This window comes from Endozoicomonas sp. 4G (assembly GCF_023822025.1).
GTDB lineage: Bacteria > Pseudomonadota > Gammaproteobacteria > Pseudomonadales > Endozoicomonadaceae > Endozoicomonas_A.
The window spans coordinates 1,806,715-2,268,087 of record NZ_CP082909.1 but is presented as its reverse complement, the minus strand read 5'-3'; the positions used below and the strand labels follow the sequence as shown (position 1 = coordinate 2,268,087).

At 49.3% G+C, this 461,373-nt stretch carries 345 protein-coding genes, 8 tRNA genes and 2 pseudogenes (1 of these 355 only partly in view); 142 read left to right on the top strand and 213 right to left on the bottom strand.

The window, feature by feature from the left end; all coding sequences use genetic code 11:
• Together K7B67_RS08795 and K7B67_RS08790 are read left to right on the top strand one after the other, a co-directional pair.
• On the top strand, nt 1-815 hold the 3' portion of the coding sequence (locus tag K7B67_RS08795) for a hypothetical protein (RefSeq protein ID WP_252179975.1). It extends 433 nt beyond the left edge of the window; the window shows 815 of its 1,248 coding nt (coding positions 434-1,248); its start codon lies off the left edge, out of view; it ends in the stop codon at nt 813-815.
• Between the two features lie 172 nt (nt 816-987).
• On the top strand, nt 988-1,794 hold the full coding sequence (locus tag K7B67_RS08790) for a TatD family hydrolase (RefSeq protein WP_252179974.1): 807 nt from the start codon (nt 988-990) through the stop codon (nt 1,792-1,794).
• Here the strand turns inward: K7B67_RS08790 and K7B67_RS08785 are convergent.
• Nucleotides 1,769-2,656, bottom strand: a complete 888-nt coding sequence (locus tag K7B67_RS08785; RefSeq protein WP_252179973.1) for a cation diffusion facilitator family transporter — start codon at nt 2,654-2,656, stop codon at nt 1,769-1,771. The two genes, K7B67_RS08790 and K7B67_RS08785, sit on opposite strands and share 26 nt — an antisense overlap.
• A gap of 179 nt (nt 2,657-2,835) precedes the next feature.
• Between K7B67_RS08785 and K7B67_RS08780 the strand changes: the two genes are divergently transcribed.
• Nucleotides 2,836-3,048, top strand: coding sequence for a CopG family transcriptional regulator (locus K7B67_RS08780; RefSeq protein WP_252179972.1), 213 nt, complete (start codon nt 2,836-2,838; stop codon nt 3,046-3,048).
• Between the two features lie 17 nt (nt 3,049-3,065).
• Here K7B67_RS08780 and K7B67_RS08775 read toward each other — a convergent pair whose 3' ends face one another.
• Nucleotides 3,066-3,329, bottom strand: a complete 264-nt coding sequence (locus K7B67_RS08775) for a glutaredoxin family protein (RefSeq protein WP_252179971.1) — start codon at nt 3,327-3,329, stop codon at nt 3,066-3,068.
• Nucleotides 3,330-3,466: 137 nt separating this feature from the next.
• Between K7B67_RS08775 and K7B67_RS08770 the strand changes: the two genes are divergently transcribed.
• The 5 genes from K7B67_RS08770 to K7B67_RS08750 all read left to right on the top strand — a co-directional run bounded on the left by K7B67_RS08770 (nt 3,467) and on the right by K7B67_RS08750 (nt 10,490).
• Complete coding sequence (locus tag K7B67_RS08770; RefSeq protein WP_252179970.1) at nt 3,467-5,428, top strand: cation:proton antiporter; 1,962 nt, start codon at nt 3,467-3,469, stop codon at nt 5,426-5,428.
• 259 nt (nt 5,429-5,687) lie between these two features.
• A complete protein-coding gene (locus K7B67_RS08765; RefSeq protein ID WP_252179969.1) occupies nt 5,688-7,112 on the top strand; it encodes a hypothetical protein in 1,425 nt (474 codons plus the stop codon).
• A 33-nt stretch (nt 7,113-7,145) separates the two neighbouring features.
• Entirely contained in the window at nt 7,146-8,741 is a 1,596-nt protein-coding gene (locus K7B67_RS08760; RefSeq protein WP_252179968.1) for a hypothetical protein, read from the top strand.
• Between the two features lie 60 nt (nt 8,742-8,801).
• The gene (locus K7B67_RS08755) at nt 8,802-9,002 is read left to right on the top strand and encodes a DUF2970 domain-containing protein (RefSeq protein WP_252179967.1); all 201 of its coding nucleotides are present in this window, start codon (nt 8,802-8,804) and stop codon (nt 9,000-9,002) included.
• Between the two features lie 318 nt (nt 9,003-9,320).
• On the top strand, nt 9,321-10,490 hold the full coding sequence (locus K7B67_RS08750; protein WP_252179966.1) for a cation:proton antiporter: 1,170 nt from the start codon (nt 9,321-9,323) through the stop codon (nt 10,488-10,490).
• Nucleotides 10,491-10,513: 23 nt separating this feature from the next.
• Here K7B67_RS08750 and K7B67_RS08745 read toward each other — a convergent pair whose 3' ends face one another.
• Nucleotides 10,514-12,319, bottom strand: a complete 1,806-nt coding sequence (locus tag K7B67_RS08745; protein WP_252179965.1) for a hypothetical protein — start codon at nt 12,317-12,319, stop codon at nt 10,514-10,516.
• A gap of 30 nt (nt 12,320-12,349) precedes the next feature.
• Here K7B67_RS08745 and K7B67_RS08740 point away from each other — a divergent pair, with 30 nt between their 5' ends.
• Together K7B67_RS08740 and K7B67_RS08735 are read left to right on the top strand one after the other, a co-directional pair.
• Nucleotides 12,350-12,514 carry a hypothetical protein gene (locus K7B67_RS08740; RefSeq protein ID WP_252179964.1) on the top strand — a complete coding sequence of 55 codons (165 nt, stop codon included), beginning with the start codon at nt 12,350-12,352 and terminating at the stop codon, nt 12,512-12,514.
• A 1-nt stretch (nt 12,515) separates the two neighbouring features.
• Complete coding sequence (locus tag K7B67_RS08735; RefSeq protein WP_252179963.1) at nt 12,516-13,667, top strand: hypothetical protein; 1,152 nt, start codon at nt 12,516-12,518, stop codon at nt 13,665-13,667.
• A gap of 25 nt (nt 13,668-13,692) precedes the next feature.
• Here K7B67_RS08735 and sohB read toward each other — a convergent pair whose 3' ends face one another.
• From sohB to K7B67_RS08710, 5 genes are all read right to left on the bottom strand, one after another.
• A complete protein-coding gene (sohB, locus tag K7B67_RS08730) occupies nt 13,693-14,718 on the bottom strand; it encodes a protease SohB (protein WP_252179962.1) in 1,026 nt (341 codons plus the stop codon).
• Nucleotides 14,719-14,876: 158 nt separating this feature from the next.
• A complete protein-coding gene (gene nudC / locus K7B67_RS08725) occupies nt 14,877-15,680 on the bottom strand; it encodes an NAD(+) diphosphatase (RefSeq protein WP_252179961.1) in 804 nt (267 codons plus the stop codon).
• A 13-nt stretch (nt 15,681-15,693) separates the two neighbouring features.
• The gene (gene dnaQ, locus K7B67_RS08720; RefSeq protein ID WP_252179960.1) at nt 15,694-16,377 is read right to left on the bottom strand and encodes a DNA polymerase III subunit epsilon; all 684 of its coding nucleotides are present in this window, start codon (nt 16,375-16,377) and stop codon (nt 15,694-15,696) included.
• Entirely contained in the window at nt 16,374-16,826 is a 453-nt protein-coding gene (gene rnhA, locus K7B67_RS08715) for a ribonuclease HI (RefSeq protein WP_252179959.1), read from the bottom strand. Before rnhA ends, dnaQ begins: the two co-directional genes overlap by 4 nt.
• On the bottom strand, nt 16,823-17,596 hold the full coding sequence (locus K7B67_RS08710; RefSeq protein ID WP_252179958.1) for a methyltransferase domain-containing protein: 774 nt from the start codon (nt 17,594-17,596) through the stop codon (nt 16,823-16,825). Before K7B67_RS08710 ends, rnhA begins: the two co-directional genes overlap by 4 nt.
• Nucleotides 17,597-17,885: 289 nt before the next feature.
• Between K7B67_RS08710 and gloB the strand changes: the two genes are divergently transcribed.
• The 5 genes from gloB (at nt 17,886) to K7B67_RS08685 (ending at nt 24,524) form a co-directional block, all read left to right on the top strand.
• A complete protein-coding gene (gene gloB / locus K7B67_RS08705; RefSeq protein ID WP_252179957.1) occupies nt 17,886-18,668 on the top strand; it encodes a hydroxyacylglutathione hydrolase in 783 nt (260 codons plus the stop codon).
• A gap of 183 nt (nt 18,669-18,851) precedes the next feature.
• Nucleotides 18,852-20,330, top strand: a complete 1,479-nt coding sequence (locus K7B67_RS08700) for a LysM peptidoglycan-binding domain-containing protein (RefSeq protein ID WP_252179956.1) — start codon at nt 18,852-18,854, stop codon at nt 20,328-20,330.
• 198 nt (nt 20,331-20,528) lie between these two features.
• On the top strand, nt 20,529-20,816 hold the full coding sequence (locus K7B67_RS08695; protein WP_252179955.1) for a type II toxin-antitoxin system prevent-host-death family antitoxin: 288 nt from the start codon (nt 20,529-20,531) through the stop codon (nt 20,814-20,816).
• A gap of 76 nt (nt 20,817-20,892) precedes the next feature.
• Entirely contained in the window at nt 20,893-22,704 is a 1,812-nt protein-coding gene (locus K7B67_RS08690) for an extracellular solute-binding protein (protein WP_252179954.1), read from the top strand.
• Complete coding sequence (locus K7B67_RS08685; protein ID WP_252179953.1) at nt 22,701-24,524, top strand: extracellular solute-binding protein; 1,824 nt, start codon at nt 22,701-22,703, stop codon at nt 24,522-24,524. Before K7B67_RS08690 ends, K7B67_RS08685 begins: the two co-directional genes overlap by 4 nt.
• 18 nt (nt 24,525-24,542) lie before the next feature.
• Here the strand turns inward: K7B67_RS08685 and K7B67_RS08680 are convergent, their stop codons facing one another.
• The gene (locus K7B67_RS08680; protein ID WP_252179952.1) at nt 24,543-25,859 is read right to left on the bottom strand and encodes an OprD family outer membrane porin; all 1,317 of its coding nucleotides are present in this window, start codon (nt 25,857-25,859) and stop codon (nt 24,543-24,545) included.
• Nucleotides 25,860-26,217: 358 nt separating this feature from the next.
• Here K7B67_RS08680 and K7B67_RS08675 point away from each other — a divergent pair, with 358 nt between their 5' ends.
• The 7 genes from K7B67_RS08675 (at nt 26,218) to K7B67_RS08645 (ending at nt 36,669) form a co-directional block, all read left to right on the top strand.
• Nucleotides 26,218-28,056, top strand: coding sequence for an extracellular solute-binding protein (locus K7B67_RS08675; RefSeq protein ID WP_252179951.1), 1,839 nt, complete (start codon nt 26,218-26,220; stop codon nt 28,054-28,056).
• Entirely contained in the window at nt 28,053-29,141 is a 1,089-nt protein-coding gene (locus tag K7B67_RS08670; protein WP_252180553.1) for a microcin C ABC transporter permease YejB, read from the top strand. The genes K7B67_RS08675 and K7B67_RS08670 overlap by 4 nt, the downstream gene beginning before the upstream one ends.
• A 1-nt stretch (nt 29,142) precedes the next feature.
• A complete protein-coding gene (locus K7B67_RS08665) occupies nt 29,143-30,195 on the top strand; it encodes an ABC transporter permease (RefSeq protein ID WP_252179950.1) in 1,053 nt (350 codons plus the stop codon).
• A 3-nt stretch (nt 30,196-30,198) separates the two neighbouring features.
• Nucleotides 30,199-31,806 carry an ABC transporter ATP-binding protein gene (locus K7B67_RS08660; RefSeq protein WP_252179949.1) on the top strand — a complete coding sequence of 536 codons (1,608 nt, stop codon included), beginning with the start codon at nt 30,199-30,201 and terminating at the stop codon, nt 31,804-31,806.
• Nucleotides 31,807-31,924: 118 nt separating this feature from the next.
• Entirely contained in the window at nt 31,925-33,847 is a 1,923-nt protein-coding gene (locus K7B67_RS08655; RefSeq protein ID WP_252179948.1) for a PrkA family serine protein kinase, read from the top strand.
• A 3-nt stretch (nt 33,848-33,850) separates the two neighbouring features.
• The gene (locus K7B67_RS08650; protein WP_252179947.1) at nt 33,851-35,122 is read left to right on the top strand and encodes a YeaH/YhbH family protein; all 1,272 of its coding nucleotides are present in this window, start codon (nt 33,851-33,853) and stop codon (nt 35,120-35,122) included.
• A 2-nt stretch (nt 35,123-35,124) separates the two neighbouring features.
• The gene (locus tag K7B67_RS08645; protein WP_252179946.1) at nt 35,125-36,669 is read left to right on the top strand and encodes a SpoVR family protein; all 1,545 of its coding nucleotides are present in this window, start codon (nt 35,125-35,127) and stop codon (nt 36,667-36,669) included.
• 58 nt (nt 36,670-36,727) lie between these two features.
• Here K7B67_RS08645 and K7B67_RS08640 read toward each other — a convergent pair whose 3' ends face one another.
• Nucleotides 36,728-38,164, bottom strand: coding sequence for a glyceraldehyde-3-phosphate dehydrogenase (locus K7B67_RS08640; protein ID WP_256484810.1), 1,437 nt, complete (start codon nt 38,162-38,164; stop codon nt 36,728-36,730).
• A gap of 235 nt (nt 38,165-38,399) precedes the next feature.
• Between K7B67_RS08640 and mfd the strand changes: the two genes are divergently transcribed.
• The 4 genes from mfd (at nt 38,400) to K7B67_RS08620 (ending at nt 44,274) form a co-directional block, all read left to right on the top strand.
• A complete protein-coding gene (gene mfd, locus K7B67_RS08635; protein WP_252179945.1) occupies nt 38,400-41,858 on the top strand; it encodes a transcription-repair coupling factor in 3,459 nt (1,152 codons plus the stop codon).
• Nucleotides 41,855-42,841 (top strand): CsiV family protein, encoded by a 987-nt coding sequence (locus K7B67_RS08630; protein WP_252179944.1) that lies wholly within the window; start codon nt 41,855-41,857, stop codon nt 42,839-42,841. The genes mfd and K7B67_RS08630 overlap by 4 nt, the downstream gene beginning before the upstream one ends.
• A 149-nt stretch (nt 42,842-42,990) precedes the next feature.
• Complete coding sequence (locus tag K7B67_RS08625; protein WP_252179943.1) at nt 42,991-43,242, top strand: hypothetical protein; 252 nt, start codon at nt 42,991-42,993, stop codon at nt 43,240-43,242.
• A 594-nt stretch (nt 43,243-43,836) separates the two neighbouring features.
• Nucleotides 43,837-44,274, top strand: a complete 438-nt coding sequence (locus K7B67_RS08620) for an MAPEG family protein (RefSeq protein ID WP_252179942.1) — start codon at nt 43,837-43,839, stop codon at nt 44,272-44,274.
• A 17-nt stretch (nt 44,275-44,291) separates the two neighbouring features.
• On the opposite strand, the gene K7B67_RS08615 is transcribed toward K7B67_RS08620, so the two are convergent.
• The 9 genes from K7B67_RS08615 to K7B67_RS08575 all read right to left on the bottom strand — a co-directional run bounded on the left by K7B67_RS08615 (nt 44,292) and on the right by K7B67_RS08575 (nt 53,530).
• Complete coding sequence (locus K7B67_RS08615; protein WP_252179941.1) at nt 44,292-45,629, bottom strand: cytochrome P450; 1,338 nt, start codon at nt 45,627-45,629, stop codon at nt 44,292-44,294.
• Nucleotides 45,630-45,658: 29 nt separating this feature from the next.
• The gene (locus K7B67_RS08610) at nt 45,659-46,735 is read right to left on the bottom strand and encodes a DUF2156 domain-containing protein (RefSeq protein WP_252179940.1); all 1,077 of its coding nucleotides are present in this window, start codon (nt 46,733-46,735) and stop codon (nt 45,659-45,661) included.
• Nucleotides 46,732-48,300 (bottom strand): hypothetical protein, encoded by a 1,569-nt coding sequence (locus K7B67_RS08605; RefSeq protein WP_252179939.1) that lies wholly within the window; start codon nt 48,298-48,300, stop codon nt 46,732-46,734. Before K7B67_RS08605 ends, K7B67_RS08610 begins: the two co-directional genes overlap by 4 nt.
• A 119-nt stretch (nt 48,301-48,419) precedes the next feature.
• Nucleotides 48,420-49,541, bottom strand: coding sequence for a transposase (locus tag K7B67_RS08600; protein ID WP_252179938.1), 1,122 nt, complete (start codon nt 49,539-49,541; stop codon nt 48,420-48,422).
• A gap of 57 nt (nt 49,542-49,598) precedes the next feature.
• Nucleotides 49,599-50,651 (bottom strand): aminotransferase class III-fold pyridoxal phosphate-dependent enzyme, encoded by a 1,053-nt coding sequence (locus K7B67_RS08595; RefSeq protein WP_252179937.1) that lies wholly within the window; start codon nt 50,649-50,651, stop codon nt 49,599-49,601.
• A 74-nt stretch (nt 50,652-50,725) separates the two neighbouring features.
• Nucleotides 50,726-51,637 (bottom strand): alpha/beta fold hydrolase, encoded by a 912-nt coding sequence (locus tag K7B67_RS08590; RefSeq protein ID WP_252179936.1) that lies wholly within the window; start codon nt 51,635-51,637, stop codon nt 50,726-50,728.
• Between the two features lie 4 nt (nt 51,638-51,641).
• Entirely contained in the window at nt 51,642-52,568 is a 927-nt protein-coding gene (locus tag K7B67_RS08585; protein ID WP_252179935.1) for a hypothetical protein, read from the bottom strand.
• A gap of 4 nt (nt 52,569-52,572) precedes the next feature.
• Nucleotides 52,573-52,995 (bottom strand): hypothetical protein, encoded by a 423-nt coding sequence (locus K7B67_RS08580; protein WP_252179934.1) that lies wholly within the window; start codon nt 52,993-52,995, stop codon nt 52,573-52,575.
• Complete coding sequence (locus K7B67_RS08575) at nt 52,988-53,530, bottom strand: GMC family oxidoreductase N-terminal domain-containing protein (RefSeq protein ID WP_252179933.1); 543 nt, start codon at nt 53,528-53,530, stop codon at nt 52,988-52,990. The genes K7B67_RS08580 and K7B67_RS08575 overlap by 8 nt, the downstream gene beginning before the upstream one ends.
• A 342-nt stretch (nt 53,531-53,872) precedes the next feature.
• Here K7B67_RS08575 and K7B67_RS08570 point away from each other — a divergent pair, with 342 nt between their 5' ends.
• From K7B67_RS08570 to K7B67_RS08560, 3 genes are read left to right on the top strand one after another with little or no spacing between them, the layout of a single operon-like run.
• Nucleotides 53,873-54,472, top strand: a complete 600-nt coding sequence (locus K7B67_RS08570; protein WP_346658267.1) for a recombinase family protein — start codon at nt 53,873-53,875, stop codon at nt 54,470-54,472.
• A gap of 45 nt (nt 54,473-54,517) precedes the next feature.
• Complete coding sequence (locus K7B67_RS08565) at nt 54,518-57,445, top strand: Tn3 family transposase (protein WP_252179932.1); 2,928 nt, start codon at nt 54,518-54,520, stop codon at nt 57,443-57,445.
• Between the two features lie 25 nt (nt 57,446-57,470).
• On the top strand, nt 57,471-58,553 hold the full coding sequence (locus K7B67_RS08560; RefSeq protein WP_252179931.1) for a hypothetical protein: 1,083 nt from the start codon (nt 57,471-57,473) through the stop codon (nt 58,551-58,553).
• A 21-nt stretch (nt 58,554-58,574) separates the two neighbouring features.
• On the opposite strand, the gene K7B67_RS08555 is transcribed toward K7B67_RS08560, so the two are convergent.
• From K7B67_RS08555 to K7B67_RS08520, 8 genes are all read right to left on the bottom strand, one after another.
• The gene (locus K7B67_RS08555; RefSeq protein ID WP_252179930.1) at nt 58,575-59,006 is read right to left on the bottom strand and encodes an ATP-binding protein; all 432 of its coding nucleotides are present in this window, start codon (nt 59,004-59,006) and stop codon (nt 58,575-58,577) included.
• Nucleotide 59,007: 1 nt separating this feature from the next.
• Nucleotides 59,008-59,340, bottom strand: coding sequence for an STAS domain-containing protein (locus tag K7B67_RS08550; RefSeq protein ID WP_252179929.1), 333 nt, complete (start codon nt 59,338-59,340; stop codon nt 59,008-59,010).
• 16 nt (nt 59,341-59,356) lie between these two features.
• Nucleotides 59,357-60,562, bottom strand: a complete 1,206-nt coding sequence (locus tag K7B67_RS08545; protein WP_252179928.1) for a response regulator — start codon at nt 60,560-60,562, stop codon at nt 59,357-59,359.
• 21 nt (nt 60,563-60,583) lie between these two features.
• On the bottom strand, nt 60,584-61,615 hold the full coding sequence (locus tag K7B67_RS08540; RefSeq protein WP_252179927.1) for a mechanosensitive ion channel family protein: 1,032 nt from the start codon (nt 61,613-61,615) through the stop codon (nt 60,584-60,586).
• Nucleotides 61,616-61,684: 69 nt separating this feature from the next.
• Nucleotides 61,685-62,794, bottom strand: coding sequence for a mechanosensitive ion channel family protein (locus K7B67_RS23945; protein ID WP_276576727.1), 1,110 nt, complete (start codon nt 62,792-62,794; stop codon nt 61,685-61,687).
• A complete protein-coding gene (gene nagZ, locus K7B67_RS08530; RefSeq protein ID WP_252179926.1) occupies nt 62,794-63,840 on the bottom strand; it encodes a beta-N-acetylhexosaminidase in 1,047 nt (348 codons plus the stop codon). The genes K7B67_RS23945 and nagZ overlap by 1 nt, the downstream gene beginning before the upstream one ends.
• Nucleotides 63,841-63,876: 36 nt before the next feature.
• Complete coding sequence (locus K7B67_RS08525) at nt 63,877-64,359, bottom strand: L,D-transpeptidase (RefSeq protein ID WP_252179925.1); 483 nt, start codon at nt 64,357-64,359, stop codon at nt 63,877-63,879.
• A gap of 23 nt (nt 64,360-64,382) precedes the next feature.
• Entirely contained in the window at nt 64,383-65,030 is a 648-nt protein-coding gene (locus tag K7B67_RS08520; protein WP_252179924.1) for a TetR/AcrR family transcriptional regulator, read from the bottom strand.
• A 140-nt stretch (nt 65,031-65,170) separates the two neighbouring features.
• On the opposite strand from K7B67_RS08520, the gene lexA reads away from it, so the two are divergent.
• Both lexA and K7B67_RS08510 read left to right on the top strand, forming a co-directional pair.
• Entirely contained in the window at nt 65,171-65,779 is a 609-nt protein-coding gene (lexA, locus tag K7B67_RS08515; RefSeq protein WP_252179923.1) for a transcriptional repressor LexA, read from the top strand.
• Nucleotides 65,763-66,137 (top strand): SulA-like leucine-rich domain-containing protein, encoded by a 375-nt coding sequence (locus K7B67_RS08510; RefSeq protein WP_252179922.1) that lies wholly within the window; start codon nt 65,763-65,765, stop codon nt 66,135-66,137. Before lexA ends, K7B67_RS08510 begins: the two co-directional genes overlap by 17 nt.
• A 21-nt stretch (nt 66,138-66,158) precedes the next feature.
• On the opposite strand, the gene K7B67_RS08505 is transcribed toward K7B67_RS08510, so the two are convergent.
• The 6 genes from K7B67_RS08505 to fadB form a co-directional block, all read right to left on the bottom strand.
• Nucleotides 66,159-66,401, bottom strand: a complete 243-nt coding sequence (locus tag K7B67_RS08505) for a hypothetical protein (RefSeq protein WP_252179921.1) — start codon at nt 66,399-66,401, stop codon at nt 66,159-66,161.
• A 191-nt stretch (nt 66,402-66,592) separates the two neighbouring features.
• Nucleotides 66,593-66,898 carry a PTS sugar transporter subunit IIB gene (locus K7B67_RS08500; RefSeq protein WP_252179920.1) on the bottom strand — a complete coding sequence of 102 codons (306 nt, stop codon included), beginning with the start codon at nt 66,896-66,898 and terminating at the stop codon, nt 66,593-66,595.
• A gap of 201 nt (nt 66,899-67,099) precedes the next feature.
• Nucleotides 67,100-67,597, bottom strand: coding sequence for a DUF6586 family protein (locus K7B67_RS08495; RefSeq protein WP_252179919.1), 498 nt, complete (start codon nt 67,595-67,597; stop codon nt 67,100-67,102).
• Between the two features lie 67 nt (nt 67,598-67,664).
• A complete protein-coding gene (gene topA / locus K7B67_RS08490; protein WP_252179918.1) occupies nt 67,665-70,307 on the bottom strand; it encodes a type I DNA topoisomerase in 2,643 nt (880 codons plus the stop codon).
• A 388-nt stretch (nt 70,308-70,695) separates the two neighbouring features.
• Nucleotides 70,696-71,868 carry an acetyl-CoA C-acyltransferase FadA gene (fadA, locus tag K7B67_RS08485; protein WP_252179917.1) on the bottom strand — a complete coding sequence of 391 codons (1,173 nt, stop codon included), beginning with the start codon at nt 71,866-71,868 and terminating at the stop codon, nt 70,696-70,698.
• A gap of 62 nt (nt 71,869-71,930) precedes the next feature.
• Nucleotides 71,931-74,084 carry a fatty acid oxidation complex subunit alpha FadB gene (fadB, locus tag K7B67_RS08480; RefSeq protein ID WP_252179916.1) on the bottom strand — a complete coding sequence of 718 codons (2,154 nt, stop codon included), beginning with the start codon at nt 74,082-74,084 and terminating at the stop codon, nt 71,931-71,933.
• Between the two features lie 300 nt (nt 74,085-74,384).
• Between fadB and K7B67_RS08475 the strand changes: the two genes are divergently transcribed.
• The gene (locus K7B67_RS08475) at nt 74,385-74,837 is read left to right on the top strand and encodes a universal stress protein (RefSeq protein WP_252179915.1); all 453 of its coding nucleotides are present in this window, start codon (nt 74,385-74,387) and stop codon (nt 74,835-74,837) included.
• A gap of 81 nt (nt 74,838-74,918) precedes the next feature.
• Here K7B67_RS08475 and K7B67_RS08470 read toward each other — a convergent pair whose 3' ends face one another.
• From K7B67_RS08470 to K7B67_RS08425, 10 genes are all read right to left on the bottom strand, one after another.
• Nucleotides 74,919-76,637: a hypothetical protein gene (locus tag K7B67_RS08470; protein ID WP_252179914.1), complete on the bottom strand. Its 1,719-nt coding sequence runs from the start codon at nt 76,635-76,637 to the stop codon at nt 74,919-74,921.
• 152 nt (nt 76,638-76,789) lie between these two features.
• Nucleotides 76,790-78,589 (bottom strand): hypothetical protein, encoded by a 1,800-nt coding sequence (locus K7B67_RS08465; protein WP_252179913.1) that lies wholly within the window; start codon nt 78,587-78,589, stop codon nt 76,790-76,792.
• Nucleotides 78,590-78,781: 192 nt separating this feature from the next.
• A complete protein-coding gene (locus tag K7B67_RS08460) occupies nt 78,782-80,578 on the bottom strand; it encodes a hypothetical protein (RefSeq protein WP_252179912.1) in 1,797 nt (598 codons plus the stop codon).
• Between the two features lie 100 nt (nt 80,579-80,678).
• Entirely contained in the window at nt 80,679-82,364 is a 1,686-nt protein-coding gene (locus K7B67_RS08455; RefSeq protein WP_252179911.1) for a hypothetical protein, read from the bottom strand.
• 212 nt (nt 82,365-82,576) lie between these two features.
• Nucleotides 82,577-84,355: a hypothetical protein gene (locus tag K7B67_RS08450; protein ID WP_252179910.1), complete on the bottom strand. Its 1,779-nt coding sequence runs from the start codon at nt 84,353-84,355 to the stop codon at nt 82,577-82,579.
• 80 nt (nt 84,356-84,435) lie between these two features.
• The gene (locus K7B67_RS08445; protein ID WP_252179909.1) at nt 84,436-86,301 is read right to left on the bottom strand and encodes a hypothetical protein; all 1,866 of its coding nucleotides are present in this window, start codon (nt 86,299-86,301) and stop codon (nt 84,436-84,438) included.
• Between the two features lie 197 nt (nt 86,302-86,498).
• Nucleotides 86,499-88,409, bottom strand: a complete 1,911-nt coding sequence (locus tag K7B67_RS08440) for an ATP-binding cassette domain-containing protein (protein WP_252179908.1) — start codon at nt 88,407-88,409, stop codon at nt 86,499-86,501.
• A gap of 52 nt (nt 88,410-88,461) precedes the next feature.
• Nucleotides 88,462-88,905, bottom strand: coding sequence for a phosphohistidine phosphatase SixA (sixA, locus tag K7B67_RS08435; RefSeq protein ID WP_252179907.1), 444 nt, complete (start codon nt 88,903-88,905; stop codon nt 88,462-88,464).
• On the bottom strand, nt 88,905-89,186 hold the full coding sequence (locus K7B67_RS08430) for a DUF4389 domain-containing protein (RefSeq protein WP_252179906.1): 282 nt from the start codon (nt 89,184-89,186) through the stop codon (nt 88,905-88,907). Before K7B67_RS08430 ends, sixA begins: the two co-directional genes overlap by 1 nt.
• 38 nt (nt 89,187-89,224) lie before the next feature.
• Nucleotides 89,225-90,256, bottom strand: coding sequence for an NAD(P)H-dependent glycerol-3-phosphate dehydrogenase (locus tag K7B67_RS08425; RefSeq protein ID WP_252179905.1), 1,032 nt, complete (start codon nt 90,254-90,256; stop codon nt 89,225-89,227).
• Nucleotides 90,257-90,618: 362 nt separating this feature from the next.
• On the opposite strand from K7B67_RS08425, the gene fabA reads away from it, so the two are divergent.
• Both fabA and fabB read left to right on the top strand, forming a co-directional pair.
• Entirely contained in the window at nt 90,619-91,131 is a 513-nt protein-coding gene (gene fabA, locus K7B67_RS08420; protein ID WP_252179904.1) for a 3-hydroxyacyl-[acyl-carrier-protein] dehydratase FabA, read from the top strand.
• A 28-nt stretch (nt 91,132-91,159) separates the two neighbouring features.
• Nucleotides 91,160-92,377, top strand: a complete 1,218-nt coding sequence (gene fabB / locus K7B67_RS08415; protein WP_252179903.1) for a beta-ketoacyl-ACP synthase I — start codon at nt 91,160-91,162, stop codon at nt 92,375-92,377.
• A gap of 56 nt (nt 92,378-92,433) precedes the next feature.
• On the opposite strand, the gene K7B67_RS08410 is transcribed toward fabB, so the two are convergent.
• On the bottom strand, nt 92,434-93,156 hold the full coding sequence (locus tag K7B67_RS08410; protein WP_252179902.1) for a Fic family protein: 723 nt from the start codon (nt 93,154-93,156) through the stop codon (nt 92,434-92,436).
• 57 nt (nt 93,157-93,213) lie between these two features.
• Nucleotides 93,214-100,953 (bottom strand): AAA family ATPase, encoded by a 7,740-nt coding sequence (locus K7B67_RS08405; RefSeq protein ID WP_252179901.1) that lies wholly within the window; start codon nt 100,951-100,953, stop codon nt 93,214-93,216.
• Between the two features lie 355 nt (nt 100,954-101,308).
• Here K7B67_RS08405 and K7B67_RS08400 point away from each other — a divergent pair, with 355 nt between their 5' ends.
• Nucleotides 101,309-102,265: a hypothetical protein gene (locus tag K7B67_RS08400; protein ID WP_252179900.1), complete on the top strand. Its 957-nt coding sequence runs from the start codon at nt 101,309-101,311 to the stop codon at nt 102,263-102,265.
• Here the strand turns inward: K7B67_RS08400 and K7B67_RS08395 are convergent.
• Nucleotides 102,248-109,897, bottom strand: coding sequence for an AAA family ATPase (locus K7B67_RS08395; RefSeq protein WP_252179899.1), 7,650 nt, complete (start codon nt 109,895-109,897; stop codon nt 102,248-102,250). The two genes, K7B67_RS08400 and K7B67_RS08395, sit on opposite strands and share 18 nt — an antisense overlap.
• Before the next feature lie 161 nt (nt 109,898-110,058).
• Between K7B67_RS08395 and K7B67_RS08390 the strand changes: the two genes are divergently transcribed.
• Nucleotides 110,059-111,150 (top strand): hypothetical protein, encoded by a 1,092-nt coding sequence (locus K7B67_RS08390; RefSeq protein WP_252179898.1) that lies wholly within the window; start codon nt 110,059-110,061, stop codon nt 111,148-111,150.
• Here the strand turns inward: K7B67_RS08390 and K7B67_RS08385 are convergent.
• Complete coding sequence (locus K7B67_RS08385) at nt 111,133-118,512, bottom strand: AAA family ATPase (RefSeq protein WP_252179897.1); 7,380 nt, start codon at nt 118,510-118,512, stop codon at nt 111,133-111,135. The two genes, K7B67_RS08390 and K7B67_RS08385, sit on opposite strands and share 18 nt — an antisense overlap.
• Before the next feature lie 161 nt (nt 118,513-118,673).
• Here K7B67_RS08385 and K7B67_RS08380 point away from each other — a divergent pair, with 161 nt between their 5' ends.
• Entirely contained in the window at nt 118,674-120,269 is a 1,596-nt protein-coding gene (locus K7B67_RS08380; protein ID WP_252179896.1) for a hypothetical protein, read from the top strand.
• Here the strand turns inward: K7B67_RS08380 and K7B67_RS08375 are convergent.
• The 3 genes from K7B67_RS08375 to K7B67_RS08365 form a co-directional block, all read right to left on the bottom strand.
• Complete coding sequence (locus tag K7B67_RS08375; protein ID WP_252179895.1) at nt 120,256-121,470, bottom strand: type II toxin-antitoxin system HipA family toxin; 1,215 nt, start codon at nt 121,468-121,470, stop codon at nt 120,256-120,258. The two genes, K7B67_RS08380 and K7B67_RS08375, sit on opposite strands and share 14 nt — an antisense overlap.
• A complete protein-coding gene (locus tag K7B67_RS08370; protein ID WP_252179894.1) occupies nt 121,470-121,706 on the bottom strand; it encodes a helix-turn-helix transcriptional regulator in 237 nt (78 codons plus the stop codon). Before K7B67_RS08370 ends, K7B67_RS08375 begins: the two co-directional genes overlap by 1 nt.
• A gap of 102 nt (nt 121,707-121,808) precedes the next feature.
• Complete coding sequence (locus K7B67_RS08365; RefSeq protein WP_252179893.1) at nt 121,809-123,146, bottom strand: ATP-binding protein; 1,338 nt, start codon at nt 123,144-123,146, stop codon at nt 121,809-121,811.
• Between the two features lie 165 nt (nt 123,147-123,311).
• Between K7B67_RS08365 and K7B67_RS08360 the strand changes: the two genes are divergently transcribed.
• Nucleotides 123,312-123,773: a hypothetical protein gene (locus K7B67_RS08360; RefSeq protein WP_252179892.1), complete on the top strand. Its 462-nt coding sequence runs from the start codon at nt 123,312-123,314 to the stop codon at nt 123,771-123,773.
• Nucleotides 123,774-124,013: 240 nt separating this feature from the next.
• Here the strand turns inward: K7B67_RS08360 and K7B67_RS08355 are convergent, their stop codons facing one another.
• A complete protein-coding gene (locus K7B67_RS08355; protein WP_252179891.1) occupies nt 124,014-124,247 on the bottom strand; it encodes a hypothetical protein in 234 nt (77 codons plus the stop codon).
• 80 nt (nt 124,248-124,327) lie between these two features.
• Between K7B67_RS08355 and K7B67_RS08350 the strand changes: the two genes are divergently transcribed.
• The gene (locus K7B67_RS08350) at nt 124,328-125,521 is read left to right on the top strand and encodes an RtcB family protein (protein WP_252179890.1); all 1,194 of its coding nucleotides are present in this window, start codon (nt 124,328-124,330) and stop codon (nt 125,519-125,521) included.
• 34 nt (nt 125,522-125,555) lie between these two features.
• Here the strand turns inward: K7B67_RS08350 and K7B67_RS08345 are convergent, their stop codons facing one another.
• On the bottom strand, nt 125,556-127,037 hold the full coding sequence (locus K7B67_RS08345) for a hypothetical protein (RefSeq protein ID WP_252179889.1): 1,482 nt from the start codon (nt 127,035-127,037) through the stop codon (nt 125,556-125,558).
• Nucleotides 127,038-127,122: 85 nt separating this feature from the next.
• Here K7B67_RS08345 and K7B67_RS08340 point away from each other — a divergent pair, with 85 nt between their 5' ends.
• Nucleotides 127,123-127,314 (top strand): hypothetical protein, encoded by a 192-nt coding sequence (locus K7B67_RS08340; RefSeq protein WP_252179888.1) that lies wholly within the window; start codon nt 127,123-127,125, stop codon nt 127,312-127,314.
• A 338-nt stretch (nt 127,315-127,652) separates the two neighbouring features.
• Here the strand turns inward: K7B67_RS08340 and K7B67_RS08335 are convergent, their stop codons facing one another.
• The 5 genes from K7B67_RS08335 to K7B67_RS08320 form a co-directional block, all read right to left on the bottom strand.
• Nucleotides 127,653-127,802 carry a hypothetical protein gene (locus tag K7B67_RS08335; protein ID WP_252179887.1) on the bottom strand — a complete coding sequence of 50 codons (150 nt, stop codon included), beginning with the start codon at nt 127,800-127,802 and terminating at the stop codon, nt 127,653-127,655.
• Between the two features lie 11 nt (nt 127,803-127,813).
• Complete coding sequence (locus tag K7B67_RS08330; protein WP_252179886.1) at nt 127,814-128,512, bottom strand: NAD(P)H-binding protein; 699 nt, start codon at nt 128,510-128,512, stop codon at nt 127,814-127,816.
• A gap of 136 nt (nt 128,513-128,648) precedes the next feature.
• Nucleotides 128,649-128,855, bottom strand: coding sequence for a hypothetical protein (locus K7B67_RS08325; RefSeq protein ID WP_252179885.1), 207 nt, complete (start codon nt 128,853-128,855; stop codon nt 128,649-128,651).
• A 75-nt stretch (nt 128,856-128,930) separates the two neighbouring features.
• Nucleotides 128,931-129,062 (bottom strand): hypothetical protein, encoded by a 132-nt coding sequence (locus K7B67_RS23850; protein WP_256484807.1) that lies wholly within the window; start codon nt 129,060-129,062, stop codon nt 128,931-128,933.
• An 88-nt stretch (nt 129,063-129,150) separates the two neighbouring features.
• Nucleotides 129,151-129,660 (bottom strand): hypothetical protein, encoded by a 510-nt coding sequence (locus K7B67_RS08320; RefSeq protein WP_252179884.1) that lies wholly within the window; start codon nt 129,658-129,660, stop codon nt 129,151-129,153.
• A 577-nt stretch (nt 129,661-130,237) separates the two neighbouring features.
• Between K7B67_RS08320 and K7B67_RS08315 the strand changes: the two genes are divergently transcribed.
• From K7B67_RS08315 to K7B67_RS08280, 8 genes are all read left to right on the top strand, one after another.
• Nucleotides 130,238-131,557, top strand: coding sequence for an AAA family ATPase (locus tag K7B67_RS08315; RefSeq protein WP_252179883.1), 1,320 nt, complete (start codon nt 130,238-130,240; stop codon nt 131,555-131,557).
• A gap of 37 nt (nt 131,558-131,594) precedes the next feature.
• Nucleotides 131,595-132,110, top strand: coding sequence for a hypothetical protein (locus K7B67_RS08310; RefSeq protein WP_252179882.1), 516 nt, complete (start codon nt 131,595-131,597; stop codon nt 132,108-132,110).
• A gap of 376 nt (nt 132,111-132,486) precedes the next feature.
• Nucleotides 132,487-133,785, top strand: coding sequence for a histidinol dehydrogenase (gene hisD / locus K7B67_RS08305; RefSeq protein ID WP_252179881.1), 1,299 nt, complete (start codon nt 132,487-132,489; stop codon nt 133,783-133,785).
• Complete coding sequence (locus K7B67_RS08300) at nt 133,782-134,519, top strand: SDR family oxidoreductase (protein ID WP_252179880.1); 738 nt, start codon at nt 133,782-133,784, stop codon at nt 134,517-134,519. The genes hisD and K7B67_RS08300 overlap by 4 nt, the downstream gene beginning before the upstream one ends.
• Nucleotides 134,520-134,590: 71 nt before the next feature.
• Nucleotides 134,591-135,634, top strand: a complete 1,044-nt coding sequence (locus K7B67_RS08295; RefSeq protein WP_252179879.1) for a cupin domain-containing protein — start codon at nt 134,591-134,593, stop codon at nt 135,632-135,634.
• Nucleotides 135,627-136,358: an alpha/beta hydrolase gene (locus tag K7B67_RS08290; protein WP_252179878.1), complete on the top strand. Its 732-nt coding sequence runs from the start codon at nt 135,627-135,629 to the stop codon at nt 136,356-136,358. The genes K7B67_RS08295 and K7B67_RS08290 overlap by 8 nt, the downstream gene beginning before the upstream one ends.
• 44 nt (nt 136,359-136,402) lie before the next feature.
• Nucleotides 136,403-137,152 carry an aldolase/citrate lyase family protein gene (locus K7B67_RS08285; protein ID WP_252179877.1) on the top strand — a complete coding sequence of 250 codons (750 nt, stop codon included), beginning with the start codon at nt 136,403-136,405 and terminating at the stop codon, nt 137,150-137,152.
• Between the two features lie 137 nt (nt 137,153-137,289).
• Entirely contained in the window at nt 137,290-138,270 is a 981-nt protein-coding gene (locus tag K7B67_RS08280; RefSeq protein WP_256484803.1) for a substrate-binding domain-containing protein, read from the top strand.
• Between the two features lie 64 nt (nt 138,271-138,334).
• On the opposite strand, the gene K7B67_RS08275 is transcribed toward K7B67_RS08280, so the two are convergent.
• From K7B67_RS08275 to K7B67_RS08260, 4 genes are all read right to left on the bottom strand, one after another.
• Nucleotides 138,335-140,227, bottom strand: a complete 1,893-nt coding sequence (locus tag K7B67_RS08275; RefSeq protein ID WP_252179875.1) for a sodium/solute symporter — start codon at nt 140,225-140,227, stop codon at nt 138,335-138,337.
• Nucleotides 140,220-141,236: an ester cyclase gene (locus K7B67_RS08270; protein WP_252179874.1), complete on the bottom strand. Its 1,017-nt coding sequence runs from the start codon at nt 141,234-141,236 to the stop codon at nt 140,220-140,222. The genes K7B67_RS08275 and K7B67_RS08270 overlap by 8 nt, the downstream gene beginning before the upstream one ends.
• Before the next feature lie 119 nt (nt 141,237-141,355).
• Nucleotides 141,356-142,330, bottom strand: coding sequence for a nuclear transport factor 2 family protein (locus tag K7B67_RS08265; protein WP_252179873.1), 975 nt, complete (start codon nt 142,328-142,330; stop codon nt 141,356-141,358).
• 87 nt (nt 142,331-142,417) lie between these two features.
• Nucleotides 142,418-142,699: a hypothetical protein gene (locus tag K7B67_RS08260; protein ID WP_252179872.1), complete on the bottom strand. Its 282-nt coding sequence runs from the start codon at nt 142,697-142,699 to the stop codon at nt 142,418-142,420.
• Between the two features lie 216 nt (nt 142,700-142,915).
• Between K7B67_RS08260 and K7B67_RS08255 the strand changes: the two genes are divergently transcribed.
• Both K7B67_RS08255 and K7B67_RS08250 read left to right on the top strand, forming a co-directional pair.
• The gene (locus K7B67_RS08255) at nt 142,916-144,847 is read left to right on the top strand and encodes a hypothetical protein (protein WP_252179871.1); all 1,932 of its coding nucleotides are present in this window, start codon (nt 142,916-142,918) and stop codon (nt 144,845-144,847) included.
• An 82-nt stretch (nt 144,848-144,929) separates the two neighbouring features.
• On the top strand, nt 144,930-146,183 hold the full coding sequence (locus K7B67_RS08250) for a hypothetical protein (RefSeq protein WP_252179870.1): 1,254 nt from the start codon (nt 144,930-144,932) through the stop codon (nt 146,181-146,183).
• Between the two features lie 62 nt (nt 146,184-146,245).
• Here K7B67_RS08250 and K7B67_RS08245 read toward each other — a convergent pair whose 3' ends face one another.
• Entirely contained in the window at nt 146,246-148,840 is a 2,595-nt protein-coding gene (locus K7B67_RS08245; protein ID WP_252179869.1) for an ExeM/NucH family extracellular endonuclease, read from the bottom strand.
• A 215-nt stretch (nt 148,841-149,055) separates the two neighbouring features.
• On the opposite strand from K7B67_RS08245, the gene rrtA reads away from it, so the two are divergent.
• The 7 genes from rrtA to K7B67_RS08210 all read left to right on the top strand — a co-directional run bounded on the left by rrtA (nt 149,056) and on the right by K7B67_RS08210 (nt 157,707).
• Nucleotides 149,056-149,592, top strand: a complete 537-nt coding sequence (gene rrtA / locus K7B67_RS08240) for a rhombosortase (RefSeq protein WP_252179868.1) — start codon at nt 149,056-149,058, stop codon at nt 149,590-149,592.
• A gap of 73 nt (nt 149,593-149,665) precedes the next feature.
• On the top strand, nt 149,666-151,414 hold the full coding sequence (locus K7B67_RS08235; RefSeq protein ID WP_252179867.1) for a hypothetical protein: 1,749 nt from the start codon (nt 149,666-149,668) through the stop codon (nt 151,412-151,414).
• Nucleotides 151,415-151,513: 99 nt separating this feature from the next.
• Nucleotides 151,514-152,803 (top strand): hypothetical protein, encoded by a 1,290-nt coding sequence (locus K7B67_RS08230; protein ID WP_252179866.1) that lies wholly within the window; start codon nt 151,514-151,516, stop codon nt 152,801-152,803.
• A 99-nt stretch (nt 152,804-152,902) separates the two neighbouring features.
• Nucleotides 152,903-153,580 carry a hypothetical protein gene (locus K7B67_RS08225; protein ID WP_252179865.1) on the top strand — a complete coding sequence of 226 codons (678 nt, stop codon included), beginning with the start codon at nt 152,903-152,905 and terminating at the stop codon, nt 153,578-153,580.
• Nucleotides 153,581-153,812: 232 nt separating this feature from the next.
• The gene (locus tag K7B67_RS08220; RefSeq protein ID WP_252179864.1) at nt 153,813-155,186 is read left to right on the top strand and encodes a Fic family protein; all 1,374 of its coding nucleotides are present in this window, start codon (nt 153,813-153,815) and stop codon (nt 155,184-155,186) included.
• Between the two features lie 315 nt (nt 155,187-155,501).
• A complete protein-coding gene (locus tag K7B67_RS08215) occupies nt 155,502-156,392 on the top strand; it encodes a hypothetical protein (RefSeq protein ID WP_252179863.1) in 891 nt (296 codons plus the stop codon).
• A gap of 121 nt (nt 156,393-156,513) precedes the next feature.
• A complete protein-coding gene (locus K7B67_RS08210; protein ID WP_252179862.1) occupies nt 156,514-157,707 on the top strand; it encodes a hypothetical protein in 1,194 nt (397 codons plus the stop codon).
• Nucleotides 157,708-157,893: 186 nt separating this feature from the next.
• Here the strand turns inward: K7B67_RS08210 and K7B67_RS08205 are convergent, their stop codons facing one another.
• Nucleotides 157,894-159,174, bottom strand: coding sequence for a type II toxin-antitoxin system HipA family toxin (locus K7B67_RS08205; RefSeq protein WP_252179861.1), 1,281 nt, complete (start codon nt 159,172-159,174; stop codon nt 157,894-157,896).
• Nucleotides 159,171-159,449 carry a transcriptional regulator gene (locus K7B67_RS08200; RefSeq protein ID WP_252179860.1) on the bottom strand — a complete coding sequence of 93 codons (279 nt, stop codon included), beginning with the start codon at nt 159,447-159,449 and terminating at the stop codon, nt 159,171-159,173. The genes K7B67_RS08205 and K7B67_RS08200 overlap by 4 nt, the downstream gene beginning before the upstream one ends.
• 218 nt (nt 159,450-159,667) lie before the next feature.
• On the opposite strand from K7B67_RS08200, the gene K7B67_RS08195 reads away from it, so the two are divergent.
• The 19 genes from K7B67_RS08195 (at nt 159,668) to K7B67_RS08105 (ending at nt 192,185) form a co-directional block, all read left to right on the top strand.
• The gene (locus K7B67_RS08195; protein WP_252179859.1) at nt 159,668-163,207 is read left to right on the top strand and encodes a DEAD/DEAH box helicase; all 3,540 of its coding nucleotides are present in this window, start codon (nt 159,668-159,670) and stop codon (nt 163,205-163,207) included.
• 284 nt (nt 163,208-163,491) lie between these two features.
• Nucleotides 163,492-165,066, top strand: coding sequence for a hypothetical protein (locus K7B67_RS08190; protein ID WP_252179858.1), 1,575 nt, complete (start codon nt 163,492-163,494; stop codon nt 165,064-165,066).
• Nucleotides 165,067-165,163: 97 nt separating this feature from the next.
• Nucleotides 165,164-166,657, top strand: a complete 1,494-nt coding sequence (locus tag K7B67_RS08185) for a hypothetical protein (RefSeq protein WP_252179857.1) — start codon at nt 165,164-165,166, stop codon at nt 166,655-166,657.
• 99 nt (nt 166,658-166,756) lie between these two features.
• On the top strand, nt 166,757-168,232 hold the full coding sequence (locus K7B67_RS08180) for a hypothetical protein (RefSeq protein ID WP_252179856.1): 1,476 nt from the start codon (nt 166,757-166,759) through the stop codon (nt 168,230-168,232).
• A gap of 100 nt (nt 168,233-168,332) precedes the next feature.
• The gene (locus tag K7B67_RS08175; RefSeq protein WP_252179855.1) at nt 168,333-169,256 is read left to right on the top strand and encodes a hypothetical protein; all 924 of its coding nucleotides are present in this window, start codon (nt 168,333-168,335) and stop codon (nt 169,254-169,256) included.
• 74 nt (nt 169,257-169,330) lie between these two features.
• A complete protein-coding gene (locus K7B67_RS08170; RefSeq protein WP_252179854.1) occupies nt 169,331-171,244 on the top strand; it encodes a hypothetical protein in 1,914 nt (637 codons plus the stop codon).
• Nucleotides 171,245-171,319: 75 nt separating this feature from the next.
• Nucleotides 171,320-173,080: a hypothetical protein gene (locus K7B67_RS08165; protein WP_252179853.1), complete on the top strand. Its 1,761-nt coding sequence runs from the start codon at nt 171,320-171,322 to the stop codon at nt 173,078-173,080.
• A 75-nt stretch (nt 173,081-173,155) separates the two neighbouring features.
• Nucleotides 173,156-174,547, top strand: coding sequence for a hypothetical protein (locus tag K7B67_RS08160; protein WP_252179852.1), 1,392 nt, complete (start codon nt 173,156-173,158; stop codon nt 174,545-174,547).
• Nucleotides 174,548-174,620: 73 nt separating this feature from the next.
• Nucleotides 174,621-176,075 (top strand): C2H2-type zinc finger protein, encoded by a 1,455-nt coding sequence (locus K7B67_RS08155; protein ID WP_252179851.1) that lies wholly within the window; start codon nt 174,621-174,623, stop codon nt 176,073-176,075.
• Between the two features lie 75 nt (nt 176,076-176,150).
• Nucleotides 176,151-177,389: a hypothetical protein gene (locus K7B67_RS08150; protein WP_252179850.1), complete on the top strand. Its 1,239-nt coding sequence runs from the start codon at nt 176,151-176,153 to the stop codon at nt 177,387-177,389.
• A gap of 75 nt (nt 177,390-177,464) precedes the next feature.
• Nucleotides 177,465-179,234 carry a hypothetical protein gene (locus K7B67_RS08145; RefSeq protein ID WP_252179849.1) on the top strand — a complete coding sequence of 590 codons (1,770 nt, stop codon included), beginning with the start codon at nt 177,465-177,467 and terminating at the stop codon, nt 179,232-179,234.
• 98 nt (nt 179,235-179,332) lie between these two features.
• Nucleotides 179,333-181,108: a hypothetical protein gene (locus tag K7B67_RS08140; RefSeq protein WP_252179848.1), complete on the top strand. Its 1,776-nt coding sequence runs from the start codon at nt 179,333-179,335 to the stop codon at nt 181,106-181,108.
• A 75-nt stretch (nt 181,109-181,183) separates the two neighbouring features.
• Nucleotides 181,184-182,167 (top strand): C2H2-type zinc finger protein, encoded by a 984-nt coding sequence (locus K7B67_RS08135; RefSeq protein ID WP_252179847.1) that lies wholly within the window; start codon nt 181,184-181,186, stop codon nt 182,165-182,167.
• A 75-nt stretch (nt 182,168-182,242) separates the two neighbouring features.
• A complete protein-coding gene (locus K7B67_RS08130) occupies nt 182,243-183,925 on the top strand; it encodes a hypothetical protein (RefSeq protein ID WP_252179846.1) in 1,683 nt (560 codons plus the stop codon).
• Nucleotides 183,926-184,000: 75 nt separating this feature from the next.
• A complete protein-coding gene (locus K7B67_RS08125; protein ID WP_252179845.1) occupies nt 184,001-185,782 on the top strand; it encodes a hypothetical protein in 1,782 nt (593 codons plus the stop codon).
• A 75-nt stretch (nt 185,783-185,857) separates the two neighbouring features.
• Nucleotides 185,858-187,795, top strand: coding sequence for a C2H2-type zinc finger protein (locus tag K7B67_RS08120; RefSeq protein ID WP_252179844.1), 1,938 nt, complete (start codon nt 185,858-185,860; stop codon nt 187,793-187,795).
• Nucleotides 187,796-187,870: 75 nt separating this feature from the next.
• Complete coding sequence (locus tag K7B67_RS08115) at nt 187,871-189,283, top strand: hypothetical protein (RefSeq protein ID WP_252179843.1); 1,413 nt, start codon at nt 187,871-187,873, stop codon at nt 189,281-189,283.
• 99 nt (nt 189,284-189,382) lie between these two features.
• Entirely contained in the window at nt 189,383-190,582 is a 1,200-nt protein-coding gene (locus K7B67_RS08110) for a hypothetical protein (protein WP_252179842.1), read from the top strand.
• A 100-nt stretch (nt 190,583-190,682) separates the two neighbouring features.
• Nucleotides 190,683-192,185 carry a hypothetical protein gene (locus K7B67_RS08105; RefSeq protein WP_252179841.1) on the top strand — a complete coding sequence of 501 codons (1,503 nt, stop codon included), beginning with the start codon at nt 190,683-190,685 and terminating at the stop codon, nt 192,183-192,185.
• Nucleotides 192,186-192,203: 18 nt separating this feature from the next.
• On the opposite strand, the gene K7B67_RS08100 is transcribed toward K7B67_RS08105, so the two are convergent.
• The gene (locus K7B67_RS08100) at nt 192,204-194,330 is read right to left on the bottom strand and encodes a phospholipase C, phosphocholine-specific (RefSeq protein ID WP_252179840.1); all 2,127 of its coding nucleotides are present in this window, start codon (nt 194,328-194,330) and stop codon (nt 192,204-192,206) included.
• A 703-nt stretch (nt 194,331-195,033) separates the two neighbouring features.
• Here K7B67_RS08100 and K7B67_RS08095 point away from each other — a divergent pair.
• The 4 genes from K7B67_RS08095 to K7B67_RS08080 all read left to right on the top strand — a co-directional run bounded on the left by K7B67_RS08095 (nt 195,034) and on the right by K7B67_RS08080 (nt 198,197).
• A complete protein-coding gene (locus tag K7B67_RS08095) occupies nt 195,034-196,206 on the top strand; it encodes a pepsin-like aspartyl protease (RefSeq protein ID WP_252179839.1) in 1,173 nt (390 codons plus the stop codon).
• A 327-nt stretch (nt 196,207-196,533) separates the two neighbouring features.
• On the top strand, nt 196,534-196,860 hold the full coding sequence (locus K7B67_RS08090) for a fumarylacetoacetate hydrolase family protein (RefSeq protein WP_252179838.1): 327 nt from the start codon (nt 196,534-196,536) through the stop codon (nt 196,858-196,860).
• Nucleotides 196,857-197,801, top strand: a complete 945-nt coding sequence (locus tag K7B67_RS08085) for a C-terminal binding protein (RefSeq protein WP_252179837.1) — start codon at nt 196,857-196,859, stop codon at nt 197,799-197,801. Before K7B67_RS08090 ends, K7B67_RS08085 begins: the two co-directional genes overlap by 4 nt.
• A gap of 24 nt (nt 197,802-197,825) precedes the next feature.
• Nucleotides 197,826-198,197 carry an IS3 family transposase gene (locus K7B67_RS08080; protein ID WP_252179836.1) on the top strand — a complete coding sequence of 124 codons (372 nt, stop codon included), beginning with the start codon at nt 197,826-197,828 and terminating at the stop codon, nt 198,195-198,197.
• Nucleotides 198,198-198,316: 119 nt separating this feature from the next.
• Here the strand turns inward: K7B67_RS08080 and ltrA (K7B67_RS08075) are convergent, their stop codons facing one another.
• A complete protein-coding gene (gene ltrA, locus K7B67_RS08075) occupies nt 198,317-199,642 on the bottom strand; it encodes a group II intron reverse transcriptase/maturase (RefSeq protein WP_252176896.1) in 1,326 nt (441 codons plus the stop codon).
• A 622-nt stretch (nt 199,643-200,264) separates the two neighbouring features.
• Between ltrA (K7B67_RS08075) and K7B67_RS08070 the strand changes: the two genes are divergently transcribed.
• Both K7B67_RS08070 and K7B67_RS08065 read left to right on the top strand, forming a co-directional pair.
• The gene (locus K7B67_RS08070; RefSeq protein ID WP_252179835.1) at nt 200,265-201,536 is read left to right on the top strand and encodes a hypothetical protein; all 1,272 of its coding nucleotides are present in this window, start codon (nt 200,265-200,267) and stop codon (nt 201,534-201,536) included.
• 181 nt (nt 201,537-201,717) lie between these two features.
• Nucleotides 201,718-202,548, top strand: a complete 831-nt coding sequence (locus K7B67_RS08065) for a hypothetical protein (RefSeq protein WP_252179834.1) — start codon at nt 201,718-201,720, stop codon at nt 202,546-202,548.
• A 63-nt stretch (nt 202,549-202,611) separates the two neighbouring features.
• On the opposite strand, the gene cobB is transcribed toward K7B67_RS08065, so the two are convergent.
• The 3 genes from cobB to K7B67_RS08050 all read right to left on the bottom strand — a co-directional run bounded on the left by cobB (nt 202,612) and on the right by K7B67_RS08050 (nt 206,642).
• A complete protein-coding gene (gene cobB / locus K7B67_RS08060; protein ID WP_252179833.1) occupies nt 202,612-203,313 on the bottom strand; it encodes a Sir2 family NAD+-dependent deacetylase in 702 nt (233 codons plus the stop codon).
• A gap of 5 nt (nt 203,314-203,318) precedes the next feature.
• Nucleotides 203,319-204,710 (bottom strand): DUF4139 domain-containing protein, encoded by a 1,392-nt coding sequence (locus K7B67_RS08055; RefSeq protein WP_252179832.1) that lies wholly within the window; start codon nt 204,708-204,710, stop codon nt 203,319-203,321.
• Nucleotides 204,711-204,800: 90 nt separating this feature from the next.
• A complete protein-coding gene (locus tag K7B67_RS08050; RefSeq protein ID WP_252179831.1) occupies nt 204,801-206,642 on the bottom strand; it encodes a beta-ketoacyl synthase in 1,842 nt (613 codons plus the stop codon).
• Nucleotides 206,643-206,815: 173 nt separating this feature from the next.
• On the opposite strand from K7B67_RS08050, the gene K7B67_RS08045 reads away from it, so the two are divergent.
• Both K7B67_RS08045 and fabV read left to right on the top strand, forming a co-directional pair.
• The gene (locus tag K7B67_RS08045; protein WP_256484859.1) at nt 206,816-207,796 is read left to right on the top strand and encodes a helix-turn-helix domain-containing protein; all 981 of its coding nucleotides are present in this window, start codon (nt 206,816-206,818) and stop codon (nt 207,794-207,796) included.
• 102 nt (nt 207,797-207,898) lie between these two features.
• Complete coding sequence (gene fabV / locus K7B67_RS08040; protein WP_252179829.1) at nt 207,899-209,101, top strand: enoyl-ACP reductase FabV; 1,203 nt, start codon at nt 207,899-207,901, stop codon at nt 209,099-209,101.
• Between the two features lie 84 nt (nt 209,102-209,185).
• On the opposite strand, the gene K7B67_RS08035 is transcribed toward fabV, so the two are convergent.
• The 27 genes from K7B67_RS08035 to K7B67_RS07905 form a co-directional block, all read right to left on the bottom strand.
• Complete coding sequence (locus tag K7B67_RS08035; RefSeq protein ID WP_252179828.1) at nt 209,186-210,748, bottom strand: C2H2-type zinc finger protein; 1,563 nt, start codon at nt 210,746-210,748, stop codon at nt 209,186-209,188.
• 99 nt (nt 210,749-210,847) lie between these two features.
• A complete protein-coding gene (locus tag K7B67_RS08030; protein ID WP_252179827.1) occupies nt 210,848-212,932 on the bottom strand; it encodes a C2H2-type zinc finger protein in 2,085 nt (694 codons plus the stop codon).
• A 97-nt stretch (nt 212,933-213,029) separates the two neighbouring features.
• On the bottom strand, nt 213,030-214,547 hold the full coding sequence (locus K7B67_RS08025) for a hypothetical protein (RefSeq protein WP_252179826.1): 1,518 nt from the start codon (nt 214,545-214,547) through the stop codon (nt 213,030-213,032).
• A 99-nt stretch (nt 214,548-214,646) separates the two neighbouring features.
• Complete coding sequence (locus K7B67_RS08020; RefSeq protein ID WP_252179825.1) at nt 214,647-215,897, bottom strand: C2H2-type zinc finger protein; 1,251 nt, start codon at nt 215,895-215,897, stop codon at nt 214,647-214,649.
• 99 nt (nt 215,898-215,996) lie between these two features.
• The gene (locus K7B67_RS08015; RefSeq protein WP_252179824.1) at nt 215,997-217,265 is read right to left on the bottom strand and encodes a hypothetical protein; all 1,269 of its coding nucleotides are present in this window, start codon (nt 217,263-217,265) and stop codon (nt 215,997-215,999) included.
• A 98-nt stretch (nt 217,266-217,363) separates the two neighbouring features.
• Complete coding sequence (locus tag K7B67_RS08010) at nt 217,364-218,629, bottom strand: hypothetical protein (RefSeq protein ID WP_252179823.1); 1,266 nt, start codon at nt 218,627-218,629, stop codon at nt 217,364-217,366.
• A gap of 98 nt (nt 218,630-218,727) precedes the next feature.
• Nucleotides 218,728-220,746: a C2H2-type zinc finger protein gene (locus K7B67_RS08005; protein WP_252179822.1), complete on the bottom strand. Its 2,019-nt coding sequence runs from the start codon at nt 220,744-220,746 to the stop codon at nt 218,728-218,730.
• Nucleotides 220,747-220,789: 43 nt separating this feature from the next.
• Nucleotides 220,790-222,532 carry a hypothetical protein gene (locus tag K7B67_RS08000; RefSeq protein WP_252179821.1) on the bottom strand — a complete coding sequence of 581 codons (1,743 nt, stop codon included), beginning with the start codon at nt 222,530-222,532 and terminating at the stop codon, nt 220,790-220,792.
• 77 nt (nt 222,533-222,609) lie between these two features.
• Nucleotides 222,610-224,550, bottom strand: coding sequence for a hypothetical protein (locus tag K7B67_RS07995; protein ID WP_252179820.1), 1,941 nt, complete (start codon nt 224,548-224,550; stop codon nt 222,610-222,612).
• Between the two features lie 72 nt (nt 224,551-224,622).
• The gene (locus K7B67_RS07990) at nt 224,623-226,113 is read right to left on the bottom strand and encodes a hypothetical protein (protein WP_252179819.1); all 1,491 of its coding nucleotides are present in this window, start codon (nt 226,111-226,113) and stop codon (nt 224,623-224,625) included.
• A 72-nt stretch (nt 226,114-226,185) separates the two neighbouring features.
• A complete protein-coding gene (locus K7B67_RS07985; RefSeq protein WP_252179818.1) occupies nt 226,186-227,586 on the bottom strand; it encodes a hypothetical protein in 1,401 nt (466 codons plus the stop codon).
• A gap of 43 nt (nt 227,587-227,629) precedes the next feature.
• Nucleotides 227,630-229,228: a hypothetical protein gene (locus tag K7B67_RS07980; protein ID WP_252179817.1), complete on the bottom strand. Its 1,599-nt coding sequence runs from the start codon at nt 229,226-229,228 to the stop codon at nt 227,630-227,632.
• 99 nt (nt 229,229-229,327) lie between these two features.
• Nucleotides 229,328-230,566 (bottom strand): hypothetical protein, encoded by a 1,239-nt coding sequence (locus K7B67_RS07975; RefSeq protein ID WP_252179816.1) that lies wholly within the window; start codon nt 230,564-230,566, stop codon nt 229,328-229,330.
• Between the two features lie 99 nt (nt 230,567-230,665).
• Nucleotides 230,666-232,285 carry a hypothetical protein gene (locus tag K7B67_RS07970; protein WP_252179815.1) on the bottom strand — a complete coding sequence of 540 codons (1,620 nt, stop codon included), beginning with the start codon at nt 232,283-232,285 and terminating at the stop codon, nt 230,666-230,668.
• A 98-nt stretch (nt 232,286-232,383) separates the two neighbouring features.
• The gene (locus tag K7B67_RS07965; protein ID WP_252179814.1) at nt 232,384-233,526 is read right to left on the bottom strand and encodes a hypothetical protein; all 1,143 of its coding nucleotides are present in this window, start codon (nt 233,524-233,526) and stop codon (nt 232,384-232,386) included.
• 99 nt (nt 233,527-233,625) lie between these two features.
• Nucleotides 233,626-235,242 carry a C2H2-type zinc finger protein gene (locus K7B67_RS07960; protein ID WP_252179813.1) on the bottom strand — a complete coding sequence of 539 codons (1,617 nt, stop codon included), beginning with the start codon at nt 235,240-235,242 and terminating at the stop codon, nt 233,626-233,628.
• A gap of 99 nt (nt 235,243-235,341) precedes the next feature.
• The gene (locus K7B67_RS07955; protein ID WP_252179812.1) at nt 235,342-237,060 is read right to left on the bottom strand and encodes a C2H2-type zinc finger protein; all 1,719 of its coding nucleotides are present in this window, start codon (nt 237,058-237,060) and stop codon (nt 235,342-235,344) included.
• A gap of 99 nt (nt 237,061-237,159) precedes the next feature.
• Nucleotides 237,160-238,788, bottom strand: coding sequence for a hypothetical protein (locus K7B67_RS07950; RefSeq protein WP_252179811.1), 1,629 nt, complete (start codon nt 238,786-238,788; stop codon nt 237,160-237,162).
• A 99-nt stretch (nt 238,789-238,887) separates the two neighbouring features.
• A complete protein-coding gene (locus tag K7B67_RS07945) occupies nt 238,888-240,534 on the bottom strand; it encodes a hypothetical protein (protein ID WP_252179810.1) in 1,647 nt (548 codons plus the stop codon).
• 100 nt (nt 240,535-240,634) lie between these two features.
• Complete coding sequence (locus K7B67_RS07940; RefSeq protein ID WP_252179809.1) at nt 240,635-241,669, bottom strand: hypothetical protein; 1,035 nt, start codon at nt 241,667-241,669, stop codon at nt 240,635-240,637.
• 99 nt (nt 241,670-241,768) lie between these two features.
• A complete protein-coding gene (locus K7B67_RS07935; protein ID WP_252179808.1) occupies nt 241,769-243,583 on the bottom strand; it encodes a hypothetical protein in 1,815 nt (604 codons plus the stop codon).
• A gap of 99 nt (nt 243,584-243,682) precedes the next feature.
• Entirely contained in the window at nt 243,683-245,194 is a 1,512-nt protein-coding gene (locus tag K7B67_RS07930; RefSeq protein ID WP_252179807.1) for a hypothetical protein, read from the bottom strand.
• A 99-nt stretch (nt 245,195-245,293) separates the two neighbouring features.
• Complete coding sequence (locus K7B67_RS07925; protein WP_252179806.1) at nt 245,294-246,514, bottom strand: hypothetical protein; 1,221 nt, start codon at nt 246,512-246,514, stop codon at nt 245,294-245,296.
• A 75-nt stretch (nt 246,515-246,589) separates the two neighbouring features.
• Nucleotides 246,590-248,074, bottom strand: coding sequence for a C2H2-type zinc finger protein (locus tag K7B67_RS07920; protein WP_252179805.1), 1,485 nt, complete (start codon nt 248,072-248,074; stop codon nt 246,590-246,592).
• Between the two features lie 75 nt (nt 248,075-248,149).
• Nucleotides 248,150-249,550, bottom strand: a complete 1,401-nt coding sequence (locus tag K7B67_RS07915; protein ID WP_252179804.1) for a C2H2-type zinc finger protein — start codon at nt 249,548-249,550, stop codon at nt 248,150-248,152.
• Between the two features lie 75 nt (nt 249,551-249,625).
• Nucleotides 249,626-251,425, bottom strand: a complete 1,800-nt coding sequence (locus tag K7B67_RS07910; protein WP_252179803.1) for a C2H2-type zinc finger protein — start codon at nt 251,423-251,425, stop codon at nt 249,626-249,628.
• Between the two features lie 43 nt (nt 251,426-251,468).
• Entirely contained in the window at nt 251,469-253,154 is a 1,686-nt protein-coding gene (locus tag K7B67_RS07905; protein ID WP_252179802.1) for a hypothetical protein, read from the bottom strand.
• A gap of 147 nt (nt 253,155-253,301) precedes the next feature.
• On the opposite strand from K7B67_RS07905, the gene K7B67_RS07900 reads away from it, so the two are divergent.
• Nucleotides 253,302-254,525, top strand: coding sequence for a hypothetical protein (locus K7B67_RS07900; protein WP_252179801.1), 1,224 nt, complete (start codon nt 253,302-253,304; stop codon nt 254,523-254,525).
• Between the two features lie 41 nt (nt 254,526-254,566).
• Here the strand turns inward: K7B67_RS07900 and K7B67_RS07895 are convergent, their stop codons facing one another.
• The 29 genes from K7B67_RS07895 to K7B67_RS07755 all read right to left on the bottom strand — a co-directional run bounded on the left by K7B67_RS07895 (nt 254,567) and on the right by K7B67_RS07755 (nt 296,994).
• A complete protein-coding gene (locus K7B67_RS07895) occupies nt 254,567-255,736 on the bottom strand; it encodes a hypothetical protein (protein WP_252179800.1) in 1,170 nt (389 codons plus the stop codon).
• Nucleotides 255,737-255,835: 99 nt separating this feature from the next.
• Nucleotides 255,836-257,062, bottom strand: coding sequence for a hypothetical protein (locus K7B67_RS07890; protein ID WP_252179799.1), 1,227 nt, complete (start codon nt 257,060-257,062; stop codon nt 255,836-255,838).
• A 99-nt stretch (nt 257,063-257,161) separates the two neighbouring features.
• The gene (locus tag K7B67_RS07885; RefSeq protein WP_252179798.1) at nt 257,162-258,457 is read right to left on the bottom strand and encodes a hypothetical protein; all 1,296 of its coding nucleotides are present in this window, start codon (nt 258,455-258,457) and stop codon (nt 257,162-257,164) included.
• A 99-nt stretch (nt 258,458-258,556) separates the two neighbouring features.
• Complete coding sequence (locus K7B67_RS07880) at nt 258,557-259,879, bottom strand: hypothetical protein (protein WP_252179797.1); 1,323 nt, start codon at nt 259,877-259,879, stop codon at nt 258,557-258,559.
• 99 nt (nt 259,880-259,978) lie between these two features.
• Nucleotides 259,979-261,469 carry a hypothetical protein gene (locus tag K7B67_RS07875; RefSeq protein WP_252179796.1) on the bottom strand — a complete coding sequence of 497 codons (1,491 nt, stop codon included), beginning with the start codon at nt 261,467-261,469 and terminating at the stop codon, nt 259,979-259,981.
• A gap of 186 nt (nt 261,470-261,655) precedes the next feature.
• The gene (locus K7B67_RS07870; protein WP_252179795.1) at nt 261,656-262,828 is read right to left on the bottom strand and encodes a hypothetical protein; all 1,173 of its coding nucleotides are present in this window, start codon (nt 262,826-262,828) and stop codon (nt 261,656-261,658) included.
• Nucleotides 262,829-262,852: 24 nt separating this feature from the next.
• Nucleotides 262,853-264,127, bottom strand: a complete 1,275-nt coding sequence (locus tag K7B67_RS07865; protein ID WP_252179794.1) for a hypothetical protein — start codon at nt 264,125-264,127, stop codon at nt 262,853-262,855.
• Nucleotides 264,128-264,170: 43 nt separating this feature from the next.
• On the bottom strand, nt 264,171-265,280 hold the full coding sequence (locus K7B67_RS07860; RefSeq protein WP_252179793.1) for a hypothetical protein: 1,110 nt from the start codon (nt 265,278-265,280) through the stop codon (nt 264,171-264,173).
• Nucleotides 265,281-265,401: 121 nt separating this feature from the next.
• Nucleotides 265,402-266,388, bottom strand: coding sequence for a hypothetical protein (locus tag K7B67_RS07855; RefSeq protein ID WP_252179792.1), 987 nt, complete (start codon nt 266,386-266,388; stop codon nt 265,402-265,404).
• Between the two features lie 121 nt (nt 266,389-266,509).
• Nucleotides 266,510-267,811, bottom strand: a complete 1,302-nt coding sequence (locus K7B67_RS07850) for a hypothetical protein (protein WP_252179791.1) — start codon at nt 267,809-267,811, stop codon at nt 266,510-266,512.
• Nucleotides 267,812-267,885: 74 nt separating this feature from the next.
• Nucleotides 267,886-269,565 (bottom strand): hypothetical protein, encoded by a 1,680-nt coding sequence (locus K7B67_RS07845; RefSeq protein WP_252179790.1) that lies wholly within the window; start codon nt 269,563-269,565, stop codon nt 267,886-267,888.
• 74 nt (nt 269,566-269,639) lie between these two features.
• Nucleotides 269,640-271,364 (bottom strand): C2H2-type zinc finger protein, encoded by a 1,725-nt coding sequence (locus K7B67_RS07840; protein ID WP_252179789.1) that lies wholly within the window; start codon nt 271,362-271,364, stop codon nt 269,640-269,642.
• Nucleotides 271,365-271,482: 118 nt separating this feature from the next.
• A complete protein-coding gene (locus tag K7B67_RS07835) occupies nt 271,483-272,247 on the bottom strand; it encodes a hypothetical protein (protein WP_252179788.1) in 765 nt (254 codons plus the stop codon).
• Nucleotides 272,248-272,284: 37 nt separating this feature from the next.
• Nucleotides 272,285-273,532: a hypothetical protein gene (locus K7B67_RS07830; RefSeq protein ID WP_252179787.1), complete on the bottom strand. Its 1,248-nt coding sequence runs from the start codon at nt 273,530-273,532 to the stop codon at nt 272,285-272,287.
• A gap of 100 nt (nt 273,533-273,632) precedes the next feature.
• Nucleotides 273,633-274,679 (bottom strand): hypothetical protein, encoded by a 1,047-nt coding sequence (locus K7B67_RS07825; protein WP_252179786.1) that lies wholly within the window; start codon nt 274,677-274,679, stop codon nt 273,633-273,635.
• Nucleotides 274,680-274,755: 76 nt separating this feature from the next.
• Nucleotides 274,756-276,357, bottom strand: a complete 1,602-nt coding sequence (locus K7B67_RS07820) for a hypothetical protein (protein WP_252179785.1) — start codon at nt 276,355-276,357, stop codon at nt 274,756-274,758.
• A 167-nt stretch (nt 276,358-276,524) separates the two neighbouring features.
• Nucleotides 276,525-278,117 carry a hypothetical protein gene (locus tag K7B67_RS07815; protein ID WP_252179784.1) on the bottom strand — a complete coding sequence of 531 codons (1,593 nt, stop codon included), beginning with the start codon at nt 278,115-278,117 and terminating at the stop codon, nt 276,525-276,527.
• Nucleotides 278,118-278,194: 77 nt separating this feature from the next.
• On the bottom strand, nt 278,195-279,631 hold the full coding sequence (locus K7B67_RS07810) for a hypothetical protein (RefSeq protein ID WP_252179783.1): 1,437 nt from the start codon (nt 279,629-279,631) through the stop codon (nt 278,195-278,197).
• Between the two features lie 99 nt (nt 279,632-279,730).
• Nucleotides 279,731-280,903: a hypothetical protein gene (locus K7B67_RS07805; RefSeq protein ID WP_252179782.1), complete on the bottom strand. Its 1,173-nt coding sequence runs from the start codon at nt 280,901-280,903 to the stop codon at nt 279,731-279,733.
• A 99-nt stretch (nt 280,904-281,002) separates the two neighbouring features.
• Complete coding sequence (locus tag K7B67_RS07800; RefSeq protein ID WP_252179781.1) at nt 281,003-282,628, bottom strand: hypothetical protein; 1,626 nt, start codon at nt 282,626-282,628, stop codon at nt 281,003-281,005.
• 72 nt (nt 282,629-282,700) lie between these two features.
• Nucleotides 282,701-284,152 (bottom strand): hypothetical protein, encoded by a 1,452-nt coding sequence (locus tag K7B67_RS07795; RefSeq protein WP_252179780.1) that lies wholly within the window; start codon nt 284,150-284,152, stop codon nt 282,701-282,703.
• A 74-nt stretch (nt 284,153-284,226) separates the two neighbouring features.
• A complete protein-coding gene (locus K7B67_RS07790) occupies nt 284,227-285,414 on the bottom strand; it encodes a C2H2-type zinc finger protein (protein ID WP_252179779.1) in 1,188 nt (395 codons plus the stop codon).
• A gap of 97 nt (nt 285,415-285,511) precedes the next feature.
• A complete protein-coding gene (locus K7B67_RS07785) occupies nt 285,512-287,173 on the bottom strand; it encodes a C2H2-type zinc finger protein (protein ID WP_252179778.1) in 1,662 nt (553 codons plus the stop codon).
• Between the two features lie 97 nt (nt 287,174-287,270).
• A complete protein-coding gene (locus tag K7B67_RS07780; protein WP_252179777.1) occupies nt 287,271-288,872 on the bottom strand; it encodes a C2H2-type zinc finger protein in 1,602 nt (533 codons plus the stop codon).
• Nucleotides 288,873-288,892: 20 nt separating this feature from the next.
• Nucleotides 288,893-290,320 (bottom strand): hypothetical protein, encoded by a 1,428-nt coding sequence (locus K7B67_RS07775; protein WP_252179776.1) that lies wholly within the window; start codon nt 290,318-290,320, stop codon nt 288,893-288,895.
• A complete protein-coding gene (locus K7B67_RS07770) occupies nt 290,317-291,450 on the bottom strand; it encodes a C2H2-type zinc finger protein (RefSeq protein WP_252179775.1) in 1,134 nt (377 codons plus the stop codon). Before K7B67_RS07770 ends, K7B67_RS07775 begins: the two co-directional genes overlap by 4 nt.
• Nucleotides 291,451-291,493: 43 nt before the next feature.
• A complete protein-coding gene (locus K7B67_RS07765; RefSeq protein ID WP_252179774.1) occupies nt 291,494-292,882 on the bottom strand; it encodes an MSCRAMM family adhesin SdrC in 1,389 nt (462 codons plus the stop codon).
• 563 nt (nt 292,883-293,445) lie between these two features.
• On the bottom strand, nt 293,446-294,900 hold the full coding sequence (locus tag K7B67_RS07760) for a C2H2-type zinc finger protein (protein WP_252179773.1): 1,455 nt from the start codon (nt 294,898-294,900) through the stop codon (nt 293,446-293,448).
• Nucleotides 294,901-294,999: 99 nt separating this feature from the next.
• The gene (locus K7B67_RS07755) at nt 295,000-296,994 is read right to left on the bottom strand and encodes a C2H2-type zinc finger protein (RefSeq protein ID WP_252179772.1); all 1,995 of its coding nucleotides are present in this window, start codon (nt 296,992-296,994) and stop codon (nt 295,000-295,002) included.
• A 194-nt stretch (nt 296,995-297,188) separates the two neighbouring features.
• Here K7B67_RS07755 and K7B67_RS07750 point away from each other — a divergent pair, with 194 nt between their 5' ends.
• Nucleotides 297,189-297,728, top strand: coding sequence for a methyltransferase (locus K7B67_RS07750; RefSeq protein ID WP_252179771.1), 540 nt, complete (start codon nt 297,189-297,191; stop codon nt 297,726-297,728).
• A gap of 29 nt (nt 297,729-297,757) precedes the next feature.
• Here the strand turns inward: K7B67_RS07750 and K7B67_RS07745 are convergent, their stop codons facing one another.
• From K7B67_RS07745 to ltrA (K7B67_RS07730), 4 genes are all read right to left on the bottom strand, one after another.
• Nucleotides 297,758-298,009 (bottom strand): FeoC-like transcriptional regulator, encoded by a 252-nt coding sequence (locus K7B67_RS07745; protein ID WP_252179770.1) that lies wholly within the window; start codon nt 298,007-298,009, stop codon nt 297,758-297,760.
• Between the two features lie 2 nt (nt 298,010-298,011).
• Nucleotides 298,012-300,366 carry a Fe(2+) transporter permease subunit FeoB gene (feoB, locus tag K7B67_RS07740; RefSeq protein WP_252179769.1) on the bottom strand — a complete coding sequence of 785 codons (2,355 nt, stop codon included), beginning with the start codon at nt 300,364-300,366 and terminating at the stop codon, nt 298,012-298,014.
• Nucleotides 300,363-300,596: a FeoA family protein gene (locus K7B67_RS07735; protein WP_252179768.1), complete on the bottom strand. Its 234-nt coding sequence runs from the start codon at nt 300,594-300,596 to the stop codon at nt 300,363-300,365. The genes feoB and K7B67_RS07735 overlap by 4 nt, the downstream gene beginning before the upstream one ends.
• Before the next feature lie 372 nt (nt 300,597-300,968).
• Nucleotides 300,969-302,294: a group II intron reverse transcriptase/maturase gene (gene ltrA, locus K7B67_RS07730; protein ID WP_252176896.1), complete on the bottom strand. Its 1,326-nt coding sequence runs from the start codon at nt 302,292-302,294 to the stop codon at nt 300,969-300,971.
• Nucleotides 302,295-302,796: 502 nt separating this feature from the next.
• On the opposite strand from ltrA (K7B67_RS07730), the gene K7B67_RS07725 reads away from it, so the two are divergent.
• Complete coding sequence (locus K7B67_RS07725; protein WP_252179767.1) at nt 302,797-303,750, top strand: KpsF/GutQ family sugar-phosphate isomerase; 954 nt, start codon at nt 302,797-302,799, stop codon at nt 303,748-303,750.
• Nucleotides 303,751-303,978: 228 nt separating this feature from the next.
• On the opposite strand, the gene K7B67_RS07720 is transcribed toward K7B67_RS07725, so the two are convergent.
• Together K7B67_RS07720 and K7B67_RS07715 are read right to left on the bottom strand one after the other, a co-directional pair.
• Nucleotides 303,979-304,443, bottom strand: a complete 465-nt coding sequence (locus K7B67_RS07720; protein ID WP_252179766.1) for a group II intron maturase-specific domain-containing protein — start codon at nt 304,441-304,443, stop codon at nt 303,979-303,981.
• A 38-nt stretch (nt 304,444-304,481) separates the two neighbouring features.
• The gene (locus K7B67_RS07715) at nt 304,482-304,970 is read right to left on the bottom strand and encodes an ISAs1 family transposase (protein WP_252179765.1); all 489 of its coding nucleotides are present in this window, start codon (nt 304,968-304,970) and stop codon (nt 304,482-304,484) included.
• A gap of 449 nt (nt 304,971-305,419) precedes the next feature.
• Between K7B67_RS07715 and K7B67_RS07710 the strand changes: the two genes are divergently transcribed.
• Entirely contained in the window at nt 305,420-312,046 is a 6,627-nt protein-coding gene (locus tag K7B67_RS07710; protein ID WP_252179764.1) for an inverse autotransporter beta domain-containing protein, read from the top strand.
• Between the two features lie 224 nt (nt 312,047-312,270).
• On the opposite strand, the gene K7B67_RS07705 is transcribed toward K7B67_RS07710, so the two are convergent.
• The gene (locus K7B67_RS07705; RefSeq protein WP_252180550.1) at nt 312,271-312,450 is read right to left on the bottom strand and encodes an SDR family oxidoreductase; all 180 of its coding nucleotides are present in this window, start codon (nt 312,448-312,450) and stop codon (nt 312,271-312,273) included.
• Nucleotides 312,451-312,680: 230 nt separating this feature from the next.
• Between K7B67_RS07705 and K7B67_RS07700 the strand changes: the two genes are divergently transcribed.
• Entirely contained in the window at nt 312,681-313,016 is a 336-nt protein-coding gene (locus K7B67_RS07700; RefSeq protein WP_252179763.1) for a hypothetical protein, read from the top strand.
• A gap of 499 nt (nt 313,017-313,515) precedes the next feature.
• Here the strand turns inward: K7B67_RS07700 and ltrA (K7B67_RS07695) are convergent, their stop codons facing one another.
• The 13 genes from ltrA (K7B67_RS07695) to gyrA form a co-directional block, all read right to left on the bottom strand.
• The gene (gene ltrA / locus K7B67_RS07695) at nt 313,516-314,841 is read right to left on the bottom strand and encodes a group II intron reverse transcriptase/maturase (protein WP_252176896.1); all 1,326 of its coding nucleotides are present in this window, start codon (nt 314,839-314,841) and stop codon (nt 313,516-313,518) included.
• A 524-nt stretch (nt 314,842-315,365) separates the two neighbouring features.
• On the bottom strand, nt 315,366-315,581 hold the full coding sequence (locus tag K7B67_RS07690) for a toxin-antitoxin system HicB family antitoxin (protein ID WP_252179762.1): 216 nt from the start codon (nt 315,579-315,581) through the stop codon (nt 315,366-315,368).
• Nucleotides 315,578-316,006, bottom strand: coding sequence for a putative toxin-antitoxin system toxin component, PIN family (locus K7B67_RS07685; protein WP_252179761.1), 429 nt, complete (start codon nt 316,004-316,006; stop codon nt 315,578-315,580). The genes K7B67_RS07690 and K7B67_RS07685 overlap by 4 nt, the downstream gene beginning before the upstream one ends.
• Before the next feature lie 187 nt (nt 316,007-316,193).
• Nucleotides 316,194-317,369, bottom strand: a complete 1,176-nt coding sequence (lapB, locus tag K7B67_RS07680; RefSeq protein ID WP_252179760.1) for a lipopolysaccharide assembly protein LapB — start codon at nt 317,367-317,369, stop codon at nt 316,194-316,196.
• Complete coding sequence (locus K7B67_RS07675) at nt 317,369-317,689, bottom strand: lipopolysaccharide assembly protein LapA domain-containing protein (protein WP_252179759.1); 321 nt, start codon at nt 317,687-317,689, stop codon at nt 317,369-317,371. Before K7B67_RS07675 ends, lapB begins: the two co-directional genes overlap by 1 nt.
• A gap of 20 nt (nt 317,690-317,709) precedes the next feature.
• Nucleotides 317,710-317,994 (bottom strand): integration host factor subunit beta, encoded by a 285-nt coding sequence (gene ihfB / locus K7B67_RS07670; protein WP_252179758.1) that lies wholly within the window; start codon nt 317,992-317,994, stop codon nt 317,710-317,712.
• 159 nt (nt 317,995-318,153) lie between these two features.
• The gene (gene rpsA / locus K7B67_RS07665) at nt 318,154-319,833 is read right to left on the bottom strand and encodes a 30S ribosomal protein S1 (RefSeq protein ID WP_252179757.1); all 1,680 of its coding nucleotides are present in this window, start codon (nt 319,831-319,833) and stop codon (nt 318,154-318,156) included.
• Between the two features lie 256 nt (nt 319,834-320,089).
• Nucleotides 320,090-320,788 carry a (d)CMP kinase gene (gene cmk / locus K7B67_RS07660; RefSeq protein ID WP_252179756.1) on the bottom strand — a complete coding sequence of 233 codons (699 nt, stop codon included), beginning with the start codon at nt 320,786-320,788 and terminating at the stop codon, nt 320,090-320,092.
• The gene (locus K7B67_RS07655; protein WP_252179755.1) at nt 320,789-321,736 is read right to left on the bottom strand and encodes a prephenate dehydrogenase/arogenate dehydrogenase family protein; all 948 of its coding nucleotides are present in this window, start codon (nt 321,734-321,736) and stop codon (nt 320,789-320,791) included.
• Between the two features lie 69 nt (nt 321,737-321,805).
• Nucleotides 321,806-322,915 (bottom strand): histidinol-phosphate transaminase, encoded by a 1,110-nt coding sequence (gene hisC / locus K7B67_RS07650; RefSeq protein ID WP_252179754.1) that lies wholly within the window; start codon nt 322,913-322,915, stop codon nt 321,806-321,808.
• Between the two features lie 149 nt (nt 322,916-323,064).
• Entirely contained in the window at nt 323,065-324,150 is a 1,086-nt protein-coding gene (pheA, locus tag K7B67_RS07645) for a prephenate dehydratase (RefSeq protein WP_252179753.1), read from the bottom strand.
• Between the two features lie 9 nt (nt 324,151-324,159).
• Nucleotides 324,160-325,278, bottom strand: a complete 1,119-nt coding sequence (serC, locus tag K7B67_RS07640; RefSeq protein ID WP_252179752.1) for a 3-phosphoserine/phosphohydroxythreonine transaminase — start codon at nt 325,276-325,278, stop codon at nt 324,160-324,162.
• Nucleotides 325,279-325,364: 86 nt separating this feature from the next.
• Nucleotides 325,365-327,998 carry a DNA gyrase subunit A gene (gyrA, locus tag K7B67_RS07635; protein ID WP_252179751.1) on the bottom strand — a complete coding sequence of 878 codons (2,634 nt, stop codon included), beginning with the start codon at nt 327,996-327,998 and terminating at the stop codon, nt 325,365-325,367.
• A gap of 438 nt (nt 327,999-328,436) precedes the next feature.
• Between gyrA and ubiG the strand changes: the two genes are divergently transcribed.
• The 5 genes from ubiG to K7B67_RS07610 all read left to right on the top strand — a co-directional run bounded on the left by ubiG (nt 328,437) and on the right by K7B67_RS07610 (nt 333,701).
• Nucleotides 328,437-329,141, top strand: coding sequence for a bifunctional 2-polyprenyl-6-hydroxyphenol methylase/3-demethylubiquinol 3-O-methyltransferase UbiG (gene ubiG, locus K7B67_RS07630; protein WP_346658266.1), 705 nt, complete (start codon nt 328,437-328,439; stop codon nt 329,139-329,141).
• An 11-nt stretch (nt 329,142-329,152) separates the two neighbouring features.
• On the top strand, nt 329,153-329,872 hold the full coding sequence (locus K7B67_RS07625; protein WP_252179749.1) for an HAD-IA family hydrolase: 720 nt from the start codon (nt 329,153-329,155) through the stop codon (nt 329,870-329,872).
• Nucleotides 329,865-330,638 (top strand): YciK family oxidoreductase, encoded by a 774-nt coding sequence (locus tag K7B67_RS07620; protein ID WP_252179748.1) that lies wholly within the window; start codon nt 329,865-329,867, stop codon nt 330,636-330,638. The genes K7B67_RS07625 and K7B67_RS07620 overlap by 8 nt, the downstream gene beginning before the upstream one ends.
• 156 nt (nt 330,639-330,794) lie before the next feature.
• Nucleotides 330,795-332,450 (top strand): HAD family acid phosphatase, encoded by a 1,656-nt coding sequence (locus K7B67_RS07615; protein ID WP_252179747.1) that lies wholly within the window; start codon nt 330,795-330,797, stop codon nt 332,448-332,450.
• A 141-nt stretch (nt 332,451-332,591) separates the two neighbouring features.
• Complete coding sequence (locus K7B67_RS07610) at nt 332,592-333,701, top strand: hypothetical protein (protein WP_252179746.1); 1,110 nt, start codon at nt 332,592-332,594, stop codon at nt 333,699-333,701.
• A gap of 14 nt (nt 333,702-333,715) precedes the next feature.
• On the opposite strand, the gene K7B67_RS07605 is transcribed toward K7B67_RS07610, so the two are convergent.
• The 6 genes from K7B67_RS07605 to hppD all read right to left on the bottom strand — a co-directional run bounded on the left by K7B67_RS07605 (nt 333,716) and on the right by hppD (nt 339,603).
• Nucleotides 333,716-334,120, bottom strand: coding sequence for a PPC domain-containing DNA-binding protein (locus tag K7B67_RS07605; protein ID WP_252179745.1), 405 nt, complete (start codon nt 334,118-334,120; stop codon nt 333,716-333,718).
• Nucleotides 334,121-334,672: 552 nt separating this feature from the next.
• Nucleotides 334,673-335,230: a hypothetical protein gene (locus K7B67_RS07600; RefSeq protein WP_252179744.1), complete on the bottom strand. Its 558-nt coding sequence runs from the start codon at nt 335,228-335,230 to the stop codon at nt 334,673-334,675.
• A gap of 79 nt (nt 335,231-335,309) precedes the next feature.
• Complete coding sequence (locus K7B67_RS07595) at nt 335,310-336,494, bottom strand: ATP-binding protein (protein WP_252179743.1); 1,185 nt, start codon at nt 336,492-336,494, stop codon at nt 335,310-335,312.
• Nucleotides 336,495-336,701: 207 nt separating this feature from the next.
• Nucleotides 336,702-337,550 carry an alpha/beta hydrolase gene (locus tag K7B67_RS07590; RefSeq protein ID WP_252179742.1) on the bottom strand — a complete coding sequence of 283 codons (849 nt, stop codon included), beginning with the start codon at nt 337,548-337,550 and terminating at the stop codon, nt 336,702-336,704.
• Nucleotides 337,551-337,635: 85 nt separating this feature from the next.
• Complete coding sequence (phhA, locus tag K7B67_RS07585) at nt 337,636-338,427, bottom strand: phenylalanine 4-monooxygenase (RefSeq protein WP_252179741.1); 792 nt, start codon at nt 338,425-338,427, stop codon at nt 337,636-337,638.
• Nucleotides 338,428-338,514: 87 nt separating this feature from the next.
• The gene (gene hppD / locus K7B67_RS07580) at nt 338,515-339,603 is read right to left on the bottom strand and encodes a 4-hydroxyphenylpyruvate dioxygenase (RefSeq protein ID WP_252179740.1); all 1,089 of its coding nucleotides are present in this window, start codon (nt 339,601-339,603) and stop codon (nt 338,515-338,517) included.
• 290 nt (nt 339,604-339,893) lie between these two features.
• Here hppD and K7B67_RS07575 point away from each other — a divergent pair, with 290 nt between their 5' ends.
• Complete coding sequence (locus tag K7B67_RS07575; RefSeq protein ID WP_252179739.1) at nt 339,894-340,358, top strand: Lrp/AsnC family transcriptional regulator; 465 nt, start codon at nt 339,894-339,896, stop codon at nt 340,356-340,358.
• Nucleotides 340,359-340,368: 10 nt separating this feature from the next.
• Here the strand turns inward: K7B67_RS07575 and K7B67_RS07570 are convergent, their stop codons facing one another.
• From K7B67_RS07570 to crcB, 4 genes are all read right to left on the bottom strand, one after another.
• Complete coding sequence (locus K7B67_RS07570) at nt 340,369-341,748, bottom strand: mannose-1-phosphate guanylyltransferase/mannose-6-phosphate isomerase (protein ID WP_252179738.1); 1,380 nt, start codon at nt 341,746-341,748, stop codon at nt 340,369-340,371.
• A gap of 131 nt (nt 341,749-341,879) precedes the next feature.
• Nucleotides 341,880-343,001 (bottom strand): transposase, encoded by a 1,122-nt coding sequence (locus K7B67_RS07565; RefSeq protein ID WP_252177622.1) that lies wholly within the window; start codon nt 342,999-343,001, stop codon nt 341,880-341,882.
• Between the two features lie 136 nt (nt 343,002-343,137).
• Nucleotides 343,138-344,859, bottom strand: a complete 1,722-nt coding sequence (locus tag K7B67_RS07560; RefSeq protein ID WP_252179737.1) for a hypothetical protein — start codon at nt 344,857-344,859, stop codon at nt 343,138-343,140.
• 102 nt (nt 344,860-344,961) lie between these two features.
• The gene (gene crcB, locus K7B67_RS07555; RefSeq protein ID WP_252179736.1) at nt 344,962-345,348 is read right to left on the bottom strand and encodes a fluoride efflux transporter CrcB; all 387 of its coding nucleotides are present in this window, start codon (nt 345,346-345,348) and stop codon (nt 344,962-344,964) included.
• Between the two features lie 238 nt (nt 345,349-345,586).
• Between crcB and K7B67_RS07550 the strand changes: the two genes are divergently transcribed.
• Complete coding sequence (locus K7B67_RS07550) at nt 345,587-346,294, top strand: class I SAM-dependent methyltransferase (RefSeq protein WP_252179735.1); 708 nt, start codon at nt 345,587-345,589, stop codon at nt 346,292-346,294.
• A 12-nt stretch (nt 346,295-346,306) separates the two neighbouring features.
• On the opposite strand, the gene K7B67_RS07545 is transcribed toward K7B67_RS07550, so the two are convergent.
• The 3 genes from K7B67_RS07545 to K7B67_RS07535 all read right to left on the bottom strand — a co-directional run bounded on the left by K7B67_RS07545 (nt 346,307) and on the right by K7B67_RS07535 (nt 350,807).
• Entirely contained in the window at nt 346,307-347,587 is a 1,281-nt protein-coding gene (locus tag K7B67_RS07545; RefSeq protein ID WP_252180549.1) for a replication-associated recombination protein A, read from the bottom strand.
• A gap of 62 nt (nt 347,588-347,649) precedes the next feature.
• Nucleotides 347,650-348,309 carry an outer membrane lipoprotein chaperone LolA gene (lolA, locus tag K7B67_RS07540; protein ID WP_252179734.1) on the bottom strand — a complete coding sequence of 220 codons (660 nt, stop codon included), beginning with the start codon at nt 348,307-348,309 and terminating at the stop codon, nt 347,650-347,652.
• A 68-nt stretch (nt 348,310-348,377) separates the two neighbouring features.
• Nucleotides 348,378-350,807, bottom strand: coding sequence for a DNA translocase FtsK (locus tag K7B67_RS07535; RefSeq protein WP_276576726.1), 2,430 nt, complete (start codon nt 350,805-350,807; stop codon nt 348,378-348,380).
• Nucleotides 350,808-351,217: 410 nt separating this feature from the next.
• Between K7B67_RS07535 and K7B67_RS07530 the strand changes: the two genes are divergently transcribed.
• Nucleotides 351,218-351,511 carry an RNA-binding protein gene (locus K7B67_RS07530; RefSeq protein WP_252179733.1) on the top strand — a complete coding sequence of 98 codons (294 nt, stop codon included), beginning with the start codon at nt 351,218-351,220 and terminating at the stop codon, nt 351,509-351,511.
• An 82-nt stretch (nt 351,512-351,593) separates the two neighbouring features.
• Here K7B67_RS07530 and K7B67_RS07525 read toward each other — a convergent pair whose 3' ends face one another.
• The 4 genes from K7B67_RS07525 to K7B67_RS07510 all read right to left on the bottom strand — a co-directional run bounded on the left by K7B67_RS07525 (nt 351,594) and on the right by K7B67_RS07510 (nt 357,113).
• Entirely contained in the window at nt 351,594-352,034 is a 441-nt protein-coding gene (locus tag K7B67_RS07525; RefSeq protein ID WP_252179732.1) for a hypothetical protein, read from the bottom strand.
• A gap of 75 nt (nt 352,035-352,109) precedes the next feature.
• Complete coding sequence (locus K7B67_RS07520) at nt 352,110-355,163, bottom strand: efflux RND transporter permease subunit (protein ID WP_252179731.1); 3,054 nt, start codon at nt 355,161-355,163, stop codon at nt 352,110-352,112.
• A gap of 2 nt (nt 355,164-355,165) precedes the next feature.
• Nucleotides 355,166-356,311: an efflux RND transporter periplasmic adaptor subunit gene (locus tag K7B67_RS07515; protein ID WP_252179730.1), complete on the bottom strand. Its 1,146-nt coding sequence runs from the start codon at nt 356,309-356,311 to the stop codon at nt 355,166-355,168.
• 91 nt (nt 356,312-356,402) lie between these two features.
• Nucleotides 356,403-357,113, bottom strand: a complete 711-nt coding sequence (locus tag K7B67_RS07510) for a TetR/AcrR family transcriptional regulator (RefSeq protein WP_252179729.1) — start codon at nt 357,111-357,113, stop codon at nt 356,403-356,405.
• A gap of 238 nt (nt 357,114-357,351) precedes the next feature.
• Between K7B67_RS07510 and K7B67_RS07505 the strand changes: the two genes are divergently transcribed.
• Nucleotides 357,352-358,572: a retrotransposon gag domain-containing protein gene (locus tag K7B67_RS07505; RefSeq protein ID WP_252179728.1), complete on the top strand. Its 1,221-nt coding sequence runs from the start codon at nt 357,352-357,354 to the stop codon at nt 358,570-358,572.
• Between the two features lie 16 nt (nt 358,573-358,588).
• Here K7B67_RS07505 and K7B67_RS07500 read toward each other — a convergent pair whose 3' ends face one another.
• The 5 genes from K7B67_RS07500 to K7B67_RS07480 form a co-directional block, all read right to left on the bottom strand.
• Nucleotides 358,589-358,903: a TusE/DsrC/DsvC family sulfur relay protein gene (locus K7B67_RS07500; protein ID WP_252179727.1), complete on the bottom strand. Its 315-nt coding sequence runs from the start codon at nt 358,901-358,903 to the stop codon at nt 358,589-358,591.
• A 3-nt stretch (nt 358,904-358,906) separates the two neighbouring features.
• Nucleotides 358,907-359,194: a sulfurtransferase complex subunit TusB gene (tusB, locus tag K7B67_RS07495; protein ID WP_252179726.1), complete on the bottom strand. Its 288-nt coding sequence runs from the start codon at nt 359,192-359,194 to the stop codon at nt 358,907-358,909.
• Nucleotides 359,194-359,553 carry a sulfurtransferase complex subunit TusC gene (gene tusC / locus K7B67_RS07490; RefSeq protein ID WP_252179725.1) on the bottom strand — a complete coding sequence of 120 codons (360 nt, stop codon included), beginning with the start codon at nt 359,551-359,553 and terminating at the stop codon, nt 359,194-359,196. The genes tusB and tusC overlap by 1 nt, the downstream gene beginning before the upstream one ends.
• A 2-nt stretch (nt 359,554-359,555) precedes the next feature.
• Nucleotides 359,556-359,948, bottom strand: coding sequence for a sulfurtransferase complex subunit TusD (gene tusD / locus K7B67_RS07485; RefSeq protein ID WP_252179724.1), 393 nt, complete (start codon nt 359,946-359,948; stop codon nt 359,556-359,558).
• Between the two features lie 66 nt (nt 359,949-360,014).
• On the bottom strand, nt 360,015-360,686 hold the full coding sequence (locus K7B67_RS07480; protein WP_252179723.1) for a Bax inhibitor-1/YccA family protein: 672 nt from the start codon (nt 360,684-360,686) through the stop codon (nt 360,015-360,017).
• A 236-nt stretch (nt 360,687-360,922) separates the two neighbouring features.
• On the opposite strand from K7B67_RS07480, the gene K7B67_RS07475 reads away from it, so the two are divergent.
• Nucleotides 360,923-361,013: transfer RNA gene (locus K7B67_RS07475), tRNA-Ser, on the top strand.
• A gap of 69 nt (nt 361,014-361,082) precedes the next feature.
• Nucleotides 361,083-361,173: transfer RNA gene (locus K7B67_RS07470), tRNA-Ser, on the top strand.
• A gap of 31 nt (nt 361,174-361,204) precedes the next feature.
• Here K7B67_RS07470 and K7B67_RS07465 read toward each other — a convergent pair.
• Nucleotides 361,205-363,982, bottom strand: coding sequence for a TatD family hydrolase (locus K7B67_RS07465; RefSeq protein ID WP_252179722.1), 2,778 nt, complete (start codon nt 363,980-363,982; stop codon nt 361,205-361,207).
• Nucleotides 363,983-364,094: 112 nt separating this feature from the next.
• Here K7B67_RS07465 and K7B67_RS07460 point away from each other — a divergent pair, with 112 nt between their 5' ends.
• Nucleotides 364,095-364,529, top strand: a complete 435-nt coding sequence (locus tag K7B67_RS07460) for a type II toxin-antitoxin system antitoxin SocA domain-containing protein (RefSeq protein ID WP_252179721.1) — start codon at nt 364,095-364,097, stop codon at nt 364,527-364,529.
• A gap of 79 nt (nt 364,530-364,608) precedes the next feature.
• Nucleotides 364,609-365,619: an NADP-dependent oxidoreductase gene (locus K7B67_RS07455; protein ID WP_252179720.1), complete on the top strand. Its 1,011-nt coding sequence runs from the start codon at nt 364,609-364,611 to the stop codon at nt 365,617-365,619.
• 261 nt (nt 365,620-365,880) lie between these two features.
• Here K7B67_RS07455 and yfcC read toward each other — a convergent pair whose 3' ends face one another.
• Complete coding sequence (gene yfcC / locus K7B67_RS07450) at nt 365,881-367,410, bottom strand: putative basic amino acid antiporter YfcC (protein ID WP_252179719.1); 1,530 nt, start codon at nt 367,408-367,410, stop codon at nt 365,881-365,883.
• A gap of 87 nt (nt 367,411-367,497) precedes the next feature.
• Nucleotides 367,498-368,211 (bottom strand): SDR family NAD(P)-dependent oxidoreductase, encoded by a 714-nt coding sequence (locus K7B67_RS07445; RefSeq protein WP_252179718.1) that lies wholly within the window; start codon nt 368,209-368,211, stop codon nt 367,498-367,500.
• 192 nt (nt 368,212-368,403) lie between these two features.
• Here K7B67_RS07445 and K7B67_RS07440 point away from each other — a divergent pair, with 192 nt between their 5' ends.
• Nucleotides 368,404-369,039: a deoxynucleoside kinase gene (locus K7B67_RS07440; protein ID WP_252179717.1), complete on the top strand. Its 636-nt coding sequence runs from the start codon at nt 368,404-368,406 to the stop codon at nt 369,037-369,039.
• 42 nt (nt 369,040-369,081) lie between these two features.
• On the opposite strand, the gene K7B67_RS07435 is transcribed toward K7B67_RS07440, so the two are convergent.
• From K7B67_RS07435 to K7B67_RS07420, 4 genes are all read right to left on the bottom strand, one after another.
• Complete coding sequence (locus K7B67_RS07435) at nt 369,082-370,182, bottom strand: enoyl-CoA hydratase/isomerase family protein (RefSeq protein ID WP_252179716.1); 1,101 nt, start codon at nt 370,180-370,182, stop codon at nt 369,082-369,084.
• Entirely contained in the window at nt 370,160-370,525 is a 366-nt protein-coding gene (locus K7B67_RS07430; RefSeq protein ID WP_252179715.1) for a hypothetical protein, read from the bottom strand. The genes K7B67_RS07435 and K7B67_RS07430 overlap by 23 nt, the downstream gene beginning before the upstream one ends.
• Before the next feature lie 122 nt (nt 370,526-370,647).
• Nucleotides 370,648-373,449 carry an insulinase family protein gene (locus tag K7B67_RS07425; protein ID WP_252179714.1) on the bottom strand — a complete coding sequence of 934 codons (2,802 nt, stop codon included), beginning with the start codon at nt 373,447-373,449 and terminating at the stop codon, nt 370,648-370,650.
• Nucleotides 373,450-373,790: 341 nt separating this feature from the next.
• Entirely contained in the window at nt 373,791-375,350 is a 1,560-nt protein-coding gene (locus tag K7B67_RS07420; RefSeq protein ID WP_252179713.1) for an AbgT family transporter, read from the bottom strand.
• Between the two features lie 369 nt (nt 375,351-375,719).
• Between K7B67_RS07420 and pdxH the strand changes: the two genes are divergently transcribed.
• Nucleotides 375,720-376,355: a pyridoxamine 5'-phosphate oxidase gene (pdxH, locus tag K7B67_RS07415; protein ID WP_252179712.1), complete on the top strand. Its 636-nt coding sequence runs from the start codon at nt 375,720-375,722 to the stop codon at nt 376,353-376,355.
• Nucleotides 376,352-377,248 carry a DNA replication terminus site-binding protein gene (locus K7B67_RS07410; protein ID WP_252179711.1) on the top strand — a complete coding sequence of 299 codons (897 nt, stop codon included), beginning with the start codon at nt 376,352-376,354 and terminating at the stop codon, nt 377,246-377,248. Before pdxH ends, K7B67_RS07410 begins: the two co-directional genes overlap by 4 nt.
• Here K7B67_RS07410 and K7B67_RS07405 read toward each other — a convergent pair.
• Nucleotides 377,245-377,496 (bottom strand): GrxA family glutaredoxin, encoded by a 252-nt coding sequence (locus tag K7B67_RS07405; RefSeq protein ID WP_252179710.1) that lies wholly within the window; start codon nt 377,494-377,496, stop codon nt 377,245-377,247. The two genes, K7B67_RS07410 and K7B67_RS07405, sit on opposite strands and share 4 nt — an antisense overlap.
• A gap of 273 nt (nt 377,497-377,769) precedes the next feature.
• On the opposite strand from K7B67_RS07405, the gene K7B67_RS07400 reads away from it, so the two are divergent.
• Nucleotides 377,770-377,982 (top strand): hypothetical protein, encoded by a 213-nt coding sequence (locus K7B67_RS07400; protein WP_252179709.1) that lies wholly within the window; start codon nt 377,770-377,772, stop codon nt 377,980-377,982.
• A gap of 12 nt (nt 377,983-377,994) precedes the next feature.
• Here the strand turns inward: K7B67_RS07400 and K7B67_RS07395 are convergent, their stop codons facing one another.
• The 3 genes from K7B67_RS07395 to K7B67_RS07385 are packed head-to-tail and all read right to left on the bottom strand — an operon-like array spanning nt 377,995 to nt 381,313.
• Complete coding sequence (locus tag K7B67_RS07395; RefSeq protein ID WP_252179708.1) at nt 377,995-380,130, bottom strand: GNAT family N-acetyltransferase; 2,136 nt, start codon at nt 380,128-380,130, stop codon at nt 377,995-377,997.
• Nucleotides 380,130-380,738 carry a rhodanese-like domain-containing protein gene (locus K7B67_RS07390; RefSeq protein WP_252179707.1) on the bottom strand — a complete coding sequence of 203 codons (609 nt, stop codon included), beginning with the start codon at nt 380,736-380,738 and terminating at the stop codon, nt 380,130-380,132. Before K7B67_RS07390 ends, K7B67_RS07395 begins: the two co-directional genes overlap by 1 nt.
• Before the next feature lie 20 nt (nt 380,739-380,758).
• A complete protein-coding gene (locus tag K7B67_RS07385) occupies nt 380,759-381,313 on the bottom strand; it encodes a peptidylprolyl isomerase (protein ID WP_252179706.1) in 555 nt (184 codons plus the stop codon).
• Nucleotides 381,314-381,592: 279 nt separating this feature from the next.
• Between K7B67_RS07385 and K7B67_RS07380 the strand changes: the two genes are divergently transcribed.
• Both K7B67_RS07380 and K7B67_RS07375 read left to right on the top strand, forming a co-directional pair.
• A tRNA-Pro gene (locus tag K7B67_RS07380) sits at nt 381,593-381,669 on the top strand.
• 213 nt (nt 381,670-381,882) lie between these two features.
• Nucleotides 381,883-382,083, top strand: coding sequence for an Arm DNA-binding domain-containing protein (locus K7B67_RS07375; RefSeq protein WP_252179705.1), 201 nt, complete (start codon nt 381,883-381,885; stop codon nt 382,081-382,083).
• Here K7B67_RS07375 and K7B67_RS07370 read toward each other — a convergent pair.
• The gene (locus tag K7B67_RS07370; protein ID WP_252179704.1) at nt 382,080-383,315 is read right to left on the bottom strand and encodes an ISAzo13 family transposase; all 1,236 of its coding nucleotides are present in this window, start codon (nt 383,313-383,315) and stop codon (nt 382,080-382,082) included. The two genes, K7B67_RS07375 and K7B67_RS07370, sit on opposite strands and share 4 nt — an antisense overlap.
• 12 nt (nt 383,316-383,327) lie before the next feature.
• On the opposite strand from K7B67_RS07370, the gene K7B67_RS07365 reads away from it, so the two are divergent.
• Together K7B67_RS07365 and K7B67_RS07360 are read left to right on the top strand one after the other, a co-directional pair.
• Entirely contained in the window at nt 383,328-384,407 is a 1,080-nt protein-coding gene (locus K7B67_RS07365; protein WP_252179703.1) for a site-specific integrase, read from the top strand.
• Nucleotides 384,385-384,621, top strand: a complete 237-nt coding sequence (locus K7B67_RS07360; RefSeq protein ID WP_252179702.1) for a type II toxin-antitoxin system prevent-host-death family antitoxin — start codon at nt 384,385-384,387, stop codon at nt 384,619-384,621. Before K7B67_RS07365 ends, K7B67_RS07360 begins: the two co-directional genes overlap by 23 nt.
• A gap of 124 nt (nt 384,622-384,745) precedes the next feature.
• On the opposite strand, the gene K7B67_RS07355 is transcribed toward K7B67_RS07360, so the two are convergent.
• On the bottom strand, nt 384,746-385,033 hold the full coding sequence (locus K7B67_RS07355; protein WP_252179701.1) for a hypothetical protein: 288 nt from the start codon (nt 385,031-385,033) through the stop codon (nt 384,746-384,748).
• 458 nt (nt 385,034-385,491) lie between these two features.
• On the opposite strand from K7B67_RS07355, the pseudogene K7B67_RS23940 reads away from it, so the two are divergent.
• The 8 genes and pseudogenes from K7B67_RS23940 to K7B67_RS07315 all read left to right on the top strand — a co-directional run.
• A pseudogene (locus K7B67_RS23940) lies at nt 385,492-385,563 on the top strand (Killer protein); the annotation flags it as partial.
• A complete protein-coding gene (locus tag K7B67_RS07345) occupies nt 385,563-385,856 on the top strand; it encodes a HigA family addiction module antitoxin (RefSeq protein WP_252179700.1) in 294 nt (97 codons plus the stop codon). The pseudogene K7B67_RS23940 and the gene K7B67_RS07345, both read left to right, overlap by 1 nt.
• Nucleotides 385,853-386,587, top strand: coding sequence for a 5-oxoprolinase subunit PxpA (locus K7B67_RS07340; RefSeq protein WP_252179699.1), 735 nt, complete (start codon nt 385,853-385,855; stop codon nt 386,585-386,587). The genes K7B67_RS07345 and K7B67_RS07340 overlap by 4 nt, the downstream gene beginning before the upstream one ends.
• Nucleotides 386,584-387,300 carry a 5-oxoprolinase subunit PxpB gene (gene pxpB / locus K7B67_RS07335; protein ID WP_252179698.1) on the top strand — a complete coding sequence of 239 codons (717 nt, stop codon included), beginning with the start codon at nt 386,584-386,586 and terminating at the stop codon, nt 387,298-387,300. The genes K7B67_RS07340 and pxpB overlap by 4 nt, the downstream gene beginning before the upstream one ends.
• Nucleotides 387,297-388,229 (top strand): biotin-dependent carboxyltransferase family protein, encoded by a 933-nt coding sequence (locus tag K7B67_RS07330; protein ID WP_252179697.1) that lies wholly within the window; start codon nt 387,297-387,299, stop codon nt 388,227-388,229. The genes pxpB and K7B67_RS07330 overlap by 4 nt, the downstream gene beginning before the upstream one ends.
• Nucleotides 388,230-388,289: 60 nt before the next feature.
• Nucleotides 388,290-388,442: a hypothetical protein gene (locus tag K7B67_RS07325; RefSeq protein WP_252179696.1), complete on the top strand. Its 153-nt coding sequence runs from the start codon at nt 388,290-388,292 to the stop codon at nt 388,440-388,442.
• A 38-nt stretch (nt 388,443-388,480) separates the two neighbouring features.
• Nucleotides 388,481-389,137 (top strand): hypothetical protein, encoded by a 657-nt coding sequence (locus tag K7B67_RS07320; RefSeq protein WP_252177782.1) that lies wholly within the window; start codon nt 388,481-388,483, stop codon nt 389,135-389,137.
• Complete coding sequence (locus K7B67_RS07315; RefSeq protein WP_252177781.1) at nt 389,023-389,829, top strand: transposase; 807 nt, start codon at nt 389,023-389,025, stop codon at nt 389,827-389,829. The genes K7B67_RS07320 and K7B67_RS07315 overlap by 115 nt, the downstream gene beginning before the upstream one ends.
• Before the next feature lie 222 nt (nt 389,830-390,051).
• Here K7B67_RS07315 and K7B67_RS07310 read toward each other — a convergent pair whose 3' ends face one another.
• Nucleotides 390,052-390,528, bottom strand: coding sequence for a hypothetical protein (locus K7B67_RS07310; protein WP_252179695.1), 477 nt, complete (start codon nt 390,526-390,528; stop codon nt 390,052-390,054).
• Nucleotides 390,529-390,641: 113 nt separating this feature from the next.
• Here K7B67_RS07310 and K7B67_RS07305 point away from each other — a divergent pair, with 113 nt between their 5' ends.
• Nucleotides 390,642-390,869, top strand: coding sequence for a damage-inducible protein J (locus K7B67_RS07305; RefSeq protein ID WP_346658265.1), 228 nt, complete (start codon nt 390,642-390,644; stop codon nt 390,867-390,869).
• 29 nt (nt 390,870-390,898) lie between these two features.
• Here the strand turns inward: K7B67_RS07305 and K7B67_RS07300 are convergent, their stop codons facing one another.
• The 5 genes from K7B67_RS07300 to K7B67_RS07280 all read right to left on the bottom strand — a co-directional run bounded on the left by K7B67_RS07300 (nt 390,899) and on the right by K7B67_RS07280 (nt 395,738).
• Nucleotides 390,899-391,225: a cupin domain-containing protein gene (locus K7B67_RS07300; RefSeq protein WP_252179694.1), complete on the bottom strand. Its 327-nt coding sequence runs from the start codon at nt 391,223-391,225 to the stop codon at nt 390,899-390,901.
• A gap of 92 nt (nt 391,226-391,317) precedes the next feature.
• Nucleotides 391,318-391,803: a GNAT family N-acetyltransferase gene (locus K7B67_RS07295; protein ID WP_252179693.1), complete on the bottom strand. Its 486-nt coding sequence runs from the start codon at nt 391,801-391,803 to the stop codon at nt 391,318-391,320.
• A gap of 61 nt (nt 391,804-391,864) precedes the next feature.
• Nucleotides 391,865-392,329, bottom strand: coding sequence for an ASCH domain-containing protein (locus tag K7B67_RS07290; protein WP_252179692.1), 465 nt, complete (start codon nt 392,327-392,329; stop codon nt 391,865-391,867).
• Between the two features lie 235 nt (nt 392,330-392,564).
• On the bottom strand, nt 392,565-393,944 hold the full coding sequence (gene cysS, locus K7B67_RS07285; protein ID WP_252180547.1) for a cysteine--tRNA ligase: 1,380 nt from the start codon (nt 393,942-393,944) through the stop codon (nt 392,565-392,567).
• A 99-nt stretch (nt 393,945-394,043) separates the two neighbouring features.
• Nucleotides 394,044-395,738, bottom strand: a complete 1,695-nt coding sequence (locus K7B67_RS07280; protein WP_252179691.1) for a glutamine--tRNA ligase/YqeY domain fusion protein — start codon at nt 395,736-395,738, stop codon at nt 394,044-394,046.
• A 210-nt stretch (nt 395,739-395,948) separates the two neighbouring features.
• Between K7B67_RS07280 and K7B67_RS07275 the strand changes: the two genes are divergently transcribed.
• Both K7B67_RS07275 and K7B67_RS07270 read left to right on the top strand, forming a co-directional pair.
• Nucleotides 395,949-396,458, top strand: coding sequence for a peptidylprolyl isomerase (locus K7B67_RS07275; RefSeq protein WP_252179690.1), 510 nt, complete (start codon nt 395,949-395,951; stop codon nt 396,456-396,458).
• A 21-nt stretch (nt 396,459-396,479) separates the two neighbouring features.
• Nucleotides 396,480-397,229, top strand: coding sequence for a UDP-2,3-diacylglucosamine diphosphatase (locus K7B67_RS07270; protein ID WP_252179689.1), 750 nt, complete (start codon nt 396,480-396,482; stop codon nt 397,227-397,229).
• Between the two features lie 22 nt (nt 397,230-397,251).
• Here the strand turns inward: K7B67_RS07270 and miaE are convergent, their stop codons facing one another.
• The gene (gene miaE, locus K7B67_RS07265) at nt 397,252-397,905 is read right to left on the bottom strand and encodes a tRNA isopentenyl-2-thiomethyl-A-37 hydroxylase MiaE (RefSeq protein ID WP_252179688.1); all 654 of its coding nucleotides are present in this window, start codon (nt 397,903-397,905) and stop codon (nt 397,252-397,254) included.
• A gap of 161 nt (nt 397,906-398,066) precedes the next feature.
• Between miaE and K7B67_RS07260 the strand changes: the two genes are divergently transcribed.
• Nucleotides 398,067-398,339 carry an HU family DNA-binding protein gene (locus K7B67_RS07260; protein WP_252179687.1) on the top strand — a complete coding sequence of 91 codons (273 nt, stop codon included), beginning with the start codon at nt 398,067-398,069 and terminating at the stop codon, nt 398,337-398,339.
• 93 nt (nt 398,340-398,432) lie between these two features.
• Here K7B67_RS07260 and K7B67_RS07255 read toward each other — a convergent pair whose 3' ends face one another.
• The 4 genes from K7B67_RS07255 to K7B67_RS07240 form a co-directional block, all read right to left on the bottom strand.
• On the bottom strand, nt 398,433-398,762 hold the full coding sequence (locus K7B67_RS07255) for a helix-turn-helix transcriptional regulator (protein WP_252179686.1): 330 nt from the start codon (nt 398,760-398,762) through the stop codon (nt 398,433-398,435).
• A gap of 101 nt (nt 398,763-398,863) precedes the next feature.
• The gene (locus K7B67_RS07250; protein WP_252179685.1) at nt 398,864-400,090 is read right to left on the bottom strand and encodes a glycosyltransferase family 9 protein; all 1,227 of its coding nucleotides are present in this window, start codon (nt 400,088-400,090) and stop codon (nt 398,864-398,866) included.
• Nucleotides 400,087-401,079 carry a GtrA family protein gene (locus K7B67_RS07245; RefSeq protein ID WP_252179684.1) on the bottom strand — a complete coding sequence of 331 codons (993 nt, stop codon included), beginning with the start codon at nt 401,077-401,079 and terminating at the stop codon, nt 400,087-400,089. Before K7B67_RS07245 ends, K7B67_RS07250 begins: the two co-directional genes overlap by 4 nt.
• 461 nt (nt 401,080-401,540) lie before the next feature.
• The gene (locus K7B67_RS07240; RefSeq protein WP_252179683.1) at nt 401,541-403,004 is read right to left on the bottom strand and encodes a glycosyltransferase family 39 protein; all 1,464 of its coding nucleotides are present in this window, start codon (nt 403,002-403,004) and stop codon (nt 401,541-401,543) included.
• A 350-nt stretch (nt 403,005-403,354) separates the two neighbouring features.
• Between K7B67_RS07240 and K7B67_RS07235 the strand changes: the two genes are divergently transcribed.
• Nucleotides 403,355-404,338, top strand: a complete 984-nt coding sequence (locus tag K7B67_RS07235; RefSeq protein ID WP_252179682.1) for a hypothetical protein — start codon at nt 403,355-403,357, stop codon at nt 404,336-404,338.
• A 58-nt stretch (nt 404,339-404,396) separates the two neighbouring features.
• Here K7B67_RS07235 and K7B67_RS07230 read toward each other — a convergent pair whose 3' ends face one another.
• A complete protein-coding gene (locus tag K7B67_RS07230; protein ID WP_252179681.1) occupies nt 404,397-405,530 on the bottom strand; it encodes a hypothetical protein in 1,134 nt (377 codons plus the stop codon).
• 221 nt (nt 405,531-405,751) lie between these two features.
• Here K7B67_RS07230 and K7B67_RS07225 point away from each other — a divergent pair, with 221 nt between their 5' ends.
• The 3 genes and pseudogenes from K7B67_RS07225 (at nt 405,752) to K7B67_RS07215 (ending at nt 408,286) form a co-directional block, all read left to right on the top strand.
• Entirely contained in the window at nt 405,752-406,450 is a 699-nt protein-coding gene (locus K7B67_RS07225) for a hypothetical protein (RefSeq protein WP_252179680.1), read from the top strand.
• Entirely contained in the window at nt 406,429-406,986 is a 558-nt protein-coding gene (locus K7B67_RS07220; RefSeq protein WP_252179679.1) for a transposase, read from the top strand. The genes K7B67_RS07225 and K7B67_RS07220 overlap by 22 nt, the downstream gene beginning before the upstream one ends.
• Before the next feature lie 193 nt (nt 406,987-407,179).
• Nucleotides 407,180-408,286: pseudogene (locus K7B67_RS07215) on the top strand (IS3 family transposase).
• A 238-nt stretch (nt 408,287-408,524) separates the two neighbouring features.
• Here K7B67_RS07215 and K7B67_RS07210 read toward each other — a convergent pair.
• Nucleotides 408,525-408,601, bottom strand: a tRNA-Val gene (locus K7B67_RS07210).
• Between the two features lie 313 nt (nt 408,602-408,914).
• Here K7B67_RS07210 and K7B67_RS07205 point away from each other — a divergent pair.
• Complete coding sequence (locus tag K7B67_RS07205; protein ID WP_252179678.1) at nt 408,915-409,676, top strand: hypothetical protein; 762 nt, start codon at nt 408,915-408,917, stop codon at nt 409,674-409,676.
• Between the two features lie 61 nt (nt 409,677-409,737).
• On the opposite strand, the gene uvrB is transcribed toward K7B67_RS07205, so the two are convergent.
• Nucleotides 409,738-411,744, bottom strand: a complete 2,007-nt coding sequence (uvrB, locus tag K7B67_RS07200) for an excinuclease ABC subunit UvrB (RefSeq protein WP_252179677.1) — start codon at nt 411,742-411,744, stop codon at nt 409,738-409,740.
• 338 nt (nt 411,745-412,082) lie between these two features.
• On the opposite strand from uvrB, the gene K7B67_RS07195 reads away from it, so the two are divergent.
• The 4 genes from K7B67_RS07195 to K7B67_RS07180 all read left to right on the top strand — a co-directional run bounded on the left by K7B67_RS07195 (nt 412,083) and on the right by K7B67_RS07180 (nt 418,120).
• A complete protein-coding gene (locus K7B67_RS07195) occupies nt 412,083-413,231 on the top strand; it encodes a pyridoxal phosphate-dependent aminotransferase (RefSeq protein WP_252180546.1) in 1,149 nt (382 codons plus the stop codon).
• Nucleotides 413,232-413,387: 156 nt separating this feature from the next.
• Nucleotides 413,388-415,052 carry a hypothetical protein gene (locus K7B67_RS07190; protein WP_252179676.1) on the top strand — a complete coding sequence of 555 codons (1,665 nt, stop codon included), beginning with the start codon at nt 413,388-413,390 and terminating at the stop codon, nt 415,050-415,052.
• A 294-nt stretch (nt 415,053-415,346) separates the two neighbouring features.
• Nucleotides 415,347-416,951 (top strand): peptide ABC transporter substrate-binding protein, encoded by a 1,605-nt coding sequence (locus K7B67_RS07185; protein WP_252179675.1) that lies wholly within the window; start codon nt 415,347-415,349, stop codon nt 416,949-416,951.
• Nucleotides 416,952-417,067: 116 nt separating this feature from the next.
• A complete protein-coding gene (locus tag K7B67_RS07180; RefSeq protein WP_252179674.1) occupies nt 417,068-418,120 on the top strand; it encodes a hypothetical protein in 1,053 nt (350 codons plus the stop codon).
• Between the two features lie 71 nt (nt 418,121-418,191).
• Here the strand turns inward: K7B67_RS07180 and K7B67_RS07175 are convergent, their stop codons facing one another.
• Together K7B67_RS07175 and K7B67_RS07170 are read right to left on the bottom strand one after the other, a co-directional pair.
• Complete coding sequence (locus K7B67_RS07175; protein ID WP_252179673.1) at nt 418,192-424,410, bottom strand: hypothetical protein; 6,219 nt, start codon at nt 424,408-424,410, stop codon at nt 418,192-418,194.
• A gap of 841 nt (nt 424,411-425,251) precedes the next feature.
• Complete coding sequence (locus K7B67_RS07170) at nt 425,252-425,461, bottom strand: hypothetical protein (RefSeq protein ID WP_252179672.1); 210 nt, start codon at nt 425,459-425,461, stop codon at nt 425,252-425,254.
• Between K7B67_RS07170 and K7B67_RS07165 the strand changes: the two genes are divergently transcribed.
• The 3 genes from K7B67_RS07165 to K7B67_RS07155 all read left to right on the top strand — a co-directional run bounded on the left by K7B67_RS07165 (nt 425,460) and on the right by K7B67_RS07155 (nt 430,297).
• On the top strand, nt 425,460-426,755 hold the full coding sequence (locus K7B67_RS07165) for a hypothetical protein (protein WP_252179671.1): 1,296 nt from the start codon (nt 425,460-425,462) through the stop codon (nt 426,753-426,755). The two genes, K7B67_RS07170 and K7B67_RS07165, sit on opposite strands and share 2 nt — an antisense overlap.
• A gap of 72 nt (nt 426,756-426,827) precedes the next feature.
• Nucleotides 426,828-428,399 carry a hypothetical protein gene (locus tag K7B67_RS07160; RefSeq protein ID WP_252179670.1) on the top strand — a complete coding sequence of 524 codons (1,572 nt, stop codon included), beginning with the start codon at nt 426,828-426,830 and terminating at the stop codon, nt 428,397-428,399.
• A gap of 98 nt (nt 428,400-428,497) precedes the next feature.
• On the top strand, nt 428,498-430,297 hold the full coding sequence (locus K7B67_RS07155) for a hypothetical protein (protein ID WP_252179669.1): 1,800 nt from the start codon (nt 428,498-428,500) through the stop codon (nt 430,295-430,297).
• Here K7B67_RS07155 and K7B67_RS07150 read toward each other — a convergent pair.
• Nucleotides 430,289-431,269 carry a patatin family protein gene (locus K7B67_RS07150; protein ID WP_252179668.1) on the bottom strand — a complete coding sequence of 327 codons (981 nt, stop codon included), beginning with the start codon at nt 431,267-431,269 and terminating at the stop codon, nt 430,289-430,291. The genes K7B67_RS07155 and K7B67_RS07150 overlap by 9 nt on opposite strands.
• A gap of 261 nt (nt 431,270-431,530) precedes the next feature.
• On the opposite strand from K7B67_RS07150, the gene K7B67_RS07145 reads away from it, so the two are divergent.
• Nucleotides 431,531-432,922 carry an MATE family efflux transporter gene (locus tag K7B67_RS07145; RefSeq protein ID WP_252179667.1) on the top strand — a complete coding sequence of 464 codons (1,392 nt, stop codon included), beginning with the start codon at nt 431,531-431,533 and terminating at the stop codon, nt 432,920-432,922.
• Between the two features lie 26 nt (nt 432,923-432,948).
• Here the strand turns inward: K7B67_RS07145 and serS are convergent, their stop codons facing one another.
• Together serS and K7B67_RS07135 are read right to left on the bottom strand one after the other, a co-directional pair.
• On the bottom strand, nt 432,949-434,232 hold the full coding sequence (gene serS / locus K7B67_RS07140) for a serine--tRNA ligase (protein WP_252179666.1): 1,284 nt from the start codon (nt 434,230-434,232) through the stop codon (nt 432,949-432,951).
• Between the two features lie 177 nt (nt 434,233-434,409).
• A complete protein-coding gene (locus tag K7B67_RS07135; RefSeq protein ID WP_252179665.1) occupies nt 434,410-435,948 on the bottom strand; it encodes a hypothetical protein in 1,539 nt (512 codons plus the stop codon).
• A 601-nt stretch (nt 435,949-436,549) separates the two neighbouring features.
• Between K7B67_RS07135 and K7B67_RS07130 the strand changes: the two genes are divergently transcribed.
• Nucleotides 436,550-437,053: a DUF29 domain-containing protein gene (locus tag K7B67_RS07130; RefSeq protein WP_252179664.1), complete on the top strand. Its 504-nt coding sequence runs from the start codon at nt 436,550-436,552 to the stop codon at nt 437,051-437,053.
• Between the two features lie 73 nt (nt 437,054-437,126).
• Here the strand turns inward: K7B67_RS07130 and K7B67_RS07125 are convergent, their stop codons facing one another.
• The 3 genes from K7B67_RS07125 to K7B67_RS07115 form a co-directional block, all read right to left on the bottom strand.
• Complete coding sequence (locus tag K7B67_RS07125) at nt 437,127-438,650, bottom strand: hypothetical protein (protein WP_252179663.1); 1,524 nt, start codon at nt 438,648-438,650, stop codon at nt 437,127-437,129.
• Between the two features lie 166 nt (nt 438,651-438,816).
• Nucleotides 438,817-439,893 (bottom strand): hypothetical protein, encoded by a 1,077-nt coding sequence (locus K7B67_RS07120; protein ID WP_252179662.1) that lies wholly within the window; start codon nt 439,891-439,893, stop codon nt 438,817-438,819.
• 158 nt (nt 439,894-440,051) lie between these two features.
• Nucleotides 440,052-441,107: a hypothetical protein gene (locus K7B67_RS07115; protein ID WP_252179661.1), complete on the bottom strand. Its 1,056-nt coding sequence runs from the start codon at nt 441,105-441,107 to the stop codon at nt 440,052-440,054.
• Between the two features lie 467 nt (nt 441,108-441,574).
• Between K7B67_RS07115 and K7B67_RS07110 the strand changes: the two genes are divergently transcribed.
• Nucleotides 441,575-442,849, top strand: coding sequence for a hypothetical protein (locus tag K7B67_RS07110; protein WP_252179660.1), 1,275 nt, complete (start codon nt 441,575-441,577; stop codon nt 442,847-442,849).
• Between the two features lie 185 nt (nt 442,850-443,034).
• Nucleotides 443,035-443,604, top strand: a complete 570-nt coding sequence (locus tag K7B67_RS07105; RefSeq protein WP_252179659.1) for a hypothetical protein — start codon at nt 443,035-443,037, stop codon at nt 443,602-443,604.
• 120 nt (nt 443,605-443,724) lie between these two features.
• Here the strand turns inward: K7B67_RS07105 and K7B67_RS07100 are convergent, their stop codons facing one another.
• Nucleotides 443,725-445,209, bottom strand: a complete 1,485-nt coding sequence (locus tag K7B67_RS07100) for a hypothetical protein (protein WP_252179658.1) — start codon at nt 445,207-445,209, stop codon at nt 443,725-443,727.
• Nucleotides 445,210-445,388: 179 nt separating this feature from the next.
• Between K7B67_RS07100 and K7B67_RS07095 the strand changes: the two genes are divergently transcribed.
• The 3 genes from K7B67_RS07095 to ushA all read left to right on the top strand — a co-directional run bounded on the left by K7B67_RS07095 (nt 445,389) and on the right by ushA (nt 450,009).
• Entirely contained in the window at nt 445,389-445,946 is a 558-nt protein-coding gene (locus K7B67_RS07095) for a hypothetical protein (RefSeq protein WP_252179657.1), read from the top strand.
• A 166-nt stretch (nt 445,947-446,112) separates the two neighbouring features.
• Nucleotides 446,113-448,296 carry a hypothetical protein gene (locus K7B67_RS07090; protein ID WP_252179656.1) on the top strand — a complete coding sequence of 728 codons (2,184 nt, stop codon included), beginning with the start codon at nt 446,113-446,115 and terminating at the stop codon, nt 448,294-448,296.
• A 141-nt stretch (nt 448,297-448,437) separates the two neighbouring features.
• Nucleotides 448,438-450,009 carry a bifunctional UDP-sugar hydrolase/5'-nucleotidase UshA gene (ushA, locus tag K7B67_RS07085; RefSeq protein WP_252179655.1) on the top strand — a complete coding sequence of 524 codons (1,572 nt, stop codon included), beginning with the start codon at nt 448,438-448,440 and terminating at the stop codon, nt 450,007-450,009.
• Between the two features lie 65 nt (nt 450,010-450,074).
• On the opposite strand, the gene K7B67_RS07080 is transcribed toward ushA, so the two are convergent.
• The 10 genes from K7B67_RS07080 to K7B67_RS07035 all read right to left on the bottom strand — a co-directional run bounded on the left by K7B67_RS07080 (nt 450,075) and on the right by K7B67_RS07035 (nt 460,189).
• The gene (locus tag K7B67_RS07080) at nt 450,075-451,985 is read right to left on the bottom strand and encodes a SurA N-terminal domain-containing protein (RefSeq protein WP_252179654.1); all 1,911 of its coding nucleotides are present in this window, start codon (nt 451,983-451,985) and stop codon (nt 450,075-450,077) included.
• Between the two features lie 319 nt (nt 451,986-452,304).
• Nucleotides 452,305-452,610, bottom strand: coding sequence for an HU family DNA-binding protein (locus K7B67_RS07075; protein ID WP_256484858.1), 306 nt, complete (start codon nt 452,608-452,610; stop codon nt 452,305-452,307).
• A 486-nt stretch (nt 452,611-453,096) separates the two neighbouring features.
• Nucleotides 453,097-455,511: an endopeptidase La gene (gene lon, locus K7B67_RS07070; protein WP_252179652.1), complete on the bottom strand. Its 2,415-nt coding sequence runs from the start codon at nt 455,509-455,511 to the stop codon at nt 453,097-453,099.
• 342 nt (nt 455,512-455,853) lie between these two features.
• The gene (gene clpX / locus K7B67_RS07065; RefSeq protein WP_252179651.1) at nt 455,854-457,143 is read right to left on the bottom strand and encodes an ATP-dependent Clp protease ATP-binding subunit ClpX; all 1,290 of its coding nucleotides are present in this window, start codon (nt 457,141-457,143) and stop codon (nt 455,854-455,856) included.
• 159 nt (nt 457,144-457,302) lie between these two features.
• Entirely contained in the window at nt 457,303-457,941 is a 639-nt protein-coding gene (clpP, locus tag K7B67_RS07060; protein ID WP_252180545.1) for an ATP-dependent Clp endopeptidase proteolytic subunit ClpP, read from the bottom strand.
• Between the two features lie 169 nt (nt 457,942-458,110).
• Complete coding sequence (tig, locus tag K7B67_RS07055) at nt 458,111-459,490, bottom strand: trigger factor (RefSeq protein ID WP_252179650.1); 1,380 nt, start codon at nt 459,488-459,490, stop codon at nt 458,111-458,113.
• Nucleotides 459,491-459,721: 231 nt separating this feature from the next.
• Nucleotides 459,722-459,806, bottom strand: a tRNA-Leu gene (locus K7B67_RS07050).
• 70 nt (nt 459,807-459,876) lie between these two features.
• Nucleotides 459,877-459,952: transfer RNA gene (locus K7B67_RS07045), tRNA-His, on the bottom strand.
• A gap of 33 nt (nt 459,953-459,985) precedes the next feature.
• Nucleotides 459,986-460,062 (bottom strand) — tRNA-Arg (locus K7B67_RS07040).
• Nucleotides 460,063-460,112: 50 nt separating this feature from the next.
• A tRNA-Pro gene (locus K7B67_RS07035) sits at nt 460,113-460,189 on the bottom strand.
• Between the two features lie 233 nt (nt 460,190-460,422).
• Here K7B67_RS07035 and folD point away from each other — a divergent pair.
• Nucleotides 460,423-461,277, top strand: coding sequence for a bifunctional methylenetetrahydrofolate dehydrogenase/methenyltetrahydrofolate cyclohydrolase FolD (gene folD, locus K7B67_RS07030; RefSeq protein WP_252179649.1), 855 nt, complete (start codon nt 460,423-460,425; stop codon nt 461,275-461,277).
• The last annotated feature ends 96 nt before the right edge of the window (nt 461,278-461,373 follow it).

Genomic DNA, 461,373 nt, shown 5'->3' with positions numbered 1-461,373 from the left:
CTCCTTTCCGGGCAGCCACTGCCCTTGATTGCCGGCAGTCCCTGGATGCCTCTGCTGCTGACTGGCTTCAGGGGCCGGCATTGCGGTTCGCTAATAACAGGATCATCGGTAAAGAGTCCAACCCGGTTATCGCCAAACGTTCTACCCACGTGATTCCCAATCAAGGGCTATGGATTAACCTTCCTGCCATCACAAGTCAGTCAGGGCAGTTGTCTGTTATTGGCAACACATTTGAGGGCTATATGGCAAAGGCGGGTGAGTTCAGGCTTGCGTCCGGAACCCATATTAAGGTGTTCAAAAACAAGATAGATATTGCCAATGCCTCATCCTCCGACGGGGGACTCGTTCTTGAAGGGCCTGCAAAACCAGTAACCTCCCCGGCTTTTTTCCTGGCTGGCAATCAGATCCGGGCAACACAAACAGCGATAACCGTCAGGGGGCAGCTTGGTCTTACCCTGGCCTGTAACCACCTGCAGGCAGTTATTCCATGGTGGCAACCCCAAAAACAATTCAGCTTGCAAGTACCTCTGAAAACACCGGGAGAAGTGACAAACGTGTGCGACGACATTGTCAGTTCAACCGTTGCCTCGTCAACGCCCAATACACTTGGAAGCAGTCGGCTGACAAATACCTGGACAGCCATAAAGAATTCCGTTGCCACGGCCTGCTCCGGACTGAGCCACCTCGAAGGCCAATTGCTCTTTGACACAGAAGTCTGTCAGCCAGTCACGCCCTCCACTTCAGCAGCGGGTACCACTGCTGTGACTATGGGTTTGGGTGTCATGGCCACCCTGGCCATGTTGCTGAATCTGTAACACAAGCGCAGTCACTACAGGTTTGTGGATCATAGCTACTCTGTCCTATTATTGGCACTGTCCTATTATTGGCTCTGTAATTTTTCCAGGGAATCCTGAACATGACAACATTCCTCCCCGCATTTATGCCCTCGGGTACTGGCAGTAGGCGGTATCCAGTTAAGGTAAAACGATGAAGCCCAACCTGATAGACATCGGTGTCAACCTCACCGATAAGCAGTTTTCAAAGGATCGGGACGAAGTCGTGGAGCGTGCCATTGAAGCTGGCGTGCAGACGATGATTCTTACGGGAACCTCTGTTGATGAGTCTCAGCACGCTTTGGAACTAGCCCAACAGTATTCAGGCCACTGCTATTCAACGGCAGGGATTCATCCTCACGACGCCAAAAACGCCACGGAGTCCTGTTATCAAACACTGAAGGACCTGTTTAAAGCGCCACAAGTGGTCGCTGCCGGTGAAATGGGCCTGGACTTCAATCGGGATTTTTCTCCCAGACCGATTCAGGAAACGGTTTTCCAGCAACAGCTACAACTGGCCGCTGAATCAGGGCTTCCCGCTTTCTGCCATGAGCGTGATGCCGCAGATCGTTTTGCAGCCATTGCCAGAGAGTTCAGGGATTCTATTAATGGGCTGGTGGTTCACTGTTTTACCGCTGATAAAAAAGCACTGTATAAATACCTTGATCTGGATCTGCACATTGGTATCACCGGCTGGGTCTGTGATGAAAGGCGTGGCACTCACCTGCTGCCATTATTGAAAGATATTCCCGCAAACCGTTTGATGATAGAAACGGATGCCCCCTGGCTTTTGCCCAGAAGCATGGGCAAAAAACCAAAGAACAAAAGAAATGAGCCTGCTTATTTATCCTGGGTAGTGAAAACCATTGCTGAGCAAACGGGAAAAAGCGATGAGCAAGTGGCCAGAGAGACATCAGAAACGGCCAGAAGCTTTTTCAATTTGGATCCAGATGGACAATGACATCGGCATTGGGAAGGAACGTCATAATGGCATCTTCCGCTGCCTGGCCAATATCATGGGCTTCGTGCAGGCTTTGGTCACCATCAAGATCGATGTGCATCTGGATAAAGGGAACCTGACCGGAAATGCGGGTTCTCATCTCATGAATGCCCTGAACCCCTTCAATAGCCAGCACAATACGCTCAATGTCCTGAACCTGCTGCTCTGGTAATGAGTGGTCCATAAGCTGTTGAATCGCAGCCCATGCCATTTTGCCGACACTGAGCAGCATGTAAATCGATATCAGAAGCGCAAACCCCGGATCAAGATAGAAATAACCCTGACTGGCCCCGTAGAGCGCAATAATGACCGATACGTTGGTGAGCAGGTCTACCCGGTAATGTATGGCGTCTGCGGCAATGGCGGCCGATCCGGTTTTCTTTACGACATAAGTTTGTATCAACAGGAGTATGAGAGTCGTCACAATCGAGAAAAGTATGACGGTTATGCCCACTGATTCATTGTCAACGCTCCCGCCCTCCCCTAACAATTGATCTGTCGCACTGAGAAACAGAATAATGGCAGAGCCGGAAATAAAGGCTGATTGTGCCAGAACAGCGAGATACTCTGCTTTGCCATGGCCAAATCGATGCTCTGCGTCGGCGGGTTCAAGGGCGATTCTGACCGCCACCAGGGTGATCACCGAGGCAATCACATCCATGACTGAATCCAGCAAAGTAGCCAGGACGCTCAGAGAGCCGGTCATAAACCAGGCGGCCATTTTAACCAATATGAGGATAGCGGCTGTCGCGACAGAGGCGATCGAAGCCAGCTTCATCAACTGTTCGTGGTTGTCGGATATTTTTTTATGGGGTGTAGACATACGATCCATCAATGTTAAATAAGCTGACTTTTTGTTTCAGAATACTGAAACGGCACTGAAAATCCTAGTGCAGCTAAGCCTTACTTCGAGGTGTTCAAAAAAATGAGGGTTTTCTTTACATCCTGTTGAAGTGGTGCAGTATTAATAGGCAACACCTTTTAACACCAAAGGAGAAAAGCATGGCCACCACTTCACACCGATCAGCCCACTGGATTATGTGCGAGGCAATTCGCCACTATGTTGCTTGTGAGGAAAAGAAAGAAGCCTTCAAGCAGGATGCCCTCAATGCGTGGGAAGTCTATCAGGAAAATGGCAAGCACTTGACGTTTGAAGAGGCAGATGCCTGGCTAGCCAAACTTGAAGCCGGAGAAGATGCGGAGATTCCTAAGTGAGCGCCCTTCCACTCCGCTCAGGGTGAACGTAGTTGGTTAAAAATCCACTCACCGAGCTGCTCCATCGCAAATGGCCAGCCTATCTCGTCCCCCTTTTCAGAAGCGATCACCGGGATTCTGACGCCATATCGTTCAATCAAATCATCGGATGTACTGATTTCAACCGTTGACCACCGGAATTGATTATGAAGTTGTGGGTGTTGGCCGAGAATATTAAGGAATTCTTCGGCGTGATCACACAGGTGACAACCCGATGTGGTATAGAGAGATAAGTGCAACACAAATTTTCCTGAACAGCGGAAGACTAAGTCGGATACAATTGTAACGGTTCATCCGGCTCATCCCAAACGATTGAAGTGCTTTGGAGCTGGGATCGCTGAACTTTCACCGTCAAAAAGAACAATCAGGCCTGAAAACCATGGATTTTACCTTTTTCAATCAATTGATGTTAATTCTGGCTCTCTCCGTGGGAGCCATTGCGCTGTTTCATCGCCTGAATTTACCAGAGAGCCTCGGCTATCTGGCGGTAGGCATCGTGGTTGGCCCCACCGCCACGGGACTGATTGACCATAGCTTTGATATCAGTCTGCTGGCCGAAATTGGCGTGGTGTTCCTGCTGTTTACCCTGGGTCTTGAGTTTTCGCTCAAGCGAATCAAGTCCATGAAGCGAGAAGTGTTCGGGCTTGGGGGTGGGCAGGTCCTTTTGTGTGGTGCCGGTATATTTGCAGTGCTGCTGGTGGTTGGAACGTCGGTAAAAGAAGCCCTGATCGTTGCCGCAGCCCTGGCTCTGTCTTCTACTGCGATTGTTTCTAAAGAGTTGACCCAAAGTAATGAAATCCGCAGTCGTCAGGGCCAGATGGCCATTGGCGTGTTGCTGTTCCAGGACATTGCCGCGGTTCTGTTCCTGATTCTGGTGCCGGCGCTGGCAGGTGCGGGTGATAAATCCGTCTTCACCACCATCAGCATGGCTTTGGCTAAAGGCCTTCTTTTTGTGCTTATGATGATGGCTGTTGGTAAATGGGTGTTACCGAGAGTCTTTAACGAAGTGGCAAGGACTCGTTCTGAAGAGTTGTTTGTATTGACCGCTCTCATGATTGCCCTGATGGCAGCCTGGTTAACCCATGTCCTGGGTTTATCTATGGCCCTGGGTGGCTTTATTGCCGGCATGATGATGGGAGAAAGTAACTATAAACATCAGGTGGAAGCCGATATCCGGCCTTTCCGGGATATTTTACTGGGGCTGTTCTTTGTCTCCGTCGGGCTGATGCTGGATCTGAATATCCTGTTGGTATTCTGGCCTGCGATTATCCTGGGTACAGTGGGTCTGGTGATCTTCAAACTGGGGGTCATTACGCTTTTGGCAAGAATGCTGAAAGAGAAAAAAAGCATTTCGCTTAAAACCGGCCTGACTCTGGCTCAAGGGGGCGAATTCTGTTTTGCCCTGATTGCTCTGGCGACTCAATATGGCCAGACAGGCGGAGAAAGAGCTTCCGTAGTGCTGGCCATCACTATTCTTTCCATGATCCTGGCACCACTGCTGATCAGAAACAGCAGCAAAATCGTCAACTTCCTTTATAAGAAACAAGAAGCTATGCAGTCTCAAATTGACCAGGGCGATATTGAGCAACAGGTCTCTCACATCAGGCAGCATACGCTTATTTGCGGTTACGGTCGGGTGGGCCAGACGATCAGTCGATTCCTCGGGCAGGAAAAGCTGGCCTTTGTCGCCATAGATAATGACCCTCTGCATGTTCATGAAGCCGGGCTGGCAGGCGAACCGGTCTTTTATGGTGATTCCCGTCGACTGGAGCTGTTGGAGTCCGTTGGTTTGAACCGCGCCAGACAGGTGATTATCTGCATCGATCGCAGTGAGAATGCCCTGGAAATCGTCAAAACGATTCGTTCTCATTACCAGGACATTCCCATTCTGGTCCGAACTCAGGATGACAGTCTGACAGGCACGTTGAAAGACGCGGGTGCCACAGCGGTTATTCCTGAAGTACTCGAATCCAGTTTGTTGATCGTGAAGCATGTCCTGTTAATGCTGGGCATGGATCGCAATCAGGTCAGGGGCAAGATTCATAAAGCCAGAGAACAACAGTACGACATCCTCAATGGTTACTACCCGGGCTATGAAGATGTTCTGGTGGACAGTGAGGAAACTTCTTTACGCCATGCCGTTAACGTTTGCCGCGGTAATTCCTGTGAAGGATTGAATCCTTGCGATTTACCGCTTGAACCCGATGTGTCTGTTGTTGAAGTGAAACGGGGTGGTCAAAGTCTGGATCCGGCCGATGTGGATGCCCTGGAACAAGACGATATTGTTATTCTCACAGGTCCACTTGCACCGATGCAGCAATCTGAAAAAAACCTTATCTGATCTTTTGGCAGCCCTGAAATAGGGGCTGCTGTTTTCAAGTGAGATCACTGTCTGACGATAGGAATAATCATATAAATAATAAAAATAAGCTCATTAATTTCAATATGATACAAGAACAACCTAATAAACATTTGAAAAGACACTATAATGATCACGCAAAGGACTATTAGAAAAAAAACAGGCAGTTAACAGAAATCTATATAATACAGGTGAATATATGGTTACTCGATCGACTCAGTGGTCTCTCTCTATGTGTTTTATGCTGACGTTGATTCTGATTATTAAACCTACCAATAGCCACGCCGTTTTGCTTGAATTTTATATGCCTCCCCACTATCCGGGAATGGAAGCCGGCTTCGGTGCTCATAAGGCAGAACCCCCTCAGAATGCAATTCTCATTCAGCAGGAAGAACCTTTTTTCTGCAATGACTACGAGACTAACTTTAATTATTTTAAAGATCTGCCATCGACCTCATTAATCAAGTTTGCTGGTTTTGCATTATTGGGAACCGCTTTGACCCGTTCAACAGAAGGTGGAGTCGATCCTAATAATTACTGGCACAAACCTGTTTTTCTATTGAATCTGGTTGCCCTTCTTTCCTGGTCTATTCCCCAGGCTACCCTCACCAATGAATACGCCCTGCCTCCTGCACAATACCGTGATGTTGAAAAAGTGGACGATCGCACAGCAACGACAAATAGCAACAGCACACTGCGCTACAAGGAAGAACCAGTGGCCGGTCATGCCATAACAGGCCTCTCATTTGCAGGACTCAACCTGCTTGCTGAAATTTATAATGCCAAAAACCCGTCTCCGGGCCCCGGTGTGAATGTATTGGAAAATTTTGCCATCGGAGCTAAATCCATCGGTGTTACCAGCAATATGGCGGCAGCCCTGAGAATTCAATTAAAGAATAACTACCTGAGCAGGGGTTATACAGACTACGAAGCCACTGCGGCGGCATCAAGAGATGTAACCTTTCTCTATATTGCCGCTCTTGCTGGCGTGGTTAATACGGGTCTGCTTAACTCTGCTGCCATGGACGGTATAAACGCCAGGGATATTGAGCAATATTCATGGGCGATGGCTGATTATGTTGGTCGCAAATACTTTCATGTAGCACTCCCGGCAGGCCTGATGATCAGTGCCGCCTATGAAACCGTGGGCTCTCTTGAAAATTACTGCATGGCAAACTTTGATCAGGTTTTACCCCATGCCCACTACGAAGAGTCAGAAAAACTGGTTATATGTAAAGGGATAGCTTCTGTCTCTTTGGCCAGTATCAGCGGTCTGGCCTTCTCGAAACTCTCCATCGGCTTACCCTGGGGAATTTATGTAACCAATAGTATTGAAGCAGCTGGGCTGGTGGGTGGTGAAATGGCGATTACTCTGGGTCGAAATCTGTTCAATCACCCTGCCGCCAAAGATGCGGCGGGGCTTACCTTGGGAGGAACTGTTACGGCAGGTTCGCTCCTCCTGAACCTTTATTATTTCCGTGGATTACCCATGACGAACCTGTTTCAAGGCTCCGGGTTAATCATGATCTATGAGGGTGGTTCTGCGCTGGTCAGTCATTCTTACCCTGCTGTAGGAAAGATATTGGCACTTGGGCACACCCTAATGGGCAATTACGACTACGTGTGTAAACCAAGAACTAAAAGTCCCATCCATCCTGACCCATAACCATCTGGGCGTTTCTGTTATTAAGGATGCTCCATGCAATCACTGATCAAGCAGCTCTTTTTTCTGGTTTTATTGGCTTGCCTCACTCCTTTTGGTATTGCTCAATCAAACTCGAATTTCAGCGACCCTCATTTAGCTTCTGACTCGAATTTTGAGTTTGACACGGAAATGAACATCAATGCTGACTGGTTACAACAGCAGTACTTTGGTATTAAAACTCAAAAGCAGCAGGAATCCGGAGAATTTATTATCACTGAGCTACCGGATATGGATTCGAAAGAGGCAAGACAATTTCTGGAGGTGACATTACCCGGCCAGCTTAAGGAAAGAAGTCTGGATCATGAAATTCGGGCTCCTTGTAATCGACAAAGTCGCAAATGTGATGTTGAGATTTATCTGTTCAGTCAAAAAGAATCATCAAAACAGCTGGTAGAGATCATGCGATTGACAGTGCTCCTGGGGGCAAAACCCGTTGCAGAGCCTGATCATTCATCGAAACCGGCTATAGAAACAGAAACGGCCTCAATACAGGAACCAGATCTGCCCGAACTTGAACCAGATTGGATAGAAAAAGTTCATGTCTATCGAAATCAAGAGACTGGAGACAATCTGGTTATACGGGATAATATTGTTTACTACTCAGGTCAATCGCTTTATATACTTCTAAGGCTGTTCAATGTCCTGCTGTTCCAGTCAGGCCCCGTTGATACCACTGACGGATATTACGGGCATTTCTCTAACGCCCAGATATTGGCAGAAACCCTTGCTGCTGGCGATATGCTACCGGCTTTGATCAGGGACCATGGCATGGCTTATGTCTCACCTCAGCTAGATGCCACCGGCTACGCTCTGGCCCTTGCTATTTATGGCACTTATGTACACTACTGGGATAAGCTGGTTCTGAACAAAAAAGAAATGACCGCATCGGATCTTCGGATGTTCTATGCCTGGAAGCTGTTCGCAAACATCGCAACCAAAGCGATTAACGAGTTTGCAAGCCAGAACGTATTTACCAACGAAACCGACGACGATATTCATAAAATGAAATCTTCGCTGTTCACCAGTCTGGTAATAGCCCTTCCCTACGGGACCAAGTTACTGGTATCCGCTTTTACGGGGAATAACTACGCCAACCATATATTGAAGGCTGTACCGGCAGACCATTTGCTGTCCTGCTCGATCAGTGTCAGTGGTGTCTGCCTGCAATTATTCTTCCATCGTATCCTGGGAGAAGCTGATACCACCATTGTTCCCGCCACAGCACTGGAACCAGCCAAAAAAGTAACATCTGGCCTTTCTTATATTCCATCAGCGATCACACAGGTTGCCATGGGCAAAGCATTTAATGCCCTGGGAATGACGGTATGCGGTGGACATTACATAAAAGGAGCCGGATATGCCTTGGTTGACGGTGTCGATAAATATCTGATAGCTCAGGGCGCCAGCGACCTTTCCCGGTATACTGCCTTAACGATTGGCGCTCTTTTTATGAGTTACAGTAATTATTCATTCAGCAAAGCCTTTGCGTCTGGATTCAGTTTCCGTTATTCAAAGTATTTGATGATTCTGGCAAGCACCGCTGTTATGACATGGTTTGAGCTTTACTTTCATACAACGACTTTAAGGTAATCTTTATCGTCGCCCTGTAATGCCATAAGATGGGAGAGGTTTACAGCACAGAAGATTATTATGGCAAAGGGTACGGGCTTTCGGTCAACATTACATAGCGTTCTGGCGTCGGCATTTGGTGTACAAAGTGAAAAAAACAGAGAACGTGATTTTTCACAGGGTAAACCGGCGCACTTCGTCATCGCCGGCGTGATAGGAACGCTTGTTTTTATTCTGATTTTACTGCTGGTGGTGAAGCTGGTGCTGGGTCAGTTCGAGTGAGCTATTGATGACTGACCCAGTACACAGTGGTAACAACAATCAGCATTACGATTGAAATAGCCGCAATCGCATCGGCAGTGCTGTCTTTCATCGGTTTTCCCTGAGCCATCCCACTTCCTCTTAATCAGTTATTTGATGGAGCCACTCCAAGCTAGCTGATTATTGCCTTTCGGGCAAGCCCCGCCACTGTGTCGGCGGTCCTGACTTTATCTTCTTTACCTGATTCATAGCCTTGGGTATATACTTGGTTTTTTAGTGTCGGTCAAAATGTGGACTGGAATAGTCCTTCTACACACAATCATTTATTTGGCGAGTCTAATGGAAAGTGGTTCCCTGCTATTCTCTTTTTTTCTTATTTTCAGTGGTGCTGCAATACTCGCTACTGCTGCGTTATTTACCCGTCAGCCTCTGCTGGTCGCCTACATTGTATTGGGTGCTTTTCTGGGCCCTTATGGCATGGAGCTGGTCACGGATACAGGGCTTTTGAATGATATTGCTCACGTTGGCATTATATTTTTGCTGTTTTTGCTGGGACTGGATATGCAGCCCAGTCATCTCGGTCACCTGCTTAAGAAAACAGCAACGGTAGGATTGGTCAGTTCTATCATTTTTGCACTTATGGGTTATGGCCTGGGGCTGGCATTTGGCTTCACTCAAAACGAAGCCATGATCACCGGTGCGACAATGATGTTCTCCAGTACCATCATTGGTATCAAATTGCTGCCAACGACGGTACTGCACCATAAGCATACCGGGGAAATTCTTGTTAGCCTGCTGCTTTTGCAGGATCTGCTGGCGATTCTGGTTCTGCTGTTGCTCTACAACTTTGATGGCGGATTAGCCAACAGCAAAGTGGATGTTCTGATGGCCCTCGCCGCACTACCCATGATCATCGCTGTGGCTTTTCTGGCGGTTCGTTATGCACTCTTGCCATTAATGGCACGCTTCGACCGGTTTCACGAATATATGTTTCTGTTAGCCATTGGCTGGTGTCTTGGCTTCGCTGAACTGGCCCATGCTTTACATCTTTCCTACGAAATTGGCGCTTTTATTGCCGGAGTCAGCATTGCTACTAGTCCCATCTCCCAGTACATCGCTATTAACCTCAAGCCTTTGAGAGATTTTTTTCTGGTTCTGTTCTTCTTCTCAATCGGTGCCAGCTTTAACCTGAATCTGTTTGGTGATGTGTGGCTGCCGGCGGTTATTATGACTATCATCTGTTTGCTTCTGAAACCGGCCACATTTGGTGTCTTACTGAGAGTCAATGAGAAAAAATCAACAGCCTGGGAGGTGGGGTTCAGGCTGGGCCAAACCAGTGAATTCTCTATTCTGATCGCGGTGCTGGCAGCAGGACAGATGCTGATGGGCGAGATTGCAGCCCATGTCGTACAAGCTACTGCCATCATGACGTTGATCATCTCTTCCTATGTCGTGGTGTTTAATTTTGAATCGCCCATAGCGGTATCAGAAAAACTGAGAAGGGACTAAAACAGACTGAAGATTTGTCACGGTTACGGGCCACGTGCTTTCTTTCTTTTCTGGTTAGATGGCGGCTGGTCGTCGGCTTTCCTTTTGAGTCTCCTGGGTTTTTTGGGTCTCTGGTCGGCAGGCAGGTGGGTCTGTTTGTGCGCTTTCAGATCGCCCACTCGGTCAGTACGGTAGTTGCAGTCCCCATGGTCACACAGATGTACCCTGGCTCTCTGGTCGGCAGGCAGGTGGATCTTTTTGTGCGTTTTCAGATTGCCCTTTTGTTTGCTGATGTAATTGCAACCCTCATGGTCACACTGGTGCACCTTGAGTCTGAGTCTTTCTGGCTTCCTGGGTCTCTGGTCGGCAGGCAGGTGGGTCTGTTTATGCGCTTTCAGATTGCCCATCAGATCGGTACGGTAGTTGCAGCCCTTATGATCACACTGGTGCACCCTGGCTCTCTGGTCGGCAGGCAGGTGGGTCTGTTTATGCGTTTTCAGATTGCTCGTGTAAGCGGTGCGGAACTTGCAGCCTTCATGGTCACACCGGTGCACTTTGGGTCGCTCTCGCTTCTTGGGTCTCTGGTCGGCAGACAGATGGGTCTGTTTGTGCGCTTTCAAATGGCCTGGCTGCTCGGTTCTGTAGTTGCAACCCTCATGGTCACACTGGTGCACCTTGGATCTCTCTGGTCTATTGGGTCTCTGATCAGCAGGTAGGTGGGTCTGTTTGTGCTTATTCATATCTCCCATCCGGTAAGTACGGTGGTGGCAGCCCTCATGATCACACTGGTGCAGCCTGGGTCTCTGGTCGGCAGGCAGGTGGGTCTGTTTATGCGTTTTCAGACTACTCATATAAGCGGTGCTGAAGTTACAGCCTTCATGGTCACACTGGTGCACCTTGAGCCTCTCTGGTTTCCTGGGTCTCTGGTCGGCAGGCAAGTGGGTCTGTTTATGCGGTTTCAGATTGCTCACGTAAGCGGTGCTGAAGTTGCAACCCACATGGTCACACTGGTGCACCTTAGGTCTCTCTGGTCTCTTGGGTCTCTTGGGTTGCTGGTCGGCAGGCAGGGGGGTCTGTCTCAGAGTCGCACAATACTGACTGAATTCATTTAATATCAGAAAAGGATCAGTTGTCGTGTTTGCACACTGAACATCCGTTTCGGTATCAGCTTCGTCTTCCTCTTTGTTTGAACTGTTGTCGCTGCTTTCATCAGAAGTACTGCTGTCTTCGCTGCCAGAACCCTCATCAGGGGTTGCCCGAGTGTTAGCTTCGATGCCTGGGTCAGGAGAAAAGCAATAGCGAGTGTCTGGCTTTAAGAGGATGTCATCACCGAAGTAAACTCGTATCATGTCGCCGTGGTTATCCATGGCCTCGTCCTCTTCTTTAATGACCTCCTCTTCAGGTTCATCAAGCCCTTTGTTGCCTCTAAAGCGAGACAGCATCAGACTCCTCCTTTGTTTGGCTGTTGCAATAATTTCACGTTGCTGATCGACTCCTTGCTGTATCTCAGTAGCGATCGCTTTAACCGTAGAGTCAAGCTCCGGTAACGCATCCCGGACTGGGAAAAGAAGCCTTACCCGGGTCGGCCATTTATTTCCGAAGCATACTTGCTCTTGCGGTGTTTCAGTGTGCCAACACTGTGTGTCAGAGAGTGGTAAGGCATTAGCCTCCCTAAGGTAAACTCTGTTCGTGGATGAGACCTCAATGAAGGGGTGTGGGGTGTTAATAATCGCCTTGCCGACAGCCAGGGCGAAGAGCAAAGGCATACTATTTTCATGAGCGTGACTATGATAACAATCCACAGAAAAGACAATGACCAAGGTCAAAATCAATGATTTTTTAGATAGCAAAGCCTGGCTTCCCAATCGTTGAAATGCTTATTGGAAAATCAGGTTAGTAAAAATCTGGAAACGCACAAACAAACCCACCTGCCTGCCGACCAGAGACCCAAAAGGAAAGCTTATGACCAGCCGCCATCTAACGATTTTGACCTTGGTCATTGCTATTTGTGTGCATTGTTCTCGTGGCCACGCTCAGGAAAATAGTATGCCTTTGCTCTTCGCTCTGGCGGTCACCCGGATAATGCTTCTACCTGACGGTAACCTGAAAATTGGTTTTCACTCCCCGAGCCTGTCACAGGTCGAAATTGAAGAAGAGAACGGGGCTATTGACTGGTGGGAGTTGAAGCATGGTGTCAAAGCTAAGGCTTACGGTCAGGCAGCCTCTGATGAGGTTTCTGACGGTGAAGACAGCAGCAACTCTGATGAAAATAGCGACAACTATGCCGATGAAGTCGAATGTGATGCCGATGCCGAATGTGATGTTCAGTACGTAACCACGACACTAAATCCTTTTCGAGCATCAGATGAAATCAGCCAGTATTGTGGGGTTCTGGCACTGAAAAAGATTAAGCAAGAGCCTGTTTCAGACAGTGAAATAAGCATTGAGTCAGAGGTAGATACGAAAACGCACAAACAGATCCATCTGCCTGCGGACCAGAAAGCTAAAAAACTCAAAGTGTATCGGTGTGACCACGAGGGATGTGACTACAGTACCGATCACACGAGCCAATTGAAAAGGCACAAACAGACCCACCTGCCTGCGGACCAGAGAGCTAAAAAACTCAAAGTGCATCGGTGTGACCACGAGGGCTGCGACTACAGTACCGATCACACGGGCCATCTGAGAACGCACAAACAGATCCACCTGCCTGCTAACCAGAGATCCAAGGTGCATCAGTGTGACCATGAGGGTTGCGATTACAGCACCGACCGGGAGTGGCATCTGAAAAGACACAAACAAACCCACCTGCCTGCCGACCAGAGATCCAAGGTGCACCAGTGTGTCTATGAGGGCTGCAACTACAGCACCGATCACAAGGGCAGTCTGAAAACCCACAAACAGATCCACCTGCCTGCCGACCAGAGACCTAAGCTACACCAGTGTGACCATGTAGGCTGTAACTACAGCACTTACCATGGGAGCCATCTGAAAGCGCATAAACAAACCCACCTGCCTGCCGACCAGAGACTCAAGATGCACCAGTGTGACCATGAGGGCTGCAACTACAGCACTCACCATGGGGGCCATCTAAAAAAGCACAAACAGACCCACCTGTCTGCCAACCAGAGGATCAAAAGGAAAGCGTATCACCAGCCACCATCTGACGAGAAAAGAAAGAGAGGTGATAAAGAATGATCCACCTTCCATCCTGAGCGCCAGGTTAAGAGAAGTAACGACCCTGAGACAATCTTTCCCAGATTTTCTCAAAGGCGTTATCAAGCGTCGTTTCAGCAGCCAGACCCAGTTTGCTGGCCATTCCCTTCTTCACTTCATAGCTGACTTGAACAATGTCTGAGGTGTCCACCTTGCTGTAGATGTACTCATCACTGGTCATAACCTGATCAATCAGCTTTTTCTCAATCGCCTGACGGCCATACCAGATTTCACCGGTGGCGACCTCGTCTATGTTGACCTGCTCGCGTTCTTCTTTGATGAAATCTTTAAACAGTTGATGTGTGTCCTGGATGTCCTGCTTGAACTTATCACGGCCCTTTTCAGTGTTTTCACCGAGAACCGTCAAGGTGCGTTTAAATTCACCGGCAGTGTGCAGCTCAATATCAACGTCATGTTTCTTAAGAAGCTTGTTGATATTGGGCAGTTGCGCCATAACCCCGATAGAGCCAATCACTGCAAACGGTGCAGCAACGATGTGATTAGCCGTACAAGCCATCATATAACCGCCACTGGCAGCCACTTTGTCGACTGCAATAGTGAATTTCACACCACGATCCCTGATACGCTGAAGCTGAGAAGCCGCGAGACCATAGGCGTGAACCATGCCACCGGCACTTTCCAGTTTCACAAGCACTTCGTCTTCATCCCTGACAACAGACAACACCGCTGTGATTTCTTCCCGTAGGGACTTGACTGCCGAAGCCTTCATATCGCCGTGAAAGTCAAGGACATACAAACGAGGTTTGACGTCTTTATCCTTTTTCTTATCCTTCTCGCTTTTTTTCTTTTCCTTTGCCAGTTGCTTCAGCTCTTCCTTATCAAGCACGACATGCTGAAGATCATCTTTCAGGTGTTGAAAGTGTTCATTCAATTTTTTGGTTTCAAGATGCCCTTTACTGATCTTTTTGGATTTTTGTCCCATTGCCGCTGCCGCAGCAATAACAATCAGTAGAGCCACAACAAATGTGACTACTTTGGCAAGGAATAAGCCGTATTCCGCCAGATACTCCAAGAGAGCCTCCCATAATACATTTCAATAAGAGTGGTTAAGGATACCTGAAAAAGACAGACAGAGGCGCACTGATAACCATTGGCCTCATATTATTAATCGATGTTTAGAGTTTGCACGATCCAGAGGTGTTAAATTACACTGAATATGATTGTATAATATTACAAATCAATCAACTTCCTGGATATAGTGAATTCCGGTGGCAGATCTGGCAAAGCGTCTCTACGGAACCATTGGGCACTCACCAGCTCTTCCTCTTCCAGGCAAATATCGCCTGACTTATATTCAGCGTGATATCCCAGCATCAAGGCATGGGGGAATGGCCAGCTTTGACTTAATTGATACTTTACTTCACCAACCTCCAAACCCACTTCTTCCCTGATCTCCCTGATAACCGCTGCTTCTGCTGTTTCCCCTGGCTCAATGAAACCGGCAATTACGGTATGCATTGTGGTATTGCGTAAATGTCGTCTGTGTTTGACTAACAACACTTCATTGCCTTTATGAATAAGAACAATGATGCACGGGGATATCCTGGGGTAGTAAGACATCTCACAGACTGAGCAGACCATTGCCCAGTCACCTTCACCTGGCCTGCATGGATGACCACAGCGTCCACAGAACCGGTGATCTCTCCTTGATCTCAGGATTTGAACAGCATGGCTGTAAAACGCCACCATCGATTCAGGCTGTGTTGCCATATAGTGTCGGGCATTAACAACACTACCCTCTTTGGGACTCTTTTCGGGACTCTCTTCGAGAACGGTATCCGTTTTTATCACCGAGACTGAATATTGATCCAGATTTCCAGTTCTTACCGCGTCCTGCCCATCCATCCAGGGCCGTTTCTCCCAGAGAAACCCACCCTCAGAATTCATCAGGATGTCATCACCAATGAGAATCAAAAAACGATCAGCCAGGTCGTCTTGCGAAATCCAGCCACCTGCAGGTTGGTATTGATGCATGAATGTCCTGCTCTCACCAGTCTTGCTGGCCTATTTTTTCCAGTTTCTCCCGATGCAGTTGTAATTCAGCATCAGTCGGTTTAGTGACTTTCAACGCAGGTCTGTCAGATGATAAACGTCTGATGACCGTTACATCATCAGCCTCCTCGCCCGTTCCCCCCAAAAGCAGGGATGTCTGGCCACCGGTCATGGCAAGATAAACTTCAGCCAGTATCTCGGAATCAAGCAGAGCCCCGTGAAAGGTACGGGCTGAGTTATCAATAAAATAACGTTTACACAGTGCGTCCAGGTTATTTTTCTGACCCGGGTGCTTTTTTCTGGCAATCACCAGAGAGTCGGTAATTTTACTGTAGTCCTCAACCTGCCCAAGGGACGAGTCCAGCCACTTCAACTCATGGTTAAGAAAGTTAATATCAAAGGGCGCGTTATGAGCAATCAGTTCAGCACCCTTGATAAAATCCAGAAAGTCTTTAGCCACCGCGGCAAAGAGTGGTTTGTCCCGAACAAACTCGTTGGTAATACCGTGAACCTGAATAACCTCATCGTCCATGTGCCGTTCGGGATTGATGTAGACATGATAGGTATTACCCGTCAGCTTCCTGTCAATCATTTCCACACAACCAATTTCGACAATCCGGTGCCCCTGTGAAGGGTCGATCCCGGTTGTTTCCGTATCCATTATGATCTGACGGTTCATCGCTTCTTACCTTTAATGATCTCTTTGGCACCGCGGCAGGCAAGTTTATCAGCCATCTCATTTTCCCGGTGTCCGGCATGACCTTTCACCCAGCACCACTCAACCCTGTGACGGCTATTCTGAATATCAAGACGTTCCCATAAGTCCTTGTTTTTAACGGGTTTACCGGCTGCTGTTTGCCAGCCCTTACGTTTCCAGCCAGAGAGCCACTCAGTAATACCTTTGCGCACATACTGGGAATCGGTCGTGACCCGTACCTTACAGGTTCGGGTCAGTGTTTCCAGTCCAACAATGGCTGCCATTAATTCCATTCGATTATTGGTGGTTTCCGCTTCGCCACCATACAGCTTTTTTTCAGCGGTACCATAGCGCAGTACTACTCCCCATCCTCCGGGGCCAGGGTTGCCTTTACAGGCTCCATCTGTAAAAAGCTCCACGAGCTTGCTCAACGATTATCTCCCATTCGGCTTGATCCTGTAATCGGGTTTCCGACCAGGGGTTGTCTCAGTGAAGACCAGACCGGCTTGACCGGTGTCATGCCTGGCACTTCCCGGGTAGCAACAATGATATAAAAGCTGCCAAAAGGCAGCATCCAATTACGACAGCGCTGTTCAATCAGCTCCGATTTCAACCCCATGGCTGAAGGTCCAGAAGGAAGCAGGTAGCCACCATAAAGTACTTTCTCAACACTAAACCCCAACAGGGTTAACCAATCTCTCATTCGGCTGGGACTGATAAACTGGACACCACTGAACAGCTTACGATACCCCGGAAACATCACCCGCTTGATATTACAAAGACTTAATGGATTGAAACCAACCACCATCATCTTGCCTCCGGGAATGATAGTATGCCCTGCTTCGCTGAGCAGCCGATGCGGACGGTCAGACACTTCCAGCATGTGGTGCAGCAAGACCAGGTCAAGGCTGCCCGGAGCTACCGGCCAGTGGTTTAGATCCATCATCAATGAGGGAGCCGGTTCCGTGCTTAACGGATGAAACTGAAAGTTTCGGTTAACCTGAGAGCCTGACAGCAGGGTCACTGTCGGGGACACCGATAATTCGACAGCATGATAACCAAAGATATACTTTAACTCATGCTCTATGTGTGAGCGTTCTGCCTGGAGCAGAAATTCTCCTGCACCGGAGTTCATCCACTCCTGCAGAGCCCGCAATCTTTGCGGCATCTCAGACTGGGTCGACTTTTTAAACCATTCCATCAGGCTTTTTCCATGAATGCCGGATTTATATCAGCAAATATCTTGAGCCAGGAGCCTGACCGAGAATCTTGCCCTGCTCAACCACACATATTATCTGGCACAAAAGGATTCGACCAGCGTCGGTATGCTTCCCTGACAATCGTAAAGAAAATACTACAGACTTTATACGCAAAGTCTGTAAAATGTTGCCTGACTATTCTTCCGACAGGTTGACTGGGCGTACACTCCCATCCTCAGTCAACCTTCTGAATATTAGAATGTCATTGACTTTTATCCGGCGGAATGGCCCATGCTCCACATTCAAGCGATCCCAGCTTTTCAAGATAACTACATCTGGTTGCTCTCTGAAGAACACACTGGGCACTGTCTGGTTGTTGATCCGGGTGATGCCGACGCGGTCGAAACAGCATTGGCCAGACTGAACCTGACATTGTCGGGTATTCTTGTTACCCATCATCACTGGGACCATACCAACGGTATTGAAGCGCTCACAAAAAACCGCAATATTCCGGTCTATGGCCCTGATAATATTGAAATTTCCGGTATTACTCAGCCTCTGAATGACGCTCAGACGCTGACTGTACTCAATACCCGATTCCGTATTCTGAAAACTCCCGGTCACACGCTTGATCATATTGCCTATTTCGCCCACCCGGATCAGGATGACCCCATATTGCTCTGCGGTGATACTTTGTTTTCAGGCGGTTGTGGTCGACTGTTTGAAGGGACTGCTGAACAGCTGCATGAGTCACTTAATAAACTCTGCTCACTGCCCAAAAACACCCGGGTATATTGCGCACACGAATACACTTTGGCTAACCTGGCTTTTGCCCGGACGGTAGAACCCGGAAACCGCTCAATTGAAGAATACCGCAACAGGGTAATCCAACTTCGCAAGGAGAACAGGCCAAGCCTGCCTTCCAGTATCGAGTTGGAATTAGCCATTAATCCATTCATGCGTACTGACCAGCACAGTGTCATTACCGCAGTCAGGGAGCACGCCCCACAAGCTGTCTTGTCGGGCGATGCAGAAATATTTGGGGCATTACGTCAGTGGAAGGATCACTTTTAATGACGATAGATCCTGTGTTCCTACTAGATAACTAAAGTTTTTATGTCTGAACCGTTGATTACAGAACAAGCATCTGCTCCATGTACCAGATCTGAAGTTAAACCCCTGGTTCGATTCCTGGGTGCCGCTACACTCGCGCTCACCCTGTCGGGCTGCCAGAGTCTCTCTACAGAGCAGACTGGCATGGCGCAATCTACCGAAGCCGAACAGGAAGAAGTGACCAAAGAGCAGACGGTCAGTAAAACACCGAAGAAAGTGCTGGCCGAAAAACCCGTGAGCAACCTCTGGGAAAGGACCCGCCGTGGTTTCGCTATGAATCTGGATAACAATCACCCCCGAATACTGGCAGAGCTGCGTTGGTACAAAAACAGTCAGGTTTACTTTGATCGGGTTTCTGAACGCGCCAGCCCCTATTTCTATTTCATCCTGTTGGAGGCCGAAAAACGCGGCGTCCCCCTGGAACTGGCATTAATGCCTATAGTGGAAAGCGCCTTCGACCCGTTTGCCTACTCCCATGCCGGTGCATCCGGCTTATGGCAATTTATGCCAGCTACCGGAGAGCATTACGGACTGGAGCAAAACTGGTGGTATGACGGTCGTCGTGATGTAGTGGCTGCTACCCGTGCAGCACTGGACTATATGATCAGGCTACACAAAATGTTCGATGACTGGGAGTTGGCACTGGCGGCTTTCAACTCCGGGCCCGGGCGCGTTCTGAATGCGGTTAACAAGAACAAGAAACTGGGTAAGTCCACCCGTTTCTGGGACCTTGACCTGCCCAATGAAACCACAGCCTATGTGCCAAAGCTGATTGCCCTGGGCAAGATTGTTCGTAACCCGGCTAAATACGGTATCAAGCTGCCGCCGATCCCCAACAAACCTCATTTTGCCAAAGTGAATACCGGCGGCCAGCTGGATATGGCCAGGGCCGCCCAACTGTCAGGCGTTACCATGAATGAGTTATATCGCTTGAATCCTGGCGTTAATCGCTGGTCAACCCCCCCTTCGGGTCCACACTATCTGCTGGTTCCCATTGACAAGGCCGAATCTTTTCAGACAAAACTGGCTCAATTGCCGGCAGAGAAACGTATGCAATGGCGTCGTTACACCGTGAAGTCCGGAGATAGCCTGATCAAGATTGCCAATACTTTCCACACCAAGACCAGTCTTATCAAGGAAGTGAACGAAATGGAGGGGGACTTGATCCGGGCAGGAGAAAGCCTGTTGATTCCTGTCCCCGCCAAAGAGAAGGAAGAATACGCCCTGACCGCAGCGCAGCGCCGTATCGCCAAACAAAATACCCATCGTGCTGGTCGGCACAAACTGAATTACTCCGTTAAATCCGGAGACAGCTTCTGGAGCATCGCCAAACAATACCAGACCGGTGTTCAGGAACTGGCCCGCTGGAACGGCATGTCACCCAGGGATACTCTGAAGATCGGACAGAAACTGGTGGTCTGGACTAAAACCAAGGCGGCTCAGGACAGTGTTGTTCGCAAGGTCCATTACAAGGTTCGCAGTGGCGACTCCCTGTCTGTTATTGCCGACAAATTTAATGTAGCCGTATCCCAGATCAGAACCTGGAACACCTTTGACAGTAAATACCTGCAACCTGGTCAACAGTTGACGCTCTATGTGGATGTGACTCGGGCTTACGACTGATCGGTCACAACTGATTTTATGTACAATCTCCGTTTACCCTGAGCGGAGTTTGGGTGCCCATGGTGAACAAGGTTTGGATGCTTGGTAGAATCTCCGTTCACCCTGAGCGGAGTCGAAGGGTGGTTGGCACGATCTTTATTGTTGGTTCGGAGTCCGCATCCTTCGACTCCGCTCAGGATGAACGGGGTTTGGGCGCCCATGATGAACGGGGTTTTGTCTGTAAAATCGAAAAAAGAGGTCGCTGAAATGGTTGAAAAAATTGACTCTCATGATGCAAAAACCAAACTCCCGGAAATTCTTCGTCGTGTTGAGGCTGGAGAATCTTTTACAATAACTAACCGTGGCAAGCCTATTGCTGACCTTAGCCCCACTCAAGCTAAAAGCCGTTTGGAGGTTCAAGCAGCCATCAATAATCTACTGAAAATCAAAAAACCGACAGTATCTGATGCTGACTTGGAAGCTATGCGTCGAGAAGGTCAACGTTAATCAGGCGCTCAGCCGTACACTGAGGCTTGCCAAAAATTATAATTTGCAAGCCAGGCACCATCTCAGAAGAAAAAGAATGACTATAAAACAATGGGCGAGCACTCTTATAGCTCTGAACACGGTCTGGTTTAATCTTTCTACTCAGGCCAATGTTCAGGAACCCTACCAAACCCATCACGCCATCAGCCTGATCGGCAATCCCAAATACCCTCCCAATTTTCAACACTTTGCTTATGTAAACCCTGATGCACCCCGTCAGGGCAAGGTCAGGCTGGCTGCTCTTGGCACCTATGACACTTTTGACCTCTTTAGTGCCAAAGGCGTCCCTGCCGCGGTTGGCTCCTATATCTATGACAGCCTGATGGTGGCCAGCCGGGATGAGCCCGGCAGCCTTTATCCTCTGATTGCAGAGCGTGTCGAATACCCCGACGATCGTCGCTGGGTACGCTTTGTTATTAACCCCAACGCGCGTTTTGCCGATGGCAGCCCGATTACTGCCGAGGTGGTAAGGGATACCTTCCTTCACTACAAAAACGGCGACTTCTCCAATTTCAAGCTGCTGTTAAAAGATGTTGATCAGATAGAAGTTGAACCTGGCAACCGGGTAAAACTCACCCTCAATGTTCCTGAAGATAAAAAGCTACCCTTTCGACTGGCCCAGTTACCGGTGATACACAACAGCTACTGGCAACCACCTCAAGAGGATAACCCTAAGGTTCACGTTCCCGTCAGCTCAGGGGCTTACAGCATCCAACACTATGAACTTGGCCAGAGCGTTGTTCTTGAGCGAAACAAGGATTACTGGGCTGAAAAGCTGCCCGTGAACATTGGCCGGAATAACTTTAAACACATCAGACTGGAGTATTTCAGGAACTCGACCCTCTCTCTGGAGGCTTTTCTGTCCGGACACTACGATATCCGCATAGAGAACCTGGCCAAAAACTGGGCCTACGCCTACCGGGGAAAGGACATAGAGAATGGCAAGATCATCAAGAAAAACTTCCCTCGCAAGAGCTTTCAGGTCCAGTCTTTTATCTTTAACACTCGAAAAGGCCTCTTCAAGGATCAACGGGTCAGGGAAGCAATCAGCCAGGGTTACGATGCAGCCTGGGTCAACGCCAATCTCCTTTATGATATTTATTCAGTGCCCAAAAGTCTTTTTGCCAACTCTGAGTTTGCCCAGACAGGCATACCCGATAAAGCTGAAATCGAACTGCTGAACCCTTATCGGAACCTCCTTCCCAGGCAACTGTTTAAACAACCCTGGACCGGTACCCAAACCGATGGCACGGGCAATATCCGCAAACAGCTCAGTGTTGCCAATAGACTGCTGAAGCAGGCAGGCTGGGAACTCAAAAACGGCAAAAGAATCCATAAGGAAACCGGTGAACCCTTGCAGTTCGAACTGATGCTGGCGGTGCCGGAGCAGGAACGTGTCGCTATCCCCTTCAAGAACAATCTGGCCATACTCGGCGTTGATATGCAGATTGTCTCGATGGATGTCTCCCGGTACATCCAAAGAATGCGCAGTCACGATTACGATATGCTGCTCAGAACGTTCCACCAGCCAGATCTGCCCGGCAACGAGCAAAGGGAATACTGGAGCAGCCAAACAGCCCATGAACAGGGTAGCCAGAATCTGGCAGGCGTCCACCACCCTGCTGTTGATGCCATGATTGAACACATTATCAAGGCGGAATCCATCGACCAGTTACAGGCAGCCACCCGGGCTCTGGATCGCATTTTACTCTGGGAAAATTACACCATTCCCCAGCTCTATCATCGTTACTGGCGAGTGGCGCACAGAAGCCATTACAACTACCCTGACAACGACGGCCTGTTTGGCTCCATAGACCTCAGTATCTGGTGGGAGGAAGGGCGACAATGACACGTCTGATTGCGGGTATATTTCTGGCATTAGTGACCTGTTTCGCATGGGGTTCCGACACAATTCCACTGAAGCATGCCATCAGTCTTTTTGGTGAACCAAAGTATCAGAAAGACTTTAAACACTTCGACTACGCCAACCCAAACGCCCCAAAAGGTGGGGAGTTCAGGCAGGCCGTGATCGGCCAGTTTGACAGTATCACACCTTATGTTGACCGCGGTTCGGCGGCGGCTGGCAGTTATTTGCTGTACGACTCATTGCTGCAAAGGTCCTGGGATGAACCGCTCAGTAAATACGGCCTGATTGCCGAAACCATTGAGCTGGACCCGGATAACCGCTGGGTGGCCTATCACATTAATCCCAAAGCCCGCTTTAACGATGGTCATAAAGTGACAGCCCGAGATGTAAAATTCTCGTTTGATCTGTTGCGGGAAAAAGGCTCAACCTTCTACCGCCATTTCTACGATGATATCGAAAAAGCGCAAGTCACCGCGCCCATGAGGGTTCTGTTTACCTTTAAAACCAATAAAAACCGGGAGCTGCCGCTGATCCTGGGACAAATGCCCATACTGCCTGAACACTACTGGCAAGACCGGGATTTCCCGGCACCGGGGTTTGAAGTGCCCGTCACCAGCGGCCCTTACCAGATAGATAAAATTAATCCCGGACGCTCCATTATTTATAAAAGAGACAAAAACTACTGGGGTCGGAATCTGGCAGTCAACCGGGGTCGGTACAATTTCGACCGTATGGTGTTCGAATATTACGGAAACGAGTCTGTGCTTTTACAGGCCATGTTCGACAATCAATACGATTTCAGACTGATCACCGATCCAACAATATGGAATACCCAGCTGAGCGAGAGCAAAATTAAAAAGCACCATCTGATACAAGAAATCATCAAGAACCATAATCCCCAAACCCTGACGTTAACCTACAATACCCGCCGACCTTTTCTAAAGGATGCCAGAGTCAGGGAGAGCCTGGGATACGCCTTTAATTTCCAGCAGATTAACCACAACCTGTTCTTCGGAATGTATCGACGTGCAGAAAGTTTTTTTGCAGGCTCTGAACTGGCCGCCACTGGCATCCCCTCTCCTGCTGAACTGAAATGGCTTGACCCCTGGAAAAAAGAACTGCCAAAAGCCCTCTTCCATGAACCCTTCAAGGCACCGGATAGCCAACTGGCATCGGGTGACCGATTAAATCAGGCAAAAGCGCTCAAGTTATTAAAACAGGCAGGCTGGCAGATAAAAGACAATCGTCAGGTTAATGCTCAGGGCGAACCACTGATCCTCAATGCCCTGGTCGCCACTGAAGAACATGAAAAAGTGCTGCTTTCTATCAAGGATGGCCTGAGTCGTCTGGGTATTACTTTAAATGTTCAGCGCATAGACCCACTGCAAATGGTAGCCAGAGTACGGGAGCTGGATTTTGAAATCATCCTGCATATCTATCCACACACCCCTTCACCGGGTACTGAACAGGCCTCTTTCTGGGGATCTCAAACCGTTGATCAACCGGGTACCAGAAACGTATCCGGTGTACATTCACCAGTCGTCGATCACATAACTCAGCAGATTACATCGGCCACCAGCCGCAAAGAACTGCTTTCCCTGATTCATGCGCTGGACAGGGTTCTTCTGTGGGGACACTATTCACTGCCGCTCTGGTACCCACCTTCCTGGAACGTCTTGTACCGGGATACCCTGAAGCATCCTGAGACGGCACCATTGTACGCGCTGGACCTGAGTACCTGGTGGCATAAAGCAAAAAAACCACCAGCAGCCAAAGCTACCGGTGGTCAAACACATCACTAAGAGTCTGAACTCAGCCTGTTACAGGCTGAAAGGCATGGTGAAAGACAGTTTGAAGTCTTTGTCGTCCTGGAAGGCATTCGGGAATGCTGGTGAGTAGCTGTCTACGTCGTTCTTCAGGTCGAAGTAAGTGGCATGAAGGGCGACAGTAGCACCTTTCAGGTTACCGCTCTGGAAGGTGTGGCTAACATCGACACTGTAACCAATTTCTTCCAGTTCTTCGGTAGTGATATTGGTATCCTGAGATTCAGCACCCCAGCCATAAGCAACGGAGAAGCCTGTTTTCCAACCTGCATAACCCATTTCAGTGAAGTCATACCAAGCACCGGCAAAGGCCGCTTTTTCACCGTGATGGTTGAAGTCAGAACGCTGATCCCACCAGATTTCGGAGGAACCGTTAGATTCACCAGATGCAAGTGTAGGACGGAAAACAAAATGACCAGTCTGGCCTTCTGCGTGGGTATAAGTAGCTTCTGCACGATAAGTCCAGTTGCCGTGAGCCAGGCTGGAGGTAATAGCGTGCTGGTAAGCTAAGCCGTCATAGAGATCATTAGCAGACAGATCATCGGCTTTATCACTCATGCCGTAGAACTGGTAGCTCAGAGCCAGACCTTCGTTGCCATAGCCCAGCTTGAACTTATACATGTCAATATAGTCTTCGCCCTGTCCGAAACCACCCAGAACGCTGACACCGTTAGCAAAGTCATAGCTGGCACCCAGACTGTGCACGTAGCTCATGCTTGAACCGTCTTCACGCATCATGCTTTCCATGTCGTAGCTCCATGGGCTTTTGTATTCATTCGCCCAGAAGTAAGCCAGGTTCAGGCCACCTTTGCTGTAGGTGAATTCATTACCGGTGTAAGTGCCAGGCATAAAACTCATGTTCACACCCAGAACACCCGGGCCACTGGGTTGCAGGTAACCGGAACGAGCCTTGAAGGCACCAAAATCAAACTTGGCGTTGGCTTTATAAACGCTGAAACCGTTTTGGATTTCTCCGGTATTTTCATTTCTCAGAGAGAACTCACTGTCATAAGATGTTCCGGAATTCCAGATGTCATAGGTACCAAAAACACCCATATCAACACCGAACCAACCGCCAATCAAACCCGAGTTAAACTCAAGGCTGGCCACCGCTGTGGAGTGGTGGAGGTTTTCTTCGAAGCTGCCATCGGGACCACTCTTACGGTCACGAACGCGTGTCATGTTATAGATGCCACCCGAAATGGTTGCATCATCAAAGAAAGGATTGCCGGTCTCTACTTGTTCAGCCTGAACACCGGTGGTGACAAAGGCAGCAGCCATCACAGCACTGGCCAGCATGGTTTTCTTGAACATTAATGTTCCCCTGTGTACTCGAGTGTGTTGTTTGATCTGTTATGTTTCAACACCACAATGTAACCGGTTACATTGTGATATTAAAAATCAGGAACTCTTAGGTTCCCTGATTTGTCTGAGCTCATTCTACAGCCCCATAGGTATTTTTAATTGCTTCAGATCAATTTTTACTGTCATCTAAGATATTAATTATTTTTTTGCCACCCATCAGACCTTGCCTGAGAGGTTTGACAGGTGTTTAAAATGGCGTCAGGCATTCAAATAACACGAAGGAATTAGTGCCTGTAGTCAGAGAGCCGACTATAGTTTCGAGGCGATAGTTATAACAATGCAATCCAGGCCAGCTATGAACCAAACAATGATGATAAAAAAATCGTTGAGATCAACGATAGTCAGAGTCCTCCCTGTTGCGACGCTCTTCCTTTCCCTGTCGATGATAACCGTACCGGTAAAGGCAGAAGACGCCATCAATAAATCCCCTTCCCTTTCCCTGTACGGCGACAGCAAATACCCAAAGGATTTCAAGCATTTTGATTATGTGAATCCCGATGCTCCCAAGGGTGGAACCTTGCGAATGGCCAGCATGGGGACTTTTGACAGCCTCAACCCTTTCATCGAAAAAGGCACTCCGGCTGAGGGTTTAAGTTTGATTTACGATACGCTGATGACCAGCAGCGCCGATGAACCTTTCACCATGTACGCACTGGTGGCTGAATATGCAGAGCCTGCCATTGATAACAGTGGCATCACTTTTCATCTAAATGCAAAAGCCCGGTTTCACGACGGACAGCCGATCACCGCTGAAGACGTGGTTTACAGCTTTGAGTTACTCAGGGACAAAGGCTCACCCCTTTACCGGGCTTATTATGGCGATATTGCCAAGGCAGAAGCCCTGTCCAAGCGCAGTGTCCGCTTTGTTTTCAAACACAACCGCAACCCGGAACTGCCTTTGATCATTACCCAGCTTCCCGTCCTGCCAAAGCACTTCTGGGAACAAGACTCGAATCACTTTGAACAAGCCAACCTGACCCACCCTCTGGGCAGTGGCCCCTACAAAATCCATTCAGCCGAACCGGGTCGCAGTATTGCCTACAAAAGAGTGGATGACTACTGGGGTAAAGACCTGCCAGTTAACAAAGGTCGCTATAACTTTGATGTGCGCCGTTATGACTATTACCGGGATTCCAACGTAGCAATGCAGGCACTGAAAGCCGGTGAATACGATCTCCACTTTGAAAATATTGCCAGAAACTGGGCCACCGCTTATAACACCCCGGCGGTTCAAAAAGGCCAGCTGATCAAGGAATCCATTGCCACCAAAGCCCCTCAGGGAATGCAGGGCTTCGTCTTTAACCTGCGCCGAGATATTTTCAAAGACATCAACGTTCGAAAAGCGCTGAATTACGCCCTGGACTTCCAATGGCTCAACAAGAACCTGTTCTATAACAGTTACGCCCGGACAGAGAGTTATTTTGCTAACTCTGATATGGAAGCGACGGGCATTCCCGAGGGTAAAGAGCTGGCCTACCTTGAGCCCTGGCGGGAGCAACTGCCTGCTGAGTTATTCACCGAACCCCATCAACTGCCAGTCACCGACGGCAGCGGCAGAATCCGTAGTCAGCTGAGCCAGGCTTTGACCCTTATGAAACAGGCAGGCTGGAAACTGGAAAACGGCACGCTCAGGAAAAATGGCAAGCCCTTCGAATTTGAAATTCTGTTACACGATTCAAGCATGGAGAAAGTGGCCCTGCCTATGAAGAAAAACCTTGAGGCCATGGGTATCAAAGCCACTCTGCGTATCGTCGATGTTTCGCAATATATAAACCGGCTCAGAAGTTTCGACTTTGATATGGTGGTCAGTCGCATTCCCCAATCCAGCTCCCCCGGCAACGAGCAAAAGGACTTCTGGAGCAGTGAATCTGCTGATCTGCCAGGCAGTCGTAATCTGGCGGGAATTAAAAATCCGGTGGTTGATGGCCTGATCAAGGAAGTGATTAATGCTGAATCCAGAGAAAATCTGGTGGCTGCCGTCAAAGCACTGGACCGGGTTCTGCTCTGGAACGAATACATGATTCCTCAATGGTACCTCGACAGTAGGCGGGTGGCCTATTGGCAACCCCTTAAACACCCTCTCAGCGATCCTGATCAGGAACCTCTTTACCAGTTTGATCTGGACACCTGGTGGATGGCACCATGAAAAGCTATATCCTGCGCCGACTGGCATTAATGATTCCGACACTGTTCGGTATTCTGCTGCTGAACTTTGTCATTATCCAGGCGGCACCGGGTGGGCCTGTTGAACAGATGATTGCCAAACTGGAAGGGTTTGAAATCAATGCCATCAGCCGTATCGGCGGTTCCAGCGGTGCTGAGATTCAGCAGGTCAGTGTCGATGAATCCGGTGAGTACCGGGGACGGCGGGGACTGGACCCGGAGCTGATCAAAGACATCGAAAAACTGTACGGCTTCGACAAACCGGCCTACGAACGGTTTATCCAGATGGTGGTCAACTATGCCCAATTTGAATTTGGTGATTCCTTTTTCAGGGATGCCAAGGTCATTGACCTTATCAAGGAGAAATTACCGGTCTCCATCTCGCTGGGTTTATGGAGCACCCTGCTGATCTATCTGATCTCCATTCCCATGGGGATTCGAAAAGCATTGAAACACGGCAGCCCGTTCGATGTCTGGACCAGCGCGGTGATTACCACGGGCTACGCCATTCCCAGTTTTCTGCTGGCCATCCTGCTGATTGTTCTGTTTGCCGGCGGCAGTTACTGGAACTTTTTTCCGTTACGTGGATTAACGTCAGAACATTTTGACCAGCTCAGTTTGCTGGGAAAACTGGCGGATTACGCCTGGCACATGGTACTCCCGGTTTTTTGTATTGTGATTGGTGGTTTTGCCACACTGACGATGCTGACCAAGAACTCATTTCTCGACGAGATTCATCGCCAGTACGTGCAGACAGCCCGGGCCAAGGGTCTGGATAACCATCAAGTGCTGTACGGGCATGTTTTCAGAAACGCCATGCTGCTGGTGATCTCCGGTTTTCCTGCGGCCCTGATTGGCATACTGTTCACCAGCTCCCTGCTGATTGAAATTATTTTTTCACTGGACGGCCTTGGCCTGCTCGGCTACGAAGCCGCCATCAACCGCGATTACCCGGTGGTCTTCGGATCGCTCTTTATCTTTACGCTGATTGGTATGGTGGTAAAACTATTGGGCGATCTGACCTACATGCTGGTTGACCCGAGAATTGATTTTGAGGCGAGGGATTAATATGGCAGCGCCTCAAACCCTGAAACCGTCTTCGATGAGCCCACTCAACCAACGACGCTGGAAAAATTTCAAAAGTAACCGACGGGGCTATTACGCGCTCTGGATTTTCGGCTTTATTTTTTTCACCACGTTATTTGCCGAGTTTATCGCCAACGACAAACCCCTGCTGGTTTATTATGAAAGCGAACTCTATACCCCCATCTTCCACACCTACCCTGAAACCACCTTTGGTGGCGAGTTTGAGCTGGAAACGGATTACCGCCAGGACTACGCAAAAGAGTTGATTGAGCCCCATGGCTGGATGCTCTGGCCACCGATTCATTTCAGCTACGACACCATCAATTATGCCCGTATCGCTCCGGCACCGCCTTCCTCAGAAAATCTGCTGGGCACCGACGACCAGGGCAGAGATGTACTGGCCAGAGTCATTTACGGTTTCAGGATATCCGTGCTTTTTGGCCTTATCCTGACACTGTTCAGCTCCCTGATAGGTGTCGCCGCAGGTGCCATGCAGGGATTTTATGGCGGACGAATCGATCTTATAGGACAACGGTTTATTGAAATCTGGTCAGGTATGCCCAGCCTCTATCTATTGATCATTCTTTCCAGCTTTGTCGAGCCCGGCTTCTGGTGGCTGCTGGGAATTATGCTGCTGTTTTCATGGATGGCACTGGTGGATGTGGTCCGTGCCGAATTTCTGCGAGGTCGCAACCTTGAATACGTCCGTGCCGCCAGGGCGCTGGGGATGAGCGATGGCCGATTAATGTTCCGTCATATTCTGCCAAACGCCATGATTGCCACGGTCACGTTTATGCCCTTTATTCTCACCGGTGCCATTACCACCCTGACTTCACTGGACTTCCTGGGCTTTGGCCTGCCAGCGGGTTCGCCATCACTGGGGGAACTGATCGCCCAGGGTAAAAACAATCTTCAGGCACCCTGGCTGGGCATTACCGCCTTTCTGGTAATGTCAGTGATGCTGACCCTGCTGGTGTTTATCGGGGAAGCTACCCGTGATGCCCTGGATCCACGCAAATACGTTACAGGTCACTAAACAATGACAACTCCCCTGCTCGAAATCAAAGACCTGAAAGTCCGCTTCCATCAGAGCGGTGTCGGCAACGATGCGGTCAAAGATGCGGTCAAAAACGTCAGTTTTGAACTGTTTCCGGGTGAGACACTGGGCCTGGTGGGCGAGTCCGGCTCGGGTAAATCCCTTTCTGCCCTGAGCATACTGCAACTGCTCCCTGATAACGCTCAGCACCAGGGTGAGATACTGTTTGACGGCAAAAACCTGTTGGCCCTGTCAGAAAAAGAGATCAGAGGCGTTCGTGGTAACCAGATCGGTATGATTTTCCAGGAACCCATGACCGCCCTTAATCCTTTGCATACGATAGAAAAGCAAATCTGCGAGGTTCTCAGCCTGCACCTGGGGATGCGTCCGCAACAGGCCAGCCAGCGCACTTTGGAATTGCTTGAACTGGTGGGCATTCAGGAGCCCGCCAAAAAGCTTTCAGCCTATCCCCACGAACTGTCCGGCGGCCAGCGTCAAAGAGCGATGATTGCCATGGCTCTGGCCTGCGAACCGAAGATCCTGATTGCTGATGAGCCCACCACCGCTCTGGATGTGACGGTACAAAGACAAATTCTGTCGCTGCTGGCGGAATTACAGCAGAAACTGGGCATGGCTATTTTGTTTATCAGTCATGACCTCAACCTGATCCATCATGTATCCCATCGAATCTGCGTTATGAAAGACGGAGAGCTGGTTGAAACCGGTGCCACCCAGGCGGTTTTTAATCAGCCAGAACATCCCTACACGATAGAGCTGCTCAATGCTGAGCCCTCAGGGGCACCAGTTCCCGTTTCTGATGAGCAACATAAAGTGATTGAAGGACGGGACGTCCGGGTCTGGTTCCCGGTCAAGGCCGGATTCTTTCGCAGGACGGTTGATCATATAAAAGCCGTCACCGATCTTTCTATCTCAGTAGCAAAAGGGGAAACGCTGGGGATTGTTGGTGAATCCGGTTCCGGGAAAACCACCCTGGGCATGGCCCTGCTGAAGTTGCAGGAGAGTCAGGGCCAGATCTACTTTGAAAGCAATCCCCTGCACTCCCTGAACCAGAAACAGTGTCGTCCATACCGACGACAGATGCAGGTTGTTTTTCAGGATCCCTACGGCAGTCTCAGCCCAAGAATGACCATAGCCGACATTATTGGTGAAGGACTGGATATCCACCAGCTGGCCACCAGCGGTGAACGGGACGACCTCATTATAAAAGTCATGACCGAAGTCGGCCTCGACCCTCAATGGCGACACCGTTATCCCCATGAATTTTCCGGCGGACAGAGACAGCGTATTGCCATAGCCAGGGCTCTGGTTTTGAAACCAAAGCTGATTATTCTTGATGAGCCCACCTCTGCCCTGGACAGAACCGTCCAGTCGCAAGTTATTGAACTGCTAAGGAACCTCCAGGAAAAATACAATCTCAGCTACATCTTTATCAGCCATGACCTTGCGGTAGTAAAAGCCATGAGCCACCGGATTCTGGTGATGAAAGACGGCGAGATTGTTGAGCAGGGTGCAACCGACCAGATCTTTCTCCAGCCTCAGACAGGATACACCCGCAAGTTACTTAAAGCGGCTTTCGAAAGTCACCGGTAGTTCCAATTGATAGTTCCAGTTGATAGTTCCAATTGATAGTTCCAATTAATTGTTACCACCACCGGCTTTTCAACTATCTTCACTTCAACGGCAAAAGAATCCCGTCGGAGTGAGCAGCATGTCCCTGTTTGAACATTACCAGCAACGATATGACTCTATTCAGGAAGAAGAGATCAGCCTTCAGGATTTCCTGACGCTGTGCAAGCAAGAACCCAAAACCTATGCCAGTGCTGCCGAACGGATTCTTGAGGCGATTGGCGAGCCGGAGATTATCGATACTTCCAGAGACCCGAGACTCAGCAGAATATTTTCCAACAAGTTGATTAAACGATATCCGGCGTTTAATGAGTTTTATGGTATGGAAGAAGCCATTGAGCAGATTGTTTCTTACTTTCAATACGCGGCCCAGGGACTGGAAGAGAAAAAACAGATTCTCTATCTGCTGGGTCCAGTGGGCGGCGGTAAATCCTCTCTGGCAGAAAAACTGAAGGAACTGATTGAAAAAGTCCCCTTCTACGCCATCAAGGGCTCACCGGTCTTTGAATCCCCCCTGGGCCTGTTCAACCCTGAGCAGGACGGAGCACTGCTGGCGCAGGAGTACGGCATACCTGGCCGTTGTCTCCGGTACATTATGTCCCCCTGGGCCGTTAAACGACTGGAGGAGTACAAGGGTGATATTTCCCAATTCAGGGTCATCAAACTTCACCCCAACCGACTGAAGCAGATTGCCGTTGCCAAAACCGAACCCGGCGATGAAAACAATCAGGACATCTCCAGTCTGGTCGGTAAAGTGGATATACGACAACTGGAAGAATATTCCCAGGATGATCCCGATGCCTACAGCTTCTCAGGGGCACTCTGTAGAGCCAACCAGGGCGTTATGGAATTCGTCGAAATGTTCAAGGCCCCCATCAAGGTGCTTCACCCTTTGCTGACCGCTACCCAGGAAGGTAATTACAACAGTACCGAAGGCCTTGGCTCTATTCCCTATGAAGGCGTTATTCTCGCCCACTCCAACGAATCGGAGTGGCAGGCGTTCAGAAATAATAAAACCAATGAAGCCTTTATTGATCGCGTCAATATTATCAAGGTGCCCTATTGCACCCGCACCAGTGAAGAGATCAGAATTTATGAAAAACTGCTTGAACACAGTTCTCTCAATAAGGCTCCCTGCGCCCCGGACACATTACGAATGCTGGCCCAGTTCAGCGTCCTGTCCCGAATCGCTGACCCTGAGAACTCTTCTGTTTACTCCAAAATGCGGGTTTATGACGGCGAGAATCTCAAAGACACCGACCCTAACGCCAAGTCGCTCCAGGAATACAAGGATGCCGCTGGCGTTGATGAGGGGATGGAAGGCTTATCGACCCGCTTTGCCTTCAAGATTCTCTCAAAGGTCTTTAATTTTGACCCCACTGAAATAGCCGCCAATCCGGTTCATCTGTTGTATGTTCTTGAACAGCAGATTGAACAACAACAGTTCCCTAATTCGATGGAAGAGCGATACATCGGCTTTATCAAAGAATATCTGACGCCAAGATACGTTGAGTTCCTGGGTAAAGAAATTCAGACTGCCTACCTGGAGTCCTATTCAGAATACGGCCAGAACATTTTTGATCGCTACATCACCTACGCCGATTTCTGGATTCAGGACCAGGAGTACCGGGACCCTGATACCGGACAGATTCTAGACCGTTCGGCACTGAATGAGGATCTGGAAAAAATTGAAAAGCCAGCGGGCATAGCCAACCCGAAAGATTTCCGTAATGAGGTGGTGAACTTTGTGCTCAGGGCCAGGGCTGACCTGCAGGGCAAGAATCCCAGCTGGCTGAGTTACGAGAAAATGAGAGTGGTGATTGAGAAGAAAATGTTCTCCAACACCGAAGACCTGCTGCCTGTCATTTCATTCAATGCCAAGGCTTCCCATGACGATCAGAAGAAACATGCCGACTTTGTCGACCGTATGATACAGCATGGCTACACCGAAAAGCAGGTCAGACTGCTGTCTGAATGGTACATCCGGGTCAGAAAGTCGCAATAATCTATGAGTATCATCATTGATCGACGCCTGAACAGCGGCAAAAAAAGTACGGTTAACCGGCAACGCTTTCTACGACGGTATAAAAACACCATCCAAAAATCGGTTCAGGAACAGATCAACCGTCGTTCAATTACCGATATGGAGCGTGGTTCGGATATCTCCATTCCCAGAAAGGATGTCTCAGAACCCGTTTTTCACCATGGCGAGACTGGCCGTCGACAGCGTGTTCATCCGGGCAACAAGGAGTTTCACTCCGGTGATCGGTTCAATCGTCCCGACGGCGGCCAGGGTCGTGGCTCAGGTGAAGGTGAGGCCGGTCATCAGGGGACCGGTACCGACGACTTTGTCTTCCAGATTAACCGGGATGAGTTTCTCCAATATCTCTTTGAAGATCTTGAGCTGCCCAACCTGATCAAAAAAAACCTGATGGATACCACCGAATACGCGCTCAAACGAGCCGGATTCACAACCTGTGGCTCACCGGACCGGTTGAATGTGGTTCGCTCACTCCGGGCAGCCCACGCTCGAAGAATTGCCCTTTTTGGTAAAGAGCGCAAGTTGATCAGGGAGTTGAAGCGTCAACTCCGGGAGCTGGAGGTACAACCGGGTCAACATGATAGTGAGAAGGAAGAGGAGCTACGCCGCCAGATTAACGAATTGAATAAAAAACTACGCCGACTGCCGTTTATTGATGACTTTGACCTGCGTTTTAACAACCTGGTCAGGGTGCCTCAGCCTTCGTGCAAAGCCGTTATGATCTGTATTATGGATGTGTCTGGCTCCATGACCCGCGAAATCAAGGATATCGCTAAACGCTTCTTCCTGTTGCTTTACCTGTTCCTGAAACGAAATTATGAAGCCACTGAGGTGGTTTTTATCCGGCATCACACTGAAGCCAAAGAATGTAACGAACACGACTTTTTCTACGCCAGGGAAACGGGAGGCACCATTGTCTCTTCAGCACTGATGCTGGCACAGCAGATTATTGATGATCGTTACCCACCGGAAAAATGGAATATTTATGTAGCCCAGGCCTCGGATGGCGACAACTGGGACAGCGATAACCTGCTCTGTCACGACACTATCACCCAGAAGATTCTGCCTCTGGTTCAATACTTTGCTTACGTAGAAATAGCCCAGCGACATCAGCACCTGTGGCGTACCTACAAAGAGATTGAAAAAAACTTCAGTGACCAGTTTGCCCAGCAGCAGATCCATGACCAGAGTGATATCTACCCGGTCTTCCGTCGTCTGTTCGAAAAGAAAGTGGCATAACCATGACTCGCCAGTACCTTTCAACCCAGTACCCTTCAACCCAGTACCCTTCAACCCAGTACCTCTCAACCGGCTCCGAATGGACCTTTGAGTTACTTGACGCTTATGACAGGGCTATTGGCCGACTGGCAGAAAAGTTTGAGCTGGACACTTATCCGAACCAGATTGAAGTCATTAACACAGAACAGATGATTGACGCCTACGCCTCGGTAGGGATGCCCCTGATGTACCAGCACTGGAGTTTTGGCAAAAAATTTCTGACCAACTTTCAAAACTACCGGCGTGGCCGAATGGGGCTCGCCTATGAAATTGTCATCAATTCCAACCCCTGCATTGCCTATCTGATGGAGGAAAATACCATGGCGATGCAGGCACTGGTGATTGCTCATGCCTGTTATGGTCATAACTCTTTTTTCAAAGGCAACTATCTGTTTCGCCAATGGACCAATGCTGACTCCATTGTCGACTATCTGCTGTTTGCCAGAAACTACATCAATCAGTGCGAAGAGAAGTACGGTGTGGAGGCCGTTGAAGAAGTGCTGGATGCCTGTCATGCCCTGATGAACCAGGGAGTCAATCGTTATATGCGCCCGTCTGTTATTTCTGCCGAAATGGAGAAAAATCAGGCACGGGAGCGAGCCGAATATATCCAGAGAAACATTAACGACCTTTGGCGTACCGTCCCCACCAGAAAGGAAGACCCGGACAAAAAGAGAAAACGTTTTCCCCGGGAACCGGAAGAAAACATCCTCTACTTTATTGAAAAAAATGCGCCGCTGCTCAAGACCTGGCAACGGGAAGTGATTCGAATTGTTCGGAAAATAGCCCAGTATTTTTACCCTCAGCGGCAAACACAGGTCATGAACGAAGGCTGGGCCAGCTTCTGGCATTTTACGCTAATGCATGAACTCTATCGGGAAGGTTTGATCAACGAAGGTTATGTGCTCGAGTTTCTGCATTCCCATAGCAATGTCGTATTTCAGCCGGATTTTGATGATCCACGTTACCAGGGCATTAATCCTTACACGTTAGGCTTTAATATTTACCGTGATATTCGTCGTATATGCGAGCAACCTACGCCAGAAGACCGGTTCTGGTTTCCTGACCTGGCAGGCAGCGACTGGCTGAAAACCCTTCACCACGCCATGACCCAATACAAGGATGAAAGCTTTATCCTCCAGTTCCTTTCTCCTAAGGTGATGCGGGATATGCGGCTGTTTTGCATTGATGACGACCACCGGCAAGCCTTTCTCGAAGTCAGTGCCATACACGATGATTCCGGTTACAAAGCGCTCAGGGAGTCGCTCTCCAATCAATATAATCTGGGCAGCCTGGAGCCTGATATCCAGATTTATAATGTCGATGTGAAAGGCGACAGGTCCCTGACGCTCATTCATTCCATGCACATGGGTCAAAACCTCCATGGGGATACGGCCATGGAAATTCTCAAGCATCTGCATTTGTTATGGGGGTTTGATGTACGGTTGAATTCTGTCGATGCTAGCGGCGAAGTACAGCACAGTTTCTGTAATTCAGAAGCTTGCTAGCATCTTCGTTCAGGATGCACGGTCGAGGTCTCCGTTCACCCTGAGCGGAGTTTGGGTGCTATTGAACCGGCAAAGTCCTGTGATGATTCCCGGTCATGTGTTGCAAGATACGGTTAACCTGGCAGCTATAACCAAACTCGTTATCGTACCAGACGTAAAGAACACAACGATTGCCATCAACAATGGTGGCCCGGCTGTCTATGATACCGGCATTGCGGTTACCGACGAAGTCACTGGATACCACTTCAAAAGAGTTTACGTAATCAATCTGCTTCTTCAGGTCTGAGTACAGCGCCCTGTCACGGAGATAGCTGTTCAGCTCTTCAACAGTGGTGTCCTTAGACAGGTTCAGGTTCAGAATCGCCATGGACACATTGGGTGTGGGAACCCGGATGGCATTACCGGTCAACTTGCCCTGCAACTGCGGCAGTGCCTTGGCAACAGCCCTGGCCGCTCCGGTTTCGGTGATCACCATATTCAGGGCGGCACTGCGACCACGACGGGAACCACTATGGTAGTTGTCAATCAGGTTCTGGTCGTTGGTGTAGGAGTGAACGGTTTCCACATGACCATTCTCAACACCAAATTTGTCACAAACTGCTTTCAGTACTGGCGTAATAGCATTGGTCGTGCAGGAGGCGGCAGAGATGATCTGGTCTTCATCGTTGATGATGTCATGGTTAACACCAAACACAACATTTTTAAGATCGCCCTTGCCGGGTGCTGTCAGTAGCACTCTGCTAACCCCTTTGGACTGAAGATGCTGACTCAGCCCCTCCTGGTCACGCCAGACACCGGTGTTATCGACGACAATGGCATTGTTAATGCCGTAATGAGTGTAATCGATGGAATCCGGAGCATTGGCGTAAATAAACCGGATCGCGACACCGTTGGCATAGATAATATTATTCTCTTCATCGACGCTGATAGTGCCATTGAAAGACCCATGGACGGAATCACGTCTGAGTAAACTGGCACGCTTTTGCAGATCGTTGTTCGCTTTGCCTTTACGCACCACCACCGCTCTCAGGTTCAGGCCAGAACCCCCTGCCCGCTCAACAAGAATACGGGTCATCAGGCGACCGATCCGGCCAAAGCCATAGAGGACGACATCTTTATCATCATGGCCATGGCCATTCTTACCATCCACCAGCTCTGAAACCTGGCTGCGCACATACTCTTCCAGAGTCTGATGACCTTCACTCTGCTCATAGCCCGATGCCAGTTTGCCAATATCAATGCGGCCCGGAGCCAGGTTCAGTTTGCTGAGCAATTCAATCACGGGAAATGTCTGACGTACACACAGGGCAGAACCTTCTACCTGGCGGACATACTTGTGAGATTTGAGAATATCAATCACCGAACGATTGATAATTGAACGACCATAGATTGAGGTCACAACGTTGTTTTCACGATACAAGCGGCCGATCAATGGAATCATGGATTCGGCTAAGGCTTCACGTTCTCTCCAGTCCTGAAAATGGTCTTTTCCCACGGTTCCAATCCTGTGTTTTTTATCTGCTTAAAGTTGCTATGAGTTGCTATGCCCTTCGGCTCCGGGGCTATTATCCAGAGTTCAGCCCCAGTTAGCAACAAAGTACAACAAACTTTAACACGACGCTCAGTCGTTATTTCCAATAAAGAAAGCTGCAAGGGCGCTATTGCATGGTATCTGCCGCTATGAACAGCTAGAATTGCCGGACTAGCGTATTCAAAATAAGTCACCCTTCATGTCGCAGACCAATTTGAACTCATCTTCTTTTCAGCTTCCAGAGACTCCGGGACATAAAACCTTCTGGGGTCAGCTAAGCCAAACAACAAACTCATACGCCATAGCCAGTGCCGCCCGGTCAACCTGTCGCCCGCTGCTGGTCATTACCCCGGACTCGGCTCAGGCCAACGCCCTTGAAGAGGAGCTGAGGTTCTTTCTGGAAGGGGATCAGTCCACCCGTACCATGCATTTTCCTGACTGGGAGATACTGCCCTACGATGCCTTTTCTCCCCATCAGGACATTATTTCCCAGCGACTGAAAACCCTTTACCGTCTTCCCCGTTGCGAAAAGACCGTCCTGATTATCTCGGTGTCCACCCTGCTGCACCGACTGTGCCCCCGGGATTACCTGGAGTCCAACTGTCTGGTTCTGAAACGGGGTGAAACCTTTGTTATTGCCCATAAAAGGCAACAACTGGAGCAGGCGGGTTATCGTTGTGTTGAAACTGTCTATGAGCATGGTGAATTTGCTATCCGGGGCTCGCTCATGGATATCTTCCCCATGGGCTCCGACACGCCCTACCGGATTGATCTGTTTGATGATGAAATCGATACCCTGCGAGAGTTTGATCCGGAAAGCCAACGCTCCATTAACCAGGTGGATTACATAGAACTGCTGCCGGGCCATGAATTCCCCATGGATAAAGCCGCCAGGGATCAGTTCCGAAGCCGTTTCCGGGAAGTGTTTGATGTTGATCATCGTGACTGTCCGGTCTATCAGGATATTGGTCAGGGACTGGCCAGCCCAGGTATTGAATACTATTTACCGCTGTTTTTTGAGCAGACGGCCACCCTGTTTGATCATCTTTCCCCTGAAACTACCATCATTCAATACCAAGGGGTTCAGGAAGCCATTGAACAGTTCTGGCAGGACCTGACGGAACGCTATGAGAACCGGAAAGTCGACCCTAACCGTCCGCTGCTGGCTCCGGCAAAGGTTTTGATGCCTTCAGAAGAAATCAACCGGGCCCTGAAAAAGTACCCTCGTGTTGTCCTGTCAGCAGAACGCGTTGACGCCCCTGACAGCTTCAACCTTGATGACCAGCCACTGCCTGAGCTGACACTGAATATCCGTGCCGATCATCCTTTGCAGCCGCTGGAAGACCTGATTCAATCAGGACCGAGGGTGCTTCTGGTGGCTGAAAGTGCGGGCCGCCGGGAAGTGCTGCTGGAAGTGCTGGCTGAGTCCGACATTAAACCCACTCATTTCAACAGCTGGGCCACCTTCCTGAGCAGAAAAGAAACGCTTGGGATTACGGTGGGTTCGCTGGCATCAGGATTCCTGCTCAAAGATCTCAATATTGCCCTGATTCCAGAATCGCTGCTGCTGGGCCAGAGAGTCATGCAGCGTCGTCGGCGAAAAGGGGAAACAGAACCCGACACGGATCAAACCATTCGCAACCTGACTGAGTTGAGAGCAGGTGCTCCTGTGGTTCATATTGATCATGGTGTCGGACGGTATCGTGGTCTTGATACTCTGTCCGTTGATGGTCAGGAGACCGAATTCCTGACTCTGGAATACGCCAGCGAAGCCAAGCTCTACATTCCTGTAGCCTCTCTGCACCTGATTGCCCGTTACACCGGCACCGATGATGAGCATGCTCCCCTGCACCGTCTGGGCAGTGAACAATGGAGCAAAGCTCGTCGCAAGGCGGCTGAAAAAGCCAGGGATGCCGCAGCAGAGCTGTTGGATATCTACGCCCGACGGGAAGCCAGAAAGGGCTTTGCCTTTGCAGCGCCGGATCAGCACTATCACGCCTTCTCTGCAGGCTTCCCATTTGAGGAGACCCCAGACCAGCAGCAGGCCATTATCAACGTCATAAAAGACATGTCTGAAGGCAAACCCATGGATCGCCTGGTTTGTGGAGACGTCGGTTTTGGTAAAACAGAGGTGGCCATGAGAGCCGCCTTTCTGGCGGTTCACGGTGGCAGGCAGGTAGCGATCCTGGTGCCAACCACCCTGCTGGCGCAACAACATTATGAAAGCTTTCGTGACCGTTTTGCTGATTGGCCCGTTGAAATCGACGTAGCCTCACGCTTCAAGTCGGCTAAACAGATTCAGGGACTCAAGGAGAAAGCCTCGGATGGCAGGCTGGATATTATTATTGGCACCCACAAACTGATTCAGAGTGATTTCAAATTCAAGAATCTCGGTCTGTTGATTATTGATGAAGAACACCGTTTCGGGGTCAGGCACAAGGAAATGTTGAAATCCATGCGTTCAGAAGTCGATATTCTGACCCTGACGGCTACCCCGATTCCACGCACACTCAATATGGCTATGTCCGGTATTCGCGATCTCTCGATTATCGCAACGCCACCGGCACGACGCCTGTCAGTCAAAACCTTTGTCCGACAAAGTGACACATTGCTGGTCAAAGAAGCCATTCTCCGTGAGTTGTTACGGGGAGGTCAGGTCTATTACCTGCACAATGAAGTTTCCAGTATCGAGAAGGCGGCCTCGGATCTACAGGAACTTATTCCTGAGGCACGTATTGCCGTGGGCCACGGACAAATGCGTGAAAGAGAGCTGGAACAGGTGATGTCTGACTTTTATCACAAGCGACATAATATCCTGGTCTGTACCACCATTATTGAGACAGGTATTGATATACCCAATGCCAACACCATTATCATCCACCGCTCGGACAAATTTGGTCTGGCACAACTGCACCAGTTGCGAGGACGGGTGGGCCGATCTCACCATCAAGCCTACGCTTACCTGCTGACACCTCCGCAGAAATCCATGACCAAAGACGCCCTGAAAAGGCTGGAAGCCATTGCCGAAGCCCAGGATCTGGGAGCGGGCTTTATGCTGGCATCCAATGACCTGGAAATTCGCGGTGCGGGTGAATTGCTGGGTGAAGAACAGAGTGGGCAAATTCAGAATGTTGGCTTTACGCTCTACACCGAAATGCTGGAAAAAGCGGTGGCAGCCATCCGTAACGGTGAAACGCCGGATCTGGACAAACCTCTGCAACAGGGCAGCGATGTCAACCTGCGCCTCCCTGCCCTGCTGCCAGAAGACTATATCCATGATGTCCACAATCGACTGATTCTCTATAAACGCATTGCTGCAGCAAAAAACGACGAAGGTCTGAAAAATCTCCAGGTTGAACTGATTGACCGCTTTGGCCTGCTGCCGGAACAGGCCAAAAACCTGTTCCGACAGACCCGCCTCAGACTAAGAGCTGAAAAGATGGGCATTATTAAAATTGATGCCGGTGCTGGCAGTGCCCGAATCGAATTCAACAGTCAGCCGGATATTGACCCCATGGCCATCATTCAGCTGATTCAGTCAGAGCCACATCTATACCGACTGGAAGGCAGCAGTGTCTTGAAGTACAGTGGCGCCATGGAACAAGCTGAAGCACGATTCAAGCTTCTGGAACGATTACTGGATCGGTTGGCGGCATGAGTGAGAAACCCAGAGCCAACCAGACTGAAGGTCAACGAGGTACAGGATTGAAAACGAGTGTTAATCACAACGCCACTTTTGGCATGATTCAGAAGGTGACCGCCAGCCTGCTTTTGAGCACAATCGCCATGACATCCATGGCCAGTACAGATGCTCAGAAAACCCAGACCCAGTGGTATCAGGCCGATATGATTGTATTTCTGAACGAACAGAGCATGAATGGCAGTGAGAAATGGCCTGAGGTCACTGCACATCCTCAACCCGCTAACGTGATCAAACTGAAGTCCTATAAACCCGGGGCGGACGAGACTTCTTCTGACCTTGGTAGTTTTCTGAATCGGCCTGAAAAGAAACCTGTGGTTGATCTGGAGCGGGACGCCTTTGTGTCGCTACCCTACCCATCCCATTTGCTGCAGAAAGAAAGCAGCAACCTGTCCAAAAATGGCAGCTACCGGATTCTGGCGCAAAAAGCCTGGCTGATGCCGGTCAAGGAAGGTGAAAGCACCTTGCCCGTCAGCATTCAAACTTACAACACACAAAGTGAAACGCCCAGTATGCTGAAAGGCACCGTTGCGGTCAGTTCCAGTCGTTTTCTGCATGTGGACGTTAATCTCTGGTACAGTGAGTTGGCCTGGGAAGCACTGGCAAAAAACAGGGGTGATTTACAGTCACTTCCAGAGTCGCTACCAGAGTCGCTACCAGAGCCGCAACAGAAACCTGAGGTCAATGAAGCACTGCCACTGGTCACAACTCCGGATGGGCAGTCCATGAAAATTACCCGTAATTTTCAATTGCAGGAAAGTCGCAAAATCACCAACAATGAGGAGATTCAGTATCTGGACAGCCCAGTCATTGGCGTGCTCTTCAAACTCACGCCTTACCAAAGACCTGACCAGCCTCCTCTACCTGAAATAACGACTGATCAGGAAGAAAAACCGGAGCTGGGAACTCTGCCCGGGATCGTCGATCAGAAAGACGGTTGATTCGGAGTCCACCCTTCGACCGTGCATCCTGAGCGCCCTTCGGCTCCGCTCAGGATGAACAGAGTTTGGGTGCCACTTTTCCACCACTTTTCCAGATTTTGACTAACCTGATTTCCCAATAAGCATTTCAATAACTGGGAAGCCAAGCCTTGCTATTCAAAAACCCGATAATTTTGATCCTGCCCGTTGCCATTGCCTTTTCCGAACCGGGCATATCACAGATCGAAACTGTTTTTTTACCTCTTTTACCCGTCCGGGGTGCACTACCAGAACCAGAAGAAGAGGGTACGTGGCCCGTAACCGTGACAAATCTTCATAAAAATCACGTAACCACATTGTTTTTCTTAGGAAAAATATCAAATTCTAACGGTCGTGCCTTTTGGTTCAGATCCAGCCGGTAATCCCCCAGAAGATTGGTGTGATGGTCACGGTACGGTGAGAGGTGACTCATCATTTCATCCGTGATTTCATGCCTTCTTTTTGTAGTTCAGTCAATGTTGGGATATTGGGTGAGTAGACCTACTCGAAAAAGTGTCCAGAAATGGAAAATTAAACTCTATTCTTACAGTTTTCAGCGCGTCGCTTGACGTAAATTATGAGTATGCCCTATCTGGACAATCCAGCAATATCAAGGGCTTGCTGCTTATAGCAACTTTTCGTTCCAGTCCAGTGGAACTCATACCTCATTTTCAGCTGTTCATTGTTAACACAAGACCAGTGGTGCTTTAGTGTTAGCTACTAAATGTATATCATAAAGGCTGTTGCTTATGTCGCTCAAATGCTGCAGGCTATTTTCAATTGGTGTATACACCGATGCAGCACACCAATTGAAAAAGCATAGCCCAAGCCTTAAGTCACAAGGGTAAACCAGGAAACTGTCCTCAAAATCCCGGATAAACTCGATCTATATGGTGTTTTTCTTGGTACTAACAATAAGGACTTCAGACCCGGTATACTATCGAAAAATAAAAAAACTAAGGAGTATAGGAAACGATATGGAAGCCCACACTCTGCTGATTCAGCCTATTATCGCTCTGGTTATATGGTCTTTGGTAATGTGGTTATGGATGTACCTGACTCGGCTCCCTGCCATTGCCACAATGAAAATGAAGATGGATCCGGACACGCCGTCCGGCGTGCAGATGTCGCTGTTGCCGGCCAGAGTACGTTGGAAGGCCGACAACTATAACCATTTGATGGAACAACCTACGGTGTTTTACGCCGTAGCCATTTCACTGGCGGTTATCGGCGAGCCGACCGATGTCACGGTTATGGCCGCATGGGTTTATGTCGGACTAAGAGTTGTGCATAGCCTGGTTCAAGCCCTGGGCAATAAGATTGAGCTGCGGTTTCTGGTGTTTATTATGTCCAATATCCCACTGATGCTGCTGACATGGCAAGCAGCCCGTGCGGCTTTTGGCGGCGGATCATAAACATCTCCCACACCCGCTTACCCGGCGGGTGACTGACATTCCCCTTGCTTCCTTTCCTTATCTTTCCATGCCCGCCCGTAAAGGAAAAACGCCGGCCATATGGAGACATTCCGCCGGACGGGTTGAAACCGTCGTTTCCGGATTTTCATGGCCATATTCCGATCAGCCAACGTGCCCAGCACCCGATCCATAATCAGTTTTCCGTAATGCATTCCGACACAGATCCTCCGGCCCGTACCAAAGGGAAAATACTCCTGAACCCGATGGGAATGCTGAAGGAATCGCTGCGGATCAAAGCGATCAGGATTTTGGTAAATATCGGGATTATGATGAGCCCGGTGTACAAAGGGGCAGACCATGGGGCCCTGCTCACCGGCCTGGTTGAAAGCTTCGCTAACCGAAGGAATAACACTACGCGCTTCGGACACCTTTTCCGGATCAATTCGCCGGGGCAGAATTTCCACCGGCGGGCAGTAGCGCAGCACCTCGTCCCGAAAGGCCTTAAGAGGTTTTTCGTCTCCTTTTCGCCAGGCGCGGCAGAAACGGGCGAAGATACCCGTCTCCTTTCCCGCCCAGAACAACGACCAGCTTAAGGCGCATCCGGTGGTGTCGTAGCCGGCTGCCAGCAGGGATACGAGATTGTCCCGAATAAAACCGTCATCGTACTGGTACTCCTTCTGTCCCCGGATCAGAGCCAGCAGAACCGGTGGCAGGTCGGCTTCAGGGTTGTCACGGTAAGATTCCCTAGCTGGGTGGATAACAGAATATATTTCCCTGTCGATCTGCCTGACGAGGTATGCGGCATAACCGCCGGGAGTCAGCCGCCTATCCTCCCAGAAATAGCTGCAGTAACTAACAATATTGGCCAGTAGCCCGGTGGTCGCTTCAAACTTGCGAAACAGACGGTCGATATCCTCCTTCCGTTCCAGGCCCAGTACCATTTTCCCGAGGATGCGCATGGTCAGGTAGCGAGACCAGGTACCGATGTTAATATTCCGGTTTACACTCAGTTTCGGCAGTTCCTCGGCAATAATGTCATCAATCACCGGCTGGAACTGTCGGCTAAGGGTATGGGATAGAGGAGGAGCCAGAATACGGCGGGCCATTTTGTGGCGGTCATGATCCAGCAGGAACACGCTTTGTGAACCCAGCACCATACCCAGAAAGGTATTGCCCTGACCTCCCAGAAACATGTCGCCGGTTTGCTTGCGTACCGCCTCCAGTTCACCGGGTTGATCGATAAAAGCCAGGGTTTCCCACCCCGGAACTTTCAGCCATGATTGTTTACCCCGCATGGAAAAAAAACGGCGCGGCCAGTATAGCCAGGCTATGTAGTCTCTCACTGTCGACAGCATCGGTCTCAATCCTTTTTTATAATTGTTTTTCACAGACTATTAGTCGCTCTCAACAAACCCCAGAGAGATTTCATGGCCTTCCCTTTGGGGAAGGCAAAATATTCCGGCTCGATTTGCTGCGGTCGCCAGCCCATCTTGTACTGTCGCTGGGTACGGGCCGGATACACGACACCGCCATGGCGGGCCAAGATTCCGACCACGGAGGCGAACACTGGTGATTGCAGCTCTTTTGATACAGAATCGGGATCAGGAATATCGGCCAGAGGGGTAAAACCGAAGTGCAACCAGTCCGCATTCTCTTCTTCACTCCTCCTTATAATCTCCATGGCTTCCACGTTGATAGCCTGCATCACTCCGTTCGGGGTATCCGTTCTCTTCCTGGACAGATCGTGAAACCACCCGCTTTGGGCGGATAACACCCGGCTGTAAACAATGTAACCCAGTAATTGCCCCTCCCGTTCCGCAACCAGCAGGCGGTAACGGGATGACGGAATCCGGATACCGCTGAAACCCGTGACCAGATGTTTGAGCAACTTGGTTTTTTTATCCGCCAACCACTCGCTGTTTATCCGTTTCATCTCGGGCAGAATCGCGAAAAAATCGTCCCGATTATCAATCAGGCGTACGGTCACACCGGCTTTACGGCTCTTATTGACCTTGTTGCGCAGCTGCTGGAAACGTTTGCCGGCCAGCGAGTACTTCCGCAGGTCGATGCTGTAACTCGAGCCGATCCGGTTAATGTAATAACCCCGCTCGGCGAGCAGGCGATAATCTTCCGGGTCGGCGTGCAGAAACACTGTTATCTTCCCCTGCCGTTTCACCCTGGTCAGCCACGCATCCAGCAGAGCCGGTTTGCGCTCCGGGGCGCACAACAATCCACCGATAACAAAACGGATCTTTTGGTGCACAAAATAACCCAGGCAGCCTTGCTCCGGCTCTTCGGGAAAAAACAACCTGATATCCCGATTATACAATAAGGGCGACAACGGGTGCTTACCATAGCTTGAGATCCAGTGATCCCTGTCCCGGCAGCACTCCCGTTCCCGGCTATCTTCGACCTGACGACCCTGTCCGTTTTCCGATAAAGCCTCGACAACATCCGTCATTCACCCACCTCGATTTTTTGCTCGGACTTCTTCCATAACATCGGATGAAAATCATGCGCTCCGGCCTGTTGGCGAATAGCCTTAGCTTGACCGTGGTCGAGTGATTTGCCGATGCTATAGTGGCCCGATGCTCGGCCCAGGGCCAGTACGATGGTTTCCGACAAGCAGGCCAAGTTTACGCCGGGTTTACTACCAGTCATATTGTTGTCGCCATAAACATGGGGATTAGGCTGATGAACCAGCCCCCCTTCCACAACCAGGGCCTGGGAATGGTCGGACATAATAAAGTCGAACGGCCGGGCCACATCAACAGCTACGGCTCCGGGTTTGAGGCAGTCGCTGCGCAGGAACGGTTTGCCCTCACTTGTGGCGGCAATCACATAATCGGAGCAAGCAAGTGCGTGCCGTTGGCCGGTTGCCGACAGGCCGGGCAAGTTGGCGGCCGCCTTTCTAGCCAGAGCTTCCACATCCTTCTCGCAGGCACCTTTTGTTATGTGCAGGCGACCGGCCACGGAACGAATCCGGTTGATAAGGGAACCGGCCAGGGCCGGGTACTCGCCCTCCAGGGATAAACGACAAAGATGGTTAACAATTTCCTTATGCACAGCTTCTTCACTACCCGGCCGACCGATCAGCTCAATGGTATCGGCGTAGTGGGCCAGCTCCGACACCACCAGTTTTCCCACCGCTCCCCTGGCCCCGATCACTGCTAACCGTTTACCCAGCAGGTTATGATCCGCCATATCCAGCACCATTTCACTACAGGATATGGCGGTCAGGCTGTTGCCCGTGGTCAGGGTGAGGTCGCGAGCCTGCTCAAGAATAGACTCGCCGCCCCGGCTGATCACCGACGAATAAGCTCCTAGCCCCACCACTTCAACATTTTCCTCGCGTGCTACATCCAGCCAACTCTGTAAAAGATTGTGTTTTTCCGCCGGTGGCAGTTTCAACATATCCTGCGGGCTGATCGGGCTGTAAATCATAATGCCGTTGGCATAAGAGTGGTTGCTGCTAACGGCAAAGCGCAGGGCGACGGCCGGCGAGAAGTCGATCCTGCCAAATTCCATCACCTTGTGAGCCAAAGCTTCCTTTTGTTCCCGGGAATAATTGCAGGTTATGGCTTTGGGAAAACTGCGGATAACATCGGCAACGGAGGTGGTATGGATCAGAAAGGCGAAAGTTTTACCCTCGGTCTTGCTGCTATCGACTAAAAACTCAGGGGAATAAGGTTTGTCCTCAGAGACCGGATAGGTTTGTTCGAGAGCGGGTAGACTAACACGATCCACATCTATCAAATGGGCCAGCAGCAGATCGTACCGCCCTTGCCGCAATAACCGGCAAACCTCTTCCAGCGCCTCAAAGAGATCATAAATATCCCGCTCCGGAGTATTCAGGGACGGTTCAAAACGGATGGAGCAAGGATCCGACATCAAGGGCACCATATACCACCGGTGTCGTTTGAACAGGTAACTGCACAATATCCACGCCAGAGTGCCGCCGTTGTGCATATAGTTCAGCAGATAGTTATTGCGCACCTGTTTGTCTACAAAACGGAACGAACGCATCAATCCGCACCCGCGCCAGGAAAAATGTTGGGGCTGACACTCCCCGCCCTATCGGGCGAGGGTTCTTAGATCGCTCCAAGAACCTTCCTGCTTCAACACGCCTTCCCTAGATAGGGGCTTTAAGCCTCTATCCCCGTTCCAGTCGCTCCACAGGCTAACCCCGCCAGTCCAGCGGTTTTGATATTCTTTGCTGCGTTAATGTCCCGGTCGTGATGGGTTTTGCATTCCGGGCATTCCCATTCACGAATAGACAACGGCAGACTTTCATGGACAAATCCGCAACCGGAACAGCGTTTAGAGCTTGGAAAGAATCGGTCAATCTTAACCAGATCTCTGCCTGCCCATTCAGCCTTGTATTTCAACTGTCGGACAAACTCTCCCCAGTTTGCATCGGCTATATGCTTGGCCAGCTTTGGATTTTTGATCATACCTTTCACGTTCAGAGACTCTACGCAAACAACTTGGTTCTCGTTAATGAGTTTGCGTGATGCCTGGTGGGTGGCATCCATCCGGCAATCGGCAATCTTGGCATGAAGTCGTGCAACCTTGAGCTTTGCTTTGGCTCTGTTGCTACTGCCTTTTTGCTTTTTTGACATCTGACGCTGAAGATAGGCGAGCTTTATCTCGTAGCGTTTGGTGTGCCTTGGGTTACCGGATTTTTCACCCTCTGAAGTGATGAACAGATCATTCAAACCTAAATCAATGCCTACTGTTTTGTTACTAATAGGCATTGGTTTAGCTTCAAACTCACACAGCATGGACACAAAGTACCGGCCTGCCCGATCCTTGCTGATGGTAATACTGGAAGGCTCAGAAGCCAGTGGTCGGCTCCACCGGATATTCAGCGGATCTTTGCTTTTGGCAATGAAAAGCTGACCATCTTTGTATCTGAAAGCGGCCTTTGTTAGCCGGATACTTTGTCTTGAGTGTCTTTTCTTGAATTTAGGGTATTTGGCTTTTCCATTACAAAATTTCTTGAAAGCCTCTTGCTGATCTCTAAGCTTTTGTTGAAGAATCACGCTGGATACATCAGCCAGAAATGGAAACTCTGTCTTGAGCGAGACAAGCCTTTTTTCTACCTCAGAGTGGGATATGGATTTCCCGTCTTTGTAGTAGGCATCAGTGCGAAAACGAAGCGTATTGTTATAAACAAATCGAGCACAACCAAACGACTGAGCAAGTAGCTGAGTTTGCCCAGGTGTTGGGTAGAATCGTTCTTTGTAGGCTCGCTTAGTCTTCATGCGAAATATTTTACAGAAAGCATTGCCTTTCGTAAACCTTGATGTTTATTATCAGTCCTACGGACTGACCGCTTGTATCACCGCCCGATTGGGCGATGCTTTACGCGGGAATTGGTAACGCCTCTGCAATCTATAACACAGAGCATCGGTTAAGGACGACAGTTGTTTGACATATTCCAAGGTGCCGCCCTTGTTCCCGCCAGCATCGTGCTCGCCTTTTTCCGGTTTATACAGCCGCTTCAGCATGGCCCGCCCGACGCTGGCCGCCAAGCCGTTGTTGGCAAAGGTCGAGCTGTGCTTGCGTTCAAATTCGCGACAGTTGGCCCTGGTCGTGTAAAGCATAGCTCCGGACGGTACCATTCCAGCACCCAGTGCTTTGGCCAGCAGCAGGATATCGGGAATCACGCCGATACCGGAAGACACCGTGATCTCCCCGGTTCGGCCAAGCCCGGTCTGGATTTCGTCAAACACCAGCAGAGTGTTGTTCCGGCGACATAGCCGCTGTGCCAGCAGTAACCACTCGGTATCGGCCCGGTGCATCCCGCCCTCTCCCTGCACCGGTTCTACAATAAAGGCGGCGTACTTGCCGCTGTTCAGCGTCTGTTCAAGCACCTTCCCATCGTTGAGGGGAATATGGGCATGGCGGTTATCATCCAGACTCGGGGAGGTATAACGGGTTGAACCGGTACAGGCCAGAGCCGATGAGGTTTTGCCATGGAACGAGTTGGTGACTGAAAGAATATGGCGACGCCGTGTTTTCATGCGCGCCAGCTTGACCGCCGCTTCCACGGTTTCGGCTCCACTGTTGGTAAACACGCACTTCCGGTATTTTCGGCCCAGCGCTTCTATCAACTCTTGGGCAAACTGTTCGGAATTGTCCTGCAGGACGGGCTGGCTGAAAACGGGGGATCGGCTCTCCATATGATCCGTGAGGGCCTTGACAGCAAAACTGGGATTATGACCGAACGGCAATGCCCCGTATTGGGACAGACAATCCCGGAACGACCAACCCTCACGGGTGGTCAGGGTGTTGCCTTTGGCCGAAACAATATCCGGGTTCATCCCCAGCAGACCCAGGATATGCGCCCGATAGTCGTTTATATGACTCATGGGTCATGGTGCTCCACGCTTGATTTTTGAATTCTCAATATTGGTGGTGAAACTACGCGAAGAGCTCCGTACAATTACGGGATCGCATTCAACCAGTCCAGGGTCTGTTTCCAAAACGTATTTTGATGAGTCACCCTGAAGAACCCCGTATGACCAACGGGTTTTAACCCCTGCTGGCGGACTGCAATAAAATGTTCATCCACATCCTGCGAGCCGTAAGCGGCCAGCAGTTTGTTAATTGATGCCCTTGGCACCAGGACGTCATCATCAAAACCGTAAACCCGCATGGGGCAGGCCAGCCTGCGATACCTTTCCGGTGAGAAACCGAATTTTTCATCAAGCAGATAATCGTCCCGGCGAATCCATTCGGCCCAGTCCCTGATGAGGCTGGACGGCAGATCGATACTGCCCAGCCCAAGACGTTTACCTGGAAACACGGGACTGACGGCCCCGATAACGGGCACCAACACATTGAACAGCAGCTGCAACATCAGCCGCCGGGGATAGAACCATCGTTTTAGATAAGGGAAGGAGGCCGCGACCATCACTATTCCCTTTAGCCGGTCTGCCTGTGATGCCAGACCAACCAGCTGTCCGCCAATACTGTGCCCCACCAGGAACACCCTCTCTTTACCAGGCAGAGTCAGGGCATAATTGATAGCCATATTGATATCCAGAGTTCCCCACTCCGCCAGTCGGGGGGATTCCGGCTGGGGAGCACTGCCGCAGCCACGATAATCAAAAGTAAGCACCTGATACCCCCGGCTGGCAAAATAACTGGCAAAATGGCGGTAGAACCTGCGAGGAACCGCCACGGCCGCCGCCAGAATCAGCATGCCCCGGGGGGGGGTTGCCGGACTGAACAGGGTGGCCGACAGGTTGACGCCGTCCGGACAGGACAAGGTGCAATCCCGCTGCCGTACCGTTCTCCCTGCCTGTTCTTGCTGTAATGTGCCGGTCATCTGTTGTGGTTGTTCAGTGATCATAGACTTAGTCCAGGATCAGACCGATATCGGCCATACGAGCGTACTGTAATTCATGGCTCCATTTTGTGGCAAGCTCGATGCGCTGTTCCGGTGAAGACTTCAACAGCGGCAGGTTGGCATCCAGGTAATAGTCCCGGGCCAGCTCGGCGAACCGCTCCATACCCGCCTGGTAATCCAGTTCCCGCCCCATCATCATCTCGCCCACAGGCAATCGTTCCCACAGCCGCAATCCTTCTTGCACGCACTCGGTCACATCTTTACGCACACGGTCACTGGCATGGATCTCCCGGCGAACGATATCGGCACACACCGCCAGGTGCCTGATTTCGTCGACATTGGCAAAATGCTGCACTTGGGCCGTCCCTTGGTCGAAAGGCCGCCACTTGCGCTCGCCCAGCTCCGCCGACGGCGCCAGAATCCCTTCCAGCACAATACTGACAATGGCAACGCCACAGGCATAACCGCTTTCCATCCCGGTGTTATCCACATAGTGCTCCCAGAATGCTTGTAATGGTGTAATAATCTCCCGCCAGACCGAGTGGTTGACCTCTTCGATCAGCCGATCCACTGTGTCCGATTCTGCAATGCCAAGTGTGACCAAATGATGACGAAACGCGGCAGTATGACGCGCTTCATCGAAAATCTGGGTCATCCAGTACTCGAAATCCTCATGGCGGGTAATCAGCCTGACCAGCTGACAGATACTTATGGTCGCCTGCTTTTCGCTCAGGGCCTTGAATGAGTATTCCTTCAGCAGCGCGGAACGCAGAGGGGTGTCTTCCAGAAGACAGGAGGGCGGAACATAGCCTGCACTGCGGCCATGCTCCAGCCCGGCCAGCGAGCCCTGACCGACCTTCTTCAGCCAGTTATTGATTGTCCACTCCCCCGGCGACATTTGAACTGTTCCGCCCGTCTCGATTAGATCCGACATACCGTTATTCCTTTAGAAGATGAAGTGTTGATTCGTTGAAAGGGTTATTTTTGTTTTTATGAAAATTCCCCAGTATGGCCCGGTCGGCAAACTGATGCATAAACAATGCCAGAAATGCAGGATTGTGGTCGACCAGGAACCAGTACAGCGCTGAAACCGCCAGGGCGAAGCCAAGATGGTGACTAAAGTTGTAGGCGTAATAAAATCCGGCTGGCGCTATCTCCTCCTGTTTAAACCGGCACCAAAAGTAGCCGGGCAAATAACCAATGACGTCTATCAGGGCGAACAACGCCACAAAGGCAAACCAGTCAATGGAGGCAGCCTGCCAAGTAACGACGCCTGTCGTTAACAGCAGCAGAACGGCATACTCCGCCCGTAGGTGGCTGAACTCCAGGCGAAACCCCAGCGCTTCCCTCTTTTCAGGCATTACTTTTCTCCCTCCATACTGGCACGGTGTCCGTGGCGCAGACTGTCAACTCGTCTCTGACGACTCGGCCGGAGCCGGTATTCGCCAGGATCATATCCACGGCTTTCTCTGCACGGAACCGCAGGTTGAGCCGTTTCCTTGCGTTGGCAAGAAAGACATGAGAAGTACTGCAGCGCCATCCTTTTTTCTGGGTTAGCTGATATAGACCGACGCCCTCCTGAGAGAAGCCGTTGAAATCCGGGTTATCCTGATGTTGGCTTTTTTTAAAGTACGGGAGCAGATTCAGGAAACTCGGGCCTAGATTGCCGTTGTCCGCCCAGCTGTCGTAATCCTCCGGATGACCCCGGATATAGATCATCGCGTTGCTGGCACTGCTACCCCCGAGGGTACACCCTCGCGGAGGGAGTTTAATTGCCGGATTCCGATTCGCCGAACCCGCTTTAAAAAGACAGACATTAAGGGAGGAATTTTCCGACAACCTAGAGGCAAGAACACATCCAGCAGAACCACCGTCTTCGATAATACAATCGTACATAACAGAACTTTATATTCTTATTTTATAAGTATTATGCCGTATAAAAAATTGGTAAACAAATCAAAAATGGGGCCAATACCCTTCAAAGTCTTCTGATAGAAACCCACTGGCATGAGCGAAGTCATTACTCTCCATAGCTTTCCAAAAAGCCAGTACAACTTCTTTTTCGTCCATTTGATACTGCTTAGACTTTCTTGGGATAGTGCAAAAAAACGGTCGTTTTTTCAGACTGTGGTACGGAAGTTCGACCAACCTCTGTACCTCTCGCCAAATCGTGCATTTTTGCCGTCTAACTATTTATCGTCTACTTTTCTTCTTTGGTGTTGAGAAAAGCAGACGGCTTTGACCGATAGTATGAAAATTGGGTATGCCCGTGTCAGTACTTCAGATCAGAATCTGAATTCACAAATTGATGAGCTGCGAAAAGCAGGTTGCGAGAAAATTTTTCAGGATGTTGCCAGCGGAGCAAAATCAGACAGACCTGGTCTTGAAGATCTTATGAAAGCAATCCGACCTGGTGACATGCTGGTCATCTGCAAACTGGACCGACTGGGACGATCACTCCAACATCTTGTCTCTCTGGCCAGCGAGCTGATTGAGCAACAAATCGGACTGATGAGTCTGAATGACCCCGTGGATACATCAACACCACAGGGAAGGTTAAGCTTTAATCTATTTGCAGCACTGGCTGAATTTGAACGAGAGATTATCAGGGAACGTACCCGCATCGGTCTGGCCTCCGCAAGATTGCGTGGCCGCAAGGGCGGGCGGCCAAAGGGGCTACCAGAGCGGGCGCAGAAGATCGCCTGTGCTGCAGAGACTCTATATAAAGAAGGCCAATTAACCGTTGATGAGATTGCGTCTCATCTGGGAATTTGCAAATCGACACTTTATTCCTATTTGCGGTACAGGGGTGTACCTATAAGCGGAAAAGTTGACTGAAGGGAACTTTTTCAGTCCGAACATTAATAATAAGACGAAGTATCAATGGTTGCAGTTCATGAAACCGCTTATCCCCGGTTGCGTTCGAGAACGACCTTCAAAGACTTGAAGGGGTCTATTTGGGAGCCCTCCCTAGGCGAGCTGAAATGGGTTAAGCAGGTCGTTACCAAGCTCCTACACCAACATGTATTGTTGATCCATCTTAAAATGTTCCAGCATCTGGGGTATCACATTGCTTTCAAAGATATACCAGCTGGTTTTATACAATACTACGGTAAGAAATTGCGTAATCGTTCTACCGTTGAATCCGTCAGACGCGATGCTCACAGCTCTCGGCGGTCGTTTTACATTGAGCAGATCAGACAACATTTGGGCTTAAGGCCATTTGATACTGATCTGGCAGAACAAGCTATGGCGACATCGGCAGAAACACGCCACTACCAGCAGGATATGATCAATGAAGTCATTGAACTTCTGTTGAAATATCGGTGTGAACTCCCAGGCTTTTCAACACTGAACAAAATGGCCATCAGTGCCCGACACAAGTTCAACAGCAACCTCTACTCAAGCTATTGGCAGAAGCTTTCAGCGGAAAGTAAAAAGCAACTAACCGGGCTGCTGGTGCAGGAATCCTGGGATCGACTTAAGCCCATCAACAGAAAGGTGAGTCGCAATAATGCTTCCGCTCTTCTCAATCAACTGCAGTGGTACCAGAATATTCGGAAAAATCTTCCGAACCTGCCGGAAATGACACCTGAAAAGTGCCGGGCACTGGAACTTGAAGCTTGCGCCCAGAATCGATCTGATATGGAAAGCATACAACAGGAGAAACAGGCTTTATTGCTTGCTTTGCTATTGCGCTACCGACACGCCCAGGTGCTCGATGACATTGCCAGTATTTTTTTGAAATTGCTTCGGAGCATTCATAACAGGGCACAGACCAAACTGCAAGAGTGGCAGAAAGGCAAGACGAAGCAACAGGAAAAGCTCATTGCCCAGCTAAAAGCGGTCAGTCAGGCTTACCAGCAGGAAAGCACAAGCTCAGACCCTACCCTTGAATCCATTGGCCAAGCCCTGAAAAACAAACCACAGGAAGTCATCAAAGCTTGCAATGAACTGCTGGAATACTCTGATGGCAACTACCTGCCTTTCACCATTCCTTCTTACAGATACCATCGGGCCAGCCTGCTTACCGCAATGTCGTTATTCACTCTGAGGACGGCCTGTAATGACTATCGACTGATACAGGCATGGCATTTTATCAACAAGCACCAGAAGTCACGCAAAACCTGGCTGGATGTAAGCGACACCCAAATCAGTTGGGACTGGATACCGGCCAGAAAGTGGTGGAAGCTGGTTACCGGCACCGATAAAAAGACAAAACAGGTCGTAAAGGTGCACCGGCTTTATCTGGAATTATGCCTCCTGACTCTTGTTGCTGAAGGCCTGCAATGCGCAGATCTTTTTATTGAAAACAGTACCGAATTCAGTGACCGGCGTCTGCAGCTCATCAGTGATGAGGAGTATCGAGATGGTGTGGCGGACTACTGCAATATGGTCGGATTTTCTGCTGATAAAATCGTCTTCTGCCAGGGTCTAAGACAGCGCCTGAAAGCTGTATGTCAGAAGACGGATATGGCCTTCCCAAGCAATACTCAGGCAAAGATAAAGGATGGCGAACTGGTCATCTCTCCGATTCGTGCCGAAGAGAAACCCGCTGAACTGGAGACTCTTGAGACTCTGATTCAAGAACGAACACCATCAATCAATATTCTTGATTTACTGACCGAAACAGAGCAATGGCTCAATTTAAGCCGACATTGGAGACCGCTATCAGGGCAGCAAAGCCGCATCGACAACCTTGAGGAACGCTTTGTATTGGCTCTACTTTGCTATGGCTGCAACCTGGGATCGGCTCAGTTATCACGATCCGTCAAAGGAGTCAGCCGCAAGCAGATTGCCCGCATGAACCTAAAATACAGTTCAGAAGAAGGCCTGAGCCAATGTATTAAAGAGGTGATTAACGCCTATAACAAGTTTTCTTTACCCAGCTACTGGGGAACAGGAAAGAGTGCATCAGCGGATGGAACAAAATGGGATCTATATGAAAATAATCTGTTATCTGAATACCATGTTCGCTATGGTGGTTACGGTGGCATCGGTTATTACCATGTCTCTGACACCTACATAGCCCTGTTTAGCCGCTTCATCCCCTGTGGAGTCTATGAAGCGATTTATATCCTGGATGCCCTGCTGGAGAACCAGTCAGATATACAACCAGACACATTGCATGCCGATACCCACGGGCAAAGTCTTGCAGTATTTGGCCTGGCACATCTACTGGGAATAAAGCTGATGCCCCGCATCAAAAACATAAAAAGGCTTATATTTTATCGCCCTGAAGCTGGGCTAAAGGTTGATAACCTTGGTTCTTTGTTCCGGGAAACTCTGAAATGGGAGCGGATCGAAGCTTGCTGGGATGACATGCTGCGAATTGCCATGTCCATCAAAGCCGGGAAGATCTCAGCATCGACCATCATCAAGCGGCTCAACAGCAAAAGCCGAAAAAACTCTGTGTACTATGGGTTCAGAGAGCTGGGCCGGGCTGTGAGAACACTCTTCCTTCTGGAGTACATTCAAGACACGGGAATGCGGAGGATGATCAACGCCGCAACCAACAAAAGCGAGAAGTTCAATGACTTCTCTGACCTGCTGTTCTTTGGTAACAAAGGCGTCATAAGGGAGAATGACCGCAGCCAACAGAAAAAAATCATCAAGTATAATCACCTGACTGCCAATATGGTCATACTTCATACTGTCGAAACTCTGAGTCGCACACTGACTGAGTTGCGGAAAGAAGGGCATGAAATATCGGATGAAATTCTAAGTCATCTCTCACCTTACCGGGACCATCACATCAATCTTCTGGGGGATTACCGGCTGGATCTGAATCAAAAAGTACGACCGTTATAATTTGATATTTTTCCTAAGAAAAACAATGTGGTTACGTGATTTTTATGAAGATTTGTCACGGTTACGGGCCACGTACCATAAGGGCTGCAACTACCGCACCGACCACAAGGGTGATCTAAAAAAGCACAAACAGACCCACCTGCCTGCCGACCAGAGAACCAAGGTGTACCAGTGTGACCATCAGGGCTGCAACTACAGCAGTGACCGGACGAACAATCTGAAAACGCACAAACAGACCCACCTGCCTGCCGACCAGAGAACCAGGATGCCCAAAGTGCACCAGTGCGACCATGAAGGCTGCAACTACAGCACCTACCACTCGGGCCATATGAAAACGCACAAACAGACCCACCTGCCTGCCGACCAGAGACCCAGGAAACCCTGGAAACCCAGGACATCCAGAGTGCACCAGTGCGACCATGAAGGCTGCAACTACAGCACCTACCACTTGGGCCATATGAAAAAGCACAAACAGACCCACCTGCCTGCCGACCAGAGACCCAGGAAACCCAGGAAACCCAGGATATCCGGAGTGCGTCAGTGCGACCATGAAGGCTGCAACTACATTACCTACCACGCGGGCCATATGAAAGCGCACCAACGGACCCACCTGCCTGCCGACCAGAGACCCAGGAAACCCAAAGTGCGCCAGTGCGACCATGAAGGCTGCAACTACAGCACCTACCACGCGGGCCATATGAAAGCGCACCAACAGACCCACCTGCCTGCCAACCAGGGACACCAGAGGCCAAAGGTGCACCGGTGTGACTATGAGGGCTGCAAGTACATCACCGGTCAGGCGGGCAATCTGAAAAGGCACAAATCGACCCACCTGCCTAAGGAGCCCAAGGTGCACCGGTGTGACTATGAGGGCTGCAACTACACCAGCTATGCATGCAATCTGAAAAAACACAAACAGACCCACCTGCCTGTTGAGCAGAGAACTAACGTGCACCGGTGTGATTTTGAGGGCTGTAAGTACATCACCGACCTGACCTGCAATTTGAAAAGGCACAAAATGACTCACCTGCCTGCTGACCAAAGACCCAAAAGAAAGGCATATGACCAGCCGCCATTTAACGAGAAAAGAAAGAAGGAGGATAAATAGCCGGGTACTAAAAAAGAGCTGTCAGTGGCGCAGCTCTTTTTTCATGATAAAACTGTTCTTGTTCTGGTTTGACTCATAGGCCACATGATCCATCAACTTCTTAACGATGTGCAAACCACGACCACTGCATAACCAGATTTCCGGATGCTCTGGATCAACCACCTTTTCAGCCTTATCCTGCATCACTTCATCAGGGATAGTCTGCCCCCAGTCACTGACAGAAATATTGATCATGGTCTTGTCCAGGCTGACACACACTTCCACCGGATGACCCGCTTGATTGTCGTAAGCATGCTCAATGGCATTATTGACGATCTCTACCAGACACAACTCCAGGCGATTAACCTCAACAGGAGAGAGAGTCGTCATGGCGCAGAGACCTCTGACCGCCATGGCCACCAGCCTGGTATTGGCTAACTGGCTATCAATTTCCAGCTTCAGCTCCTGTGACATATCAATTCCCTTTTACCGCCTCAGCCACTGAACCATGGAGTTTGAACAATTTATCCATGGACGTAAGATCAAACAGATCTTTCACCGCAGGCTGAGCAGAAGCCAGGCTGAATGAACCGTTACCCGACAATTTCTTCAGACCTGCCACCAGCGCGCTCAAGCCACTGCTGTCCATAAAACGCACTTCAGCAAGGTCGACGACAAGGTCGGACCTGCCCTCCTCAATCAGATCAAACACGTAAGTTTTAAACGCTTCAGCAATGGAAGCATCAAGACGGGACTCATCAATCCGGACCACGGTCAAGTGGCCTTCCTCGTGGTGTTCAAATGCCATGCCATCCTCCTGGCTTTCAGGGTTTCCATTCCAGTAACAGGTAAGTCACGTCGTCTTCAAAACGATCCAGTTCATTCCAGTCTCTGACATTTTTCTCTACCCGGTCAATCACTGATTTTAAATCATCATTGGCCGTATCCTGCAAACATTGCAGCAAACGGGCTTCACCAAACTGCTCACCTTGAACATTTTCACATTCCGTCACGCCATCAGAATACAGAAACAGCCGGTCACCCGGTTGAAACTGCAAAGTGCAGGAGGTGTATTCCATATCCGGCATCATACCAATGGGAACGCCTCCGCCCGCTACCGGTTCCACAATGGCTTCTTCACGATGAATCCATAAGGGTGGCGGATGACCTGCACGGGATAATGTCACTTGGCCAGTGCGCGTATTAATGACGCCATAGGCAATGGTGAAATAAAGCATTGATTCCGGCGTCGCCTGAAACCGCCTGTTCAGTGAGGCCAGAACCGTTTCAGGGGCTCGCACTTTATAGAAGGGCTCGTGATCCAATGTTTCCCTGACAAGTTCCCTGACAATGGAGCCTCTGCCGGATGTTTCCGAAAGAATAGTATTCAGGGTAAATGAGAAAAGTGCTGAGGGAATACCATGCCCGGCGACATCCAGTTGATAGAACCCGAGCGTTTCGCCATCAATCGCCTGGTAACCAAACATATCACCGCCCAATATTTTGCTGGGCTTGAAAAACCAGTCGAAGGAAACCTGTTGAATGGTGGCTGGTTGAGCCAGTAAAACGGCCTGGGCTTTGGCCGCGGACTCAAGATCTTTCTCAACCGTCTTGATCGCTTCAACCAGCTGCTTGTTTTGTTGTTCCAACTGCTTCTCAAGTTCGATGATACGAATACCGGCTTTCAGGCGGGCGGCCAGCTCATCAAAATTAACCGGCTTGGCAAGAAAGTCATCAGCACCATCATTCATGCCTTCTACCACGGCATCGTGATCCGTCTTACCGGTGAGCAGGATGAGATAAATATAACGACCCAGATCCGTTTTTCGGATTTTCCGGAGCAGTTCCAGGCCATCCATCTCGGGCATCATCCAGTCACTGATGATGATTCTGACATCCTGATGTTCCTGCAAAATCGCCAGGGCCTGTAGGCCATTTTCGGCCTCAAGCACCTGGTGTCCCTGCTTTTTCAATACGACAGAAAGCATCAAACGCTGGTCACGGGCATCTTCAACAATAAGAATATTCATCCAGGAGTTATCGGCCTGCCGTTATGTCATCTTAATCACTTTCATCACCGGGTAGGCGAACTCTGCCCCCGCTTGTTGCACGGCAGAAGCAATAAGCAACATGACACTTTCCTGTACTCTGACAAAGTCTACCCTTCCCTTGGGAATCACATGCACCCTGATCTGACACTCCAGTGACGAGTCTCCGTATTTGAGAAACCGTGCATAATGGGGCTCCGAGCAATCCAGCTCAGGGTGTTGCAGAAATCCGGCAGTGATTTGGGCCATGATGGCAGGAATCTTGTCCAGATCCTCATAGCGAACACCAAAGTTTTCAATAATCCGGCGGTTCCGCATCCTGGATGGATTTTCCAGAACAATACTGGTAAAGACCGAATTGGGGACGAACACCGGCCTGCGGTCAAAATTTCTTATCTGGGTCAGTCGCCAGCCAATATGCTCTACGTGCCCTTCTATCTGTCGGTCAGGAGAACGGATCCAATCACCTTCCTTAAAAGGTTTATCCAGTATCAGCATCAGGCCGCCAAAGAAGTTGGCCAACCATTCTCTGGCCGCCATACCTACAATCAAGCCACCTACCCCGCCAAAGGTCAGCAGTGCAGAGAGCGAGTAGCCTAATTTTTGTGCCAGAATCAGTAACGCCAGAACAATCAGAACGATATGAAAAAAACGGGACAGGGTTCTGGCTAAGTCGAGATCGTTATCCTTCACCCCTGAGATCACAGCAATATTTGGTAACTGATGGCTGAGTCTCAGAAGGAGCCAGAGAGGGAGCAATACTGAGGAGATAGTTTCTGAAACGGCCAGCCAGTCGTGACCTTCCTCTTCAATATGATCAATAAACCAGTGAGCAAGATAAAAAAAACAGAAGACCCAGGGCAGCAGCAGCAGAGGTGGACGAAAAGCCGTGGCCAGGCAAGCCCTTACCGGTTGGTTCTCCGATTGGGCCCACCGGCTGAGCCAGAACCGGCTAATCCAGGAAGCAAGAGTGGCAGCCACAGGCGCGGTCAGTAAAAAGATATTATCTCCTTTCAGAAGATCTTCCCAGAACATTGCCTGCCCCCTCGCGCAAGAATAACCCAATGGTAAGGTGGGTATCGGCCACCACCCGCCTGATTATATTTAGACCATTGAAGTGGGCTTTTGCTCAATTTTACTCAACCATTCTTCCGGAAGATCAAGAGTCTGGGTTGGAAAGGCAATATCAGCATCATGGGAATGGATAATATTCATTACCTTGATGAAAACATCCTGCTGGATCCTGAGCCACTCTGCCCAGTCAGTCGTACAGGTAAAACAATAGATCATAATATCGAGACTGGAGGGACCAAAGGCATTAAACGACACCAGGATGATCTTGTCTTTGGCAATTTCATTGTTATCTTCCAGATACTGTCGAATTTCCCCGACAATCACTTCCACCTTGCTGCCATCCTGGTATCTCAGGCCGACCGTTGTCTTGATCCGCCTGTTTTCCATTCGTGATGGATTCTCAACAGAAATACTGGAGAAAGTGGCGTTGGGAACATAAAGAGGACGCTTTTCAAAGGTCTTGATACGAGTTTGTCGCCAGCCAATATATTCGACAGTGCCTTCGATGTTTTTATCCGGTGATCGAATCCAGTCACCAACACCGAAAGGTTTATCCAGGTAAATCATCAGGCCACCAAAAAAATTGGCCAGCATATCTTTGGCGGCGTAACCCACTGCCAGACCACCAACGCCACCAAATGCCAGCAGACCTGAAAGGCTATAGCCAAGGGACTGTAAGGCCACCAGGACACAGGCAATAATCACCACGATTCTGATAAGCCTGCCAATGGCCACTACGGTCGTTGGGTCATTGGGTTTATTATCCGTCAGAGCAGGATTCAGAAAATTTCGTTCCAGCTGACGAATAAAACGAATAATGCTCCAAGCCACCAGAGTGATGATAATGACATCCCTGAAATGACTCAGTCCATCAAACAGGGCTGACTCCGTAACCTTGGCAATAACATCCACAGACCAGCAGGCTCCGACGATCCAGATCAGCAGGGTGACTGGCTTTCTGAGTGACCTGATAACCGCATCATCCCAGGGGTTCCGGGTTGCTCGAACACTTTTGCCCAGACGGTTGAATATCTTGGAGGAGATCAGGTTGAGAACACCTGAAATCAACAGCACAATAACGACCTGAATAACCCATTTAGGAATATTCAGGTCCTGAAAAAAAGTGGCTAAAATAGGCATTAGTTAAATCGTTCAGAGAGGTAATCCAGTCTGTCCTTGCAGCTAAGGTATCGATCCATGGTAACCAGTTTTTCCAGGGGGCGGCCGCCGCTGGCCTGAAGGGGTGACAGATCAGGGGTTGAGAAAGAACACTGTTCAAGCCAGGGCAGTACTTCCCGGACACCTTCCCTGTTACTGAGTAACAGCAGATCACAGCCTGCGTTCAAGGCTTTTTCAACCCGGAGAGAGTAACTTCCGGCGGACGCTGCACCCTCCATAGTCAGACAATCACTGATCACCAGCCCATCGAAGCCCAGTTGTTTTCTGAGAATATCCTGCAACCAGATTGAAGAAAAACCACAAGGTTGATCATCCACTTCAGAAAAAACAATGTGAGCAGGCATAATCGCTTCGATCCCCTGCTCTATCAGTGCCTTGAATGGCAGCATATCTCGCTGCCGGATGGCATTGAGCGAACGATTGTCCCTGGGCAAGGTTAAGTGAGAATCTTCATTAACACTGCCATGACCGGGAAAGTGTTTACCGACGCAGGCCATTCCTGATTCATGAACACCACTGCGCCAGGCTGTGGCCAGTTTAATAACGATTTCGGGTTCACTGCCCAACGCACGATCGCCTACTATATCAGTCAACCCAAGATTCAGATCCAGTACCGGAGCCAGGCTCAGGTCAAGACCGCAGGAGAGAAGTTCTTCGGCCATCAGCCAGCCACAATCTTCAATCAACTCCAGCGCTTTTTGAGGGTCACAATTGAAATATCTGGCATAGCTTTCTGCCGGTGGAAGACGGGTAAAATCGGTTTTGAAACGTTGCACCCTGCCACCTTCCTGATCCACCATCAGGATCAGGTTCTGTCTGATACTTCTGATATCGCTGACCAGCTCACTCAACTGTTTACGATCACGAAAATTCCGGGCAAAAAATAACACACCGGCAACACCGGGGTGCAGGAGTAACTCCCGCTCTTCAGGCTGAAGAGCCTGACCTTCAAGGTCGATTATTAAAACGCCATTATTTTTTCCATTGTTCTGATCACGCGTATTCATACTTTCATTGCTCTCCTGACCCAAAAACCGGTAAGACTATTCCGGAAGAATATCAATAGTAGTTCCCGGCAGAACCCGGTCAAATAAATCTATCATGTCGTGACCGTGCATCCGCACACAGCCTCTTGATCCCGGCTCGCCCATCACGGCAGTATCGGGTGAGCCGTGAATATAGATATATCGCCGCATAGTATCGACATTTCCCAAACGGTTATAACCGGGTTCCAGGCCACTTAACCAGAGAATTCTGGTTAAGATCCAGTCCCGTCGATCAGGATATTGCTGTTTTAGTTCGGGAGAATAAATCTCCCCTGTGAATCGCCTGCCAACAAACACAGCATGGACAGGCAGACCCTCGCCGATTTTAGCGCGAATAACATGGCGTCCAAGAGGAGTCTGCCAGCTACCCTCCTGCTGCCCCGTTCCCTTACTCGCAGTTGATACAGAATAACAGGCTGTCACCTTTCCCTCTTGCATCAGCTCCAGGGTTTGTGAGGCAATTCGAACATTAATATGCACAGATCAATCCCGTGTTGGCTGGTTTATCGGCCCTTGTCGTAAGTAGCATGAGCTCGTAGGCCAGCAGCCATAAATGGCACCATTCTTCTCATGATCTTCTCAAGGTTGTCATCAATGGCAAAGTCTCTGCTGGCGATGGCGAGGAGTGCATCAGCACCGGACATTGAGAAGATAGCAGAGCCAAGGATAAAGTAGGTGCGCCAGAATTTATCGGCAGTGGGCAGGTCAGGACAGGCCCTGAACAGCAACTCAAAGTATCGGCTGAAGACGGTTCCATAAGTTTCAGTCAGATAACGCTTCAAGTGCCCCTGGTTCTGAGTGAAGGCCAGCCCCATGAGTTTCATAAAAATAGAAATATCATCGGGTCTTCTGGGTTTCACAGCGAGAATATGGTCGACCAGTATCTCAAGCACCGCTTCAAGGTCGGGTTGTTCACTCTGGTCTGACCACTCATCCAGCGTAGTATTCAAACCCTCCATGAAAGGAGCCAGGAAACGGGCGAAGACCGCTTGTATCAAAGCTTTTTTAGAGCCGAAATGATAGTTCACGGCAGCCAGGTTCACGCCTGCCTGACTGGTTATTGTTCTTAAAGAGGTTTCTGCGAAGCCATGTTCGGCGAAAAGCAGCTCGGCTGAATCCAGAATTCTATCGATAGTTGAAGGTTGCGCCATGATATAGGGAGTTTTATAAGGATTAATAAACGACCGTTTAAAGCTACGTTTCTAATCCTGCAGTGTCAAGGTTACACTTGCCACGACCATCATACTGTATATAATCACAGATACTGTATAAAAAAACAGATCGCACTCTTATGAATAAGCTCACTAAACGACAATCTGAAATACTGGACCTGATCAAATCTCATACCGCAGAGACAGGTTTCCCACCCACCAGGGCCGAAATTGCCAAAACCTTTGGCTTTCGCTCAGCCAATGCCGCAGAAGAGCATCTCAGGGCACTGGCCCGTAAAGGCGCTATTGAGATGACCCCCGGAACCTCAAGGGGTATCCGAATTCCAGACAGCCAACCAGAAGGGCTTCCTATTGTTGGCCAGGTGGCTGCCGGTAACCCGATCCTTGCCCAGGAACATATAGAGGATCACCTGATGCTCAACCCGGGTTTCTTTAACCCATCCGCTGACTTTCTGTTAAGGGTCAAAGGCATGAGTATGAAAAACATCGGGATTCTTGATGGTGACCTGCTGGCGGTTCACAAGACAGCAGACGTTCGAAATGGTCAGGTTGTCGTGGCCCGGATTGAAGATGAAGTCACCGTCAAAAGATTCGAGAAAAAGAAAAATAAAGTCTTGCTGCATCCGGAAAACGATGAGTTCGAAACCATTGTCGTTGACCTCACACAGGATACGTTCGCGATTGAAGGTTTAAGCGTTGGAGTTATAAGAAATGAAACCCATTATTAATGAGCTTATTCTCTCAGGAAAGCCATGGCAGGCCGAACAACTCCTGAACCCCATGCTCAGTCAACTTTCCAGTGACAGTGAACGTTGGTTAACGCTTATTCTGGCAGACAAATCAGATACCCGAACTCTTCACTGGTTAAAGAGTTGTGACCTGAATCATGACAAGGTGCAAATCTTTAGCTCCAGCAATACTAATCAGACACTGGAGCTTACCCGGAAGGCTCTCGCATCGGGTACCAGCCACACCGTTATCAGTTGGCTGGGAGATCTGGATAAAGGATGGTTAGGTAAACTTGAAAGCGCTGCCCAAAATGGACAGTGCCAGGGGTTGGCTATTCGTAGCAGACAGGTTGCCTGAAACCTGTCCATCAAAATAGAGTTAATGCAGTACTCTGTTTTCAGGGATCTCTTCATCAGCAGGCTGTGGACGAGTCAGTTCAGCCACCTCCTGCATACCCGCATCAAACATGACCTTTGCCACTTGCAGATGCCCGCCTTCGAGAAATTCTATAGCTTCCTCAGAAAACTTCATGGTCAGCAGAGGCTCACCCTCGTCATCACTGCGTCGCAGAACAATCTCGCCCGTTGGAAGCTCCACAATTTCCAAAAACGATGCAGCCATATTTGGTTCCATATAAGTAGCGTGTATGAGGGGGAAATCATGCAGCATTGTGCCCAATGATGCAATAGGCCAAAACATTGTGATCTGTGTTCTTAGGGGATTGTGGGGAGGATTCTGGTGATAGAAGAACGAAAGCTTGTGTACCTGTTGCAAAACAGGCACACAACATTCTTTGATGAACCTTTAATAAATCAGGCTTTTAGCGACAGGGCAAATTCCAGTACTTTTGCACCATTCATAGTGCCGTAATCAATAGGGCTGATGGCTTCAACCGGTATTTCATACTCAGCAGCACGTTGCCTGAGGTCGTTCAACATATATTTAACCTGAGGCCCCAGCAGGACAACATCGTAGCTGGCTACCTGTTCGTCGAAATCGGTAGCGCCAAAGGCTTCAATCTCTACTTCTTTACCCTGACTTTCAGCAGCTTCACGCATTTTCTTTACCAGCATACTGGTAGACATACCTGCAGAACAGCACAGCATGATTTTAGTCATCGCTTTACCTCAACTGGATGCCCCGTCCTGGGGTTCCTTGACTGTTTGAACAATTCGAAAAACAATATATACCAGTGACAAACCAGATGAAACCGGTTTCAGTGTGGATAAATCACAAAATTACTCAGGTGTTGACCTTAATCAATAAAAGACTATGTACTGGTATCCGCTACCGGTAAATATCGATCCATTATCGTTTATTCACCACTCAAGATTAAAATTTCTGAAATGCCCTACCAGCTCTTTAAGAGCAGCAAGAACTGCTCTGCCACTTTCCGGTGTTTTAACACCTCTTGTGGATTCTCCTCTGTCCGAAGCAATCATTATTGAACCGACTTCACTTGAATATGATTGGATATTATCATTTAATATTGAAATACCATCATAAGCCTCAAGTAAATCTGCCAGCCAGCTATCCGACGACTCAAGCTGCTTAAGCTGCTCGAGTTCAGACACACTGCCCTCCTGCTTCTTGTCCACCAGCTTCGAGACTTCTTCCAGAGACAGCAACCGGGTCAGCTGCTTACCGTAAGGAAAAAGAATCTCTGCCAACAGAGAGAAATAGGCATGGCGGGCATGCATCAGAAACGCGTCTCGAAAAGCGTCCTGCTCAAAAGGCTCGGCACTTTCCCAGGCATCCAGTTGTAAACGGGCATAGTGCAGTTTTTTATTGGTATGGGAACGCCATTGCTCAGACATTATCGTTCTCTCAAATAGAAAGACCTCCACGAATCAACGTGAAGGTCTTGTTTTTGACCCGGCCAGATCAGGTTTTTTTGCGCTTTTTGGTGGTTTTCTCTTCCCACTTCCCTTCCTGGAAAGTAGCACTCCACCCCGTCGCCTTACCTTCAGACTCACTCATAACATACTGAGTTTTGGTCTTACGACTGTAGCGGATAATGGCAGGATTGCCTTCAGCATCCTGCCTCGGCGCATCCAGAAGATAATGATATTTCGGATCAATAGCTGCCTGATGAGGAATCAGCTCACTGACCAGGGGAGCACGGGTTTCCCGGTTCTTTGGAAACTGGCTGGCGGCCAGGAAAAGACCCGCAGCACCGTCCCTGAGAATATAGTGATCGTCCACCTTAAGGCACTTAAGCTCAGGCATAGGCACCGGATCCATTTTTGGCGGGGCCGCCTCACCACTCTTCAGCAGCTTACGGGTGTTTTTACACTCACTGTTGGTACAACCAAAGTATTTACCAAAACGCCCGGACTTGAGCTGCATCTCCGATCCACACTTGTCACACTCAAGCACGGGGCCATCATAACCCTTGAGCTTGAACTGACCTTTTTCCACTTCATAGCCAGAGCAGTCCGGGTTATTACCACAGACATGAAGCTTGCGCTGCTCATCAATCAGATAGCTTTCCATCGCTGTAGAGCACTTGGGACAACGATGCATAGCACGCAAAGCGTTCACTTCAGCATTTTCGTCATCAGCATCTTCCACTTCTTCGCCGGGCACCAGATTAATAGTGCTTTTACAACGCTCTTTCGGAGGCAGCGAATAACCGGAGCAGCCCAGGAATACCCCGGTACTGGCGGTACGAATCATCATATCCCTGCCACATTCAGGGCATTTGATGTCGGTTGGGGAAGGATCGTTGGATCGCATACCACTACTGTCGTTTTCAGCCTGCTCCAGCTTGTGACTGAAATCGCTGTAGAAGCTGTCCAGAAGATCTTTCCAGTTCTTGCCCCCCTCAGCCACTACATCAAGATTTGACTCCATATTGGCGGTAAAATTGTAATCCATCAGATCATAGAAATTTTCAACCAGCCGGTCTGTGACAATATCGCCCATTTTCTCAGCATAGAAACGACGATTTTTCAGAGAGACATAACCACGATCCTGAATGGTTGAGATAATGGAGGCATAGGTCGAAGGCCTGCCAATTCCGCGCTTTTCCAACTCTTTAACCAGAGCCGCTTCACTGAATCGGGCTGGCGGCTTGGTGAACAGCTGTTTCGGATCCAGTTTCTTCAGATCCAGCGGATCACCTTTCTCCAGGGCGGGCAGAATGATGTCCTCCCCTTTCTTGGCAATGGCGGCCATGACACGGGTATAACCATCAAACTTCAGGGTTCTGCCCCTCGCCTTCAGATCAAAGTCATCTACCCGCACCGTCAGGGATGTGCTGAGGTACTCCGCAGGTGTCATCTGACAGGCAACAAACTGTCTCCAGATCAGCTCATAAAGGCGCTCTGCATCTTTCTCAAGACCGGAAATAGAACCCGGCTCAGCGGTTACCGAGGAAGGACGTATCGCTTCGTGAGCCTCCTGGGCGCCTTCTTTGCTGGAATACCGGTTTGGCTGCTCGGGCAAATACCTTGAACCATAAGTACCATCAATAAATTCACGGGCACTTTCTACCGCCTCCTGACTCAGATTGGTGGAGTCGGTACGCATGTAGGTAATATGACCCGCTTCATAGAGGCGCTGGGCCATCATCATGGTTTTCTTGACACTGAATCCCAGGCGGGTACTGGCTGCCTGTTGCAGGGTGGAGGTAATAAAAGGGGCCGATGGGCGACTACGGGTCGGTTTGTCTTCCCGCGCCGTCAGCGTGTAATCAGCCTGTTTAAGCTTTTCAAGAACAACCCCGGTGGCAGCCTCACTGGTAGGCCTGAAGTTGTCTCCGGCTTCTTTTGCCACCTGAAAACGAATGACTTCTCCGTCTTCGGTGGTCAGGTCAGCGTACACCTCCCAGTACTCTTCCGGGATAAAACTTCTGACTTCACGCTCTCGCTCAACAATCAGCTTAACGGCCACTGACTGCACTCGCCCTGCCGACAGGCCACGGGCAATTTTCGCCCAGAGCAACGGCGAAACCATATAACCCACTACGCGGTCGAGGAACCTTCTCGCCTGCTGGGCATTGACCCGATCGATATTGAGAATACCAGGCTCTTTAAAGGCTTCCTGGATAGCATTTTTGGTAATTTCGTTGAACACTACCCGCCGATATCGACCTGGCTCTCCACCAATCGCTTCCTGAAGATGCCAGGCAATGGCCTCTCCCTCGCGGTCCAAATCGGTTGCGAGATAGATCGTGTCAGCCGATGCGGCAAGACGACGAAGTTCATCGACCACCTTTTCTTTGCCTGGCAATATCTCGTAATGGGCTTTCCATCCCTGTTCAGGATCAATACCCATTCGCTCAATCAGCTGCTCTTTGGCTTTGCGCTTCTTGTGAACGATTTTCTGCTCAGGAGATAGTTTACGTGTCTCAGCAGCGGCCTTTGCCCGTGCTTTGGGATCCACAGGTTTCCTGGAGCCACCCGCGGTGGGCAGGTCACGGATATGACCAACACTGGACTTAACAACAAAGTCCTTACCCAGATATTTGTTTATTGTCTTCGCCTTGGCAGGCGATTCGACGATAACTAAAGATTTACCCATGCTACCTTACACATCCTGTAATCAGCTCCATTGTCCCGGTATAGCTGACCAGCCTGAAAAAAAATCATAAAACACTCAGCTCGGCCTGCCACCAAAACAAGAAAGGTCGGGAATTGAAAATTGTTTCAATATATAAGGTCAAGAAAAACATCGGTCAAGGAAAACCCTCCAATGACCCTGATTTTTTCTCGAACGACCCTCTTTTTTTATCGTTTCACAGCCACAATGATTAATCCAGCCCGTTATGAGCAATAATTTCCTTGAATATCAAAAGATTATTTAATGACTGTGAACACTGGCAGGCGGAACAGGAACACCCCGGAATAACATTCCGGGGCAAAACTCTCAAGCAGGATACTCCAGACAAACACAGGTCCGGACAGTGGTATTACAGACGTTCGAACACCGTAGTAATACCCTGACCCAGACCCACACACATAGTGGCTACACCCAGCGTACCGTTATGCTGCTTCATAACGTTCAGCAGAGTACCGGAGATTCGGGCGCCGGAGCATCCGAAGGGATGGCCCAAAGCAATAGCACCACCGTTCAGGTTTACCTTTTCATCCATCTTGTCCAGCAGGTTCAGGTCTTTCAGCACTGGCAGAGCCTGGGCAGCAAAAGCTTCATTCAACTCAACATAATCAATATCATCCATGGTCAGGCCGGCACGCTCCAGCGCTTTTTTGGTGCTGGGTACAGGACCATAACCCATGATGGACGGATCAACACCAGCAACCGCCATGGAACGAATCACAGCCATTGGCTGAAGACCCAGGTCCTGCGCACGCTGTGCAGACATAACGATCATGCAGGAAGCGCCATCGGTAATCTGGGACGACGTACCGGCTGTCACTGTCCCTTTCGGGTTAAAGGCAGGCTTTAACTGGGCCAGCCCTTCGAGCGTGGTATCAGGACGGATTGTCTGATCTTCGCTGAAGACCGCCAGGTTGCCGTCCTCATCGTGCCCCTGCATAGGGATAATCTCATTTTTGAAGTGACCGCCTCTGGTCGCTTCCCAGGCTCTCATGTGCGATCTGACACCAAATTCATCCTGAGCTTCGCGGGTAATACCGTGCATCAGGCCCAGCATTTCAGCAGTCAGACCCATCATACCCGCGGCTTTGGCGGCGTATTTAGACAGACGTGGATTGGGGTCCACCCCATGCATCATGCCCACATGCCCCATGTGCTCAACACCACCTACCACAAAAACATCACCGTTGCCGGTTTGAATCGCCTGAGCAGCAGTGTGCAGCGCACTCATGGAAGAACCACACAGACGACTGACAGTCTGGGCAGAAGAAGTATGAGGAATGGGAGTCATCAAAGATGCCATACGGGCAACGTTCCAACCCTGTTCCAGGGTCTGGTTGACACACCCCCAGATCACATCTTCAACTTCTTCAGGGTTAACACCGGGGTTACGGTCTAAAACGCCAGTGATGAGGTTGGCGGACAGATCATCGGCACGGACATTTCGATACATGCCCCCCTTGGAACGGCCCATTGGGGTCCGGCCAAAGTCTACGATTACGGCATCTCTCGGATTAAGGCTCATAGTCAATTCTCTCTTAAATCGGTTGATCGTGATTAGCTAACTCTTGTGTGGCCTGAGGCTGTTTACGCGCCGTAAAACGTTTTGCCTTCACGAGCCATTTCCCGCAGCTTGTCAGTGGGCTGATAGAGCGGGCTGATATGAGCGTACTGGTCAGCCAGCTCAACGAACTTGTCGACCCCCATGCTATCGATGTACTTCAGGGCACCGCCACGGAAAATCGGGAAGCCGATGCCATTGAGCAAAGCCAGGTCAGCTTCAGCCGCGGTATCAACAATGCCATCTTCCAGCGTGCGGACGGTTTCCATACACAGAGGAATCATCATGCGATCAATAATTTCCTGTGCTTCAAACTCACGGCTGTCACCCGCCACTTCGGAGAGAATCTTATAGGCCGTTTCGTCAGCCACTTTTTTAGGCTTGCCTTTCTTGTCCTGCTCGTACTGATAGAAGCCGACATTGGTCTTCTGTCCGTAACGCCCCTGTTCGAACATCACATCAATAGCACTCTTCCAGTCACGGGACATACGATCCGGGAAACCTTCCGCCATCACTTTTTCTGCGTGACAGCCGGTATCAATTCCGACAACGTCAAGCAGGTAAGCAGGACCCATTGGCCAGCCAAATTTCTCCATGACTTTATCTACTTTCTGGAAGTCAGCGCCGTCTCTCACCAGCGAAGCGAAACCACCAAAGTATGGGAAGAGTACCCGATTGACCAGGAACCCGGGGCAGTCATTGACAACGATAGGCACCTTGCCCATTTTCTTGGCGTAAGCCACCACCGTTGCCACCGTTTCTTCACTGGTCTTCTCACCACGAATCACTTCAACCAGAGGCATTGCGTGTACCGGGTTAAAGAAGTGCATGCCACAGAATTTTTCGGGTCTTTTCAGATCCTTAGCCAACTCTGTTATAGAAATGGTTGAAGTATTGGAAGCCAGCACAGCGTCTTCACGGACATGATGTTCGACTTCGCCCAATACGGCTTTTTTGACCTTGACGTTCTCAACCACCGCTTCCACCACCACGTCAACGTCAGCAAACTCACTGTACGACAGAGTTGGCACAATGTGATTGAGAATCTCACCCATTTTCAGAGGATCCATACGACCACGGTCCACTCGCTTGGACAACAGCTTGCTGGCTTCCGTCAGACCCAGGTTCAAACCTTCCTGAGCAATATCTTTCATCAGGATGGGAGTGCCCTTGTAGGCAGACTGGTAAGCAATACCGCCACCCATAATGCCAGCACCCAGAACAGCGGCTTTCTCAACCTTACCCGCCTGTTTGGTCAGAGCTTTGGTCTTCTTCTTAAGCATCTGGTCGTTCAGGAACAGCCCCACCAGAACATCAGACTCAGGAGATTTGGCCAGCTTGATAAAACCTTCTGCTTCTACTTTCAGGGCTTCGTCCCTGGGCAGCTCAGCATGCTTCTGGATCGTTTTGACAGAAGCCACTGGTGCTGGCATATGAGGGCCAGCCTGCTGCTTAACAACGGCTTTAGTTGTTTCAAAAGCCATCAGCGATTCAAGCATGGGCAATTTCAGCGGTGAGCGTTTTTCATCTTTGCGGGCATTAAAGTCCAACTCACCGGCCAGACAACGTTTGATGATAGCTACCGCTGAGTCCACCAGCTTTTCGGTTGCAACGACTGCATCTACAGCGCCTACTTTCAGGGCTGCATCAGGCTTCTGCTCACGACCGGCAGCAATCCACTCGACTGCATTATCAACACCGATCAAACGCGGTAAACGAACAGTCCCGCCCCAGCCCGGGTAGATACCCAGTTTCACTTCAGGCAGACCAACACCACCTTTATTGGACAGCACCCGATAATCCGCACAGAGGCAGATCTCGAAACCACCACCCAAAGCACTGCCATTGATCGCGGCAACGGTTGGCATATCCAGGTCTTCAAAACTGCTGAAGATACGGTTAGCACCCATAACCATTTCCATCAGTTCAGCCTCGCCCTGACGGAAGGTTGAGGTAAACTCCATGATATCGGCACCAACAATGAAGACCCCTTCCTTACCACTGGTGAGAACGACCCCCTTGATGGAGTCTTCCGCCTTGATCGCCTTGATCGCATCATTCAGATCTTCTATGGCCAGCCGGCTGAACTTGTTCACCGACTCACCTTCGAGGTCAAACCTTAACTCGGCGATACCGCTTTCAAGTGCCAGAACCTTGAACGCTTTCCCCTGATATATCATTTATCTCTCTCCGGACGGATTGAAAAAGGTTGTTTTGATAACTGACTTGCCAGACATTCATACAACCGTTTGAATTTTTGTGCCTACCTTCATTGAATTTTGTGGCAAAGTCAAGAATATCAAGCGCTTTAAATCCGCAAAAATACTGATTAAAGTCAAATACCTACTATAAATAGGCTTGGACAATATAACAGACCACCGTAAACTATAGGCGTTTAATCCACGATGTTTGCAGTTAATCGCAATCCGGGCATTGAGCTGCAATTCGCTATAAAACAACCAGGAAGAGAGATACAGTCTATGAGTCAATATAACCATATTCTCGTTGCTATTGACCTGTCTGATGAAGCGGACGATGTGCTGGATAAGGCCAAGTCGCTTGCCGAAACCTATCAGGCCAGACTGACACTGGTGCATGTGGTTGAGCCACTGAGTGTGGCTTATGGCAGCGATATCCCACTGGATCTCACAACCCTTCAGGACGAAATCACCCAACAGGCCAGAGAGCGCATTTCACGTCTGGCAGACAGTATTCATCTGGACAAGGGTGAGCAGCACGTCGTTTATGGCCGCCCGGAAAGGGAAGTGCATCGCATCGCTGAAGAGACCGACGTTGACCTGATCGTAGTGGGGAGCCACGGCAGACACGGCCTGGCCCTGATTCTCGGCTCAACGTCCACCAGCATCCTGCATGGTGCCTGCTGTGATGTGCTGGCGGTAAGAGTGGGTAAAAACAACAGCCATAAGCCATAACAGTAACACCGGGTGAGTTAACCGCGGGGCGTGACCGAATACCCTGATTATGTAGCTGAGTTTCGTAGGATGTAGCTTAACTCACTGAATCACGCCCTCTGACATTTCATCATCACTAATGTCATAATCATTAATGTCATAATCACTTGTCTCAGGTTCACTGCTGTCATTATCGCTTGTCTCAGATCCACTGCTTTCATCAGAATCTTGAATATCAAGATAATACCTGAGCCATTCTACAAAATCTTTAATGTAATCAATCCGTTCCTGGAGGTGTTTGTTCTTCCTTTCTCTTTTACTAATCTCATTTTTAGTGAGTTTGGAATCAATAGTTGTATCAGAAAACACTTCTAATAAATGACACGACTGTTCCATAAGGTCATTAAATCCCGACCAGAGAGTTTGCAGTATAACGTTGCGATGATGCTCGTTAGTAAAAGTTAAGTGTAATTGTTGCGTCAAATAGGTTTTAATGTGCGCAATCATTTTTTTAAATAATTTATGCTTTTGATTTTCCGGGTGAAATATTGCGTGTACTGCCACACCATTAATTTCTTCAAGTAATTCTATTCTCCTGTTTGAACCAGAATAAAAGGCTGTGCTCTTACCTGCTCTTCCAAAATAATCAACCATATTAGCAATATGTACATTCAGATCTGCGTATTCTGCAGCGAAAGGGTCAAGCATCTGGCTTATGATATCTATTAAATTCAAGAACTGATTATTCCAGGCTACTAATTCAGGCTCATTTTCACCGTATTCTTCTATAAGATCCAGCATTCTTTGTGCTGATTCTATCTCTCGCTCATAAATCGGCATTCCGCTCCTATCAATGCCATTGTTGAGCAGTCTGGCAGCATCGATTAGTAATGTATTAGTTTGATCAGCCTCCGCTGAGTCGTCCTTGCATGGGTGCAAAAAATCAATGCGCTCCATCCCTAGAGAGCTCAGGGCAGAGAATACTAATTTGGATGTTGCTAGATTTCCTTTTAAAATTTCATTATCTGTTATCGGTTCCTTATCACCTAATAATTTATGTTTTTGTTGGTGAAGTCTTGATATTCCAGCCATTTCAGCGGCGTGAAGCAGGAATGAATTTAAAAAACGAGAAGCTCTTTTACGCGAAACACTACTTGAATATTTAGCTGTATAGTAAGCCAGCATCAAATAGGCGAGATCCTGTTGATCTTGTGAGTTGTCGAGCTTAACAGGAGACTCGGTATCCTGAATATGCGATAGCGCTTTCAGGATTGTATCCTGAGATCGGTTAAGTTTAATGCCAAGAAAATCCTGCACTTGCTGAATCATGTCAGCAATTGTCAGGTTATCAACGGTAGGCGTTTCCGGAATATTACCCAGAAGAGCGATTATAGTTTCTTCTGAGAGCCCTGGATTCAATGTTCGGATAATTTCAGCAATCTGTTCACGGGACATGGCCGGGAGTGGGAAGTCCGCTAAAGGTTGCATCTGCTGTGCTTCAGCACCCTGCGATTCTGCCTGATACTTTCTCTTTGCGCCTCGCCTGTCCCCAGGGTTCATAGCAAAGATAAGATCGGTACTATTCGGAGTGACTAAAGGATACCTCCCCGAAAGGGCATTAAGGTTAATCAATTCAGATAGGAGGTCAGAGTCTTTTGTTCCCTTTTTTTCAACCAACCCCTCATCCATTGGCGTTAATAAACGGTTTGCTGCCAACAATGTTGAGCAGGGGAAAATCATAACAAAGAGACCAAAGGCACCTGCAATGAGCTGATTAGACTTGTTATGATGGAAAAGTATCGATAATCCGATTCTTTTCAATATTCGATACATAAAGCAAGTGTTCACTCTAACTCCTATGATATCTCTATGATATTTGAATGACCCTCATAAAGTAGTCCAAGGGTCACAGCTATGCTCAATTTAGATTCGTCAGATTCAGCTTAACTCACTGAGTCACGCCCTCTGGTATGTTAAGAGTCAGAGTCACTGCTGAAAGAATCACTGCTATCAGATTTATTGCTATCAGCTTCACAACTTTCAGCTTCACAACTTTCAGACTCACTACTTTCAGACTCACTACTTTCAGATGCACTACTTTCATATTCACTGCTGTCATCACAATTAGGAATATCAAGGTAATAGTCGAACCATTCCACAAGTTCTTTTATGTAGCCAATCCGTTCTTGCAGGTGTTTTTTCTTCCTCTCTTTTTTTCCAATCTCATTTTCAGTGACATTGGAAGCAATAGCTGTATTAGAAAACACTGCCAATAAATAATATGATTGTTTCAGAAGGTCTCTAAATCCCAACCTGAGGGTCTGCAGTATGACTTTGCGATGATGCTCGTTAGTAAAAGTTAAGTGTAATTGTTGTGTCAAATAGGTTCTGATGTGTTCAATCATTTCTTTAAATAATTCATGATTTTGATTTTCTGGGTGCAATTTTGCGTCTATTGCTACCTCTTTGATTTCGGCAAGTAACTCCCTTCTCGTGTTTGAACCAGAATAAAAGGCTGTGCTCTTACCTGATTTTCTAAAATAATCCTCCATGTTGACAATAAGTGCATTTAGCCCTGCATATTCTGCAGAAAAAGGGTCAAGCATCTGGCTTATGATATCAATTAAATTCAAGAACTGATTATTCCAGGCTACTAATTCAAGCTCATTGTCACCGCATGCGTTTATAAGCCTCCACATTCTTTGCGCTGATCGTCTATGTCGCTCATAAATCAACATTCCGTTCCTATCAATACCATTGTTGAGAAGCTTGGCAGCTTCCATTAGTAATGTATTAGCTTGATCAGCTCCCGATGAGTGATCCTCGAATGGGTGTAAAAAATAAATGCGCTCTGTTTCCAGAGATTTGAGAGCAGAGAATACTATTTTGGATGTTGCTACATTTCGCTTTAAAACTTCTTTATCTTTTATCGGTTTCTTTTTACCTAATAATTTATCTTTTTGTTGGTAAAGCCTGGATATTCCAGCCATTTCAGCAGCGTGGAGCAGGAATGAATTAAAAAAACGATAAGCACTTTGACGCGAAACACCACTTGAATATTTAGCTGTATAGTAAGCCAGCATCAAATAAGCGAGGTTCTGTTGATCTTGCGAGTTGTCGAGCTTAACAGGAGACTCGGTATCCTGAATACGCGATAGAGCTTCCAGGATTGTATCCTGATATCCGTCAAGTTTAATGCCAAGAAAATCCTGCACTTGCTGAATCATGCCAGCAATTGTCAGGTTATCAATGGGAGGCGTTTCTGGAATATTGCTCAGCAGAGCGATTATAGTTTCTTCTGAGAGGCCTGGATTCAATGTTCGGATAATTTCAGCAATTTGTTCACGGGAAATGGCCGGGAGTAGGAATTCCGCTAAAGGTTGCATCTGCTGTGCTCCAGCACCCTGCGGTTCCTCCTGATACTTTCTCTTTGCGCCTTGCATATCCCCAGGGTTCATAGCAAAGATAAAATCGGTACTATTCGGGGTGAGTAAAGGGTACCTCCCCGAAAGGGCATTAAGGTTAATCAATTCAGATAGGAGGTCAGAGTCTTTTGTTCCCTTTTTTTCAACCAATCCCTCATCCATTGGTGTTAATAAAGGGTTTGCTGCCAACAATGCTGCCAACAATGTTGAGCAGGGGCAAACCATAACAATGAGACCAAAGGAACCTGCAATAAGCTGGTTAGACTTTTTACGATAGGGTAAGTTACGATGGGAAAAGATCGATGATCCGGCTCTTTTCAATAATCGATACATAAAGCTATTGGCCACTTTACCTCCTATAATATTTCTATAATATTTAAATGCCCCTCATAAAATAGTCCAAGAATTGCAGCTGTGCTCAATTTTACGAGCTTGCCGCCAATATCATCCAATCCAATACTGAGTCATTGTCGTTTTTCTCTTCAACCTGATTCTGTAGCTGAGATTTTCCTTACCGCTTCCGGCTGAGCTTCGTTGAATTTACTCAGTCACACCTCCTGGCATGTTAACATCAGTCATGTCTGAATCGTTTCTATCAGAATCACTGCTGTCAGAACCACTACTGTCAGAACCACTACTGTCAGAACCACTACTGTCAGAACCACTACTGTCAGAATCACTGCTGTCAGCACAATCATAATAAGGAATATCAAGGTAATACTCGAGCCATCGCACAAGCTTTTTTATGTAATTGATCCGTTTTTCCAGGTGTTTTTTCTTCCTCTCTATTTTGCCAACCTCATTTTCAGTGATATTGGAGTCAATAACTGGTGTGTAATAAAACACCGACAATAAATGATACGATTGTTTCAGAAGGTCTTTAAATCCGAGCCGTAGAGTATTCAGTATAACTTTGCAATGATGCTTATTAGTAAAATTTAAATGTAATTGTTGTTCCAAATAGGTTCTAATGTGTTCAATCATTGTTTTAAATAATTCATGCCTTTGATTTTCTGGGTGCAATATTGCGTCTACTACTACCTGATTGATTTCGCCAAGTAACACCCTTCTCGTGTTTGATCCAGAATAAAAGACTGTACTCTTACCTGATTTTCTAAAATAATCCTCCATGAAGATAGCAAGTAAATTTAGCTCTGCGTTTTCTGCAGCAAAAGGGTCAAGCATCCGGCTTATGATATTAATTAAATTCAAGAACTGATTATTCCAGGCTACTAATTCAGGCTCATTTTCACCGTATTCATTTATAAGATTCAACATTCTTTGTGCGGATTCTCTATGTCGCTCATAAATCGATATTCCGTTCCTATCAATGCCATTGTTGAGCAGTTTGGCAGCGTCACTTAGTAATGTATTAGTTTGATCGGCCTTCGATGAGTGATCTTCGAATGGTTGCAAAAATTCAATGCGCTCTCTTTCTAGAGATATGAGAGCAGAGAATACTAATTTGGATCTTGCAACATTTCCTTTTAAAACGTCTTTATCTATTATCGGTTCCCATTTACCTAATAATTTATCTTTTTGTTGGTAAAGCCTGGATATTCCCGCCATTTCAGCGGCGTGAAGCAGGAATGAATTAAAAAAACGAGAAGCTCTTCGATGCGAAGCGCCACTTGAATATTTAGCTGTATAGTAAGCCAGCATCAAATAGGCGATGTCCTGTTGATCTTGCGAGTTATTGAGATTAAAAGGAGACTCGGTACCCTGAATACGCGATAGAGCTTCCAGGATTGTATCCTGATATCGGTTAAGTTTAATGCCAAGAAAATCCTGCACTTGCTGAATCATGCCAGCAATTGTCAGGTTATCAACGGGAGGCGTTTCCGGAATATTGCTCAGCAGAGCGATTATAGTTTCTTCTGAGAGGCTTGGATTCAATGTTCGGATAATTTCAGCAATTTGTTCACGGGAAATGGCCGGGAGTAGGAATTCCGATAAAGGTTGCATCTGCTGTGCTCCAGCACCCTGAGGTTCTGCCTGATATTTTCTCTTTGCGCCTCGCCTATCCCCAGGGTTCATAGCAAAAATAAAATCGGTACTGTTCGGGGTGAGTAAGGGGTACCTTCCTGAAAGAGCATTAAGGTTAATCAATTCAGATAGGAGGTCAGAGTCTTTTATTCCCTTTTTTTCGACCAACCCCTCATCCATTGGCGTTAATAAAGGGTTTGCTGCCAACAATGCTGCCAACAATGTTGAGCAGGGACACACCATAACAAAGAGACCAAAGGCACCTGCAATGAGCTGATTAGACTTGTTATGATGGAAAAGCATCGATGACCCAATTCTTTTCAATATTCGATACATGAAGCTACTGTTCACTCTACCTCCTATAATATTTCTATGATATTTGAATGACCCTCATAAAGTAGTCCAAGGGTCGCAGCTATGCTCAATTTGGATTCGTCGGATTTCGCTTAACTCACTGAGTGACTCCGCCTGGTATGTCAACATCATCTGTGCCAGAATTATTTCCGTCAGATTCACCGCTGTCAGTATAATCAAAAATATCAAGGTAATACCCGAGCCATTGCACAAAATCTTTTATGTAATTTATCCGTTCTTGCAGGTGTATTTTCCTTTTCTCTTTTTTGCTAACGTCTTTTTCTCCTGCTCCCTTTGCAATATCGGAATCAATAGCTGTATCAGAATACACTGCCAATAAATAATTCGATTGTTTCAGAAGCTCTCTAAATCCTGACCAAAGAGTTTCCAGTATGACTTGGCAATGATGTTCGTTAGTAAAATTTATGTCTATTTGTTGCGCTAAATAGGTTTTCAAGTGTTCGATCATTTTTTCAAATAATTCATGTTCTTTATTTTCTGGGTGATATATTGTATGTACTATTACACGCCTGATTTCGACAAGCAATTTCCCTATCGTCTTTGAACCGTAATAAAAGTTTGTACTCTCACCTAATTCTCTAAAATAACATTCCATATGCCATATATTCAGTTCTGCGCTTTCTGCAGAGAAAGGGTCTAGCATCTGGCCTATGATATCAATTAAATTAAAAAACTGATTATTGAATGCCACTAACTCAGGTTCATTCTCACCGTACTCGTCTATAAGCTCGAGCATTCGTTGAGCTTTTTTTCGCTGTCGCTGATGATTTGCTATTCCATTCCTGTCAGTGCCACGATTGAGCAGTTTGGCAGCATCTCTTAGCAATGTATTCACTGGTTCAGACTCTACTGAGGGGTCAAGTAGATCTCCAAATAGTTTCTCAGCTGGCTCCAAAAACTTAATACGTTCTGTTTCTAAAGATTTCAGACCAGAGAATACTGAAGAAGATTTACCAACATTTTCTTTTAAAAGTTCCCTATCTTTTATTGGTCTAAGTGAACCTAATAGTTTATCTCTTTGTTGGTGGAGTCTGGATATTCCAGCCATTTCAGCGGCGTGAAGCAGGAATGAAGTAAAAAAAAGATAGGCCCTTTGACGAGAAGCTGTTCTCGATTTTTTGGCCGTATAGTAAGCCAGCATCAAACAAGCAAGGTTCTGTCGATCTTTCTCGTTGTCGAGCTTAACAGGAGACTCGGTACCCTGAGTATGCAATAGAGCTTCCAGAATGGTATTTTGATATCGGTCAAAGCTAATACCAAGACTAACCCGCACTTCATCAATCAAGTCGGCAATTGCCAGGTTAATGGGAGGCGTATCCGGAATATTGCCCAGCAGAGCGGTTATAGTTTCTTCCGAGAGGCCTGGATTCAATTTTCGGATAATTTCAGCAATTTGTTCACGGGACATGACCGGGAGCGGGAATTTCATTAAAGGTTGCATTTGCTGTGCTTCAGCACCCTGCGACTCTTCCTGATGCTTTCTCTTTGTGCCTCGCTCATTCTCAGGGTTCATAGCAAAGATAAGATGGGTACTATTCGGGGTGACTAAAGGGTACCTCCCCGAAAGGCCATTAATATTAATCAAATCAGACAGAAAGTCAGACTCTTTTGTTCCCTTTTTTTCAACCCACCCCTCATCCATTGGCGTTAATAAAGGGTTTACTGCCAGTAATGTTGAGCAGGGGCAAACCATAACAATGAGACCAAAGGAACCTGCGATGAGCTGACTAGCCTTGCGACGATGGATTAAGCTATTGATCACTCTGACTCCTATGATATTTCTATGATATTTGAATGCCCCTCATAAAGTAGTCCAAGGATCGTAGCTATGCTCAATTTTATGCGCTAGTCACCAACATCCAATCCAATACTGAGTCATTGTCGTTTTTATCTCGAGTCTGATTATGTAGCTTAGCTGTTCTTTTCGCTTCCGGCTGACGTTCGTCAGATTTAGCTTACTTACTGAGTCACGCCCTATGGTATGTCAGAATCACTTCTGTCAGAATCACTTCCGTCAGAATCACTTCCGTCAGAATCACTTCCGTCAGAATCACTCCCATCAGAATCACTCCCTTTAAAATAATAAAATCTAACAGGATGATCATGGAGATAGCAGAGCCATTGCACAAGTCCATTTATATAATCTATCCGTTCTTGCAGGTGTTTTTTCTTCTTCTCTTTTTTGATAACTTCTTTTTCTTCTGATCCCTTAGCAACCTCGCCATGCACGGCTTCGTCAGTTTGTTCAGCAGCATCGGAACCAATGGCTGTATCAGAAAGCACTGCCAATAAATGATTCGATTGTTCCAAAAGGTCTGTAAATCCTGCCCTAAGGGTTTCCATTATGACTTGGTGATGACATTCGTTAGTAAAATTCAGGCGTACCTCTAGCATCAAATAGACTTTTATGGATCGAATCATTTCTTTAAATAATTCATGATCTTGATTTTCTTTGTGAAGCATTCCGTCTACTATTACATGTTGGATTTCGCCAAGAAATTTTCCTATCGTCTTTGAACTGTAGTAAAAGGTTTCACTCTTACCTGATTCTCTAAAATAATCCATAATATGAGCCATAGGTACATTCAGGTTTGCGTATGCTGCATCGAAAGGGTCTAACATCTGACTTATGATATCAATTAAATTCAAGAACTGATTGTTCCATGCTACTAACTCAGGTTCATTTTCACCATGCTCTTCTATAAGTTTCAGCATTAATTCAGCTGATTTTTGCTGTCGCCTATAAATTGATATCCCATTCCTGTTAATGCCATGGTTGAGCAGTTTGGCAGCGTCTCTTAGCAATGTATTGACTGGCTCAAACTCTACTGAAGGGTCTTCAAATGGATCCCCAAATAGCATCTCAGGTGGCTCCAAAAACCTAATGCGCTCTTCTGCTAAAGATTTGAGGCTAGATAATACTGAAGAAGATTTACCAACATTTTCTTTTAAAACTTCTTTATCTTTTATCGGTCTTTGTTTACCCAATAGTTCATCTTTTTGTTGATGGAGTCTGGATATTCCAGCCATTTCAGCGGCATGAAGAAAGAATGAATTAAAAAAAAGATGAGCCCTTCGAGGATGAGCAGCCCCTGATTTTATGGCTGTGTAGTAAGCCAGCAACAAATAGGCAAGGTTTTGTTGATCTTGCGAGTTGTCGAGCTTAACAGGAGACTCGGTATCCTGAATATGTGATAGTGCCTCCAGGATTCTATTCTGATAACAGCCAAGGCTAATACCAAGAATTTCCTGCACTTTCTTAATCATACCGGCAATTGTCAGATTATTAACGGGAGGCGTATCCGGAAGATTGCCCAGTAGAGCGGTTATGGTTTCTTCTGAAAGGCCTGGATTCAATGTTCGGATAATTTCAGCAATTTGTTCAGGGGACATGACCGGAAGCGGGAAGTCCACTAAAGGTTGCATCTGTTGTGCGCCAGCACCCTGCGATTCTTCCTGATACTTTCCCTCATTTACGCTTTGCTCATTCCCAGAGTTCATAGCAAAGATAAGATGGGTACTGTTCGGGGTAACTATAGGGTACTTCCCCGAAAGGCCATTAAGGTTAATCAAGTCGGATAGGAAGTCAGACTCTTTTGTTCCCTTTTTTTCAAACCATTCCTCATCTATCGGTGTTAGTAAAGGGTTTGCTGCCAGCAATGTTGAGCAGGGGCAAACCATAACAATGAGACCAAAGGAACTTGCAATGAGCTGACTGGCCTTGCGACGATGGGTGAAGCTATTCTGAGTCATTTGTCGTTTTTCTCTTCAATCTGATTATTTAGCCGAGCTTTTCTTTTCGCTTCCGGCTGGGTTCGTCGGATTTAGCTTACTTACTGAGTCACACCCTCTGGTATGTCAGAATCACTTCCGTCAGAATCACTCCCGTCAGAATCACTCCCGTCAGAATCACTTCCGTCAGAATCACTCCCGTCAGAATCACTCCCGTCAGAATCACTCCTGTCAGAATCACTCCCGTCAGAATCACTCCCGTCAGAATCACTTCTCCCAGATTCACTGACGTAATCTGAATAAACAGTAGGATGATCAAGGTAATACCCGAGCCATTTGACAAGTTCCTCTATATGAATTATCCGTTCTTGCAGGTGTTTTTTCTTCTTGTCTTTTTTGTTAACCTCTTTTCCTTCTGATCCCTTTACAACCTCGCTATGCATGGTTTCCTCCGCTTGTTCAGCAACATCAGAACCAATGGTTGTATCAGAAAACACTGCCAATAAAGAATACGATTGTTCCAGAAGGTTAATAAATCCCTCTATAAGGGTTTCCAGTATAACTTGGCGATGACATACGTCAGTAAAATTCAGGGGTAATTGTAGTGCTAAATAGATTCTCATGTTTTTAATCATTTTTTTAAATAATTCAGGATCCTGATTTTCCGGGTGACGTCTTGCTTCTTCTATTACATGTTTGATTTCGCCGAGAAATTCTCCTATCGTCTCTGGGCTGTAATAAAAGATTTCACTCTTACCTGATCCTCTAAAATAATTATGAATATGAACAATATGTAATTCCAGAGCTTCGTATTCTGAGGCGAAAGGGTCTGGCATTAGCATCTGGCTTATGATGTCAACTAATTTCAAGAACTGATTAATAAATGCTACTAACTCAGGTTCATTTTCACCATGCTTGGCTATAAGTTTCAGCATTAGTTGAGCTGATCTTTGCTGTCGCCTATAAATTGATACCCCATTCCTGTCAATGCCATGGTTGAGCAGTTTGGCAGCGTCACTTAGCAATGTATTCACTGGCTCAAACTCTACTGAGGGGTCTTCAAATGGGACCGCACCTCCTTTTGGAGGTGGCTCCAAAAACGTAATGCGCTCTTCTTCTAAAGATTTAAGGCTAGAGAATACTGAAGAAGATTTAGCAATATTTTCTTTTAAAAGTTCTTTATTTTTTACCAGTCTGCGTTTACCTAATAGATTATCTTTTTGTTTATAGAGCCTGGATATTCCAGCCATTTCAGCGGCATGAAGAAAGAATGAATTAAAAAAAAGATGAGCCCTTTGAGGTTCTGCAGCTCCTGATTTTATGGCTGTGTAATAAGCCAGCAACAAATAGGCAAGGTTTTGTTGATCTTGCATGTTGTCAAGCTTAACAGGAGACTCGGTATCCTGAATATGTGATAGCGCCTCCAGGATTCTATTCTGATATCGGGTAAGCGTAATACCAAGAATATCCTGCACTTTCTCAATCATGCTGGCAATTGTCAGGTTATTAACGGGAGGCGTTTCCGGAATATTGCCCAGCAGAGCGGTTATCGTTTCTTCTGGGAGGCCTGGATTCAATGTTCGGATAATTTCAGCAATTTGTTCACGGGACATGGCCGGAAGTGGGAAGTCCACCAAAGGTTGCATCTGCTGCGCTCCGGCACCCTGGGATTCTTCCTGATACTTTCTCTTTACGCCTCGCTCATTCCCAGGGTTCATAGCAAATATAAGATCGGTACTGTTCGGGGTGACTGAAGGGTACCTCCCCGAAAGGGAATTAAGGTTAATCAAATCAGATAAGAAGTCAGACTCTTTTGTTCCCTTTTTTTCAACCAATCTCTCATCCATTGGCGTTAATAAAGGGTTTCCTGCCAGCAATGTTGAGCAGGGGAAAACCATAACAATGAGAGCAAATGAACCTGCAATTAGCTGACTGGCTTTGTTACGATGGGTGAAGCTATTGGCCACTCTGACTCCTATGATATTTCTATAATATTTGAATGCCCCTCATAAAGTAGTCCATAGATCGCAGCAATGCTCAATTTTAGATGGTAATCACCCATATCTGATACTGATCCATTGTCGTATGAATTAAGTTAACAGTCGGCAGATAGCCGTTCCTGAGACAGCACACTGACCACTGTTAACAAACGACTGAAAAACGCTTAACTCATATTTTCGAGTTCTTCCCAACGCTCCATTTTCTCTTCAATGTCCTTATTAACGGTTTCCAATCGTGCCAAAGTGGTTTGAACCACTTGCTGGTCGCCCTGATAGAAAGCCGGATCGGCGATGGTTTCTTCCAGCTGAATTAACTCTTCTTCCAGTTTTTCAAGCTCTGCGGGTAAAGCATCCAGTTCACGCTGAAGCTTGTAACTGAGCTTTTTCTTTTTCGGTTCCGGCTGAGACTGAACGCCGGGGTTAGTTTCTGGTTTCTTGTCAGGCTTGCTGGTTTGAGGTTCAGCCACCAGCTGATTAACCGCCCCACCCTGTCTGAGCCAATCTTCAAAACCACCCACATACTCGTTAATCTTGCCGTCAGGCTGGAATACCAGGGTACTGGACACGACATTATCGAGAAATTCACGATCGTGACTGACCAGCAGTACTGTACCCTGAAAGTCCACCAGCAATGACTCCAGCAGCTCAAGGGTTTCGACATCAAGATCGTTGGTCGGTTCGTCCATGACCAGCAGGTTGGCAGGTTTACTGAACAGTCTTGCCAGCAACAGACGGTTGCGCTCTCCCCCGGACAGCGCCTTAACAGGTACACGACAACGGTTAGCCGGGAACAGGAAATCCCCGAGATAGCTGATCACGTGTCGGCTGGCTCCGTTAATCACGATACTCTCGCGACCTTCAGCTACGTTATCAACCACGGTTTTTTCAAGGTCCAGCTGATTCCTCAACTGATCAAAGTAGGCCACTTCCAGTTTGGTACCTTCCTTGATGGAACCGGAATCCGGTTTGAGCTGCCCCAGCAAGATGCTCAACAGTGTGGATTTACCCGCACCATTGGCGCCAATCAAACCCACCTTGTCGCCCCGGATCACCCTGAAATCAAAGTCTTTAATGATATGCCGACCTTCCCATGACTTTGAAATCCTCCTGGCTTCCATCACCAGCTTGCCAGAACTGCTGCCCTGCTCCAGAGAGAAACTCGCCTTACCCTGAACCTCCCGACGTTCCGTTCTTTCACTGCGAAGTGCTTTCAGCGCCCTGACACGGCCTTCATTGCGGGTTCTTCGAGCTTTGATGCCCTGCCGAATCCAGGCCTCTTCCTGCGCCAGTTTTTTATCAAACAGCGCATTCTGTTCAGCTTCCACTTCCAGTGCATGCGCTTTTCTTTCAAGGTACGTTTTATAATCACAGTCCCAGCTGGTCAGGATACCGCGATCCAATTCGACAATTCGGGTAGCCAGGGATTGCAGGAATGAACGATCGTGGGTGATAAACAAAAGCGCACCCTGAAAATCAAGCAGCTGTTTCTCAAGCCAGTCAATGGCAACAATATCCAGGTGGTTAGTGGGTTCGTCCAGCAGTAGCAGATCCGGTTCGCATACCAGCGCCCGAGCAAGCTCCACCCTTCTGCGCCAGCCACCGGAGAGTTCCTTCATTTTCTTCTCTTCAGGCAGGCCCAGCTTCTGGATGACTGTGTCTACCTTCTGCTGAAGACTCCAGCCATCAGCCGCCTCCAGTTTTTGCTGCACTTTTTCCAGAGCTTCCAGAGCCTTCATATCGTCATCAGACTGAATATTCTGGGACAGTTGGTGAAACTGACTGATCCAGTCTCCCACTTCTTCAAGGCCAGAAGCTACGACATCGTAGACCTTTTTCTCGTCCTGCTCGGGAAGGTCCTGATTCAGAATCCCAATGCGCATACCTGGCTTTCGCCAGATACTGCCATCATCCGAATCAATTTTGCCGGACACCAGCTTCATCATGGTGGACTTGCCAGCACCATTCCGTCCCAGCAAACAGACCCGTTCACCTTTGCGTATCTGGAACTCGGCCCCATCCATCAGCGGCTGGTCACCATAGGCAAGGCTTATATTGTCAAATCTCAGTAATGGCATTCTCAGGTTAACCTGTGCTTTCCAACATCTTACTCGCAACACACCCCCGTTTTCAGGGCTTTATCATCTCAACCCATGTTGCCAACCCCGGTCCGGGCAGTTCCATTTCAAGTACCGCCGCATTGCCGGTCATAAAACCAGGCCCTTGATTACCGACCCCTTCACAGAGTAAACCGGTTAAGCTGCCAACCAGGGGCATATGACTGGCAAGAGCGATATTTCCCTGGGTTGGGAGTTCTGAAATAACGGCCATCGGATCATCATCGGGAGTAATGCAACCCAGGGTTTCCAGCGTGCAATCCAGCGTTTCAGCCAGAATTCTGCCGGACTGCTGCGCCCTGAGATAAGGACTGGCAAATACCCTGCTGATCCCAAGATGGGTCAGTTTCGAAGCGGTACTGAGCACTTCCTGTTGACCCGTTTCCGTTAACGGTCTCTCCTGATCAGATGGCGCTGACCAACTGGCCTGCCCATGACGCATTATGATCAGTTTCATTATTCCGTATCTCCAGGCCATTCACTGAATGGGTAAGGCTTGGTGTCAACATTATAAGTAACAAACTGGATAATCTGATAAAAGTATTGATTCAGGCTGGCACTGAAATCCAGCAACCGCCTGTTTGGCTCAGATTTAACAAAGCCGTGGAATACCTGAACAATGGCAATCAATAAAATCAGCAGTCCGGCAATGTGAGCCACCATGTAAAACAACACCATAAACAACAGCCTGAGCCAACGGGACTCTGATTTCAGATTATCAATTACTTTCTCATCCATAAAAAACCTCTGTATTCTTGTTTGTTCACTCAGGACGCTCACCTGACCATAAATTCAACGTCCGTTTTTTGCTCCCGCAGCATCATACCGCGCACCAGCTGATTCACATCAAAATGCTCAAAAATGACCTGGTGCAGACCTTCGACGATCGGCATATAGACTTCCAGTTCAACCGCTTTCTGTCTCACCTGCTGCAAGGTATTTACGCCCTCGGCTACCTGGCCCAGTTCCGCTTCTGCCTCTTTCAGGGTTTTCCCCTGACCCAGAGCGTAACCGACCCTGAAGTTCCGGCTAAGGCTGGAAGTACAGGTAGCCACCAGATCCCCTACCCCGGACAAACCCAGGAACGTCATGGGATCGGCACCGAGCCTGACAGCAAAACGACTCATTTCTGCCAGGCTGCGGGTGATCAGCATACTCTTGGTATTCTCACCCATCCCCATCGCCGCCCCAATGCCTGAGACAATGGCGTAGATATTCTTCAGCGCTCCAGCCAGTTCGACGCCATAGACATCCCGGTTGGAATAAACCCTGAAATAATCCGAGTGCAATACCTTCTGGACAATCTCACACAACTGATCATCTTCACTGGCAATCACGGTGGCCGTCACCGCCTTGGCGACAATTTCCTTGGCCAGATTAGGGCCACTGAGAACGCCGACTCTGACTGAGTTAAGCTCTTCATTCAGGATTTCACTCATCAGATCAAAGGTGACTGGCTCAATGCCTTTTGTGGTACTGATCACCATTTTTCCTTCCAGCGCATCCCCTGCCAGTTGCACCACTGAACGGAAGGACTTGCTGGGAATGGCAATCAGAACCAGATCTGCAGATGAGACAGTGGCCTTGATATCGGTAGAAGCCTGAACCGAGGGATGAATAGTAAAATCTGGCAGATAGCGATGATTGATATGGTCCTGATTGATTCCCTTTACCTGCTCTTCACTGCGCATCCAGAGTTTAACCCGATGACCGTTGTGAGCTGATATATCAGACAGTGCCGTCCCAAAGCTGCCCCCACCGAGGATGGCTATGGTATACTGCTTGCTACCGTTGTGCGGTGTCATCATGTTAGTTCCGGCTGTATTTCTCTTGGTCCGGTTACCGGGAATGTAAGGTAATCTTCACCGCCCGGTGACAGTCTGCCACCGGGACACCGGATTCTCAGATAGATCATACAATACCTGAAGCAACCAGTGCATGAAATCAAATTCTGGTCACCCGGGACATGATCAAGATCGGCCTCCTCTGTTGTTTTTTTGTTAATTTCGACAGAATACGCTGATGAGCGTCTGAGACCGATGGTATAGTGCACACCGGAACGATAGTAATGAATTCCCGTGGTCAGTGGTCAGTCTGACAGAGCGTCGACATATCCATGTCACCCCTGCCTTAACGGGCGGCCATGGCATTTTCCAGGAATAATGAACGAATGAAGCAACAATCCTACGATAAAGAAGATCTGCTCCGCTGTTCACAAGGTGAGCTTTTCGGGCCAGGCAATGCCCAACTGCCAGCACCCAACATGCTCATGCTCGACCGTATCGTTCGGATCTCTGAGGAAGGCGGTAAATATGGCAAGGGCGAAATCATCGCCGAGCTGGATATCACGCCAGACCTGTGGTTCTTCGACTGTCACTTTCCGGGCGACCCCGTCATGCCGGGCTGCCTTGGCCTGGACGCCATGTGGCAGCTGGTTGGTTTTTACCTGGGCTGGATGGGTAATCCGGGTCGTGGCAGGGCCCTGGGCAGTGGTGAAGTCAAGTTCACTGGCCAGATTCTGCCAACCAATAAGAAAGTGACCTACCAGATCAATATCAAGCGTGTTATCAGTCGCAAGCTGGCACTGGGTATTGCTGATGGCAGCGTCAGCGTCGACGGGCGTGAGATTTATACGGCTGAAGGGCTCCGGGTAGGCCTTTTCCAGAGCACCGACGCATTCTGATTCATTCGGATAATTCAGGTTTAGAGAAATGAAACGTGTTGTAGTTACAGGGATCGGCATTACTTCCTGCCTGGGTAACACCCAGAGCGACGTAGCCGACAGCCTCAAACAGGGAAAATCCGGCATCAGCTTTAATGAAAGCTACGCTGAAAAGGGCTTCCGCAGTCAGGTTTCCGGCTCTGTCGACATCGACCTGAGCGAACATATTGATCGTAAAACCCAGCGTTTTATGGGTCTGGCAGCTTCCTACGCCTACATCGCCATGAAGCAGGCTGTTGAAGATTCCGGCCTTTCAGAAGATCAGGTTTCTAACCCGAGAACCGGCCTGATTGCCGCCTCCGGTGGTGCCTCTTCTGAAAACATTGTCGAAGCCGCCGACATTATGCGCGAGAAAGGCGTCAAGCGTGTGGGCCCATACCGTGTGACCCGCACCATGGGCAGCACTGTCTCTGCCTGCCTGGCCACGCCATTCAAAATCAAGGGCGTAAACTACTCTATTACTTCTGCCTGCGCCACCAGTGCTCACTGCATCGGCAATGCCGTTGAACAGATCCAGCTGGGTAAACAGGATGTTGTCTTTGCCGGTGGTGGTGAAGAAGAACATTGGTCACAGACTGGCCTGTTCGACGCTATGGGCGCCCTGAGCACCAGGTACAACGAGAGCCCGGATAAAGCATCCCGCGCTTACGATGCTGACCGCGATGGTTTTGTCATTGCCGGCGGTGGCGGCATGGTGGTCCTGGAAGAACTGGAACACGCCAAAGCCCGTGGCGCCAAGATTTACGCTGAAGTTGTGGGTTATGGTGCGACTTCTGACGGCTATGACATGGTTGCTCCTTCCGGCGAAGGGGCTACCCGCTGTATGCGTCTGGCGCTGGAAACCGTTGACGGTCCGGTTGATTACATCAACACCCACGGCACGTCGACACCCGTTGGCGATGTGGCAGAACTGAAAGCCCTGAAAACAGTGTTTGGTGACGAAATGCCCACCATCAGTTCCACCAAGTCCCTGTCTGGTCACTCCCTTGGCGCAGCTGGTGTGCAGGAAGCTATCTACTGCCTGCTGATGATGAAGCACCACTTTATTACGGCTTCCGCCAACGTAGATACCCTGGACGATGAAGCCCGGAATCTGCCTATTCTGGTTGGTGAAGCGCGGGAACAGAAACTGAATCGCGTTATGTCCAACAGCTTCGGTTTTGGTGGCACCAATGCCTGTCTGGTATTTCAGAGCTATGAAGACTGATTGAAAGGGATTAAAAACTTACCACTCGTTCCCATGCTCCTGCATGGGAACCAAAACTAATCAACAATACTAAGACAACGCTTTAAGGCTTCCTCTTCTGCTTCAACGACCATTGTCAGGTAATCTTGATAGCACTGGCTGGTATGGGCTTTATCCAAAGCTTCATAATAGGCAAGACGGTCTTCCACCTTAATAATGACCGGCAGGTAACCACTGCTCATTAAGTCAAAATTCATCAGCAGGCGCGCAGTTCGGCCATTGCCATCAACAAAAGGATGAATCCCTACAAAATCAACATGCAGTCTCGCTGCCCTCTCAACAGGGTGATACTTTTGATTTTGATACCTGTCGACCAGTTCTACCATTAATGGCTGCAAGTGCAGGTGGTCAGGAGGCCTGTGCTCAGCACCGGCAGTGATTACATTTTCTTGCCGGTAACGACCGGCGTTAGTGTCATCAATATTTTTTAATACCAATTGATGAATAGATTTAATCAGTCGTTCATTGAAGGGCTCATGTCTCGCCACTACCGACTCTAACCACTCAATAGCCTCACGGTGATTAATCGCCTCAAAATGCTCCCTGATTGACTTGCCTCCTACAGTAATACCCTCAAGAACCACCTTTGTTTCTTTAAGTGTCAGGGTATTCCCCTCTATGGCATTGGAGTGATAAGTCCACTCCAGCACCGTTGCCTCGTGAAGTGACCGAACACTGTTGGTTGGCAAGGGTCTGAGGGCGTCCAATTGAGCTTTAAGGACATCAATAGTTTCAAACATACTGTAGGTAATCCATTGCAGTCGTACTTGTGCCCATTGTATGGCAATCAGAATATTTTAAGAATCGTTCACCAAAAATTCACACAGCGAATCCAAATTCACGCTGCTCAAAAATTCTTTAGCCATGTTTGTCAGCTTATCGGATCTGAGTACCAGTGCATCACTGACGTTAAGTGTCTGCCGTAAGTAATCATCCTCAACAGATTTCTCAAAATCTCGAGAACCTCTAATCTCAGAAAACATGGCATATAGCTCTTCTGGTGAAGATGGATCATGAATGCCAAAGCTGGCCTGTTTCCTGGTTATCCAGGCGTTGCTGCCGATGTCAGAACTGCCCCAACAATGCGCTAAACGACCACCCATCGAGTGTGACACTTCATACAGGTAATAAGTGAAAGCCTGCGTAATCGCACCGTAGCATTTGGAGCTTAAATCAGACAAAATGCGTCGCTCGTCTCTCAGCACCCTATGAGCGTTAGGATCGAACTCTTGAGGGGCTTTAACATGAGCAAGCATTTCATCATATTGTTTGACGTTTTCCGACATCTGTTTCAGGTTCGGGCTGTTTTCAACCACTCGTTGAAGCAGTTCGTTTCTCTTTTGATCAATAACTGTGTCCCACCAGAAAGGGCACCCCAGGGTAATCACTGGCCGGTGGTTCGTCTTACCTGAGTTTAACTGCACAAACGCAGGATGGCGCACCAGCATTCGCTCTATATTCGGAACGCCCTCAGGTTTGTACGTCCAGGCGGTTTGTAAAGATGGACAGAGAATGTCACGTTCAAGGGATTGCGAAAACCCACTACAAGGATCAGTGATGATAAAGCGTTGACCTTTTTTCCCTTGGCAGTTTTTATAAGCACGCTGCCATTCTTTGATACCTTCTTCCCGCAACAATAATGTCTGATACCATTTTTTCAGACAATGTGTCGCTTTAACCTTCAGTTCATCACAGCCTCGCAGACGCACCAATAAGTTGTGATGATCTGTGGCTTTTATTATATTGCAGTTATAGGCTGAAAATGGATCCAACCAGCCCAATTCCAGAGCTTTACGGGCAAAGCAAATAAACGAAGGTTTAGTTAAGCTGTCACGTCTTCCCAGCACATCCACTATTGATTTCAACCACAGCAAAGGCTCTGCTACGCCCTGAACAATCATTTTTGAGTACAATAACTTGAGTGGTTCAATGACCTGATCAACATCACCGTCGTGCAATATTTGTTTGACTACATCCGACATCTTCGACATCGGTGAACAGCCCAACCGTTTGCCCTTATCCACCTTAAAGATCAATTGACTCTCCTCCTTGCCTAATGCTTTTGTCTCCGACGACACCAGCAGCGAGACCCCCATGGAAAAACCGGTTAAATTTTTTCTCCTCCAAAGCTTCCTTACTGCATTGGCGATACTTGGACTGGGTACGGCTAACAAAGTGTCTGTCTCAAGAGCTTTTTTCAGTTTTTTAAGATTAATGCCACAGGCTTGGGCCAGAGCTTGCTGTTGCGCTGAATCACTCTCTTTTATGAGATTCATAATCTTCCTTGACTCAGTGCCAGAAGCACTGACCTGTCTGGTAAGCTGGAATTCAGGCAGGATTTCTGTTGCCTCGACAGGTGCCCCTCCCAAATCCACAGACTCCCAGCTTTGGCCGCCATCCAATGAACACTCTGCAAAGGCGTGAGTACGGTTAGAAATTTGCCGACAGGGAATCCCGAAATAACGACACAAAACCACAAAAACAGGCACACGATGACGACACCTCCCTTGCTGCTGTTTGACGAGGAATTCAAACAAAGGTTGATTGCGCTGTGGCATGGCATCACCGGAAAACGCTTGACAATAGTCCCTGATCGCCTCCATGCGTTGCCACGTGTTTTGGGCATCTTTTATTTTCCGCAAAGGCACCTGTATTTCGGAGGGTTGATGGTCAATGTTTTTGAACATTTCGTTCAGTAGTGTTTTCACATATTCTGAGCAGCGAGTGTCAAATCGTGTTGATGGTTCTGGTCGGGTTCGTATTTTTTTGCCCGGTTTTATGCATTCTACGACGTAGGCAAGCTTGATATTTCTGGCTGTGGGCTCATGCAACTGCAGTGAGTGAAGACCGGTATGCAGGTCCCTGAACAGGGAAAACCGAACTTCGGGTTCTACACGCATAGCCACAATACGCTCATATTTATTCAGGCTCGGCAACGGATATCGACCATTATCCAATCTCCATTTCGGTTGCCAGTCAAAGGTCGCCAGCGTTTGATTTTTGGCTAATATCACTTCCTGGTCATGTTTTGGTAACCGGGCAGGTATAAGGACTTCGGTTCCCTGCATGGACAGATGACTAATGTTGATCTCTTTGATGTCGCCTTGGGCAGTCACATAAATATCCTCTGCCGACCAGCGATAAATCCCGGGAAAATGGTCAGGCAACTTAAAAATGATATAATCGTCAATTCGTGACATAGCCTGGTTCTGATAGCTCGTTAACCGATCCAATGCCGGAACCTTTTTTTCGTGGTCTTGTGGCTTGTATTGTTCAGGAGCCTTATCACCACCAGTAGTCAACGCTCCATCCATAGGCTGTGGCTTGTATTGTTCTGGAGCCTTATCACCACCGGTAGTCAACTCTCCATCCATAGGCTGTGGCTTGTATTGTTCAGGAGCCTTATCACCACCAGTAGTCAACGCTCCATCCATAGGCTGTGGCTTGTATTGTTCAGGAGCCTTATTACTGCCAGTAGCGGATGCTTTGTTAATAAAATCGTCAACCAGATGCTCTGGCACATCACTGAGCTGATGCCAAAACGCAGTCCACAATTGAACTCCATTGGCGTTCCATGCGCTTATCCGCCGATCAGCCTCATCAAGGTAGGGCCGGTTAGCCGATAATTGCAGCGTTTGTTGCTGTTCTTCTGTCATGGGAAAGACGCTATTAGCGTCCACGCCCGTCTTGCCAAACCTATGAGTAAACCAGCGTTGCTGCCAGTGTCGGTAAAGTCCCCCGGTGAGAATATCGTCCGACTCATCCGGTTGCAGGGAAAGACCGGATTCCAGCCATTGAGTCTGGGCCAGACTTTTGATTATTTCTGTTTTGGCTTCCTCATTATCCGTACGAACCTTAATACGTATTTCATGGTTTTTTTCATCAATACTGTTGTGATCACCGCGTCGTATCAACCATGGACGATTCATGCCCGATGTTTCATTGAACCAACGGCACAGTTCAGAATAAATCTCTCCCTTGCCTATGACGAGAGCCGATGATCCGGACAGTTTCTCCAGCGATGTTTCGGCAGCCATCAGGTAAAGCCGATAGTGCTTATTGAGGCACTGATGAAGGCCTTGGTCGCTAAAATCGCAGCCTCTGAGAACAGCCCTGGCAACATCTTGTAAATCACCACTGGACGGCAGTAAAGGCAGGTTTTGCTTTGCTAGCTTATCTCTCAATTGACAGTGCAGCTGGGTCAGCCGTTTAGCCACGTTTTTCCCCTCCGGGGACTCCGGCAAGACTTTCTCAGCAATGGCCTGCAATTCTGTCGGGTTATACTGGCGGATTGGCAAATGTCGAAAACGTCCTTTCAGTGCCGGTGATAAGGGTTTTCGCCCACTGTACTGGGGTGGGTTGATGGTGGCGAACAAGTGAAAACCCGGATGGGCATCACCGGCCAGATTACCGTTTAACTCACCTTCCAGATGCTGGCTGTCGATCAGGTTCATTTCTGAAATCACCACGATGCCGCCTTCGAGTTTTGCCTTCTGGATCGTTTTACACACTTCGTCCCAAGAGCAATCGCAGGCATTCAGGTAAAAGACTTCCGGCATCAATTCATGCCGTTTCTCAGCCTCTTTTCTGACACTTTCAATCATCAGGTTCAGCGTGGCATCCTTACCCCGGCCAGCCGGGCCTTCAATCAGTGTCGCCTGTCTTCCGCCGTGTTTTCTGTCGTGATGATGAGCCTGCTGAGCGCGATTTAAATCCTGTCCAATCTGTTGTACCAGTTCACAGACGGCTGAGCCGGAGGTATCAAAGTCAGGTTGTATTTCTTGGGTGACTGCTCGGAAGGTCTCCTGAATATCGGGCAGGGTATGGTTATGCACTTTGTCTCTCAGGGTGTTGTCCGCCTCATAACGGGCAGCAAACCAGATATCCAGTGCGAACAGGGCATCCTGATGAACCTCGCTGATTTCGGGGCCCAATACATCCCGAAAACTTTGTTGGATCAAACCGTGCACTTGTTTGCAGTCAACACGGTCACTTGCGGATAACGAACGATCAAGATACCAACCCACCCAACTGCATATATCCGTTAAATCCCTGGGGGTAAACTCATGCTCTGGCAGCAGTTCCTGATAAAACTGCCAGAGTGTCATTACACTTTTGCTGGCACTGTGTGCAATGTCGTCTATATCAAGCTCTCTTAATTGAGACTCCGTCAGATGCCGTTGTTGTAAATGATTAACCAGAGCCGGTTCCACGACCCTGTCCCTGAGGAATGCCTGATCTAACCGTGGGTAGTAAGCCTTGGGCAGTTTCTCTTTCAGGGCCGGGTCCAGCTGTCGTCCGGCGTAATGATCCGGGTTACCGGTGAGAATTACCCGATGTTTTGCGCTGACCGGGACAGGATGACCATTAACATAGATGCAGGGTTCCGGTTCCCATAAACCATTCAGGGACGCCAGTAACCCGGTTTGGGTCAGGTTGGCTTCATCCAGCACCAGGGTGAGGTATTCCCCGTCTTTATCAGATCGGGCCCCGGCCCATTCCATCAGCATCCTGTTTTGCTGCTTCATAGAACGGTCGCCATCGGCCTGTTTTTGCCATTGCCAGCGTTTCATCAGGCTCTGTTCGTCATCAGAAGGGCCAAGGGACAGCACCGCAGCCGGTCCTGAAGCCTTTGCTATTTTGGCGGAAAAGTAACTTTTCCCGGTACCGGTTTCTCCCTGCAGGAAGATAACTGGAGAGTCTTTAAGCCGGTCATGGAGTCGGGATAATCGACGGCTTTCACGATCCTGCTGATTGATCTTACCCTGATAAAGATCCTCGGCCAGTGCTGACCAGGTCTTATCATCAGCGTCCTGCAACACCAGTGTTCCGGACAGTCGATGTTTTATACGTTCAATGCCTTCTGTTTTAGAATTCGCTGTTCTGGCCATGTAAAAACAATCAATAGCCAGCGCCCCAATAGCATCGGATCGGGTCTGCCCTGGTGGCAAAATTAATTGCCAGCCAGAAGCCAGTGCATCCTGCAAACGTTTCATCTGTCTTGTGGGTCTGATGGCTAAGGATTGCCAGAGTTTTGCTGCCGCCGGATTAATTTCTAACTGATACGCTATAGCCTGTCGTTGTTCTTCGGGCTTTTGAGCCACAATCAAGGCGCAAAGTCTGTCCAGAACTTGTTTTTCAAACCAGGATTCAAAGTGATCTTTATAGGCCAGTAATTTGATATCATTAAATACTGCCGGGTCAAGGGCTCTGGCCAGTGGCCATAGGTTTTCCTTGATAAACGCTCTATCCAATCGTTGGGCACTGTTGATGATGTCATTTAACCGATCCGGGTCTACCGAGGCCGTTTGAGCCTCATCAACATCCGGCTCTTTATACGCATCCGGCTCTTTATACGCATCCGGCAGTAACCTCCAACAAGTCACTTTCATAAAATCACGCACGGACGGATGTTGACGGGTACCGTGGGTAATGGTGCTATTGATGGCCTTGCGCCAGTGGCAGGGTAAAAGCTGCTGAGATTTGTCTACCTGCTGTGCCCGCCGGGCGGCCAGTATCAGGTGATTCAACAAGGCTTCGGTCATTTTGGGCAAAGGGCTACAAAGATGAGCAGGTACGGTTTTAAACGCTTCGTACAGTGAGTGAAGTGCTTGTTCTGGCAGTTCAGACCGGGGGATTTTATGCTTGTCGGCATTGAGATCCCAGAAATCAACTTCAGGACACGGTTTACCTCTGGTCACCAACGAATTGAATAAAGCCGATATGCTTTTCACAGACTCAGGCCAGAGTATTGTGACATGAGCCTGGGGGTAGGTCTGTAATTGGCCATTCACCAACAGAGGTTGCCCAACCACCAGGGGTTCCAGAAGCTGCTGAAGAGCTGGATTAGTTTCCAGCCCCCGGAATACGACGGGTCTGCCATCGGTTAATGCCTCCTGCAAGCCACTCTGGCATCGCCCAAAATACGCCTTTTGTTCCGAGGTGATATGGATATTATCAAATAGCTGGCTGAAGCTAGTCTGGTCATTGACCTGAATAACCAGAGGTGCCTGTGGCTGACTGTTTAGCTGACTGTTTAGCTGACTGTTTAGCCAACTATTTATCCAACGACTGGCCTGAGCATGTTCCTGAAAAGTGACGGCATTAAAACCCTTGGCTTTTTCACATAGGTTGGACAACGAGTGTTTATCGTTTTCTACCAGTCCCAAGGCCTTCGGCTGTTCTTTGGTATGAGCCACCTGAAGTCGAGGCTTCAAACCGGTCGTCTCGCTAATAGCGCGCAATGAACCCAGTAAACGAAACCAGAGTGCTTCAGTAAGAGGAGATGTTACGGTAACTGCACCACCTGCCCGAACCTGTTCTAGCAGACTGGTGCTGGGGATCGCATAACCTTCCGGGCTAATGGCAATCGGGTTCAGCCATTGGCTGATATTACTCTTGTTGATGATGACCGGGTTTCCTGCTGCGTCACAGGAAAGTCCTTCCTCATTAGCATCAGACAAGCTTTGGAACAAAGAATGAAGCTCACCCTTCCCTACCGGCATCTGATAAAACTGAACATCGTCGGGTAATTGGCAGACCTTGCCATTACTCTCGTAGCTCTGTTGCACCAGCATCTGTCGGATCGTCTGTTCAAAGGCCAGGTCCTGCCAGTCGGCTCCTTTCAGAATCACCCGTTGTCCGGCTCTCAAGGTTTCAAGCCTGCCGGGGAGGTGCTGAATTCGTCCCTGCTGATCTACGCCGGGGCCGCCCAACAACAACTGTCGCCAGTTGCTGTGCAAGTGACAGTCAATAACAACCGTCGTATCGTCGTCCATAGCACTTTCGGCAGGAGGGAGTTCGGCCAGCAATGATGGAACCTTGTCAATATCCATTGGCGAGGCCTTGCCGGTCTGTGCGTCAAACTGCCAAGTGTTGTCCGGTCGATTAATTCGTCGCCAGAAATCAGCACCCGGCGCTTTGTCATCACGGCCAACCGATGTCAGTTGTACGGGGTCTGCCAAAACCAACAGCGAAACATGCTCACCCAGCGGACGTTTCTCATGGCTGATTTTGTCGTACAGGCAAGGGTTATCGGGGTCCAGCAAATCGTTAAATTTCGGCAGTTCTTCGCTGGTGAGTTTGCGAATATCGATCACCAGGGTCAATGGTTGTGAGCTTTCAAACAGCTTGCCTGGAGACAGTGTGTGACGACCGTCGCTGGCTATGCTCAACCGGCTCACCAGGTTAGCCTGTGAGAGGTCATCGGGGTGGGAAATAACAGTGACATCCTGATTACCATCGCCAGTCTGGTCAATCAAAAGCTGGCGAACCTGATCATCACTGGTGACAAAACGGAAATCGAAGGCATGAGAGGGCTTTTGGAGCGAGAAACCCGTTAAGGATACCGTTCTCGCTTTGTCAGACGGCTTCACCGGAGTTGACGATAGATTGAGTTTGGGAGCTACACCAGGTACCTCTGCAATCTCAGATGATTCATTCAGCTTTGGTCTCTTGGGCAGGGATCCACTATAAGAAACGGGGTCGTTTATTTTTGCGCCAACCTGACCGTCCATAGCCCATCTCTCTCCTGTCATTTGAAGAACTGCATTGAAATTGCTCAATGATATGACCTTCAGACAGGAAGAAAGTTCTATTTGGATGGTGTAATCGCCGATCCCGGAAGTTTTCTGGCTGGCAGTGCAACATTTTAGTCTATGCTCGTATTCGTTTTTCTTATTAATGGCGAATTGAGATATGCATCGTTATTTAATTCATCCATTGAGATGGCTCTTTGTATCTGTTTTGTTATTCAGCGTGCAAGTGCTGGCTACCCCCTGTAAGCATTGCGGTAAAGAGAATGAGCCCGGTAAGGACGGGCAAACGCTCTGCCAAACCTGTGATTCCGGGAAGTCTGCTGATCCTGATCCTTCACCCTCAGCTGATGAAGCTTTGAAAAGCTCTGCTGCTCAAAACGCCACCGCAGCAACAAACTCTGTGACGCCTTTTCCCGATTCTTGGCCGTCCAACTATAAGGTCTTGTCGACGGACAAAAATGAAAATGGTGAGTGGGTTAATCGATATCAATTCAGAGGCTCGGTTATTGATACTATTGAGCAGGAAGATGGCGACGAAACTGCCAGTGCATGGGCTGAGATCATTGCTCACGATCTGATAGAAGTTGCCCGTATCATGGGTTTGGCTTATCCGCTGGGATTTGAGTTCCAAGAGGAAGATCGTCTGCAAAAGCTACGGAAGATGGTAGAGCAAAAGCAAAAGCAGTTGCATTTTTTGCAAAAAGTGCATCTGGCAGTACGGGATGCAGGAGCTGAACCGGCAATAATAAAGAATCCAATTCATGAAAGGGCAGAAGCTTTGACTCGTGAAAGAGCCGCAAAAGTAGACCTGTCTCAATGGGCGGACCTGTCAGCTATGGGAATGCATCACCTGCTCACTGCTGAGTTTCACGACTCTGCCATGACGATGGATCTTACTCCTGTTTTTCAGGCTATTCAGGACGGGAATATGATACAGCTGATCATTACTCAAACAGCAGCAGATGAGGGCAATCAGGCTGCCGCTGCCACAGCCTCACCGGTGATGCTTGCCGCTATTATTCCAACAGCCCTCAACAGGTGTCCAGACGAGCAGACAGAGTCTACGGATATGCATCTGTTATTGGGAACCCTGCCACTGCATCTCAATCAACAGCATTTAATGAATGCACTCACAGCCATTATGAATACAGTCGCTGAAAACGAGCAAAATGCCGATTTATCTTTACACTTTTTTATGACCCCCAATACGTATATTTATCGTGACGACGATTTTCGATTATCCTGCTTGCATCACGCACATCTGATTAATCGTAATCTTCCCGTCGGCGGATTGTCATCGATGCCGCAATAATAATCTCGTCTCCAATAAGTCACACAGCGAATCCAAATTCACAGTGTTCAAAAATTCCTGAGCAATTTTTGTCAACTCATCGGATGTGAGCACCAGGGCGTTTCTGGCGTTGTGTGCCTGCTGCAACAAGCGGACATCCAACACGGGTTCCTGAAAACAGAAAGAGCTCTTAATTTTACCCATCATGGTATACAGCTCTTCTGGTGAAGATGGATCATGAGCGCCATAGCAGTCTGTATCCCTGATGTCTGCAATTTCAGTTTCATAACGACGATACTTGGATTCTTTGACAGAAGCTTGAGCCCAACAATAGGTTAAACGACCGCCTTTTGAGTGCGTCACTTCATAAAGGTAATGACTAAACGCCTGCTGAATCGCTTGTTTGAATTGGTCTCTTGCAGAACCCAAAAAGCTTTCGTAAGTCGATGACAGAGCAAGGCGCTTCAGGGTGAGTTTGTCGCTGCCTGTGATAGCAAAACGTTTTCCCTCATAGTGTTTGACTTGTTCTAACAACTTTTTCAATTGCGGGTTGGACTCAATTTTTCGTTGAAACTGCGTTTCGAGCTTTTCATCAAACAGCGCACTCTCCCATGAAGGCTGCCCAATGATAATCACCGGACGGTGGCCTGCGCTGCCTGAGTCTGACTTCATAAACGCGGGCTGGTGCACCAGCATTCGTTCTATATTCGGAACGCCCTCAGGTTGGTGTGTCCAACCGACCTTTACCGATGGACTAACCATTGCATTGTTGAGAGTGGATGAAGAACCATCATGACAATGGGTGATAAAAAAGGCATCACTATGACTTGCTTGGTGGTGATTGTAAGCTAACTGCCATAACTTACTGTTTGTTCCCCTGGACAGTAGTGCCTGATACCATTTTTTTAAACAACGGGTGGCCATAACTCTGGTTTTTTCGACACCTGCCAGACGCGCCAATAGCTTATAATATTCAACAGCCCTCATTTCATAAAAACCGTACTCCGACAATGGATCCAGCCAACCCAATTTCAGGACTTCATAGGCAAACTCAATAACCGAAGGGTCGGCTAAATCACTTATTTCCAGTGTTTTCACTATTGAGCTTACCCACTCGAAACGGTTTGTCCCCCCCTCAGCAGTCATTTTTGAGTGCAATAACTTGAGTTGTTTAATGACCTGATCGGCATGACCCTGGGCCAATAATGCTGCGGCTGCTTCCGACATCGGTTTACGGGCAAAATCATTAATAGGACACACGACAATGCTCAATCGCCCCTTTTTATCGCACGCGGTTTTTCCCGCTAACTCATTTAAGATTGAGATGGCCATGGAAAAACCGGGCAAATCTTTTTGCTGCCAAAGTTTCTCTACTATTTCGTGAAGACTCAGATCGGCTTCTGGCAATGCACGGTTTGTCTCCAGGACTCTGTTCAGCTGCTCAAGACTCATACCAGAGGCTTTAGCCAGGGCTTGCTGTTGTGCTGAATCAGCCCCTTTCAAAAAACCCTTCAAGAGACCCTTAATCTTACTGTGGTCAGTGTTGGAGCCGCTTCCCATGGGCCTCAAATCAGGGAGAATTTCTGTTCGCAGTCCAAAACCCCCACCCAAATCCACTGACTTCCATGTCTGGCCTCTATCCGGAGAATACTCAGCAAAGACGTGCGTATAGCTACCGATTTGCCGACATGGAATCTCGAAATAACGACAAATAGCCACAAAAACGGGCACAGAATGACGACAGGAACCTTGCCGCTGTGTTACGAGGAATTTAAAGAAATTTTCTCCGTCCTTTGGTGGAGCCTCGCCGGAAAACTCACTGCAATACCGCGTGATCGCCTCAATTCGTTGGATGCCTTGATAGACTTTTATTTGCCGCAAACGAAACTGTATTTCAGCCGGTTGGTCCTCAATGTGATCAAACACTTCCTTCAGTACTGCTTTCATACCTTCTGAACAGTAGGTATCGAGCTGTGTTAATCGTTCTGGTCGGGACTCCGGTTTCCTGGGTTCTACGACATAAACCACTCGAATACGCTGGTTGGCTTCGGACTCAGGAATGGAAAGTGTGTGAAGCCCGGTATACTCGTCCCTGGTCAGGGTAAATGGACAACCTGCACGCTTGGCAATAATACGCATGGCGACGATACAGTCGTCAGGCCTCAGGCTGGCCAATGCGTACTGACCCTTGCCCGGTGGTATGTCCAGAACCCCCAGCGTTTGACCCCTGGCTAACGGCTTCTGACCAGCTAACGGATCCGGCCTGAGTATTTCGATCCCCAGTATGGCTTTATTATTGAGATTGATCACTTTGACATCACCGTTGACGGTCACATAAATATCTGCCGCCCGACAACGATACATGCGGGAAGAAAAATCCTCGTTAGGAAAAACTTTATAATCGTCATAATGTGGTATCGACTGGTGATCAATGTCTGTGTTCTGGTCTAATGCCTTAATCTCTTTCTCGCAGACCTCTGGATTGTAGGGTTCAGCAGCGTTATGACCGCCAACAGCCAAGGCTTGCTTAACATCAAGAGCTAAGACTTGGTTAACAGGTTTCAGATCCCTTATCTGGTCCCGGAACGCAGGCCAATCTTGAACGGCATTAGCGTTCCACGCCCCTATTCGCTGATCAGCCTCCCTGAAACAGGGCTGAAAAGCCGGTAATATGAGCGTTTGTTTCTGTGCTTCCGTCAGTGGAAATACGCTGTTAACGTCCACACCCGTCTTGCCAAACCTATGAGCAAACCAGCGTTGCTGCCAGAGTCGGTAAAGTGTCTGGGTGGGCGTATCGTCCGACTGATCTGGTTGTAGAGAAAGACCGGATGCCTGCCACTGGGCCCAGGCTACTCTTTTGATGATTTCCGCTTTGGTTTCCTCTTCATTCGGACGAACCCTGATACCAATTTCATGGTTTTTTTCATCAATGCTGTCGAGGTCACTGCGTCGTATCAACCACGGTCGATCCATGCCCGATACCGTTTGGTGCAACCAGCGACACAGTTCAGGCTCAAACGCTCCTCTATCTATGACAGGAGCCGAGGTCCCGGGCAGTTCCTCTAACGATGTATTGGCGGCCATCAGATACAGCCGGTAGTGCTGATTGAAACATTGATGGAGGCTTTCCTGGCTAAAATCCTCCCCTCTCACAACGACTCTGGCCACATCCTGTAAATCACCACTGGTGAGCTGTAGCGGCAGGTTTAGCTTTTGTAGCTTATCCCTCAATTGACAATGCAGCAGGGTCAGCTGTTTAGCCGCGCTTTTCCCCTCCGGGCTCTCTGGCAATACTTTCTCAGCAATGGCCTGTAATTCTGTCGGGTTGTACTGCCGGATCAGCAAATGGCGAAAGCGCCCTTTCAGTGCCGGTGATAAGGGTTTTCGTCCGCTGTACTGGGGTGGGTTGATGGTGGCAAACAAGTGAAAACCCGGATGGGCATCACCGGCCAAAATATCGTTTAACTCACCTTCCAGATGCTGGCTGTCGATCAGATTCATTTCTGAAATCACCACGATGCCGCCTTCGAGTTTGGCCTTCTGGATTGTTTTACACACTTCGTCCCAGGAACAATCACAGGCATTCAGGTAGTAGACCTCTGGCATGGATTCTTGCCGATCCCAGGCCTGCTTTCTGATACTTTCGATCATCAAGTTCAGGGTGACATCCTTACCCCGCCCGGCTGGACCTTCAATCAGTGTCGCCTGTCTTCCGCCGTGTTTTTTGCCGTGATGACAAGCCTGCTGAGCGCGGCTTAAATCCTGTCCAATCTGTTGCACCAGTTCACAGACGGCTGAGCCGGAGGTATCAAAGTCAGGTCGGATGTTGTCGGTGACTGCTCTGAAGGTTTGCTGAATACCAGGCAGGGTCTGGTTATGCACTTTGTCTCTCAGGGTGTTGTCCACCTCGTAACGGACAGCAAACCAGATGTCCAGTGCTGACAGGGCATCCTGATGCGTCTCGCTGATTTCAGGCCCCAGTACATCCCGAAAACTTTGCTGGATCAAACCATACATCTGTTTGCAGGTTACGGTATCACCTGCAGATAACGAACGATCCAGATACCAGCCTACCCAACTGCAGATATCCGTTAAATCCCTTGGGGTAAACTCATGTTCGGGCAACAGTTCCTGATAAAATTGCCAGAGTGTCATAACACTTTTGGTGGCACTGCGTGCAATGTCGTTTATTCCAGAGTCCTTCAAATGCCGTTGTTGTAACTGCTTGACCAGAGCCGGTTCTACCACCCTGTCCCTGAGGAATGCCTGATCTAATCGTGGGTAGTAAGTCCTGGGCAGTTTCTCTTTCAGGGTCGGGTTCAGCTGGCGTCCGGCGTAATCATCCGGGTTACCGGTAAGAATCACCCGGTGTTTTTTGCTGACCGGGACAGGATGACCATTCACATAAATGCAGGGTTTCGGTTCCCATAAACCGTTCAGGGACGCCAGTAATCCGGTTTGGGTCAGGTTGGCTTCATCCAGAACCAGAGTGATGTATTCGCCCTCTTTGTCGTGTGACGTGTTGGCCCATTCCATTAGCATTCGGTCTTGTTGCTTCATAAAACGGTCGCCATCGGCTTGTTCCCGCCACTGCCAGCGTTTCATCAAAGTCTGTTCGCTGTCAGAAGGGCCAAGGGATAGTACCGTAGTCGGTCCTGAAGCCTTCGCCATTTTGTCGGAAAAGTAACTTTTCCCAGTACCGGTTTCTCCTTGCAGGAAAATAACGGGAGAGTCTTCAAGCCGGTCATAGAGTCGGGATAATCGACGGTTTTCACGATCCTGCTGATTGATTTCACCGTGATAAAGATTCTCGGCCAGTGCTGACCAGGGCTTATCATCAGAGTCCTGCAATTCCAGTGTTCCAGACAGTCGATGTTTTATACGTTCAATGCCTTCTGTTTTAGACGTTGCGGTTTTGGTTATGTGAAAACAATCGGCAGCCAGTTCCTGAATAGCATCGTATCGGGTCTGCCCTGGTGGCAAAGTTAACTGCCAGCCACAAGCCAGTGCATCCTGTAAACGTTTAATCTGTCTTGTTGGCCTGATGGCTAAGGATTGGTAGGGCACCGCGGCATTCAGATCAATTTCCAACTGCTTCGCCATGGCCTGCTGTTGTTTTTCAGGCCCATGAGCCACGATTAGAGCGCAGAGGCTTTCCAGGAAAACTTTTTCACACAGCTCCGGAATTGGCCTTTTATAGGACAGTCGTAATGCCTCACCCACATCCAATGGCCTTTTACAGGACAGTCGTAATGCTTCATTCAAAATTTCCGGGTCAAAGGCTCTGGCCAGTCTCCACAGGTTCTGCTTCAAAAATGCTCTATCCAACCGGGGAGCCCCGTTAATAATGGCCGTTAATTGATCCGGGTCAACCCAAGCGGCTTGATCCGGCGTTTTATCAGCATCCGGCTCTCTATGAGCATCCGGCTCTCTATGAGCATCCGGCAGTAACAGCCAACAGGCCACTTTCATAAAATCCCGCACGGACGGATTCTGGCGAGTACCGTGGGTGATGACGCTATTGATGGCCTCACGCCAGTGGCAGGATAAAAGCCGCTGAGACTGATCCACCTGCTGTGCCCGCCGGGCAGCCAGTATTAGTTGATTCAACAAGGCTTCGGTCATTTTGGGCAAGGGATGACAAAGGTTGCCAGGTACGGTTTCAAAGGCTTTATAAAGTTGATTAACGGCTTGTTCTGGCAGTTCAGCCCGGGAGATACCATGCTTCCCTGCATTGATCTCCCAGATATCGACTTCAGGACACCGCTCCCCCCTGGCAATCAACGAATTGAACAGGGTCGATGAGCTTTTTTCAGACTCAGGCCAGAGAATGGTGACACGAGCTTGTGGGTAGGCCTGTAATTGGCCATTCACCAGCAGAGGTTGGCCAACCATCAGGGGTTCCAGACGCTGCTGAAGGGCTGGATTAGTTTCCAGCCCCCGGAATACAACTGGCCTGCCAGCAGTCAATGCCGCCTGCAAGCCACTCTCACGTCGACCAAAATACGCTTTTTGTTCCGAGGTGATATGGATATTATCAAATAGCTGGCTAAAGCTGGTCTGGTTATTGACCTGAATGACCAGAGGTTCCTGTGGGGGACTCTTTACCCAACTCTTTATCCAGTTCTTTATCCCACCATTTGTCCGACCATTTACCCAACCATTTATCCAATGACTGGCCTGGTCATGTTGCTGATAAGTGACGCTATTAAAACCCTTGGCTTTTTTACGCAGGTTGGACAACAGGTGTCCATCGTTCTCTGCTAACTCCAGGGCTTTCGGCTGCTGTCTGGTATGAGCCACCTGAAGTCGGGGCTTCAGGCCGGTTGTCTCGCGAATGGTTTGCAATGAACCCAGTAAACGAAACCAGAGTGTCTCAGTAAGAGAGGATGTTACGGTAACGACACCACCCGCCTTAACTTGTTCCAACAAACTGGTGTTAGGGACTGCATAGCCTTCCGGGGCAATGGCAATGGGGCTCAGCCACTCCCTGATATTACTCTGGTTAATGATGATCGGATGTTGTGTTGCCTTGTGGGAAACTCTTCTCTTATTAGCATCAGTCAGGCTTTGGAACAAAGAATGAAGCTCATCCTCTCCTGCTGGCATCTGGTAAAACTGAACATTGTCGGGTAACTGGCAGACCTTGCCATTACTCTCAAAGCTCTGTTGCGCCAGCATCTGTCGGATCGTCTGTTCAAAGGTCAGGTCCTGCCAGTTGGCTCCTTTCAGAATCACCCGTTGTCCGGCTCTCAATAGCTCAAGCTTGCCGGGAAGGTGCTGGATTCGCCCCTGCTGATCGACACCGGGGCCACCCAGCAACAATTGCCGCCAGTTGCTGTGCAAGTGACAGTCAATAACCACGGTCGTGTCGTCGTCCATAGCACTTTCGTCAGGTGGGAGTTCAGCCAGTAACGGTGGAACCTTGTCGATATCCATGGACGGGGCGCTGTCGGTCGTACTGTCGGTCTGTTCATCAAACTGCCAGGTATTACCCGGTCGATTAATTCGCCGCCAGAAGTCAGCACCTGGCGCTTTGTCATCACTGCCTACCGATTCCAGCTGTCCGGGGTCTGCCAAAACCAACAGCGAAACATGCTTGCCCAGGGGGCGTTTCTCCTGTCTGACTTTGTCGTACAGGCAGGGGTTATCGGGGTCCAGCAGATCGTTAAATTTCGGCAGTTCTTCGCTGGTGAGCTTGCGGATATCCAGCACCAGGGTCAATGGCTGTGAGCCTTCAAACAGTTTGCCTGAAGACAGTGCGTGACGACCGTCGCTGGCAATGCTCAACCGGCTCACCAGATTAGCTTGTGAGAGGTCATCGGGGTGGGAAATAACAGTGACATCCTGGCTTCCATCACCAGTCTGGCCAATCAAAAGCTGGCGAACCTGATCATCACTGGTGACAAAACGGAAATCGAAGGCATGAGGGGGCTTTTGGAGCGAGGTATCCGTTGAGGATACCGTTCTCGCTTTGTCAGACAGCCTCACCGGAGTTGACGGTAGATTGAGTTTGGGAGTGACATCAGGCACCTCTGCGATCTCTGATGACTCATTCAGCTTTGGTCTCTTGGGCAGGGCGCCACTATAAGAAACGGGATCGTTTATTTTTCCACCAACCTGACCATCCATAGTCCATGTCTCTCCTGTCATTTGAAGAACTGCATTGAAATTGCTCAATGATATGACCTTCAGACAGGAAGAAAGTTCTATTTCAATGGTGTCATCGCCGATCCCAAAAAGCTTTCTGGCTGGCAGTGCAACATTTTAGTCTATGCTCGTATTCGTTTTTCTTATTAATGGCGAATTGAGATATGCATCGTTATTTAATTCATCCATTGAGATGGCTCTTTGTATCTGTTTTGTTATTCAGCGTGCAAGTACTGGCTAGCCCCTGCAAGCATTGCGGTAAAGAGAATAAGCCCGGTAAAGACGGGCAAACGTTCTGCCGAACCTGTGATTCCGGTAAGTCTGCTGGAGCAACCAACTCTGTGACGCCTTTTCCCGATGTTTATCCCCTCAACTATAGGGTCTTGCCGATGGTCAAGAATAAAAATGGTGAGTGGATTAGTCGATATCAATTCAGAAGCTCGTTTATTGATACTATTGAGCGGGGAAATGGCGATGCAGCTGCCTGGGCATTGGCTGTGGTCATTGCTCGTGAACTGGTAGAAAATGCCCGTCTCATGGGTTTGGCTTATCCGCTGGAATTTGAGTTCCAGGAGGAAGATCGTCTGCAAAAGCTACGAAAGATGGTAAAGCGAAAGCAAAAGCAGTTGCATTTTTTGCAAAAATTACATCTGGCAGCAAGCAATGCAGGAGCTGGACCGGCAATAATAATGAAGAATCCAATTCATGAAAGGGCAGAAGCTTTGACTCGTCAAAGAGCCGAGACAGTAAACCTGTCTCAATGGGCAGACCTGCCAGCTATGGGAATGCATCACCTGCTCACTGCTGAGTTTCACAACTCTGCCATGACGATGAATCTTACTCCTGTTTTTCAGGCTATTCAGGACGGGAATATGATACAGCTGATCGTTACTCAAACGGCGACAGATGAGGGCAATCAGGCTGCCGCTGCCACAGCCTCACCGGTAATGCTTGCCGCTATTCTTCCAGCAGCCCTCACTACGTGTCCATACGAGCAGAGAGAGTCTACGGATATGCATCTGTTATTGGGAACCCTGCCACAGCCTATCAATCAACATCATTTAATGAATGCCCTCACAGCCATTATGAATACAGTCGCTGAAAACGAGCAAAATGCCGATTTATCTTTACACTTTTTTATGACCCCCAATACGTATATTCAGCGTGAAGACGATTTTCGATTATCCTGCTTGCATCACGCACACCGGATTAATAGTAATCTTCCCCTCGGCGGATGGTCATCGATGCCGAAATAATAATTTCGTCTCCAATAAGTCACACAGCGAATCCAAATTCACAGTGCTTAAAAATTCCTGGGCAATTTTTGTCAACTCATCGGATGTGAGCACCAGGGCATTGCTGGCGTTGTGTACCTGCTGCAACAAGCGGACATCCAACACGGGTTCCTGAAAACAGAAGGAGCTCTTAATTTTACCCATCATGGTATACAGCTCTTCTGGTGAAGATGGATCATGAGCGCCATAGCAGTCTGTATCCCTGATGTCTGCGATTTCATATTCATAACAATCATACGTGGAGCCTTTGACGGAAGCCTGAGCCCAACAATAGGTTAAACGACCGCCTTTTGAGTGCGTCACTTCATAAAGGTAATGACTGAACGCCTGCTGAATCGCTTGTTTGAATTGGTCTCTTGTAGGACCCAAAAAGCTTTCGTAAGTCGATTCCGGGTCGGACTCAATTTTTCGTTGAAACTGGGTTTCGAACTTTTCATCAAACAGCATACTCTCCCACGAAGGGTGTCCAATGATAATCACCGGACGGTGGCCTGCGCTGCCTGAGTCTGACTTCATAAACGCGGGCTGGTGCACCAGCATTCGTTCTATATTCGGAACGCCCTCAGGTTGGTGTGTCCAGCCGACCTGTACCGATGGACTGGCCATTGCATTGTTAAGAGTGGACGAAACTCCATCATGACAATGGGTGATAAAAAAGGCATCACTATGACTCGGTTGGTGGTGATTGTAAGCTAACTGCCATAACTTACTGTTTGTTCCCCTCGACAGTAGCGCCCGATACCATCTTTTCAAACAATGGGTGGCCATAACCCTGATTTTTTCGACACCTGCCAAACGCACCAATAGCTTATAATGCTCAACAGCACTCATTTCATAAAAACAATAGTTCGACAATGGATCCAGCCAACCCAATTTCAGGGCTTCATAGGCAAACTCAATAACCGAAGGGTCGGCTAAATCACTTATTTCCAGTGTTTTTACTATTGAGCTTGCCCACTCGAAACGATTTGTCCCCCCCTCAGCAGTCATTTTTGCGTGCAATAACTTGAGTTGTTTAATGACCTGATCAGCATGACCCTGGGCCAATAATGCTGCCGCTGCCTTCGACATCGGTTTACGGGCAAGCTCAGCAATGGGGCGTACGACAATGGTCAACTTCCCCTTTTTAGGGCACACGATTTTCCCCGCTAACTCATTTAAGATTGAGATGGCCATGGAAAAACCGGGCAAATCTTTTTGCTGCCAAAGTTTCTCTACTATTTCGTGAAGACTCAGATCGGCTTCTGGCAATGCACGGTTTGTCTCCAGGACTCTGTTCAGCTGCTCAAGGCTCATACCAGAGGCTTTAGCCAGGGCTTGCTGTTGTGCTGAATCAGCCGCTTTCAAAAAACCCTTTAAGAGTCCCTTAATCTCACTGTGGTCAGAGTTAGAGCCGCCTCCCTTCCCGGTGAGCTCCAAGTTAGAGGTGATTTTTGTTACCCGTATATAGAATGGACCCAAATCCACTGACTTCCATGTCTGACCTCCATCTGGAGAATACTCAGCAAAGGCGTGCTTATAGCTATTGATTTGCCGACATGGAATCTCGAAATAACGACAAATAGCCACAAAAACAGGCACACGATGACGACAGAGACCTTGCCGCTGTGTTACGAGGAATTTAAAGAAATTTTCTCCGTCCTGTGGTGCAGCCTCGCCGGAAAACTCACTGCAATACCGCGTGATCGCCTGAATTCGTTGGATGCCTCGATAGACTTTTATTTGCCGCAAACGAAACCGTATTTTAGCCGGTTGTTCCTCAATGTGATCAAACACTCCCTTCAGTACTGCTTTCATACCTTCTGAACAGTAGGTGTCAAGCTGTGTTAATCGTTCTGGTCGGGACTCCGGTTCCCTGGGTTCTACGACATAAACCACTCGAATACACTGGTTGGCTTCGGACTCAGGAATGGAAAGTGTGTGAAGCCCGGTATACATGTCTCTGGTCAGGGTATATGAGCAAGGCAGGGTATATGAGCAGTCTACACGCAGGGCGACGATATAGTCGTCAGGCCTAAGGCTGGGCAATGCGTACTTGCCCTTGCCCGGTGGTATATCCAGAACCCCCAGCGTTTGACCCCTGACTAACGGGTTATGACCAGGCAACGGGTCCGGCCTGAGTATTTCGCTCCCCAGAATGGCTTTATCATTAAGATCGATCGCTTTGACATCACCATTGACGGTCACATAAATATCTGCCGCCCGACAACGATACATGGAGGAAGAAAAATTCTCGTTACAAAAAACTTTATAATCGTTATGGTGTGGTATCGCCTGATGATCACTGTCTGTGGACTGGTCTAATGCCTTAGTCTCTTTCTCGTAGACTACTGGATTGTAGGGTTTAGCAGCGTTATCACCGCCAACAGCTAAGGCTTGGCTAAGTATTAGCTGATCAGCCTTCCCGAGACAGCGCTGATGTTGATGTGCTTCTGTCAGTGGAAATACGCTGTCAGCGTCCACCCCCGTCTTACCAAACCTTTGAGCAAACCAGCGTTGCTGCTGGTGTCGGTAAACTGTCTGGGTGAACAAACCGTCCGACTTACCTGGTTGTAGAGAAAGACCGGATGCCTGCCACTGGGCCCAGGCTACTCTCTTGATGATTTCCGTTTTGGTTTCCTCTTTATTCGGGCGAACCCTGATACCAATTTCATGGTTTTTTTCATCAATGCTGTCGAGGTTACTGCGTCGTATCAACCACGGACGATCCATGCCCGGTACCGTTTGGTTCAACCAGCGACACAGTTCAGGCTCAAACGCTCCTCTATCTGTGGCAGGAGCCGAGGTCCCGGGCAGTTCCTCCAACGATGTTTTGGCGGCCATCAAATACAGCCGGTAGTGCTGATTGAAACATTGGTGAAGGCTTTCCTGGCTAAAATCGCCTCCTCTCACAACGGCTCTGGCCACATCCTGTAAATCACCACTGGTGAGCTGTAGCGGCAAGTTTAGCTTTTGTAGCTTATCCCTTAATTGACAATGCAGCCGGGTCAGCTGTTTAGCCGCGGTTTTTCTCTCCGGGCTCTCTGGCAATACTTTCTCAGCAATGGCCTGTAATTCTGCCGGGTTATACTGCCGGATTGGCAAATGGCGAAAACGTCCTTTCAGTGCCGGTGATAAGGGTTTCCGACCGCTGTACTGGGGTGGGTTGATGCTGGCAAACAGGTGAAAACCCGGATGGGCATCACCGGCCAGAATATCGTTTAACTCACCTTCCAGATGCTGGCTGTCGATCAGGTTCATTTCTGAAATCACCACGATGCCGCCTTTATCTTTTGCCTTCTGGATTGTTTTACACACTTCGTCCCAGGAACAATCACAGGCATTCAGGTAGTAGACCTCTGGCATGGATTCTTGCCGATCCCAGGCCTGCTTTCTGATACTTTCGATCATCAGGTTCAGGGTGACATCCTTACCCCGCCCGGCTGGACCTTCAATCAGTGTCGCCTGTCTTCCGCCGTGTTTTTTGCGGTGATGACAAGCCTGCTGAGTGCGGCTTAAATCCTGTCCAATCTGTTGCACCAGTTCACAGACGGCTGAGCCGGAGGTATCAAAGTCAGGTCGGATGTTGTCGGCGACTGCTCTGAAGGCTTGCTGAATGCCAGGCAAGGTATGGTTATGCACTTTGTCTCTCAGGGTGTTGTCCACCTCGTAACGGACAGCAAACCAGATGTCCAGTGCCGACAGGGCATCCTGATGCGTCTCGCTGATTTCAGGCCCCAGTACATCCCGAAAACTTTGCTGGATCAAACCATACATTTGTTTGCAGGTTACGGTATCACCTGCAGATAACGAACGATCCAGATACCAGCCTACCCAACTGCAGATATCCGTCAAATCCCTCGGGGTAAACTCATGTTCGGGCAACAGTTCCTGATAAAATTGCCAGAGTGTCATAACACTTTTGGTGGCACTGCGTGCAATGTCGTTTATTTGAGAGTCCTTTAGATGCCGTTGTTGTAACTGCTTGACCAGAGCCGGTTCTACCACCCTGTCCCTGAGGAATGCCTGGTCTAATCGTGGGTAGTAAGTCCTGGGTAGTTTCTCTTTCAGGGTCGGGTTCAGCTGGCGTCCAGCGTAATTATCCGGGTTACCGGTAAGAATCACCCGGTGTTTTTTGCTGACCGGGACAGGATGACCATTCACATAAATGCAGGGTTTCGGTTCCCATAAACCGTTCAGGGACGCCAGTAATCCGGTTTGGGTCAGGTTGGCTTCATCCAGAACCAGAGTGATGTATTCGCCCTCTTTGTCGTGTGACGTGTTGGCCCATTCCATTAGCATTCGGTCTTGTTGCTTCATAAAACGGTCGCCATCGGCTTGTTCCCGCCACTGCCAGCGTTTCATCAAAGTCTGTTCGCTGTCAGAAGGGCCAAGGGATAGTACCGTAGTCGGTCCTGAAGCCTTCGCCATTTTGTCGGAAAAGTAACTTTTCCCAGTACCGGTTTCTCCTTGCAGGAAAATAACGGGAGAGTCTTCAAGCCGGTCATAGAGTCGGGATAATCGACGGTTTTCACGATCCTGCTGATTGATTTCACCGTGATAAAGATTCTCGGCCAGTGCTGACCAGGGCTTATCATCAGAGTCCTGCAATTCCAGTGTTCCAGACAGTCGATGTTTTATACGTTCAATGCCTTCTGTTTTAGACGTTGCGGTTTTGGTTATGTGAAAACAATCGGCAGCCAGTGCCTGAATAGCATCGTATCGGGTCTGCCCTGGTGGCAAAGTTAACTGCCAGCCACAAGCCAGTGCATCCTGTAAACGTTTAATCTGTCTTGTTGGCCTGATGGCTAAGGATTGGTAGGGCTCCGCGGCATTCAGATCAATTTCCAACTGCTTCGCCATGGCCTGCTGTTGTTTTTCAGGCCCATGAGCCACGATTAGAGCGCAGAGGCTTTCCAGGAAAACTTTTTCACACAGCTCCGGAATTGGCCTTTTATAGGACAGTCGTAATGCTTCACCCACATCCAATGGCTTTTTACAGGACAGTCGTAATGCTTCATTCAAAATTTCCGGGTCAAAGGCTCTGGCCAGTCTCCACAGGTTCTGCTTCACAAATGCTCTATCCAACCGGGGAGCCCCGTTAACGATGGTCGTTAATTGATCCGGGTCAACCCAAGCGGCTTGATCCAGCTTTTTATCAGCATCCGGCGTTTTATCAGCATCCGGCAGTAACAGCCAACAGGCCACTTTCATAAAATCCCGCACGGATGGATTCTGACGGGTACCGTGGGTAATGACGCTATTGATGGCCTTGCGCCAGTGGCAGGGTAAAAGCCGCTGAGACTGATCCACCTGCTGTGCCCGCCGGGCAGCCAGTATCAGCTGATTCAACAAGGCTTCGGTCATTTTGGGCAAGGGATGACAAAGGCTGCCAGGTACGGTTCCAAAGGCTTTATAAAGTTGATTAACGGCTTGTTCTGGCAGTTCAGCCCGGGAGATACCATGCTTCCCTGCATTGACCTCCCAGATATCGACTTCAGGACACCGCTCCCCCCTGGCAATCAACGAATTGAACAGGGTCGATGAGCTTTTTTCAGACTCAGGCCAGAGAATGGTGACACGAGCTTGTGGGTAGGCCTGTAATTGGCCATTCACCAACAGAGGTTGGCCAACCATCATGGGCTCCAGACGCTGCTGAATGGCTGGATTAGTTTCCAGCCCCCGGAATACGACTGGCCTGCCAGCAGTCAATGTCGCCTGCAAGCCACTCTCACGTCGACCAAAATACGCTTTTTGTTCCGAGGTGATATGGATATTATCAAATAGCTGGCTAAAGCCGGTTTGGTTATTGACCTGAATGACCAGAGGTGCCTGTGGGTGACTCTTTATCCAATGACAGGCCTGGTTATGTTGCTGATAAGTGACGGTATTAAAACCCCTGGCTTTTTTACATGGATTGGACAACAGATGTCCATCGTTCTCTGCCAACGCCAGAGCTTTCGGCTGCTGTCTGGTATGAACCACCTGAAGTCGGGGCTTCAGGCCAGTTGTCTCGCGAATGGTTTGCAATGAACCCAGTAAACTAAACCAGAGTGTCTCAGTAAGAGAGGATGTTACGGTAACGACACCACCCGCCTTAACTTGTTCCAACAAACTGGTGTTAGGGACTGCATAGCCTTCCGGGGCAATGGCAATGGGGCTCAGCCACTCCCTGACATTACCCTGGTTAATGATGATCGGATGTTGTGATGCCTTGTGGGAAACTCTTCTCTTATTAGCATCAGTCAGGCTTTGGAACAAAGAATGAAGCTCGTCCTCTCCTGCTGGCATCTGGTAAAACTGAACATTGTCGGGTAACTGGCAGACCTTGCCATTACTCTCAAAGCTCTGTTGCGCCAGCATCTGTCGGATCGTCTGCTCAAAGGCCAGGTCCTGCCAGTTGGCTCCTTTCAGAATCACCTGTTGTCCGGCTCTCAATAACTCAAGCTTGCCGGGAAGGTGCTGGATTCGCCCCTGCTGATCGACACCGGGGCCACCCAGCAACAATTGTCGCCAGTTGCTGTGCAAGTGACAGTCAATAACAACGGTCGTGTCGTCGTCCATAACACTTTCGTCAGGAGCGAGTTCAGCCAGTAACGGTGGAACTTTGTCGATAGCCATCGACGGGGCGCTGTCGGTCGTACTGTCGGTCTGTTCATCAAACTGCCAGGTATTACCCGGTCGATTAATTCGCCGCCAGAAATCAGCACCTGGCGCTTTGTCATCACTGCCAACCGATTCCAACTGTCCGGGGTCGGCTAAAACCAACAGCGAAACATGCTTGCCCAGGGGGCGTTTCTCCCGTCTGACCTTGTCGTACAGGCAGGGGTTATCGGGGTCCAGCAGATCGTTAAATTTCGGCAGTTCCTCGCTGGTGAGCTTGCGGATATCCAGCACCAGGGTCAATGGCTGTGAGCCTTCAAACAGTTTGCCTGAAGACAGTGCGTGACGACCGTCGCTGGCAATGCTCAACCGGCTCACCAGATTAGCTTGTGAGAGGTCATCGGGGTGGGAAATAACAGTGACATCCCGATGTTCATCGCAGGTCTGGTCAACCAAAAGCTGTCGAACTTCATCATCACTGCTGACAAAACGAAAATCGAAGGCATGAGAGGCCTTTTGGCACGGGGAATCGGCTGAGGATACGGTTCGTACTTTAGGAAGCATCGACACCGAAGGTGGCGATATTTGCAGGCTGGACATTACTTTAGAATAGATTTCTACCTTCTTTTCCCTGGGCGATGAATCCAGCTTTGGTCTCTTGGCTGGCACACCAGGCTCAACAACAGGTTTGTTTATGTTCCCATCGATCTGACCATCCATAGTTAATGTCTCTCCTGTCATTGGAAACACTGCATTAAAATTGTTTAGTGATATGACCTTTATTAAGTAAGAAAGTTCTATTTTCACATAAGTGCCTGTCTATAGGCCTGATCGAAAGTGAAAGTTCAAATACTCATCTATCCTTGCGTATGCCGAATCATCAGTGCTTAAGGGCAGAACCATTGAAATTTTTATCAACCACCCTATTGTTTTTCCTGTTTTCTATTACTCCGCTTATGGCCATCTCTTCCGACCCTTCTGGCCTGGTACCTGAATACGCCCCCATAGGAAAGCCCCCTGCCCTGCCTGTATCCTTATCAGTGCTTGGTCTGATGGCTATCGGTCAACATACCTGGCAGTCATTTTTTTCTAATCTGAAACAGGTTGATCCAGAGAGAAACATCATGCTTCCACTGAGCCATGGTCGCTTTGTTCATGTTCTGTCGGATTACGCGCTGATCATCAGCGGGGCTGAACCCTCGTCTGGTGACCATACCAGGTGTCAACGCATACCCGACCCTGACACGAACACCGCCTGGCAGTGTTTTGGCCTGGATCAGCACATAACCAGTGTCACGCTCAACATCGAGCAGTCTCGATACCTGAAGAGCTATGCTCAGCAAACGGTCTATATGCAGTACTCTCTGGAACCCCGGCTGACATTTCCAGAGTACGACCAGCATAATTTCAGGTCTTTTTTCGCACAGCAGACCCGACGACGTGACGAGATTCTTAAAAACAGCTCCCGCAGAGAGTCCATGCTAAAAATCACCCGAACCACAGCAGGCGGTCAAACTTACTGGCATCTTGAAAAAACCGAGGGGATATCAGCAACAGAATTAAAGCGGAATAAAAAGGAATTACAACGTATCCGTGAGGGTGCTTACGAGAGGGTGTCTGGTTCTACGGTTTATCTGTCAGACGTTGATTTCGAACTCTGTTCAACAGCACACCCAGAGCCTTGTCAGGATATTTTCTCAAAGATGCTCTCCTGTACCGGAGAAAATAAAGATCAGGGTTCTGGCTCATCTTCTTCAACGCCCGGCAGTAAGAACGTTGCAGGTTCCCATCATCCAGAACAAGACAATACAAGGGCAACTCTCAAACGAAATCATCAACGCTTAAGTCAACCGGAAACACGCCATATATTTGACGAAAAACACTTTCCATTTACTATAAAAAATATCCTGGCATATATACCTTTATACGAAAATGTTGCCGCTAAGCAGGCAGTATTGAGTCAAAAACCTTCCAGTCAGAACCCTGGGTCCAAGCCTCCTGTAAAAAAACAAAAGCTCTCTGATGGTAAGAAACAAAGCTTTATATGCTCCTTTCAGGGCTGCGGGTACGTAACCAATAGAGGGGACAGTCTGAAAGCACACGAACTCACTCACAGCGATGTGAAGCGCTATAAATGCCACTATTACCCTTGCTCCTACCAATCCAACCGGAAATGCCACATGCAAACACACATACTTGCCCACAAGGGAGTGAAGCAATTTAAATGCGAACATGAAAACTGCACCTTCTCAGCCACTCGAATCGACAACCTGAGAGCACACGAACGCACTCATAACAAGAATAAAGTCTTTCAATGCACATTTGCTGGATGCTACCACTCAACCCACATTGAGCGTTATATGAGAAAACACATGCTCACCCATGAAACAGTGAAACCCTTTAAGTGCCAATATGAAGGTTGCTCCTACTCAACTACACGAAACCATGACCTGTTGAGACACAAACGCAGAAAACACCCGATTCTCAAACTGCATTGAGTTTTTGAGTCAACAGCGTTGAGAGTTGATCACCAATTTCCCGGAACCCTGAATGTTTCTCTGAAAGCTCTGCAACAAGAGGCAGTGTGGCCTGTGCCGCCAGTTCCACCTCTTCAAGAATGCGATTGATCTCACTGGTGTTCAGACCGCATTGCGTTCTGGCGAATTTCTGCAGCATCTTCCATTTTGGCCAGCGTTTTGAGCCACCGAGTGTCAGCGCCATGGTGTCATTGGGTATATAGGGTGTGGTACTGACCACATCGAATACCGGTGCCAGTGAACGGGTAACCGCTGGTATTACTCCGGGTTGATGACCCTCAAGATGGTCATACAAAACCCCCATGTTCTTTAGATGAGCATCACCATTACGAACCAATACATTGACTAACAGCAGTTTGAAAAAATCGGCTAATGCCCTTGCCTGCAATTCAGGTGAAAGAAATTGTTTAATGGTACGCACACAGGACTCAACACTGGCGTCGTACTTTTCCCGTGTTGTCCTTCCCTGCAGTACGCATAAATCTTCAAACCCCAGCGGGATACCTTCCGGTGTAACGTCAAATCGCCGAGTAATCAGCAGACGTCCATTGTCGCTGATGTAAAAAGGCGCTACGTTCAAACCGGCCTTCTGGCACAGTGTCAGACAGATGAATTCATTACAGGCCAACTCGGGAAATTCATTGCCCCAGCTTTTGACAATGTAAGAGTGAGAAGGAAAAGTGATCCGGTCAAACGCATCTTTGGACGCTATCGTCTCCACTAGTACTTTCGGCTGCACACCGGCCACTGCTGACCGCAGGGCAAAACGACTGAGCAGATGATCAAACAACTGTGCGTCGTCACTCGCCAGTAGTGATTGCAAGTCGGGGGCGTTATCACTGTGCTCAGGCATTGACTGACCGGACAATGTATAACCCAGACGTCCGATATGATTTTGGCCGAGAATAGCCAGCATGGACAAATCGTCGCTGCCGTATTGTTTTGCCGTGTACCGTTCGATCGTCTCACGCAGATGCCCTTCCGGGAGGTTCATCTGGAAAACCGGGTGCAAATCTTCGTAACTGTAGCTTTCAATTCGCATCGGCATGGTCAGGGATAAGGCCTCATTCGCGCCCTGATTGTAGGTAAAAACATGCTTTGAACCACTTCGGGTCAGACGGCCAGTAAATGTCTGTGCGGTATAAACATCGATATCAGCCATTATTTCATCCCTTTCAGTTCATCCAGGTCAGGAAGGCCATAGGGTTTAACGGATAAAGTAAGCCCCAGCACTTCAAGGATTCGCTGAACCTTTCTGATGCCAATATCGGAATAGTCATCCCTTTCGATTGCTCCGATCGTGGTTCTGTCCAGGCCTGACAGTTGGGCCAGCTGTTGCTGACTCCACTTTTTCTGTTTGCGCTGAGTACGGATCAGCTCGCCGAGTTCTTCCAACATGGTGTTACTGACAAAGTAATGATGAATATTTTCATCACTATAGCATGTTTATTGTTTTTTTGATGGATATATACATCATTAAGATCTGATACTGGGTTAGCCTCAGTTAGTTCTTAAATAATCAGCCAGGTCGTCCAGAGAAAAGCCCCTGTACTCAATTTCATATCCTCTGAGTTGCTGAACCAGCTTCGCTGATTTCTCCTGCAAATGGGTTTTGCGGATATTTTTCGGGTTACGCTTAATTTCAGCAATCAGGGCCTTTTTATCCAGCTCATTGATAGCAACAAGGTCAATTTCATTCTGGTTTCCTCTGTCCCAATAACTGCCCACGATGTTGTATTCGCCCGTTTCGGCAATGACTTCCCTGAAAATTTCTTCCAGCCAATGACCACTCCAGGTTGGGTAATCTCGCTCAATGACTTTATGGATAAACGGAAAGTTCCCTATCTCTACTGCGCTACGGTACTTGTAAATAAAGCGAAACCAGAAGGCCAGGAACGCATCGGCAATGCGATACTTAACTAACCTCGTTCCTGGCTTAGACAACACTGATCGGATTCGGCGAATAATATCAAACTCCTTTTCCAGACGATCAAGCTGTGGCCCTACGGAAATGCCAAGCAAAGACTCAATATCAGGCCTGCTCGTGCTACCGGAAGCGATCGCAGCCAATATGGAAAAATAGGTACTATGTTCAGGCCCAAACTCTTCGGCCAGACGATAATGCCCTTCTTCAATCAGAAGACTGTGCTCGTTTACAAGCTGCGGCCAAAAATCGGCTGTCGAATCAAGGCTGAACAGCCACTCCAGGTATTTTGGAACGCCGCCACTGAGCATGTACCACTGCAATAATTTTTCAGATGTAAATGCCTGCTGGTCATTAAGCATCTGAGCAATATAACGGCATGACAATGGCTGAAGATGAATACGATGATCGGCTCGACCAAACAAGGGTTCATGTCCATCCTGAAACAACCGGGTCATAAGGCTGTACAAGGAGCCACAACAGATCAGATGCATACGGCTTTGTTCTCTGTACCGGTCCCACAAATCCTGAAGTTCAGAAAAAAATGCCTTGTTGACCCGCTGAATATCCTGAAACTCATCCAGTATGACCGTAACAGGCGTAGTGATGCTGAACTGCAACAGGATTTCCATAACCTCCCTAAGGCGTGTGGGCTGACCAAATACGGGAATATTTAAAACCGTTCTGATTTGCTCTATAAACTCCTCACACAGCAATGACTCTTGTTTTCTGGAGACAAACAGATAAATGGAGGCTCCCAAAGTGCTGCCCTGGGGAAAGGTTTTATTTAACAGTGCTGTTTTACCTACCCGGCGCCTTCCTACCACGGTCGTCAAATAGGCAGTTCCTTTAGAGGCTTGTTCACTCCATTGTTGGAGCCGTTCGAGTTCATCTTCCCGGTTGTAAAATCTCATAAAATGTTACCGTAATAATTATTACAGTAACTATATCATAGTTTATTTATTTCCATCTATTAGACAGGTGCACTTCAAGCTATTTGTGACAGTGAGAATCATTCATACTTCTGCAGGACTGTATGCTAACTTGTCTTGAGTGACTTGTTCTCTGGATCCAATCCCATGACACAGAAAAAATACTTTTGTTGCGCTGTGTTGATTGCTGCTCTGACAGTTAGCATGGCTGCACAGGCAAAAACCGCTGATTTACGTTTTAAAAGCAATACGGATAACAGCTACAAGGTCTGGCACTCGGATAACGGTCATTGCATGGATAATAATCCTATGGACAATATTGGTTTCAATGGGCTTAGAACGCGGATTTCGCCGGGGGCTATAACGCATATATACTATTCTTCGTCATTTTTTTACTGCGCCTGGCATCAGTCCTGGTTTGATTTCATTGTCCTTGATGCTGAGGGACATGAGGCAAAAATAAGATGGTACAAGACCGCCAATAACAACCCACCTCGCCTATGGGTGCGTAGTGACCCCCACAAACTGATTGAAGACTGGAAGTCAGAGTTTTGTGAAAGTATGTCACGAGGAGGATATTACTCTACGACTATTACCCTGGGCTACTGAAGTTATTCTGCCATGTGAAAGCCTCATCCGTATCAGGCATGATCTGCCAGAGTGAAAAAACCTGTTGCGCATTCTCTATTGTTGGTGCGGAGTCCACATCCTTCGACTCCGCTCAGGATGAACGAGGGGGCTGTATGGATATCAAGGCTTGGTTGCACTAGTTCGATTTACCCCGTTGGAAAAGAAATAGGTCTAATATATCTTGTTAGAAATTAATAGACTGATAACAGTATGCAAACCTTACGAACCAACCAGCATAGACCGGTTACGATTCCCGCAAGCACTCGGGCCAAGCTGGGTGTCACTCAGGAAACTGGAATCAATGTTAGCGTCAGTGATCATGGGGATATCACACTGACTCTCGCAAAAAGTCGGAAAGTCGACATTAGCGGTCTGCATGGTAAATACACCCTTGATATGAGCCGGAAAGAATTCAACCAGCTCATTAATGACAGCCGCTCGGATGTCTGACATGCTTTCCAAGCTATTGTCCAACACTGAGTGTTATCTGTCCGAACCAAGATAAAAAACTTTACGAGAGAGGTACAACTAATATGCCAGTGATTACTTTATTAGAAGGAACTCAAACCCAAAAGCCGGTAAAGATTTGGACAGACGAAGTCGGCCCAAAAGAACTTGAGCAGATGCGTCAGGTCGCCAGCTTGCCCTTTATTCACAAACATGTGGCTGGCATGCCTGATATCCATGTGGGCAAAGGCGCAACCGTGGGGTCTGTTATTGCTACCACTGAGGCCATTATTCCCGCCGCCGTCGGCGTCGATATAGGCTGTGGAATGAATGCGATTCAGTTATCACTGAAAGCCTCTGATCTGCCGGATAACCTTCTGGCTATTCGCCGTGGTATTGAAAAAGCTATTCCCCTGGGGGCAGGTGGTCAGCATAAAGAAGCGCAAATAGCCGGAGATTCATCGGTCGCCCTCAGCTTACAACGTATTCTGGAAAAGCATCCAGATATCATCCATAGAGGGAAACCGGATAAATTTGTTCGTCAGATGGGCAGCCTGGGTTCTGGTAACCACTTTATTGAGCTGTGCCTGGATGAACACGACAACGTCTGGGTAATGCTGCATTCCGGAAGCCGGGGCATCGGCAACCAGATCGGTCAGTACTTTATTCAGCTGGCTCGAAAAGACATGGAAAGGCAGCAGATTCATCTGCCCGACAGAGATCTCGGTTATCTGAAAGAAGGTTCAGACTATTTTGATGACTATGTCGAAGCCGTGGCATGGGCACAAAACTACGCCCTGCTGAACCGGGAACACATGATGAACAACATTCTCAGTGTACTGCAACTGCACCTGAAACCGTTCACTGTCGTCAATGAAGCCATTAACTGTCATCACAACTTTGTGGAGCAGGAGTTCCATGATGGTCAGCAAGTCTGGGTGACACGTAAAGGAGCCATCCGGGCCAGAAACGACGAACTGGGTATTATTCCCGGCTCTATGGGAGCCAAGTCCTACATTATTCGTGGCAAAGGCAACCCCGAATCCTTTTGCAGCTGCGCTCATGGTGCAGGACGAATCATGTCCCGTACTGCTGCCAGAAAAGCCTTCTCTGTCCGTGATCTTGAAGATCAGACGTTGGGTATAGAGTGCAGAAAAGACAAACGCGTACTGGATGAAATTCCCGCCGCTTACAAAAATATCGATAAAGTAATGAGCCTGCAAAACGATCTGGTTGAGGTCGTGTTTACACTGCGGCAGGTCGTGAATGTGAAAGGCTGAGGGTTGGTATTTCTCCCCCCCCCCGCTTGAACGCTCACTCTTTAGAGGACTGGGAAGCGGGTGATGCTTTATCAATCATCTTTCTGTTCTTGTTAGATGGCGGCTGGTCGCACGATTTCCTTTTGGGTCTTTTGTTGGGTCTCCGCTCAGCAGGCAGGTGGGTCTTTTTGTGCTTTTTCAGATGGTCCGCCCGGTCAGCGCTATAATTGCAGCCCTTATATTTACACTTGTGCGCCTTGGGTCTCTGATTGACAATCCGGGCGCTCTCAACTCTGAGACTTTTAACGCTCTCAATACAGACACTGCAAACAACAGAGCGTGTACCGTTTTCTGATTGAGTTTTATCATTCAGTGGCCCCGTGCAACTCAAACATTTTCGGGTTTCTTCTGTGGCTCCTCCCACTGCTCCTTCTGACACCCCGCTGTTATCATCTGGTACCACTGCTCCATGGGAATCTGGCCTATCATCCTCCACTAATACAGGCAAGGATGCGACGTCAATACCCAGAATTAAGAGCATAAACTCTTCCGTGCTTTCAAGGCTTTCCAGGGCCGCGGGCATAGAAAGTATTTTGCTGACGTCGTTGATTGCCATAAACAGGTAGCTCATGCCCAGAAAGCCACTTTGCAAATATCTTTGCAGCAATTCTTCCAGTGATTTTGGCCAAGCTCGTCCTACTTCGATGTAAAAGTGAGAAGCTCTTCCCATTGCCCATAAAGCAATCAAAAGAGCCGTTTTACTGTCCAGATTTGCTGCGTTAAGCTGATTGGCAAAGCCTTGCGGAGAGTGATATTCGCTGATATTACCAGACATCAGAGAATTGGATACCGCTTGATGGTAGCTGTTTCGGGTAAAATGTTGGTGCACCTGAGCAAAGTACAGTTCAAATCTTTCCATGGAAAGAGCATGGGGGCTAAGAAAAGCAAGAAATATCAGGGCAAAAAGATCATTTGCATTGTCATAATCAGGTCGGATTGCTGCCGTAGTTATAGTGAAATAGTTATAAAGAGGGTTAGCCCTGCCATCGATGGTTGGAGACTCAAACAATTGTTTGAAGAGTCTTCTTGCCATTGCATTCATTCTTATTCGATCTATCTCTCTGGTTTTCGTGGCCACATTTACAGTGAATATACGAAACATCAATCTCAACATTCTCTGAATACGCACGTGCCGATAATGAGGGTTCCCTATGTTCACGTAATTAGAGAAAAAGTTTGACATATATCTAAGGTCTTGCTCATCGAACAGAAAGTCATTAAGGGTTTCCAGCCGATCATCTCCATATACATCATCAGTCGTTAGATTTAGTCTGAAAAAGCCAATACGAATATTTTCAAATGGGTTCTTGGAGGAATTGTCTGCGTCTTTTTGTTGTTCTTTTGAAGCGGGCTTCCAGTTTTTTTTATAATACTGACGAAATTCTTCAAGTTTGTAGGTGTCGTTTGCCAGCCCATGCTGAGAAATAAACAAAAAAACTGAAAACAAAAGTACCTTAAAGGCCTGCTGTATGGTCATTGCTTTCTCTGCATTCTTAAAAACAATTCAACTAGAATAGTCAAAATAAAAAATCCTGCAGGATTTTTAGTCAGACCTCCACCCCTTGTCATCCCTGAGCGTACTAAAACTGCACCTGAAACCATTCACGGTCGTCAATAAAGCCATAAACATTGGGCACAAAACCAGATTAGTCGCCGGTTACCACAAAGAGCCATGGAAAAACGTGACTGCCCTGATGGTCTACCTTGTTATCATGCATCGGATTGGTTATGGACTGAATGCATCCATAGCTTGAGAATCAATGGAAGATGAAACCGTGCAGTGTCTATTACCGAAAGTTTATCGGCAATAATTTTTATACTCATACCTACCAATCAATTTATTAGCGATTGGAATGGTGGATTACGGATATCAGGTTAATTATGAAAAAAACCTATATAGGAGGTGATCAATATATCAGCAAGTATGGAATATGCCATATGTTTTTCCATTCTTTCGATGCTGCTAGAATGTTTTACCCTTCAGACTCAGTAAGAATCGTTAGATTGTTGCCTGAATATTATTCAAAACAAATACCTTTTAAAAAAAATTACTGAATCTCCTGCCTGCCTCCCGGTATCAGGTGGTCGGGCTTTAAACAGCCAGCGCGTCATCCAGAACATCCGGTTCAGACGACACAAGCCCACTGCTCTCTGCCAGTGCTCTCTGGATGAAATCTACCCCGTAGCCATAGGTCTGATCTATCTTTTTCGGGACAGCTATCTTTTTCGGGACAGCTATCATGAAAAACACCGTCATCGCCCTTTTCCATGGTGACTTTGGTTAGCGGTCGCAACCACCTGATGCAAATTGCGATTGTTCACTATCATGCGCGGTACTTTACAGGCTTTGGCCAGACTTAACATAGCGCCAGCTAAATCAGAAGCAAAAATGGGTTGGTAATTTTTTAATCTGCCGCGCCAGCACCAGGATAAATAATGGTTCATTTTTATCCCGAAATCTTCGGCTGATCTACTCTCATTACGCTCCCCAAGCAGTAAGCTGGGCTGACAAATAATCAGCTGGCAGCCGCTGTTGTGAAAGAGTGCGCTGAGTTTATTTTCCATTTCGGCTTTACTGCGGCTGTAAAAGAACCACGACTTTTCGCTTGCACCCTGGCTGCTGATCACGACAAACTGCTTCGCTCCCGCCTGCTTAGCAGCTTGCCCGACTTGCTCAACCAGGTCGATATCAATATGGCGAAATTTGGCTTTACTGCCAGCTTTTTTAATCGTGGTACCTAAGCAGCAATACACGGTATCTACTGCTAAATCACGATGATGTTCGGTCAAGTCAGCAAAATTCACTATTTTTTCAATGAGTTTTGGGTGCTTGAGCGGTAGCGGGCGACGAGTAAAAACCACGATCTGGTTAATACTGCTGTCGTCAATGGCCTGTTGAACCAGGTGACTGCCGGTTAAGCCAGTGGCACCAAAGATCGCAATCGAAGTCATAGGCGGTAGTTCGATAAATGAGTTAAAACGCCACAATACACGACTGGTTTCAAAAAGTATTGCTCCAGCTTTAACGCCACCAGCTCCTGCACCAGCTGATGTAAAGTATCATGTTGTTGTCGTGAAGTGGCATATTTCACGGGCGACAAAAATGCAGGTAATGGCTTATCAGAGGTTGTGTAAATAGTGTCTGGAGGACTCTTGCCATATCACTTCGGGGTGTTGATAAGCGCCTTGTCAACAGCCAGAGCAAAGGCAACCTGTTTTCCTGGGCGCGGCCATTAGAGCAATGAATAGAAAAAATAACGGCCAAGGTCAAAATCAATGGTTTCTTGGATAGCAAAGCCTGAGTTCCCAGTCGTTGAATTGATTATTGGTAAATCAGGTTAGTCAAAATCTGGAAAGAGGTCGGAGGTTTCTATTCTTTATCACCCTTCTTTCTTTTCTTGTTAGATGGCGGCCGGTCACACGCTTTTCTTTTGGGTTGCTTGGGTTTCCCGTGTCTCTGGTCGGCAGGCAGGTGGGTCTGTTTGTGCCTTTTCAGATACAACTCGAAAATCAGTTTAAGCCTTTCACCCGGTGCAGCCTGTGCAATGATGTTATAGAACCTGTGGCAGAAGAACAGAGTACCAGTCCTCTCAACGACTGCTACGGTTTGAATTCAAATAATCTTTAAGGCTTTGATCACAGGCATTTTCAGCGTTTTTGTCGATATCTTCAGGATTCGCCCGTTTCAGGTTCAGCTCTTTATTGCTGCCTGAAAGTTTGAGTACCAGGTTATTGCCAGTTTTGGTCGCTGTAGCCCAAAGAGCAGGCTTACCGTCCTCATCAATAAAAATCTGCCATTGTCTGCTATCAGGGTTCTGCTTTACTTTGCCTGTCCCCACATAGTCAGTACAGCCATGCCCGGTATTCCGCTCAAGCAGTACCAGCATGACCTCTTCATCGCCACAGGATGCTTTTTCATCTTGTTTACACACCATCAACCCGCCTGCGATCAGGTTTGGCTGCGAGGCTTGTGGATTGAGTAACCACCAGTGACCATAAGGTGGCTCACTGACGTGTGTTATTGGACTTGAGACACTGTTAAAAGAGACCAGAATCAAACAGGCCGTCATAATCCTGAAAACATTGAAGATAACTTTCATTATGCCCTCCACATCATGCCCTCCACATGTCACTATAAACTTATCGACTGCTACCAATATAGCTTGCCACCACGCTCTTCCTCCCATGCTCCAATTCGCGGGAGATGAGCTCGCTTACCTTTCGGTCTAATGATTTCAGGCACTCACGCTTTCCTGCCGCTCAACCCGATTATTTTTCCATTACACGACACACAAACGCCAACTTGCAGTGCACTCTATTACTACATACATACCTCCCGATTTTCAGTACTCTATACAGTTGAAAATTCTATTTTGAGCTATCGAGAACCATGCTCTGTCAGTTCTGACTGGAACTATGACCTCATCTCCGGGCGGTAGCGTCTCTGCAAAGCGTATCGGGGGCGCTTAAGCCCGATTCACAAGGGTAAGATTGAGGTAGGAAGCCTGAAGATCAGCACTCGCTAATAACAGGAGCCGCAAGTTTTAAGGCTTTGTTTTTGGTTTTTTCTATAGACTCATTAGATGTCACGCATACAAATGAGTTAATATCAACTAGAATACAGAGTTTTGCATTTTCTTAAAGAAACCAAACTTTATAATTTAATAGGACTTATTCATGCACAAACTTGAAATACATAACTTTGGGCCTTTAAGGCATTGTGATGCCACACTAGATGAACTCGTAATATTAATAGGTCCTCAATCATCAGGAAAAAGTACAGTAAGTAAGCTTTTTTTCTTCTTTCTTCATATTAGAGATGAATATGTCAAATTTTTATTAAATTCAACAGAAAAAAAGAATACTAAATATCTATCAAGAGATTTCTCTAAATTGATAAGGAAGAGATTTATTGAATTCTGGGGGCCTACACCTCAAGGTAGTGACTTAAAATTAAAATACCAATATAGTGAAGACGTATTTATTGAAATACAATTAGATTCAGCAAGGCATAGATATATTGAGCCAATAATTTCAGATAAAATCGAGAATAGTTTAATAGAAAGCTATTCTTCTTTAAAAAGTGGTATTTCAAGAGATAAGGAGTCATCCAATCTTTTTAACAGTGCATCAGCTATTGCAAATGAAATAAGCGATAGTGAAAAAGTAAACAGATTAATAAATACATCAAAAGAATTATTTAACTTTGATGAAGAACTATTATTTATTCCTGCCGGCAGAAGTTTGCTATCAACTTTATCTGATCAGTTGCAGTATATACATCCACATCAACTCGACTATCCGATGAGGAGTTTTATCGAACGCATTAATAATACAAAATCTTTCTTTGGAAAAAGTCTTGATGACATAATCAGAGAAAAACAATTATTGGGAGAGGGAGAAATTTGGTTCTCTGCAACCAGGAAGGTTGCAAACATCATAAAGAGAATATTAAAAGGTGAATATATTCATGATAAAGATGGGGGTAAACTATATATCAGTAAGAACTCATATACAAAGATAAATTTTGCATCATCTGGTCAGCAAGAATCAATCTGGATACTACTTTCACTCTTCTTAGTTGTTCTCGAAAAAGTAAAGGTTCAAATTTTTATTGAAGAGCCTGAAGCACATTTGTTTCCAGTAGCTCAGAAAGAGGTGGTTGAACTAATTAGCTTTCTTCATGCTTCAATGAAAACAAAATTTGTTTTGACTACTCATTCTCCATATATTTTATCAGCTATCAACAATCATATTTATGCTAATGAACTTTCAAGAATAAACCTAAGCGAAACATCATCTGTTATTAATAAGAATATGTGGATTGATTTTGATAAGGTATCAGGGCACTTTGTGAATAATGGGTCTCTTACAGACCTTGCTGATAACTCTCTAAAAATGCTCAAAACAGAGATCATCGATACAGCATCTGATCTAGTCAACGATGAGTATGATAAACTGTTCGACATTGATGTAAGGGCACAACAAAATGATTGATGAGCTTGGTGAGAAAGGCTTAATAGGAGTGAGTTAAATGCGACGTGAACTAGTAAGTATTAAACGAGAAGAATTGGATCCAAATAAGATCCAAGGTTTCGTTTTAAGGGAATCTGAACAATTGATTCTTATCAGCTATGTTTATGATTTCAAACTGGATGGCCTTATGGTTTTAAGAAAAGGCGACATTACCTTGTTAGAGGTTTCTGAGACGGATAAATTCCAGACTCAGCTCCTTAAGGATGAAGGTGTTTTTGAAAAGGTAAATTTTGATGTTGATTACAATCTAAGCTCTTGGAAAGAGTTCATAGAGAGTGCGATGGAAACTCATAAATATTTCATAATAGAAGAGGAAGAGTTAGAGTCACCAGGATTTACAATCGGAACAATAGAGTCGCTTGATAATGAATCCGTTTCTATGAGGTACTTTACTGGAGTCGGTAGATGGCTTGAAGAGCTTGAGGTATTAAATTTCGAGGATATCACTTCTCTTCAAATAGGCAGTAACTATCTTAATGTGTATGAGCGGTACTTTGACAGGTGTGGCGCATAACGAATAAGGATAGATTGCGCTCAGGCGCAATCTTATCCTGTTGTTGCACAAGCCTGTTATGCAAAGGCTATGTTTCTAAATTTTCAGGCCCTCAGCGACCAGAGCCTGATGTGTCTGGCGAACCGTTCCGGGTTATCAGAATCTGAAGCTATTCAAAATGCAATAGTGACTTCTCAGCCTTAGCAGGACTTCATCCAGAGCTCAAATATCTCCATCGACTGTGAAAGCCGGATATAAACACATCCCTGTTGCATTTCCAAAATACATTATTTACTCTCTAATGCATTCGTATGCAAAATTATACAAATAATAACTCAGGGTAAATTATCTGCGAGTTGGTAAAGACCCTGCTTTCGTATGCAAAATGGAGATCATCATGGCTCGATACCTGAAGAGCGGCATCACTGAAGAAGTTTCAGCCTCCAACGATGCTAAGGTTCGCACGACCGTTGAAGGCATTCTGTCAGACATTAAATCCAGGGGGGATTCTGCTGTCAGAGCACTCTCCGAACAGTTCGACAACTGGTCTCCGGAAAGCTTTCGACTCAGCGAGTCCGAGATCCAGGCTTGTATTGACAGTCTGAGCAACCAGGAACGTACCGATATTGAATGGGCCCAAAAACAAGTAAAAAACTTTGCCCAGATTCAGAAAGATGCTCTGCAGGATGTTGAGGTGGAAACCATGCCCGGTGTCATTCTGGGTCATAAGAACATCCCAATGAACAGTGTCGGCTGCTATATTCCGGGTGGAAAATACCCTCTGGTCGCGTCAGCCCATATGAGTGTCCTGACGGCTAAAGTCGCTGGCGTAAAAAGAGTTATTGCCTGCGCTCCCCCCTTTAACGGTCAACCTAGCCCAGCCGTTGTAGCAGCCATGGCTATGGCGGGTGCCGACGAAATTTACTGCGTGGGCGGAGTTCAGGCTGTAGGTGCAATGGCACTTGGCACTGAGTCGATTGAACCTGTTGATATGATAGTCGGCCCCGGAAACGCCTTTGTTGCCGAAGCTAAACGTCAGCTATTCGGTCGTGTTGGCATTGATCTGTTTGCAGGCCCCACTGAAACACTGGTGATTGCCGATGAAGAAGGTTGTGACCCTGAACTGGCTGCTGCTGATTTACTGGGTCAGGCAGAACATGGCTATAACTCTCCAGCGATACTCCTGACAAATTCGGTTCACTTCGCTGAAGCCACCATCGGAGAAGTTCAACGACAATTGACCACTCTCCCTACCGCCGAAGTGGCAGGAAAAGCCTGGGAAGATTACGGCCAGGTCATTGTTGCTGACAGCTATGAAGAAATGCTGGCAATAGCAGACGACATTGCCTCAGAACACGTCCAGGTAATGACCAGAGAGCCTGATTACTTCCTCGAAAACATGACCAATTACGGAGCCCTGTTCCTGGGCCGGGAAACCAATGTCTCCTATGGCGACAAGTGCATTGGCACTAACCACACCCTGCCCACTAAAAAAGCAGCCCGCTACACGGGTGGACTCTGGGTAGGTAAATTTATTAAAACCTGTACTTACCAACGCGTCACTCCGAAAGCTTCACTGATAGTCGGTGAATACTGCTCCAGACTCTGTGCCCTGGAAGGTTTTTCAGGACACAAAGAACAGGCGGATATTCGTGTACGCCGTTATCAGAAACTGGAAGACGAAGGTCAGCTATGATCAAAAAAAGAGCCCTTGTCACCGGCGGCAGTGGCGGACTGGGAGCCGCTATCTGCCAGAAGCTGGCAGTCGAAAACTATCAGGTTTTTTTAACCTATAACAGCAATGCCGCAGCGGCACAGGCAACGCTTGAAAGTCTGCCGGCTGAAGGTCATCAAGCCTTTGCGCTCGATATCAGCAACAGCCATCAGATCAATGAGCTGGCAAAACAACTTACTGAAGAACATGGTCGTCTTGATCTTCTGGTGAACTGTGCCGGGACTACACGCTTTGTAGAACACCGAGACCTTGACGCCCTTGATGATGAACTGTTCGACAACATCTTCAGAGTCAATGTCCGGGCCCCTTTTGCAATGGTGCGAGCCTTTAAACCGTTGCTTGTTGAAGCCCGGGGATGTGTGATTAACATTACCTCGATTGCCGCACAAACCGCCATGGGCAGTAATATTGCCTACTGTGCCAGCAAAGCTGCGGCTGAAAATATGACCCGCTCACTCGCCAGGGCGCTCTCTCCTGCGATCCGGGTATTAGCGATAGCACCGGGTCTGGTGGATACCGAATTTGTCAAAGGCATTGATCCACAATGGCGAAATAAACAGGAGCAGATCACGCCACTGGGTCGTCTCGCCAGAGCGGATGAGGTCGCCAGCGCTGTGTTTTACGCCGCAGAACAAATGACCTTCTCTACCGGTACAACTCTGGCAGTAGACGGCGGCCGACCACTGGGCATTTAAGTGAAATAAGAATGATCAGGTGTAGAAGTTATCTTCAATGCCTGATTACAAAAAAATAAAACGGAAATGCTATGACTTTTCAGAAAACACTGAACAACAGCCTGGTGCGCTACATGGAGTTAATTCCAGGCACCAGCGCGTTTATTGATGCCAGAACCCCCGGCAGTCACTTAAAAGACAACTTTTGTATTATTGGCGCTGGTGTTGCCGAGAATAGCAAACAACACGTTCACATCCGTGAGACTGCCGGTTTTAATATTGGTGCCGCTGGCCAGCCCCCTGGTATTAAAAACTCATTACACTCACACAACAGCGCTGAACTTTTTATTATTTTCAAAGGTGAGTTCCGTTTTTACTGGGGCAACGAAGGTCAGTACGATACGGTTCTGAGCCCGGGTGATGTCATCTCGATCCCTACCAACCTGTTCCGTGGTTTTGAGGTAGTGGGCAGAGATTATGGTTTTATGTTCTCTGTTCTGGGCGGAGACGACTCTGGTGGTGGCGTGGTCTGGCACCCTGAAGTGCTAAGCCAGAGTGAAGGGCACGGCCTTTATCTGAAATCCGATGGCTCTCTGGTTGACACACTGGCAGGTGACCCGGTTCCTGAAAGCTCAGAGTTAATGCCAAAGCTGACAGACGAAGAAATGGAAAACTTTGATCAATACAGCGTTGAGCAGATGCAGCCTTTCGTAGTGGCTAAATCCAACTATCGCCCTGTCGTGTCTTCATTTAATAGCCTGAACGAGAACCCTGATTACCAGGAGTATGCGCTCACCGGAAGCCCGCTGGCACAGGATGATTTCCAGGTAAAAAGCGAAGACAAGGTCAGCATTTTCGCCTATGAACTAAACAACCGGGCAGGCTTACCAACACATAGCAGGAAAGAAAAACAAGTTCTGATCAACTATTCAGGAGACACACTGGTAAAGGTTAACAATGGCTTAGAACAGGGGCAGATCCTGATGACGCCTGGTGATGTTTTCAGCATCCCTGAAGGTACTGCTATCAGTCTTGAAAATCAGCGTGGGGAGAGCCTCGTTTACAGCATCCTGAGCAGTGATCAACCTGTCAAACCAGAGCTTCAATCTGGAAAAAAGGATCTTAAACTTGGATAAAACACCCATTCTCTGGTTACCCGGTTTACTGTGCGATGAGCGTCTTTTCTCTCCACTCTACCCTTGGTTACCTGACGATACATACAACGTGTGTCCGGTGTTACCCGCTGAGAACTCTATGGCAAAAATGGCGGCCCAGATTTTGAAGGATGCACCGGAGACGTTTATTCTGGCCGGTCTTTCCATGGGTGGAATACTGGCATTTGAACTGTTCAGACAAGCGCCCCAACGGGTAAAAGGCCTGATTCTGATGAACACCAATGCCGCCGATGAAAAGCCTGAAGTCAGTCAGAAGCGCAACCTCTTGGTGGCCAGGGCACAAGCCGGTGAGTTTTCCAATATTACACCGGAGAACATTTTTCCTGTTCTCATTCATCCTGACCGTCAGATTGATGAAAGGCTGAAACAAACCATCTGCGAAATGGCTGAAAGCGTGAGTGAACAGGCTTTTATAAAGCACGCGCAAGCTTTGGCGGAAAGACCGGACTCAATTCCAACGCTGGCAAAAATTAAAGTCCCCACGCTGGTGATCTGTAGCCGGGAGGATGCGCTTTGCCCGGTCAGCAATCACAGCCTGATGGCCGAACGACTGGAACAGGTTACTTTTTTGCAGATCAGTCACTGTGGTCATTTATCTACGATGGAGCACCCTGAACGGATAGGTCGAATGCTGACCACTTGGCTGGCGACAGCCGTAAACAAAGAAACCTCTGACAACTCATGATTCAAGGTGGCAAGGGAAGGCCACCTGACCAAAGGATAAGCATTTTGAAAAACCTGAAAGAACTGATCACAAATCCCGGTTGCCTGGGGACCTTTGTCAAAACCCCCCACCCTCATATTGTTGAAGTGCTGGCACTGACAGGGCTGGATTTTATTATTCTGGATGCTGAACATGCACCCTTTGATCGTCAATCTCTCGACCTGTGTATTCTAGCCGCCCGCGCAGCAAACCTGCCCTGTCTCGTTCGTGTACAGAACGATCAACCCAGCAGCTTGCTGAATGCCTTGGACAGTGGTGCTGACGGTGTTCTGGTGCCCCATGTTTGTAGCCCTGAGCAAGCTCGCAATATTGTTAAAAGCTGTCACTATGGTCATGGCGGACGTGGCTATGCAGGTTCTACCAGGGTTGCCGGCTACACGACCAGATGCATACCCGATCATTTAAGACAAAGTCGTACTAATACGACGGTTATTGTACAAATTGAAGATCCTGAAGGCGTTGATAATGTAGACAGCATTGCTGCTACAGAGGGTGTTGATGCCCTGTTTATTGGTCAGGTAGATCTTGCTGTCGCTTATGGTGAACATTCCCTGACAGCCCAGTCGGTGACAGAAGCCAGCCTCAAAATCTGTTCAGCCGGTCGACAGTACAGTAAGCCCGTAGGCATGTTTCTTGGCAACCATTCAGATATACCTCACTGGCAGGAATCAGGTGTACAGTTTTTCGGTTATTCTTCTGAACAGAAAATAATACTGGATCACTTCAAAGCCCTGACGTCTGAAAAGTCCCATTGATAAGTTTGAAAGATTAACACAAGCTCTCATCCTGCCTTTTACCCACGACTGCTTAATAGGTAAACTATGTCACAGTCGTGTTTGCAAGCCAGGAGCAGAATATCAAAAACAAAGTAACGTCAAGTGATGTGGCCCGTATGCTGGGAGTATCCCAATCTATGGTTTCCAGAGCCTTTACCCCCAGCGCCAGCATCAGCGAAAAAAAGCGAAAAATGATTCTTGAAGCAGCCACTAAGCTTGGTTACACCCCCAATGCCATTGCCAGAGGACTCATTTCCAAACGTTCCGGATTGATTGCAATCGCCATTGATAATAAAAACAATCCTATGTACGACCTCCTGACTCGTGAGCTTTCGCTGTATATTCAACAGCAGGGCTATCAGGTAGTACTTTGTTCAATTGATCAGGATGATCTGGAGCTGGCCGTTCAACGAGCCATTGAATATCAGGTGGATGGCCTCATAATTGCCACCAGCCGCCTGACCAGTCGCGCACTGGCAAGGTGCGAAACTTATGGCATCTGCTTGTGTCTGCTCAACCGTTTTATTGATGATCTGCCCGCTAACAGTATCAGTCTGGATAATTATCATGCCGGTGAACTCGCTGCCAGGCACCTGACTGAACAGGGATTCAGGCAACTGGCGTTCATCAGTGGTGAAAGAAATACTCTGACCAGTGAAAAGCGCTGGTTGGGCTTTTCTGAATCACTCAATCGTCAGGGCTATCCCGCGCCTCTGTTTGTGCAAAGTCAGTATGATTTCAATGCGGGTATGAAAACAGCAATGGAGTTACTCAATCAATCTTCCCTGCCTGATGCGCTCTTCTGTGCCAACGATATCATTGCGCTTGGCGTCATTGACGGCTTGAGATCCAGGGGGCTGAGTGTTCCCAAAGACCTGGCCGTTATGGGTGTAGATGATATTCCTATGTCCAGTTGGCCTGCCTATCAGCTGACGACTATTCAACAGCCTGTTAGACATCTGGTAGAACTGTCTGTAAACGACCTTTTGAAACGCATTAAAGAAGAGCAGGAAATAACGGGCGACTATATCATGGTGCAGGGTTCGGTTATTAAGCGGGAAAGCACTTCAAATGCATCGTCATCCTCAACTATATAACCCATGTCGCTCATAAGAAAAACCGGGAGTGCCATGCTCCCGGTTTTCAATTCTCTAAAAAGCTTTATAGCACCGCTTCTGATTTGACCTCGCTTGATGTTTTACCGATAAAGCCTTGCACCAGCTTGACAGCCAGAACACTGATACCTGCACCGGCAACGAAGAACCAGCTACCTGACAAGGCCAGCGTTTTGAGCATCATAATCATGATCAACGCGCTGATAACACTGCCAGCCAGATGACTGTTGCCGCTGATCTGCACATTCCGCAACCCTAGTAATGTCATGAAAATAGCTGCCCCTGCCAGATAGGCACAAGCCCGACCGAACAGGATCAGCGCTTCATCCTGTCCAATCAGATGGTTAAAGAGGTACAGGAAAGCCAGGGACGCTACGAACATCACCAGCAAACCATAGCTTGCTTTGTCAATTTTGCCCGGCACCAGATACCAGCCATTTTCTTTTTCAGGCCAATTTTTACGTTTAAACTCTGCCTGCTGACCCTTAACACTGTAAAGGTGAACTTCAACTTTACGGTTCCCCAGAAAGAAACTGGCAACCCAGGCCACCACACTGTTGACAACGACACCAATCACACAATACCACGGCCAGGAAATATCGGTTTGCACGGCCACATACCAGATGCTGAGGAAGCTGGCGCAAACACCCAGGAGCAGACCTTTTTCAGTAATGCTTTTTGAATAAAAGCCCAGCACAAACATACAAAAGCTGGCGCCGACAAAATAAGAACCCGCCTTGCTAAGCATTTCCAGAACAGAGCCATTACTGGTCGCAAACATCAGCGCAGGAATGATCACCAGCATAGACCAGAGAACCGTAAAGATACGGGACGCTTTCAGGTAGTGTTGCTCAGACTCGTTTTTCCTGAAGTAACGCTTGTAAAAGTCGACCACAGAAACAGTAGCCATTGAGTTAAAAGCAGAATCCAGACTGGACATGCTTGCGGCCATGATAGCGGCAGCCAAAATACCCATCAGACCTGGCAGGCCGTACTCACTGGCATAAGCCAGTATGATGGTGTTACCGTTCTCAAATGACTTCCCACCATAGTAAACATTGAACAACACACCCAGCATAATAAACAGGAAGTAAATAAAGAAGGCGACATACCCCATCATCAACATGGACTTCTTGGCATCGCCCATACTTTTGGCCGCCATGCAGCGCTGGACCATCATCTGGTTGCCACCATAAACCGTCGTATGAAACAGGGTCATGGCAATAACGCCGGCCCAGAGCGTAGTGACCTCACTGAGATCCATGGAGGTTTTCAAAGCATCGGTCATTCCCTGATCTTTCAGGCCGACCAGAACATCGGTCATAGGAGCTGGCAGATCTCCCCAAACGGCCTGCATGATAATAAAGGCACCGATAAAGAGAATGCCTGCCTGGATAACATCGGTCCAGATAACGGCGGCTATCCCTCCCATTACGGTATACATCAGGGCAATCAGAGTGACAATCACGATCGCATAAGCCACATCAATCCCAATGATGAACTCCAGGATCATTGCAGTAGCATAGAGGACTGCTGCCGAACTGATTGCTTGCTGCAACAAAAAGATCAGAGACAGAACCATTCTTGACGAAGGGCCAAAACGTCTTTCCTGATACTCATAAATAGACGTCAGCCCACTCTTATAAAAGAAGGGCATGAACACGGAGACAATGAAAAAAATCACCAAGGGATAATTCAGGTGAATCGCCACTACTGAAAGCCCTTCGGTGTATGACCATGCAGGCCCGCCCAGAAAGGACATAGCACTCACATAAGTACAGACGACAGACAGGCCAATGGCCCACCAGGGAATTTTACGATCGCCCAGGGCAAACTGTTGCGCGGAACTAACCCGTTTGCCAACGAGCACGCCCATCAGCAATGTCAGAATAATATAACCGACCAGAATGACCCAGTTCAGGGTTCCAAACTCAGACATAGCCCGCTCCTTCAGTCTGCTCCTTGAGCTGCCCGAAGACATCCAGTCCGAGCTGTTTGAGCATATGGATAATATCAATGGCTACCCAGTTTTCTTTCAATAGCTCACCTTCCCTTCGCCAGATATCCATCACCCTCAGCTCAATGGCCTTGCCTGTTGGTGCCAGCCCCAGCCAGCCACTGTTCCCTGTGTGCGTACCATGCATATGAGGCCAACCACCGGTTGCTACATAATCACCCCGGGCCAGAATATTGAGTTTGATGTCGACACTGCGATCCGGAAATGCAAAAACAAATGGCCCCTGATGATGATTTCTAAATCCTTTGATGCCACGGGTTGTCCCAATACCTGAAGGTCCGTACCACATGAAATCATCATGCCAGTAGCTCTCCAGATCCATGGTCATCAAATCCTTGCCATCGAACCGACCCAGACAGGCCAGCATATCTTCCACCAATTTCTGGCTTTTTCTGCTTTCCGCCTGATCGGAAGAACGTTCATTTGCTCCATCACTCACCCCATCAAGCGACATTGGCGGCAGAATCAGAACAGCATGACCCAGACTGTTTCTTAATGGATTCACACCGGCCTGATTCATGGCATCAATAAAGTCGGGAATCAGATAGGACTCTGTGATTTTTCCCTCTTCCAAGCAGACCATCTCGGTATAACGGAGGAAAAGTGTTTTGCCCGTTGCCGGAATGCCAAATAAAGAGGACTGGAAGGTACCAACAAAATAACCTGTACTGTTAAACCATGTACGACCTTCATATTCTCCATCAATAATAATCAACGGTCGTCGTTCAATATCGGGTAATGCCTGTTTCAGCGGTGCTAAAAAATCACTCACTGCCGATTCTGGCCCGACAAGATCATTGACTGGATGGGCAACAGACCATACTACCTGGCTGGCCAACCACTCACTGGCGACATAGTTAAGTGACGTGTCAGGGGAAGAAAAAAGCGTGGAGTAGAAAGTCTCTACCGGACTATTGTTATGATTTTTCATAGTGCATTGTGGGGAAGCCCCCTATCCTCTTGTTGTTATTATCGTTTTTAGCGACTCTTCAGCAGAAGCCTGACAACTATCAGCCAGCCCCCTTAACAGCCATGATCAGAAAAAGGAGGTCAACCCTTATGTATCAATATCTGCTTCCAGACTGCTGTTTCGTCGAACAGAGTGAACTCTCTGTTCAAGCCCCAGGGGCCAAACTCAGCATGGGTAATCCCCATAACATGAACCTCAGCCCCCGTGGCTGTACCAAAAGCACCACTGCCTTCATGCTTGCCATGCAGAGACCAACGGATAGCTGATCGAGGCGGTCTCAGGTCATCCTGTCGACCGATACGGTGATGTACAGTAAAGCGGGCCTCAGGGAAAGCGGAACGCAACTGCATCCAAAAGTCGTCGGCACCTTTGTGTGAGACGGTGCGTTGCCCACCGGGAAGTTCGAGCATACAGGCTCGATCATAGGCTTGGGGAATCACAGAAAACTCCGCATTCATTATACGACTGAGTATGTCTTCATGCTTCAGTCCCCACTCATTGTCATTGCCAACGCCCTGATAGGGGCCCTCAACATCCTGATCTGGAGTAAAGGGTCGTAGACATTTTTCCAGCCCCCCTTCACATTCAATCTGCCAGCGAGCGTATTCACAGGCACTCATACCCAGCTGTCTGGCAATATCCCCCTGATCACGTACCAACCATTCATCGTCAATCTGATTATTCTTTGCATGACAGTCGGCAATCACCCGATATCTCAATGATTTGCCGGTAGCATTTCCGTAAATGCCATTGCCAGTGTGTGTTGCTGTGGTGGTGATTCGATGGGAGGAAAGCATGCCCTGCTCCGGGGTTCCGCTCCAAATGACATCCTCACCCAGCAGGGTTCTGTCAGGAAATTCAGCCAGAGTCGACATAGTGGCACTGATAACCTTGTCACAACCCGTCACAATTGAACTCGGGGAACGGACAATCACATCCGGGGCGTAATAATCTTTGAGAGTATGCAGCTTCCGTTCTTCCCAGATTTCACGAGTGATCCCCAGGATATAGTGAGAAAAATCACGCCATCTGGGGTCGAATCCGCTCATAGCCATAAATCATTACTCCTGCTTTTCGCCATAGGTGTCTTGCTCTTTTCATACACGCTATGGACGTTTGTTATCATCAATCAAAAATGGCAATTACTCTACAAAGGCCGGGTTGGCTATTTGCCGGGATCGTTCAAGAACATCCACCCGCTGCTTCGCCCCGCCCAGCAATAAAAATATCCTGGCGACGCTGAAACTTTTAAAAACTGCAACCGGGGTGACCAAAAATGCTTTGCTGAACGGATAGACCCCAAACCATTCATAAGACCCGCTTGCATACGATCTCAAAACAGTTTTAACCGTGTCAGGTGTGGCAGATTCTATTGCCGTAAACAGTTCTGGAACCCGCTGTTTTTCTTCAGAATATTGACCCAAAACTTAACCTTTCTTCGTTTTTTTAACATAAAAGGCCGGTTAACCGGGAAGACAGAGCTATAAGAACAGATTTTTGCATACGCAGTCAATAAATTTCACGAAAGGTTACATTCAAGAAAAGTAAATCAACAACAACTCCTCAGACAAATGAATACTTTACGATTTTTGACTAACCTGATTTCACAATAAACAGTTCAACGACTGGGAGTCCAGGCCTTGCTCTCCAAAAAACCATTGACTTTGACCTTGGTCGTTGTCTTTTCTATGCATTGCTTTAATGGCTACGCTCAGGAAAATAGGTTGCCTTTGTTGTATGCTCTGACCGTCGGCAAGGCACTTTTCAACACCCCGAATCCTTTTATTGAAGTCTCATGCTTCGGAAACAACCTCCCCGCCCGGATAAGCCTTCTACCTGACGATATCCTGAAAATTGGCATTCACTTCCCGGGCGTCAAAACTACTCTTTTCCCAGTCCGGGATGGGCTACCAGAACTTGACTCTATGGTTAAAGCTATCGCCACTGAGATACAGCGAGGAGAAGATCATCAACGTGAAATCGTTGCAACAGCCAGACAAAGAGGGAGTCTGATGCTCCCCCGCTTTAGAGGCGACAAAAGCTCTGAGGAACCAGGAGAAGAGAGAATTGAAGAAGAGAGCGAGGCCATTGAATGGTACCACACCGACACACCACATGTTTGCTTCGGTGATGACATCCTCTTAAAGCCAGACACTCGCTACTGCTTTTCGCTTGACTCTGTCGTCGAAGCTAAGACTTACCGTCGGGCAGCCTCTGATGATAGTGCCTACAGCGAAGACAGTGGCAGTGAAGACAGCGGCACCTCTTATGAAAACAACGACAACAGCTCTGAAGAAGACGAAGCTGATGTTCAATATGTAGCCACAACACTGAATCCTTTTCGAGTATCAAATGAAATCATTCAGTATTGTTCGGATCTGAAACTGAGAAAGATTAAGCAGGAGCCCGTTTCAGACAGTGAAATACCCACTGACTCAGAGGTAGACGTGACAAAAGCAGGCTCTGTTAACCACCCGGAAATCACCTCACCTGCTCACAGCACCGATCAAACTGGCCATCTGAAAAGGGACAAACAGACCCATCTGCCTGCCGACCAGAAACCCAAGAGAATCAAGGTGCACCAGTGTGACCATCAGGGCTGTAACTACAGCACCTACCGGGCTGGCCATCTGAAAAATCACAAACAGACTCACCTGCCTGCTGACCAGAGACCTAAGAAACCCAAGGTGCACCAGTGTGACCATGAGAGTTGCAACTACAGCACCGACAAGGCGCACAATCTGAAAACGCACAAACAGACCCACCTGCCTGCCGACCAGAGACCCAAGAGACCCAAGGCGCACCATTGTGACCATCAGGGCTGCGACTACAGCGGCGTTAAGGCGAACCATCTGAAAAGGCACAAACAGACCCACCTGCCTGCCAACCAGAGACCCAGGATGCACCAATGTGAACATGAGGGCTGCCACCACAGCGCCTACCGGGCAGACGACCTGAAAAAGCACAGACAGACCCACCTGCCTGCCGATCAGAGACCTAAGGTTCACCACTGTGACCATGAGGGTTGCAACTATAGCGCCTACCAGGTGAACAATCTGCAAAGGCACAAACAGATCCACCTGCCTGCCGACCAGAAATCCAAGATGTACCGGTGTGACCATGAGGACTGTAACTACAGCACAAACTACACGTTCAATCTGAAAAAGCACAGGCAGGCCCACCTGCCTGCCGACCAGAGGCTCAATGTGCAGCACTGTGGCCATGAGAGCTGCCAATACAGCACCAACCAGACGGAGCACCTGAAAAGGCACAAACAGACCCACCAGCCTGCCGACCAGAGACCCGAGGTGCAACAGTGTGACCATGAGGGCTGCAATTACAGCACCCGCTACACGAGCAATCTGAAATCGCACAAACAGACCCACCTGCCTGCCGCCCAGAGAGCCAAGAAGCACCGGTGTGACCATGAGGGCTGCAACTACAGCACCAACTACACGGGCAATCTGAAACAGCACAAGCAGACACACTTTCCCGCCGACCACAGACTTAAAAGGAAAACGTATGACCAGCCGCCATCTAACAAGAAAAGAAAGAAGGGTGATAAAGAATGACCCGCCCTCCAACCTGCCTAAAATTTCCCTGGCTCTCATGCTTTAGGTTCTGTGGTCACGGCGTGGGAACCCATACGTATTTTTGTTGATTTACGGCCTTAATCCTATACAAAGGTTACGCACTTATGGTACCAATGCAGAAAAAATAAAAGAGTGGATTCTGATGAAAAGCATACGGTCAAAATTAGTCACAATAACACCTCTAATAGCTTTGACTCTGGGTATTTTTTCAAGCTCTGCCCTCTCTCAGGCATCAGTGGAAGAAAAGCGGATTGATAATGCACAGAAATCAATCGCCGGGAGCATAGGGGTTTTGGACCATCACCACCAAGAATTTACCCGGCAATGGTCAGGTTCCTCCAGTTATGCGCAAGCCAAACGCTTAGTTGATAACCGTGGCGATTTGCTGTGGCAGGATGCCAAAAAACAAATCCATAAACTGGCCAACTATGATGACAGAAGCTTGTACTGGCAAAGATTGAAGTTGAGTAAAGTGATTCGGGCAAGTAAACCGAATTTCGCCATAACACCGACCCAAAGAGAAGCGCTCCTTGCCCGATTAGAAGGCGCTAGTCGTGGAATCTATGATCTCAGCTATCATCAGCCAGCGGATAAGAAAATTTTGCTTTCTGGATTTGACCCTTTCCTTCTCGACCGTAATATTAGTCAAAGCAACCCTTCTGGGGTAGCCGCTTTAGTGCTTGACGGATTGGTCATTGAACATCTGGGGATCACCGCAGAAATCAATACCTTCACCGTGCCGGTCAGATACGGCGACTTTGACCAGGGCTTAATTGAACAGACTTTAGCACCTTTTTATTCACTGAATAATGTTGATCTGATAGCTACCATCAGTATGGGACGATCTGATTTTGACTTAGAACGCTTTCCCGGCAAACGACGTAGCGCGGAAGCACCAGGAAATTCGAATGTTTATTCAGGAGGAAGTAAAGCTAATCCAGTGATCTCGAAATTGCAAAGCCAACCGTTACCCGGTCCCGAATTCGTTGAGTTTAGTTTGCCAGTGAATGCCATGATAAAAGCGAAAGGCCAATATAAGATTAACGATAATCGCCAAGTGAGCACCTTGCAAAAAACCTATTCGGCAACTTCGCTGGGTCAACTGGAAGGTCAGGTTGCGGTGGCTGGTTCCGGTGGTGGTTATTTATCGAATGAGATATCGTATCGCAGCATTCGCCTGAGAAATGAGCTCAATTCCAAGATCCCTACCGGGCATATCCATACACCAGCCATTCAGCAGTTTGAACCCGAGTCAAGCCAGGCTATTATCGCGCAAATCACTGAAATGCTTAAGTTGTCACTCTCGACGCTTTGATTAATCAGGCAGTGTTACTCTGGTTCCCACCCTCTCCAGAGTGGGAACGAGTTACGACGTTATTATAATGCCAGCGCCTTCTTCCTACGGCGAAGAATAAACAGTGACAATATGCCCAGCCCCAGCATCGGGAATCCGAAGCTGCCTCCCTCAATCTCTTCTTCTTCGGTTATGCCCGCATCGTCTCCGGCACTGACACCGGAGTCTAACCGGATGTCAATGATCACTGGATCATGGTCAGAAGAGCGGAAAGGCGAGTCAGGGTTTACCATCCGGTCGTACCAGCTGACGCCGTTACTATCGACCTCATCTTTGAACTCGGCATTATAATCATGGGTAATCGTCTCCACGCTGTTGATGGCCCACTCCTGTCCCTGGGTTATTTTTTCCAGTATTTCCGGACTGGCCAGCACATGGTCCAGAGCGCCCACTTCACCATCAAAAACATAGGAAACCGGTGACGTTCCATGCAAATATTCAATGACCTCCTTATAGCCCAGGCGGTGCGAGGTTGTTGCTACTTCATATTCACCGTCAGTGTTACGAACCACTTTTTCAGTTTCCCGATTTTCACCTTCGGTTAACACCAGCATCGGATCTTCCTTGGCGTAGGCGTTCAAGTCACCCATCACCAGAACATTTTTACCAGCGTAATTTTCTTCAAGGTACAGACCCAGGGTTTCAGCCGCAGTCACCCGCATACGGTTGCAGTTGCCCTGGCCATGTTCATCTTCGGGATCCGCCAGAGCTTCACAACTGGAGCCTTTGGATTTGAAGTGGTTAATCACCACCGTTAACTCTTCACCGGATATCTTGTCTTTAAAGGTCTGAATCATCGGGGGGCGATGTTTGGCGGTGGTATTATCAAAAGGGTACTCAGTTAACACCACTGGAGCCCCTACCAGCTCAAAGGCAGACTCGTTATAGAGCAGGGAAACCTTGATCGCATCAGTGCCGACGTATTCATCGCTGGTTTTGACGAATGAATACACGGCTCCGGGTGTTTTTTCAGCAGAGGCATTCAAGCCGTTCACCAGATCATGAATGGCGCTCTGCTCATCCCAGCCATCATTCTCCATTTCCAGGATACCGATGATATCTGCATCCATTCTGGCAAGGGCCGAGATGGTTTTTGACCGCTGCACCTGAAATTCTTCAGCGTTATCTGCACCACGGGACTCAGCAAGATCCGACTGACTCCAGTCAATAGAGCCATCAGGGTTCACCAGTCCGTTAAAATAATTCAGTACGTTGAAGCTGGCTACACGACGATCACCGTTTGCCCGAACTTCAGGATCTTCCGGCCTCGGAACTTGACTGCCATCGGCAATGATCTGGTCATCCGGAATCAGGCGAAAACTGCCATAGCTGTACTGAAGAACTCCTTCCATGCCGCTTGCTATCTTACTGCCAACCCGCAGTGGATACTGGTCAGAAAGGTTTTCAAGATAAGTGATTTCGCCAGCATTCTGATCGCTAATGCCGTCATCGAGAACAATAATGTTGGCATCATTTTCCTTCTGAAGGGCAATAGCCTCTTCACTGGCAGCCGTGTACAGGTTGGTGGGTATTTGACGGACCCCGCCAATGGCCAGCATGGTCTCACCATAACGGTTTAGTTTGTAGGTCTCAGTGACATAAAAGTCGTCAGTAGCATTTAACGCCACCGTCATGCCCTCATAAGGCTCAAGGTCATCGCCCTTTTCCATGGTGACTTGGGTTAGCTCAAGGGTATTGCCAGAGCTACAGCTGCCATCAAAGTCAGCGCCAATATCAACCAGCTGGGTCATACCGTAGTATTCATCGACTACGCCTCGTATATAAACTTCGTCGCCGGGTTCAGGAGTATTTATATTGTCGTATACCTGAATGGCCACAGAGGCACCCTCAGTATCGGCAGCAGAAGGTGACTGTTGTACATAGTAGAGGTTAGAGCCAGGGAATGTCCGGGTCACAATACCTTGCACAGTCACCAGGTTCCCAACCACTGGAGAGGTGTCGCCTGTTCCCTGAATAGCGGATATACGTGAGCTCTCATCACCACACTGGCCAAATTCAGGCCTCGGGGTACTGTCGCTCCCGTCTTCAGGAGATGCGACATTAAAAGTACCCTCCGGGGTATAACCAAGACCGTCAATGTAATCTTTGGCAAACTGATCCCACTCTTCCTGCTTCCAGACTGAAGAGCCCGTTAGTACCTCTGCTTTTCGGGCAAAGGTTTGGTCTTCAAAATCAACCTGATCAGAGCCCGACCCGCTGCCAATGGTATCAACCACAACACCCTCAGCGTTTTGCAACTGCATGGGGTCATCGCCATTAAAATCCATAGCATCATTGGTCACCAGCGATGCATTTTCCTGCATTTCATCCGATGCCTGATTGTTAACGATCAAATACGTCTGGTTGCTCTCCAGCGTTCCTGACAAGTTGAGAGTCACCGTATTATCAGCCGCACCGTTGCGCAATAGCACCAGCTTGTAACCGGATAAGTCAATGTTATCTGAGTCACTGGTGTTGTAGAGCTCAATGGCTTTATTGTATGAACTCCCTTCAACGTATTCACTGATAAGCAGGTCGGCATTGGCCGTCGACGAGACCGTCATCATAGTGGCAAGCAGGGTTCTCGGAACCAGAACCCCAGTGTTCTTTATAGACACGTTAATCCCCCTTTTTTTATATATGCAACAATTGTCGTGTTTATACCAACAGCCTTGTCTTTTCAATAACGATTTATACGCTTTGGGCACTCCAGCCCCACTCAGATAGCCTGATTTCAAGCATCTGGAGCACGACAATTTTCGGTTCGGTAAAGAAGCTGATACAGTGGATAGAGGTTTAAAATACTAACGACGTTGTGTTACAGAATTGTTGTATGTCATTCAATATGGAATCTTTGATTTACAGTGGTCACTTGATTGAGCAGGGGCAGTGGTGGCGACTGTTTACCGGGCACTTTGTTCACCTTAACGCTTACCATCTGCTCATCAACCTGGCGGGTCTTGCCTGTATCCTGATGATTAACCGGTCGTTTATTCTCGGCACTCAAGGAGTCCTGACCACTTGCTTTCTGTGCTTGTGGGTCAGCGCCGGGTTATGGCTTCTAAACCCGGATTTGGCCGGTTATGCCGGGTTCTCAGGTGTTTCACACGGACTGTTTATTGTGGCTGTCACCCGACAGTCTTTGTTTCCAACGGGATGGAAAGCACTGCTTATTTTAACCTGTGTCGTAAAGGTCGTAGCCGAGCAAATCGATCTCTATAGTACTTCGTCTCTTGCTATGAACATTGGTGGTAAGGTCATGGTTGACGCCCATTTTTATGGTTTGGTGGGTGGTTGTGTTGTTTCGACCTTTTACCTGGTGAAAACACCATGCCCTAAAAAGGGCGGCACCGGTTCTTCAGGCAAATAAACCTCCGACCTCTCTCCAGATTTTGACTAACCTGACTTCCAAATAAACAGTTCATCGACTGGGAAGCCAAGCCTTGCTGTATAAAAAACCATTGATTTTATTCATGGCTGCTGCCTTTTCTGCGCATTGCTTTAATGGCTACGCTCAGGAAAACAGGTTGCCTTTGCTGTTTGCTCTGGCTGTCGACAAGTCGCTGATCAACACTCCGGAGCTCTTTATTGAGGTCTTATCCACGAAAGGAGTCTACCTTAGAGAGGCTGATGCCCTGCCGCCTATTCTTCTCCCTCTTTTCCCAGTCCGGGATGCGCTACCAGAACTCAAAAGGCCTGAGGAACCAGGAGAAGAGAGAATTGAAGAAGAAAGCGCGACAAACGACAGTGACACGCCACGAGTTTGCTTCGGTGATGACATCCTCTTAAAGCCAGACGCTCACTATTGCTTTTCCCCTGCTCCTGACGTCAAAACTAAGGTTTACCGTCGGGCAGCCTCTGATGATAGTGCCTACAGCGAAGACAGTGGCAGTGAAGACAGTGGCAGCGAAGACAGTGGCAGCGAAGACAGTGGCAGCGAAGACAGCGGCAGTGAAGACAGCGGCACCTCTGATGAAAGCAGTGACAACCCTTCTGACGAAGACGAAACGGATACCGAATCTGATGTTCAGTATGTAACAACGTCATTAAATCCTTTTCGAGGATCAAATGAAATCAGTCAGTATTGTGCGGCGTCTCTGTCACTGAAAAAAATTAAGCAGGAACCCGTTTCAGACAGTGAAATGCCCATTGAGCCAGAGGCAGACGTGACAGAAGCGGATTTTGTTAACTACATGGAAATCACCTTATCTGCTTGCACTGACCAGGCGGGCCATTTGAAAAGGCACAAACAGACTCACCTGCCTGCTGACCGGAGCCCCAAGATGTATCAGTGTGACCATAAGGGTTGCACCCACAGCACCGACCACTCGGGCCATCTGAACAGGCACAAACAGACTCACCTGCCTGCCGACCAGAGACCCAAGAAACTCAAGGTGCACCACTGTCACTATGAGGGCTGCAAGCACAGCACCGACAACCTGGGCAATCTGAAAGCACACAAACAGACCCACCTGCCCGCCGATCAGAGACCCAAGGTACACCACTGTCACTATGAAGGCTGCAAGCACAGCACCGACCACCTGGGCAATCTGAAAGCACACAAACAGACCCACCTGCCCGCCGATCAGAGACCCAAGGTACACCACTGTGACTATGAGGGCTGCCACTACAGCACCGGATACACGAGCCATCTGAAAGTGCACAAACAGACCCATCTGCCTACCGACCAGAAACCCAAGCTGCAGTGTAACCATGAGGGCTGCAACTACAGCACTAACCAGGCGTGCCATCTGAACAGGCACAAAGAGACCCACCTGCCTGCCGACCAGAGGCTCAAGAGACCCAAGATACACCAGTGTGACCATGAGGGCTGCAACTTCCGCACTCGGCTGACCGGCAACCTGAAAAAGCACAAGCAGACCCACCTGCCTGCCGATCAGAGACCCAAACTGCACCGGTGTAACCATAAGGGCTGCAACTACAGCTGCGAACGGGCGGAAAATCTGAAAAGACACAAACAGAGCCACCTGCCTGCCGACCAGAGACCCAAGAGTTTCAAGGTGCACCAGTGTAACCATGAAGGCTGCAACTACAGCAGCGAGTACGCGAGCAATCTGAGAAAGCATAAACAGACTCATCTGCCTACTAACCAGAGGCTCAAGCGACCCAAAAGGAAAGCGTCTGACCAGCCGCCATCTAACGTGAAAAGAAAGAAGGGAAATAAAGGATAATTCGCCTCCCAACCCGTTTCAAAGAAACCTACGACCTCTCTCCAGATTTTTACTAACCTGATTACGAGATAAACATTTCAACGACTGGAAAGCCAAGTCTTGCTATCTAAAAAACCATTGATTTTGATCCTGGTCATGGCTTTTTCTATACATTGCTCTAATGACCTCGCTCAGGAAGACAGGTTGCCTTTGCTCTTCGCTCTGGCTATCGACAAGGCGCTTATTAACAGCCCGGGGTCTTTTATTGAAGTCTCATGCTTCGGAAATAACCAACCCACCCGGATCAGGCTAGGTGACAAAAGGCCTGAGGAACCAGGAGAAGAGAGAATTGAAGAAGAGAGCGAGGCAAACGACAGTGACACGCCACAAGTTTGCTTCGGTGATGACATCTTCTTAAAGCCACTCTTAAAGTCAGACAGTCGCTATTGCTTTTCTCCTGACTCCGGCGTCGAAGTTAAGGTTTACCGTCGGGCAGCCTCTGATGATAGTGCCGACAGCGAAGACAGTGACAGCGAAGACAGTGGCAGTGAAGACAGTGGCAGTGAAGACAGTGGCAGTGAAGACAGCGGCACCTCTTATAAAAACAGTGACAACCATTCTGACGAAGACGAAGCTGATGCCGAATCGGATGTTCAGCATGTAAACACGTCGTTTAATCCTTTTCGAGGATCAAATGAAATCAGTCAGTATTGTGCGACTCCGGCACTGAAAAAGATTAAGCAAGAGCCCGTTTCAGACGGTGAAACACCCACCCCGAAAACGCACAAACAGACCCACCTGCCTGCTGACCAGAGAGCCAGGATGTACCAGTGTGAACATGAGGGCTGCAACTACCGCACCAAACACAGGTGGCATCTGAATAGGCACAAACAGACCCACCTGCCTGCTTACCAGAGAGCCAGGATGTACCACTGTGAACATGAGGGCTGCAACTACCGCACCAAACACAGGTGGCATCTGAAAAGGCACAAACAGACCCACCTGCCTGCCGACCAGAGAGTCAAGGTGTACCAGTGTGAACATGAGGGCTGCAACTACCGCACCGAACACACGGGCCATCTGAGAAGGCACAAACAGACCCACCTGCCTGCCGACCAGAGAGCCAAGATGCACCAGTGTGGCCATGAGGGCTGCGACTACAGGAGCGACCGGGCGGACGATCTGAAAAGGCACAAACGGATCCATCTGCCTGTCGACCGGAAAGCTAAGAAACCCGAGGTGTACCTGTGTAACCATGAGGACTGCAACTATAGCACCTACCGGACGAATAATATGAAAGTGCACAAACAAACCCACTTGCCTGCTGACCAGAGACCTGGGAGCGTTAAAAGGAAAGCGTATGATCAACCATCCTTTAACGAGAAAAGAATGAAGGGGGATAAAGAATGATCCGCCTCTTAACCCGCCTCCAAGAAACCTCTGACCTTTCTCCAGATTTTTACTAACCTGACTTCCCAATAAACAGTTCAACGACTGGGAAGCCAAGCCTTGTTATCCAGAAAACCATTGATGTTGATCTTGACCATTGCCTTTTCTGCGCATCGCTCTAATGGTCATGCTCAGGCAAATAGCATGCCTTTGCTCTTCGCTCTGGCCGTCGGCAAGGCACTTTTCAACACCCCGAAGCCTTTTATTCAAGTCTCATGCTTCGGAAATAACCTCCCCACCCGGATCAGGCTTCTACCTGACGATAACCAGAAAATTGGCATTCACTTCCCGGGCGTCGAAACTATTCTTCTCCCTCTTTTCCCAGTCCGGGATGGGCTACCGGAACTTGAAATACCAAATAGATACTTCAAGGCTGGAAAGAATAAGGATTCGATCACTTGCAACACTGTGATACTATCACCTTATTTTTATTTGGTTAGAAAGAGTATTATGGAAAAGCGCCTACAGAGAGAGTTTGACAAACTCATGCAGAAAAATCAGGGAAGGTGCTCTATATGCAAGAGCCATTATAGTGAGAATGACCTTGTCTATATTTGCATGGGTTATGATAAACGTCGTAAGCTTCAGACAACCACGAGATGTTGCTATCACAAGTTGGAAAAGGTTCTGCAGATTGGGTTTTGCGGGTATGCTGGCCTCGATGATATGGATGAAATTATGAAAGGCCATCCTCTGTATCACGAGTTTCATGGGAAAAATGTGGAAGTGGAAACCTAAACGTTAAAAACAGACAGCTCTTGTGTGTTAAATACAAGCGAGGTTAGGTTAAAGAACACAACCATGTAAGCGCAGAAAACTCTGCAATTTTCGCAGTTGGGTAGCAGCAGTTAGCCTTGTGCAGTATCGTTTTCCTTCCAATTAATCGCGCCAAAACAATGGCGCAATTATGGCGCAATTAGATATAATGCGTCATAATCGCGCCAAAGATCTTCAAAGTTGCGCCACATTCATGAATACTCTCGATGATTTATACCAGGCTATCATGCAAGCCAACAAGCCAGTCTCTATCTCTGAACTGCTGGCTGCTCACCCAAACCTTACCCGCCGAACAACCCAGCGCTGGTTAAACAGTTTACTGGCCGAAAACAAGATAACTGCTCTTGGTGAGGGACGGGGCAGGCGATATCAGGCATTAAGTCTATCTCAGGCAAATCAGGATAATGATCAACCTGGCAATTTTCCTGCATTTATTCCACTCTCTATTCCACTCTCGCCAGACAGTAAGGATATTCTGTCTTATATAGAGCAACCTGTCGAAGCCCGACAACCCATTGGATACCAGCGAGAATTTCTGGACACATACCAGCCCAACAACACCTACTACTTACCAGCTCCCATACGCCATCAGCTCTGGCGTATGGGCGACACTAAACAAACATCACAACCCGCTGGCACATACGGTCGTGCAATTCTGAACCGTTTCCTGATTGACTTATCCTGGGCATCCAGTCATCTGGAGGGTAATACCTACAGCCGTCTTGATACTGTTCGGCTTATAGAAGACGGTCATGCAGCCCGAGGAAAGGCAGCTATTGAGACACAGATGATTCTGAATCATAAGTCAGCCATAGAGTTGCTGGTTGATAATGCAGAAACCGCTTCATACAATCGCTTTACCCTATTAAACCTTCACAGTTTACTGTCCGAAAACCTGTTGCCTAACCCTGCTGATGAAGGACGAATTCGACAGCATCAGGTAGAAATAGGTAACAGTGTTTTCAGGCCACTGGCTGGCGAAGTCATTATCAGTGAACTGCTTGATATTCTGTTGCAAAAAGCCAGTCAGATTGAAGATCCGTTTGAGCAGTCTTTTTTCATGATGGTCCACCTGCCCTATCTGCAACCTTTTGCTGATGTGAACAAACGGACATCACGTCTGGCAGCTAACCTGCCATTAATCCAGGCCAATCTCTGCCCTCTTACTTTTCTGGATGTACCGGAACAAGCCTATAGCTGTGCGACTCTGGGCGTCTATGAAATGACCCGGATTGAATTGTTACGTGATCTCTATCTATGGGCTTATGAACGCTCAACGCAGGAATATCTGGCGATTAAACAACAGCTGGCTGAGCCTGATCCGCTGCGACTTAAACATCGGGACTTGATTAAAAAAACGGTCAAAGAAATAGTTCTCACTCCGGACTCTGATCCTGTAGATCTGATTAAAGCCCTGTTACCAGAAGACATTGAAGAAGCCTCACGCTCAGATTTGTCATCGCTGATTATTGAAGAACTCCGTCGTTTACACGAAGGTGTATTAGCTCGTTACGGTCTAAGACCATCCCAGTTTAAACATTGGCAGGAAGTACAAAAAGAAAGTTAAAGAGACACGAGTTTTTTTTTCTGATCAGCTGGCAAGGACTGACAATGAATAAAAAGGACATCCATATAAAATATAAATACAGCCTACAAACCGTAAGCCCACCCGGCCCATCAAACCCTGACAGCCACTAAAAGGTAAACATTAATCGTTTATCAGAGCTGCAACTACAGCACCAACAAGGCGAACAATTTGAAAACGCACAAACAGACCTACCTGCCTGCCTACCAACCTACCCCAAAGAAACTTCTGACCTCCCTCCAGATTTTGACTAACCTGATTTCCTAATAAACAATTCAACAACTGGGAAGCCAAGCTTTGCTATCCAAAAAACCATTGATTTTAATCTTGGTCATGGCCTTTCCTATGCACTGCTCTAATGGTCATGCTCAGGAAAACAGGTTGCCTTTGCTCTTCGCTCTGGCCGTCGGCAAGGCACTTTTCAACACTCCGAAACCTTTTATTGAAGAGAGCGAGATCATTAAATGGTGGGAGTTGAAGCAAGAATCCGAGGAAAACGACAGTGACACGCTACGAGTTTGCTTCGGTGATGACATCCTCTTAAAGCCAGACACTCGCTATTGCGTTTTCCCTGCCACTGGCGTCGAAGCTAAGGCTTACGGTCGGGCAACCTCTGATGATAGTGCCGACAGCGAAGACAGTGGCAGTGAAGACAGCGGCACCTCCGATAAAAACAGCGACAGTCATTCTAGCGAAGTCGAAGCGGATGCCGAATCTGATGTTCAGTATGTCTCCACGACACTTAGTTCTTTTCCGGTATCAAATGAAATCAGTCAGTATTGTGCAGCTCTGGCACTGAAAAAAATTAAGCAGGAACCCGTTTCAGGCAGTGAAATACCCACTTACAGCACCGACCACATGGATCACTCGAAAACGTCCAAACAGACCCACTTGCCTGCCGGTCAGCAACCCAAGATGCACCGGTGTGACCATGAGGGTTGCAACCACAGCAGCAAACGAGCGGCCGATCTGAGAAAGCACAAACAGACCCACCTGCCTGCCGATCAGAGACTCGAGAGACCCAAGGTGCACCACTGTGACCATGAGGGCTGCAACTTCAGCACAAGCTACACGGGTAATCTGAACAAGCACAAGCAGACACACTTCCCTGCCGACCAGAGACTTAAAAGGAAAGCGTATGATCAGCCGCCATCTAACAAGAAAAGAAAGAAGGGTGATAAAGAATGATCCGCCTCTTAACCCACCTCAAACTGGAGGAGTGCGGATAACCAAGAAACCTCCAACCTCTCTCCAGATTTTGACTAACCTGATTTTCCAATGAACAGTTCAACGACTGGGAAACCAAGCCTTGCTCTCCAAAAATCCATTGACTCTGACCTTGGTCGTTGCCTTTTCTATGCATTGCTCTAATGGCTACGCTCAGGAAAATAGTATGTCTTTGCTGTTTGCTCTGGCTGTCGGCAAGGTGCTGATCAACACCCCAGAGCCCTTTATTCCTGCCACCGGCGTCTCTCCTTACCCCGCCATCGAAGCTAAGGCTTGCCATTGGGCAGTTTCTGATGAAGATTCTGAAAGTGAAGACAGCGGCAGCTCTGATGAAAGCAGCAACAATGGTTCAGACGAAGACGAAACGGATACCGAATCGGATACCGAAACAGATATTCAGTGTGTAAACACGACACCTGATCCTTTTCGAGCATTAAACGCAATCAGTCAGTATTGTGCGACCCTGAGACTGAACATGATTGGGCAGGACGCCATTTCAGACAGTGAAATACCTACTGACAGCACTGACCACACAGGTCGGCTGAAAACGCACAAACAGACCCACCTGCATGCCGACCAGAGACCCAATGGACCTGAGGTGTACCAGTGTGACCATGAAGACTGCAACTACAGCACCGACCGGGCGGGCAGCCTGAAAAGGCACAAACAAACTCACCTGCCTGCCGACCAGAGACCCAAGCCGCACCAGTGTGACCATGAGGGCTGCATCTACAGCACCAACCGCACGTACTATCTGAAAATGCACAAACAGACCCACCTGCCTGCCGACCAGAGACCCAAGGTGCACGCGTGTGACTATGAAGGCTGCAACTACAGCAGCGACCTGGAGCGCGGCCTGAAAAAGCACAAACAAACCCACCTGCCTGCCGACCAGAGACCCAAAAGACCCAAAGTGCACCAGTGTAAACATGAGGGCTGCGACTACATCACCAACCGGACAAACGATCTGAAAAAGCACAAGCAGATCCACCTGCCTGCCGACCAGAGGGCCAAGGAGCACCAGTGTGACCACGAGGGCTGCGACTACGACACCTACCGGGCAGGCGATCTGAAAAGGCACAAACAGACCCACCTGCCTGGCGACCAGAGACCCAAAGTGAAGTGTGACCATGAAGGCTGTAACTACAGCACCTACGAGACGGGCCAGCTGAACAGACACAAACGGATCCACCTGCCTGCTGACCAGAGACCTAAAAGAAAAGCCTATGACCAGCCATCATCTAACAAGAAAAGAAAGAAGGGTGATAAAGAATGATCCCATGCGATGCCGCTTTTAACCCTAAACCTCGACGGCACCTGGGAACATTTTATTTTCTACCATGTCCAATCTGCGTGTCCTGAATTATCCCTTAATCAAAGATTGATCAGCATGACTAACCCCGATAGCTCAAACAGCCCCAGACAAAGTTATCGCCTCAGTCCGGAAGGTTTGTTGCTGGCTTCAACTGAATAACCCTTTATTAGCCCGCCAGGTTTCACGTAACTGTTTACCTATCAGCTTTTGGGTATCAGCCTTAATGTCGAACAATCCGGCCTGATCACTCCAGCTTTGCACAGACTCAACCACTTGCTCAATCACTCGTCTGGCTTGATTCCAGTTTGCAAAATTTGCCTGGCTGGCCAGTTTCTGTATGACCTCTAGTGGCGGCTGGGAACTGTATCCCATATAGGCTGTCATGTGGTTGTTGTAGGGTGTTGGGCTGAAGGTTACGTCATAAAAAGGTGCCAGTGACCAACGACCATGGTCATCCATTAAAAAAGACCAGTTTTTCGTATGGTCATCCTGATTCATAGCAAACAAGTTGAACATAGCCCTGGCAAATTGCTCCTGTGCCACTGCCGGATTCTGGCACAAAATCTGGCTCACTTTCAGCAAATCCTCATAATCCATTGAGGGTTGTCGGAAATCGGCATCCATAAGACCACACAGTGTTTGCATATGAAAATGCCCCCGCTGAGACGGGTGGTTTGAACAATCAAATCGCTTCAATGCCAGCCAGGCTTTTGCACCAGAGTTTCCGGTATCATGAATGAGGTGCCATTGCGGTGTCGTCAATCCAGCTTGTTTTGCCAGAGTTAACCAGAGTGCTTCACACAGGCTTTCTTCATGCCCGAGGGGAAGACTCTTGGCAGTAAATTTTACCAACCAGGGGGTTAGGTGACTTTGTGGCTTAATGCTGACATAGCGGGCATTATCGGAATCAAGCCATACCGACACCTTGGGTCTGGCCCCCCCCGAACCACCAGCCTGAGCCAGAACAGGTAATATCTCTTCAACCTCACCTTCAAAAATTTGTTGAGCCTCCTGACCCAACAGCGCAATGTCTGATAAAGAGTGATCATTCTCAGTGGCATGATCCATAGCCGGTGTATAACTCAGGCTACCCATCCCCCTCTCACCGATGAATGCCAAACGATCCATCGGGGTTACCTGATGTGGAAGTATGCCCTGTTGCCGGAAGGCTCTATCCATTAACAGCAAGCCCCAGCCATCAGGCAGAGAATCGGCAAAAACTCCCTGTAACCCTTGGTGTGGCTGCCTGGGCCCGCGACTCAAGGTAGCGTCAAAGGGCAAGGTGAAAGGAGACAGGCTATGAAAACGACTGAGATAGCTTTCATCATATTGAAAGAAAATACCCTTTTGATTCTGAGCCAACTCACCGACTTTATGCTTTGTCCCGTCACTGAACCTGCGATGTACACTGAGTTTTCGAACCCTCATGTTTTTAATACCTCGCTGATACTACCAGGCATAGACTCAGCTTTTTCTGTCAATGCAACCAGGGCTTCCAGCTGATCAACTGCCTGCCAGAGCAAAATGAACTGCCGCAACGATATCTGCCCGGTTGATTCAAATTTTTTGATCGTTGATGCTGGCACAGAACTCCGCTCTGCCAGACTTTGACGGGACCATTTTTTTGCCTTTCTTCTGTCCATAACCGCAGTGGCTAGCTGCTGCTGAACATCATTGGGTGTTAATAATGACAATAAGCTCATCGTGGTGAGTCACATCCATGAAATATGGATACTATTATAGCTTTTTTTAGGTAAAATACGATATTTTGGACATTATTGTATCCAATCAAATTGAAAGAAAATCATCACCAGAACGGGCAACCCATCTACGAGCTGGTTCTTTCCGCTACCTGAGTGAGCAATACCCTGTCAAAAACGCTACAGTAACCCAGTTACGTAAATAATGAGATGACAAACTAATGGCAACAAACTACGGCCAAACCTGGTGGGGCGAACAATGGCTGGAAGCCTTTAACGGCATTGATTACAGCAACCGCCTGCCCCGTGGGCGCCGCTATGCCGGTAACGGCTCGGTATCCAACATTGAGCTTAAAGGCACCTCAACCCATGCAGATGTTCGGGGAAGACGACCAAGACCCTACCAAGTCAAGGTTCATCTACCGGGTTTTACCACCCACCAGCAACAAAGCATTTTAATGGCCGTCAGCCAGAGCCCGGCTCTGCTTGCTAAATTACTGAACCGGCAACTCCCCGCTCAGATGCTGACGTTGATGGAAAAACAGAACATCCCCCTGTTTCCCAAACGCTGGGATGATATGAAAGCCAGCTGCTCCTGTCCTGACTGGGCAATGCCATGCAAACATATTGCTGCCGTCATCTATCTGATCGCCAATGAGATTGATAAAGACCCGTTTATGGTGTTCAGGCTTCATGGTATGGATTTACCCGGAGCCATTGAGAAACAAACCGGCATGTCCCTGGCGAAAGCCGACACACCGCCACAGGTGATGTCTTTCTGGCAGCGCGAGCCAGTGTCTGAAGACTGGCAGTTGCCAAAAACCCCAACCTTTGAGTTGCTGGACCTGGCCACTATTGAGCCATTGGGTGAGAGGATTCAGGGCATTCTCACACCAAAACCCTTGTTTTATGGCAAAGAATTTAAAACCGTATTGACTGACTTTTACAAACGCAGCGCCCGTTATGCCAACCAATACGAAAAACAACAGGCGACGGAAAATACACTGGATATTGCTGACTTCAGCCTGACCCAGCTGGTGATCGACCAGAATGGCTGTTTCCACTCGGCCCGAAGCAAGGATAATGGACAGACTGTATCGGAACCGAACGAATGGATCAGCCTGCTGGCATCGTTACGCAATATTCACAGCCCTGAACGTAGCCGATATTTTCACAAAGCGCTGCTCTGGCAATGGCTTTATCGCCTAAGTGTCAAGCTGGTGCAGCAACATGCTGCTATTCCGGCCGTCTTTATGCAACAGGATGACCTGACGCTGATACAGTGGCAACCAGCACTGCTTAGTGAACCGGTGAAAAAGCAGCTACAGATATTCTACGACGTGTGTCCACCGGATTTCGTGGTATTAGAAACAACCCAGAAAAACCGCAAAAAGCCTCAGCTGCATTATGCAGACAGCCAAACCCAGATTCATCTGGCCATCAACGCCATCATCAGCTTCTTTATGGAACAAGCCATGGAAGCAGGGCCCGATAAATACTGGGAAGAAGATGTCTGTCGTCTGTTTTTTGCCGGATCACCCTGCCTGTTTAACGAGTTTGAAACGCTTGCTTACCCCAAGGTCATTCGCAACTGGCTGAACCGACTATCACTGGGAGAGCGAGCGCACCGTCTGCACCTGCTGGTGGCAGAGGTGGAGAGCCCGGAAGCAGATGATCAGATAGCTGACCAGCTATCAGTAGATATCAGGGTTGAACAGAAGCAGACCATGTTGACGCTGCCCGAACTGTTTAAAGAGGGTTCATTATCTGAAACCAAAATAAGCGTGCTGACCGACCTGGCATTACTGGCAGATTATATGCCTGCTATAGAACAGCTTTACCAGACCCAAAAAAAACATCGCCCGCTGCATTACACACTTCAGGCCTTCACTCCCATATTCAGGGAAACCCTCCCTGCCCTGCAAATGCTGGGTATTCAGCTGATACTGCCTAAACGACTGCAAAAGCTGGTGTACCCTCAGCTCAGTTTGTCATTGTCAAAAAGTGACAGTGATAATGCTGTCAGTTATATGAACCTTGACCAGCTTTTGCAGTTTAACTGGCAAGTGGCTTTGGGCGACCAGCGCATTGAAGTCAACGAGTTTAATCAGTTGCTTCAGGGCGCCGATGGTCTGGTTAAAATGCTGGATCAATACGTCATGCTGGATGACAGCAAATTGCAGCAACTGCTTAAAAAACTGGACAATTTACCGGAAACCCTGTCACGCACCGATCTGTTAAAAGCTGGCCTGTCTGGTGAACTGGATGGTGCCAAAGTGGATTTAGGCGACAGTGCCAGACAACTGTTTGAACAGCTGCTCAAAGGCGAACCCGCACCTCTGCCTGCCAGCCTGAATGCTGAACTACGCCCCTATCAGCAGCGCGGCTACGAATGGATGGCGCAAAATGCCCGCATCGGTTTTGGTTCATTATTGGCCGATGACATGGGTCTGGGTAAAACCCTGCAAGTCATTGCCCTGCTGTTGCACCAGAAAGAAAACGGCCAGCTTGATCAACAGAAAGCCCTGGTGGTGGCCCCTACTTCCCTGCTGACCAACTGGCGCAAAGAAATTGAACGTTTTGCCCCGGATTTAAACGTGCAGGTCTATCACGGCAGCAAACGACAGCTAAAGATCAGTGACCATGACGTGATTCTCACCAGCTACGGCCTTATCCGCACCGACAGTGCCTCACTGGCTAAACCACGCTGGCGCACATTGGTCATTGATGAAGCCCAGAACATTAAAAACCCGGGCACTCAGCAAACCAAAGCCATCAAAAAGCTGAAATCCGATATCCGCATTGGCATGAGCGGCACACCGGTTGAAAACCGCCTGCGGGAATACTGGAGCGTGTTCGACTTTACCAATAAAGGTTATCTTGGCACCCAGAAGAAGTTTCAGGAAGAGCTGGCCACCCCCATTGAGAAAGACCGTGACCAGAACTGCCTGGACCGCTTTCGCAAACTCACCAGCCCGTTTATTCTCAGACGACTGAAGACGGATAAAACCATCATCAGCGACCTGCCGGATAAAGTGGAAAGCAACCGCTTCTGCAACCTCAGCAAACAGCAGGCATCCCTTTACCAGAGTACGGTTAACACCATTATGAAAGACCTGCACTCCAGTGAAGAAGGAATTGAACGCAAAGGCATTATTTTCAAACTGCTCAATGCCTTAAAGCAGATATGTAATGCACCGGCGCAATTCCTGAACCACGATCAGGCCAGTGTCGAAGAGTCCGGAAAACTGGCGCTGTTTATGGAGCTGATGCGTGAGGCAATGGATGCTGATGAGAAAGTGCTTATTTTTACTCAGTACACGACCATGGGGGAGTTACTGGTGAATACGCTGCAACAGGAAATGACCCTGGATGTTCCTTTCCTGCACGGCGGCCTGTCCCGCAAGAAACGGGACGAAATCGTCGAAGACTTTCAAAACAATGGACGCACCCGCGCCATGATCCTGTCCCTGAAAGCCGGGGGTACCGGTTTAAATCTCACTGCGGCCAGCCAGGTTGTTCACTACGATCTCTGGTGGAATCCGGCGGTGGAAGCCCAGGCCACCGACCGGGCTTACCGTATTGGCCAGAAACGCAATGTCCAGGTGCATCGCCTGATTACCGAAAACACCTTTGAGGAAAAAATCGATGCCATGATTCAGGGCAAGAAAGAGCTGGCCAACCTGACGGTTGCCAGTGGCGAACAGTGGATTACCGAGTTGTCGGACCAGGAAATCAAGGAGCTGGTGGCATTGGGGTGACTAGCCATTGGTGGAGCTGGGTATGAGACACACCGCCAAACTATTTATGAACGGTCGAAGCCAGACCGTTCGGTTGCCCGCTAACTACCGGTTCGATTGCGATGAGGTATATATTTGGCGTGATCCTGAAACGGGTAATCTGATCATTTCCAAAAAGTCTTGACCAGACTCAGCAACCACAAAAGCCTTTTTTGCCCAGTGCCTGATCGAAACTTCCGACCTCTCTCCAGAATTTGACTAACCTGACTCTCCAATAAACAGTTCAACAACTGGGAACTCAGGCCTTGCTATTCAAAAAACCATTAATTTTATCTTTGACCATGGCCTTTTCTGTGCATCATTCCAATGGCCACGCTCAGGAAAAGAGCATGCCTTCGCTCTTCGCTCTGGCTGTCGAAGAGAGCGAGACCATTGAATGGTGGGAGTTGCAGCAAGAACCTGAAGCGAACCACAGCGACATGCCACGAGTTTGCTTCGATGGTGACATCCTCTTACGGCCAGATACTCGCTATTGCTTTTCTCCTGCCACCGGCGTTTCTCCTGCCACCGGCGTTTCTCCTGCCACCGGCGTTTCTCCTGCCACCGGCGTTTTTCCTGCCACCGGCGTTTTTCCCGACCTTGGCGTCGAAGCTAAGGCTTACTGTAAGGCAGCCTCTGATGATAGTGCCGACAGCGAAGACAGTGGCAGTGGAGACAGCAGCACCTCTGATGAAAATAGCGACAGCAGTTCAGGCGAAGACGAAGCTGATGCCGAATCTAATGTTCAGTATGTAACCACGACATTTGGTCCTTTTCCAGTATCAAATGAAATCAGTCAGTATTATACGAATCTGATACTGAAAAAGATTAAGCAGGAGCCCGTTTCAGACAGTGAAATGCCCACTGAGTCAGAGATACACGTGACAGAAGTGCAGTCTGTTAACCATCCGAAAATCACCTTACCTGCGGACAACACCGACCAGAGACCCAAAGAACCCAAGATGCACCAGTGTGACCATGGGGACTGCAAGTACAGGACCTACCAAATAGGTCACCTGAGAAAGCACAAACAGACCCACCTGCCTGTCGGCCAGAGACCCAGGGTGTACCAGTGTGATCATGAAGGCTGCTACTACAGAACCTACCGAACGTACGATCTGAAAAGACACAAACATACCCACCTGCCTGCCGACCAGAGACCCAAGGTGCACCATTGTGACCATGAAGGCTGCTACTACAGCACCGACCTAAAGAAATATCTGAAAAGACACAAGCAGAGCCACCTGCCTATCGACCAGAGACTCAGGGTGCATCAGTGTGACCATAAGGGCTGCAACTACAGAACTAACCAGACGGGCAACCTGAAAAAGCACAAACAGACCCACCTGCCCATCGACCAGAGACCCAACAAGCTGCACCACTGTGAATATAGGGGCTGCAACTTCAGCACCGACTACACGGGCAACCTGAAAAATCACAAACAGACCCACCTACCTGCCGACCAGAGAGCCAAGGTGCACCAGTGTGACCATGAGGGCTGCAACTACCGCACCCACCTGATGAACAATCTGATAAGGCACAAACAAAGCCACATGCCTATCGACCAGAGAGTCAGAAAGCACCAGTGTGACCATGAGGGTTGCAACTTCAGCAGCGACCGAACGTCCGATCTAAAAAGGCACAAAGAGCTCCACCTGCCTGCTGACCAGAGACCCAAAGCGCACCGGTGCGACCATAAAGGCTGCTACTACAGCACCTACCTGCTGGGCAATCTGAATAGGCACCAACAGACTCACCTGTCTGGCAACCGGAGACCCAAGAGAAAAGCGTATGACCAGCCGCCATCTAACAAGAAAAAAAAGAAGGGTGATAAAAAATGATGACCCCCAACTAACCTCAAAAAAACTTCCGGCCTTTCTCCAGGTTTTGACTAACCTGATTTTCCAATAAACAGTTCAACGGCTAGGAACTCAGGCCTTGCTATTCAAAAAACCATTGATTTTAACCTTGGCCATGGCCTTTTCTGTGCATTACGCTAATGGCCACGCTCAGGAAAAGATCTCCGACACACAGTGCTGGCTTTTTCACGTCAGGGATGCGCTGCCAGAACTTGACGCCACTGGCGCCTCTCCTGCCACCGGTGTCGAAGCTGAGGCTTACAGTCGGGCAGCCTCTGATAATAGTGCCGACAGCGAAGACAGTGGCAGTAAAGACAGCCGCACCTCTGATGAAAACAGCGACAACAGCCCAAGCGAAGACGAAGCGGATGCCGAATCTGATGTTGAGTACGTAAACACGACACTTAATCCTTTTCCAGTATCAAATGAAATCAGTCAGTATTATACGACTATGGTACTAAAAAAGATTAAGCAGGAGACCGTTTCAGACAGTAAAATGCCCACTGAGTTAGAGGTAAACGAGACAGAACCGGACTCTGTTAACCAACAGGGAATCACCTTACCTGTCGACCAGAGACTCAAGATGTACCACTGTGACCATGAAGGCTGCAACTACAGCACGGATGTGACGAAATATCTGAAAAAACACAAACAGACCCACCTGCCTATGGACCAGAGACCCAAAGTGCACCATTGTGACCATGAGGGCTGCAACTACAACACCGACAACACAAGCCATCTGAAAAGGCACAAACAGACACACCTGCCTGCCGACCAGAGACCCAAGATACACCAGTGTGACCATAAGGGCTGCAACTACAGCACCCACCAAATAGATCCCCTGAAAAGGCACAAAAAGACCCACCTGCCTACTAAACAGAAAACCAAAGTACACCAGTGTGACCATCAAGGCTGCTACTACAGAACCTACCTGCCGCCCGATCTGAAAAGACACAAAAAGACCCACCTGCCTGTCGACCAGAGACTCAAGAAGTACCACTGTGACCATGAAGGCTGCAACTACAGAACCGACCGGGCGCACGATCTGAAAAAGCACAAACAGACCCACCTGCCTGTCGACCAAAGACTCAAGATGTACCATTGTGACCATAAAGGCTGCTACTACAGCACCGATCTAACGAGATATCTGAAAAGACACAAACGGAGCCACCTGCCTATAAACCAGAGACCCAAGGTGCATCATTGTGACCATGAGGGCTGCAACTACAACACTGACTACACGAGCAAGCTGAAACAGCACAAACTGACCCACCTGCCTATGAACCAGAGACCCAAGGTGCATCATTGTGACCATGAGGGCTGCAACTACAACACCAACAACACGGGCAACCTGAAAAAGCACAAACAGACCCACCTGCCTATGGACCAAAGACCCAGCAAGCTGCACCCCTGTGAACATGGGGGCTGCAACTACAGCACCGACTACACGAGCAGCCTGAAAAGGCACAAGCAGACCCACCTGCCTATCGGCCAGAGACTCAAAAAAACCAAAAGGAAAGCGTACGACCAACTGCCATCTAACAAGAAAAGAAAGAAGCGTGATAAAAAATGATCCCCCCTCAAACTTGTCTCAAAGAAACTTCCGACCTCTCTCCAAATCTTTACTAACCTGAATTTCCAATAAACAGTCCAAAAACGGGTAACTCAGGCCTTGCTATTCAACAAACCATTAATTTTGACCTTAGCCATTGCCTTTTCTATGCATTACGCTAATGGCCACGCTCAGGAAAAGAGCATGGGTTTGCTCTTCGCTCTGCAAGTATGCTTCGGAAATAACCCCCCCACCCAGATAAGGCTTCTACCTGGCGAAAATGAAGAGAGTGAGGTCATTGAATGGTGGGAGTTGAAGCAAGAACCTGAGGTGAACGACAGCGGTATGGCACAAGTTTGCTTCGGTGATGACACTCTCTTAAAGCCAGACACTCGCTATTGCTTTGCTCCTGACTCTGGCGGCAAAGCTAAGACTTACCGTCGGGCGGCCTCTGATGATAGTGCCGACAGCGAAGACAGTGACAGCGAAGACAGTGACAGCGAAGACAGTGACAGCGAAGACAGTGACAGCGAAGACAGTGACAGCGAAGACAGTGACAGCGAAGACAGTGACAGCGAAGACGGCAGCACTTCTGATGAAAGCAGCGACAACAGTCCAGGCGAAGACGAAGCGGATGCCGAATCTGAAGTTGAGTATGTAAACACAACACTGGATCCTTTTCGAGTATCCAATGAAGTCATTCAGTATTGTGCGGCTCTGGCACTGAAAAAGATTAAGCAGGAGCCTGTTTCAGACAGTGAAATGCCCACTGAATCAGAGGTAAAAGCGACAGAAGCAGACTCTGATAACAACCTGAAAATCACCTCACCTGCATGCAGCACCAAGCGTATGAGCCGTCTGAAAAGACGCAAACAGACCCACCTGCCTGCCGACCAGAGACCCAAACAAACCAAGGTGCACCAGTGTGAGCATGAGGGCTGCAACTACAGCACCAAACTGGCAGGCAATCTGAAAAGGCACAAACAAATCCACCTGCCTATCGACCAGAGAGCCAGAAGATACCCGTGTGAGCATGAGGGCTGCTACTTCAGCAGCACCTACTTGTGCACTCTGAAAGAGCACGAACAGACACACCTGCCTATCGACCAGAGATCCGGAAGACAACAGTGTGACCATAAGGACTGCAACTACAGCACCGTCCGAACGCACGATCTGAAAAGGCACAAAAAGACCCACCTGCCTGCTGACCAGAGATCCAAAGTGCACCAGTGTGACCACGGAGGCTGCTACTACAGCACCGACCGGATGATCGATCTGAAAAAACACAAACAGACCCACCTGCCTGTCGATCAGAGACTCAAGAGGTACCAGTGTGACCATGAACACTGCTACTACAGAACTAACCTGAATAAGCTACTGAAAAGACACAAACGGATCCACCTGCCTATCGACCAGAGACCCAAGGTGCACCAATGTGACCATGAGGGCTGCATCTACAGCACCGACATTAGGGGCAATCTGAAAAGACACAAACTGAACCACCTGCCTCTCAGCCAGAGACCCAAAAGACCCAAAAGGAAAACGTATGACCAGCCACCCTCTAACGAGAAAAGAAAAAGGGATGATAAAGAATGATCCGCCCCTCAAACTTGCCTCAAAGAAACTTCCGACCTCTCTATAAATCTTGACTAACCTGACTTCCCAATGAACTGTTCAACGACTGGGAACTCAGGCCTTGCTATCCAAAAAACCATTGATTTTGATCTTGGCCATGGCCTTTTCTGTGCATAGTTCTAATGGCCACGCTCAGACCGACGTCTTTCCTGCCACTGACGTCGAAGCTAAGGCTTACAGTCGAGCAGCCTCTGATGATAGTGCCGACAGCGAAGACAGTGACAGCGAAGACAGTGACAGCGAAGACAGTGACAGCGAAGACAGTGACAGCGAAGACAGCAGCACCCCCGATGAAAACAGCGACAACAGTCCAGGCAAAGACGAAGCGGATACCGAATCTGATGTTGAGTATGTAAACACGACATTTAATCCTTTTCGAGTATCAAATGAAGTCAATCAGTATTGTACGACTCTGATACTGAAAAAGATTAAGCAGGAGCCCGTTTCAGGCAGTGAAACAGCCACTGAATCAGAAGTAGACTTAACAGAAAGGGACTCTGTTAACCACCCGAAAATCATCTCACCTGATCACAGCACCCATCAGACGAACCATCTGAAAAAACACAAACAGACTCACCTGCCTGCTGGCCAGAGAGCCAAAGTGCACCAGTGTGACCATGAAGGCTGCTACTACAGCACCAACCGGGCGTACGATCTGAAAAAGCACAAACAGACCCACCTGCCTGCTGACCAGAGAACCAAAGTGCACCAGTGTGACCATGAAGGCTGCTACTACAGCACCGACATACAGGGCAATCTGAATAGGCACAAACAGACCCACCTGCCTGCCGACCAGCGACTCAGGAGTTACCAATGTGACCATGAGGGCTGCCACTACGACACTGACCGGGTGAGCTCTCTGAAAGAGCACAAACAGACCCACCTGGCTGCCGACCAGAGACTCAAAAGACCCAAAAGACCCAAAAGGAAAGCGTATGACCAGCCGCCATCTAACGTAAAAAGAAAAAAGGATGATCAAGACTGATCCTCCGACTTCTTCTCCAGATTTTTACTAACCTGATTTCCCAATAGACCGTTCAACGACTGAGAAGCCAAGCCTTGCTATCCAAAAAACAACTGATTTTGACCTTGGCCGTGACCTTTTCTATGCATAGTTCTGATGTCCACGGTCTAGAAAAGAGCCTGCCTTCGCTCTTCTCTCTAGCTGTCGGCAAGGCACTGATCAACACCCCGAAGCCTTTTATTGAGGTCTCAGTACGTCTGGGAAACAACCCACCCACCCAGATAAGGCTTCTACCTGACGAAAGTGAAGAGAGTGAGGCCATTGAATGGTGGGAATTGAAGCAAGAGCCCGAGGCGAACGACAACGATATACCGGGAGTTTGCTTCGATGATGACATCCTCTTAAAGCCAGGCTATTGCTTTTATCCTGCCACCGGCGTTTATCCTGCCACCGGCGTTTATCCTGCCACCGGCGTTTATCCTGCCACCGGCGTTTATCTTGCCACCGGCGTTTATCCTGCCACCGGCGTCGAAGCTAAGGCTTACAGCAGGGCCGCCTCTGATGATAGTGCCTACAGCGAAGACAGTGACAGTAAAGACAGCGGCACTTCTGATGAAAGCAGCGACAGCGGTTCAAACGAAGACGAAACTGATAGCGAATCTGGCATTCAGTATGTAAACACAACACTGGATCCTTTTCGAGTATCCAATGAAATCATTCAATATTGTGCGACTCTGGCACTGAAAAAGATTAAGCAAGAGCCTGTTTCAGACAGTGAAATGCCCACTGAATCAGAGGTAAAAGCGACAGAAGCAGACTCTGATAACAACCTGAAAATCACCTCACCTGCATGCAGCACCAAGCGCATGAGCCGTCTGAAAAGACGCAAACAGACCCACCTGCCTGCCGACCAGAGACCCAAGGTGCACCAGTGCAACCATAAGAGCTGCGACTATTGCACCACCCATGCGTCCCTTCTGAAAAGGCACAGACAGACCCACCTGACCGCCAACCAGAGAGCCAGAATACCCAGAATGCACCAGTGTCTCCATGAAGGCTGCAACTACAGCACCAACAACACGGGCCATCTGAAAGATCACAAACGGACCCACCTGCCCGCCGACCAGAGGACCATGAGACTCAGGGTGCACCAGTGTAACCATGAGGGCTGCCACTACAGCACCGACATTACGGGCAATCTGAACAGGCACAAACAGACCCACCTGCCTGCCGACCAGAGACTCAAGATGCACCAGTGTGACCATGAGGGCTGCCACTACAGAACCGACCGGGCGAGCGATCTGAAAAAACACAAACAGATCCACCTGCCTGCTGACCAAAGACCCAAGAAACCCAATAAACCCAATAAACCCAAAAAAACCAAGAAACCCAAGCGACACCGGTGTGTCCATAAAGGCTGCCACTACATCACTAAAAACACAGGCCATCTGAAAGATCACAAACAGACCCACCTGCCCGCCGACCAGAGAGCCACGGGGCCCAAGGTGCTCCGGTGTGACCATGAGGGCTGCTACTACAGAACCGACCGGGCGAGCGATCTGAAAAAGCACAAACAGATCCACCTGCCTGCTGACCAAAGACCCAAGAAACCCAAGAAACCCAAGCGACACAGGTGTGTCCATAAAGGCTGCCACTACATCACTAACAACACAGGCCATCTGAAAGATCACAAACAGACCCACCTGCCCGCCGACCAGAGAGCCACGGGGCCCAAAGTGCTCCGGTGTGACCATGAGGGCTGCCACTACAGAACCGACATGACCGGCAATCTGAACAGGCACAAAAAAATCCACCTGCCTGTCGGCCAGAGGCCTAAGGGACCAAAGATGCACCGGTGTGACTATAAGGGCTGCGACTACAGCACCGATCGGTCGGGCAATCTGAACAGGCACAAACAGGCCCACCTGCCTGCTGACCAGAGACTCAAGAGAAAAGCGCATGACCAGCCGCCCTCTAATAGGAAAAGAAAGAAGGTTGATAAAGAATAGAAACCTCCGACCTCTCTCCAGATTTTGACTAACCTGATTTCCTGATAAACATTTCAACGATTAGGAACTCAGGCCTTGCTATTCAAAAAACCATTGATTTTGACCTTGGCCATGGCCTTTTCTGTACCTGGTTCTAATGGCCACGCTCAGGAAAAGAGCATGCCTTTGCTCTTCGCTCTGGCTGTCGGCAAGACGCTTATCAGCCCCCCGAAGCCCCTTATATGCTTTGGACATAACCAACCCACCCGGATAAGACTTTTACCTGACGATAACCCGAAAATTGGCTTCCACTCTCCGGGCGTCGAAACGATTCTTCTCTTGACATCTGTTGAAGAAGAGAGCGAGGCGATTGAATGGTGGGAATTGGAGCAGGAGCCGGAAGCGAACCACAGCGACATGCCAGGAGTTTGCTTCGATGATGACATCCTCTTAAAGCCAGGCATTCGCTATTGCTTTTCTGCCAACCCTGGCATCGAAGCCAGGGCTTACAGTAGGGCCGCCTCTGATGATAGTGCCTACAGCAAAGACAGTGACAGCGAAGACAGTGACAGTGAAGACAGCGGCACTTCTGATGAAAGCAGCGACAGCGGTTCAAACGAAGACGAAACTGATGGCGAATCTGGCATTCAGTATGTAAACACAACACTGGATCCTTTTCGAGTATCCAATGAAGTCATTCAGTATTGTACGGCTCTGGCACTGAAAAAGATTAAGCAGGAGCCTGTTTCAGACAGTGAAATGCCCACCCCAAAAATGCACAAACGAACCCTCCTGCCTGCCGACCAGAAACCCAAACAAACCAACGTGCACCAGTGTAACCATGAGGGCTGCCACTACCACACCGGCCGGGCAGATCATCTGAAAACGCACAAACAGACCCACCTGCCTGCCGACCAGAGATCCAAACAAACCAAGGTGCACCAGTGCAACCATGAGGGCTGCTACTACCGCACCGGCCGGGCAGACCATCTGAAAAAGCACAAACAGACCCACCTGCCTGCCGACCAGAGACCCAAACAAACCAAGGTGCACCAGTGTGACCATGAGGGCTGCCACTACCGCGCCGGCCGGGCAGGCCATCTGAAAAGGCACAAACGGATCCACCTGCCTGCCAACCAGAGACTCAAAAAAAACAAGGTGCACCAGTGTGACCATGAGGGCTGCCACTACCGCACCGACCGGGAAGGCCATCTGAAAAGGCACAAACAGACCCACCTGCCTGCCGACCAGAGAGCCAGGGTGCACCAGTGTGACCATGAGGGCTGCCACTTCAGAACCGACCATTCGAGCAATATGAAAATGCACAAACAGATCCACTTGCCTGCCGACCAAAGACTCAAGGTTCACCACTGTGACTATGAGGGTTGCCACTACCGCACCGACTACACGTCCCATCTGAAAGAGCACAAACAGACCCACCTGCCTGCCGACCAGAGACTCAAAAGACCCAAGAAGCACCAGTGTGACTATAAGGGCTGCAACTACGGCACCGACCGCAGGGGGCACATGAATAATCACAAACAGACCCATCTGCCTGCCGACCAGAGACCCCAAAAAAACAAGGTGCACCAGTGTGACCATGAGGGCTGCCACTTCAGAACCGACCGGACGAGCAATCTGAAAATGCACCAACAGACCCACCTGCCTGCCGACCAGAGACCCCAAAAAAACAAGGTGCACCAGTGTGACCATGAGGGCTGCAACTTCAGAACCGACTGGCCGTGCAGTCTGAAAAAGCACAAACAGACCCACTTGCCTGCCGACCAGAGACCCAAACGGAAAGCCTGTGACCAGCCACCCTCTAACGAGAAAAGAAAGAAGGTTGATAAAGAATAGAAACCTCGGACCTTTCTCCAGATTTTGACTAACCTGATTTCCCAATAAACATTTTAACGACTGGGAGGCCAGGCTTTGCTATACAAAAAAACCTTGATTTTGACCTTGGCCGTTGCTTTTTCCGTGCATTGCTCCAATGGCCACGCTCAAGAAAATACTATGTCTTTGCTTTTCGCTCTGACTGTCGGCAAGGCGCTTAGCAAGACCCCGAAGCCCTTTATTGAGGTCTCAGTACGTCTGGGAAACAACCAACCCAGCCAGATAAGGCTTCTACCTGGCGAAAGTGAAGAGAGTGAGGCCATTGAATTAAACGACAGCAACATAACAAAAGTTTGCTTCGGTGATGACGTCCTCTTAAAACCAGACACTTACTATTGCTTTACTCCTGACTCTGACGTCGAAGCTAAGGCATGCTGCCGGGTAGCCTCTGATAACGGTTCTGACAGTGAAGACTCTGATGAAAACAACGACAACTGTTCAAATGAAGACAAAACTGAGACCAAAACTGATGCTCAGTATGTAACCTCGACATTTAATCCCTTTCGAGTATCAGATGAAATCAATCAGTATTGTGCGACTCTGGAACTGAAAAAGATTAAGAAGGAGCCGGTTTCAGACAGTGAAATAGCCACTGAGTCAAAGGCAAAAGTGACAGAAGCGAACTCTGTTAATCCCTCGGAAATCACCTCACCTGATTACTGCATCGATCAGACAGGCCATCTGAAAGCGCACAAAGAAAGCCGCCCACCTGCCAACCAAAAACCCAAGAAACCCAAGAAACCCAAGGTGTACCAGTGTGACCATGGCGGCTGCAACTACAGCACTGACCACACGGGCAACCTGAAAAACCACAAGCAGAAGCATCTGCCTGCCGACCAGAGACCCAAGGTGCAACACTGTGACCATGAGGGCTGCAACTTCATCACGAACCGGACGGGCAATCTGAAAGCGCACAAAAGGACCCACCTACCTGCCAACCAGAGATCCAGGCTGCACCAGTGTGACCATGAGGACTGCAACTACCGCACCGACAACATAAGCCATCTGAAAAGGCACAAACAGGCCCACCTGCCTGCCGACCAGAGACCCAAGCCGCATAAGTGTGACCATGAGGGCTGCAACTACCGCACCGACAAGGTAGGCAATCTAAAATCGCATAAACAAACCCACCTGCCTGCCGACCAGAGACCCAAGCCGCATAAGTGTGACCATGAGGGCTGCAACTACGGCACCGAACACGCGGGCAATTTGAATAGGCACAAACAGACCCACCTGCCTGCCGACCAGAAACCTGAAAGGCCCAAAGTGCACCAGTGCCACCATGAGGCCTGTAACTACATTACCGACCGCCCGAACCATCTAAAAAGACACAAACAGACTCACCTGCCTGCCGACCAGAGACCCAAAAGGAAAGCGTATGACCAGCCGCCACCTAACAAGAAAAGAAAGAAGGGTGATAAAGAATAGAAACCTCTGATCTTTCTCCAGATTTTGACTAACCTGACTTCCCAATAAACAGTTCAACAACTGGGTCCAGGCCTTGCTATCCAAAAAATCCTTGATTTTGACCTTGGTCGTTATTTTTTCCGTGTATTGCTCCAATGGCCAGGCTCAGGAAAACAACCAACCCACTCGGATAAGGCTTCTACCTGACGAAAGTGAAGAGAGTGAGACCATTGAATGGTGGGAATTGAAGCAAGACGTCGAAGCTAAGACTTACCGCCGCGCAGCCTCTGACAACGGTTCTGACAGTGAAGACAGCAGCAACTCTGATGAAAACAGCAACAACCGTTCAAATGAAGACAAAACTGAGACCGAAACTGACGTTCAATATGTAACCACGACATTTAATCCTTTTCGACTGTCAAATGAAATCGGTCAGTATTGTGCGACTCTGGAATTGAAAAAGATTAAACAGGAGCCGGTTTCAGACAGTGAAAGACCTGTTGACTCAGAAATAGACGTGACAGAAGCGGACTCTGGTAACGATCCGGAAGTCACCTCACCTGCTGACAGCACCGACCAGGTCGGTCATCTGAAAAAACACAAACAGACCCACCGGCTTGTCGGCCAGGGACCCAAGGTGCACCAGTGTGACCATGAGGGCTGCAACTATAGCACCGGCTACACGAGCCATCTGAGAGTGCACAAACAGACTCACCTTCCTGCCGACCAGAGACCCTGGATTTACCAGTGTAACCATGAGGGCTGCAACTATAAGACCAACTTCCTGAGCCATCTGAAAATGCACAAACAGTCCCACCTGCCTGCCGACCAGAGACCCAAGAGAATCAAGGTGCACCAATGTGACCATGAGGGCTGCAACTACAGCACCGACCGGACGCGCGATCTGGAAAGGCACAAACAAACCCACCTGCCTGCCGACCAGAGAGCCAAGATTTACCAGTGTGACTATGAGGGCTGCAACCACAGCTCCAACTACTCAAACAATCTGAAAATGCACAAACAGACCCACCTGCCTACCGACCAGAGACCCAAGCCGCACCGGTGTGACCATGAGGGCTGCAATTTCTGCACCGACCGCACGAACGATCTGAAAAGGCACAAACAGATCCACCTGCCTGCCGACCAGAGACCCAAGGTGCACCAGTGTGACCATGAGGGCTGCAACTACGGCACCAACCTGACGGCCAATCTGAAAATACACAAACAGGTCCACCTGTCTGCCGACCAGAGACCCAAGAAACCCAAGAAACCCAAGCGACACCGGTGTGTCCATAATGGCTGCCACTACAGAACCAACATGACCGGCAATCTGAACAGGCACAAAAAAATCCACCTGCCTGTCGGCCAGAAGCCTAAGGGATCAAAGATGCACCAGTGCGACTATAAGGGCTGCGACTACAGCACCGATCGGTCGGGCAATCTGAACAGGCACAAACAGGCCCACCTGCCTGCTGACCAGAGACTCAAGAGAAAAGCGCATGACCAGCCGCCCTCTAATGGGAAAAGAAAGAAGGTTGATAAAGAATAGAAACCTCCGACCTCTCTCCAGATTTTGACTAACCTGATTTCCTGATAAACATTTCAACGATTAGGAACTCAGGCCTTGCTATTCAAAAAACCATTGATTTTGACCTTGGCCATGGCCTTTTCTGTACCTGGTTCTAATGGCCACACTCAGGAAAACAACCAACCCACTCAGATAAGGCTTCTACCTGACGAAAGTGAAGAGAGTGAGGCCATTGAATGGTGGGAATTGAAGCAAGACGTCGAAGCTAAGGCTTACCGCCGGGCAGCCTCCGATAACGGTTCTGACAGTGAAATAGCCACTAACGGCACCTCTGATGAAAACAACGACAACCCTTCAAACGAAGACGAATTTGATGCTCAGTATGTAACCACGATATTTAATCCCTTTCGAGCATCCGATGAAATCAATCAGTATTGTGCGACTCTGGAACTGAAAAAGATTAAGGAGGAGCCGGTTTCAGACAGTGAAATAGCCACTGAGTCAAAGGCAAAAGTGACAGAAGCGAAACCCAATACACCCAAGGTGCACCGGTGTGACTATGCGGGTTGCAACTACAGAACCCACCACAAGGGCAATCTGAATGCACACAAACAGACCCACCTGCCTGCCGACCAGAGACCCAGGATGCACCAGTGTGACCATGAGGGCTGTAACTACAGTGCCAACACGATGGCTAGTCTGAAAAAGCACAAACAGATCCACCTGCCTGCCGACCAGAGACCCTGGATGTACCAGTGTAACCATGAGGGCTGCAACTATAGGACCAACTTCCTGAGCCATCTGAAAATGCACAAACAGTCCCATCTGCCTGCCGACCAGAGACCCAAGAGAATCAAGGTGCACCAATGTGACCATGAGGGCTGCAACTACAGCACCGACCGGACGCGCGATCTGGAAAGGCACAAACAAACCCACCTGCCTGCCGACCAGAGAGCCAAGATTTACCAGTGTGACTATGAGGGCTGCAACTACCGCACCGACAAGGCAGGCAATCTGAAAATGCATAAACAAACCCACCTGCCTGCCGACCAGAGACCCAAGGCGCATAAGTGTGACCATGAGGGCTGCAACTACAGCACCGAACACGCGGGCAATTTGAAAAGGCACAAACAGGCCCACCTGCCTGCCGACCAGAAACCTGAAAGGCCCAAAGTGCACCAGTGCCACCATGAGGCCTGTAACTACATTGCCGACCGCCCGAACCATCTAAAAAGACACAAACAGACTCACCTGCCTGCCGACCAGAGACCCAAAAGGAAAGCGTATGACCAGCCGCCATCCAACAAGAAAAGAAAGAAGGGTGATAAAGAATAGAAACCTCTGATCTTTCTCCAGATTTTGACTAACCTGATTTTCCAACAAACATTTTAGCGACTGAGAAGCCAGGCTTTGCTATCCAAAAAACCATTGACTTTGACCTTGGCCATTGTCTTTTCTTTGTATTGCTCTAACGGCCATGCTCAGGAAAACAGGTTGCCTTTACTTTCCGCTCTGACTGTCGGCAAGGCACTTATCAAGACCCCGAAGCCCTTTATCGAGTTCTCATCCACGAATACCCGGATAATGCTTCTACCTGACGAAAGTGAAGAGAGTGAGGCCATGACTTACTGTCGGGCAGCCTCTGATGATAGTGCCAACAGCGAAGATAGTGACAGCGAAGACAGTGGCAGTGAAGACAGCGACACCTCGGATGAAAACAGCGACAACCGTTCAGACGAAGCTGATGTTCAGTATGCAACCACGACACTTAATCCTTTTCGAGTATCGAATGAAATGACTCAGTATTGTGCGACTCTGACACTGAAAAAGATTAAGCAGGAGCCCAGTTCAGACATTGAAATAGCCACTGAGCCAGAAGCAGAAGTGACAGAAGTAGACTCTTCTAAAAATCTGGAAGTCACCTCACCTGCTTTCAGCAGCGACCACATGGGTCACCTGAAAACGCACAGGCCCCGTCTGCCTGCCGACCGGAGACCCAGGGCGAGCCAGTGTGACCATGAGGGCTGCAACTACAGTACCCGCTACACGACCCATCTGAAAAGGCACAAAAAGACCCACCTGCCTGCCGACCAGAGACCTAAGGTGCACCAGTGTGGCCATGAGGGCTGCAACTTCAGAACCGACCTGACGGCCAATCTGAAAACGCACAAACAGACTCACCTGCCGATCGACCAGAGAGCCAGGGTGTACCAGTGTGACCACGAAGGCTGCAACTTCAGAACCGACCTGACGACCAATCTGAAAATGCACAAACAGATCCACTTGCCTGTCGGCCAGAGACTCAAGAGACACCAATGTGACCATGAGGGCTGCAACCACGGCACCAACCGGGTGGGCGATCTGAAAAGGCACAAACAGACCCATCTGCCTTTCGACCAGAGAGACAGGATGTACCAGTGTAACCATAAGGGTTGCAGCTACAGCACTAACTACCCAAGCAATCTACAAAAGCACAAACAGACCCACCTGCCTGCTGACAAGAAACCCAAGAGACCCAAGAGATCCAAGCTGCACCGGTGTGACCATAAAGGCTGCAACTACATCACCAACAACACAGGCCACCTGAAAGAACACAAACAGTGCCACCTTCCCGCCGACCAGAGAATCAGGAGACCCAGAGTGCACAGGTGTAACCATGAGGGCTGCAACTTCAGCACCAACATGATGGGTAATCTGAAAAAGCACAAACAGACTCACCTGCCTGCCGACCAGGACGAAGCTGAACCTGGTGTTCAGTATGTAATCACGACACTTAATCCTTTTCGAGTATCCAACGAAATCAGTCAGTACTGTGCAGCTCTGGAACCGAAAAAGATTAAGCAGGAGCCCGATTCAGACAATGAAATACCCACTGAGTCAGAGGTAGACGAAACAGGCCCGGACTCTGTTAAACACCAGGAAATCACCTCACGTACATACAGCACCGACCAGACAGGCCGGCTGAAAATGTACGAACAGATCCACCAGCCTGCTCACCAGAAATCAAAGCTGCACCAGTGTGACCACGAAGGCTGCAACTACAGCACCAACAAGTCGTGCAATCTGAACAGGCACAAACAGACCCACCTGCCTGCCGACCAGAGACCTAAAAGACCCAAGAGAAAAGCGTACGACCAGCCGCCATCTAACGAGAAAAGAAAGAAAGGTCATCAAGAATGACCCGCCTTCCAGCCCCCTCAAAGAAATCTCCAACCTCTCTCCAGATTTTGACTAACCTGACTTCCCAATAAACAGTTCAACGACTGGGAACTCAAGCCTTGCTATCCAAAAAACCATTAATCTTGACCTTGACCTTGGCCATGGCCATGGCCTCTTCTGTACATAGTTCTAATGGCCACGCTCAGGAAAAGAGCATGCCTTTGCTCTTTGCCCTGCCGCTCTTTGACACCCCAGTCCGGGATGGACTACCGGAACTTGACTCTACGGTTAAAGCTATCGCCACTGAGATACAGAAAAGAGATGCTCAGCAACGAGAAATCATTGCAACAGCTAAACAAAGGGGTCTGATCCTCTTTTGCTTTAGAGGCGATAACAGGCCCGGGGAACAGGGAGCAGAGGAAAGTGAAGAAGAGAGCGAGGCCATTGAATGGTACCACACCGACACGCCACGAGTTTGCTTCGATGATGACATCCTCTTAAAGCCAGACATTCGCTATTGCTTTTATTCTGCCACAGGCCTCTTTCCTGCCACAGGCGTCTTTCCTGACCCTGACGTCGAAGCCAGGATTTACCTTCGGGCAGCCTCTGGTGATAGTGCCGACAGCGAAGACAGTGGCAATGAAGACAGCGGCACCCCTGATAAAAACGGCGACAACCATTCAAATGAAGACGAAGACGAAGCTGATGCCGACTCTGATGTTCAGTATGTAAATTCGACACTTAATCCTTTTGGAGTATCAACTGAAATCATTCAGTATTGTACCGCACTGGAACTGCAAAAGATTAAGCAAGAAACCGTTTCAGACGGTGAAATACCTACTGAGTCATGGGTAGACGTGACAGAAGCCGACTCTGTTAACCACCCGGGAATCAACTCACCTACTGACAGCACCGACCACACCGGCCATCTGAAAAAGCACAAACAGACCCACCGGCCTGCCAACCAGAGAGCCAAGATGCACCAGTGTAACCATGAAGGCTGCAACTACAGCGCCAGCCGGGCGGGCCATTTGAAAGATCACAAACAGACCCACCTGCCTGCCGACCAGAGAATCAGGAGACCCAAGGTGCACCAGTGTAACCACAAAGGCTGCGACTATAGCACCGCCCGGGTGAGCTATCTGAAAAAGCACAAACAGGCCCACCTTCCTCCCGACCAGAGACACAAGATAGCCAAGGTGTACCAGTGTGGCCATAAGGACTGCAACTACCGCACTTACTACACGTGCAATCTGAAAACGCACAAAAAAACCCACCTGCCTGCCGACCAGAGACCTATGAGATCCAGGAAACCCAAGATGCACCAGTGTAACCATGAGGGCTGCAACTACAGCACCGACCAGGCAAGTAATCTGAAAAGGCACAAAGAGACCCACCTGCCTGCCGACCAGAGAGCCAAGTTGTGGTGGTGTCACCATGAGAGCTGCAACTACAGCACCGACCTGGCAAGTAATCTGAAAAGGCACAAAGAGACCCACCTGCCTGCCAACCAAAGAGCCAAGTTCCAGTGTGACCATGAGGACTGCAACTTCAGCACTTGTCACAAGAGCAATCTGAAAAAGCACAGACAGATCCACCTGCCTGCCGACCAGAGGCCCAAGCTGCACCATTGTGGCCATGAAGGCTGCAACTACGGCACCAACAACCTGGGCCATCTGAAAGGGCACAAACAGACCCACCTGCCTGCCGACCAGAGACCCAAAAAAACCAAGGTGCACCAATGTGACCATATGGGCTGCGACTACAGAACCGATCGAGCGAACTCTCTGAAAAAGCACAAACAGCTACACCTGTTTGCTGACCAGAGACCCAAGAGAAAAGCGTACGACCAGCCGCCATCTAACGGGAAAAGAAAGAAGGTTGATAAAGAATAGAAACCTCGGACTTCTCTCCAGATTTTGGCTAACCTGAATTATCAATAAATAGTTCAACGACTGGGAACTCAGGCCTTGCTATCCAAAAAACCATTGATTTTGATCTTGGCCATGGCCTTTTCTGTGCATAGTTCTAACGGCCACGCTCAGGAAAAGAGCATGCCTTTGCTCTTCACTCTGCAAGTAGGCTTCGGAAATTACCAACCGACCCGGATAAAGCTTTCACCTGACGATGGCCTGAAAAAAGAGAATATTGAAGAAGAGAGCGAGGCCATTGAATGGTGGGAGTTGAAGCAAGAACCCGAGGAAAACGACAGTGACACGCTACAAGTTTGTTTCGATGATGACATTCTCTTAAAGCCAGACATTCGCTATTGCTTTTATTCTGCCACAGGCGTCTTTCCTGCCACAGGCGTCGAAGCTAAGGCTTACAGTAGGGCAGCATCTGATAAGGGTTCTGGCAGTGAAGACAGCGGCACCCCTGATAAAAACGACGAAAACTGTTCAAATGAAGACGAAGCTAATGCCGACTCTAATGTTCAGTATGTCACCACGACACTTTATCCTTTTCCGGTATCAAATGAAATCAGTCAATATTATACGACTATGGTACTTAAAAAGATTAAGAAAGAGCCTGTTTCAGATAGCAAAATGCCCACTGAGTCAGAGGGAGACGAGACAGAACCGCACTCTGTTAACCACCAGGAAATCCCCTCACCTTCATACAACAGCGATCAGGCGGGCCGTCTGAAAATGCACGAACAGATCCACCTACCTGTGAACCAGAGACCCAAGGTGCACCAGTGTGACCATGAAGGCTGCGACTACAGCACCGGCCGGACGAGCAATCTGAAAAGGCACAAACAGACCCACCTGCCTGCCGACCAGAGACCCAAGGTGCACCAGTGTGACCATGAGGGCTGCAACTACAGAACCGATCAGCCGCACGCTCTGAAAAGGCACAAACAGATACACCCGTTTACTGACCAGAGACCCAAGAGAAAAGCGTACGACCAGCCGCCATCTAACGAGAAAAGAAAGAAGGTTGATAAAGAATAGAAACCTCGGACTTCTCTCCAGATTTTGACTAACCTGACTTCCCAATAAACAGTTCAACGACTGGGAACTCAGGCCTTGCTATCCAAAAAACCATTGATTTTGATCTTGGCCATGGCCTTTTCTGTGCATAGCTCTAATGTGCATAGCTCTAATGTGCATAGCTCTAATGTGCATAGCTCTAATGGCCACGCTCAGGAAAAGAGCGAGACTATTGAATGGTGGCAGTTGAAACAAGAACCTGAGGCGAACGACAGCGATATGCCACGAGTTTGCTTCGATAATGACATCCTCTTAAAGCCAGGCACCCGCTATTGCTTTTTGCCTGCCACAGGCGTCTCTCCTGACTCTGGCGTCGAAGCTAAGACTTACTGTCGGGCAGCCTCGAATGAGGACCCTGGCAATGAAGACAACGGCACCTCTGATGAAAGCAGCGACGACCATTCAAACGAAGGCGAAGCTGATGCTCAGTATGTCACCACGACACTTTATCCTTTTCCGGTATCAAATGAAATCAGTCAATATTATACGACTCTGGTACTTAAAAAGATTAAGAAAGAGCCCGTTTCAGTCAGCGAAATGCCCACTGAGTCAGAGGGAGACGAAACAAAACCGGACTCTGTTAACCACCAGGAAATCACCTCGCCTGCATACAGCAGCGACCAGGCGAGCCGTCTGAAAATGCTCGAACAGATCCACCTGCCTGTGAACCGGAGACCCAAGGTGCACCAGTGTAACCATGAGGGCTGCAACTATCGCACCTTCCGGGCGAGCCATCTGAACAGGCACAAACAGACCCACCTGCCTGCCGACCAGAGACTCAAGCAGCACCAGTGTAACCATGAGGGCTGCAACTATTGCACCGGCCAGAAATGCCATCTAAAAAGGCACAGACAGACCCACCTGCCCACCAACCAGAGACTCAAGCAGCACCAGTGCGACCATGAGGGCTGCAACTACAGCACCAGCCGGGCGGACCATCTGAGAGAGCACAAACAGAACCACTTGCCCGCCGACCAGAGAACCAGGAGGAGACTCAGGGGGCACCGGTGTAACCATGAGGGCTGCAACTACAGCACTTACCACATGGGCAATCTGAATAGGCACAAGCAGACCCACCTGCCTGCCGACCAGAGACCCAAGAGACCCAAGGTGCACCAGTGTGACCATGAGGGTTGCAACTACAGCACCAGCTACACGACCCATCTGAAAATACACAAACAGACCCACCTGCCAGCCGACCAGAGACCCAGGAGACCCAGGAGACCCAGACCCAGGAGGCCCAAGGTGCACCAGTGTGACTATGAAGGCTGCAACTACAGCACCGACCAGACAAATAATCTAAGAAGGCACAAAGAGACCCACCTGCCTGCCAACCAGAGGCCCGAGAAACCCAAGGTGCAACAGTGCGACCATGAGGGCTGCAACTACAATACCAACCTGCTGACTAATCTAAAAAGGCACAAACAGACTCACCTGCCTGCCGACCAGAGAGTCAAGGTGCACCGGTGTGACTATGGGGACTGCCACTACAGCACCAACCTGAAAGGCAGTCTGAAAAAGCACAAAGAGATCCACCTGCCTGCCAACCAGAGAGCCAAGTTGCAGTGTGACCATGAGGACTGCAACTACAGCACTTACCACACGAGCCATCTGAAAAGGCACAAACGAATACACCTGCCTGCTGACCAGAGACCCAAGAGAAAAGCGAACGACCAGCCGCCATCTAACAAGAAAAGAAAGAAGGTTGATAAAGAATAGAAACCTCGGACCTTTCTCCAGATTTGGACTAACCTGATCTCCCAATAAACAATTCAACAACTGGGAACTCAGGCCTTGCTATCCAAAAAACCATTAATTTTGATCTTGGCCATGGCCTTTTCTGTGCATAATTCAAACGGTCACGCTCAGGAAAAGCGCATGCCTTTGCTCTTTGCCCCGCCACTCTTTGACATACCCGTCCGGAATGCACTACCGGAACCGGACTCTACGGTTAAAGCGATAGCCACTGAGATACAGAAAAGAGAGGCTCAGCAACGAGAAATCATTGCAACAGCCAAACAAAGGGGGAGACTGATACTCTCTTGCTTTAGAGGCGATAACAGGCCTGGGGAACCTGCCACAGGCGTCGAAGCCATAGCTTACGGTTGGACAGCCTCCGATAGTGGTTCTGGCAGTGAAAACAGCGACACTTCTGATGAAAACAGCGGCACTTCTGATGAAAACAGCGACAGCCATCCTGGCGAAATTGAAGCTGAAGCCAACTCTGATGTTCAGTATGTCAATTCGACACTTAATCCTTTTCGAGTATCAAATGAAATCAGTCAGTATTGTGCAGCTTTGGAACTGAAAAAGATTAAGCAAGAGCCCGATTCAGACAGTGAAAGAACCACTGAGTCAGAGCTCGACGAGACAGAACCGGACTCTGTTAACGATCAGGAAATCACCTCAACTGCATACAGCATCGACCAGACGGGCCGTCTGAAAATGCACGAACAGATCCACCTGCCTGCTGACCAGAGAATCCAGATGTACCACTGTGACCATGAGGGCTGCAACTACAGCACCGAACACGCGGGCAATTTGAAAAGGCACAAACAGGCCCACCTGCCTGCCGACCAGAGACCCAAGAGTTCCAGGCTGCACCAGTGTGACCATGAAGGCTGCAACTACAGCACCGACCAGGCGAGCAATTTGAAAAGGCACAAACAGGCCCACCTGCCTGCCGACCAGAGACCCAAGAGATCCAGGCTGCACCAGTGTGACCATGAAGACTGCAACTACAGCACCGACCAGGCGAGCCATCTGAAAAGGCATAAACAGACTCACCTGCCTGTCGACCAGCGATCCAAAAGACCCAATGAGCAAGAGTGTGACCATGAAGGCTGCAACTACTCCACCTGGCTGGCAGGCAACCTGAAAAGGCACAAACAGACCCACCTGCCTGCCGACCAGAGACCCAAGAAACCCAAGAGACCCAAGCTGCACCAGTGTGACCATGAAGGCTGCAACTTCATCACCGACAGCACGAGCCATCTGAAAGAGCACAAACAGACCCACCTGCCTGCTGACCAGAGATCCAAAAGACGCAAGGTGCAAGAGTGTGCCCATGAAGGCTGCAACTACAGGACCACCATGAAAGGTAATCTGAGAAGGCACAAACAGACCCACCTGTCTGCCGACCAGAGATCCAAGGTGCACCGGTGTGACCATGAGGGCTGCGACTTCAGAACCGATCGGGAGCACTCTCTTAAAAGGCACAAACAGATACACCTGTTTGCCGACCAGAACGAAGCTGAACCTGGTGTTCAGTATGTAAACACGACACTTAACCCTTTTCGAGCAGCCAATGAAATCAGTCAGTCCTGTACGACTTTGGAGCCGATTAAGCAGGAGCCTGACTCAGACAGTGAAATACTCACTGAGTCAGAGGTAGACGTGACAGAACCGGGCTCTGTTAACCACCCGGAAATCCCCTCACCTGCTCACAGCACCAACCAGACGTGCCGTCTGAAAATGCACAAACAGACCCACCTGCCTGCTGACCAGAGACCCAAGAGAAAAGCGTACGACCAGCCGCCATCTAACGAGAAAAGAAAGAAGGTTGATAAAGAATAGAAACCTCGAACCTCTCTCCAGATTTTGACTAACCTGACTTACCAGTAAACAGTTCAACGACTGGGAACTCAGGTCTTGCTCTCCAAAAAACCATTGATTTTGATTTTGATCCTGGCCATGGCCTTTTCTGTGCATAGTTCTAATGGTCACGTTCAGGAAAAGAGCATGCCTTTGCTCTTTGCTCTAGTTGTGGGCAAGGCACTGATCAACACCCCGAAGTCTTTTATTGAGGTTTCATCCACAGAAGGAGTTTACGTCAGAGAGGCTAATGCCCTACCCCTCTTTGACGATCCGCAACGGGAAATCATTACAACAGCCAAACAAAGAGGAAGTCTGATGTTCTCTCGCTTGAGAAGCGACAAAAGGCCTAAGGAACCAGAAAAAGAGAATATTGAAGAAGAGAACGAGGCCATTGAATGGTCTTACCGTCGGGCAGCCTCTGATGATAGTGCCTACAGCGAAGACAGTGACAGTGAAGACAGTGACAGTGAAGACAAGGGTACCTCTGATGAAAACAGCGACAACTGTTCTGACGAAGACGAAACTGATGTTCAACCTGTCTACAAGGCACCTGATCCTTTTCAGGCATTAAACGAAATCAGTCAGTATTGTGCGACTCTGAGACTGGAAATGATGGATCAGGAGTCCATTTCAGGCAGGGAAATACCCACCGCGCCAGAGCCCCAACTGCCTGTCGACCGGAGACCCGGGAAACTCAAGGTGTACCCGTTCGACCATGAGGGCTGCAACTATAGCACCGGCTACACGAGCCATCTGAGAGCGCACAAAAAGACCCACCTGCCTGCCGACCAGAGAGCCAGGGTGCACCAGTGTGACCATGAGGGCTGCAACTACAGCTCCGACAATACGTACCATCTGAAAAGGCACAAACAGACCCACCTGCCTGCCGACCAGAGAGTCAAGGCGCACCAGTGTGACCATGAGGACTGCAATTACAGCGCCGAATGTGCGAGTGATCTGAAAAAGCACAAGCGAACCCACCTGCCTGCCGACCAGCGGCCCAAGATGCATCGGTGTGACCATGAGGGCTGCGACTATATCACCGACTACAGGAGCAGTCTGAAACAGCACAAGCAGACCCACCTGCCTGCCGACCAGCGGCCCAAGGTGCACCGGTGTGACCATGAGGGCTGCGACTATATCACCGACCACAGGGGCAGTCTGAAAAAGCACAAACAGACCCACCTGCCTGCTGACCAGAGACCCAGGGTGCACCAGTGTGACCATGAAGGCTGCAGCTACAGCAGCGACCAGAAGGGCAATCTGAAAAAGCACAAACAGACCCACCTGTCTGCCTACCAGAAACCCAAAGGCCCCAGAATTCACAAATGTGACTATGAGGGCTGCGGCTACAGCACCCGAAACACGAACCATCTGAAAACACACAAACAGACCCACCTGCCTGCCGACCAGAGACTCAGGGTGTACCAGTGTGACCATGAGGGCTGCGAGTTCGGAACCGACCACCGGAGCAGTCTGAAAACACACAAACAGACCCACCTGCCTGCCGACCAGAGACCCAGGGTGCACCACTGTGACCATAAGGACTGCAAGTACAGTACCAACCGGGCGGATCATCTGAAAGTGCACAAACAGACCCACCTGCCTCTCGACCAGAGACCCAAGGTGCAACACTGTGACCATGAGGGTTGCAACTTCAGCACAGACCGGACGGGCAATCTGAAAGCGCACAAACAGACCCACCTGCCTGCTGGCCAGAGATCCAGGGTGCACCACTGTGACCATGAGGGCTGCAAGTACGGCACCGACCGGAAGGATCATCTGAAAGTGCACAAACAGATCCACCTGCCTGCCGACCAGAGACACAGGATGTACCAGTGTGATCATGAGGGCTGTAACCACAGCACCGACCGGAAGGACAATCTGAGAAGGCACAAAGAGACCCACCTGCCTGCCGACCAGAGACCCAAGAGAAAAGCGTACGACCAGCCGCCATCTAACGAGAAAAGAAAGAAGGTTGATAAAGAATAGAAACCTCGAACCTCTCTCCAGATTTTGACTAACCTGACTTACCAGTAAACAGTTCAACGACTGGGAACTCAGGTCTTGCTCTCCAAAAAACCATTGATTTTGATTTTGATCCTGGCCATGGCCTTTTCTGTGCATAGTTCTAATGGTCACGTTCAGGAAAAGAGCATGCCTTTGCTCTTCGCCCTGGCTGTCGGCAAGGCACTGATCAACACCCCGAAGTCTTTTATTGAGGTTTCATCCACAGAAGGAGTTTACGTCAGAGAGGCTAATGCCCTACCCCTCTTTGACGATCCGCAACGGGAAATCATTACAACAGCCAAACAAAGAGGAAGTCTGATGTTCGCTCGCTTGAGAAGCGACAAAAGGCCTAAGGAACCAGAAAAAGAGAATATTGAAGAAGAGAACGAGGCCATTGAATGGTCTTACCGTCGGGCGGCCTCTGGTGATAGTGCCTACAGCGAAGACAGTGACAGTGAAGACAGCGGTACCTCTGATGAAAGCAGCGACAACTGTTCTGACGAAGACAAAACTGATGTTCAACCTGTATATAAGGCACCTGATCCTTTTCAGGCATTAAACGAAATCAGTCAGTATTGTGCGACTCTGAGACTGGAAATAATGGATCAGGAGTCCATTTCAGGCAGGGAAATACCCACCGTGCCAGAGCCCCGACTGCCTGTCGACCGGAGACCCGGGAAACTCAAGGTGCACCCGTGCAACCATGAGGGATGCAACTACAGCAGCAACCTGCCGGGCAATCTGAAAAAGCACAGGCAGACCCACCTGCCTGCCGACCAGAGACCCAGGGTGCACCACTGTGACCATAAGGGCTGCAAGTACAGTGCCAACCGGGCGGATCATCTGAAAGTGCACAAACAGACCCACCTGCCTCTCGACCAGAGACCCAAGGTGCAACACTGTGACCATGAGGGCTGCAACTTCATCACGGACCGGACGGGCAATCTGAAAGCGCACAAACAGACCCACCTCCCTGCTGGACAGAGATCCAGGGCACACCACTGTGACCATGAGGGCTGCGAGTACCGCACCAACCGGGAGGATCATCTGAAAAAGCACAAACAGACCCACCTGCCTGCCGACCAGAGACACAAGCTGCACCAGTGTGATCATGAGGGCTGTAACCACAGCACCGACTGGAAGGGTAATCTGAAAGCGCACAAACAGACCCACCTGCCTGCCGACCAGAGACCCAAGGTGCACCGCTGTGACCATAAGGGCTGCAAGTACCGCACCGACCGGGAGGATAATCTGAAAGTGCACAAACAGACCCACCTGCCTGCCGACCAGAGAAACAGGATGTACCAGTGTGATCATGAGGGCTGTAACCACAGCACCGACCGGAAGGGCAATCTGAAAAGACACAAAGAGACACACCTGCCTGCTGACCAGAAACTCAAGAGACGCAAAAGGAAAGCGTATGATCTGCCGTCATCTAGCCAAAAAAGAAAGAGGAGTGATCAAGAGTGATCCGCCTCACAACCCACCTCAAAGAAACTTCGAACCTCTCTCCAGATTTTGACTACCCTAACTTCCCAATAAACATTTCAACGACTGGGAACTCAGGCCTTGCTATCCAAGAAACCATTAATTTTGACCTTGACCATGGCCTTTTCTGTGAATAGTTCTAATGGCCACGCTCAGGAAAAGAGCATGCCTTTGCTCTTCGCCCTGGCTGTCGGCAAGGTAATTATCAACACCCCGAAGCCCTTCCCCGACCTATCACGGGTCGAAGAAGAAGAGAGCGAGGCCATTGAATGGTGGGAGTTGGAGCAAGAACCCGAGGCAAACGACAGTGACACGCCACGAGTTTGCCTCGATGATGACATCCTCTTAAAGCCAGACATTCGCTATTGCTTTTCTCCTGCTACAGGCGTTTCTCCTGCCACCGGCGTCGAAGCTAAGGCTTACAGCAGAGCAGCCTCTGATGATAGTGCCAACAGCGAAGACAGTGGCAGTGAAGACAGCAGCACCTCTGATAAAAACGGCGACAACCGTTCAAATGAAGACGAAGCTAAAGCCGACCCTGATGTTCAGTATGTAAATACGACACTTAATCCTTTTCGAGTATCAAATGAAATCAGTCAGTATTGTGCAGCTCTGAAACAGAAAAAGATTAAGCAAGAGCCCGATTCAGACAGTGAAATAGCCACCCTAAAAACGCACAAAGAGACCCACCTCCCTGCCAACCGGAAACACAAGGTGCACCAGTGTCTCCATGAAGGCTGCAACTACAGCACCAGAAAGTCGTGCAATCTGAAAAGGCACAAACAGACCCACCTGCCTGCCGACCAAAGAACCAGGGCGCATAAGTGTGACTATAAAGGCTGCAACTACAGCGCCGCCCGGGCGTTCAATCTGAAAACGCACAAACTAACCCACCTGCCTGATGACCAGAGACCTAAAGTGCACCAGTGTGTCCATGAAGGCTGCAACTACAGCACCTGCCACAAGAGCTATCTGAAAGAGCACAAAAAGACCCACCTGCCTGTCGACCAGAAACACAAGGTGCACCGGTGTCTCCATGAAGGCTGCAACTACAGCACCAGCAAGTCAGGCAACCTGAAAAGGCACAAAGAGACCCACCTGCCTGCCAACCAGAGAGCCAAGTTCCAGTGTGACCATGAGGACTGCAACTACAGCACTTATCACACGGGTAATTTGAAAACGCACCAACAGAGCCATCTGTTTGCCAACCAGAAACTCAAGAGAAAAGCGCATGACCAGCCGCTATTTAACAAGAAAAGAAAGAAGATTGATCAAGAATGATCCGCCTCACAACCCATCTCAAAGAAACCTCGAACCTCTCTCCAGATTTTTGACTAACCTGATTTCGCACTAAACAGTTCAACGACTGGGAACTCAGGTCTTGCTATTCAAAAAACCATTGATTTTGACCTTGGCCATGGCCTTTTCTGTACATAGCTCTAATGGCCACGCTCAGGAAAAGAGCATGCCTTTGCTCTTCAATCAGCCCACCCAGATATGGCTTCTACTTGACGAAAGTGAAGAGAGTGAGGCCATTGAGTATTGCTTTTCCCCTGCCACAGGCGTCTTTCCTGCCACCGGCTTCAAAGCTAAGGTCTACAGTACGGCAGCCTCTGATGATAGTGCCGACAGCGAAGACAGTGGCAGTGAAGACAGCAGCACCCCTGATAAAAACGGCGATGACCGTTCAAATGAGGACGAAGCTGATGCCGACTCTGATGTTCAGTATGTAAATACGACACTTAATCCTTTTCGAGCATCAACTGAAATCAGTCAGTATTGTGGGACTGTGATACTGAAAAAGTTTAAGCAGGAGCCCGTTTCAGACAGTGAAACACTCACTGATTCAGAGGTAGACGAGACAGAAGCGGACTCTGTTAACCACTTGGAAACCACCTCACCTGCTTACAACACCAACCAGACGGGCCGTCTGAAAATACACGAACAGATCCACCTGCCTGCCGATCAAAGACCCAAGCCGCACCGGTGTGACCATGAAGGTTGCAACTACCGCTCCAATCTGGCGGGTAATCTGAAAAAGCACAAATATACCCACCTGCCTGCCGACCAAAGACTCAAGATCAAGATGCACCGGTGTGACCATGAAGGTTGCAACTACAGCACTGAGTATGTGAGTAATCTGAGAAATCACAAACAGATCCACCTGCCTGCCGACCAAAGACTCAAGAAGCACCGGTGTGACCATGAAGGCTGCAACTACAGCACCGCGCGCTCGTGCTATCTGAAAAAGCACAAACAGACCCACCTACCGGCCGACCAAAGACCCAAGAGGCCCAAGAGACCCAATGTGCACCGGTGTGACCGTGAAGGCTGCAACTACAGCAGCGACCAGAAGGGCAATCTGAGAAGGCACAAACAGACCCACCTGCCTGCCGACCAGAGACCCAGGAGGCACCAGTGTGACCATGAGGGCTGCAACTTCAGCAGCAACCAGAAGAGCTATCTGAAAGAGCACAAACAGATCCACCTGCCTGCCGACCAGAGACCCGAATCATGCCAGTGTGACCATGAGGGCTGTAACTACAGCACCAGTCATATGGGCCATCTGAAAAAGCACAAACGGATCCACCTGCCTGCCGACCAGAGGCCCAAGGTGCACCAGTGTGACTATGAGGGCTGCAGCCACAGCACCGAAGCTTCGTACGATATGAAAAGACACAAACAGACCCACCTGCCTGCTGACCAGAGACCCAGGAAACCCAAGGTACACCAGTGTGACTATGAGGGCTGCAGCTACAGCACCGACACCCCGCGCTCTCTGAAAAGGCACAAACAGACCCACCTGCCCGCTGACCAACGACCCAAGAGAAAAGCGTATGACCAGCCGCCATCTAACAAGAAAAGAAAGGTTACCCATCGGTAACCTCTCTGGCCAATGGTTTTATTCACCCATCAAAGGATCGGAATAGCCGTGCGTCCCATTTTCAACCCTGCCACAATAGCGCCTGAACATATCACCGCTTTCATCCCTTACCACCAGGTCGTACCAATTGGATGCGGGTTTAATAAACTGCTCGACAGCGGTTTTTCCGCCCGCTTCAAGGGTAACGGTTTTCTGGTAGCCTGGCTGGTAGGCAGAAAAGTCCACAGTCACCTGTTTCTCTGAATCGCCATTATTTTCCAGCCTGACCAGAACCGATGGCGTTTCCTTGTTGACGCCGTAGCATACAGAGACTTCCTGATTATGCTCGTGCTTGCAGGTTCCCTTAAACTGACGATGGAAACCGTTGGCAGAGAGCACCCACAAGTCATACTTGTTGTCCTGAAGGGATACTACCCATGTTGCCCGAACGGTATCCCCGGCACCGATGACAAACCGGCGGGGTATCGCATCCAGATTCAGTTGATCATAGACATGGATCACCGCACCCTGCTGACCACTGTTGGTCATCGTCAGGAGAACGGTGTACTGGTCAACATCAACCGTGGCATTGACGTGCAACTCATAAGGAAGCGCCCTTGATGGCCGGGCTCCGGCAGGTGCCACGGGTGGCAGCTGGTCATCTTCAAGCGGTGGCTCAACCTGTGGCAGTAGTTCCTGCTCGGCTCTTACCTCATCCGCTTCGCATCGGGTCGTTTCCGGCAGTGGTGGCAATGGCTCGTCATTCGGGTTTTCAAAATTAAACGCCGATGTTAAATCACCACACACCGCACGGCGGAATGGCGAAATATTCTCTTCGATCACTCCAAACCGCTTTTCCAGGAACTGTAACACTGACGTATGATCGAACACCTGTGAGTTTACCCAGCCGCCCCGGCTCCATGGCGAAATAATTAACGCCGGAACTCTTGGGCCCGGGCCATAAGGCTGATTATCGGTATGATATTCCCCGGTGGTATCAACCGTACTATCACCTTGATAAGCACCTTCGCTCAAAGTAGGTGGGCAAGGTGGAGGCATATGGTCAAAGAAACCATCATTTTCATCAAAGTTGACGATCAGTACGGTTTTACTCCAGATATCCTCATCACGGGTTAAGGCATTCAGGACTTCCTGAGTATACCAGCCTCCCTGTACGGGTGATGATGGCCCCGGATGTTCAGAATAGGCCGCTGGCGCTACAATCCACGACACCTGTGGTAAAGTCTTATTGGCGATATCCGCATTAAGGCTTGCTAAGAAGCCACCGTCGTCCATGGTATTGGCAACGCCCTTCAGTAAGGGGCTAATATTGTTATCCTCTTCCGTCCATGTTGGATAAGGATCGCCATTGGATTCATTCCCTTTTAATTCGTTGGCCTCACGATACTGCCTGAAGCCAGCCAGAGGGTTATCCGTATAATTATCAGGTAAGTTTTGATAAACCTTCCAGCTAACACCTGCCTGCTCCAGACGCTCCGGATAAGTTGTCCATGTGTAACCTTCACTGGATGGACCCAGACTGTCGTAGTCGTTAAAAATGGCGGGTGGGTTAGGGTCCAGTGGGTGATTGTTAGTACCCGTCCAATGATAGAGACGGTTAGGATTAGTCCCCCCCTGGAATGAGCAATAGTATTCATCACAGATAGTAAAAGCATCAGCAAGAGCAACCTGAAAAGGTAATTCAGCCTCGGTGTAGTAGCCCATGGACTGCTGTTGCTTATAGGTTGGCCAATCACTCATGCGTCCCTGATCCCAGGCTTCATGAGCATCCGGATAAGTATGTGGCGTTCCATACACGCGCTGGGCATTACCCTGATCCGCATCCAGATGGTAGGGATAAATAATACGTTCATCCCGACGCTTTTCGTATTTTTGTTGCCAGACATCACCATACACCGTAGGAATAGGATGACGATCAGCAAAACCACGAACCCCGGCCAACTTTCCAAAATAGTTGTCAAAAGCCCGGTTTTCCTGCATCAGAATAACCACATGCTCAACATCATTGATGTTGCCATGAACATTATTTGCCGGAATGGCTAAAGCCTTGGCAATCGAAGCTGGAAACAGCCCCGAAGCTGTCGCACCAGTCAAACCTACACCTGACGCCTTTAAAAACTTACGACGACTCAACGAAGTTTTCATAATAAATACTTCCCTTTACGATTTATTCAACTGGGCAGTGATATTCACTTGTTTTAATCGGGTCGCCGTTGGACTCTGTTTCATCCTCGCAACCACTCAGCAATAGTGAAAAAACAATCACCGGTATCAAACTCAGAACTTTCACACGTGCTCCCGTTTCTCGTGGGCTATTTTTCGCGAACACATGCTATGAAAGAAATAAGTCAGAGTGATGTAAGAAGGGTTTCAGTTTGATGATAATTTGATGACTGGCAGTGGACGGTCGAATGTTTTAACTGCGCGAGTACGTCACTTCAATAAGTTTGAAATGCCGTACCAATTTGTCAGGTGAGGTATGCATTCCCACGCAGAGTGTGGGAACGAGGGGAAGGTTCTCTTTGGTAAGAATGCCTGAAAGCTGATCGTCTTGGGTCAATGCATATTGGCTGAGTAATTCGTCAGCGAGACTGAGATATTCTGGACTAAACTTGTTCATGGTTTGCTCAGGGGGAAGTTAATACCTATGACTTTTTATAGTCGTTTTTTCTCCTTGGGCAATCCTTGGTATTTCGGGGGTGAAGGCTTAAGTCAGTGCCATTGGTCTGTGGGTGGTTATTGTTACAGCTTGCTCTAACGGTCTGGGCGACCCCAGCAAGTCAACATTCCTCCCCGCATTTATGCCCTCGGGTACTAGAAGTACGGGGTATCCAGTTGAGGAAAAACGATGAGCAACATCTTTTTAAAAAATATTTTTGTATGTGTTTTTTCTCTATCTGTTTCAGCGGCTTTTGCAGAACCTTCTGTTTTTAACCCTTATCCAGTGACCAGCAACAGCATTCCTGGTAAACGATTCCATATGAATATATATAATCAAGAAATTCCTAAGGGAGAGATATCATTACAAAACTTGGGTAATATGCAGTATTACGGTGAATTAAACATTGGATCTGAAAATCAGGTATTTAAAGTTGTTTTCGATACTGGTTCCAGTGATATCTGGATTCCCGGTACAACATGCATCTCTGCCAACTGCTCTAACAAAAACCGCTTTGATCCGCAAAGCAGCAGCTCATTTAAATACACTAGAAACATCCTGAAAGTTGTGTACGTCACAGGCGAAGTATCTGGTCTTATCGGTTATGATGACATTACCATCGGAGGCATAAAGGTAGCATCTCAGAGATTTGGTGTAGCCAACGCTGTTTCAAATGATTTCCGTAAAAGCCGGCACGATGGCATTTTTGGCTTGGCTTATAAGGGGGCAGGTGGTAGTAAAGCCACTCCATGGCTAGATAATGCCGTACAACAGGGTTTGATCGATAAGGCTATTTTTTCGTTCTACTTGTCCAATACACCAAGCAAGGGCGGCAGTGTTATGATTATTGGTGAACCCGACCCTTCCTATTATCAGGGCCCTATATCCTGGCACGAACTGACCTCGCTCGATGATAAACATCCTAAGGGCATTTATTCTTACATTATTTCTTTTGACAGCATCTCAGTTGGAGAAAAAAATATTACCTTAAGCTGTCAACCAGGACAGTGCAAAGCCAGTGTTGATTCAGGGGCATCCTTTATTCTAGGTCCAAAGAGAGATGTGGAATCCATTCTTCAATCTCTTGATGTGAAACCAGATTGTTCAAATGTCAGCCAGCTCCCTTCTCTGAAGTTTTCTATTGATGGCCATATCTATGAGGTTCCCCCACCATTTTATATAGTCAAAAAGAAAAACTACTTTGGAATGGTTGAATGTCTTGCTGGGATTACCGGTTCAGATGAGCCATTTTGGATTTTAGGTTATGCATTCATGAGAGCGTTTTACACCGTTTTCGATAAAACCAACGATCGGGTTGGTTTTGCCAAATTGCATGACAGACTCAATGCACCAAAACTCTAATCCTCGTAACCACTCAGCAATAGTGAAAAACAATCACCGGTATCAAACTCAGAACTTTCACACGTGCTCCCGTTTCTCGTGGGCTATTTTTCGCGAACACATGCTATGAAAGAAATAAGTCAGAGTGATGTAAGAAGGGTTTCAGTTTGATGATAATTTGATGACTAACAGGCTTTTATCTGTACAAATTTTATACTTCCTGTAGGTTGTATAGACGTCAGAAGTAATATTTTTGACAGCCGAGTTAATAACCTATACATTCGCTCTGACCATCCTAAAAGAATGGCTCACCTAATAAAAGTGAACAATAGCAGGGATAAAAAAACTATGATCCCAATTACAAGTAAAAAACCATCCGGCAGCGCAGTTGGAAAGATTATTTGTGTAGGTAGAAACTACCTGGATCACGTTAAAGAGCTTAACAATGAGGTCTCTCAATCTCCATTATTGTTCATAAAACCATTCTCTTCTCAGGTACCTTTTTCAGGAAATCTCAACCTTCCTAATGAGTATGGTGAAGTTCATCATGAACTGGAGATCTCCGTCTTGATCGGTGAGGGAGTAACCCCTAAAAGTTACAGCATCAGAGGAATAGGTCTTGCTCTCGATTTAACCTTGAGAGATCTTCAAAATAAAATTAAAAAGTACAAATGAATAAAGTATTTATTACCGACAGAATCGTTAACGCTAGCATAGAGAAAAAAATCCTTGGTGATTTCTTAGTTAGCGAACCACAAAAAAACATTACCGTCTTACTAGTTTGGCATCAAATAGTAGATGAAGAATTTCTTAATGACTTTCCTCATGCAGAGGTGATCATTCGTTATGGAGTAGGCTTTGACAAAATCGATCTGGAAGCATGTAGAAAAAGAGGGATTACGGTGTGTAATAATCCTGATTACTGTACCGAGGAGGTAGCTGATACTGCCACAGCTATGCTGCTTAATGGAGCACGTGGAGTCACGCGCTATAATGCACTCGCCCCTCATTACAGAAAAGGTTGGCAAGAAAATGTAATGCCGGGCATTAAGCGCACCTCCTCAATTAAAGTAGGTTTTATAGGCCTTGGTCGTATTGGAAGTTTGACGTTAAAAAACTGTCAGGCAATTGGTTATCAAACTCAATTCTTTGATCCTAATATAGCCGAAGGCTACGATAAAGTGCATAACACAAGCCGCTGTTATAGCCTTGACGAACTACTCAGCACTAGCGACATGGTTAGCCTGCATTGCCCTTTAAACAAACACACTATGGGCATGGTAAATCAAGAATTTATAAACAAAATGAAACCGGGTGCCAGCCTGATCAACACTGCAAGAGGACAGCTAGTGCAAGATATCGAAGTGATTTATCAAGCACTTAAAAGCCATCACCTGAGTTATGTTGCTCTGGATGTACTCCCTGAAGAGCCGCCCCAACCTCACGCAATATATGACTCATGGAGAAGGAATGAACCTTGGTTAGCAGGACGCTTAATCATTAATCCTCATGCAGCTTACCACTCTTATGAATCAGGACAGGAGCAAAGAAAGAAAGCGGCTAAAAATGCCTTGTTAGCGGTAACAGGAAAGAAGCCAGTCAATATTGTCAGCTGATGAGAAACAGCCACCTGAAGCAGGATGACAGCCACGCTGGTTACAGACTCTCTGGAGATGGCAATGTGGAGGCGAAGACCCAGCGCAGGCTTGCTGGTCCATAGCGACCCTGGTAGCCAGAATGTTTCAGATCGGTACCAGAAGCTCCTGAGGGTTAATAACTTCACTTGCAGCATGAGTCACAAGGGTAACTGTTGGAACAACGCTATAGCTAAAAGTTTCTCCCGCACTCTGAAAACAGAGCTGATTCATCATGAAGGTTTTCAGACGAGGGAGGAGGCACAGCAAGAAATTTTTGAGTATATCGAAGTGTTTTACAATCGCCAGAGAAAGCACTCAAACAATGGCTACCTGGCACCGTTTAAGTATGAACAGAAACTTGCCGAGGCAGCGTGAAAAAGTGTCCGGAAAACTCTTGCCATATCAGTCAGGTGAGATCGGGATAGGGCGTAGCCTCACAGCTACGCTCCTCCCACAACACCCAGCATACGGGTCCGTACTGGCGTTTCGGTCAGTTAAGCAGCCAATAATCTAATCAAACCTAATTCATCGAACCAACTATTCGGCAATGCTAAGTGCAGCGCAGGACTCCGGCTTATCCGCCAGTACCCTTTGCTCGATCCTACTGTCTGCCTCGTCAGCTCTTCACTGACTCCTCGCCTTCTTAGCTCCGCATATCGCTTCGGACTTTTCTTCCATTGATACCAGAGCAAACTTCTCAATCGTCGCCTGATCCAGCAGTCAAAGTTTTCAAACTCCGAACGGGTTTCAACTTCTCGAAAGTAGTTCTTCCAGCCCCGTAAATAGCGATTCAGAGACTCCAATCTCTGCTCCAGTGACCGCCCGCCTTTGCGGGTTAGTTGTTTGACCTTGTCCCTGAACCGCTTGCAGGTTTTATCTGCCAGCTTCTTCCTGCCATCTCTGGTAAAGCTGTATCCCAGGAACGCCCGCCTCCATGCCTTGTCAACTGCACTTTTCGCAACGTTGACTTTCAGCTTCAGCTTACTTTCGATGTAACGAGTCAAACTTGCCATCACTCTCTCGCCTGCTTTCTTGCTTCGCACAAACACCCGACAGTCATCAGCGTAACGTACAAATCGTAAATCACGCTTTTCTAACTCTTTATCGAGTTCATCCAGTACGATGTTAGACAACACAGGTGAGAGCGGCCCTCCCTGAGGCACTCCTTCCGTCTGCGGTTTTACCAGCCCGTTCTCCATCACTCCGGACTGTAGGAATCGTCGAATTAAACGTAATACATCCTTGTCATCTGTGTGAACTGCCAGTTTTGCCATCAGTCGATCATGGTTAACCCGATCGAAGAATTTCGACAGGTCAATGTCCACAACCCAGTTATATCCTTCTCGGATATACGACTGAGCCTGATTAATCGCCTGATGAGCTGACCGGTTCGGCCTGAACCCGTAACTGAAAGATGAGAACCTTAGTTCCCACTCGGCCTGCAATACTTGCTGTATCGCTTGCTGCACCATTCGGTCTAAGGCGATTGGTATACCCAACTGCCTTTCTCCTCCGTCCGGTTTGGGAATCAGTACTCGCCTTACGGGAGCAGGACGCCATTCTCCCTGCAAAAGACATTGTCGCAGTTCATGACCATGTTCTTGTAGATGGGTGTACAACCCTTCCACTGTCATACGGTCGATCCCTGCTGCGCCTTTATTGCGTTTAACTCGCTGAAAGGCTCTTGTTAAATTATTGGGGTTGGCGATACGCTCCATCAGTCTAGTACCACCCGCCGGGCTTTCGTAATCCTGTGATACCGACACGACCTCAGCTCTCATAGCCTTGCAGCCTCCGGTTCCGCCGTGACCACTTGGCATGAGTTCCAGTGTTTGCTGGATTTGTCTGCGTCCAGTGTATCGAATAACAGAAACTACTCACCACTCTGTACCGTTCAGGCCTTCACTGACATACGCCAGCTACTATGCCATCTGCTGACTTCTGTGTGGCGGTCAAGTCACCTTACGATGACCTCAGTCCGAAATATCAGACACCACACAGACCTCCCGAGGTAAGTCACACCGCCTTCGCCGCACAACCGCCAGATCTACTGCCTGAATGTCCGGATGAGTATGGACTTCGTCATCATACGCTGACTCGTCCTCACGCAAACAGCCTCATATCTGATTTCTGTTCGTCGGCTCGCGGTTTTGCTCCACACTGCCTTCAGCCTGCACCTCACGATACAAACCTTGTGCTTCACTAGTCCTTCGCCCTCATCTGGCTGGACAGGGGACTTTCACCCCCAAGCTGTGTGACATGCTCGGCACACGTATGCATTCCCACGCAGAGCGTGGGAACGAGGGGAAATCCACGAGTCCTTTTATTGGACAAGTAAAAATACGCCGTCTACGCTACTCGTCTGAACATCCGGGTAAGCTGTTGCGTCCGGACAATAACCTTTTTTCGTTTTTTAACCTCTTCAGGTGGTTACCATAATTTATGAAGATACTTTCAAGCCTGCTTTTGGCTCTGCTGCTACCTTTTTGTTCTTCTCTTTGGGCTGAGAATGATAAGATCAGGGCAAATAGTTTGTCGCCATACGACTCTCATGAGTACGACGTTCCTGAAGAAGGTGACGTTGTTTCTGAAAGGGATAAAAGGGAAGCGCGATTAGCATCAGGAACCGGAGTTAAAGTCACAAAATTCTTGAAAGGATACTCCCTGACCACCGCTAAAAAAATATTTGTCTCCGTAAACCCATTGGGTCAGTCCCTGCGTGGGAGTCAGTCAATAAACAAAATTGAGTCAAAAGTCCGCTTTCAAAGTAAAGAGTCTGATTTTCTTTACTACACACTCAGGGGGTATTCATTACAGGAGGTTTTGTTCCATCTGGTTTTAATTGAAAACCCGGAAGATTCCTCAAAATTGTATCTTGGTTACTATGAAGAGGATGAAGACAGTGTTATTGATAAAGCTGTTTTGAGTTCAACGGCTGCACCCATTTATTTGCAGGACGTTTTAAATAAGTCTGACACGCCGGTTTCAAATGGTTCTGGCACCAATAGCACGGTTTTACCACCTCATTCAGCTCAGACTTCAAACGACACTTTTATAAATGCTAATTTGACTTCCCACAATACCACCAGGTCGCCGGGTTTGCTGCCAAAAAGGGGTAAGCCCTTCAAATCCATTCTAAGTTTGGAAAAGGAGCAGGATTATTCAATCGAAGTGGCCTGGAAATCAAAGTCTGAAATAACCTCTGTTGCCATGCCTGATACCAGTACAATGACGTATACAACAATCAACCCTTCACCAACCCGGTCTTTATCATCACAATCTTCATCAATAACCTCTTCGACGAGAGAATCACTGCCAGACGCCTCAGCGGCTATTCCTGAAAATGTTGGTACACAGATTATTATCAAAGATCAAAAGGGGATGGCTCTGGCAACATTAAATCTTGACCTGGAGCCGAATTACTTTTCGTTCAGCGATGAAAAAGGATATTTGCTGGAGTACAGGATCGATAGGTTCGGGATTCATCAGCTAACTAAAATTCACACTGAAACTAAAAATATGAACAAACACAATGATAAACATGATGATCAGCACTATCCTTATTTACGCTTTAATAAATATCGTACCAGTACAGGAGGGGGGGGCTCGGCTGCCGGAGCGTCATTTGGCGGGCTTGCAATAATCCTCGGTGCTGTGTTTGTATATTATAGATACAAGGGTAGGACTTCGATATTTTATCCAATAAGACTCTGAGTTTCTTTATTCGCTTCCCTTTTTCTCCAGTTGCAGCATAAGTACGCAACAGCTTATGCTGCCAGTTTTAACCCAAGCAACCTGGTATTTTTTTCCAACAGCCTTCCACCCGCAGCATTGCCTGCAAAATTATTTTTAACGTCTATAGTTACTGCTTTTGATAAAACGTCAGGTGTTTCTGATGCGACAAACTGTAAGTCTTCTGATTGTTATGGCAATGGTGCAACCGGTTGCGGCGCAGACATCCATAGCGTTGCTCCCCGGTATTCTGGCGAAACTTACCGGTAATTTAATAACTGCCCTTGCTTTTGAACCTGAACGATATACCAGCCTTGCTCAATTTTATAAAGGTAAAGCCGAACAGCCGCTCTACTTGTCATCGCTGAATCTTGTTGTGCGGCCACCCGAGCACATTGCCACTACCTCTGTTGTTTCAGTGGGTCTGCCCGGCACCAGGATTACTTACCGGTTTAATTCGACGCCAATGGTATGGATTCATCCAGAATCCAAGGAAAAGGCTTCGTTCAGTTGGTCAGAGGATGGGCGATCTTTTATTGTCGAGCGTTTGTTATCGGAACATTCACCGGGCAAATCTACCAGCCGGGTCGAGTTTGAATATTCGGGCTGTCTCCTTAACGTCTATACGGACGATGATTTTCAGCATCTGTTTACCAGGTACAACAATATCAACCCTGAACTCTTCGATTATTTAGCCTATCCGGCTTATGTCAAGGTGGCCGGTGATCATCGCAGCGGTGTCAGAAACAGAGCCTTATTGAGGCTGGAGTCCATCTCTGGCTGCTCTACACCCTCAACATCACAGGATGCTCCTTTTGACAGCACAAGCCCGTTGCATCCCGATTATAAACCCAGCCAGAAAAGTAAACTGGCACCCTTGGCTACCAACCCAAAAGAGAAAAAAAACCCTTCGGATCAGCCGCCAAAAGCACTGAACAAGTATCAACCACTTCCCCCTATCAAGAAAGAGGAAAACAAGGATATCCAAAGTTGACTCGGTGATTACCACTTTTATGGCAGGTTATCTTCCCGGAGATAAACGAATATTGCCGTACACCTATGCCAACAAAGCATTAAAAAAACCAGGAACCAACTCAGTAGCAGGCCCGGTAAGACTGCGATCAAAGCGGGAGGCGTTGGAGCCGGGCTCCAGATTTAACTCAACGGTCTCGGCCCCCGCCGCTTTGGCTTGCTCAAAAAAGCCAGCAGCCGGATATACATTGCCGGAAGTGCCGATAGAAACGAAAAGATCACAGTGCGACAAAGCCTCGTAAATACGATCCATCTCCAAAGGCATTTCACCAAACCAGACAATATGCGGCCTCAAATTGCCCGCCTGATGACAACATGGGCAAAGTGTTTCAGTGGTTAAATCGTCATACCAGTCAAAAACCTGTCCGGTATCCTGACAACGGACTTTATACAGCTCGCCGTGCATGTGAATCAGGTTCTGACTGCCCGCCCGGGCATGCAAATCGTCAACGTTCTGGGTGACCAGCAGAAACTCGCCAGCAAAGGATTTTTCAAAATCGGACAGTGCTTTATGGGCAGCATTGCAAGCCACTTTAGTCAGTTGTTGGCGTCGGTCATTGTAGAAAGCCTGCACCAAAGCGGGGTTGCGATAATAACCTTCCGGCGTAGCGACCTCTTCAACCGGATGGTTTTCCCAAAGGCCGTCGTGAGCCCTGAAAGTACGCAGCCCCGACTCGGCAGAAATACCGGCACCGGTCAGAACGACAATAGATGGGTAATCAGGCATGAGTATTACCGGGTGTACAGCGAAGCATAAGAAACCGTTTTCTTGCCATTAGCGGGGACTTTAACCTTGATGCTATCGGTCTGTTCCAGAGTACCGCCTTTCACGTCTTCCAGTTTAATCAAAGACTGATCACGATCTGTGATCATCACGGTCACTGCTTCATCACTGTCGTTGAATACGGTGGTCTGCCAGCGACTCACCAGCCTCTTCTCACTGTGTTGACTATCGAGGCGCTTCCTCTCAACTCGCACCGTCAGGGCTTCCCCCATGGCAAGATGAGCATAGTCCCCCTGGATGGTCTGAGGAATCACGGCATTGCCACTGATAATCATGGTGCCATCGCCGGCAGGTTCCAGAATTCTCACCTTACCGGCGGGAAGATCCCGCTCTGCCTTAAAGCGATAATGCAGTCTGGGTCTGAGAAGGTCAGAACTGTTGCCCGAATACGAACGACCATAAACATCTAACTGATAGTACTGCTCAAGCGCTATCTGGTCATCCTTGTAGAGTGTCATCTGCTGCCATGAAAACGGGGTCAGTTTCGTTTGATCCTGTGGCAAGGGTATGACCATCACTTCCCCCACCCGCTGACTCTCCTGACCAGACATGGCGGCAGCATTCATCTTCACCATTTTACGGGCATAGCCAACATCAGGCCGTCCGGTATCACCGGCTATCAGCTTGACATCTGCGTTACTGTAATCGGTCTCGGTGTTGTTGTTTAGCAGAGCCGTCAGTTCAATACGGGCTTTGCCACTGTCATCCAGGGTCATTCGATAATGGCTTGAGTAGCGAATGGAAGGCGTGATGTAGGACAGACGCAATTGGTCGGTGCCATCGAGATTCGGGAAGCGTGCTATCAACCGGGTCTGATAGTCTTTTTCCAGAAAAACCTGCTCCCGCGAGGCCAGCCTGATGCCTTGCGGATCATTCCAGTCCACCAGGTATTGTCGACCATTACTGCCCTGCACCAATGCCATGCCACTGTCGTAAGAAAGCATGACCCCCTGTACCGGAACATTCAGTCCCCCACCCACCAGTTCCACCGACTTGCCGATCAGCCTGTGATAAAGATGATCGCGGTCCAGCCCACCTCGGTGCCAGGTAAGGCTGTCGGGCACCAGGCCTTGTTTGTCTTTGAGGTATTCCAGCTCAAGGCTGTCGTCTTCCCAGTCATCGGCCATCCCCTCAACCACCAGGGTGCCTTCCGGTCCGGGCAGCACATTGAACTGCTGGCGGACCAGGGCTTTATCCGGGTACAGGGTTAAGCGGGTACTGTTGGCGTGGCTGACCTCCACACGCCCTGCCTGCTCATCGGCCATCACCATTTGGGTACTCATGGCAGTCAGTACCACGGCACTACTCAGTATTCCGGTCAGATTGAGTCTGGCTCTCATTTTCAATTTCTCCCTCAAACACTTTTGCTGAGAATGCCTGCAAAACAGGCCACAAATCAACTGCAAACCTTCGTCAATATGGCCAGAGGTTCAGAAAGACCAGAAAGGGTTGTCGACTTCCAGATTCACCGGGCAGCCAAAACCGGGCACTTTAATGGATCGATCGGTGTACTCCAGGTCGCCTTCATCGAGCACCCCTTCACCAAACTGATAAATAGGCTCGGCCTGACCAGAAAGCTGTGCCGACTCATAGGCTTCCTGACGACGGGCCGTATTTTCATAACCCTGCTGCCAGGATGACAGTGCCTGTTCGCCATGTCTGGCTTTTAACATATCACGGGTAATTTCAGGACTCAGAACCAGCGCCGTAGCATTGTTGCCCCCAAAACCCTTGGCATTGATCAGCGACATAGCCATGTGCGATGGCTCCATCTCTTTATGTTCCAGACTGATGTCCAGGTGCGAATGATGAACGTCTTCCGCAATGCCGGAAATCGTTCTGATCCCGGGAATAATGCCCCGGTGCCAGACCCCCAGCGTTGACATCAGCTGATCACCAGCAGCGACGCCAATAGAATGACCAAGATAGCTTTTAACGGCGGTGACTGCCCAGTTGTCCATCCCGAAAGTACGGGCCGTTTCATTGAGGATGTGGGACTCTGTCACCCGGTTCTGCGGGGTACCGGTACCATGGGCCTGAACAAAGCTTCGCTGCCTGAGCGCGTCTTCTCCCAGGATCGCCCTGCCCAGGGCAGCGGCCCTGGCCACTGTTAGATAGTTACCGGCACCGGGGGCTGAAATAGACTTTTTATAGCCATCGGCATTCACAAAAACATCCGCCACTGCCCCCAGAATTTCGGCACCCGATTCCAACGCCAGGGCATCGTCCATCAAAACAAAGTATTGGGAAGATTCGGCAATGGTAAAGCCGGCATTCTCAGCAAAAGGACGGCAGGCTTTTCGCCAATCGGGGTTGCTGCCAGAGGCAAGACCATCCAGTTTTCTCAGGGCATCGTCCGTAGCCAGAGCCCCCATGGTGCTGTAGCCATCCATGATTTCCGGGGTAATGGGCGCCTCACTGTTGCCAACGATCACCACACGACGCTTACCGGAACGAATGTCGTTCACGGCCAGCTGCAAGTTATAAAGCAATGTGGCACAGGCTCCCATGGAGGTACCGGTATTACCCAGTGAGCCCAGGATATAAGCATTGATAAAGTCAGCGGACATTTCAGCAAAACCCAGCGGGCATTGCTTGGAAGTCACCCTTTTACCCAGCAAACGGGCTTTCAGCAAACCGCCATAGCCGTTGTAGTCCAGCTGACTCATGGCACTGCCTGAATAGACCGCAATCTGTTCGGGAGACAGTTTCTCTTTCAGCAGCAGCCAATCCAAACCTGAAGACTGCAAGGCATCCGATGCACCATAAACCGTCATGGCCAGTGACCGGGGGTGGTTCCTGGACTGATAAAGATCAGCAGGATCAAAACCGCTGGGTAACTGGCCTGCGGCATTCACCGAACCCGCCCTTGTCGAAGGCAACATCAGGGATTGCACACCACAAAAGCGAACCCTGACATTTCGGCCATCGGCCAGTTCTTCTACCTGCCAGTTTTCCGGTAATGGCCTGGGCAGCCTGCGCTTGGGCAAAACCAGCTCCGAGCCTTCAGCGGCTTTAAGGGGTCGGTGATAATACAGGGCATTATTATCAAACAGGTTGGTTTCGAGCTGTCTGATTAAGGTGCCTGAAAGAAGGCTGTCTGCCGGAGCATCGTCCGCCAGCCCTCTAAGCCTTGCTATAGCTGTCAATGTTTGCTGCTGCTGCCGGGCACTTAACTGATCAAATACCAGGCGATGGTAGCCATGAAATCCTGAACTGCGTCCCGCCGGGCTGATGCCCCCCTGCGCGACAATGACCGGCAATCTGCTCACGGTAACAACTCCATTGATTTGAGGGATATGGCGGTAGTTTAATAGAGAGCTTAATAGGACATCCATCAGCACACCTGTACATTTGCGACAATCAACCTGATAATTACGCCACACTACCGGATTCGCAGGCCAACACATTGGTACAGAGTAAGAGTACGATCTCACTGAATAAGGTGCTGATTCCTCTTGTGGATCACATGCTGTCAACCAGCATCAGTTTACCTCTTGAAATCATTCAGGCCGGGGTGACCTACAGCCGCCTGAAACATCAACCGTCCAGCGTAGAAATCTGTTTTTGTGCCGAACAACTGAACCCGGTCATCAGTATGGGTGGGATACCTCTGACCCCCGAAGCAACCTTTTCTGAAACAGGCCCCGGCGACCTGGTGATTGTGCCCGGCCTCTGGCGAAACCCCCTGCCCATAGCCAGGCAGTCCAAAGCACTGGTGCAATGGTTAAAGTATCAGCATCAGCAGGGCGCTATCTTCTGCGTGGCAGGAACCGGGGTCTCATTTATGGCTGAAACCGGTTTACTGGATCACCAGCCCGCAGCCACTCACTGGTATTTTCTTGAACGACTAAAACGACACTATCCAGAGGTTGATTTTAAACCCCACCACCTGATTACCCGCTCAGGCAGAATCTTCTGTGCCGGAAGTGTCAACTCGGTGGCTGACCTTATGGTTCATCTGATTGAACTGAGCATGGGCGAGCAGATCGCCCATAAAGTCGAGCAACAGTTCTCCCATGAGATCCGTCGCCCTCTGGATCAGATACTGTTCGCCGAAGATCACACCACCGCCCACAACGATGAAATCATCATCCAGCTTCAGGAATGGATAAGGCAGCATTATTGTGAAGATATTAAGATGGAGCACCTGATAGCCGCTTCAGGTTTAACACGAAGAACGCTGCACCGAAGATTCAAAGAAGCAACCGGCTTCTCTCCCGCCGCTTATATTCAGCGAATGCGATTAACCCAGGCCTCCGACCTTTTAAAAAGCACCGACCTGTCCGTCAGGGAAGTGGCCTATCAGGCCGGATACGCCAACCCTGACTACTTCAGCCGAGTGTTTCAAATGCACTTCCAGCTCACGCCACGTGACTTTAAGCGCAGCGTTCGAGGCAAACTTTTCTATCTTGAGAGCCCCTGAAACATTTTGTATCAATATACTGACGGATCTACAGTGCCTACGCCTTTTCCACTCTGCCGGTTTTGGATAAGCTTGCCCCTTTATTGTCAACCGGAGCCAACAATGATTATCAAGCCAAGGATTCGCGGATTTATCTGCACAACGACCCACCCTGTCGGCTGCGAACAAAACGTCAAAGAGCAGATCGCTTATACCAAGGCTCAGGGTGAAGTGACCGGAGGACCTAAACGGGTTCTGGTCATTGGCTCTTCCAGCGGTTACGGCCTTGCCTCTCGAATTACCGCTGCTTTTGGTTCAGGTGCCGCCACCATCGGTGTTTTCTTCGAAAAGCCTGCCACCGAGAAAAAACCCGGCACAGCAGGCTGGCACAATTCCGCCGCTTTTGAAAAACTGGCCCATGAAGAAGGTCTGTATGCGAAAAGCCTGAATGGTGATGCCTTCAGTCACCAGGCCAAAGCCAAAACCATCGAGCTGATTAAAGAAGACCTTGGCCAGATTGATATGGTGGTTTACTCCCTGGCGTCCCCTGTTCGTAAACTACCAGACAGTGGTGAAGTAATACGCTCTGTGCTCAAACCAATGGGACAGCCTTATAAGGCAACTGCCGTCGACACCAACAAAGATCAACTGTTTGAGGCCTCTGTTGAACCAGCTACTGAAGAAGAAGTGGCAGCCACGGTAACAGTGATGGGTGGTGAAGACTGGGAGCTCTGGATAAAGACCCTGTCAAAAGCCGGTGTCCTGGCAAAAGGTTGTAAAACAGTAGCCTACAGCTACATTGGCACCGAAATCACCTGGCCTATTTACTGGCAGGGTGCACTCGGTCAGGCCAAAAAAGATCTCGATCGTGCCGCCCACGCCATTGATGGGCAAATGAAAAACCTGGACGGTTCAGCCAACATTGCCGTACTGAAAAGTGTTGTCACCCAGGCCAGCTCCGCCATTCCGGTCATGCCACTGTACATCGCCATGGTCTTTAAGAAGATGCGTGAAGAAGGTGTTCATGAAGGTTGTATCGAGCAAATCAACCGAATGTTCCGTGACCGCCTCTACAGAAAAGACGGCAAGGCTCCGGAATTAGACGACAACAATCGTCTGCGTCTGGACGATTGGGAACTGAGGGACGACATTCAAACACACTGTCAGGCACTGTGGCCGACCCTGACCAATGAAAACCTGGCCGAACTGACTGATTATGTTGAATACAAGGAAGAGTTCCTGAAACTCTTTGGGTTCGGTGTTGAAGGTGTGGATTACGAGGCAGATGTGAATCCGCTGGTACCCTTTGATGTGATTGATATCTGAGCAATCGATCCACCCCGCGCCATCCTGACAGAACCATTCTTTGTGAGGCGGGTTGAGAGGCAAGTCATCCTTTATTGCCCCTCTTTACCGCCCTTCTTTACCGCCCTTCTTTATTTTCTTGTTAGATGGCAGCGGGTCATACGCTTTTCTTTTAGATCTCTTGGGCCTCTGGTCGGCAGGCAGGTGGGTTTGTGTGTGCTTTTTCAGATTGCCCTTCCGGTCGGTGCTGTAGTTGCAGCCCTCATGATCACACTGGTGCACCTTGGGTCTCTGGTCGGCAGGCAGGTGGGTCTGCTTGTGTGTTTTCAAACTGTTCGCCACGTCGGTTTTGTAGTTGCAGCCCTCATGGTCACAGTGGTGCACCCTGAGTTTCTGGTCGACAGGCAGGTGGGTCTGTTTGTGCCTTTTCAGATTGCTCGTCTGGTTGGAGCTGTAATCGCAGCCCTCATGGTCACACTGGTGCACCTTGAGTCTTATGGGTATCTGGTCGGCAGGCAGGTGGGTTTGTTTGTGCTTTTTCAGATCGTTCGCCCGGTCGGTGCGGTAGTTGCAGCCCTCATGGTCACACTGGTGCCTCCTGCGTCTCTGGTCGGCAGGCAGGTGGGTTTGTTTGTGCGTTTTCAGATTGCCCTTCCGGTCGGTGCGGTAGTTGCAGCCCTCATGGTCACACTGATGGTCTTTGGGTTTCTGGTCAGCAGGCAGGTGGGTCTTTTTGTGTGTTTTCAGACTGTTCCTGTAGTCGGTTCTGTAGTTGCAGCCCTCATGATCACACTGGTGCACCTTGGGTCTCTGGTCAGTAGGCAGGTGGGTCTGTTTGTGCGTTTTCAGACTGCCCTTCAGGTCGGTGCGGTAGTTGCAGCCCTCATGGTCACACTGATGCTCTTTGGGTTTCTGGTCGTCAGGCAGGTGGGTCTGTTTGTGCCTTGTCAGACTGCCACTGTAGTTGGTTCTGTAGTTGCAGCCCTCATGGTCACAGCGGTGCGCCTTAGGTCTTATGGGTCTCTGGTCGGCAGGCAGGTGGATCCGTTTGTGCGTTTTCAGATTGCCCTTCAGGTTGGAGCTGTAATCGCAGCCTTCGTGATCACACTGGTGCACCTTGGGTCTTATGGGTCTCTGGTCGGCAGGCAGGTGGGTTGGTTTGCGTAGCTCGGTGGCCATTTCACTGTCTGAAGTGGACTCCTGATTAATCATTTGCAGTCTCAGAGTCGCACAGTACTCACTGAATTCGTTTAATGCTCGAAAAGGATCAAGTGTTGTGTTTACACACTGAACATCCGTTTCGCTATCAGTTTCGTTTTCTTCAGAACTGTTGTCGTTGTTTTCATCAGAGGTGCCGCTGTCTTCACTGCCACTGTCTTCGCTGTAGGCACTATCATCAGAGGCTGCCCGACTGTAAGTCCTGACTCCGAAGTCATCATCAGGAGAGACGCCTGTGGCAGGCAAAAAGCCATAGTGGGTGTCTGGTTTTAAGAGGATGTCATCATCGAAGCAAACCCGTGGCATATCGAAGTGGTAGCATTCAATAAGAGCCTTGCCGACAGCCAGAGTGAAGAGCAAAGACAACCTGTTTTCCTGAGCGTGACCATTGAAGCAGTGCGCAGAAAAAGCAATGGCCAGGGTCAAAATTAATGGTTTGTTGGATAGCAAGGCCTGGCTTCCCAGTCGTTGAGATGTTTATTGGGAAGTCAGGTTAGTCAAAATCTGGAAAGAGGTCGGAAGTTTCTTTAGGGCGGGTTCGGAGACGGATCATTCTTTATCATCCTTCTTTCTTTTCTTGTTAGATGGCGGCTGGTCACAGGCTTTTCTTTTGAGTCTCTCGAGTCTCTGGTCGGCAGGCAGGTGGGTCTGTTTGTGCCTTTTCAGATTGCTCGTCTGGTTGGAGCTGTAATCGCAGCCCTCACGGTCACACTGGTGCACCTTGAGTCTTATGGGTATCTGGTCGGCAGGCAGGTGGGTTTGTTTGTGCTTTTTCAGATTACCCTTCCGGTCGGTGCTGTAGTTGCAGCCCTCATGGTCACACTGGTGCACCTTGGGTCGCTGGTCGGCAGGCAGGTGGATCTGTTTGTGCGTTTTCAGACTGCCCTTCAGGTCGGTGCGATAGTTGCAGCCCTCATGGTCACACTGATGCTCTTTGGGTTTCTGGTCGTCAGGCAGGTGGGTCTGTTTGTGCCTTGTCAGACTGCCCCTGTAGTTGGTTCTGTAGTTGCAGCCCTCATGGTCACACTGATGCTTTATGGGTTTCTGGTCGACAGGCAGGTGGGTCTGTTTGTGCCTTTTCAGATTGCTCGTCTGGTTGGAGCTGTAGTCGCAACCTTCATGGTCACAGTGGTGCACCTTGGTTCTTATGGGTCTCTGGTCGGCAGGCAGGTGGATCCGTTTGTGCGTTTTCAGATTGCCCTTCAGGTTGGAGCTGTAATCGCAGCCTTCGTGGTCACACTGGTGCACCTTGGGTCTCTGGTCGGCAGGCAGGTGGGTCTGCTTGTGTGTTTTCAAACTGTTCGCCACGTCGGTTTTGTAGTTGCAGCCCTCATGGTCACAGTGGTGCACCCTGAGTTTCTGGTCGACAGGCAGGTGGGTCTGTTTGTGCCTTTTCAGATTGCTCGTCTGGTTGGAGCTGTAATCGCAGCCCTCATGGTCACACTGGTGCACCTTGAGTCTTATGGGTATCTGGTCGGCAGGCAGGTGGGTTTGTTTGTGCTTTTTCAGATCGTTCGCCCGGTCGGTGCGGTAGTTGCAGCCCTCATGGTCACACTGGTGCATCTTGGGTCTCTGGTCGGCAGGCAGGTGGGTTTGTTTGTGCGTTTTCAGATTGCCCTTCTGGTCAGTGCGGTAGTTGCAGCCCTCATGGTCACACTGATGGTCTTTGGGTTTCTGGTCAGCAGGCAGGTGGGTTTGTTTGTGCGTTTTCAGATTGCCCTTCCGGTCGGTGCTGTAGTTGCAGCCCTCATGGTCACACTGGTGCAGCTTGGGTCTCTGGTCGGCAGGCAGGTGGGTCTGTTTGTGCGTTTTCAGACTGCCCTTCAGGTCGGTGCGGTAGTTGCAGCCCTCATGGTCACACTGATGCTCTTTGGGTTTCTGGTCGGCAGGCAGGTGGGTCTGTTTGTGCCTTTTCAGACTGGTCCTGTAGTTGGTTCTGTAGTTGCAGCCCTCATGGTCACAGTGGTGCACCTTGGGTCTTATGGGTCTCTGGTCGGCAGGCAGGTGGATCCGTTTGTGCGTTTTCAGATTGCCCTTCAGGTTGGAGCTGTAATCGCAGCCTTCGTGGTCACACTGGTGCACCTTGGGTCTTATGGTTCTCTGGTCAGCAGGCAGGTGGGTTGGTTTGTGTAGCTCGGTGGCCATTTCACTGTCTGAAGTGGACTTCTGATTAATCATTTGCAGTCTCAGAGTCGCACAGTACTCACTGAATTCGTTTAATGCTCGAAAAGGCTCAGGTGTCGTGTTTACACACTGAACATCCGTTTCGCTATCAGTTTCGTCTTCTTCAGAACAGTTGTCGCTGTTTTCATCAGAGGTACCCTTGTCTTCACTGTCACTGTCTTCGCTGTAGGCACTAGCATCAGAGGCTGCCCGGCTGTAAGCCTTAGCTTCGACGCCAGAGTCAGGAGAGACGCCTGTGGCAGGCAAAAAGCCATAGCGGATGTCTGGTTTTAAGAGGATGTCATCATCGAAGCAAACCCGTGGCATATCGAAGTAGTACCATTCAATATGCGCCTTGCCGACAGCCAGAGTGAAGAGCAAAGACAACCTGTTTTCCTGAGCGTGGCCATTGGAGCAGTGCACAGAAAAAGCAATGGCCAGGGTCAAAATCAATGGTTTTTTGGATAGCAAGGGCTGGTTTCCCAGTCGTTGAACTGTTTATTAGGAAATCAGGTTAGTCAAAATCCAGAGAGGTCGGGAGTTTCTTTGAGGCGAGTTGAGAGACGGATCATTCTTTATCATCCTTTTTTCTTTTCTTGTTAGATGGTGGCTGGTCATGGGCTTTCCTTTTGAGTCTCTGGCCGGCAGGCAAGTGAGTCTTTTTGTGCCTTCTCAGATTACTTATGTATTCGGAGCTGTAGTCGCACCCCTGATGATCACACTGGTGCGCCTTGAGTCTTTTGGGTTCCTTATGCAGATGGGTCTGTTTGTGCGTTTTCAGATGGCACGGGTAGTTGCTGCTGTAGTTGCAGCCCTCATGGTCACACTGGTGCATCCTGGGTCTCTGGTCAGCAGGCAGGTGGGTCTCTTTGTGCCTTTTCAGATGGTTTGGCCGGTCGCTGCTGTAGTCACAGCCTTTATGGTCACACTGATATATCTTGGCTCTCTGGTCGGCAGGCAGATGGATCTGTTTGTGCTTTTTCAGGCTGCTAATGTAGTCGGTTCTGTAATTGCAGCCCCCATGGTCACACTGGTATATCCTGGATCTCTGGTCAGCAGGCAGGTGGATATTTTTGTGCTTGTTCAGATCGCCCGCCCGCAGGGTGCTGTAATTGCAGCCCTCATGTTCACATTGGTGCATCCTGGATCTCTGGTCGGCAGGCAAGTGGATCTGTTTGTGCGTTTTCAGACTGCCACTGTTGTCGGTTCTGTAGTTGCAGCCCTCATGGTCACACTGGTGCACCCTGTCTCTCTGGTCGGCAGGCAGGTGGGCCTGTTTGTGCCTTTTCAGATGGTTTGGCCGGTCGGTGCTGTAGTCACAGCGGTCACATTGGTGCGGCCTGGGTCTCTGGTCGGCAGGAAGATGGATCCGTTTGTGCTTTTTGATATAACCCGCCAGACCGGAGCTGTAGTTGCAGCCTTCATGGTCACACTGGTACACCTTAGGTCTTTTGGTTCTCTGGTCAGGAGGCAGGTGAGTCTGTTTGAGTTTTTTCAGATCGCTAATGTGGTCTGTGTTATGAGCGAGTGAGCTGATTTCCGGGTTGTCAGCAGGGTCTGCTTCTGCCACTGGCTCAGTGGGTATTTCACTGCCTGAAATGGAGTCCTGCTCAATCATTTCCAGTCTCAGAGCCGTGCAATACTGACTGATTTCGTTTAGTGCCCGAAAAGGATCAACTGTCGTTTTTAAACACTGAGCATCAGTTTCGGTATCAGTTTCGTCTTCGTTTGAATCCTTGTCGCTGCTTTCATCAGAGGTGCTGCTGTCTTCACTATCGGAACCCTCATCAGAAGCTACCCGACAGTAAGTCTTGGCTTCGACGCCAGAGTCAGGAAAGACGCTTGTGGCAAGCAAAAAGCTAGCCTCGCTCTCTTCACTTTTGTCAGGTAGAAGTCTTATCTGGGTAGGTTGGTTGTTTCCCAGATGTACTGAGACCTCAATAAAAGGCTTCGGGATATTGATAAGCGCCTTACCGACAGCCAGAGCGAAGAGTAAAGGCAACCTGTTTTCCTGACCGCGGTCATTAGAGCAATAGACAGAAAAGGCAATGGTAAAGATCACAATCAATGGTTTTTTCAATATCAAGGCTTGGGTTCCCAGTCGTTGAACTGTTTATTGGGAAATCAGGTTAGTCAAAATCTGGAAAGAGGTCGGAAGTTTCTTTAGGGCGGATTCGGAGACGGATCATTCTTGATCACCCTTCTTTCTTTTCTTGTTAGATGGTGGCTGTTCGTGCGCTTTTCTTTTGAGTCTTTTGAGATGCTGGTCGGCAGACTGGTGGCTCTGTTTGTGCCTTCTCAGATTGCTCGACAGATCGGTCTTGTAGTTGCAGTGCTCATGTTCACACTGGTACACCCTGAGTCTCTGGTCGGCAGGCAGGTGGGTCTGTTTGTGATTATTCAGATGACCCAAACGTTCGGCACTATAGTTGCAGCCCTCATGGTCACACTGGTGTGTCTTGGATCTCTGGTCGGCAGGCAGGTGGCTCCCTTTGTGCCTTTTCAGGTGGTCCGCCCGGTCGGTGCTGAAGTTGCAACCTTCATAATCACACGGGTGCAGCTTGGGTCTCTGGTCGGCGGGCAGGTGGGTCTGTTTGTGCCTTTTGGTATTACCCGCCTGATCAGAGCTGTAGTTGCAGCCCTCATAGTCACACTGGTGCACCTTGGGTTTCCTGGGTCTCTGGTCGGCAGGCAGGTGGGTCTGTTTGTGCGCTTTCAGATGATCCACACGGTTGGAGCTGTAGTCGCAGCCTTCATGGTCACACTGGTGAGGCTTTGATCCCTGGTTGGCAGACAGGTGAGTCTGTTTGTGCCTTTTCAGATGATCCCCCCGGCTGGTGCTGTAGACGCAGCCCTCATGGTCACACGGGTGCAGCTTGGGTCCCTGGTTGGCAGACAGGTGAGTCTGTTTGTGCTTTTTCAGGTGGCCAATGTGGTCTGTATTGTGAGTGAGTGAGCTGATTTCCGGGTTGTCAGCAGAGTCTGCTTCTGCCACTGGCTCAGTGGCTATTTCACTGTCTGAAAGGGAGTCCTGCTCCATCATTTTCAGTCTCAGAGCCGTACAATACTGACTGATTTCGTTTAGTGCCCGAAAAGGATCAACTGTCGTGTTTAAACATTGAGCATCAGTTTCGTCTTCGTTTGAATCCTTGTCGCTGCTTTCATCAGAGGTACTGCTGTCTTCACTGTTGGAACCCTCATCAGAAGCTACCCGACAGTGAGTCTTATCTTCGGCGCCGGTGGCAGGCATGTCGCTGTCGTTCGCCTCGGGTTCTTGCTTCAACTGCCACCATTCAATAGCCTCGCTCTCTTCACTTTCGTCAGGTAGAAGCCTTATCTGGGCAGGTTGCAACCTGTTTTCCTGAACGCGGCCATTAGAGCAATAGACAAAAAAGGCAATGGTAAAGATCACAATCAATGGTTTTTTCAATAGCAAGGCCTGGCTTCCCAGTTGTTGAAATGTTTATTGGGAAGTCAGGTTAGTCAAAATCTGGAAAGGGGTCGGAAGTTTCTTTACGGCGGGTTAGGAGACGGATCATTCATCTTGATCACCCTTCTTTCTTTTCTTGTTAGATGGCGTCTGGTCATGCGCTTTCCTTTTGAGTCGCTGGTCGGCAGACAGGTGGGTCTGTTTGTGCCTTCTCAGATTGCTCAACAGATCGCTGCTGTAGTTGCAGTGCTCATGTTCACACTGGTACACCCTGAGTCTCTGGTCGACAGGCAGGTGAGTCTGTTTGTGCTTATTCAGATGACTCGGACGTTCGGCACTATAGTTGCAGCCCTCATGGTCACACTGGTGTGTCTTGGATCTCTGGTCGGCAGGCAGGTGCGTCTGTTTGTGTGCTTTCAAATTGCCCACCAGATCGGTGCGGTAATTGCAGCCCTCATGGTCACACTGGTGCACCCTGAGTCTCTGGTCGGCAGGCAGATGGGTCTGTTTGTGCTTTTTCAGATGGCCAGAGTGGTCAGTGATGAAGTTGCAGTACTGGTGGTCACACTGGTGCACCTTAGGCCTCTTGGGTCTCTTGGGTCTCTGGTCGACAGGCAGGTGGGTCTGTTTGTGCTTTTTCAGATCGTTCGCCCGGTCGGTGCCGTAGTTGCAGCCCTCATGATCACACTGGTGCACCTTGGATCTCTGGTCGGCAGGCAGGTGGGTCTGTTTGTGCGTTTTTGGGGTGGCTATTTCACTGTCTGAAACAGGCTCCTCCTTAATCTTTTTCAGTGCCAGAGCCGCACAATACTGAATGACTTCATTTGATACCGGAAAAGGAGTAAATGTTGTGGTTACATACTGAACATTAGTTTCGTCCTCGTTTGAATGGTTGTCGCTGCTTTCATCAGAAGCGGCGCTGTCCTCACTGCCACTGTCTTCGCTGTCGGCACTATCATCAGAGGCTGCCCGACGGTAAGCCTTAGTTTCGACGCCAGGGTTAGGAGAGACGCCGGTGGCAGGAAAAACGCCGGTGGCAGGAAAAACGCCGATGGCAGGAAAGACGCCGGTGGCAGGAAAAACGCCGGTGGCAGGAAAAACGCCGATGGCAGGATAAAAGCAATAGCAAGTACCTGGCTTTAAGAGGATGTCATCACCGAAGCAAACTCTTGGCATGTTGCTGTCGTTCGTCTCGGGTTCTTGCTTCAACTGCCACCATGCAATAGCCTCGCTCTCTTCACTTTCGTCAGCGTCAGGTAGAAGCCTTATCTGGGCAGGTTGGTTGTTTACCAGATTTTCCTGAGCATGACCATTAGAGCAATGCCCAGAAATAGCCATGGCCAAGATCAGAATCAATGGTTTTTTGAATAGCAAGGCTTGGGTTCCCAGTCGTTGTAATGCTTATTGGAAATTCAGGTTAGTCAAAATCTGGAGAGAGGTCGGAAGTTTCTTTAAAGCGGGTCGAAGGTGGATCATTTCTGATCACCCTTCTTCCTTTTCTTCCTGGATGGCAACTGGTCATACGCTTTTCTTTCGGGTATCCCGGGTCTCCTGGTTTTCTGGTCAGCAAGCAAGTGGTTCTGTTTGTGTTTTTTCAGACTTCCCACCCGGTCGGTGGTGTAGTCGCAGCCCTCATGGTCACACCGGTGCCTTTTGGGTCTCTGGTCGGCAGGCAGGTGGATTCGCTGGTGCTTTTTCAAATTGCCCGGATGGCCGGTGCTGTAGTCGCAGCCCTCATGGTCACACCGGTGCTTTCTGGATCTCTGGTCGGCAGGCAGGTGAGTCTGTTTGTGTGCTTTCAGATGGTACGAGCGGTTGCTACTGTAGTTGCAGCCCTCATGGTCACACTGGTGCTTTCTGGATCTCTGGTCAGCAGGCAGGTGGGTTCGTTTGTGCACCTTCAGATTAATTGGAGATTCGGTGCTGTAGTTGCAGCCCTCATGGTTACACTGGTGCACTCTGGGTCTCCTGAGTCTCTGGTCAGCAGGCAGATGGGTTCGTTTGTGCGCTTTCAGATTGCTCAAATAGTCGGTTCTGTAGTTGCAGCCCTCATGGTCACAGCGATGCACCCTGGATCTCTGGTCGAAAGGCAGGTGGGTTTGTTTATGCAGTCTCAGACTCCTCGTGTAGCAGGTGCTGAAATTACAGCCCTCATGGTCACACTGGTGTAGCTTGGATTTTCTGGGTCTCTGGTCGGCAGGCAGGCAGGTCTGTTTGTGCGTTTTTGGGGTGGCTATTTCACTGTCTGGAGCAGGCTCCTCCTTAATCTTTTTCAGTGCCAGAGCCGCACAATACTCACTGATTTCATTGGCTACTCGAAAAGGATTAAGTGTCGTGGTTGCATACTCAACATCGGGGTCGGCATCCGCTTCCTCTTCGTTTGAACGGTTATCGCTATTTTCACCAGAGGTGCCACTGTCTTCACTGCCACTGTCCTCGCTGTCACTGTCTTCGCTGTCACTGTCTTCGCTGTCGGCACTATCATCAGAGGCTGCCCGACGGTAAGCCTTGGACTCTTGCTTCAATTCCCACCATTCAATGGCCTCACTCTCTTCACTTTCGTCAGGTAGAAGCCTTATCTGGGTGGGCTGGTTGTTTCCCATCGGGGTGTTGATAAACAGCTTGCCGACAGCCAGAGCGACGAGCAAAGGCATGCTATTTTCCTGGGCGTGACCGTTAGAGCAATGCCCGGAAAAAGCCATGGCCAAGATCAAAATCAATGGTTTTTTGAATAACAAGACTTGGCTTCCCAGTCGTTGAAATGTTTATTGAGAAATCAGGTTAGTCAAAATCTGGAGAGAGGTCGGAGGTTTCTTTAAAGCGGGTCGAAGATGGATCATTCCTGATCGCCCTTCGTCCTTTTCTTCTTGGATGGCAACGGGTCATGCGCTTTCCTTTTAGGTCTTTTGAGTCTCTGGCCGACAGGCAGGTGGGTCTGTTTGTGCCTTTTCAGATTGCCCACCAGATCGGTTCTGTAGTTGCAGTGCTCATGCTCACACTGGTGCACCCTGGGTCTCTGGTCGACGGGCAGGTGGGTCTGTTTGTGCTTATTCAGATGCTTCAAACGATCGGTACTATGGTCGCAGCCCTCATGGTCACAATAGTACAGCTTGAGTCTCTGGTCGGCAGGAAGGTGGCTCTGCTTGTGCTTTTTCAGATTGCCCAGATGGTCGGATCTGAAGTTGCAGCCCTCGTGGTCACAGTGGTGCACCTTGGATCTCTTAGGTTTCTTAGGTCTCTGGTCGGCAGGCAGGTGGGTCTGTTGGTGCCTTTTCAGATTGCTCACCAGATTGGTGCTGTAGTTGCAGTGCTCATGTTGACACTGGTGCACCCTGAGCCTCTGGTCGACAGGCAGGTGGCTCTGTTTGTGTATTTTCAGATTGCCCTGATGGTTGGAACTGTAGTTGCAGCCCTCATGGTCACACTGGTACATCTTGAGTCTCTGATTGGCAGGCAGGTGGGTCTGCTCGTGTATTTTCAGATTGCCCGGATTGTTGGAACTGTAGTTGCAGCCCTCATAGCCACACTGCTGCCTCTTGAGTCTCTGGTCGGCAGGCAGATGGGTCTGTTGGTGCTGTTTCAGATTGCCAAGATGGTCGAAACGGTAGTTGCAGCCCTCGTGGTAACACTGGTGCACCTTGGGCCCCTTGGGTCTCCTAGGTCTCCTGGGTCTCTGGTCGGCAGGCAGATGGGTCTGTTTGTGCAGTTTCAGATTGCTCGTGCGGTCGGTGCGGTAGTTGCAGCCCTCGTGGTCACACTGGTGCACCTTGGGTCTCTTGGGTCTCTTGGGTCTCTGGTCGGCGGGCAGATGGGTCTGTTTGTGCCTTTTCAGATTGCCCTTCTGGTCGGAGCTGTAATTGCAGTCCTCATGGTCACACTGGTACACCTTGAGTCTCTGGCAGGCAGGAAAGGTAATTTCCAGGTGGTTAACAGAGTCCGTTTCTATGATCAGGTCTGCCTCTGAGTCAGTAGCTATTTCACTGTCTGAAACAGGCTCCTCCTTAATCTTTTTCAGTACCAGAGTCGCACAATACTCACTGATTTCATTGGCTACTGGAAAAGGATTAAGTGTCGTGGTTGCATACTCAACGTCGGAGTCGGCATCAGAGTCGGCATCCGCTTCGTCTTCGTTTGAACGGTTGTCTCTGTTTTCATCAGAGGATCCGCTGTCTTCATTGCCACTGTCTTCGCTGTCGGCACTATCACCAGAGGCTGCCCGAAGGTAAATCCTGGCTTTGACGTCGGGGTCAGGAAAGACGCCAGTGGCAGGAAAGACGCCAGTGGCAGGAAAGACGCCAGTGGCAGGAAAGACGCCAGTGGCAGGAAAGACGCCAGTGGCAGGAAAAACGCCAGTGGCAGGAAAAACGCCAGTGGCAGGAAAAACGCCAGTGGCAGGAAAAAAGCAACAGCGGGGGTCTGGCTTTAAGAGGATGTCATCACCGAAGCAAACTCCTGGCATGTCGCTACGGTTCCACTCAATGGCCTCGCTCTCTTCTTCAATACCTGCTTCTGCTGGTTCCTCAGGCCTTTTGTTACCTCTAAAGCGAGAGAGCATCAGACTCCCCCTTTGCTTGGCTGTTGCAATAATTTCACGTTGCTGATCGTCTCTTTGCTGTATCTCAGTGGCGATAGCTTTAACCGTAGAATCAAGTGTCGGTAACGCATCCCGAATTGGAAAAAGCGGATCTGCAATAGACGTCAGAAGAAGAATATTTTCGACGCCCGGGGAATGGCAGCCAATGCCGACAGCCAGAGCAAAGAGCAAAGGCAACCTGTTTTCCTGAGCGTAGCCATTAGAACAATGGACAGAAAACGCAATACCCAAGATCAGAATGAACGGTTTTTTGGATAGCAAAGTCTGGCTTCTCAGTCGTTGAAATGCTTATTGAGAAGTCAGGTTAGTCAAAATCTGGAGAAAGGTTGCAGGTTTCTTCAAGGCAGGTTGGCAGGCGGATCATTCTTGGTCTTTTCTCCTCAGATGATGGCTGGTCATGTACTTTTCTTTTGGAATTTTTGAGTCTTTTGATTCTCTGGTCGGCAGGCAGGTGGGTCTTTTTGTGCTTTTTCAGATTCCCCACATGGTCGCTGCTGTAGCTGCAGCCCTCATGGTCACACTTCACTTTGGGTCTCTGCTCGGCAGGCAGGTGGGTCTGTTTGTGCTTTTTCAGATTGCCCGACGAGTCGCTGCTGTAGTTACAGCCCTCATGGTCACACTTCACTTTGGGTCTCTGCCCGGCAGGCAGGTGGGCCTGTTTGTGCTTTTTCAGATTGCCCGCCGAGTCGCTGCTGTAGTTACAGCCCTCATGGTCACACTTCACTTTGGGTCTCTGGGCGGCAGGCAGGTGGGTTCGTTTGTGCCTGTTCAGACTGCTCCTGAGGTCGCTGCTGTAGTTGCAGCCTTCATGGACACACTGGTGCACTTTAGGTCTCTGGTCATCAGGCAGGTGGGTCTGTTTGTGCATTTTCAGATGACCCACATGGCCGGTGCTGTAGTCGCAGCCCTTATGGTCGCACTGATGCACCTTGGGTCTCTGGTCGGCAGGCTGGTGGGTCTGTTTGTGCCTTTTCAGAATATGCGCGCGGTCGGTTCTGTAGCTGCAGCCTTCATGGTCACACTGGTGCACTTTGGTTTTTTTGGGTCTCTGGTCGGTAGGCAGGTGGGCCTGTTTGTGCATTTTCAGGTGATCTTTGTGGTTGGTTCTGTAGTTACACCCCTCATGGTCACACTCGTATCGCCTGGGTCTCTGGTCGGCAGGCAGGTGGATCTGTTTGTGCCTTTTCAGATTGCCCCTGTGGTTGCTGCTGTAGTTGCAGCCCTCATGGCCACACTGGTATACCTCGGCTTTTTTGGGTCTCTGGTCGCCAGGCAGGTGGATCGGTTTGTGTTGTTTCAGGTGACGGCCGGTACTGTATGCAGGTGAGGGGATTTCCGAGTGGTTAACAGAGTCCGTTTCTGTCAGATCTGCCTCTGTCTCACTGGCTGTTTCACTGTCTGAAACGGGCTCCTCCTGCTTAATCTCTTTCAGTGCCAGAGTCACACAATTTTGTCTGATTTTATTTGATACTCGAAAGGGATTAAATGTGGTGTTTACACACTGGACATCAGCGTCGTCTTCGTCAGAACGGTTATCACAAGAGGTGCTGCTGTGTTCACTGTCAGAATCCTCATCAGAAGCTGCCCGACGGTAAGCTTTAGCTTTGACCTCAGGATCAGGAGAGACGCCTGTGGCAGGAAAGACGCCTGTGGCAGGCAAAAAGCAATAGCAAGTGCCTGGCTTTAAGAGGATGTCATCACCAAAGCAAACTCGTGGCATATCGCTGTGGTTTGCCTCGAGTTCCTGCTTCAACTCCCACCATTCAATGACTTCGTTCTCTTCTTCAATGCCCTCTTCTGCTGGTTCCTTAGACCTTTTGTCACCTTTATAGCAAGAGAGCATCAGACTCCTCCTTTGTTTGGCTGTTGCAATGATTTCACGTTGCTGATCAGCACCTCTCTGTATCTCAGTGGCAATCGCTTTCACCATAAAGTCAAGTTCTGATAGGAAGAACAAAGGCAACCTATTTTCCTGAGCGTGACCATCAGAGCGATACACAGAAAAGGCCATGACCAAGATCAACATCAATGGTTTTTTGGATAGCAAGGCTTGTCTTCCCAGTCGTTGAAGTACTTATTCCGAAATCAGGTTAGTCAAAATCTGGAAAGAGATCGGAGATTTCTTTAAGGCGGGCTGGGAGGCGGATTCTTTTTTATCACCTTTCTCTTTTTTCTCGTGAGATGGGGCTGATCATACGCTTTTCTTTTGGATCCTTTGGGTCTCTGGTCGGCAGGCAGGTGGGTCTGTCTGTGTGTCTTCAGATTGCCCGAGTGGTCGGAGCTGTAGTTGCAGCCCTCATGGCCACACTGAATCTTAGGCCTCTTGCGTCTCTGGTCGGCAGGCAGGTGGGTCTGCTGGTGTTGTTTCAGATTGCCCGAGTGGTCGGAGCTGTAGTTGCAGCCCTCATGGTTACACTGAACCTTAGGCTTCCTGGGTCTCTGGTCGGCAGGCAGGTGGCTCTCCTGGTGCTTTCTCAGATTGCGCGGGCGGTCGGAGCTGAAGTTGCAGCCCTCACGGTTACACTGAACCTTAGGCTTCCTGGGTCTCTGGTCGGCAGGCAAGTGGGTCTCCTGGTGCATTTTCAGATTATCCAGGCGGTCGGAGCGGTAGTTGCAGCCCTCATGGCCACACTGGTTCACCTTGAGCTTCCTGGGTCTCTTGTCGGCAGTCATGTGGGCCCGTTGGTGCCTTCTCAGATTGTTCGTGTAGCCGGTGCTGAAGTTGCAGCCCTTATGATCGCACTGGTGCACCTTGAGCTTCTTGGGTCTCTGGTCGGCAGTCATGTGGGCCCGTTGGTGCCTTCTCAGATTGTTCGTGTAGCTGGTGCTGAAGTTACAGCACTTATGATCACACTGGTGCACCTTGAGCTTCTTGGGTCTCTGGTCGGCAGGCAGGTGGGTTCGTTTGTGCTTTTTCAGATTGCTCAACTGGTCGGAGCTGAAGTTGCAGCCCTCATGGTCACACTGGTACACCATGAGTCTCTGGTCGGCAGGCAGGTGGGTCTGTTTGTGCTTGTTCAGACTGCCCATACGGTTGGTGCTGTGGTCGCAGCCCTCATGGTCACACTGGTACACCATGAGTCTCTGGTCGGCAGGCAGGTGGGTCTCTTTGTGCTTTTTCAGATTGCCCGAGTGATTGGTTCTGTGGTCGCAGCCCTCATAGTCACACTGGTACACCTTGGATCTCTGGTCGGCAGGCAGGTGGGTCTGTTTGTGCGCCTTCAAATTGCCTGTATGGTTGCTGCTGTAGTTGCAACCCTCATGGTCGCAATGGTGCCGCTTGAGTCTCTGGTTGGTGGGCAGGTGGGTCTGTCTGTGCTTTTTCAGATGATTGGTTTGGTCGGTGTTGCCAGCAAGTGAGGTGTTTTCCGAGTGGTTAACAGAGTCCGTTTGCGTCACGTCTGCCTCTGACACAGTGGATCCTTCACTGTCTGAAACAGGCTCCTGCTGAGTCCTTTGCAATTCCAGAATCGCACAATACTGGCTGATTTCATTTAATTCTCTAAAAGGATCAAGTGCCGTGGTTAGATACTGAACATCCGATGCCGCACCAGCTCCGTCTTCGTTTGCACAGTTGTCGGTGTTTTTATCAGAGGTGCTGCTGTCTTCGCTGCCACTGTCTTCGCTGTCGGCACTATCATCAGAGGCTGCCCGACGGTAAGCCCCGGCTTTAACGTCAGGAGAAAAGATATAGCGAGTATCTGGGTTTAAGAGTGGGTTTAAGAGTGGGTTTAAGAGTGGGTTTAAGAGTGGCTTTAGAAGGATGTCATCACCAAAGCAAACTCGTGACATGTGGCTGTCGTCTGCCTCGGGCTCTTGCTTCAATTCCCACCATTCAATGGCCTCAATCTCTTCACTTTCGTCAGGTAGAAGCCTTATCTTGGTGGGTTGGTTGTTTCCCAGACGTACTGAGACCTCAATAAAGGGCCTCGGGATGTTGATAAGCGCCTTGCCGACAGTCGTAGCGAAGAGCAAAGGCAACCTGTTTTCCTGAGCGTAGTCATTAGAGCAATGCACAGAAAAGGCAATGGCCAAGGCCAAAATCAATTGTTTTTTGGATAGCAAGGCTTGGCTTCCCAGTCGTTGAAATGCTTATTTGGAAATCAGGTTAGTCAAAATCTGGGGAGGTCGGAGGTTTCATTCTTGATCATCCTTCTTTCTTTTTTTGTTAGATGGTGGCTGGTCATACGCTTTTCTTTTGGGTCTTTTAAGTCTCTGGGCGGCAGGCAGGTGGATCCGTTTGTGCACATTCAGATTACTCTTGTTGTCGGTGCTATAGTTGCAGCCTTCATGGTCACACTGGTGCACCCTGAGTCTCTGGTCGGCAGGCAGGTGGGTCTGTTGGTGCTTTTTCAGACTAAACGCCTGCTCGGTGCAGTAATAGCAGCCTTCGTAGTCACACCGGTGCACCCTGAGTCTCTGGTCGGCAGGCAGGTGGGTCTGTTTGTGCTTTTTCAGATTACCCGCCAGGTTCGAGCAGTAATAGCAGCCTTCATAGTCACACTGGTACACCTTGGGTTTCTTGCGTCTCTGGTCAGCAGGCAGATGGGTCTGTTTGTGCGTTCTCAGATTGCCCGCATGGTTGCTGCTGTAGTTGCAGCCCTCATGGTCACACTGCACCTTGAATCTCTTGGGTTTCCTGGGTCTCTGGTCGGCAGGCAGGTGAGTCTGTTCGTGCCTTCTCAGACAGTCCATCCGGTCGGTTCTGTAGTTGCAGCCCTCGTAGTTACAGTGGTGCATTTTTTGACGTCTCTGGTCGGCAGGCAGGTGGGTCTGTTGGTGTCTTTTCAGGTTGATTGACCGGGCGCTGCTGTAGTTGCAGCCCCCATGGTTACAGTGGTGCACTTTTTTGCGTCTCTGGTCGGCAGGCAGGTGGGTCTTTTCGTGATTTTTCACATGGCTTGTGTAGCCGCTGCTGTAGTTGCAGCCCTCATGGCTACAGTGGTGCACTTTTTTGGGTTTTCGGTCGGCAGGCAGGTGGATCCGCTTGTGCTTTTTCAGATGATTCGTTTGGTCGGTGCTGCAGGCAAGTGAGGTGATTTCCGGGTAAACATAACCCGTTCCTATCACCTCTACCTCTGATTCAGTGGGTATTTCACTGTCTGAAACGGGCTCCTGCTGAGTCCTTTGCAATTCCAGAATCGCACAATACTGACTGATTTCATCTAATTCTCTAAAAGGATCAAGTGTCGTGGTTAGATACTGAACATCGGATGCCGCACCAGCTCCGTCTTCGTTTGAACAGTTGTCGGTGTTTTTATCAGAGGTGCTGCTGTCTTCACTGCCACTGTCTTCGCTGTCGGCACTATCATCAGAGGCTGCCCGACGGTAAGCCCCGGCTTTAACGTCAGGAGAAAAGATATAGGGAGTATCTGGGTTTAAGAGTGGCTTTAGGAGGATGTCATCACCAAAGCAAACTCGTGACATGTCGCTGTCGTCTGCCTCGGGCTCTTGCTTCAATTCCCACCATTCAATGGCCTCAATCTCCTCACTTTCGTCAGGTAGAAGCCTTATCTGGGTGGGTTGGTTGTTTCCCAGACTGTTTTCCTGAGCGTAGTCATTAGAGCAATGCCCAGAAAAGGCAATGGCCAAGGCCAAGGCCAAAATCAATTGTTTTTTGGATAACAAGGCTTGGCTTCCCAGTCGTTGAAATGCTTATTGGGAAATCAGGTTAGTCAAAATCTGGAGAGGTTGAAGGTTTCATTCTTGATTATCCTTCTTTCTTTTTTTGTTAGATGACGGCTGGTCATACGCTTTTCTTTTGGGTCTTTTGAGTCTCTGGGCGGCAGGCAGGTGGGTCTGTTGGTGTCTTTTCAGATTGTCCCTGCGGTAAGTGTAATAGTTGCAGCCCTCATGGTCACATTGTTGCAGCCTGGGTCCCTTAAGTTTCTTGGGCAGGTGGGTCTTTTTGTGGGCTTTCAGATTGACCGCCTGGACGGCGCTGAAGTTGCAGCCCTCATGGTCACAATGGTACTCCCTGAATTTCGCAGGCAGGTGGATCTTTTTGTGCATTTTCAGGTTGCTCGCCAGGGTGGCACTGAAGTTGCAGCCCTCATAGTCACACTGATGTGCCCTGGGTCTCTGGTCGGCAGGCTGGTGGGTCTGTTTATGCGCTCTCAGATGGCCCCTCTGGGCACTGCTGAAGTTGCAGCCCTCATGGTCACAATGGTGCGCCTTGAGTCCCGCAGGCAGGTGGGTCTGTTTGTGCACATTCAGATGACCGGTATGGTTGGTTCTGTAGTTGCAGCCCTTATGGTTACACTGGTGCACCTTAGGTTTCCTGGGTCTCTGGTCGACAGGCAAGCGGGTCTGTTTGTGCGTTTCCGGGGTGGGTATTTCGCTGTCTGAAACGGGCTCCTGCTTAATCTCTTCCAGTGCCAGAGCCGCACAATACCGACTGGTTTCATTTGATGCCCTAAAAGGATTAAGTGTCGTGGCTACATACTGAACATCAGAATCAGCAACAGCTTCGCCTGAACGGTTGTCGCTTTCTTCATCAGAGGTGCTGCTGTCTCCATCAGAGGTGCTGCTGTCTCCATCAGAGGTGCTGCTGTCTCCATCAGAGGTGCTGCTGTCTTCGTCAGAGGTGCTGCTGTCTTCGCTGCCAGCCCCCTCATCCGGTGCTGCCCAACTGTGAGCCTTGGCTTCGACGCCAGTGGCAGGCAAAAAGCAATAGCGAGTGTCTGGATTTAAGAGGATGTCATCGCCGAAGCAAACTCGTGACATATCGCTTTGATACTTCTCGGGTTCCTGTTTCAACTCCCACCATTCAATACCCTCTTCTTCTGGCTCCTCGGGCCTTTTGTCGCTTCTAAAACAAGAGAGCAACAACCTCCCCCTTTGTCTGGCTGCCTCAATGATGTCACGTTGCTGATTTTCTCTTTGCTGTATCTCAGTGGCGATAGCTTTAACCGCAGAGTCAAGTTCCGCTAGCGTATTTGTGGATGAGACCTTAAAAAAGGGCGTCGGGGTATTGATAAAGCCTTTACCGACAGCCAGAGCGAAGAGCAAAGGCATACTATTCTCCTGAGCGTGGCCGTCAAAGCAATGCACAGAAAAGGCAATAGCCAAGATCAGAATCAATGGTTTTTTGGATAACAAGATCTGGCTTCCTAGTTGTTGAAATGTTTATTGAGAAATCAGGTTAGTCAAAATCCGGGGAGTGCGGAGGTTTCATTCTTGATTCTTGATCACCCTTCTTTCTTTTTTTGTTAAATGGCAACTGGTTATACGCTTTCCTTTTGAGTCTCTGGTCAGCAGGCAGATGGGTCTTTTTGTGCGTTTTCAGATTACACAGGTGGTCAGAGCCATAGTTGCAACCCTCATGGTCACACCGGTGCACCCTGAGTCTCTGGTCGTCAGGCAGGTGAATCAGTTTGTGCTTGTTCAGATTGCCCACCTGGTCAGTGCAGTAACCGCAGCCCTCATGGTCACACTGATGCACCTTGGGTCTCTTGATTCTCTGGTCGGCAGGCAGATGAATCTGTTTGTGCGTTTTCAGATTGCAACTATGTTCGGTTCTGTAGTTGCAGCCCTCATGGTCACACTGGTGCACCTTGGGTCTCTTGATTCTCTGGTCGGCAGGCAGATGGGTCAGTTTGTGCTTGTTCAGATTGCCCCCATGGTCGCTGCTGTAGTTGCAGCCCTCATGGGTACAGTAGTGCACCTTGGGTCTCTTGGGTCTCTGGTCGGGAGACAGGTGGGTCTGTTTGTGTATTTTCAGATTGCCCGTGTAGTAGGTGCTGTAATTGCAACCCTCATGGTCACATTGGCACATCTTGAGCTTCTGGGGTCTCTGGTCGGTAGGCAGGTGGATCCATTTGTGCTTATTCAGATTGTGCTTACGGTTGGTGCTGTAGTTGCAGCCCTCATGGTCACAATGTTGAATCTTGAGTCTCCTGGGTCTCTGACCGGCAGTCAGGTGAGTCTGTTTGTGCGTTTTCAGGTGGCCCGCCTGATTGGTGCTGTTAGCAGGTAGGACGATTTCCGGTTGGTTAACAGGGTCCATTTCTATCATCAGGTTTGTCTCTGAGTCAGTGGTTTCTTCACTGTCTGAAACGGGCTCCTGCTTAATCTTTTTCAATTCCAGAGCCCCGCAATACGGACTGATTTCACCTGATACTGAAAACGGATTAAATGTCGTAGTTACATACTGAACAGCAGATTCGGCATCAGCTTCGTCTGAACGGTTATCACTGTTTTCATCAGAGGTGCTGCTGTCTTCATTATCAGAACCATCATCAGAGGCTGCCCGACTGTGAGCCTCAGCTTCGACGCCAGTGGCAGGAAAAACGCCAGTGGCAGGAAAAACGCCGGTGGCAGGAAAAACGCCAGTGGCAGGAAAAACGCCAGTGGCAGGAAAAACGCCAGTGGCAGGAAAAACGCCAGTGGCAGGAAAAACGCCAGTGGCAGGAAAAAAGCAATAGCGAGTGTCTGGCTTTAAGAGAATATCATCACCAAAGCAAACTCGTAGCATATCACTGTCGTTCGCCTCGGGTTCTTGCTTAAATTCCCACCACTCAATGGCCTCGCTCTCTTCTTCAATATCCGCTAGAAGCTTTATCAGGGTGGGTTGGTTATTCGTGGATAAGGCCTCGATAAAGGACTTCGGAGTGTTAATAAGCGCCCTGCCGACAGCCAGAGCAAAGAGCAAAGGCATACTATTTTCTTGAGCGTAGCCCTTGGAGCAATGCACAGAAAAGGCCATGACCAAGGTCAAAATCAATGTTTTTTTGGATAGCAAGGCCTGAGCTCCCAGTCGTTGAATTGTTTATTGGGAAATCAGGTTAGTCAAAATCTGAAGAGAGGTCGGAGGTTTCTTTGAATCGGGTTCAGAGGCAGATCATTCTTCACCGCCCTTCTTTCTTTTCTCGTCAGATGGCGGCTGGCTATTGGCTTTTCTTTTAGGTCTTTTGGGTCTCTGGTCGACAGGCAGGTGAGTCCATTTGTGCTTTTTCAAATTGCTCGCCTGATGGGTGCCGTAGTTGCAGCCCTCATGGTCACACTGCACTTTGAGTCTCTGGTCGGCAGGCAGATGGATCTGTTTGTGCCTTTTCATATGGCTCGTGTGGCTGGTGCTGTAGTTGCAGCTCTCATGGTCACAATGATGCTCGAGTCTCTTGGGTCTCTGGTCGGCAGGCAGGTGGGTCTTTTTGTGCATTTTCAGATGGGTCATGTGGCCGGTGCTGAAGCCGCAGCCCTGATAATCACATGGGTGCACTTTGGTTTTTTTCGGTCTCTTGAGTTTCTTGAGTTTCTGATCGGCAGGCAGGTGTTTCTGTTTGTGCATTTTCAGATGGCCCGTGTGGTCGGTTCTGTAGTTGCAGCCCTCATGGTCACAGTGGTGCATCTTGGGCTTCCTGGGTCTCTGGTCGGCAGGCAGGTGGGTCTGTTTGTGCCTTTTCAGGTGACCGATCTGGTCGGTGCTGTTAGCAGGTGAGGTGATTTCCGGGTGCTTAACAGAATCCGCTTCTGTCGGGTCTACTTCTGACTCAGTGGTTATTTCACTGTCTGAAACGGGCTCCTGCTTAATCTTGTTCAATTCCAGAGCCCTACAATACGGACTGATTTCACCTGGTACTGAAAACGGATTAAGTGTCGTAGTTACGTACTGAACAGCAGATTCGGCATCAGTTTCGTCTGAACGGTTATCGCTGTTTTCATCAGAGGCGCTGCTGTCTTCATTGCCACTGTCTTCGCTGTCGGCACTACCATCAGAGGCTGCCCGACGGTAACCCTTAGCTTCGACGCCGGTGGCAGGAAAAACGCCGGTGGCAGGAGAAAAGCAATAGCGAGTGCCTGATTTTAAGAGGATGTCATCACCGAAGCAAACTTCTGACCTATCGCTGTCGTTCGCCTCGGGTTCTTGTTTCAACTCCCACCACTCAATGGTTCCGTTCTCTTCTTCACTGCCCGCTGCTTCCGAAAGAGGGAGAAGAAGAATAGTTTTGACGCCTGGGGAGTAAAGGCCAATTTTCAGTTCATCATCAGGTAGAACCCTTATTTCCTCAGCAAGGCCGTGAGAACAATGCACAGAAAAGGCGATGGACAAGGTCAAAATCACTGGTTTTTTGGATAGCAAGACCTGGCTTCCCAGTTGTTGAACTGTTTACTGGTGAGTCAGGTTAGTAAAAATCTGGAGAGAGGCCGGAGGTTTCTATAAGGCGGTTTGGGGGGCGGATCATTCTTGATCAACCTTGTTTCTTTTCTTGTTAGATGGCGGCTGGTCATGCGCTTTCCTTTTGGGTCTCTGGTCGGCTGGCAGGTGGGTTTTTTTGTGCCTTTTCAGATGGCCCGTCCGTGCGGAGCTGTAGTTGCAGCCCTCATGATCACACTGGTGCAAATTAGATCTTTGTTCGGCAGGCAGGTGGTTTTTTTTGTGCACTTTAAGATGACCGGAGTGGTAGGTGCTGTAGCTGCAGCCTTCATGGTCACACTGGTGCACCCTGGTTCTCCTGGTTCTCTTGGGTCTCCTGGGTCTCTGGTCGGCTGGCAAGTGGCTCTGTTTGTGGATTTTTAGATCGCCCGCCCAGTCGGTGCTGTAGCCGCAGCCATCATGGTCACACTGGTGCCTCCTGGGTCTTTGATCCGCAGGCAGGTGGGACTTTTTGTGCCTTTTCAGATTACCCGAATGGTCGCTGCTGTAGTTGCAGCCCTCATGGTCACACTGGCGTGTTCTGGATCTCTGGTGGACAGGCAGGTGAGTCTGTTTGTGCAATTTCAGACGGCTCGCGAAGCTGGTGTTGAAGTTGCAGCCTTCATGGTCACACTGGTGCCTCCTGAGTCTATTGAGTCTCTGGTCGGCTGGCAGATGGGTCTCTTTGTGCCTTTTCAGATGGCCTGCCCGGTCGGCGCGGTAGTGGCAGCCTTCATGGTCACACCGGTACACTCTGGTTTTTTTGAGTCTCTGGTCAACAGGCAGGTGGATCTTTCTGTGCCTTTGTAGATTACTCGTCAGCTCGGCGATGTAGTTGCAGCCTTCATGCTCACATGGCAACTTGGGTCTCTGATCGGTAGGCAGGTGGCTCTGTTTGTGCCTTTTCAGATGGTTTATGTTAATGGTTATGAAATTGCAGCCTTCATGGTCACACTGCAACTTGGGTCGCTGATCGACAGGCAGGTGGGTCTGTTTGTGCGCTTTCAGATGGCTCGTGTAGACAGTGCTGTAGTTGCAGCCCTCATGGTCACACTGATGCATTTTGGGTCTCTTGGGTCTCTTGGGTCTCTTGGGTCTCTGGTCAGTGGGCAGTTCATTGTCTAAAGCGGGTTCCTGCTTAATCATTCTCAATGCCAGAGTCGCACAATACTGGCTGTTTTCATTGGCGGCTCGAAAAGGATTAAGCGTTGTGGTGACATATTCAACATTAGCTTCGGCCTCAGCTTCGTCAGAATGGTTGTCGCTGTTTTCATCAGAGCTGCTACTGTCTTCACTGTCACTGTCTTCGCTGTCACTGTCTTCGCTGTAGGCACTATCATCAGAGGCTGCCCGACAGTAAGCCTCAGCTTTCACGCCAGGGTGAGGAGAAAAGCAATAGCGACTGTCTGACTTTAAGAGTGGCTTTAAAAGGATGTCATCACCGAAGCAAACTCGTGCCATATCGCTGTGGTGCTCGTCAATGGCTTCGCTCTCTTCTTCAATAACTGCTTCTGGTTCCATAAAAGGTTTCGGGGTATTGATAAGCGCCTTGCCGACAGCCAGGGCGGACAGCAAAGGTGTACTACTTTCCTGAGCCTGACCATTAGAACCATACTCAGAAAAGATAACGGCCAAGATCAAAGTCAATGTTGTTTTGAATAGCAAGGCCTGACTTCCCGGTTGTTGAACGGTTCATTGGGAAATCAGGTTAGTCAAAATCTGGAGAAAGCCGGAGTTTTCTTTGAAACCGGTTGGCAGGCGGATCATCCTTTACTACCTTTCTTTCTCTTCTCGTGAGATGGCAGCGGGTCATACGCTTTTCTTTTGAGTTTCCTGGTTCGCTGGTCGGCGGGCAGGTGGGTCTGTTTGTGCTTGTTCAGGTTACCCGTGTGGCCGGTGCTGAAGTTGCAGCCCTCATGGTCACACTGGTGCACCTTGACTCTCTGGTCGACAGGCAGGTGGGTCCGTTTGTGCCTTTTTAGATTGCCTAACAGGTTGGAGCTGTAGTTGCAGCCCTCATAGTCACAATGGTGCGTCTTGGGTCTTTTGGTTCTCTGGTCAGCAGGCAGGTGGATCTGTTTGTGCGCTTTCAGATTGCCCACCTGATCGGTTCTGTAGTTGCAGCCCTCATGGTCACACTTGTTCACCCTGGCTCTCTGGTCGACAGGCAAGTGGGTCTGTTTGTGCGCTTTCAGATTGCTCACCTGATCGGTTCTGTAGTTGCAGCCCTCATGGTCACACTGGTGCACCTTAAGTCTCTGGTCGTCAGGCAGGTGGGTCTGTTGGTGTCTTTTCAGGTTGACTGACCGGTCGCTCCTGTAGTTGCAGCCCTCATGGTCACACTGGTGCACCTTGGGTCTCTGGTTGGCAGGCAGGCGGGTTTGTTTGTTCCTTTTCAGGTGACCCATGTGGTCGGTACTGTAGGCATGCGAAATGATTTCCAGTCTCAGGGTCTCACAATACTGACTGATTTCATTTAATGCTCGAAAAGGGTCAAGTGTCCTGCTTACACACTGAACATCAGATACGTCATCCGCTTCGTCTTCGTTTGAACTGTTTTCGCTGTTTTCATCAGAGGCGCCGCTGTCTTCACTGCCACTGTCTTCGCTGTCGGCACTATCATCAGAGGCAGCCCGACGGTAAGCCTTAGCTTCGACGCCGGTGGCAGGGGAAAAGCAATACTCAATGGCCTCACTCTCTTCACTTTCGTCAGGTAGAAGCCTTATCTGGGTGGGTGGGTTGTTTCCCAGACGTACCGAGACCTCAATAAAGGGCCTCGGGGTGTTAATAAGCGCTTTGCCGAAAGTCAGGGCAAACAACAAAGGCATACTATTTTCTTGAGCCTGGCCATTAGAACTATGCACGGCAACGGCCAAGATAAAAATCAAGGTTTTTTTGAGTAGCAAGGCCTGGCTTCCCGGTTGTTGAACTGTTTATTAGGAAGTCAGGTTAGTCAAAATCCGGAGAAAGGTCGGAGGTTTCTTTGAAACCGGTTGGCAGGCGAATCATCCTTTACCACCCTTCTTTCTTTTCCCGTTAGAGGGTGGCTGGTCATACGCTTTTCTTTTGGCTCTCCGGTTGGCAGGCAGGTGGGTCTCTTTGTGTACTCTCAGATTGCCCGTCCGATCGGTGCTGTAGTTGCAGCCCTCATAGTCACAGTGGTGCACCCTGGGTCTCTGGTTAAGAGGCAGGTGGGTCCGTTTGTGCGGATTCAGATTGGCCGACCGGTCAGTGCTGTAATTGCAGCCCTCATGGTCACACTGGTGCACCTTGAGTCTCTGGTCGGCAGGCAGGTGGGTCTGTTTGTGCGTGTATAAATTGCCTTTGTGGTTGGTAGTGTAGTTGCAACCCTCATGGTCACACTGTTGTATATTGGGTCTCTGGTGGGCAGGCAGGTGGGCCTGTTTGTGCCTTTTCAGATTGCCTGCCACATCGGTGCGGTAGTCGCAGCCCTCATAGTCACACTGGTGCATCTTGGATCTCCTGATTCTCTGGTCGGCAGGCAGGTGGGTCTGTTTGTGCGTTTTCAGACTATCCGTCCGGTCGGTTCTGTAGTTGCAACCCTCATGGTCACACTGGTGCAGCTTGGGTCTCCTGGGTTTCTGGTCGGCAGGCAGATGGGTCTGTTTGTGCTTTTTCAGATTATTCGCCCGGTCGGTGCTGTAGTTGCAGTCTTTATGATCACACCGGTGCAGCTTGGGTCTCTTGGGTCTCTGGTCGGCAGGCAGGTGGGTCTGCCTGTGCTTTTTCAAACGGCACGCATAGACGGCGCTGTAGTTGCAGCCCTCATGGTCACATTGGTGCCTCCTGGTTCTCCGGTCGGTGTGGCAAGCAGGTGAGGTGATTTTCGGGTGGTTAACAGAGTCCGCCGCTGTTACTTCTGCCGCTGGCTCAGTGGGTATTTGACTGTCTGAAATAGACGCCTGCTCAATCATTTTCAGTCTCAGAGTCGTACAATACTCACTGATTTGGTTCAATGCTCGAAAAGGGTCAGGTGTCGTATTTACACACTGAACATCAGTTTCGGTATCAGTTTCGTCTTCGTCAGAACGGTTGTCACTGGCGGTGTCGTTGTCTTCACTGCCACTGTCTTCGCTGTCGGCACTATCATCAGAGGCTGAGCGACCGTAAGCCTTGGCTTCGACGCCAGAGTCAGGAAAGACGCCGGTGGCAGGAAAGACGCCGGTGGCAGGAAAGACGCCGGTGGCAGGAAAGACGCCGGTGGCAGGAAAGACGCCGGTGGCAGGAAAAAAGCAATAGTGAGTGTCTGGCTTTAAGAGTATGTCATCAGCGAAGCAAACTTTTGGTATGTCTCTGTCGTTTACCTCGGGTTCTTGCTTCAACTCCCACCATTCAATGGCCTCACTCTCTTCACTTTCGTCAGGTAGAAGCCTTATCTGGCTGGGTTGATTGTTTCCCAGACGTACTGAGACCTCAATAAAGGGCTTCGGGGTCTTGATAAGCGCCTTGCCGACAGCCAGAGCGAAGAACAAGGGCAAACTATTTTCCCGAGCGAGGCCTTTAGAACTATGTACGTTAGAGCTATGCCCGTTAGAAATATGCCCGTTAGAGCTATGCACGGCAACGGCCAAGATCAGAATCAATGTTTTTTTGGATAGCAAGACTTGGCTTCCCAGTCGTTGAACTGTTTATTGGGAAATCAGGTTAGTCAAAATCCGGGGAGAGGTCGGAGGTTTTTTTGAGGCGGGTTGGGAGGCGGATTATTCTTGATCACCCTTCTTTCTTTTCTCGTTAGAGGGTGGCTGGTCATACGCTTTTCTTTTGGGTCTCTGGTCGGCAGGCAAATGGGTCTGCTTGTGCGTTTTCAGGTGACCTATGTGATTGGTAGCGTAGTTACAGCCCTCATCGTCACAATGGTGCACCCTGGGTCTCTGGTCGGCAGGCAGATGGGTCTGTTTGTGCATTTTCAGATTGCCCTTGACGCCGGTGATGTAGTTGCAGCCCTCATGGTCACACTGGTGCACCTTGAGTCTCTTGTGTCTCTGGTCGGCAGGCAGGTGGGTCTGTTTGTGCGTTTTCAGATTATCCGTCCGGTCGGTTCTGTAGTTGCAGCCTTTGTAGTCACACTGGTGTAGTTTGGGTTTCTTGGGTCTCTGGTCGGCAGGCAGGTGGGTCTGCTTGTGCTTTTCCAGATGGCTGGCATAGTCGGTGCTGTAATTGCAGCCCTTATGGTCACACTGGCGCCCCTTGAGTCTCTGGTCGGCAGGCAGGTGGATCTGTTTGTGCATTTTCAGGTGACTTGGGTAGTTGGTGCTGTAGTTGCAGCCCTCATGGTCACACTGGTGTCCCCTGGGTCTCTGGTCGGCAGGCAGGTGGGTCTCTTTGTGCCTTTTCAGATTGTTCGTGGAGTCGGAGCTGTAGTTGCAGCCTTCATGGTCACACTCGTGTTCCCTGAGTCTTTGGTCGGCAGGCAGGTGGATCTGTTTGTGCCTTTTCAGAATGAACGGGTAACTGGTTCTGTAGTTGCAGCCCTCATGGTCACACTGGTGCACCTTGGGTCTCTTGCGCCTCTGGTCGGCAGGCAGGTGGGTCTGTTTGTGCGATTTTAAATTGCTTTTTTGGTTGCTAGTGTAATTACAACCCTCATGGTCACACTGGTACTCCATGGGTCTCTGGTCGACAGGCAGGTGGGTCTGGTTGTGCCTTTTCAGATTGCCCATGAAGTCGGTGCTGTAGTTGCAGCCCTCATGGTCACATTGGTGCCTTCTGGTTCTCTGGTCGGTGTCGCAAGTAGGTGAGGTGATTTTCAAGTGGTTAACAGAGTCCATTGCTGTCATTTCTGCCGCTGACTCAGTGGGTATTTGACTGTCTGAAACAGACGCCTGCTCAGTCATTTTCACTCTCAGAATCGCACAATACTCACTGATTTCGTTTAATGCTCGAAAAGGGTCAGGTGTCGTATTTGCACACTGAACATCAGTTTCGGTATTAGTTTCGGTATCAGTTTCGTCTTCGTCAGAACGGTTGTCACTGGCGGTGTCGTTGTCTTCACTGCCAGAAGAGGCTGAGCGACCGTAAGCCTTGGCTTCGACGCCAGAGTCAGGAGTAAAGCAAAAGTGGGTGTCTGGTTTTAAGAGCATGTCATCACCGAAGCAAACTTTTGGTATGTCGCTGTCATTTGCCTCGGGTTCTTGCTTTAACTCCCACCATTCAATGGCCTCACTCTCTTCACTTTCGTCAGGTAGAAGCCTTATCTGGCTGGGTTGGTTGTTTCCCAGACGTACTGAGACCTCAATAAAGGGCTTCGGGGTCTTGATAAGCGCCTTGCCGACAGCCAGAGCGAAGAACAAGGGCAAACTATTTTCCTGAGCGAGGCCATTAGAACTATGCACGTTAGAGCTATGCACGTCAGAGCTATGCACGTCAGAGCTATGCACGGCAACGGCCAAGATCAGAATCAATGTTTTTTTGGATAGCAAGACTTGGCTTCCCAGTCGTTGAACTGTTTATTGGGAAATCAGGTTAGTAAAAATCCGGGGAGAGGTCGGAGGTTTTTTTGAGGCGGGTTGGGAGGCGGATTATTCTTGATCACCTTTCTTTCTTTTCTCGTTAGAGGGTGGCTGGTCATACGCTTTTCTTTTGGGTCTTTTGGGTCTTTTGGGTCTCTGGTCGGCAGGCAGGTGGGTCTGCTTGTGCGCTTTCAGGTGACTTATTCGATTGGTAGCGTAGTTACAGCCCTCATGGTCACACTGGTGCACCCTGGGTCTCTGGTCGGCAGGCAGATGGATTTGTTTGTGCATTTTCAGATTGCCCGTGACGTCGGTGATGTAGTCGCAGCCCTCATGGTCACACTGGTGCTTCTTGGGCCTCTGGCCGACAGGCAGGTGGGTCTGTTGGTGCCTTTTCAGACTGTCCCTGCGGTCGGTGCTGTAGTCACAACCCTCATGGTCACACTGGTGCACTCTGGGTCTCTGGTCGGCAGGCAGATGGGTCTGTTTGTGCATTTTCAGATTGCCCGTGAAGTCGGTGATGTAGTTGCAGCCCTCATGGTCACACTGGTGCACCTTGAGTCTCTTGGGTCTCTGGTCGGCAGGCAGATGGGTCTGTTTGTGCATTTTCAGATTATCCGCCCTGTCGGTTCTGTAGCTGCAGCCCTCATGGTCACACTGGTGTAGTTTGGGCCTCTTGGATCTCTGGTCGGCAGGCAGGTGGGTCTGCATGTGCTTTTTCAGATGGCTCGCATAGTCGGTGCTGTAATTGCAGCCCTTATGGTCACACTGGCGCCCCTTGAGTCTCTGGTCGGCAGGCAGGTGGGTCTGTTTGTGCATTTTCAGGTTGCCCGCGAAGTCGGTGCTGTAGTCGCAGCCCTCATGGTCACACTGGTGCATCTTGGGCCTCTGGCCGACAGGCAGGTGGGTCTGTTGGTGCCTTTTCAGACTGTCCCTGCGGTCGGTGCTGTAGTCACAACCCTCATGGTCACACTGATGCACTCTGGCTCTCTGGTCGGCAGGCAGGTGGGTCTGTTTGTGTCTTTTCAGATCGAACTTCTGGTAGGCTCTGTAGTCACAGCCCTCATGGTCACATTGGTGCCTCCTGGTTTTCTGGTCGGTGTCGCAAACAAGTGAGGTGATTTTCAAGTGGTTAACAGAGTTCACTGCTGTCACTTCTGCCGCTGACTCAGTGGCTATTAGACTGTCTGAAATACACTCCTGCTCAATCATTTTCAGTCTCAGAGTCGCACAATACTCACCGATTTCGTTTAATGCTCGAAAAGGGTCAGGTGTCGTATTTACACACTGAACATCAGTTTCGGTATCAGTTTCTTCTTCGTCAGAACGGTTGTCACTGGCGGTGTCCTTGTCTTCAATGCCACTGTCTTCGCTGTCGGCACTATCATCAGAGGCTGAGCGACCGTAAGCCTTAGTTTCGACGCCAGAGTCAGGAGTAAGGCAATAGTGAGTGTCTGGCTTTAAGAGCATGTCATCACCGAAGCAAACTGAGACCTCAATAAAGGGCTTTGGGGTCTTGATAAGCGCCTTGCCAACAGCCAGAGCGAAGAACAAAGGCAAACTATTTTCCCGAGCGAGGCCATTAGAACTATGCACGTTAGAACTATGCACGTTAGAACTATGTACGTTAGAACTATGCACATTAGAACTGTGCACCGCAGCGGCCAGGATCAAAATCAATGTTCTTTTGGATAGCAAGACTTGGCTTCCCAGTCGTTGAAGTGTTTATTGGGAAATCAGGTTAGTCAAAATCCGGGGAGAGGTCGGAGGTTTTTTTGAGGCGGGCTGGGAGGTGGATTATTCTTGATCACCCTTCTTTCTTTTCTCGTTAGAGGGTGGCTGGTCATACGCTTTTCTTTTGGCTCTTTTAGGTCTCTCGTCGGCAGGCACATGGGTCTGTTTGTGCTTTTTCGGATGGCTCGCATGGCCGGTGCTGTAGTTGCAGCCTTCATGGTCACACTGGTGCACCCTGGGTCTCTGGTCGGCAGGCAGGTGGGCTTGTTTGTGCATTTTCAGGTGACCTTTGTGGTTGGTTCTGTAGTTACAGCCCTCATGGTCACACTCGTATCGCCTCGGTCTCTGGCCGGCCGGCAGGTGGGTCTGTTGGTGCCTTTTCAGACTGTCCCTGCGGTCGGTGCTGTAGTCACAACCCTCATGGTCACACTGGTGCACTCTGGGTCTCTGGTCGGCAGGCAGATGGGTCTGTTTGTGCATTTTTAAATTGCCCATCTGGTTGGCAGTGTAGTTGCAGCCCTCATGGTCACACTGGTGCACCCTGGGTCTCTGGTCGGCAGGCAGGTGGGCTTGTTTGTGCATTTTCAGGTGACCTTTGTGGTTGGTTCTGTAGTTACAGCCCTCATGGTCACACTCGTATCGCCTCGGTCTCTGGCCGGCCGGCAGGTGGGTCTGTTTGTGCCTTTTCAGATGGCACGCATAGTCGGTGCTGTAGTCGCAGCCCTCATGGTCACACTGGTGTCCCCTGGGTCTCTGGCCGGCAGGCAGGTGGGTCTGTCTGTGCATTTTTAAATTGCCCATCTGGTTGGCAGTGTAGTTGCAGCCCTCATGTTCACATTGGTGCTTAGCTCTCTGGTCGGCAGGCAGGTGGGTCTGTTTGTGCCTTTTCAGATTGCCCGTGAAGTCGGTGCTGTAGTCGCAGCCCTCATGGTCACATTGGTGCCTTCTGGTTCTCTGGTCGGTGTCGCAAGCAGGTGAGGTGATTTTCAGGTGGTTAACAGAGTTCACTGCTGTCACTTCTGCCACTGACTCAGTGGCTATTAGACTGTCTGAAATACACTCCTGCTCAATCATTTTCAGTCTCAGAGTCGCACAATACTCACCGATTTCGTTTAATGCTCGAAAAGGATCAGGTGTCGTATTTTCACACTGAATATCCGTTTCGTCTTCGTCAGAACGGTTGTCACTGGCGGTGTCGTTGTCTTCACTGCCAGAAGAGGCTGAGCGACCGTAAGCCTTAGCTTTGACGCCAGAGTCAGGAGTAAAGCAATAGCGAGTGTCTGGCTTTGAGAGTATGTCATCACCAAAACAAACTTTTGGTATGTCGCTGTCGTTTACCTCGAACTCTTGCTTCAACTCCCACCATTCAATGGCCTCACTCTCTTCACTTTCATCAGGTAGAAGCCTTATCTGGCTGGGTTGGTTGTTTCCCAGACGTACTGAGACCTCAACAAAGGGCTTCGGGGTCTTGATAAGCGCCTTGCCGACAGCCAGAGCGAAGAACAAAGGCAAACTATTTTCCCGAGCGAGGCCATTAGAACTATGCACATTAGAACTATGCACATTAGAACTATGCACATTAGAACTGTGCACATTAGAACTATGCACATTAGAACTATGCACATTAGAACTGTGCACATTAGAACTGTGCACATTAGAACTGTGCACGGCAACGGCCAGAATCAAAATCAATGTTTTTTTGGATAGCAAGACTTGGCTTCCCAGTCGTTGAAGTGTTTATTGAGAAATCAGGTTAGTCAAAATCCGGGGAGAGGTCGGAGGTTTTTTTTGAGGCGGGTTGGGAGGCGGATTATTCTTGATCACCTTTCTTTCTTTTCTCATTAGAGGGTGGCTGGTCATACGCTTTTCTTTTGGGTCTTTTGGGTCTTTTGGGTCTCTGGTTGGCAGGCAGGTGGGTCTGTTTGTGCCTTTTTATACGGTTCGCACGATCGGTTTTGTAGTTGCAACCCTCATGGTCACACTGGTGCACCCTGAGTCTCTGGTCGGCAGGCAGGTGGATCTGTTTGTGCCTTTTCAGATTGCCCGTGTGGTCGGTGCTGTAGTTGCAACCCTCATGGTCACAATCGTGCACCCTGAGTCTCGGTCTCTGGTCGGCAGGCAGGTGGGTATGTTGGTGCCTTTTCAGTTTGCCCGCATACACAGTAATGTAATTACAGCCGCCACGGTCACACTGGTACACCTTGGGTCTTTTGAGTCTCTGGTCGGCAGGCAGGTGGGTCTGTTGGTGAGTTTTCAGGTTGCTCCTGCGGTCAGTGCAGTAGTTACAACCCTCATGGTTACACTGGTGCACCTTGGATTTCTTGGGTCTCTGATCGACTGGTAAGTGGGTCTGTTTGTGCTTTTTCAGATTAGAATTCCTGTTGGTGCTGTGGTTGCAGCCCTTATGGTCACACGGGTGCACCCTGGGTCTCAGTCTCTGGTTGGCAGGCAGGTGGATCTGTTGGTGCTTTTTCAGGTGACTCATGTGGCCAGTGTTGTAAGCAGGTGAGGAGATTTCCGGGTGGTTAACAGAGTCCGTTGCTGTCAGGTATGCCTCCGACTCACTGGCTGTTTCAATGTCTGAAACGGGCTCCTGCTTAATCTTTTTCAGTGCCAGAGTCGCACAATACTGAATGATTTCATTTGATACTGGAAAAGGACTCAGTGACGTGGTTACATGCTGAACATCAGATTCGGCACCAGAGTCGTCTTCGTCACAACGATTGTCACTGGAGGTGCCCCTGTCTTCACTGCCACTGTCTTCGCTGTAGGCACCCTGAGCCTGGCCATTAGAGCAATGCATGGCAACGGCCAAGATCAAAATCAATGTTTTTTTGAACAGCAAAGCCTGACTTCCCGGTTGTTGAACTGTTTACTGGAAAGTCAGGTTAGTCAAAATCCGGAGAGAGGTTGGAGGTTTCTTTGAACAGGGTTGGAAGGCGGATCATTCTTTATCACTCTTTTTTCTTTTCCCGTTAGATGACGCCTGGTCATACGCTTTTCTTTTGGGCTTTTTGGGTCTCTGGTCGGCAGGCAGGTGGGTCTGTTTGTGCGCTTTCAGATTGCCCGTGTGGTTGGTGATGTAGTTGCAGCCCTCGTGGTCACACTGGTGCACTTTGAATCTTTTGGATCTCTGGTCGGCAGACAGGTGGATCTGTTTGTGCGCTTTCAGATTGCCCGGATGGTCCGTCCTGTAGTTGCAGCCCTCGTGGTCACACTGGCGCCCCTTGGGCCTCTGGTCGGCAGGCTGGTGGCTCTGTTTGTGCTTTGCCAGACGATCCGCCCGGTAAGTGCTGTAGTCGCAGCCCTCATGGTGACACTGGTGCATCCTGACTCTCTGGTCGGCAGGCAGGTGGCTCTGTTTGTGCGTTTTCAGATTGCTCGTGTAGTCGGTGCTGAAGTTGCAGCCCTCATAGTGACAATGGTGCCTCCTGATTCTCTGGTCGGCAGGTAGGTGGGTCTGTTTGTGTGTTTTTAAATTGCTTTTTTGGTTGCTAGTGTAGTTGCAGCCCTCATGGTCACACTGGTACACCCCGAGTCTCTGGCTGATAGGCAGGTGGGTGTTTTTGTGCTTTTTCAGATTGCCCAAATGGTAGCTACTGTAGCTGCAGCCTTCATGGTCACACTGGTGCACCCTGGGTCTCTGGTTAGCAGGCAAGTGGGCCTGTTTATGTGCTCTCAGATTGCCTGAGTGGCTGGAGATGTAATTGCAGCCCTCATGGTCACACCGGTACCTATTAGGTCTCTGGTCAGCAGGTAGGTGGTTTTGTTTGTGCGTTTTCAGATTGCTCAAATGTTCCGTCCTGTAGTTGCAGCCCTCATGGTCACATTGGTGCACCTTGGGTCTCTTGGGTCTCTGGTCGGCAGGCAAGTGGGTCCGCTTGTGCTTGTTCAGATTGCCCGAATACTCAGTGCTGAAGTGACAGCCCTTATGGTGACACTGGTGCACCTTGGGATTCTTGGGGTTCCAGGGTTTCTTAGGTCTCTGGTCAGCAGGCAGGTGAGTCCGCCTGTGCTTTTTCAGATTGCCCGGATGGTCCGTGCTGTAGTTGCAGCCCTCGTGGCCACACTGCACCTTGGGTTTCCTGAGCTTCTGGTAGGCTGGCAAATGGGTCTGTTTGTGCGCTTTCAGGTGACCCGTGTGGTCGGTGTTGTTAGCAGAGCCTACTGCTGTCACTTCTTCCTTTGACTCAGTAGGTATTTTACTGTCTGAAATGCTCTTCTGGTTAATCATTTCCAGTCTCAGGGTCGCACAATACTGACTGATTATGTTTAATGCTCGAAAAGGATCAGGTGTCGTGTTTATACACGGAACATCAGTTTCGGTATCCGCTTCGTCTTCGTTTGAACAGTTGTCACTGCTTTCATTAGAAGTGTTACTGTCTTCACTGTCAGAACTGTCAGAACTGTCAGAACTGTCAGAACTGTCAGAACTGTCAGAACTGTCAGAACTGTCAGAACTGTCATCAGATGCTACCCGACTATATGCCTCAGCCTCAGCCCCAGCTTCAACGCCAGGGTCAGGAGAAAAGCAATAGCGAATGTCTGGCTTTAAAAGAATGTCATCACCGAAGCAAACTCGTGCCATATCGCTATGATTCACTTCCGATTCTTGCTGCAACTCCCACCATGCAATGGCTTCGCTCTCTTCTTCAGCAACAGGTGTCAGGAGCAGAATATTTTCATGACCCTGACCATTGGAGTAATGCACAGAAAAGGCAATGGCCAAGGTCAAAATTAATGGTTTTTTGGATAGCAAGGCTTGGCTTCCCAATCGCTGAAATGTTTATTTGGGAATCAGGTTAGTCAAAATCTGAAGAGAGGCAGGAGGTTTCTTTGAGCCACTTTGGGAGGCGGATCATTCTTTATCACTCTTTTTTCTTTTCTCGTTAGATGACGCCTGGTCACACGCTTTTCTTTTGGTGTTTTTGGGTCTCTGGTCGGTGGGCAGGTGGGTCTGTTTGTGCTTTTTCAGATTGCTCGGATAGTTGGTGCGGTAGTTGCAGCCATCGTGGTCACACTGGTGCACTTTGGGTCTTTTGGGTCTCTGGTCGGCAGGCAGGTGGATCTGTTTGTGCTTTTTCAGATTGCACGGATAGTTGGTGCGGTAGTTGCAGCCCTCATGGTCACACTGGTGCACTTTGGGTCTTAGGTGGACAGGCAGGTGGTTCTGTTTGTGCCTTTTCAGACGGCAAGCCCGGTCGTTGGCGAAGTCGCAGCCCTCATGGTCACACCGGTGCAATTTTTTGGATCTCTGGTCAGCAGGCAGATGGCTCAGCTTGTGCTTTTTCAAATAGCTCCTTTGGCTGGTGCTGTAGTTGCAGTCCTTATGGTCACACTGGTGCCCCCTGGGTCTCTGGTCGGCAGGCAGGTGGGTCTGTTTGTGCATTTTCAGATGGCCCGACTGGTAGGTGCTGTGGTTGCAGCCCTGATGGTCACAATGGTACAACCTGAGCCTCTGTTCGGCAGGCAGATGGGTCTGTTTGTGTATTTTCAGATGGTTCGACTGGTCGGTACCGTAGTTGCAGCCCATATAGTCACACCGGTGTACCTTGGCTCTCTGGTCAGCAGGCAGGTGGGTTCGTTTGTGCATTTTCAGATTGCACGCATGGATGGATCTGTAGTTGCAGCCCTCATGGTCACACTGGTGAATATTGGCTTTCTGGTCGGCAGGCAGGTGGATCTGGTTGTGCCTTTTCAGATTACCCAAATGATCCGTCCTGTAGTTGCAGCCCTCATGGTCACACTGTTGCACCCTGGGTCTCTTGGGTCTCTGGGCGGCAGGCAAGCGGTTCTGTTTGTGCATTTTCAGATGGTCCATTTCACTGCCTGAAACGGGCTCCTCCTTAATCTTTTTCAGTTCCAGAGCCACACAATACTGACTGATTTCATTGGATACTGGAAAAGGTTCAGGTGTCGTGGTTACATACTGAACATCAGAGTCGACATCTGCTTCGTCTTCGTTTGAACGGTTGTCACTGTTTTCATCAGAGGTGCCGCCGTCTTCACTGCCACTGTCTTCGCTGTCGGCACTATCATCAGAGGCTGCCCGACGGTAAGCCTTAGCTTCGACGCCTGTGGCAGGGACGCCTGTGGCAGGAAAGACGCCTGTGGCAGGAAGCTTCAACTCCCACCATTCAATGGCCTCGTTCTCTTCTTCAATGCCCTCCCCTTCTGGTTCCCCAGCCCTTTTGTCTTTTTTAAAGCGAAATTCAGTGCACCAACACTGTGTGTCAGTGAGTGGCGGGGCATTACCCTTGCCAACAGCCAGAGCGAAGAGCAAAGGCAACCTGTTTTCCTGAGTGCGGCCAATAGAGCAATGCACAGAAAAGGTAATGAACAAGGTCAACATCAATGGTTTGGATAGCAAGGCCTGGGTTCCCAGTCATTGAAATGTTTATTTTGAAATCAGGTTAGTCAAAATTCTGAGAAAGGTCGGAGGTTTCTTTGAAGCCGGTTGGCAGGCGGATCATCCTTTACCATCCTTCTTTCTCTTCTCGTTAAATGGCAGCGGGTTATAGGCTTTTCTTTTGAGTTTCCTGGGTCTCTGGTCGACAGGCAGGTGGGTATTTTTGTGCGCGTTCAGATTACTCATCAGGTCGCTTCTGTAGTTGCAGCCCTCATGGTCACAGTGGTGCACCCTCAGTCTCTGGTCGGCAGGCAGATGGGTCTGTTTGTGATTTTTCATATGGTCCTTCCGGCCAGTACTGTAGTTGCAGCCCTGATGGTCACAGTGACGCATATTAGGTCTTTGGTCAACAGGCAGGTGGGTCTGTTTGTGCGCTTTCAGATTACTCATCTGACCGGTGCTGAAGTTGCAGCCCTCATGGTCACAGTGGTGCATATTGGGTCTCTGGTCGGCAGGCAGGTGGGTCTGTTTGTGCGCTTTCAGATTGCTCGCCCGATCGGCTTTGTAGTTGCAGCCCTCATGGTCACACTGGTGCACCTTGGGTATCTTGAGTCTCTGGTCGGCAGGCAGGTGGGTCTGGTTGTGCTTTTTCAGATTGTTCGCCCGATCGGTGCTGAAATTGCAGCCCTCGTAGCCACACTGGTGCACCTTGGGTTTCCTGGGTCTCTGCTCGGCAGGCAGGTGGATCTGTTTGTGCCTTTTCAGATCTTCAGTCCGGTCGGTGCTGTAGCCGCAACGCTCATGGTCACACTGGTGCATCTTGAGTCTCTGGTCAGCAGGCAGGTGGATTTTTTTGTGCTTTTTCAGGTTGCCCGCATGGTCGGTGCTGTAGCCGCAACGCTCATGGTTACAATGGTGTACCTTGGGTTTCTTAAGCCTCTGGTCGGCAGGCAGATGACTGTGCTCGTGTGTTTTCAGCAGAGTCGCACAATACTGACTCATTTCGTGTAATGCTTGAAAAGGCTCAAGTGTTGTGGTTACACACTGAACATCCGTTTCGGTACCCGTTTCGTCTTCGTCGGCATGGTTGTCGTTGCTTTTATCAGGGTTGCCGCTGCCTTCACTGCCACTGTCTTCGCTGTCGGCACTATCATCAGAGGCTGCCCGACGGTAAGCCTCAACTTCGACGCCAGAGTCAGGAGAAAAGCAATAGCGGGTGTCTGGCTTTAGGAGTTCCAGAGCGAAGAGCAAAGGCAACCTGTTTTCCTGAGCACGGCCACTAGAGCCATGCACAGAAAAGGCAATGGCCAAGGTCAAAATCAATGGTTTTTTGAATAGCAAGGCCCGGGTTCCCAGTCGTTGAACTGTTTATTTGGAAGTCAGGTTAGTCGAAATCCGGAGAGAGGCCGGGAGTTTCTATTCTTTATCACCCATCTTTCTCTTCTTATCAGATGGCGGCTGATCATCCGCTTTCCTTTTGGCTATCTGTTTGACAGGCAGATGGCTCCGTTTGTGCTTTTTCAGATTGCCACTGTAGTCGGTGCTGAAGCGGCAGTCTTCATAGTCACACTGGTGCACCCTGAGTCTCTGGTCGGCAGGCTGGTGGGTCTGTTGGTGCGCTTTCAGATTGCCCGTCCGGTCGGTGCTGTAGCTGCAGCCTTCATGGTCACACTGATGTATCTTGAGTCTCTGGTCGGCAGGCAGATGGGTCTGTATGTGCCTTTTCAAATCGTTCTTCCGGTCAGTGCTGTAGTCGCAGCCCTCATGGTCACACTTGTGCACCTTGGATCTCTTGAGTCTCTGGTCGGCAGGCAGGTGGGTCTGTTTGTGCTCTTTCAGATTGCACTTGTAGCAGGTGCTGAAGTTGCAGCCCTTATAGTCACAATGATGTATCTTGAGTCTCTGGTCGGCAGGCAGGTGGGTCTGTTTGTGCATTTTCAGATGCTTAGCCCTGTCGGTGGTGTAATCGCAGCCCCTATGATCACACTGGTACATCCTGGGTCTCTGGTCGGCAGGCAGATGAGTCTCTTTGTGCCTTTTCAGATGGCCAGAATGGTTGGTCCTGTAATTGCAGCCGTCATGGTCACACCGGTGCATACTGGGTCTCTGGCCGGCAGGCAGGTGGGCCTGTTGGTACCTTTTCAGATTGCCCGTCTGATGGGTGCTGTGAGCAGGTGAGGTGATTTTCAGGGGGTTAGCAGAGTCAACTTCTTTCACTTCTGCCTCTGGCTCAGTGGCTATTTTCCTGTCTGAAATCAACTCCTGCTGAATCATTTCCAGCCTCAGAGTCTCACAATACTGACTGATTTCATTTAATGCTCGAAAAGGATCCTGTGCCCTGCTTACACACTGAACATCAGATTCAGCATCCGCTTGGTCTTCGCTTAAACTGTTTTCGCGGCTTTCATCAGAGTTGCCGCTGTCTTCACTGTCACTGTCTTCGCTGTCACTGTCTTCGCTGTCACTGTCTTCGCTGTCACTGTCTTCGCTGTCACTGTCTTCGCTGTCACTGTCTTCGCTGTCACTGTCTTCGCTGTCGGCACTATCATCAGAGGCTGCCCGACGGTAAGCCCTGGCTTCTGCACCCTCTTCTGCTGGCTCCCCAGGTCTTTTGTTGTCTCTAAAACAAGAGAGCATCAGGCTCCCCCTTTGTTTGGCTGTTTCAATGATTTCACGTTGCTGATCGTCTCCCTGCTGTATCTCAGTGGCGATCGCTTTAACCATAGAGTCAAGTTTCGGTAGCACATCCTGGACAGTGAAAAGAGTAAAAAGAATCGCTTCGACGCCCGGAAAGTGAAGGCAAATTTTCAGGTTATCCTCATTTTCCTGAGCATGGCCATGAGAGCCATGCGCAGAAAAGGCAATAGCCAAAGTCAAAATCAATGTTTTTTTGGATAGCAAGGTCTGGCTTCCCAGTCGTTGAACTGTTTATTTTGAAATCAGGTTAGTCAAAATTCGGAGAGAGACCGGAAGTTTCTATTCTTTATCACCCTTCTTTCTCTTCTTATTGGATGGCGGCTGATCATACGCTTTTCTTTTGGCTCTCTGTTCGACAGGCAGGTGGGTCTGTTTGTGCTTTTTCAGACTGCCACTGTAGTTGGTGCTGAAGCTGCAGCCTTCATAGTCACACTGGTACCATCTTGATCTCTGCCAGAAAGGCAGGTGGATCTGTTTGTGCTTTTTCAGATTGCCCGGGTGGTCGGTGCTGTAGTTGCAGCCCTCATAGTCACACTGGTGCACCCTGCGTCTCTGGTCGGCAGGCAGGTGGGTCTGTTTGTGCTTTTTCAGATTGGCCGACCGGTCGCTGCTGTAGCTGCAGCCCTCGTGGTCACACTGTACCCTGGGTCTCCTGGGTCTCTGGTCGGCAGGCAGGTGGGTCTGTTTGTGCTTTTTCAGATTGGCCGCCCGGTCGGTGCTGTAGCTACAGCCCTCGTGGTCACACTGATGTATCTTGAGTCTCTGGTCGTCAGGCAGGTGGGTCCGTTTATGCGCTTTCAGATTGCCCGCCCGGTCGGTGCTGTAGTTGCAGCCCTCATGGTCACACTGGTGTGCCCTGGGTCTCTGGTCGGTAAGCCGGAGGGTCTGACTGTGTATTTTCAGTCTCAGATTCGCATAATGCTGACTGATTTCGTTTAATGTTCGCAAAGGGCCAAATGCTCTGTTTAGACACTGAATATAAGATTCGGCATCAACTTCGTCTTCGTTTGAACTGTTTTCGCTACTTTCATCAGAGGTGCTGCTGTCTTCAGTGTCTGAACCCTCATCGGAAGTGCTGCTGCCTTCAGTGTCTGAACCCTCATCAGAGGTGCTGCTGTCTTCGCTGTCACTGTCTTCGCTGTCACCGTCTTCGCTGTCGGCACTATCATCGGAGGCTGCCCGACGGTAAGCCTTAGCTTTGGCGCCAGAGTCAGGAGAAAAGCAATAGGAAGTGCCTGACTTTAAGAAGATGTCATCACCGATGCAAACTCGTGGCATATCGGTGTCGTTTGCCTCCGGTTCTTGCTTCAACTCCCACCATTCAATAGTCTCGCTCTCTTCTTCAATACCCTCTTCTGCTGATTCCCCAGCCCTGCTGTTGTCTCTAAAGCAAGAGAGCATCAGGCTCCCCCTTTGTTTGGCTGTTGCAATGATTTCACGTTGCTGAGTGTCTCCTTGCTGTATCTCAGTGGCGATAGCTTTAACCATGGAGTCAAGTTCCGGTAGCGCATCCCGAACCGGGAAAAGAGGGAAAAAAATCGTTTCGACGCTCAGAGAGCGCGCCTTGCCGACAGCCAGAGCGAAGAGCAAAGGCAGCCTGTTTTCCTGAGCATGGCCATGAGAGCAATGCACAGAAAAGGCAATGGCCAACATCAAAATCAATGGTTTTTTAGGTTGCAACACCTGGGTTCTCAGTTGCTGGAATGTTTATTTTAAAATCAGGTTAGTCAAAATCCAAAGAGAGGTCGGAGGTTTCTATTCTTTATCACCCTTCTTTCTTTTCTCGTAAGATGGCGGCTGGTCATTCGCTTTCCTTTTGGGTCTCTTGGGTCTCTGGTCGGCAGGGAGATGGATCTGCCTGTGCGCTTTCAGATTGCCCGTGTGGTCGGTGCAGTAGTTGCAGCCTTCATGGCCACACTGGTGCTCCCTGAGTCTCTGGTCGGCAGGCAAGTGGGTCCGCTTGTGCGCTTTCAGACTACCTATGTGGTAGCTGATGTAGTTGCAGCCTTCATGGTCACACTGGTGCATTCCGGGTCTCTTCTGTCTCTGGTCGGCAGGCAGGTGGATTCGTTTGTGCACTTTCAGACTACCGACGTGGTTGGTGCAGTAGTTGCAGCCTTCATGGTCACACCGGTGCACCCTGGCTCTCTGGTCGACAGGCAGATGGGTCTGCTTGTGCGCTTTCAGATTGCCCGTGTGGTCGGTGCTGTAGTTGCAGCCTTCAAAATCACACTGATGCACCCTGGCTCTCTGGTCGGCAGGCAGGTGAGTCTGTTTGTGCGTTTTCAGATGGCTCGTATGGTCGGTGCCGTAGTCGCAGCCCTCATGGTCACACTGGTGCACCCTGGGTCTCTGATCAGCAGGCAGGTGGGTCTGTTTGTGCGTTTTCAGACGGCTCTTCCGGTCGGAGCTGTACTTGCAGCCCTCATGGTCACACTGGTGTTTCCTGGTTTCCCTGAGTCTCTGGTTGGCAGGCAGGTGGGTCCGTTTGTGCTTTTTCAGATTGCCCTTCTGGTCGCTACTGTAGTTGCAGCCCTCATGGCCACAGTGAAACCTGAATCTCTGGTCGGCGGGCAGGTGGGACTGTTTGTGCTTTTTCAGATGGTCAGCCCGCTCAGAGCTGAAGTTGCAGCCCTCATGGTCACACCGGTGCACTCTGGCTCTCTGGTCGGCAGGCAGGTGGGCCTGTTTGTGTCTTTTCAGATTACCCAGGAAGTAAGTGCGGTAGTTGCAGCCCTCATGGTCACAATGGTGCAACTTGAACCTCTTCTGGTCAGCACTGTAAGAAGATGCGGTGATTTCCGGATGGTTAACAGAGTCCGCTTCTGTCACGGCTATCTCTGAGCCAGTGAGTATTTCGCTGTCTGAAATAGACGCCTGCTCAATCATTTCCTGTCTGAGAGTCGCGCAATAATGACTGATTTCCTTTAGTGCTCGAAAAGGATCAAGCGTCGTGTTTACACCCTGAACATCGGTTGCGGTATCAGTTTCGTCTTCGTTTGAACGGTTGTCGCTGTTTTCATCATAGGTATCGCTGTTTTCACTTCCAGAACCATCGCCAGAGGCTGCCCAACGGTAGGCCTTGGTTTCGACGCCTGTAGCAGGAAAAAAGCAATAGCAAGTGTCTGGCTTTATGAGGATGTCATCACCCAGGCAAACTCGTGTCATGTCGCTGTCGTTCGCTTCGGGCTCTTGCTGCAACTCCCACCATTCAATGGCTTCGCTCTCTGCTTCAATGCCCCCTTCTCCTGATTCCTCAGGCTTTTTGTGGCTTCTGAAGCAAGAGAGCATCAGGTTTGCCCTTTGCTTGGCTGTTGCAATGATTTCACGTTGCTGAGCGTCTCCTTGCTGTATCTCAGTGGCGATAGCTTTAACCCTGGAGTCAAGTTCCGGTAGTGCATCCGGGACTGGAAAAAGAGAGAGAAGAATGTTTTCGACCTGCGATATGCCCAGGGAGTGAAGGCCAATTTTCAGGTTATCGTCAGCGTGACTGCCAGAGCAGTGCACAGAAAAGGCAATGGCCAAAATCAAAATCAATGGTTTTTTTGCTAGCAAAGGTTGCCTTACCAGTCGTTGAAATGTTTATTGAGAAATCAGGTTAGTCAAAATCTGGAGAAAGGTCGGAAGTTTCTTTGGGGAAGAGAACACGCTTCTTTCTTTGGTTATATGGCGGCTGGTCACACGCCTTCCTTTTGGGTCTCTCGGGCCTCTGGTCGGCAGGCAGGTGAATCTGCTTGTGCTTTTTCAGATTACCCGCATATTCAGTGCTGTAGTTACAGCCCTCATGGTCACACTGCACCTTGACTCTCTGGTCGGCAGGCAGGTGGGTCTTCTTGTGCTTTTTCAGATTACCCATGTGGCTGGCGCTGTAATTGCAGCCCTCATGGTCACACTGCACCTTGCGTCTCTGGTCGGCAGGCAGGTGAATCTGCTTGTGCGTTTTCAGATTATTCGCATAGTCAGTGCTGAAGTTGCAGCCCTCATGGTCACACTGCACCTTGCGTCTCTGGTCGGCAGGCAGGTGGATCCGTTTGTGTCTTTTCAGATCGTCCGACCGGATGGTGCTGTATGCGCAGCCCTCATGGTCACACTGCACCTTGACTCTCTGGTCAGTGGACAGGTGGCTCTGTTTGTGCTGTTTCAGGTGGTTCGTGTAGCCGCTGCTGAAGTGGCAGCCCTCATGGTCACACTGGTGCACCTTGGGTCTTTTAGGTCTCTGGTCGGCAGGCAGATGGGTCCATTTGTGCTTTTTCAGGTAGTTCTTGTAGCCAGTGCTGTAGTTGCAGCCCTTATGGTCACAGTGGTGCACCTTGGGTCTTTTAAGTCTCTGGTCGGCAGGCAGGTGGGTCTGTTTGTGCTTTTTCAGGTAGTACCTGTAGCTGGTGCTGTAGTTGCAGCCATTATGGTCACACTGGTGCACTTTGGGTTTTTTAGGTCTCTGGTCGGCAGGCAGGTGAGTCTGCCTGTGCTTTTTCAGATTGCTCTTGACTGGGGTGCTGTGGTTGCAGCCCTCATGGTCACAGTAGTGTACCCTGACTTTCCGGTTAGCAGGTGGATGGGGCTCCGTCGCTTCTGCCTTTGACTCAGCGGGTATTTCACTGTCGGCAATGGCGTTCTGCTTAATCATTTTCAGCCTCAGAGTCGCACAATACTGACTCATGTCGTTTAATGCTTGAAAAGGATCAAGTGTCGTGTTTACACGCTGAACATCAGATTCGGCATTAGCTTCGTCTTCGTTTGAACTGTTTTCGCTGCTTTCATTTTCATCAGAGACACCGCTGTCTTCACTGCCAGAACTATCACCAGAACTATCACCAGAACTATCACCAGAACTATCACCAGAACTATCATCAGAGACTGACCGACCATAAACCTCAGGGTTGACACCAGGGTCAGCAGAAAAACAGCAGCCAGTGTCTGGCTTTAAAAGAATGTCATCACCAAAACAAACTCCCGGCAGGTCACTGTCGTTCGCCTCCGGTTCCTGGTTCAACACCCACCACTCAATGGTCTCGCTTTCTTCTTCAATATCCTCTTCTGCTGCTTCCTCAGACCTTTTCTCGGTCAGGCTCCTAGAGCGAAAGAGCATCAGACTCCCCCTTTGTTTGGCTGTTGCAATGACTTCACGTTGCTGAACATCTCGTTGCTGTATCTCAGTGACGATAGCTTTACCGACAGCCAGAGCGAAGGGCAAAGTCAACCTGTTTTCCTGAGCATGGTGATCAGAGCAATGCACAGAAAAGGCAATGACCGATGCCAAAGTCAATGGTTTTTTGGATAGCAAGCCTGAGTTCCCGGTCGTTGAACTATCTATTAGGAAGTCAGGTTAGTCAAAATCTGAAGAAAGGAGAGAGGTCTGAACAAAAATTCCAACCGGTGGCTTGATGTTAACTACCCTAATGAGGTTGTTTTAACCAATGCGGGTAAAGTCATGGTACTGGAGCGTGCCCTTAAAGTGCTTTTGTTTTCAGTGTTTTTTTTGTTTTTTCAGCAGGGGCTGGCAAAGGATACTTACGACCTTGAAGAGTTTCGCCAGTATTTTAAAAAGAACTGGAAGCCGCCTTCGAAAGAACAACAAGAGGGCGCAGATAATTCGATGGCGAGTCCGTTTGAAAATATTCGTATTGGCTTTTTCGGACTAAATTTAACGGCTGACGATGTATCTGGAGATGATCGGCTGGAAATCCATAATGACTTTTGGCTTGATGGGCAAGACTTTAGAAATCTATCAAACTTTTTTTTTAACTATGTCAACATTGGGGATTCTCAATATCGGCATGGGCGCATTCAGAAAATACTAGGACTGATATTTCGTATCTTCACTGTAAATACGACCACGAAAAATAGCCCGGAAGATCAGGAGCTAATACAGGCAATGGCAAAAAGCCTTTTTGATCCATTGTTTTATGATCAAACCAACGCTGATGGGTTTAACTCCTATTACACTATTTTCAATCCAGATTCAGCAGAATTCCTGTCTGATCATATCAATATTGATAGCAGTTTAGCCCTGATTTATTTTACTTTTCTTGGTCCTTATGTTCTTACCATGAACACCTTTTTACATCATTCTGATGTTCTGGTTAGACGCATCACCCGAAACAGCTACTATCCGGCATTATCCAATTCACTGCTGTCTGGCAATATCAGCGAATATTATTCTCCGCAAGGCTTTGCCAATCAGCTCAAAGCAGCAAACCTGGACACTGAAACAGCCCTTTTAATCGGTCTATACACAATGGCAAGAGCTTCTACAATGTGCACGAATTTACATCTGAGCTGGCCAGAGACGCTGGAAGCACTGTTGCAAGAATACTTGTCCACTGAAATTTTGGAAAACTGCTTCAATGGTATTTCGCGCCTGCTCCAAGGGCTCTTTGCTACTTTACCCAAGTTTTTGCTTACCGATCAAAGCACGCGAGAGTTTACGTACAGCATCCTGGGTCTTGACATTGAGCTCCTCACACCCTCGCCTAAAAAAAGCTATTCACATTCAGGCGTCTCCGGCAATCTGTCGGACCATTCTCTTCAGGATACCGCTTCTTCCCATGAAGGTTCCAACAATGAAAGAACGCTGGAAGATGAAACAGTACCAGAAAACTCCACACCCTCTGTTGTTTGCAAAGCCTTTATTAAGAAAATATTAAAGGACTAGCCTGACCGAGAATAGCTGTACTGGAGAGGAAGGGAAGCGGATCATTCTTCATCTTCCTTCTTTCTTTTCTCGTTAGATAGTGGCTGGTCATGCGTTTTTCTTTTACTTCTTTTGACTCTCTGGTCGGCAGGCAGGTGGGTCTGTTTGTGCTTTTTCAGATTGCCTGAATAGTGGGTTCTGAAGTTGCAGCCCTCATGGTCACACTGGTGCACCTTGGGTCTCTGGCCGTCAGTCAGGTGGTACTGTTTGTGCACTTTCAGATTGCCCCTGTGATCGGTGCGGTAGTTGCAGCCCTCATGGCCGCACTGGTGCACCTTGGGTTTCCTGAGTCTCTGGTCGGCAGGCAGGTGGGTCTGTATGTGCCTGGTCAGATGCCCCCTCTGGCTGGTTCTGAAGTTGCAGCCCTTATGGTCACAATGGTGCAACCTGGGTCTCTGGTCGACAGGCAGGTGGTTCTCCTTGTGCTTTTTCAGATGGCTCGCCAGATGGGTGCTGTAGTGGCAGCCCTCATGGTCACACTGGTGCTTTTTGGGTTTCTTGGGTTCATCAGGTCCCTGCTCGGCAGGCAGATGGTTCTGTTTGTGCGTTTTCAGCTGGTCCATGTGGTCAGTGCTGTAAGAAGATGAGGTCATCAGGTCGTTAACAGAGTCCGCTTCTGTTACGTCTACCTCTGACTCAGCGAGTATTTCGCTGTCTGAGACGGCTTCCTGCTTAATCTTTTTCAGTACCAGAGTTGCACAGTACCGACTGATTTCATTTGATATTGGAAAAGGAGTCAGTGTCGTGGTCACATACTCAAAATCAGATTTAGCATCAGCTTCGTCTTCGTTTGAACGGTTGCCACTGTTTTCATCAGAGGTGCTGCTGCCTTCATTGCCACTGTCTTCGCTGTCGGCACTATCATCAGAGGTTACCCGACGGTAAACCTTAGCTTCGACGCCGGAGTCAGGAGAAAAGCAATAGCGACTGTCTGACTTTAAGAGTGGCTTTAAGAGTGGCTTTAAGAGGATGCCATCATCGAAGCAAACTCGTGCCATGTCGCTGTGTTGCTCGTCAAGTTCCGGTAGCGCATCCCGGACTGGGAAAATAAGCGCCTTGCCGACAGCCAGAACGAATAACAAAGGCATACTATTTTCCCGGGCGTGGCCAGTAGAGCAATGCACAGACAAGGTCATGACCAAGGTCAAAATTAATGGTTTTTTGGATAACAAGGCCAGGGGTTCCAGTCGTTGAACTGTCTATTTTGAAATCAGGTTAGTCAAAATCCGGAGAGAGGTCGGAGATTTCTTTGAGGCAGGTTGGGAGACGGCTCATTCTTTATTGCCCTTCTTTCTTTTCTTGTTAGGTGGCAGCTGGCCATACGCTTTCCTTTTAGGTCTCTGGTCGGCAGGCAAGTGGGTCAGTTTGTGTCTTTTCAGATCGCTCGTCAGGTCGGTGCTGTAGCTGCAGCACTGATGGTCACACTGGTGCAGCTTGGGTCTCTGGTCGGCAGGCAGGTGGCTCCGTTTGTGCCTGTTCAGATTGCTCTTCTGGTCGCTTCTGTAGTTGCAGTCCTCATGGTCACACTGGTGGATCTTAGGTCTCCTGGGTCTCTGGTCGGCAGGCAGGTGGGACTGTTTGTGCCTTTTCAGATCGCTCGTCTGATCGGTGCAGTAGTTGCAGCCCTCATGGTCACACTGGTGGATCTTAGGTCTCTTAGGTTTCTTGGGTCTCTTGAGTCTCTGGTCGGCAGGCAAGTGGGTCTGTTTGTGCCTTTTCAGATCGCCCGTTTGGGCGGCGCTATAATTGCAGCCTTGATGATCACACTGGTGAATCTTGGGTCTTTTAGGTCTCTTAGGTCTCTGGTTGGCAGGCAGGTGGGTCTGTTTGTGCTTTTTCAGACTGCCCATCTGGTCGGCCCTGTAGTCGCAGCCCTCATGATCACACTGAAACAACTTGACTCTCTGGTCGGCAGGTAGGTGGGCCTGTTTGTGCCTTCTCAGACTGGTCCTGTCGCCGGTTCTGTAGTTGCAGCCCTCATGGTCACACTGGTGCTTGGCAGCGTCCACTTTTGTCACGCCTACCTCTGAATCACCAAGTATTTCACTGTCTGAAACGGGCTCCTGCTTAATCTTTTTCAGCTCCAGAGTCGTACAATACTGACTGGTTTCATTGGATACCCGAAAAGGATTAAATGTTGTGGTTAGATATTGAACATCAGATTCAGCATTAGCTTCGTCTTCATCTTCGTTTGAACAGTTGTCACTGTTTTTATCAGAAGTGCTGCTGCCTTCACTGTCAGAACCATTATCAGAGGCTGCCCGACTGTGAACCTTCAACTCCCACCATTCAATGGCCTCACTCTCTTCTTCAACGCCCGTAACGTAGGCTCCTTTTATGGATAAGACCTCAATAAAGGGCTTCGGGGCGTTGATCAGCGCCTTGCCGACAGCCAGAGCGAAGCGCAAAAGCAACCTGTTTTCCTGAGCGTGGCCATTGGAGCAATGCCCGGAAAAGGCAATGACCAAGGTCAAAATCAATGGTTTTTTGGATAGCAAGACCTGGCTTCCCAGTCATTGAACTGTTTATTGTGAAATCAGGTTAGTCAAAATCTGGATGGAGGCCGGAGGTTTTTTTGAGGTGGGTTGGGAGGCGGGTCATTCTTTATCGCCCTTCTTTCTTTTCTTGTTAGGTGGCCGCTGGTCATACGCTTTCCTTTTGGGTCTCTGCTCGGCAGGCAAGTGGGTCTGTTTGTGCTTTTTCAGATTGCCCAGGTGGTCGGTGCTGTGCTTGCAGCCCTCATGGTCACACTGGTGCACCTTGGGTCTCTGGTCGGCAGGCAGGTGGATCTGTTTGTGGGTTTTCAGACTGCCCTTGTGATCGGTGCTGTAGTCGCAGCCCTCATGGTCACACTGGTGCACCTTGGGTCTCTGGTCGGCAGGCAGGTGGGTCTGTTTGTGCTTTTTCAGATTGACAGATCGGTCGGTACTGTAGTGGCAGTCCTTGTGGTCACACTGGTGCACTTTGGGTCTCTGGTCGACAGGCAGGTGGGTCTGTTTGTGCTTTTTTAGATACTCTCTCTGGTCGGTGCTGAAGTTACAGTCCTCATGGTCACACCGGTGTTTCTTAAGTCTCTGGTCGGCAGGCAGGTGGGTCTGTTTGTGCCTTTTCAGACTGGCCCTGTGGTCGGATCTGTAGTTGCAGCCCTCATAGTCACACCGGTGCTTCCTGAGTCTCTGGTCGGCAGGCAGGTGGGTCTGTTTGTGCCTTTTCAGACTGGCCCTGTGGTCGGTTCTGTAGTTGCAGCCCTCATGGTCACACTGGTGCTTAACAGCGTCCTCTGACTCAGTGAGTATTTCACTGTCTGAAACAGGCTCCTCCTTAATCTTTTTCAGTTCCAGAGTCGCACCATACTGACTGATTTCATTGGCTACCCGAAAAGGATTAAGTGTTGTGGTTTCATACCGAACATCTGATTCGTCTTCGTTTGAACGGTTGTCCATGCTTTCATCAGAGCTGCCGTTAGTGGCTATTTCACTGTCTGAAACGGGCTCCTGCTTAATCTCTTTCAGTGCCGGAGCCGCACAATACTCACTGATTTCATTGGCTACCCGAAAAGGATTAAGTGTTGTGGTTTCATACCGAACATCTGATTCGGCATTAGCTTCATCTTCACCTTCGTTTGAGCGGTTGTCGCTGCTTCCATCAGAGGTGCTGCTGCCTTCACTGTTAGAGCCATTATCAGGAGCTAGCCGACTGTGAACCTTCAACTCCCACCATTCAACGGCATCGCTCTCTTGTTCATCTGCTAGCTCATCCCGAACCGGGAAAAGCGCCTTGCCGACAGCCAGAGCGAAGCGCAAAAGCAACCTGTTTTCCTGAGCGCAACCGTTGGAGCAATGCACAGAAAAGGCAATGACCAAGGTCAAAATCAATGGTTTTTTGGATAGCAAGGCCTGGCTTCCCAGTCGTTGAACTGTTTATTAGAAAATCAGGTTAGTCAAAGTCTGGAGAAAGGTCAGAAGTTTCTTTGAGGCGGGTTGGGAGGCGGGTCATTCTTTATTGCCCTTCTTTCTTTTCTTATTAGATGACGGCTGGTCATAGGATTTTCTTTTGGGTCTCTGTTCGGCAGGCAGGTGGGTCTGTTTGTGCATTTTTAGATGGGTCGTGTAGCCGGTACTGTAGTCGCAGCCCTCATGGTCACACTGGTGCACATTAGGTCTTTTGGGTCTTTTCGGTATATTGGGTTTTTGATCGACAGGCAGGTGGACCCGTTTGTGCCTTTTCAGACTGTCCAACCGGTCGCTGCTGTAGTTGCAGCCCTCATGGTCACACTGGTGCGGCTTGGGTCTCTGGTCGGCAGGCAGGTGGGTCACTTTGTGCACTTTCAAATGGCTTGTGTAGCCGGTACTGTAGTTACAGCCCTCATGGTCACACTGGTGCACATTGGGTCTTTGGTCGGCAGTCAGGTGGGTCTTTTTGTGCTTTTTTAGATACTCTCTCTGGTCGGTGCTGAAGTTACAGTCCTCATGGTCACACTGGTGCACATTGGGTCTCTGGTCGGCAGGCAGGTGGGTCTGTTTGTGCCTTTTCAGACTGGCCCTGTGGTCGGATCTGTAGTTGCAGCCCTCATAGTCACACCGGTACTTCCAGAGTCTCTGGTCGGCAGGCAGGTGGATCTGGTTGTGCCTTTTCAGAGTGGGTCTGAAGCCGGTTCTGTAGTTGCAGCCCTCATGGTCACACTGGTGCTTAACAGCGTCCTCTGACTCAGTGAGTATTTCACTGTCTGAAACGGGCTCCTCCTTAATCTTTTTCAGTTCCAGAGTCGTACAATACTGACTGATTTCATTGGATACTCGAAAGGGATTAAGTGTTGTGGTTTCATACCGAACATCAGATTCGTCTTCGTTTGAACGGTTGCCCATGCTTTCATCAGAGCTGCCGTTAGTGGCTATTTCACTGTCTGAAACGGGCTCCTGCTTAATCTCTTTCAGTGCCGGAGCCGCACAATACTCACTGATTTCATTGGCTACCCGAAAAGGATTAAGTGTTGTGGTTTCATACCGAACATCTGATTCGGCATTAGCTTCATCTTCACCTTCGTTTGAGCGGTTGTCACTGCTTCCATCAGAGGTGTTGCTGCCTTCACTGTTAGAGCCATTATCAGAAGCTACCCGACTGTGAACCTTCAACTCCCACCATTCAATGGCCTCGCTCTCTTGTTCATCTGCTAGCCCATCCCGAACCGGGAAAAGCGCCTTGCCGACAGCCAGAGCGAAGCGCAAAAGCAACCTGTTTTCCTGAGCACAACCGTTGGAGCAATGCACAGAAAAGGCAATAACCAAGGTCAAAATCAATGGTTTTTTGGATAGCAAGGCCTGGCTTCCCAGTCGTTGAACTGTTTATTAGAAAATCAGGTTAGTCAAAATCTGGAAAGAGGTCAGAAGTTTCTTTGAGGCGGGTTTGTAGGCGGATCATTCTTTATTGCCCTTCTTTCTTTTCTTATTAGATGACGGCTGGTCATTCGCTTTTCTTTTGGGCCTTTTGAGTTTTTTGAGTCTCTGGTCGGCAGGCTGGTGGATCTGTTTGTGCCTTTTCAGATTGCCCGCCTGGTCGGTGCTATAGTTGCAGCCCTCATAATCACACTGGTGCCCCCTGGCTCTCTGATCGGCAGGCAGGTGGATCCGTTTGTGCCTTTTCAGATGACTCGGCTGCTGGCTGCTGTAGTTGCAGCCCTCATGGTCACACCGGTACCCCTTATACCTCCGGTTGGGAGGCAGGTGGGTCTGTTTGTGCGCTTCCAGTTTGCCCCTGTGATTGGCTCTGTAGTTGCAGCCCTTATGGCCACACTGGTGCACCTTGGGTCTCTTGACTCTCTGGTCGGCAGGCAGGTGGGTCTGTTTGTGCGCTTTCAGATTGCCCGGGTGGTCGCTACGGTAGTTGCAGCCCTCATGGTCACACTGCTGTACCCTGGATTTCTTTCTGAGTCTCTTGACTCTCTGGTCGGCAGGCAGGTGGATCTGTTTGTGCGCTTTCAGGTTGTACGCCTGGTCGCTGCGGTAGTTGCAGCCCTCATGGTCACACTGGTGTACCTTGGATCTCTGGTCGGCAGGCAGGTGGATCTGTTTGTGCCTTTTCAGATGGTGCACGCGGTAGGTGCTATAACCGCAGCCCTCATGACCACAGTGATGCTCTCTGGATCTCTTGGGTTTTTGGTCAGCGCTGTCAACAGGTAAGGTGCTTTCCAGACGATTAGCAGGGTCTACTTCTGTCACTTCTGCCCCTGAATCGGTGGGTATTTCACCGTCTGAAATGGACTTCTGGTTTATCATTTTCAGTCTCAGAGTCGCACAATACTGACTCATTTCGTTTAGTGCTTGAAAAGCATCAGATACCGTGTTTACACGCTGAACATCCGTTTCGGTACCGGTTTCGTCTTCATTTGAACTCTTGTCGCTGCATTCATCGGAGGTGCCGCTGTCTTCAGTGTCAGAACCCTCATCAGAGACTGCCCGACGGTAAGCCCCGGCTTCAACGTCAGGATCAGGAGAGACGTCGGTGGCGGGTGAAACGCCGGTGGCGGGTAAAACGCTGGTGGCGGGTAAAAAGCAATAGCGAGTGTCTGGCTCTAAAGGGATGTCATCACCGAAACAAACTTTGGCCATGTCGCTGTGGTTTGCCTCGGGTTCTTGCGTCAATTCCCACCACTCAATAGCCTCGCTCTCCCCTTCAATACCCTTTTCAATAGCCTCTTCCCCTGACTCCTCAGGCCTTTTGTAGCCTCCAAAACGAGAGAGCATCAGACTCCCCCTTTTTTCGACGCCCGGAGAGTGGAAACCAATTTTCGGGTTATCGACAGATAGCGCGAACAGCAAAGGCAAGCTGTTTTCCTGAGCATGGTCGTTAGCGCAATGCACAGACGAGGCAATGGTCAGGATCAAAATCAATGGTTTTTTGGATAGCAAAGCTTGTCTTCCCAGTCGTTGAACTGTTCATTGGGAAGTCAGATTAGTAAAAATCTGAAGAGTGGTCGGAGGTTTCTTTGCCGTGAAAATTCCTAAACTCAGGAGGCAGGCAACCGCCTTGCATAGAACAAGGAACGGAACTCTGAGCCTGCAACCTGACCTTTGTTCATGAGACCGTCAATCAGATCACTTTGGCATAAAGTCCAAAAACGTCTTAAACGGAGGTTTGGGAACATTACCAGCAGCGTCAGGATTTAAAATCGGGTATTGGGTCAGCACTTTTCTGATGTTGGATTGCAATACACCAACCTCTCTTTGGTCTGATGCTTTTTGTTCCTGAACTTCCGCGTACTCTTTGGCTATTGGCCCCCGTTTGGCGAGAAAAGGGGGTTTGATAGGAAACTCTCTGAGCATGGCTTTAACTTCCCTGTATTGATGCTCACTCAAGACGGGTTTGAGTGCATCAAGCAGTTGTCGTTGGGAATGTGATGAATAGTCCTGATTCTCCTTGCTGGCAAATCTTTCTAACTCCGCACCAGCCCTGTAGATATGAGACAGGTTAACGCCACGCAGGACATTCATCGGATTACTACGGCCAGACCACAACACGCCATCGACATAACCCTTCAAATACTTCGCCTTGCTATTAGCTTGTTCCCGGAAGAGGGCCAGGCGATTCTCATAACTTTTCTGTGAAAGTCTTTTGTATCTATCTTTCTCCTTCGGTAGAAGTTCCTCAAGTTCCGACATCTTTTTCCGATGTTGAGCAATCAGCTCATTGAGAACCGTGATTTGTTGAAAGTCCCTGTGAAGCTGATGCCTTAGCCCTTCCATAACCGTTTCTACACAGTCCCTGGTTATAGGCTTCATACTGGTGGCTAGCATATTTAAGCCCACTAAAGCTGTTGCTGCGCCGGCAACTGCGCCGCAGACCCATGGGTGTTTCTGGACGGTATTTTCCACCACGGTAACGAAGCGATCGACCAGAGCTGTACCGGCTGGCTCAGCAACAGGCGTCCAGTTCTTCACCAAAGTATCCATAGAAACAGCTCCGGCAGAAGCAGCCCCTGCCATGAGCGCCATTGAAGGTACTATTTTTCTCTGGGTTCCCTTCAACGGATCATAGGTTGAAAAAGCTTCCCTTAAACCTTGAAACAAACCTCTGCCAGAAGCATTGTCTGATGTGGAAACAGGCTGCCCCACTGCCAGGCTCTGAGTCATTGGATTACCGATCTGCATAACGAAACTCCTGTAAGTTACATTGAGGTAAATAGGCTGATTTAAGTGCGTTACCCGCCTTCCTGCGAATTCAGACCTCAATTCTGGAATGAAGTTCCAACTTAAACAGATCGAACCCAAGGTTTGAGGCAGGTTGGGAGGCAATCATTCGTTATCACCCTTCTTTCTTTTCTTGTTAGATGGCGGCTGGTCATGCGCTTTCCTTTTGAGTCTCCTGGTTCTCTGGTCGGCAGGCAGGTGAGTCTGTTTGTGCTTTTTCAGATGGCCCGCTCGGTCGGATCTGTAGTTGCAGCCCTCATGGTCACACTGGTGCACCCTGGGTCTCTGGTCGGCAGGGAGGTGAGCCAATTTGTGCATTTTCAGATGGCCCAACTGAGCGGTACTGTAGTCGCAACCCTCATGGTCACACTGGTGCACCTTGGGTCTTTTGGGTCTCAGGTAGGTAGGCAGGTGGGTCTGTTTGTGCTTTTTCAGATCGCCCGGCCGGTAGGCGCTGTAATCGCAGCCCTCATGGTCACACTGGTGCACCTTGGGTCTCTGGTCGGCAGGGAGGTGGATCTGTTTGTGCGATTTTAGATGGCTCACCTGATCGCTGCTGTAGTTGCAGCCCTCATGGTCACACCGGTGCACCTTGAGTCTCTGGTCAGCAGGCAGGTGGGTCTGTTTGTGCTTGTTCAGACGGCCACTGTTGTCAGTGCTGTAATTGCAGCCCTCATGGTCACAACGGTGCACCTTGAGTCTCTCGCCGACAGGCAAGTGGATCTGTTTGTGCTTTTTCAGATCACACGCCCGATAGGTGCTGTAATTACAACCCTTATGATCACACTGGTGCGCTCTGGGTCTCTGGTCGGCAGGCAGGTGGGTCGCCTCTGACCCAGTGGCTATTTTACTGTCTGAAGTGGACTCCTGGTTAATCATTTCCAGTCTCAGAGTCGCACAATACTCACTGATTTCGTTTAATGCTTGAAAAGGATCAGGTGTTGTGTTTACACACTGAACACCCGTTTCGGTATTAGTTTCGTCTTCTTCAGAACGGTTATCGCTATTTTCATCAGGGGTGCCGCTGTCTTCGGGGTCAGAACCCTCATCAGAGGCTGCCCGGCTGCAAGCGTTAGCTTCGACGCCAGAATCAGGAGAGACGCCTGTGGCAGGCAAAAAGCCATAACGGGTGTCTGGCTTTAAGAGGATGTCATCATCGAAGCAAACCCGTGGTATATCGAAGTGGTACCATTCAATGGCCTCGCTCTCTTCTCCTTTTGCGGATAAGACGTCAATAAAAGGCTTCGGAATATTGATAAGCGCCTTGCCGACAGCCAGAGCGAAGAGCAAAGACATACTATTTTCCTGAGCGTGGCCTTTAGAGCAATGCACAGAAAAAACAACAGCCAGCGTCAAAATCAATGGTTTTTTCAATAGCAAGGGTTGGCTTCCCAGTCGTTGAACTGTTTATTGGGAATTCAGGTTAGTCAAAATCTGTAGAGAGGTCAGAGGTTTCCGGCTGGTCATACGCTTTTCTTTTGGGTCTCTGATTCGCAGGCAGGTGGGTCTGTTTGTGCTTTTTTACATTGGCCTTATAGTAGTTGCTGTAGTGACAGCCCGCATGGTCGCATCGGTACGGCCTGGCTCTATTGGGTCTTCGGTCGGCAGGCAGGTGAGTCATTTTGTGCCTTTTCAGATTGCCCTTGTTGTAGCTGCTGTAGTGACAGCCCGCATGGTCGCATTGGTGCAACTTGAATCTCTTGGATCTCATGAGTCTCTTGGGTCTCTTGGGTCTCCTGGGTTTCTGCTCGTCAGGCAGGTGGGTTCGCTTATGCGTTCTCAGATCGCCCATACCGTCGGCGCTGTAGTTGCAGCCCCCATGGTCACACTGGAGCATTCTGGATCTCTGGTCGGCAGTCAGGTGGGTCAGCTTGTGCGCTCTCAGATTGTCCGTGCGGTCGGTGCTGTAGTTGCAGCCCTCATGGTCACACTGGTGCACCTTGGCTCTCTGGCCGGCAGGCAAGTGGGTCCATTTGTGCCTTTTCAGATTGCACAACTGGTCGGTGCTGTAGTTGCAGCCCCCATGGTCACACTGATGCACCTTGGGCTTTTTTTGTCTCTGGTGGGTGCTGCAAGCAAGTGAGGTGATTTCCGAGTGGTTAACAGAGTCCGCTTTTGTCACACCCACCTCTGACTCAGTGGGCATTTCACTGTTTGAAATGGGCTCCTGCTTAATCTTTTTTAGTTCCAGAGCCGCACAATACTGAATGACTTCATTTGATACCGGAAAAGGATTAAATGCCATGGTTACATACTGAACACCAGAGTCGGCATCAGCTTCGTCTTCGTTTGAACAGTTGTCGCTGTTTTCATCAGAGGTGTCACTGTCTTCGCTGTCACTGTCTTCGCTGTCACTGTCTTCGCTGTCACTGTCTTCGCTGTCGGCACTATCATCAGAGGCCGCCCGGCTGTAGGTCTTAGCTTTGACGCCAGGGTCAAGAGAAAAGCAAAATTCGACAAGCTCAGGATGAACGGAACCCGTCAATGTCAAGGCAATAACCAAGGTCAAAATCAATGGTTTTTTGGATAGCAAGGTCTGGCTTCCGAGTCGTTGAACTGTTTACTGGGAAGTCAGGTTAGTAAAAATCTGGAGAGAGGTGGGAGGTTTTGTTGCTGCGATGAAGGCTATCCTTTGAGGCGGGTTGGGTAGCGGATCATTCTTTATCCCCCTTCTTTCTTTTCTCGTCAGATGGCGGCTGATCATAAACTTTCCTTTTGAGTCTCCTGGCTCTCTGATCGGCAGGCAGGTGGCTCTTTTTGTGCCTTTTCAGATTGTTCGTATAGTGGCTGACGTAGTTGCAGCCCTCATGGTCACAATGGTGCAATCTGGGTCTCTGGTCGGCGGGCAGGTGGGTCTGTTTGTGCATTATCAGATGGCCCGTGCGGTCGGCACTGTAATCGCAACCCTCATGGTCACACTGGTGCACCTTGGTTTTTTTGGCTCTCTGGTCGGCAGGCAGGTGGATCTGTTTGTGCTGTTTCAGGTTGCCCATACGGTCCGTGCTGTAGGGACAGCCTTCATGGTCACACTGGTACATTTTGAGTCTCTGGTCGGCAGGCAGGTGGGTCTGTTGGTGCGTTTTCAGATTACCCATGTAGTCGGTACCGAAAGTGCAGCCCTCATCGTCACACTGGTACCTTTTGAGTCTCTGGTCGGCAGGCAGGTGGGTCCGCTTGTGCATTTTCAGATAGCCCTTGCGGCCAGTGCTGTAGTTGCAGCCCTCATGGTCACACTGGTGCACCTTGGTTTTTTTGGTTCTCTGGTCGGCAGGCGGGTGGATTTCTACCTCTGACTCAGTGGCTATTTCACTGTCTGAAATGGGTTCCTGCTTAATCTTTTTCAGTACCAGAATCCCACCATGCTGACTGATTTCATTTGATCCTCGAAAAGGATTAAGTGTCGTGGTTAGATACTCAACATTAGATTCGGCATCAGCTTCGTCTGAACGGTTGTCGCTGTTTTTACCAGAGGTGCCGCTGTCTTCACTGTCAGAACCATGATCAGAGGCTGCCCGGCTGTGAGCCTTAGCCTGGACGCCAGGGTCAAGAGAAAAACAAAATTCGACAAGCTCAGGATGAACAGAACCCGTCAATGTCAAGGCAATGACCAAGGTCAAAATCAATGGTTTTTTGGATAGCAAGGCCTGGCCTCCGAGTCGTTGAACGGTTTACTGGAAAATCAGGTTAGTAAAAATCTGGAGAGAGGTGGGAAGTTTTGTTGCTGCGATGGAGGCTATCCTTTGAGGCGGGTTGGGTAGCGGATCATTCTTTATCCCCCTTCTTTCTTTTCTCGTTAGACGGCGGCTGGTCAGACACTTTCCTTTTGAGTCTTTTGGCTCTCTGTTCGGCAGGCAGGTGGATCTGCTTGTGCGCTTTCAGATTGCCCCCCCGGTCGGTGCTGTAGTGGCAGCCTTCGTGGTCACAGTGGTGCACCTTGGGTCTCTGGTCGGCAGGCAGGTGGGTCTGTTTGTGTTTTTTCAGATAGTTCGGATATTCGGCGCTGTAATTACAGCCCTCATGGTCACAGTGTTGCACCTTGGGTCTCTGGTCGACAGGCAAGTGGGTCCGTTTGTGTGCTTTCAGACGATCCGAACGGTCGGAGCTGTACTTGCAGCCCTCATGGTCACACTGGTGCACCTTGGGTCTCTGGTCGGCAGGCAGATGGGTTTGTTTGTGCTTTTTAAAATTGTTTTTGTTGTTGCTGGCGAAGTTGCAGCCCTCATGGCCACAGTGTTTCACCCCGGGTCTCTGGCCGACAGGCAGGTGGGCCTGCTTGTGCCTTTTCAGATTGCCCTTGGAGTCGCTGCTGTAGTTGCAGCCCTCGTGGTCACACTGGTACACCTTGGCTCTTTTGGCTCTCTGGTCGGCAGGCAGGTGGGTCTGTTTGTGTTTTTTCAGATAGCTCGGATATTCGGCCCTGTAGTTACAGCCCTTATAATCACATTGGTGCATCTTGACTCTCTGGTCGGCAGGCAGGTGGATCTGTTTGTGCCTTTCCAGATGGTCCGCCCGGTAAGCGCTGAAGTCGCAGCCCTCATGGTCACACTGGTGCCCCTTGAGTTTCCTGGGTCTCTGGTCGACACGCTGCTGAGGCTTTAACCCGGTGGGTGTTGTACTGCCTGAAATGGACTCCTGATCAATCATTTTCAGTCTCAGAGTCGCACAATACTGACTGAATTCGTTTAATGTTTGAAAAGGATCAGGTGCCTTGCTTACAGGTTGAACATCCGTTTCGTCTTCTTCAGAACGGTTGTCGCTGCTTTCATCAGAGGTACCGCTGTCTTCACTGTCACTGTCTTCGCTGTAGGCACTATCATCAGAGGTGCCGTTGTCTTCAGTGTCAGAATACTCATCAGAGGCTGCCCGACTGTAAAATTTAGCTTTAACGTCTGGGTCAGGAAAAAAGCAATAGCGGGTGTCTGGCTTTATCGGGATATTAATAAGCGTCTTGCCGACTGCGAAAGAAAAGAGCAAAGGCAACCTGTTTTCCTGAGCATGGCCATTAGAGCAATGCACAGAAACAGCCACGACCAAGATCAGAATCAATGTTTTTTTGGATAGCAAGGCTTGGCTTCCCAGTCGTTGAAATGCTTATTGGGAAATCAGGTTAGTCAAAATCCGGGGAGAGGTCGCAAGTTTTATTCTTGATCACCCTTCTTTCTTTTCGCGTTATTCGCGTTAGAAGGTGGCTGGTCATACGCTTTTCTTTTGGGTCTTTTGGCTCTCTGGTCGGCAGGCAGGTGAGTCTGTTTGTGCTTGTTCAAATTGCCCGTGTAGTTGGTGATGTAGTTGCAGCCTTCATGGTCACACTGGTACACCTTGGGTTTCTTGAGTCTCTGGTCGACAGGCAGGTGGATCTGTTTGTGCTTTTTCAGATTGCCCTTGTAGCTGGTGATGTAGTTGCAGCCTTCATGGTCACACCGGTGCACCCCGGTCCGCTGGTCGGCAGGCAGGTGAGCCTGCTTGTGCTGTTTCAGATTGCTTTTCTGGTCGCTGCTGTAATTGCAGCCTTCATGGTCACACCGGTGCACCCTGAGCCGCTGGTCGGCAGGCAGGTGGATCCGCTTGTGCTTTTTCAGACTGCCTCTGGAGTCGGTGATATAGTCGCAGCCCTCATGTTCACACTGGTGCACCCTGGCTCTCTGGTCGGCAGGCAGGTGGATCCGCTTGTGCTTTTTCAGACTGCCTCCGTAGTCGGTGATATAGTTGCAGCCCTCATGGTCACACTGGTGCCTCTTGAGCCGCTGGTCGGCAGGCAGGTGGATCTGCTTGTGCTGTTTCAGACTGCTACTGTAGTCGGTGATATAGTCGCAGCCCTCATGGTCACATCGGTGCATCTTGAGCCGCTGGTCGGCGGGCAGGTGGGTCTGCTTGTGCTTTCTCAGATGGCCCCTCTGGTCGCTGCTGTAGCTGCAGCCTTCATGGTCACACTGGTGCACCTTGAGCCGCTGGTCGACAGGCAGATGGATCCGCTTGTGCTTTTTCAGATCGCCCGCACAGACAGTACTGTAATTGCAGTCCCCATGGTCACACTGGTGCACCCTCTGCTGGTCGGCAGGCAGATGTCTCTGCTTGTGCACTTTCAGACTGCTCCTGTTGTCGGTGATATAGTTGCAGCCCTCGTGGTCACACCGGTGCACCCTGGGCCGCTGGTCGGCAGGCAGATGGGTCTGCTTGTGCTTTTTCAGATTGCTCTTGTAGTTGCTGATGTAATTGCATCCCTCATGGTCGCACGGGTGTTCCTTGAGTTTCCTGGGTCTCTGGTCGACCCGCTGCCGGGGCTTTGACTCGGTGGGTGTTTTACTGGCTGAATTAGACTCCTGATCAATCATTTTCAGTCTCAGGGTCGCACAATACTGACTCATTTCGTTTAATGCTTGAAAAGAATCAGGTGCCTTGTTTACAGGTTGAACATCCGTTTCGTCTTCTTCAGAACGATCATCACTGCTTTCGTCAGAGGTACCGCTGTCTTCACTGTCACTGTCTTCGCTGTAGGCACTATCATCAGAGGCTGCCCGACGGTAGGCTTCAGCTTTGACCTCAGGGTCAGGAGAAAAGCAATAGCGTGTATCTGGCTTTAAGAGGATGTCGTCACCAAAGCAAACTCGTGGCATATCAAAGTGGTACCATTCAATGCCCTCTTCTCCTGGTTCCTCTGGTAGCCCATCCCAGACTGGGATATGCGCTCTGCCGACAGCGGGAGTGCCCACAGCGGGAGAAAAGAGCAAAGGCAACCTGTTTTCCTGAGCGTGGCCATTAGAGCAATGCACAGAAACAGCCACGACCAAGATCAAAATCAATGTTTTTTTGGATAGCAAGGCTTGGCTTCCCAGTCGTTGAAATGCTTATTGGTAAGTCAGGTTAGTCAAAATCCGGGGAGAGGTCGGAGCTTTTATTCTTGATCACCCTTCTTTCTTTTCTCGTTAGGTGGTGGCTGGTTATACGCTTTTCTTTTGGGTCTTTTAGTTCTCTGGTCGACAGGCAGGTGAGTCTGTTTGTGCTTTTTCAGACTGCCACTGTGGTCGGTGATATAGTTACAGCCCTCATGGTTACACCGGTGCACCTTGGGCCGCTGGTCGGCAGGCAGGTGGGTATTCTTGTGCTGTTTCAGATGGCTCTTCTGGTCGCTGCTGTAGCTGCAGCCTTTATGGTCACACTGGTGCACCTTGAGCCGCTGGTCGACAGGCAGGTGGATCCGCCTGTGCTTTTTCAGATCGCCCGCATAGGCGGTGCTGTAATTGCAACCCCCATGGTCGCACTGGTGCACCCCGGGCCGCTGGTCGGCAGGCAGGTGGGTCTGTTTGTGCGTTTTCAGATTGCACAAGTAGCTGGTGCTGTAGTTGCAGCCCTCATGGTCGCACTGGTGCACCCTGGGTCTCTCGGGTCTCTCGTCGCCAGGCAAGTGGGTCTGTTTGTGCCTTTTCAGATTGCCCGCCTGATCGGTGCTGTAGTTGCAGCCCTCATGGTCACACTGGTACACCTTGGATCTCACGGGTCTCTGATCGACAGGCAAATGGATCTGTTTGTGCCTTTTCAAACTACCCAAATGATCGCTGTTGTAGCTGCACCCCTCATGGTCACACTGGTGCACCTTGGGTCTTCTAGGTCTCTGGTCATCGGGCAGGTGGGTTTGCTTGTGCCTTTTCAGATTGCTCACCTGATCGGCTCTGTAGTTGCAGCCCTTATGGTCACACTGATGCACCTTAAGTCTGTGGTCAGCAGGCAGGTGGATCTGCTTGTGCCTTTTCAGATCGGACGCCTGATAGCAGCTGTAGTCGCAGCCCTCATGGTCACACGGGTACCTCCTTAATCTCTGGTCGGCAGGCAGGTGGGTCTGCTTGTGTTTTTTCAGATTGCTTGCCCGGTCGGTCCTGTAGTTGCAGTCCTCATGGCCACACTGGTGCACCTTTGGTCTCTTGGGTCTCTGGTGGGCAGGCAGGTGGATCTCTTTGTGCATTCTAAGATGGCTTGTGTAGACGGTGCTGTAGTTGCAGCCCTCGTGGTCACACTGGTGCTCCTTGGGCTTTCTGGGCTTTCTGGGCTTCCTGGGTCTCTTGGGTCCCTGGTCAGCAGAGTCTACTTCTGTCACGCCTGTCTCTGAATCAGTGGGGATATTACTGTCTGAAATAAACTCCTGCTCAATCATTTCCAGCCTCAGAGTCGCACAATACTGACTCATTTTGTTTAATGCTTGAAAAGAATCAGGTGCCTTGTTTACAGGTTGAACATCCGTTTCGTCTTCTTCAGAACGATCATCACTGCTTTCGTCAGAGGTACCGCTGTCTTCACTGTCACTGTCTTCGCTGTAGGCACTATCATCAGAGGCTGCCCGACGGTAAGCTTCAGCTTTGACCTCAAGGTCAGGAGAAAAGCAATAGCGTGTATCTGGCTTTAAGAGGATGTCATCACCGAAGCAAACTCGTGGCATGTCGAAGTGGTACCATTCAATGCCCTCTTCTCCTGGTTCCTCTGGTAGCCCATCCCAGACTGGGATATGCGCTCTGCCGACAGCGAAAGAAAAGAGCAAAGGCAACCTGTTTTCCTGAGCGTGGCCATTAGGGCAATGCACAGAAACAGCCACGACCAAGATCAGAATCAATGTTTTTTTGGATAGCAAGGCTTGGCTTCCCAGTCGTTGAAATGCTTACTGGTAAGTCAGGTTAGTCAAAATCTGGAGAGAGGCCGAAAGTTTCTTTGGGGCAGCTATTCTCGGTCAGGCTCATGGGGGGGGCAAATCATTCTTTATCACCCTTCTTTCTTTTCCGGTTAGATGACGGCAGGTTGTTTGCTTTTCTTTTGGGTCTTTTAAGTCTCTGGTCGGCGAGCAGGTGTCTCTCTTTGTGCCTTTTCAGATGGTCTCTCCGGTCGGCGCTGTAGTTGCAGCCCTCATGGTCACATTGATGCATCCTGGGTCCCTGTTTGTGTGTTTTCATTTCACTGTCTGAAATGGACTCCTGCTCAATCATTTTCAGTCTCAGAGCCGCACAATACTGACTGATTTCGTTTAATGCCCGAAAAGGATCAACTGTCGTGTTTTCACACTGAACATTAGTTTCAGTTTCGATATTAGCTTCGGTATCCGTTTCGTCTTCGTTTGAGTTGTTGTCGCTGTTTTCGTCATAGGTATCGCTGTCTTCACTGCCACTGTCTTCGCTGTCGGCACTATCATCAGAGGCTGCCCGGTTGAAAGCCTTAGCTTCGACGTCAGGATCAGGAGAAAAGCAATAGCAAGTGTCTGGCTTTAAGAGGGTGTCATCACCGAAATCTCTGAAGCGAGAGAGCATCAGACTCCCCCTGTGTTTAGCTGTTTCCATGATTTCACGTTGCCGATCGCCTCCTTGCTGTATCTCAGTGGCGATAGCTTTAACCATGAAGTCAAGTTCTGGTAGCGCATCCCAGTCCGGGAAAAGAGGGAGCGGCTTGCCGACAGCCAGAACAAAGAGCAAAGGCGTTCTATTTTCCTGAGCGTGACCATTAAGAGCAATGCACAGAAAAGGCAATAGCCAAGGTCAAAATCTGGAGGGAGGCAGGAGGTTTCTATTCTTTATCACCCTTCCTTCTTTTCTTGTTAGATGGCAGCTGGTCATACGCTGTTCTTTTCGGTCTCTTGGGTCTCTTGGCAGGCAGGTGGGTCTGTTTGTGCGTTTTCAGATTGCACAAGTAGCTGGTGCTGTAGTTGCAGCCCTCATGGTCGCACTGGTGCACCCTGGGTCTCTCGGGTCTCTCGTCGCCAGGCAAGTGGGTCTGTTTGTGCCTTTTCAGATTGCCCGCCTGATCGGTGCTGTAGTTGCAGCCCTCATGGTCACACTGGTACACCTTGGATCTCACGGGTCTCTGATCGACAGGCAAATGGATCTGTTTGTGCCTTTTCAAACTGCCCATGCTGTCGGTTCTGTAGTTACAGCCTTCATGGTCACACTGGTGCACCTTGGGTCTCTTGGGTCTCTGGTCGGCAGGCAGGTGGGTCTGTTTGTGCGTTTTCAGATTGCCCACATGGTCGCTGCTATAGTTGCAGCCCTCGCGGTCACAATGGTGCACCTTGGGTTTCTTGGGTCTCTGATCGGCAGGCAGGTGGGTCTGCTTGTGCCTTTTCAGACAGCCCATGCTGTCGGTTCTGTAGTTACAGCCTTCATGGTCACACTGGTGCACCTTGGGTCTTATGGGTCTCTGATCGGCAGGCAGGTGAGCCTGTTTGTGCCTTTTCAGATTGCCCGCCAGATAGCTGTTGTAGTTGCACCCCTCATGGTCACACTGGTGCACCTTGGGTCTTATGGGCCTCTGATCGGCAGGCAGGTGGGTCTGTTTGTGCCTTTTTAGATTGCTCACCTCATGAGTTCTGTAGTTGCAGCCCTCACGGTCACACTGGCGCACCTTGAGCCCCTGATCGGCAGACAGCCGGGTCTGTTTGTGCGTTTTGGGTATTCCACTGCCTGAAATGGAGTCCTGCTGAATCATCTTCAGTCTCAGGGCCGAACAATACTCACTGATTTCCTTTAATGCTCGAAAAGGATCAAGTGTCCCGTTTTCACACTGAACATCAGCTTCCTCCTGGTCAGAACCCTTGTCGCTGTTTTCGTCAGAGGTACTGCTGTCTTCACTGCCACTGTCTTCGCTGTCGGCACTATCACCGGAGACTGCCCGACTGTGAGACTTAGCTTCGACGTCAGGGTCAGCAGAAAAGCAATAGCGGGTGTCTGGCTTTAAGAGGATGTCATCACCGAAGCAAACTCGTGGCATAGAAAAGGCAACGACCAAGGTCAAAATCAATATTTTTTTGGATAGCAAGGCCTGGCTTCCCAGTCGTTGAAATTGCTTATTTGGAAATCAGGTTAGTCAAAATCCGGAGAGAGGTCGGAGTTTTCTTTGAATCAGCTTGGGAGGCGGATCATTCTTCACCACTCTTCTTTCTTTTCTCATTAGACAGCAACTGGTCATACGCTTTTCTTTTGGTTCTTTTGGCTCTCTGGCCAGCAGGCAGGTGGGTCTGTTTGTGCTTTTTCAGATCGTTCGAGCGGTCAGTGCTGTAGTCACAGCCCTCATGGTCACACTGATGCACCTTGGCTCTCTTGGGTCTCTGGTTGGCAGGCAGGTGGGTCTGTTTGTGCGGTTTCAGATTGCCCGCGTAGTAGGTGCTGTAGTTGCAGCCTTCATGGTCACACTGGTGCAACTTGCGCCTCTTGAGCCTCTCGAGCCTCTTGACTCTCTTGAGTATCTGGTTGGCGGGCAGGTGGATCCGTTTGTGCGTTTTCAGATGGCCCGCCCGGTCGGTGCTGTAGTTACAGCCCTTATGGTCACACTTATGCACCTTGGGTCTCTGGTCGGCAGGCAGGTGAGTCTGTTTGTGCTTTTTCAGATCGTTCGAGCGGTCAGTGCTGTAGTCGCAGCCCTCATGGCCACACTGGTGCAACTTGGGTCTCTTGGGTCCCTGTTTGTGCGTTTTCAGGTGACCCATCTGGTCAGTACTGTAAGTAGGTGAGGTGACCCCCTGATTGTTAACAAAGTCTGCTTCTGTCACTCCTAACTCTGACTCAGTAGGTATTTCACTGTCTAAAATGGTCTTCTGCTTAATCATTTCCAGTCTCTGTCTCTGAGCCGCACAATACTGACTGATTTCGTTTAATGCCCGAAAAGGATCAACTGTCGTGTTTTCACACTGAACATTAGTGTCGGTATTAGTTTCGGTATCCGCTTCGTCTTCGTTTGAGCTGTTGTCGCTGTTTTCGTCATAGGTATCGCTGTCTTCACTACCACTGTCTTCGCTGTCGGCACTATCATCAGAGACTGCCCGGTTGAAAGCCTTAGCTTCGACGTCAGGATCAGGAGAAAGGTAATAGCAAGTGTCTGGCTTTAAGAGGATGTCATCACCGAAGCAAACTCGTGGCATAGAAAAGGCAACGACCAAGGTCAAAATCAATATTTTTTTGGATAGCAAGGCTTGGCTTCCCAGTCGTTGAAATTGCTTATTTGTAAATCAGGTTAGTCAAAATCCGGAGAGAGGTCGGAGGTTTCTATTCTTTATCACCCTTCTTTCTTTTCTTGTTAGATCGTGACTGGTCATACACTTTTCTTTTGGATCTCTGGTCGGCAGGCAGGTGGGTTTGTTTGTGCGCTTTCAGATTGCTCCTATAGCCGGTGCTGTAGTTGCAGCCCTCATAGTCACACTGCACTTTGGGTCTTCTGGGTCTCTGGTTCCCAGGCAGGTGGGTCTGTTTGTGATTTTTCAGATTGAACTTCCGGTCGGTTCTGTAGTGGCAGCCCTCATGGTCACACTGGTGCGCCTTGATTCTCTTGAGTCTCTGGTCAGCAGGCAGGTGAATCTGTTTGTGCTTTTTCAGATTACCTGAGTAGCCGGTCCTGAACTTGCAGCCCTCATGGTCACATGAGTGCACCTTGGGCAACTTAGGTCTCTGGTCGGCAGGCAAGTGAACCTTTTTGTGCACTTTCAGGTTGCCTGGGTAGTGAGTGCTGTAGTTGCAGCCCTCATGGTCACACTGCACTTTGGGTCTTCTGGGTCTCCGGCCGGGCGCCAGATGAGCCTGTTTGTGCACTTTCAGGTTGCTTGGGTAGTGCGTGCTGTAGTTGCAGCCCTCATGGTCACACTGCACTTTAGGTCTGGGTCTCTGGTCAGCAAGCAGATGGGTCTGCTTGTGTCTGGTCAGATGGCACGCCCGGTTGGCCCTGTAATTGCAGCCCTCATGGTCACACTGCAGCTTTAATTTCTGGTCGCCAGGCCCAGGCAGGTGGATCTGTTCGTGCGTATTCAGATGGCCCCGATGGTCGGTTCTGTAGCCACAGCCCTTATAGCCACATTGGTGCACTTTGAGTCTCAGGTGGACAGGCAGGTGGATCGGTTTGTGCTTTTTCAGATTACCCATGCAGTCGCTGCTGTAGTTGCAACCCTCATGGTCACACTGGTATATCTTGAGTCTCTGGTCGTCAGGCAGATGGGTCTGTTTGTGCGCTTTCAGATTGCCCGTTCGGTTGCTGCTGTAGTTGCAACCCTCATGGCCACACTGGTGCACTTTGGTTATCTTGGGTCTCTTGGGTCTCTGGCCGACAGGCAGGTGGGGCTGTTTATGCGTTTTCAGATGGCCCGTGTGGTCGGTGCTGTAAGCAGGTGCAGTGGCTGTTTCACTGTCTGAAACGGGCTCCTGCTTAATCTTTTTCATTACCAGAATGGTACAATACTGACTGATTTCATTTGATGCTGAAAAAGGATTCAGTGTCGTGGTTAAATACTGAATATCAGATTCGGCGTCATCAACATCGTCTTCATCAGAATGGTTGCCGCTGTTTTCATCAGAGGTACCGCCGTCCTCACTGCCAGAGCCTCCATCAGAGGCTGCCCGACAATAAGCCTTAGCTTCGACGCCGGGGTTATGAGAAAAGTAATATTCTCCTGGTTCCTCAAATCTTTTGTTGCCTCTAAAACGAGGTTGGTTATTTCCGAAGGATGAGGGCTCAACAAAAGGCTTTGAGATATTGATAAGCGCCTCGCCGACAGCCGGAGCGAAGAGCAAAGGCACAGTATTTTCCTGAGCCTGAGCATCAGGGCAATGCACAGAAAAGGCTATGACCAGGGTCAAAATCAATGGTTTTTTGGATAACAAGGCTTGGCTTCTCAGTCGTTGAACTGTTTATTGGGAAGTCAGGTTAGTCAAAATCTAGAGAAAAGTCGGAAGTTTCTTTGCCGTGAAAATGCCCGAATGCATCATTTTCATTGTGCGGGGTGACCGGAAATAAGGTCATGAACATTTGAGGCCAGTTGGGAAGCGGATCATTCTTGATCAACCTTCTTTCTTTTCTTGTTAGATGGCAGCTGGTCATACGCTTTTCTTTTAGGTCTCTGGTCAGCAGGCAGGTGGGTCTGTTTATGCTTTTTCAGATTGCCCGTGTGGCCGGTGCTGAAGTTGCAGCCCTCATGGTCACACTGGTGCACCTTGGGTTTCTTCGATACCTTGGGTCTCCTGGGTCTCTGGTCGGCAGGCAGGTGGATCTGTTTGTGCGTTTTCAAATGACCCGCCCGGTCAGTGCTGTAGTTGCAGCTCTCATGGTCACACTGATGCACCTTGAGTCTCTGGTCGGCAGGCAGGTGGGTCTGTTTGTGCTTTTTCAGATTGCCCGCCCAGTGGCTGATATAGTCGCAGCCTTCATAGTCACACTGGTGCTCCCTGGGTCTCTGGTCGGCAGGCAGATGGATCTGTTTGTGCCTTTTCAGATTGCCCGCCAGATCGGTGATGTATTTGCAACCCTCATGGTCACACTGGTGCACCCTGGGTTTCCTGGGTCTTCTGGGTCTCTGGTCGGCAGGCAGGTGGGTTTGCTTGTGCCTTTTCAGATTGCTCACCTGATCGGCTCTGTAGTTGCAGCCCTTATGGTCACACTGATGCACCTTAAGTCTGTGGTCAGCAGGCAGGTGGATCTGCTTGTGCCTTTTCAGATCGGACGCCTGATAGCAGCTGTAGTCGCAGCCCTCATGGTCACACGGGTACCTCCTTAATCTCTGGTCGGCAGGCAGGTGGGTCTGCTTGTGTTTTTTCAGATTGCTTGCCCGGTCGGTCCTGTAGTTGCAGTCCTCATGGCCACACTGGTGCACCTTTGGTCTCTTGGGTCTCTGGTGGGCAGGCAGGTGGATCTCTTTGTGCATTCTAAGATGGCTTGTGTAGACGGTGCTGTAGTTGCAGCCCTCGTGGTCACACTGGTGCTCCTTGGGCTTTCTGGGCTTTCTGGGCTTCCTGGGTCTCTTGGGTCCCTGGTCAGCAGAGTCTACTTCTGTCACGCCTGTCTCTGACTCAGTGGGGATATTACTGTCTGAAATAAACTCCTGCTCAATCATTTCCAGCCTCAGAGTCGCACAATACTGACTGATTTCGTTTAATGCCCGAAAAGGATCAAGTGTCTTGTTTGCACACTGAACATCAGATTCAGCATCAGCTTCGTCCTGGTCAGAACAGTCGTCGCTGTTTTCGTCAGAGGTACCGCTGTCTTCACTGTCACTGTCTTCGCTGTAGGCACTATCACCTGAGGCTGCCCGACTGTAAGGCTTAGCTTCGACACCAGGGTCAGGTGAGACGCCGGTGGCAGGTGAGACGCCGGTGGCAGGTGAGACGCCGGTGGCAGGTGAGACGCCGGTGGCAGGTGAGACGCCGGTGGCAGGTGAAAAGCAATAGCGAATGACTAGCTTTACGAGGATGTCATCACCGAAGCATACTTGCTCTTGCAGTGTTCCAGCATGCCAACACTGTGTGTCAGAAAGTGGCAGAGCGAAGAGCAAAGGCATACTGGTTTCCTGAGCGTGACCATTAGAGCAACGCACAGAAACGGTCATGGCCAAAATCAAAATCAAAATCAATGGTTGTTTGGATAGCAAGGCCCGTGTTCCCAGTCGTTGAAATGTTTATTGGGAAGTCAGGTTAGTCAAAATCTGGAGAAAGGTCGGAGGTTTCTTTAAGGCGGCTTCGGAGGCGAATCATTCTTTATCACCTTTCTTTTCTTGTTAGATGACGGCTGGTTGTTCGCTTTCCTTTTCCTTTTGGTTCTCTGGTCGGCAGGCAGATGGGTCTGTTTGTGGATTTTCAGATTGCCCGTATGATCGGTGCTGTAATTGCAGCCCTCATGGTCACACTGATGCAGCTTGAGTCTCTGGTCGGCAGGCAGATGGGTCTGTTTGTGGATTTTCAGATTGCCCGTATGATCGGTGCTGTAATTGCAGCCCTCATGGTCACACTGATGCAGCTTGAGTCTCTGGTCGGCAGGCAGGTGGGTCTGTTTGTGCCTTTTCAGACTGCATGCCCGATCGGTGCTGTAGATGCAGCCTTCATGGTCACACTGGTGTACCTTCAGTTTCTTGGGTCTCTGGTCGGCAGGCAGGTGGGTCTCTTTGTGCTTTTTCAGATCTCTCACCCGGTCGGAGCTGTAGTTGCAGCCCTCATGGGCACACTGGTGCCCCCTGGGTCTCTGGTCGGCAGGCAGGTGGGTCCGTTTGTGCTCTTTCAGATTACCCGCCCGGTCAGAGCGGTAGTTGCAGCCCCCATAGTCACACTGGTGCACCTTGAGTCTCTGGTCGGCCGGCAGATGGGTCTTCCTGTGCATTTTCAGACAGCCCATATGGTCAGATCTGTAGTTGCAGCTCCCGTAGTCACAATGGTGCACCCTGAGTCTCTGGTCGGTCGTCAGGTGGGTCCGTTTATGCATTTTCAGATGACCGGTATGGTCGGTTCTGTAGTTGCAGCCCTTATAGGCACACTGGTGCATCTTGGGTCCCTGGTCGATGCTGTCAGCAGGTAAGATCATTTTCAGCTTGTTGGCAGAGTCCGCTTGTGTCACGTCCACCTCCGACTCCTCGGATGTTTCACTCTCTGAAATGAGCTCCTGCTCAATCTTTTCCAGTGCCAGAATCGCACAATACTGATTGATTTCCATTGATACCCGAAAAGGATTAAATGTCGTGCTTACATACTGAACATCGGATTCAGCATCAGATTCATCTTCGTTTGAAGAGTTGTCGCTGCTGTTATCAGAGGTGCCACTGTCTTCGCTACCAGGATCATCCTCAGAGGCTGCCCGACTGTAAGTCCTGGCTTCGACACCAGAGTCAGGAGAGACGCCGGTGGCAGGTGAGACGCCGGTGGCAGGTGAAAAGCAATACTGCTTCAACTCCCACCATTCAATAGCCTCGCTCTCTTCTTCAATGTCGACCTGTGACATGCCCAGGGCATCATTCGTGGATGAGACTTCAATAAAGGGCATCGGGGTGTTGATAAGCACCTTGCCGACAGCCGGAGCGAAGAGCAAAGGCAACCTGTTTTCCTGAGCGTGGTCATTAGGGCAATGCACAGAAAAGGCAATAGCCAAGGCCAAAATCAATGGGTTTTTAGATAGCACCAGCTGGCATCCCAGTCGTTGAAATGTTTATTGGAAAGTCAGGTTAGTCAAAATCTAGAGAAAGGTCGGAGATTTCTTTGAGGCAGCTTCGGAGCCGGATCATTCTTGATCACCCTTCTTTCTTTTCTCGTTAGATAGCGGCTGGTCATACGCTTTTCTTTTGGGTCTTTTGGGTCTCTGGTCGGCAGGCAGGTGGGTCTGTTTATGCGCTTTCAGATTGCCCCTGTGGTCAGTGCTGTAGTTGCAGCCCTTATGGTCACACCGGTACCCCCTGGATCTCTGGTCGGCAGGCAGGTGGGTCTGTTTGTGCGCTTTCAGATGTCTCGCCGAGTCGGTGCTGTAGTTGCAACCCTCATGGTCACACTGGTACTTCCTGGCTCTCTGGTCGGCAGGCAGGTGGGTCTGTTTGTGCTTTTTCACATCGTTCATCCGGTCAGTGCTGTAGTTGCAGCCCTCATGGTCACACTGGTACCCCCTGGATCTAAGGTCGGCAGGCAGGTGGGTCTTTTTGTGCCTTTTCAGATTGCCCGCCAGGTTGGCGATGTAGTTGCAGCCCTCATAGTCACACTGGTACACCCTGGATCTCTGGTGGACAGGCAGGTGGGCCTGTTTGTGATTTTTCAGATTACACATGTAGTCGGTGGCATAGCTGCAACCCTCATGGTCACACTGATGCACCCTGGGTCTATCAGGTCCCCTGGGTCTACGGTCGGCGGGCAGGTTGACCTGGTTGTTAGAAGAGTCTGCTTCTGTCTCGTTTACCTCTGACTGAGTGGTTATTTCACTGTCTGAAACGAGCTCCTGCTTAATCTTTGTCAGTACCAGAGCCGCACAATACTGGTTGATTCCATTTGCTACTCGAAAAGGATTAAGTGACGTGATTACATACTCAACATCAGATTCGGCATCCGCTTCGTTTTCCTTTGAACGGTTGTCACCGTTTTCATCAGAGGTGCTGCTGTCTTCAGTGTCAGAACCCTCATCAGAGGCTGCCCGACGGTAAGTCTTGGCTTCAACGTCAGGGTCAGGAGAAAGGCAATAGCGAGTGTCTGGTTTTAAGAGGATGTCATCACCTAAGCAAACTTGTGGCATATCGTTGTCGTCGCCTTTCGTGGATGAGACGTCAATAAAAGACCTCGGAGTACTGATAAGCATCTTGCCGACAGTCAGGGCGAAGAGCGAAGGCATACTGGTTTCCTGAGCGAAGCCATTAGAGCAATGCACACAAAAGGCAACGGCTAAGTTCAAAATCAATGGTTTTTTGGACAGCAAGGCTTGGCTTCCCGATCGTTGAACTGCTTATTGGGAAATCAGGTTAGTAAAAATCTGAAGAGCTGGGAGGTTTCTTTTAGGGAGGGGTTGGCAGGCGAATCATTCTTGATCACCCTGCTTGCTTTTTTTCTCGGATGACGGCTGGTCATACGCTTTTCTTTTAGGGCTTTTGAGTTTCTTGGCGGCATGCAGGTGAGTCTTTTTGTGCGTATTCAGATTGCCCCTGTGGTTGCTGATAAAGTTGCAGCCTTCATGGTCACACTGGTGCACCTTGGGTCTCCTGGGTCTCTGGTCAGCAGGCAAGTGGGTCTGTTTGTGCGCGTTCAGGTTGCCCTTGTGGTCAGTGTGGTATTTGCAGCTCTCATAGTCACACTGGTGCATCCTGAGTCTCTTGGGTCTTTGTTCGGCAGACAGGTGGGTCTGTTTGTGCTTTTTCAGGTGGCTCACCTTGTTCGCGATGTGGTTGCAGCCCTCATGGTCACACTGATACACCTTGCGTATCTTAGGTCTCAGCTCGGCAGGCAGGTGGGTGGGTTTGTGCCTTTTCAGATGGCTCTTCCGGTCGGTGATGTAGTTGCAGCCCTCATGGTCACACTGATGCACCTTGGGTCTCTTGGGTCTCTGGTCAGCAGGCAGGTGGATCTCTTTGTGCTTTTTCAGATGACACCTGTATCTGGCGCTGTAGTTGCAGCCCTCATGGTCACACTGTTGCACCCAGAGTATCTTGGTTCTACTGGATCCCTGGTGGACAGGCAAGTGGTTCTGTTTGTGCCTTTTCAGACGATGCCGGTAGTCGGTTCTGTAGTTGCAACCATCATGGTCACACTGGTGCACCCTGGTTCTTTGATCCGCAGGCAGGTGGGTCTGTTTGTGCTTTTTCAGATTAGACGAATGGTAGGTGCTGTAGTTGCAACCCTCATGGTCACACTGATGTCTGACTCTCTGGTGGGCAGGCAGGTGAGTCTGTTTGTGTGTTTTCAGATGGCTCGCGTAGCCAGTGTTGTAGTCGCAGCCTTCATGGTCGCACTGGTGCACTCTGGTTTTTTTAAGTCTCTGGTCGGCAGGCAGGTGAGTCTGTTTGTGTGTTTTCAGGTGGCTCACGTTGCCAGTGCTGTAGTTGCAGCCTTCATGGTCGCACTGGTGCACTCTGGTTTTTTTGAGTCTCTGGTCGGCAGGCAGGTGAGTCTGTTTGTGTATTTTCAGAGGGTTCGTTTGATCGCTGCTGCAAGCAGGTGAGGTGATTTCCGGGTGGGTCATGCCTACCTGTGAGTCAATGACTATTTGACTGTCTGAAACGGGCTCCTGCTTAATCTTTTTCAGTGCCAGAGTCGCACAATACTGACTGATTTCATGTGATACCAGAAAAGGATCAAGTGTCGTGGTTACGTACTGAACATCAGAGTCGGCATCCGCTTCATCTTCGTTTGAACGGTTGTCACTGTTTTTATCGTCGCTGTTTTTATCAGAGGTGCCACTGTCTTCACTTTCAGAACCCTCATCAGAGGCTGCCCGACGGTAAGCCTCAGCTTTCGCGCCAGGGTGAGGAGAAAAGCAATAGTTCGCGTCGGGCTCTTGCTTCAGCTCCCACCATTCAATGGCTTCGCTCTCTTCTTCAATACCTTCTGGTGGAAGCAAAGGCAACCTGTTTTCCTGAGCGTGGCCATTAGAACTATGCGCAGAAAAGGCAACGGCCAAGATCAAAGTCAATAATTTTTTGAACAGCAAGGCCTGGTTTCCCAGTTATTGAATTGTTTATTGGGAAATCAGGTTAGTCAAAATTTGGAGAGGTCGGAGGTTTCATTCTTGATTACCCTTCTTTCTTTTCTTGTTAGGTCGTGACTGATCATACGCTTTTCTTTTAGGCCTCTGGTCGGCAGGCAGGTGGACCTGTTTGTGCTTTTTCAGATTGCCCGTGTAGATGGTGATGTAGTTGCAGCCTTCATGGTCACACCGATGCCCCCCGGGCCGCTGGTCGGCAGGCAGGTGAGTCTGCTTGTGCTGTTTCAGATGGCTCTTCTGGTCGCTTCTGTAACTGCAGCCTTCATGGTCACACTGGTGCACCTTGGGCCGCTGGTCGGCAGGCAAGTGGGTTCGCTTGTGCTTTTTCAGATCGCTCGTATAGACAGTGCTGTAATTGCAGCCCACATGGTCGCACTGGTGCACCCTCCGCTGGTCAGCAGGCAGGTGGATCTGCTTGTGCGTTTTCAGACTGCCGCTGTTATCGGTGATATAGTCGCAGCCCTCATGGTCACACCGGTGCACCTTGAATCTCTGGTCGGCAGGCAGGTGGATCTGCTTGTGCTTTTCCAGATTGCTCCTGTAGTCAGTGATATAGTCGCAGCCCTCATGGTCACACTGGTGCACCTTGGGCCGCTGGTCGGCGGGCAGGTGGGTCTGCTTGTGCTGTTTCAGATGGCTCTTCTGGTCGCTGCTGTAGCTGCAGCCTTCATGGTCACACTGGTGCACCTTGAGCCGCTGGTCGACAGGCAGGTGGGTTCGCTTGTGCTTTTTCAGATCGCCCGCACAGACAGTGCTGTAATTGCAGTCCCCATGGTCACACTGGTGCACTCTCCGCTGGTCGGCAGGCAGGTGTCTCTGCTTGTGCTTTTTCAGATTGCTCGTGTAGTTGCTGATGTAATTGCATCCCTCATGGTCGCACGGGTGCTCCTTGAGTTTCCCGGGTCTCTGGTCAACCCGCTGTCGGTGCTTTGACTCGTTGGGTGTTTTACTGTCTGAATTAGACTCCTGATCAATCATTTTCAGTCTCAGGGTCGCACAATACTGACTCATTTCGTTTAATGCTTGAAAAGAGTCAGGTGCCTTGTTTACAGGTTGAACATCCGTTTCTTCTTCGTCAGAACGGTTGTCGCTGCTTTCATCAAAGGTACCGCTGTCTTCACTGTCACTGTCTTCGCTGTAGGCACTATCATCAGAGGCTGCCCGATTAGCTTCGACACCAGGGTCAGGTGAAAAACAAGAGCGACTGCCTGGCTTTAAGAGGATGTCATCACCAAAGCAAACTCGTGGCATGTCGAAGTGGTACCATTCAATGCCCTCTTCTCCTGGTTCCTCTGGTAGCCCATCCCAGACTGGGATATGCGCTCTGCCGACAGCTAGAGTGCCGACAGCGGGAGTGCCGACAGCGAAAGAAAAGAGCAAAGGCAACCTGTTTTCCTGAGCGTAGCCATTAGAGCAATGCACAGAAACAGCCACGACCAAGATCAGAATCAATGTTTTTTTGGATAACAAGGCTTGGCTTCCCAGTCGTTGAAATGCTTACTGGTAAGTCAGGTTAGTCAAAATCCGGGGAGAGGTCGGAGCTTTTATTCTTGATCACCCTTCTTTCTTTTCGCGTTATTCTCGTTAGAGGGTGGCTGGTCATACGCTCTTCTTTTGGGTCTTTTGGCTCTCTGGTCGGCAGACAGGTGGGTCTGTTTGTGCTTTTTCAAATTGCCCGTGTAGTTGGTGATGTAGTTGCAGCCTTCATGGTCACACTGGTAAACCTTGGGTTTCTTGAGTCTCTGGTTGACAGGCAGGTGGGTCTCTTTGTGCCTTTCCAGATGGTCTGCCCGGTCGGTGCTGTAGTTGCAGCCCTCACAATGGTACCTCTTATGTCTCTGGTCGACAGGCAGGTGGGTCTGTTTGTGTATTTTCAGATGACTCACATAATCGGTGCTGTAGTCGCAGCCCTCATGGTCACACTGGTACAGCTTGTGTCTCTGGTCGGCAGGCAGATGGGTCTTTTTGTGCATTTTCAGATGGCTCACATAATCGGTGCTGTAGTAGCAGTCCTCATGGTCACACTGGTGCAGCTTGTGTCTCTGGTCGGCAGGCAGGTGGGTCTGTTTGTGCTTTTTCAGATTGCCCGCATAGCTGGTTCCGAAGTTGCACCCCTCATAGTCACACTGGCGCAATCTGGTTCTCTGGTGGGCAGTCAGACGGGGCTGTTTGTGCGTTTTCAGATGGTCCATATGATCGCTGCCAGAGGCAGGTAAGGTGATTTCCAGCGGGTTAACAGAGCTCATGTCTGTCACGTCTACTTCTGCATCAGTAGGTTTTTCACTGTCTGAAACGGGCTCCTGCTTAATCTTTTTCAATGCCAGAGCCGCACAATACTGACTGATTTCATTTGATACAGGAAAAGGATTAAGTGTCGTGGTGACATACTGGACATCAGCATCAGCTTCGTTTTTGTCCGTGCTGTTGTCGCTGTTTTTATCAGAGGTGCTGCTATCTTCACTGCCACTGTCTTCGCTGTCGGCACTATCATCAGAAGCTGCCCGACGGTAAGTCTTGAATTTGATGCCGTAGTCAGGAGAGACGCCGGTGGCAGGAAAGACGCCGGTGGCAGGAAAAAAGCAATAGCGTTCCGGTAGCCCATCCCGGACTGGGTAAAGCGCCTTGCCGACAGCCAGAGCAAAGAGCAAAGGCATACTCACTTCCTCAGCGAAGCCATTAGAGCAATGCACAGAAAAGGCCATGGCCAAAATCAATGATTTTTTGAATAGCAAAGCCGAGGATTCCAGTCGTTGAAATGTTTATTGAAAAATCAGGTTAGTCAAAATCTGGAAAATGGTCGGAGGTTTCTTTACGGCGGGTTGGAAGGCCTCATTCTTTATCGCCCTTCTTTCTTTTCGCGTTAGATCGCGGCTGCTCATACGCTTTTCTTTTGGGTCTTTTGGGTTCCTGGTCGGTAGACAGGTGGGTCTGTTTGTGCCTTTTCAGATGGCCCGTATGATCGGTGCTGTAGTCGCAGCCTTTATGATCACAGTGATGCACCTTGGGTCTCTGGCAGCCAGGCAGGTGGGTCTTTTTGTGCATGTTCAGATTACTCATCCGGTCGCTTCTGTAGTTGCAGCCCTCATGGTCACACTGGTGCACCCTGGGTCTCTGATCGGCAGGCAGGTGGGTGTGCCTGTGCTTTTTCAGATGCTCCGTCCGGCCAGTGCCGTAATGACAGCCCCGATAATCACACTGGTGCATCTTGCGTCTCCTGGGTCTCTGACAGGCAGGCAGGTGGGTCTGTTTGTGCATTTTCAGATTGCCCGCCTGATTGCTGCGGTAGTTGCAGCCCTCGTGGTCACACTGGTGCACCCTGGATCGCTGGTCGGCAGGCAGGTGGGTCTGTTTATGCCTGCTCAGATGACCCGGATATTCGGTGCTGTAGTTGCAGCCCTCATGATCACAATGGTGCCCCCTGAGTCTCTTGGATCTTTGGTCGGCAGGCAAGTGGGTTTGTTTGTGCCTTTTCAAGCCCTCGGCCCGATCGGTGCTGTAGTTGCAGCCCTCATGGTCACACTGGTGCGCCTTGACTCTCTGGTCGGCAGGCAGGTGGGTCTGTTGGTGCGCTTTCAGATGGCTAATGTAGCCAGTGCTGTAGTCGCAGCCCTCATGGTCACAATGGTGCACTCTGGGCTTCCTGGGTTTCTGGTCGGCAGGCAGGTGAATATGTTTGTGCGATTTCAGGTGCCCCTTGTGGTGGGTGCGGTAGTTGCAGCCCCCATGGTCACACTGGTGTACCTTGAACTTCCTGGGTCTCTGGTCGGCAGGCAAGTGGGTCTGTTTGTGCCTTTTCAGACCTTCGGCCCGATCAGTGCTGTAGTTGCAGCCCTCATGGTCACACTGGTGCCCCTTGAGTCTCTGGTCGGCAGGCAGGTGGATCTTTTTGTGTTTTTTCAGATTGCCCTTATGGTCGGAGCTGTAGTCGCAGCCCTCATGGTCACAATGGTGCGCCTTGACTCTCTGGTCGGCAGGCAGGTGGATCTGTTTGTGTTTTTTCAGATTGCCCACATAGTCGGAGCTGTAGTCGCAACCCTCATGGTCACACTGGTGCAGCTTGGGTTTCTTGGGTCTCAGAGTCGCACAATACTGACTGAATTCGATTAATGCCCGAAAAGGATCCAGTGTCGTGTTTTCACACTGAGCATCAGATTCAGTTTCGTCTTCGTCAGAACAGTTGTCGCTGTTTTCATCAGAGGTGTCGCTGTCTTCACTGCCACTGTCTTCGCTGTAGGCACTATCATCAGAGGCTGCCCGACTGTAAACCTCAACTTCGACGCCAGTGGCAGGAAAGACGCCGGTGGCAGGAAAGACGCCGGTGGCAGGAAAAAAGCAATAGCGTTCCGGTAGCACATCCCAGGCTGGGAAAAACGCCTTGCCGACAGCCAGAGCGAAGAGCAAAGGCAAGCTGTTTTCCTGAGCCTGGCCTTTAGAGCAATGCACAGAAAAGGCAATAGCCAAAGCCAAAATCAATGATTTTTTGGATAGCAAGGTCTGAATTCCCAGCCGTTGAACTGCTTATTGGAAATTCAGGTTAGTCAAAATCCGCAGAGAGGTTGGAGATTTCTTTGAGGCGGGCTGGAGGGCCTCATTCTTTATCACCCTTCTTTCTTTTCGCGTTAGATGGCGGCTGATCATGCGCTTTTCTTTTGGGTCTCTGGTAGCCAGGCAGGTGGGTCTTTTTGTGCTTTTTCAGATGGCTCGTGTAGTCGGTTCTGAAGTCGCAGCCCTCATGGTCACACTGGTGCACCCTGGGTCTCTGGTCGGCAGGCAGGTGGGTCAGTTTGTGCACTTTCAGATTGCTCGCATGGCCGCTGCCGAAGTTGCAGCCCTCATGGTCGCACTGGTGCCTGGGCCTCTGGTCGGCAGGCAGGTGGGTCTGTTTGTGCCTTTTCAGATGGGTTTTGTAGTCGGTTCTGAAGTCGCAGCCCTCATGGTCACACTCACACTGCTGCACCACCCTGAGACTCTGGTCGGCAGACAGGTGGGTCTGTTTGTGCCTTTTCAGATGGCTCTTGTAGTTGCTTCTGAAGTCGCAGCCCTCATGGTCACACTGGTGCACCTTGGGTCTCTGGTCGGCAGGCAGGTGGATCCGTTTGTGCCTTTTCAGATGGCTCATGTAGTTGGTTCTGAAGTCGCAGCCCTCATGGTCACACTGGTACCCCCTGAGTCTCTGGTCGGCAGGCAGGTGGGTCTGTTTGTGTACTTTCAGATTGCTCGCCTGGCCACTGCTGTAGTTGCAGCCCTCATGGTCGCACTGGTGCCTGGGCCTCTGGTCGGCAGGCAGGTGGGTCTGTTTGTGCCTTTTCAGATGGCTCGGGTAGTCGGTTCTGAAGTCGCAGCCCTGATGGTCGCACTGGTGCCTGGGTCTCTGGTCGGCAGGCAGGTGGATCTGTTTATGCACTTTCAGATTGCCCCTATAATCGGTGCTGAAGTTGCAGCCCTCATGATCGCACTGGTGCCTGGGTCTCTGGTCGGCAGGCAGGTGGGTCCGTTTGTGCGCTTTCAGATTGCCCCTATGGTCGGTGCTGAAGTCGCAGCCCTCATGGTCGCACTGGAGCCTGAGTCTCTGGTCGGCAGGCAGGTGGGTCTGTTTGTGCGCTTTCAGATTGCCCCTATGGTCGGTGCTGAAGTCGCAACCCTGATAGTCACACTGGTGCACCTTGGTTTTCTTGGGTCTCTGGCCTGCTTGAGTTAGGGCTTGAGTCAGCTCTACCCCTGACTGAGGGGGTATTTTACTGTCTGAAATGGACTCCTGTTCATTCATTTCCAGTCCCAAAGTCGCACAATACTGACTGAATTCGATTAATGCCCGAAAAGAACCCTGTGTCGTGTTTTCACACTGAACATCAGATTCAGTTTCGTCTTCGTCAGAACAGTTGTCGCTGTTTTCATCAGAGGTGTCGCTGTCTTCACTGCCACTGTCTTCGCTGTCACTGTCTTCGCTGTAGGCACTATCATCAGGGGCTGCCCGACTGTAAGCCTTAGTCTCGACGCCGGTGGCAGGAAAAACGCCGGTGGCAGGAGAAAAGCAATAGCGTTCCGGTAGCACATCCCGGACTGGGAAAAGCGCCTTGCCAACATCCAGAGCGAAGAGCAAAGGCATACTCATTTCCTGAGCGTGGCCATTTGAGCAATGCACAGAAAAGGCAATGGCCAAAGCCAAAATCAATAATTTTTTGGATAGCAAGGTCTGGGTTCCCAGTCGGATCATTCTTGATCACCCTTCTTTCTTTTCTCGTTAGATGGCAGCGGGTCATACGCTTTTCTTTTGAGCTTCTGGTTGGTAGGCAGGTGGGTCGCTTGGTGCCTTTTCAAATTGCCCGACAAATCAGTGCTGTAGTGGCAACCCTCATGGTCACACTGGTGAACCTTGAGTCTCTGATCAGCAGGCAGGTGGATCAGTTTGTGTTTTTTCAAATTGTTTATACGTTGAGTGCTGTAGTTGCAGCCTTCGTGGTCACACGGGTGTACTCTGGTATCTTTGAGTCTCCAGTAGGCAGGCAGGTGGGTCTTTTGGTGCTTTTTCAAATTACTCGACAGATCGGTGCTGTAGTAGCACCCCCTATAGTCACACTGGTGAACCTTGAGTCTCTGGTCGGCAGGCAGGTGGGTCTGTTGGTGCTTTTTCAAATTGCCCGGCACATCGCTGCTGTAGTAGCAACCCTTATGGTCACACTGGTGAACCTTGAGTCTCTGGTCGGCAGGCAGATGGGTCTTTTTGTGCACGTTCAGATTGCTCCTGTGGTCGGTTCTATAGTTGCAGCCCTCATGGTCACACTGGTGCACCCTGGGTCTCTGGTCGACAGGCAGGTGAGTCTGTTTGTGCTTTTTCAGATTGTCCGACCGGGCAGAGCTGTAGTTGCAGCCTGCATGGTCACACTGGTGCTTGCGTCTCTGGTCGGCAAGCCGGTGGATCTGCTTGTGCGTTTTCAGTCTCAGAGTCGTATAATGCTGACTGATTTCGTTTAATGTTCGAAAATGATAAAACGCCCTGTCTACAAACTTAACATCAGATTCGGCATCAACTTCGTCTTCGTTTGAACTGTTTTCGCTACTTTCATCAGAGGTGCTACTGTCTTCAATGTCAGAACCCTCATCAGAGGTGCTGCTGTCGCCAGTGTCAGAACCCTCATCAGAGGTACCGCTGTCGCCAGTGTCAGAACCCTCATCAGAGGTACCGCTGTCGCCAGTGTCAGAACCCTCATCAGAGGTACTGCTGTCGCCAGTGTCAGAACCCTCATCAGAGGTGCTGCTGTCTTCAGTGTCAGAACCCTCATCAGAGGCTGCCCGGCTGCAAGCCTTGACTTCAACGCCAGGGTCAGGACAAAAGCAATATTGGGTATCTGGCTTTAAGAAGATGTCATCACCGAAGCAAACTCCTGCCGTATCGCAGTCGTTTGCCTCAGGTTCTAGCGTCAGCTCCCACCATTCAATGGCCTCGCTCCCTTCTTCCATTTCCGGTAGAGCACCCCGGATCGGGAAAAGCGCCTTGCCAACAGCCAGATTGAAAAGCAAAGGCAACCTGTTTTCCTGAGTTTGGCTACTAGAGCAATTTACAGAAAAGGCAATGGCCAAAATCAAAATCAAAATCAATGGTTTTTCAGGTAGCAAGGCCTGGATTCGCCGTCGGATCATTTTTGATCACCCTTCTTTCTTTTCTCGTTAGATGGCGGCTGATCATACGCTTTCCTTTTGGGCCTCAGGTGTGTCCGTTTGTGCCTTTTCAGATGGCTTGTATGGTCGGTGCTGTAGTTGCAGCCTTCATGGTTACACTGGTGCCTTCTGGATCTCTGCTCGGCAGGCAAGTGGGTTTGTTTGTGTATTTTCAGATTGCCCATTCGGCCAGTTTTGTAGTTGCAGCCCTTATGGTCACACTGGTACCTTGCGGATCTCTGCTCGGCAGGCAGGTGGGTTTGTTTGTGTATGTTCAGATGGTCAGCCCGGTTGGTGCTGTAGCCGCAGCCCTCATGGTCGCAATGGCCCATCTTGGGTTTCTTGGGTCTCTGGTCGGCAGGCAAGTGTGTCTGTTTGTGCCTTTTCAGATGGCCTGTATGGTCGGTGCTGTAGTTGCAGCCCTCATGGTCACAATGGTAGCTTCTGGGTCTCTGCCCGGAAGGCAGGTGGATTCGTATGTGTATTTTCAGATTGCCCATTCGGTCGGTGCTGTAGTTGCAGCCCTTCTGGTCACACTGGTGCATTCTGGGTCTCTGCTCGGCAGGCAGGTGGGTAGGTTTGTGCATTTGCAGATGGTCAACCCGGTCGGTCCTGTAGTCGCAGCCCTTATGTTCACACTGGTGCATCCTGAACCTCTGGTCGACAGGCAGGTGGACCTGTTGGTGCCTTTTCAGATGGCTCGCCTGATCGGTGCTGAAAGTGGGTATTTTACTGTCTGAAATGGAGTCCTGTTTAATGATTTCCTGACTCAGAGCCGCACAATACTGACTGAATTCGTTTAATGCTCGATAAGGATCAACTGTCGTGTTTGCAGACTGAACATCAGATTCGGTATCAGCTTCGTCTCCGTCTGAACTGCTTTCGCTGCTTTTATCAAAGGTGCTGCTGTCTTCACTGCCACTGTCTTCGCTGTCACTGTCTTCGCTGTCGGCACCATCATCAGAGGCTGCCCGACTGTAAGCCTTGACTTCGATGCCAAAATCAGGAGAAAAACAATATCGGGTGTCTGGCTCTTCCTGCGCGTGACCAGTAGAGCAATGTACAGAAAAAGCCATGGCCAAAATCAAAATCAATGTTTTTTTGAATAGCAAGGCTCAGTTTCCTGGTGTTTGGAATGCTTACTGGAAAATCAGGTTAGTCAAAATCTGAAGAAATGTCGGAGTTTTCTTTAAGGCGGGATGCTTTATCACTCTTTTTCCTTTTCTTGTTAGATGGCGATGGGTCATGCGCTTTTCTTTTGGGTCTTCCAAGCCTCTGGTCGGCAGGCAGATGAGTCTGTTTGTGCCTTTTCAGATTGCCCTTGTGGTCGGTGCTGTAATGGCAGCCCTCATGGTCACACGAGTACACCTTGGGTCTTTTGGGTCTCTGGTCGGCAGGCAGGTGGGTCTGTCTGTGCTTGTTCAGATGCCCCTTTTGGCGGGCTCTGTAATGACAGCCCTCATGGTCACACTGATATAGCTTGGGTCTCTGGTCGACAGGCAGGTGGCTCATTTTGTGCTTTCCCAGATAGTCCGTGCGGTAGGTTCTGTAATTGCAGCCCTCATGGTCACACAGGTACATTTCCGGCCTTTGGTCGGCAGGCAGGTGGATCTGTTGGTGTTTTTTCAAACGGAACTTGTGGTAGGAACCGTAATTGCAGCCCTCATGGTCACACTTCAACCAGGGTCTCTTGGGTCTCTTGAGTTTCTGGTCGGCAGGCAGGTGGATCTGTTGGTGCTTTTTCAAATTGGATGCCTGTTTGCAGCTGTAGTTACAGCCCTCATGGTCACACTGGTACACCCTGAGTCTCTGGTCGTCAGGCAGGTGGGTCTGTTGGTGCCTTTTCAGATGGTCCGCCCGGCTAGCGCTGTAGCCGCAGCCCTCATGGTCACACGGGTGCACTCTGGCTTTTTTGGGTCTCTGCTCAGTAGGCAAGTGAGTCTGTTGGTGCTTATACAGATTGCTCCTGTAGTAGCTGCTGAAGTGGCAGCCCTCATGGTCACACTGCCACGCCTCGACTTTCTGGTCAGCAGACAAATGGGTCTGTTTATGCGTTTTCGGATTAGGTATTTCACTGTCTAAAACGGGCTTCGGCTCCTGCTTAATTTTTCTCAGTTCCATAGCTGTACAATACTGACTGATTTCATCGGATACCGGAAACGGGTTCAGTGTCGTGGCTACATACTCAACATCAGATTCGGTATCAGATTCAGTATCAGATTCAGTATCAGATTCGTCTTCGTTTGAACGGTTGTCGCTGTTTTTATCAGAGGTGCCGTTGTCTTCACTGCCACTGTCTTCGCTGTCGGCACTATCACTAGGAGCCCGGCTGTAAGCCTTAGCTCCGACGCCAGGGTCAGAAAAAAAGCAATACCACTCAATAGCCCCGCCCTCCTCTTCAAAAGACCTCAGAGTGCTGATAAGCGTCTTGCTGGCAGTCAGAGCGAAGAGCAAAGGCATACTATATTCCTGAGCGAAGCCATTAGAGCAATGCACACAAAAGGCAACGGCTAAGTTCAAAATCAATGGCTTTTTGGATAGCAAGGTTTGGCTTCCCAATCAATGAATTGTTTATTGGTAAGTCAGGTTAGTCAAAATCTGGAGAAAGGAGAGAGGCCTGAACAAAAAATTCCAACGGGTAGCTTGATGGTAAATACCCTAATGAGGTTGTTTTAACGAATGTACATCATAGCTGGCCAGAGACGCTGGAAGCACTGTTGCAAAAATACTTGTCCACTGGAATTTTGCACTACTGCGTGAACTACTCGCCCCTAAAGGAGCGAGCTTCCAATACTAAGCAAGCTACCGGAGTAGTTACCGTTCTTTTCTTTTTTGACGTTTCACTGCGAGCTGCGGAAGAGGGTTTGCCCTCGCTTCCCGACTTACATTTCGCTCCACGTCCTTTAGTTAGCACAGGAATTCCTTTGCCAACCAACTCCGTTCCAGCAGGCGAGAGTTTACATACAATATCCTGGGTCTTGACATTGAGCTCACCTCACCCTGGCCTAAGAACCTATTAAAGGATTAGTGCAGCTAAGCCTTGGTATCCGTATAGTCCGCCCGCTCCCCACGCAGAGCGTGGGAACGAGGGCGGCTTGGGAGACAGATCATTCTTTATCACCCTTCTTTCTTTTCCGGTTAGATGGCGGCTGGTCATGCGCTTTTCTTTTGGGTCTTTTGGTTCTCTGGTCGGCAGGCAGGTGGGTCTGTTTGTGCCTTTTCAAATGGCTCGTATAGCTGGTGCTGTAGTCGCAGCCTTCATGGTCACACTGACGCACCTTGGGTCTTTTGGGTCTATGGTCAGCAGGCAGATGAATCTGTTTGTGCTTTTTCAGATCGCTCGCGTAGCCGGTGCTGTAGTCGCAGCCCTCATGGTCACACTGGTGCGTTTTGGATCTCTGCCCGGCAAGCAGGTGAATCTGTTTGTGCCTTTTCAGATAGCTCGGCTGCTGGCTTATGTACTTGCACCCCTCATGGTCACACTGGAGCACTTTGGATCTCTGCTCGGCTGGCAGGTGGCTCTGTTTGTGTGCTTTCAGATTGCCGGGGTGATCGGTGCTATATTTGCAGCCCTCATAGTCACACTGGTGCACTTTCGATCTCTGCTCGGCTGGCAGGTGGGTCTTTTTGTGCATTTTCAGAGACCAGGCATAGTGGGTGCTGTGGTCGCAGCCCTCATGGTCACAGTGGTGCACTTTGGGTCTTTTGGGTCTATCGTCGGCAGGCAGGTGGGTCTGTTTGTGCTTGTTCAGATGTCCCGTATGCACGGTTCTGTAATTGCAGCCTTCATAGTCACATTGCTTCATTATGGTTCTCTGGTCGACAGGCAGGTGGGTCTGTTTGTGCGTTTTCAGATGACTCGTGTAGCCGGTGCCGTAGTTGCAGCCCTCATGGTCACACTGGTGCACTTTGGGTCTTTTGGGTCTTTTGGGTCTCTGGCCGGCAGGCAGGTTCACTTCTATCTCTGACTCAGTGGCTATTTCACCGTCTGAAACGGACGCCTCGTTAATCATTCCCAGTCTCAGAGTCACACAATACTGACTCATTTCGTTGAGTGCTTGAAAAGGATCAGGTGCCGTGTTTACACATTGAACATCCGTTTCGTCTTCGTCTGAATCCTTATCGCTGTTGTCATCAGAGGTGCCGCTGTCCTCACTTTCAGAACCTTCATCAGAGGCTGCCTGACGGTAAGCCTTAGCTTTGACATCAGGGTCAGGAGAAACGCCGGTGGCAGGAAAAACCCCGGTGGCAGGAAAGCAATAGCGAGTGTCTGGCTGTTCCTCAGGCACTTTATGACCTCTAAAGCAACAGAGCATCAGACTCCCTCTTTGTTTGGCCGTTGCAATAATTTCACGTTGCTGATTGTCTCCTTGCTGTATCTCAGTGGCGATAGCTTTAGCAATAGAGTCAAGTTCTGTTGGCACATCCCGGACCGGGATAAGCATCTTGCTGACAGCCAGAGATAAGAGCAAAGGCAACCTGTTTTCCTGAGCGTAGTCATTAGAGCAATGCACAGAAATGGCAATGTCCAAGATCAAAATCAATGTTTTTTTGGATAGCAAGGCCTGAGTTCCCAGTTGTTGAACTGTTTATTGGAAAATCAGGTTAGTCAAAATCTGGAGAAAGGTCGGAGGTTTCTTTCAGACGGGTTGGGTGGCGGATCACTCTTGATCACCCTTCTTTCTTTTTTTGTTAGATGGCGGTTGGTCATACGCTTTTCTTTTGGGTCTCTGGTCGGCAGGCAGGTGGATATTTTTGTGCTTGTTCAGATCGCCCACCCGATGGGTGCTGTAATTGCAGCCCTCATGGTCACAGTGGTGCACCTTGGGCCTCTGGTCGGCAGGCAGGTGGGTCTGTTTGTGCTTGTTCAGATTTCCCATGTGGTTGGCACTGTAGTTGCAGCTCTCATGGTCGCACCGGTGCATCCTGGGTCTCTGGTCGGCAGGCAGGTGGGTCTGTTTGTGCGTTTTCAGATGGTCTGTCCGGTCGGTGCTGTAGTGGCAGCCCTCATGGTCACACCGGTGCATCTTGGGTCTCTGGTCGGCAGGCAGGTGGGTTCGTTTGTGCTTTTTCAGATTGCACTTCTGGTCGGTGATGTACTGGCAGCCCTCATAGTCACACTGGTGCACCTTAACTCTTTGATCGGCATACAGGTGGGTCCGTTTGTGCTTTTGCAGATTGCCTGGGTGGTCGCTGCTATGGTTGCAGCCCTCATAGCCACAGTAGTGCACTCTGGCTTTTTTGGATCTCTGATCGGCAGGCAGGTGGGTCCGTTTGTGCTTTTTCAGACTGTCCAACCGGTCGCTGCTGTAGTTGCAGCCCTCATGGTCACACTGGTGCACCTTGACTCTCTGGTCGTCAGGCAGGTGGGTCTGTTTGTGCATTTTTAGATGGGTCGTGTAGCCGGTACTGTAGTTGCAGCCCTCATGATCACACTGGTGCACATTCGGTCTTTTGGGTCTTTTCGGTATATTGGGTTTTTGGTTGGCAGGCAAGTGGGTCCGTTCGTGCCTTTTCAGACTGTCCAACCGGTCGCTGCTGTAGTTGCAGCCCTCATGGTCACACTGGTGCGGCTTGGGTCTCTGGTCGGCAGGCAGGTGGGTCACTTTGTGCACGTTCAAATGGCTTGTGTAGCCGGTACTGTAGTTACAGCCCTCATGGTCACACTGGTGCACCTTGGGTCTCTGATCGTCAGGCAGGTGGGTCTGTTTGTGCATTTTTAGATGGCTTGTGTAGCCGGTACTGTAGTTGCAGCCCTCATGATCACACTGGTGCACTTTGAGTCTTTGGTCGGCAGGCAGGTGGGTCTGTTTGTGCTTTTTCAGGTGATCCGTGTGGTCAGCTCTGTAAGCAGGTGGGGTGATTTCCAGGTTGTTAGCAGAGTCTACTTCTGTCACTGATTCAGCGGGTATTTCACCGTCTGAAATGGACTCCTGATGAATCATTTCCAGTCTCAGAGTCGAACAATACTGACTGAATTCGATTAATGCCCGAAAAGGATCAAGTCTCGTGTTTTCACAATGAACATGAGTTTCGGTCGCAGTTTCGTCTTCGTTTGAACCGTTGTCGCTGCTTTCATCGGAGGTGCCGCTGTCTTCAGTGTCACTGTCTTCGCTGTCGGCACTATCATCAGAGGCTGCCCGATGGTAAGCATTGGCTTGGACGCCGGGATCAGGAGAAAAGCAATAGCGGGTGTCTGAAGTTAAGAGGATGTCATCACCAAAGCAAACTCGTGGCATATCGCTGCTGTTCGCCTCGGGTTCTTGCTTCAATTCCCACCATTCAACCGTCTCGCCCTCTTCTTCAATACTTTTTTCTTCCGGTTCCTCAGGCACTGTATGACCTCTAAAGCAACAGAGCATCAGACTCCTCTTTTGTTTGGCTGTTTCAATGATTTCACGTTGCTGATGGTTGCTTTGCTGTATCTCAGTGGCGATAGCTTTAACCACAGAGTCAAGTTCCGGTAGCGCATCCCGGACTGGGAAAAAAGGGAGAAGAATAGTTTCTACATGCGATATGCCCGGGGTGTTGATAAGCGCCTTGCCGACAGTCAGAACGAAGAGCAGAGGCGTACTATTTTCCTGAGCGTGGCCATTAGGGTAATGCACAGAAAAGGCAATGGCCAAGATCAAAATCACTGTTTTTTTGGATAGCAAGGCCTGAGTTCCCAGTTGTTGAACTGTTTATTGGGAAATCAGGTTAGTCAAAATCTGGAGGGAGGTCGGAGGTTTTGGTGAGGCAGTGGTCAGTAGTCGCCTGACTGAAAGCCGGAAACAGCCGTGAACTTGATTAAAGCACTCACCAGAGCGCACTATATAAAACCTGATCAGTTATAAAATTCTTTCAGACAATGATAAACGCTGAACACCTACCTCTGATTCTGACTCTTTGTGCGGGTACGCTGATAACAACGACAATTGTCTTCTGGAGTCTGCGACTGGGCATCACGCCAACCCCTACCTCTGGCAAGGTAAGAGCAAAACTGCTGGAAACTCTGCCGGCAAAAGTCGATGGCAATATTTATGAACTGGGCTCTGGTTTTGGCTCTCTGGTAGCCGTGTTGGCAAAAACCTATCCAGACCAGGTTATCTATGGCATTGAACGCTCCCCCCTCCCCTGCTGGATCAGCCGATTACGCTGCCTGCACCTGAAAAACGCAGTCATCCTTCAACAGGATTTTTTCCAACATGAATGGGAAGAAGCCGGACTGGTGGTGTGCTATCTCTATCCGGGCGCCATGGAAACATTATCAAAAGTATTCAAGCTGAAACTTAAGAAAGGCTGTTACATCGTCAGCCATACCTTCAGGCTACCGGGGTGGGAGCCTGAGAGCATAAACAAGGCCAAGGATTTATATCGCAGTCCGGTTTATCGATACAGATGCCCATAGCCAATAAAATGCCCGTAAAGAATAAAAAGCTACTCACTGTGAATGCAAACAGGAATCAAGTCATACTGGTCCGGGTTCAGCCAACGATAGACAATCAACTGCTCAGGTTTACAACTGACACACCCTTGTTTGCAGCCTGACCGTTCCTCAACCAGCTTTCCCTTTCTGACCCAATGACCGAGCATGCCTTTCATGGCTTCAGGATCAACTTGAAAATGCTGACTCACCTCGGCCAGGGTGCAGACCCCTTTTTCTGCCAGAAAGTCTCTGATGGATAGCAACATCAATGACACCCTTTTGAGATTCCGGCTGTTTCCGACGGCATATCACCGGAAGAAAATACCATTCTCTGCCCTGCTCTCCTGAGCAGCGCAAACATGACGACCATGGCTACCGTAATGGTGGATAGCCAGCCCAATGTTGTTACCGGTTGAATACTAATCCGGGACAGCTGGTAGTAGAGAGTAGCCACTGAATATCCCATAAAGAAAGTCCAGCCTGCTACAAAGCATGTCCAGCGCAGACCTGATTCCCGGTAAATGGCACCCAGTGCGGCAACACAAGGTGTATAGAGCAGGATCATCAAGAGATAAGCGACAACAGCCGCATCAGTGGTGAACAGTCTTTGCATGACACCGAAGGTGGTGACTGTCACTTCCTGATCTTTTGCTACGGATTCAAGATCACTCAAATCGCCCACACTCAGACCAAGAGGGTCGGCAAACGACGATACAGCGTCTGAAAGATTGGCAGGAATGGTGGCCAAAGCTTCCTTAACACCTGACATAAAGTCAAAGTCATGGCCCTGAGCCACGGCACCATTCTCTTGATCGGCGATGGCGGTGTACATAGAGTTAAGCGTGCCAACCACTGCCTCTTTAGCCAGAATACCTGTGAACAGACCGACAGCGGCTGGCCAGTTATCTTCAGACATGCCCATGGGAGCAAAGGCAGGTGTGATCGTCTGACCCATTTTACTGAGCACCGATGACCGGGTGTCTTCATGACCAAAAGTGCCATCGGTTCCCAGGGAGTTCAGAGTATTCAGTATCACCACCACGATGACGATGGCTTTACCTGCCCTGAACAAGAATGCTTTCAGTCGGGTCCAGGTTCTGAGCAGCACATGCTTGACCGATGGCCTGTGATAGTCAGGCAACTCCATGACAAATGGCGTCACTTCACCACTGAATAGACATTTCTTCAACATCAATCCCGTCATGACCGCAGCCAGAATCCCCGTCAGATAAAGTGTAAAGACTACATTCTGACCAAAACCAGGAAAGAAGGCCGCAGCAAACAAGGCATAAACAGGAAGACGGGCACCGCAGGACATAAAAGGAGCCATAGCCATGGTCAACATCCGGTCCTGATGATTTTCCAGCGTCCGGGTCGCCATGATAGCCGGTACGTTACAACCAAACCCAACCAGCATAGGCACAAAGGCTTTTCCGGGCAGACCCAGGAAACGCAGTGCCCTGTCCATGACAAAAGCGGCCCTGGCCATATAACCTGAATCTTCCAGTACTGAGAGAAACAGGAACAGAAACGCAATGACCGGTATAAAGGTAGAGACCGTTTGAATACCCCCACCGACCCCCTTTGCCAGCAGGGCATCAATCCAGCCCGGCGCACCGATACTTGCCAGCAGATGGCTGACACCATCGACAAAAACAGTACCTGACAGAATGTCGAAAAAATCTATAAAAGTACTGCCTAGGTTCACTGAGAACATAAACATCAGATACATGATCCCGAAGAAAATCGGCAAACCCATGAGTCGATTCAGGACAATGCTGTCAATACGCTCAGTGAGACTATGACTCACAGCACCTGACGTTTTGACGGTATCCTGTACGATGAGACTGATGGTTTCATAGCGACCATTAGCCACCAGGATATCCATCTCTGCATCGTAGGCGGCTTCAAGCCGGGATCGTGCCTCTGTCGCTCTGTCGACTAAATCCTGAGCAACCTGACCGACAAAATCAGCCTCACCTTCCAATAATTTAAGTGCTACCCAGCGTGCGGTTGAGGGGTCTTCAAGCTCACTGGCAAAAGGCTCCTGCAGGAAAGCAACAGCCTCCTCCAGATGTGTCCCCAGAGATTGTGGTTGAGCTGGCTCAATGCCATGAAGAAGGCTTTGATTAATAAGATCTTTAAGCCCTTCGGTGCCTTTGTCCCTGGCGGCCACCATAGTATGAACAGGACAACTGAGCTGTTTGGACAGCTTTTCAGCATTGATCCTGAGACCTTTGTCTCTGGCAACATCCATCATATTGAGAACAACAATGACGGGCAGACCCATGTCCAGCAGCTGCGTGGTCAGATACAGGTTACGCTCAATATTGGCAGCATCGACAACGTTGACGATCAGCTGAGCTTCACGGGCAAGAATAAAATCACGGGCAATGCGTTCATCCATCGACACCTGATCATTGACCACATCCAGGCAATAGGTACCCGGCAGGTCAACCACTTCAATGGACTGATTTTTATGCTGATAGCAACCACCACGCTTTTCTACGGTAACACCGGGCCAGTTACCGACATGCTGACTGGCACCTGTGAGACTGTTGAATACGGTAGTTTTGCCGCAATTAGGGTTGCCGACAATCGCAAATACATGTTTATTCATTGGCGGATCACTTCGATGACTGCCGCTTCATGACGACGCAGACTGAGTTGAAATCCGCGAACCTGAAGCTGAATAGGATCGCCCAAAGGCGCTACCCTGCATACTCTGAAGCAGGTTCCGGGCGTGAGTCCCATGGCCAGAAGCTTACGACGATAAGCAGAGGCAGCTCCCCTGAAAGCAGAAATCTGAGCCTTATCTCCTGTCCGAAGATCCTCCAGAGTGGTGGTCATCGCAATCTCCTGACTCTTCTACCGAAACAGGCAGTGTCGGATAAAGAGTACTTCCAGATACATCCGGGGATGTGGTGAAAAAGGCAACCTGAGGCAGTTTATGAATCGACAACAACAGATTGGAAAACAGGGGAAAGATTAGGCCTAAATGAGAATAATTTCAATTTACAATACGGATGATTAATATCGTAATTACTGAAATATTGACGCTGATCAACCAAAGCCCGTTCAGAATGAACGTAGATTGTTCACATCAGACTCATTGAAGTGACGTAATAGTTTGTTGGGTGAGATCGGGATAGGGCGTAGCCTCACAGCTACGCTCCTCCCACAACACCCAGCATACGGGTCCGTACTGGGCGTTTCGGTCAGTTAAGCAGCCAATAATCTAATCAAACCTAATTCATCGAACCAACTATTCGGCAATGCTAAGTGCAGCGCAGGACTCCGGCTTATCCGCCAGTACCCTTTGCTCGATCCTACTGTCTGCCTCGTCAGCTCTTCACTGACTCCTCGCCTTCTTAGCTCCGCATATCGCTTCGGACTTTTCTTCCATTGATACCAGAGCAAACTTCTCAATCGTCGCCTGATCCAGCAGTCAAAGTTTTCAAACTCCGAACGGGTTTCAACTTCTCGAAAGTAGTTCTTCCAGCCCCGTAAATAGCGATTCAGAGACTCCAATCTCTGCTCCAGTGACCGCCCGCCTTTGCGGGTTAGTTGTTTGACCTTGTCCCTGAACCGCTTGCAGGTTTTATCTGCCAGCTTCTTCCTGCCATCTCTGGTAAAGCTGTATCCCAGGAACGCCCGCCTCCATGCCTTGTCAACTGCACTTTTCGCAACGTTGACTTTCAGCTTCAGCTTACTTTCGATGTAACGAGTCAAACTTGCCATCACTCTCTCGCCTGCTTTCTTGCTTCGCACAAACACCCGACAGTCATCAGCGTAACGTACAAATCGTAAATCACGCTTTTCTAACTCTTTATCGAGTTCATCCAGTACGATGTTAGACAACACAGGTGAGAGCGGCCCTCCCTGAGGCACTCCTTCCGTCTGCGGTTTTACCAGCCCGTTCTCCATCACTCCGGACTGTAGGAATCGTCGAATTAAACGTAATACATCCTTGTCATCTGTGTGAACTGCCAGTTTTGCCATCAGTCGATCATGGTTAACCCGATCGAAGAATTTCGACAGGTCAATGTCCACAACCCAGTTATATCCTTCTCGGATATACGACTGAGCCTGATTAATCGCCTGATGAGCTGACCGGTTCGGCCTGAACCCGTAACTGAAAGATGAGAACCTTAGTTCCCACTCGGCCTGCAATACTTGCTGTATCGCTTGCTGCACCATTCGGTCTAAGGCGATTGGTATACCCAACTGCCTTTCTCCTCCGTCCGGTTTGGGAATCAGTACTCGCCTTACGGGAGCAGGACGCCATTCTCCCTGCAAAAGACATTGTCGCAGTTCATGACCATGTTCTTGTAGATGGGTGTACAACCCTTCCACTGTCATACGGTCGATCCCTGCTGCGCCTTTATTGCGTTTAACTCGCTGAAAGGCTCTTGTTAAATTATTGGGGTTGGCGATACGCTCCATCAGTCTAGTACCACCCGCCGGGCTTTCGTAATCCTGTGATACCGACACGACCTCAGCTCTCATAGCCTTGCAGCCTCCGGTTCCGCCGTGACCACTTGGCATGAGTTCCAGTGTTTGCTGGATTTGTCTGCGTCCAGTGTATCGAATAACAGAAACTACTCACCACTCTGTACCGTTCAGGCCTTCACTGACATACGCCAGCTACTATGCCATCTGCTGACTTCTGTGTGGCGGTCAAGTCACCTTACGATGACCTCAGTCCGAAATATCAGACACCACACAGACCTCCCGAGGTAAGTCACACCGCCTTCGCCGCACAACCGCCAGATCTACTGCCTGAATGTCCGGATGAGTATGGACTTCGTCATCATACGCTGACTCGTCCTCACGCAAACAGCCTCATATCTGATTTCTGTTCGTCGGCTCGCGGTTTTGCTCCACACTGCCTTCAGCCTGCATCTCACGATACAAACCTTGTGCTTCACTAGTCCTTCGCCCTCATCTGGCTGGACAGGGGACTTTCACCCCCAAGCTGTGTGACATGCTCGGCACACGTATGCATTCCCACGCAGTGCGTGGGAACGAGGAAAAGGTTTGAAAAATAATGACTATTGATATGCGCCAAATAATGGCCAATGCCCTGCATGAACAAGGTAATGCCCTTTTAACATTGAGTGAGCGCGTTGATGATTCTTTTGAGCAAGCTGTTCAGTTAATGCTTGCCTGCAAAGGCCGGGTTATCATTTCTGGCATGGGCAAATCAGGCCTGATCGGAAAGAAGATAGCTGCAACACTGGCCTCTACAGGCACCATGAGCTTTTTCATGCATCCTGGTGAAGCGTTCCATGGCGACTTGGGCATGATTCGTTTTGATGAAAGAGCCGATGCTATTGTTTTAATTTCATACAGCGGTGAAACAGATGAAGTGCTGAAGCTGATTCCTTCACTGAAAAGCTTTGGTACCAAGATCATCGCAATTACCGGTGGCATGGATTCAACACTGGCAAAAAATGCTGACGTTGTGTTGAACGGTTCTGTAAAAGAAGAAGTTTGCCCAAACAATCTGGCACCCACCACTTCAACCACTGTAGCAATCGCTATTGGTGATGCGCTGGCCGTCGCCCTGATTAAAGCTCGTGATTTCCAACCGCACGACTTTGCAAAATTCCATCCTGGGGGTAGCCTGGGTCGACGACTTCTGACTCGTGTAAAAGATGTCATGGAAAAAGATCGTTTACCCTTAGTGACGATATCTACTCCAATGCACGATGTTATTTTAACGATGACTGAAACCCGGTCTGGCATGGCTATTGTTATGGATGACAATAACAATCTGGCTGGTGTTATAACAGATGGTGATTTGCGCCGTTATATGACTAGCCATGATAATATTCTTGGTTTGAAGGCCAATGATTTAATGAGTGAGAATCCTGTTTGCATAACCGAGAATGCAATGCTTTCTGAGGCTGAAGATGCTATGAAAGCTAGTCATATAAAATGCCTTGTTGCGACTGATGAAGATGACAGGGTTGTTGGCTTGGTTGATTGGGCGGTTTGAGAAAAATGGTCAGGTCTTGATTGTTGAGAACGTTTAAATCTGTTCTATTTTTAAGGCTTTTTGGCTAGTCCCCACGTATGGCAAAACAATGGCTCCCATGCTGAACGCATACGACATCTCAAGTTGAAGAGCCCGTTTTCGGGTGTAGATCGGGATAGGGCGTAGCCTCACAGTTAAGCTCCTCCCACAACACCCAGCTTACGGATCCGTACCGGGCTTTTCGGTCAGTTAAGCAGCCAATAATCTAATCAAACCTAATTCATCGAACCAACTCTTCGGCAGTGCTATGTGCTGCTCAGGACTCCGGCTTATTCGCCAGCACCCTTTGCTCGATCCTACTGTCTGCCTCGCCAGTTTATCACTGCCCCCCCGCCTTCTTAGCTCCGCATATCGCTTCGGACTTTTCTTCCATTGATACCAGAGCAGACTTCTCAATCGTCGTCTGATCCAGCAGTCAAAGTTTTCAAACTCCGAACGGGTTTCAACTTCTCGAAAGTAGTTCTTCCAGCCCCGTAAGTCGCGATTCAGGGACTCCAACCTCTGCTTCAGTGACCGCCCGCCTTTGTGGGTTATTTGTTTGAATTTGTCCCTGAACCGCTTGCAGGTTTTCTCTGCCAGCTTCTTCCTGTCATCTCTGGTAAAGCTGTATCCCAGGAATGCCCGCTTCCATGCCTTGTCAACTGCACGCACCACCCGCCGGGCTTTCGTAATCCTGTCATGCCGGCACGACCTCAGCCCTCATAGCGTTGTAGCCTCCGATCTTCTCTTAAGCCAATGTCGAGCACCCAGTTCAGGCTATTTTCCACCGACCAGTGGGATCGCACTGAACTCATGAACTCTTTAGCATCGGTCTTAAGACTGGAAATAAAGTATCGCCGTTCGAGACTCACTTTTTCACCTTCATGGCGCTCGCTTTCGACTACAGCGTCTGTGCGCTCCGCGATAAGCTGAGCCCACTTAATAAAGCATTTCCGAAACTCCTTGGGATCAAGGCGCTCAAAAACTCTGATAAAGGTATGCTGTGAAGGTATCCCGTGAGGTAATGGTATGTAACGCTTCAACCATGTTTTCTTTTTTTTGCCGAGTTCTGACACCATATTCCAGTCTTCAGCACCACAAATAATCATGCATATTGCAATAAACACAAGATGAGGCAGTGGATGTCTGTGGTTATCTGCCCGAACTTCGGTGAGTTCAGAAAATACTCCGAAAGGAGCCATATTCAGCGTCCTTAATGTTCAAGATAAAAATGTCGCATCTGTTGAAGTGGTGCATTACCTCGGGTCAAAAAAAGTTAGTGCCAAATGAGATCGCCCTGAAGCCAACTCCAGATCAGGTGCTAGTGGTAATCGCTATATGCTAGGCGGTTATACGGATTTTGCGCTTGATAATTTTGAATTAAGATACGATACCGTAAAATTTAATAATTAATCGTTCAAATTAAGCACGAAGTAGTAACTTAAATGGCCTTATCACCTATCCCTTCACGTTATTGCTTTACTTTTTTAGCGACTACCACTTCTTGTTTTTCGTCTTCGGACGGCAAAAACAATCACTGTAATCAGCAAACTGTACGTTGAGTAGTATGAGCCCCAACAACAATATGAAACTATCGGTATTCTGGAGAGCCCTGTTATTTCTCGTGATAGGGGGGATAATTGGTTTTTTTATGCGAGGCTACTCAGGGTCACCACCGGATGATCCAACACACAACGGGGCACCAACCAGCATACCGGGATCCTCCTATACAGACCCTGAAAATATCGTGGTAAAAAACCCCGACACACAGGAGGAAATAAACAGCTACCTGTTAGGCAAGGAAGTTGCGGGTATTACTCAACAGCAACAAAGAACCGTCATACCACTGCAGGTCTATCACGGACTTGTTAATGGCTTAAACGGTAAAACGCTACTGCTGAGCAATGCAGAACAGGCCAATGGTTATCAGTCTCTGCTCGAGTACTCTGACCAACCAGACAATTCAGGCAAAGCCAAGTCGTTGTTGGAATCAGAGAATCAGCGACTTAATGAGGAACTGCAGACATTAAGAAAGCAGTTACAGTCACAGTCCGCTGAGCTATCAGATGGGCAAGCCCGGCTTGCACTTGCTGAGGAAAGTTACACTCAGGCAAATGAAAAGATAGCGAGGCTTGAGAAAACGGTAGAAGAATTAAACGATCAATTAAGCTACCAAAGCTACCCAGCCGTTGCATCAGATGGTCTTAATGCTGAGAATCTGCCCAATCTCCCGACGGCAACGTCCGACACCTCGGAAACACTTCCGATTCAAGAAGACACTCTGGCACAAACAGCCAGAAGTATCGGACAAAGGCTAGATCCGGAGGGTGAACTAGACACCGAACAAACAGAAAACCTGAACGACGTCGTAAGTGGTGAAATTGCCAATGCGGGCATAGCTTTTGGAGAAGGCTATGCGGAATCACTGCTGAGTAAATACGGTGAGGCTCGTATTGATATCGGGCTGGATGCCGACTGGTCAATTAATGAGTACGCGCTGGACTATCTGCTGCCTGTTTACGACGACAAGAATGAGCAAATTTTTACTCAATTAGGCTACCGTCACTGGGGTGAGCGGGATATGGCCAACCTTGGCCTGGGCTACCGCTATTTCGGTAACAAGGTGATGTGGGGGATCAACGCATTTTATGACGAGGACATCACTTTGGGCCACAGTCGTGGTAGTGTCGGACTTGAGCTGGGTATTGATTCCGCCAAACTGTATGGCAACTATTACACCCCCCTGAGCGACTGGAAAGACGTTGATGCACCGGGTTATCAGTTGCAGTCAAGAGCTGCTGCAGGCTGGGATGTTGGTATTAATGCATTTATAGCAGAAGCTCCGGCATGGTCCACCACACTTGAACTGTTCCAGTGGCAAGGTAATCATGTGGATGAACAGGGCAACTTTGAAGAGGATGTCAGCGGCTCAGCCTTCCAAGAGCTTGGAACAGATCCGATGGGGGCCAGCCTGAGCGTTGAGTACCGACCTTTCTCTTTATTCTCTCTGGGTGTGACTAAAACCATTGGTGATACAGAGTTTAGTGATACACGTCTGGAAGCCACTTTCAACTGGAACATTGGACAGCCACTGGGTGAACAGCTGAAAGCGACCACCACCTCTCTGGCTAATGACTGGCAAAAAGGCACGTTTGTTGAGCGGCAAAACAATATCGTGCTGGAATATAGCGAGAAGCAAATAAGCGAAAATGGGCAAACGATTAATCTTTCCCTGAACGAACAGTACAGCGTGACAGAGCGGGAGTCCGTCACGATACAGGCTGACATTACGACAGCCTTCCCTGTAGAAAGCTTGCAATGGACTGGCAAAGGTGCTCAATACCTGAGCAGCACCAGTAGCCAGACAGTGGTCTTTACAGCGCCTGACTGGCAGGCTGCCCCCCTCAGCAATACCTATGACTTGACATTGACGGTGGCCAATAGCAACGGTGACTCCGCCCAAGTAGATACACAGGTCGTTGTCACTCAAAATGCGGCACTTAAACCTGTCTTAACGCTTTATTCTGATCCTGCTCTGACAAAACCTGTCAGCAGCTACAGTGCAGCGCATGGTGAACAAGCGCCCACCATTTACTGGGCGGTAGAAGACCGGGGAGGTAATGAAGCAGCCGTCGCTACTTATCAGAATACAGATGAAGTTGCCCGTTTCCGTTGGGGCGGCGATCAAGAAATTCTGCAATCTATTGACACCAAGACACCTGTTATCGATGTCTCTGAACCCGTAGGCAGCTACGAAACGAAGTTACAAGTCATTCTGGAGACAGGAGAAAAACTGATTAAGTCCGTTCCGATCCAGATTGCGAAAGGCGCTGGAAATCGTTTAGATGCAGGTCCGGATGTCACTCTCGTTTATGTTGATGACCCATCACAGGTCGTCAAATCTCAAACCACCGGAGGTGACTCGGGAACACTGCTTTATCAAAGTTCGGACTCCAATGTAGCGGACGTTAATCAGTCTGGCTTGGTTGATGTGCATAACATAGGCACAACCCACATCCGGGTACTGGAAAAAACCACTGATAATTTTGAAAGAGATGCTGATAGCTATCTTCTGACTGTTCTGCCTGGTGATCCATCGCTAGCATGGGACGATGACCAGAGTTTAATCAAAAACGGTCAGGTCAGCCTCCCTCAAGGCGTTAGCAGCTTCACCATTCCTGCAATATCACAAGTCGGTGCCGAAGGAACGATTACCTATCGTGTGATCGGTGATCAACAGGTTGCTGCTGTCAATAAAAATGGCACGGTTTCCCTGAAAGGAAACCAAGGTGCAGTGAAAGTCGAAGCCGAAATCACAAAAGATGGAAATTATCGAAGTCAGGTAATTGGCTATACGCTGATCGTTAGTAGTGGTACAACAAAACCTCACTTCGAGTGGGCTGCCCCCGTCCAAAACGGTCAATATACCGTGACTTACAACGATATGGGGCTCGTAACAACGGCAGAGAGTCACAACTCAGAGGGCGCTGTACGCTATAAAAGCGACGACACCCAAATTGCCGAGATCGATCAATCCGGTAATCTGACAATTCTCCAGGCAGGTACAACCACTATTCGCGCCTATCTGGCACCGAAAGGTGAGTTTATCGGTGCTGAAATCAGCTACACCCTGACGGTGAATAAGGATGCTAATGATACGCTGAGCTTTATGGGCATTAAGGCAGGAGATACGGTAACACGAGATTATGGCGATGACCGTTTTGCCTACATGGCTGTCGCAGAGGCAGACTCGGACGGAGACATTAGCTACAGTTCAGGTGACCCTGATATCGCTGAAGTCGACTCGGAAACAGGCCAAGTCACCATCAAAAATGCAGGTCAAACAACCATTAAAGCCACACAGGAAGAAGGAACCAATTATCTGAAGGGTGATATTAGCTACAACCTGAGCATCAGTAAGGTACCTAGCAACCTCACGTGGAATGGTAAGGCTGCTGATGGGTCCGTTGATAGAACTTACGATAGTGGTAATTTCACATTCCAGGTTGATTCAAACTCCAAAGATAGTGACATTGTATATACCCTGAAGGGTGAGCAACCGGGCGCTAACGTCGCAGATGTTGCTGTGATAGATCATGCAACTGGTGAAGTGGCGATTAAAGGCGTTGGCAGTGTAGAGGTTCAGGCTACCCAGCTTGAAAGTGATAACTATGAGAAAACTTCTGTCGCTTATAGTCTGAAGGTGCACCCTGGTGATCCAACGCTGACCTGGGAAGACTCAAAGGGGTTGATTCAAAGTGGTCGGGTGAACCAAAACGAAGGTAGTGCGGATTTTACCATTCCTGCGGTATCACAAGCGGGTTCTTCAGGATCTGTAGCTTACGATGTGGTCGGTGACCAAAAAATTGCCACTGTCGATCAGAATGGCACAGTTTCTCTGAACGGTAATCGCGGGGCAGTGAAGATCGAAGCAGAGATCAGCAAACACGGCAATTATCGAAGTCAGGTAATTGGCTATACCCTGATCGTCGGTCGTGGGGCGACAAAGCCTAACTTTGGGTGGGATAACTCCGTCAAAAATGGCGAGTACGTTGTTACATATAACGACATTGGTCATGTAACTAAAGCTACCAGTAGCAATTCAACAGGAGCGGTGCGCTATAAAAGTGATGACACTCAAATTGCCGAGATCGATCAATCCGGTAATCTGACAATTCTCCAGGCAGGTACAACCACTATTCGCGCCTATCTGGCACCGAAAGATGAGTTTACCGGTGCTGAAGTCAGCTACACCCTGACAGTGGAGAAAGACGATAACAATACGCTGAGCTTTATGGAAATTAACGCAGGGGATACGGTAGCTCGCGATTATGGTGATGACCGTTTTGCCTACAGCGTCGTTGCAGAACCAGATTCGGACGGTGACATTGGCTACATTTCAGGCAACCCCAATATTGCAAAAGTAGATCAGAACACGGGCTGGATCACCATCAAGCAGGCAGGTAATACAACCATCATAGCTAAACAGAAAGAAGGTACTAATTATCTGAAGGGTGGTGTTGCCTACAAACTGACTATCAACAAGATATTCAGTAAACTGACTTGGAGTGGTGAGGCTGCCAGCGGTACAGTCTACAGAACGTATGGGGATAAGGACTTCTTATTCCAGGTAGGTTCCAGCTCTGATGAGGAGTCTGTCACTTATTCATTGATTGATGAAAAGCCAAGCGCGAATGTTGTCTCGGTTGCCAGTATTGATGAGGATACCGGAAAAATCGCTATTGAGGGTGCCGGTAGCGTAACGGTGTCAGCCACGCAGAAAGAGAGTGTTAATTACAAAGAAACGACCAGCAAGTATCAGCTGATTGTGAGTCAGGGCAGTCGTTCTGATCTGACGTGGCAGGATGCGAGTGCAGCGAAGGGTACCGTAATCAAACACTTTGGTGATCAATCGTTCACCATCGAAGCTGCTTCAACCGACAGTGAGGGAGATATTCAGTATCAAGTAATTGGAAACTCAGACATTGCTACGGTTGAACCATCAACTGGCAAGGTGAATCTGGGCACTCGTACAGGCGTGGTCAATGTGATCGCCACTCAGGAGGCATATGGCAGTTACGCTGAAACTCAGGTGGCCTATGTGTTGAAGGTGGGTAGGCAGCAGGATTCAGATCTGTCATGGGGAAAAATTAAAGACGGTGCTTCGGTGAATGCCACATTTGGCATGGCAACGCCTCCTTTAAATACGGCGAGCGCCACATCCACTGGCACGATTACCTATACCAGTGATAATCCTGCTGTAGCAGGAGTACACGAAAACACCGGTGTATTGACATTGAACCAGTCAGGAAAGGCTACGATTACCGCTCACCTGGAAGCGACTGATACCGTAGCCGCTGATAGTGTTACCTACATCTTAAAGGTTGCAAAATCCGCTGTTAACACTCTAACTTGGTCGGATGGTGTCTCAGATGATGGATCAGTGGATGTAAGCTACCAAGATGACCGATACCCACATATAACAGCAACCTCTATAGACCCTAAGGCGGTGATCTCTTACAGCAGTAGTGACTCAAATGTTGCTGATGTGAACCGCTTTACCGGGGAACTCACCGTTCATGGTAGTGGCCCGACGACCATCACAGCTCAACACGATGCTACCAGTCGGTTCGAAGCGTCCGAGATCCAATATATGCTTAACGTCGCTAAGGCTTCCTCTGACCTGCACTGGGATCAGACGGAAGTAAGTGATGGTTCTCACACTATGAATTACGCTAGTACCGAAACCTTCACAGCTTCTGCAACTAGTAGTCAGGGAGATATTACTTACTCTGTGACGCAAGGAGGGGATGTTGTAAGCGTTGATCAGAGGAGCGGCCAATTAACCACTAAAAAAACAGGGCAGGCAACTGTTACTGCAACTCAGGCTGAAGACGGTGACCATGCTGCAACCTCTATTAGTTACACGATAGATGTTCAACCATCAACACCAGTATTGGAATGGGATCAAGCTGATGCAGAGAGTGGGCAGGTAAATGTCACTTTTGATGACGCAAGCTATACGGCGACGGTCTCTGCTTCCTACCAGGGCCAGGAAGTCACTGGGGAGGTACAGTATACTAGCATCGACACCAAGATAGTGGATGTTGATTCCAGCGGTCTGGTTTCCTTTACTGCAATCGGTACAACTGATATTAAGGCAAGCTTTACACCTGATGACCCGGGCTTTTTACCCGCTAATGAAAGTTATCAGATAACCCTTAAAAAGGGGGTAGGTAAGCCACTGGATGTTGGTAAAAATATGCTCCTGACTATAGGTGAGAGCGGCTCGCAACCTGTTCAAGGTGGAAACGGCGGCGTGCTTACCTATTCTTCGGGTGACACTAGCATTGCCACAGTTGATTCGACCGGTGAAGTCACCTCGATAAAGTTGGGCAGAACGAAAATCACTGTCACAGAGTCGGAAACAGCGAAATATCTGGAGCAGAGTGCTAGATATATGGTGACGGTCAAACCAAAGCCACCATTTATCGTACTGAACTACTGCTTCAGTGGTTACAACTCTCAAAGACCTCAGCAAACGGATTACGCAATTTTGAATTCTGAGGGTTGGAGTTTAGACGAGGTAAGAGTGGAGTCGGAGAGTCAGAACGGTGGCGGCAGTGTATATGATACTTCACCCAAGGCTGGCTCTAGTACTATCTGGTGGTCGTATGATGCACATGATAGAGATGTTAAACACAGGGCAACGCTTAAGTACAGCGAAGGCTCTAGCCATTACCAAATTACCACAGACTGGATGATTTGTGATTATTAGGGACTAGCACCCAATTAGCTCTCCTTGGCAAACAAGTGGTCTGTTTAAAAGGATCATTAATTTTGCTGTCTGTTGTTGCCACCTTGACCTTGATTGAGGTGGCAACAGCCCTCATCATCAAATACCCTTCTTTTTGAAATCAAAACAGCCTTTGGGCAACGGTCGCTATTTTATGCTGGTTGAGCACCAGACTGAATCTGAGCCTGCCGATGCCTAACGGTTGTCTATGCCAACGAGAGTCCACCATCCACTACCAATGTATGGCCCACAATATAACTCGCTCTGTCAGATAATAAGAACTCGACTGCATTCACTATTTCTTCGATTTCTCCAAAGCGTTTGATTGGCACAATATCTGGCACAGTGGGCCTTTCTCGCCCTCTCAATTTCTTGCATTTACCCATAGCCCAGCGAACCCGTATTGCTTCCACGTAGTTCAGAACCTTCTTCAATTCTGATGGGCAAAACTTCCCATAGTCATTGATCCAACCCTATACAATGGGATTGATCAGCTTTGCCAACTCCACCCGACACGCCTGGCAGCGTGCGGCTGAAATTAGCGTTCGGTGTCTCTGTGCCATCTCTTATTGTCTGCTATGCTCAACCGCACAAGAAATAATCATAGGGTGTACGCATGAACCATGATAAAGACACAGACGATTTCTGGAGTGCCATCAGTCGCATAGAGATCAGTGTCAAAAACTCACAGAACGATATTAGGAAGCTGTACTTGCATAGCACACGGCAGGAAATAGCTATTGAGTCACTTAATGAAAAGATTGACGCTAACCGGCAAGAGGTTCGCCAGTACCAGCAAGAAAATCGTGAACGTTTTGACAAGATTGAAAACATTCTGCAGGAAAATCATGAACGTTTTGACAAGATTGAAAACATTCTGCAGGAAAATCATGAACGTTTTGACAAGATCGAAGACACTTTGGTTGTCATTGTAAACCACCTCCAAAAATAACCACGACGCCTAAATCGGGTCAGGGACTGATCTTTCTCCAGCCCTCCCCAGTCGAGTCATGGGCGGGGCTGGAGCCTCTCCCTGTTAAGTTATTGCCTGAAAGCCGCTGAAACTTATAGGGACTCTGACATTCGACACGCAGTGTGTGTCGAATTTAGTTGATCTCTGAAAACCGGGTCAGGTCTTGATTGTTGACATCGTTTAACTCTGTTCTATTTTTAAGGATCTTTAGCTCGTTTCCATGTGTGGCAGAACAGTGGTTCCCAGGCTGAACCCATACGATATCTCAAGTTGTAGAGTCCGTTTGCAGGTGTGAGTATGCATTCCTACGCTGGAGAGGCTGTCGCAAAACTCTGGTTCCCATGCTTCAGCGGGAACCCATACCTATCTCGCGCTGTAGAGTCGGCTTTTCAGGGGAGATCGGGATAGGGCGTAGCCTCACAGCTACGCTCCTCCCACAACACCCAGCATACGGGTCCGTACTGGGCGTTTCGGTCAGTTAAGCAGCCAATAATCTAATCAAACCTAATTCATCGAACCAACTATTCGGCAATGCTAAGTGCAGCGCAGGACTCCGGCTTATCCGCCAGTACCCTTTGCTCGATCCTACTGTCTGCCTCGTCAGCTCTTCACTGACTCCTCGCCTTCTTAGCTCCGCATATCGCTTCGGACTTTTCTTCCATTGATACCAGAGCAAACTTCTCAATCGTCGCCTGATCCAGCAGTCAAAGTTTTCAAACTCCGAACGGGTTTCAACTTCTCGAAAGTAGTTCTTCCAGCCCCGTAAATAGCGATTCAGAGACTCCAATCTCTGCTCCAGTGACCGCCCGCCTTTGCGGGTTAGTTGTTTGACCTTGTCCCTGAACCGCTTGCAGGTTTTATCTGCCAGCTTCTTCCTGCCATCTCTGGTAAAGCTGTATCCCAGGAACGCCCGCCTCCATGCCTTGTCAACTGCACTTTTCGCAACGTTGACTTTCAGCTTCAGCTTACTTTCGATGTAACGAGTCAAACTTGCCATCACTCTCTCGCCTGCTTTCTTGCTTCGCACAAACACCCGACAGTCATCAGCGTAACGTACAAATCGTAAATCACGCTTTTCTAACTCTTTATCGAGTTCATCCAGTACGATGTTAGACAACACAGGTGAGAGCGGCCCTCCCTGAGGCACTCCTTCCGTCTGCGGTTTTACCAGCCCGTTCTCCATCACTCCGGACTGTAGGAATCGTCGAATTAAACGTAATACATCCTTGTCATCTGTGTGAACTGCCAGTTTTGCCATCAGTCGATCATGGTTAACCCGATCGAAGAATTTCGACAGGTCAATGTCCACAACCCAGTTATATCCTTCTCGGATATACGACTGAGCCTGATTAATCGCCTGATGAGCTGACCGGTTCGGCCTGAACCCGTAACTGAAAGATGAGAACCTTAGTTCCCACTCGGCCTGCAATACTTGCTGTATCGCTTGCTGCACCATTCGGTCTAAGGCGATTGGTATACCCAACTGCCTTTCTCCTCCGTCCGGTTTGGGAATCAGTACTCGCCTTACGGGAGCAGGACGCCATTCTCCCTGCAAAAGACATTGTCGCAGTTCATGACCATGTTCTTGTAGATGGGTGTACAACCCTTCCACTGTCATACGGTCGATCCCTGCTGCGCCTTTATTGCGTTTAACTCGCTGAAAGGCTCTTGTTAAATTATTGGGGTTGGCGATACGCTCCATCAGTCTAGTACCACCCGCCGGGCTTTCGTAATCCTGTGATACCGACACGACCTCAGCTCTCATAGCCTTGCAGCCTCCGGTTCCGCCGTGACCACTTGGCATGAGTTCCAGTGTTTGCTGGATTTGTCTGCGTCCAGTGTATCGAATAACAGAAACTACTCACCACTCTGTACCGTTCAGGCCTTCACTGACATACGCCAGCTACTATGCCATCTGCTGACTTCTGTGTGGCGGTCAAGTCACCTTACGATGACCTCAGTCCGAAATATCAGACACCACACAGACCTCCCGAGGTAAGTCACACCGCCTTCGCCGCACAACCGCCAGATCTACTGCCTGAATGTCCGGATGAGTATGGACTTCGTCATCATACGCTGACTCGTCCTCACGCAAACAGCCTCATATCTGATTTCTGTTCGTCGGCTCGCGGTTTTGCTCCACACTGCCTTCAGCCTGCATCTCACGATACAAACCTTGTGCTTCACTAGTCCTTCGCCCTCATCTGGCTGGACAGGGGACTTTCACCCCCAAGCTGTGTGACATGCTCGGCACACGTATGCATTCCCACGCACAGCGTGGGAACGAGAGGTTGGAGTTTTGCGACACCCTCAGAACGTGGGAACGAGTCACGAACCACCATCCAGCCTGTCCAGAATTTTCAGGGCTTCCTTTGGATTGCCGGATTCTGCCCTGGCCAGGTAACGGTTATAGGTATCGAACTCTGCCAGGGCGATGGTCGATAATTCATCCATCAATTTGTTGAGACTGATGTTTCTGGACTTGGCCAATTGCTTCAGACGTTCATGTTTTTCTTCGGTCAGCCTGACGGTGAGTACGCTCATTGTCTGATCTCCCTGATATAGTCCTCTGGTTTACAAATAGTTAAGTGGTCAAACTTCAGCTCTCCTCGACCAACATCTTTAATGTTTTTGGTAATGATATGGCTGGCACCACCGGCCATCGCCAGTTCTACCAGGTGATTATCCGATTCATCTGGTAAGTTTGGCCGCCAAAGATAATAGATCTCAACCCATCGGGTAGTACTCAGCAGCGCGTTGAGCAGCTGCTCACGTTCCGACTCTGTAGTACGGCTCTTATTCCAGAGCGCTGGCCTGTTTAACAGCGACTCATACTCGCTATAAAGTGCATTACCCATCAGAGGGCTCAACTGGCGATTCAGGCATAGCCTGAGAACTTCCCGGCTTGCACCGCCACTACCGAGCAGAGCCGAAACAAAGCAGCTGGTATCAAGTACAATGGTTTTCATGGGTTTTATGATAGCACATATGCTATCTAAAGGTATTTGCTAATGACAGGTCTAAAAGTGTGGTAACGAGGTTTTGCGACACCCTCAGAGCGTGGGAACGAGTGGAATGGGTACCAAACCGAGAGAGTAGATTCTAAAGGATTATTCTTCCCGTTACAGGTACGGCCTTTGACAAGCATTGAGGAGTTTACTCACCTTCCACGCCCTGAACGGGCGCCAGTGTTCCCCACTCGTGGCAACCTGGACAATGCCAATGCATTTCCTTGCCGGAAAAACCACAGCTGAAGCATTGGTAAACAGGCTTTGAGGCCAACATCTGGTCTGTGACCTCTTTCAGCAGTTTGATGCTGGTCAGTGACGTTTCAGAGGGATGGTTCAACTGAATATTGATCAAGGCGTTCAAGCCTTTCAGAGAGGGTTGCCGTCGCAGCTGACCGCTCAAAAACTCCATGGCCGAAACTTCACCACGACTGTTCATTAACTGAGCCGTCATCGCCAGTATAATAGCCGTACCGGGTTTTTCATGAAGGCACCGTGACAGATAACTGCTTAAGACATGCGGTTGATGACTGCGGTTGCACACAGTTTCCAGCATATCCAGAGTCAGTGGCACGTAGCGATTATCCTGGGCGGAGACCTTCTGGAGAACTTTGATAGCCTCTCTGTCACGACCTTCATCCATCTCCATCCGGCCCAGAATCAAACTGGCCCTGACGCAGTTTTTATCCCTGGAAAATGCCACTCTGATGTACTTCCTGGCCCCTGACCGATCATTGTGACGGAGTTTTTCCTCGGCTATCTCACAGTACAAGTGAGCCAACCTGAAAGCATAGTGTTCACCGGATAATTTACGCAGGGATTCGCTAATCTCAACAGCCTGCTGCCACTCTTTCTCTCGTTCGTAAATTTTCAGGAGCTGCTGCAGGGCATCCACCCGGTATTGATGGTTTTGTCTGGACAGGTCAACCAGCATCGCTTCGGCACGATCAAACAATCCCGCCGTCATGTAGTCTTTTGCCAGTTCCAGCTGAACACGGATGGATTGAAGGGGCGTCAGGCTGGGACGGGCGAGAAGGTCCTGATGCACCCGGATGGATTTATCCACCTCGCCCTTACGACAAAACAGGCTACCCAAGGCAAGATAGGTATCAACCGTGTCATTATTGATATCCAGCGCTTTGATAAAGGTCTCAATCGCCTCATCCGTCTGCTCATTTAACAGATAGTTCAACCCCACGAAGTACTCTTTGGAAAGGGGTTGCTCAGGGAAGTGTTCCTTTTTCTTCTTTTTTTCAGCACGCCCCAGAAGATATCCTGCCAGCATTGCCACCATAATCAGTGCCAGCAGTGCAACATCGGGCATCAGGTTAATCCTTTTAAGGCATTCGCTCTGAGTTTTTGTATTTCTGCGTCTCTTCGGCCCAGTTTACGCTTGAAACTGGCATTGGCTAACCTCAGTCTGGCGGTTGCCACCAGCGAGACCAGCAGCCCGAACAGCCCACCCAGAATAAAGGAGATAACGACAACGGAAGACACTTTCACTTCCGGCAGCAAGAAGCCAGCCAGGTCAAACCGTATCAATTGCGGGTTAGCAACAATAAAATTGACGAGAAGAATAAGCAGAAGCAAACTGCCCAACAGTATTACCAGCCGCTTCAGCCAGATACCCAAAAGAGAGACCATATCCGATCAAACTCCAGTGATCACTTATTTACGTTTACACGATCCCGCATATCTTTACCCGGCTTGAAATGAGGAACGTGTTTGCCATTGAGCACGACAGAGTCACCGGTTTTAGGGTTTCGTCCCATTCTCGGTGCCCTGTAATGCAGGGAAAAGCTGCCAAACCCTCTGATCTCAACCCTTGTTCCGTTGGCAAGGGATTGAGACATCTGCTCAAGAATGGATTTGATGGCCAGCTCTACGTCCTTTACTGTCAACTGATCTTGCTGGTCAGTCAGTCGTTCTATCAATTCTGATCGGGTCATTGTCGTTCGTCCTTTCCCTGTGCCCAGACAGTTCCTACCCTAGCCAACCCCATTCAATAAATCAAGCAAGCTATTGATAACCATAAAAAAACCGCAGTCTGAGCTGCGGTTTTTTTGATGGTGAAGAAAAGCCTCGTCAGAAGCTTTTCTCAACAAGTATTACTTGTTTTCCATCTGCGCTTTGATCAGGTCACCGATAGTGGTTGGACCTGAAGTGTCGTCTTCCTGCTTGGCACGCAGTTCTTTCATAGCCGCTTTCTCTTCAGCCTGGTCCTTCGCCTTGATGGACAGGGAGATGTTGCGGTTCTTACGATCGATACTGATGATGCGAGCTTCTACTTCTTCGCCTTCTTTCAGGACGTTGGTAGCGTCTTCAACGCGATCAACACTGATTTCAGAAGCTTTCAGAGTAGCCAGAACGTCTTCAGCCAGCTCTACAGTAGCGGCCTTGGCAGTCACTTCCTTGATCACACCCTTAACGATGGAACCTTTTTCATTCAGGCCAGCGAAGGAGTTGAAAGGATCTTCAGACAGTTGCTTGATACCCAGGGAGATACGCTCACGCTCAGCGTCGATCGCCAGGATAACCGCTTCAACTTCATCACCCTTACGGTACTTGCGAACGGCTTCTTCGCCGGTTTCGTTCCAGGAGATGTCAGACAGGTGAACCAGACCGTCGATGCCGCCGTCCAGACCGATGAAGATACCAAAGTCAGTAATAGACTTGATCTTACCCGCCAGCTTGTCGCCCTTGTTGAAGGAACCGGAGAACTCTTCCCATGGGTTCTGCTTGCACTGCTTGATACCCAGAGAAATACGACGACGCTCTTCGTCGATGTCCAGAACCTGAACTTCAACTTCGTCACCCAGGGCAACCACTTTGGATGGGTGGATGTTCTTGTTGGTCCAGTCCATTTCGGAAACGTGTACCAGACCTTCAACACCTTCTTCCAGTTCAACGAAGCAGCCGTAATCGGTCAGGTTGGTGATGCGACCGGATACACGGGTACCTTCAGGGAAGCGTTTGGTGATAGCTACCCATGGATCTTCACCCAGTTGCTTCAGACCCAGGGAGACACGGTTACGGTCACGGTCAAATTTCAGAACCTTAACGTTGATCTCGTCACCCACGTTGACGATCTCGCTTGGATGCTTGATGCGCTTCCAGGCCATGTCAGTGATGTGCAGCAGGCCGTCAACACCGCCCAGGTCTACGAAGGCACCGTAGTCGGTCAGGTTCTTAACGATACCTTTAACTTCCAGACCTTCCTGCAGGGATTCCAGCAGCTGCTCACGCTCAGCGCTGTTTTCAGCTTCCAGAACGCTGCGGCGGGAAACCACTACGTTGTTACGCTTCTGGTCGAGCTTGATAACCTTGAATTCCAGCTCTTTACCTTCCAGGTGAGCTGTGTCGCGTACCGGGCGCACGTCAACCAGGGAACCAGGCAGGAAGGCACGGATGGTGTTAACGTCAACAGTGAAGCCACCTTTGACTTTACCGGAGATAACACCTTTAACGATTTCTTCAGCTTCGAAGGCTTTTTCGAGTTCGCCCCAGGCTTCCATACGCTTGGCTTTTTCACGGGACAGACGGGTCTCACCGAAACCGTCTTCAACCGCGTCAAGAGCAACCTGAACTTCGTCGCCGACAGCGATGGTCAGTTCACCCTGTTCGTTCAGGAACTGAGCTTTTGGGATAACACCTTCAGACTTCAGGCCTGCGTGTACAGTCACCCAGTCGCTGTCGATATCAACAACCTGACCGCTAACAATAGCGCCCGGCTTCATTTCGATATCTTTCAGGCTTTCTTCAAACAGTTCAGCAAAGCTTTCGCTCATGATCATTCCTATCAATCAGCACTTCAATCAGTACTTCAGTACATCCACCTCATCAAGGCAGTGACTGCTGATCGCATGCTGGCCACACCGCCAGTCAGTGTGGGTTGTTTTTAAAAATACCGTATGGCTGTAACTGGCAATCTGCACCATCCGGTTATTCGCGTCGGTCTTCCCAAAGTCGGTCAGACCTCCTTGATAAAACAGGGCTGCTGAACATCTCTCACCAGCCCCCAGGTTCCGAAATGATTAACGTTAATCAGATCAGGCCATTCTGTTGCATGACATCCACTACACGACTGAAGACTTCCTGAATACTCAACCTGGTGCTGTCCAGGACAAGAGCATCATCGGCGGGTTTCAGTGGAGCGACATCGCGATTCATGTCACGATCGTCCCTGGCGAGAATGTCAGCTAAAAGCCGGTCAAAGCTAGCATCAATCCCTTTTTGTTGCAACTGATTTTGACGGCGTTTTGCCCGTTCTTCGGCACTGGCGGTAAGATAAACCTTGACGCTGGCCCGGGGGAAAACCACGGTTCCCATATCCCTGCCGTCGGCGATCAGGCCCGGCGCTTGGGCGAAGTCCTGCTGGCGCTTCAACAGAGCCTTTCTGACCCTCGGCAAAGCCGCCACCTGAGAGGCTTTGGCCCCTACTTCTTCGGTTCTCAGATTAGCGCCAACGCGCTCACCTTCAAGAATGATTCTCAGACCTTCGCCTTCCGCGCCCGGCTCAAATTGCACATCCAGATGGCCCGCCAGAACTTCCAGTGACTTTTCATCAGAAAAATCCACATCGTGATTTATGGCTGCCAGTGCTGTCAGTCGGTACAGGGCACCGCTGTCCAGCAGATGCCATTCAAACTCTTTTGCCAGTAACGCCGCAACGGTTCCTTTACCGGAACCACTGGGGCCATCAATGGTTACAACGGGCACACTCATCTGTGAAGAATTTTTCATTTACTGATTCTCATCAAAGGCCGCCATGGAGGCTCTTCTTTCCAGCATACTGGCAAAGTGTTGTCGCGCTGAACGGGCTCGCTCAAACGTCGCCAGTACCTCTTGACTGTCTTTCTCAACAATCGCCTGCCGAAGTTGAGCCAGACCTTCAGAAAACCGATCCAGCGAGGCAAGAATAGCCTCACTATTACCCATGGCAATATCGTGCCACATAATCGGATCACTACCGGCAATGCGAGTGAAGTCTCTGAACCCTCCGGCTGCGTAACGAAAGATATCCTGATGCTCAGGATTACCTGCCAGCGTATCCACCAGCGAAAAGGCCAGCAGATGGGGCAAATGGCTGGTCATTGCCAACACTTCATCATGACGTTGAACATCCATGACATTGACCTGGGCACCGCAACAGTACCAGAGATACCTGACCAGAGATAACGCTTCAGGATCAGTGTTCTCCAGGGGGGTCAGAATCACCTTGTGATTCTTGAACAGCCCCGCTTTAGCGGCAGTCACTCCGCTTTTTTCGGAACCGGCAATGGGATGACCCGGCACCAGGTTCTCAGGCACACGACCAAATAGTTCCCGGGCGGCCTGAATCAGTGAGCCTTTGCAGCTACCGACATCGGTCATGACTTTGCCGGCAAGATCCAGACCGTTAAGTTGCTCAAGTACGGTTGGCATAGCCAGCATGGGAACCGATAGCTGGATAACATCGGCCCTGCTGACGGCGGATTCAAAATCCCCGCAACCTTCTGCCACGATCCCTAAGGAAACGGCCTTTTCAATATTTTCACCGCTGAGATCAAAGCCCATCAGATGAAAGTTCTCACCGCACTCCCTCAGGGAAGCGGCAAATGAACCTCCGATAAGGCCCAGTCCCACCACCAGGATATTTAGTGGTGTGTTGGCCTTGTTTTGCGCTATCACTACACCTGCAACCTTTTTCAAAAGCAATCTTCAAGCTCAGGGCTGTTTAACCGCTCAGGGCTGTTTAACCGCTCAGGGCTGTTTACAAGCTCAAGGCTGTTTAACCGCAACCAGTGCTTCAAGAAAGCGTCGATTTTCTTCTTCCAGACCAATGGAAACCCTCAGGTGTCCCGGCATACCATAGTTGCCAAGCGGTCTGACAATGACACCCCGTTTAAGCAGACGCTGGTAACACTCCACGCCTTCCATACCGGTGTCAAAAGTAATGAAGTTACCTCTGGACGGTATGTAATCCATGTTCATAGACTGGAAGCCCGCTTCAATTTGAGCCATTCCGTCCTGGTTAACCTGTCGGGAACGGTTCAGGTATGCTTCGTCATTGAGGACCGCAACCGCTGCCGCCTCGACCAGATTATTCACATTAAAAGGCTGTCTTAACCTGTTGAGAATACTGGCTATTTCAGGGCTTGAAACAGAATAACCGACACGACCACCAGCCAGACCATAGGCTTTGGAGAAGGTTCTGGCCACCACAAGATTGGGGTATTCTTTCAGCAATGCCATACCGTCGGGTGACTCACTGCCCACCGCATACTCAAAGTAGGCCTCATCCAGAACGACAACCACCTCTTCAGACACTTTGTCCAGAAAACTGCGCAACTCTGTTTCTGAAAAGTGGGTGCCGGTTGGGTTATTAGGATTGGCCAGAAAAACCATTCGGGTATCCCCACGAACCGCTTTGGCCATCGCCTCCAGATCGTGCCCCCAGTGTTTGGCAGGCACCACAATACTTTCTGCCCCGGTCGCCTGAACCGCTATGGGATAAACCGCAAAAGCGTATTCCGAGAAAACCGCTGAGCACCCTTCTTTCAGGTAGCATTGCGCCAGCAGCACCAGAATATCGTTGGAGCCGTTGCCGAAGGTCAGCTGATCAGGTTCAACGGCCAGCTTTGTGCACAGGGCATCACGCAGATGATAAAGACTGCTGTCCGGGTATCGGGCCAGCTCACCCATCATAGCGGCAATGGCCTCACGGGAGGACTGGGCCGCCCCGAGTGGGTTTTCATTGCTGGCCAGCTTAACAACACTACTGGCATCCAGACCTTGTTCCCGCGCCAACTCTTCCACGGGTTTACCGGGAAGATAAGGATTCAGAGTACGTACTCCGGGGACAGCAAGCTTTATAAAATCACAACCCATGGTTCACCTGTTTTTTATCGTGAATAATTTTTGATGATGGCAGCCAAACCACGTTCATCCTGAGCGGAGATACTACCCCGTTCATCCTGAGCTTGTCGAAGGATGGTGAAACAATGTAATGGTTGGTTTCGCATATTCTGGTTAGGTACTCAGAGAACACCTTTGGGATAAGAACCCAGAACTCGGAGATCATTCACCCTGCCAGCCAGCTTTTCCAGTACCTTCTGGATCACCGGATCGTCTTTGTGGCCTTCAAAGTCAATGAAGAAAACGTAGTTCCAGATACCGGTACGGGATGGCCGGGTTTCTACCCGGGTCAGATCGACATCATGAACATCGAACGCCTCAAGAATCGAATGCAGGGCACCGGACTGGTTTCTCATGCTGACGACAATAGACGTTTTATCCTCACCGCTGGCGGGGACATCCTGATGACCAATAATCAGGAAGCGGGTGGAGTTGTCCGGTTGATCTTCAATCTTCTCAGAGATCTTTTCCAGACCATAGATATCCGCCGCCATATCACCGGCAATGGCCGCAGAGTTCCATTCTCCCTTGATGCGCTTGGCCGCCTCGGCATTGGAGCTGACCGCCACTCTTTCAGCCATTGGCCAGTGGGCATCCAGCCATTTACGGCACTGTGCCAGTGACTGGGCATGGGAGTATATCCGGGTAATATGGTCACGGCGAGTATTGTCAGAGACCAGCAGATGCTGATGGATTCTCAGCACCACTTCACCACAGATTTTCAAAGAAGAATCCATGAAACTATCCAGGGTATGACTGACTACCCCTTCCGTTGAATTTTCAACCGGCACCACACCATAGCGAACGGCCCCCGCTGTCACTTCCCTGAACACCTCATCAATGGCCGCCATAGGAACAGACACCGCAGAATGCCCAAAGTGTTTCAAAGCGGCTTGCTGGGTAAAGGTGCCTTCCGGACCGAGAAACGCTACTCGAACGGGCTCTTCAAGGGCCAGACAGGCTGACATAATCTCTCTGAACAGCCGCGCCATTTCTTCATCGCTCAGCGGCCCATGATTGCGCTCCATCACCTGGCGCAAAACCTGGGCTTCCCGTTCCGGACGATAAAATACTGCCGCCGCGTCTTCATTCTGCTTGACCCTGGCCACTTCCTGAGCGCAGCGCGCACGCTCACTGATCAGCTTCAGAATATCCTGGTCAAGCTGATCAATTTTCGTCCGCAACCCCTTCAACTTGTCTTCTGTCATAGTTTTCTCTTATCCAAATTTTCTTTCGAATTCACGCATAAAGGCGATCAGCGCATCGACATGCTCTTCCGGTACGGCATTATAAATACTGGCCCGCATACCGCCCACTGCCTTATGACCCTTGAGATAAAGTAGGCCATTTTTTTCGGACTCGGCCAGAAAGACCTTATCCAATTCAGGATCGGTCAGCGTAAAGGGAATATTCATTCTGGAACGCCAGCGGGGATCTACCCTGTTGTGATAAAACCCGGACTCATCAATGACGCCGTAGAGTTTTCCGGATTTGCGGGCATTAACCTGATCGATCACTGCCAACCCGCCCTGCTCCTTCAGCCACTCAAAGACCAGACCGGCCAGGTACCAGGCAAAGGTGGGCGGAGTGTTATACATGGAGTCTTTGTCCGCCTGCAGCCGATAATCAAAAACAGCAGGACAGCTGGAGTGCCCTCGATCCAGCAGATCGTCACGTACGATAACCACTGTCAGCCCTGCCGGACCGATATTTTTCTGGGCACCGGCATAAATGACCCCAAAGCGGCTGACATCCATAGGCCCGGACAGAATGGTGGATGACATATCCGCCACCAGCGGCACATCACCAGAATCAGGGATAAATGGAAACTCCAGACCACCGATGGTCTCGTTGGGAGTGTAGTGAACATAGGCGGCATCGGAACTGAAACGCCAGTCACGCTCTTCCGGCATGGTGCAAAATGAAGCCCCCTTACCGTCAGCAATGACATTGACATTCAAATAACGCTGAGCTTCTTTGATCGCCGACTGGGCCCAGTGTCCGCTGTTAACATAGTCGGCACTCTTTTTCTCACCTTTCAGATTCAGCGGGACTGCCGAAAACTGCCCGCGGGCACCCCCCTGTAAAAACAGAACCCGGTAGTTTTCAGGAATCTGCAAAAGGTCCCGGAGATTCTTTTCTGCCTGCCCAGCCACTTTGAGAAAGGACTCTCCCCGGTGACTGACTTCCATTATGGAAGCCCCTTTACCCTGGTAGTCCAGAAGCTCATCCCGGGCACGCTCAAGCACCCATTGCGGCAAAGGCGCCGGACCCGCCGAAAAGTTATAGGCCCGCCCTTCAAGGCCTGCCAGTGTTTCTGCCAACAGATTATTCATACCAACTCTCCATACCACCACCCGACTCGTCGATTTAGAAAACAAAACGCCAGCATAGTGCTGGCGTTTTGTGACGGGATACAGAATCAGCTTTCCTGACCTTCATCAGGTCCGGTCTGAGGTGTTTCTTCCCCGGCTGCTTCGGTCTCTTCGCCTTCAACCTCGCCCTCAATCTCGCCTTCAGTTTCTTCCGGCTCTTCAACCCTGGCAACACCAACCAGTTTCTCACCTTCCTGAACCTTGATCAGGGTCACCCCCTGGGTGTTTCGACTCATGACCGATATTTCATCGACACGGGTTCTCACCAGGGTGCCCTGATCAGAGATCAGCATAATCTCTTCACCGTCCCGCACCTGGATGGCGCCAATCAGCTCACCATTACGATCCGTGCACTGCATGGAGATAACACCCTGACCACCGCGACCAGTGATTCTGAAATCTTCCACCCCGGTACGCTTACCGAAACCATTCTGGCTGACGGTCAGAATCTGGGTTTCGTCTTCGGGAATAATCAGCGAGATAACCCGTTGTGCATCCTGTAGCTTGATACCGCGCACACCTCTGGCGGTCCGGCCCACGGCACGCACGTCAGTTTCTTCAAAGCGGATCGCTTTACCGGCATTGGAAAGCAACATCACCTGTTTCTCACCGGTGGTGATTTCAGCACCGACAAGGGTGTCGCCGTCATCAAGGCCCAAAGCAATCAGGCCGCTGCTTCTTGGGCGGGAGAACTGCTCCAGCGGGGTCTTCTTAACCGTGCCGGCCGCCGTTGCCATAAAGACAAAGTGACCTTCGCTGTACTCTTCAACGGGCAGCATCGCCGTGATGCGCTCGTCTTCTTCCAAAGGCAGGATATTCACGATGGGGCGGCCACGAGAAGTACGGCCAGCCTCGGGAATCTGATAGACCTTCAGCCAGTACACTTTACCCCTGCTGGAGAAGCAAAGAATCTGGGTATGAGTGTTGGCCACCAGCATGTGCTCTACGTAATCTTCGTCTTTAACCGAAGCGGCAGACTTACCCCGACCACCACGACGCTGCGCCTGGTAGGTGTCCAGCGACGTGGTCTTGGCATAACCACCGTGAGACAGGGTGACCACCATGTCTTCTTCAGAGATCAGGTCTTCAACGGTCAGATCACGGCGGGAGCTGGTGATTTCAGTACGACGCTCGTCGCCGTACTCTGCAACCACGCTTTCCAGCTCTTCACGGATAACGGCCAGCAAACGCTCAGAACTGGAAAGAATCAACAGCAATTCGGCAATTTTTTCCAACAGCTCACGGTATTCAGTTAACAGCTTGTCGTGCTCAAGACCGGTCAGCCGGTGCAGACGCATTTCCATGATCGCCTGAGCCTGGGCAGGAGAGAGATAGTAAAGTCCATCATCCCTCATACCAAACTCTGCCGGCAGCTCTTCAGGCCGACAGGCATCAGCACCGGCACGCTCGGCCATTGCCAACACGTGGCCTGGCTGCCAGCCCTGGGCCATCAGTTTTTCTTTTGCCTCTGCGGGCGTTGGCGAGTCCTTGATCAAGGCAATGACCGGATCAATATTGGACAGGGCGACCGCCAGACCTTCCAGCAAATGACCACGCTCACGAGCCTTGCGCAGCAGATAAACGGTTCTGCGGGTCACCACTTCGCGACGATGACGAATAAAGGCTTCCAGCATCTCCTTAAGATTCAGGAGTTTTGGCTGACCATCCACCAGCGCCACATTGTTGATGCCAAAGACACTTTCTAGCTGGGTTTGTGCGTAGAGGTTATTGAGGACGACGTCGGCCACTTCGCCACGGCGCAACTCAATCACTACACGCATGCCGTCTTTGTCAGACTCGTCGCGCAGCTCGGTTATACCTTCGATTTTCTTGTCTTTTACCAGCTCGGCGATCTTTTCAATCAACCGGGCCTTGTTCAGCTGGTAAGGCAGTTCGGTAATAATAATGGCGCTTTTGTTCTTTTTCTCATCATGCTCAATATCCGCACGGGCACGGATATAGATACGACCACGCCCGGTACGGTAGGCCTGCAAAATACCGGCCCGACCATTAATGATGCCAGCAGTGGGAAAATCCGGACCGGGGATGTATTCCATCAGGTCGTCCACCGACAGGCTTTCATCATCAATCAGCGCCAGACAGCCTTTGACCACTTCCGTCAGGTTATGGGGAGGAATATTAGTGGCCATACCGACGGCAATACCGGCAGCACCATTCACCAGCAGATTGGGAATGCGGGTGGGCATGACTGCGGGAATCTGCTCCGTGCCATCGTAGTTGGGCACGAAATCGACCGTTTCCTTATCCAGGTCAGCCATGATGTCATGACTGATCTTCTGCATCCGGATCTCGGTATAACGCATGGCTGCTGCCGAGTCACCGTCCACGGAACCGAAGTTACCCTGCCCGTCTACCAGCATGTAGCGCAGAGAGAATGGCTGCGCCATACGAACAATAGTCTCATACACTGCAGAGTCACCGTGGGGATGGTATTTACCGATTACGTCACCCACCACACGAGCCGATTTCTTGTAGGGCTTGTTCCAATCGTTGCCCAGCTCGTTCATTGCGAAGAGAACCCGCCGATGAACCGGCTTGAGTCCATCACGTACATCAGGCAGTGCCCGCCCGACGATGACACTCATGGCGTAGTCCAGGTAGGACTGCTTGAGTTCGTCTTCGATGTTTACCGGAAGAATCTCTTTGGCGATATCAGTCATGTAAACCCAGTCGTCCTTTAGCTTGCGCTCACCAGATACCAGTCAGCACCCTTTCTCAACCCAGAAGGCCGGAAACTCGAATCATTCAATCAACAGGCGGCCATGTAGAAGCAATCATCCAGTTCCTGTCTGAACAGAAAGGAAGCGTTGAAATGAATTTCACAATAGAAAAGGCATGGCTGCTTTTTTTCATATCAAGTGGCAAATAATACCACAGCTGACGGCCTTACTGCGAGCCAGTGTCGACATTGGCAACAATATTTTTATGGACAAAAAGTGATACAAAAGTACGACATAGTATTTATATAGTATCTGCAGGACAGGAATACTTAACTCTGATAACTCTGTCTGTATAATGCAACAACAGCATACGCACACCCCATCAAACCGCTTGAGAACTCCGACACTATGACTGCAAACCAGGACGAACCACGCCCAGTGCAAAACGTCGATCCAGCCGAAATTGCTAAATTTGAGGAGCTGGCCAGCCGCTGGTGGGACATGGACGGTGAATTCAAGCCATTGCACGAAATCAACCCGCTGCGTCTGAACTACATTGATGAGCGAGTGGGCCTGGCCGGAAAGAAAGTACTGGATGTTGGCTGTGGTGGCGGCATTCTCAGCGAATCCATGGCCCTGCGTGGCGCCGATGTGACCGGTATCGACATGGGCGACGCCCCGCTTTCCGTCGCTCGCTTACACAGCATGGAAAGCGAAGTTGAGGTCAATTATCGCAAGATTCCGGTGGAAGAGCTGGCAGAAGAAATGCCCGGCACCTTTGATGTCGTTACCTGCCTCGAAATGCTCGAACACGTTCCTGAACCGGCATCGGTTATTCGTGCCTGTGAGAAGCTGCTCAAACCCGGCGGAAAGATTTTCTTTGCGACGATAAACCGCAATGCCAAATCCTGGTTGTTTGCCATCGTCGGGGCTGAGTATGTCCTCAGGATGCTGCCCAGGGGGACACATGAACACAGTAAATTTATTAAACCCCATGAGCTTTGCAACTGGATGCGCCAATACGATCTGGAAGTACACGACATGACCGGCATGGTTTTCAACCCATTCACTGGCGTGTACTCCCTTAAGAAGTCTGACACTGACGTTAATTACCTGATCTACGGCGGTAAGCCAGAGTCCTAATGAGAACCCTGATGAATCAACCCAACGCCATTGAAGGTATTTTTTTTGATCTGGACGGCACTCTGCTGGATACCTCGGACGACTTCATTATCACCCTTAACAAAATGCTCGCGGACGACCACCTGCCCGCCGTTAATAGTGAACTGATACGAAGCCATGTTTCCGAAGGCTCAAGAAAACTGGTGCAACTCGCCTATGATATAGAATCATCAGACCCAAGGCTGGAATGCCTCAGAAACAGACTTCTTGAAGAGTATGACAACCACATTAACAATGGCGGCAGAGAAAAAGCAGCAAAACTGTACGACGGGATGCTAATGCTACTTGATGCTCTTGATGACAGAGCCATACCCTGGGGGGTGGTCACCAATAAACCTTCGGCATACGCAGGAACGCTGCTGGCTCAGGCGGATCTCAGCCACCGGTCAAAAACATTAATCTGTCCGGACCACGTCACGCTGACCAAGCCCGCCCCGGAAGCCCTGTTACTGGCCTGTCAAAAAACAGGGGCTAACCCGGCCAACTGCATTTATGTAGGTGATCATTTACGTGACATTGAGGCCGGCAGAAATGCAGGGATGGTCACTATCGCAGCTCTGTATGGCTTTATCAGCCCCCAGGACACACCAGACCAGTGGCATGCTGATTACAGCGTTTCGTCCGCACAAGAGATTCTTCCGCTGCTGGAAAAACACAAGTGGCAGCTACCACGGAGAGCAATACATGTTTGAATATACCGCACCCGACAACCTCCTCCGGGACAAGATTATCCTGGTCACCGGTGCTGGCAGTGGTATTGGCCGTACGGCAGCCCTGACCTTTGCCCGCCACGGCGCCACAGTCATCCTGCTGGGCAGAACCACCAGCAAGCTTGAAGCGGTTTATGACGAAATCGAAGAAAATGGCTGGCCCCAGGCAGCCATTTACCCCATGAACCTCGCCGGAGCTTCAGAACAGGACTATGCCAACCTGGCAGAAACCCTCGACAAGGAATTTGGCAGGCTGGACGGACTCCTGCACAATGCCGGCCTGCTGGGCGAACTTAAGCCCATCGCCCAGTTCGACCTGGCTAAATGGAATGAAGTCATGCACGTTAACGTGACCGCTCCCTTCCTGCTGTCACGAGAGCTACTCCCTCTGCTGCGCAATGCCCAATCCGGCTCCATTGCCTTCACTTCCTCCAGCGTCGGCCATAAAGGGCGTGCTCACTGGGGCGCCTACAGCATTTCGAAATTTGCTACCGAAGGTTTAATGCAAGTCATGGCCGATGAAGAAGACGGCATCAGTCAGGTAAGAGTCAACACCATCAATCCCGGTGGTACCCGCACCGCCATGAGAGCCTCCGCCTACCCCGGTGAAGACCCGATGAGCCGCCCCACGCCGGACGATATTATGCCAGTCTATCTGTACCTGATGGGGGACGATAGCCAGTCGGTGAACGGCAAAGCCTTTCATGCACAGCTGCCCGGTAATCCAGAGAACATTGCAACACTCTGACATTGCCGTACAGGGCCCACTCAAACAGTGGGTCATTCTATCCAGATACAACCCGTCCAGATACAACCCGTTACCAAAAAAAACACACCTCCCCTGAAGCCTCGACTACGTTTTATCGTCGAAACCCAACGATATATTGATCAGACCGGGGGATTCATGACCAAAGTTCAAACCTCAATCCTGCTCATACTGACAGCTTGCACATCGGTATCGTCCGCTCTTTCTAATCATTATTCTCAAAGAGAATTGAATGAAGAAAAGGTCGTTGCCTCCAACTGGCAACAGCATTCTCCTGAATATGAAGCCCTTGTGTACCAGTCTTTCAACATGGCCAGAGACAACCTCGCAAACGCATTAAGTCAGCTATCTAAAGGCGAGCGAGCTGAAGGCAAGCGAGCCGCAATAGTGACTGATATTGATGACACCCTGATTGATGGCACCACCTATTTTTCAAGCATGGTGGGGACCGACGGCGTAAGAAACATTGATGCCAGCATGAGCTGGTGGCAAACACAAAGGATGGAAGCTTTGCCCGGTGCCGTGGACTTTTTAAATGAGGCTAATAACAAAGGCGTAGAAATTTTCTATATCAGCGGTCGCTTCAATGAGGCCAAAGAAGTATCCATGGCCAAACTGAAACAATTGGGATTCCCGATCAAAGGGCCTGAGTACTTTCTATTTCAAACAACAGACAATGAGACACTGAGCAAAGAGGAGCATCGTCAGAAAATCAGGGACAAGGGCTATCACATACTGATGCTGCTGGGTGATCAGCTGGATGACCTGGCAGAAGTGCAAGGCCGCTACTTTACCCAAAGGCAGCAATGGGTTCATCAAAACCGTAGCCACTTCAGTAAAGACTGGATCAGCTTACCTAACCTGGTGTATGGAAGCTGGGAATCTGCGGTAGTTACTGAGGGCTTCAGTCAGCTATCTCCCCGGCAAAAGCACGATGCCAATCTGGATGCACTGGGCCATTCTTACTTTAGCCAGATTCAAGACCCAACCTTTGCCCGGCACAACATCAATGCGATGCTATGGGTGAACGCATCAGCCGATTATCACGCTTTGACGTATCAGGCTTACAACCATGCCACAGGAATGCTGGAAAAACTGGATCAAAAAACCATGGAAAACCCCGTTATTGTCGTAGACATCAACGGCACCATTCTACAATACACCCCCTTAAAACCCGACCTGAATCAACCGGCCCCAGGGTCAGAAGGCCATGACTACAGCTGGTTCCTTAAACGACAGAAACAGGCAAAACCAACCTCCGGAGCCCTGGAGTTTCTTGCTGCTGCCAAGGCAAAAGGATTTGATATTTTCTATATTTCTGAACAACCGGTGTCGTCTGGCCTGCCGGGCAGCAGCAAAGACATAGAAGAGCTGATCGTCGGGGAGCTGAAAGAGCTGGGTTACCCGGATGCGGATGAAACTCACGTTGTATCAAAAGAAGAGTACTGCTCAGAGGCTGAGCCGAAGGACTGCACAAAAACCATTCAGCGTCGTGCAATCACTGGAGGTCGGGTCGACAATAAAAAACATCAGGTCGCCCTTTATATCAGCGATACGCTCTCTGACTTTGACCTTGAGGAAAAGGGCTTTGACCCGGACCTGAAGACATCCGTGGCTGCCAATAAAGACCTGTTTGGTCGTCAGTACATGGTCATCCCTAACCCAATCAATACACGTCGACTGGTTACTCTGTACAACGACTATGCCGGTACGCCTATGAGTGACTTATCCAGTGAAGAGCAAGCCAGCATCAGACTGAAAATGATCAGGGACTGGCCCGAGAAGCCTTTTTGACCAGCCACTCCAGATAACCTGTTTCCCCGTCTACCGCACGGGTGAAACAGGTATCATCAACAATGCATAACCGGTTTGCCGACCGCTGTGGACTATTACCGGCCGGGCTCTTAGTATTTTCAACGACTGGGAACTCAAGCCTTGCTATCCAAAAAACCATTGATTTTGATCTTGGCCGCTGCCTTTTCTGTGCATAGCTCTGATGAAAGCAGTGACAACCCTGACGAAGACGAAACGCGTACCGAGCCTGATGTTCAGTATGTAAACACGGCACTTAATCCCTTTCGAGGATCAAATGAAAGCAGCCAGTATTGTGCGACTCTGGTACTGAAAAAGATTAAGCAGGAGTCCATTTCAGACAACGAAATGCCCACTGAGTCAGAGGCAGACGTGACAGAAGCGGACTCTGCTAACAATCTGGAAATCAACTCACCTGATGGTAGAACCGACCAGAGACCCAAGCTGCACCAGTGTGACCATGAGGGCTGCAACTACAGCTCCGACCGGGCGGACAATCTGAAAAAGCACAAACAGAGGCACCTGCCTGCCGACCAGAAACCCAAGCTGCACCGGTGTGACCATGAGGGCTGCAACTACAGCACCGACCACAAGGGCAATCTGAAATCGCACCAACAGACCCACCTGCCTGCCGACCAGAGACTCAGGAAGCCCAAGAAACCGATGCGACACTGTGACCATAAGGGCTGCCACTACAGCACCCGCTACATAGGCAATCTGAAAGCGCACAAACAGACCCACTTGCCTGCTGACCAGAGAACCATGATACACCAGTGTGACTATGAGGGCTGCGACTTCAGAACCAACCACTCGGGCAATCTGAAAAAGCACAAACGAACCCACCTGCCTGCCGACCAGAGACCCAAGCCGCACCGGTGTAATCATGAGGGCTGCAACTACAGCAGCGACCAGGTGAGCAAACTGAAAACGCACAAAAAGTCCCACCTGCCTGCCGACCAGAGACCCAAGCTGGATCAGTGTAACCATGAAGGCTGCGGCTACAGCACCAACCACTCGGGCAATCTGAAAACGCACAAACTGACCCACCTGCCTGCTGACCAGAGAATCATGATGCACCAGTGTGACCATGAGGGCTGCGACTACCGCACCAACCACCCGGGCAATCTGAAAACGCACAAACGGAGCCACCAGCCAGCCGACCAGAGACCCAAAAGGAAAGCGTATGACCAGCCGTCATCTAACGAGAAAAGGAAGAAGGGTGATAACGAATGATCCGCCTCAAATGATCAGTGACTGGCTCGAGAAGCCTTTTTGACCACCAACTCCAGATAACCTGTTTCCCCGTCTGCTTCACGGGTGAAACAGGTATCATCAAGAATACCCACCACTATCTCAGCCGTGGTTTCGATAATAGACCCCGGTTTTAAATGACCACCCATAACCTGCCCTTCTTTGTCTGCTACACAGATATGCAAATGCAGCCCTGAAGGACAACAGGTGCCTGACAGAGAAAGAATTTCGAAGGGGCCTTGATGTACCTCTTCCTGCTCGGCTCCCGCCAGTCTCAGCGACAACACTCTCAGACTTCCTACGCAAGACAGCAGACAGGCCGCAGGCCATTCCCTGGCAAGGCTCAGGAGTTCAAGATAGAGATCATCGCCAGGTAGCAAACGTTGACTATGGGTTTTCATTTATTCAAATCCTGTTTCCGATAGAGAGAGCTTAACAAACTAGTTCTCTTCATCGAATTGTCGGTGATCGAAATCTCTATCAGGATTGGGTATCCGATCACATAATCTCGAAGGGCAGTGTCTAAAGCGATAACCAACATTACCGGAGGCACCCATCACTCTTTGGACGATCCTTCCACCAAAACAGCAACAAACACTACCGGGAGCACCCCCTACTCTCATAAACCTCCTGGGTGCATCCACATGATTGATGACCGTCATAATAAAGGGCGACGCTGGCTGGATAATCGTAGCTCTACGGCCCTGTGACTCGGATGGCTGGGGACTGCGCGTCTCTCCAGCCGATTCACTACTATTGGATGATAGCCGGTGTAAACAGACGCCACGACAGGAACCGACGTAACAATTTAAACCCATCGTATGCAGGAGCTGATCGGGGTTCTGATTACCGCCGCTGGAACCGGAGGACATAAGGCGGGTGAAAGCAGTTGAAAGACGGTGATTCATTGCTCTTGAGACTTGCGATTGAGATGGCTGGCTTTGCTGCCTACTTTACTGCCCTCTTCCTCGTTCGTCTTTTTTAGGTCTTGTCTTGGAGGTGATCAAAACCGGCTGGTCTTCCTTTGTCAATGCAGATGCTACCCCCATTTGACCCATCGGATTAAACAGCGATGAATCAGGATTCCAATAGCTTTCTAAAAGCAAGTCGACAGCAGTAAACGCTTCTAATGGTACCGATGAATAAGATTTAGCGCCCAGAAGGGTATCACTGACGATCATAACCAGTTTGTAACCCATCAGCAGCTGAGTGGCGTAAATCAATTCCCACGAGATCGCTTGAACAGGGTACGTTGTTTCATCGTAGTCGCCAAGTCTATGTAGTTTGCCGCCTACTGGAAACATTGATCCTGCATCATTATTTGTGTCGGCAGGGGATGATGGATTGGACGACAATGTATTTGGCTCAGGTTTTATTGAAAAGCTGCCTCTTGGAACGCCCCCAACCTGCTCAAATTCGACAATAAAATGCCTTTCCAGGGAGTCGGCGTGACAGACAACAGTTAGCGACATCAGCAATAACAGGCATGCTGCAGAAAGTGTTTTTTTCAAAATCTTGTCCTTACATGAATTTTATAGTTGTTGGACAAGAAACTTAGATCAAGATATCGATAAATCAAGAAAATCAGTATCAAATATTCGGAACTGCTCCAAGGGCACCGGCTTGATATTTGGCATACAAATTATCATCAGCACGAAGACCCTTCATTTCATCTAGACGCCAAGCCTCACTGTATAAAGACTCTTTTTCAGTCAATATAACTTGGTGCTTGCGAAAAACGTTCAGAATTTCATGAGAGTGGCAACTAAATATAAGCTGAGCATTATTTGGATTAGTATGCTTATGCTTGAATAATTCTATTAGCTTAACCATCATATGGAAATGTAAGTCACTATCAATTTCATCAAGCACAGCAATACCACCATTTTCTAATACTGGTATTATTTTTCTCAGTAAAACATACGTAGATTTTGTACCGTTAGATTCCTCAAAAAACGGCAATTCAAATGTTTTATCACCATCTTTATGGACTCCAACAGGAAGAGTTATTTTTTCCTCTTCCCCTTTTTCATTTGTACCTATAGCCTCCATCAGCTCTACTGAAGAAAGTCCTAAGTCAAAATCACAAATTAGCTCTTTAGCAATATCATGGTAATTATCGAAGTCTTTAAAAAAAGATGCACTTTCGATCAGGGCTCCTTCATGGTAATACTCTCTACCCATGACATTGATGTTTGATGTAATGGATTCGAAAAAATCAACAATTTTAGATGCTTCTTCTGAATCATACATATGGGCAGCAGATATTATAGAAGCGTTGCCTCTTATTTTTTCTGCTACATTTTTTTGAAAATCAAACCCTTTATGTTTGTATTCATAATTTTCGCCCTTGAGCTCTCTGATGAACAAGTAACTATACAAATGACTCGTTTTTACATACAAGGATTCGTTAATGACATGCTCCCTTGTAGCCTCGAGATGATATCTAAAGCTTGTTCCATTTATAATGAACTCTATTTCAAAATAGGTGCTTTTATCGGAACCTAACTTATGTGCCTCTAATGGAACTTTGTCCTTAGGACTACTGCTCTTATACGAACTACTAACAAACCACGCCAAAAAAGGCAAAGGCTTAAGCAATTGTGTTTTACCAGAACCATTGGGACCAATGACGCCAATAACTTTATTGATGCGAGAACCATCTTCACTTACTAAATCATAAGTAGAATTAGTAGGTTTTTTACCTACTTCAAATGATACTTCGGTTTCTTCCTCAAAAGAGTAGAAATTTCTAAACAGTATTCTCTTGATCATAGTGAGCAATATTTAACAAATTTTCGTGCATTATCGGACACTATGGGGAATTTTGCAAGATTGGGTGCCGACTCCTGCAGCAAAGGCGCGAACGCAGTGAGCCACCCCTTTGCCTGCACTTGTTGTAGCGACACGTCTTTTCCAAGCTGCGCAAGACCTTCACTGGATCAGGAGGAGGATGCCAACAGGGAGTTGACCCTGACCCAATCAAGAATGCATCACAGTATTCACTACCTTGGCCACAGAACCTGTCTCCCCATCCATATGAAAGTGATGCGTACCCGCCATCGGATAAAACTGAATAGGTTCAAGACGTTCACGGTATGGCTCGATCAGGGCATCAACATAGCCGTCTTTGGCGTAGAGCATGTGAGCCTCGCAGCTCATCTGTTCAGCAAAGGCCAGCGCCTGTTCTTCGGTAAAACGAGTGGGTGAAGGCAATTTCAGACGTGGGTCGGTGCGCCAGGTCCAGGCATCACCGTCCTGGAATAAAGCCCGCTCCACCAGCAAGGCTGAAGAGTCCCGCGTCACCGGAAACTGCCCCAGGCAACGGATACGAATAGCGTGCTCCAAAGAGCGGTAACGATTGACGGGCTTACCTTTTCGAAAGGCTTTTCGTTCCTGAATATACGCCGCCAGTGCATCGGGGCTATCTTCTGGTTTTCTGGGCATGGGAAAAAGGCCATCCAGCAAAATCGCTTTCTCAACCCGATCACCCAGGATGGCGGCAGCCATCACTGAAACAATGGCCCCCATTGAATGTCCGATTAAACTGAAAGACTCCAGCTCCAGAGTGTCGACAATCCCAACCAGGTCTTCGACATAATGCCAGATAGCATAATCCGCTTCCTCAGGTCGATGAGAGGAACGTCCATGACCGGCCTGATCAATGGCAATCAAGCGCACACCTTTCAGAAAAGGAGCCAGGGGGGCAAAGCTGGCGGCGTTGTCCAGCCAGCCGTGCAGGGCAATCAAAGGCTTGCCATTTGGGTCACCCCATTCCTGACCGGAGAAGTTCATCCGCCCGACACTGATTTCGATTTCTACAGGCTCCATAACACTCTCTTGCCAGCCCCACAAAAGTGCCGAAAACTATCAGGATCTTAGAGGTAAAGCAACCAGCCCCTTGTGCCAGCAATAGTCAGGGGCTTTTGGGTGTGAATTTTGACTCTAATAACCCCAGTTTCATAGCTTCATGCACTTGTGCCATCAGATCCATTTCTGTCAGACGATGCAACTCTGAAAGCGACTGGAGAACAAAATAGACAGGCTGAAGAATATCGATGCGGTAAGGAGTTCTCAAAGCCGTCATTAAATCAAAAGGGAGACGTTCAGGAGCACTGCTTTCCACGGCATACCGGGTTTCCTTAAAACTGGAAAGAATACCTCCGCCATAGATGCGCAGCCCTTGATCTGTGGTGACCAGACCAAACTCTACGGTCATCCAATACAGCCTTGCAAGATAAACCCGTTCTTCCTTACTGGCCTTGAGCCCTAACTGGCCATAGGTTTCAGTCAATTGAGCAAAATCCGGGTTGGTTAACAAAGGACAGTGGCCAAAAATCTCATGAAAGATATCCGGCTCCTGAAGATAATCCAGCTCCTCACGGGTGCGGATAAACGTGGCTACCGGAAACTGACGATTAGCCAGTAATTCAAAAAAACGGTCAAAAGAGATCAGCGCCGGCACCCTGGCCACGGACCAGCCGGTGCACTTGCGCAGTTTTTCAGTGATGTCATTCAGCTGCGGGATTTCATCAGCAGACAGGCCGAGAATGTCCAGCCCCCTGATAAACTCGGGGCAGGCTCTGTTTTCCACCGCTTTAATCTGACGTTCATAGAGTATGCGCCAGGTTTCATGCTCTTCGGGCGGATACTCGATAAAACCTTGTTCGTCAGGTTTGCGGGCTACATAGTGAGTGGGCTTCTTCAATCTGAAATTCCTTATGATGGGCTGCATTTCAGGCTCGTGGCCGCCCGAAAGTTGGCAGCTACCACGACCTGAGAGATACCAGAAAAATCAGTTTTCCTGCAAGACACCTCGACGAATCTGATCACGCTCCATGCTTTCAAACAGTGCCTTGAAATTACCCTCACCGAAACCTTCGTCGCCTTTACGCTGGATAATCTCAAAGAAGATGGGCCCGATGGCGGTTTCGGTAAAAATCTGCAGCAGCAAACCACCGTCTGCAGTGGGCGCACCGTCCATCAGGACAGCCCTGGCTTTCAGGTCTTCAACATTCTCCCCATGCCATGGCAGACGTTCACTGAGCATTTCGTAGTAGGTGTCCGGTGGCGGCGTCATGAATTTAACTCCCAATCCCCTCATTCTGTCTACCGCTTCATAAATATTTGCAGCTGTCAGGGCAATGTGCTGGATGCCCTCCCCCTTATATTGCTCAAGATATTCTTCGATCTGACTTTTATCATCGGAAGACTCGTTGATGGGAATCCTGACCTTGCCACAGGGGCTGGTCATGGCCCGGGACTTCAGCCCCGTCAGTTTGCCTTCAATATCAAAGTAACGAATCTCACGAAAATTAAAGAGGGTTTCGTAAAAACCGGCCCACTTGTCCATATTGCCACGGGCGACATTGTGGGTCAGGTGATCAAGAATTTCGAGACCCACTGCAGGCGCTGCTTTCTGATCCTGAACGAATTCAAAATCGCTGTCGTAAGGAGTACCCGCCGGGCCATAACGTTCAACCAGGTAAACCAGTGCACCGCCAATACCAACGATACAGGGGATTTCACGACCATCCACAGAATATTCAGACTCACCTTGTTCTGCGCCCAGACTCAAGGCCCGCTCCAGGGCATATTCAGCATCGGCCACCCGGAGACCAAAAGAGCAGGCGCAGGGGCCATGCTGTTGATAGAAACCATGACCAAAACTGCCGGCATCACCATTCACCAGAAAATGGATATCGCCCTGCCGGTAAAGAGTGACATCCCTGACTTTATGATGAGCGGCTGCCTGAAAACCCAGGCTGGTGAAGAAATCATGGAGCGCAGCGGGTTCGGCAGAGGCAAACTCTACGAACTCAAAACCGTCTGTTCCCATGGGATTGATGTCAGAAACCTGTGCAGAATGACCAATACCTTTCATAAATGATCCTCATTGTATGGATGACTTCGGGCTAACTGTCCCTGTAAAGTCCGCTGTTTTGTCTAACGGCCAATCCTTGGCACATCAGACGTTTATTCGATTTTTATTGTTCAGCTCAAGGCTGGTTGCACCCTGGTTCAATGGTTATAGCTGAGCGATAGTACTCATTGAAAGAGCTGCATTTCCACATTAGATAGAGTATAAAAGGGTGGTCATGCAAAATGGTTGCAACATAAAAAGCAATACAACAACATCATGCAATTTGATTGCATATCAGGACCCTGTTCACGATGACTGAATCTTTGGATAAGTACGACGTAAGTCTTCTGGATAGTCTGCAGAAGGAAGATGGAGTCTCTCTGGCAGACCTGGCTCACAGGGTCAATCTGTCCAGCTCTCAGTGTTCCAGACGTATTAACCGTCTGAAAAAACTGGGTTACATCAGAAGGCAGGTGGCACAGTTGAACCCGGAGGCACTGGGTTTGGATGTCTCGGCGTTTGTCACCGTGACACTGGAAACCCATCACAAGCATTCTGCCGAAAGTTTCCAGACATCTATTCTTCCTATGGATCAGATACTGGAGTGCCACTCAATAACCGGCGACGGCGACTATCTGTTAAAAGTCATGGCACCCAGCAGTCAGGCGTTGAATGAATTTATCATGAAAGAACTGCTGACCCTGCCCGGCGTCAGTCATGTCAAAACCGCCCTGGCCCTGGCCTCGGTTAAATCTACGACAGCGTTGCCTTTGTGAAATCAGGCTCCTAGACCCGATCAATATCTTCTTCCGAGAGAGTCGGCCCTGTTTGGGTTTCAATCACTTCCAACGTGCCCTTACCGATATTTTCTAGCCTGTGTTTGAGCGGGCTTTTAATATTGATCGACTCGCCCGGCCCCAGGTCATGGATCTGACCATCCAGATAAACCCGCGCCTCTCCCTTGAGCACAACCCAGCTTTCAGATCTCAGCTTATGGCTGTGCTCAGACAAGGATGCTCCCGGAAGAATGCTGAGTTTCCTGACGCAATAGCCTTTATCCACCGACAGGTTTTTGTAATGGCCCCAAGGACGAAAAACTTCTTCCTCTTGCAACAACGAACCGCTGGCATCAGCCTGAAACTGGTTTGCCAGTCCGCTCACCTGCTGAACATGATCGGCAGCAGCCACCATGACGGCATCGTGACTGTCGATAATCACCAGATTATCAACACCCACTGCGGCTATGGTTCTGTGACCGGAACGGATATAGCTGTTGCGGCATTGCTCGACAATCGCTTTGCCGTTAATGACATTGCCATTCTTATCCGATTCGGAGCAAGCCTGAAGCGCAGTCCAGCTGCCAATATCAGACCAACCACAGGCGACAGGAACCACCACGCCTTTTCGGGCATGTTCCATAACGGCATAATCAATAGAGTTGGAAGGGCTTCTGGCGTAGGCCTTTTCATCAATTCGCAGAAACTGCAGATCACCATGCAAGCCACTCAGGGCTTCGTGACAGGCTACAACAATACTTGGCTCATTACGCTGCAATTCATCCAGGTAGGCCTCGGGCTGAAACATGAAAATACCGCTGTTCCAGTAATAATCTCCCGATTCCACATAGCTTGTGGCGGTCTCCAGATCAGGCTTTTCATGAAAACTTTCTATCCGGTAGGCATTGCCCTTCTGCCCTCCCCGTTTGATGTAGCCATAACCTGTATGAGGCTCCTCCGCCTCAACGCCGAGGGATACCAGCGCCCCGGTCAGGGCATGTTGTTCAGCGATGTTCAGTGTCTGCTGAAATGCCTTGGTGTCGAGTATCCTATGGTCCGCTGGCAGCACCAGCAAAGGCTCGTTTTTGCCCAGCGCCACCCGTTGCAAGGCAACCAATGCCAGAGCCGGTGCGGTATTTCTGGCCACAGGTTCAAGAAAAATCGATGCCAGTGGCTGATTGATCTGGCGGCTGTGTTCGAGCACTTTGAAGCGATGGGATTCATGACAGATGACAACAGGCTTCTGCTCAGTAACGCCCCTCAGGCGAAGCAGAGTTTCCTGGATCAGCGAGTCATCCGAAAGTAACCGCAGAAACTGTTTTGGATGGTCTTTCCGGCTTAACGGCCACAGGCGTGTACCACTGCCCCCTGAAAGAATAACCGGTATCATGTGTTGTCCACCTTGTTTGCCTCTCTCCAGAGACCAATGATGCCCTGACACTCCCCGCCCTTTCGGGCGAGGGTTCTTAGATCGCTCCAAGAACCTTCCTGCTTCGTCACGCCTTCCCTAGGTAGGGGCTTTTAAGCCTCTACCCCCGTTCCAGTCGCTCCACAGGCTAACCCCGCCAGTCCAGCGGTTTTGATATTCTTCGCTGCGTTAATGTCCCTGTCGTGATGGGTTTTGCATTCCGGACATTCCCATTCACGAATAGACAACGGCAGACTTTCATGGACAAATCCGCAACTGGAACAGCGTTTAGAACTTGGAAAGAAACGGTCTATCTTAACCAGACCTCTACCCGCCCAATCAGCCTTGTATTTCAACTGACGGACAAACTCTCCCCAGTTTGCATCGGCTATATGCTTTGCCAGCTTTGGATTTTTGATCATGCCCTTCACGTTCAGAGACTCTACGCAAACAACTTGGTTCTCGTTAATGAGTTTGCGTGATGCCTGGTGGGTGGCATCCATCCGACAATCGGCAATCTTGGCATGAAGTCGTGCAACCTTGAGCTTTGCTTTGGCTCTGTTGCTACTGCCTTTTTGCTTTTTTGACATCTGACGCTGAAGATAGGCGAGCTTTATCTCGTAGCGTTTGGTGTGCCTTGGGTTACCGGATTTTTCACCCTCTGAAGTGATGAACAGATCATTCAAACCTAAATCAATGCCTACTGTCTTGTTACTAATAGGCATTGGTTTAGCTTCAAACTCACACAGCATGGACACAAAGTACCGGCCTGCCCGATCTTTGATGATGGTGATACTTGAAGGATCAGAAGACAGCGGTCGGCTCCACCGGATATTCAGCGGATCTTTGCTTTTGGCAATGAAAAGCTGACCATCTTTGTATCTGAAAGCGGCCTTTGTTAGCCGGATACTTTGTCTTGAGTGTCTTTTCTTGAATTTAGGGTATTTGGCTTTTCCATTACAAAATTTCTTGAAAGCCTCTTGCTGATCTCTAAGCTTTTGTTGAAGAATCACGCTGGATACATCAGCCAGAAATGGAAACTCTGTCTTGAGCGAGACAAGCCTTTTTTCTACCTCAGAGTGGGATATGGATTTCCCGTCTTTGTAGTAGGCATCAGTGCGAAAACGAAGCGTATTGTTATAAACAAATCGAGCACAACCAAACGACTGAGCAAGTAGCTGAGTTTGCCCAGGTGTTGGGTAGAATCGTTCTTTGTAGGCTCGCTTAGTCTTCATGCGAAATATTTTACAGAAAGCATTGCCTTTCGTAAACCTTGATGTTTATTATCAGTCCTGCGGACTGACCGCTTGTATCACCGCCCGATTGGGCGATGCTTTACGCGGGAATTGGTAAAATTAAGAATTACTGCTACTAAAACTCCCACTCTGCATCCTGCCCCTGAGCCTCGCCAGTAGTCCCAGTACCAAAGGTGGCGCCACCTTCGACATCGCCGCTTGGAAAATTCTCATAAGCGAATTCGAAAAAGGAGTCGAATGAAGACCCGGATTGGTCTTGTTCAGAGGTTGTTCCAGAGTTGGTGTTGGTATTGGTGTGGTTATACGTTCTGCCTCTTTTGGCAGCCTCTTCCTGCTCCCGTTGGCAGCGCTCTGCATATTCTCTTTGCGCCTGTCTCTGACGCTCTCTCTCTTCATCTGTGACGATATAGCCTTTTTCATGCAAATATCGGGAGATTTTTTCGAACGCTATCTGTATAGCGACATCAGTCGGATCCATATTGCACAAAAGGGGAGACAGAACTCCGGCCTCAATCCCGACTCGGTACATTAAATTATCCCACAGTCTGTCTGAAACGGTTTTCTTAATGTCAATGATCTCCTTAAGGGTCTTCTTTGTAGGTTTCGGGTATTGTTCTTCGTCTTCAGAATCTTGCTGACCCGGTTTGTTACCCTTTCGGGGTCTCAAGCCCTTTCTTTTGGCACCTTTTCTTTTGGCACCTTTCTGACCCGGTTTGTAAAGTGCTTTGCCTAACTTCTCTTGCAGCTCCTCTTCCTGCCGCCGTTCCCGCATGGCCGATTCCGTATCGCTACCAAAGATAGCCAAACAAGCAATAATGGTGAGAAATCCGCCATAAATCGCACCCACCCCAAGTACTACTCTAAGGGGCGTAAGTTCGAACCAACCTTCCTCTTCGTCGTCATCATCATCGTAGTGATGCCTGGCCGATCTCTGGTCAGATGGTGGTGGAGTGACACGCACCGGCTTTTGACCATCCAGAATCTTGCGGATCTGCTGGTACCACTCATTACCGTAATCTTCACGATCTGCGGCTTTTATAAACAGGGCCGAAAGGTCTTCCTGATATTGACGACCTTTGCTGTTGGTGTGCCAGAGAGTAGGATTTTTGTTAAAAGTCTCAGTCAGCAGGGACAGGTAGATTTTAAATGCCGGGTCGCTGGCAATCTTCGGGTTCTGTTTTTGCTTGTCTATCTTGTAACTCAGAGAACGAAGCACCTTGCCCCGGAGAAAAAGCTCCTGCATTTCCAGCAGAATAAAACCGAGTTGCCGGGCTAGCTGTTCCCGGCTGGGTGGGTTGGACGGGAATTCTCTGAAACTGTTGTGAACCGCTTCCTGAATCAGGTTCTCCAAGGAGTCCATACGATCTTCAGCCATGACGCCATTAAGCAGCACCGGCTGGGTGCTATACCAATGAACAACATCCAGAGATTCCTGCATGGATGGCGCATTGCTGAGTGCCTGCAGGATATGAAACATGGGCAGATCACTGTTACCTAGCTCATCGCTACCATTGATTTTCGCAATAGCATGGCGGGTGGCCTGTTGAACGAGGTCGGTGAGTAGCTGCTGCCGGTCTGCTATCTGATGATCTGGAGCGGAGTGACTTTCCAAACTCTTTTCTAACTCGTTGCGGTCATAAAGTCGCCGCACTGAAACCATGATGGCTCTTAGCAGCCTCTCGTTTTCTTCGGCAAAAACGTAATTAAAATAGAGTTTGTTGAGATTGTTCTCAGCATTCCTGGCTGCTCTCTCCCCAGGTGAACTGGCACTGCCCCAACAGTAAGCTGCCAGCACCAGATTGAAAACAAGGATCCAGATAAATCGAAAAAGGTACACGCTACGCCTCCTACCCCTCTTCCCTAAGAAATTGAGGAAGCATAGAACAGCCTTTTGGCCGATGCAGAAAAACCGATAAACGGTTAAGTGTGTAGCCAGCGGCTAAAGCGCCCAGCGGATACCCTGATAACCCAGCCAGGTCCCCAGCAGACAAACGAGCACACTGCCAAGTCCATAGAGCAGGGCTGTCAGAAACTGATCGGATTGAAGCAACCTCATAAGATCCAGGGAGAAGGTTGAGAAAGTGGTCAAAGCGCCCAGAAAGCCCGTCATCACAAAGAGCTTCCAGGTGGGTGACAACATGGCTTTTTCTGCCAGCAGGTACCAGCAAACACCCATAATGACTGAGCCCACCAGGTTAACCGTCAGGGTCGGATAATGGTGCCAATGAGGATTACGGGTCAGTACAAACAGCTCATAGACAAAGGCTCTGAGGACGGCTCCCAGTGCCCCCCCCGCCGCAACGGCTATCCAGTGTGTAGCTTGCATTATCATTCCTGTGTGTTTTCTGGTCACAGCCCTGCCCATAACATCATTCAGCCAGAATTTATGACTGAGGCTATGTTGGACAAATGTTGGACAAAACCAGTCAAGTTGGATGTCCGCCAAGATACCACGGGCTTCCGGGCATTGGCAGCGGGAAGAACGAGTCAACGACTGGACAGATCCCCCAGACCTGCTTCAATAGTAGTGATTCATTCCATCGCCAAAGCAGACCCTTAAACCGATGAATCATCATTCAGAAGTCGATATTTTCAATGAGCAATGGCAGTGCTACCGCTGGCTGGTGGATAACAATGTTATGGGCCACCAGCAGCTGATGCGTCTTGCCACCGATAAACTCATGCAGCACTACGGCGATCAAAAAGTAAACCTGCTCGACCTTGGCTGTGGTGATGCCTCACTGGTGCCAGAGATGACCAGAAGGTTGTCGCTGACCTCTTACACTGCGGTCGATCTTGCTGAGTCTGTGTTAGCCATAGCCAGGCAGAATATGCAGCAACCCGGTGTCGTTTCACAGTTCTTTCTCAGTAATATCTTCGAACCTTTGCCTGCTAAAGGTTCCTACAACCTGATCTTCAGCAGCTTCGCCATTCACCATGGTTCCCTGTCGGAAAAACAGGCGCTTTTCTCGGAACTCAGGAACAAGGCCGAACCTGACGGCCTGTTTGTGATGATTGATGCCATCAGGCTCAATCACCAGAGCCGGGATGATTACATCGAAAAGGTCGGCCAGTATTTCAGAAGTATTTCGGCATTGCAGGGTGACTGGAAAAACTTTGTTCTGGATCACGTCAGCCAATATGATTTTCCGGAAAGTATTGCCCAGCTGGTTGCCATCGGTGAGCAGGCCCGATGGCGTCTGCTGGATCATCAGATATTGGCCGAGCTGCCAGACTATCCGGCAGCGATTATGGTATTTCAGGCGAGTTGAGCTTCAGAGCCATTACCGTCGGCGAACGGGGCTTTGCTGATCCCATTGCGCCAGCTTCTCAAGCTTTTCCCGAATCTTGATTTCCAACCCACGATCATTGGGCTGGTAGTACTTCCGGGCTTCCATAGTCTCTGGAAAATAACATTCACCGGCTGCGTAGGCATTGGGTTCGTCGTGGGCATAGCGGTAGTCAGAACCGTAGCCCAGAGACCCCATCAGCTGGGTAGGCGCATTTCTGAGATGGTTCGGGACTTCAAAGGAAGGGTTGCCTTTGACATCGGCCATCGCCGCCTTCCAGGCCAGATAAACGGCGTTACTCTTGGCCGCACAGGCGCAATAAACCGTGGCATGGGCCAGCGCCAGCAAGCCTTCCGGATTGCCCAACCGTTCAAAGGCCTGCCAGGCATTGATGGTGATTTCCAGTGCTCTCGGGTCAGCATTGCCAATGTCTTCACTGGCAATGGCTACCAGCCTGCGAATGATATAGAGCGGATCAGCGCCGCCATCCACCATTCTGGCAGCCCAATACAGTGCGGCATCGGGATCTGAGCCTCTCACGGATTTATGAAACGCTGAAATCTGGTCGTAAAAGGCATCGCCGCCTTTGTCAAAACGGCGGCCACTGTCGGCCAGGATCTCAGTCACTGTTGCCGCTTTAATCCGACCATCGTCACTGAGGTCTGCCGCCACTTCCAGAATATTCAGAACCCGTCTGGCATCGCCATCACCATAACGAACCAGGATATCTTCCGCTTCAGGCGCCAGTGAAACAGGATTGTCCTTAAAACCGTCCTTAAAACCTCTTTCGTCAGATAACGCCTGACGAAGCACTGCTCTGAGCGCATCATCCGTCAGTGGTTTTAACACATAAACCCGCGCCCGGGAGAGCAAGGCGTTGTTCAGTTCAAAGGAAGGGTTCTCGGTAGTCGCACCGATAAATGTGATGGTGCCGTCTTCAATATGGGGCAGAAAAGCGTCCTGCTGAGACTTGTTGAAACGATGCACCTCATCCACAAACAGAATGGTTTTCCGCTGACGGGTCATCTGCTCATCCCGGGCTCTCGCCACTGCCGCCCGAATATCTTTGACACCGGCAAGTACTGCAGAAAGCGTTTCAAAGTGAGCATCGCAGAGACCGGCCACCAACCGGGCCAGGGTGGTTTTCCCGACCCCCGGCGGCCCCCAGAAAATCATGGAGTGAATAGCCCCCTGCTCCAGGGCTTCGCGCAGGGGCTTACCCCTGGCCAGGATATGCTCCTGACCCAGGTACTCATCCAGATTGCGGGGCCTCATGCGGGCAGCAAGAGGCTCATATCGGGATGACTCATCGTCAAACAAACCAGCAGAATACACCGTTAACCCTTCTTGGTCTCATCAATCACATCAAAACCTTTGGGAGGAGTCACCTCGAACAGGCTGTCATTCAACTGAGTGTTTTCCTTAACCTCGGAGAACGAAATCCTGCGTTTGCCACCCAGAGAATCTGACAGCTCAATAGCGGCCAGCCTTCCCTGATGAAAATCAATATCCAGCTTCTCAAACAGGTCTGACTCCGCTTTGGGTGTCAGGGTGTATTTCTCATTGCGATCCTTACTGTAGACAGAAACGTTGTACTGCTTCAACAGTTCACGGGCATTGCCTGTCAACAGTTGAGCTGGGGTATTTGCCATACGGGTATCCTGCTTCTGAATGATCACTTGCTGGAGTTCACGATCCACCATCCAGACTTTATTGCCATGGGCGACAATCTCCTGCTCGAACGGCTCCCTGGTTACCCAGCGAAAAAGATCAGGACGTTTCATCTGCATCTCACCGGCCTCCGTCTGAGTTCGACCATCGGAAGAGACCGCTTCCTGCTGAAAATGAGCGGTCAGGCTTTTCAGGGACTCCAGTTTTTCTGCCAGAGACTGGGCAGCTTTCTCATCGTTCAGGCCTTTGCTGGCCTCTACCGCCTTTGCGGGTTGCGCCGTCGGAGGCGTCGCTGGCGTTTTTTCCAGCGGGAGCGGAGCTGCCATAACTTGCAACGAGACACTGAAAACAACTGATATTACAGATACTTGGAAAACTTTCTTAAACACTCAATTCAACCCTTCACGGGAGGTGGTGCGATCACCTCACGATTACCATTATGACCTGCCGGGCTTACCACACCGGCTATTTCCATCGTCTCTATGATACGGGCAGCACGGTTATAACCGATCTTTAATTTACGCTGCACTGACGAAATTGACGCTCTGCGACTTTCAGTGACAAAGGCGACCGCTTCATCATAGAGGGCATCCTGCTCTGGATCTTCATCCAGCCCACCACTGAAGGCACTGCCGTCAGAAGCCGTCTCAGCACCATTGAGCACGGCTTCGACATAATCAGGCTGGCCCCGTTTTTTCCAGTCCGCGACCACTCGGTGCACTTCATCATCGCTGACAAAAGCACCGTGAACACGAATAGGAACACTGGTGCCCGGTGGCAGATAGAGCATGTCACCATGGCCCAGCAACTGCTCTGCCCCACCCTGATCAATAATGGTGCGGGAGTCAATTTTACTGGACACCTGGAAACTGATCCGGGTCGGAACATTGGCCTTGATCAGGCCGGTAATAACATCCACCGAAGGACGCTGAGTCGCCAGTATCAAATGGATACCGGCGGCACGGGCTTTCTGGGCAATCCGGGCAATCAGTTCTTCCACCTTCTTACCGACAATCATCATCATGTCGGCGAACTCATCCACTACCACGACAATGAAAGGCAGGGTTTCAAGCTCAGGGGCCAGATCCCCCAGGGTCATGGCTTCGTGGAATGGGTCACGCAGCGGTTCACCCGCAGCCGCCGCTTCCTTAACCTTGTTGTTGTAACCCGCAATGTTTCTTACTCCCAGGGCTGCCATCAGCTTGTAGCGACGCTCCATTTCCGCCACACACCAGCGCAGGGCGTTGGCAGCCTCTTTCATATCGGTCACTACGGGAGAGAGCAAATGAGGAATGCCATCGTAAATAGACAGCTCCAGCATTTTCGGGTCAATCATAATCAGGCGAACGTCTTCCGGCCCGGACTTGAACAGCATCGAGAGCAGCATGGCATTCACGCCAACCGACTTACCTGAACCTGTAGTGCCCGCCACCAGCAGGTGCGGCATTTTTGCCAGATCCACCACCACCGGCTGACCGGCAATATCGTGCCCCAGTGCCAGACTGAGTGGCGATTCTGCTTTTTCATAAGCTCTCGAAGCAATCAACTCGGCAAAGAAGACCGTTTCCCGGTCATCATTGGGGATTTCAATGCCTACCACTGACTTGCCGGGAATCACTTCAACCACCCGGACACTGACCACCGCCAGAGAGCGGGCAAGATCCCTGGCCAGGCCGGAAATCTTGCTGGCCTTAACACCCGGTGCTGGCTGAATCTCATAACGGGTAATGACCGGGCCCGGATGCACAGCTACCACCTCGGCTTTCACACCAAAGTCTGCCAGTTTGGCTTCCAACAGTCGGGAGATTATGTCCAGCTCTTCCTGATTAACCCCGTTCTCGTGACCTTTGATACTGTCCAGTAAAGCCACTCCGGGAAGTTCACCTTCTGGTGGCACTTCAACAATATCTTCTTCATGACTTATGGTCATTTTGCTGAGTGTTTTGGGCTTTTCCTCAGGTTGTGGAGCCGGGAGAACCACCACAGGCTCCCGGCGTTCTCTGGTAGCAGGTTGAATCGGCTCATGAACCGGCTCATGAACCGGCTCAGGCTGAGTCGACTGAAACGCTTCCCGATCCTGTTCACGCTGTTCTTTCCAGCTGGCGATACGTGTCTGGACAATGGCTAACAGTGCAATAATACCCCTGCCCATTTTGACAAACGTTATCTTTAATAACCGACCGCCAGCGTCCAGTAACCGAAACCATGACAGGTGAGTGTATAAAGTGAACCCCACCAGAAAAACAGCCAGCAAAATCAATGTACTGCCGATCAGGTTAAAAGCAGGCAGCGACTGCTTCATCAGCATTTGACCCAGGATGCCACCGCTCTGGGCAGGAAGGTTTTTACCCACTTCTTCCAGATGAATAGCAGCCAGCGCGGCCCCTGTCGCCAGAGCCAGCAGCAAACCCAGTGAGCGCATCACAAACCAGCCGGGTTGCCAGTGCCAGGCGCTGTATCGATATTGGAAAACCAACATCGCTTTGATAACCAGCAGCACCGGTATCCACCAGGCAAATACGCCAAACAGTGAAAACAGCACATCACTGAACCAGGCTCCCGCTTTGCCTGTGCTGTTTGCTACTTCGCCTTCATAGCCCACATAGCTCCAGCCGGGATCCGCAGGACTGTATGAAAACAGCGCCAATGCAGTAAAAGCAGCCAGCACCAGCAGGAATAACATACCGGCCTCTCTGAGTCTCAGTATCAGGGCACTGGCTTGCGCAACCCCCGGGCCAGAATCCGAATCACGAATACCTGTTATGGCTCTGGGCATTGACTTTTCTTTGGCGGCTCGTTTGTGTTTTTTGGTGATCTCGGACATTCGGCTCCCGTTTAATCTCCTGTCAGGCTCTTCAATATGTGCTCTTTTTACAGAGAGCAGCTCGTCGTTATTTCAAGATACCATGCTATTCGCTCATGATCCCAGCATTGAGTATTACGGATGTGCCTGTCTCGCTCCGGGTCGACAATAGCACAATCATAACTCGCTTCAACTTCAGGCTTGACATAAAACAATGAGGTTATAATCTGGATAGATGTTTTCACCGACAGATGATCACAGTGTTCAGTTACGGACTGTCCGGTTCCAGTGAGCGATCCATTCACCAGAACCCGATACTAAGGAAATGATTCCAAAAACCTTAAGTAAAGAAACCATTTTTCTTCTCCCTCAGGAACAAAAAAGAGATAAAAAATGTTTCAAGGTAATCAATATTTGGAGACCTGTTAGCCATGCAACAAAATAAACTGTTTATAGGTAACCTTCCTTTCAGCAGTGATGAGAGTGACCTCCAGCACGCTTTTGAGAAATTTGGTGAGATCGATGAAATCCGCGTGATTACCGACAAAGAAAGCGGTCGCTCCCGAGGTTTTGCTTTTATTACTTTTGCTCAAAGCGATGACGCTCAATCCGCTATGGCTATGGATGGTAAAGACCTCTGTGGCAGGCCCCTGCGAGTTAATTTCGCGACAGAGCGCAACGGCGGCAAGTCCCGCAAGCAAAATCCGCCAGTCAACAATAATTGATTTAGTGAATCTTACCCGAGGTGTCTGAAAGGGTCAGGGAAGCCCTTGTCAGCATCCTTGCTGATAAGTACTTAAATTTTTATTATTTTTGCCCGGATTTTTTCCTGGTTTCCTGCTGCCCGGTTTCACTGGAACCGTTAAAATCAGGAATAGGTTCCCTTGCGGCACTGGAGCAGTTTTTATCCCGAACCAGACCTAGCAGGTAATTGTAGCGTTGACGATAGGCATCAATTTCAATCTGCTCTGCCTGACTGAGATCCATAAAGAACCAGGGCACCAGAACGAACGCACCGGCTACTCCCAACGCTACGTTTTTACGGGTTTTATCGGTCTTGGGTAATAGCCTTCTGATTTCCTCTTCAATAAAGACGATTTCACTTTCCAGGGCGGCACAGGAGCGATTGATATCTCCGTATTGCCGGACAGCGATGGGGCGCGCGTCCCTCCCTGCACAGCCCACCTGCATAAACGCCAGTACCACCAGTGATATACCGACTATTCGATTTCTATTGTTTAACAACATGATCTGATCTGAACCCTCTGTTTATATATCCAAAACACAGCGTAGACCAATGGAGCGACTATACGTTCACTTTTGTCAGTCGTATCGCACCTTGTAAAGCAGTGAATAAGTCACAGGAAGTACGATCAGGGTCAGCACGGTTGCAAAGCCCAGACCAAAGATAATGGTCACCGCCATGGAGCTGAAGAAAGCATCAAACACCAGTGGTATCATACCCAGCATGGTCGTCAATGCCGCCATGCACACCGGTCGTACCCTGCTGACGGCAGCATCAATAATGGACCTGGCAAGATCACCGGTTTTCTCTTCCTCAATATTGATTTGTTCCACCAGTACAATGCCATTCTTAATCAACATACCGGAAAGGCTCAATAAACCGAGCAGTGCTGTGAAAGTGAAAGGCATATTCAGTAACAACAAACCTGCCGACACCCCGATGACCCCCAGGGGCACAGTAAACCAGATAGCCAGCGGCTGTCGGATGGTGCTGAACAGGAAAACCGTAATAATAAACATGATCAGGTAACCCATTGGCAACGACTTAAAGACACTGCCCTGGGCTTCACTGGACATTTCGTGTTCACCGCCCCACTCCAGGGTGTAACCTTCTGGCAGGGCAATGGACTCAATTTTTTTCTTGAGCTTCTGTCGAACCGATTCCGGTGTTTCGTCGGTAAAGGGTCTTGAGTCTGCCATCACCGTCAGTACACGTTTCAGGTTACGACGCACAATCAGCGGATTTTCTGTGGCCGATTCGAATCGGCTCACCACCTGTGCCACCGGCACAAAGGCACTTCGCTCCTGGCTCCATACCTGGAGATCGGTCAGCGTATTGGCATTCAGGCGTTCTTCTTCCGGCGCCCTGGCTATGATCGGCAACAGATGACTGCCATCCCGGTACACTCCTACCTGCTTGCCGGTAAAGTTCACCAGCAAAGCCTCGTCCAGTGCCTGTTTTGAAATACCACTTCTGCGGGCTGCGGCTTCATCAAACTGCGGACGGGCAAGAGTGACCTGCTCTCTCCAGGACTGTCTGACGTCGACAGCGGCAGGCTCTGCCTCCATGATCGCCATGGCTTTGGCACCCAGCTCCCGAAGTACACCGGGGTCTGAGCCATAGAACCTTGCTTCAATATTGGCAGCGGGTGAAGGGCCAACCTGCAATAGCTTGAATTTGAATTCAATGTCCGGGTATTGGCTACTCATAGCCTTTTCCATAGGACCGATCAGCGCTTGCATCTGATCCCTTTCATCAACCTCGATAATCAGTTGTCCGTAACTGCTGTAACTCTTTTGTGGAGCATAAGTCAGGATAAAGCGCTGGGCCCCCATACCCACCACCGAAGTGACATTTTTTACTCCCTCGTAAGCCAGAACCTCTTGCTCAAGCTGCCTGATAGCTTTTTCAGTGGTACGAATATCACTGCCTTCCTGCATCCAAACGTCGACAAAAAAGATCGGTGTATTGGAGGGTGGAAAGAATGACTGCTTAACAAAACCAAAACCAATAACGCCGATGACCAGCGCTGCCACCGTCAGTGCCAGAGAAACCATCCTGTGCTTCAGAGCTTTGTTCAGGAACCAGCGATAAAAAGAAAACAGGGCTCCTTTATAGGGATCGGATTCACTGCCCACCATGGCCTCAGACGGTTCCCTGAACACCCTGTGACAGAAAAAAGGGGTCAACGTGATGGCCAGAACCCAGCTGATCATAAGGGACAGTAGCAGTACCTGGAACAGGGAAACCATGAAATCACCGGTGGTATCAGGCGACAGGCCGATGGGCGCAAAGGCGATAATGGCAATCACGGTGGCGCCCAGCAAAGGCCACTGGTTCTGAGCCACCACCTGCTTGATGGCTGCCATTCGGGAAAGCCCCCGTTGCAGACCCACCAGAACCCCTTCGGTAACCACAATGGCATTATCCACCAGCATTCCCAGAGCAATGATTAACGCCCCGAGGGAAATAAGTTGCAAATCGACCCCCAGCACCTTCATACCGATGAAAGTGCCCAGAATGGTCAATAGCAAAATGCCACCCATCAGCAGGCCGGCACGCAGCCCCATGGCAAACAGCAAGACGACAATGACAATGGCAATGGCCTGGGCCAGACTGACCAGAAAGCCATTCACAGACGCTCTGACTACTTCAGGCTGATCGTAGACAAAGGTAACATCGATCCCGACAGGACGACTGGATTCCAGTTCAGCCAGACGGACATTAACGGCCTCCCCTACATCCACCACGTTGACACCTTTGGCAAAAGCGATGCCCAGGGAAATCGCCTGTTCACCGTTGCTGCGATAAAGGTTTTGCGGCGTGTCGTCAAAGGTGGTGTAAACATCAGCAATATCACCCAGGTAGATCAGCTCAGTGGTGCCAGGCGTGCTGACCAACAACTGCTTCAGTTCACTGATGTCCCTGAACTCACCCGTGGGATGAATACGCACCGAAAAACCGTCGATAAACATCTTGCCAGCATTGGAAACTACATTCTGATTCTGGATCAGACTGAAGATATAGGCCGGATCAACCCCCAGGGCCGCCGCTTTGGGCTGAGAGATTTCAATCACCACCTGTTCGTCAACCGTACCCGCCAGACTGACTTTCTTGACGCCATCAATCTGGGAAAGCTCGCGCTGAAGAAAGTCGCCATAATTTTCCAGCTCACGATAATTAAAGTCACGACCACTGATATTCAGCAGAATGCCAAACACATCACTGAAGTCATCGTTGACGATGGAAGGCAAGACACCTGGTGGCATAGACGACTGGGCATCATTAACCTGACTGCGAAGCTCATCCCATATTTGTGGCTGATCGCTGGCGGTGAACTCATCCTTCAGCTCTATCATGATCTGGGAGAGACCCGCACTGGAGACAGAATCGATATTCTTTACGTATTCCAGTTCCAGGATGGCCCGCTCCAGAGGCAAAGTCACCTCTTCTTCAACCTGCTGGGGTGAAGCTCCGGGATAAGCCGTATTGACCATAGCCTGGGGAATCGGGAATTCCGGAAACTCCAACTTTCCCAGACCAAAGAAAGAGATCGTACCGCCGATCAGCAGCAGCACCACAAACATCCAGCTGACGACTTTATTTCGAATCGAATACTCTGCGATATTCATGGTTACAGCCCCCGTTCACGCTGCAAAGGCCGGACTTTCATACCGGGACGCAGACGATTGACACCGGCTGAAACAATGCGCTCACCTCCCTTAAGGCCTGAAGTCAATTCAATACCGGACTGGAGAATAGTACCCACGGTCACGGCAACCGGATGCACCGTGTTATTCTGCTCATCGTATACCCAGACCTGCTCCTTGCCGGTGGAATTGTCTTTCAACACCGCAGACAGAGGCACAACAAAGTGCTCGCCGCCGTTGGCTGCTGGTGAAACTTTTGCCAGATCCATAGTCAGGGTGGCGCCCATACCGGGATAAACCGTTAAGTCCTCAGGAACAGGCAGCGTGAAAACCGCCTCGTAAGACTGGGTACCGGGAGTGACCCTGGTGGCGTGCTCTTTGTAACTGACCTTATATTCAGCACCGGGTTTTCCGGCAAACGTGACAACGGGTTGATAACTGAAATCGACATCCTCCTTGCGGATACCGGATACAATACTCTCGGGAATCTGAATGCTGACATCCAGAGTATTGCTGCCCTGCAGAATAAGAATGGCCTGCTGTGCCTGAACAAACTGATGGTTCTCGACCAGAGTCTGGGCAACCCGGCCATCAAACGGCGCAGTCAGCACCGAGTACTCCAATTTATCTTTGGCCAACTCCAGGGCCGCCCCGGCTGACTTGAGTCTGGCGCTGGCGTTATCCAGCTCAGACTGGGAGACCATTTTTTTCTGGTGTAATGATTTAATCCGGCCATATTCTGTTTTTGCCAGATCATAATCCGCCTGCCGGGCAGCCAGCTCATTACGTATATCGCGGTCATCGAGCCTGGCCAGCAACTGCCCTTTCCTGACTTCTTCCGCCTGTTTGACAGGAAACTCCACCAGCTCACCAGGAATGCGAAAAGACATTTCGGCTTCCTCACTGGCATACACCTTGGCCGGGAACTGTCGTAAGTTACCGGCATTAGAGCTCTCCACCTTGAACAGCTTCACAGGACGAACCACCTCTTTGTGCTCTTCCTGTGGCTGCGAGCAGCCAGTGAGAAGCAGCACCGCAGCGACCCATGAGCTTATGAAAAATGGTGAGTAACCCGGCTTTTTGTTATGAGTTAAAGCCTTGCCTTTAGGCAGGCTGAACAACGATTTCATCAATGTTTCCCTCTTGGACAGGGGACAACCAAACCCCGAATATCATTCGCAAAATAGTCTAAAAAATCCCCTGCCTGAGGGGATCGCGATATCAACCAACTGCTTCCAGGGTGGTGTAGGCACTCACAATGTCCACCAACTGATTAAGTCGTGACCTGGGAACGACAGAATCAAGATTCCAGCCTGCCAGATAACGTTCAATATTGGCCAGGTGCAGGTTCACTCCGTCGTCTTCCTGAAAGTCCGAATTGAAAACACCAAAACCTGACTCTTTAATCTGATAAAGGCCACTGGACAACCCCCAGAGACCCATCAACAACTCAGTGACCAGGGCATCAGACACGGCCTCATAACCATTCTCGATCAGTGACAGTCGAACCAGCGTCTTGAGCTGATGATCAATATGGTCACCCAACTCGTTCATGGCATGACTGCGATTGGCAGAGGCTCTTCGCCAGACGCTCGGGTTCATGGCCAGTTGACAGAGTGCAAAGTGCTCGGGATTATCCTGGTTCACCTGCCACATGCACAAAGAAATGGTGACCATCTTTTCGATGGCAGTCAGATCCGCCTCCAGTACCCGGTGCAGCACCTGAATTTTTTGCCGGGCCAGAAAATGCGCGCACCCCAACAGCAGATCTTCCTTACTGGAGAAATGAGAATAGATGGCTCCCATAGAACATTCTGCCGCCCGGGCCACATCGGACATGCGCAGATCAAGGAAGCTTTTCTCTTTCATCAGGTGGAGTGTGGCAGCAACGACCCCGGCTTCTCTCTGAATGCGTTTCTGCTGTCTGGACATAAGGATGCTAACGGTTGGAAGTAAAACCGAATATTATTCGTTTTTGGTGAACTGATACAAGTTATTTTTCACATTTCGACAGCCCCAGAACGTGGAAACGAGTTGTGAACAATGTTCGGTTTATGAATTGAACCAAGCATTGAGATTTTGGTCTGAAAAAGACGCGCAAAATTTAATCAGTTCAAACTGAATACAGTGTTGGATCTGATTGCTTATTCATGGACAAGGAGAACAGGTCATGATCAGAGGTATGGACACCGCCAATTTCCCCCAACAAACATCAGAACAGGGCAGTACTGAAGAAACAACCCCTTGCAAACCTGATCTTGGTGCGCAAAAACAGGACATCACCCCTCATCTGAAAACCGAGGGCGGCAACAGTCAGGAACCGCAGAACGTCGGTCTTTCGAGCCGTACTGTTACCGATTTGAAGACTCCTTCCAGACCCTATAAGGGTACTGCCGAATATAAATATATGTTTATGGATAATAATCCCCGAAGCCATTACTTTGCGACCTATGCCAATCTACCGGTAACCGTTGCGCCAAAAACAGTCCGAATTGGCAATCAGGATCTGATTACGCTGGATACTTCGCAATCCTTTATTAACCCGAATCTGGCGGAAGAAAAAAACGATGTGAAAATGTATAACTTCAAGTTCCTGTCTGATTTTTTAAGCAAAAACAACACCATCGAATTTATTGTCGATATCGGTTGTGGTGATGCTGCATTATCTCTGCGAATGCAAAAATACCTCAATGAACAAGGGTTCCCAATCAAAGTCATTCCCGTGGATACCAGCAATGTCTGTTGCCATGTCTACGATTATTATGATGATAACGAAAAGCCATTGCCCATCAACTTAATCCCAGCCCAGGAAATCGTTGGCGCGACACCGGCAACCACTTTATTTACCTCCATACACGCTTTTACCGGCATGCCTTCAAAAGAAAAAAAATTGAACCGTCGCATCACAGAAGGGGAAACTGAGTTTTATCTCACCACACTGATAAAAAACAATCCCGGTTGTTTTGTAATGGCCACCGAAGATCCCCACACTTCTTCACCTCAGAATTTCATCCCCCCGGAGCTGGTATACACCAAACATTACCATGCATTTGCGAATTTAATCCCGTCCGATGATGCTAAGGCAAAAGCCGCAGAAATGAATGCTGAAAACAGTGATATTGACCAGCTGAACCAGTTACTGGCAAAACTTCCTGAACAGCGGGATAACTATCTGGATTCAATACTCTCACTTAAAGATCGACTTAAAGAAGAAACCCTCAAAGAGCCATGGAAACCCTGGCCGTATTTGACCTACACCCTGCATATTAGAAGCAAGTTGCGTGAGGCAGGCCTCAAAACTTATGAAAGCATCAAACATGAGGCATATGCAGCCGAAGTGGAGATGCGTTGCTGGCATGTTTATCGTCAGGATAAACCCCGTTCAGGGTGAACGGAGCTTGGGTGCACTAGAAACAGTTTGTAGGTCTCGGCAAACCGGCAATTCTGGCTGCCAATTTGGCCGGACTGCCAGGAAACAGCTTCATCAGATAGAGGCTGTTCCCCTTCTCTTTTCCCAGCTGATTAGCAACGTATTTCACGAAAGGCCTCTGGCTGGGGGCGTGTTCGAATTGCTGGTAATACTTTCTGAGCAGATTAAGGACTTCCCAGTGCTGATCCGTCAGAACAATACCGTCTTCAGCCGCCAGCTGAGCAGCGACCTCTGGATTCCAATCACTGAGATTAATCAGGTAACCGTCTTTATCAAGCTGTAAATCCGTCATACTTTAAAACCAGCTCACCACCTTATCATTGGCTTCCGTCAGCTCAACAAATCCCTGGTAGTCCACCATAGTGACATCCAGATCATCTCTGTTCGTCACTCCCCGGGCCAGAACATCCGCTTCCAGCACATAAACGGCCACATGCCTGACGAGATCAGACAAAACCTCACTGGCTTCATACAAAGCATAAACCCCTTCTTCCAGAAGCAGAATACTGTCACCGGCATTGAGGGCTCGCAGGCACAGCTCAAGAGGTTGTCCGGTTTTATTGACCGTATGCAAAGTAGCCATCAGAAACTCAATACCTTATCTTGCTGTGCCAGGAAGGATGCCACTGCGTCCCCTTCCAAAAGCGTATAAAGGGGTAACAACTGCTCCGGATCAAGGTGACGCTCAGCCAGTGACTCTCCATCCACATAAACCGTTTCAATCCCGTAGAGTTCCAGAGATTGCAACAGGGCTGACAGTTTTTTCTTTTGCAGCTGACCGGGAGATTGCCCGTCCAATATCTGATAAACACCGTCACCCATCAACAACAGACTGGTTGGAATCTCATAGGAAGCAGAAACCAGTGCAGCATCCAGCGCTTCTTTAGCAAACTGGCCGCGGTATGGGGCCTGAGTCGATATAATACAAACGGATTGACTCATGCTTAGTCTCCAAAAGTAACCAGACGATCAGCTTCAACCGTTGCTTCAAGCAGCTGCCCCAACCCTGAGAGATCGTAGCCCTCCCTAAGATTGTTGCCCGGCAGTTGGTACCTTTCAGCTTCTTCAGTATTCACCACGCCTCGGCGAAGAGCCGCCGCGATGCAGACTACCGCATCAATACCCTGCTCTGTTATCAGTTTTTGCCACTGCTCTGGCAGATTCACTTCATCCTGTGGCGGCGACACCAGGCTGGATGCATTGTGCACACCCTCCTGATAAAAAAAGACCCGAATAATCTCATGGCCCGAAGCCAACAGAGCCCTGGCAAAAGAAAGTGCGGTCAGTGAAGACTGCCCGCTACCAGAGGCACCATAAACAGCCAGTGCGTATTTCATCTAAAACTCCCATCGACAAAAAAATACCCCGGGAATACCGGGGTATTTTTACAGACCACTGAATACTTAGTCGTCAGACATGCCCAGCAGAGAAAGCAGAGCCGTAAACAGGTTGTAGATATTCAGGTAGAGAGAAACAGTAGCGCGGATATAGTTGGTTTCACCACCGTGAATGATACGGCTGGTATCAAACAGAATGAAACCGGACATCAGCAACACAATAGCAGCAGACAGAGCCATAGATGCCGCCGGGATCTGGAAGAAGATCAGGGCGATACTGGCAACAACGGCGACAATCAGACCTACCATCAGGAAGCCACCCATAAATGAGAAGTCCTTACGGGTGACCAGAACATAGGCCGACAGGGCAAAGAACACGACAGCTGTCCCACCCAGAGCCTGCATCACTAAAGAAGGGCCGTTGGGCAGTGCCAGGTAGAAGTTCAACATCGGGCCAAGGGCTGCACCCAGAACACCGGTGAAAGCAAAAACCGCCAACAGGCCTTTGCTTGAATCTGCGGTTTTATTGACAACAAAAATCAGACCAAAACCTACCAGGCTCAAAACCAGGGCAGTGATACGGCTGATCTCCAGTGCCATGGCTACACCGGCAGTAAAAGCACTGAATAGCAGTGTCATACCCAACAACAAATAGGTGTTGCGCAATACACTGTTGATCTCAATGCCGCTGCCGACCTGTGTCGACCTTGACGCTACAACGGCGGATTTTCGTTCCATCTTTTATTCCTCGCATTGGGGCTTACATAAGGAGTATACCAGAGCTGGACAGACCAGCTAGACTTGGAAGCTCTTTTTACCAGATGCCAATACTAACGCAATGGCTGTTACAAAACCGTAACAGCCGCTACTTTTCCGATGCCTTGCCACAAATAAATTACCAATCAAGAGATATCCTTTGTTTTCAAGGGTTTGACAGTTGATCGTTTTCAGGTAATATTCATTCCCGTTGCTGCGGAGGGATGGCTGAGCGGTTGAAAGCACCGGTCTTGAAAACCGGCGTGGGTTAATAGCCCACCCAGGGTTCGAATCCCTGTCCCTCCGCCATATTTCCATGGTTTGACACCTTACAAGTCTCAGTAACGCTACCTGTTATTATGTAGCGTTGTTTCCTTAGGAGGGATGGCTGAGCGGTTGAAAGCACCGGTCTTGAAAACCGGCGTGGGTTAATAGCCCACCCAGGGTTCGAATCCCTGTCCCTCCGCCATTTATCACCATTACTTCCAAAACCCTGCCGACTATCTGGCGGGTCTCTTTTGTCTAAAGCTTCTTTGCTTCCGATATCCTTGTCGGCCTTTATTACCAGACAGCAAGAATATCTCCCTGGCATTACGACTGGTTGCAGCAGCAATCTCTTCTGGATCGACGCCCAGTACTTCGCTCAGTGCGTAGACCACATAGGGCAGATTAGCGGGGACATTATCCATTCTTTTTTTAAAATCCATCCTTGGATTATCTTCAGGAGACATCACCTGGAAGGGGCACAAAAAGGGTGCATCAGTCTCAATCATCAGACGGTCGCGCAGAACATCCCAGCCAACCGTTTGCAATGCTTCCACCAGATCTCGGTTCTTGTCACCTGCAATCCATCCGGTGATGCCAATGGAACACCCCATATCGATGTAATTTTGCAAAGCCTCACTATTGCCGGTAAAACAGTGAACGCAAGCCATTTTTTTTGCAGGCAATTGCTCAATATAATCCCCCAGCATTTTCTTGAAATCATCATGAGCCTTACGCTCATGCAAAAACAACGGTTTTTGCATTTCCACAGCCAGTGCCAGTTGTTGTTCGAAAACATCACTTTGATCTTCCACAGGCGAGTATTCATGCTCGTAATCCAGCCCACACTCACCCACTGCGACGCAGCGACCGCGATCCCTCTCGAGGATTTCTTTCATCGCCAAGATGCCTCCGTGTTTTAAAAAGTCTTTGGCATGGTGAGGGTGACAACCCACGGTGTAGTATAAAGAACATCGGGGGGCAGCAGAGGAAGCGCCAGCAGCCGTTGCCTGATCAGTGACTCTGTCTGGCACAGAAGAGGGTTTCTGCCGTCTCATTACTATATTTCGAGCCTGTCTGGATAATGGGATACTGGCACCGGTTATGATGATAGTGCCGACCCCCGAACGGACAGCTTCCGCTAACACTTCAGGCAAGTTAGGAAACCTTTCGTTCTTAACCAGATTGGCACCAATATCTGTCAGCGGAGTGTCATACCGGGGCCTGGCTGCCAGAGGTGTCAGTGTTACTTTTATTCCCCGTGCTGGCGCTAACTGAAAACCAGTGGAATCATTACCTCTGGTAGCTTCAGTCGGCTGCAAACTGGCCTCGGTTGAGGGCCGGGAAAACTGGAACTGAAGCCCTATCTCGGCCACAGCCTGCTGCCCCTCAGCACTGCCCAGATTCAGGTTCTTATGATGACGGGCAGCACAGGGTGGATACCCGGCAACAGACTTGCCAGCAAAACCTGAGCGCTTTTTCTTTTTGCCTTTCCGTGCTCCTGACTTGCCGGCCCACTGCCAGTCCTCACCTAAATCGCTCCGATCAGATTTACGATTCAGGCATTCAGGACATTTATTGAAGGCGAATGCGGGTTTATTACAATATTGGCATAAGCCATTGTCGGGTGGCTCATCTGAACCATCACCACCACCACTACTTCCGTCACCACGGCTGCCTTGTTTGTGTCGGCCAGCGCCTCTTTGAGATTGGCTGTCGGTGGGGTTTATACTCAGGCTGGCCATTTCCTTATCAACCTGGCTGGTTCCTCCAGAGCAACCGATCCCAGTGGGGCAATGACCCGGAAAAACGGCCACACTGCGTAATTGTTTAGGACTTAAAATGAACGCTTGCTGCGCATAACGACGGTAGTCTTCTGTTGGTAACGGCTGTGCCGGATGACTGTCCAGGTAAAGGTCAAATGCAGCTTCCGGGTTATCGGGATTGCTGGACAGTGCCAGGAAAAGCTCTGAACTCCGTTCAAGATTGGCCCCCGTTATCCTGTTCCACAGCTCCTGCGAAATAATGATCGTCTGCTCATTCCAACCCTGCTTGATTTTGAGCACAATCCGGGTATCCCAAGTCTGTTTTTTAACGACCCCGCCGAGACCGTCAGAGACAGGTACCAGAATCATGCTGCTGACCAGTTCACTCATCAATTCAAAGGAGTAAAGTGGGGCCATGCGGTTTCCCGGCCTTTTCTTGAATAAATCGTCTAAAGTATCACCACCGCCAAAACCGCCACCACCAGAGCTTGGGAATGACTCGCTGGTATCGACAGTATCAGTGGCTTCGGACATGAAAAAAGACCCACCTGAACGGCTATTGTCGTCAGAATAGTCAGACCCAATTTTTGTGGCCTGTTTGTTGCGGTAATAAATATCGACGTTCGAAGGCAACGGTGAATCAATACCTTCTGAAACAATACCTTCTGAAACAATACCGCTACATTCCGGCTCTAAAACCCAGCCATGCTCATTGTCTTCAATGGACAGAACCAACGACTGCTTACCTGGCGGTAAACGCCACCTGGCCAGAAACTCATGCTGCCAGCGATCAGTGTCTGGTGCCAGTGTGACCTGTCTTACTTCCCCGTTTTGTATATCCGGTATACCCTGGCCCGTCGAAGGCTTGACAATGACCGGGGGGTGAGGCAAATATCCCGACGAAAATGTCGGAGGTGTCCTGAAACAAACATTAAACAGGTCGCCTGGTTGGCTATTCATAACGATATAAAGCTGATTACTCCCCAGTTCAGAAACGGTCTTGATATTCTCGTCAACTGCCTTGCGATCATAAGTAAGAGAGAGCGGCAGACTGCCCGCTATAAACGACAGTTTGCTAATTCCTTCCGATAATTCACTGCTTTTTTCAATCGCTTTGGGGGAGCTCCACCAGTCAATCCAGCTCAACAGGCCGGTATCAGCAGCACTGTAATCAGCAAACGGTAAAATGACAGACACTATGAATAAGAAAAACAGGTGCGTCATAGTAAGAAGTCTTGTTGTTTTCATAAATGGATTTGCCCACGGGCTTTATTGATAAGGCATAACAATAGACCGGAATTTGAAGGTGTGGTGCTAGAATTCACTCCAATTGCAGTAACAAGTTACTCAGGAGGCTTTTGTGGCTCATGTAAAAGATGTTGCTGAATACTTTCTGTACCTGGATGATCAGAACGATGGCGATGGCATTTCGAACCTGAAGCTTCAAAAGCTGATTTATTATGCTCAGGGCTTCTACAGTGCGATCTTTGGTAGTGCTCTTTTTGATAGTTCTATTGTTGCCTGGACTCACGGGCCTGTTGTGACTGACTTGTACCACGAGTACAAGCATTACGGTAAGAGCCGCATTCCCGAGCCTCGTAACATAGATCACAAAAAGCTGAACTCAAATGAGACTGAGATTATAGAAGAGGTCTTTGAGGTATTTGGGCAGTTTACAGCTTGGAAATTGCGAAATATGACCCACGAAGAATCGCCCTGGCTTAATCATGCTGACTCTGTTGATGAGATTCCTCTTTCGGAAATGACCGATTATTTCAAAACCAGAATTCAGTAAATAACAATTGTGTATTGGAATCTTATTCAACAAAAGGATACGTTACCACCCTGAACCCCCGGTTTAAGGATTTCCGTTCATGTTTATAGAAAAAAGTCGCGAGATTCACCTTGCCAGACGCCCCAAAGGCCTGCCTGACAGCAGCTGTTTCAAACTGGCCTCTGTGCCCATTGCAGAGCTGAAAGAAGGTGAAGTTCTGGTTAAAAACCTTTGGATGTCGGTAGATCCCTACATGCGTGGTCGCATGATCGATCGTAAAAGCTATGTGCCACCTTTTGCTTTGGATGCGCCTCTTGAGGGCGGTGCCATTGGCGAAGTCATGGAGTCACGAAACCCATCCCTGCCACAAGGCAGTAAGGTGTCCAGCATGAAAGGCTGGCGCGAGTATTTCATCGCTGATGCTAAAGACCTTCAGTTATTACCCAAAACACAGATTGAAGACCAGGCCTTCCTTGGCATACTCGGTATGCCAGGCATGACCGCCTGGGTAGGATTAACACAGATTGCAGAACTGAAAAAAGGCGACCGTGTTTTTGTTTCTGCTGCATCCGGTGCCGTAGGGTCTACCGTCTGCCAGATTGCCAAGCTGAAAGGTTGCTATGTTGCCGGCAGTGTTGGCGCCAATGAAAAAGCCCGCTACCTGCAGGAAGCATTAAAAGTCGATGCTGTCGTCAATTACAAGACCGCCCCTGATTTAGCCAGTGCCATGGCCGAAGCCTGCCCTGAAGGCATTGATGTCTATTTTGAAAATGTTGGCGGCCAGCACCTTGAGGCCGCTCTCAATCTTATGAACGACCATGGACGTATAGCTGTATGTGGTATGATCGATCAGTACAACTCAACCACTCCTGTACCCGGACCGGCCAACCTGTCCCAGCTGATCATTAAAAAACTGAAAATGCAGGGCTTTATTGTCTTCGAACACTGGGAGCATTACCCCGAATTTGTCCAACAGATGAGCCATTGGATACAGGAAGGCAAGGCCTCCTGGAAAGAAACGGTTTTTGAAGGTATCGAGCAGGCCCCTGACGCTTTCCTGGGGCTCTTTTCTGGCATTAATATCGGAAAAATGCTCGTTAAACTCAGTTAATTAACATTTCACAACCCAGCACGAAAAGTATTTACCCGAAAGTCGCAGGATCGCCTGAGAGCCACTACTATGGGCAGCTATTCTCGGTCAGGCTCCTAGCCCGGATATTTCATAAACGTGCTCCCGATCTCGCTTGTCCTTTGCCGCTCTAAGGGAGTTTTGCTCAGTCGACCGTACTCCCCGGTACGGCGCTCCCTCGCAAAATCCCTTAGAGCAACAAAGTCCTGCGCGAGATTCGGGGCAGTTTATGAAATATCCGGGCTAGGCAAACCCTGCCAGTTGCGCCCCCACAACTATGACACTGGAAAGCACAAACAACAGCAGAATAAAACGCCAGCAGAATTTCGCCCAGTCACCCCAGTCAATACGACAAACACCCAGTGTCGCCATCAATGACGCGGAGGTCGGCACAATGATATTGGTGAAACCATCGCCCAGCTGAAAAGCCAATACTGACACCTGACGCGTAACACCGGCAATATCCGCCAGAGGTGCCATTAAAGGCATGGTCAAAGCGGCCTGACCAGAACCGGAGGTCACAAAAAAGTTAAATGCAGACTGAAAAAGGTACATAAACCAGGCCGCCACAACCTCAGGCAGTCCGCTGATAGCACCGCCGGCACTGTTTAAAATAGAGTTCAGGACGCTGGGCTCTGTCGAGTCCCCGCCCCCAAGAATCAGCAGCACACCCTTAGCGGCACCCACCAGCAGGGCCGGAGCCAACATGGTCTCTGCACCTTCCTTAAAAGCCGCGGCAATGTCATTAGCCGTCATATCATTCAGGCGGAAGACCACCCCCAGAATACCGGCAACAATACCCATGGTGAAAAATTGGGAAGCGATTTCCGGTAGATACCAGGCATGGGCAACAACCCCCCAGACAACCCAGGCCGTCGTAGCTGCAACGGCAAGCAGCACCAGCGTGTCACCCAGCCCCCAGCGAGATGCTTTACTTTCCAGAGCCTGATTTTTGAAATAAGCATCACCTTTGAGACTGAAAGAAGCCGATGGATTTTTCTTAATGCCACTGGCATAAAAGAGCGTGAAAGCAATACCCATCAGGGTAAAGAAAATCCAGATACCGATTCTCAGACCCGCACCAGAAAGAACAGGCACACCGGCAATACCCTGGGCAACGGCAACAGAAAAAGGGTTCATCCAGGAGGTTGCGAAACCAACCTGGGTAGCCACATAAGTCACCATAACGGTAGTAATGCCATCATAGCCAAGGCGAACCATCAAAGGCGCAATAATAATGGCGAAGGCCACAGCCTCCTCACCCATTCCAAATACGGCACCGCCCAGGGAGAACAGCAAGAACAATACGGGTATGAATAAAATCTCACTGCCTTTGGTCTTGTCGATCAGGCGAAGAATACCGTTATCGATCGTACCGGTTCTCATCACCACACCAAAAGCACCACCGATCACCAGCATAAACATGATGACACCGACAGCAGAGCCCCACTTGTCACCAGAGACGAGACCTTCAAAAATAAAGTTCATCAGACCAATGCCGCCACCGCTTTCAAACAAGCCCACGGTGTTATAAACCAGCTCACCGCTTTGATCAGTGGCATAAGCAAACGACGATGGATCAATGGTTTCGCGGGTTTTCTCGATGCCATCCGCCAGGTAGGAGATGGTCTGGGAATCAAAAGAACCCGCAGGAATCAGGTAGGTTAAGAGAACGGCCAGAACGCCAATAAAGAAGATCAGGACCAGAGTGTCCGGCATCCGCCACTGTCTGGCCTTGACAGTCTGGTCAACTACCGCTGTTGCATGACTCATATATCGGCTACTACTTAATGCTAATAACAAAGCGCATAAAATAGCATATTTAAAGCATAAATAGTCACGTTATTAATACTTATTGCATTACCAGGGAATCTGGGCGCCGTCATAAGCCAGAAACTGACCACTTTGTTCAGCACTTAAACGACGGATCACCGCCAGCATCTGACCGACTGATTGCTTCGGAGAAAAAAGCTTTTCAGGTGGGATATTCTTTTTAAATGGCCCGGTCAGCTGAGTATCAACCGAGCCAGGATGCATGGCCACAATGCAACCATTGGGCTTTTTCCTTCGCCACTCATGACTGAGTGTTTTCAACACCATGTTGAGAGCTGCTTTTGATGCCCTGTAGCTATACCAGCCACCTACTTTGTTATCATCAATGCTGCCTACCCTGGCAGACAGCGCAACAAACCGGGGGCAGTCGCTGCCCTTAAAATGACTCAGGAAATAGCGAGCCAACAGCAGTGTGGGTAGAACATTGACTTCCATTGTCGTAAAAAAGAACGAGGGATCGATCTGAGCAATTGATTTTTCAGGCATCTGATCCGGTGTATGGAGCATCCCTGCGGCATTGATTACCCAGTCAACTGAGCCAACGCTGTTGGCAAGCTGCTCCACAGAATCGGCATTGGTAAGATCTGACCGGTGCCACTGAACGGAGTTATCGGGCTTTTTATTGTCTGGAGCACTTGTGAAATAAGTGGCATGTACTTCAGCTTCGGGCATTTCATGGGCTATCACTTCGACAAAAGCCCCACCAATTCCACCGCTGCCACCAGCAACCAATATCTTCATAAAAGCCTCAATCTGAAATGTTTCTCTTCCTACGAATTCGGATGAGTATCCGGATCACATTTAATGTTGTTCCGCCACTGCCAAACTGACGTCTTTTACTCGTTTCATTACTTATTGCTGAACTGTCACCATTAGCCTATCTTGCGCACCTGCTATCTCGTCCCATTCGCCGTTAACAGCCCAGGTTCCTTAATGAAACAAACCAATCACTTTGTCGCAGTTGAAGCCAATATTGCCGCTGGTAAAACGACACTTCTCCCCAAGCTGGCTGCCGCCCTGGACTGGGATCCTGTTCAGGAACCTGTCGAAGACAAAGTGTTTAACCAGCTGCTGACAGAGTTTACCCAGAACCCATCTGACTCTTCCAAACGCATAAACTTTCAGCGCTATATCACCGAACGCCGGGCAGAAACCGTCAACAACCTGCCCGAAGACAGAAACTACCTGATTGAACGATCTCTGTACTCCGATCTGATTTTCACCCAGGCCAACTTCCTCTCCATGGAGCAGCCTGACACCGAGTTCATGCTCCATTACTGCAATATCCAAGGCAAACTGAGAGAGTACCCTGTGATCAGCGCTGTCGTTTACCTTCGAACAACCCCCGAGGTTGCCTACCAACGATTACTGAGCCGGGGCAGAGAAGCTGAGCACGGTACGCCGTTCGAATACATTCGGGATATTCATCACTATCATGAAGCCATCCTGCCGCAGATATGCGAGTCGATGAACACCCCGTTAATGACTCTGGACTGGAATGAGTTCGGTTGTGAAGAAGACGTCGCTCAACAGCTGATGGAGGTATTGGCTGCCGACAACCGGACCTGAAGAGATCGTGCATGGCGCTACGCTCTGCAGCGCCAACAAACGTCAGAGGTTAGACAATGGATTGGCTGACTCTCCCCAGGGAGGGGTAAACATTTCTGCTACTTTTTCCTGAGGAACATCCTCAATCACCGGATAGCTCCATTGCGGCTGATGATCCTTGTCCACCAGCAGTGCCCTGACCCCTTCCTGAAAATCACCTTTCAACACGCAGTTGATGGAGAGTACCAGCTCACTTTGAAAGACCTCTTTCAAAGAGTCATACCGACTCCTCTTCAGCTGCTCATAAGCAACCACGGCCGACAGAGCCGAACCTGTCAGAGCCGTGTTTCGCGCCTGCTCGAGCCAGCTGTCTTCCGTTTCCAAGGCTTTCAGATCAGCAATGATCGCTGAAAAGCTCGACTTGCCCATCATACGGGCAATCTGATCACGGTGCTCCCTGATCTTGGAGTAAGGCAGCCAGCCGGCACTGTTATCGGCATAATATTGAACGACGTCAGAGGTCACCTGATAATGATCACCCGACCAGTCAGCGGCCTGCAGCGATTCCAGCACGTTTTTTCTGAAGGCATGATCAATAAACCGGTTCGCCAACCCCAGGTACATGGCATCTGCAGGATTTAAACGACACCCGGTCAAAGCCATGAACAGACCGATTTTGGCAGGCAATCGATTCAGAACCCATGATCCCCCTACATCCGGATAAAGCCCTATGGTAATTTCAGGCATTGCCATTACAGAAGTGTCGGTCACTACCCGGAAGTCTGCCCCGGCCATCAGACCAAAACCGCCACCCATTACGACCCCGTTACCCCAGCAGATCACCGGTTTTCGGTAGGTATGAATCAGATAATCAAGACGGTATTCTTTTTCAAAAAACTGGCCCGGGGCATTGGTATCCCCATCAATCACGCTTTGCCTGAGAGAACGGACATCCCCCCCTGCACAGAAGGCTTTTTCGCCAGCAGCCTGAAGGAAAATACAGACAACTCTGTCGTCTGTCTGCCATTCGTTCAATTGTCCGTAAAGGCTGTCTATCATGCCTTTGTCGAGAGCATTAAGAGTGCGTTCAGCATTCAGTGTGATAACACCGACCTGATGCCCGGAAGTTGTATTAAGCCTGTCAAATAGGACCTTTTCGGTCATTTCTTGTTCTCCTGCCATGACCGGCGATAAACCGTTCAATCATTATACTGCGCTTACCCAGGGTCACTGGATAGCCACTCGTTTCAGTGATCACTACATGAGACCGCTGTTGTACACCCCAGCGATCAAAAAAGTTATGAACCTCCTGATCGCTGGCAAACTCTTCTGAATCTGCTTCCTTGAGGGCAAGTTTTATCTCATTTGCCTGCCACTCATTTAGACCCACAAAATCTTTAATGGCTTCTGCTGCGAGAAAGGATTTCGATCTTTGTGTCGCTTCAGAAAGCTTTTCCGAACGCTCTTTGAGACTGTCTTCAACTCTGACTGCTATGGTAGAACTCATAACACGCGCCTCCATTGTGTTCACATGTACACAAAATAGTACACCTACCAGCAAAGCCCACATTGAATTGTTTTTTTGGAACAAATACAGGCCAGAGAAACACCTGGCCTGGATAAAAGAGCTCAGTTTTTATGAGCCCCCTGAGTCTTACCAGCAGACTCAATGGTCACTCTTCCCTTGTCTTCGAGAATGGTATCCAGTGCCTGCTGAATCTCTTTCACAGTGACTGTTTCCACCTCTGCGGCAATCAGCTTGTGGAATTCAAAGCCGGCTTCCTGGCCCTCCAGAGACTGCCAGAAACGGGCGCTGCGCTCATCCAGGTTGGCGTCTTTCTTCAGCAGATCACCCAACAGGCCCTGACGATACTGATCCAGCTCTTCCTCTGTCAGGGATTTCAGCCGCTCTTGCTGACCCAGCAGGAAGGCTTCTACCCGGCCCTCGATACCTTCCGGCGCCAGCACAGGAGATTGCACCACAAAGATCAAACCGGGATGACGCTCAACCGGACGGGGACCGGCAAAGACGATGTAACCCAGCTGCTGCTCAGTCCTCAACTGGTTGAAGAAAGGCGTCGCCAGCAGTCTGCCCAGCAGGGAGTAGACGGCACGATCTCTGTTATCCGTACCAGGACGCTGGTAGTAAGTAATGTACAGAGAGTCATTATGGTTAAAGTCCGCTGTGATGGTGCGGTTGCTGTCCTTGATAAGATTGACTGGCTGCCTAAACTCACTGCCACGGTTATCATCCGTCAGCAACGCTTTTTCTACCAGCCCGGCCAGCTTCATGCTCTCCTGCGAACTGTGGTTACCATGAACCAGCATTTCGATATAAATCGACCGGTAAAAGTCCCTGGCAAACTGTTTGACATCATTCAGGGTGACCTTTTCAGCCGCCGCCAGCAATGCCTGATCATCACGATAGTTGGGATAGAGCTCCTGACTCAAACGATCCATACCCAGTCGATAGGGAGGCTGGAACTGTTTATTCCTGAGCCCTCTGATCAGCAGTGCTTTCTCCTGATTAAACCCGGCCTCATCAGGGTTGAATTGTTTGATGGCCTTGAGAATGTCTGCCAGCAGCAGCTCCTGCTTATCCTGATACCCGGACAGGGCAATGGTCAAACCTTCCCGGCTGGAGGATACGCCATAGTTCAAACCTGCTTCTTTGGCTGGGTAGCCGTACTCATTCAGACTACGCCTTAACAGGGTACTGTAGAGTTGCATCTCAACCACATCGTCTGTCGTTGCCGAAGCCTGCTCTGAAGATATTTTGATGCGAACGTTAGCTTTGGGCACTTCAAAGCGGCTGTCTGTCATATTCCAGACTTTAAAGCCGGGCTCTGCCAATAGCACCTCAGGTTTATTACTGCCACTGCCTTCACGCAGTTCCAAATCCTCGGCAATAAAGTCATTAGGCTTGGGAATGGTCATTTCTGCATGAACTTGTGGCGATAACAGTCGCTTCACCAAAGTATCAGACAGAGGCTGCATACTGTAATGGGTTTTGAAATAGGGCTCGACCTGGTCCGTTTCAAGACCTCTGGCAACCACCACCTGCCTCATGTTGGAAGGCTTCATTTGCTCAAGCAGGTCACTGATCAACTGGCGATCAAAGTCTTCGTACAGGTAACTGGCCTGCAGAATATCCTCAGCCGGGATATCGTGAATGCGAGTCGCCAGTGCTGATGCGGTCTGCTGTGGATTTGCATCTTCCTGGTAACGGAAGCTCAGTTCAGCCAGTTGGCGAGCTTCTTCGTAGATCCGGGGCTGCAGACCCTGTTTGCGAATCAGGTCCAGATAATCAAAGACATTGGCCGTAATCTCATCTACCCGTTCCAGACCTTTGGGGGTCAGCTCCATACGCACCGTGAACTCACTGAATTCTCCGGGCACGTGGTTGGAATAAGAGGCCAGTGACACAATCAGACCCCGTTCTTTCAGATAGCTGTGCAGACTGCCCTCACCTTCGTAACCCAGTATTCTTGCCAGATAGCCCAGGGGCTTTTTGCGGTAATTTTCATGCTGGCTGGACATCGGGAAGCTCAGGGAAAGCGCACGGGTGTCTTTCAGCGGCACCAAATTAATACGAACACCTAACTGTTCAGCGGTGTAGGGAGCAAGACCAATATGGGTGTCCGGTGACTGTCCATCGGGCACTCCGGCAAAAGATTCCTTCAACCATGTTTCCAGAACCTCCGTTGATTCCTTGCCATAGATAACAACACCGATATTCTCAGCGACATAGTAAGTGTCGTAGAACGCTTTCAGGTCATTCCAGAGTGACTTGCCATCGTCATTGGACAGGGTTTCCAGACTACCAATATTGAAGCGACTACGGGGGTGATCCGGATTCGAAGCGGCATTCAGAGCCGTCATCAGACGCCAGCCGTCTTCATTGGCATGGAGCTTGTACTCAGAGTCAACCGCGTTACGTTCACGATCAACATAAGCAGGGTCCAGTGTGGGGGCGACAAAAAACTGTGCCAGCTGATCCAGCGCAGGTCTCAGCTTGCCACTGTTAATATCGAAGTAATAATTGGTACGGGTATCGGTGGTGTAGGCATTCGCTGTACCGCCATTGGCACGGATGTATTCAAAATACCCGTCCGCTTCCGGGTACTTTTCATTGCCCAGAAATAGCATATGCTCCAGGAAATGAGCTAAACCCAGACGATTGTCCGGATCCTGATAGCTCCCCACTTTCACATCCACTGCGGCGGCGGCCTTATCGGTATCCGGATCGGAGATCAGCAGCGCCTTGAGGCCGTTGTCCAACTGGACAAACCGGTAGTCCCGATCGTCTGCCGGGCTTTTCACCACTACCTGGCTTTTTTCCATTGCATTTCGTTCAGCTGTCACTGTACACCCACTTACCAGCACCGTTGCCAGCACACCGACAACCAGAAACATGCGCTTTACTATCATATAAATTTTCACACCTTTTAAAGGCCTTGATCACAGCCGAATACTTTCCGAAGACTGGGCCAGTTAGCAACCACTGACACAGGCAATTTACTCTCTTTTTACTGTTCGCAAAGGTACTCATCAAAAGAGCATCCGTATTTGTGTCTGTTTTTTTATTGGTCAAGATTTTTTAAACCAGAATATAAAGTAGCAGTTCTAATTAGTATCACAGAAAGGATTGCAGATTCGAGTGTTAATTAAGTACCTGGCAAAGTAAAACCAAGTGGATTTCACGGTTTGAAGAAACAGAAAACCAGCCCTGAGAGCTGGTTTTCTTCTTTCATGGGTCAGATTTTAATAAATCAGAAACCCAGAGGAATATTGAAGGCAAAGAACCCTATCAGCGCCGTTGTCCAGATAGTGATAAAGGCAATGGAGTAAGGCATCATGATTCCGATCATGTCACCGATGGTCAGATCGGGCTTGTACTTTCTCATAAAGGCCAGGATAACACCGGCATAAGTCATCATCGGGGTCACGATATTGGTGGAAGAGTCAGCCACCCGGAATGCCGCAGACACCAGGTCCGGAGTCATGGCCGGGTTGGCCTGGTACAGCATAGGAATGAAGATAGGACCCAGCAGCATCCACTTGGAGGTCAGGCCACCGACAAACAGGTTGATAAGAGCCGTCGTGATAATGAAGCCGATGATCAACAGAATCGGGAACTTGTCCAGCCCCAGGAACTGAAGGAAAGTCGCACCCAGGTAAGTAATATAAGTCCCCAGTCCGGTAAAGCTCAACAGCGCCAGGAAGTTGTAACTGAAGAAGGTCAACACCAGAATATAGCCGACAGTGTTCATCTGTTTGACCATGGCAGTGACGACATCCTGCATGCCCTTGAACTTGCCGGTGGACTTACCGAAGCAGACACCCACAATCAGGAAAGTCATGGTAATCATCAAAATGATGTTGGTCAGGAATGGGTTGACCACATTACCCGCTTCATTGGTGTATGAAGCCAGCGGACCCATGGCCATACCGACCATAATGGCAATAGAAGCCAGCAGGCCGAAGAAGGCGGCTTTCAGGCCCTTGTTTTCAGCTTCGGTGACTTCGAAATTGCTGATATCCAGATCTTCAGGAATCTGGTAATCCATTTTCTCAAGCTTGGGAGCCACAAACTTATGGGTAACCCAGGCACCCACAGTCGCCAGAATAAACGTCGATGCCAGGATAAAGAAATAGTGCATGGTGGCAGGCGTCAGAGCCTCACCCGCAGCATTGGTGAAAGGCACACCCTGAGATTCAGCAAAAATCTGAGCGTTAACACCAACAATCACATCGACCGGGGTAGCAGGCAGCAGGTTAGCACTGAATCCGGCCGATACACCGGCAAAGGCAGCTGCCATACCGATCAGTGGATTCTTACCTAAACCGGCATACAGCAGACCCGCCAGAGGCACCAACACCAGGTAACCGGCATCAGTTGCGACGCTGCTCATAATACCAATGAACACCAGCATCGCAGGCAGGTATTTGTCGTTCACTTTCAGACCGGCTTTCTTGATCAGGGTCGAAAGCAGACCAGAGTCTTCTGCAACACCAACACCCAACATAACCACCAGGATAATGCCGAGAACGCCGCCACCGTAAGACAACCAGTTTGCCAGAATAGCATTGTCAAACATCCAGCGGACATTTTCTGTGGTCAGCATGTTTTTTACAGAATGGACAATCTGGCCGCCGTCAGCACCCATGACTTCAAAACTGTGCCCACCCATCAGGAAGGAAGCGACCAGGGTCAGGCCGAATAGCCAGATAAAGATGATGACCGGATCAGGAATCTTTTTCCCGATCCTTTCGATGAAGGATTTCCTGCCGTCATTGGCAGGAGGTGCTACCGTTGCCGTTGTACTCATTACTACCAGCCTGTGTACCAAGGTTTTTCATTTACCCTTTCTGAAGACCTAAGAAGCCAATGGCTCAAGCGCTTCCTCCTTCTGAAAGGGATGTTATTGACAGAGTTAACTTGTTAATCACCACCCTGTCCAAGGGAGCATCAGTGCACCACTTATTATTAGAACCTCAAAAACAGGCGATATTCTTATTGATCTAGACCAGATCAACAAATCGTATTAATACCAACACAAGCAGTACTTTCATCCAACAAAACCCCTATAACAAAAAATAATTCATGAGCTTGAATAAAAATCAGGTAATACGACTCCGGTTTCACGACCCTGTCCTTTCATATACAATGAACCCCACTGCATCAGCGAAGTATGAACATGGATATCAGTCATCTGCGAGAGAATTACACCCGGGCGGGTCTGGATCTGGACTCTCTTGATCCCGATCCCTTCCAACAGTTTGACCTCTGGTTTCAGCAGGCCCTTGAGGCACAGTTGCCTGAACCCAACGCCATGAGCCTGGCTACTACCTCCAAAGAAGGTTTACCCGGTCTGCGAACCGTTCTGTTGAAGTACGTAAGCCCTGAAGGCTTTGTCTTTTTCACTAACTACAGCAGTCGCAAGGCCCACGATATTGCTGACAACCCTAACGTCGCCATTATGTTCCCCTGGGTTGCCCTGGAGCGACAGGTCACTGTCCGGGGCCGTGCCGAAAAGATTTCCAAAGCCGACTCACTAAAATATTTCACCAGCCGCCCCCACGGCAGCCAGCTGGGTGCCTGGGTATCGCACCAGAGTTCCGTCATTACTGGCAGAAAAGTGCTTGAGATGAAATTGGAAGAAATGAAAAGAAAATTCAAAGAAGGCAAAGTCCCCCTGCCGGATTTCTGGGGAGGCTACCGGATCATCCCTGAGACCATAGAGTTCTGGCAGGGACGACCTAATCGCCTGCACGACCGCTTCCTCTACACACGGGCAGAATCCAGCTGGACTATTGAAAGGCTGTCACCATGAGCCAGAAAACGGCGGCCAGAATTGCCGTCAGGGACACCCTGATTCACATGGTGACCGTCAACCGACAGTTTCGCGAACAAGTCTATGATGACCAGCTGCTGCCGGTTTGGGTCATGAAATCCCCGGACGAGGACAAGAACGACCGTGCCCTGGCCGCTGAGACCAGCACCCGACTGACCTATACCGACCAACAAAACAAACAGGAAACAGCCCGGTTGCCCGGAGTCGTGGGGATTGCTAAAGAGACGTTACAAACGGGTATAAGGCTTAACGAAGCCCGGGAAAGTTTCAAACAGGCCATGTCTGAGTTCAGGAAACTGTACGGAGACAGCATTGAGGCTATTGAAGAAACTTCGGATGAGATCAGGGAGAACATGCTGGGTGGCCTGCAGATAGCCCATATCCATTTTGTCCAGAGCTATCGTCAACTGAAACTCTTTGAGACGCCACCCCGTCGTATCGGTTTCAGCTGGGCCGCTCATCACAGCGGCTCCGTGAAACTCTCGGCCGATGAGGCCATTGACCATCTACGCAAGAAATACCTGGCTTCCAGCGCCATCGAGACCGACATTCAAATGCTGGAACAGATGCCCGCCAGCGAGACCGTGATTATCAAAAGAATCCTCAGCCCCCATCTTCGAGCCAATCTGACCTGGGCAAAAGACATTGAACAGCTGAGAAAGGCAGATAAAGACTTTCGCAAAGTCTACCCCGGTCAGATCAACACCCCTCTGCCTGTTTTTGTCCAGCTGGAAAAAGGCCAGCCGTTGCCAGAGTTCAACCGGATCAAACCGTTTGACCCCGCTGCCAGACAGGAGCGGCTGACTCGCAGTGACACCAGACTGGTGAAAATATCCGAAAATCCACACTCTCGAATTTATAAGTACGCTTAACCGTTTTCTGCCATCTCTTCTTTCAGATACGCAGCCAGCTCCGTGTAACCGCCAATGTACTTTTGGCCATGAAAAATCTGAGGCACGGTTTCCACTGGCTTTCCTACTGTTTTTTCCAGGTCGGCCTTGCTGATGCCTTCAGCATGAATATCGACGTACCGCATGGGCAGCCCACGACTTTCCAGCACTTCTTTCGCCCGTACACAGTAACCACAACCCGGACGACCAAACACAGTAAAACGATCCATAAAATCCACCTGACTCTAACCAGTATTTATATTGAACAATGTTATGACAGCGACTATAAACGAGTCAGCGCCATAAACAAAATCGGTATTTTTTAACGGTTTGATAGAGAAAGTCTATCCGTCATTGCCGAACCCCCCTATTACCTTTGGTCTCAGGCACGGCAAAACGGGTGAACGATTCCTCTGTGTTGTTGTCTATAGTTACCGGGCTAAGTTACACGGCCAGGTCGATGTACTTGCATTAAAAATCACTCTTTTCAGGAGGTACGCATTTTGAAAAAGAACTATTTGACGATTATTTTGGCTGCTGTTTTATTCAGCAGCGCAGTTTGGGCAGCTGACTCAGTAAGAACCCTTATTTCAGGCAGGTTTGTGGGTTACACTGGCCAGGATGGTAAATACATCTGGATTCTGGATTCTGAAAATGGCAAAGTTAAGTATTGCTATCTGGATCACTTTGTTTACTGCAAAAATACCGTGGAGTGACTCGTTCAAATCCTATTCTGCACATAGATCCTGAACCCACTGCCTTAACCATTGAACGGCCTGCTTTTTACCCGTCAGGCCATTCGCTTTAGCGATCTCTGACCAGTCAACCCCCTGAAGCACTTTGGCAATTAATCCATTAAGAGCATCCTTCGAGGCAGAACGATCAGAAACCTTTGATAGCAGCAGGGAACGAATAGCGGGAAGACAGCTTTCAAACAGTCGATCGGAACTGACAAAGGATTCCAGATCCATTCGGTCTCGGTTATCCAAAACCGTTTCAATGTTTAAACGACTCAGGCAAAGTATCACCCGAACCAGATCAGGTGCCATGGCTTTGAACGACACGGGCAGCTGCATCAGAAAACCTGAAATAAAACGACACTGCATTTCTTCCGTCAAAACAGAGAAGGCTTTATTCAGGGGGTTCAAAACCATCATGGAGTAACAGCCGCTGGCCGCTTCACGGGTAACGCCAACGCGAACCGGAAGATAGCCTGAACCTCCCCAAAAAACCGCCAGTTCTGGCGTCGCACCAAAGCTACTGCCCAGGTAATCCAGTTTTCTGAGTGTTGCCTGCTCTTCAACCCCTTTCAACAGCTGAGTGCCCAGCCCATGCCCCTGCAATAAAGGATGTACTGCGATTCGAATCACCCTCAAACCGGCAAAACCAGAAGCCTCCGGGAAACCACAATGATTACTGAGGGACTGGGGAATAAGATGACCGCGAACCCTGCGCTGACCCAGCCAGATCGCTTCCTGCAAACAGTCTTCTATCCCCCCTTCCAGTGCCAGCAGCGCCGTGGCCACAACACGCCCCTGATACCTGAGACAGTACACCTCGATATTCGGGCCATCTAATAAATGCCTGAGATCAAAAGGACGGGTTCGATAATGGGCGAATACCAGCAGACCAAAAACATCAGCCAGCAGCCGATCATCATGAATCAATTGCTTCGGTTCAAGGCGAGCAAAAGAACAATGCCCAATGCTTGCACCCTGTATCAGCTCATCTGGTACAGGCGAGGCATTTAGCATCAACGCTTTGAAAACAAAGGCTTCGAAAGGATCATTTTCAGCCCAGCGGATCGGCTGTTTCAGACGCTGGGCGCGCCATTTTGGCGTCAGCTCCGACAGGGTTGACCTGAACTTAATGGCAAACCCCCTGCCCGTTCCTTCATAACCGTGCTGAGTGGATGCGAAAACAATTCGGGAATGATGCTTTAATAATTGGGTTAGTAATGGCACCGGGATAGCCGCTGCTTCATCCACCAGCATAAGATCACAACCCGAATCACACTCTGGATGCAAAAGTTCGTCGGGGGCTTTAAATTCAAGTGCTTTGTCGTGCCAAAGCAACTTCCCTCGATGGACTTCACAGCCATCAAGCAGCGCTTCAGCGGTATTAAAGACCACCTCAGCAGAAGCCAGAGAAGGTGCCGTTACCCATATCCTTGCAAGCCCCGATTGCAATAACCGGGCGGATGCAATACCCAGCGCAGCACTCTTACCCCGACCACGATCGGCAGTGAGTACTAATGGACGACGACGATGCCCTTTTGCTACACGAAGAATACCTTCGACAGCCTGTGCTTGATCCGACGTTCTACAAACATTGTCGTCTTGCCCTGAACCCGGTACATCAGCGCAATCGGTACTTTGTTGCCATCGGGAATCACCGTTTTCGCATAACAGTGAGAGTGTCGCTTCAGACTGAATGAGGTTTGCCAGTCTTGCCAGGTAGAGCCCACGGATGTGTTCGGGCTGATAGGGATAAACAGTGAGTCTTTTATGATCCGGGTCGCAATAATCAGCCCAGTCATCCAGGTCTGGTACCAGCAGTACGAAAAGCCCTCCGCCTCTCAACGTACCACTGAGCTGACCAAAAGCATCAACATCAAAGCCGGAAAAGGCATTAAAGACAATGAGATCCACCTCACGCCCTAACCAACCGGACGCTTTCGAGGCAGAGATCGACGTTTCATTACTCTGGTTGCGTTCACCGACCCAGAGAGCTTGCTTCTCCTGTCCCTTTGAAAACAGGCTTTCAGCGTGTTGTTGTGCCCAGGTTTCTGAGCCGGATAACACCAAAAGGGCACGATGATGGTTTTCAGCCGCCTGTTTGAGGATAGGCTCGACGTTAATCACTAAGCACTCTTGCTCCACTTTACCCTTTCTTCGTCGTATACAACACACAGAACTCGTTCAGCTGCTGCCCTGTCATCATAAACAACAGAAAAAATATCCTTAGTGATACCCAGCCTTCGCAGAATCGACTCCAGCCTCTCGTAAACCGGCAGTTTGGCAGGCTTGCCACCCCGGGCCAGCCAGACAGAAAAACCTTCTTCAAAAACACGAACCCGATCTTCACTAAAACCCTGTTCATCCACCAGCCACTGGGCTAATACCTGGGCATCCTGCTTATCACGACCATAGACGACAATGGATTTATCAGGCGATATCCCCTTACTGAACAAAAGCGTCCGGGCCTGTTCAGGGTCGGCTTCCATCCAGGCCAGGTCAAAATTACGGGCACCGGGAATATGGCCCCCTTCCGGGTCATTACCTGAAGGCCAGCCGCTGTACCAGTTGCTGTCTCGAACATCCACCAGCACCCAACCCTGCTCCTGCACCAATGCTTCCATCGCAGGTTGATCGACCGATTTTAATGCCAGCCTGTCATTCCAAACGCTGTCGCAGGCGGTAAGGACCGGCAACAACAGGATCAACAGACAATATTTTACCCAACGCTTCATGAAACCTGATTACCTGATGGTTATTGTGCCTCTTTAACTCTTTCAACGGCCAGAATAAAGACCGGCTCAACAGGAACATTGGCGTGCGGCCCCCTATTCCCGGTTTTCACAGAGGCGATAGCATCCATCACCTCCTGACCTTTAATCAGCTCACCAAACACAGCATACCCCGGACGACCCGGACGATTGTTTAAAAACTCATTATTGACGAGATTGATAAAGAACTGGGAGGTGGCACTGTCCGGGTTAGCGGTTCTCGCCATAGCAATCGTGCCACGGCTGTTCCTGAGACCGTTGTCAGACTCATTCTTAATAGGAGCCCCCGTCGGCTTTTGACTCATATCTGCGGTCATGCCGCCGCCCTGAATCATAAAGCCGGGCATCACCCGGTGAAAAACCAGTCCTTTATAGAACCCCTTGTCTACGTAGGTAAGAAAGTTCTTCACAGTGACCGGCGCTTGCTCAGGGTTCAGACGAATGGTCATATCCCCCTTACTGGTCTTCATCACCACATCAACAGGCTGAACCGCTTCTGCCGCAGGTTGGGCCGGAGCTGTGGCTGTTTGTTCTGCCATCAGCGGACTGGCAAACAGTAAAAAAGACACGGTGAGAACCGTTTTAATTGCTTTTAACACCTGTATTAACCCGTGAGAAAAAGATGATTGATACCATTATCCTACTGGATTCATGGTTAAGCCTATAGTGCGGCACGTCGAAAAAATGCACACTTTGCTATTATCTGTAGGTTCGTGCCTGGTCGTCACGAAAAAAAGTCGCCATAGAAGAAAATCAGACCAAGGCTTGCAAATCCCTTGTAGAAAGGTAATATACACCTCGCCGCACAGAGCGGCAGTCGGAGCGTAGCGCAGCCTGGTAGCGCACCACAATGGGGTTGTGGGGGTCGGAGGTTCGAATCCTCTCGCTCCGACCAAATTTTTTTCCAGACCAGTCCGTAAAAGTCTCTCCTCCCTTACTCTTTCAGTCCCTTCAGCTATTCTTTGTCCAGCAAAGTCCCCCTTTATTTGCCTGTTTCTTCGAATTTCTCGGGGTACTTTTGAGGGTATCTCTCTCCGTTTACCTGTTACCCAAAAAAAAATACCCCTGAAAGTACCCATGCAGGTACCCCCAACTTGTGGTGAAGTCCATGATTACCAACGCCTTGCAAGTTAAGAACGCCAAGCCAAAAGAAAAAGATTATAAAATCACCGACGCGAAAGGGATGCACTTACTCGTCAAAAAAAACGGACGAAAGTACTGGCACATGAGCTATCGATTTGCTGGTAAATACAAAACTCTCGCCCTTGGCGTTTACCCGGATGTCAGCCTTAAGGGAAGTGGCGGTTAAGAAACTACCGATTCAGGAACGACAGTCATATCCCACTTTGGTAGTTTCGGATTCCTGATAATGTATGGATTTATATCAGTCATTTCTGATTTTCCAAGTCTCACTCCCTTGGGATAAAACTTGTCCAGCAGATTAACCACAGGACTCATCGCTTTCCATGTCATAGTTTCCGTCCATTTCAATACAGTGCTCACTGTATTCAATAACGTCCCACTCCAATGATTTTCCAGCGAAGACCACCTACGTTCGATGGGGTTGTATTTGCTGTGATAGGGAGGATAGTACACCCCATGAATTTTCAGGCCTTTGCTTTGACTGAAACGCACCAGCCTTGAGAGGTACTGAGTGCGGTGACTATTATTTTCCGGACCATTATCGGCAAAAATAACAATCTCCTCTACCTCCGGATTTTCTTCTTTCACCAGATCCCACCACCACTCGAACGCATCGCAGACAAAATCACTGGTTTTGTTCGAATTGCCGTAGAAAATATGGAGTTGGTCGTTTTCAAGATTGAGAATGCCAAAAGGAATCAGTTTACTCTTCGTAGCCATGTCATGATCAAGTGCTTTAACAGGAGCCTTCCCACGAGATTTACCCCCTCTGGAAAAGTCGCCAAGATTAACTGTTGCTTTGCAGTCTATGCTGACTCGCAACGCTTTTTTGTTGTTTTTAGCTTCTTCGTTTATTCGGTGGACGTTTTCAAAAATGGCATCGGTTTCCGGGACTTTTTTGGGGTTTGGTTTTTGTACCCGACGCAGTTTATAGCCCAGGCGATTGAGAATATCATTAATGGTTCGCACTTTGGGAACCTGATCTTCCGCCCAGCCTTTTTCTTCAATGAGCTTTCGATGAACCGCTTTAGCTGTAATGCGAGTATAGGCTAATGTGTTCTTCATCTGTGGGTCTGCCTGGCTTTCCGGTTCAACCAGACTACGGATGTCTTGTTCTAATTGTGGTAGGTTAATTTCTGAACGGCGCTTGCCACATACTTCATAATGGCCAAAGCACTCGAACCCTGTCCGTAGCTCATTGATACCGAGTTCTACGGACTTTCTGCTCCAACCAAACTCTGACTCCGTTAAGCGGGGACTCTCGTAGCAGAGCTTTTTCGACACCTCAGCCATGAAGATTCTTTTTTTCATGCCAGTGAGTTGTTTGGCTGCAAACTTAATGACGTCTTTGGCTTCTTGAGGAATAGCAACAGAGGTAGACATAGCAATCAATGACATAGGAGTTTAAGCTTGCTGCCTACCATACTCCGGTATGATTTTGATCGCCAGTTCCCTAAGGAAGCGAGAGAAAAAAGAGACGTGGCTCGCAAGCAACTCAGTGACAACATTGATCCCGGTGTTTACAAGGCTCAACAAAAAATCGCTGCAACCAGCGCTGCCGAAAATGATTTCGAAACGATCGCTATGGAATGGTACAACGTCCAGCTGTCAGACAAGAGCGAAAGTCATAAAAGCCGCTCACTGCGTATGCTCAGAAAAGAGCTTTTTCCTCATATCGGTCGCCGTCCGATCAGCGATATTTCACCCCCTGAACTGCTGATGCTGTTACGACGAATTGAAAATCGTGGCGTGGTCGATACCGCACACAGAGCCAAACAAACTGCCGGACAGGTGTTCAAATACGCTATTGCAACAGGTCGCACTAACCGAAATCCAGCCAATGACCTGACCGGCGCTTTACGCCCGAAAAACAAAACCCATTATGCAGCCATAACAACACCTAAAGATGTGGGAAAGCTAATGGTTGCCATGGATGCCTTTTCCGGTACGTATATTGTCCGCTCAGCACTCAAACTATCTGCCCTGTTCTTCTTACGCCCCGGAGAGCTGCGCCACCTGGAGTGGGATGAAGTGAATTGGGATGAAAAGCGTATAGAGATCAAAGCGGAAAAAATGAAAACAAGGCAGCCTCATATCGTGCCCGTCAGCAGCCAGGCTGAAAAAACACTGCTCCAACTACACTCCCTCACTGGACGGGGACACTATATTTTTCCTTCCCAACGAGGCAACAGTCGCCCTTTGTCCGAAAATTCAGTCCGTGTTGCACTCAGAACCATGGGGTACGATAACAACACTATGACTCCCCACGGTTTCAGAGCGATGGCGAGAACACTTCTTGATGAAGAGTTAAGTTATCGCATTGAATGGATAGAGCAACAGCTGGCTCATGAAGTAAAAGACGTGAATGGTCGTGCATATAACCGTACCAAACATCTGAAGCAAAGAGTTGAGATGATGCAGAAATGGGCTGATTATCTTGACATGCTTAAGGTGAAAGAGCAGGGTTGTGTGTTATCAAGTATGGACTAGCCTGGAAAACCGCCAGCCCATGGTGATTACCCGGAACGGCGAGGCCAGTGCCGTGATTCTTGATGCCGACAGCTACCAGCAACAGCAGGAGTTATTGGCTCTGCTGAAAATTCTGGCGACTGGTCAGCAACAGATCGAACAAGGTGATACCGAACCTGATGGAGCGTTTTTCAATCGGCTTAAACAGCAGATGAGCCTGGCGAGCTTTAATTGATGAGCAAACCTGAGCCGTCCGGGGCAACAGAAAGTCTGTCTTGCAGTGTCCACCTCACTTTAATCAAACCAGGCGGAGCCTCTTAATTGGGTGAGACTACATGGGAGTTTTGTTACCCCCAAGCTCAATGGTTGATCATCGTTTCCTGGTAGATTCTCAGCTTTTTGTCTTTTCCTTGTGCAGAATCGGATTCCAGATCATCACCTGACACAGAATCTGATTTATCCTCCTGATCTTGTGTATCAGAATCCTGAGAATCGTTTTCCTGATTTCCTGACGAATTTTCCGTTTTGTCTGCACCATCCAAACCTGAATCTTTGTTTTCAGAATGCTCATGGCTTAGATTCTGAAATAACGCGATGATCTGGTCAGACAGGTTCAAAGCTTCCTTCGTGCTTCTCAGGTCAGGCACCTTGGCTAAATGCTCATCGAGCGAATCCAGTAACTGTCTGGAAATGTATTCTGATCGTTACCGTTGTAGTGCTCTCATCAAGGATGAGGTCACTACGCCAAAGATCATATTCCAGGAAGGAGAGGTAACTATAGGACACATGATCGCTAATTCAATTTTTCGAGTCGTCTACAACTTGCTTAGGGCTTCAGTCATTCCCGATTCTACCATTTATTTCAGAGATTCCGCACACACTGTGTGCGGAATTGAGATGGTTCCAAATAAGTCTGATGATGTAAGTTATAAGTCTACCAAGACAATGATCTATGCGGTTGGCAACCTGCATGACCTGATTCTAACTACAATCATTATCAAATATGGGCAGTGCAGCAAAAACCATTGATGACATGGATAAACCGGGCTACCACCTTCATCCATTGAAGGGCGACCGTGAAGGCCTTTGAGCCGTTGACGTATCAGGTAACTGGCGCATTGTGTTTGAATTTAAAAACGGAGATGCCTACATCGTAAACTATGAGGATTACCACTGATGGCCATACAACAATTTGACCCACCTCACCCAGGGGCATTGATCTACCGCACCTATATTGAGCCATTCACCTCAATGACCGCTAACAGAATTGCCGACCAACTGGGCGTGGCCAGAAGTACTTTCAATCGTCTGCTGAATGAAAAATCAGGTGTTTCTCCGGGAATGGCCATTCGACTGTCCGAGGCACTGGGTGGTTCTGCTGAAAGCTGGGTGACACTTCAGGAAAACTTTGACTTGTGGAAAGCCAGACAAGTCCGATTTCGTAAGTGTCCATTTGAGGAAAAAACGTGAAAATAAACTGCGACATGGGAGAAAGCTTTGGCATCTGGAAGCTGGGTTGTGATGAGGACATCATGCCCTATCTCAACATGGCCAATATTGCCTGCGGCATGCACGCCTCTGACCCTTCTGTGATGATGAAAACCGTCAGGTTGGCCCGTCAGCATCAGGTAAGTATAGGGGCTCATCCGGGTTATGCTGATCTTCAGGGGTTTGGCCGTCGTCATGTTGCCATGGCTGCGGAAGACCTAAAGGCACTGTTCATCTATCAGATAGGTGCACTTCAAGCTATTTGTGACAGTGAAAATACGACACTGGACTATGTCAAGCCACATGGCGCACTCTACAACCGCATGATGAAAGACGATGAAGTGTTTATGACTTTGTTGCAGGGGCTCAAGAGTTTAAAAAGACCCTTGCCTTTGGTCGTCATGGCCGTACCTGATTACCAAAGATATCAGACTATTGCAGACAGTATGGGCATTGAACTCTGGTTTGAGGCTTTTGCTGATCGCATTTATGGTGATGACGGACGTCTGGTACCACGCACCATGGCCGGTTCATCTCTGACAACGCTGGATGAGATTGAGCAACAAACAGACCAGATAATGACCCAGGGAACGGTGACTACCATCGAAGGCAAGGTTATTCCCATTAAAGTAGACACTTTGTGCATTCATGGTGATGCTCCTGCCGCACTGCCAACTGCGAAAATGTTGCATCAAAAAGCCGCCAGCTTATGAACATATGCCGGGTTAATGAAAACAGCGTGATTGTCTATTTCTCGGATACCATCAGCCCTGATACAGCAGACGCTATTGCCCGTGTCATACCGGTCATTCGGCAAGAACTGGGATCCTGCCTTGTTGATATGATTCCTTCCTATACATCCATTTTGATCAGCTTTGATCCAGTCGTTATCGGCCTAAAGGCTTTTGTCGAAGAATTAAAGCAGGCACTGGTTGTTGCAGAGCACTCCGGCCCAAACCTTACGACAGCCGACGTGATTAAGTTACCCGTTTACTATGGCCCGGAAGTGTCACTGGATGCTGAAGAAGTGTCTGCCCACACCGGTCTCAGCTTTGACCAGATTGTTGATATTCATTCATCAACCCTTTACCGCGTTTATGCGATCGGGTTTGTCCCGGGCTTTGCTTACCTTGGGAATACCGATCAGCGCATTGCCATTCCCCGCAAGAAAACCCCACGACTAAAGGTTCCCCAAGGTAGCCTTGCCATAGCGGAACAGCAAACGGCTATTTATCCCAGGCCATCACCGGGAGGCTGGCAAATCATTGGCCGTACACCCGTTGGCCTGATCGATTACCAGAGCGAGAATCTGACAGTCTTTAAAATGGGGACGAAGGTTAAATTTACGCCCGTTAGCAAGGAAAAGTATCTGGAGCTGGGTGGTGTTTTCTCTGTTCAGGATCACCCTGGCATGGAGGCAGTATGACACTCAGAGTTTTAAAACCGGGTATTCTGAGTTTGATCCAGGATCGTGGCCGACAAGGTTTTCAGGATATCGGGGTCAGTCCGGGTGGCCCAATGGATGAACATGCTTTTCTATGGGGTAACCGGCTGCTGGATAATGCACCTGAATGCGCCCAGATTGAAATCACTATTGGGCAGTTTTCCTGTGAGTTTCTGGCAGATACCGTGATAGCTCTGACAGGTGCTGATATGTCTGCACAGCTCAATAGCAGGCCGATTCGTAACTGGGAGAGCATCAATGTTTGTGGTGCTGACACCCTGTCTCTTGCTGGGGCGAGATCCGGCTTTCGAACCTATCTGGCTGTCAGTGGCGGTTTTACCGTACCACACGTTCTGAAAAGCTGTGCAACCGTCATGCGTGATCAGCTGGGGGGATTGGATGGTCAGGGGAGCCAATTAAGTGAAGGTGACAGAATTCCTTATTCACCCAGCGAAAAGCGAATTACACGGCGGGTGCCGGAAATATTTATTCCGGTCTATGAACAGGACGTCACGCTTGAAGTGATTCCGGGCTATCAGTATGAACGTTTTGATCCACAAGAGCGCTGTCGTTTTTTTAGTAACACATACACTCTTAGCGCACAGATGGATCGCATGGGCTACCGTCTCGAAGGCGAAGCGATTCATTGCCAGAATACCCAACTGATCTCAGAAGGTATTGCACTCGGGGCTATTCAAATTCCGGCAGACGGTCAACCCATTATCCTGATGCGAGATCGGCAAACTATTGGTGGCTACCCGAAGATAGGCTGTATAACGGCCAGAAGTTTGAGGGTGCTAGCCCAGTGTCAGCCCGGGACCAGGATTCAGTTTGTTGAGAAAGAGCTTTATGAGGCTGAAGGTGAGTATTTGGTTCAGGAATATTTTTTTAAGAATAATGTGTCATTCTAAACGGGCATAAACGAACTGACACCCACACCAACAATTAAAAAGTCAAACAGGAAGAATAATATGGCATTAGAAAAACCTTCTGTACGATTTGAGCAAAAATCAGAACCTGCCACTGCGCCCAGCAATTCCCGCTGTTTTTTTAAGCCTTTGAGCCGCATAGCCTCCAGCGCACTCAAAAAAAAACACTTCGCAGACTTTTTAGCTCTATATTGAAGGCATGAAAACACTGTCGTACTTTTGTGATCACAGCCATGCCCAAAGTCAGCAAACACCTTAACGCAGCAAACCTAATCGATCAGGTTTGCAAGTGCCTTGATGAGATTCCAGATCACCGGCCTAACCATTGCCCTAATGGGATTCCCTTTCCCAACTTTGCAAAATCCGCTTTTGCCATGATGCATCAGAAGTACGATTCCCTTCTGACCTTTGACTCTGACCGTGCCGACCCGGTTATTCTTCATAACCTGGCGACTATGTATCACGTCCAAGATCAGAAAGTACCCTGTGATACACGCATGAGAGAAGTGCTTGATCCCATTGAGCCTGCACAGTTTCGCAAGCCCTTCAAGAAGTTATTCTCCCTGATTCAGCGTAACAAGCTTCTTAAAGCCTTCGAGTACCAGTGTGGTGACTTGAAAGACTGGTACCTGATGCCGGTTGATGGCACCGGCCTCTTCTACTCAGGTAAATGCCGATGCCAAGAGTGTTGTGTAAAAAACAAGGGAAACCCAATGAAGCTTACTACCACAACTTATTGGGCGGCTGTATTGTTCACCCGGATCAAAAAGTCGTCATGCCCTTTGCCCCAGAGGCGATTGTTCAACAGGACGGCGACAACAAGAATGACTGCGAACAGAATGCCATCAAGCGCTACCTGGCGCACGTCAAGAGAGAGCACCCTCATTTAAAACTGGTCATACTCCTGGATGGGCTTTTTGCTGACAATCCTACTATTGAGTTGATCAAGAGCTATGGCTGGCACTTCATCATTGTGGCTAAAGATGGCAACCACAAATCCCTTATCGAGGCGATGGATGCGCTGTGTGACCAGGAACAGCTCAGTTATCATAAAATCATTGATGAAGAGCAAGGAACCAGGCACTGGTTTCGTTTCGCTAATGATGTACCGCTGAATGCCTCCAAGTTGACCCAAAATGTCAATGTCCTTGATTACGTGGAGACAGACAGTGAAGGCAAACGCCACACCTGGTGCTGGGTCACAGATATTGAGTTAACCAAAGATACCGTTGAAGCTGTCATGAGAGGAGGTCGTTGCCGCTGGCACATCGAGAACCAAACGTTTAACACCCTGAAAAACCAAGGCTACAGCCTTGAACACAACTATGGTCACGGGAAGCAGCACCTGGCAACCAACCTGGCTTACCTGACGTTCCTGGCCTTCATGGTTGATCAAATCCAGGAAATGGCCAGCCCGGAATTCAAAAAGGCGCTGAAGGAGCGAGCGAGGGGCGTCCGAACGTACCTATGGAAGGTGATTACACGGGTATTCCTGTCCTGGATGCTCGAAGGTTGGGATGAATTGTTCGATGCGCTCATATATGGCATAAAGCCTGGTAGGGTTCAAATTAACACTTCATAGAAAAGTAATGTAGCCAAGGTTTTCAGGGGACAATAGTACTTGTTAATGTACCTGGGGTGCAGGGTTTTTGCTGGCCGCTAACTCCTGAGCACGAATTTGAATAAAATACTTACATTGTCGTATTAAGTGCGGGAATCGCTGGTGTTTATCTCGATTGAACATTGCAAGCCCTTACGCCGCCAGCAGAAGCGCAGCTTTGCTGCGCCCTGCTGACTAGCATTGTTATGAATTGTATGCTTCGTTCGAAGTGATCTTTGTAAGACCTTTGATGATTTTGTAAATCGACCAAATCCAAACGGCTAACAATATAAAATAGCCAACAACCACAACTGCTGAAATAAAGCCTAATATTGAAAGGCCAAGCCCCCACCAGAATGTTTTGATGATGTTTGAATAATGATCTTCAAATAGTGTGCCTTGAGCCTCTCCTTTTTTAACCATTGCCCAAATAGCACCAACGACCCAAAAGATGCCTGTAAACATACCGACAACCATAAGACCGTAGGCAATAAGAGCATTTGTTTTTGCAGCACCGTCTTTTATGGATAAAGATTGTGGTTCTACAGTTGCCTCTTGAATATCTGACATTAATTTCTCCTTAGTTGTCAGTTTGATGAAATTGTTAACGTTTGCTTCAGGCGCGCTGCCGAAGACTGCGTCAACAAATAGAGGGGCTAAGCCCCGGAACGAAGGAAGCATTTGTTAGCTTCACCTCTGCGTGCTAACACACGTACACACAGAGAAAGGAGTTATGTTATGGAAACCAGAATACAATTTGAGCCGATGAAGAAACGAAAAGGTTAGCTCAACAGATGACTGAAAGCCAAGGGCAAACTATTAGTGATGCCTGTCGAGAACTTACGGAACAACTTGCCGATCAGCAGAGAAAAAAAATATCGCAAGAAGCTTGGTTAACGAAACAAGTCAACTTGGCTTTTGAGAAACTTCATTCTCATAAATCCCATTTTATAGATCATGACGCGGCCAAAATTGAAATGATAAAACGCAAGGCGAAAATTCGTAAGCGAGGCAGTCGTTGATAATAAAAATCAACCCTTGTTTTAGCAGGTTAATATATGTTTTCTGCTTTCACTGGAGAGTATGACTCAATGAGTTCTAAACCTGTATCTGAAATTATGTTGAAGCCATGCCTCTTACCGCTAGGAATATGATAAGCATCACCCGCCTTAAGTGTGAACGTTTCATCCTCAATGAAAAATTCTGCTTCACCTGATAACACATATCCTATCTGCTCCATTGGGTGTGAATGATCTGTTTTCTCTCCTTTTTCATATCTAAAAACAACAAGTTGTGAGTTTTCACCTGTTATAGATTTGAATGAAACCTTTTCGCGCTTTTTCTTAAACTCAATTTCAGAGAATTTAGTTACAGGCATCAATTTTCCTTATTTTGGGCGACATAACGCTTGCGTATGGGCGCAGACATAGGCAACACCCCATGCAACTTGCCACCAACACCACGCACTTGTTATATGGCAGATGCAAAATCGCTGAGAGCCAGACCCTCAAACCTGAAATACTGCTTTTCTAAAATTTGCTCTGCCCCAATAGCCAAATAAAACTCACTTGCTACTGGGTTGGAGCTTTCTGCTGTCCAGTCCAGACGGTTGCAGCCATGTTCAAGAGCATAATTTGCTATGAATTTCATGAGCTGTTTACCAACCCCCTGGCCTCTTGATAATGCTGATGTGAACAAATCTTTCATGTATATTTGCCCAGAAAGTTTAGGAGCTGGATACAAAACTGAAATTGTTGCAAATCCAATTGCTTGCCCTTGCGAATCTGTAGCGAGGAGTACTTTTACTCCTGATAATTCAGAGAAAACTCTATTCTGAAAATAGTCTTGAATATCATCAATTGAAGCAGCTTCATCCCCAAAATAATACTCTTCAAGCTCTCTGAATATAGGCAATATCTGTTCAATATTTGATTTTGTAGCAAATTCAATTTTCATGATTATCTTGATTGAGTCATATAACGCTAATTTCTGCGGCGACGCGCAAGCTACACAGCAATCACGAATAAACCACCCTAAACCTCTCAAGAACCAAAACCATGTCCTCGGTCGGCTCCATCCCTAGCTCTTTAAATTCTTTACCAAAGAAATCCCAGTGAGCCTGACGCCACCATTCCAGAGATTTATCACCCTCACCTTCTGCCGCGGCAAACTCAGCTGTAACCTCCGAGAATTTACATTCAGAAACTTCCGTTTTTTCAATAATTGAAGTCGGATTCCCGCTCCAATCAGTCACCACCTGGAGATCGCCAGGCTTGGGCATTGGCTCCCCCTCTGACTCATACCAATACTTCATGCTGCAGGTAGCCGTTTTCACCCCTGCTAAAATCAGGTCAGAGCAAATATTGGCATTTTCCTCATCCGCGCAGAAGTAACTTGCCATTACGTTTTGGTGAAGCTCTCTTTGCTCAAGGTTCAAAGTTTCAAGGTATTGATTCAGATATTCTTCTTGTATTTTATTCATAGTCTTTACTTTGACTTGGATTCCCAGCCACGCTACCGCCCGAGGATTTCAAACTGTCGATACAGCTGACAAGCACTCCCTTGGCCCAATAACATACTGTTTGTTTGAATGCGTCTACTGTGCGACATGGTATCAGTATCTTTTATCGAAGGGTAGGTATCTGTGCCTATTCGAAGTTGCATGAGTATAAGCTTTGAGACTAACAGGGTCTGAAATATCAGACCCTGTTAGTCTATCAGCGTTCGATACGCCAGGTGGTGCCCTCACGACTGTCCTGCAAGATAATTCCCTGACTGGCCAGCTCTTCACGGATTCGATCCGCTTCCGCGAAGTCACGCGCCTTCTTGGCATCTTTGCGCTTTTGTATCATTGCTTCAATCCAGGCTTCATCCACTTCCGCACCGGACTTCAGGAACGACTCAGCATCACCCTGTAGAATACCCAGAATGCCACCCAGTTTAATCAGCAGGGCTGCCAGCGGTAATGCTTTCTTTTCGTCTTCGGCACGAACGGTATTCAGTTCACGCACCAGCTCAAACAGAGACGCCAAGGCTTCCGGTGTATTGAAATCATCATCCATGGAAGTCATGAATTTTTCTTCAAAACGAGTGCCTTCAGCTGCACTGACACCGGTTATATCCAGACCTTTCAGCGCCGTGTACAGACGCTCAAGACGAACAGCTGCTTCTTTCAGGCTGTCTTCCGAGTAATTGATCGGGCTGCGGTAATGGCTGGAGATCAGGAAGTAACGCACGACTTCGTCCGGGTACTTATCCAGTACTTCACGAATCGTAAAGAAGTTACCCAGACTCTTGGACATTTTCACATTATCAATGCGAATCGCCCCCGAGTGCATCCAGGTATTGACGAAGGTCTGGCCATTGGCCGCTTCACTCTGGGCAATCTCGTTTTCATGGTGAGGGAACTTGAGATCCGAACCGCCGCCATGAATATCAAAGGTTTCTCCCAGACAGCATTTACCCATAACCGAGCACTCAATGTGCCAACCAGGACGGCCATGGCCCCAAGGAGAATTCCAGCTCGGCTCGCCTGCTTTGGCACCTTTCCAGAGCACAAAGTCCATGGGGTCTTCTTTTTGCTCATCGACTTCGATACGGGCCCCGGCTTCCAGCTCTTCCAGAATCTTGCCAGACAGCTTGCCGTAACCCTCGAATTTGCGAACCCGGAAATACACGTCGCCGTTACCCGGTGCGTAAGCAAACCCTTTTTCAACCAGGTCGCTGATCATCTCGATCATACCTTCTACGTGCTCGGTCGCCCTGGGCTCCTGATCAGGCTCCAGATTACCCAGACGTTGAAAGTCTTCACGCATGGCTGCGATCATGCGATCTGTCAGTACATCAATGGTTTCACCGTTTTCAATGGAGCGACGAATAATCTTGTCATCAATATCGGTGATATTACGAATATAAGTCAGGTGGTAACCCTTGGCTCTCAGGTAGCGGGAAACCACGTCAAAAGCCGTAACTGTTCTGGCATGACCAATGTGGCAGAGGTCATAGACTGTCATACCACAGACGTACATCCGCACATGGTTTTCATCCAGCGGTTTAAATGCTTCTTTGGTTCGGGTCAGGGAGTTGTATATCTGCAACACGTTCTTTGTCCTGTAGCCCAATGATTCAGGCTATATGCTCTCCCCGTCGCCTTTCAGGAATTGGAGGCTGACAAGGAGAACTTGATTCCAAAAAATTCAGACTTTGCTGGCCCAGGTATCCTTGAGACCGATCGTCATATTGAACACAGGCTTATCAGCACAGTGCTCTCGTCGATCGGCAACAAAGTACCCTTCCCTCTCAAATTGAAAACCTTGTTCCGGTTCGGCGGCTACCAGAGAAGGCTCCACCCAGCCTGTCACGACCTCCAGGGAAGACGGATTCACATGGGCCATAAAATCTTCTTCGCCCTTGTCCGGAGCAGGGTTATTAAACAGGCGATCATACTTACGGATTTCTGCCTGCTTGCCATGGGTCGCCGATACCCAGTGAATCACACCGCGTGGCTTAATGCCTTCAGGAGGATTTTCACCCACAGTACCAGGTACGTAGCTGCAATGAAGCTCGGTGATTTCACCCTGTTCATCTTTTATCACTGCGTCTGATTTAATGACATAGGCGCTGCGTAGACGAACGTATTCACCCGACACCAGTCGCTTGAACTTCTTGCGTGACAAACTGGTGTCTTCAGTAAAGTCAGCACGATCAATATACAGTTCACGAGTAAATGGCAGTGTACGCTCACCCAGCTCTGGCTTGTTCGGGTGTGAGGCTGCAGTCATTTCCTGAACCTCGCCTTCAGGCAAGTTGGTGATCACTACTTTCAGTGGGTTCAAAACCGCCATGGCACGGGCTGCATTATGGTTCAGGTCGTCACGAATCGCATGTTCCAGCATGGCAACATCGGCAATACCGTCTGAACGACTGACGCCCACCATATCAGAGAATTTGCGAATAGCAGTCGGCGTGTAACCACGACGACGCATTCCGGACACAGTCGGCATACGGGGATCGTCCCAGCCTTCTACGATACCTTCATCCACCAGCCGCTTCAGCTTACGTTTGCTGGTGACGGTGTAGTTCAGGTTGGTTCTGGCAAACTCGTACTGTCTCGGCTTTGAGGGCACCGGCAGATTGTCAATAAACCAGTCGTACAGTGGACGGTGATCCTGGAATTCCAGCGTACAGATCGAGTGCGTCACTCCTTCAATGGCATCTTCCTGACCATGGGCAAAGTCATAGCTCGGGTAAATACACCACTTGTCACCAGTCTGGTGATGAGGCACTTTGCGGATACGGTAAAGAATCGGATCACGCATGTTCATGTTGGGGTTTTGCAGGTCTATCTTCGCTCTCAGGCTGCACTGACCTTCTTCATATTCACCGGCACGCATCTTTTCAAACTCGGCCAGGTTTTCTTCCACAGAGCGCCTGCGGCATTCGGTTTCAACACCGGGAGTATTGAAGTCACCCCGGTTTTTAGCCATGGATTCGGCGTCCTGATGATCCACGTAGGCCAGACCTTCTTTAATCAGATAGAGGGCCCACTCATAGAACTGATCAAAGTAGCTGGACGCGTAGCGAACCTCGCCGCTCCACTTGAAACCCAGCCAGCGAACATCTTCCTGGATGGCGTCCACATACATCTGTTCCTCTTTCTCGGGGTTCGTATCATCAAACCTCAGGTTACATTGGCCATTGAATTGCTCAGCCAATCCAAAGTTCAGACAGATCGAGGTGGCATGACCAATATGCAGAAAGCCGTTGGGCTCTGGTGGAAACCGGGTCTGGACCGATTGAACTGCACCTGCTGCCAGATCTTTTTCAATGATCTGCTCAAGAAAGTTACCGGATTTTGATGGTTTGCTGGATGAAGTGTCTGTTGTGCTCATCGGCTCAAGGCTGCTCATCGGCTCAAGGCTGTTGAATAAAATAAACGGCTGAGACTAACATTTTCCCGGCAAAGGGTACAGGTCAGACCGAATTTTGGCCTGAGGTTTCCGGTATTTATTCTACCCAGACCTTTTACACCAGCATCATAACCACCTAGAATTATCGGTTTCCCGTTCGCGGACCATTAGAACAGACATTACGGTAACCCTATGGTTGTACTGCATACCAATTTTGGCGATATCAAACTGGAACTGGACGCCGAAAAGGCCCCCAAGACCGTGGCTAACTTTCTGGAATATGTGAAGAACGGCCACTTCGACGGCACTATCTTCCACAGGGTCATTGATGGCTTTATGATCCAGGGCGGTGGTTTTGAACCAGGTATGGTTCAGAAAGACACTCAGGCTCCGATCGAAAACGAAGCAGACAATGGCCTGAAAAACGCCATCGGCACCATTGCCATGGCCAGAACAATGGACCCTCACTCAGCTTCATCGCAATTCTTTATCAATGTCTCCGACAACCCTTTCCTTAACCATACCTCCAAGACTCCCGATGGCTGGGGCTACTGCGTATTTGGCCAGGTCACTGAAGGGATGGACGTTGTCAACAAGATCAAGGCAGCGAAAACCACCTTCCGTGCCGGTCACCAGGATGTTCCCGTTGATGATGTAGTGATACAGTCTGCGGTCGTGACAGAACCTGAGGTTGTGGCATAGGTGACATAGATAGGAAGATAAATGAACATACAGTTCATTTCTGATCTGCATTTAACCCCTGAACGCCCAGACATTGTCCGGGCGTTCGTTTCTTATATGCAGGAACAGGCTTCGCAATCAGACGCACTGTACATTCTGGGTGATTTCTTTGAGTACTGGGTGGGCGACGACGCCATGGAGCCTTTTCATTACGACATCGCTCACCAACTCAAAACCTACACAGATTCTGGCAAGCCATTATTCCTGATGGCAGGGAATCGGGACTTTGCCATCGGCAAAGGTTTCCTGAAAATGACCGGAGCCACCTGGATCAATGACCCCTGCCCTGTTGACTTGAATGGTGAGACCGTTCTGCTAATGCACGGCGACCTGCTCTGCACAGGGGACCAACAGTACCTTCGCTACCGCAAGGTTATCCGCAACCCCCTGGTTCTGGGTATTCTTCGTCTGTCTCCATTAAGTTACCGAAAAAAACTGGCGCAAAAACTACGCAATAACAGCAAGAAAGCCAAATCCATGAAATCGCTGGACATCATGGATGTCACTCCAGAAGAAGTGGTTCGGGTGATGGATAAATATCAGGTTAAAACGCTGATCCATGGCCACACCCACCGCCCGGATACCCATAACGTCGAGCTGGCCTCAGGAACTGGTCAACGGATCGTGCTGGGCGACTGGGACCGGCAGGGCTGGGTGCTGACCTCCGACGAATCGGGGCTGAAGATGGAAGCTTTCGACATACCATCAGATCCTAATCAAACCGTCGATTGATCACCGACGGTTTTTCGATCCTTCAGGCGGCGGCCGGAACGCCGCTATGAAAACGGAATTCTTCATCAACGGATTCAATCGCTTCCCGTTCCACTTCTGCAAAAAAAGCCACCCGCTCTGTTATAGGCTCTTCAGAAATGTTTTCTGCCAGAGTCAGGTAATCCTTGAAATGCCGACCTTCCGACTTGAGCAGCGATAAGTAAAACTTCTTTAGCTCATCATCAAGATAAGGGGCCAGCTTGTGGAAGCGCTCACAGGAGCGGGCTTCAATGTAAGCACCAATAATCAGGGTATCCACCATCCGGGCCGGCTCCCAGGTTCTTACGTGCTTTCTGAGCGTTCCGGCATAACGGGAAGCTGACAGGGGTTTATAAGGAATACCCCGCTTTTTGATAATGGCCAGAACCTGTTCAAAATGCCTCAGCTCCTCACGGGCCAGGCGGGACATTTTGTTGAGCAAGTCAAAGTGCTCGGTGTAGCGGTACATCAGGTTCAGGGCGGTAGAGGCGGCTTTTTTTTCACAATTTGCGTGATCGACTAACAGAATGTCCTGCTGTTTCAGGGCTTCTGCAATCCATTCATCCGGCGTTGCACAGGGTAAAAAAGCATCCAGTTCAGGAAAGGATTTGGCCAGGTTCGCGTCACTCATATTACGGCTATGTCTCTCGGTTTCCATGATTCCGGCACTACCCTACCGGTAAAACTGCATCCTGTCATGGATTCCTTTCCTGACAGGATTCAGGACGAAAACGGCGAGAGCTTCTATATTGTTCGGGGTCAGAAGGGAAAAAAGCCATCTGTTTTCTCACCCACAGGTAACCATTGTCGAGACGTGCTATGAACAAGAAAGAGCTTGTTGAACAGGTCGCGGAACAATCCAACCTTTCAAAAAACAAGGCGGAGCAGGCCGTCAATGCCTTCATTCAAAACACTCAAGATACACTCGCCAAGAGAGAGATCGTGCAGCTGATAGGATTTGGAACCTTTTCCGTGGCGGATCGAGCGGCACGAAAGGGCAGAAACCCACAGACGGGCCAGGAAATTCATATACCTGCCTGTAAATTGCCACAATTCAAACCTGGCAACAAACTGCGGGAAGTCGTGAAGTAAATGGAGGAAAATAGTTCAAGAGCTGTCAGGACACAGCCAACAAGGCTTCTGTCCTGACAGCGCTTCGGTGAATTTATACGCCTCTGGCACTCATCAGGCCATGGCTTTCATGACATTGAGAATGGCTCGTTTTTTCTTCAGGTTCATTCTGTTCAGGGTGCGAATAATTTCATCATCGACCTTGGTGTCGCAAATGGTATCGACCGGTGACGTCAGGTATTGATTCCCCCGGCCAGTCGCCAACCATTCAAATGAAACTTCCAGAAGCTCAGCCATTTTTCGGAGATTTTCAAGACTGGGGCTGCTCATTTCGGTTTCCCATTGGGCCAGGGCGCTTCGGGATACGCCGATCAGATCAGCCAAAACTTGTTGAGAAAAACGCTTTTCCTTGCGTGAACGAAGGATCCTTGTTGTCAGGTTCATCCTTGAACTCTCGTTGATAATCGAAAAAGATACCTTATTAAAATTCAGTGTAACACAAGCTTTGGTAATGACAGATTGCAATGAGAGAGCCGACCCTGGCCCTAGCCTGCTTTCATAATCACACGGGCATCCAGGGCAGGTTTTAATACCCCCAGCACCTGCCCGGAATCAATGGCTTTAAGACACTGGTTGTCTACACAACTGGTCTTCCTGTGATTCCCGGCACTGACACAGGGTGAACAGGGCAATCCAGCGTAGATCGGTGTCGAATTCCCAAGGGCGCCGTACAAGGCGGGCGTTTCAGGCCCAAATATCACAAAGGTTTTCAGATCAGTGACAGAAGCAAAATGCGGCGGCCCGGAATCGTTGGACAACATCAGTTCAGAAATAGAATACAGGGGCACCAGTTCTTTGAACTCAAAAACCCCGGCACTATTGAGGCAACGCTCATGACTCACCTGCTGCCTGAGAATTTCAGCTTCTGAACGCTCAGCGGGAGCCCCGGTAATCACCACCAGAATATCGGAGTAGTCCGCCAGTAAAGTCTGAATCACGTTGACGTATCGATCTTTCATCCACCGCCTCTGGGGAAGCAGGTCACTGGCATTGGGGTTCACCAGCACCAATCGCTGGACGCCCGGCTTAAAGTCGCCATAAAGCGCTTTCAGCTTGGTGATCACCGATGACCTCAGGTCAGAGTTCACCTCTGCCCTGGCCAGTTCAATCTCTTCATCAAGCCACTCTTTCTGATACGGTTGATGAGGTTCATTTTGAGAAGCCCTCACCAGCGTCATAAAGTTTCTGGAAATATGCCTGTGGGAGTTATACATCACCGGATGAGTCAAATGATCCCCCCGGTAGAGGCCTTCTTCATGAACCCGGTCAAAACCTGTCCGGTTACTGGCACCGCTGAGCCGAGTCAGAATGGCGGTAAAACGGGAAAACAACTCCAGATCAATGACCGTATCAATCCTCTTTCTTCGACACCAGATCAGGAATTTAAGGCTACTGATGGCAAGACTGAAAAGATTATCCGGCTTAATCAGGAAAATTTTGTCCCGATCAATCGTATTTAACAGGTGCAGGCTGGCGACATTTTTTTCAAAAATAACAAAATGCAGTGTTTTGCCCTGCCCTTTCAACCAGCGCATGGAGGGGTCAGCCAGGATAGCACTGCCCATTTCAGACAGCTCAATAAACAGGACGTTGTTAGAAGCTGTTTTCTGCTCTTTGCGCATCCGGTCAAAGGGCCAGAAAACCAGTTTCAAAAGAAAACAGAGTGGGACACCTACGTAATGATCCACCCAGCGCATCGTATCTACTTTCATAGATTGGCTCCCTTAGCGACATTGGACTGCCGCCCTGCAAATACAAATACCGTCGCTATGGTGAAATTAAACAGCATGCCTGCCAAAACACCGGATACCAGTGCCAGCTGCTTGTAATCCATAAAGAAGGGTACAAAAGTCGTTAACAAATAGTAGGTGCCCCAGTTGGGAATAAAACTGATCAGGGACATCGTCAGGTATTTACTCCACTGCTTCAGCTTTTTCTCTTTGGGAACATGGGAAAAAGTAAAGGTACGGTTCCAAAACCAGTTCCAGCTGGCAGCCACCCAATAAGAGCCGCCCCTGGCCACTAAGTGAGGCACACCCAGCCACTGCCCTAGCAAGGTAAAAACACCCATATCCACCAGGAAGCCACTGGCGCCCACCATACCGAACTTGGACAATCTCTGCCCCATAAGAAACAACTTGTTCAAGAGGGTTCCGGGCTGTCTCAAGCGTGATGCCAGCTCGTCCTGGTAGAGACTGATCATGCAGTGAACGCTTAACACAAGCGCCAGCAGCGCCAATACAAACTGCAAATACATAATCACTGTGTAGGAACGAAACCCGTTGTCGTAGAACGGCAGGACAGCCACACACAACAGACCCAACAGAATAAAGACGATCCTGCTCTTTAAGCCAGATGTCAGCTTGCTGGCCAGGAAACGCCCTATGACAGCCGCTAAAATGCCCACCCAGGCACCCAGAAAAATATCAATCGGCCAATGGGCCCCCACCACAATGCGGGATATTGACGAAAAACCAGCAACCGTCAGAATCAGGTATTGGAGGCGTGGTTGCAAATAAAGGAACGAAAGTCCAACTAAAAGGAAAACCGTACCGGTATGCCCCGAAGGCAGCGAATCTGTTTTTACCACGGGCCCCAGCACATTCACGGCTTCAAGCCCCAACTCACCCACCGGGCGCAGAGTGGAAAAAAGCGCTTTACCGCCATTCAGCAGCAGGTCACCGACGATCATGGTAAACATAACGGCCAGTTGTTTATCGGGCTTTTTATAGAAGAGCAACATCGCCAGGGGGAACAGGAAGAAACCATCCCCCAGATTGGTTAACAGCACCCAGAAAACAGCAGCGGCAGCCTCAGTACCCCAGCTATTTATCTCATAAAAAACTGAATGATTGACAGCAGTCACTGAAAACAGAGCTACAAAGGGAAGCAACAAGCAGCTCGCTTTAATGATTATTGAGCGAGACCGGCCAAAATCTGCTCCGAACACATCGGACATTCCTTATATAACCTCAAAACCTATCAAAACAGTTTTCAGCGATAAAAACGATCACCCACCCTGAATGGGTCAAAATTATCCAACACTCAAAACCAAGTTACAACTGACAGCAGAAGATGCCCGAACAGTGTAAAAGGGCTGATGTGAATCAAATGTGAAATGAAAACCGTCAGACAATGGACCGGGTTTTCAGCAAAGCCACCTCAATGTAACGGTTTACAGCGGTAAAACTGGAACCGATTCACCATGATGGCGTCCAATCCAGACTCCATCTCATCGACCAGAGTGCAGGAAAAATTCTGTATTTCCAGATGGTCACTCTCAGGAGCCGATGACTTGTCGCGAACCAACAGGCCATAGCTATCGGCTTCTGGTTTACCATGCCAGAAGTCAAACTGAGTTAATCGATCCGTTAGCAGCTGAACGGGTTCTGGGTAGGCATACCAGGCTATGCGACTGGCCTTAGTCCAGTTATCCACCATCAACACCGGTTCTACCCCCTCTTCTTTCTGCCACTTCTGTTGCAAGAGCTGAGCCTGTTCAGCCGCTTCTTTCCAGCCCACCAGATCCTTGATGGCTGGCGCCATGAAAGGAAAAGTAGCAAGGGGCATAAATGCCAGAAAGAAGAACACAAAACCAATCAGCCCCAATGACAGAGCGGAAGAAAAAACAGTCAGACATTTCACCCACAAACGCGACCAGCCACGACAGATCCAGTAAGCCGACAAAGGTGCCAATAACGTCCAACCAAGGGCTGGCCAGTTAGGCAGCACCGTACCATCACCAGCGGACCAGCCGATCACTATCAGTAACGGCAGAGTATTCCAGATAATCAACCAGGAAGAGGCCCTGTCCTGTTCCGGAATCCGTTTTCTTAACAGTGAAACAGTAGCGGATATGGCAGCAACATAAGCCAGGATGGAATAAAAAAGCATTTGCGCCAACTGCATGCCCAGCGCCTCTTTTAAAGACCACTCCTTAACCCCAACACCACGGTCAAACTGGTAAGCGATGGATGCCCAATCGTTGTCAGCATTCCAGATTAATACGGGAGAGATCAACACCAATGCGATAAAGGCAGCTAACCATGGGCCTGCCTGCCAAAACCATCTCAGCCCCTGCTGCTGAATCATGAACAGGATCATACCCAAAGGCAGAAATATGGCCGTGTATTTGCTCAATCCTGCCAGCCCATAGACGATGCCCAGACCCAGCCAGTGCAGCAAACGATTGTGCTGATGGATACGGTAAATCAGCTCCAGGGACAAAAGGCCAAAGACCATTAGAGGCAGATCAGGCACCAGCCCCCACCCCATCAATTGCAGAATGGGTGCCGTATTCAACAAAAAGACAGCCACCAGCCCGGTCCAGGCCGGACCGTCAGGAAAGAGTATTCTGGTGACCCTGAACGCCAGATAACTGCTTAATGCGTAGAGAATTGCGGGAACAAGCCTGACGGTAAATTCATCGTAACCCAGCGGCGCTACCAATATCTGCAACCAGCCCACCATGGGCGGGTGATCAAAGTAACTCAGGGCCGGATGCAGAGCATAAAGTGCATAGTGAGCTTCATCGACACCCAGCGGCACTCCGGATGCCATGACCAAATGAACAAGCAGCACCACCACAATGATGCACCAGGAGGCAATTCGCCCTCGTTCCTGCATGAAACCCCACTTTATCCAAACCGAATACAAACCTTGCTATTATGCGACAATCCCTGTCTAAAAAAAGTGTATTTAAGTATGCATTACGTAAAAAACAATCGAATGAGCAAGTGGCAGACATGCATTCCCAGATAAATACCGACGACACCCATCACTGCCGCGAGAGTGGGTGGCCCGGGAATAGGCAATTTAATAGCAGTAAATAAAATACCGACCAACAGACCTGTAACCGTTGAAATAAGGACATCATACATGAGAAAGCACTCTTCGTATCAGCAGGTAGGAACAACTTCTGAAAAGGGTCTACGCTTATCCGCATCCCTTAACTCTCAAGTAACAATAAGTGACTAATGACACATCCTCAGGCGCTTGCAAGATACTTTGGCTTCAATACACTCTATTCAGAAGCCAGACAGCTGAAGATCAGACTCATCAGCACCCTTTCGCTTATTACATTACTCAGCCTCTATTCACACACCCCTGTACAGGCGGATGCGGGCATTAAGATGAGTAAAACCCATGAATACTGTCACAACGCCATGCGGTATCGCCATCGCTTCTCTCTCCCTTATTTTACCAAACGCCAGGACTGCAAAACCATCATTGAGACTGAAGATAGCCTGCTTCTTGAGAAGACCTTTTTCGCCTACCCCAACACACTGATTTACACCTGTCGTTTATTGCAAAGCAGCTCTGTAAACACTCCGTATCCTGATTGTCAGGCACTATCAAAGGCAGACGACCCCTCTGTTCGAGTCACTGCAGTACCCGACGACCCAACCCTACTGCTCAAGGATGGTACCCACCTGAATCTCCAGGAGTCCTTATCAGAACGTATCACCCATGCTCTGTACAACGGGGGCGGCCAACTGGTTAATCTCATATTCCATGGCATAATCTACCAAAAAATATGGCACCATTACCGGGGATCTACCAGCAACTCTAACTCTGCTTTCTTCATGATGGTGCACGGCATGGCCTGGAACACCCTTGCAGCCTACATACACCATACGGCTGCCAGCAACATCTACCGTGGTAATGAATTCACCTACTTCGAATCGCTCAGTAACCTCATTGAGATAACGCTTGGCACTCATGATTTGCTTGAGACTTTCTACTTTAGCCCATGGCCCACCACGCTATGGGGCAAGATCAGCGCAATAGGAAACATAGCATTCTTTGGGCCGATCTTTATGAACCTTTTTATCAATACAGCTTACCCGCCCTCTGAATACCTTTATGATAATAAGGCTTGCCCTCCCCTCACTTTTGCCCCCTTCAACGCCCACTGCAGCAAACAGATAGAACAGATCGACATTTACTTCGACCCATAACTCGCTCCCACGCTGGAGGGCACCTAGGAGCCTGACCGAGAATAGCTGCCCTCAGGCGCTAATGGGTGTGCGGAAAAATCAGGGGAGTACTTTGAAGGCTGGAAGTATCACTCTGATCATCTGACTCATCGGTAGTATTTACACTTGAGCTGGCACAATTACATGCTCCGTTACAATCACAGGCTGCGGTTAACTGCGAATTATCTGGGGAAGGTTGATTTTCTACAACATCATAATCATCGTCAGCAATAGTTAGAGTGTAACCATGACCGCTAACCACAATGGCCAATACCTTAACCTCATTGTCGGATAATTGCTTAATATGGTATTGCACTTTTATTCCATTACTAAAATTTATTGATACAAAATGCGATGGTCGTATAACTTCATTATCAATTTCAGTAATTTGCTCTTGCACGCCAAGCAGCGCAGGTAAAGCTGTATTGAATAACTGAGGCATTATTAATTCCACCACCACGGCATTAGTTTGCTTTAGACGGGCTATTACCCAGTGTTGTGCTTCAGGGGAATTCATAAAAAGGTCAACTATATGAGTGTTATCGCCTATAGTTTCCATGCTTGGCGATGGAAACACGTCATTATTACTGTTTACCGTCCTACGAGACAAGGAGCGCTTAGCGATGGAGACATGATCTGGTAAACGGCTTGGTGTTGCGGCTTCCAGCGCTTCCACCTTCTCTCCATAGTCACTATCGCTACTTGCTTTACACATCGCGTATAAGAAGAAAAAAGGAGGGCAGAAAATGCAAGATAACAGCTCAGCAAAGTGACGCGCTGCTTTTGTCATTTGACCTTTTAGTATGTACTGAGTAAAGAATTTATGCTGAAGACTATCGCTAGCACCTCTTAATAAGGAATAAAAAGGTTCTGGCACATTAATATCAGGAGCATTCTGATTAAAAACTACATGAGTGGTAGAGGCTACTTCATAAATAACAAACTCATAAAAAAACATATTCATTCGAGTGGACCAGTCTACCTCTGATGAGTAATCATCAAATCCTGTAAAAGCATTGCTACGACTGACCTGATTGGATGTTGCAACAACACCATCCAGAACTAAATACCCATAATGTTTCAGCTGCCACTTAAAGCACAATTCGTTTGAATTTGAGTAAGATGATAGCGAGCATAGAAGTAATAAAATAATTATTCTGACGTTTATTTTCATCGTCAACTACCTGTTTTGACCAATATCGACTTTTAGAGGCTGGCAGTTAAGAATAGCTTAGACAGTTCATTTCACTGTTTTTTTTATCGAGAGCTCTAAAGACCAGTTATGTTTCAGAGCCTGATGAGTCACTCCCTCGAAAAAATGACGACAGAATACCAGTAAGGGAACTGGCGATCAAAATCATACCGGAGTATGGTAGGCAGCAAGCTTAAACTCCTATGTCATTGATTGCTATGTCTACCTCTGTTGCTATTCCTCAAGAAGCCAAAGACGTCATTAAGTTTGCAGCCAAACAACTCACTGGCATGAAAAAAAGAATCTTCATGGCTGAGGTGTCGAAAAAGCTCTGCTACGAGAGTCCCCGCTTAACGGAGTCAGAGTTTGGTTGGAGCAGAAAGTCCGTAGAACTCGGTATCAATGAGCTACGGACAGGGTTCGAGTGCTTTGGCCATTATGAAGTATGTGGCAAGCGCCGTTCAGAAATTAACCTACCACAATTAGAACAAGACATCCGTAGTCTGGTTGAACCGGAAAGCCAGGCAGACCCACAGATGAAGAACACATTAGCCTATACTCGCATTACAGCTAAAGCGGTTCATCGAAAGCTCATTGAAGAAAAAGGCTGGGCGGAAGATCAGGTTCCCAAAGTGCGAACCATTAATGATATTCTCAATCGCCTGGGCTATAAACTGCGTCGGGTACAAAAACCAAACCCCAAAAAAGTCCCGGAAACCGATGCCATTTTTGAAAACGTCCACCGAATAAACGAAGAAGCTAAAAACAACAAAAAAGCGTTGCGAGTCAGCATAGACTGCAAAGCAACAGTTAATCTTGGCGACTTTTCCAGAGGGGTAAATCTCGTGGGAAGGCTCCTGTTAAAGCACTTGATCATGACATGGCTACGAAGAGTAAACTGATTCCTTTTGGCATTCTCAATCTTGAAAACGACCAACTCCATATTTTCTACGGCAATTCGAACAAAACCAGTGATTTTGTCTGCGATGCGTTCGAGTGGTGGTGGGATCTGGTGAAAGAAGAAAATCCGGAGGTAGAGGAGATTGTTATTTTTGCCGATAATGGTCCGGAAAATAATAGTCACCGCACTCAGTACCTCTCAAGGCTGGTGCGTTTCAGTCAAAGCAAAGGCCTGAAAATTCATGGGGTGTACTATCCTCCCTATCACAGCAAATACAACCCCATCGAACGTAGGTGGTCTTCGCTGGAAAATCATTGGAGTGGGACGTTATTGAATACAGTGAGCACTGTATTGAAATGGACGGAAACTATGACATGGAAAGCGATGAGTCCTGTGGTTAATCTGCTGGACAAGTTTTATCCCAAGGGAGTGAGACTTGGAAAATCAGAAATGACTGATATAAATCCATACATTATCAGGAATCCGAAACTACCAAAGTGGGATATGACTGTCGTTCCTGAATCGGTAGTTTCTTAACCGCCACTTCCCTAAGTCACCTCAATGAGTTTGACGTGAACAATCTACGCTCATCCTGAGCGCCCTTCGACTCCGCTCAGGATGCACGGTCGAAGGATGCGGACTCCGAACCAACAATATAGTGGACCCCATAAACTGGACAGCTAGCTAAGTTAAGTTTTCTGGCTGTAACATGACCCTAAAGGAGGGAATCATGGCAGCAAAAAGAAAACGACACGCGCCCGAGTTCAAGGCACAGGTGGCACTGGAAGCTTACAAGGGCGATAAGACTATAAACCAGCTGGCCAGTGAGCATGAAGTTGCAGCTGTGCAGGTCAGTCAGTGGAAGCGTCAACTGCTCCAAGGGATTTCAGAGGTCTTCGGCAGGACAAGACCAGAGGTTGATCCGGAAACGCTGACAGCGCCACTTTACCAAGAGATCGGTCGGCTCAAAATGGAGCTGGACTGGTTGAAAAAAAAATCAGGCAATGTCCACTGATGAGAAGCGGAGGTGCATTGAGCCAGATCATCCAGAACTGAGCATTCAGCGACAATGTGAGCTGATTGGGTTAAACAGGTCAAGTTGGTATTACCAAGCCTCTCAGGCTCAGGAAAGCCTGGAGAACCTGAGCCTGATGCGCTTGATTGACGAACAGTATACACGTACACCGTTTTACGGCAGTCGCAGGTTAACAGCGTGGCTGAATAACCAGGGCTATCCAGTCAACAGGAAGCGTGTTCAGCGACTCATGCAGTTGATGGGCATACAGGGTGTAGGGCCAAAACCTGGAACCAGTCTGAGGAACAAGGAGCACAAGGTGTACCCTTACTTGCTTCGAGGGGTTGAGATTCTCAGGCCTAACCAGGTGTGGAGTACTGATATTACCTACTGCCCTATGCCGCAGGGTTCATGTATCTGGTTGCCATTATTGACTGGTATAGCCGTTACGTGGTGAGCTGGGAGTTATCAAATACATTGGATGCAGATTTTTGTATTCATGCGTTGAACCGTGCTCTGGAGCAGGCACAGCCTGACATATTCAACACAGACCAAGGTTGTCAGTTTACCAGCCATGATTTTCTGGCACCCTTACAGGAACGGGAAATCAGGATCAGTATGGACGGCAAAGGCCGGGCATTGGATAACATTTTTGTAGAAAGGCTCTGGCGTTCCGTCAAGTACGAGTGGCTATACACACATGAGTTTCAGACGGTTCCTGAGCTTCACGCAGGGCTGGATGAGTACTTTGAGTTTTACAACACTGAGCGATTACATCAGTCGCTGGACTATAAGACACCTAAGGCAATTCACTTTGCATGAGGGATTTTCAACCACTGCCAGGACTTAACTTAAATTTGTTGATTTACTGTCTTGACAGTGGGGTCCACCATACAATGAGGAGCGCGCCACCCCTCCCTTCGTCCGCGCACCCTGAACAAAGTTTGGGTGCCATTGATAGAGGGGATCCGTCAACTTGATCGTTTTTTCATTTTTTTACGACAACAAAAAAAGCCCACTGTAAAAAGTGGGCTTTTTTAAGTGAAATCAATCACCTGTTTGGTAGGCGGTACTGGAGTCGAACCAGCGACCTCTACGATGTCAACGTAACGCTCTAACCAGCTGAGCTAACCGCCTGAAGTTGCTGCGTATATTATCAATCCAGATGAAAAATGCAAGCCCCGATTCCTGATTACTCAAAAAAAATCAGCAGCCCGGCTGAACCTGCATCTGGTCAAAATATGTACAAATGATAAGTACCTGACCAGCACCATACTCTGTACAAAAAATGCTCATGCTTTTGCCCTGTCTACGGTCCCTGAATGGCTATTTTGAACTATTTTTGTTTTTTCGGCTCCAACTACCATCAGACAGTAGCCTTGCAGGTGGTTGCAACATCCACTCTAAGAGGCTGCATTTTTATATCTAAAAACCAAACAGGGTGAAAAAAATGCTATTAACTAAGAGAAAATTTTATTTAAAAACGGTTTTTTTATTGTTTTTTGCTTGTTTTTCCAACATCAATGCCAGCAGTGCTAAATTATTGGACGTTGAAAAAATGAAAAAAGAGCTTGCAGAGAAAGGTGTTCATATCGAAGCGAGTGTCTTTGAAAGCATCAGCACTACCGATACAATAACTGAATCAGTTAATGGAAAAGTAAGACGCTTTCAACAAATTAAAAGCAGCTCAAACATTGGCAAGATTATGTCTACCGTTAATAAACCTAAGAGTCTGGCCAGTCATAATTTTTATGCTAATGCGGGTCTATTGACTATCGGCTCTCGCATAAAAAGTGGCAGTAATGAAATCAAAGTTTCTTTCTTTGATCCCAATACAGGACAGTCTTTAACGTTAACACTTTTCAACCAGCCCTACTATTTTCAAATAACTCAGGCCAGAGTTACAAATCAGAAAAAAAACACCAATAGCATCATCCCAGTCAACAAAGGTACAAACTCTGTTGATGGGAAAATTCATTTACACTGGTCTGTCAACGGCCCTAATAAACGATTCACTGTCTACATTGGTAAAACGATGCTAAGCCAGTTTAATACTCCCAACTTTCCGGTAAAAGAAGTATTTATAGATAATGGCAGAGAGACAATCACTGCTGAACTGACCGGTGTCCCGAACCAAAACAGGGAACCGCTCAAAGTAACGTCCCAAGTCATTCCAATGAGGACGATCTCATTTGCCACCAACCAGAGGTAATGTGGCAACTCAACAGATGCGGCATTCTTACCTTGAAAATTAAGAATGCCCAACAAGTCTGTTATTTCAATACCCGGTCTCGGAGTCTGGCTACCTGATCACGAACGGCTGCTGCTTCTTCAAACTCCAGATTGCGGGCATGTTCCATCATTTTGTCTTCCAGCATCTTGATCTCTTTGGCCAGTTCCTGGGCAGACAGCTCATGATGATACTCCGCTTTCGGTTCTGCGACTTTACGACTGGACTGCCCTTTCTTCTTACCGGGAATAACTGCACCTTCAAGAATATCCGACACCGATTTATGAACACTTTTCGGGGTAATGCCATGTTCTTTGTTGTAAGCCAGCTGTTTCTTACGACGACGTTCGGTTTCATCAATCGCCCGCTGCATTGAGCCGGTTATCTTGTCGGCGTACAGAATCGCCTTACCATTGACATTACGAGCGGCACGACCAATAGTCTGTATCAAAGAGCGGTCAGAACGGAGAAAGCCTTCCTTGTCGGCATCGAGAATAGCCACCAGGGACACTTCCGGCATATCCAGACCTTCCCTTAACAAGTTAATGCCCACCAGCACGTCAAACGTGCCTATTCGCAAGTCACGAATGATTTCAACCCGCTCTACCGTGTCGATCCCGGAGTGCAAATAGCGACAGCGAACCCCGTTTTCATGGAGATAGTCGGTCAAATCTTCTGCCATGCGCTTGGTCAGGGTCGTCACCAGAACTCTGTCGCCTTTCGCCACCGTTTTATTAAGCTCGGTAAACAAATCATCCACCTGGGTCGTAGCAGGACGAACTTCAATCTCCGGATCAACCAGCCCGGTGGGCCGAACCACCTGGTCCACAATCTGTCCCTGATGCTCTGCTTCATAAGGGCCGGGCGTCGCAGACACAAAAATAGTTTGCGGGCGTCGTCCTTCCCACTCTTCAAATTTCAGGGGTCGGTTGTCCAGCGCAGAAGGCAGCCTGAAGCCGTACTCCACCAGCGTTTCTTTACGAGAGCGGTCGCCTTTATACATTCCGCCCACCTGGGGCACGGTGACGTGTGATTCGTCTATGACACACAAGGCATTGTCAGGAATATAATCAAACAGCGTCGGAGGTGCTTCGCCGGGCCGGGTGTCCGACAGGTAGCGGGAGTAGTTTTCGATACCGGTGCAGTACCCCAGCTCCAGCATCATTTCCACATCGTACTTAACCCTCTGCTCCAAACGCTGGGCTTCCACCAGTTTATTGTTGTTCCTGAGCACCTCCAGACGTTCAACCAACTCTTCCTTGATCGCTTCTGTGGCGTCAATAATAGTCTGGCGTGGTGTGACATAGTGAGTCTTCGGGTAGATGGTTGCCCTGGGCAGTTTTTTGAGTACTTCGCCGGTCAGGGGATCAAACTCACTGATCTCTTCCACCTCTTCGTCGAACAGCTCCAGCCTGATGGCTGCTTTTTCCGATTCTGCCGGGAAAATATCAATAACATCACCGCGCACCCGGTAGGTCGCCCTTTTCAATTCCGTATCATTGCGCGTGTATTGCAGCTCAGCCAGCCTGCGTAACACCTCCCGCTGGTTAATGATTTCGCCCCGGGAGATATGCAACATCATCTTTAAATACGACTGGGGATCACCCAGACCATAAATCGCTGAAACCGTCGCGACAATAATGGCATCGTCCCTTTCCATTAACGCTTTGGTGGCAGACAGTCTCATCTGCTCAATGTGCTCATTGACCGAGGCATCTTTCTCAATAAAAGTATCGGAACTGGGTACGTAAGCCTCGGGCTGGTAGTAATCGTAGTAAGACACAAAATACTCCACCGCATTGTCAGGGAAAAACTCCCTGAACTCGCCGTATAACTGTGCCGCCAGGGTCTTGTTATGGGCCATGACAATGGTGGGTCTTTGCAGCTTTGCAATGACATTGGCAATGGTGAAGGTTTTGCCCGACCCGGTCACCCCCAGCAACGTCTGGCAGGCCAGACCCGACTGGATACCCGCCAGCAGCTTTTCGATGGCCTCAGGCTGATCCCCGGAAGGCTGGAATTTTGATGATACCTTGAATGTCTTTCCCATACGTATCCACTGGCAAATGCGTTTAAACCCGCTGTTAATTGTAAGTTGATTATAAACAGCCCCGCACCGGAAAAGCAGGGAAAAACTGCCCACAGCAAAAATGAAACCAGCGCTTCGGTTTTCAGATGGCGCAGTGAACAGGCCTTGTGTATGATGCGCAATGCTGATGCATGATTCCCTGACAAGCCTGCTTGTCAACCCTGTAAAATTCGCACGGGAATCAGTATCAGTCAGGAGCCCTGGCAAAAATAGCGCCGGGCGCCTGACGGACTTTATACGGGTTTGAATAACGATTAACGAGGAACATCGTGACTGGTCAACCTTCCCACCGCGTTCAGATGGTTAAGCCATCACCTACCATGGCAGTCACTGCCCGAGCCGCTGAACTTCGCGCTGCCGGGCACGATATTATCGGCCTGGGTGCCGGTGAACCCGACTTCGATACCCCTGATCACATCAAGGCTGCTGCGATCAAGGCCATTAACGAAGGCAAAACCAAGTACACCGCCGTTGACGGTACGGTAGAACTGAAACAGGCCATTATTAACAAGTTCAGGCACGACAATGGTCACGAATATGCACCCGACCAGATCCTGGTGTCCTCCGGTGGTAAACAAAGCTTCTTCAACCTCTGCCTGGCACTGATCAACAAGGGGGATGAGGTCGTTATCCCGGCTCCTTACTGGGTTTCCTACCCGGATATGGTCACTATTGCCGAAGGTGTCCCGGTGATCGTCAAAGGCCGCCTGGAGAACCGTTTCAAACTGACGCCCCAGCTGCTGGAAGCAGCCATTACCCCAAAAACCAGGCTGGTTGTTCTGAACAGCCCATCCAACCCGTCCGGTACCGCCTACACCCGCAAAGAGCTGGAAGCGCTGGCTGCGGTTTTGCTGAAGCACCCCAACGTTATGGTGGCTACCGATGACATGTATGAGCACATCCTCTGGAGTGATGAGCCATTCTGCAACATCCTCATGGCCTGCCCGGAACTGTACGACAGAACCGTTGTTCTGAACGGTGTTTCCAAGGCTTACTCCATGACCGGATGGCGTATTGGTTATGCCGGTGGCCCCGCCTGGCTGATCAAGAACATGAAAAAGATCCAGTCCCAGAGCACCTCCAACCCCTGCACCGTTTCCCAGGCTGCGGCTACCGAAGCCCTTGCCGGTTCACAGGACTGCGTCAAGGAGATGCTGGTCTCTTTCAAAAAACGTCATGACTATGTCGTAGGTCGCCTGAAAAAACTGCCGGGTGTTAACGCCATCGAAAGTGACGGTACTTTCTACACCTTCCCTGATTTCAGCGAAGCCATGGCAAAGCTGGGCTTTGAAAAAGATACCCAGCTGGCAGAAATGCTGCTGGAAAAAGGTGTCGCCCTGGTGCCGGGTTCAGCCTTTGGTGTCGAAGGCTGTATGCGTCTCTCCTACGCCACCAGTGATGAAGCCCTGGAAAAAGCCCTGGATCGAATGGAAGCCGCCCTGGGCTGATCGTCCTTACCCTCCTGCCAGCATTCTTTCCGGATGCTGGCTGCACCTTCCCGATCCGTTGCTTATGGTCAAAACAGTTATGCCACGCCCGCCTGCGGTACTGGCTAAGACTAAGTTCGACATCTAGACTTCCTGCTTTTCTTGGGAGTACTTAATATGACCAAACTGCTGCACTATCTGACTCGGTGCATTGTGCCCGTATTTCTGTTACAAACCCTGAGCCTTCAGGCCGAAACCACGACGGTATCCTGCGACTCTCTCTTTACCCCGCCGGTACTTTCAGAACAGACGACGGGGGTTCAGCAACGGCTGAACCAATATAAAACACTGGTTAATGGACGCCAGTGCATTGTTCTCGATGCCAACCCGGAAAAGGATTTAAGCGAGTTAATAAAACAGATTCCTGAGAACACCGTTATATTGCTCTCCTCCGAAACGGCTACTCCAGTCAACACCCCTTCTAACAATGCCACCAGCACCCCGCCAATTCAGTCAGCCTGCCCGGCGGCAAGCGATGCCTCATCGGTGACTCCCGAACCTTGCAAAATTCCGGTTGAGTACTTAATTGGCAGTACCATGCTTTTAAAGAACGGTCAGGACATTCTGGGAGCGGCTGATGAGGGCTTTGATATCGTTATCAGGGATCAGCCAGGTTTCGCAGGCAAACACATGATCAAGGTTGGAAATACCGACAGCTTCCAGTCTAAAAAAAGAAAAGACAGTCATATAAAACACCTCACTTTCCGGCCAACCCGAGATAATAACCGCCTCTCAATTGAGTCCGCTGTTTTCGCAGCCTGCTATAACCGGAATCTGATTGTCGAAGAAAACGTATTCCATCTTCCCGCCCAGGCTGCTGTTACTCTTGATTGCAGGCAACCTCTGAAAGCAACGGATGCGCGCCCGGGACCAGGCTTGCAATTCGCTGATAACACGCTCATCGGTGAAAGTTACATCATTGAAGGCAAGCAAATTTATTCCGATTATATTCCTGATTTTAATCCCGATCAGGGGGTATTAATTAATCTTCCTGCCATCAATAACCAGTCAGGAAAATTAACGGTTACCGGGAACACATTCCAAGGCAGAATGGCACAGGCTGCTGAGTTCAGGCTGGGCGCTGGAACCAGCATCGATATCTTTAGCAACACCATCGACATTACCAGCATTGGCCATGAACGTAACAGCGACGCTTCCGCAGGTGGTTTTGTTCTTGTCGGTATCACAGATAGACGGGCAGAACGTCCTGTTTTCCATCTGGTGAACAACCAGATTCGAGCAACAGTGACCGCTATAACCGTCAAAGATCAGCTTGGACTGACCCTGGCCTGCAACCATCTGGAGACATTCCAACCATGGTATCAGCCCATTAACTTTGATCACGTGAAGACATCCCCGGAATGGTGGCTCCCCCTGCAACGATTCAGCGTGAAAGCTCTGCCAATATCAGATAAAGACGTTGCAAAACTGTGCGAAAAACCCGTCGGTGCAACCGCTGACATGCCACTTCCCACCCCACCGGTATCCAGCCAGTTCGTGAATACCTGGACTTTCAAATATATCCCGATTAATGCCTGTTCTGATCTATACAACCTCGAAGGTCAGTTATTCTTTGACAAAGAAGTCTGCCAGCCAGTCGCTCCGCCCTCTATTTTCGATTCAGTCGAAGCCTCTAGTGCATCAGCAGGTTCAGCCAAAGAAGCCTTTGCTTTGTGTATATTAATCACTCTGCCGGTGTTGGCGGCGTTAATTCAAAACGAACCCATTGCTTATTTGATGATGTTGGCTACCGCTGCGGGGCTATCCTACGGTTTTTTATAAGTTCATCATCTCTCTGATTTAAAAAGAAGCCTTTGCCATGGACGGCTAGCCCGGATATTTCATAAACGTGCTCCCGATCTCGCTTGTCCTTTGCCGCTCTAAGGGAGTTTTGCTCAGTCGACCGTACTCCCCGGTACGGCGCTCCCTCGCAAAATCCCTTAGAGCGACAAAGTCCTGCGCGAGATTCGGGGCAGTTTATGAAATATCCGGGCTAGGAACCGAACTTTTTTCGGCAAAATCTTCACGAATATGCTATATAAAAGACTCGTGTAGTTTTTTGATCTGATCCTCCCAATGTCTTCTACATTCAAGCTCCTTACATTCAGGGTCTGCCGTCGACTGCAAAAAGCCCGCCTTGCCTTGCCCTGCTTACTACTGGCCTGCACCACCGCCATGCCGATCCTGTCTTCGCCCCTGGAAAGAGGCCTGCTGAGCACCCCCGAATCCCTGCACCCTCACTATTTTGACGGTACCCCCGGAGCCCAGGTGCTCAAGGATGTTTTTGAAGGATTAATGATACAAAACAAAAACGGTGAGCCTGTGCCCGGCGTTGCCAGTGCGGTTGAGCGCCACCCGGACGGCACCCGCTACACCTTTACCATCAGGGAAAACCTGAAATGGTCCGATGGCAGTGCCCTCACCGCTGAAGACTTTGTCCGCAGCTTCAGGGCACTGGCCGACCCTGAACGTCGGGCCAGCTATCGCTGGTACTTGAAAGTAGCCAAAATAACCGGGGCCGAACAGGCGCTTAATGGCAAACCCAATGCACTGGCGGTCAGGGCATTCGCCAATAAACTGATTATCGAACTGGATCAACCTGCCCCTTATTTTCTGGATTTAATGACCTTCCCCAGCTTTCTGCCCGTCCATCAAAGTAATCTGAAAAGTGATGCCGCAACCATCCCGGTCACCAACGGCCCCTACAAAATTCAACAAGTGATCCCGGAAAACCGCATTGAATTGAACAGCAACCCCCATTATTTTCGTCACCTGAAAACTGACCTGCAACAGATCCATTACCAGATCATTCCATCCACCGATCGTCAGGTACAAGCCTTTGAGAACCACGCGCTGGATGTGACGGCGCAACTGCCAGCACTGCATATCGAGGAGTTAAGAAAGAAACACCCTGTGTCTGTGTTTGAAGATCAGGTTCTCGCCACCGCCAGCCTGATTGTCAGCCCCAAAGTGGCAGCCCTGCAGAATATAAAAGCAAGGCAGGCGCTATCGATGGCTATTGACCGGCGTGCGCTGGTCAAAAAGATATACCCTGACAGTCATACCGAACCCGCCTGCAGTTTCGTGTCCCCCCATACACATGGCTTCAATCCGGATCCGGCCAACTGCAAAAAACTGCTGGATAACCCGAATCGTAAAGAACAGGCCATCAGGTTACTGGCAGAATCTGGCATTAAAGGGAGCGATATCAGGCTGACTATTTTATCCAGCCCCAAGTACGACCCCCTGGATGTCCTGCCGGAAATCTGCTATCAGATTAACAGCACCCTGGGCACCTCACTGAGCATTAAGACTGAAGAATGGGATCGCTACCTGGAAAGGTTATCCAAAGGTGACTACGACATGACATGGTTTGACTGGTTAGCCGGATACAACGACGCCACTGCTTTTCTGATTCCTCTGACCGACAATCCATTCTTTGGCCCCTTCAGGGATCCCGCCTATCTCAGGGAACTCTCCCTGGCGGCGAGCAAAAAAACCGCTGTCGCCAGACTGCCCAACTATCTAAATGCTGAAGCCATTCTGGCCAGAGAGTTGCCGCTGATTCCTGTTTTACACCCTTCCCGGATGACACTTGTCAACCCTGATATTGGTGGTTTCTACTCTTCTAACCCTGAAGGCTGGGTCGACAGCTACCGCCTCTACCGGATACTTGACTGACTTACCGGCACCAAACCGTTTTTCCAGATGCCACTTTACTTCCACCCCCTATACTGAGAAAGTGCATATCGCTCTCTACACAGAAGTAAAGGCTTTGCAACCGGAACAAGGTAACCATGGATAGATCCAGACTCGATACGAAGGCCGCCCAATTCCAGCCTGTTTCTGAAAAACAGTTCGAACAACCCCAGAAAACAGGACTGTTTGGACGCTGGAAGGTCAAACTTTCTAAAGCTGTGGTCAAGCATACTCCTCAAAAAAACACGCTGAAAACCAATACTCCTACCCCTAAAAAACTCGAGCAGCGGGATATCAGGGCGCTGGCCACGAGCAGCAAACCGCCCACAGATCCCAAAGCGCTCAGGTCCATGGCCATTGATGCCCAGCTGGCCGCCTACCCCTATCATCGTTCCCTTGAGAAAATCAGCGCCGCCGGAGAGATTCACAAACCAAAAACAGAGGATTTCGCTGCTGACTGGCAACCTTCTGAAGAGGTCGCACAACTGATTGCTGATGGCACAGGAGTGACCTTGAGCGCCGAGGAACCCGGATTCCTTTATGACAAGAAAACAGGACTTACCGCCTACGTCCTTATGAACCCTGAGCGCAAGGAGGTTCGTCTGATCTTTGGTGGCACAACATCAGGGCTGGCAAAAGGAGAGCTGCTCGAACGTTCAAGAAAAAACATGCAGTTTTCAGGTAAGCAATGGCAGGCCAATATCAAAAACCTTCTGGGCATGGGCATCCCCGACAGTTATAAGCAAGCCAAAACCCTGACCGCCAATCTTATGAAAAATATACCCATGACGCCTGAAGGCCAATCTTATTCTGTGAAACTCCACGGCCATTCCAAAGGAGGGGCCGAAGCAAGCTATGCTGCCCTTTCCATGGAGCCTCCGGTGGCAGCCGTTTGCTTCTCAAGTGCAGAACTGAGTCGCGCAGCCCTGTCAGACATTCCCAGGGAAAATCTGGCCAGTGCCCGTGACAAGGTAACCCATTACACCATCAGCAAAGACCCGGTGACCCTGGCCGGAAAGTTCATCGGTGGTCTGTCTCATACGGGTGAGGTCATCACACTTCCTGCCAAACATGCCTATGATTCGTTTCTGGATCGACATGACAAGTTCACAAAACATATTGAGCACTTTGCCAAAAACTCACCCAAGTAAGTCTTGAGAACTTAGAACTTAAGGAGGGTATTTTTTACAAATACCCTCCCAGGAGCCTAAAAACCAGGAGCCTAAAAAGCTAATTCTTCTACTGTTGTCGCCTCGGGCATCAAACGTTCTCGATCATTGAGACCCAAGTCTACTTCCTCCGAGCCTCTCTGCAGAGTTTCCATTTCTTTACTCATCGGAGATGGCTGATAGAGAACCTCAGATTCGTGTTTATAACCATTGCGCCGGTGGCACCATTCGAACACTTTTGCACCGGCCGCGAGTGCAAGCTTGGCAGGTAAGCTAAAGATCCACTTGGCTCTCGCATGCCCCGGCAAGCCTGCATAACCGTAGACACCACATGCGCAATAAGCAGCTGCAGCAACAGCAAACCCTGTGCCTACCCAACCGCCTGTGCTCATACCACTGTTTGAAGAACTCTCCCGCAGGGCTTGAGCATCGGGCAAAGTGGCGGGCAAAGCGGGGCAGTCAGCCTCAACAAGCTCAAGAACATCGGATGGTATTCCCACATGGTTAACGGAGAAGCAACGGTTATTGTACACCTGAACCAGGCCATCAATTCTGGCAGGCTCTTTAGCCAGCCTGCCAACCGAGAGGTCAATGGTTTTCTTCCCGTCAATAGCTGAGCCCATGGCCATGTTGTTATAGACAAACGCAGTAATATCATCCTTGTTATTTGGCAGTACAACATTGATGTTCACCGAAACCGATTCAGTCTCCTGAACATTGTCGTGAACTTTCAGGGTTCTGTAGTGACGGACCTCAATAGCAGTCGGTGCCGTCTCACCAGAATTTGAGTCGGTAAAGCGGTTTCCGGAAATAACCAGTTTCTGATTGTCCTTCAGGCAGTTGTCGCAATTGGCATAAATGGCGGCTTTTGTCAGCCCTCCCAAAAAGAAGGTACTGCCCGTAATCAGCACATCCCCTGTTGAGTCCTGAATCTCAATATAGTGGGAAGGTGCTTTTTCGTTCTTCCTGATGGCATTGTATTGAAACTCATCACCACTCATCAGGAGCAGGAGCTCGCCCTCATAGTAGTTGATGGCCTTGATTGCCGTGCTGAGCGGGTTGCCCCGTTCGCCATCGGCAGCGGAAATATCCCAGGTCATGCCTTTGCTATAAAAACCTTGAGCGGTACTGTCATAATCCAGCAGAACCAGTGAGTCGGCTTTGGCAGGATAATCAACCGATTGTTTGATAACAGGATTACCAATACCGACCAATGCTACAGGTTTGGACATAGAAAGCGGCCTGTCCAAAGCATAGCTGCCTGCCTGAAGCAGAATAACCTTGCCAGACTCTGACGTCGAAGCTAATTCGTGAAGCAGTTCGCCGGTGTTTTTTACCATCACCGCTTCAGAAAACGTCGTCTTTATCGCCTTATCCTGAAGCTCGCTCAGAAACTGTTGGCAGAGCTGTGCATTGCCTGAAACAGTCAACTGATCACACGGGCTGCTGAACACAGGGGAAGTGGTTGGCATCACGCTTGCTGTGGCAGATGGTACGACAGTGGTCGCCAGCGGAGTCGGCATTGAAGAACGTGACGTTGAAAGAACCTTTCTGGTTGCAGCCGGTTCGGGGGTTTTATTACCGCTCATGACAGAGGCAGTCTGAACAGGCTGTGAAGGTGTCAGTGAAGTCGACATTGGAATGGCCACTTCAAGGCCGCGAGTGTAGCGATAATTACTAAAATCCAGAATCTCTAATTCATAGTAATCATTCCCGGTTACATCCACATAGCCGTGCACCTTTGCAGAGTCAGTAAGGCCCTTCTGAAGTCGTAGTTCAATGAATCTTGCATCTTCCGGTGCGTCTTTATGGGCTCTATTGTTTTTTACGGAAGCACTTTCGATCTTCTGATCATTTACAAATTTAAGCATTATCACACCTGCAGCATGACGGTCTGCCTGAAGGTTGTTGTTAATTTTCAGGTGTTGGTAATCAGAAAGATCGATAGCTCTGGGTTGCGAAAGATCCGTATTACGGGCAGTAGCGAACACATTACTGTCGACCTCAATAGCAGCCTGAGGATTTGTGTTGGCACTGGACCTGACCACGCTAACCGGTGTTAACGATGAATCAAAGAAACTATAACCAACGTAATACTTATAACCCGGGTTATCGTTCAGTGCTACAGCATATGCAGACCAGGCTCCTGTTTCATAATGAGTGAAGTGGTTTTGATAAATCCGTATATCCCCGCTATAGCTGTTTGCCAAGATGTGAGATTCAAATGGATATCCATAATAGCTAGAAGGCTTTCGGGTTTGCCACTCCAGGTTCCAACTGTAAAAACCGGCATCCGGAGAATCATAACTATTACTCAGGTACAGCAATGAAGGCTGAGCTCCAGCGTGATAATAATCATCTGCTGGTTTTATCACAGGCCTCTCAACAACTTCACCTTCCAAACCAACCATGGCAGTCCGGTGACTGATTTTCAGCACCCCTGACAGTTCATAGTTACCCGCTTTCAATAAAATAATTCTACCGCGAATAGCCCTGCCATCCTCGCCAATGGTCTTATTGATGGCATCAATCAGCTCCGAAACGGTTGCAACCGCAAAGGCATGTGAAAACTCAGGCTTGCTGGCCGCAGGCCCCGAGGCCAGTTCGTTTTGCAAAAACGCCTCGCAGGCAGCAAATGCAGCTGAATGACCCGAGACATCATTACAAGGTTTCTTTTTCACAGGTAACGGGTTGACAGAAGCCGAAGCAGATACCAGCAAACGGGTTGGCGTAATAACACCAGGAGCCACACTGGCTGATGGAGCAGCTTTTACCGTCGATGACGCTACAGTGGATGAAGACGCGATAACCTGTTTGCCAAGAGTGTACTCAATATGACTCCAGGCAAGTCCCCGGTCATCAAACGTGTAATAATCATTGCCGCTAACAATAAGCTCGCCGAAAATGACCGGAAGGTGTTCGGGATCATGGGTGGACTCAAAGATTATTTTTCGCTGAGCATCCGGTGCATCTTTATGGGCAATGTTATTTATTACATAGCCATTCATATGTTCTATATCGTTATGGTCCCTGATTAAAATAAGGCCTGCGGCATTTTTGGAACCCTGCTGGTTGCCGACAATCCTGAAGTTCGCATAACCCAGGACATAGATTGCTTTCAGATTTTCAATGCTGGGGATAAAATCATTATGGAAGTGATTATCGCTAACCTCGAGCTGAGGTCCTGCTGTTATACAGGTACCAGTCGCACAACGGGCCACAACAGCAGCCGTTTTCAAAAAAGAAGTATCAAACCAGTTGTTTCCTACAAATGTTCCACCCATAACATTCTGTAGCTTGATATAATGAGCAGTGAATTCTTCTTGTGATTCCGAGAATTGATTGCCATAAATCCGCACTTCTCCCTGATAGGATTCACTGAAAATGGCGCCGTTATACAACAACCCGAATCGATAGGTTGAATTAGTCGTATCCCAGTGAATGTGATGACTGTAAAAGCCGGTTTCAGCTACCGCTGAATCATGATAGAGGTAAACTAGTGAAAGGTTGCTTGATTCAAATACGTCAGAGATTCGAATTATCGGAAACTGACCGTTCTTAACGGTGCCAACCAAGGCTATTTTGTGTGAAATCTCCAGTCCATGCCTGAGTCGATAGGTTCCGTTTTTTAACACAATCAGTGTGCTGTCATCAGCGTCTCTTGTTTCTGATGTGCCGATGGCCGCTTCCAATTGCTCCGCATTACTGACCACAAGCGCCTTGGAAAATGACTGGCCTGCCGACGCTTTTGTATTGTTAAGAAACTCCTTACAGGCATTAATTTCAATGGGAGTGATCTCTGTGGACGATGGCATATGATCACAGATTGCCGTGGAAGCACTTGATGGTGTTGGGGAAGACGGTATCGCCGGGGTCGGTGAAGACGTTGTGGAACGGCTGGCAATAACCGGTTGTGTTGGTGTCGGCATGATTGCTGCGGATGTCTGGACGACGACCCGGGATGGCAGCAACGGCGGTTGAGTGGTGGACGATGCCTGGGCAATGGTCTCCGCCCCACCGGTTAATCCCAGGAGAGCCATCAGATGTCTCGGGTCAGAGAGGATGTAATTTGTGTTTCCCGTTACCGTCAAAGTTCCGGTAAAAATCACTAGCCCAGCCCCAACCATATAAGGCTGAATTCTTATCGTTTTCTGGTCTGTTGAAGTGTCGCTTTCCACGATGTTGTTGCGAATAACACCACTCACATCCATGGTTTGATTTTTCAGGTAAACATCAATCTGGGCAGCAGATTCTTTGTTATCCTGTTGATTGTTTTCAATCCGGAATTGATTGTAGCCCCTGAGGTAAACAGCTGGAGGAACCGTCGTTCTTGGTTTGTCTCCGTCCCGGCCTTGAAAATGGTTTGAGACAATTTCCACTTTCGTGCCTGGTTTAGCACAATAGCTGCACTGGGCTTTAATCACCGCTGAAGTAAGGTGGCTATCATCAAAATCGTTGTGCCCTATGTAAATATCACCGGAGGCATCCTGCAGCATCAGGAAGTAGCCAAAATTATGGTTGTTCCGCCGATGTAAAAAGAGATTGTCATAAATCCTGATCTTGCCCCGATAAGAGTCACTGCTGATTGCACTCTCCTGGTCAACATTTTTTGAACCCCTTTTTACCTCACCAATGCTAGCTTCCCAATGGATATGAAAACTGTAAAAACCGGAGGATCGTTGTGATGAGCTGTCTCTCAGACGAACCAGCGATTTACGTGAGCCGGACGTCTTGAACATACCTTCACTGGCTTGTATTTTAGGCTTAACGCCGCGACGGCTCGCACCGACCAGGGCCACTTTATGGTCGATTCTTAATGGCTTCGATAGCAGGTAGGGGTCATCTCCTGAAAGTCCTTCATGCAAAACAATAATGCTGCCGCTATCGAGATAGTCCCTATCCTCCACTGCGAGATACAACTCTCGTGCGTTGCGCACAACAAAGGCGTGAGCAAAGTCTTTATCGCCACCTGTTGCCAGCGGGTTACTAAGAAAGTCGTTACACGCTTTTTGGGCAACAGCGTCATGACTTAAGCCGTCGCAGGGATTGGTAACCGCCTCCGGCGTTATGCTTGCGCTGGAACTGACTGCCGTCGCAGAAGTGGGAGACAAAGAAGCTATGGCAGACGAAGAACGGGCAGGAACCTCTTTTCCTGACGTAAAAGCAATATAGGCATCTATTTCATCCCCGTAATCAACGTCGAAATAGTCATTGCCAGAAACGGTCACAAGGCCAGTCATTACATCGCTCGCCTCGCTTAAGATTTCCAGGGTCCGTTCATCGGGTGATGCGTCAATATGAGCCTTGTTGTCTTTAATAGAACCTTCTAATCCGGGCTCGTCAGGTAAGTTAATTAAAATAGAAGCGTTAGCCCGCTTGTTCAGCGCAATATTATTTTCGATCGTGAATTTTTTGTAGTTGTCGAGCTGGAAGGCATGCATACTAACGTCGTCGGATGCACCATTGCCGCTGGTTAATGTATTGTTGGTGATAACAATTTCATTTTGATCCAAATCGGAGCCGAAAATTCCCGAGTATACAGCCAAATTATTAAGGTTACTGGTATTGAACCGGTTGCTGTCGATCACTATTTTTTTGGGTGAGACTTTACTGTCGTTCAGATAAACAAAATCGCCTATATGGAACTCAGTACTCTCATGTGTGAACACATTGTCATAAAGCCTGACTTCCCCCGGATAATTTACCCCGGAAATAGTTCTATAGTCGTTAAACACAGCATCACTTGTATTCACGCTGGTTTCCCAGTGTATGGAAGTACTATAAAAGCCGACTGAAGCGCCCTCCCTTCCAGACAGAGAAACCAAGGCTTCCGGCTTACCGTCATGCAAAGCAACATGGGTAGTAATCTTAGGTCGGGTTCCAGACGTTTTGATACCCACCAGGGCGATTCTCTGGGTGGGTTTCAACTCTTTGGTCAGCGTATACGTTCCGGGAGCCAGCACTACAATGGCGCCTCCTGGCCTGGCGTTTTCAACCGCACTGACCAGTTCACGGGCATTAGAAACAACGAAAGCTGTTGCAAAGGGCGCTGTGTCTCCAGAGGCGGTTTCGTTGTTGAAAAACTGGTTACAACTGTCCTGGGCTGCATCATTATGTCGAATATGACTGCACGGATTGTTCCTGCTGAATACCGATGTCGGAGTTATAGTCGCGGTACTGTTTGAGGGCGGGCCCGTCGTTGAGTTTTGTGGGGAGGCCGTCGTGCCCGGAGGAGCACTGCCATCACCGGCACTGTAAGTTGAAAAAAACACAGTGCAGAATGCCAGGAAAAAAACCGACAGAAAACAACGCAACTTATACACCAAATAACAAATAACTGTGAATGGATTTTTCATAATAATTAGTAAGCCGTATTCATATCAATTAACAAGGTTCAAACGCATCTTCGATGATGGAATGTACGAGTATTCAGTCGTCTAATTTCAGAAGAAAAAAAACCAACAATAGAAAAACTAGAAAAAATATTTCCAACAATTAAAATAATTTGAAATATATTCAGAACTTTTTAAATTGAATTGCTTTAGGAAAAAAAGATAAAGCCATATATTTGTCATAAATCAGATACATTGATCTCGTAGACTCCATAACCTTACCTTACCGGATAGTCCGCTAACTTTTGTTATGACGATCATTAAAATCGTATGTACTCACTGCGATGCCACTCACTGCGATGCCACTCACTGCGATGCCACGGTGGGAGTCGTGAAAAATGGTAAAGCACCCTCTGGCGTACAGCACTGGCTGTTCTATACTCAATGGCCTGAGTACCTGATGCAGAGTCCCGTTTTGTGACTCATAAGTACAAATTCAGCGCTCAGGCTTCCTGTCTACACTCGTCGAGAGCTTTTCTATGATCAAGCAGCAGTGTTATCTGGCTCGATTGATTGCGCCTGTACTTCTTTTCCAAGCTATGACTCTTCAGGCTCAAGTGCCGACCACCACCTCTTCTTCTACAACAGGCCTTCCGAGATCATCGTGCAACGCACTTGCAAGGCCGCCGGCGGGAGTTCAGCAACGGCTGTACGATGACAGTGAGCTGGTTAACGGGCGACAGTGTATCGTTCTCACTGCCAACCCGGCAGAGGATTTAGGTCAGTTAATAAAACAGGTTGCTGAAGACACCGTCATCTTACTCTCATCCGAAAGTGCTGCTGGTGTGACGACTGCTCCATCCATGACGACTGCTCCATCCATGACGACTGCTGCATCCATGACGACTGCTGCATCCATGACGATTGCTCCATCCATGACAGCTGCTCCATCCATGACAGCTGCTCCATCCATGACAGCTGCTCCATCCATGTCAGCTGCTCCATCCGTTCCCACCTCTTCGGATAAAACCCCGGTTGAGTATTTTGTTGACAGTGAAATCGTCTTGAAGGACGGCCAGGACCTGATTGGCGCTGCAGACGATGGTTTTGAAATCGTCATCAGAGATCGGGCAGATTTTAAACACAAACACATACTCAGAATAGGAAGCACTGAAAACTTCAAAACCAGCGAAAAGAAAGATAGCCATATAAAACACATTACTTTCAGTCCAACACGAAATAATAAACGCGTACCCATTGACTCCATTGTTTTCGCGGGGTGCAACAACCGGAAGCTGATTGTCGAAGAAAACGTGTTCCACCTTCCTGTCAAAGCCGCCGTCAGTATTAACTGCGAGGAATTTTCAGATGCTTCTGACCCTACCAGGCCCAAAGGCCCGGGCTTGCTGTTCGCTAATAACCGGATCATAGGAAAACAGTACAACTCGATTAACGATAAACTGTTTCCCTATATCATTCCGGATCATGGGATATTTATTAACCTTCCTTCCATCGTTAACCAGTCCAAGCGACTATCGGTGGCTGGCAACACATTCGAGGGCAACATTGCAGAAGCGGCTGAGTTCAGACTTGGAGCAGGAATCCGAATGGAAGTCTTCAAAAACATCATCGACATATCCAACACCGGCAATACAACACGAGACTCTGTTCGCAAAGGAGGGTTCGTGCTTGCTGGCCCCACAGACAGCATAGTAACCCGGCCTGTTTTTTTTCTGGCTGGCAATCAGATCAAGGTAACACGGACCGCTATCACCGTCAGGGGACAGATTGGACTGACTCTGGCCTGCAACCACCTGCAGGCATTCAATCCATGGTGGCAACCGCAAAAACAATTTTCTCTGAAAGCAGTTCCTGTACGACAGCAGGCAATGACCACCATAAACGCACTAAAACTGTGCCAGGAACCCTTTAGTTCGAGCGTTGTCACATCAACTCCCGGTTCAACGCTTGTCTCGCCAACGCCAGCTTCAACCCTTGTCGCGCAAACTCCAAATTCAACCCTTGACACGCCAACATGGACTCCTTCTGCATCCAGCCTGACCGCGAATACCTGGACGCCCGTCAAACACTCAACGGCCACTGCCTGCACTGGACTGGTCAACCTTGAGGGCCAGTTGTTCTTTACCACAGAAGTCTGCCAGCCAGTCTCGCTATCCGATGCTGATAACAGTACAACAGCGCTCCCCACTTCATCAGTGGATAGAGTTTCTGTGACTACTGCTTTGGGCGTCATAACCACTCTGATGATATGGTTGACTCTGTAGCCTGAGCAGGAACGATTGAGTCGAACAATACAACGTCCAGAAGTCTGCCAGAATTTTCTGAGAGCCTTGAATATGACCCAGCTGCAACACTACCTGACTCAATGGATCGTTCCTGTCTTCCTGATACCAACCCTGAGTCTGAAAGTCGAAGCCGCGGGTCAGCCTTCAACCGAACCCTCTTCCCTGGCTTCTCCTCTGACAACAGTATCGTGCGACTCGCTTTCAGGACATACGACAGGGGTTAAACAACGACTCAGCCAATATAAAAACCTTGTTTCTGGACGACAATGCATTGTTCTCCGAGCCAACCCTGTAGAGGATTTAAGTGCGTTGATACAACGGATTCCAGAAAATACTGTGATACTGCTCTCCTCCAACAAGGTTCCTTCAGCGCCACCTTATCCCTCCACTGCTCCTGTAACAGCTAAAACTCCGGTTGAGTACTTTATTGGCAGTAACATCGTTTTGAAAGACGGTCACGACATTCTTGGAGCTGCTGATGACGATTTCGACATTGTCATCACCTTTAAGTCAGGTTTTACAGACAATTACATGATCACAGTTGGAACCACCGATAACTTCCGGTTTCTAGAAACAAGAGACAGCCACGTAGGGCACGTTACTTTCCAGCCAACTCAACGTTCGACCCAGGAGCCTATTGACTCTGTTATTTTTGCGCAGTGCTCAAACCGGAGACTGATTCTGGCAAACAACGTATTTCATCTTCCTCTCTACGGGTCCTCAGTCACTTTTGAATGCGTAAAATCTCTGAATGCAGCGGTCAATAACAAACGTCCGGGGCCTGGCCTGCAGTTCATCAATAACACGCTTATAGGTGAACATTCGAAAAATATACTCGAAACGTTTATTCCCGAAGATGGGCTATTTATTAATCTTCCTGCCATCAGAAACCAGTCAAAAAGAATCACTGTTACCGGGAACACCTTTCTGGGCAATATGGCAGAAGCCGGCGAGTTTGTTCTTGGGCCCGGAACCCAAATGGATATTTTCAGAAACACCATCAACATTGCCAATGCTGGTAATACCCGTCGTGAATCCAATGCTGCAAGAAAAGGGGGTTTCGGGTTAATAGGTCATACCGATAACGACTCAGAACGCCCTCGCTACCATCTGGCGGGCAATCAGATCCAGGTAACAGAGATAGCTATCACCATCTATGCACAGCTCGAACTGGCTTTCATCTGTAACCGTCTGCAGGCAGTCCATCCATGGCGACAAGTGCGACCAGGATTCAGCCTGAAGGCCGTTGATCCATTAGCACTGGTAGATGAATGTGGAAAGTCAGTTAGTTCAACCATCACCATGCCCACCTCTGCTCCACAGAAAATCTGTCAGATCGAGAATACCTGGGTGGCCATAAATGATTCCACAGACACACCTTTAAGTGGACTGGTTAACCTGGAAGGGCACTTTCTCTTTAACTCAGAAATCTGCCGGGTAGCCGATTCGTTTCCTGATCCCGTTACCCGCAAGACTTACATTGCCGGTAAAACTGCCGGTAAAATTGCCGGTAAAGCCTCTATTAATAGCGGGCACTCCACTTCATCAGCGGATACAACCCTGGTAATGGCTGCCCTGGGTGTCATAACCCTCCTGAACCTATTGTTGAATGTGAACCTTTAGACAGTGGTTTCTATGCCAACTGGCCAGATACCTAATGAGTGGATAAGTATAAATGCAGAGTCTAGGATTACTATCTAGTCTTCCCGGAAGCCCTGAGCATGAACAAACTGCAGAACTATCTGGCCTGCTTAATCGCTCCTGTGCTCCTGTTCCAGGCTCTGGCGCTACAGGCTCAGCAGGCAACCGTAACACCTCTTTCGATAGAAAAGTGCGACTATCTTTCACCACAAACAATGGGCGTTGATGTACGACTAAACCTGTATAGTGACCTTTTTTACGGCCGACAGTGTGTTGTTCTCAGTGCCAACCCGGCAGAAAATTTAAATCAGTTGATAAAACAAATTCCAGAGAAGACCGTTATCCTGCTCTCCTCCGAAACCGTTTCTCCTCCTGCGACTACCAGCTCTCCCGTCACTACCAGCCCTCCCATTACCACCAGCGCTCCCGTCACTACCACCGTCCCTCCCGTCAATACCACAACCTCAGTGAATATGACCTCCAGCCCGGTGGCTCAGCCAAACAGCACGACAGCGACAACCCTTCCATCCGTCAGCCCTGTGCCTGGTAAAGTCAAGGTCGAGTATCTTATTGACGATGTCATTCGTTTGAAAAACGGCCAGGACATTATTGGCGCTGCTGATGACGGTTCTGAAATCGTTATCAGAGATCGGCCAGGTTCTTCAACCCGATATATGGTCAGGTTTGGCGACACTGACAGCTTCCGGTTCAGAGAAAGAAGAGACAGCAGTATACGACACGTTACTTTCCAGCCAACCAGGGAGAATAACCATCCCTTAATTGACACCATTGTTTTCGCAGAATGCTATAATCGAAGGCTGATTTTAGACGACAATGTATTCCATATTCCTCTTCAGGCCGCCGTTAGACTTGATTGTAAAAAAACGCTGAATAAATCCGGCCTTTATCGGCGCCGGGGCCCGAGCCTGAGCTTCACTAATAACACGGTCATTGGTAAAACATACAGCATACACAACGACCGCTTTCGTTCCGATATTATTCCCAATCAAGGGCTATTAGTTAACCTTCCTTTCATCAGACTCCTGCCACAGCTCATTACTGTGACTGGAAACACATTTCGGGGCAGTATGGCAGAAGCAGCAGCATTCAAAATTGGTCCAAAAGTCAGTATGGATATCTTCAAAAACAAGGTGAAAATTGACAATGAGGGTGCCACGCGCTTATTCCCTTACCTCAGAGGCGGTTTCGTTCTTGAAGGAACCGAAGATATCAAGCAAAGATATCCACTTTTTTACCTGGTTGGTAATCAGATCAAAACGACAGAAAACGCTATAACAGTCAGGGGGGCGATTGCTCTGAGTCTGACTTGTAATCACTTTGAGGGAGCCAAACCATGGTGGCAACCCGATGGCCAGTTCGGCGTGACAGTCTTTTACACAACCTATTCAAACCGTATAAAACAAGCGCTGTGCGGTGACGGCGGCGCTGTACCCGGAGCCACGCCAACAACCGTGAATACCTGGACTGCCATAAGTGGCTCCACTGCCACTGCCTGCACCGGGCTGAAGAACCTCGAAGGTGAATTCGTTTTTGACACAGAAACCTGCCTGTCAGTCAGCCCATTTTCTAATTTCATGACAGGTGACAACGCATTCCTTAATTCAGACAATATAAGTTCAGCAGCGGTTATCAATACATCAACCACAGGCACAGCCACAAGCAAGATCACAACCACCAGCAAGACCACAAGCACAAGCAAGAGCACAAGCACTGGTACCAGCTTAAACACAAACACAGCCAGACTCACTTCACCCAATGTCCAACCTTCCGTGGGTCCCACTTCATCAGCGGGTGCAGACGCAGTGACCACTGCTTTGGGTGTCATGACCACCCTGGCCCTATTAGCCAATCTACAGTAGTGGCGATGTTCCCCGAGAGCCACTCTCCTTTGAAAGACTCAGGACGGACGGGCTGACAATTCTTCGGCCCACACTGTTCAGGAAGTAACGCCCGGATTTCAGGCCAAGCTCGTAATCCCTTTCCAAAGCATCCATAGAGCTGCCAATCAATTTTGAACCCAGAGTTTTGTTAGGATGAATTTCATAAATGGTGACATCATCAGGGGGTATTGCCAGAAATTCCTGAGTTTTACGATAACTTTCTTCATGCTCAACCAGCAACTGCACCAACTCTGCGACTCGGGTCTTTTTCATCCACTTACTTATACCTTTCAACCACTGGTGCTCACGGTAAAATTCAACGGGCATGGTTCGAACTACAACAATGTGGTTATAACCACGGCGGTAAGCTTCCTGAACCGGTATGGGGGCACAAACACCGCCATCAACATAACGCTCTGATTCGTTCTGTACTGGCTTTGTATGCAACAGGGGAATGGAACAGGTGGCTTTCAAAGCCAGTTGCCAGTCGTCTTCTGCCAAATTGAAATAACAGGCCTGATGTTGACTCAAACCACAGGCACTGGCCAATACGGTTCGATGACGCATATTTTCACGTCCGGCATTCCAGTCCAGTACCAGACCCGATTTCGCCTGCTGAACCAGCCAGTCCAGATCCAAACCTCCCTTACCGGTTAAAAAACGCTTGAGCGCAAAAAAATTCTGGGAGGTAGTGGCTTCTGTAATGACCCGATACGCATGTTTTTCCTGACCACAAATGTAAGAAGCCAGGTTGAGAGCACCGGAAGACGTGCCAATCAGCAAGCCAAAAGGATTAAAACCGGCATTTAGAAATGCATCCAAAACCCCAGCCGTAAAAATGCCACGTTGCCCACCTCCCTCGGTCACCAGTGCGACACTGGGTACATCCTGAATCAGATAAGAGAGTCCTTCAAAATTCTGGGCAGCATAGGAAATATGTGTTCCTGGCATGGCAACAATCTCATTAACAATTTCATTAACAACACGGAGGGCGTTTGGAAAATGTCAGTGTATGCCTGCGAGGGTAACGTTTGAAATTAGTTTCTTTTATAACGCTGATTAGAGTTCAGGGGGTTGAAACCTCTTGAGATGACTGATTACCTTTTTGGTTTCGGTATTCCCTAGCAGATGAGCAGTACTTTAGTTCTTATAATCTTCGTCGAATAAGTCAAGACTGAACCACCAACAGTCTCACCTTTTATCAGGAACTGAATGAATAAACCCACTTCACTGAGTGCCAGTGCGGACAGGGAGTTTTTCCGTAAACTCTGGCGCCTCGCCCTGCCTGTTTCCCTGCAATCCATGATGTTTTCCCTGCTCGGGCTCATCGATATTTTGATGGTCGGCCAGCTGGGTGAAACGGCTGTTGCGGCGGTGGGTCTGGGTAACCGAATCTTTTTCTTTAATCTGATTCTGACCGCTTCCCTGGGTAGCGGCATGAGCATTCTGGCCTCCCAGTTTATAGGCTCGGGGGATACGGCGGGCCTGCGAAGAACGCTGGTGCAGTCGCTGCTGATCTCAGTATGTATCACGATCCCTTTTGTCGCCTTCTACATGCTGCTGCCTGATGTGGTGATTGGCTTTTCGACCAATGACCCGGAATTGACCGGGCTGGCGATTGAATACCTGTTGATTACCGCGCCCTCTATTATATGTGCGGCCATCGTCGTACCTCTGGAAGCCGCCATGAGAGCGTCTGGCGATGCCAGAACACCTACCCGCATTGGCTTTTATGCCATCCTGGTGAATGTCTTCCTGAATTACGTGCTGATTTTTGGCCACTTTGGCTTCCCGGAACTGGGCGTTGCCGGCTCGGCCTGGGGAACCACACTGTCCAGATTCTTTCAGACGGCCCTGCTGCTCTGGTACATCAAACAGTTCAGAAGTCATCTGATCCCTGAAAAGCGGGATGCTGAACTGGGCATGAAAAAGAAAGAGCTGGTCCGCTATTTCAAAGTCAGTGTTCCCATTGTACTCCAGGATGGTTCCTGGGCTTTTGGCCTGATTATATACAGCGTCATCTACGCCAGTATTGGCGTGAATGAACTGGCGATCATGTCAGCGATCTCTTCCATTGAGGCTATTCTGATTTCGCTGTTTATCGGATTCGGGGTGGGTGGCTCAATTATTCTGGGTCAGGAACTGGGAGCCCAGCGATTTGAAAAAGCCTGGCGACAGGGTTGGATGATGCTGATTCTGTCTCCTTTTATTGCCCTGATTGTTGCTACTGTGCTGATTATTTTCCGGACGGATGTGGTCAGCCTGTTCGGAAAGTTTGAAGGCACCACCATGACCATGGCCCAAGAAGCCATGATTGTCGCCAGTGTTGGCTTGTGTGTCCGGGTTATCAACCTGATGGGCATTATGGGTCTGCTAAGAAGTGGCGGCGATGTCAAAGCCACGGCCATCATCAGCACCTTTGCCATGTGGGGGATTGGTATCCCCATGGCCTGGCTCGCTGCCCAATGGGGATTACCATTGTACCTGGTGTTTATTTTCAGCCTGTTTGAAGAGCTGTCCAAGGCGTTGATGGTGCTGTTGCGGGTATTCTCACGACGCTGGTTGAAAAACCTGGTCTCGGAGCCGGTGACCCAGAGCACCTGAAGGCGCTCTGGGTAAAACATTCTCGGTCAGGTTCTCAAAACAGTGACACCGCCCATGTAAGGCTGAAGCACTTCGGGGATGCTAATGGAACCGTCTTCGTTCTGGTAATTTTCCAGCACCGCCACCAGCGTTCTACCCACCGCCAGACCGGAACCATTGAGGGTATGCAGCAATTCCGGTTTGCCGGTCTCAGGATTACGGAAACGGGCCAGCATACGGCGGGCCTGGAAATCCAGACAGTTACTGACAGAAGAAATCTCACGGTACTTGCCCTGACCCGGCAGCCAGACTTCCAGATCGTAAGTTTTGGTGGCAGCAAAGCCCAGATCACCACCGCAGAGCGCTACCACACGATAAGGCAGACCCAACTTCTGCAAAATGGCCTCGGCATGACCGGTCATGGCTTCCAGCGCCTCGAACGACTTTTCCGGATGCACGATCTGAACCATTTCCACTTTCTCAAACTGATGCTGGCGAATCAGTCCCCGGGTATCACGACCGTGGCTGCCTGCTTCGCTGCGGAAACAGCAGGAGTGTGCCGTCAGTTTTAGTGGCAGTTCAGCAGCATCCAGAATGCTTTCCCGCACGACGTTGGTCAAGGTGACTTCGGAGGTTGGAATCAGGTAGAAAGGTTTATCCGCTTCAGCGCATTCGGTCTTGAACAGATCCTCACTGAACTTTGGCAGCTGGCTCGTTCCCAGCAGAGCAGTATCATGCACCAGAGCCGGTGTATTCACTTCTTCATAGCCATGTTCTTCAACCTGAACATCCAGCATAAACTGAGCTAGGGCACGGTGCAGTCGGGCAATGCCACCACGCATCAGGGTAAACCGGGCACCGGAGAGTTTGGTGCCGGTTTCAAAGTCCAGACCCAGGGGCTCACCCAGGTCAACGTGATCCTTGAGATCAAACTGGAAATCAGTCGGGGTTCCCCAACGACGCACTTCAACATTGTCTTCTTCGTCGTCACCTTCCGGGACTGACTCATGGGGCAGGTTGGGAACGCCCAGCAACAGATCATTCAGTTCTACCTGCAGGGCTGACAGTTCCTGCTCGGACTCTTTCACTTCGACAGAGAGCTGGTCCATACGCGCCTTGAGTTCGGAGATATCACCGCCCCGGGATTTGATCTTGCCGAACTCCTTCGACCCGGATTTACGTTCGCTCTGAAGCTGTTCGGTGTGAATCTGCAGGGACTTGCGACGCTCTTCCAACGCGTTCAGTCGCTCTACATCCAGCTCGAAATGCTTTTTACGAAGCAAGGCAGCCGCTTCATGGAGGTGACTGCGAACGTATTTGGGATCCAGCATGTGAATTCCGTAACCTTATGTCTTGAACAATTCTGAGGGTCCTGAATCAGGACGAGTGCAGAGATTCTGAGCGAATCTCCGTGAAGCAACAATAATAAGGAAAGTCTGCAAATTCACAAGAGGCAGGTTCTTTAATTGCGGAAATTGTTTATCAGGGAGTTTTTTTAAAGGTGACACTCAGCTCCAGGTTGCCTCCCGGGATTGAACCTCAGAAGTGCTTGGGGTGCCCCAGCTGGAACAGCCACTTGCGCTTTGCTGACTTGAAGAACTACTGGAAGCACTACTGGAAGAGCTACCGGAGGGTGAATGCGTGGTCGCACTCCCCTGCTCATTGCGTCGATAGGTAGTTGCGATGCAGGTGGCTGTTCGGACCCTTTCATTAGCCTCTTCCAGCTCCCTCTCCAGCTCCCGGCGTCTTTTCTCTTCTTTTGTCACGAGATACCTGCGTTCCTTCAAATGAGCGTAAAGCTCTATCAGCGATATCTGCATGCCGAGATTAATCTTCATGTTACTGGAATAGGGATTCAGAGCCCCGGATCTGATCAGTACCTTTTCCGTAGCTCTTCTATCAAAGTCTTCCAAAATCTCTCCGATCTTTTTCCTGTCTCTGCTGTCAGGTAGCCGGTCCCTTCCTTGCTGATCTTCCAGCTCGAGTGCTTTGCCTAACTTTCTTTGCAACTCCTCCGCCTGTTCACTCTCCCATGCCCACTGCTCTATTTGTGACAGCCTCTGGCCATGAGCAATGGCTATACCCATCACGCCGGTTAAAAAACCTCCGAGCAGGGCGCCTGAAAGGAACAGTACTTTATAGTTGAGACCATCGAGATTATAACCACTTCGGGGGTGGTAAGTGACCGGCTTTTTACCCTCCAGCACTCTGCGAACCTGCTGGTACCACTCAATGCCATAATCTTCACGACCAGCGGCTTCTATAAACAGGGCGGAAAGGTCTTTTTGATACTGACGACGTTTACTGTCTGTATGCCAGAGGGTGGGATGGTTGTTAAACCGTTCAGTCAAAGAGGACACGTAAAGAACAAAGGCTGGGTCTCTGGCAATCTCCGGGTTCTGTTTTTGCTGATCGACCCTGTAGCTAAGATGACGAAGCGCCTTGCCACGGAGAAAAAGCTCCTGCATTTCTAACAGAATAAAACCGAGCTGACGGGATAACATTTCCTGAGAAAGCGGGTTGGACCCAAATGCTTCGAAACTGTTCTGCACTGCCTCCTCAATCAGGCTATCCATTGAGTCGGTACGATCTTCAGCCGAGACCCCGTAAAGCAACACCGGCCTGGCTTGATACCAATAGGCGACCTCTTCGGATTCCTCCATGTCAGGTGCCTTGTTGAGCAGAAGCTGAAACATAGGGTGATCCGGGTCATCGCTACCGATCACTTTCCAAATAGTATGCCGGACGGCCTGCTGAACGAGTCTGATCAGAAACTGCTGTTGGGTTTCTGTCTGACTGGCGGGTAAAGAGCGGCCTTGCGCCCCCCGGTCTTGCCCATAGCTATCATAGACATGGCGAACCGAAACCATGAGGGCTTTTAACAGCCTCTCATTCTCTTGGGCAAACACGTAATCAAAATAGAGACTGTTCAGATTATCGTGGACATTCCTGGCGGCTTTCTGCTCGGGTGTCTCAGCACTGCCCCAGCAGGAAACCGCCAGTAGCAAACTGAGAAACACAGACAATAAGCCACGAAAAAGAACCATCCGACACTCCTGCACTCTGATTAATTCGGAAAACATTGAATAAGCGACTGGACGCTACAGAAAAAAACAATGTATTCACGGGCAGAATGTTTCATCGTGGAACTGTTCAGCCTGCTACACGGTTTCAAAAACCTCGTTCATCCTGAGCGGAGTCTAAGAATGTGGACTTCGAAGCAACCATAAAGTTCCTGTCAGGCACAACAGCCCCTGAACCCCGCCAACAACTTGCACCCCCCTCACCAACTGCTATCCTCAAACCTCGAACAAAGGTGAAACTCAGACCTGCTGGCCGACTTATCCCCAGGGATGGGGGGTATCCCACCAAGCGCCTGGAGCGCGACTGGGATATCCCCAGGGATGGGGGGTATCCCACCAAGCGCCTGGAGCGCGACTGGGATATCCCCAGGGATGGGGGGTATCCCACCAAGCGCCTGGAGCGCGACTGGGATATCCCCAGGGATGGGGGGTATCCCACCAAGCGCCTGGAGCGCGACTGGGATATCCCCAGGGATGGGGGGTATCCCACCAAGCGCCTGGAGCGCGACTGGGAGGGAGCGGTTGATGGCTGAAGAATGGTATCCGTTTAATGGAGTGAACATTTATGAGTAATTTATACGAAACTGATTATCACCAGTGGTTATCCAATCAAGTAGCCTTGCTAAGAAATCATCACTTTGACCAGTTGGATTTAGAAAATCTGTTAGAGGATTTGGAGTTGGGCATAGAATCAAAAGTCGATAATCTTGAACATTTTCTAACCAATCTTATTCTCCATTTACTGAAGATGGATTACCAAACGACCGTATTACGGGACAGTGTAGCGACGGAACGGGTGATTAAAGGCTGGATGGTGTCAGTATGTACTGCCAGGGATGGGATTAATAAATTAATAGGTAAAAATCACAGTTTAAAAACAAGAATCCAGGACGCTTTAGCGGTTTCGTACCCTGACGGAAAAAGGAAAGCCATCAGGGAAATGAATTTTTATGTCAATAAAAATCAAAGACTGGATAATAATAGCTTTCCCGACGAATGCCCGTGGTCTTACGACCAGCTAATGACTGAAGACTGGTATCCATTGAACGGAGTAAACATTTTTGAGTAATTTACCCCCTCGTTCCCACGCTTCGCTTGGGAACGAGGGGGTGTTCGGATATCAAACTCATTGAAGTGACGTATTAGGTGGCCTTACGACGCTTAACCTTGGAAGTCGTTGGGGTGCCCCAACTAGTAACGCCTTTTTCTCTTTGCTGGCTTGAAGAACTACTGGTGGGTGAATGCCTGGTCTCCCTCTTCTGGCGTCTTTTGACTTCTTTTGTCGAGATACACCCATGTTCCTTCAAATAAGCGTATAGCTTCGTCAGCGGTATCTGCATGTAGAGATCAGTCATATCCATGTGACAGGCATTGGGATCCAGAATCCTGGCGCTGATCAGTACCTTTTCCGTAATTTTTCTATCAAAGCCTTCCATAATCTTTTTGACCTCTTCCCTGTCTCTGCTGTCAGGTTCCCAGCCCCTTCCTTTGCGATCTTTTCGCTCGGGTTTGTCGAGTGCTTTGCCTAATTTTTTTTGCAACTCCCCCGCCTGTTTACCCTCCCATGCCCATTGTTCTCTTTGTGATCGCAGCTGGCCATCGAAAATGGCTATAGCCATCGCGCAGATTGGAAACCCTCCCAACAAAGCGCCTATAAGGAGCAGTTGTTTGTAATACCAATCATTGAAAAGATTGAGCCAATAATCATCTCTTCGGGGGGGATACGTGAATGGCTTTTTACTTTGGCTTCCGCCATTTGCTGCATCCTGTACTCGGGAGTGATAAGTAACCGGCTTTTTAACCTCCAGAACTCTGCGAACCTGCTGGTACCAAGTGTCATAATCTTCCCGTCCAGCAGCTTCCATAAACAGGGCGGAAAGGTCTTTTTGATACTGACGACGTTCACTGTCTGTATGCCAGAGGGTGGGATGCTTGTTAAACCGTTCAGTCAAAGAGGAAACGTAAAGAACAAAGGCTGGATCTCTGGCTATCTCCGGGTTCTGTTTTTCCTCATCGACCCTGTAGCTAAGATGACGAAGCGCCTTGCCACGGAGAAAAAGCTCCTGCATTTCTACCAAAATAATACCGAGCTGCCAGGATAAATCTTCCTGGGAAGGCCCGTTGGACGAAAATACTTTAAAACTGTTCTGCACGGCCTCCTCAATCAGGCTATCCATTGAGTCGGTACGATCTTCAGCCGAAACCCCATGAAGCAACACTGGCCGGGTTCGATACCAACGAGTAATATCCGGGGATTCCTCCATGCCAGGAGCATTGCTGAATGCCTGTAGGAGATGAAACATAGGGCGATCCGGGTGGCTGTCATCCACCTTATTACTAATGACTTTCGAAGTAGTATGCCGAACAGCCTGCTGGACGAGTCTGATAAGAAACTGCTGTCGGGTTTCTGTCTGACTGCCTGGTAAAAAGTCTTCTTCCGCCCCCTGATCCTGCTCATAGCTATCATAGACTTGCCGTACCGAAACCATGATGGCTTTTAACAGACTCTCATTTTCTTCAGCAAACACATAACAAAAATAGAGACTGCTTAAATTATCCCGGACATACCTGGCGGCTTTCTGCTCAGGTGACTCAGCACTACCCCAACAAGAAACCGCCAGTAGCAGACTGATAAACACAGACAATAAGCCACGAAAAAGAAACATCCGACACCCCTGCGCCCTGACAAATTCAGAAAGCATAGGGCAAGCCACTGGCTGCTGCTGAATAAAAACACTAAATTTATGGGCAGAACGTTGGATTGTGGAACTTTGGCCTACTGCACGGTTTCAAAAACCCTATTCACCCTGAGCGGAGTCGAAAAATGATGTACTACCCTCTATGAGCTCTTCCCAGCGATGGTTCCGGTTCCGATCCATATATTTCTTTGAACAAAAATACGAACATGACGGTGGCCCCTATGAAAACCGGGCCAAGGAAAATGCGGATCCAAAATTGGTACTCTTGTTCCCTATCTTCGTCCTTCTGCTTGATTGTTCTGAAAGGAATTTTAGTTTTTTCTCCATCCAGAATGTTGCGAACCCGCTGGTACCAGTCAATACCCTCATTTTCACGGTGGGCGGCTTCCATAAACAAGGCGGCGAGGTCTTCCTGATACTGACGCCCTTTGCACCCCTCGCTCTCTATATGCCAGAGGGTGTTATGGCTGTTAAACCGTTCAGTCAAAAAGGAAAGAAAAAAAGGAAATCCAGGATCACTGGCAATCTCCGGTATCTGTTTATAGTTCCTGACCTTGTAGCTAAGAGAACGGAGCGCCTCACCACGAAGAAAAAGCTCCTGCATTTCCACCACTATAAAACCCAGTTGCCGGGCTAACTGTTCCCGGGAAATCGGGTTAGACGGGAATTCTCTGAAACTGTTCTGCACAGCCTCCTGAATCAGGCTCTCCATAGAGTCCATACGATCTTCAGCGACGGCCCCCTGAAGCAACACAGGCAGGGCTCGATACCAACGAGCCTGATACCAATCAACGACATGCCCGGATTCCTCCATGGCAGGAGCATTACTGAACGCCTGCAGGAGATGGAACATGCAAGAGTCCGGGTGACTGTTATCCACTACAGTGACTTTCGAAGTTGTATGCCGGACAGCCTGCTGGATGAGGTGGGTGAGAAGTTGTTGTCGTACTTCTGTCTGATTCCCTGGTGCAGAAAGACCTTCTGACCATTGATCCTGATTATAGTGGTCATAAACTTGCCGCACTGAAATCATAATGGCTGTTAGCAGCCTTTTATTTTCTTCGGAAAAGACGTAATCAAAATAGGCACGGTCAAGACTGTTACGGGCATGCCTGTGACCTGTCTGCTCAGGTGACTCGACACTGCTCCAGCAGGAAGCTACCAGCATCAGATTAAGAAACAGAAACCATAAACCCCGAAAAAGAAACATCTACTCCCCCTATTTGCTGACAAATTCGAAAAGCATAGGACAATCAACTGGCAGGGGCAGAGAAAATTCTTAGAATAAACTCCAACAACACGTATCCACGCTCTGTAGATGTCGCAAAACCTTGGTCTCATGCTCCAGAGAGGGTGTCTCAAAACTCTTCATTTACCCTCCCATGCCCATTGTTCTCTTTGAGATGATAGCCTCTGGTACTCGGCAATGAGTATACAAATCACGCCGATAAAAAACCCTCCGAACGCAGCGCCTAAAAGGAGCAGTAATTTATCATGGAGCTCATTGAGATTTTTGTCATATTCGAGTTCATTGGGATCATAATATCTTCGGAGGTGATGCTTGACCGGCTTTTTACCCTCCAGAATGCTGCGAACCTGCTGGTACCACTCAACGCCATAATCTTCACGACCAGCGACTTCCATAAACAGGGCGGAAAGATCATTTTGATACTGACGACGTTTACTGTCTGTATGCCAGAGGGTGGGATGGTTGTTAAACAGTTCAGTCAAAGAGGAAACGTAAAGAACAAAGGCTGGGTCTTTGGCAATCTCCGGGTTCTGTTTTTCCTCATCGACCCTGTAGCTAAGATAACGAAGCGCCTTGCTACGGAACAAAAGCTCATGCATTTCTACCAGAATAAAACCGAGCTGCCGGGATAACTCTTCCTGAGAAAGCGGGTTGGAAGGAAATGCTTTGAAACTGTTCTGCACTGCCTCCTCAATCAGGCTATCTATTGAGTACATACGATCTTCAGCCGAGACCCCCTGAAGTAACACTGGTCGGGTTTGATACCAAAGAACAACATCCGGGGATTCCTCCACGATAAATGACTTAAGCAGAAGATGAGACATAGGGTGATCCGGATTATCGCTACCGACGACTTTCCAAACAGTATGCTCGACAGCCTCCTTGACAAGTCTGGTCAGAAACTGCTGTCGGGTTTCTGTCTGACTGTCTGGTAAAGAGCGGCCTTTCGCCCCCTGATCCTGTTCATAACTATCATAAACTTGCCGTACCGAAACCATGGTGGCTTTTGACATCTTCTCATCTTCTTCGGTAAACATGTAATCAAAATAGAGACTGTTCAGGTTATCCCGGACAAGCTTGGCGGCTTTCTGCTCGGGAGACTCAACACTGCCCCAACAAGAAACCGCCAATAGCAGACTGAAAAACACAGACAATAAGCCACGAAAAAGAACCATCCGACACCTCTGCGCCCTGACAAAACAGGAAGCATAGGACAATCAACTGGCAGGTGCAGAAAACATTCATAGAATCAGCATTCTGTTTTTTGTTAGTGGCACTTAACAAACTGTCATGAACTTTTATCCTGAAACTGACTCAAATTGACATCACGAAGGTTGCATGTCCTTGCTGGTCAAAGGAAATAGTCACTCACGAGAAATCAGATATGCATGGTCTGGAAACGAAATCCAACATGGAAGGTTCACAATCACTACCACCTGAGCAAGCTCAATTGGAAACACCCACGGGGTCCAGTGCGGGTAGACTCGTAACGGTACCTGATGAGGAACAAAAGGAAGCTACATTACTGAATTTACCTTCATTGGCTTTTAAAAGAATTTTCCATTGTTTAAATCTTAAAGAGATTCGCAGTGTACAAAAGGTATGCAAACACCTTAGTGGTGCTGTCGAAAAGGATAGCGCCGTGGCAAAAGCATGGTTCCGCCAACTTCCTGAATCACATCAGGATCAACTGAAGCTGGCCATGGCGACAAAAACGGAAAAGCAAGTCTACGATTGGTTCGAGTCGTTTATGGACGATAAGACGTTAGCCAAGTCACTCTCAGATCGCCAACAGGGGGGTAATCTTTTAACGGCTCTGTTGTATTTCACCAAGACTAACCTGATGTCTGGATGTGAAACATTTAATTTAAAAACAACCATTATTTGCGAGGAGGAAGAAGTCAGTTCAGCCGACCTCAGCGTCGATGGCCGCTATCTGGCTACCGCCGGCAAAGACGGAACAGTAAAAATCTATGACTACAGCGCTGATGGATCACGGGTCAATACCACCATTACCCATAAGAAACTTGTCACCTCAGTCATCTTCAGTCCCAATGGTCAACATCTGGTGACTGCCAGCTGGGATGGCACGGCGATGATATATAGCTTGGGGGACGATGGCGTATGGCAACGCACAGTAACACTTAACCACAGCGACAAGCTCTTCTCAGCTATTTTCAGCCCCAATAGCTGCCATGTAGTGACCGCCAGCTGGGATAACACGGCACAAATTCATAGCCTTCAGGCCGATGGATCATGGAAGCTTGTACACACCATTCGTCATGATAATCTCGTCCGAACGGCTCGCTTCAGTGCCGATAGCTGCCGCTTGCTGACTGCCAGCTGGGAGGGGACGGTAAAAATCCACAGACGAAAGACCGATATAGAATGGCAAGAAGAAAATACTATTCGCGATAAGTTTCCTGTCACGTCTGCCAGCTTAAGCCCCGATTGCTGCCATCTGGTGACCGTCAGTGAGGATAATAAGGCGAAAGTCAGCATAAAGAAGTCCGATGGATCATGGGAACCACTGATTAACTTTAGATACAAAAATCAGCCCATTTGGGTCAGCTTCAGCCCCAATGGTCGCTATTTCGTGACTGCCTGCGAGGACGGAAGAGTGGTAATCTTCGGTCGGCAAGCCAATGGTGAATGGAAACCAGAAGCTGTCTTTCGTCATAAGAGTTTGGTTAGATTAGCTACCTTCAGCCCTGATAGCCGCCATTTGGTGACTGCCTGCAATGACGGGGCAGCGATAATTATTGGTCAGGCGAACGATGGGACGTGGTCAGTAAAAGGCAAAATTGTCCATGAAGGCTTTGTCTTCTTCGCCACCTTTAACGCCGATGGCGGCTGTATAGTGACCGCCGGTCGTGATGGAAAAGTGAAAATCACTGAACTGCGGGGGAGTAATTGACTCCTCGCGAGGGTGAACGGAGCTTGGGTGCCACTAATAGAGGGAACCCGTCAATTTCAATGAAACAATGCACCAGGAGCCTGACCTTCAGTAAAAAGTCTTTGCTCATAACCTGTTTGAGTGTCCATGGGTAATCTTAGGGCTAGAATATAGACTCACCATTCGTAGACACGAGCTTGTGCATTATGTCTTCTTCAAAACTAGCAGTACTATCGCTTTTGTTTTTTGGCTGCACTTCTTTTTCCTATGATTTTCCCTCTAAGCCCTTTTTCCAAGGGCAATGGGAAGGGCGTCAAGATCATACAAACTATTTTTGCAGTATATTATTTACCTATCAATCCAATCTTGAATATTCGCAAGATCAATATTTTTACGTACCTTTTCCGGAGGGTATTATGGTTGAAAAGTTTCACACGGGAATTTACGGCCAATATACTTTGATGATTTATGATAAAACTAATGAAAAGGTAATAGATTTCCAGTATCACAAGTTATGGTTTTATATAGATGCCATTAATCGTAAAGATAAAGTGAGCACGCAAAAGATGCTGCTATTAACCGATTTGAATGACTCTAAGAAGTTTGATGATAAAAACTTGCCAACGAATATTTTAAAAGCAATTTTCCAGTTAAATATTCAGCCGTTAACTGACAAAGCTCTTTCGATTGGCATGATTAAACACAAAAAGGGGGTGCTTGAAAGCTGTACTGTAACAAAAAAAATCACCCCCTTTGATTTTGATGATGAGCTTTAGCGTATAATACCGGATTCAGGGGCTGTCCCGTGCATGGGAAGCAGAGTTTTACACCCCCCCAGGGGGGAGCTGTATAGAAATCAAATCTTGGCTGCACCAGCCTGACAGCTCCCCCGGAATTTACTGCATCACTTCTCTCCAGACTTGCCCGAGAGTTCCCAGGAAAAAGTCGTCCATAATGCTTTCTCCAGACTCTGCTAACTTGTCCATGTGGGTGAAAACGTAATAGTGATAGGCAAGGCCCCAGTAGGCTTCTTCAAGCTCAGTATCTGCACCAAGCATTCGATCTAACAACTTACCGGCACTTTGGGGATCATCACTTACAACAGTCCTGGCATTCCCAATATCAAGCAGCTCGAAATAAGTGGAGTCATTGATGTTAACAGACTGCCCCTCAAAAAACGCTTTATATTCGAACAGCCCTGTTAAAAATTGCGAAGCCGGACCTTCAGATAATTCTATCCTTCTGGCTAACCGATCCATGACTTCTGAATAGTGCGCCAGGAAAAAAGCATTGGTGGGAGAGGATGGAGTACCGGTTTGTAAATCCTGTCCCAGCTGTGTCAGTGCGTTGTAGAATTCATAGCTTTGCTGCTTGGTGTTATCGGGTATTGACGATAACAGTAGGATGTGACCTATATCATGCCATGCAGCCATAGCCGGGCCAGCATAACAGTGGTCAGGGGTCAGAAACGGCTCACTGAGTTTTGGGTGGTAAAGTGCCACCGGATGCTGGCGATTTTTCCGAAGCTTATAGAGTGCTTTTATATCAGTCGCGCCAAGAAAAAGAACCGGTTGCTCCGGAGGCTGTCCTACTATATTACGAGAGAAATGTTTCCGGTTATACTCAGCAATATCTGCCCAGACTTGTGCCATGACGGGTATCTTCACCCGATTGGTTTTCCGGTCATAACTGAAGGGTGTTAAGTTTTTGTCCAAAATCCTAATCCAGGTTAAAACTTCTGCCGGTTTTTGAGAGCCGGTATGAGGACACTTGTTAACCAATCTTCCTGAATCAGGAAAAGCTTTCTGATAGTGCTCATCAAGAGCAACTTCGACGCCCTGAAAAGAGCCATCATCAACAGAATCAAGCCTGCTTATGGATGCAGAACCGAACTGTGCAGCTGGAAGCAACTGGGTTATCCAGACATTCAAAAGGTTGTCAGTGGTGAGTTGGTCGGCCAGATGGATATGGATGTAGACCATAAGGTCAAACATTTTTTCCAGCTCAGCATCATCACGCTTCAATTCAGAATTCACCACCGTTAAGGCTGGCAATATAAAGTCATTATTGCTGATTTTCTCAACCAGCTGTTCCGCTTCCACCTTTAAAGAATCATTGTCAATGATGTCATCGCGAAACACCTGCCAGTCTGCGGCGGGAATATAACAGAGCAGAGAGTATCTTTGATTGTGCTTGAGTCGATTAAGAAAGTCCGGTTCCTGGTTGCGGCAATTCTCAGGTGCGACCACTTCATCAGGCAGGATCTCTAGTCCCATCCCTGATAAAGGCAATACCAGTGTCACTGAAACCAGAAGGCATAGAGCCAGGAAATTATTCTTTCTAAATCGCCACGATAATCCATTCATCAGATTTACCAACATGGGTTGCTCCTTTTCAGCTTTTCTATCGCAAAGTCACTTTGGATTGTTTGTTGTGAGAAAAGTTCATTCCTGACCTTCAGAACGTAGAAACGAGAGAGACTGTATGGAAATCAAGGCTTGGCTGCACTAGCTTATAGCTACGCCTGATGTAATGGTTTCAACCCGTAAGGAGAATGCTCATGCAAGAGTTTGAAGAAATGATGGGAGAGCTGATCGAGCTTGGCATCAACGCCAACCCCGTAGCGCCCTTTTCCTGCTGTATCCTGGATCCCTGCGGCCAGATTCTGGTGACGGCTGCTTATGCTCGCCATATCAGCCCCCTGTTCAGCGCGGAAGGCCTGGCGCTTCACGCATTGGCACAAAACTATCATGTCCGCCGGGATCAGAAGCTGATTCTGGTGACCAATACCGAACCAGACTGTGCGGCTATGTCCACCATTCTCTGGTGCAAGATGCACGATATTAACATTGCCAGAATTGCCTACGGTGCTTCCAGAAACCGTCTTAAAAAACTCTGGGATTGTCATTTCGGATTCGAAGCCACTGAAATTCTCGACCGGGCTGGAAAAGACAACGAATATCGTCCTGAACTCACCGGCCCGATACTGGAAAATGACTGCCTTGAAGCCTTTGAAGATGCCAAAGCACTTTCTGACCAGGGCGACCGCCCGGTGTTGTCCATGGAACTGGACGAGTTTTGGATACCCGGTGACTGGATGCTTGAGCTGGAAAACTAACCCCAACCTGACTTCGAATACTGAGCGGACAGGGAGCGTCCCTTCATTATTAAAACGATTTACCCCCCTCAAAACTGGCTAACCAACTCGTTTTTCTGTAGCTTTTTTATAGAAGATAAAAGTGTACACAGACCCCACCAGTCCTTTCATGGAAGATTAAGCCGATATGCGGATATCCAGTTTTGTCAGCTCAGTCTATCACTCCCTGCACAGCGGGCTTGGCCGTCTCTCCGGTTTCTGGCGCGGTCACAAGGTCAGGAGCCTGCCGGCACACAATACACTGCCGACGAGTCAGCCCTTTTCTGCAAAAACGCTGGCTCAGTGGCAGGTGACCGCCAGAGGTGAAGGAGAGGAACTGCTGCAGTTACGCCATAAAAGACTCAGGCAGCGTGAGCTGGATCAGTTTGTAGAGTCGCTGGAGCTGCACTATTCGGACTTTTATGAAGACAAAGATCAGCTTCACAGCAAAGTAGCTTTTGTCTTAACTCAGCTTGGGATGGCGTCGGGTACGGTTAACTCACTCAAGCCGTCTGGATTCTTCGCTTCAAAACTGAATAACAGCAAGCTGTTTCTGCTGGATCGCTATCTGGCCTGCCCGGATCCGGTTGAATTTGGTCGAATCTGGTTGAACGACGGAGGCAGTCTTGACGAGAACTTCGTGTTGCACTGTGTTTATCCTGCCAGAGTGGAACAAGCGCCATTGTTTACCAACCATGAGCTGAGCCAGATGGGTTTTATTCGTCGGGATGACGACAACCGTTACACCCTGGTTTCGATGGATATCACGCTCGACCATCTCGAACGGATAGAGAAAACCCGTAGATCCCGGCCGGTTCAGGCACTGGTGTCTGAACAAAAAGGGTTGATGACTCTTCAAAAACTGGAACACTTCTGTCAGTCACTGTCTCAATGGGTTGATGAACCCGTAAAGAGTCAGCTTCTTGAACCATTAGACGAAAACAACCTGTCTGGCTTGGTGGAACTGACTCGCCAACCCGGCATTCAGTACTTCCAGGGACTGGATCAGTCCATACAAGGTTTTATGGACGCATTACCGGCCAGACAGACTCTGGAACAGCAGCTGCAAACCGTAGCCACTTCAAGCCCCATTCAGCCAGCCTTGATCGATTGCCTTGTTGCATTCAAATCAGCCGCCCTGGATGAAAACACAGACAGGATACTGACAGGCATGTTGTCCGATATACAACAACAGCAGCTTAGCTCAGAAAGACTGAATCATTACATCATTAGGCTGCTGATTCAGGCACCTGAGCCTATCAGAATGCTGAGTCAGATGTTTTCCCTTGTTGCCCAACACCTGACCAACGATCAACCCATTCATGGGATTCAGAACACGCCCTGGCAACAAACATTCCATCAGGATATGACTTTTATTGTAAAGAGAGTTGAACGATTCAATGATTCCGGGAGGGATTTAAGAAAATTCTGCATTGCAGATATTCCTTCAATACTGGCCAAAATAGCCTCAGAAACCGATATGTTTTCCTACGACAAAGGTCTGTCACACCTGTTTGCCCTCATTGAGGAAATACACGATGCTTGTCTGATACCCAGCGTTTCTTCTGACACCCGCAAGATGATCAGGAGTTCTGCTGAAACATGGCTGAGCCAGATAACCGCAGAACTCACAAAAAGGTTGCCAGTCGCCCTGAAGTACGGCCTTAATGGCGATGCACCGGTTTCTCCGGAATTTCTGGGTATCAAGCAGCACATGAGCAATGAGTGGCAAGCCATTCTGAACAGTATCAACGGTTCTGATGAAATGCTCACTCAATTCGAGAAGGACCGTTCCCGAACAGACTTTCAATTCAAGGTGGCCCCTGGCAGCAAAAAGAAAAGAAAGGATCAAAGTTACTCTCATGTCAGCAACATACTGGAATCCCCCCACCTGATGCGCTTTCTTGGCAACCGGAGTGCAGCCATGACTTTGTCAAAACTGTTAACCCAAACTTTTGCCGCCTACCAGACCAAGCTTGAGACTTATCGCTTGCATCAGGTCACGCCCTTTCTGCTAACGCCCATGGGCAGGGACGCCGGTGATGACACTCAGGTTATCGTTACCCAACAGGCAGATGGCAACCTTACCGTCGATTACCTAATGACAGCCAGCAAACCACCCTATTCACTGGGAGCACAGGGAGCCGGGGTTATGGGGCTGAAGACTTATCAGATTTGCGGGAGGTCGACAGTGTCCATGGACCGACTGAAACAGGGTATCGTCGAAGCAACAGAACCTGAAGTCACGGTAAAACTCGATACCAGAAATGGACAAATCGACTGGTATGTTGATGGCGATGGCCAACCACTTCAGATCCCCTGCCCTTATTAATACCAACTCAGAAAACGCCAAACCAGCTCTTAAGCATTTGTACGATGTTCATAAATTTATGATGCAAATGAATTTAACTGGCACTAAAATCCCAGAAAATTCAGGCCTGCCCTAAAAATCAGTCAACCAAGGACGCTTTCAATGCAAGTGCTGCGACACAGTATAAAGCTGTTTACTGCAACCGCCCTGACCCTTTCTATCAGCGGCTGTTCTCTTTTTCAGACGCAACCCGAAGTCAGCTACCAGCAAGATAAAACCTATAAACTGACCGTGCTCCATACCAACGATCACCATGGTCGTTTCTGGAAGGACAGTAAAGGCCGCTACGGCATGGCTGCCCGCATGACTCTGATTAAACAGATTCGTGAAGAGGTTGAAGCTGAAGGCGGCCAGGTTCTGTTATTGTCCGGTGGCGACATTAATACGGGGGTTCCTGAGTCTGATCTTCAGGATGCCGTGCCTGATTTCAAGGGTATGAATATGCTGGGTTACGACGCCATGGCCGTGGGTAACCACGAATTCGACAACCCTCGCAAAGTCCTCGAAATGCAGGAAGATCTGGCTAACTTCCCCTTCCTGTCAGCCAATATTATTGACGATAAAACCGGCAAACCGCTGTTCGAACCTTACACCCTGTTCGATGTGGATGGCCTTCAGGTTGCCGTCATGGGCCTGACCACTAACGATACACCAAAGCAGACCAGCCCGGAGAATATTGTCGGCCTGACCTTTGAGGAGCCGGTAGAGGCGGCTTCCAAACTGGTTCCCGAGCTGGAAAAGAAAGCGGATGTCATTATTGCCACCACTCACATGGGGCACTACGCCAACGGCAATTACGGTGCTAATGCACCGGGAGATGTCACTCTGGCAAGAAGTGTTGACGGCATTGACCTGATTGTCGGTGGTCACTCCCAGGATCCCCTGTTCAAGCCCGATCAGCAAAACGGGACTTACATTGTTCAGGCCTGGGAATGGGGCAAGTTCGTGGGTCGTGCTGATTTCGAATTTAAAAATGGCGACCTGAAGCTGGTGGACTACCAACTGATTGCCGTGAACCACGAAAATGCTGAGGTCTTGTTGGCCCAGGACCCAGCCATGCTGGAACTGCTAACACCGTACCAGGAAAAAGGCACCAAAATGGTTCAGGGAACCGTAGGCTCTGTGGATGAGCGCCTGTTGGGTGAACGTAAGGAAGTTCGTTTTAAGCCAACGAACCTGGGCACACTGGTGACGGAAGCCTTTATTGCCAAAACCGGTGCCGACTTTGCCGTTATGAACGGTGGCGGCATTCGCGCCAGTATTGATAAAGGTGAAATCAGTTACAAAGACGTGCTAACCGTTATGCCCTTCGGAAATACCCTGAGCACGGTTGAAATGACCGGTCAGGAAGTTCTGGATTACCTTGCCGTCGTCGCTAACAAGCCCGCCGACAGTGGCGCTTTTGCCCATTTCTCAGGCGTTGAGATGACGATAAACGACGGTAAAGTGAGCAATGTCAAAGTAGCAGGTGACAAGATTGACATCAATAAAACCTACAAGATGGCACTCATGGACTTTTCCGCCGACGGTGGTGACAATTATCCCAAACTGACGGACAAGGCCAGTTATGTTGATACCGGCTTTGTGGATGCAGATGTTCTAAAAGAGTACATTGAAAACAACTCACCTTTGAAAGCTTCAAACTATGAGCCTGTAGGTGTTATTCGCCGGTAAGCTGAAAATAAACCCCGGTAAAAACCGGGGTTTATTTTTATTATGAAGACTGGGTTATCTTGGGATCACTCTTCTTCTTTGGTGATCTTGATCTTTGCGGTTTCTCTCAGGCTTTTCAGGTATTCGCTAAAGAGATTACGGCCATTACTATTAGCGATGTAGCTCGCCATCAAACGATCACGGGCAGCATCTGCCTCGGAAGACTTACCTTCAATCACCTTGCTCAAAGCAATAATGGCGATATCTCCATTAGCCAGCTCAACAGAATCGTAGGTTGATTTCCCATCTTCAGGATGAGGCATTTTGAAAGATTCAGTCAGCAATGGTTGAGGAATGCCCTGCCCCCCTCTTCTGGTAATCGCCTTAGGTTCAGTCCACTTCAGGCCTTCAGATTCAGCCACCTGTTGAGTCGTCTCACCCGCTACCAGTTTTGCCTGCAAAGCTTCAGTCTTGTTGACCAGCTGTTCACGAGCCTTTTCGATCTTGATGGCCTGAACAATACTGTCCTTCACTTCAGCCAATGGACGCAACTCTGGTTTAAGATGCTTTTTAACCCTTAACACCATGGCCTTCTCGGGTGACAGCTCAATCAGCTCACTGTTAGCCCCCAGCTCAAGTACGTCTTCACTGAAAGCAGCCGCTATGACTTTAGTGTTTGAAGTCACATTGGTGCTTCCCCCCTGGCGGCTGAAAGGACCTGCTGTCTGGATGGTCAAACCCATCTGCTCTGCTGGCTGAGCCAGATCAGAGGCTTCAAAGCTGATATCTGCCATCTGACGGGTTTTGTCCAGATAAAGAGTCTCGGCTTCGTGAGCCTTGAGCTCGGTGGCAATCTGGTCTTTCAGCTCATCAAAGCTTGGAATCACAGGTTTCTCCCGGGAATTCAATTTGATGATCTGTAAGCCAAAGTCAGTTTCAACCGGGCTGGAAACCTGACCTGGTTCAAGGGAGGCCACTGTGTCATCAAACCTGTCACCAAAGATGCCGGGTTGAACCTGTCCCATATCACCGCCTTTAGCAGAGGTAACAGGATCTTCAGAGTACTCTTTTGCCAACTCGGCAAAGGATTCACCCGCTTTCAGTCTGGACTCTACTTGTGCAGCAATTTTTTGAGCATCTTCCAGCGAGCGCTTTTCACCGGTCTGAATTAAAATAGTAGACACTGTCTGTGTATCGGCGGCATTTTCTTCAATGTCCTGAACACGACGCTGGTATTCATCTTTGACCGCCTGATCATCGACCTCAAGATCGCTCACTATGGAAGCCTTGTCCATTTCTATGAAACTGATCTCAACCTGCTCTGGCGTCATGTACTGATCACGATGGGCCTCGTAGTAAGCTTTGATCTGCTCTTCAGTCGGCTCAATGCTGTCACGAACTTTTGCCACATCCAGGGTCAGCCAGGCGATTTCACGCTCCTGGTTTTGCAGGGCATTTAACTTGCTGATCTCCGACCGGGTGACAAACTCGGAGCCTGCAACGCCAGCCTGAATTTGCTGTAAAACCGTTTCGTCGCCTAATAGCACACGGAACTCGGCTGGAGACATACCTAAACTGCGGATCATCATCAGGAAGCGATCCTGGTTGAATTTACCATCTTGCTGAAATTCGGGCATGGTGACGATCATGGCATCCAGCTCTTTCTGGCCTACGCCCATACCGCCATTCTTTGCTTCCTGCAGCAGCAGGGTACGATCGATCAGGGACTGGAGGACAGATTCCCTGAGCTGTTTTTCATCAATCAGTGATGGGTCAAACTGATCACCCATCTGTTGAACCAGCATTCTTCTTTGTTGCTCCAGCGACTGTGTCAACTGGGCACGGGTGATATCTTCACCGTTAACCTTAGCAACATTAGGATTATTAGGATTCGGCGCCAATGTTTCCAGGCCGGTGATCGCCATCATAAAAGCAATGATGCCGACAACAACAAATGTTACCCAGCTCTTTGCCTTATCCCTCATTGATTGGAGCATACTAACCTCAGGTTCCGGGCTCGCTTTAGCTTTATATTGATCGAGACACGAACCTGATGTTCGGGTCCTATGATAATGACATCGCCCACCTCTCTGGCCATTCCGGAGAAGCAGCGTCTATGGTATGACCCGTCTTCCTGAATCTGCGTAACAATGAGATTCAGACTTTCAGACCTTACCAACAAAAAAAGCGCATCACACGACGCGCCTTTTCGGAAAGCAGCAAAAAATTAACAGCCTTTGAATAAACAACTGCAGATTCTTGCCACAGTTCCTTTGTGGTTTGCTGAAGTCACAAGACTTCATCCCAGGCGCGTGATCAGCTGTTAACCGCGTCCTTGAGAGCTTTACCAGCCTTGAAGCTGGGGATCTTGGAAGCAGCAATTTCAATAGGCTCACCAGTTTGAGGGTTACGGCCAGTACGAGCCGCACGCTCTTTCACAGCAAATGTGCCAAAGCCAACCAGAACAACCTGTTCACCATCTTTCAGTGCAGTGGTGACGGAGTTAATCATGGCGTCCAGGGCACGACCAGCGGCAGCCTTGGGAAGATCAGCAGATGCCGCAATTGCTTCAATCAGCTCGGACTTGTTCACTCTATTCCCCTTCTTTGTACGATGCTTTATATAGCAAAAATAGCTAGTTGGTACTGGAAACTTACTACCCCAGATACCTTACCTGATGGGCGCTTTGCTATGCTGCGTGATTTTAACTAAAAACTCAAGCAATAGCCTAGGTTACCCGGTTATTTCTGACGTTTTCTGCTTAATTTGATCGCATGTACCAATCAAACAGTTAACAACAGTTGTTCGTTTATTACAAAACGGCCACGATACTTTAAAACACTGCTCAACATTCCACCTGAAACAACTGAACAGGATGAGAAAGTAAAACAGAGTCGAATAAGTTGCGCGATTATATCCGAAACGAATAAACAATGGACTCCCGGAACGAGTCAGAGCCCACACAGTAGTAGCAGTCGCTGTTTATACCAATGCCCCATGGGAACTGTCAACAGCGGAAATGCCCATCACTAGTGCCTCTCGGAACTATTTTTAGAAAAAAGGCCGGCATTGGTATGCCAGCCTGTTACTTTAAACTGATCGATCCGATCAATGAGTCTTAATTAAACGACTCTGATCAGAAACACCTTTGCTTTCAACGCCCTTGACCGGTTCTTCAGTGTTGGCGGTTGGCCTGTATTGCAAGGCAATTTCCAATACTTCATCAATCCATTTGACTGGCACTATCGTAAGGTCTTCCTTGATATTCTCGGGAATTTCTTTCAAGTCACGGCGATTCTCTTCCGGAATAACAACCGTCTTGATACCCCCCCGATGTGCCGCCAGAAGTTTCTCTTTCAGACCACCAATGGCCAGCACCTGCCCTCTCAGGGTGATTTCCCCCGTCATGGCAACATCAGCCTTGACTGGAATATCGGTCAACACTGAAACCAGAGCGGTACACATGCCGATACCGGCACTGGGGCCATCCTTGGGCGTAGCCCCCTCAGGAACGTGAATGTGCAGGTCATTCTTCTGATGAAAATCCTGAGGGATCCCCAATGCCTGAGCCCTGCTGCGAACGACAGTCAGTGCAGCCTGGATAGACTCCTGCATGACATCGCCAAGAGAACCCGTCTTGGTAATTTGCCCTTTGCCAGGCACCGCCATGGACTCTATGGTCAGCAGCTCGCCACCCACTTGGGTCCAGGCCAGGCCGGTCACCTGACCTACCTGGTCCTGATCTTCCGCCTTGCCGAAGTTGAACTTGCGAACTCCCAGGAAGTACTCCAGTGATTCAGGGGTTACTGTATCGTGACGTTCGGCAGAAAGTGCTTCATCCTTCACCGCCTTACGGCAAATTTTGGCAATCTCCCTTTCCAGACCCCGAACGCCGGCTTCGCGGGTGTAGTAACGGATCACATCCCGAAGGGCGTCTTCCTCAAACTTCAGCTCTCCGTCCTTCAGGCCACTGTGCCTGATCTGCTTGGTCACCAGGTAACGCTGGGCGATATTCACCTTCTCGTCTTCGGTGTAACCGGGAATCCGGATCACTTCCATACGATCCAGCAGTGGCGCCGGGATATCCATGGAGTTAGAGGTGCAGACAAACATGACATCAGAGAGATCATAGTCCACTTCCAGGTAGTGATCATTGAATGAGTTATTCTGCTCGGGATCCAGCACTTCCAACAGGGCTGAAGAAGGGTCACCCCTCATATCAGAACCCATCTTGTCAATTTCATCCAGCAGGAAGAGCGGGTTACGCACTTCGGACTTGGCCATTTTCTGAATCAGCTTACCGGGCATGGAACCAATATAAGTTCTTCTGTGCCCACGGATTTCGGCCTCGTCACGGACTCCGCCCAGCGCCATACGAACAAACTTACGATTCGTCGCCCTGGCAATGGATTCGCCCAGAGAGGTTTTACCCACACCCGGAGGTCCTACCAGGCACAGAACAGGGCCCTTGATCTTGCGAACCCGCTTCTGTACTGCCAGATATTCGAGAATGCGTTCCTTAACCTCTTCCAGACCATAGTGTTCTTCTTCAAGGATATCCTGTGCCCGCTTCATGTCATGACGAACTTTGCTGCGTTTTTTCCAGGGCACAGCAATCATCCAGTCGATGTAACCCCGAACCACCGTCGCTTCAGCAGACATAGGCGACATCATTTTGAGCTTGCTCAGCTCTGCTAAGGCTTTTTCTTTCGCCTCAGCCGGCATACCCGCATCTTCAATCTTCTGCTTCAGCTCGTCCAGCTCATTAGGTGCCTCATCCATATCGCCCAGTTCTTTCTGAATAGCCTTCATTTGCTCATTCAGATAATACTCGCGCTGGCTGCGCTCCATCTGTTTCTTGACGCGGCCACGAATTTTCTTTTCAACTTGCAAGAAATCCAGCTCACCCTGCATAATACCGATCAGGTATTCCAGCCGTTCACCCAGATCTTTGACCTCAAGCACCTTTTGCTTGTCTTCAATCTTCATGGGCATATGGGCAGCCACTGTGTCAACCAGCTTGGAAGGCACGCTGATTCCTGAAAGGGACGTCAGTACTTCAGAAGGTACTTTCTTGCCCAGTTGAACATACTGTTCAAACTGGGACATTAAGGACCGGGTCAGCACTTCTGACTCGCGCTCATTCACTTCCTGTTCAATGAACTCCTGAACTTCCGCCATGACATAATCGTTACTTTCATCCAGGCGGTTGATAGCGACACGACCCTCACCTTCCACTAGAACCTTGACGGTACCATCGGGTAGCTTTAACAACTGTAAAATACTGGCAAGCGTGCCAACCTGGAAAATATCATTTACGGTCGGATCATCCACCTGAGAGTTTTTCTGGGCCACCAGAAGCACCTTCTTATCTTGCTCCATCGCAAGATTCAGGGCCTGAATGGACTTTTCGCGCCCAACAAACAGTGGAATCACCATATGCGGATACACCACCACGTCCCTGAGAGGTAACAATGGCAGCTCAAAGGGCTCTGACAGACGCAAAGTATCGTTGTTATCCATGACTCAGTCCCCTTACGGCATTTCGACTTACATAACTCCGGTATTATAATGCTCCGGAACGGCTCTGAACGGGCTGCATCCAGTTGCTGTGCAACGCCGTTCACTTAAGATTTAAGATGCTTCTTTTTTGCGGAAATTACAATAGTGTTTATTGCTTCAAACTATGGTAGATTCGTGCGGTTGGAACCGCTATCACTCCACCCTCCGACACCCGCCTGATAAGCAAAATCTAATTGATCATAGCACTACATAAATCCCAACACTTAAACAACAAAATAAAACCCTACAAAAAAACCCTGCCATAAAGCAGGGTTTCCCGATCTATAAAACGGATACCAAAAATCAGCCGTCGTCAGACGCAGCCTTTTGTGTTTCAGTGTTTTCATAAATCAGCAGCGGATCAGACTTACCTTCAATAACAGAAGCATCAATCACCACTTTGGAGACCGTCTGCTCTGAAGGAATGTCGTACATAGAGTCCAGCAGAACACCCTCGAGAATGGAGCGCAAACCACGAGCCCCTGTCTTGCGCTCCATGGCTTTCTTAGCCACTGCCCGCAAGGCGTCTTCACGGAAATCAACATCGACACTTTCCATCTCAAAGAGCTTTGTATACTGCTTGGTCAGGGCGTTCTTGGGTTCGGTCAGAATCTGAACCAGCGCCTCTTCGTCCAACTCTTCCAGAGTGGCAACCACTGGCAGACGACCAATAAACTCTGGAATCAGACCAAACTTGACCAGATCCTCTGGTTCAACCTCTTTAAAGGTTTCACTCAGATCCTTCTTGTTATCCTTGCTCTTCACTTCAGCCGAGAAGCCGATGCCACCCTTATCGGTACGATCACGAATCACCTTATCCAGGCCAGCAAAGGCACCACCACAGATAAACAGGATGTTAGAGGTATCCACCTGCAGGAATTCCTGCTGAGGATGCTTGCGTCCCCCCTGGGGTGGAACAGAAGCGACAGTACCCTCAATCAGCTTGAGCAGAGCCTGCTGAACACCTTCACCGGATACATCACGGGTAATGGAGGGGTTGTCTGACTTTCTGGAAATCTTATCAATCTCGTCAATGTAAACAATGCCCACCTGAGCTTTCTCTACATCGTAGTCACACTTCTGCAGCAGCTTCTGGATGATGTTTTCAACATCTTCACCGACATAGCCTGCTTCGGTCAGGGTGGTAGCATCGGCAATGGTAAAGGGCACATTCAACAGCCTTGCCAATGTCTCTGCCAGCAATGTCTTACCACTGCCGGTAGGTCCGAGCAGCATGATATTGCTCTTGCCCAGCTCTACGTCATCTTTTTTCTTGTCACCGTAACGCAAACGTTTGTAGTGATTGTACACAGCCACCGACAGCACTTTCTTGGCGCGCGGCTGACCAATCACGTATTCATCGAGAATCTTCTTGATTTCCCGGGGTGTCGGCAACTTGTCAGAGGAAGCCTCAGTCTCATTGTCCTGAATTTCTTCACGGATGATGTCGTTGCACAGATCAACGCACTCATCGCAAATAAATACGGAAGGGCCAGCAATGAGCTTGCGAACCTCATGTTGACTTTTTCCGCAGAAAGAGCAGTACAGCAACTTGCTGTTATCTTCACCCTTGCCGCTAGTTTCGTCGGTCATTCGATTACCCGTTATAGGAACAACACCTGTCATAACAACAAGATGCAGGCATTGGGGCGTATTTTCAAGTGTCAAACAGGAGAAATTACAGAAAAACAGTCAACCAGAAGCCCGACCGGGAATAGACAGCTTGAGCACTATTCCCAATCGGCCCGGGACTTATTTGTCGGTCGGAATGCGACTGCTCAGAACCTTGTCAATCAGGCCGTATTCCATTGCCTGCTCAGCACTCATGAAATTATCACGGTCAGTATCTTTTTCAACCACTTCAATGGGCTGCCCGGTATGTTTCGCCAGCACCTTATTCAGACGCTCTTTGATGGTCATTATCTCCTGAGCGTGAATAGCGATATCAGACGCCTGCCCCTGGAAACCACCCAGCGGCTGATGAATCATCACCCTGGAGTGAGGCAGTGCATAACGCTTCCCGTCAGCACCTGCCGCCAGAAGCAATGACCCCATGCTACAGGCCTGACCAATACACATGGTTGAAACATCGGGCTTAATAAACTGCATGGTGTCGTAAATCGACATACCGGCAGTCACCGAGCCACCCGGAGAATTAATATAGAGATGGACATCCTTATCAGGATTCTCTGACTCCAGGAACAGCAGCTGAGCCACGACCAGATTGGCCATGTGGTCCTCAACCTGACCCACCAGGAAAATAACCCTTTCCTTGAGCAGGCGTGAGTAGATGTCGTAAGAACGCTCACCCCTGGCGGACTGCTCAACGACAATAGGTACCAGGCCGGAATTGGTGATTGCTACGGATTGCGTTTCGATCAGTCTGGACATGTCCTGTCTTAACTCCTTGCCAACTCGAAGAGGAACGACCCGCATAGAGCGGGTCGCGTAACGTGTCATGATTTACCCTGATAATGCACACCTTATGGTGACTGACATTATCAATGCGCACAAGGCGTTTATACGGCAGCGTGCGCCAAAACCTTAGACGACGCTAGCCTCAGGCCTGTACTTCTTCAGAAGTTTCAGCTTCTTCAGTTTCAGCTCCTTCAGTTTCAGCAGGAGCGGCAGGCCTGATGGCATCCTGATAGCTGCATGCGCTGTCAGAAACCTTAGCTGCTTTCAGGACAGTATCCACCACCTGCTCTTCCAGAACAACATACTTAACTTCAGACAGTTGCTCTTCGTTACTGTAGTACCAGTCAACAACCTGCTGCGGCTCCTGATAGGCAGAAGCCATTTCTTCAATTTTGCTGCGAACGAGATCGTCGTCTACCTTGATTTCGCGCTGCTTAACGATTTCACCAATCAGCAGACCCAGGGCAACACGCTTTTTAGCGTCTTTTTCGAACAGCTCAGCGGGCAACTGCTTGGGATCAAAACCACCCTGAGCCCCACCAAAGCGTTGCACAGCCTGTTCACGCATGCGGTCAACTTCCTGGGCCACCAACGGAGAAGGAACCTCAATCTCATGGGTCGTCAACAGACCGTCCATCACCTGGCTCTTCACTTTGCTCTTAATCGCCTGACGCAGTTCACGTTCCATGTTCTTGCGAACCTCAGCACGGAAAGCGTCTTCGCCACCTTCAGTCACGCCAAAACGCTCAAAGAACGCGTCATTCAGTTCTGGCAGAACCGCAGTCTCAACCTTATGCACCTTGCAGGCAAACTCAACCGCCTGCCCCTTCAGCTCTTCGGAGTGGTAGTCTTCCGGGAAGGTCAGCGCCAGTGTTTTCTCTTCATTTGCTGAAACACCCACCAGACCGTCTTCAAAGCCCGGAATCATTTGGCCGGAACCCAGCTCCAAAGTAGAGTCCTCAGCTTTACCGCCGGCAAACTCTTCACCTTCTTTCTCTCCAGAGGCAAAGCGACCCAGGTAATCAAATACAATCTGATCACCCAGTTCAGCAGCACGCTCAACAGTTTCAAAGGTTTTGCTCTGGGTACGCAGAGTTTCGATCATTTCACTAATGTCAGCCTCAGAAACCTCAGCGACCGGACGATCCACTTCAACGCCCTTAAAGTCACCCACTTCGATTTCCGGGTAAACCTCAAAGATCGCGACAAATTCAAAATCCTTGCCTTCTTCGTCACTCTTCGGCTCAACACGGGGTGCACCGGCAGGATTCAGTTTTTCCTGGGTCACCGCTTCTACAAACGCTTGCTGAATTTGCTCACCGAGAACTTCCTGACGAGCACCCAGGCCATAGCGACGCTTAACGACTTTCATGGGCACCTTGCCAGGACGGAAACCATCCAGGCGAACACGACGAGACAGATCCTTCAGTCGCTTGCTGATTTCCCCATCGATTTTGTCAGCAGGGATGATAATGGTCAGGCGACGCTCCAGACCAGAAGTCGTTTCTACGGAGACTTGCATTTGCGTTCCTCAATAAATCCTGAATTGCCGAACGTATGGAACAAAGGCGCATAGACTAGCAAAACTACCTATAGCTTGCACCCCGGATCACACAAACAGACCACCCACCTCTCTCACGCCTCACCAGCAAGCTGGGACTGCGGACTAGCTGCAGACAGAATGCCCGACTCAAACAGGCTGTTTTGCCAATACAAAAACGGGGATAAGCACGCTTATCCCCGTATCGTTTACTGGTGCGGATGGAGAGACTCGAACTCTCACGCCTCGCGGCACTGGAACCTAAATCCAGCGTGTCTACCAATTCCACCACATCCGCTTACAGCACTTTAGCGATGCTGCTTAACTCTTATCGAACCCAATATAAGGCCGGAGCCTTTTTTTAAAACTGGGGTGGACGATGGGGTTCGAACCCACGACCACCGGAATCACAATCCGGGGCTCTACCAACTGAGCTACGCCCACCAGCACTAGCTGACTCATCGAGACAGCTAATTATGGCGCGCCCGGCAGGATTCGAACCTGCGACCATCCGCTTAGAAGGCGGATGCTCTATCCAGCTGAGCTACGGGCGCATCATACGTCACCACTCGGCTAAACATCGAAACTTAACCAGTGGTTGAAATGGTCGGGGTAGAGAGATTCGAACTCCCGACATCCTGCTCCCAAAGCAGGCGCGCTACCAGACTGCGCTATACCCCGAATGATGAACAACGCTTTTGTTATTCATTTACTGCTCGTTGCAGCGCGGCGAATATTACCCAGAACAAAGGGTCTCGTCAACAAGTTGCAGAACTTGAGATCCGCCTTACCTCGAACGGCGACTAATCTAACACAGCAGTACCAGCCTGACCAGAGTGACAATTCATAAACAATAAAGAACTTCCATGATAAAATAGGATACTCATCCGCTTAACAGGCAGCCAGCAAAAACCATGACCGCTAGAATCATTGACGGCAAGGCCATAGCCGAAAAACTAAAAGACTCCATTGCTGAACGTGTTAAGCAACGGACTGAACAAGGGTTCAGGGTACCGGGGCTTGCTGTCATACTCCTGGGTGACGACCCGGCCTCTCAGGTTTACGTTGGTAAAAAAAGAAGTGATTGTGAGCGTGTTGGCTTCCATTCTGTTTCTCACGACCTGCCTTCATTCACCCGTGAAGCAGACCTCTTAAGCCTTATCGATCAGTTAAATGAAGACCCTGCTATCGACGGCATCCTGGTTCAACTGCCACTGCCGGAACACATTAATTGCGACCTTGTAATAGAACGTATTCGTCCTGACAAAGATGTAGATGGTTTCCACCCTTACAATATTGGTCGACTGGTTCAACGAATCCCCCTGCTGCGCCCCTGCACCCCAAAAGGGGTTATGGCCCTTCTGGAAAGTACCGGTGAAGCCATTCGTGGCAAGAATGCCCTGATCGTAGGCGCATCCAACATCGTTGGCCGCCCTATGACTATGGAGCTGTTGCTGGCAGGCTGTACGACAACGACAGCACATCGTTTTACTCAGGATCTAGGAAAACTGGTAGGTGAGGCAGAGATTCTGGTGGTTGCCGTTGGTAAACCCGGACTGGTTAAAGGCGAATGGGTTAAGGAAGGCGCTATAGTGATCGACATCGGCATTAACCGTATGGACGACGGTCGACTGGTAGGGGACATCGAATTCGAAACCGCACAACAAAAAGCCAGCTGGATCACCCCGGTTCCAGGCGGTGTCGGCCCGATGACCGTAGCCACACTTCTGGAAAACACGCTCTACGCTGCCGAACATCTTCACGGGTAACCCACTGTTGTATAACCTACCTGGTATTGAAAAGCTCTGTTGCACAGACTGAGCTTTTCCTCCTATATTACGACAGATATCCATTTATCTTAACGG

What these genes read in the sequence shown, in the direction of transcription:
- K7B67_RS08790 (WP_252179974.1), top strand. Translation starts at nt 988, where the DNA reads ATGAAGCCCAACCTGATAGACATCGGTGTCAACCTCACCGATAAGCAG.
- K7B67_RS08785 (WP_252179973.1), bottom strand. Translation starts at nt 2,656, where the DNA reads ATGTCTACACCCCATAAAAAAATATCCGACAACCACGAACAGTTGATG.
- K7B67_RS08780 (WP_252179972.1), top strand. Translation starts at nt 2,836, where the DNA reads ATGGCCACCACTTCACACCGATCAGCCCACTGGATTATGTGCGAGGCA.
- K7B67_RS08770 (WP_252179970.1), top strand. Translation starts at nt 3,467, where the DNA reads ATGGATTTTACCTTTTTCAATCAATTGATGTTAATTCTGGCTCTCTCC.
- K7B67_RS08765 (WP_252179969.1), top strand. Translation starts at nt 5,688, where the DNA reads ATGCTGACGTTGATTCTGATTATTAAACCTACCAATAGCCACGCCGTT.
- K7B67_RS08760 (WP_252179968.1), top strand. Translation starts at nt 7,146, where the DNA reads ATGCAATCACTGATCAAGCAGCTCTTTTTTCTGGTTTTATTGGCTTGC.
- K7B67_RS08755 (WP_252179967.1), top strand. Translation starts at nt 8,802, where the DNA reads ATGGCAAAGGGTACGGGCTTTCGGTCAACATTACATAGCGTTCTGGCG.
- K7B67_RS08750 (WP_252179966.1), top strand. Translation starts at nt 9,321, where the DNA reads ATGGAAAGTGGTTCCCTGCTATTCTCTTTTTTTCTTATTTTCAGTGGT.
- K7B67_RS08735 (WP_252179963.1), top strand. Translation starts at nt 12,516, where the DNA reads ATGCCTTTGCTCTTCGCTCTGGCGGTCACCCGGATAATGCTTCTACCT.
- nudC (WP_252179961.1), bottom strand. Translation starts at nt 15,680, where the DNA reads ATGCATCAATACCAACCTGCAGGTGGCTGGATTTCGCAAGACGACCTG.
- dnaQ (WP_252179960.1), bottom strand. Translation starts at nt 16,377, where the DNA reads ATGAACCGTCAGATCATAATGGATACGGAAACAACCGGGATCGACCCT.
- K7B67_RS08710 (WP_252179958.1), bottom strand. Translation starts at nt 17,596, where the DNA reads ATGGAATGGTTTAAAAAGTCGACCCAGTCTGAGATGCCGCAAAGATTG.
- gloB (WP_252179957.1), top strand. Translation starts at nt 17,886, where the DNA reads ATGCTCCACATTCAAGCGATCCCAGCTTTTCAAGATAACTACATCTGG.
- K7B67_RS08700 (WP_252179956.1), top strand. Translation starts at nt 18,852, where the DNA reads ATGGCGCAATCTACCGAAGCCGAACAGGAAGAAGTGACCAAAGAGCAG.
- K7B67_RS08695 (WP_252179955.1), top strand. Translation starts at nt 20,529, where the DNA reads ATGATGAACGGGGTTTTGTCTGTAAAATCGAAAAAAGAGGTCGCTGAA.
- K7B67_RS08690 (WP_252179954.1), top strand. Translation starts at nt 20,893, where the DNA reads ATGACTATAAAACAATGGGCGAGCACTCTTATAGCTCTGAACACGGTC.
- K7B67_RS08685 (WP_252179953.1), top strand. Translation starts at nt 22,701, where the DNA reads ATGACACGTCTGATTGCGGGTATATTTCTGGCATTAGTGACCTGTTTC.
- K7B67_RS08680 (WP_252179952.1), bottom strand. Translation starts at nt 25,859, where the DNA reads ATGTTCAAGAAAACCATGCTGGCCAGTGCTGTGATGGCTGCTGCCTTT.
- K7B67_RS08675 (WP_252179951.1), top strand. Translation starts at nt 26,218, where the DNA reads ATGATGATAAAAAAATCGTTGAGATCAACGATAGTCAGAGTCCTCCCT.
- K7B67_RS08670 (WP_252180553.1), top strand. Translation starts at nt 28,053, where the DNA reads ATGAAAAGCTATATCCTGCGCCGACTGGCATTAATGATTCCGACACTG.
- K7B67_RS08665 (WP_252179950.1), top strand. Translation starts at nt 29,143, where the DNA reads ATGGCAGCGCCTCAAACCCTGAAACCGTCTTCGATGAGCCCACTCAAC.
- K7B67_RS08660 (WP_252179949.1), top strand. Translation starts at nt 30,199, where the DNA reads ATGACAACTCCCCTGCTCGAAATCAAAGACCTGAAAGTCCGCTTCCAT.
- K7B67_RS08655 (WP_252179948.1), top strand. Translation starts at nt 31,925, where the DNA reads ATGTCCCTGTTTGAACATTACCAGCAACGATATGACTCTATTCAGGAA.
- K7B67_RS08650 (WP_252179947.1), top strand. Translation starts at nt 33,851, where the DNA reads ATGAGTATCATCATTGATCGACGCCTGAACAGCGGCAAAAAAAGTACG.
- K7B67_RS08645 (WP_252179946.1), top strand. Translation starts at nt 35,125, where the DNA reads ATGACTCGCCAGTACCTTTCAACCCAGTACCCTTCAACCCAGTACCCT.
- mfd (WP_252179945.1), top strand. Translation starts at nt 38,400, where the DNA reads ATGTCGCAGACCAATTTGAACTCATCTTCTTTTCAGCTTCCAGAGACT.
- K7B67_RS08630 (WP_252179944.1), top strand. Translation starts at nt 41,855, where the DNA reads ATGAGTGAGAAACCCAGAGCCAACCAGACTGAAGGTCAACGAGGTACA.
- K7B67_RS08620 (WP_252179942.1), top strand. Translation starts at nt 43,837, where the DNA reads ATGGAAGCCCACACTCTGCTGATTCAGCCTATTATCGCTCTGGTTATA.
- K7B67_RS08615 (WP_252179941.1), bottom strand. Translation starts at nt 45,629, where the DNA reads ATGCTGTCGACAGTGAGAGACTACATAGCCTGGCTATACTGGCCGCGC.
- K7B67_RS08610 (WP_252179940.1), bottom strand. Translation starts at nt 46,735, where the DNA reads ATGACGGATGTTGTCGAGGCTTTATCGGAAAACGGACAGGGTCGTCAG.
- K7B67_RS08605 (WP_252179939.1), bottom strand. Translation starts at nt 48,300, where the DNA reads ATGCGTTCGTTCCGTTTTGTAGACAAACAGGTGCGCAATAACTATCTG.
- K7B67_RS08600 (WP_252179938.1), bottom strand. Translation starts at nt 49,541, where the DNA reads ATGAAGACTAAGCGAGCCTACAAAGAACGATTCTACCCAACACCTGGG.
- K7B67_RS08595 (WP_252179937.1), bottom strand. Translation starts at nt 50,651, where the DNA reads ATGAGTCATATAAACGACTATCGGGCGCATATCCTGGGTCTGCTGGGG.
- K7B67_RS08590 (WP_252179936.1), bottom strand. Translation starts at nt 51,637, where the DNA reads ATGATCACTGAACAACCACAACAGATGACCGGCACATTACAGCAAGAA.
- K7B67_RS08585 (WP_252179935.1), bottom strand. Translation starts at nt 52,568, where the DNA reads ATGTCGGATCTAATCGAGACGGGCGGAACAGTTCAAATGTCGCCGGGG.
- K7B67_RS08580 (WP_252179934.1), bottom strand. Translation starts at nt 52,995, where the DNA reads ATGCCTGAAAAGAGGGAAGCGCTGGGGTTTCGCCTGGAGTTCAGCCAC.
- K7B67_RS08575 (WP_252179933.1), bottom strand. Translation starts at nt 53,530, where the DNA reads ATGTACGATTGTATTATCGAAGACGGTGGTTCTGCTGGATGTGTTCTT.
- K7B67_RS08565 (WP_252179932.1), top strand. Translation starts at nt 54,518, where the DNA reads ATGGTTGCAGTTCATGAAACCGCTTATCCCCGGTTGCGTTCGAGAACG.
- K7B67_RS08560 (WP_252179931.1), top strand. Translation starts at nt 57,471, where the DNA reads ATGTGGTTACGTGATTTTTATGAAGATTTGTCACGGTTACGGGCCACG.
- K7B67_RS08555 (WP_252179930.1), bottom strand. Translation starts at nt 59,006, where the DNA reads ATGTCACAGGAGCTGAAGCTGGAAATTGATAGCCAGTTAGCCAATACC.
- K7B67_RS08550 (WP_252179929.1), bottom strand. Translation starts at nt 59,340, where the DNA reads ATGGCATTTGAACACCACGAGGAAGGCCACTTGACCGTGGTCCGGATT.
- K7B67_RS08545 (WP_252179928.1), bottom strand. Translation starts at nt 60,562, where the DNA reads ATGAATATTCTTATTGTTGAAGATGCCCGTGACCAGCGTTTGATGCTT.
- K7B67_RS08540 (WP_252179927.1), bottom strand. Translation starts at nt 61,615, where the DNA reads ATGTTCTGGGAAGATCTTCTGAAAGGAGATAATATCTTTTTACTGACC.
- K7B67_RS23945 (WP_276576727.1), bottom strand. Translation starts at nt 62,794, where the DNA reads ATGCCTATTTTAGCCACTTTTTTTCAGGACCTGAATATTCCTAAATGG.
- nagZ (WP_252179926.1), bottom strand. Translation starts at nt 63,840, where the DNA reads ATGAATACGCGTGATCAGAACAATGGAAAAAATAATGGCGTTTTAATA.
- K7B67_RS08520 (WP_252179924.1), bottom strand. Translation starts at nt 65,030, where the DNA reads ATGGCGCAACCTTCAACTATCGATAGAATTCTGGATTCAGCCGAGCTG.
- lexA (WP_252179923.1), top strand. Translation starts at nt 65,171, where the DNA reads ATGAATAAGCTCACTAAACGACAATCTGAAATACTGGACCTGATCAAA.
- K7B67_RS08510 (WP_252179922.1), top strand. Translation starts at nt 65,763, where the DNA reads ATGAAACCCATTATTAATGAGCTTATTCTCTCAGGAAAGCCATGGCAG.
- K7B67_RS08505 (WP_252179921.1), bottom strand. Translation starts at nt 66,401, where the DNA reads ATGGCTGCATCGTTTTTGGAAATTGTGGAGCTTCCAACGGGCGAGATT.
- K7B67_RS08500 (WP_252179920.1), bottom strand. Translation starts at nt 66,898, where the DNA reads ATGACTAAAATCATGCTGTGCTGTTCTGCAGGTATGTCTACCAGTATG.
- K7B67_RS08495 (WP_252179919.1), bottom strand. Translation starts at nt 67,597, where the DNA reads ATGTCTGAGCAATGGCGTTCCCATACCAATAAAAAACTGCACTATGCC.
- topA (WP_252179918.1), bottom strand. Translation starts at nt 70,307, where the DNA reads ATGGGTAAATCTTTAGTTATCGTCGAATCGCCTGCCAAGGCGAAGACA.
- fadA (WP_252179917.1), bottom strand. Translation starts at nt 71,868, where the DNA reads ATGAGCCTTAATCCGAGAGATGCCGTAATCGTAGACTTTGGCCGGACC.
- fadB (WP_252179916.1), bottom strand. Translation starts at nt 74,084, where the DNA reads ATGATATATCAGGGGAAAGCGTTCAAGGTTCTGGCACTTGAAAGCGGT.
- K7B67_RS08475 (WP_252179915.1), top strand. Translation starts at nt 74,385, where the DNA reads ATGAGTCAATATAACCATATTCTCGTTGCTATTGACCTGTCTGATGAA.
- K7B67_RS08450 (WP_252179910.1), bottom strand. Translation starts at nt 84,355, where the DNA reads ATGACTCAGAATAGCTTCACCCATCGTCGCAAGGCCAGTCAGCTCATT.
- K7B67_RS08440 (WP_252179908.1), bottom strand. Translation starts at nt 88,409, where the DNA reads ATGCCATTACTGAGATTTGACAATATAAGCCTTGCCTATGGTGACCAG.
- sixA (WP_252179907.1), bottom strand. Translation starts at nt 88,905, where the DNA reads ATGAAACTGATCATAATGCGTCATGGGCAGGCCAGTTGGTCAGCGCCA.
- K7B67_RS08430 (WP_252179906.1), bottom strand. Translation starts at nt 89,186, where the DNA reads ATGGATGAGAAAGTAATTGATAATCTGAAATCAGAGTCCCGTTGGCTC.
- K7B67_RS08425 (WP_252179905.1), bottom strand. Translation starts at nt 90,256, where the DNA reads ATGATGACACCGCACAACGGTAGCAAGCAGTATACCATAGCCATCCTC.
- fabA (WP_252179904.1), top strand. Translation starts at nt 90,619, where the DNA reads ATGAAGCAACAATCCTACGATAAAGAAGATCTGCTCCGCTGTTCACAA.
- fabB (WP_252179903.1), top strand. Translation starts at nt 91,160, where the DNA reads ATGAAACGTGTTGTAGTTACAGGGATCGGCATTACTTCCTGCCTGGGT.
- K7B67_RS08410 (WP_252179902.1), bottom strand. Translation starts at nt 93,156, where the DNA reads ATGTTTGAAACTATTGATGTCCTTAAAGCTCAATTGGACGCCCTCAGA.
- K7B67_RS08405 (WP_252179901.1), bottom strand. Translation starts at nt 100,953, where the DNA reads ATGACAGGAGAGAGATGGGCTATGGACGGTCAGGTTGGCGCAAAAATA.
- K7B67_RS08395 (WP_252179899.1), bottom strand. Translation starts at nt 109,897, where the DNA reads ATGACAGGAGAGACATGGACTATGGATGGTCAGGTTGGTGGAAAAATA.
- K7B67_RS08390 (WP_252179898.1), top strand. Translation starts at nt 110,059, where the DNA reads ATGCATCGTTATTTAATTCATCCATTGAGATGGCTCTTTGTATCTGTT.
- K7B67_RS08385 (WP_252179897.1), bottom strand. Translation starts at nt 118,512, where the DNA reads ATGACAGGAGAGACATTAACTATGGATGGTCAGATCGATGGGAACATA.
- K7B67_RS08375 (WP_252179895.1), bottom strand. Translation starts at nt 121,470, where the DNA reads ATGGCTGATATCGATGTTTATACCGCACAGACATTTACTGGCCGTCTG.
- K7B67_RS08370 (WP_252179894.1), bottom strand. Translation starts at nt 121,706, where the DNA reads ATGTTGGAAGAACTCGGCGAGCTGATCCGTACTCAGCGCAAACAGAAA.
- K7B67_RS08365 (WP_252179893.1), bottom strand. Translation starts at nt 123,146, where the DNA reads ATGAGATTTTACAACCGGGAAGATGAACTCGAACGGCTCCAACAATGG.
- K7B67_RS08360 (WP_252179892.1), top strand. Translation starts at nt 123,312, where the DNA reads ATGACACAGAAAAAATACTTTTGTTGCGCTGTGTTGATTGCTGCTCTG.
- K7B67_RS08355 (WP_252179891.1), bottom strand. Translation starts at nt 124,247, where the DNA reads ATGTCAGACATCCGAGCGGCTGTCATTAATGAGCTGGTTGAATTCTTT.
- K7B67_RS08350 (WP_252179890.1), top strand. Translation starts at nt 124,328, where the DNA reads ATGCCAGTGATTACTTTATTAGAAGGAACTCAAACCCAAAAGCCGGTA.
- K7B67_RS08345 (WP_252179889.1), bottom strand. Translation starts at nt 127,037, where the DNA reads ATGACCATACAGCAGGCCTTTAAGGTACTTTTGTTTTCAGTTTTTTTG.
- K7B67_RS08335 (WP_252179887.1), bottom strand. Translation starts at nt 127,802, where the DNA reads ATGATAGCTGTCCCGAAAAAGATAGCTGTCCCGAAAAAGATAGATCAG.
- K7B67_RS08330 (WP_252179886.1), bottom strand. Translation starts at nt 128,512, where the DNA reads ATGACTTCGATTGCGATCTTTGGTGCCACTGGCTTAACCGGCAGTCAC.
- K7B67_RS08320 (WP_252179884.1), bottom strand. Translation starts at nt 129,660, where the DNA reads ATGAAAGTTATCTTCAATGTTTTCAGGATTATGACGGCCTGTTTGATT.
- K7B67_RS08315 (WP_252179883.1), top strand. Translation starts at nt 130,238, where the DNA reads ATGCACAAACTTGAAATACATAACTTTGGGCCTTTAAGGCATTGTGAT.
- K7B67_RS08310 (WP_252179882.1), top strand. Translation starts at nt 131,595, where the DNA reads ATGCGACGTGAACTAGTAAGTATTAAACGAGAAGAATTGGATCCAAAT.
- hisD (WP_252179881.1), top strand. Translation starts at nt 132,487, where the DNA reads ATGGCTCGATACCTGAAGAGCGGCATCACTGAAGAAGTTTCAGCCTCC.
- K7B67_RS08300 (WP_252179880.1), top strand. Translation starts at nt 133,782, where the DNA reads ATGATCAAAAAAAGAGCCCTTGTCACCGGCGGCAGTGGCGGACTGGGA.
- K7B67_RS08295 (WP_252179879.1), top strand. Translation starts at nt 134,591, where the DNA reads ATGACTTTTCAGAAAACACTGAACAACAGCCTGGTGCGCTACATGGAG.
- K7B67_RS08280 (WP_256484803.1), top strand. Translation starts at nt 137,290, where the DNA reads ATGCTGGGAGTATCCCAATCTATGGTTTCCAGAGCCTTTACCCCCAGC.
- K7B67_RS08275 (WP_252179875.1), bottom strand. Translation starts at nt 140,227, where the DNA reads ATGTCTGAGTTTGGAACCCTGAACTGGGTCATTCTGGTCGGTTATATT.
- K7B67_RS08270 (WP_252179874.1), bottom strand. Translation starts at nt 141,236, where the DNA reads ATGAAAAATCATAACAATAGTCCGGTAGAGACTTTCTACTCCACGCTT.
- K7B67_RS08265 (WP_252179873.1), bottom strand. Translation starts at nt 142,330, where the DNA reads ATGGCTATGAGCGGATTCGACCCCAGATGGCGTGATTTTTCTCACTAT.
- rrtA (WP_252179868.1), top strand. Translation starts at nt 149,056, where the DNA reads ATGTCATTCAATATGGAATCTTTGATTTACAGTGGTCACTTGATTGAG.
- K7B67_RS08220 (WP_252179864.1), top strand. Translation starts at nt 153,813, where the DNA reads ATGAATACTCTCGATGATTTATACCAGGCTATCATGCAAGCCAACAAG.
- K7B67_RS08205 (WP_252179861.1), bottom strand. Translation starts at nt 159,174, where the DNA reads ATGAGGGTTCGAAAACTCAGTGTACATCGCAGGTTCAGTGACGGGACA.
- K7B67_RS08200 (WP_252179860.1), bottom strand. Translation starts at nt 159,449, where the DNA reads ATGAGCTTATTGTCATTATTAACACCCAATGATGTTCAGCAGCAGCTA.
- K7B67_RS08195 (WP_252179859.1), top strand. Translation starts at nt 159,668, where the DNA reads ATGGCAACAAACTACGGCCAAACCTGGTGGGGCGAACAATGGCTGGAA.
- K7B67_RS08100 (WP_252179840.1), bottom strand. Translation starts at nt 194,330, where the DNA reads ATGAAAACTTCGTTGAGTCGTCGTAAGTTTTTAAAGGCGTCAGGTGTA.
- K7B67_RS08095 (WP_252179839.1), top strand. Translation starts at nt 195,034, where the DNA reads ATGAGCAACATCTTTTTAAAAAATATTTTTGTATGTGTTTTTTCTCTA.
- K7B67_RS08090 (WP_252179838.1), top strand. Translation starts at nt 196,534, where the DNA reads ATGATCCCAATTACAAGTAAAAAACCATCCGGCAGCGCAGTTGGAAAG.
- K7B67_RS08085 (WP_252179837.1), top strand. Translation starts at nt 196,857, where the DNA reads ATGAATAAAGTATTTATTACCGACAGAATCGTTAACGCTAGCATAGAG.
- K7B67_RS08080 (WP_252179836.1), top strand. Translation starts at nt 197,826, where the DNA reads ATGACAGCCACGCTGGTTACAGACTCTCTGGAGATGGCAATGTGGAGG.
- ltrA (WP_252176896.1), bottom strand. Translation starts at nt 199,642, where the DNA reads ATGCCAAGTGGTCACGGCGGAACCGGAGGCTGCAAGGCTATGAGAGCT.
- K7B67_RS08070 (WP_252179835.1), top strand. Translation starts at nt 200,265, where the DNA reads ATGAAGATACTTTCAAGCCTGCTTTTGGCTCTGCTGCTACCTTTTTGT.
- K7B67_RS08065 (WP_252179834.1), top strand. Translation starts at nt 201,718, where the DNA reads ATGCGACAAACTGTAAGTCTTCTGATTGTTATGGCAATGGTGCAACCG.
- cobB (WP_252179833.1), bottom strand. Translation starts at nt 203,313, where the DNA reads ATGCCTGATTACCCATCTATTGTCGTTCTGACCGGTGCCGGTATTTCT.
- K7B67_RS08055 (WP_252179832.1), bottom strand. Translation starts at nt 204,710, where the DNA reads ATGAGAGCCAGACTCAATCTGACCGGAATACTGAGTAGTGCCGTGGTA.
- fabV (WP_252179829.1), top strand. Translation starts at nt 207,899, where the DNA reads ATGATTATCAAGCCAAGGATTCGCGGATTTATCTGCACAACGACCCAC.
- K7B67_RS07900 (WP_252179801.1), top strand. Translation starts at nt 253,302, where the DNA reads ATGGTACTGGAGCGTGCCCTTAAAGTGCTTTTGTTTTCAGTGTTTTTT.
- K7B67_RS07775 (WP_252179776.1), bottom strand. Translation starts at nt 290,320, where the DNA reads ATGATCCGACGGCGAATCCAGGCCTTGCTACCTGAAAAACCATTGATT.
- K7B67_RS07750 (WP_252179771.1), top strand. Translation starts at nt 297,189, where the DNA reads ATGATAAACGCTGAACACCTACCTCTGATTCTGACTCTTTGTGCGGGT.
- feoB (WP_252179769.1), bottom strand. Translation starts at nt 300,366, where the DNA reads ATGAATAAACATGTATTTGCGATTGTCGGCAACCCTAATTGCGGCAAA.
- K7B67_RS07735 (WP_252179768.1), bottom strand. Translation starts at nt 300,596, where the DNA reads ATGACCACCACTCTGGAGGATCTTCGGACAGGAGATAAGGCTCAGATT.
- ltrA (WP_252176896.1), bottom strand. Translation starts at nt 302,294, where the DNA reads ATGCCAAGTGGTCACGGCGGAACCGGAGGCTGCAAGGCTATGAGAGCT.
- K7B67_RS07725 (WP_252179767.1), top strand. Translation starts at nt 302,797, where the DNA reads ATGACTATTGATATGCGCCAAATAATGGCCAATGCCCTGCATGAACAA.
- K7B67_RS07715 (WP_252179765.1), bottom strand. Translation starts at nt 304,970, where the DNA reads ATGGCTCCTTTCGGAGTATTTTCTGAACTCACCGAAGTTCGGGCAGAT.
- K7B67_RS07710 (WP_252179764.1), top strand. Translation starts at nt 305,420, where the DNA reads ATGCGAGGCTACTCAGGGTCACCACCGGATGATCCAACACACAACGGG.
- K7B67_RS07705 (WP_252180550.1), bottom strand. Translation starts at nt 312,450, where the DNA reads ATGGGTAAATGCAAGAAATTGAGAGGGCGAGAAAGGCCCACTGTGCCA.
- K7B67_RS07700 (WP_252179763.1), top strand. Translation starts at nt 312,681, where the DNA reads ATGAACCATGATAAAGACACAGACGATTTCTGGAGTGCCATCAGTCGC.
- ltrA (WP_252176896.1), bottom strand. Translation starts at nt 314,841, where the DNA reads ATGCCAAGTGGTCACGGCGGAACCGGAGGCTGCAAGGCTATGAGAGCT.
- K7B67_RS07690 (WP_252179762.1), bottom strand. Translation starts at nt 315,581, where the DNA reads ATGAGCGTACTCACCGTCAGGCTGACCGAAGAAAAACATGAACGTCTG.
- K7B67_RS07685 (WP_252179761.1), bottom strand. Translation starts at nt 316,006, where the DNA reads ATGAAAACCATTGTACTTGATACCAGCTGCTTTGTTTCGGCTCTGCTC.
- lapB (WP_252179760.1), bottom strand. Translation starts at nt 317,369, where the DNA reads ATGCCCGATGTTGCACTGCTGGCACTGATTATGGTGGCAATGCTGGCA.
- K7B67_RS07675 (WP_252179759.1), bottom strand. Translation starts at nt 317,689, where the DNA reads ATGGTCTCTCTTTTGGGTATCTGGCTGAAGCGGCTGGTAATACTGTTG.
- ihfB (WP_252179758.1), bottom strand. Translation starts at nt 317,994, where the DNA reads ATGACCCGATCAGAATTGATAGAACGACTGACTGACCAGCAAGATCAG.
- rpsA (WP_252179757.1), bottom strand. Translation starts at nt 319,833, where the DNA reads ATGAGCGAAAGCTTTGCTGAACTGTTTGAAGAAAGCCTGAAAGATATC.
- cmk (WP_252179756.1), bottom strand. Translation starts at nt 320,788, where the DNA reads ATGAAAAATTCTTCACAGATGAGTGTGCCCGTTGTAACCATTGATGGC.
- hisC (WP_252179754.1), bottom strand. Translation starts at nt 322,915, where the DNA reads ATGGGTTGTGATTTTATAAAGCTTGCTGTCCCCGGAGTACGTACTCTG.
- pheA (WP_252179753.1), bottom strand. Translation starts at nt 324,150, where the DNA reads ATGACAGAAGACAAGTTGAAGGGGTTGCGGACGAAAATTGATCAGCTT.
- serC (WP_252179752.1), bottom strand. Translation starts at nt 325,278, where the DNA reads ATGAATAATCTGTTGGCAGAAACACTGGCAGGCCTTGAAGGGCGGGCC.
- gyrA (WP_252179751.1), bottom strand. Translation starts at nt 327,998, where the DNA reads ATGACTGATATCGCCAAAGAGATTCTTCCGGTAAACATCGAAGACGAA.
- K7B67_RS07625 (WP_252179749.1), top strand. Translation starts at nt 329,153, where the DNA reads ATGAATCAACCCAACGCCATTGAAGGTATTTTTTTTGATCTGGACGGC.
- K7B67_RS07620 (WP_252179748.1), top strand. Translation starts at nt 329,865, where the DNA reads ATGTTTGAATATACCGCACCCGACAACCTCCTCCGGGACAAGATTATC.
- K7B67_RS07615 (WP_252179747.1), top strand. Translation starts at nt 330,795, where the DNA reads ATGACCAAAGTTCAAACCTCAATCCTGCTCATACTGACAGCTTGCACA.
- K7B67_RS07605 (WP_252179745.1), bottom strand. Translation starts at nt 334,120, where the DNA reads ATGAAAACCCATAGTCAACGTTTGCTACCTGGCGATGATCTCTATCTT.
- K7B67_RS07595 (WP_252179743.1), bottom strand. Translation starts at nt 336,494, where the DNA reads ATGATCAAGAGAATACTGTTTAGAAATTTCTACTCTTTTGAGGAAGAA.
- K7B67_RS07590 (WP_252179742.1), bottom strand. Translation starts at nt 337,550, where the DNA reads ATGGAGCCTGTAGAAATCGAAATCAGTGTCGGGCGGATGAACTTCTCC.
- hppD (WP_252179740.1), bottom strand. Translation starts at nt 339,603, where the DNA reads ATGAAAGGTATTGGTCATTCTGCACAGGTTTCTGACATCAATCCCATG.
- K7B67_RS07575 (WP_252179739.1), top strand. Translation starts at nt 339,894, where the DNA reads ATGACTGAATCTTTGGATAAGTACGACGTAAGTCTTCTGGATAGTCTG.
- K7B67_RS07570 (WP_252179738.1), bottom strand. Translation starts at nt 341,748, where the DNA reads ATGATACCGGTTATTCTTTCAGGGGGCAGTGGTACACGCCTGTGGCCG.
- K7B67_RS07565 (WP_252177622.1), bottom strand. Translation starts at nt 343,001, where the DNA reads ATGAAGACTAAGCGAGCCTACAAAGAACGATTCTACCCAACACCTGGG.
- crcB (WP_252179736.1), bottom strand. Translation starts at nt 345,348, where the DNA reads ATGCAAGCTACACACTGGATAGCCGTTGCGGCGGGGGGGGCACTGGGA.
- K7B67_RS07550 (WP_252179735.1), top strand. Translation starts at nt 345,587, where the DNA reads ATGAATCATCATTCAGAAGTCGATATTTTCAATGAGCAATGGCAGTGC.
- K7B67_RS07545 (WP_252180549.1), bottom strand. Translation starts at nt 347,587, where the DNA reads ATGAGGCCCCGCAATCTGGATGAGTACCTGGGTCAGGAGCATATCCTG.
- lolA (WP_252179734.1), bottom strand. Translation starts at nt 348,309, where the DNA reads ATGGCAGCTCCGCTCCCGCTGGAAAAAACGCCAGCGACGCCTCCGACG.
- K7B67_RS07535 (WP_276576726.1), bottom strand. Translation starts at nt 350,807, where the DNA reads ATGTCCGAGATCACCAAAAAACACAAACGAGCCGCCAAAGAAAAGTCA.
- K7B67_RS07530 (WP_252179733.1), top strand. Translation starts at nt 351,218, where the DNA reads ATGCAACAAAATAAACTGTTTATAGGTAACCTTCCTTTCAGCAGTGAT.
- K7B67_RS07525 (WP_252179732.1), bottom strand. Translation starts at nt 352,034, where the DNA reads ATGTTGTTAAACAATAGAAATCGAATAGTCGGTATATCACTGGTGGTA.
- K7B67_RS07520 (WP_252179731.1), bottom strand. Translation starts at nt 355,163, where the DNA reads ATGAATATCGCAGAGTATTCGATTCGAAATAAAGTCGTCAGCTGGATG.
- K7B67_RS07515 (WP_252179730.1), bottom strand. Translation starts at nt 356,311, where the DNA reads ATGAAATCGTTGTTCAGCCTGCCTAAAGGCAAGGCTTTAACTCATAAC.
- K7B67_RS07510 (WP_252179729.1), bottom strand. Translation starts at nt 357,113, where the DNA reads ATGTCCAGACAGCAGAAACGCATTCAGAGAGAAGCCGGGGTCGTTGCT.
- K7B67_RS07505 (WP_252179728.1), top strand. Translation starts at nt 357,352, where the DNA reads ATGATCAGAGGTATGGACACCGCCAATTTCCCCCAACAAACATCAGAA.
- K7B67_RS07500 (WP_252179727.1), bottom strand. Translation starts at nt 358,903, where the DNA reads ATGACGGATTTACAGCTTGATAAAGACGGTTACCTGATTAATCTCAGT.
- tusB (WP_252179726.1), bottom strand. Translation starts at nt 359,194, where the DNA reads ATGGCTACTTTGCATACGGTCAATAAAACCGGACAACCTCTTGAGCTG.
- tusC (WP_252179725.1), bottom strand. Translation starts at nt 359,553, where the DNA reads ATGAGTCAATCCGTTTGTATTATATCGACTCAGGCCCCATACCGCGGC.
- tusD (WP_252179724.1), bottom strand. Translation starts at nt 359,948, where the DNA reads ATGAAATACGCACTGGCTGTTTATGGTGCCTCTGGTAGCGGGCAGTCT.
- K7B67_RS07480 (WP_252179723.1), bottom strand. Translation starts at nt 360,686, where the DNA reads ATGGAACGAAAATCCGCCGTTGTAGCGTCAAGGTCGACACAGGTCGGC.
- K7B67_RS07465 (WP_252179722.1), bottom strand. Translation starts at nt 363,982, where the DNA reads ATGAAAACAACAAGACTTCTTACTATGACGCACCTGTTTTTCTTATTC.
- K7B67_RS07455 (WP_252179720.1), top strand. Translation starts at nt 364,609, where the DNA reads ATGTTTATAGAAAAAAGTCGCGAGATTCACCTTGCCAGACGCCCCAAA.
- yfcC (WP_252179719.1), bottom strand. Translation starts at nt 367,410, where the DNA reads ATGAGTCATGCAACAGCGGTAGTTGACCAGACTGTCAAGGCCAGACAG.
- K7B67_RS07445 (WP_252179718.1), bottom strand. Translation starts at nt 368,211, where the DNA reads ATGAAGATATTGGTTGCTGGTGGCAGCGGTGGAATTGGTGGGGCTTTT.
- K7B67_RS07440 (WP_252179717.1), top strand. Translation starts at nt 368,404, where the DNA reads ATGAAACAAACCAATCACTTTGTCGCAGTTGAAGCCAATATTGCCGCT.
- K7B67_RS07435 (WP_252179716.1), bottom strand. Translation starts at nt 370,182, where the DNA reads ATGACCGAAAAGGTCCTATTTGACAGGCTTAATACAACTTCCGGGCAT.
- K7B67_RS07430 (WP_252179715.1), bottom strand. Translation starts at nt 370,525, where the DNA reads ATGAGTTCTACCATAGCAGTCAGAGTTGAAGACAGTCTCAAAGAGCGT.
- K7B67_RS07425 (WP_252179714.1), bottom strand. Translation starts at nt 373,449, where the DNA reads ATGATAGTAAAGCGCATGTTTCTGGTTGTCGGTGTGCTGGCAACGGTG.
- K7B67_RS07420 (WP_252179713.1), bottom strand. Translation starts at nt 375,350, where the DNA reads ATGAGTACAACGGCAACGGTAGCACCTCCTGCCAATGACGGCAGGAAA.
- pdxH (WP_252179712.1), top strand. Translation starts at nt 375,720, where the DNA reads ATGGATATCAGTCATCTGCGAGAGAATTACACCCGGGCGGGTCTGGAT.
- K7B67_RS07410 (WP_252179711.1), top strand. Translation starts at nt 376,352, where the DNA reads ATGAGCCAGAAAACGGCGGCCAGAATTGCCGTCAGGGACACCCTGATT.
- K7B67_RS07405 (WP_252179710.1), bottom strand. Translation starts at nt 377,496, where the DNA reads ATGGATCGTTTTACTGTGTTTGGTCGTCCGGGTTGTGGTTACTGTGTA.
- K7B67_RS07390 (WP_252179707.1), bottom strand. Translation starts at nt 380,738, where the DNA reads ATGAAGCGTTGGGTAAAATATTGTCTGTTGATCCTGTTGTTGCCGGTC.
- K7B67_RS07385 (WP_252179706.1), bottom strand. Translation starts at nt 381,313, where the DNA reads ATGGCAGAACAAACAGCCACAGCTCCGGCCCAACCTGCGGCAGAAGCG.
- K7B67_RS07375 (WP_252179705.1), top strand. Translation starts at nt 381,883, where the DNA reads ATGATTACCAACGCCTTGCAAGTTAAGAACGCCAAGCCAAAAGAAAAA.
- K7B67_RS07370 (WP_252179704.1), bottom strand. Translation starts at nt 383,315, where the DNA reads ATGTCATTGATTGCTATGTCTACCTCTGTTGCTATTCCTCAAGAAGCC.
- K7B67_RS07345 (WP_252179700.1), top strand. Translation starts at nt 385,563, where the DNA reads ATGGCCATACAACAATTTGACCCACCTCACCCAGGGGCATTGATCTAC.
- pxpB (WP_252179698.1), top strand. Translation starts at nt 386,584, where the DNA reads ATGAACATATGCCGGGTTAATGAAAACAGCGTGATTGTCTATTTCTCG.
- K7B67_RS07330 (WP_252179697.1), top strand. Translation starts at nt 387,297, where the DNA reads ATGACACTCAGAGTTTTAAAACCGGGTATTCTGAGTTTGATCCAGGAT.
- K7B67_RS07325 (WP_252179696.1), top strand. Translation starts at nt 388,290, where the DNA reads ATGGCATTAGAAAAACCTTCTGTACGATTTGAGCAAAAATCAGAACCT.
- K7B67_RS07320 (WP_252177782.1), top strand. Translation starts at nt 388,481, where the DNA reads ATGCCCAAAGTCAGCAAACACCTTAACGCAGCAAACCTAATCGATCAG.
- K7B67_RS07315 (WP_252177781.1), top strand. Translation starts at nt 389,023, where the DNA reads ATGCCCTTTGCCCCAGAGGCGATTGTTCAACAGGACGGCGACAACAAG.
- K7B67_RS07310 (WP_252179695.1), bottom strand. Translation starts at nt 390,528, where the DNA reads ATGCTTCCTTCGTTCCGGGGCTTAGCCCCTCTATTTGTTGACGCAGTC.
- K7B67_RS07305 (WP_346658265.1), top strand. Translation starts at nt 390,642, where the DNA reads ATGACTGAAAGCCAAGGGCAAACTATTAGTGATGCCTGTCGAGAACTT.
- K7B67_RS07300 (WP_252179694.1), bottom strand. Translation starts at nt 391,225, where the DNA reads ATGCCTGTAACTAAATTCTCTGAAATTGAGTTTAAGAAAAAGCGCGAA.
- K7B67_RS07295 (WP_252179693.1), bottom strand. Translation starts at nt 391,803, where the DNA reads ATGAAAATTGAATTTGCTACAAAATCAAATATTGAACAGATATTGCCT.
- K7B67_RS07290 (WP_252179692.1), bottom strand. Translation starts at nt 392,329, where the DNA reads ATGAATAAAATACAAGAAGAATATCTGAATCAATACCTTGAAACTTTG.
- K7B67_RS07280 (WP_252179691.1), bottom strand. Translation starts at nt 395,738, where the DNA reads ATGAGCACAACAGACACTTCATCCAGCAAACCATCAAAATCCGGTAAC.
- K7B67_RS07275 (WP_252179690.1), top strand. Translation starts at nt 395,949, where the DNA reads ATGGTTGTACTGCATACCAATTTTGGCGATATCAAACTGGAACTGGAC.
- K7B67_RS07270 (WP_252179689.1), top strand. Translation starts at nt 396,480, where the DNA reads ATGAACATACAGTTCATTTCTGATCTGCATTTAACCCCTGAACGCCCA.
- miaE (WP_252179688.1), bottom strand. Translation starts at nt 397,905, where the DNA reads ATGGAAACCGAGAGACATAGCCGTAATATGAGTGACGCGAACCTGGCC.
- K7B67_RS07260 (WP_252179687.1), top strand. Translation starts at nt 398,067, where the DNA reads ATGAACAAGAAAGAGCTTGTTGAACAGGTCGCGGAACAATCCAACCTT.
- K7B67_RS07255 (WP_252179686.1), bottom strand. Translation starts at nt 398,762, where the DNA reads ATGAACCTGACAACAAGGATCCTTCGTTCACGCAAGGAAAAGCGTTTT.
- K7B67_RS07250 (WP_252179685.1), bottom strand. Translation starts at nt 400,090, where the DNA reads ATGAAAGTAGATACGATGCGCTGGGTGGATCATTACGTAGGTGTCCCA.
- K7B67_RS07245 (WP_252179684.1), bottom strand. Translation starts at nt 401,079, where the DNA reads ATGTTTACCATGATCGTCGGTGACCTGCTGCTGAATGGCGGTAAAGCG.
- K7B67_RS07240 (WP_252179683.1), bottom strand. Translation starts at nt 403,004, where the DNA reads ATGCAGGAACGAGGGCGAATTGCCTCCTGGTGCATCATTGTGGTGGTG.
- K7B67_RS07235 (WP_252179682.1), top strand. Translation starts at nt 403,355, where the DNA reads ATGACACATCCTCAGGCGCTTGCAAGATACTTTGGCTTCAATACACTC.
- K7B67_RS07230 (WP_252179681.1), bottom strand. Translation starts at nt 405,530, where the DNA reads ATGAAAATAAACGTCAGAATAATTATTTTATTACTTCTATGCTCGCTA.
- K7B67_RS07225 (WP_252179680.1), top strand. Translation starts at nt 405,752, where the DNA reads ATGTCATTGATTGCTATGTCTACCTCTGTTGCTATTCCTCAAGAAGCC.
- K7B67_RS07220 (WP_252179679.1), top strand. Translation starts at nt 406,429, where the DNA reads ATGGCTACGAAGAGTAAACTGATTCCTTTTGGCATTCTCAATCTTGAA.
- K7B67_RS07205 (WP_252179678.1), top strand. Translation starts at nt 408,915, where the DNA reads ATGCTATTAACTAAGAGAAAATTTTATTTAAAAACGGTTTTTTTATTG.
- uvrB (WP_252179677.1), bottom strand. Translation starts at nt 411,744, where the DNA reads ATGGGAAAGACATTCAAGGTATCATCAAAATTCCAGCCTTCCGGGGAT.
- K7B67_RS07195 (WP_252180546.1), top strand. Translation starts at nt 412,083, where the DNA reads ATGGTTAAGCCATCACCTACCATGGCAGTCACTGCCCGAGCCGCTGAA.
- K7B67_RS07190 (WP_252179676.1), top strand. Translation starts at nt 413,388, where the DNA reads ATGACCAAACTGCTGCACTATCTGACTCGGTGCATTGTGCCCGTATTT.
- K7B67_RS07185 (WP_252179675.1), top strand. Translation starts at nt 415,347, where the DNA reads ATGTCTTCTACATTCAAGCTCCTTACATTCAGGGTCTGCCGTCGACTG.
- K7B67_RS07180 (WP_252179674.1), top strand. Translation starts at nt 417,068, where the DNA reads ATGGATAGATCCAGACTCGATACGAAGGCCGCCCAATTCCAGCCTGTT.
- K7B67_RS07165 (WP_252179671.1), top strand. Translation starts at nt 425,460, where the DNA reads ATGTCAGCTGCTCCATCCGTTCCCACCTCTTCGGATAAAACCCCGGTT.
- K7B67_RS07170 (WP_252179672.1), bottom strand. Translation starts at nt 425,461, where the DNA reads ATGGATGGAGCAGCTGTCATGGATGGAGCAGCTGTCATGGATGGAGCA.
- K7B67_RS07160 (WP_252179670.1), top strand. Translation starts at nt 426,828, where the DNA reads ATGACCCAGCTGCAACACTACCTGACTCAATGGATCGTTCCTGTCTTC.
- K7B67_RS07155 (WP_252179669.1), top strand. Translation starts at nt 428,498, where the DNA reads ATGAACAAACTGCAGAACTATCTGGCCTGCTTAATCGCTCCTGTGCTC.
- K7B67_RS07150 (WP_252179668.1), bottom strand. Translation starts at nt 431,269, where the DNA reads ATGCCAGGAACACATATTTCCTATGCTGCCCAGAATTTTGAAGGACTC.
- K7B67_RS07145 (WP_252179667.1), top strand. Translation starts at nt 431,531, where the DNA reads ATGAATAAACCCACTTCACTGAGTGCCAGTGCGGACAGGGAGTTTTTC.
- serS (WP_252179666.1), bottom strand. Translation starts at nt 434,232, where the DNA reads ATGCTGGATCCCAAATACGTTCGCAGTCACCTCCATGAAGCGGCTGCC.
- K7B67_RS07135 (WP_252179665.1), bottom strand. Translation starts at nt 435,948, where the DNA reads ATGGTTCTTTTTCGTGGCTTATTGTCTGTGTTTCTCAGTTTGCTACTG.
- K7B67_RS07130 (WP_252179664.1), top strand. Translation starts at nt 436,550, where the DNA reads ATGAGTAATTTATACGAAACTGATTATCACCAGTGGTTATCCAATCAA.
- K7B67_RS07125 (WP_252179663.1), bottom strand. Translation starts at nt 438,650, where the DNA reads ATGTTTCTTTTTCGTGGCTTATTGTCTGTGTTTATCAGTCTGCTACTG.
- K7B67_RS07120 (WP_252179662.1), bottom strand. Translation starts at nt 439,893, where the DNA reads ATGTTTCTTTTTCGGGGTTTATGGTTTCTGTTTCTTAATCTGATGCTG.
- K7B67_RS07115 (WP_252179661.1), bottom strand. Translation starts at nt 441,107, where the DNA reads ATGGTTCTTTTTCGTGGCTTATTGTCTGTGTTTTTCAGTCTGCTATTG.
- K7B67_RS07105 (WP_252179659.1), top strand. Translation starts at nt 443,035, where the DNA reads ATGTCTTCTTCAAAACTAGCAGTACTATCGCTTTTGTTTTTTGGCTGC.
- K7B67_RS07100 (WP_252179658.1), bottom strand. Translation starts at nt 445,209, where the DNA reads ATGTTGGTAAATCTGATGAATGGATTATCGTGGCGATTTAGAAAGAAT.
- K7B67_RS07095 (WP_252179657.1), top strand. Translation starts at nt 445,389, where the DNA reads ATGCAAGAGTTTGAAGAAATGATGGGAGAGCTGATCGAGCTTGGCATC.
- K7B67_RS07090 (WP_252179656.1), top strand. Translation starts at nt 446,113, where the DNA reads ATGCGGATATCCAGTTTTGTCAGCTCAGTCTATCACTCCCTGCACAGC.
- ushA (WP_252179655.1), top strand. Translation starts at nt 448,438, where the DNA reads ATGCAAGTGCTGCGACACAGTATAAAGCTGTTTACTGCAACCGCCCTG.
- K7B67_RS07080 (WP_252179654.1), bottom strand. Translation starts at nt 451,985, where the DNA reads ATGCTCCAATCAATGAGGGATAAGGCAAAGAGCTGGGTAACATTTGTT.
- lon (WP_252179652.1), bottom strand. Translation starts at nt 455,511, where the DNA reads ATGGATAACAACGATACTTTGCGTCTGTCAGAGCCCTTTGAGCTGCCA.
- clpX (WP_252179651.1), bottom strand. Translation starts at nt 457,143, where the DNA reads ATGACCGACGAAACTAGCGGCAAGGGTGAAGATAACAGCAAGTTGCTG.
- clpP (WP_252180545.1), bottom strand. Translation starts at nt 457,941, where the DNA reads ATGTCCAGACTGATCGAAACGCAATCCGTAGCAATCACCAATTCCGGC.
- tig (WP_252179650.1), bottom strand. Translation starts at nt 459,490, where the DNA reads ATGCAAGTCTCCGTAGAAACGACTTCTGGTCTGGAGCGTCGCCTGACC.
- folD (WP_252179649.1), top strand. Translation starts at nt 460,423, where the DNA reads ATGACCGCTAGAATCATTGACGGCAAGGCCATAGCCGAAAAACTAAAA.